This is a genomic window from Promicromonospora sp. NPDC019610 (genome assembly GCF_044389365.1).
Classification (GTDB): domain Bacteria; phylum Actinomycetota; class Actinomycetes; order Actinomycetales; family Cellulomonadaceae; genus Promicromonospora.
The window spans coordinates 894,346-1,256,234 of the sequence record NZ_JBIRXX010000001.1; the positions used below are offsets into that span (position 1 = coordinate 894,346).

Annotated in this window: 321 protein-coding genes and 4 tRNA genes (1 of these 325 running past the window's edge); 221 read left to right on the forward strand and 104 right to left on the reverse strand. The window is 72.3% G+C overall.

Annotation, left to right across the window (positions count from 1 at the left end):
- Window positions 1-988, reverse strand: the 5' portion of a protein-coding gene (locus ACH45N_RS03885) for an FAD-dependent oxidoreductase (protein WP_397391342.1). The gene continues 758 nt to the left of window position 1, outside the view; only the first 988 of its 1,746 coding nucleotides appear in the window; the start codon lies at window positions 986-988; the stop codon falls past the left edge of the window.
- 184 nt (window positions 989-1,172) lie between these two features.
- Here ACH45N_RS03885 and ACH45N_RS03890 point away from each other — a divergent pair, with 184 nt between their 5' ends.
- Window positions 1,173-1,700 (forward strand): amino-acid N-acetyltransferase, encoded by a 528-nt coding sequence (locus tag ACH45N_RS03890; protein WP_397391344.1) that lies wholly within the window; start codon window positions 1,173-1,175, stop codon window positions 1,698-1,700.
- Between the two features lie 31 nt (window positions 1,701-1,731).
- Here ACH45N_RS03890 and ACH45N_RS03895 read toward each other — a convergent pair whose 3' ends face one another.
- Window positions 1,732-2,595 (reverse strand): A/G-specific adenine glycosylase, encoded by an 864-nt coding sequence (locus ACH45N_RS03895; protein ID WP_397393791.1) that lies wholly within the window; start codon window positions 2,593-2,595, stop codon window positions 1,732-1,734.
- Window positions 2,596-2,940: 345 nt separating this feature from the next.
- On the opposite strand from ACH45N_RS03895, the gene ACH45N_RS03900 reads away from it, so the two are divergent.
- On the forward strand, window positions 2,941-3,744 hold the full coding sequence (locus ACH45N_RS03900; protein ID WP_397391346.1) for a hypothetical protein: 804 nt from the start codon (window positions 2,941-2,943) through the stop codon (window positions 3,742-3,744).
- Between the two features lie 217 nt (window positions 3,745-3,961).
- Here ACH45N_RS03900 and disA read toward each other — a convergent pair whose 3' ends face one another.
- Both disA and radA read right to left on the reverse strand, forming a co-directional pair.
- Window positions 3,962-5,044, reverse strand: coding sequence for a DNA integrity scanning diadenylate cyclase DisA (disA, locus tag ACH45N_RS03905; RefSeq protein WP_285100798.1), 1,083 nt, complete (start codon window positions 5,042-5,044; stop codon window positions 3,962-3,964).
- Window positions 5,045-5,097: 53 nt separating this feature from the next.
- Window positions 5,098-6,531: a DNA repair protein RadA gene (gene radA, locus ACH45N_RS03910; protein WP_397391349.1), complete on the reverse strand. Its 1,434-nt coding sequence runs from the start codon at window positions 6,529-6,531 to the stop codon at window positions 5,098-5,100.
- A gap of 102 nt (window positions 6,532-6,633) precedes the next feature.
- On the opposite strand from radA, the gene ACH45N_RS03915 reads away from it, so the two are divergent.
- The 16 genes from ACH45N_RS03915 to ACH45N_RS03990 all read left to right on the forward strand — a co-directional run bounded on the left by ACH45N_RS03915 (window position 6,634) and on the right by ACH45N_RS03990 (window position 27,422).
- On the forward strand, window positions 6,634-7,584 hold the full coding sequence (locus tag ACH45N_RS03915) for a phosphatase PAP2 family protein (RefSeq protein ID WP_397391351.1): 951 nt from the start codon (window positions 6,634-6,636) through the stop codon (window positions 7,582-7,584).
- A gap of 186 nt (window positions 7,585-7,770) precedes the next feature.
- On the forward strand, window positions 7,771-8,424 hold the full coding sequence (locus tag ACH45N_RS03920) for a hypothetical protein (RefSeq protein WP_397391353.1): 654 nt from the start codon (window positions 7,771-7,773) through the stop codon (window positions 8,422-8,424).
- A gap of 76 nt (window positions 8,425-8,500) precedes the next feature.
- A complete protein-coding gene (gene proC, locus ACH45N_RS03925) occupies window positions 8,501-9,304 on the forward strand; it encodes a pyrroline-5-carboxylate reductase (protein WP_397391355.1) in 804 nt (267 codons plus the stop codon).
- Between the two features lie 47 nt (window positions 9,305-9,351).
- The gene (locus ACH45N_RS03930) at window positions 9,352-10,353 is read left to right on the forward strand and encodes a LacI family DNA-binding transcriptional regulator (RefSeq protein ID WP_397393793.1); all 1,002 of its coding nucleotides are present in this window, start codon (window positions 9,352-9,354) and stop codon (window positions 10,351-10,353) included.
- Window positions 10,354-10,547: 194 nt separating this feature from the next.
- Window positions 10,548-11,441 carry a carbohydrate ABC transporter permease gene (locus tag ACH45N_RS03935; protein WP_397391357.1) on the forward strand — a complete coding sequence of 298 codons (894 nt, stop codon included), beginning with the start codon at window positions 10,548-10,550 and terminating at the stop codon, window positions 11,439-11,441.
- Window positions 11,441-12,304, forward strand: coding sequence for a carbohydrate ABC transporter permease (locus ACH45N_RS03940; RefSeq protein ID WP_397391359.1), 864 nt, complete (start codon window positions 11,441-11,443; stop codon window positions 12,302-12,304). Before ACH45N_RS03935 ends, ACH45N_RS03940 begins: the two co-directional genes overlap by 1 nt.
- A 62-nt stretch (window positions 12,305-12,366) precedes the next feature.
- Entirely contained in the window at window positions 12,367-13,716 is a 1,350-nt protein-coding gene (locus ACH45N_RS03945; protein WP_397391361.1) for an ABC transporter substrate-binding protein, read from the forward strand.
- Window positions 13,717-13,931: 215 nt separating this feature from the next.
- A complete protein-coding gene (locus tag ACH45N_RS03950; protein ID WP_397391363.1) occupies window positions 13,932-15,596 on the forward strand; it encodes a xylulokinase in 1,665 nt (554 codons plus the stop codon).
- Window positions 15,596-16,336 (forward strand): L-ribulose-5-phosphate 4-epimerase, encoded by a 741-nt coding sequence (locus ACH45N_RS03955; RefSeq protein ID WP_397391365.1) that lies wholly within the window; start codon window positions 15,596-15,598, stop codon window positions 16,334-16,336. The genes ACH45N_RS03950 and ACH45N_RS03955 overlap by 1 nt, the downstream gene beginning before the upstream one ends.
- Window positions 16,333-17,847 (forward strand): L-arabinose isomerase, encoded by a 1,515-nt coding sequence (gene araA, locus ACH45N_RS03960; RefSeq protein ID WP_397391367.1) that lies wholly within the window; start codon window positions 16,333-16,335, stop codon window positions 17,845-17,847. Before ACH45N_RS03955 ends, araA begins: the two co-directional genes overlap by 4 nt.
- A 273-nt stretch (window positions 17,848-18,120) precedes the next feature.
- A complete protein-coding gene (locus tag ACH45N_RS03965; RefSeq protein ID WP_397391369.1) occupies window positions 18,121-19,128 on the forward strand; it encodes an ABC transporter substrate-binding protein in 1,008 nt (335 codons plus the stop codon).
- Window positions 19,129-19,253: 125 nt separating this feature from the next.
- The gene (locus ACH45N_RS03970; RefSeq protein WP_397391371.1) at window positions 19,254-20,780 is read left to right on the forward strand and encodes a sugar ABC transporter ATP-binding protein; all 1,527 of its coding nucleotides are present in this window, start codon (window positions 19,254-19,256) and stop codon (window positions 20,778-20,780) included.
- Entirely contained in the window at window positions 20,777-21,850 is a 1,074-nt protein-coding gene (locus tag ACH45N_RS03975) for an ABC transporter permease (protein ID WP_397391373.1), read from the forward strand. Before ACH45N_RS03970 ends, ACH45N_RS03975 begins: the two co-directional genes overlap by 4 nt.
- On the forward strand, window positions 21,850-22,857 hold the full coding sequence (gene yjfF / locus ACH45N_RS03980; RefSeq protein ID WP_397391375.1) for a galactofuranose ABC transporter, permease protein YjfF: 1,008 nt from the start codon (window positions 21,850-21,852) through the stop codon (window positions 22,855-22,857). Before ACH45N_RS03975 ends, yjfF begins: the two co-directional genes overlap by 1 nt.
- Window positions 22,858-23,000: 143 nt before the next feature.
- Window positions 23,001-26,597 carry an alpha-L-arabinofuranosidase C-terminal domain-containing protein gene (locus ACH45N_RS03985; protein WP_397391377.1) on the forward strand — a complete coding sequence of 1,199 codons (3,597 nt, stop codon included), beginning with the start codon at window positions 23,001-23,003 and terminating at the stop codon, window positions 26,595-26,597.
- 45 nt (window positions 26,598-26,642) lie between these two features.
- On the forward strand, window positions 26,643-27,422 hold the full coding sequence (locus tag ACH45N_RS03990; RefSeq protein WP_397391379.1) for a GTP pyrophosphokinase family protein: 780 nt from the start codon (window positions 26,643-26,645) through the stop codon (window positions 27,420-27,422).
- A gap of 77 nt (window positions 27,423-27,499) precedes the next feature.
- Here the strand turns inward: ACH45N_RS03990 and ACH45N_RS03995 are convergent, their stop codons facing one another.
- Window positions 27,500-29,032 carry an alpha-N-arabinofuranosidase gene (locus ACH45N_RS03995; RefSeq protein ID WP_397391381.1) on the reverse strand — a complete coding sequence of 511 codons (1,533 nt, stop codon included), beginning with the start codon at window positions 29,030-29,032 and terminating at the stop codon, window positions 27,500-27,502.
- A gap of 128 nt (window positions 29,033-29,160) precedes the next feature.
- Here ACH45N_RS03995 and ACH45N_RS04000 point away from each other — a divergent pair, with 128 nt between their 5' ends.
- The 8 genes from ACH45N_RS04000 to ACH45N_RS04035 all read left to right on the forward strand — a co-directional run bounded on the left by ACH45N_RS04000 (window position 29,161) and on the right by ACH45N_RS04035 (window position 37,245).
- Window positions 29,161-30,225: a LacI family DNA-binding transcriptional regulator gene (locus tag ACH45N_RS04000; RefSeq protein WP_397393795.1), complete on the forward strand. Its 1,065-nt coding sequence runs from the start codon at window positions 29,161-29,163 to the stop codon at window positions 30,223-30,225.
- A 6-nt stretch (window positions 30,226-30,231) separates the two neighbouring features.
- A complete protein-coding gene (locus tag ACH45N_RS04005; RefSeq protein WP_397391383.1) occupies window positions 30,232-30,594 on the forward strand; it encodes an ABC transporter permease subunit in 363 nt (120 codons plus the stop codon).
- Window positions 30,595-30,872: 278 nt separating this feature from the next.
- Window positions 30,873-32,051 carry a multiple monosaccharide ABC transporter substrate-binding protein gene (chvE, locus tag ACH45N_RS04010; protein WP_397391385.1) on the forward strand — a complete coding sequence of 393 codons (1,179 nt, stop codon included), beginning with the start codon at window positions 30,873-30,875 and terminating at the stop codon, window positions 32,049-32,051.
- Between the two features lie 153 nt (window positions 32,052-32,204).
- Entirely contained in the window at window positions 32,205-33,785 is a 1,581-nt protein-coding gene (gene mmsA, locus ACH45N_RS04015) for a multiple monosaccharide ABC transporter ATP-binding protein (RefSeq protein WP_397391387.1), read from the forward strand.
- A complete protein-coding gene (gene mmsB, locus ACH45N_RS04020; protein ID WP_397391389.1) occupies window positions 33,782-34,963 on the forward strand; it encodes a multiple monosaccharide ABC transporter permease in 1,182 nt (393 codons plus the stop codon). The genes mmsA and mmsB overlap by 4 nt, the downstream gene beginning before the upstream one ends.
- A 113-nt stretch (window positions 34,964-35,076) precedes the next feature.
- On the forward strand, window positions 35,077-35,715 hold the full coding sequence (locus ACH45N_RS04025; protein ID WP_397391391.1) for a TetR/AcrR family transcriptional regulator: 639 nt from the start codon (window positions 35,077-35,079) through the stop codon (window positions 35,713-35,715).
- Window positions 35,716-35,740: 25 nt separating this feature from the next.
- Window positions 35,741-36,523: an ABC transporter ATP-binding protein gene (locus tag ACH45N_RS04030; RefSeq protein ID WP_397391393.1), complete on the forward strand. Its 783-nt coding sequence runs from the start codon at window positions 35,741-35,743 to the stop codon at window positions 36,521-36,523.
- Window positions 36,520-37,245 carry an ABC transporter permease gene (locus ACH45N_RS04035; RefSeq protein WP_397391395.1) on the forward strand — a complete coding sequence of 242 codons (726 nt, stop codon included), beginning with the start codon at window positions 36,520-36,522 and terminating at the stop codon, window positions 37,243-37,245. Before ACH45N_RS04030 ends, ACH45N_RS04035 begins: the two co-directional genes overlap by 4 nt.
- 51 nt (window positions 37,246-37,296) lie before the next feature.
- On the opposite strand, the gene ACH45N_RS04040 is transcribed toward ACH45N_RS04035, so the two are convergent.
- Both ACH45N_RS04040 and ACH45N_RS04045 read right to left on the reverse strand, forming a co-directional pair.
- A complete protein-coding gene (locus ACH45N_RS04040; protein ID WP_397391397.1) occupies window positions 37,297-38,631 on the reverse strand; it encodes a phytase in 1,335 nt (444 codons plus the stop codon).
- A 238-nt stretch (window positions 38,632-38,869) separates the two neighbouring features.
- On the reverse strand, window positions 38,870-40,045 hold the full coding sequence (locus ACH45N_RS04045; protein WP_397391399.1) for an acetoin utilization protein AcuC: 1,176 nt from the start codon (window positions 40,043-40,045) through the stop codon (window positions 38,870-38,872).
- 151 nt (window positions 40,046-40,196) lie between these two features.
- On the opposite strand from ACH45N_RS04045, the gene ACH45N_RS04050 reads away from it, so the two are divergent.
- The 3 genes from ACH45N_RS04050 to ACH45N_RS04060 all read left to right on the forward strand — a co-directional run bounded on the left by ACH45N_RS04050 (window position 40,197) and on the right by ACH45N_RS04060 (window position 42,793).
- A complete protein-coding gene (locus ACH45N_RS04050; RefSeq protein WP_397391401.1) occupies window positions 40,197-41,597 on the forward strand; it encodes a TrkH family potassium uptake protein in 1,401 nt (466 codons plus the stop codon).
- A gap of 194 nt (window positions 41,598-41,791) precedes the next feature.
- Complete coding sequence (locus ACH45N_RS04055; protein WP_020016003.1) at window positions 41,792-42,460, forward strand: TrkA family potassium uptake protein; 669 nt, start codon at window positions 41,792-41,794, stop codon at window positions 42,458-42,460.
- A 234-nt stretch (window positions 42,461-42,694) separates the two neighbouring features.
- Entirely contained in the window at window positions 42,695-42,793 is a 99-nt protein-coding gene (locus ACH45N_RS04060) for a 30S ribosomal protein bS22 (RefSeq protein WP_003792170.1), read from the forward strand.
- A 167-nt stretch (window positions 42,794-42,960) separates the two neighbouring features.
- Here the strand turns inward: ACH45N_RS04060 and ACH45N_RS04065 are convergent, their stop codons facing one another.
- The gene (locus ACH45N_RS04065) at window positions 42,961-43,755 is read right to left on the reverse strand and encodes an HAD family hydrolase (RefSeq protein WP_397391403.1); all 795 of its coding nucleotides are present in this window, start codon (window positions 43,753-43,755) and stop codon (window positions 42,961-42,963) included.
- A 78-nt stretch (window positions 43,756-43,833) separates the two neighbouring features.
- Between ACH45N_RS04065 and ACH45N_RS04070 the strand changes: the two genes are divergently transcribed.
- The 3 genes from ACH45N_RS04070 to ACH45N_RS04080 are packed head-to-tail and all read left to right on the forward strand — an operon-like array spanning window position 43,834 to window position 45,476.
- On the forward strand, window positions 43,834-44,505 hold the full coding sequence (locus ACH45N_RS04070; RefSeq protein ID WP_397391405.1) for a Pr6Pr family membrane protein: 672 nt from the start codon (window positions 43,834-43,836) through the stop codon (window positions 44,503-44,505).
- Between the two features lie 14 nt (window positions 44,506-44,519).
- Window positions 44,520-44,768 (forward strand): glutaredoxin family protein, encoded by a 249-nt coding sequence (locus ACH45N_RS04075; RefSeq protein ID WP_397391407.1) that lies wholly within the window; start codon window positions 44,520-44,522, stop codon window positions 44,766-44,768.
- Between the two features lie 60 nt (window positions 44,769-44,828).
- Window positions 44,829-45,476 carry a redox-sensing transcriptional repressor Rex gene (locus ACH45N_RS04080; RefSeq protein WP_397391409.1) on the forward strand — a complete coding sequence of 216 codons (648 nt, stop codon included), beginning with the start codon at window positions 44,829-44,831 and terminating at the stop codon, window positions 45,474-45,476.
- Between the two features lie 89 nt (window positions 45,477-45,565).
- Here ACH45N_RS04080 and ACH45N_RS04085 read toward each other — a convergent pair whose 3' ends face one another.
- Window positions 45,566-46,117 (reverse strand): YceI family protein, encoded by a 552-nt coding sequence (locus tag ACH45N_RS04085; RefSeq protein WP_377233887.1) that lies wholly within the window; start codon window positions 46,115-46,117, stop codon window positions 45,566-45,568.
- Between the two features lie 219 nt (window positions 46,118-46,336).
- On the opposite strand from ACH45N_RS04085, the gene ACH45N_RS04090 reads away from it, so the two are divergent.
- Window positions 46,337-46,849, forward strand: a complete 513-nt coding sequence (locus ACH45N_RS04090; protein WP_397391411.1) for a MarR family winged helix-turn-helix transcriptional regulator — start codon at window positions 46,337-46,339, stop codon at window positions 46,847-46,849.
- 107 nt (window positions 46,850-46,956) lie between these two features.
- On the opposite strand, the gene aqpZ is transcribed toward ACH45N_RS04090, so the two are convergent.
- Window positions 46,957-47,706, reverse strand: coding sequence for an aquaporin Z (gene aqpZ / locus ACH45N_RS04095; RefSeq protein ID WP_397391413.1), 750 nt, complete (start codon window positions 47,704-47,706; stop codon window positions 46,957-46,959).
- 147 nt (window positions 47,707-47,853) lie between these two features.
- Here aqpZ and ACH45N_RS04100 point away from each other — a divergent pair, with 147 nt between their 5' ends.
- Genes ACH45N_RS04100 through ccsB form a run of 5 tightly spaced genes read left to right on the forward strand, consistent with a single transcriptional unit; the run spans window position 47,854 to window position 52,694 of the window.
- On the forward strand, window positions 47,854-48,501 hold the full coding sequence (locus tag ACH45N_RS04100; RefSeq protein ID WP_397391415.1) for a histidine phosphatase family protein: 648 nt from the start codon (window positions 47,854-47,856) through the stop codon (window positions 48,499-48,501).
- Window positions 48,501-49,097, forward strand: a complete 597-nt coding sequence (locus tag ACH45N_RS04105) for a TlpA family protein disulfide reductase (RefSeq protein ID WP_397391417.1) — start codon at window positions 48,501-48,503, stop codon at window positions 49,095-49,097. The genes ACH45N_RS04100 and ACH45N_RS04105 overlap by 1 nt, the downstream gene beginning before the upstream one ends.
- Window positions 49,097-49,903 carry a cytochrome c biogenesis CcdA family protein gene (locus ACH45N_RS04110; RefSeq protein ID WP_397391419.1) on the forward strand — a complete coding sequence of 269 codons (807 nt, stop codon included), beginning with the start codon at window positions 49,097-49,099 and terminating at the stop codon, window positions 49,901-49,903. The genes ACH45N_RS04105 and ACH45N_RS04110 overlap by 1 nt, the downstream gene beginning before the upstream one ends.
- Window positions 49,903-51,702 carry a cytochrome c biogenesis protein ResB gene (locus ACH45N_RS04115; protein WP_397391421.1) on the forward strand — a complete coding sequence of 600 codons (1,800 nt, stop codon included), beginning with the start codon at window positions 49,903-49,905 and terminating at the stop codon, window positions 51,700-51,702. Before ACH45N_RS04110 ends, ACH45N_RS04115 begins: the two co-directional genes overlap by 1 nt.
- Before the next feature lie 2 nt (window positions 51,703-51,704).
- A complete protein-coding gene (gene ccsB, locus ACH45N_RS04120; RefSeq protein ID WP_397391423.1) occupies window positions 51,705-52,694 on the forward strand; it encodes a c-type cytochrome biogenesis protein CcsB in 990 nt (329 codons plus the stop codon).
- 82 nt (window positions 52,695-52,776) lie between these two features.
- On the opposite strand, the gene ACH45N_RS04125 is transcribed toward ccsB, so the two are convergent.
- Window positions 52,777-53,163 carry a PLDc N-terminal domain-containing protein gene (locus tag ACH45N_RS04125; RefSeq protein ID WP_377233881.1) on the reverse strand — a complete coding sequence of 129 codons (387 nt, stop codon included), beginning with the start codon at window positions 53,161-53,163 and terminating at the stop codon, window positions 52,777-52,779.
- Window positions 53,164-53,284: 121 nt separating this feature from the next.
- Between ACH45N_RS04125 and ACH45N_RS04130 the strand changes: the two genes are divergently transcribed.
- On the forward strand, window positions 53,285-53,566 hold the full coding sequence (locus tag ACH45N_RS04130; protein ID WP_397391426.1) for a DUF4229 domain-containing protein: 282 nt from the start codon (window positions 53,285-53,287) through the stop codon (window positions 53,564-53,566).
- A 12-nt stretch (window positions 53,567-53,578) separates the two neighbouring features.
- Here ACH45N_RS04130 and ACH45N_RS04135 read toward each other — a convergent pair whose 3' ends face one another.
- The gene (locus ACH45N_RS04135; RefSeq protein WP_397391428.1) at window positions 53,579-54,448 is read right to left on the reverse strand and encodes a 1,4-dihydroxy-2-naphthoate polyprenyltransferase; all 870 of its coding nucleotides are present in this window, start codon (window positions 54,446-54,448) and stop codon (window positions 53,579-53,581) included.
- A gap of 85 nt (window positions 54,449-54,533) precedes the next feature.
- Window positions 54,534-55,895 carry an AMP-binding protein gene (locus ACH45N_RS04140; protein ID WP_397391430.1) on the reverse strand — a complete coding sequence of 454 codons (1,362 nt, stop codon included), beginning with the start codon at window positions 55,893-55,895 and terminating at the stop codon, window positions 54,534-54,536.
- Between the two features lie 108 nt (window positions 55,896-56,003).
- On the opposite strand from ACH45N_RS04140, the gene ACH45N_RS04145 reads away from it, so the two are divergent.
- Window positions 56,004-57,083 (forward strand): DUF3048 domain-containing protein, encoded by a 1,080-nt coding sequence (locus ACH45N_RS04145; protein ID WP_397391432.1) that lies wholly within the window; start codon window positions 56,004-56,006, stop codon window positions 57,081-57,083.
- A gap of 161 nt (window positions 57,084-57,244) precedes the next feature.
- Here ACH45N_RS04145 and ACH45N_RS04150 read toward each other — a convergent pair whose 3' ends face one another.
- A complete protein-coding gene (locus tag ACH45N_RS04150) occupies window positions 57,245-58,198 on the reverse strand; it encodes a 1,4-dihydroxy-2-naphthoyl-CoA synthase (protein ID WP_397391434.1) in 954 nt (317 codons plus the stop codon).
- A 68-nt stretch (window positions 58,199-58,266) separates the two neighbouring features.
- Between ACH45N_RS04150 and ACH45N_RS04155 the strand changes: the two genes are divergently transcribed.
- Window positions 58,267-58,869 (forward strand): gamma carbonic anhydrase family protein, encoded by a 603-nt coding sequence (locus ACH45N_RS04155; RefSeq protein ID WP_397391436.1) that lies wholly within the window; start codon window positions 58,267-58,269, stop codon window positions 58,867-58,869.
- Window positions 58,870-58,882: 13 nt separating this feature from the next.
- Here ACH45N_RS04155 and ACH45N_RS04160 read toward each other — a convergent pair whose 3' ends face one another.
- A complete protein-coding gene (locus tag ACH45N_RS04160; protein WP_397393797.1) occupies window positions 58,883-59,830 on the reverse strand; it encodes an EamA family transporter in 948 nt (315 codons plus the stop codon).
- 104 nt (window positions 59,831-59,934) lie between these two features.
- Between ACH45N_RS04160 and ACH45N_RS04165 the strand changes: the two genes are divergently transcribed.
- The 4 genes from ACH45N_RS04165 to ACH45N_RS04180 all read left to right on the forward strand — a co-directional run bounded on the left by ACH45N_RS04165 (window position 59,935) and on the right by ACH45N_RS04180 (window position 65,213).
- On the forward strand, window positions 59,935-60,915 hold the full coding sequence (locus tag ACH45N_RS04165) for an o-succinylbenzoate synthase (protein ID WP_397391438.1): 981 nt from the start codon (window positions 59,935-59,937) through the stop codon (window positions 60,913-60,915).
- Complete coding sequence (gene menD, locus ACH45N_RS04170; RefSeq protein ID WP_397391440.1) at window positions 60,912-62,702, forward strand: 2-succinyl-5-enolpyruvyl-6-hydroxy-3-cyclohexene-1-carboxylic-acid synthase; 1,791 nt, start codon at window positions 60,912-60,914, stop codon at window positions 62,700-62,702. Before ACH45N_RS04165 ends, menD begins: the two co-directional genes overlap by 4 nt.
- A 155-nt stretch (window positions 62,703-62,857) precedes the next feature.
- On the forward strand, window positions 62,858-64,603 hold the full coding sequence (locus ACH45N_RS04175) for a trypsin-like peptidase domain-containing protein (RefSeq protein ID WP_397391442.1): 1,746 nt from the start codon (window positions 62,858-62,860) through the stop codon (window positions 64,601-64,603).
- Window positions 64,604-64,715: 112 nt separating this feature from the next.
- Window positions 64,716-65,213, forward strand: coding sequence for a GNAT family N-acetyltransferase (locus tag ACH45N_RS04180; RefSeq protein ID WP_397391444.1), 498 nt, complete (start codon window positions 64,716-64,718; stop codon window positions 65,211-65,213).
- A 46-nt stretch (window positions 65,214-65,259) separates the two neighbouring features.
- On the opposite strand, the gene ACH45N_RS04185 is transcribed toward ACH45N_RS04180, so the two are convergent.
- The gene (locus ACH45N_RS04185; protein ID WP_397391446.1) at window positions 65,260-65,892 is read right to left on the reverse strand and encodes a TetR/AcrR family transcriptional regulator; all 633 of its coding nucleotides are present in this window, start codon (window positions 65,890-65,892) and stop codon (window positions 65,260-65,262) included.
- A 128-nt stretch (window positions 65,893-66,020) separates the two neighbouring features.
- Here ACH45N_RS04185 and ACH45N_RS04190 point away from each other — a divergent pair, with 128 nt between their 5' ends.
- Together ACH45N_RS04190 and ACH45N_RS04195 are read left to right on the forward strand one after the other, a co-directional pair.
- On the forward strand, window positions 66,021-66,614 hold the full coding sequence (locus ACH45N_RS04190; protein ID WP_285100859.1) for a DUF6230 family protein: 594 nt from the start codon (window positions 66,021-66,023) through the stop codon (window positions 66,612-66,614).
- Entirely contained in the window at window positions 66,605-68,329 is a 1,725-nt protein-coding gene (locus ACH45N_RS04195) for a DUF6114 domain-containing protein (protein ID WP_397391448.1), read from the forward strand. The genes ACH45N_RS04190 and ACH45N_RS04195 overlap by 10 nt, the downstream gene beginning before the upstream one ends.
- A 100-nt stretch (window positions 68,330-68,429) precedes the next feature.
- Here the strand turns inward: ACH45N_RS04195 and ACH45N_RS04200 are convergent, their stop codons facing one another.
- A complete protein-coding gene (locus ACH45N_RS04200) occupies window positions 68,430-69,911 on the reverse strand; it encodes an isochorismate synthase MenF (RefSeq protein WP_397391451.1) in 1,482 nt (493 codons plus the stop codon).
- A 109-nt stretch (window positions 69,912-70,020) separates the two neighbouring features.
- Between ACH45N_RS04200 and ACH45N_RS04205 the strand changes: the two genes are divergently transcribed.
- From ACH45N_RS04205 to ACH45N_RS04380, 36 genes are all read left to right on the forward strand, one after another.
- Complete coding sequence (locus ACH45N_RS04205) at window positions 70,021-70,716, forward strand: demethylmenaquinone methyltransferase (RefSeq protein WP_397391453.1); 696 nt, start codon at window positions 70,021-70,023, stop codon at window positions 70,714-70,716.
- A gap of 191 nt (window positions 70,717-70,907) precedes the next feature.
- Window positions 70,908-72,200 (forward strand): geranylgeranyl reductase family protein, encoded by a 1,293-nt coding sequence (locus ACH45N_RS04210; protein WP_397391455.1) that lies wholly within the window; start codon window positions 70,908-70,910, stop codon window positions 72,198-72,200.
- A gap of 43 nt (window positions 72,201-72,243) precedes the next feature.
- Window positions 72,244-72,603, forward strand: coding sequence for an NADH-quinone oxidoreductase subunit A (locus ACH45N_RS04215; RefSeq protein ID WP_377228088.1), 360 nt, complete (start codon window positions 72,244-72,246; stop codon window positions 72,601-72,603).
- A 76-nt stretch (window positions 72,604-72,679) separates the two neighbouring features.
- Window positions 72,680-73,231 carry an NADH-quinone oxidoreductase subunit B family protein gene (locus tag ACH45N_RS04220; RefSeq protein WP_020016037.1) on the forward strand — a complete coding sequence of 184 codons (552 nt, stop codon included), beginning with the start codon at window positions 72,680-72,682 and terminating at the stop codon, window positions 73,229-73,231.
- A complete protein-coding gene (locus tag ACH45N_RS04225; RefSeq protein WP_397391457.1) occupies window positions 73,228-73,995 on the forward strand; it encodes an NADH-quinone oxidoreductase subunit C in 768 nt (255 codons plus the stop codon). Before ACH45N_RS04220 ends, ACH45N_RS04225 begins: the two co-directional genes overlap by 4 nt.
- Window positions 73,992-75,362: an NADH-quinone oxidoreductase subunit D gene (locus ACH45N_RS04230; protein ID WP_397391459.1), complete on the forward strand. Its 1,371-nt coding sequence runs from the start codon at window positions 73,992-73,994 to the stop codon at window positions 75,360-75,362. The genes ACH45N_RS04225 and ACH45N_RS04230 overlap by 4 nt, the downstream gene beginning before the upstream one ends.
- Window positions 75,359-76,192 carry an NADH-quinone oxidoreductase subunit NuoE gene (nuoE, locus tag ACH45N_RS04235; RefSeq protein ID WP_397391461.1) on the forward strand — a complete coding sequence of 278 codons (834 nt, stop codon included), beginning with the start codon at window positions 75,359-75,361 and terminating at the stop codon, window positions 76,190-76,192. The genes ACH45N_RS04230 and nuoE overlap by 4 nt, the downstream gene beginning before the upstream one ends.
- Window positions 76,189-77,547, forward strand: coding sequence for an NADH-quinone oxidoreductase subunit NuoF (gene nuoF, locus ACH45N_RS04240; RefSeq protein ID WP_397391463.1), 1,359 nt, complete (start codon window positions 76,189-76,191; stop codon window positions 77,545-77,547). The genes nuoE and nuoF overlap by 4 nt, the downstream gene beginning before the upstream one ends.
- Window positions 77,544-80,180, forward strand: a complete 2,637-nt coding sequence (locus ACH45N_RS04245) for an NADH-quinone oxidoreductase subunit G (protein ID WP_397391465.1) — start codon at window positions 77,544-77,546, stop codon at window positions 80,178-80,180. The genes nuoF and ACH45N_RS04245 overlap by 4 nt, the downstream gene beginning before the upstream one ends.
- Window positions 80,177-81,472 carry an NADH-quinone oxidoreductase subunit NuoH gene (gene nuoH / locus ACH45N_RS04250; RefSeq protein ID WP_397391467.1) on the forward strand — a complete coding sequence of 432 codons (1,296 nt, stop codon included), beginning with the start codon at window positions 80,177-80,179 and terminating at the stop codon, window positions 81,470-81,472. The genes ACH45N_RS04245 and nuoH overlap by 4 nt, the downstream gene beginning before the upstream one ends.
- Window positions 81,465-82,313, forward strand: a complete 849-nt coding sequence (nuoI, locus tag ACH45N_RS04255; RefSeq protein ID WP_397391469.1) for an NADH-quinone oxidoreductase subunit NuoI — start codon at window positions 81,465-81,467, stop codon at window positions 82,311-82,313. The genes nuoH and nuoI overlap by 8 nt, the downstream gene beginning before the upstream one ends.
- Window positions 82,310-83,134: an NADH-quinone oxidoreductase subunit J gene (locus ACH45N_RS04260; RefSeq protein WP_397391471.1), complete on the forward strand. Its 825-nt coding sequence runs from the start codon at window positions 82,310-82,312 to the stop codon at window positions 83,132-83,134. The genes nuoI and ACH45N_RS04260 overlap by 4 nt, the downstream gene beginning before the upstream one ends.
- Window positions 83,134-83,433 (forward strand): NADH-quinone oxidoreductase subunit NuoK, encoded by a 300-nt coding sequence (nuoK, locus tag ACH45N_RS04265; protein WP_285100873.1) that lies wholly within the window; start codon window positions 83,134-83,136, stop codon window positions 83,431-83,433. The genes ACH45N_RS04260 and nuoK overlap by 1 nt, the downstream gene beginning before the upstream one ends.
- 12 nt (window positions 83,434-83,445) lie before the next feature.
- Window positions 83,446-85,386, forward strand: coding sequence for an NADH-quinone oxidoreductase subunit L (gene nuoL / locus ACH45N_RS04270; RefSeq protein WP_397391473.1), 1,941 nt, complete (start codon window positions 83,446-83,448; stop codon window positions 85,384-85,386).
- A gap of 11 nt (window positions 85,387-85,397) precedes the next feature.
- On the forward strand, window positions 85,398-86,978 hold the full coding sequence (locus ACH45N_RS04275; RefSeq protein WP_397391475.1) for an NADH-quinone oxidoreductase subunit M: 1,581 nt from the start codon (window positions 85,398-85,400) through the stop codon (window positions 86,976-86,978).
- Window positions 86,975-88,720 carry an NADH-quinone oxidoreductase subunit NuoN gene (gene nuoN / locus ACH45N_RS04280; RefSeq protein ID WP_397391477.1) on the forward strand — a complete coding sequence of 582 codons (1,746 nt, stop codon included), beginning with the start codon at window positions 86,975-86,977 and terminating at the stop codon, window positions 88,718-88,720. The genes ACH45N_RS04275 and nuoN overlap by 4 nt, the downstream gene beginning before the upstream one ends.
- Window positions 88,717-89,805: a polyprenyl synthetase family protein gene (locus ACH45N_RS04285; protein WP_397391479.1), complete on the forward strand. Its 1,089-nt coding sequence runs from the start codon at window positions 88,717-88,719 to the stop codon at window positions 89,803-89,805. Before nuoN ends, ACH45N_RS04285 begins: the two co-directional genes overlap by 4 nt.
- 364 nt (window positions 89,806-90,169) lie before the next feature.
- A complete protein-coding gene (locus ACH45N_RS04290) occupies window positions 90,170-96,214 on the forward strand; it encodes an Ig-like domain-containing protein (protein WP_397391480.1) in 6,045 nt (2,014 codons plus the stop codon).
- A 104-nt stretch (window positions 96,215-96,318) separates the two neighbouring features.
- Window positions 96,319-97,293 carry an AAA family ATPase gene (locus tag ACH45N_RS04295; RefSeq protein WP_377235383.1) on the forward strand — a complete coding sequence of 325 codons (975 nt, stop codon included), beginning with the start codon at window positions 96,319-96,321 and terminating at the stop codon, window positions 97,291-97,293.
- On the forward strand, window positions 97,290-98,633 hold the full coding sequence (locus ACH45N_RS04300) for a DUF58 domain-containing protein (protein WP_397391482.1): 1,344 nt from the start codon (window positions 97,290-97,292) through the stop codon (window positions 98,631-98,633). Before ACH45N_RS04295 ends, ACH45N_RS04300 begins: the two co-directional genes overlap by 4 nt.
- Complete coding sequence (locus tag ACH45N_RS04305) at window positions 98,630-101,089, forward strand: transglutaminaseTgpA domain-containing protein (RefSeq protein WP_397391484.1); 2,460 nt, start codon at window positions 98,630-98,632, stop codon at window positions 101,087-101,089. Before ACH45N_RS04300 ends, ACH45N_RS04305 begins: the two co-directional genes overlap by 4 nt.
- Window positions 101,089-102,822, forward strand: coding sequence for an RDD family protein (locus ACH45N_RS04310; RefSeq protein WP_397391486.1), 1,734 nt, complete (start codon window positions 101,089-101,091; stop codon window positions 102,820-102,822). Before ACH45N_RS04305 ends, ACH45N_RS04310 begins: the two co-directional genes overlap by 1 nt.
- Complete coding sequence (locus ACH45N_RS04315) at window positions 102,819-103,658, forward strand: PP2C family protein-serine/threonine phosphatase (protein WP_397391488.1); 840 nt, start codon at window positions 102,819-102,821, stop codon at window positions 103,656-103,658. Before ACH45N_RS04310 ends, ACH45N_RS04315 begins: the two co-directional genes overlap by 4 nt.
- A 1-nt stretch (window position 103,659) precedes the next feature.
- Window positions 103,660-105,339, forward strand: coding sequence for an FHA domain-containing protein (locus ACH45N_RS04320; protein WP_397391490.1), 1,680 nt, complete (start codon window positions 103,660-103,662; stop codon window positions 105,337-105,339).
- Between the two features lie 55 nt (window positions 105,340-105,394).
- On the forward strand, window positions 105,395-107,023 hold the full coding sequence (locus ACH45N_RS04325; RefSeq protein WP_397391492.1) for a serine/threonine-protein kinase: 1,629 nt from the start codon (window positions 105,395-105,397) through the stop codon (window positions 107,021-107,023).
- Between the two features lie 48 nt (window positions 107,024-107,071).
- Entirely contained in the window at window positions 107,072-107,770 is a 699-nt protein-coding gene (locus ACH45N_RS04330) for a hypothetical protein (protein WP_397391494.1), read from the forward strand.
- Window position 107,771: 1 nt separating this feature from the next.
- On the forward strand, window positions 107,772-112,247 hold the full coding sequence (locus ACH45N_RS04335; RefSeq protein ID WP_397391496.1) for an FtsK/SpoIIIE domain-containing protein: 4,476 nt from the start codon (window positions 107,772-107,774) through the stop codon (window positions 112,245-112,247).
- A 115-nt stretch (window positions 112,248-112,362) separates the two neighbouring features.
- Window positions 112,363-112,647, forward strand: a complete 285-nt coding sequence (locus ACH45N_RS04340) for a hypothetical protein (protein WP_377229380.1) — start codon at window positions 112,363-112,365, stop codon at window positions 112,645-112,647.
- Window positions 112,648-112,799: 152 nt separating this feature from the next.
- Window positions 112,800-114,023, forward strand: coding sequence for a WXG100 family type VII secretion target (locus tag ACH45N_RS04345; RefSeq protein WP_397391498.1), 1,224 nt, complete (start codon window positions 112,800-112,802; stop codon window positions 114,021-114,023).
- Between the two features lie 35 nt (window positions 114,024-114,058).
- Window positions 114,059-114,535: an LpqN/LpqT family lipoprotein gene (locus ACH45N_RS04350; protein WP_397391500.1), complete on the forward strand. Its 477-nt coding sequence runs from the start codon at window positions 114,059-114,061 to the stop codon at window positions 114,533-114,535.
- Window positions 114,532-115,308 (forward strand): hypothetical protein, encoded by a 777-nt coding sequence (locus ACH45N_RS04355; protein WP_397391502.1) that lies wholly within the window; start codon window positions 114,532-114,534, stop codon window positions 115,306-115,308. The genes ACH45N_RS04350 and ACH45N_RS04355 overlap by 4 nt, the downstream gene beginning before the upstream one ends.
- Window positions 115,309-115,396: 88 nt before the next feature.
- The gene (locus tag ACH45N_RS04360) at window positions 115,397-116,014 is read left to right on the forward strand and encodes a hypothetical protein (RefSeq protein ID WP_397391504.1); all 618 of its coding nucleotides are present in this window, start codon (window positions 115,397-115,399) and stop codon (window positions 116,012-116,014) included.
- A gap of 69 nt (window positions 116,015-116,083) precedes the next feature.
- Entirely contained in the window at window positions 116,084-116,323 is a 240-nt protein-coding gene (locus ACH45N_RS04365) for a hypothetical protein (protein ID WP_397391507.1), read from the forward strand.
- Between the two features lie 132 nt (window positions 116,324-116,455).
- A complete protein-coding gene (locus tag ACH45N_RS04370; RefSeq protein WP_397391509.1) occupies window positions 116,456-117,853 on the forward strand; it encodes an FAD-dependent oxidoreductase in 1,398 nt (465 codons plus the stop codon).
- A gap of 132 nt (window positions 117,854-117,985) precedes the next feature.
- A complete protein-coding gene (gene htpX / locus ACH45N_RS04375) occupies window positions 117,986-118,909 on the forward strand; it encodes a zinc metalloprotease HtpX (protein ID WP_397391511.1) in 924 nt (307 codons plus the stop codon).
- 146 nt (window positions 118,910-119,055) lie between these two features.
- Window positions 119,056-119,550: a YajQ family cyclic di-GMP-binding protein gene (locus ACH45N_RS04380; RefSeq protein WP_397391513.1), complete on the forward strand. Its 495-nt coding sequence runs from the start codon at window positions 119,056-119,058 to the stop codon at window positions 119,548-119,550.
- Window positions 119,551-119,813: 263 nt separating this feature from the next.
- Here ACH45N_RS04380 and ACH45N_RS04385 read toward each other — a convergent pair whose 3' ends face one another.
- Together ACH45N_RS04385 and ACH45N_RS04390 are read right to left on the reverse strand one after the other, a co-directional pair.
- Window positions 119,814-120,710 (reverse strand): MerR family transcriptional regulator, encoded by an 897-nt coding sequence (locus ACH45N_RS04385; protein ID WP_397391515.1) that lies wholly within the window; start codon window positions 120,708-120,710, stop codon window positions 119,814-119,816.
- A gap of 178 nt (window positions 120,711-120,888) precedes the next feature.
- Entirely contained in the window at window positions 120,889-122,421 is a 1,533-nt protein-coding gene (locus ACH45N_RS04390) for an MFS transporter (RefSeq protein ID WP_397391517.1), read from the reverse strand.
- A gap of 98 nt (window positions 122,422-122,519) precedes the next feature.
- On the opposite strand from ACH45N_RS04390, the gene ACH45N_RS04395 reads away from it, so the two are divergent.
- Both ACH45N_RS04395 and ACH45N_RS04400 read left to right on the forward strand, forming a co-directional pair.
- Window positions 122,520-123,143, forward strand: coding sequence for a TetR/AcrR family transcriptional regulator (locus tag ACH45N_RS04395; RefSeq protein ID WP_397391519.1), 624 nt, complete (start codon window positions 122,520-122,522; stop codon window positions 123,141-123,143).
- Window positions 123,140-124,015, forward strand: coding sequence for an HAD family hydrolase (locus tag ACH45N_RS04400; protein WP_397391521.1), 876 nt, complete (start codon window positions 123,140-123,142; stop codon window positions 124,013-124,015). Before ACH45N_RS04395 ends, ACH45N_RS04400 begins: the two co-directional genes overlap by 4 nt.
- Here the strand turns inward: ACH45N_RS04400 and ACH45N_RS04405 are convergent.
- Window positions 124,012-124,881, reverse strand: coding sequence for a carbohydrate kinase family protein (locus ACH45N_RS04405; protein WP_397391523.1), 870 nt, complete (start codon window positions 124,879-124,881; stop codon window positions 124,012-124,014). The genes ACH45N_RS04400 and ACH45N_RS04405 overlap by 4 nt on opposite strands.
- A 49-nt stretch (window positions 124,882-124,930) precedes the next feature.
- Window positions 124,931-125,893: a sigma-70 family RNA polymerase sigma factor gene (locus tag ACH45N_RS04410; protein ID WP_397391525.1), complete on the reverse strand. Its 963-nt coding sequence runs from the start codon at window positions 125,891-125,893 to the stop codon at window positions 124,931-124,933.
- Between the two features lie 96 nt (window positions 125,894-125,989).
- Here ACH45N_RS04410 and ACH45N_RS04415 point away from each other — a divergent pair, with 96 nt between their 5' ends.
- On the forward strand, window positions 125,990-126,529 hold the full coding sequence (locus ACH45N_RS04415) for a carboxymuconolactone decarboxylase family protein (protein WP_397391527.1): 540 nt from the start codon (window positions 125,990-125,992) through the stop codon (window positions 126,527-126,529).
- Window positions 126,530-126,631: 102 nt separating this feature from the next.
- Here ACH45N_RS04415 and rarD read toward each other — a convergent pair whose 3' ends face one another.
- Window positions 126,632-127,534, reverse strand: coding sequence for an EamA family transporter RarD (gene rarD, locus ACH45N_RS04420; protein WP_397391529.1), 903 nt, complete (start codon window positions 127,532-127,534; stop codon window positions 126,632-126,634).
- A gap of 124 nt (window positions 127,535-127,658) precedes the next feature.
- Between rarD and ACH45N_RS04425 the strand changes: the two genes are divergently transcribed.
- The 7 genes from ACH45N_RS04425 to ACH45N_RS04455 all read left to right on the forward strand — a co-directional run bounded on the left by ACH45N_RS04425 (window position 127,659) and on the right by ACH45N_RS04455 (window position 131,767).
- Window positions 127,659-127,740, forward strand: a tRNA-Tyr gene (locus tag ACH45N_RS04425).
- A gap of 213 nt (window positions 127,741-127,953) precedes the next feature.
- Window positions 127,954-128,026, forward strand: a tRNA-Thr gene (locus ACH45N_RS04430).
- Window positions 128,027-128,111: 85 nt separating this feature from the next.
- Window positions 128,112-128,188: transfer RNA gene (locus ACH45N_RS04435), tRNA-Met, on the forward strand.
- A gap of 83 nt (window positions 128,189-128,271) precedes the next feature.
- Window positions 128,272-128,442, forward strand: a complete 171-nt coding sequence (gene rpmG / locus ACH45N_RS04440) for a 50S ribosomal protein L33 (RefSeq protein ID WP_013837798.1) — start codon at window positions 128,272-128,274, stop codon at window positions 128,440-128,442.
- Window positions 128,443-128,466: 24 nt separating this feature from the next.
- The gene (locus ACH45N_RS04445) at window positions 128,467-128,952 is read left to right on the forward strand and encodes a MaoC family dehydratase N-terminal domain-containing protein (RefSeq protein ID WP_397391531.1); all 486 of its coding nucleotides are present in this window, start codon (window positions 128,467-128,469) and stop codon (window positions 128,950-128,952) included.
- Window positions 128,949-129,371: a MaoC/PaaZ C-terminal domain-containing protein gene (locus ACH45N_RS04450; RefSeq protein ID WP_397391533.1), complete on the forward strand. Its 423-nt coding sequence runs from the start codon at window positions 128,949-128,951 to the stop codon at window positions 129,369-129,371. The genes ACH45N_RS04445 and ACH45N_RS04450 overlap by 4 nt, the downstream gene beginning before the upstream one ends.
- A 152-nt stretch (window positions 129,372-129,523) precedes the next feature.
- Complete coding sequence (locus ACH45N_RS04455; RefSeq protein ID WP_397391535.1) at window positions 129,524-131,767, forward strand: N-acetylmuramoyl-L-alanine amidase; 2,244 nt, start codon at window positions 129,524-129,526, stop codon at window positions 131,765-131,767.
- Between the two features lie 74 nt (window positions 131,768-131,841).
- Here the strand turns inward: ACH45N_RS04455 and ACH45N_RS04460 are convergent, their stop codons facing one another.
- Both ACH45N_RS04460 and ACH45N_RS04465 read right to left on the reverse strand, forming a co-directional pair.
- Window positions 131,842-133,194 (reverse strand): C39 family peptidase, encoded by a 1,353-nt coding sequence (locus ACH45N_RS04460; RefSeq protein WP_397391537.1) that lies wholly within the window; start codon window positions 133,192-133,194, stop codon window positions 131,842-131,844.
- A gap of 112 nt (window positions 133,195-133,306) precedes the next feature.
- Window positions 133,307-134,431 (reverse strand): LacI family DNA-binding transcriptional regulator, encoded by a 1,125-nt coding sequence (locus tag ACH45N_RS04465; protein ID WP_397391539.1) that lies wholly within the window; start codon window positions 134,429-134,431, stop codon window positions 133,307-133,309.
- Between the two features lie 111 nt (window positions 134,432-134,542).
- Between ACH45N_RS04465 and ACH45N_RS04470 the strand changes: the two genes are divergently transcribed.
- Window positions 134,543-135,781: an MFS transporter gene (locus tag ACH45N_RS04470; protein ID WP_397391541.1), complete on the forward strand. Its 1,239-nt coding sequence runs from the start codon at window positions 134,543-134,545 to the stop codon at window positions 135,779-135,781.
- Window positions 135,782-135,937: 156 nt separating this feature from the next.
- The gene (locus ACH45N_RS04475) at window positions 135,938-137,146 is read left to right on the forward strand and encodes a UDP-N-acetylmuramate dehydrogenase (protein ID WP_397391543.1); all 1,209 of its coding nucleotides are present in this window, start codon (window positions 135,938-135,940) and stop codon (window positions 137,144-137,146) included.
- A 60-nt stretch (window positions 137,147-137,206) separates the two neighbouring features.
- On the opposite strand, the gene ACH45N_RS04480 is transcribed toward ACH45N_RS04475, so the two are convergent.
- Both ACH45N_RS04480 and ACH45N_RS04485 read right to left on the reverse strand, forming a co-directional pair.
- Complete coding sequence (locus ACH45N_RS04480; RefSeq protein ID WP_397391545.1) at window positions 137,207-138,181, reverse strand: L,D-transpeptidase family protein; 975 nt, start codon at window positions 138,179-138,181, stop codon at window positions 137,207-137,209.
- Between the two features lie 195 nt (window positions 138,182-138,376).
- Window positions 138,377-139,450 carry an adenosine deaminase gene (locus ACH45N_RS04485; protein ID WP_397391547.1) on the reverse strand — a complete coding sequence of 358 codons (1,074 nt, stop codon included), beginning with the start codon at window positions 139,448-139,450 and terminating at the stop codon, window positions 138,377-138,379.
- Window positions 139,451-139,634: 184 nt separating this feature from the next.
- On the opposite strand from ACH45N_RS04485, the gene ACH45N_RS04490 reads away from it, so the two are divergent.
- Window positions 139,635-141,629 carry a serine/threonine-protein kinase gene (locus ACH45N_RS04490; protein ID WP_397391549.1) on the forward strand — a complete coding sequence of 665 codons (1,995 nt, stop codon included), beginning with the start codon at window positions 139,635-139,637 and terminating at the stop codon, window positions 141,627-141,629.
- Window positions 141,630-141,704: 75 nt separating this feature from the next.
- Here the strand turns inward: ACH45N_RS04490 and ACH45N_RS04495 are convergent, their stop codons facing one another.
- The 5 genes from ACH45N_RS04495 to ACH45N_RS04515 all read right to left on the reverse strand — a co-directional run bounded on the left by ACH45N_RS04495 (window position 141,705) and on the right by ACH45N_RS04515 (window position 145,943).
- Window positions 141,705-142,001, reverse strand: coding sequence for a hypothetical protein (locus ACH45N_RS04495; protein WP_397391551.1), 297 nt, complete (start codon window positions 141,999-142,001; stop codon window positions 141,705-141,707).
- 43 nt (window positions 142,002-142,044) lie between these two features.
- The gene (locus tag ACH45N_RS04500; RefSeq protein ID WP_397391553.1) at window positions 142,045-142,656 is read right to left on the reverse strand and encodes a response regulator; all 612 of its coding nucleotides are present in this window, start codon (window positions 142,654-142,656) and stop codon (window positions 142,045-142,047) included.
- Window positions 142,653-144,047 carry a histidine kinase gene (locus ACH45N_RS04505; RefSeq protein ID WP_397391555.1) on the reverse strand — a complete coding sequence of 465 codons (1,395 nt, stop codon included), beginning with the start codon at window positions 144,045-144,047 and terminating at the stop codon, window positions 142,653-142,655. The genes ACH45N_RS04500 and ACH45N_RS04505 overlap by 4 nt, the downstream gene beginning before the upstream one ends.
- A gap of 130 nt (window positions 144,048-144,177) precedes the next feature.
- Window positions 144,178-145,047 carry an ABC transporter permease gene (locus tag ACH45N_RS04510; RefSeq protein ID WP_397391556.1) on the reverse strand — a complete coding sequence of 290 codons (870 nt, stop codon included), beginning with the start codon at window positions 145,045-145,047 and terminating at the stop codon, window positions 144,178-144,180.
- Entirely contained in the window at window positions 145,047-145,943 is an 897-nt protein-coding gene (locus ACH45N_RS04515) for an ABC transporter ATP-binding protein (protein ID WP_397391558.1), read from the reverse strand. The genes ACH45N_RS04510 and ACH45N_RS04515 overlap by 1 nt, the downstream gene beginning before the upstream one ends.
- A 229-nt stretch (window positions 145,944-146,172) precedes the next feature.
- Here ACH45N_RS04515 and ACH45N_RS04520 point away from each other — a divergent pair.
- The 49 genes from ACH45N_RS04520 to rplQ all read left to right on the forward strand — a co-directional run bounded on the left by ACH45N_RS04520 (window position 146,173) and on the right by rplQ (window position 188,814).
- Window positions 146,173-146,248: transfer RNA gene (locus tag ACH45N_RS04520), tRNA-Trp, on the forward strand.
- Between the two features lie 101 nt (window positions 146,249-146,349).
- Window positions 146,350-146,595: a preprotein translocase subunit SecE gene (gene secE / locus ACH45N_RS04525; RefSeq protein ID WP_377220036.1), complete on the forward strand. Its 246-nt coding sequence runs from the start codon at window positions 146,350-146,352 to the stop codon at window positions 146,593-146,595.
- Between the two features lie 247 nt (window positions 146,596-146,842).
- Entirely contained in the window at window positions 146,843-147,661 is an 819-nt protein-coding gene (gene nusG / locus ACH45N_RS04530) for a transcription termination/antitermination protein NusG (RefSeq protein ID WP_397391560.1), read from the forward strand.
- A gap of 74 nt (window positions 147,662-147,735) precedes the next feature.
- Complete coding sequence (rplK, locus tag ACH45N_RS04535) at window positions 147,736-148,167, forward strand: 50S ribosomal protein L11 (protein ID WP_020016098.1); 432 nt, start codon at window positions 147,736-147,738, stop codon at window positions 148,165-148,167.
- Window positions 148,168-148,246: 79 nt separating this feature from the next.
- A complete protein-coding gene (gene rplA, locus ACH45N_RS04540; protein WP_285100965.1) occupies window positions 148,247-148,963 on the forward strand; it encodes a 50S ribosomal protein L1 in 717 nt (238 codons plus the stop codon).
- Between the two features lie 274 nt (window positions 148,964-149,237).
- Window positions 149,238-149,870, forward strand: a complete 633-nt coding sequence (locus ACH45N_RS04545; protein ID WP_397391563.1) for an RNA polymerase sigma factor — start codon at window positions 149,238-149,240, stop codon at window positions 149,868-149,870.
- On the forward strand, window positions 149,861-150,421 hold the full coding sequence (locus ACH45N_RS04550) for a hypothetical protein (protein WP_397391565.1): 561 nt from the start codon (window positions 149,861-149,863) through the stop codon (window positions 150,419-150,421). Before ACH45N_RS04545 ends, ACH45N_RS04550 begins: the two co-directional genes overlap by 10 nt.
- A gap of 207 nt (window positions 150,422-150,628) precedes the next feature.
- Window positions 150,629-152,101 carry a S8 family serine peptidase gene (locus ACH45N_RS04555; protein ID WP_397391567.1) on the forward strand — a complete coding sequence of 491 codons (1,473 nt, stop codon included), beginning with the start codon at window positions 150,629-150,631 and terminating at the stop codon, window positions 152,099-152,101.
- 145 nt (window positions 152,102-152,246) lie between these two features.
- Window positions 152,247-154,727 (forward strand): CHAT domain-containing protein, encoded by a 2,481-nt coding sequence (locus ACH45N_RS04560; RefSeq protein WP_397391569.1) that lies wholly within the window; start codon window positions 152,247-152,249, stop codon window positions 154,725-154,727.
- Window positions 154,728-154,825: 98 nt separating this feature from the next.
- Window positions 154,826-157,423 (forward strand): CHAT domain-containing protein, encoded by a 2,598-nt coding sequence (locus ACH45N_RS04565; protein WP_397391571.1) that lies wholly within the window; start codon window positions 154,826-154,828, stop codon window positions 157,421-157,423.
- Between the two features lie 322 nt (window positions 157,424-157,745).
- Window positions 157,746-158,276: a 50S ribosomal protein L10 gene (gene rplJ / locus ACH45N_RS04570; RefSeq protein WP_285100975.1), complete on the forward strand. Its 531-nt coding sequence runs from the start codon at window positions 157,746-157,748 to the stop codon at window positions 158,274-158,276.
- 84 nt (window positions 158,277-158,360) lie between these two features.
- Window positions 158,361-158,747: a 50S ribosomal protein L7/L12 gene (rplL, locus tag ACH45N_RS04575; RefSeq protein ID WP_397391573.1), complete on the forward strand. Its 387-nt coding sequence runs from the start codon at window positions 158,361-158,363 to the stop codon at window positions 158,745-158,747.
- Between the two features lie 469 nt (window positions 158,748-159,216).
- Complete coding sequence (gene rpoB, locus ACH45N_RS04580) at window positions 159,217-162,729, forward strand: DNA-directed RNA polymerase subunit beta (RefSeq protein ID WP_397391575.1); 3,513 nt, start codon at window positions 159,217-159,219, stop codon at window positions 162,727-162,729.
- 76 nt (window positions 162,730-162,805) lie between these two features.
- Window positions 162,806-166,690 (forward strand): DNA-directed RNA polymerase subunit beta', encoded by a 3,885-nt coding sequence (locus ACH45N_RS04585; RefSeq protein ID WP_397391577.1) that lies wholly within the window; start codon window positions 162,806-162,808, stop codon window positions 166,688-166,690.
- A gap of 425 nt (window positions 166,691-167,115) precedes the next feature.
- Window positions 167,116-167,490, forward strand: a complete 375-nt coding sequence (gene rpsL / locus ACH45N_RS04590) for a 30S ribosomal protein S12 (protein WP_020016109.1) — start codon at window positions 167,116-167,118, stop codon at window positions 167,488-167,490.
- Entirely contained in the window at window positions 167,490-167,960 is a 471-nt protein-coding gene (rpsG, locus tag ACH45N_RS04595) for a 30S ribosomal protein S7 (RefSeq protein ID WP_020016110.1), read from the forward strand. The genes rpsL and rpsG overlap by 1 nt, the downstream gene beginning before the upstream one ends.
- Before the next feature lie 94 nt (window positions 167,961-168,054).
- The gene (gene fusA, locus ACH45N_RS04600; protein ID WP_397391580.1) at window positions 168,055-170,157 is read left to right on the forward strand and encodes an elongation factor G; all 2,103 of its coding nucleotides are present in this window, start codon (window positions 168,055-168,057) and stop codon (window positions 170,155-170,157) included.
- A 122-nt stretch (window positions 170,158-170,279) separates the two neighbouring features.
- Entirely contained in the window at window positions 170,280-171,476 is a 1,197-nt protein-coding gene (gene tuf, locus ACH45N_RS04605; RefSeq protein ID WP_020016112.1) for an elongation factor Tu, read from the forward strand.
- A 525-nt stretch (window positions 171,477-172,001) separates the two neighbouring features.
- Entirely contained in the window at window positions 172,002-172,310 is a 309-nt protein-coding gene (rpsJ, locus tag ACH45N_RS04610; RefSeq protein WP_019146773.1) for a 30S ribosomal protein S10, read from the forward strand.
- Window positions 172,311-172,324: 14 nt separating this feature from the next.
- Entirely contained in the window at window positions 172,325-172,978 is a 654-nt protein-coding gene (rplC, locus tag ACH45N_RS04615; RefSeq protein WP_285100986.1) for a 50S ribosomal protein L3, read from the forward strand.
- A gap of 5 nt (window positions 172,979-172,983) precedes the next feature.
- On the forward strand, window positions 172,984-173,676 hold the full coding sequence (gene rplD, locus ACH45N_RS04620; RefSeq protein WP_285100988.1) for a 50S ribosomal protein L4: 693 nt from the start codon (window positions 172,984-172,986) through the stop codon (window positions 173,674-173,676).
- On the forward strand, window positions 173,673-173,975 hold the full coding sequence (gene rplW / locus ACH45N_RS04625) for a 50S ribosomal protein L23 (protein WP_020016115.1): 303 nt from the start codon (window positions 173,673-173,675) through the stop codon (window positions 173,973-173,975). The genes rplD and rplW overlap by 4 nt, the downstream gene beginning before the upstream one ends.
- Before the next feature lie 31 nt (window positions 173,976-174,006).
- Window positions 174,007-174,843: a 50S ribosomal protein L2 gene (gene rplB / locus ACH45N_RS04630; protein ID WP_020016116.1), complete on the forward strand. Its 837-nt coding sequence runs from the start codon at window positions 174,007-174,009 to the stop codon at window positions 174,841-174,843.
- A gap of 14 nt (window positions 174,844-174,857) precedes the next feature.
- The gene (gene rpsS / locus ACH45N_RS04635) at window positions 174,858-175,139 is read left to right on the forward strand and encodes a 30S ribosomal protein S19 (protein WP_020016117.1); all 282 of its coding nucleotides are present in this window, start codon (window positions 174,858-174,860) and stop codon (window positions 175,137-175,139) included.
- A 68-nt stretch (window positions 175,140-175,207) separates the two neighbouring features.
- Window positions 175,208-175,567 (forward strand): 50S ribosomal protein L22, encoded by a 360-nt coding sequence (gene rplV / locus ACH45N_RS04640; protein ID WP_020016118.1) that lies wholly within the window; start codon window positions 175,208-175,210, stop codon window positions 175,565-175,567.
- Entirely contained in the window at window positions 175,567-176,412 is an 846-nt protein-coding gene (rpsC, locus tag ACH45N_RS04645; protein ID WP_397391584.1) for a 30S ribosomal protein S3, read from the forward strand. The genes rplV and rpsC overlap by 1 nt, the downstream gene beginning before the upstream one ends.
- A gap of 2 nt (window positions 176,413-176,414) precedes the next feature.
- Complete coding sequence (rplP, locus tag ACH45N_RS04650; RefSeq protein ID WP_020016120.1) at window positions 176,415-176,831, forward strand: 50S ribosomal protein L16; 417 nt, start codon at window positions 176,415-176,417, stop codon at window positions 176,829-176,831.
- Window positions 176,831-177,070, forward strand: a complete 240-nt coding sequence (rpmC, locus tag ACH45N_RS04655; RefSeq protein WP_020016121.1) for a 50S ribosomal protein L29 — start codon at window positions 176,831-176,833, stop codon at window positions 177,068-177,070. The genes rplP and rpmC overlap by 1 nt, the downstream gene beginning before the upstream one ends.
- Before the next feature lie 4 nt (window positions 177,071-177,074).
- Window positions 177,075-177,365, forward strand: coding sequence for a 30S ribosomal protein S17 (gene rpsQ / locus ACH45N_RS04660; RefSeq protein WP_020016122.1), 291 nt, complete (start codon window positions 177,075-177,077; stop codon window positions 177,363-177,365).
- 133 nt (window positions 177,366-177,498) lie between these two features.
- The gene (rplN, locus tag ACH45N_RS04665) at window positions 177,499-177,867 is read left to right on the forward strand and encodes a 50S ribosomal protein L14 (RefSeq protein WP_020016123.1); all 369 of its coding nucleotides are present in this window, start codon (window positions 177,499-177,501) and stop codon (window positions 177,865-177,867) included.
- A gap of 2 nt (window positions 177,868-177,869) precedes the next feature.
- Window positions 177,870-178,211: a 50S ribosomal protein L24 gene (rplX, locus tag ACH45N_RS04670; RefSeq protein ID WP_020016124.1), complete on the forward strand. Its 342-nt coding sequence runs from the start codon at window positions 177,870-177,872 to the stop codon at window positions 178,209-178,211.
- Window positions 178,211-178,783 carry a 50S ribosomal protein L5 gene (rplE, locus tag ACH45N_RS04675; protein WP_397391588.1) on the forward strand — a complete coding sequence of 191 codons (573 nt, stop codon included), beginning with the start codon at window positions 178,211-178,213 and terminating at the stop codon, window positions 178,781-178,783. Before rplX ends, rplE begins: the two co-directional genes overlap by 1 nt.
- 1 nt (window position 178,784) lies before the next feature.
- Window positions 178,785-178,970 carry a type Z 30S ribosomal protein S14 gene (locus tag ACH45N_RS04680; RefSeq protein WP_021480434.1) on the forward strand — a complete coding sequence of 62 codons (186 nt, stop codon included), beginning with the start codon at window positions 178,785-178,787 and terminating at the stop codon, window positions 178,968-178,970.
- A 73-nt stretch (window positions 178,971-179,043) separates the two neighbouring features.
- Entirely contained in the window at window positions 179,044-179,442 is a 399-nt protein-coding gene (gene rpsH, locus ACH45N_RS04685; RefSeq protein WP_026365832.1) for a 30S ribosomal protein S8, read from the forward strand.
- A gap of 21 nt (window positions 179,443-179,463) precedes the next feature.
- Window positions 179,464-180,000: a 50S ribosomal protein L6 gene (gene rplF, locus ACH45N_RS04690; protein WP_397391591.1), complete on the forward strand. Its 537-nt coding sequence runs from the start codon at window positions 179,464-179,466 to the stop codon at window positions 179,998-180,000.
- A 2-nt stretch (window positions 180,001-180,002) separates the two neighbouring features.
- Entirely contained in the window at window positions 180,003-180,374 is a 372-nt protein-coding gene (gene rplR, locus ACH45N_RS04695; protein ID WP_026365834.1) for a 50S ribosomal protein L18, read from the forward strand.
- Between the two features lie 43 nt (window positions 180,375-180,417).
- Window positions 180,418-181,071, forward strand: a complete 654-nt coding sequence (gene rpsE, locus ACH45N_RS04700) for a 30S ribosomal protein S5 (RefSeq protein WP_020016130.1) — start codon at window positions 180,418-180,420, stop codon at window positions 181,069-181,071.
- On the forward strand, window positions 181,071-181,253 hold the full coding sequence (gene rpmD / locus ACH45N_RS04705) for a 50S ribosomal protein L30 (protein WP_020016131.1): 183 nt from the start codon (window positions 181,071-181,073) through the stop codon (window positions 181,251-181,253). Before rpsE ends, rpmD begins: the two co-directional genes overlap by 1 nt.
- A gap of 2 nt (window positions 181,254-181,255) precedes the next feature.
- Window positions 181,256-181,708 carry a 50S ribosomal protein L15 gene (rplO, locus tag ACH45N_RS04710; protein ID WP_397391594.1) on the forward strand — a complete coding sequence of 151 codons (453 nt, stop codon included), beginning with the start codon at window positions 181,256-181,258 and terminating at the stop codon, window positions 181,706-181,708.
- A gap of 213 nt (window positions 181,709-181,921) precedes the next feature.
- Window positions 181,922-183,217: a preprotein translocase subunit SecY gene (secY, locus tag ACH45N_RS04715; RefSeq protein WP_397391596.1), complete on the forward strand. Its 1,296-nt coding sequence runs from the start codon at window positions 181,922-181,924 to the stop codon at window positions 183,215-183,217.
- Window positions 183,218-183,297: 80 nt separating this feature from the next.
- The gene (locus tag ACH45N_RS04720) at window positions 183,298-183,855 is read left to right on the forward strand and encodes an adenylate kinase (RefSeq protein ID WP_397393799.1); all 558 of its coding nucleotides are present in this window, start codon (window positions 183,298-183,300) and stop codon (window positions 183,853-183,855) included.
- A gap of 3 nt (window positions 183,856-183,858) precedes the next feature.
- Window positions 183,859-184,746 (forward strand): type I methionyl aminopeptidase, encoded by an 888-nt coding sequence (gene map, locus ACH45N_RS04725; protein WP_397391599.1) that lies wholly within the window; start codon window positions 183,859-183,861, stop codon window positions 184,744-184,746.
- Between the two features lie 60 nt (window positions 184,747-184,806).
- Window positions 184,807-185,220, forward strand: coding sequence for a hypothetical protein (locus ACH45N_RS04730; protein WP_397391601.1), 414 nt, complete (start codon window positions 184,807-184,809; stop codon window positions 185,218-185,220).
- Between the two features lie 295 nt (window positions 185,221-185,515).
- A complete protein-coding gene (gene infA, locus ACH45N_RS04735) occupies window positions 185,516-185,737 on the forward strand; it encodes a translation initiation factor IF-1 (RefSeq protein WP_020016137.1) in 222 nt (73 codons plus the stop codon).
- A 127-nt stretch (window positions 185,738-185,864) separates the two neighbouring features.
- The gene (gene rpmJ, locus ACH45N_RS04740) at window positions 185,865-185,978 is read left to right on the forward strand and encodes a 50S ribosomal protein L36 (protein WP_003956441.1); all 114 of its coding nucleotides are present in this window, start codon (window positions 185,865-185,867) and stop codon (window positions 185,976-185,978) included.
- A gap of 183 nt (window positions 185,979-186,161) precedes the next feature.
- Window positions 186,162-186,536, forward strand: a complete 375-nt coding sequence (rpsM, locus tag ACH45N_RS04745; RefSeq protein ID WP_036964594.1) for a 30S ribosomal protein S13 — start codon at window positions 186,162-186,164, stop codon at window positions 186,534-186,536.
- A 75-nt stretch (window positions 186,537-186,611) separates the two neighbouring features.
- On the forward strand, window positions 186,612-187,016 hold the full coding sequence (rpsK, locus tag ACH45N_RS04750) for a 30S ribosomal protein S11 (protein ID WP_020016139.1): 405 nt from the start codon (window positions 186,612-186,614) through the stop codon (window positions 187,014-187,016).
- A 186-nt stretch (window positions 187,017-187,202) separates the two neighbouring features.
- Window positions 187,203-188,219, forward strand: a complete 1,017-nt coding sequence (locus ACH45N_RS04755; RefSeq protein ID WP_397391605.1) for a DNA-directed RNA polymerase subunit alpha — start codon at window positions 187,203-187,205, stop codon at window positions 188,217-188,219.
- Window positions 188,220-188,277: 58 nt separating this feature from the next.
- A complete protein-coding gene (rplQ, locus tag ACH45N_RS04760) occupies window positions 188,278-188,814 on the forward strand; it encodes a 50S ribosomal protein L17 (protein ID WP_397391607.1) in 537 nt (178 codons plus the stop codon).
- Between the two features lie 75 nt (window positions 188,815-188,889).
- Here rplQ and ACH45N_RS04765 read toward each other — a convergent pair whose 3' ends face one another.
- Window positions 188,890-189,648: an ROK family protein gene (locus ACH45N_RS04765; protein ID WP_397391609.1), complete on the reverse strand. Its 759-nt coding sequence runs from the start codon at window positions 189,646-189,648 to the stop codon at window positions 188,890-188,892.
- 39 nt (window positions 189,649-189,687) lie between these two features.
- On the opposite strand from ACH45N_RS04765, the gene ACH45N_RS04770 reads away from it, so the two are divergent.
- Window positions 189,688-190,602, forward strand: a complete 915-nt coding sequence (locus ACH45N_RS04770) for a tRNA pseudouridine synthase A (protein ID WP_397391611.1) — start codon at window positions 189,688-189,690, stop codon at window positions 190,600-190,602.
- A 72-nt stretch (window positions 190,603-190,674) separates the two neighbouring features.
- Here the strand turns inward: ACH45N_RS04770 and ACH45N_RS04775 are convergent, their stop codons facing one another.
- Window positions 190,675-191,100 carry a DUF5709 domain-containing protein gene (locus ACH45N_RS04775; protein WP_397391613.1) on the reverse strand — a complete coding sequence of 142 codons (426 nt, stop codon included), beginning with the start codon at window positions 191,098-191,100 and terminating at the stop codon, window positions 190,675-190,677.
- A 283-nt stretch (window positions 191,101-191,383) separates the two neighbouring features.
- Here ACH45N_RS04775 and rplM point away from each other — a divergent pair, with 283 nt between their 5' ends.
- From rplM to ACH45N_RS04795, 4 genes are all read left to right on the forward strand, one after another.
- Window positions 191,384-191,833: a 50S ribosomal protein L13 gene (gene rplM, locus ACH45N_RS04780; protein ID WP_285101009.1), complete on the forward strand. Its 450-nt coding sequence runs from the start codon at window positions 191,384-191,386 to the stop codon at window positions 191,831-191,833.
- A gap of 43 nt (window positions 191,834-191,876) precedes the next feature.
- Entirely contained in the window at window positions 191,877-192,362 is a 486-nt protein-coding gene (gene rpsI / locus ACH45N_RS04785) for a 30S ribosomal protein S9 (RefSeq protein ID WP_182620582.1), read from the forward strand.
- Between the two features lie 123 nt (window positions 192,363-192,485).
- A complete protein-coding gene (gene glmM, locus ACH45N_RS04790; protein ID WP_377235430.1) occupies window positions 192,486-193,850 on the forward strand; it encodes a phosphoglucosamine mutase in 1,365 nt (454 codons plus the stop codon).
- Between the two features lie 200 nt (window positions 193,851-194,050).
- On the forward strand, window positions 194,051-194,800 hold the full coding sequence (locus ACH45N_RS04795; RefSeq protein ID WP_397391617.1) for a DedA family protein: 750 nt from the start codon (window positions 194,051-194,053) through the stop codon (window positions 194,798-194,800).
- On the opposite strand, the gene coaA is transcribed toward ACH45N_RS04795, so the two are convergent.
- Window positions 194,801-195,796, reverse strand: coding sequence for a type I pantothenate kinase (coaA, locus tag ACH45N_RS04800; protein WP_377231670.1), 996 nt, complete (start codon window positions 195,794-195,796; stop codon window positions 194,801-194,803).
- 121 nt (window positions 195,797-195,917) lie between these two features.
- Here coaA and glmS point away from each other — a divergent pair, with 121 nt between their 5' ends.
- The 4 genes from glmS (at window position 195,918) to ACH45N_RS04820 (ending at window position 199,746) form a co-directional block, all read left to right on the forward strand.
- Window positions 195,918-197,819 carry a glutamine--fructose-6-phosphate transaminase (isomerizing) gene (gene glmS, locus ACH45N_RS04805; RefSeq protein ID WP_397391619.1) on the forward strand — a complete coding sequence of 634 codons (1,902 nt, stop codon included), beginning with the start codon at window positions 195,918-195,920 and terminating at the stop codon, window positions 197,817-197,819.
- A gap of 33 nt (window positions 197,820-197,852) precedes the next feature.
- Entirely contained in the window at window positions 197,853-198,209 is a 357-nt protein-coding gene (locus tag ACH45N_RS04810; protein ID WP_377231672.1) for a pyrophosphatase, read from the forward strand.
- Window positions 198,210-198,261: 52 nt separating this feature from the next.
- Window positions 198,262-199,122: an alpha/beta fold hydrolase gene (locus tag ACH45N_RS04815; RefSeq protein WP_397391622.1), complete on the forward strand. Its 861-nt coding sequence runs from the start codon at window positions 198,262-198,264 to the stop codon at window positions 199,120-199,122.
- A 273-nt stretch (window positions 199,123-199,395) separates the two neighbouring features.
- Window positions 199,396-199,746: a holo-ACP synthase gene (locus ACH45N_RS04820; protein WP_285101023.1), complete on the forward strand. Its 351-nt coding sequence runs from the start codon at window positions 199,396-199,398 to the stop codon at window positions 199,744-199,746.
- A 58-nt stretch (window positions 199,747-199,804) separates the two neighbouring features.
- On the opposite strand, the gene ACH45N_RS04825 is transcribed toward ACH45N_RS04820, so the two are convergent.
- The gene (locus tag ACH45N_RS04825) at window positions 199,805-200,854 is read right to left on the reverse strand and encodes an LLM class F420-dependent oxidoreductase (RefSeq protein WP_397391625.1); all 1,050 of its coding nucleotides are present in this window, start codon (window positions 200,852-200,854) and stop codon (window positions 199,805-199,807) included.
- A 99-nt stretch (window positions 200,855-200,953) separates the two neighbouring features.
- On the opposite strand from ACH45N_RS04825, the gene ACH45N_RS04830 reads away from it, so the two are divergent.
- The 5 genes from ACH45N_RS04830 (at window position 200,954) to ACH45N_RS04850 (ending at window position 210,684) form a co-directional block, all read left to right on the forward strand.
- Window positions 200,954-202,678, forward strand: coding sequence for an NAD(P)H-hydrate epimerase (locus ACH45N_RS04830; RefSeq protein ID WP_397391628.1), 1,725 nt, complete (start codon window positions 200,954-200,956; stop codon window positions 202,676-202,678).
- A gap of 62 nt (window positions 202,679-202,740) precedes the next feature.
- On the forward strand, window positions 202,741-203,205 hold the full coding sequence (locus ACH45N_RS04835) for a hemerythrin domain-containing protein (protein WP_397391630.1): 465 nt from the start codon (window positions 202,741-202,743) through the stop codon (window positions 203,203-203,205).
- A 285-nt stretch (window positions 203,206-203,490) separates the two neighbouring features.
- Entirely contained in the window at window positions 203,491-205,899 is a 2,409-nt protein-coding gene (locus ACH45N_RS04840) for a LuxR C-terminal-related transcriptional regulator (RefSeq protein ID WP_397391632.1), read from the forward strand.
- Window positions 205,900-206,271: 372 nt separating this feature from the next.
- Window positions 206,272-209,175, forward strand: a complete 2,904-nt coding sequence (locus ACH45N_RS04845; protein WP_397391634.1) for a choice-of-anchor G family protein — start codon at window positions 206,272-206,274, stop codon at window positions 209,173-209,175.
- Window positions 209,176-209,316: 141 nt separating this feature from the next.
- On the forward strand, window positions 209,317-210,684 hold the full coding sequence (locus tag ACH45N_RS04850) for a copper amine oxidase (RefSeq protein WP_397391636.1): 1,368 nt from the start codon (window positions 209,317-209,319) through the stop codon (window positions 210,682-210,684).
- Window positions 210,685-210,771: 87 nt separating this feature from the next.
- On the opposite strand, the gene ACH45N_RS04855 is transcribed toward ACH45N_RS04850, so the two are convergent.
- A complete protein-coding gene (locus ACH45N_RS04855) occupies window positions 210,772-211,533 on the reverse strand; it encodes a class I SAM-dependent methyltransferase (protein ID WP_397391639.1) in 762 nt (253 codons plus the stop codon).
- A gap of 124 nt (window positions 211,534-211,657) precedes the next feature.
- Between ACH45N_RS04855 and ACH45N_RS04860 the strand changes: the two genes are divergently transcribed.
- Genes ACH45N_RS04860 through ACH45N_RS04870 form a run of 3 tightly spaced genes read left to right on the forward strand, consistent with a single transcriptional unit; the run spans window position 211,658 to window position 214,879 of the window.
- Window positions 211,658-212,845: a hypothetical protein gene (locus ACH45N_RS04860; protein WP_397391641.1), complete on the forward strand. Its 1,188-nt coding sequence runs from the start codon at window positions 211,658-211,660 to the stop codon at window positions 212,843-212,845.
- A gap of 38 nt (window positions 212,846-212,883) precedes the next feature.
- Window positions 212,884-214,245 (forward strand): histidine kinase, encoded by a 1,362-nt coding sequence (locus ACH45N_RS04865; protein WP_397391643.1) that lies wholly within the window; start codon window positions 212,884-212,886, stop codon window positions 214,243-214,245.
- A complete protein-coding gene (locus tag ACH45N_RS04870) occupies window positions 214,238-214,879 on the forward strand; it encodes a response regulator (protein WP_397391645.1) in 642 nt (213 codons plus the stop codon). Before ACH45N_RS04865 ends, ACH45N_RS04870 begins: the two co-directional genes overlap by 8 nt.
- A 22-nt stretch (window positions 214,880-214,901) precedes the next feature.
- On the opposite strand, the gene ACH45N_RS04875 is transcribed toward ACH45N_RS04870, so the two are convergent.
- On the reverse strand, window positions 214,902-215,375 hold the full coding sequence (locus ACH45N_RS04875; protein WP_397391647.1) for a GNAT family N-acetyltransferase: 474 nt from the start codon (window positions 215,373-215,375) through the stop codon (window positions 214,902-214,904).
- A 142-nt stretch (window positions 215,376-215,517) separates the two neighbouring features.
- On the opposite strand from ACH45N_RS04875, the gene ACH45N_RS04880 reads away from it, so the two are divergent.
- The gene (locus ACH45N_RS04880; RefSeq protein WP_397391649.1) at window positions 215,518-215,823 is read left to right on the forward strand and encodes a hypothetical protein; all 306 of its coding nucleotides are present in this window, start codon (window positions 215,518-215,520) and stop codon (window positions 215,821-215,823) included.
- A gap of 23 nt (window positions 215,824-215,846) precedes the next feature.
- On the opposite strand, the gene ACH45N_RS04885 is transcribed toward ACH45N_RS04880, so the two are convergent.
- On the reverse strand, window positions 215,847-216,329 hold the full coding sequence (locus ACH45N_RS04885) for a glutathione peroxidase (RefSeq protein ID WP_397391652.1): 483 nt from the start codon (window positions 216,327-216,329) through the stop codon (window positions 215,847-215,849).
- Between the two features lie 79 nt (window positions 216,330-216,408).
- Here ACH45N_RS04885 and ACH45N_RS04890 point away from each other — a divergent pair, with 79 nt between their 5' ends.
- The 6 genes from ACH45N_RS04890 to ACH45N_RS04915 all read left to right on the forward strand — a co-directional run bounded on the left by ACH45N_RS04890 (window position 216,409) and on the right by ACH45N_RS04915 (window position 221,494).
- Window positions 216,409-217,398, forward strand: a complete 990-nt coding sequence (locus tag ACH45N_RS04890) for a pseudouridine synthase (RefSeq protein WP_397391655.1) — start codon at window positions 216,409-216,411, stop codon at window positions 217,396-217,398.
- A gap of 20 nt (window positions 217,399-217,418) precedes the next feature.
- Window positions 217,419-218,654: an alanine racemase gene (alr, locus tag ACH45N_RS04895; RefSeq protein WP_397391658.1), complete on the forward strand. Its 1,236-nt coding sequence runs from the start codon at window positions 217,419-217,421 to the stop codon at window positions 218,652-218,654.
- Window positions 218,651-219,223, forward strand: a complete 573-nt coding sequence (gene tsaE, locus ACH45N_RS04900) for a tRNA (adenosine(37)-N6)-threonylcarbamoyltransferase complex ATPase subunit type 1 TsaE (protein WP_397391660.1) — start codon at window positions 218,651-218,653, stop codon at window positions 219,221-219,223. Before alr ends, tsaE begins: the two co-directional genes overlap by 4 nt.
- 98 nt (window positions 219,224-219,321) lie before the next feature.
- Window positions 219,322-220,080: a tRNA (adenosine(37)-N6)-threonylcarbamoyltransferase complex dimerization subunit type 1 TsaB gene (gene tsaB / locus ACH45N_RS04905; protein WP_397391662.1), complete on the forward strand. Its 759-nt coding sequence runs from the start codon at window positions 219,322-219,324 to the stop codon at window positions 220,078-220,080.
- Entirely contained in the window at window positions 220,077-220,640 is a 564-nt protein-coding gene (rimI, locus tag ACH45N_RS04910) for a ribosomal protein S18-alanine N-acetyltransferase (RefSeq protein WP_397391663.1), read from the forward strand. The genes tsaB and rimI overlap by 4 nt, the downstream gene beginning before the upstream one ends.
- On the forward strand, window positions 220,637-221,494 hold the full coding sequence (locus tag ACH45N_RS04915) for a sulfurtransferase (protein WP_397391665.1): 858 nt from the start codon (window positions 220,637-220,639) through the stop codon (window positions 221,492-221,494). Before rimI ends, ACH45N_RS04915 begins: the two co-directional genes overlap by 4 nt.
- A gap of 53 nt (window positions 221,495-221,547) precedes the next feature.
- Here ACH45N_RS04915 and ACH45N_RS04920 read toward each other — a convergent pair whose 3' ends face one another.
- Both ACH45N_RS04920 and tsaD read right to left on the reverse strand, forming a co-directional pair.
- Window positions 221,548-222,270 (reverse strand): hypothetical protein, encoded by a 723-nt coding sequence (locus ACH45N_RS04920; protein WP_397391667.1) that lies wholly within the window; start codon window positions 222,268-222,270, stop codon window positions 221,548-221,550.
- Window positions 222,271-222,314: 44 nt separating this feature from the next.
- Window positions 222,315-223,358, reverse strand: coding sequence for a tRNA (adenosine(37)-N6)-threonylcarbamoyltransferase complex transferase subunit TsaD (gene tsaD, locus ACH45N_RS04925; protein ID WP_397391668.1), 1,044 nt, complete (start codon window positions 223,356-223,358; stop codon window positions 222,315-222,317).
- Between the two features lie 122 nt (window positions 223,359-223,480).
- On the opposite strand from tsaD, the gene ACH45N_RS04930 reads away from it, so the two are divergent.
- Window positions 223,481-224,098, forward strand: a complete 618-nt coding sequence (locus ACH45N_RS04930; RefSeq protein ID WP_397391671.1) for a malonic semialdehyde reductase — start codon at window positions 223,481-223,483, stop codon at window positions 224,096-224,098.
- A gap of 32 nt (window positions 224,099-224,130) precedes the next feature.
- On the opposite strand, the gene ACH45N_RS04935 is transcribed toward ACH45N_RS04930, so the two are convergent.
- Both ACH45N_RS04935 and ACH45N_RS04940 read right to left on the reverse strand, forming a co-directional pair.
- Window positions 224,131-225,309, reverse strand: coding sequence for a glutamate--cysteine ligase (locus tag ACH45N_RS04935; RefSeq protein ID WP_397391674.1), 1,179 nt, complete (start codon window positions 225,307-225,309; stop codon window positions 224,131-224,133).
- Window positions 225,306-226,574: a methyltransferase domain-containing protein gene (locus tag ACH45N_RS04940; protein ID WP_397391677.1), complete on the reverse strand. Its 1,269-nt coding sequence runs from the start codon at window positions 226,572-226,574 to the stop codon at window positions 225,306-225,308. The genes ACH45N_RS04935 and ACH45N_RS04940 overlap by 4 nt, the downstream gene beginning before the upstream one ends.
- A 335-nt stretch (window positions 226,575-226,909) precedes the next feature.
- Here ACH45N_RS04940 and groES point away from each other — a divergent pair, with 335 nt between their 5' ends.
- On the forward strand, window positions 226,910-227,206 hold the full coding sequence (gene groES / locus ACH45N_RS04945; RefSeq protein WP_020016178.1) for a co-chaperone GroES: 297 nt from the start codon (window positions 226,910-226,912) through the stop codon (window positions 227,204-227,206).
- Window positions 227,207-227,396: 190 nt separating this feature from the next.
- Here the strand turns inward: groES and ACH45N_RS04950 are convergent, their stop codons facing one another.
- Window positions 227,397-227,684, reverse strand: a complete 288-nt coding sequence (locus ACH45N_RS04950; RefSeq protein WP_020016179.1) for a WhiB family transcriptional regulator — start codon at window positions 227,682-227,684, stop codon at window positions 227,397-227,399.
- A 191-nt stretch (window positions 227,685-227,875) separates the two neighbouring features.
- On the opposite strand from ACH45N_RS04950, the gene ACH45N_RS04955 reads away from it, so the two are divergent.
- Together ACH45N_RS04955 and guaB are read left to right on the forward strand one after the other, a co-directional pair.
- The gene (locus ACH45N_RS04955) at window positions 227,876-229,135 is read left to right on the forward strand and encodes a MerR family transcriptional regulator (RefSeq protein ID WP_397391679.1); all 1,260 of its coding nucleotides are present in this window, start codon (window positions 227,876-227,878) and stop codon (window positions 229,133-229,135) included.
- A gap of 67 nt (window positions 229,136-229,202) precedes the next feature.
- Window positions 229,203-230,717, forward strand: a complete 1,515-nt coding sequence (gene guaB, locus ACH45N_RS04960; RefSeq protein ID WP_397391681.1) for an IMP dehydrogenase — start codon at window positions 229,203-229,205, stop codon at window positions 230,715-230,717.
- 85 nt (window positions 230,718-230,802) lie between these two features.
- Here guaB and ACH45N_RS04965 read toward each other — a convergent pair whose 3' ends face one another.
- Complete coding sequence (locus ACH45N_RS04965) at window positions 230,803-232,416, reverse strand: FAD-dependent oxidoreductase (protein ID WP_397391685.1); 1,614 nt, start codon at window positions 232,414-232,416, stop codon at window positions 230,803-230,805.
- A gap of 351 nt (window positions 232,417-232,767) precedes the next feature.
- Between ACH45N_RS04965 and ACH45N_RS04970 the strand changes: the two genes are divergently transcribed.
- Window positions 232,768-233,406 carry a Rid family hydrolase gene (locus ACH45N_RS04970; protein ID WP_397391687.1) on the forward strand — a complete coding sequence of 213 codons (639 nt, stop codon included), beginning with the start codon at window positions 232,768-232,770 and terminating at the stop codon, window positions 233,404-233,406.
- Between the two features lie 52 nt (window positions 233,407-233,458).
- Here the strand turns inward: ACH45N_RS04970 and ACH45N_RS04975 are convergent, their stop codons facing one another.
- Window positions 233,459-234,181: an exonuclease domain-containing protein gene (locus ACH45N_RS04975; protein ID WP_397391690.1), complete on the reverse strand. Its 723-nt coding sequence runs from the start codon at window positions 234,179-234,181 to the stop codon at window positions 233,459-233,461.
- Between the two features lie 139 nt (window positions 234,182-234,320).
- Between ACH45N_RS04975 and ACH45N_RS04980 the strand changes: the two genes are divergently transcribed.
- The 4 genes from ACH45N_RS04980 to ACH45N_RS04995 all read left to right on the forward strand — a co-directional run bounded on the left by ACH45N_RS04980 (window position 234,321) and on the right by ACH45N_RS04995 (window position 238,250).
- Window positions 234,321-235,445 carry a GuaB3 family IMP dehydrogenase-related protein gene (locus ACH45N_RS04980; RefSeq protein WP_285101083.1) on the forward strand — a complete coding sequence of 375 codons (1,125 nt, stop codon included), beginning with the start codon at window positions 234,321-234,323 and terminating at the stop codon, window positions 235,443-235,445.
- The gene (locus tag ACH45N_RS04985; RefSeq protein WP_397391693.1) at window positions 235,442-235,921 is read left to right on the forward strand and encodes a GNAT family acetyltransferase; all 480 of its coding nucleotides are present in this window, start codon (window positions 235,442-235,444) and stop codon (window positions 235,919-235,921) included. The genes ACH45N_RS04980 and ACH45N_RS04985 overlap by 4 nt, the downstream gene beginning before the upstream one ends.
- A 113-nt stretch (window positions 235,922-236,034) precedes the next feature.
- Window positions 236,035-237,669, forward strand: a complete 1,635-nt coding sequence (locus ACH45N_RS04990) for a succinic semialdehyde dehydrogenase (RefSeq protein ID WP_397391695.1) — start codon at window positions 236,035-236,037, stop codon at window positions 237,667-237,669.
- A gap of 98 nt (window positions 237,670-237,767) precedes the next feature.
- A complete protein-coding gene (locus ACH45N_RS04995; RefSeq protein ID WP_397391697.1) occupies window positions 237,768-238,250 on the forward strand; it encodes a hotdog fold domain-containing protein in 483 nt (160 codons plus the stop codon).
- A 1-nt stretch (window position 238,251) separates the two neighbouring features.
- Here ACH45N_RS04995 and ACH45N_RS05000 read toward each other — a convergent pair whose 3' ends face one another.
- Both ACH45N_RS05000 and ACH45N_RS05005 read right to left on the reverse strand, forming a co-directional pair.
- Window positions 238,252-238,875, reverse strand: a complete 624-nt coding sequence (locus ACH45N_RS05000) for a vancomycin high temperature exclusion protein (RefSeq protein WP_397391699.1) — start codon at window positions 238,873-238,875, stop codon at window positions 238,252-238,254.
- Between the two features lie 135 nt (window positions 238,876-239,010).
- A complete protein-coding gene (locus tag ACH45N_RS05005; RefSeq protein ID WP_397391702.1) occupies window positions 239,011-239,922 on the reverse strand; it encodes a DUF4031 domain-containing protein in 912 nt (303 codons plus the stop codon).
- Between the two features lie 186 nt (window positions 239,923-240,108).
- On the opposite strand from ACH45N_RS05005, the gene ACH45N_RS05010 reads away from it, so the two are divergent.
- Window positions 240,109-240,546 carry a hypothetical protein gene (locus ACH45N_RS05010; protein ID WP_397391704.1) on the forward strand — a complete coding sequence of 146 codons (438 nt, stop codon included), beginning with the start codon at window positions 240,109-240,111 and terminating at the stop codon, window positions 240,544-240,546.
- A 38-nt stretch (window positions 240,547-240,584) separates the two neighbouring features.
- On the opposite strand, the gene ACH45N_RS05015 is transcribed toward ACH45N_RS05010, so the two are convergent.
- From ACH45N_RS05015 to ACH45N_RS05025, 3 genes are read right to left on the reverse strand one after another with little or no spacing between them, the layout of a single operon-like run.
- Window positions 240,585-241,034, reverse strand: coding sequence for a GNAT family N-acetyltransferase (locus tag ACH45N_RS05015; protein ID WP_397391707.1), 450 nt, complete (start codon window positions 241,032-241,034; stop codon window positions 240,585-240,587).
- On the reverse strand, window positions 241,031-241,696 hold the full coding sequence (locus ACH45N_RS05020) for an NADPH-dependent F420 reductase (RefSeq protein WP_397391710.1): 666 nt from the start codon (window positions 241,694-241,696) through the stop codon (window positions 241,031-241,033). The genes ACH45N_RS05015 and ACH45N_RS05020 overlap by 4 nt, the downstream gene beginning before the upstream one ends.
- The gene (locus tag ACH45N_RS05025) at window positions 241,693-242,787 is read right to left on the reverse strand and encodes an LLM class flavin-dependent oxidoreductase (protein ID WP_397391712.1); all 1,095 of its coding nucleotides are present in this window, start codon (window positions 242,785-242,787) and stop codon (window positions 241,693-241,695) included. Before ACH45N_RS05025 ends, ACH45N_RS05020 begins: the two co-directional genes overlap by 4 nt.
- Before the next feature lie 64 nt (window positions 242,788-242,851).
- Between ACH45N_RS05025 and ACH45N_RS05030 the strand changes: the two genes are divergently transcribed.
- Window positions 242,852-243,373 (forward strand): MarR family winged helix-turn-helix transcriptional regulator, encoded by a 522-nt coding sequence (locus ACH45N_RS05030; protein ID WP_397391715.1) that lies wholly within the window; start codon window positions 242,852-242,854, stop codon window positions 243,371-243,373.
- On the opposite strand, the gene ACH45N_RS05035 is transcribed toward ACH45N_RS05030, so the two are convergent.
- Genes ACH45N_RS05035 through ACH45N_RS05045 form a run of 3 tightly spaced genes read right to left on the reverse strand, consistent with a single transcriptional unit; the run spans window position 243,370 to window position 249,213 of the window.
- Window positions 243,370-244,590 carry an acetate/propionate family kinase gene (locus ACH45N_RS05035; protein ID WP_397391718.1) on the reverse strand — a complete coding sequence of 407 codons (1,221 nt, stop codon included), beginning with the start codon at window positions 244,588-244,590 and terminating at the stop codon, window positions 243,370-243,372. The genes ACH45N_RS05030 and ACH45N_RS05035 overlap by 4 nt on opposite strands.
- Window positions 244,587-246,689, reverse strand: a complete 2,103-nt coding sequence (gene pta / locus ACH45N_RS05040; RefSeq protein WP_397391720.1) for a phosphate acetyltransferase — start codon at window positions 246,687-246,689, stop codon at window positions 244,587-244,589. Before pta ends, ACH45N_RS05035 begins: the two co-directional genes overlap by 4 nt.
- A gap of 34 nt (window positions 246,690-246,723) precedes the next feature.
- Window positions 246,724-249,213, reverse strand: coding sequence for a phosphoketolase (locus ACH45N_RS05045; RefSeq protein WP_397391722.1), 2,490 nt, complete (start codon window positions 249,211-249,213; stop codon window positions 246,724-246,726).
- A gap of 219 nt (window positions 249,214-249,432) precedes the next feature.
- On the opposite strand from ACH45N_RS05045, the gene ACH45N_RS05050 reads away from it, so the two are divergent.
- Window positions 249,433-250,335: an SURF1 family protein gene (locus tag ACH45N_RS05050; protein ID WP_397391724.1), complete on the forward strand. Its 903-nt coding sequence runs from the start codon at window positions 249,433-249,435 to the stop codon at window positions 250,333-250,335.
- Window positions 250,336-250,472: 137 nt separating this feature from the next.
- Here ACH45N_RS05050 and ACH45N_RS05055 read toward each other — a convergent pair whose 3' ends face one another.
- From ACH45N_RS05055 to ACH45N_RS05065, 3 genes are all read right to left on the reverse strand, one after another.
- Window positions 250,473-251,639, reverse strand: coding sequence for a MalY/PatB family protein (locus ACH45N_RS05055; RefSeq protein WP_397391726.1), 1,167 nt, complete (start codon window positions 251,637-251,639; stop codon window positions 250,473-250,475).
- Between the two features lie 119 nt (window positions 251,640-251,758).
- On the reverse strand, window positions 251,759-252,439 hold the full coding sequence (locus ACH45N_RS05060) for a YceI family protein (protein ID WP_397391728.1): 681 nt from the start codon (window positions 252,437-252,439) through the stop codon (window positions 251,759-251,761).
- Between the two features lie 19 nt (window positions 252,440-252,458).
- Window positions 252,459-252,866, reverse strand: a complete 408-nt coding sequence (locus ACH45N_RS05065) for a DUF3817 domain-containing protein (RefSeq protein ID WP_357481381.1) — start codon at window positions 252,864-252,866, stop codon at window positions 252,459-252,461.
- 62 nt (window positions 252,867-252,928) lie between these two features.
- Here ACH45N_RS05065 and ACH45N_RS05070 point away from each other — a divergent pair, with 62 nt between their 5' ends.
- Both ACH45N_RS05070 and ACH45N_RS05075 read left to right on the forward strand, forming a co-directional pair.
- A complete protein-coding gene (locus ACH45N_RS05070; protein WP_397391730.1) occupies window positions 252,929-254,815 on the forward strand; it encodes an ABC transporter ATP-binding protein in 1,887 nt (628 codons plus the stop codon).
- On the forward strand, window positions 254,812-256,557 hold the full coding sequence (locus tag ACH45N_RS05075; protein WP_397391732.1) for an ABC transporter ATP-binding protein: 1,746 nt from the start codon (window positions 254,812-254,814) through the stop codon (window positions 256,555-256,557). The genes ACH45N_RS05070 and ACH45N_RS05075 overlap by 4 nt, the downstream gene beginning before the upstream one ends.
- Before the next feature lie 71 nt (window positions 256,558-256,628).
- On the opposite strand, the gene ACH45N_RS05080 is transcribed toward ACH45N_RS05075, so the two are convergent.
- The gene (locus tag ACH45N_RS05080) at window positions 256,629-257,414 is read right to left on the reverse strand and encodes an IclR family transcriptional regulator (protein ID WP_397391735.1); all 786 of its coding nucleotides are present in this window, start codon (window positions 257,412-257,414) and stop codon (window positions 256,629-256,631) included.
- Between the two features lie 88 nt (window positions 257,415-257,502).
- Between ACH45N_RS05080 and ACH45N_RS05085 the strand changes: the two genes are divergently transcribed.
- From ACH45N_RS05085 to guaA, 4 genes are all read left to right on the forward strand, one after another.
- Complete coding sequence (locus ACH45N_RS05085; RefSeq protein ID WP_397391737.1) at window positions 257,503-258,558, forward strand: 2-dehydro-3-deoxygalactonokinase; 1,056 nt, start codon at window positions 257,503-257,505, stop codon at window positions 258,556-258,558.
- On the forward strand, window positions 258,555-259,178 hold the full coding sequence (locus ACH45N_RS05090) for a 2-dehydro-3-deoxy-6-phosphogalactonate aldolase (protein WP_397391739.1): 624 nt from the start codon (window positions 258,555-258,557) through the stop codon (window positions 259,176-259,178). Before ACH45N_RS05085 ends, ACH45N_RS05090 begins: the two co-directional genes overlap by 4 nt.
- 10 nt (window positions 259,179-259,188) lie before the next feature.
- Entirely contained in the window at window positions 259,189-260,337 is a 1,149-nt protein-coding gene (gene dgoD, locus ACH45N_RS05095; protein ID WP_397391742.1) for a galactonate dehydratase, read from the forward strand.
- A gap of 85 nt (window positions 260,338-260,422) precedes the next feature.
- Window positions 260,423-262,015: a glutamine-hydrolyzing GMP synthase gene (guaA, locus tag ACH45N_RS05100; protein ID WP_397391745.1), complete on the forward strand. Its 1,593-nt coding sequence runs from the start codon at window positions 260,423-260,425 to the stop codon at window positions 262,013-262,015.
- Between the two features lie 46 nt (window positions 262,016-262,061).
- On the opposite strand, the gene ACH45N_RS05105 is transcribed toward guaA, so the two are convergent.
- Both ACH45N_RS05105 and ACH45N_RS05110 read right to left on the reverse strand, forming a co-directional pair.
- The gene (locus ACH45N_RS05105) at window positions 262,062-262,688 is read right to left on the reverse strand and encodes a prepilin peptidase (protein ID WP_397391747.1); all 627 of its coding nucleotides are present in this window, start codon (window positions 262,686-262,688) and stop codon (window positions 262,062-262,064) included.
- Window positions 262,689-262,914: 226 nt separating this feature from the next.
- A complete protein-coding gene (locus ACH45N_RS05110; protein WP_397391749.1) occupies window positions 262,915-264,078 on the reverse strand; it encodes a glycosyltransferase family 4 protein in 1,164 nt (387 codons plus the stop codon).
- A 72-nt stretch (window positions 264,079-264,150) separates the two neighbouring features.
- Between ACH45N_RS05110 and ACH45N_RS05115 the strand changes: the two genes are divergently transcribed.
- Window positions 264,151-264,594 carry an aromatic ring-opening dioxygenase LigA gene (locus ACH45N_RS05115; RefSeq protein ID WP_285101132.1) on the forward strand — a complete coding sequence of 148 codons (444 nt, stop codon included), beginning with the start codon at window positions 264,151-264,153 and terminating at the stop codon, window positions 264,592-264,594.
- On the opposite strand, the gene ACH45N_RS05120 is transcribed toward ACH45N_RS05115, so the two are convergent.
- Together ACH45N_RS05120 and ACH45N_RS05125 are read right to left on the reverse strand one after the other, a co-directional pair.
- On the reverse strand, window positions 264,591-265,250 hold the full coding sequence (locus tag ACH45N_RS05120) for a hypothetical protein (protein ID WP_397391751.1): 660 nt from the start codon (window positions 265,248-265,250) through the stop codon (window positions 264,591-264,593). The genes ACH45N_RS05115 and ACH45N_RS05120 overlap by 4 nt on opposite strands.
- Window positions 265,251-265,261: 11 nt before the next feature.
- Complete coding sequence (locus ACH45N_RS05125; RefSeq protein ID WP_397391753.1) at window positions 265,262-266,905, reverse strand: PspC domain-containing protein; 1,644 nt, start codon at window positions 266,903-266,905, stop codon at window positions 265,262-265,264.
- Between the two features lie 100 nt (window positions 266,906-267,005).
- Here ACH45N_RS05125 and ACH45N_RS05130 point away from each other — a divergent pair, with 100 nt between their 5' ends.
- The gene (locus ACH45N_RS05130; protein ID WP_397391755.1) at window positions 267,006-268,544 is read left to right on the forward strand and encodes a PspC domain-containing protein; all 1,539 of its coding nucleotides are present in this window, start codon (window positions 267,006-267,008) and stop codon (window positions 268,542-268,544) included.
- The gene (locus ACH45N_RS05135) at window positions 268,541-269,236 is read left to right on the forward strand and encodes a response regulator transcription factor (RefSeq protein WP_285101140.1); all 696 of its coding nucleotides are present in this window, start codon (window positions 268,541-268,543) and stop codon (window positions 269,234-269,236) included. The genes ACH45N_RS05130 and ACH45N_RS05135 overlap by 4 nt, the downstream gene beginning before the upstream one ends.
- A 197-nt stretch (window positions 269,237-269,433) precedes the next feature.
- On the opposite strand, the gene cobA is transcribed toward ACH45N_RS05135, so the two are convergent.
- The 3 genes from cobA to ACH45N_RS05150 are packed head-to-tail and all read right to left on the reverse strand — an operon-like array spanning window position 269,434 to window position 273,408.
- The gene (cobA, locus tag ACH45N_RS05140; protein WP_397391757.1) at window positions 269,434-270,813 is read right to left on the reverse strand and encodes a uroporphyrinogen-III C-methyltransferase; all 1,380 of its coding nucleotides are present in this window, start codon (window positions 270,811-270,813) and stop codon (window positions 269,434-269,436) included.
- The gene (locus tag ACH45N_RS05145) at window positions 270,806-271,666 is read right to left on the reverse strand and encodes a phosphoadenylyl-sulfate reductase (protein WP_397391759.1); all 861 of its coding nucleotides are present in this window, start codon (window positions 271,664-271,666) and stop codon (window positions 270,806-270,808) included. The genes cobA and ACH45N_RS05145 overlap by 8 nt, the downstream gene beginning before the upstream one ends.
- Window positions 271,663-273,408, reverse strand: coding sequence for a nitrite/sulfite reductase (locus ACH45N_RS05150; protein WP_397391761.1), 1,746 nt, complete (start codon window positions 273,406-273,408; stop codon window positions 271,663-271,665). The genes ACH45N_RS05145 and ACH45N_RS05150 overlap by 4 nt, the downstream gene beginning before the upstream one ends.
- A gap of 641 nt (window positions 273,409-274,049) precedes the next feature.
- Here ACH45N_RS05150 and ACH45N_RS05155 point away from each other — a divergent pair.
- Complete coding sequence (locus ACH45N_RS05155) at window positions 274,050-274,403, forward strand: hypothetical protein (RefSeq protein ID WP_377228608.1); 354 nt, start codon at window positions 274,050-274,052, stop codon at window positions 274,401-274,403.
- 31 nt (window positions 274,404-274,434) lie between these two features.
- Here ACH45N_RS05155 and ACH45N_RS05160 read toward each other — a convergent pair whose 3' ends face one another.
- A complete protein-coding gene (locus tag ACH45N_RS05160; protein WP_397391764.1) occupies window positions 274,435-275,277 on the reverse strand; it encodes an arylamine N-acetyltransferase in 843 nt (280 codons plus the stop codon).
- 61 nt (window positions 275,278-275,338) lie between these two features.
- Here ACH45N_RS05160 and ACH45N_RS05165 point away from each other — a divergent pair, with 61 nt between their 5' ends.
- The gene (locus ACH45N_RS05165; RefSeq protein WP_397391766.1) at window positions 275,339-275,824 is read left to right on the forward strand and encodes a DUF456 domain-containing protein; all 486 of its coding nucleotides are present in this window, start codon (window positions 275,339-275,341) and stop codon (window positions 275,822-275,824) included.
- A gap of 246 nt (window positions 275,825-276,070) precedes the next feature.
- Here ACH45N_RS05165 and ACH45N_RS05170 read toward each other — a convergent pair whose 3' ends face one another.
- On the reverse strand, window positions 276,071-276,637 hold the full coding sequence (locus ACH45N_RS05170; RefSeq protein ID WP_397391767.1) for a PaaI family thioesterase: 567 nt from the start codon (window positions 276,635-276,637) through the stop codon (window positions 276,071-276,073).
- A gap of 24 nt (window positions 276,638-276,661) precedes the next feature.
- On the opposite strand from ACH45N_RS05170, the gene ACH45N_RS05175 reads away from it, so the two are divergent.
- Window positions 276,662-278,689, forward strand: a complete 2,028-nt coding sequence (locus tag ACH45N_RS05175; protein ID WP_397391769.1) for a prolyl oligopeptidase family serine peptidase — start codon at window positions 276,662-276,664, stop codon at window positions 278,687-278,689.
- A gap of 59 nt (window positions 278,690-278,748) precedes the next feature.
- Here ACH45N_RS05175 and ACH45N_RS05180 read toward each other — a convergent pair whose 3' ends face one another.
- Window positions 278,749-278,907 (reverse strand): hypothetical protein, encoded by a 159-nt coding sequence (locus ACH45N_RS05180; RefSeq protein ID WP_397391771.1) that lies wholly within the window; start codon window positions 278,905-278,907, stop codon window positions 278,749-278,751.
- A 1-nt stretch (window position 278,908) separates the two neighbouring features.
- On the reverse strand, window positions 278,909-280,153 hold the full coding sequence (locus ACH45N_RS05185; protein WP_397391773.1) for a glycosyltransferase family 2 protein: 1,245 nt from the start codon (window positions 280,151-280,153) through the stop codon (window positions 278,909-278,911).
- A gap of 156 nt (window positions 280,154-280,309) precedes the next feature.
- On the opposite strand from ACH45N_RS05185, the gene ACH45N_RS05190 reads away from it, so the two are divergent.
- Window positions 280,310-280,792 carry a GNAT family N-acetyltransferase gene (locus tag ACH45N_RS05190; RefSeq protein ID WP_397391775.1) on the forward strand — a complete coding sequence of 161 codons (483 nt, stop codon included), beginning with the start codon at window positions 280,310-280,312 and terminating at the stop codon, window positions 280,790-280,792.
- Window positions 280,793-280,844: 52 nt separating this feature from the next.
- Window positions 280,845-281,678: a methyltransferase domain-containing protein gene (locus ACH45N_RS05195; protein ID WP_397391778.1), complete on the forward strand. Its 834-nt coding sequence runs from the start codon at window positions 280,845-280,847 to the stop codon at window positions 281,676-281,678.
- 49 nt (window positions 281,679-281,727) lie between these two features.
- On the opposite strand, the gene ACH45N_RS05200 is transcribed toward ACH45N_RS05195, so the two are convergent.
- From ACH45N_RS05200 to ACH45N_RS05225, 6 genes are all read right to left on the reverse strand, one after another.
- Window positions 281,728-283,182, reverse strand: a complete 1,455-nt coding sequence (locus ACH45N_RS05200; protein ID WP_397391780.1) for a sugar transferase — start codon at window positions 283,180-283,182, stop codon at window positions 281,728-281,730.
- Between the two features lie 416 nt (window positions 283,183-283,598).
- Window positions 283,599-284,231 carry an acyltransferase gene (locus ACH45N_RS05205; protein WP_397391782.1) on the reverse strand — a complete coding sequence of 211 codons (633 nt, stop codon included), beginning with the start codon at window positions 284,229-284,231 and terminating at the stop codon, window positions 283,599-283,601.
- A gap of 16 nt (window positions 284,232-284,247) precedes the next feature.
- The gene (locus ACH45N_RS05210; protein WP_397391784.1) at window positions 284,248-284,541 is read right to left on the reverse strand and encodes an acyl carrier protein; all 294 of its coding nucleotides are present in this window, start codon (window positions 284,539-284,541) and stop codon (window positions 284,248-284,250) included.
- Window positions 284,542-284,738: 197 nt separating this feature from the next.
- Window positions 284,739-285,983 (reverse strand): pyridoxal-dependent decarboxylase, exosortase A system-associated, encoded by a 1,245-nt coding sequence (locus tag ACH45N_RS05215; protein ID WP_397391786.1) that lies wholly within the window; start codon window positions 285,981-285,983, stop codon window positions 284,739-284,741.
- Window positions 285,980-287,581: an acyl-CoA ligase (AMP-forming), exosortase A system-associated gene (locus ACH45N_RS05220; RefSeq protein ID WP_397391788.1), complete on the reverse strand. Its 1,602-nt coding sequence runs from the start codon at window positions 287,579-287,581 to the stop codon at window positions 285,980-285,982. The genes ACH45N_RS05215 and ACH45N_RS05220 overlap by 4 nt, the downstream gene beginning before the upstream one ends.
- A gap of 249 nt (window positions 287,582-287,830) precedes the next feature.
- Complete coding sequence (locus tag ACH45N_RS05225) at window positions 287,831-288,697, reverse strand: hypothetical protein (protein ID WP_397391790.1); 867 nt, start codon at window positions 288,695-288,697, stop codon at window positions 287,831-287,833.
- Between the two features lie 147 nt (window positions 288,698-288,844).
- On the opposite strand from ACH45N_RS05225, the gene ACH45N_RS05230 reads away from it, so the two are divergent.
- Window positions 288,845-290,074 carry a glycosyltransferase family 4 protein gene (locus ACH45N_RS05230; protein WP_397391792.1) on the forward strand — a complete coding sequence of 410 codons (1,230 nt, stop codon included), beginning with the start codon at window positions 288,845-288,847 and terminating at the stop codon, window positions 290,072-290,074.
- A gap of 32 nt (window positions 290,075-290,106) precedes the next feature.
- A complete protein-coding gene (locus tag ACH45N_RS05235; protein ID WP_397391794.1) occupies window positions 290,107-291,087 on the forward strand; it encodes a hypothetical protein in 981 nt (326 codons plus the stop codon).
- A 30-nt stretch (window positions 291,088-291,117) separates the two neighbouring features.
- Here ACH45N_RS05235 and ACH45N_RS05240 read toward each other — a convergent pair whose 3' ends face one another.
- From ACH45N_RS05240 to ACH45N_RS05260, 5 genes are all read right to left on the reverse strand, one after another.
- Entirely contained in the window at window positions 291,118-291,954 is an 837-nt protein-coding gene (locus ACH45N_RS05240) for a glycosyltransferase (RefSeq protein WP_397391796.1), read from the reverse strand.
- On the reverse strand, window positions 291,951-292,850 hold the full coding sequence (locus ACH45N_RS05245) for a glycosyltransferase family 2 protein (RefSeq protein ID WP_397391798.1): 900 nt from the start codon (window positions 292,848-292,850) through the stop codon (window positions 291,951-291,953). Before ACH45N_RS05245 ends, ACH45N_RS05240 begins: the two co-directional genes overlap by 4 nt.
- Window positions 292,850-293,503 (reverse strand): polysaccharide deacetylase family protein, encoded by a 654-nt coding sequence (locus ACH45N_RS05250; protein WP_397391800.1) that lies wholly within the window; start codon window positions 293,501-293,503, stop codon window positions 292,850-292,852. The genes ACH45N_RS05245 and ACH45N_RS05250 overlap by 1 nt, the downstream gene beginning before the upstream one ends.
- A gap of 85 nt (window positions 293,504-293,588) precedes the next feature.
- The gene (locus tag ACH45N_RS05255) at window positions 293,589-294,902 is read right to left on the reverse strand and encodes an O-antigen ligase family protein (RefSeq protein ID WP_397391802.1); all 1,314 of its coding nucleotides are present in this window, start codon (window positions 294,900-294,902) and stop codon (window positions 293,589-293,591) included.
- On the reverse strand, window positions 294,899-295,831 hold the full coding sequence (locus tag ACH45N_RS05260) for a hypothetical protein (RefSeq protein ID WP_397391804.1): 933 nt from the start codon (window positions 295,829-295,831) through the stop codon (window positions 294,899-294,901). The genes ACH45N_RS05255 and ACH45N_RS05260 overlap by 4 nt, the downstream gene beginning before the upstream one ends.
- A gap of 125 nt (window positions 295,832-295,956) precedes the next feature.
- On the opposite strand from ACH45N_RS05260, the gene ACH45N_RS05265 reads away from it, so the two are divergent.
- On the forward strand, window positions 295,957-296,589 hold the full coding sequence (locus tag ACH45N_RS05265) for a hypothetical protein (RefSeq protein WP_397391806.1): 633 nt from the start codon (window positions 295,957-295,959) through the stop codon (window positions 296,587-296,589).
- 16 nt (window positions 296,590-296,605) lie between these two features.
- Here ACH45N_RS05265 and ACH45N_RS05270 read toward each other — a convergent pair whose 3' ends face one another.
- From ACH45N_RS05270 to ACH45N_RS05315, 10 genes are all read right to left on the reverse strand, one after another.
- Window positions 296,606-297,823: a glycosyltransferase family 1 protein gene (locus ACH45N_RS05270; protein ID WP_397391808.1), complete on the reverse strand. Its 1,218-nt coding sequence runs from the start codon at window positions 297,821-297,823 to the stop codon at window positions 296,606-296,608.
- Window positions 297,824-297,871: 48 nt separating this feature from the next.
- Window positions 297,872-299,080 carry a glycosyltransferase family 2 protein gene (locus ACH45N_RS05275; protein ID WP_397391810.1) on the reverse strand — a complete coding sequence of 403 codons (1,209 nt, stop codon included), beginning with the start codon at window positions 299,078-299,080 and terminating at the stop codon, window positions 297,872-297,874.
- A complete protein-coding gene (locus ACH45N_RS05280) occupies window positions 299,077-300,258 on the reverse strand; it encodes a DegT/DnrJ/EryC1/StrS family aminotransferase (RefSeq protein WP_397391812.1) in 1,182 nt (393 codons plus the stop codon). Before ACH45N_RS05280 ends, ACH45N_RS05275 begins: the two co-directional genes overlap by 4 nt.
- On the reverse strand, window positions 300,255-301,820 hold the full coding sequence (locus tag ACH45N_RS05285; protein ID WP_397391814.1) for an oligosaccharide flippase family protein: 1,566 nt from the start codon (window positions 301,818-301,820) through the stop codon (window positions 300,255-300,257). Before ACH45N_RS05285 ends, ACH45N_RS05280 begins: the two co-directional genes overlap by 4 nt.
- On the reverse strand, window positions 301,817-302,866 hold the full coding sequence (locus ACH45N_RS05290; protein WP_397391816.1) for a glycosyltransferase family 2 protein: 1,050 nt from the start codon (window positions 302,864-302,866) through the stop codon (window positions 301,817-301,819). The genes ACH45N_RS05285 and ACH45N_RS05290 overlap by 4 nt, the downstream gene beginning before the upstream one ends.
- The gene (locus ACH45N_RS05295) at window positions 302,863-303,507 is read right to left on the reverse strand and encodes a NeuD/PglB/VioB family sugar acetyltransferase (protein ID WP_397391818.1); all 645 of its coding nucleotides are present in this window, start codon (window positions 303,505-303,507) and stop codon (window positions 302,863-302,865) included. Before ACH45N_RS05295 ends, ACH45N_RS05290 begins: the two co-directional genes overlap by 4 nt.
- A gap of 1 nt (window position 303,508) precedes the next feature.
- The gene (locus ACH45N_RS05300; protein WP_397391820.1) at window positions 303,509-304,663 is read right to left on the reverse strand and encodes a DegT/DnrJ/EryC1/StrS family aminotransferase; all 1,155 of its coding nucleotides are present in this window, start codon (window positions 304,661-304,663) and stop codon (window positions 303,509-303,511) included.
- Window positions 304,660-305,703 carry a dTDP-glucose 4,6-dehydratase gene (locus tag ACH45N_RS05305; RefSeq protein WP_397391822.1) on the reverse strand — a complete coding sequence of 348 codons (1,044 nt, stop codon included), beginning with the start codon at window positions 305,701-305,703 and terminating at the stop codon, window positions 304,660-304,662. Before ACH45N_RS05305 ends, ACH45N_RS05300 begins: the two co-directional genes overlap by 4 nt.
- A complete protein-coding gene (locus tag ACH45N_RS05310) occupies window positions 305,700-306,794 on the reverse strand; it encodes a Gfo/Idh/MocA family protein (protein ID WP_397391824.1) in 1,095 nt (364 codons plus the stop codon). Before ACH45N_RS05310 ends, ACH45N_RS05305 begins: the two co-directional genes overlap by 4 nt.
- A 200-nt stretch (window positions 306,795-306,994) precedes the next feature.
- Window positions 306,995-308,218, reverse strand: coding sequence for a glycosyltransferase family 4 protein (locus ACH45N_RS05315; protein ID WP_397391826.1), 1,224 nt, complete (start codon window positions 308,216-308,218; stop codon window positions 306,995-306,997).
- Between the two features lie 330 nt (window positions 308,219-308,548).
- Between ACH45N_RS05315 and ACH45N_RS05320 the strand changes: the two genes are divergently transcribed.
- The 3 genes from ACH45N_RS05320 to ACH45N_RS05330 all read left to right on the forward strand — a co-directional run bounded on the left by ACH45N_RS05320 (window position 308,549) and on the right by ACH45N_RS05330 (window position 315,106).
- Window positions 308,549-311,284 carry a UvrD-helicase domain-containing protein gene (locus ACH45N_RS05320; protein ID WP_397391828.1) on the forward strand — a complete coding sequence of 912 codons (2,736 nt, stop codon included), beginning with the start codon at window positions 308,549-308,551 and terminating at the stop codon, window positions 311,282-311,284.
- Window positions 311,285-311,622: 338 nt separating this feature from the next.
- Entirely contained in the window at window positions 311,623-313,647 is a 2,025-nt protein-coding gene (locus ACH45N_RS05325) for an acyltransferase family protein (protein ID WP_397391830.1), read from the forward strand.
- 97 nt (window positions 313,648-313,744) lie between these two features.
- A complete protein-coding gene (locus tag ACH45N_RS05330; protein ID WP_397391832.1) occupies window positions 313,745-315,106 on the forward strand; it encodes a hypothetical protein in 1,362 nt (453 codons plus the stop codon).
- On the opposite strand, the gene ACH45N_RS05335 is transcribed toward ACH45N_RS05330, so the two are convergent.
- The 6 genes from ACH45N_RS05335 to ACH45N_RS05360 all read right to left on the reverse strand — a co-directional run bounded on the left by ACH45N_RS05335 (window position 315,087) and on the right by ACH45N_RS05360 (window position 322,063).
- Window positions 315,087-315,827 carry a hypothetical protein gene (locus ACH45N_RS05335; RefSeq protein WP_397391834.1) on the reverse strand — a complete coding sequence of 247 codons (741 nt, stop codon included), beginning with the start codon at window positions 315,825-315,827 and terminating at the stop codon, window positions 315,087-315,089. The two genes, ACH45N_RS05330 and ACH45N_RS05335, sit on opposite strands and share 20 nt — an antisense overlap.
- Window positions 315,824-316,444, reverse strand: a complete 621-nt coding sequence (locus ACH45N_RS05340) for a hypothetical protein (protein WP_397391836.1) — start codon at window positions 316,442-316,444, stop codon at window positions 315,824-315,826. Before ACH45N_RS05340 ends, ACH45N_RS05335 begins: the two co-directional genes overlap by 4 nt.
- Window positions 316,441-317,193: a hypothetical protein gene (locus ACH45N_RS05345; RefSeq protein ID WP_397391838.1), complete on the reverse strand. Its 753-nt coding sequence runs from the start codon at window positions 317,191-317,193 to the stop codon at window positions 316,441-316,443. The genes ACH45N_RS05340 and ACH45N_RS05345 overlap by 4 nt, the downstream gene beginning before the upstream one ends.
- Before the next feature lie 164 nt (window positions 317,194-317,357).
- The gene (locus tag ACH45N_RS05350) at window positions 317,358-321,140 is read right to left on the reverse strand and encodes a S8 family peptidase (protein WP_397391840.1); all 3,783 of its coding nucleotides are present in this window, start codon (window positions 321,138-321,140) and stop codon (window positions 317,358-317,360) included.
- 171 nt (window positions 321,141-321,311) lie between these two features.
- The gene (locus tag ACH45N_RS05355; protein WP_397391842.1) at window positions 321,312-321,854 is read right to left on the reverse strand and encodes a Clp protease N-terminal domain-containing protein; all 543 of its coding nucleotides are present in this window, start codon (window positions 321,852-321,854) and stop codon (window positions 321,312-321,314) included.
- Entirely contained in the window at window positions 321,854-322,063 is a 210-nt protein-coding gene (locus ACH45N_RS05360) for an RNA polymerase subunit sigma-70 (protein ID WP_397391844.1), read from the reverse strand. Before ACH45N_RS05360 ends, ACH45N_RS05355 begins: the two co-directional genes overlap by 1 nt.
- Window positions 322,064-322,325: 262 nt before the next feature.
- Here ACH45N_RS05360 and sucC point away from each other — a divergent pair, with 262 nt between their 5' ends.
- From sucC to ACH45N_RS05390, 6 genes are all read left to right on the forward strand, one after another.
- On the forward strand, window positions 322,326-323,495 hold the full coding sequence (gene sucC, locus ACH45N_RS05365; protein WP_397391846.1) for an ADP-forming succinate--CoA ligase subunit beta: 1,170 nt from the start codon (window positions 322,326-322,328) through the stop codon (window positions 323,493-323,495).
- 39 nt (window positions 323,496-323,534) lie between these two features.
- Window positions 323,535-324,431 (forward strand): succinate--CoA ligase subunit alpha, encoded by an 897-nt coding sequence (sucD, locus tag ACH45N_RS05370; protein ID WP_397391848.1) that lies wholly within the window; start codon window positions 323,535-323,537, stop codon window positions 324,429-324,431.
- A gap of 197 nt (window positions 324,432-324,628) precedes the next feature.
- Window positions 324,629-326,374, forward strand: a complete 1,746-nt coding sequence (locus tag ACH45N_RS05375) for a DUF6350 family protein (protein WP_397391850.1) — start codon at window positions 324,629-324,631, stop codon at window positions 326,372-326,374.
- 10 nt (window positions 326,375-326,384) lie between these two features.
- Window positions 326,385-327,029 (forward strand): phosphoribosylglycinamide formyltransferase, encoded by a 645-nt coding sequence (purN, locus tag ACH45N_RS05380; protein ID WP_397391852.1) that lies wholly within the window; start codon window positions 326,385-326,387, stop codon window positions 327,027-327,029.
- Window positions 327,030-327,228: 199 nt separating this feature from the next.
- Complete coding sequence (locus ACH45N_RS05385; RefSeq protein WP_397391854.1) at window positions 327,229-328,284, forward strand: hypothetical protein; 1,056 nt, start codon at window positions 327,229-327,231, stop codon at window positions 328,282-328,284.
- A gap of 148 nt (window positions 328,285-328,432) precedes the next feature.
- A complete protein-coding gene (locus ACH45N_RS05390) occupies window positions 328,433-329,854 on the forward strand; it encodes an MFS transporter (RefSeq protein WP_397391856.1) in 1,422 nt (473 codons plus the stop codon).
- Between the two features lie 20 nt (window positions 329,855-329,874).
- Here the strand turns inward: ACH45N_RS05390 and ACH45N_RS05395 are convergent, their stop codons facing one another.
- The gene (locus ACH45N_RS05395; protein WP_397391858.1) at window positions 329,875-330,453 is read right to left on the reverse strand and encodes a winged helix-turn-helix domain-containing protein; all 579 of its coding nucleotides are present in this window, start codon (window positions 330,451-330,453) and stop codon (window positions 329,875-329,877) included.
- An 82-nt stretch (window positions 330,454-330,535) separates the two neighbouring features.
- Here ACH45N_RS05395 and ACH45N_RS05400 point away from each other — a divergent pair, with 82 nt between their 5' ends.
- A complete protein-coding gene (locus tag ACH45N_RS05400; RefSeq protein WP_397391860.1) occupies window positions 330,536-331,888 on the forward strand; it encodes an MFS transporter in 1,353 nt (450 codons plus the stop codon).
- A gap of 4 nt (window positions 331,889-331,892) precedes the next feature.
- Here the strand turns inward: ACH45N_RS05400 and ACH45N_RS05405 are convergent, their stop codons facing one another.
- Window positions 331,893-332,936 carry an SDR family NAD(P)-dependent oxidoreductase gene (locus ACH45N_RS05405; RefSeq protein WP_397391862.1) on the reverse strand — a complete coding sequence of 348 codons (1,044 nt, stop codon included), beginning with the start codon at window positions 332,934-332,936 and terminating at the stop codon, window positions 331,893-331,895.
- 60 nt (window positions 332,937-332,996) lie between these two features.
- Between ACH45N_RS05405 and ACH45N_RS05410 the strand changes: the two genes are divergently transcribed.
- Both ACH45N_RS05410 and purH read left to right on the forward strand, forming a co-directional pair.
- Entirely contained in the window at window positions 332,997-333,623 is a 627-nt protein-coding gene (locus tag ACH45N_RS05410; protein WP_397391864.1) for a TetR/AcrR family transcriptional regulator, read from the forward strand.
- 123 nt (window positions 333,624-333,746) lie between these two features.
- The gene (gene purH / locus ACH45N_RS05415; RefSeq protein ID WP_397391866.1) at window positions 333,747-335,399 is read left to right on the forward strand and encodes a bifunctional phosphoribosylaminoimidazolecarboxamide formyltransferase/IMP cyclohydrolase; all 1,653 of its coding nucleotides are present in this window, start codon (window positions 333,747-333,749) and stop codon (window positions 335,397-335,399) included.
- 307 nt (window positions 335,400-335,706) lie between these two features.
- Here the strand turns inward: purH and ACH45N_RS05420 are convergent, their stop codons facing one another.
- Window positions 335,707-337,101, reverse strand: coding sequence for an NAD(P)/FAD-dependent oxidoreductase (locus ACH45N_RS05420; protein WP_397391868.1), 1,395 nt, complete (start codon window positions 337,099-337,101; stop codon window positions 335,707-335,709).
- Window positions 337,102-337,210: 109 nt separating this feature from the next.
- Between ACH45N_RS05420 and ACH45N_RS05425 the strand changes: the two genes are divergently transcribed.
- Window positions 337,211-337,648 (forward strand): DUF3017 domain-containing protein, encoded by a 438-nt coding sequence (locus ACH45N_RS05425; protein ID WP_397391870.1) that lies wholly within the window; start codon window positions 337,211-337,213, stop codon window positions 337,646-337,648.
- Between the two features lie 70 nt (window positions 337,649-337,718).
- Here the strand turns inward: ACH45N_RS05425 and ACH45N_RS05430 are convergent, their stop codons facing one another.
- The 4 genes from ACH45N_RS05430 to ACH45N_RS05445 all read right to left on the reverse strand — a co-directional run bounded on the left by ACH45N_RS05430 (window position 337,719) and on the right by ACH45N_RS05445 (window position 341,759).
- On the reverse strand, window positions 337,719-338,861 hold the full coding sequence (locus ACH45N_RS05430; RefSeq protein ID WP_397391872.1) for a septum formation family protein: 1,143 nt from the start codon (window positions 338,859-338,861) through the stop codon (window positions 337,719-337,721).
- Between the two features lie 102 nt (window positions 338,862-338,963).
- Entirely contained in the window at window positions 338,964-339,854 is an 891-nt protein-coding gene (locus ACH45N_RS05435) for a CD225/dispanin family protein (protein WP_397391874.1), read from the reverse strand.
- Complete coding sequence (locus tag ACH45N_RS05440) at window positions 339,851-340,606, reverse strand: septum formation family protein (protein ID WP_397391876.1); 756 nt, start codon at window positions 340,604-340,606, stop codon at window positions 339,851-339,853. Before ACH45N_RS05440 ends, ACH45N_RS05435 begins: the two co-directional genes overlap by 4 nt.
- 178 nt (window positions 340,607-340,784) lie before the next feature.
- Complete coding sequence (locus ACH45N_RS05445) at window positions 340,785-341,759, reverse strand: MIP/aquaporin family protein (protein WP_397391878.1); 975 nt, start codon at window positions 341,757-341,759, stop codon at window positions 340,785-340,787.
- Between the two features lie 208 nt (window positions 341,760-341,967).
- Between ACH45N_RS05445 and ACH45N_RS05450 the strand changes: the two genes are divergently transcribed.
- The 5 genes from ACH45N_RS05450 (at window position 341,968) to ACH45N_RS05470 (ending at window position 350,381) form a co-directional block, all read left to right on the forward strand.
- Window positions 341,968-342,957 (forward strand): malate dehydrogenase, encoded by a 990-nt coding sequence (locus tag ACH45N_RS05450; RefSeq protein ID WP_397391880.1) that lies wholly within the window; start codon window positions 341,968-341,970, stop codon window positions 342,955-342,957.
- Window positions 342,958-343,123: 166 nt separating this feature from the next.
- Window positions 343,124-345,334, forward strand: coding sequence for an NADP-dependent isocitrate dehydrogenase (locus ACH45N_RS05455; protein ID WP_397391882.1), 2,211 nt, complete (start codon window positions 343,124-343,126; stop codon window positions 345,332-345,334).
- A 103-nt stretch (window positions 345,335-345,437) separates the two neighbouring features.
- Window positions 345,438-345,956 carry a hypothetical protein gene (locus tag ACH45N_RS05460; RefSeq protein ID WP_397391884.1) on the forward strand — a complete coding sequence of 173 codons (519 nt, stop codon included), beginning with the start codon at window positions 345,438-345,440 and terminating at the stop codon, window positions 345,954-345,956.
- Between the two features lie 85 nt (window positions 345,957-346,041).
- Window positions 346,042-349,650: an ATP-binding cassette domain-containing protein gene (locus ACH45N_RS05465; protein ID WP_397391886.1), complete on the forward strand. Its 3,609-nt coding sequence runs from the start codon at window positions 346,042-346,044 to the stop codon at window positions 349,648-349,650.
- A gap of 119 nt (window positions 349,651-349,769) precedes the next feature.
- Window positions 349,770-350,381 carry a dihydrofolate reductase family protein gene (locus tag ACH45N_RS05470; RefSeq protein WP_397391888.1) on the forward strand — a complete coding sequence of 204 codons (612 nt, stop codon included), beginning with the start codon at window positions 349,770-349,772 and terminating at the stop codon, window positions 350,379-350,381.
- A gap of 16 nt (window positions 350,382-350,397) precedes the next feature.
- Here the strand turns inward: ACH45N_RS05470 and ACH45N_RS05475 are convergent, their stop codons facing one another.
- Entirely contained in the window at window positions 350,398-351,876 is a 1,479-nt protein-coding gene (locus tag ACH45N_RS05475) for an MFS transporter (protein WP_397391890.1), read from the reverse strand.
- 23 nt (window positions 351,877-351,899) lie between these two features.
- On the opposite strand from ACH45N_RS05475, the gene ACH45N_RS05480 reads away from it, so the two are divergent.
- The 5 genes from ACH45N_RS05480 (at window position 351,900) to ACH45N_RS05500 (ending at window position 361,336) form a co-directional block, all read left to right on the forward strand.
- Window positions 351,900-352,346: a GNAT family N-acetyltransferase gene (locus ACH45N_RS05480; RefSeq protein WP_397391892.1), complete on the forward strand. Its 447-nt coding sequence runs from the start codon at window positions 351,900-351,902 to the stop codon at window positions 352,344-352,346.
- A gap of 119 nt (window positions 352,347-352,465) precedes the next feature.
- Entirely contained in the window at window positions 352,466-357,967 is a 5,502-nt protein-coding gene (pulA, locus tag ACH45N_RS05485; protein WP_397391894.1) for a pullulanase-type alpha-1,6-glucosidase, read from the forward strand.
- 255 nt (window positions 357,968-358,222) lie between these two features.
- A complete protein-coding gene (locus ACH45N_RS05490) occupies window positions 358,223-359,572 on the forward strand; it encodes an extracellular solute-binding protein (protein WP_397391896.1) in 1,350 nt (449 codons plus the stop codon).
- 4 nt (window positions 359,573-359,576) lie between these two features.
- Window positions 359,577-360,452, forward strand: coding sequence for a carbohydrate ABC transporter permease (locus tag ACH45N_RS05495; RefSeq protein ID WP_397391898.1), 876 nt, complete (start codon window positions 359,577-359,579; stop codon window positions 360,450-360,452).
- Entirely contained in the window at window positions 360,452-361,336 is an 885-nt protein-coding gene (locus ACH45N_RS05500; RefSeq protein WP_397391900.1) for a carbohydrate ABC transporter permease, read from the forward strand. The genes ACH45N_RS05495 and ACH45N_RS05500 overlap by 1 nt, the downstream gene beginning before the upstream one ends.
- Window positions 361,337-361,406: 70 nt before the next feature.
- Here ACH45N_RS05500 and ACH45N_RS05505 read toward each other — a convergent pair whose 3' ends face one another.
- Window positions 361,407-361,631: a hypothetical protein gene (locus ACH45N_RS05505; RefSeq protein WP_397391902.1), complete on the reverse strand. Its 225-nt coding sequence runs from the start codon at window positions 361,629-361,631 to the stop codon at window positions 361,407-361,409.
- Between the last annotated feature and the right edge of the window lie 258 nt (window positions 361,632-361,889).

Sequence of the window (361,889 nt, forward strand, 5' to 3'; positions counted from 1 at the left end):
CGTGGTCCAGCACGTAGTCGATGTCGGTGCTCGTGGCCACCGGATGGGTCGGGTCGAGGCTCCAGTGGGTGTCCGTGGTGCCGATGATCCAGTACCGGCTCCACGGGATGACGAACAGCACGGACTTCTCCGTCTGCAGGATCAGCCCGACGTGCCCCCGGATGCGCTCGCGCGGGACGATCAGGTGCACGCCCTTGCTGGCGAGCACGCGCAGCCCGCCCTCCGAGCCCGCCAGGGCCTCGGTGTCCTCCGTCCACACGCCGGTCGCGTTGATCACGGACCGTGCCCGGACGGTGATCTCCTTGCCCGTCTCCAGGTCCACGACCACCGCGCCGTTCACGGCACCGGTCGCGCCCTGCGTCAGGCTGACCACCTGGGTGCGGCTGGCGGCGTGCGCCCCGTAGCTGGCGGCCGTGCGGATCAGGGTCGCGACCAGGCGGGCGTCGTCGACCGACGCGTCCCAGTACTGGACGGCCCCGACGGCGGCGTCGTGCGCCAGGTCCGGGAACTTGGTCTCCATCTGGTGGCGGCTGAGGTGCCGGTGGAACGGCATCGGCCGGCGGCCGGGGGTCACGGTCGCGAGGACGTCGTACAGCGCGATGCCGGCGCCCACGTAGGCGCGCTCCCAGACGCGGTGCTCCAGGGGATACAGGAACGGGACCGGCCGCACCAGGTGCGGCGCGAGGTCCCGTAGCAGGAGGTCGCGCTCAGTGAGCGCCTCGTGCACCAGCTCGAAGTCGAGCATCTGGAGGTAGCGGAGGCCGCCGTGCACCAGCTTGCTGCTGCGGCTGGACGTGCCCTGCGCCCAGTCCTGTGCCTCGACGACGGCGGTCGACAACCCCCGGGTGACCGCGTCCAGGGCGATGCCGGCGCCGGTCACGCCGCCGCCGATCACCAGCACGTCGAGCTCTGCGGCGGGGCTGGCACTGGCTTCGAGCGCAGCCAGCGCCTGGGTCCTCGCTTCTGCGGTCAGGCGTGTAGAGGCCATGCGCCAAACTCACCACGCATTCCGTGACTTGGCAAGACCTTTGCCCTTGTGGCGAGGGTGTGTTGGGATGTTCTCTCGCTCACTTTCCGGTTTGCCAATCGTTTCACCAGGTACGGGGCGTGCGGGCGCGTCCGGATGTCACCCGCACGTCACCCGCCGCGCCTGCCCGCCGTAGTGTGTCGCCGTGACGACACCTGAGGCGCCGGCTGTGCCCGTGATCCGACCCGCCCTTCCGTCCGACGTGCGCACCATCCGCGATCTCGTCCAGCCGCTGAGCCAGGAGCGCATCCTCCGGCCGTACGAGATGGTCGGGTACTTCGAGGCGGTCCAGGAGTTCCTGGTGGCGGTCGACCCCGCCGCGCCGGACTCCGCCGTCGGCTGCGGCGCGCTGCACGTGATGTGGGACGACCTCGCCGAGGTGCGCACGCTGGCCGTGCACCGCGACTGGCGCGGTCGCAAGGTGGGGCACGCGCTGCTCGAGGCGTTGATCGAGCGGGCCCGCGCGCTGGGCCTGAGCCGGGTCTTCTGCCTCACCTTCGAGGTCGACTTCTTCGCCGCGCACGGGTTCCGGGAGATCGACGGCACGCCCGTGACGCCCGAGGTGTACACCGAGCTGCTGCGCTCGTACGACGAGGGCGTGGCCGAGTTCCTCGACCTGGCGCGCGTGAAGCCCAACACGCTGGGCAACTCGCGGATGCTGCTGGAGCTCTGACCCCGCGCTACCGGGTCAGGTGGACCCCGCGCTACCGGGGCAGGTGCAGGCGGCCGACGTCGTCCTGCTCGGCCAGGCCGTCCTCGACCAGGCCGGCGATCGCGCGGTCAAGCTGTGCCGGGTCGTGCCACAGGCCCGCGAGCAGCGCCCGGTCCACAGGTTCCGACGCATGCCGGAGCTCCGCCATCACCCGGCCGCGCGCCTGCCGGTCGGTGCCCGCCCAGGCCTGGGTGCGGCGCTTGTCGGCGTGCGCGTCCGGGGGCGAGCCGGCGCGGCGCCACGCGCACAGCCCGGCGACGGGGCACGCGCCACACTTCGGCGCCTTGGCGGTGCAGACCAGCGCGCCCAGCTCCATCGAGGCGGCGGCCCATCGCGCGGCCTCGGCGTCGTCCTCGGGGGCGAGCGACGTCGCCAGGGCCCGTTCGGCGGCCGTGTACGACGGCGCGGGCAGCGCCGACCCGCCGACCGCCCGCGCCAGCACCCGCCGCACGTTCGTGTCGACCACCACGGACCGCTTCCCGTAGGCGAACGCCAGCACCGCGGCGGCCGTGTACTCGCCGACGCCGGGGAGAGCGAGCAGCTCCGGCTCGGTGCGCGGCACCACGCCGTCGTGCCGCTCGACGATCGCCCGGGCGCACTCCTGCAGGCGCAGCGCGCGCCGGGGGTAGCCGAGGCGGCCCCAGGCGCGCAGGACGTCGGCGGTCGGCGCCCGCGCCAGGTCCGCGGGCGTGGGCCACTGCTCCAGCCACGCGTGCCAGGCGGGCTCGACGCGCACCACGGGGGTCTGCTGCAGCATGACCTCGCTCACCAGCACGCCCCACGCGGTGCGGTCCGGCGCCCGCCAGGGCAGGTCGCGCGCGGCGCCGTCGAACCACTGCACGACGCCGGAGCGCATCTCGGTACGTCGCGTCGCCTCCGCTGCTGTCACGGGGACTCATCCTGCCGCACGGGGGGTGGTCCGGCCGACCCGCTGGCTGGTGGTGGGCGGTGGGCGGGCAGGGTGGGGCCGGTGGGCGGGGCCGGTTGGCGGGGTCGGCGCCCGGCGGACACAGCCGGCGGGACGGCCGGCGGACACAGCCGGCGGGACGGCCGGCGGACACGGCCGGCGGGACGGCCGGCGGATGCGGCCGGCCGGGCCGTGAAGTAGGACATGTGACCGACTCGGCGGCGCGGCTGCCGCCCGGGCCGGGCGCGGAGTCGTACTTTGGTGCCGCGGCCGGCGGAGCGCGTCGGGCCGGAGGTGTCGCAACAGCTTCTGGGGGTCGAGCAGGTGGTCAGTGCGCCGGAACGGGCCGAGTGGACTCTGGGCCGCGTCGCCGTGGAGCAGCGCCCGTCCGGCAGACGCCCGCGCCGGCCGGGACGCCTGATCGCGGTGCTGGTCGTGGTGGCGCTGGGCGGGATCGGGGTCGCGGCGACGTGGCCGCAGCCGGACCCGCCGATCGTCGCCGAGAAGCTGAGCCCGCCGGAGCCCGTGGACCCGAACGCCGCGGCCGCGCCGTGCACACCCGAGGACCTCGACGTGGGGCTCGTGGCCGACCGCACGGCGGTCACGCCCGGGGTGCCGGTCAAGTTCACCGTGTCGGTGCGGAACACCGGTCAGGTGCAGTGCCTGGTCGAGGCTCCCCGGCACGGCCTCGCCGTCACCGTGTACGAGGGCGAGCTGGGCGAGCAGACGGCGGAGCGGGCCTGGTCGTCGGCGGACTGTGCCGACCAGGACGAGGAGCGGCTGCTGCTCCTGGGGCCGGGCGACGTCGACGTGACGAACGTGAGCTGGTCCGACGCGCGCTCGGCGCCGGGCTGCGCGGCCGGCCAGCCCAAGCCGACGGCCGGCGCGTACACGGCGCAGGTCACGCTCGCCGGTGTCGAGGGCGCGGCCAGCGACGTCGTGCGGCTGACGTACACGGTGCCGCAACCGTCCGGGTCGCCGTCGCCGTCCGGGTCACCGTCGGGCGGGGCGTCCGGATCGCCGTCGGGCGAGCCGTCCGGGGCCGCGTCGCCGAGCGGCTCCGGGAAGCCGGACACCGACGAGGGCGAGAAGCAGTGAGCGGATACCGGCGCGGAGCCGGCCACCGACGAGAAGGCTGAGCTGTCGAGCCCCTGAGCCCAGTTCTCCGGACCAACCAGCTGACTCGGCCGCATGCGGATGCCGAGTCAGGTGGTTGGTCGGACCAGGTCGCTGACTCGGCCGCATGCGGATGCCGGGTCAGGTGGGTGGTCCGACCAACCGGCTGACTCGGCGTCGCGGACCGGGCGGGAGTGGGTCAGACGTAGCGTTCGAGGATGCTCGACTCGGCGAGCCGGGACAGCCCCTCGCGGATCGTCCGGGCGCGCTGCTCGCCCACGCCGTCGACCGACATGAGGTCGTCCACGCTCGCGGCGAGGAGCTTCTGCAGGCTGCTGAAGTGGCCCACGAGCTGCTCGATGGTGACGCTCGGCAGGCGCGGCACCTTGGACAGGAGCCGGTAGCCGTGCGGCGCGACGGCGGCGTCCAGCGCGTCCCCGCCGCCCGGCAGGTCCAGGATCCGGCCGATCTGGCTCATGTCGAGCAGCTCCTGCGACGTGAGCGCGGAGAGCTCCGCCTGCACGTCGGCGAGCGTGCGGTCCTTGCGGCTGAGCACGTAGTCGCGGATCACGAACTCGCGGTCGGAGCCGACGTCGCCGATGAGCTCGTCGAGCTGCAGGGCGAGCAGGCGGCCGTCCACACCGAGCTCGATCACGTAGCCGGCGATCTCGTCGGAGATGCGGCCCACCATCTCGAGGCGCTGCACCACAGAGCACACGTCGCGCACGGTGACCAGGTCCTCGATCTCCAGCGCCGACAGCGTGCCGGAGACCTCGTCGAGGCGGGCGCGGTAGCGCTCCAGCGTCGCGAGGGCCTGGTTGGCGCGGCCGAGGATCGTGTCCGAGTCCTCCAGCACGTGCCGCTGGCCGCCCACGTAGAGGGCGACGATCCGCATGGACTGGCTCACCGAGATCACCGGGAACCCGGTCTGCTTGGCCACGCGCTCGGCCGTGCGGTGCCGGGTGCCGGACTCGGTCGTCTCTATCGTCGGGTCGGGCAGCAGCTGGACGGCGGCCTTGCGGATCCGCGTGGCGTGCCGGTCGAGCACGACGGCGCCGTCCATCTTGGACAGCTCGCGCAGGCGGGTGGCCGAGAAGTCGACGTCGAGCGAGAAACCGCCGGAGCAGATCTGCTCCACGACCGGGTCGAGACCGAGCACGATGAGCGCGCCGGTGCGACCGCGCAGGATGCGTTCGAGTCCGTCGCGAAGTTCGGTCCCGGGCGCGACGGCGGCCAGGGTCTCACGGAGCAGCTCGTCAGTGTGCGAGGAGGTCGTGGCCACGAAGAAATCCTACGCTGTGCCCTCGGGGCCAAGCAGTTGGTTTCATGAACCGGTCATCTGTCGTCCATCGTGTTGTCACCTCGACGGCCTAGGCCCTGCGCCCACTCCACCGCGTCGCGGATGTGCGTGGCCTCGACGAGCTGGAGCCCCTCGGGCGCCTTGACCCCGGTCCCGTGCGGTACGACGGCGTGCGCGAACCCCAGGCGGGCGGCCTCGCCCAGCCGGCGGTCCAGCCCGGCGACGGGCCGCAGGTCCCCGGCCAGGCCCACCTCCCCGACGGCGACGGTGGCGCCGGGCAGCGGCTTCCCCGTCCGCGCGGACACCAGCGCGAGGGCGGCCGCGAGGTCGGACGCCGGTTCGGTGATCCGGACGCCGCCCACCGTCGAGGCGTAGACGTCCTGGTCGGCGAGCCGCAGCCCGCCGTGCCGCTGGAGCACGGCGAGGATCATCGCCAGCCGGCTGGAGTCCACGCCGCTGGTCGCGCGGCGCGGGTTGTTCAGCGGGCTGGGCGCCACGAGCCCCTGCACCTCGACGGCGAGCGGGCGCCGCCCCTCCAGCGTGACCGTGATGCAGGAGCCGGCCACCCCCGTGCCGGCGTGCGACAGGAACAGACCGGAGGGGTCGGGCAGCCCCACGATCCCGTCCTCCGACAGGTCGAAGCAGCCCACCTCGTCCGTGGGGCCGTACCGGTTCTTCACCGCGCGGATCATGCGCAGACGCGAGTGCCGGTCACCCTCGAACTGGCATACGACGTCCACCAGGTGCTCCAGCGTGCGCGGGCCGGCCACCGAGCCGTCCTTGGTCACGTGCCCCACGAGGATGGTCGGGATCTGCCGCTCCTTGGCCACGGCGATCAGCGCGGCGGCGACCTCCCGCACCTGCGAGACGCCGCCCGGGGCCCCGTCCACCTGCGCGGACGCGATGGTCTGCACCGAGTCGACGATCAGCATGTCCGGCTGGTTGGCCTCCAGGTGACCCAGCACCGTCCCCAGGTCCGTCTCCGCGGCCAGCAGCAGGGTGCGCGAGAGTGCCCCGATCCGCTCGGCCCGCAGCCGCACCTGCCCGGCCGACTCCTCGCCGGTCACGTACAGCACCGTGCGCGGCGACTCGAACCCGTCGGGGCCCAGCGCGCCGTCGGCCACGTTGCTCGCGACCGCGAGCAGCAGGGTCGACTTGCCCACGCCCGGCTCGCCCGCGAGCAGGATCACGGCCCCGGGCACGAGACCGCCGCCCAGGACCCGGTCGAACTCGCCGACGCCGGTCGGGTTGGCGCGCGCCGACTCCACGTCGATGTCCGCGATGGGTCGGGCGGGCGCGCGAGCGGGGGAGACGGCGGCGGTGCGCGGGCCTGCCGCCGCCGGACCGTCCTCCGTCACGGTGCCCCACTCCTGGCACTCCCCGCAGCGGCCGACCCACTTCACGGTGGTCCAGCCGCACTCGGTGCACCGGTACGCGGGCCGGGCCTTCTTGGAGGTCGATGAGGTCACGAGGGGAACCGTACGTGCCACCACTGACACCGGCCGAAGATCACCCGCGCCGTACCCCCTCGGGCGGCCGCGGCCGGCGCCCCGGCCAGGTAGTTTGCGATCATGCCGGCCACCGACGGGCGCATGGTGCGCCCCGCCGGGTCGCGCACCCGCCGAGACCTCCCACCACCCGCACGCCCGCGCGGTGCGCCCCGTTCGACCACCCGCCCGGCCGCCCTCACGGTCGCGCTCGCCGCGGGGCTCGGGACCCTGCTGGTCTGGTGGGCGATGGTCACCACGTGGCCCGGGCAGCGGGTCGAGGAGCGGGTCTTCGTCACGGCCGACCTCTTCCAGGACGTCGTCAACCGGCCCGTGGAGCCCGTGCTGCTGCTCGGCTCGCCGCCGTGGCTCGTGACCGGCTTCCTCGCCGTGTGCGGCATCGGGCTGGTCCGGCGCAGGTGGGGCGTCACCGCCCTGGCCGCCGCCGTGATCCTCGGCTCGAACCTGACCACGCAGGTGATCAAGGACAACGTGTTCTACCGGGCCGGCCTCGTCGGCGAGTGGAACCGCGACGTCAACACCCTGCCCAGCGGCCACGTCACCGTGGTCGCGGCGGCCTGGGCCGCCCTCCTGCTGGTCGCGCCGCGCCGCTGGCGGCCGGTGGCGGCGCTCGCGGGTGCCGCCGTCACCTGCGCCATGGGGCTCGCGACGATCGCGGACCGCTGGCACCGCCCCTCGGACGTGGTCGCCGCCGTCCTGGTCGTGGTGCTGTGGACGGCGCTGGCGGCCGCCGCGACGCCGGCCGGGTGGGCGGACCGGCCCGAGGACGATCCCCTCGGGCGCGCCGTCCTGCCGACCCGCATCGTCGCGGTCGCGCTCGGTGTCGCCGCGGTCCCGGCCGCCGTGCTGTCGGTCCTGGCCGCCGCCGAGACCGAGGGGCGCCTCGGGTCCGGCCTGCCCTGGGACGCAGGGCTCACCGCGTACGCGGGCGGCCACCTCGCGGCGTGCGCGATCACGGCGACCGCGTTCGCGGTGCTGCTCCCGCTGTGCCAGGCGGCGACACGGCCCCGCTGAGCCCGCGACCCGCTGAGCCCGCGACCCCCTGAGCCCGCGACACCCTGAGCCCGCCGCGCCGCCGAAGCCACCCGCCCTCACCCGGTCCCGCCGGGCGTGCCTCCCTGCCGATGTCAGTGGCGCGACATAAGGTCTCGGATGAGCCATCGTGAGGTATCCGATGGACCTAGCACGGGGGAGCCAGACATGACCGACCAGCGCGTGAAGTCACCGCGCACCGGTGCGACCGCATCGGTGGCCGCGAGGAAGGCGTCGCCCGCCGTGTACCGGCGCCGTCGCCTCGTCGTGCTCGTGGGCGTGCTCGTCGTCGTGCTCGTGCTGGTCCTCCTGGCCGGCCTCGTGTGGCCCGGCTTCTGGCGCTCCACGGCCACGCCGGAGCCCGTGCCCACGGTGACCGTGACGGCCCCGGTGCCGACGCCCACGGTCAAGGCGATGGACCGCAGCGGCGACGAGACCGCGTTCCAGAAGGCCCTGCCGTCGGCGGTGCTGCAGCTCGCGCTCGGCTCGCTCACCGAGGCCAAGGAACCCAAGGGCGAGGGCGCGCTCGAGGCCTGGAACGCCGAGTACTCCGACGGCGACTCGGTCGAGGTCGCGGTCGTGGCGGGCCAGTGGGCCACGGACGACGAGGCGGCCACCGGCGCCGCGGCCTGGACGGCGTCCGCGGGCGAGGCCGAGCGGACGGGCGACGTCAAGGTCGGCAAGAAGGTCGTGGGGCAGTACGCGTTCGTGCCCGCCGACGGCGGCAAGACCGTGGTCGTGTGGCAGAACGGCACCGCCGTGCTCCGGGCGACCGGCCCGACCGACGTCATGGAGGACTTCTACACGGCGTTCCCCCTGTGACGGGGTCCCGGCCGGACCCGTCCGCGCACGGACGGGTGCGGCACCTCGTGCGTGCGCGCCGAGGGACAATGGTGTGGTGAACCAGCGACTTGCAGTGCTCGGGGCCGGGAACATGGGCGAGGCGGTGCTCGCGGGTGCGTTGTCGGCGGGCTGGGCCGCGTCCGACGTCGTCGCCACCGTGCGGACCGAGGCCAAGGCGCAGCACCTGCGCGAGACCTACCAGGTGGCCACCACCAGCGACAACGTCGCCGCGGTCCAGGGCGCCGGCATCGTGCTCGTCGGCGTGAAGCCCAAGGACGTCGGCGCGCTGCTCGACGAGATCGCGTCCGCGATCGACCCGGCCGCCGTCGTCGTCACCGTCGCGGCCGGCCACCCCACGGCGTTCTACGAGCGCAGGCTGCCGGCTGGCGTCGCCGTGGTGCGCACCGTGCCGAACACGCCCGCCGCGATCGGCGCGGGCATCACGGCGATCGCGCCCGGCGCCGCCGCCACGGAGGTCCACCTCGAGGCCGTCGAGCACCTGTTCGCCGGCACGGGCGCCGTGGTGCGCGCCGCGGAGAAGGACCTGGACGCCGTCTCGGCGATCTCCGGCTCGGGCCCCGCGTACGTCTTCTACGTGGCCGACGCGCTCGCCGAGGCCGGCGTGCTGCTCGGCCTGACGCGCGACGTCGCGCGGCGCCTCGCGATCCAGACGCTGCTCGGCGCGTCCCGCCTCATGGACGAGACGGGCGAGCACCCCGTCATCCTGCGCGAGAAGGTCACCTCGCCCGGCGGCACGACGGCGGCCGCCCTGCGAGCCCTGGACGACGGCGGCGTGCGCGCCTCGTTCCTGACCGCCGCCACCGCGGCGCGTGACCGCGCCCGTGAGCTGGGTGGATGATTCCTCCCGTGACCATCTCTCGACCCGCGACGACGCGGCCGCCGGCCATGGCCGACGTCGCCGCGCTCGCCGGCGTGTCCCACCAGACCGTGTCGCGGGTGCTCAACGGCCACCGGAGCGTGCGCCCGGCGACGCGTGAGCGGGTGCTGGAGGCGATCGCCGAGCTCGGCTACCGCCGCAACAGCGCGGCGCGCGCCCTGGTCACGGCCCGGTCGGCCACGGTGGGCGTGGTGACCACCGGGTCGCCGCTGTTCGGTCCGTCGAGCACGCTGATCGCGGTCGAGGAGGCGGCGCGGGAGCAGGGCTGGTACGTCAGCGTCGCGACGCTGCGGCAGTACGACGGCGCCACCCTGCACAAGGCCCTCGAACACTTCATGGACCAGGCGGTCGAGGGGATCGTGGTCATCGCGCCGCACAGCGACGTGGCGGACGCCGTGGAGTCGTTCCAGGCGCCCGTGCCCGTGGTCCTCATCGCCGCCCGCGAGCTCCAGCCCGACGTCCCGGTCATCCCGCTGTCCGTGGACCAGCGGGCCGGGGCGCGGCTCGCCGTGGAGCACCTGATCGAGCTGGGCCACCGCCAGATCCTGCACGTCGCGGGCCCGCTGGACTGGCTCGACGCCGTCGAGCGCGAGGAGTCCTGGCGCGCCGTGCTCACCGAGCACCGGCTGCCCGTGCCCGAGCCGGTCGTCGCGGGCTGGACCGCGGACCGCGGCTACATGGTGGGCCTCGACCTGGCGCAGCGTGTCCGGTCCGGCACCGGCCCCACGGCGGTCTTCGCCGCCAACGACCAGCTCGCGCTCGGCCTGCTGCGCGCCTTCTGGGAGTGCGGCGTCTCGGTGCCCGACGACGTGTCGGTGGTCGGCTTCGACGACGTCGACGGCTCCGGCCACTTCATCCCGCCGCTGACGACGGTGCGCCAGCCGTTCGTCGACCTCGGCCGGCGGAGCGTCGCGCTGCTCCTCGCGGCGGTCGACGGCGGCCGGCCCGCGGCCGAGCTGATCGCGCCCGAGCTGGTGGTGCGCAGGAGCGCGGCCTCCCCGCGCGCCTGACCGCCCCGGACGCCCCGCATACCTTTCTCAGAACGTTGCCGCAGAGGACGTTGACACGTCCGCGAGGCAGTGGCAGAGTCACCGCGCACGAGGATGTTTACGTTCACATTCCCGTCGTCGGGCAGCGTCGTCCGGCGTGTTCCAGGACATAGCCGTCCAGGTGAATCCGGACGCCGTCGTCCGGGGAAAGGGGTGTGGCCGTGCCCGGTCGCCGCCCACCGAGCCGCCGCGTCTCCGCAGCGGGCTGGAGTTTCGTGACGCCCTTCCTGGTGGTGTTCGCGCTGTTCATCGTGACCCCGCTGGTCTACTCCATGTACCTGAGCCTGTTCCGCAACCAGCTCATGGGCGGAACCACCTTCGCGGGGTTCGCCAACTACGTGACCGCCTTCACCGACCCCAAGCTGTGGGACGGCGTGGGCCGTGTCGGCCTGTTCCTGGTGGTGCAGGTGCCGATCATGCTGGGGATCGCCCTGATCGCCGCGCTCGCGATCGACAGCGGCCGCCTGCACGGCAAGAGCTTCTTCCGCGTGGCGCTGTTCCTGCCGTACGCCGTGCCCGGCGTCGTCGCGGTGCTCATGTGGGGCTTCATGTACGACGACCGGCTGGGCCTCACCGGCAGCGTGAACGACCTGGTGGGCTTCCCGCTCATCGACCCGTACACCAAGCAGTGGATCCTCACCGCGATCGGCAACATCGTGACCTGGGAGTTCGTGGGGTACAACATGCTGATCCTGTACGCGGCGCTCAAGACGGTGCCGCTCGAGATCTACGAGGCGGCGGCCATCGACGGCGCCAACCAGTTCCGCATCGTCCGGTCGATCAAGATCCCCGCCGTCCGCGGGGCGCTGGTGATCGCCACCATCTTCTCGATCCTGGGCAGCTTCCAGCTCTTCAACGAGCCCACGATCCTCAAGCAGATCGAGCCCGCCCTGATCTCGACGTACTACACACCGAACATCTATGCCTACAACCTGAGCTTCGTGGGCAACCAGGTGAGCTACGCCGCCACGGTCGCGATCGTGATGGGCGTGGTCACCGCCGTCGTCGCCTACGTGGTGCAGCTCCGCGGGACCCGGAGGGAGATCTGATGGCCGGCTACTCGTACCTCCGCCCGCGCAGGTCGATCACGCTGACCGTCCTGATGGCGGCGCTGCTGATCTACTCGATCCTGCCGCTCACCTGGATGCTGTTCAGCGTCACCAAGACCCAGCCCGAGCTGCTCAGCTCGTTCGGCCTGTGGTTCTCGGGCGACTTCGCGTTCTTCGACAACGTGCGGGACGTGCTCACGCACGACGACGGCGTCTTCCTCAAGTGGTTCGCCAACACCCTGGTCTACGTGGTGGTGGGCGCCGGCGGCGCCACGGTCCTCGCGACCGCCGCCGGGTACGGCCTGGCCAAGTACCGGTTCCGCGGCCGGAACGCCGTGTTCGCCGTCATCCTCGGGGCGATCGCCGTGCCCGGCACCGCGCTCGCCGTGCCCACGTTCCTGCTGTTCAGCCAGTGGGGCCTGACCAACACCATGTGGGCGGTGATCCTGCCGTCGCTCGTCTCCCCGTTCGGGCTCTACCTCATGTGGGTGTTCTCGGCGGAGGCGGTGCCCACCGAGATCCTGGAGGCGGCCCGGGTCGACGGCTCCGGCGAGTGGCGCACGTTCTTCACCATCTCGCTGCGCCTGCTGGCGCCCGGCATCGTCACGGTGGCGCTGTTCGCGATCGTCGCCACGTGGAACAACTACTTCCTGCCGCTGATCATGCTCAACGACCCCGATCTCTACCCGCTGGTGCTGGGCCTGTACCAGTGGCTGGCGGATGCGTCGGGCATCGGCGCCCAGCCGGTGTTCAACTTGGTGATCACGGGCTCGTTCCTGACGATCGTGCCGATCGTCGTCGTGTTCCTCGTGCTCCAGCGGTACTGGCAGTCCGGCCTGAACGCGGGCAGCGTCAAGGCATAGGCGAGGTCGGCCCCGCCGACGTCGAAAGACCTGAACTACAACGATGTGGAAGAAGGAAGACCATGACCATCACCCGTAACCGCCGGGTCGCGCTCGGCGCCCTGACCGCTCTGCTGGCAGCCTCGCTCACCGCCTGCTCGGGTGGCGGGGACGACAACGGTGGCGGCGGCGCCTCCGAGGGTGCCAACGCCGACGAGATCGAGGCCGCGCTCCAGGAGGGCGGCAGCATGACCTACTGGACCTGGACGCCCCAGGCGGAGACGCAGGTCGCGGCCTTCGAGAAGGCATACCCGAACGTCGACGTGACCCTGGTGGACACCGTGGGCGCCGGCGACGCCAACACCAAGCTGCAGAACGCGATCGCCGCCGGCGACGGCGTGCCCGACGTGGTGCAGATCGAGTACCAGTCCATCCCGCAGTTCCAGCTCCCCGGCCAGCTCGTGGACCTCACCGCGTTCGGGTTCGCCGACCTGGAGGACCTGTACACGCCGTCCACCTGGGGCGCCGTCTCGCAGCAGGGCATCTGGGGCCTGCCGCAGGACTCCGGCCCCATGGCGTTCTTCTACAACCAGGACGTGTTCGACGACGCCGGGGTCGAGGTGCCCACGACCTGGGACGAGTACATCGAGGCCGCGCGCACCATCAAGGAGAACGACCCCGACACCTGCATCGGCAACGACAGCGGCGACGCCGGCTTCACCACCAGCATGATCTGGCAGGCCGGTGGCAAGCCGTTCCACACCGAGAACGGCGCCGTGACCATCGACCTGGCTGACGAGGGCACCACCAAGTGGGCCGACATGTACCAGCCGCTCATCGACGACGAGCTGCTGTGCCAGCTCCCGGGCTGGAGCGACGAGTGGTACCAGGCCCTGAACGACGGCACCATCGGCTCGGTCGCGCTCGGCGCATGGATGCCCGGCATCCTGGAGGACGGCGTCCCGGACGGCAAGGGCAAGTGGCGCGTCGCCCCGATGCCGACCTACGACGGCACCCCCACCAACGCCGAGAACGGCGGCAGCGCCGAGTCCATCCCGGGTGCGGCGGAGAACAAGCTGCTCGCCGCCGGCTTCCTCAAGTGGCTCAACTCCAGCGACGAGTCGATCGACGCCTTCATGGCGACGGGCGGGTTCCCCGCCACCGTCAAGCAGCTCGAGTCCGAGGAGTTCCTGGGCTACGAGTCGGAGTACTTCGGCGGGCAGAAGATCAACGAGGTGCTCGCCGCGGGCGCGGCCGACGTCAACGAGGGCTGGCAGTACCTGCCGTGGCAGTCGTACGCGAACAGCATCTTCGCGGACACCGTGGGCCAGGCCTACCTCGACAAGTCCTCGCTGCTGGACGGCCTCGCCGCCTGGCAGGAGGAGAACGTGTCGTACGGCACCGAGCAGGGCTTCGAGGTGAACGGCGGCTGACGGACCCCCGCCCCGCACGTGTCAGACCCCCAGGTCCCTCGGGTGACCTGGGGGTCTGACGCGTGCGGGGGACCGGCTTGGGTACAGCGTTGTAGGCAGGTATCGTGTGAGCGCTAACATCGCCGAGGCGGTGAGCGGGCTGCCCTCAGGGCGGCCGAACGACGGAGACACGAGCTACGCCTCGCGACGGTGCGGGCAGGACGGAGCGGTCCACGATGGTGGAGCGGCAGGACGAAGGAGCGGGTCAGCTCGCCGGCCACCGGGAGGCGATCGAGCAGGGGCGCACCGCTCTCGGCATCGAGCTCGGCTCCACCCGGATCAAGGCGTGCCTCGTCGGACCGGACAACGCGCCGCTCGCGAGCGGCAGCCACGACTGGGAGAACCAGCTCGTCGACGGCGTGTGGACCTACTCGCTGGAGGCGGTCCGGACCGGCCTGCAGGAGTCCGTCGCCGCGCTGCTGGCGGACGTCGAGCGCCAGTACGGCGTACGGCCCACCACCGTGGGCGCACTCGGCGTCTCGGCGATGATGCACGGCTACCTGGCGTTCGACGACGCCGACGAGCTGCTGGTGCCGTTCCGCACCTGGCGCAACACCACCACCGAGCGTGCGGCCACGGAGCTGACCGGCCTGTTCGGGCACAACATCCCGCTGCGCTGGTCGGTCGCGCACCTGTACCAGGCGATCCTCGACGAGGAGGCGCACGTGCCGCGGGTGCGGCACGTCACCACGCTGGCCGGGTACGTGCACCGGCTCCTGACCGGGCGGCACGTGCTCGGCGTGGGCGACGCCTCGGGCATGTTCCCGATCGACCCGGCGACCAAGGGCTACGACCGGCGGATGCTGGCGCAGTTCGACGAGGCGGCCGCCGGCCACGGGTTCGGCCGGGGCATCGCGGACCTGCTGCCCGGCGTCCTGCCCGCGGGGGCGGACGCCGGCGTCCTGACCGAGGAGGGCGCCGCCCTGCTGGACCCGAGCGGCACGCTCCGCCCGGGCATCCCGCTGTGCCCGCCCGAGGGCGACGCCGGAACAGGCATGGTGGCGACCAACTCGGTGGCGCCGCGCACCGGCAACGTGAGCGCCGGGACCAGCATCTTCGCGATGGTCGTCCTGGAGAAGCCGCTGGAGCGGGTGCACGACGAGCTGGACCTCGTCACCACCCCCGCCGGCGACCTCGTGGCGATGGTGCACTGCAACAACGGCGCCAGCGAGCTGGGCGTCTGGGCCGAGGTGTTCGGCCAGTTCGCGGCCGCCCTGGGGCAGCCGGCCGAGCCGGGCGCCGTCTTCGAGGCGTTCCTGCGGTCCGCCCTGGACGGCGACGCCGACGGCGGCGGCCTGCTCGCCTACAACTACCTGTCCGGCGAGCCCATCACCGGCCTGGAGGCCGGCCGGCCGCTGTTCACCCGCATGCCGGACAGCCGGCTCACGCTGGCCAACTTCGCCCGCACGCAGGTCTACAGCGCGTTCGGCACCCTGAGCCTCGGCATGCGCGTGCTCGCGCAGGAGCAGGTCGAGCTGGACGCGATGTTCGCGCACGGCGGCATGTTCAAGACCGAGGGCGTGGCCCAGCGCCTGCTGGCCGCCGCGCTCGGCGCGCCGGTGGCCGTGGGCCGGACGGCGGGCGAGGGCGGTGCCTGGGGCATCGCCGTGCTGGCCGCCTACCGGGCGTCCGCGGCCGGCGCGGCCGCCCCGGCGCAGGACCTGGGCGAGTACCTGAGCACCGAGGTGTTCGCGGACGCCGCGCTCGACGTCGTCGAGCCGGACGCCGACGACGTGGCGGGCTACGCCGCCTTCCTGGAGCGCTACAGCGCGGGCCTGGCGGTCGAGCGCGCCGCCGTCGCCGCGCTCCGCACCCGAGACACGACGCAGGAGAGCGACTGATGAGCAAGACACTGACCGACTACTCGGCGGCCGTCCAGGAGGAGGTGGCGCGCGTGCGCGCCGTCGTCTCGGACCTGCACGCGGAGCTGCCGCGCTGGGACCTCGTGGTCTGGACCGCGGGCAACGTGTCGCAGCGGGTGCCGAACACCGACGTGCCGGACGGCAGCGCCGACCTGTTCGTCATCAAGCCGTCGGGCGTCTCCTACGACGACCTGACGCCGGCCGACATGGTGGTCTGCGACCTCGACGGCAACCTCGTGGACGGGACCCGCGCGCCGTCGTCGGACACCGCGGCGCACGCCTACGTGTACGCGCACATGCGTGAGGTGGGCGGCGTGGTGCACACGCACTCCACGTACGCGACGGCCTGGGCCGCGCGCGGCGAGGAGGTGCCGTGCGTGCTGACGATGATGGCCGACGAGTTCGGCGGGCCCGTGCCCGTGGGGCCGTTCGCGATCATCGGCGACGACTCGATCGGCCGCGGCATCGTCGAGACCCTCAGCGGCCACCGCAGCCCCGCCGTGCTGATGCAGAACCACGGCCCGTTCACCATCGGCAAGGACGCGCGAGCGGCCGTGAAGGCCGCCGTGATGGTCGAGGAGGTGGCCCGCACGGTGCACGTCGCCCGGCAGCTCGGCGACCCCCTGCCGATCGAGCAGCAGCACATCGACGCCCTCTACGACCGCTACCAGAACGTCTACGGCCAGCAGGCCGCGACCACCACGGAAGGACAGGCATGACCACCAAGCCCTACGCGGACCGTGAGGTCTGGTTCCTCACCGGGAGCCAGGACCTCTACGGCGAGGAGACCCTGGCCCAGGTCGCGGAGCAGTCCCAGGAGGTCGCCCGCGCCCTGGACGCGTCGTCCGACGTGCCGGTCAGGGTCGTGTGGAAGCCCGTCCTCAAGGACTCGGCCGCCATCCGCCGCGCCATGCTGGACGCGAACGGCGACGACAACGTTCTCGGCGTCGTCACCTGGATGCACACCTTCAGCCCCGCGAAGATGTGGATCGCCGGCCTGGACGCGCTGCGCAAGCCGCTGCTGCACCTGCACACGCAGGCCAACGTCGAGCTCCCCTGGGACGAGATCGACATGGACTTCATGAACCTCAACCAGGCCGCGCACGGCGACCGGGAGTACGCGTACATCGCGACCCGGCTCGGCGTCGCGCGGACGACGGTGGTGGGGCACGTCTCCAGCCCGGCCGTCACCCGCCGGGTGGGCACCTGGGTGCGCGGCGCGGCCGGCTGGGCCGCCACGCACGAGCTCACGCTGGTCCGGTTCGGTGACAACATGCGCAACGTCGCGGTCACCGAGGGTGACAAGACCGAGGCCGAGCTGCGGTTCGGGGTCTCCGTGAACACGTGGGGGGTCAACGAGCTGGTCGCGGCGGTGGACGCGGTCGAGGAGTCCGCGGTCGACGCCGTCGTCGCGGAGTACGAGGCGAAGTACGACGTCGCCCCCGAGCTGCGCGCCGGCGCCGAGCGGCACGAGTCGCTGCGGTACGCCGCGCGCCAGGAGATCGCCCTCGAGGGCTTCCTGGAGGCGGCCGGCGCCAAGGCGTTCACCACCAACTTCGAGGACCTCGGCGCCCTGCGCCAGCTCCCCGGCCTGGCGGTCCAGCGCCTGATGGAGAAGGGCTACGGCTTCGGCGCCGAGGGCGACTGGAAGACCGCGGTGCTCGTCCGTGCGGCCAAGGTGATGGGGCTCGGCCTGCCGGGCGGGGCGAGCCTCATGGAGGACTACACCTACGACCTCACCCCCGGCTCCGAGCTCATCCTCGGCGCGCACATGCTGGAGGTCTGCCCGTCGCTGACCACCACGACGCCGCGCATCGAGATCCACCCGCTCGGCATCGGCGGCAAGGAGGACCCGGTCCGCATGGTCTTCTCCGCGGACGCCGTCGAGGGCGCCGTCGTGGTGTCGCTCGCCGACATGCGCGACCGGTTCCGCCTCACGGCGAACGTGGTCGACGTCGTCACGCCGCCGCGCGACCTGCCGAACCTGCCCGTGGCCCGGGCCATGTGGGCGCCCCGGCCGTCGTTCGAGATCTCCGCGGAGTCGTGGCTGACGGCGGGCGGCGCGCACCACACCGTCATGTCGACCGCCGCGGGCATCGAGGCGTTCGAGGTGTTCGCGAACATCGCGCGCACCGAGCTGCTGGTCATCGACGAGGACACGACGCGCCGCGGCTTCGCCGACCAGGTGCGCCACAACGCGGCGTACTACCGACTGGCCCAGGCCCTCTGACCCCACGCCCCCCTTCGTTGAGTGCGGGCTATTTGTTGCTCCCAAGCCCTCTGAGCAACAAATAGCCCGCACTCGACGAACGAGGGCGTGTGCGAGCAATGTCCGGAACGTGCCAGTTGGCTTGTTCCGTTCCGTTACTGGGGCAAACGAGACAGACTCGTTACTGGAATGTGACGTCCTCCACTTTCGGTCCGTATTTGTGAGCGCTAACATTCCAACGGGCACCACGCCGCTACACCCGCACGATGCCGTGCGGGATCTCAAGGAGGAGACATGGCACGCACGACCCTGACCCGTACCGTTCTGGCCGCAGCGTCGGCAGCCGCGCTGTTCGCACTCGGCGCGTGCAGCTCGGACGCCGGCACGCAGTCCGGCGGTGGTGGCGAGACCGGCGCCGCCGCTGACGACGGCGTCATCACGCTCGGTTTCTCGCAGGTCGGCGCGGAGTCCGGGTGGCGCGCCGCCAACACCAAGTCGATCCAGGACACGCTCACCGCGGAGAACGGGTTCGACCTGAAGTTCTCCGACGCGCAGCAGAAGCAGGAGAACCAGATCCAGGCGATCCGCTCCTACATCACGCAGGGCGTGGACGTCATCGCGTTCTCCCCGGTGGTCGAGACCGGCTGGGACGCCGTGCTCCAGGAGGCCAAGGCCGCCGGCATCCCCGTGATCCTCACGGACCGCGCCGTCGACTCCAGCGACGAGACCCTGTACGAGTCGTTCATCGGCTCCGACTTCGTCAAGGAGGGGGAGACGGCCGGCGAGTGGGCCGTCGAGCAGTACGACGGCGAGGGCTACAAGGCCGTCGAGCTCCAGGGCACCACCGGCGCCGCGCCGGCGATCGACCGCAAGGAGGGCTTCGAGTCCGCCATCGAGGGCTCCGACATCGAGATCATCGACAGCCAGACCGGCAACTTCACGCGCGCCGAGGGCAAGACCGTCATGGAGGGCTTCCTCAACGCCCACGACGACATCGACCTCGTGTTCGCGCACAACGACGACATGGGCCTCGGCGCGATCGAGGCGATCGAGGCCGCCGGCCTGACGCCGGGCGAGGACATCAAGATCATCACGATCGACGCCGTCAAGGACGGCATGCAGGCGCTCGCCGACGGCAAGATCAACTACATCGTCGAGTGCAACCCGCTGCTCGGCCCGGACCTGGCGGACATCGCCAAGAAGGTCATCGCCGGCGAGGAGGTCGAGAAGCGCATCGTCGTCAAGGACGAGGCGTTCGACCAGGAGGCGGCGAAGGAAGCGCTGCCCACCCGCGAGTACTGACGCCCCTGCCGCCACCCCCGCGCTCGTGAGCCGCGTCCGCCGGTCGAGCTTGTCGAGGTCCGGGTCTCGACAAGCTCGACCAGCGGGTGGGCCCGCAACCCGGGGACCACGTAAGAAGGTCGAGGATGACCCAGCAGACCACACCACCCGTCGTCGAGATGGCCGGCATCAGCGTCGAGTTCCCACCGGTCAAGGCCCTCGACGGCGTCGACCTCAGCCTGCGGCCCGGTGAGATCCACGCCCTCATGGGCGAGAACGGCGCGGGCAAGTCCACCCTCATCAAGGCCCTGACGGGCATCCACTCGCCGACGGCGGGGACCATCCGCGTCGACGGCGTCGAGCGGCGGTTCAGCGGCCCGGCCGACGCCCGCGCGCACGGCGTCAGCACCGTGTACCAGGAGGTCAACCTCTGCGAGAACCTCACGGTCGCGGAGAACATCATGCTCGGGGCGGAGCCGCGGGTGCTGGGCGGCCTGAACTGGCGGGCGATCCGCCGGCAGGCGGCGACGCACCTGGAGCGGATGGGCCTGGACATCGACCCGGCGTCGTCCCTGGGGTCGCACTCGCTGGCGGTGCAGCAGCTCGTGGCGATCTGCCGGGCCACGGTGGGCGACTGCAAGGTGCTCATCCTCGACGAGCCCACCTCCAGCCTGGACACGGACGAGGTCGAGCACCTGTTCACGGTCATGCGCGCGCTGCGCGCGGACGGCGTCGCGATCCTGTTCGTGAGCCACTTCCTGGACCAGGTCTACGAGGTCTCCGACCGGATGACGGTGCTGCGCAACGGCACCCTCGTGGGGGAGTACGTGACCGCCGACCTGCCCGCCGCGGAGCTGGTGCAGCACATGATCGGCCGGTCCATGGACGTCCTGGAGGCCGCGGAGGAGGTGCTGGAGCAGGCCGAGCGCCCCGCCGACACCACCCCGTTGCTGCAGGTGGTCGGCCTGGGCCGCAAGGGTTCGGTGCAGCCGTTCGACCTCGACCTGTTCGAGGGGGAGGTGGTCGGCCTCGCCGGGCTGCTCGGCTCGGGCCGCACGGAGCTGGCACGCCTGCTCACGGGCGCCGACCGGGCCGACGTCGGGCAGGCCCGCGTGTCCGGGCGGCCGACGCGCCTGCGCAACCCGCGCGCGGCGATGCGCCACCGCATCGCGTACACGTCCGAGGACCGCAAGGGCGAGGGCGTCGTGGACGGCCTGACCGTGCGCGAGAACATCGTGCTCGCGCTCCAGGCGGAGCGCGGCTGGATGCGACCGCTGCCCCGCAAGCAGGTGGACGAGCTGGTCGCGCGGTACATCAAGCAGCTCGGCATCCGGCCCGCCAACCCGGAGGCGCTGCTGCGCAACCTGTCCGGCGGCAACCAGCAGAAGGTGGTGCTCGCGCGGTGGCTCGCCACCGCGCCGAAGCTGCTGGTGCTGGACGAGCCGACGCGCGGCATCGACGTCGGCGCCAAGGCGGAGATCCAGAAGCTGGTGGCCGAGCTGGCCGCCGACGGCATGTCCGTCGTCTTCATCTCCGCGGAGCTCGAGGAGGTGCTGCGCATCTCGCACCGCATCGCGGTGCTGCGCGACCGGCGCAAGGTGGCGGAGATCGACGGAGGAGGAGCCACGATGGACCAGGTGGTCGACCTCATCGCGGGAGGTGGGGCAGCATGAGGGACGTCCTGCGCCACCACCTGTTCTGGCCCGTGGCCGCGCTCGTCGCGCTGCTGGTCGCCAACACGGTCGCCCGGCCCAGCTTCCTGGCGGTCACCGTCCGGGACGGCCACCTCTTCGGGGCCCCGATCGACATCCTGCGGACGACGGCGCCCCTGCTGCTCGTCGCCCTCGGCATGACGCTGGTCATCGCGACGCGCGGCATCGACCTGTCGGTCGGCGCGGTGGTCGCGGTCTCCGGGGCCGTCGCGCTGTCGCACATCGCGTCGTCGCCGAACCCGGACTCTCCCGTCACGGTGCTCACCGCGATCGCGCTGGCCCTGGCGCTCTGCCTGGTGCTGGGCGTGTGGAACGGGTTCCTGGTCTCGGTGCTCGGCATCCAGCCGATCATCGCCACCCTCATCCTCATGACGGCGGGCCGCGGCGTGGCCATGCTGATCACGGGCGGCATGATCACCACGGTCAACAGCGCGCCGTTCAAGGTGCTGGGCTCCGGGTTCTGGCTCGGCCTGCCCGTGGCCGCCGTCATCGCGTTCGGCGTCTTTGCCGTGGTCGCGTTCGTCGTGCGGCGCACTGCGCTCGGCATGCTGCTGGAGGCGACGGGCATCAACCCCGCCGCCAGCCGGCTCTCCGGCGTGCGGTCGCGGACGCTGACCTGGACCGTGTACACGGCGTCGGGCCTGTTCGCCGGCCTGGCCGGCCTGCTGATCAGCGCCGACACCATGGCGGCCGACGCCAACAACGCCGGCCTGTTCATCGAGCTCGACGCCATCCTCGCGGTGGTGATCGGCGGGACGGCGCTCTCGGGCGGCAAGTTCAACCTGTCCGGCACCCTGGTCGGCGCGCTGGTCATCGCCACCCTGGAGCGGACCGTCACCGTGCTCGGCATCTCGCCGCTGGTCACGCCCCTGTTCATGGCGCTGGTCGTGATCGCCGTGACCCTGCTCCAGTCGCCCCGGATGCGGGAGCGGCTCACGGCCGCGCGCCGCCGCCAGGTCATGGCACCGACCGAGCCGCCGCCCGCCGCCCGCCCCGACCCGTCCCCCGACTCGACGGAGGTGAAGGCCTGATGACGACGTCGGCCCCCACCCGTACCCCGCGCGCCCGCCGCGGGCTGCGGCTCCCCACCCGGCTGGACCGGCGCTACCTGCCGGTGCTGGGCACGTTCGTGGTGCTCGCCCTCATGCTCATCGTGGGCGGCACCCGGTACGAGAACTTCCTGACGCCCGCCGTGATCTCCAACCTGTTCATCAACAACGCGCACCTCATCGTGCTCGCGGTGGGCATGACGTTCGTGATCCTCACGGGCGGTATCGACCTGTCGGTCGGGTCGGTGCTGGCGCTGTCCACGGTGATCACCGCGGCGCTGCTCCAGGCCGGCTGGCCGGTGGGAGTGGTGATCCCGCTCGCCGTGCTCGCCGGGACGGTGATCGGCCTGGCGCACGGCGTGATGATCCACTACTTCCAGGTCCAGCCGTTCGTCGCGACCCTCGCGGGCATGTTCCTCGCGCGCGGACTCTGCTTCCTCATCGCGCCGGAGTCCATCGCGATCGACAACCCGGCGTTCATCGAGCTGGCCACCTGGGTGCAGATCTTCGGCGAGTGGCGCATGACCTCCAGCGTGCTGATCGCGCTGATCGTGGTGGGCCTCGGGTTCCTGGTGCTGCACTTCACGCGGTTCGGTCGCACGGTGTACGCGATCGGCGGCGGCGAGCAGTCCGCGCTGCTCATGGGCCTGCCCGTGGCCCGCACCAAGGTGCTCGCCTACGTGGTGAGCGGCACCTGCGCCGGGCTCGGCGGCCTGCTGTTCGCGATGGCGTTCCGGTCCGGCTACTCCCTGACCGGCGTGGGCATGGAGCTCGACGCCATCGCCGCCGTCGTCATCGGCGGCACGCTGCTCACCGGCGGCACCGGGTTCGTGCTCGGCTCCGTGCTCGGCGTGCTGGTGCTCGGTCTGATCCAGACGATCATCACGTTCGAGGGCACCCTCAGCTCCTGGTGGACCAAGATCGTGATCGGCGTGCTGCTGCTCATCTTCGTGCTGCTCCAGCGCGTCCTGAGCCTCCGCCGCACGTAACCAACCCCCTGACTCGGCAAGCCCCCTGCGCCGAGTCAGGGGCGGGGTCCGACCAACCCCCTGACTCGGCAAGCCCCGCTCGCCGAGTCAGGGGTGTAGTCCCATCCGACAGCCACAACGACGTGACGAAAGGAATTACAACGATGAAGAGATCGACGAGACGCAGGACCGCCCTGGTGGCGGCAGCACTGACCCTGGGGCTGGCGGCCCCGGGGGTCGCGGCGGCGACGACGTCCGCAGTCGTCCCCGCCGGACCGGCGGCCGCCGTGGATGCCGAGCACGCCGCCTACTTCTTCCCCTACTTCACGGGCGAGTCCACCGCGGACGGCGAGACCATCTCGTTCGCCGTCTCGGACGGCCCCGACCCGCTGGAGTGGACCACCCTGAACGGCGACGAGCCCGTGCTCACCTCCGACCTCGGGACTAAGGGCCTGCGCGACCCGTTCCTGATCCGCGGCGGCGACGGCACCTACTACCTGCTCGCCACCGACCTGCAGATCTACGGCGGCGGCAACTTCGGCGACGCCCAGGAGACCGGCAGCCGGTCGATCATGGTCTGGGAGTCCAGCGACCTGGTGAACTGGGGCGAGCAGCGCGAGATCGAGCTCGCGCCCGAGAACGCCGGCAACCTCTGGGCACCCGAGGCCTTCTGGGACGAGGCGGCGGGGGAGTTCGTCGTCTACTGGGCCTCGGCGCTCTACCCCGAGGACGTCCCGCCCGCCGAGCGCGACATCCGCGACTCCTACCAGCGCATGCTGTACGCCACGACCACCGACTTCGAGACGTTCTCGGAGCCACAGCCCTGGATCGACGAGCCGCAGGGCGACGGCCTCGGCATGATCGACTCCACGGTCGCGCAGGAGGACGGCGTCTACTACCGCCTCACCAAGGACGAGTCGTACATGGGGATGCGGCAGGAGTCGTCCACCGACCTGCGCCGCACCCAGGGCGTGACCGAGGGCGACGGCTGGGACCTGATCAAGGAGCGCATCGGCTTCGGGCAGCCCAACCCGTGGGGCGGCACGTTCACCGGGGGCGAGGGACCGACGGTGTTCCCGTCGCTCACCGACGACCGCTGGTTCCTGCTCCAGGACCAGCCCAGCTACCACGGCGGCCAGGGCTACATGCTCTTCGAGACCGACGACCTGAGCAGCGGCGAGTGGACGGCGAACCTCGACGCGATCCTGCCCGCCAGCCCGCGGCACGGGACGGTCCTGCCGATCACCGCCGAGGAGCGGGAGCGGCTGCTCGCCGCGTACCCGCCCGCCGAGACCCCGGTCCAGGAGCACACGCTCGACGTCGACGCCGACGCCGCCGGCACGGAGATGAGCGACGACCTCTACGGCGTCTTCTACGAGGACATCAACTACGCGGCCGACGGCGGCCTGTACGCCGAGCTGGTCCGCAACCGGTCCTTCGAGTTCGCCGCGACCGACAACGCGAGCTTCACCGGCATGACCGGCTGGGACGTGGTGCAGCGCGGCTCGGCAGGCACCACCGTCGTCGAGTCCGAGCGCGGCGAGTGGCTCAACGACAGCAACCGGGCCTACCTGTCGGTCGAGGCCGACGGCCCCGGCGTCGGCGTCCGGAACGCCGGCTACAACGAGGGCTTCGCCCTCGAGAAGCGCGCGAGGTACGACTTCTCCGTGTTCGCCCGGGCCGAGCGCGGGCAGCGCCTCACCGTCAGCCTGGAGTCGCCGGACGGCGGGACCACCTACGCCTCCACGACCGTGAGCGTCAACGGCTCCGACCGCTGGAAGAAGCACACGGCCACCCTCACCGCGAACCGCACCGTGCACGACGCCCGGCTCGTGGTGACCGGCGGCGCTCGCGGCACGCTGCGCCTGGACATGGTCTCGCTGTTCCCGCGCGACACCTGGGTGGGCCCGGTCAACGGCCGCTCGGCGCTGCGCAAGGACCTCGCGGAGAAGGTCGCCGACCTGGAGCCGTCGTTCCTGCGGTTCCCCGGCGGCTGCGTCACCAACGTGGGCACCTTCGACACGTACCTGGAGTCGGACGGTGCCGACCGCCGTCGGACCTACCAGTGGAAGGAGACCATCGGGCCGGTCGAGGAGCGGCCCACGAACTGGAACTTCTGGGGCTACAACCAGACCTACGGCCTGGGGTACCTGGAGTACTTCGAGTTCGCGGAGGACCTGGGCGCGACGCCGCTGCCCGTGCTCTCGGTGGGCGCAAACGGCTGCGGCAGCACCATCCCCGAGATGACCGACGACGCCCGCATCGACCGCTGGGTGCAGGACACCGTGGACCTCATCGAGTTCGCCAACGGGTCCGTGCGCACCGAGTGGGGCAAGGTACGCGCCTCGCTGGGGCACCCCAAGCCGTTCGGCCTGAAGTACATCGGCCTGGGCAACGAGGAGAACACGGACACCTTCCAGGCCAACTTCCCGCGGTTCCGCGACGCCGTCGAGGCGGCCCACCCGGAGGTCACCGTGATCTCCAACTCCGGCCCGGACGACACCGGCGCCCGCTTCGAGGAGCTGTGGGACTTCAACCGCGAGCAGGGCGTCGCGATGGTCGACGAGCACTACTACAACGACCCGTCGTGGTTCCTGTCGAACACCGAGCGGTACGACTCCTACGACCGCGCGGGGCCGCACGTGTTCCTCGGTGAGTACGCCTCGCGGGGCAACGCGTGGTCGAACGCGCTGTCCGAGGCCGCGTACATGACCGGGATCGAGCGCAACTCCGACCTCGTGGAGCTCGCGTCCTACGCCCCGATGTTCGCCAACGAGGACTACGTGCAGTGGTCCCCGGACATGATGTGGTTCGACAACGACGAGTCGTGGGGCTCGACGTCGTACTGGACGCAGAAGATGTTCATGACGAACACGGGCGACCGGGTGGTGCCGTCCGCGCACGACGGCCCGGAGGAGACGCCCGCGGACCTCTCGGGCGGCATCTTCCTGTCCACGTGGAACACCCGGGCGGCGTACGACGACGTCGTGGTCACCGACAACGCGTCCGGCGACGTGCTCTTCTCGGACTCGTTCGACGACGCGTCCGGCTGGGACCCCCAGTCCGGCACGTGGGCCGTGGCGGACGGCGAGTACGTGCAGTCCGCCGGGAACGTCACCGACGCCCGCTCGATCATCGCGGACGCGTACGCCAAGGACTGGGACAACTACACCCTGGAGCTCGACGCCCGGAAGCTGGGCGGCAGCGAGGCGTTCCTGATCGGCTTCGCCGCCGGCGGCCGGGACGACTTCTACTGGTGGAACCTCGGCGGGTGGAACAACACCCGGCAGGCGCTCCAGCGGGCCGACAACAGCTCGGCGAACGAGGTGGCGGCCGTGGAGGGGCACTCCCTGCAGACCGGCCGGGACTACCACGTCAAGATCGTGGTCTCGGGGCGCACCATCCGGCTCTACCTCGACGGCGCGCTGCAGATGACGTACACCGAGCCGACCACCGAGTCGCTGTACCAGGTGGTCACGCGCGACGAGCGCACGGGCGACCTGGTGCTCAAGGTGGTCAACCCGTACGAGTCGGTCGCGCGCACGGCGGTCTCGGTGGCGGGGGCCGCGCTGACCTCCCGTGCCGAGGTCACGGAGATGAGCGGGGCGCCGTCGGCCAGGAACACCAAGACCCAGCCCGAACGGGTGGTACCCGTCGAGAGCCGGACGCGGCTCGACGTGTCCCGCTCCGGTGACGGGTCGGAGTTCACGTACGACTTCCCGGCCCACTCGATCACGTTCCTGCGTCTTCAGGAGCGTTAGCCGGTTCACGCCCACGGGACCACCGTCACCCCGTACGGTGGTCCCGTGAGCAAGCTGCCCGAGGACGTCCGGGAACGCCCCATGCCTGATCCTGCCGAGCTGCGTCAGCTGGTCGCCGACCTCCGCCGCCTGGTGCTGACCTACAAGTTCGGGATCGACGAGGTCATGACCAAGATCTCGATCCTCCGGGACGAGTTCCGGCACATGCAGAACTACAACCCCGTGGAGCACGTGGGGTCGCGGCTCAAGTCGTTCGAGTCGATCGTCGCCAAGTGCCGGCGCAAGGGGATCCCGCTGACGCCGGAGGGCGTGCGCGAGCAGATGTTCGACGTCGCCGGGGTGCGGATCACCTGCAGCTTCGTCAACGACATCTACCTGGTGCGCGACATGCTGCTCCAGCAGACGGACCTGACGCTGCTGGAGGAGCGCGACTACATCAAGCACCCGAAGGCGACGGGGTACAAGTCGCTGCACCTCATCGTGCAGATCCCCGTGTACCTGTCCGACCGGGTCGAGAAGGTGATCGTCGAGATCCAGCTCCGGACCATCGCCATGGACTTCTGGGCGAGCCTGGAGCACAAGATCTACTACAAGTACGACGGCGACGTGCCGCGGCACCTCACCGACTCACTCAAGCTCGCCGCCGACGTCGCGTGGTCGCTCGACACCTCGATGGAGCGCATCCATGACGAGGTCAAGGCGATCTCGGGCGACGAGGAGCCCGTGGCCAGCCGGCACAACCTGCACACGCCGGAGGAGATGCTGCGCGACTTCTGGCGCGCGGCGGAGGCCGACGGCGGCTTCGGCTTCGACAGCGAGACCTGACCGGCGGCCGGTCGAGCCTTTTGCTGGTCGAGCTTGTCGAGACCCAGGTCTCGACAAGCTCGACCGTCGACGACGCGCTATCGCGAGGTGAGGTTGCCCGACAGTGCTGTCCACGACTCCGGCGGCAGCGTCACCGTCGTGGTCGTGCCGTCGCCCGCCGCGACCCGGCCGGCGACGTCGAACGCGCCCCAGTGCTTCTCGGCCACCTTCGCCGCGTGCTCCGGGCCGGCGACGGCGGGCTCGTGGTCGGCCGTCATCGACCAGCCCTTGGTGATCCCGAGCGCCGCGCCCAGGTGCGCCAGCTCGACCTCGACCGGCTCAGGGGAGCGGTTGGTGAGGAACAGCGCCACGGCCCCGTCCGACAGCGTGGCCGCCGCCGTCACCGACGGCACCTCGCCGTGGGCCTTGGTCGTGATCGGGGGCGTGGTCACGCGCAGGTCGAGCGACTCACCCTGCGCGAGCCGCGCCGTCGTCGCGAACGGGTGGAACGTGGGCTGCCGCCACGCCTCGCCGGCCGGTTCGGTCATGATCGGCGCGATGACGTTGACGAGCTGGGCCAGGCAGGCCACGGGCACCCGGTCGGCGTGGTTGAGCAGCGTGACCAGCAGGTCGCCCACCACGACGGCGTCGAGCCCCGAGTAGACGTCCTCGATGATGCGCGGGGCGTCCCGCTGGATCGGCAGGTTCTCCTCGCCCGGGAACCGCGTGGTCAGGTACCAGACGTTCCACTCGTCGAAGCTGACGGTGATCTTCTTGTCCGAGCGGCGCTGTGCCCCCACGGCGTCGGCCGAGGACACGACCCGCTCGATGAACCGGTCCATCGCGGTGCCCGAGCCGAGGAACGACGCGCGGTCGCCGTCGACCTCCTCGTAGTAGGCGTGCATCGAGATGTGGTCCACCAGGTCGTACGTGTACTCGAGGACGATGCGTTCCCACTCGCCGAACGTGGGCATCTGCATCGAGGAGGAGCCGCACGCGACCAGCTCGATCGACGGGTCCACGAGCTTCATCGCGGCGCCGGCGTTGCGGGCGAGCTTGCCGTACTCGTGCGCGTCCTTGTGCCCGATCTGCCACGGGCCGTCCATCTCGTTGCCGAGGCACCAGAGCTTGACGCCGTACGGCTTCTCGCGGCCGTTGGCGATGCGCAGGTCGGCCCAGCGGGTGCCGGCCTCGCCGTTGCAGTACTCCAGGAGCGCCACGGCCTCCTCGACGCCGCGCGTGCCGAGGTTGACCGCCATCATCGGCTGGATGCCCTCGCGCTCGGCCCACTGCAGGAACTCGTCGGTGCCCACGAGGTTGGGCTCCACGGTGCGCCAGGCGAGGTCGAGGAACGGCTTGCGCTGCTCCACGGGCCCGACGGCGTCCTCCCACCGGTAGTTCGACACGAAGTTGCCGCCGGGGTACCGGACGGTCGTGACGCCCAGCTCGCGGGTCAGGTCGGCGACGTCGCGGCGGAAGCCGTGCTCGTCCGACGTCGGATGGCCGGGCTCGTGGATGCCCGTGTACACGGCGCGGCCCAGGTGCTCCACGAAGGAGCCGAAGAGGCGGCGGTCGACGGCGCCCACGGTGAAGTCGGGGTGCAGCAGGACGCGGGTGCGGGAGGTCGTCATTGTTCCTCGCTGATCGGTCGGCGGTTCTACAACGTTGCACACTAGCCGATGGACGGCGCGGCAGCGATGCCCGTCCTCTACCCTGTGGAAAAACCGGACGAGCGGAGGCAGGCAGCGTGGCCGTGACGATGCACGACGTGGCGCAGCGCGCGGGCGTCTCCATCAAGACCGTGTCGAACGTGGTGAACGGCTACCCGTACATCCGCGCCGCCACGAAGGAACGCGTCGAGGCCGCGATCGAGGAGCTGGGCTACCGCGTCAACATGTCCGCGCGGAACCTGCGCGCGCGGCGGACCGGGCTGATCACGCTCGCGGTCCCCGAGCTGTCGCTCCCGTACTTCGCGGAGCTGGCCGACGCCGTCATCTCGGCCGCCGACGCCGCGGGCTGGACCGTGCTCATCGAGCAGACCAGCGCCAGCCGCGAGCGGGAGACCGAGGTGCTCTCGGGCCGGCGCCGCCACCTGACCGACGGGCTGATCTTCTCGCCGCTGGCGCTCGGCCCCGACGACATCGGTCTGTTCTCGGTGGACTTCCCGCTGGTGATCCTCGGCGAGCGTGTCTTCGGCGCGCCCGCGGACCACGTGACGATGAACAACGTGGCCGCGGCCAAGGCGGCGACGCTCCACCTGGCGTCGCTCGGGCGACGGCGGATCGCGGTGATCGGGGCGCACGAGGGGGAGCAGGTCGGGTCGGCAGCGCTGCGGACCGAGGGCTACCGCGAGGGGCTGGCGGAGGCTGGGCTGCCGTTCGACCCGGCGCTGGTCGGCGAGGCTGGCCCCTGGCACCGCTCGACCGGCGCCGAGACGATGAGCCGGATGCTCGACGACGGTGTGGAGATCGACGCCGTCTTCGCCCTCAACGACGCCCTGGCGCTCGGCGCCCTGCACGCCCTGCACGCCCACCGGATCGACGTGCCGGGGCAGGTCGCCCTCATCGGGTTCGACGACGTCGACGACGCGCGGTACTCCGTCCCCGCGCTCTCCTCCGTGGACCCGGGCAGGGACCAGATCGCGCACACCGCGGTGGAGCTGCTGCTGGAGCGCATCGGCGCGTCCGGCGACCCGGCGCCGTTCCGCAGGGTGGTTCCCGACTCCCGGATCGTGGGGCGCGAGTCCACGGGCGAGCCGGGCGACGTGGTGGGCGTCCAGCCGGGCGGCGTCGAACAGGTCGCGGCAGACCTCACCTGGGCCTGACGGCCGATGACCGCGGCCGGCCTCTGCCGGGCCGCCGGGCGGGTCGACGGCGCGGGTGAACTTCGCCTCTTTTTTCAGGTCGTGCTGCCGCTGCTGCGGCCGGCGATCGTGACCGTCCTGCTCCTGACGACGGTCGCGCCATGGAACAACTTCGTCCTCCCGCTGGCGGTCCTGCGCGACCCCGACCTGCTGCCGGTGACGGTCGGCATCTACGACTGGCAGGCCCTCTCGAACGCCGGCGCGGGTGGTGAGCAGGTGTGGAACCTGATCGTCACGGGGTCGTTCCTGTCGGTGGTTCCGCTGGTCGCAGCGTTTCTCTCGTTGCAGAGGTACTGGCAGGGCCGGCTGTCGCTCGGCAGCGTCCGGTGACGTCGGCCGGCCCGCGTGGCGGGCCGGCCGAGCCCGTGCTTCCTTGACACATGTCTTGAACGGTTGACGGTCTCGATGCCGTAACCATTCAAGAAGGCTCCCTTACTTTTCCCGGACCACGGCTACGGTGAACCCCGTCACCGATGGGTCGTGGCGGGGTTCAGCCCACGCGACTTTGACCAATGGGCTTGTGAGCGTTCACAATCTGTTGCGTTCACAAAGTGAAGTCGGCCGGGTTGCAGAGACGTTGCCCGGGCAACACTCGAAGAGGAGAAGTCATGGCAAGGAAGCTGTGGGCTACGCGTGGTCTGGCCGCGCTGGCAACGGGCGCGATGGCCGTCTCGCTCGCCGCATGCGGCGGTGGCGGTGCCGGTGCGGGTGGCGGCGCTGACGGTGGCGGTGCCGGGGACGGCGAGGCCGGCGGCCTCGTGGGTGTGGCCATGCCCACCCAGACGTACGAGCGCTGGATCGCCGACGGCGACGCCGTGAAGACGGGTCTTGAGGACGCCGGGTACGACGTCGACCTGCAGTTCGCGGGCGACGACATCCCGACCCAGCAGCAGCAGATCGACGCGATGATCAACAAGGGTGCCGAGGCGCTCATCATCGCCTCGATCGACGGCACCGCGCTGGGCAGCCAGCTCGAGGCCGCCGCCGCCGCGGACATCCCGGTCATCTCCTACGACCGCCTGATCCGCGACTCGGAGAACGTCGACTTCTACGTCACGTTCGACAACTACGAGGTCGGCGTGCAGCAGGGCACCTCGCTGCTGACCGGCCTGGGCATCCTCGACGAGAACGGCGAGGAGGCCGCGGACGCGCCCGAGGGCCCGTTCAACATCGAGCTGTTCGCCGGCTCGCCCGACGACAACAACGCCGGGTTCTTCTTCGACGGCGCCATGTCCGTGCTCCAGCCGTACATCGACGACAAGACGCTCGTCGTGCCCTCGAAGCAGGTCGACTTCGACACCGTCGCCATCCAGCGCTGGGAGCAGGAGCGTGCCCAGAAGCGCATGGAGGACCTGCTGACCGCCACGTACACCAAGGGTGACGTGACCGTCGACGGCGTGCTGGCCCCGGCCGACGTGATCTCGCGCGGCATCATCACGGCCCTCGAGAACTCCGGCTACGGCAAGGGCGACCTCGCCATGCCGATCATCACCGGCCAGGACGCCGAGGCGTCGTCGGCCAAGCTGATCGTCGACGGTGCTCAGTACTCGACGATCTTCAAGGACACGCGACTGCTGGCCGAGCAGGCCGTCACCGCCGCCACGTCCTTCCTCGAGGGCAACGAGCCCGAGGCGAACGACACCGAGACGTACGACAACGGCGTCAAGGTCGTGCCGTCGTACCTGCTGCCCACGGTGATCGTCACCAAGGACAACCTGCAGGCCGAGCTGATCGACTCCGGTTACCTCACCGAGGACGAGGTCGCCTCCGGTCAGGTCGACGAGTAGGTCTGACCTCCTCGCGACACCGGCTCGACACCGCTGACCCCGCGTCAGGCCGTCAGGCCACCTCCGGGTGACCTGACGGCCTGACCCGGGGCCGTCGGACGGGCACGGCCTCGCACCCTCTCTATTGGCGACAAGTACGCGACAAGGACTGGCATGGCCGATTCGGCGCCGACCGACATCCTCGAGATGCGCGGCATCACCAAGACATTTCCTGGGGTCAAGGCACTCCAGGACGTCAACCTCACCGTCCGCCGGGGCGAGATCCACGCGATCTGCGGCGAGAACGGGGCGGGCAAGTCCACCCTGATGAAGGTGCTGTCGGGTGTGTACCCGTATGGCACCTACGAGGGCGACATCGTGCTCGACGGCGAGACCGCCCAGTTCGGCACGATCAACGACTCCGAGGCGCTGGGCGTGGTGATCATCCACCAGGAGCTCGCCCTCGTCCCGTACCTGTCGATCGCCGAGAACATCTTTCTCGGGAACGAGCGCGTCCGGGCCGGCGGCGCCATCGACTGGAACCGGACCAACGCCGAGGCGGCCGAGCTGCTCGCGCGGGTGGGTCTGAGCGAGTCGCCCACGACGCCGATCTCCGCGCTGGGCGTGGGCAAGCAGCAGCTCGTGGAGATCGCCAAGGCGATCTCCAAGGACGTGCGCCTGCTCATCCTCGACGAGCCGACGGCGGCGCTGAACGACAACGACTCCGAGCACCTGCTCAGCCTGCTCCGGCAGTTCAAGGAGCAGGGGATCACCTCGATCATGATCTCCCACAAGCTGGCCGAGATCGCCGAGATCGCGGACCGCACCACCATCATCCGCGACGGCCGGTCGATCGAGACCTTCGACATGGCCACCGCGGGCGCGTCGTCCGAGGCGGTGCAGAACCGCATCATCCGCGGCATGGTGGGTCGGGACCTCGACAACCGCTACCCCGACCGCGTGTCGAACCCGGGCGAGGAGGTGCTGCGCGTCGAGGACTGGACGGTGTACCACCCGACCCAGCCCGGGCGCGTCATCGTCGAGAAGGCGAACCTGAACGTCCGCGCCGGCGAGGTGGTCGGCATCGCCGGCCTCATGGGCGCCGGGCGCACGGAGCTCGCGATGTCGCTGTTCGGCCGCTCCTACGGGCGGGACATCAGCGGCACGGCGTACATCCACGGCCAGCCGGTCGACGTGCACAACGTGCCGGACGCGATCAGGGCGGGTATCGCCTACGTGTCGGAGGACCGCAAGCAGTACGGGCTCAACCTCATCGAGGACATCCGCCGGAACATCTCGGCGGCGGGCCTCGGCAAGCTGTCCAAGAACGGCTTCGTGGACGAGAACGAGGAGCTCAAGGTCGCGGAGGAGTACCGCGCGTCCATGAACATCCGCACCCCCAACGTGCTGGTGGAGGTGGGCAAGCTCTCGGGCGGCAACCAGCAGAAGGTGGTGCTGTCCAAGTGGCTGTACACCGCCCCTGAGGTGCTGATCCTCGACGAGCCCACCCGCGGCATCGACGTCGGCGCCAAGTACGAGATCTACACCATCATCAACGAGCTGGTCGCTGCCGGGAAGGCCGTGCTGGTCATCTCGTCGGAGCTCCCCGAGCTCCTCGGGATCTGTGACCGCATCTACACCCTGGCCTTCGGCCGCATCACTGGCGAGGTCGACGTGCCCTCCGCCACCCAGGAAGGACTCATGGCTCTCATGACGCAGGAGACCACGCAGCAGACGCAGGAGGCGACGGCATGACCGGCATCGCCAACATCCGGGACCTGCTCACCCGGAACATCCGCACCAGCGGCATCTACATCGCGTTCGTGCTGATCATCGTGCTGTTCTCGGTGCTCACCGACGGACTGCTGCTCAGCTCGCGGAACCTCACCAGCCTCGTGCTGCAGTTCTCGTACATCCTCATCCTCGCCATCGGCATGGTGATCATCATCATCGGCGGGCACATCGACCTGTCGGTGGGGTCGGTGGTCGCGCTGACCGGCGCGGTCGCCGCCGTCGTCGTCATCCGGAACGGCCTGCCCTGGTGGGTCGGCGTCCTCGCCGCGCTCGGTACGGGACTCCTGGTCGGAGCCTGGCAAGGATTCTGGGTCGCGTACGTCGGGATCCCAGCGTTCATCGTGACGCTGGCCGGCATGCTGTTGTTCCGCGGCCTCACGCTCGAGGTGCTGAACAACGTCTCGCTCTCGCCGTTCCCGAGCGAGTACACGAGCATCGCCACCGGCTTCCTCAACGGCCTGCTCGGCGGGTACGGGTACGACACCTTCACGCTCGTCATCTTCGCGATCGGCGTGCTGGGCTTCGCCTACAACGCGTGGCGCACCCGCCGTGCGCGGATCGCCTACAACCAGACGGTCGAGGCTCCGGTGCTGTTCGTGCTGAAGCTGGTCGTGGTCGCCGCCGTCGTCATGTGGTTCGCCTACAACCTCGCCACGTACCGGGGCCTGCCCGCCGTGCTGATCATCCTGGCCGTGCTGGTCCTGGCCTACACGCTGATCACCAAGCACAGCGTGTTCGGCCGCCACGTCTACGCCATCGGCGGCAACCTCGCCGCGGCGCAGCTCTCCGGCGTGCGGGTCAAGCGCGTGAACTTCTGGATGTTCGTGAACATGGGCTTCCTCGCCTCGATCGCGGGCATCGTGTTCTCCGCCCGGTCGAGCGCCGCCCAGCCGGCGGCGGGCAACATGTTCGAGCTCGACGCGATCGCGGCGTGCTTCATCGGTGGCGCCGCCGTGACCGGCGGCATCGGCACCGTGACGGGTGCGATGGTCGGTGGTCTGATCATGGCCGTCATGTCGAACGGCATGTCGCTCATGGGTGTCGACCAGTCGACGCAGCAGATCGTCAAGGGCATCGTGCTGCTCCTGGCCGTCGCGTTCGACGTCTGGAACAAGAAGCGGGCCGCGGCCACCCGCTGACACCCGTCCCGCCGAGGTAGGACCGTGGCGAGGTAGAACCGCAGACCTGTGCTGCGGTTCTACCTCGCCACCGTTCTACCTCGGCGTTCTCGGGGGTGGGCGAGAATGGCGGGATGGCCCACCCTGATCCCGCGCCCCGGCGGGGCCGCCGTCCTGCCGGGCAGGACGCCCGCGCCGAGATCCTGGCCGCCGCCCGCGACGAGTTCGTCGAGAACGGCTACCAGGCGGCCTCGCTCCGGGCCGTGGCCCGGCGCGCCGGGGTGGACCCGGGCACGGTGCGGCACTGGTTCCCCGACAAGGCGCGCCTGCTGACGGCGACGCTCGGCGTCGCGGGGATCGAGCCGGACAAGGTGGTCGAGCGGGTGTCCGCCGGACCGGTCGAGTCGCTCGGGGAGCGCCTCGTGGAGGCGGTGATCGGCATCTGGGACTTCGACGGCGGGGACACCGTCCGCGTGGTCATCCCGGCGGTCATGTCCGACGCCGAGCTGCGCGGCCTGCTGCCGCAGTTCATCGGCGCGGCCATCCTGGCGCCGGTGATGCGCGCCCTCGCCGTCCCGGACGCCCCCCTGCGCACCGCGCTCGTCGCCTCGCAGATGTCGGGCGTGCTGCTCACCCGCTACCTGATCCCGGTGGAGCCGCTCGCCTCGCTCGCCCCGGCCGAGGTGGCGCGGCACGTGGGCCCCACCCTCCAGCGCTATCTCACCGGAACACTCTCCCCCACGGAGGGCGCCGCCGAGGGTCTTGCGCGGTAGCCGCCGCAGGAGCACAATTCCTCACATGAGGAAAAATGCGGTCGTCATCCGGGACCTGCGGGTCGTCCGGGGCGGGAGGCCGATCATCGACGGGCTGGAGCTCGAGGTGCCCGCGGGATCCGTCGTGGGGCTCCTGGGGCCGTCCGGCTCCGGCAAGACGACGCTCATGCGCACCGTCGTGGGTGTGCAGGACAAGGTCACCGGCACCGTCCAGGTGCTCGACGCCGCCGCGGGCAGCCCGGGCCTGCGCCGCAAGGTCGGCTACATGACGCAGGACGCCAGCGTCTACACCGACCTCACCGTGGCCCAGAACCTGCGGTACTTCGCGGCCCTGGCCGGTGTCGCCTCCCCGGCGAAGGCGGTCGCGGCCGCCGTGGCGACCGTCGACCTCGGCGGGCACGAGAAGCAGCGGGTCGGCACGCTGTCCGGCGGCGAGCGGTCCCGCGTCTCGCTGGCCGCGGCCCTGGTCAGCGACCCCGAGCTGCTCGTGCTCGACGAGCCCACGGTCGGCCTCGATCCCGTTCTGCGCCGCGACCTGTGGACGGTGTTCCGGCGCCTCGCGGCCGAGGGGCGCACGCTCCTGGTCTCCAGTCACGTGATGGACGAGGCCACGCAGTGCGACCGCCTGCTCCTGATGCGGGCCGGCAGCCTGGTCGCGGACACGACGCCCGACGACCTGCTGGCCAGCACCGGGGCGCCGGACGCCGAGCGGGCGTTCCTCGCCCTGATCGACGCGGCCGACGCCGCCGCCGACTCCGACGCGGCCGCCGTCGCCGACACCCCGACGCACGAGGAGACCGCACGATGACCCTCACCCTCGCCACCGCCGGCCGCGTGCTGTCCCAGCTCCGCGGCGACCACCGCACGGTCGCCCTCATCCTGCTGCTGCCGTGCCTGCTGATCGGCCTCATCGCCTGGATGTTCCACGACCAGCCCCAGGTGCTCGACCAGTTCGGCCCCATGCTGGTAGGCCTGTTCCCGCTCATCGTGATGTTCCTGGTCACGAGCGTCGCGACGCTGCGCGAGCGGCAGTCGGGCACGCTGGAGCGGCTCATGACCACGCCGATCCGCAAGGGCGACTTCGTGGCGGGCTACGGCCTCGCGTTCGCGACGCTCGCGCTGGTGCAGGCGGGCGTGGTGGTCGGCTTCGCCGTGCTGGTCGGGATGGACGTCGCCGGCCCGCTCTGGCTCGTGGTCGTCGTCGCGCTGCTCGATGCGATCCTCGGCTGCACCCTGGGTCTGGCCGCCTCCGCGCTGGCCCGGAGCGAGTTCCAGGCGGTGCAGATGATGCCCGCGATCCTGTTCCCGCAGCTCATCACCTGCGGCCTCCTCATGCCGCGCGACCAGATGCCCGAGGTCCTGGAGTGGCTGTCCCGGGTCTTCCCGCTCACCTACGCCATCGAGGCGATGACGTCCCTCGCCGCGGGGGACGAGTGGGCCGACATCCGCGGTGCCGTCGGCGTGATCGTCCTGTTCATCGTGGGCGCGGTGGTGCTGGGCATCCTCACGCTCCGCCGCCGCACGGCGTGACCCGTGTCAGACGTACAGGTCCCTGGAGGGACCTGTACGTCTGACACGTCGTCAGTGGAGGTGCAGGGCCGTCTCGACGTCGCCCCAGTGCACGTACGAGAAGCCCGTGGCGTCCCGGTCCGGGTCGACGTCGGGGCCGGTCTCGGGCTCGTCGTGCGTCACCAGCAGACCGGACTCGTACTCGCCGACGGGCGCGTTGGACACCGCGAGGCCGTCCGAGCCGTCGACGTCGTCCACGCCGTCGCCCGCCACGCGGAAGGTGCCGAGCGAGCGGTTGCCGCCGGTCAGGGCGTAGACGCCGTAGGTGTCGTCGCCCTGGCTGGAGACGATGACGTAGCCCGCGCGGCCTGGGCCGTACCAGATGTCGACGCCCTCGGCGTCGGCGGTCAGGTTCGTCCCGCCGTACGACGGCGCCGCCGGGTCCACCGGGGCGCACTCCTCGGTCTCGGGGTCGTAGGCGTCGTGCACGCCGAAGTCGCGGACCTTGTCGACGAGGCGCGGCGCGCCGGAGCCGAGCGGCAACGGCACGCGCCACAGGCCGACGTCCTCCTGCGTGGCATACAGCGTGCCGGTGCGCCGGTCGACCGCGACCCCCTCGAGCTGCGGCTCGACGCCCGGCTCCTCGCACGGCACCCAGGTGGTGCCGTCCGGCAGGCGGAACTCGCCGGGGAGCTCCAGGTGCTCGATGTCGGTGTAACCCACGCCGTCCGGCCCGGTCGTCAGCCGCGCCGTCGCGATGGTGGTGCTGCCCTCCTGGGTCACGACGGCGTACGTGCCGCCGCGCCGCGGCTGGTAGACGGCCAGGCCGTACGCGGTCTGGTCCTCGGCAACCGTCTCCCGGTCCGGGCTGAACAGGAACTCCAGCTCCGGGGCGGTGACCTCGGTGAGCGGCGTCGCGGCGGCCGCCCCCGCGGGGTCGATCGCGAAGAACCGGATCTGGTCGTTGTACCGGTCCGAGACGACGGCGACGTCCGTCGCCCGGCCGTCGACCGCCAGGCCGTGGGCGATGTCCACGTTGTTGAACCGGCCGGGCACGCCGTCCGCGCGCGGGGCCGGCGTGGCCGCGACCGACTGCAGCTCGGCCGCGGCCACGTCGTAGACCCGGAGCCCGCCCTCCTTGGCCGTCGCGACCACGATCGAGCGCTCCGAGTCGTCCGGGTGTACCCAGATCGCGGGGTCGTCGCCGGACGCGTTGCCGCCGGCCTCGTCGTCGTACAGCGGGGGAGTCTCCACCGAGGTGGTGACGGTGATGGTCCGGTGCACTCCGCCGACGCCGCCGGCCCCGGAGGCCGGGCCGTCCGCGACGGCCGACGCGGGTGCCGCGACCGGTGCGAGCAGGGACACGAGCAGCAGGGCGGCCGGCAGGGCGGCGAGGCGACGTCGCATGGCCCCGAGCCTTCCGCCCGCAGGTGTCGTCGACCTGAACTCCACGCGAACGCTTCGGCCGCCGATCCGCCGCTGCGTTCTCCGGCCGCTGCGCTCTCCGGCCGCTGCGTTCTCCGGCCGCGGTGGCCTCCCCTTTGAGGCCCGGCTTTCTCCCCTTTGACGCGCGCCAAAGCGAAGTAATCCGGGCCTCAAAGGGGAGCCGCCGGGCCTCGAAGGTGAGCCGCTGCGGCCGGGGCCGTCAGTCCAGCAAGGGGTCCAGGCCCCACAGGGGGAAGACGGCGCGGCGGGTGGCCTGGACAGCGCGGTCGACCGGGTCGGCCGGGTCGTAGCCGTCGCGCCAGCTCCGGAACGGCACCTCGGCCCTGCCCATCGTGTGGGCGGCCTCCAGGTCCAGGGCCTCGACGGCGTCGCGCCAGGCGGCGGGCAGCTCGCTCCCGCGCTCCACGGGTACGTGCGCGGCCTCGGCGACGAGGGCGGTCCAGGCGAGCGGGACGACGTCGGACACCGCGTACCCGCCGCCGCCCAGGGCGAGCCAGCGGCCGTCGGCGTGCTCGTGCGCGAGGGCGTGCGCCCACTGCTGCGCGGTGCACTGCGCGTCCACGGAGACGTTCAGGTTGGAGAGCGGGTCGCGGCCGTGGGCGTCGCAGCCGTGCTGGGAGACGATCGCCTCCGGGCGGTGCTCCCGGAGCAGCGCGGGCACGACGGCGTCGATCGCCCGCAGCCAGGCCGGCCCCGAGGTGCGTGCCGGGACCGGGACGTTGACGGCGGTGCCCTCGGCCGGGCCGGGCATGCCGACGTCGGCCGAGGCGCCCGTGCCGGGGAACAGGGTGCGGCCGTCCTCGTGGATCGAGAAGGTCAGCACGCGGGGGTCGTCCCAGAAGATCGCCTCGACGCCGTCGCCGTGGTGGGCGTCGAAGTCCAGGTAGGCGACCCGTTCGGCGCCGAGGTCCAGCAGCCGGCGGATCGCGGCGGCCGCGTCGTTGTAGACGCAGAAGCCCGACGCCGCGCCCGGCATCGCGTGGTGCATGCCGCCCGCGACGTTCACGCCGTGCGCGACCTCGCCGCGCCACAGGGCGTCGGCGAGCGCGACGGACCCGCCGACCTGGCGGGCGGCGGCCTCGTGCATCCCGACGAAGAGCGGGTCGTCGTCGGTGCCCAGGCCGCGCATCAGGTCGGGCTCCAGCGTGGTCCCGGCGTGCCGGACGGCGGCGACGTACTCGGCGTCGTGCACCGACTCGATGACGGCGTCGGTCGCGGGCTCGGCGTCCACCACCTCGAGCGTGGGCCGGTCGAGCAGACCGAGTGCCTCGACGAGCCGCATGGTCAGGTCGAGGCGGGCGGGCGACATGGGGTGCCCGGGGCCGAAGTCGTACTCGAGGAGTCGCGGACTCCAGACCAGCCGGGCGAGGTGCACCCGCCCACGGTAACGGACCCGGACTGGGGCGGGTGCCGTGGCCCAGAAACGGCACCGACGGCCTCGGCACCGGCGTTGTGCCCGGCATGCGCCTCGCGGCGTGGCAGAGTAGGGCGTCGATCATCAGGACGCAGCGGAGGGAGCAGGTCGGATGCCGCCGATCTTCCGGCACAGGCTGTTCGGCCTCCGGGAGCTGGTGGACGAGCTGGCGTTCCGTGCTCCGGCGCGCCTGGCCGTCACCGTCTTCGCGGGTGTCATCGGGCTGTTCGCGATCCTGCTGCTGGTGCCGTTCGCGACCGCCGACGGCGAGGGCGCCAGCTTCGTCGACGCGCTGTTCACGGCGGTCTCCGCCGTCTGCGTCACGGGGCTCGTGGTGCAGGACACGGCGACCTACTGGTCGTTCTACGGTCAGGTCGTCATCCTCGCGGGCATCAAGGTGGGCGGCTTCGGCATCATGACCGTCGCCTCGCTGCTCGGCATGATGGTGTCGCGCAAGATCGGGCTGACGCAGAAGCTGCTCACGGCGTCGGAGACCAAGACGAGCCGGCTCGGCGACGTCGGCTCGCTGGTCCGCGTCATCATCGTCACCGCGACCACGCTCGAGCTGTCGATCGCGCTGCTGCTCTTCCCGCGCTTCCTGATCCTCGAGGACAACGTGGGCACGGCGGCCTGGCACTCCCTGTTCTACGGGATCTCCGCCTTCAACAACGCGGGGTTCGTGCCGACGCCCGACGGCCTCATGCCGCACGTGGGCGACTGGACGCTGCTGCTGCCGATCGCGCTCGGCGTCTTCATCGGTGCGCTCGGCTTCCCCGTCATCCTCAACGTCCAGCGGTCCCTGCCCCGGCCGGGGCACCGCTGGCACGGCTGGACCAAGCGGCTGTCGCTGCACAGCAAGCTCACGCTCGTGACCAGCGGCGTGCTGCTCGTGGTCGGCGCCCTGCTGCTCCTGGTCCTGGAGTGGACCAACCCCCGCACGTTCGGGCCGCTCAGCGTCGGCGACAAGCTGCTCGCCGCCCTCTTCGCCGGCATCATGCCGCGCTCGGGCGGGTTCAGCACCGTGGACATCGGCGCGATGCACGAGTCGAGCTGGCTCATCCAGGACGCGCTGATGTTCGTGGGCGGTGGCTCGGCGTCCACCGCGGGCGGTATCAAGGTGACCACGCTCGCGGTCATGCTGCTGGCGATCATCGCCGAGGCGCGGGGCGACCGGGACATCGAGGCGTTCGGTCGCCGGATCCCGCGCGACGTGCTGCGGCTGTCGATCGCGGTGGTGTTCACGGGCGCGAGCATCGTGCTGGTCTCGTGCGTCGCGCTGCTGCAGGTCACCGACCTCCCCCTGTCCAGGGTGCTGTTCGAGGTGCTGTCGGCGTTCGCGACCGTCGGCCTCTCGACCGGCATCACGTTCGACCTCCCCGACGCCGGCAAGTATGTGCTCGCCGCCCTGATGTTCGTGGGGCGCACGGGGGCGGTGACCGTCGTGGCGGTGCTGGCGCTGCGTGACCGGCGGCGCATCGTACGCTTCCCGGAGGAACGACCCATCATCGGGTGAGGCCGGAGTGCAGTGCAGGGTGGGGGCCGAGGAACGAGGAACGCGCCCGGAACGGAACGCAGGCCTCACGCGACAGACAACATCGGGTGAGGCCGGAGTGCAGTGCAGGGTGGGGCCGAGGAACGAGGCACGCGCCCGGAACGGAACGCAGGCCTCATGCGACAGACAACATCGGCTGACAGGAGAGGACTACCGTGCCGGAGAAGAAACCCGAGCGGGACGCGGGTGTGCTCGTGATCGGCCTGGGCAGGTTCGGGTCGGCGATCGGCGCGACCCTGGACCGCCTGGGCCAGGACGTGCTCGCCGTGGAGCAGGACCCCACGCTGGTGGCCCAGTGGTCCGGGCGGCTGCCGCTGGTCGAGGCCGACGCGTCCAACCCGGACGCGCTGGAGCAGCTCGGCGCGAAGGACTTCGGCGTCGCCGTGGTCGGCGTCGGCTCGTCGCTCGAGGCGTCGGTGCTCATCACGGGCAACCTGGTGGACCTGGGCACGCCCCAGATCTGGGCCAAGGCGATCTCCGCCGAGCACGGCCGGATCCTGACCCGGATCGGCGCGCATCATGTCGTCTTCCCGGAGGCGGACGCCGGTTCGCGCGTTGCCCACCTCGTCAGCGGCAAGCTGCTCGACTACATCGAGGTCGAGGACGGCTTCACCATCGTGAAGATGCGCCCGCCCCGTGAGGCGCAGGGCTTCACGCTGGCGCAGTCGAACATCCGCAAGCGGTACGGGATCACCGTGATCGGGGTGAAGTCGCCGGGCGTGGACTTCGTCTACGCGACGCCGGAGACCCGGGTCTCCGCCAACGACCTGCTCGTCTGCTCCGGCCACGCCGACCTGCTGGAGCGGTTCGCGGCCCGGCCCTGAGCGGGGCCGCGGACGGGTCCGTCGGCCGGCCGGGGAGGCAGGTCCGGCGCACCTCACACCGCCGTCGATTACGGGGCGCGCGGCAGAGCAGGTAGCCTAGGTAGCGGACTCCTTTTCGTGTTGGTCGGCCATCGTCACTATGGCGTCACTGTCCCGGACCAACCGTGGACCATTTCGCCGCGCGGCCCGTCGTCGGGCTGCCGCCGACCGACCGACCGAACATTGCGAGGACCTATGGGCTCCGTCATCAAGAAGCGCCGCAAGCGCATGGCCAAGAAGAAGCACCGCAAGCTGCTTCGCAAGACGCGCCACCAGCGCCGCAACAAGAAGTGACGCGCGCGCCGTCGGGCGCGTGACGAGCAGGCCCGGCCCCTTGAGGGGCCGGGCCTTCTTTTTGTGCTCCCGCCAGGGTGTCGAGATCGGTCCCTTGCACCGAGATCGGCCGATCGATGGACCGATCTCGATGCAACCGACCGAACTCGACGCCGGGACAGCCGGGCCTAGTGCCCGCGCAGCCGCCGTCGGGCCGCCCGCAGCACCAGGCCGAGCACCCAGGCCGCCCCGGCCCACGACGCCGTCCGGACCCCCCGCCCGGCCGCGCGCTGCGACCGTCCGCGGAACTCGCGGATGGGCCAGCCGACCTCTTGCGCGTGCCGGCGCAGCCGCAGGTCGGGGTTGATGGGGCAGGGATGGCCCACGGACCGCATCATCGGCAGGTCGTTGAGCGAGTCGCCGTAGGCGTAGCTCTCGTCGAGGTCGATGGCCTCGGCGTCGGCGAGCGAGACGATGGCGTCCGCCTTGGCCTGGCCGTGCATCAGGTCGCCGGTGAGCCGGCCGGTGTAGAACCCGTCCTTGTGCTCGGCCACGGTGCCGAGCCCGCCCGTGGCGCCGAGGCGGCGGGCGATGAGCTGCGCGATCTCCACGGGCGTGGCCGTCACCAGCCACACCTGGTGGCCGGCCGCGATGTGCTCGTCCAGCAGCCGGCGCGTGCCGGGGTAGATCCGCAGCGAGAGGACGGCGTCCCACACCTCCTCGCCGAGGGTGGCGATCTCCGCGACGCTGCGCCCCGCGATGAGCGAGAGCGCGCGGTCGCGCACCTGGTCGATCTCCTCGCGGTTCTCGCCCCACAGCAGGTATCGCGCCTGGATCAGGGCGAACCTCAGGATGTCCCGCGTACCGAAGAACTTGCGCTGGTACGCCGACTTGGCCAGGTGAAAGGCGCTCGCACCGCGGATGATCGTGTTGTCGACGTCGAAGAACGCCGCGGTGGCGGACGAGGGGAGCGTCGACGGCATGGAGGTCACTCTATCGGCGTGCCACAGCACGCAAGTCCTCGCCGGGCACCGGCGCAGAAGCGCTGGTAGAACCGGGGAGTGACGCAGAACATCCGGACCTCCGAGGGGGCCGCGCTCGCGCGGTTCCTTCACCTGCTGGTCGCGGTGCTCGCCCTCGGCGGCTTCGCTATCGAGTTCGTCATCGCGCTGACCAGCGGCCCAGGGTTAGCCCCCACGCACGCCGAACGGATGGTCCGGTTCTTCAGCTACTTCACCATCCAGTCGAACCTCCTCGTCGGCGGGACGTCGCTGGCGCTCGTGCTCGACCCCCGCAGGGACGGCCCGGTGTTCCGCGTGCTGCGTCTCGACGGCCTGCTGTGCATCGCCGTCACGGGGATCGTCTACAACACCGTGCTCCGCGGCCTCGAGATGGTGGGCGGCGCCGGGCCGGTGCCGAACACGATGCTGCACGTCCTGGCGCCGCTGTTCGCGGTGGTCGTCTGGGTGTGGGTGGGCCCGCGCCCCCGCATCACGGCGGCCACGGTGTGGTGGTCGGTGGCGTACCCCGTCGCCTGGCTGGTCTACACGTTCGTGCGCGGCGCGGTCACGGGCTGGTACCCGTACCCGTTCCTGGACGCAGGCGACCTGGGTCACGCGGGCGCGCTGACCAACGCGGCCGGCGTCGCCGTGGTCTTCCTCGTGCTGGCCTGGGGCGTGCGCTGGGCGGACGGGCGGCTGCCGGACACCGACCGTTCGCTGGCCCGCACGTGACGTAACCTCGGGGCGTGACCACTGCCGCCGAGACCCGGGTCGTTCTCTACACACGCGAGGCGTGCCATCTGTGCGAGGACGCACGCGCCGTCGTCGAGAAGGTGTGCGAGAGCTCGGGGACCGCGTGGCGCGAGGTCGACATCGACAGCGCGCCCGAGCTGCGCGACAAGTACGGGGAGTACGTCCCCGTGCTCGAGGTGGACGGTGTCCAGCAAGGTTTCTGGCGCGTGGACGGTGCGCGCCTGGCACGCCTCCTGGCATGATCGTCCAGGCAGTGTGTGCGTACGCCCGCGACACAGTGGTCGCGGGGAGGGGAGCAGCACGTGGTCGAACTCAGTGACGGGACAGTCCCGGCAGCAACCGTAGGGAGGCTGCCGTACTACCTGCGCGCCCTGCGTGACCTCGCGGCCGAGGGGGTGGACCTCACCTCCTCGACGGAGCTCGCCGAACGGTCGGGCGTGAGCTCGGCGCAGCTGCGCAAGGACCTCTCGTACCTGGGTTCGTTCGGCACGCGCGGCGTCGGGTACGACGTCGAGTCGCTCGCCTCGTACATCACGGTCGCCCTGGGGCTCGAGACGGAGCACCGGCTGGCGATCGTCGGCATCGGCAACCTGGGGCACGCCCTGGCGAACTACTCCGGGTACGCGACGCGCGGCTTCCAGGTCGTGGCGCTGCTCGACGCGTCGCCCGACGTCGTGGGCACGCGCGTGGCGGGCGTGACCGTCGAGCACGTGCGCGGGGTGGCCGAGGTCATCGAGCGCGAGCGGGTGTCCATGGTCGTCCTGGCGCTGCCTGGCCACGGCGCCCAGGACGTGGCCGACGCCGTGGTCGGCTCGGGCGTCCGGGAGATCCTGAACTTCGCGCCGGTGGCGCTCCAGGTGCCGGACGACGTGGTGGTGCGTTCGGTCGACGTCGGCGGCGAGCTGCAGATCCTGGCGTTCCACGCGGCCGCCCGCGCCGCGGCCCTCTGACCCACAAAAAACGCTGAGTGCGGGGTATTTGTTGGATCAAGCAGCTTGATCCAACAAATACCCCGCACTCAGCGGGGGTGGGGTGGGGCTCAGCCCTTGGCGATCGCGCTGACGTCCAGCGTGATCTTGACCTTGTCGCCCACCAGGAAGCCGCCGGTCTCCAGCGTGGCGTTCCACGTGAGGCCGAAGTCCTTGCGGTTGACCTCGAGGTTCGCCTCGAAGCCGGCGCGGTCGTTGCCGAACGGGTCCTTGGCGGTGCCGGTGAACTCGGTCTCGAGCTCGACACCCTTGGTGATGCCGTTGATGGTGAGGTCGCCCGAGATGATGTAGTCGTCGCCGTCGGCCTTGATGTCGGTCGAGGAGAACGTCCAGGTCGGCTTCTCGTCGGCGTGCCAGAAGTCGGCGCTCTTCAGGTGGCCGTCACGACCGGCGTCGCCGGTGCTCACGGAGGCCGCGTCCAGCTCGGCGGTGACGCTCGACGACTCCAGGTCCTCGCCCACCGTGATGGTGCCCGAGGTGACGGCGATGCTGCCGCGCACCTTCGCGATCCCGGCGTGGCGGACGGAGAAGGAGGCAGCGGTGTGGGAGGGGTCGATCTCGTAGACGCCGGTGGTGAGACCTGCGGGGAGCGGGGTGGCCATCAGGGGGACTCCTTGTGGGTGTGACGGTTGAGGTAGATAGTTGAGGGATCAACTAGATCTGCTGCGTTCCAACATAACGGGTCCCGTAACGTATTCCTAGAGGGCGCCCGGCACGTCGCAGATCACATTCGCGCGGCGGGCCATCATGGCTCTCGGCGTGACGGCGACACCCGGGCCGGCCCTCCTGGCAGCTCGGCGAGCACGAAGGCGGTGGGCGAAGTGGCAGCGGAGACGATCCAGGGTTCCGATCTCTGGCTGACCGAGGAGCAGCAGGGCTCCTGGCGGCACTATCTCGAGGGGACCGCGCGGTTCGTGGAGGCGCTCAGCGCGGTGCACGACCGGACCCTCGACCTCTCGCTCGGGGAGTACAGCCTGCTGGTGCAGCTCTCGGAGGCTCCGGAGCGCACCATGCGCATGTCGACGCTCGCGGACGGCCTGGTGCTGTCGCGCAGCCGTCTCACGCACACGGTCGCGCGCATGGAGGCGCGCGGGCTCGTGGAGCGCCGGGCGGCGGAGGGCGACCGGCGCGGCGTGAACTGCACCATGACCGACGCCGGCTACGCGGCGCTGGAGGTGTCGGCGCCCGGCCACGTCGCGGCGGTACGCCGGATCATGGTGGAAGCGCTGGACCCCGAGGAGTTCGCGATGCTCGGGCGCATCATGGCCAAGGTCGCGGAGTCCTCGAAGATGTCGGGCGGCACGGAGGAAGGCCTCACGGCCCTGTGCGACTGAACGCGTCCCGCGGTACGCGACCGACCGCGGCAGCGGGCACGGGTCAGACGCACAGGTCCCCCGGGTGACCTGTGCGTCTGACACGGGGAAGGTGGGGATGATCGGGCCTACTCGGTCAGCACGCGGCTGAACATGGGGCGGTAGGCGTACCCCGCCACCAGGGCGCCGAGGATCGGGAACAGCAGGAACACCCAGAGCTGCCCCCAGGCCCAGCCGCCGGCGTAGATCGCGGTGGCGATGGAGCGGGCGGGGTTCACCGACGTGTTCGTGATCGGGATCGAGACCAGGTGGATCAGCGTGAGGGTCAGGCCGATCGCCAGCGGGGCGAACCCGGGGGAGGCGATCCGCGCCGTCGTGCCGAGGATGACGAACAGGAAGACCGCGGTGAGGACCGTCTCGGTCAGGATCGCGGAACCGAGCCCGAAACCGTCCGGGGAGTGCTCGCCGAAGCCGTTGGCCGCGAAGCCCGACTCGCGTGCCGCGTCGAAGTAGCCGTCCGGCCCGCCGAGGGCGATCAGCGCCAGCACGCTGGAGCCGAGCACGCCGCCGATGATCTGCGCCACGACATAGCCGCCGACGTCGTTCCAGGAGAACCGGCCCGAGGCCGCCAGGCCCAGCGTGACGGCCGGGTTGAAGTGGCCGCCCGAGATCGGGCCGAGCGCGAACGCGCCGACCACGACGGTGAGGCCGAAGGCCAGGGCGACCCCGAGGAAGCCCACGCCCACCGTGTTGGTCTCGGCGTCAGGGAAGTTGGCTGCGAAGACCGCGGTGCCGCAGCCACCCAGCACCAGCACGAACGTGCCCAGCGCCTCGGCAGCCAGGCGTGCGTACATGGCAGGCGATGCTGTCTCACTCATGTGGAGCCCCCTTGCTTGCATCGGACGGTTTCATGGCGAAACCTTTCCGCTGAATGTAGGTCGGCCCTGGCGGATCGGCGCGAGATGACGTAATCCACACTCGCTGGAGGTCACGGGCACCCAGGGTCGGATGGGAGACTGTGGGTCATGGTTTCCACGACGGTTCACCTGCTGCGTCACGGCGAGGTGTACAACCCCGACGGCCTGCTGTACGGGCGCCTGCCCGGCTACCGGCTGTCCGACCGTGGCCAGGCGATGGCCAAGATCGTCGCCGACCACCTGACGAGCACCGGCCGGGACGTGACCCGCGTGGTGGCCTCCCCCCTGCAGCGCGCGCAGGAGACGGCCGCCCCCGTGGCGCAGGGCTTCGGCGTCGAGCTCGCCACCGACGACCGCATCATCGAGGCCGACAACCGGTTCGAGGGCCTGGTCGTCTCCGGTCCCGGCGGCGGGGCGCTGAAGAACCCGCGCAACTGGCCGCACCTGTGGAACCCGTTCCGGCCGTCGTGGGGCGAGCCCTACACGGCCCAGGTCGAGCGCATGCGCGCCGCCGTCGAGGACGCGCGCCGCGCCGCGGAGGGCCACGAGATCGTGCTGGTCAGCCATCAGCTCCCCATCTGGCTCACGCGCCGGGCGCTCGAGGGCGGGACCCTCTGGCACGACCCGCGAAACCGGCAGTGCAACCTCGCGTCCCTGACGTCCCTGCACTTCGAGGACGACCGGTTCGTCGGTCTGCACTACACGGAGCCCGCCGCGGAGCTCTACGACGGCGCGAGCAAGGTCGCCGGCGCGTGATGCGGGGCAAGACCGTCAAGGCGGTCCAGTGGGTAGTGGTCGTCGGCATCGTGCTCGGCCTCGTCGTGTCGCTCGCCGCATGCAGCCCGGAGGACTCGGGCGCCGGCGACGTCGTCGGGCAGGGGTACGTCTCCGGTGACGGTTCGGTCCAGACGTACGACGTCGGGGAACGCAAGGGGCCCGTGACCATCACGGGCACCGACTTCGAGGGCAACGACGTCGACACCTCCGGGTGGGCCGGCGACGTGGTGGTCGTGAACACCTGGTACGCCTCGTGCGCGCCGTGCCGCGCCGAGGCCCCCGAGCTCGTCGACCTCGCGGGGTCGAAGGACGGCGTGCAGTTCCTCGGCATCAACACGGAGGACGACGCCGGCGCCGCCCAGGCGTTCCAGCGCACGTTCGAGGTGCCCTACCCGAGCATCGAGGACCGCACCGGCAAGGTGATCGCGGGCCTGTCCGGCGTCGTGCCGCTGCAGGCCGTGCCGTCCACCGTGGTGCTGGACCAGGAGGGCAACGTGGCCGCGCGCGTCATCGGGCAGGTGGAGGGCTCCACGCTGGAGGCCCTCATCGACGAGGTCGTGGCGGAGGCCGCCTGATGCTCTCGACCGGCGCCCTCGCCACCGCCGTCGGCGGCGGCTTCGCGAGCACGGCCTTCAGCGGGTCCCTGCTCCTGGCGGTGCCCGTGGCGCTGCTCGCAGGCCTCGTCTCGTTCGCCTCGCCGTGCGTGCTGCCGCTCGTGCCCGGCTACGTCGGGTACGTGAGCAGCATGGCCGCCGCGTCGGCCGGCACGACCCCCGGGATCGTGACGACGCGCACCAAGCCGGCGCGCGGCCGCGTGGTCGGCGGCGTCGCGCTGTTCGTGCTCGGCTTCACCGTCGTGTTCGTCTCGTTCGGGGCCGCGTTCGGCAGCCTGGGCGCCTACCTGGTGCGCTGGGAGGACGTGATCATCCGCGTGCTCGGCGCCGTGGTGATCCTGCTCGGCCTCGGGTTCCTCGGAGCCGTCCCGTTCCTGCAGCGCGAGGCCCGGTTCCACCTGACGCCGCGCGCCGGTCTGTGGGGCGCGCCGCTGCTCGGCGTCGTCTTCGGGCTCGGCTGGACGCCCTGCATCGGCCCGACCCTCGGCGCCGTGCAGGCGCTCGCGATCGACGAGGCCTCGGCCGGTCGCGGCGCCCTGCTCGGCGTCGCGTACTGCATCGGGCTGGGTGTGCCGTTCCTGCTCGTGGCCCTCGGGCTGCAGAGCTCGGAGCGCATGCTGGACTTCCTGCGCAAGCACCGTCTCGCGGCGCTGCGGATCGGCGGCGGGCTGCTGGTGCTGGTCGGGCTGCTGCTGGTCACCGGGCTGTGGACGCAGATCACCGGGGCCATGCAGCTCTGGATCGGTGGATTCGAGACGGTGATCTGATGGCCGGTCGAACCAGCAGCAGGGACGGCGCCCGGGACACCACCCGGGACCGCAGCGACGGCACCTACGTGCCCGAGGGCATCGCGGACGCGTTCACGCAGGGCGAGCCGGGCGAGGCGCACGACACCCCGGCGTCCGACCCGAAGGGGCAGAAGCCGGAGCGGCCTACCGTGCCAACGCTGGGCCTGGTGGGCACGCTGCGCTGGATGTGGCGCCAGCTCACCTCGATGCGCGTGGCGCTCATGCTGCTGATGCTGCTCGCCGTCGCCGCCGTGCCCGGGTCGGTGCTCCCGCAGCGCAACCAGGACGCCGCCGGGGTGCTCGAGTACCTCGCCGACCACCCGACCGCCGGGGACTGGCTCGACAAGGCCGGCTTCTTCGACGTCTACACGTCGGTCTGGTTCTCCGCCATCTACATCCTGCTCTTCGTCTCGCTCGTGGGCTGCATCCTCCCGCGCTCGGCGGCGCACTACCGCGCCCTGCGCGGCCGCCCGCCACGCGTGCCGTCCCGGTTCAACCGGTTCCCGGCCAAGGCCACGGTGACCACCGGCGTCTCGCCCGAGGAGGCGGCCGACGCCGTCGCCGCCCGCCTGCGCGGCAGGCTCTCCTGGCTGCCGACCTTCCGGGTGGACCGGGGCGAGGAGGCCGCCCGCGGACGACGTCCCGCGGCGGCCACCGTGAGCGCCGAGCGCGGCTACCTCCGCGAGACCGGCAACCTCGTCTTCCACCTGGCCCTCGTCGGCCTGCTGGTCTCCGTCGCGACCGGCCAGATGCTGCACTACCGCGGCCAGGCCATCGTCACCGAGGGCCGGGGCTTCGCCAACGCCGTCGTGGACTACGACACCTTCGAGAAGGGCGGCTGGTTCCGCCCCGGCTCGCTGGTGCCGTTCTCGATGACGCTCGACAAGTTCGAGTCGGAGTTCGCGAGCGACACGGTGGCCTTCGCCCAGGCGCGCGACTTCACCGCGCACGTGACGGTGACCGAGCCGTCCGGCGAGGAGCGGCCCGAGCAGATCAAGGTGAACCACCCGGTCGTCGTCGACGGCGCCAAGATCTACCTCCAGGGCAACGGCTTCGCCCCCGAGATCACCGTGCACGACGCCAAGGGCGAGGTCGCCTTCTCCGGCCGGGTCACGTTCATCCCCGAGGACACGATGTACACCTCCCGCGGCGTGGTGAAGGTGCCGGACGTGTCGCCCGGGCTGGACCAGATCGGGCTCGTCGGCTACTTCCTGCCGACGGCGGAGGTGAACGAGGACGGGTCGGCCCGCTCGGCGTTCCCGCAGCCCGTGGACCCGCTGCTCGTGCTCGAGGTGTACACGGGTGACTTGGGGCTCGACGACGGCTCGCCGCAGAACGTGTACGAGCTCGACACGGCGTCGCTCACCCCGGCCCTGGAGGACTCCGGCGAGCGCGTCAAGGTGCTGGCACGGCCCGGCGAGACCGTGGACCTACCGGACGGGCTCGGCACCCTGACCCTCGGCGAGGACCTCCCGCGGTACGTGGCGCTCGACCTGCGGCACGACCCGTCGCTGGCGTTCGTGCTCGTCTTCGCGCTGCTCGCGCTCGCGGGGCTCACCGTCTCGCTCTTCACACCGCGGCGTCGCGTCTGGGTGCGGGCGTACGACGCGGACGGCGTTACGGTGGTCGAGGTCGCGGGGCTCGCGCGGGGCGACGACGCCGGCCTCCAGGCCGAGGTCGACCGCGCCGTGGGGGCGGTGCCGGGAGCGGAACCCGGACCGGCGGCCACCGGACAAGCTCAGGAACCGCGCATCGAGACCGGATCGGAAAAGGACTGAACATGGAGCTGGCAAACCTGAGCGTGCTGCTCGTCTGGGGCGCCGCGACGGCGCTCGCGATCGGGCTCATCGCGTTCTCGGTGGACCTCTCGCGCCTGTCGGGCGCGAAGGTCGACGCGCGGGACGCGGCGCGGGGCCGCGAGAAGGTGAGCGTCGGCGCGGGGGCCGGGGACGACGTGCCCGGCCTGATCGACACGAGGTCCGCGGCCCCCGCCGCGGCGGCCGGGCCGGTGAACCGCAAGTTCGCCGGGATCGGGATGTCCGTGACCTGGCTGGCCGCGGCGCTGCTGCTGGTCGCGATCGTCCTGCGCGGCATCGCGGCGGGGCGCACGCCGTGGGCCAACATGTACGAGTTCACGCTGGTCGGCACGTTCGTGGCCGTCGCGGTGTTCGCCGGGGTGAACACCCGGCGTGACGCGCGGTACCTGGGCGCGTTCGTGAGCGGGCTCGGTGTGCTGTTCCTCGTGCTGGCCCAGGAGAAGTTCTTCGTGGAGGCGATGGGCGTCCAGCCCGCGCTGCAGAGGTACTGGCTCGTGATCCACGTCGGCGTCGCCATCTGCGCCACCGGCATCTTCACCGTGGCCTTCGTGGCGTCGGTGCTGCAGCTCCTGCGGGACGCCCGGGACAACGGCTCGCCGGTGCTCGGCAGCCGGCACTGGGGCTGGCTCGACCACACCGCGGCGCCCGCCGCCCTCGAGTCGCTCTCGTTCCGCCTGAACTCGGTGGCGTTCGTGCTGTGGACCTTCACGGTCATCGGCGGCGCCATCTGGGCCGAGGACGCCTGGGGCCGCTACTGGGGCTGGGACCCCAAGGAGGTCTGGAGCTTCATCGTCTGGGTGGTCTACGCGGCCTACCTGCACGCGCGCACCACGCGCGGCTGGTCCGGGTCCCGTGCGGCCTGGTTCGTCGTGGCCGGCTACGCGTGCGTGCTGTTCAACTTCACCGGCGTGAACCTGATCTTCAACGGGAAGCACTCGTACTCGGGGCTGTGAGCCCTGAGAACGAAAAGACCGAGGGCACCGGATCCGCGCGGATCCGGTGCCCTCGGTCTTTCTCGAAGCTCGTTCCCGAGGTTCAGCTGCTCTCGGCGTCGTCGTCCTTGGCCTCCTGGCGGCCGCGGGCCTCGCGCTCACGCTTGCGCTTCTCCTGCTCCAGCAGCCAGAGGAACTCCGGGTCGTCGTCCGGGGCCACGGGGCCGGAGGGGCGGCGCGGGCCGGGCCGAGGGGGCGTGGTCGGGCGGGTACCGCCGGAGCCGGGGCCCGAGGCGGGGCCGGCACCGGACCGGCGGCTGACCCGCACCACGATCCACGAGATCGCACCGAGCAGGGGCAGGAGGACGATCAGGAGCACCCAGAGCCAGCGGGGCAGACCTGCGCGTTCGTCCTCGTCCGCGCCCCAGACATCGGTCAGGGCATACGCCATGAGTCCGACGACCACCAAGATCAGGAGTACGCGAGGCATACCCCCAGCCTACGGTGGGTTGGCGCGGGCAGGGCAGCCCTCGACGTGACGTTCGCCCCGTTGTCGCCCGCCGGGCCGTCGTCGGGCGAACGTGGCGCGCGCCCCGGCCTACCATGGGTGGGTGCCCCTCGTGATCTACTCCCTGCTCCGTGTCGCGCTCGTCGCCGCGGCACTCGGCGTGCTCTACCTCGTCGGACTGCGGGGCTGGCTGCTCCCGGTCGTCGCCGTGCTCGTCGCCCTCGCGGTGTCGTACCTGACCCTGGGCAAGCCCCGTGACGCCGCGACGCAGTGGATGGCGGGCCGGGCCGAGCGGCGAGCCGCCGCGCGGGCCGCGGCCCCGAAGATCGACGCCGACGCCGCCCACGAGGACGCCGAGGTCGACGAGAAGCTGCGCGCCGACTGACGCGCGGGAGCTTCAGATCGACAGGCCGAACCAGAGCAGCAGCCCGTAGCCCAGCTCGTACAGCCCCGTGCCCGCGAGGACCGGGACGAGCAGCTTGCCGCGCGCCCCGGCGAGGATCGGGATGGACAGCAGCGCCGCCGGGCCGAGCAGGAGCAGCACCACGAGCGACCACGGCGCCCAGAACACGCACAGCGCGCCGAGCAGCACCGGGACCCAGATCATCGCGATGTATGCGCGCCGCGCCCGGTAGTCGCCGAGCCGCACCGCGAGGGTGCGCTTGCCGGCGAGGACGTCGGTGGGGATGTCGCGCAGGTTGTTCACCATGAGCAGCGCGCACGCGATGAGGCCCACGCCCACGGCGCCGAGCACCGCGGGCCAGGTGATGCGGTCGGCCTGCGTGTACGTGGTGCCGAGCACCGCGACCAGGCCGAAGAACACGAAGACGGCGATCTCGCCCAGGCCCCGGTACCCGTACGGCGTCCGGCCACCGGTGTAGTACCAGGCGGCGACGACGCTCACCGCGCCCACCGCGAGCAGCCACCAGTGCCCCGACACCGCGCACAGGATCAGCCCCAGCACCCCCGCGACGCCGAACGCCGCGAAGGCCGCGCCCTTCACCGCGCGGGGCGGGGCCGCCCCGGACGCCGTGAGCCGCATGGGGCCCACGCGGTCGAGGTCGGTGCCCCGCACGCCGTCGGAGTAGTCGTTGGCGAAGTTGACGCCCACCTGCAGCGCGAGGGCGACGCCCAGCGCGAGCAGCGCGGGCAGCCAGGCGGAGGAGCCGACCTGGGCGGCCGCGCCGGTACCCACCATCACGGGGGCGGCCGCCGCCGGCAGCGTGCGGGGCCGTGCCCCGGAGATCCACTCGGCGGCAGTGGCCATCAGCGTGTCCTTCGTTCGTGGGGTGTGCCTGTGTCCTCGCCACAGCGGCACCGGGCCGGGGCCCGGTCCTGGCGGAGGAACGAAGTCATGGTCGCACGGGTTCCCGGCCCGGATTTCGCTCGGCCCGCACGACGGCGTCGCGCACCGCCCGGCGGTCCACCTTGCCCGGGCCCCGGGTCGGCAGGGCCGGGGTCACGTACACGCGGCGCGGCGCCGCCGGCGCCCCGAGCAGCCCGCCGACGGCGGTGCGGAGCTCGGCGAGCAGCTCGCCGTCGGCGTCGGCCAGGTTCTCGGGTGCGCCGACGGCGGGCGAGCTCTCCGGTGCGCCGGCGGCGGGCGGATGGCCCGACAGGGCGAGGACGGCGACCACGGCCTGGCCCCACTCGTCGTCCGGCACCCCGACGACGCACGCCTCGCCCGGCGTGCCCCGCTCGGCCAGGTGCCCGGCGATCGCGTCCTCGACGGCGGCCGGGGCGACGTTGACCCCGCCGGTGAGGATCACGTCGTCCGCCCGGCCGAGGATCGTGAGGCGGCCGTCGTCGAGGCGGCCCAGGTCGGAGGTGCGGAACCAGCGGGTGCCGTCGGGGTCGGTGCGGAAGGCGGCGGCCGTCGCGTCGGGGTCGCCCACGTAGCCCTCGGCGAGCACGGGGCCGGACAGCTCGACGACGCCGGTCGTGGTCGGTGCGCCGGAGGTCGTGTCGCCGGCGTCGCCCGGGCCGACGGCTTCGGCGGCCGCGCCGTCGGGGCTCCCGGCCGCGACCACCCGCACCCGCACGCCTGCCAGCGGGACGCCGTCGTACACGCAGCCGCCGCTCGTCTCGGACATGCCGTAGGTCGTCACGGCGCGGACCCCGGCGGCCCGCGCGCGGGCCAGGAGCGGGGCGGGGGTCGCGGCGCCGCCGACCAGCACGGCGTCGAACCGTGCGAGCGCCGCGAGGCCGGCGCCGCCGTCGTCGTCCCCGGTCCCCGTCCCGTCCCCGCTCCCGCCGTCGGCCGCGGCGACGAGCCGGTGCAGCTGGGTGGGGACGATCGAGACGTAGGCGCGGCCGCCTACGTCAGCCCCCGCGAAGTCGAGGAAGTCGCGCGCGAGGGCGGCGAACGCGCCGGGCGTGAAGGGGCTCAGGTCGCCCACGCGCACGTCGGTCCCCGCCACGACCGCCCGGTTGACGACCTGGACGCCCGCGACGTGGGTGGGCGGCAGCACGAGCAGCCAGCGGCCGGGTCCGCCGAGCCGGTCGTGGGTGGCCTCGGCCGAGGCACGCAGGGCCGCCGCGCTCAGCGCGACCTCGCGGGGGTTTCCCGTGGAACCGGAGGTCCGGAGCACGAGCGCGGTCCCGGGCGGCACGGAGGCGTCGGACAGGCGGGGCTGCGGGGCGTAGACGGCACCGCCGTCGAGGGCGTCCCGGACGGCGCGCACCACGGCGCCCGCGGGGTCGGTCAGGGTCACCTCCTGAGCGTAGACGCGCTCGAGGGGCCGGGCGCCGCCCGGATCTGTAAGGTGTGCGCCACACGGACCCCTCGGGGCTCGGCACCGAACGCTCGCGGAGGAGTATCGATGACCACGCGTTGGAGGACGGCGGTCCGTGCCACGGGTGCGGCCATGGTGCTGGCGGTCGGGCTGACCGGATGCGACGGCGGCCGCCCCGCAGAGGCGCAGGCGACCCCCACCACCACGGTGGCGGCCTCGGTCGAGGGCGACCGGGGCGGGCCGCCCGAGCCCGAGGTGCCGCTGGTGTGGCCGCTCACGGGCGTGCGGACCGAGAAGATCGCGCACCGTCCCGCGGTGTCGGTGAAGATCGAGAACGCGACCGCGGCCCGGCCGCAGAGCGGCCTGGTGGAGGCCGACATCGTGTGGGAGGAGGTCGTCGAGGGCGGCATCACCCGCTTCGTCGCGACCTACCACTCGAACCTCCCGGACGCCGTGGAGCCGGTGCGCTCCATCCGCCCGATGGACGCCGCGATCGTGGCGCCGCTCGACGGGATCCTGGCGTTCTCCGGCGGGCAGGGGCCGTTCATCGCCGCGGCGCAGCGGGCGGGCACCCAGACGGTCATCATGGACAAGGGTGCCCCCGGCTTCCGGCGCGACCCCGGCCGGGCCGCGCCGCACAACGTGATCGGCCACGTGCCGACCTGGGTCGAGCAGGCCGACGGCGGCCGGACGAGCCCGCCGCCCGCCCAGTTCGAGTACGCACGCAAGGTCGGCCAGGGCTCGGCGCCGCAGGACGGCAAGGTCGCCCGCTCGGTCGACGTGCGCCTGTCCACGCTGCAGCGCACCGTCTGGACGTGGGACGGGGACAACCGGAAGTACCTGCGCAGCGAGGGCTCCGCGCCGTCCGTCGCCGCCGACGGCCGCCGGCACGCCGCGCGGAACGTCCTGGTGCTCTCCACCGAGGTGTTCAACACCAAGTGGCGTGACCCGGCCGGGGCGCCCGTGCCGGAGCACCGGCTCGCCGGACGCAGCGGCAAGGGCACGCTGCTCTCGATGGGGCGTGGCCTCTCCGTGACGTGGTCCAAGAAGGACCTGAACTCGCCGATCGTGCTGCGGACGGGCGACGGCGAGCACGTGCTGCTGGACCCGGGCAACACCTGGATCGAGCTCGTCCCGAAGGGCAAGGGGAGCTGGCAGGTGGAGTGATCCGGAGCCGCCGCCGGCCCGGGTATTCTTCCCGCACGGCGACGGCGGAAAGCGTGGCCGGACCACCCACCTGACCCAGTGATCCCACCTTGCCGAGTCAGCCAGGTGGTCGGACCACCCACCTGACTCGGCGCATCGTGTCTGCCGAGTCAGTCAGTTGGTCAGTAGTAGTAGGGGAACGCCGACCAGTCCGGGTCGCGGCGCTCCAGGAACGCCTCCTTGCCCTCGACCGCCTCGTCCGTCATGTACGCCAGCCGCGTCGCCTCGCCGGCGAACACCTGCTGGCCGGCGATGCCGTCGTCGGCGGCGTTGAACGCGAACTTCAGCATCCGGATGGCCTGCGGCGACTTGCCGGCGATGATGCGCGCGTACTCCAGCGCCAGCCCCTCCAGGTCCTCGTGGGCGGCGACCTCGTTGACGGAGCCCCAGCGCTCGGCGTCGTCGGCGGAGTACTCGCGGGCCAGGAAGAACACCTCGCGCGCCCGCTTCTGCCCGAGCTGGCGGGCGAAGTAGGCGGAGCCGTAGCCGGCGTCGAACGAGCCGACGTCGGCGTCGGTCTGCTTGAACCTGCCGTGCTCCCGGCAGGCGACCGTCAGGTCGGCGACGACGTGCAGCGAGTGCCCGCCGCCGGCGGCCCAGCCGTCCACGACCGCGACCACCACCTTGGGCATGGTCCGCATGAGGCGCTGCACCTCCAGGATGTGCAGGCGGCCGGCCTTGGCGGGGTCGATCGAGTCGGCGTTCTCCCCCTCGGCGTAGCGGTAGCCGTCGCGCCCACGGATGCGCTGGTCGCCGCCGCTGCAGAACGCCCAGCCGCCGTCCTTGGGGGAGGGGCCGTTGCCGGTCAGCAGCACGGTGCCGACGTCGGACGTCATCCGGGCGTGGTCCATGACCCGGTACAGCTCGTCCACGGTGTGCGGGCGGAACGCGTTGCGCACCTCGGGGCGGTCGAACGCGACGCGCACCACGGGCAGGTCGCGCGGCTCGGGGCCGCTGCGGTCGACGCCCCGGTGGTACGTGAGGTCGGTCAGGTCCTCGAACCCGGTGACCGTGCGCCAGCGCTGCGGGTCGAACGTCTCGGAGACCTGGCGGGGAAGATCGGTGCTCGTGCTCACACGGGCCAGCCTAGTTCGGCCCGTGTGGGTGTCGGCACCTAGGGTGGCGGCGAGGAGAGGAGCCCCACATGCTCGTTCGTCATCGCGGTCTCGAACCGTCGATCGATCCGTCGGCCTACGTCGCCCCGTCGGCGACCCTCGTGGGCGACGTCCGGATCGCCGCAGGGGCCAGGATCCTGCACGGCGCGGTCCTCACGGCCGAGGACGGCGTCGTCGTCATCGGCGAGGACACCGTGGTCATGGAGAACGCGCTGGTCCGCGGCCGCCGGGAGCATCCCGCCGAGATCGGGCCCGCGGTGCTGATCGGCCCGCACGCGCACGTCAACGGCGCCCGCGTCGAGGAGGAGGCGTTCGTCGCGACGGGCGCCGCGCTGTTCCCCGGCAGCGTCATCGGGGCCGGCGCCGAGGTGCGCATCCACGGGGTCGTGCAGGTCAACACCGTCCTCGCCCCGGGAGAGGTCGTGCCGATCGGCTGGGTCGCCGTGGGTGACCCCGCGACGATCCTGCCGCCGGACAGGCACGAGGAGATCTGGGCGATCCAGCGAGAGCTCGACTTCGTCGGCACGGTGTACGGGGTGGGCCGGGACGTCTCGATGCGCGAGCTCATGCGCGCGCAGTCGGACTACTACGGCGCGCACCGCGACGATGCGCCGGTCGACGGGACCACGTAGCGGCGGGGGCGGTCTAGCTCGGGCGCTCCGGGCGCCGTGCCGGCGCGAGGTCCTCCGACCGGACCTTGGGCCGCGCGCCGCGCGTCGCCCCCACCGACGCGATGACGACGCACAGCACCGCGAACCACTGCGACCAGTGCAGCAGCTCGCCGAGCACGACGAGGCCGATGAGAGCCGCCATGGCCGGTTCGAGGCTCATCAGGATGCCGAAGACGCGCGGCGGCATCGTGCGCAGCGCCTCCAGGTCGAGCGAGTACGGGACCACCGACGACAACAGGGCGAGACCGAGCCCCGCGACCAGGACCCACGGTTGGACCAGCGCCGCACCGCTGTCGGCCACGCCGGCGGGAACCGCGACCACCGCCGCGACGAGCATGCCCAGGGCCAGGCCGTTGCCCTCCGTGGTGTGACGGCCGAGCGCCGCACTGACCACGATGTACAGGCCCCAGCACACCCCGGCGCCGAGGGCGAACAGCAGGCCGACGAGGTTCACGTCGCCGCCACCACCCATGAGCAGGACCACGCCGGCTGCTGCGAGCACCGCCCAGAGCGCGTCCAGCCACCGCCTCGACCCGATCAGGGCCACCGCGAGCGGCCCGAGGAACTCGACGGTGACCGCGATCCCCAGCGGGAGCCGGTCCAGCGCCAGGTAGAAGCACAGGTTCATCAGGCCGAGGGTCAGGCCGTAGGCCGCCACCACGGTCCACGTCCGACGAGTCAGCCGCAGGGACGGCCGCCACAGGAGCAGCAGGATCGCCGCGGCGAAGAACAGGCGCAGCGCGACCGTCCCGAAGCTGCCCACCTCGCCGAACAGCTGCTTGGCCAGCGCGGAGCCGAGCTGGACGCTGACGATGCCGAGCAGGACGAGAGCCGTCGGCGGGACCCCGCCGAGGCCACGCCCCACCAGAGCGGTCAGCGACGTCCGAGCGGCCGGGCCGCGTCGATAGCCGTCGTCGTTCATGGGGGACACACGTGGAGTATCGACGACCACGCCGCCGGGCAACACATCATTTGGCCGCAGCCGAACGCGACCCGGGCAGCTACCCGGGTCGATAGCCTGGGGGCGTGCTGCTGATCGGTGAACCCGTCGTCTGGTCCACGCCCCTGCGGACCCGCTTTCGCGGGATCGACGTGCGCGACGGCGTGCTGCTCCACGGCCCCGCCGGCTGGGGCGAGCTGTCCCCGTTCTGGGACTACGACGACGAGGAGTCCGCCACCTGGCTGCGCGCCGCGCACGAGGCCGCCCTCACCGGCTGGCCCGAGCCGGTGCGGCGGACCGTGCCGGTCAACGTGACCGTCCCCGCCGTCGGACCCGAGCGGGCGCGCGCGATCGTGCTCGCGTCCGGCGGCTGCCGCACCGCCAAGGTCAAGGTCGCCCAGCGCGGCCCCGACGGCACGCTCGAGCCCGTGGGTGCCGAGATCGAGCGGGTCGCCGCCGTCCGGGACGCCCTCGGGCCCGACGGCGCGATCCGGGTCGACGCCAACGCCGCCTGGACCCCGGACGAGGCACTGGCCCACCTCGCCGAGATCGACCGCGCCGCCGGGGGGCTGGAGTACGTCGAGCAGCCCTGCGCCGACGTCGACGAGCTCGCCCTGGTGCGCCGCAAGCAGGACGTGCCCGTCGCGGCCGACGAGTCGATCCGCCGCGCGTCCGACCCGATGCGCGTGGTGCGCCAGGAGGCCGCCGACATCGTGGTCCTCAAGGTCCAGCCCCTCGGCGGCGTCCGCGCCTGCCTCGACCTCGCCGAGCAGGTCGGCCTGCCCGTCGTCGTCTCGTCCGCGCTGGAGAGCTCGGTGGGTCTCGCCGCCGGCGTCGCGCTGGCCGCCGCGCTCCCCGAGCTGCCGTACGCCTGCGGGCTCGCGACGTCCCAGCTCCTGGCGCACGACGTCGTCGCCGAGCCCCTGCTGCCCGTCGACGGCGCGCTCCCCGTGCGCCGCCCGGAACCGTCACCCGAGGCGCTCGCGGCCACGCCCGCCGACGGCCCGACGAGAGCCCGCTGGCTCGCCCGGTACCACCGCCTGACCCGGATCCTGGAGGACGCATGACCATCCCGCCCGCCGTGGCCGCCGCCCGAGCCCTCGTCGCCGACCTGGTCACCCGGGGTGTGCAGGACGTCGTGCTCGCGCCCGGTTCGCGCAGCGCCCCCCTGGCCTATGCCGTGGCCGAGGCCGCCGACGCCGGCCGGCTCACGCTGCACGTCCGGATCGACGAGCGCGACGCCGGGTTCCTCGCGCTCGGCCTGTCCAAGGGTTCGGAGGGTGCGCCGGTCGCCGTCGTCACGACGTCGGGCACCGCCGTCGCGAACCTGCACCCGGCCGTGCTGGAGGCGAGCCACACGGGCCTGCCGCTCGTCTTGCTCACCGCCGACCGGCCGCACGAGCTGCGCGGCACCGGCGCGTCGCAGACCACCGACCAGGTCGGCATCTTCGGCTCCGCGGTGCGCTACGCCGTGGACGTCCCGGCGCCGGCGGGCGCGTCCGGCCCGGACGACCCGGCCGGCGGGTCGGGACTCGACGCCGAGGCGGCCCGCGACCTGCGGAGCGTCACCGCCCGCGCGGTCAGCGCCGCGCTCGGGTTCCGCTCCGGACACCCGGGGCCGGTGCACCTCAACCTCGCCTTCCGGGACCCGCTGACGCCGTCGGCCCCGCTGCCCGGACCGCCCGCGGACACCGCGCAGGAGGGGTACCGCCAGCCCGACCCGCCGCTCGTCGTGCCCGCCGTGCTGCAGCACTTCGGCTCGCCGGCCCTGCCCGGCGACCCGGCGCGCACCGTCGTCGTCGCGGGCGACGGCGCCGGAGCCGAGGCGCGGCAGCTCGCCGAGGCGCAGGGCTGGCCGCTGTTCGCGGAGCCGTCGTCGGGCGCCACGGGCGGCACCCACGCGATCGCCGGGTACCGGCTGCTGCTCGGCTCCGACGGGCTCGCCGACGGCATCGAGCAGGCGGTGGTGCTCGGCCGCCCCACGCTGTCGCGACCGGTGCAGCGGCTGCTGAGCCGCCCGTCCGTGGCGGTCACCGTCGTCGCGCCGGGCGCGGGTCCCTGGCCCGACGCCGCCCGCAACGCCGCCGTCGTGCTGCCGGGCCTGGCGCCCGTCTGGTTCGAGCCGGCCGCCGAGCGGCCCACCCCGTTCCTGGAGCGCTGGCGGACGGCGGGCGCCACCGCCGCGCGCGTCCTGGACCAGGTGACCTCCGACGACGCGGTGCTCGGCGGTCCGACCGCGCTCTCCGTGGCGCGCGCCGTGGCCCGGGTCCTCGGCCCCGCCGACCTCCTTGTGGTCGGTTCCTCGAACCCCGTGCGGGACCTGGAGCTGGTGCTCGGCCTCGACGGCCCCGGCCCCGCCGTCCTCGCCAACCGCGGCCTCGCGGGCATCGACGGCACCGTCTCGACGGCGGCCGGCGTCGCCCTCGCCGCGGCCCGCCGCGGCCTGCGCACGCGCGCCCTCCTGGGCGACCTCACGTTCCTGCACGACGTCGGCGGCCTGCTGCGCGGTCCCGACGAGCACCAGGTCGACCTGGAGATCGTGGTGGTGAACGACGACGGCGGCTCGATCTTCGCGACCCTGGAGCACGGGGCGCTCGCCGCGACCGGGGACGCCGCGGGCGCCACGTTCGAGCGGGTGTTCGGCACGCCGCACGGGGCGAACCTGGCGCAGCTCTGCGCGGGGTACGGCGTGGACCACCAGCTCGTCAAGGACGTGCCGACCCTCCGGCACGCGCTCCAGGCGCCCAGCCACGGCATCCAGGTCATCGAGGTGCGCGTGCCGCGCGGCGACCGCCTGACGGAGTCGCGCGCGCTGGCGACGATGGTCCAGGAGGCCGCAACCCTCGCCGTCTGATCGTGAGTGCGGGCTATTTGCGCTTCCGAGCCCTCCGGAAGCGCAAATAGCCCGCACTCAGCGGGGTCTCGGGATACGCAGGGAACTCACAGACTCGTTTAAGGGTGGGACAAGGAACGGGGTGTCAACTGGTTCTGACTTCAAGGAGGGTCACGATGACCGAGCAGAACAGCACCACTCCGCAGCCGGACCAGCAGCCGTCCGAGCCGCAGCCGACCCAGCAGCTGCCGGTCGCCGGCCCGGCACCCGCCCACGACGCGGGCACCGAGCAGTCCCCGACCCCTGCGCAGTCGACGGCGCCCGTCCCCGCGCCGCCTCAGGGTGCAACGCCTCAGGGCGCGACGCCCGCGGGCATGACGCCGGCCCAGCACGAGCGGGCGCAGGCCCCGGCCCCGCAGCCGGCCCCGGCCCCGCAGCCGGCCCCCACGCAGCAGGTCCCGGCGCAGCACGCACCGGCGCCGGCCCAGCCGGCCCCCGCCCAGCACGCCCCCGCCCAGCACACCCCGGCCCAGCACGCACCGGCCCAGCACGCCCCCGCCCAGCACCACACCACCCCCGTGCAGACCGTGTCCCCCGCCGGCCCGCCGCCGTCGTCGTCGTACGTCAACCCCTACGCGGCCCCCGCCACCGCGACCGCCGAGCCGCGCCCGCGGAACCGCACCTGGGTCCCCGTGGTCAGCGCCGCCGCGGCCGCCGCGCTGCTGGCGAGCCTGGGCACGGCCGGTGCCATCTCGCTCACCAACGGCTCGGACGGCGCGGCCTCCCTCGCCGACGTCGGGCAGACGAACAACCAGACCGTCCCCGTGAAGAGCTCGACCGTCGAGAACCCGGACTGGACCGCGGTCACCTCCGCGGTGCAGGAGTCCGTGGTGTCGATCCAGGTCGAGAGCCAGGCGGGCGGCGCGGAGGGGTCCGGCGTCGTGCTGGACTCCGACGGCCGGGTCCTGACCAACAACCACGTGGTCTCGGGCGCGCAGACCGTGCAGGTCACCCTGAGCGACGGCAGCGTGTACGAGGCCAAGATCGTCGGCACCGACCCGACCACGGACCTCGCCGTCGTGCAGCTGAACGACCCGCCGTCGGACCTGAAGCCGGCGAAGTTCGCCGACTCGGACGACGTGGTGGTGGGCGAGCCCGTGATGGCGCTCGGCAACCCGCTGGGCCTGGCGAACACCGCCACGACCGGCATCGTGTCCGCCCTGGACCGCCCGGTCACGGCCAGCGCCGAGGACGGGTCCGACCAGGTGGTCACCAACGCGATCCAGATCGACGCCGCGGTGAACCCCGGTAACTCGGGTGGACCGCTGTTCAACGCGTCGGGCGAGGTCATCGGCATCACGTCCTCGATCGCGACGCTGTCCAGCGGTGGCGGCGGCACGTCCAGCAGCTCCGGCTCGATCGGCCTGGGCTTCGCCATCCCGGCGAACCTGGCCACGCAGATCGGCGACCAGCTCAAGGAGAACGGCACCGCGGAGCACGCGTTCCTCGGGGTCTCGATGTCGGACGCCACCGCGACGGCCGACGGCGTGACCCGCCGTGGCGCGGGCGTCGAGGACGTCGTCGCCGACTCGCCGGCCGGCAAGGCCGGGATCCAGCAGGGCGACGTGATCGTCGCGATCGACGGCGACCCGGTCAACGGGCCGGAGTCGCTCACGGCGTTCGTGCGGGAGAAGGCGGCCGGCGACAAGTCGGTGCTGACCCTCGTCCGCGACGGCAAGACGGAGGAGGTCACGGTGACGCTCGCGGTGAAGGAGGAGTCCGCGACCCAGGACTCGCAGGACCAGAACCAGCAGGACCAGCAGGGGCAGCTGCCCGGCCAGCAGGACGGCTCCGGCTCCGACCAGACCAACCCGAACAACATCCCGGACTGGCTCCAGGACTTCTTCAACAACCAGGGCTGACCGGCCCCGGAGGACGCGCGTCAGACCCTCGGATCACGGAGGTGACCTGGGGGTCTGACGCGTATTCGCGTTCAGCGGGTGAACTTGGCCCGACCGGTTTAGGTTGGTCCGCGTGTCTGGGACGTACACCGTGATCAGGACTCTCGGCAGGGCGGATGCCGCGCACGACATCCTCGAGGAGCTGCCCGAATGGTTCGGCATCGACCGGTTCACGCACGAGTATGTCGATGCGGCGGCCCGGTTCCCCAACTACCTCGCGGTCGCCTCGCCCTCCGTCGGGGCGGACGGCGGCGCGGTCCCGGCCGACGACGTGCTCGGCGTGCTGCTCCTGGACCAGCGCTACCCGACGTCGGCCGAGGTGCATCTGCTCGCCGTCCGGCGCAAGCACCACCGCGCCGGCATCGGGCGCGACCTCGTGGCCCGCGTCGAGGACGACCTGCGCGGCCAGGGCGTGCGCCTGCTCAGCGTCAAGACGCTGGGACCCTCGGCGCACGACCCCGGTTTCGACCAGACCCGCGCCTTCTACGGCGCCTGCGGCTTCCACCCGGTCGAGGAGTTCCCCGACCTCTGGGCGGGCGACCCGTGCCTGCTGATGGTCAAGCCCCTCTGACCTGCCGGTCAGGGTCGGGCCCGGGCCGGCCGGCCAGGGGCCCGACTCAGGCCTTGGCCTTCGTCGCCCCGAACAGCGCCTCGGCGGCACCCGGCACCACGGCGGCGACGACGCCGCCCAGGCTGCGCTCGAGGTAGCCGACCAGCTCGTCGTCGGCGAGGTCGGAGTTGATGCCACCGTCGACCAGGGCCTGCTCGGCGAGCGCGACCCAGGAGCGGACCGCGATGCGCAGCAGCTCGGTCTCCGGCACGCCCAGCTCCAGGAGGACGGCGAGGGCGCGCTCGGTCTGCTGGCGCCGCGCGTCCTCGATCACCGCGCGGACCTCCTCGTCGCCGCTGGCCGCGCCGCGCACGAGCGAGTAGAAGGTGGGGCCGTGCTCCCGGACGTACTCGACGAGCCGGGTCAGCGTGTTGGCCAGGCGGTCGGCGGGCGGGAGCTCGGGCTGCGGCTCGGAGGCGTGGAGCATCGAGTCGCGCGCGCGGCGCACGATCTCGTGGTGCAGGCCGTTCTTGGAGCCGAAGTAGTAGTAGACCAGGCCCGTCGAGACACCGGCTTCGGCGGCGATCTCCTCGACGGTCACCTCGGCCAACGGGCGGTCCGCGAGGGTCGCGACTCCGAGGGCCACGAGCTGGTTGCGGCGTTCCTCCGGGCGGAGGCGCGTGCGTCGGGCTGTTGCCATGAGTCGAGCATATCCGGCATGCTTTGCGCCGCCGTCAGGGGGTCAATTGACGGTGAGTCAGTAATCGCGCTACGGTCGCGACGGGACGACGATGCCGTCGTCCTCACATTGGCATGAGGGGAACACCAATGAAGCTCAGCAAGCTCACGGGGACGCGTAAGGGCCGCGTGGCCCTCGCCGTCATCCCGGTCACCATTGCCGCCAGCGTCCTGCTCGGTGGGGTTGCACAGGGCGCAGTGCCCGTCTCGTTCGCCATCTCCGGCAGCCAGTTCAAGATCGGCGCCGACAAGCTCGCGGGCACCGGCTTCTCGCAGTACGCGGGCGTCGCGACCGCCTCCGACGGCACGCAGCACCCCGCCGCCATCGCGAACATCAAGGACGCGCAGCTCTACAACCTGTGCCAGTCGGTCGTGCAGGACACGCCGCTCGGCAAGGTGGGCCTGCTGATCTCCGCGGGCACCGGTGACGAGCCTGCCAAGGCCACGGACCTGCAGATCGGCATGAGCGACCTGTCCGGTACCGCGATCTTCAAGAACATCCGCATCGGCGTGGACGCCTCGACGGTCAACACGACCAAGAAGGGCGACGCCGGCGACTTCGCCATGGACTCCGACTCGATCGACATCGACGGGCTCCAGCAGGTGTCGTGGAGCACGCAGGCCGCCGTCTTCCAGCTGACGGACCTCAGCCTCAAGATCACGGACGGCACCGAGTGCTTCTGAGTCCGGGTGACGGCCCGGCGTCCGCCGGCCGCCCCGGACTGCGCGCGAGGTTCGCCGACTGGCGCAGGGACTTCCGCCCCTGGCGCAGGCAGCGGCCGTTCGTCGGGGGCGTGCTGGTAGTGCTCGCGGGCCTGGAGATGCTCCTGTCCGGCCCCATCAAGCTGGACCAGCTCGGCATGAACGTCGTGCTGCAGTTCGGGGTCGAGGGCGCGCAGGCGACGATCCTGCCGCTCGCCCTGGTGCTGCTCGGGATCCTGGTGATCGCCCAGCCCGTGCACCGCATCTTCTACGGCGTGATCGCGCTCGCGATCTCCGTCTACTCGATCGCCGGCGTCAATCTCGGCGGCTGGATCGTCGGGTTCCTGCTGGGGGTGGTCGGCGGCATCATCGTCGTGTCCTGGGCGCCCGAGGCGGCGGGGACCGGCACGGCCGAGCGCGCCGACGAGGCGGAGTCCGGGAGCGAGGCCGGGACCGGAACGCCTGAGGCCGGGGCGAGCGAGACCACGACGCGCGCGCCCGAGACCTCCGCGGACGAGACGCGCGAGCCCGAGACGCCCGAGCCCGAGACGCCCGCGGGCGACGACGCCCCGCAGGCGGACGAGCCGGCGCCGAAGGCCGCCGCCGAGCCCGCCCCCGAGACCGAGTCGATCCCCCGCGTGGACTCGCTGAGCGGCGCGCTGAAGGCCCTGTCCCAGAAGTCCGCGGCGGTCGTGGTGGCGGGCGCGATGGCGGTCGGCGGCATGAGCCTGCCGGCGACCACGTCGATGGCCGAGACCCAGGACGACTCGTTCTGGTGCGTCGTCTTCGGCGCGTGCGACGACGGGGACGCGGAACCGTCCGCCTCGCCCACACCGTCGCCGAGCACCTCAGAGTCGGGCGGCGACGAGGCCGAGGACCCGGTCGGGGACGTGGTCGACGACGTCACCGGCGGCGGGACCGACCCGGCCGAGGGCGGCGACGCCGGCTCCGGTGACGCGGGCTCCGGCGAGGCGGGTGACGACGCCGGCAAGGCCGAGGGCGACGAGCCCGAGTGCCAGGAACCGACGCAGGACGGCGAGGTGCCCGCGGACGCCGCGGAGGAGGCCCCGAGCGACCCGTGCGGCGAGATCGACCCGCAGGCGACGATCGAGGAGGCGCTCCACACCGAGCTCGGCACGTGCGTGAAGGTGACGTTCGGCGGCAAGTTCGACCTCAACATCGACCTGCCCGGCCAGTGCGGCGCCAAGGAGGACGGCTCCGTCTTCTCGCTCCCCGCCGACCTGGAGAGCCGGGACCTCACGATCCCGCTCACGGGCATCAACGGGATCGGTCTGGCGAACGTGCCGGTCAAGAACGACGGCTCGCGCCGCGACGCCATCAAGATCTCGGCCGACAAGGTCGTCGTCGACGGGTTCTGGCTCAAGTCGTACGCGTACGACGAGGGCACGGTCGCGGGCACGGACACGCGGGCCAACTTCGTGTCGCTCGAGGGCAACGCGCACATGTACGTGTCGTCGATCCACGCGAACCTGCCCGACGGCCAGGACCTCCTGGAGGTCGCGACCAAGGTGCTCGAGGGCGCCTCGCTCATCGAGATCCTGCTGACCGCGACGGACGCGCGGATGGGCTTCATGGGCGCCACGTCCGACCTGCAGGTCTGGGACACCTTCCGCGAGCAGGTCTGGGGCGACCCGACCCACCCGATCGGCAAGGGCCCGAGGGCGGGCGACGCCTGACCGACCCCTTCCGCCCTCGTTGAGTGCTGGGTATTTGTTGGCCGGACGCCGATCCGGCAACAACTAGCCAGCACTCGACGAGGGCGGGTGCGGCGGTGGGTCAGGGCTGGGCGCCCAGGGCGTAGCGCATCGGCTCCAGCTTCGCCTCCGACTCCGCCAGCTCCGCCTCCGGGTCGGACGCCGCGACGATGCCGCAGCCCGCGAACAGCCGGATGTGGCGCGGGTCGGTCGCGGAGATCTCCGCCGACCGCAGGGCGATGCCCCACTCGCCGTCGCCCCCGGCCCCGACCCAGCCCACCGGGCCCGCGTACCGCGCGCGGTCCAGGCCCTCGATCTCGCGGATCAGGCTGCGCGCGGCGGTCGTCGGCGTGCCGCAGACGGCGGCGCTCGGGTGCAGCGCGGCGGCCAGCGAGAGGGACGACGGCGCCGGCCGGCCCGACCTCGCGACCGCGCCCGAACCCGCGTGCTGGTCGGTCAGCACCCCGGTCACGTCCGTCGCGAGGTGCATGACGTTCGGCAGGTGCAGCACGAACGGGGCCTCGGGCACGTTCATCGACGAGCAGAACGGCTCCAGGGCGGCGGCCACGGAGCGCACCGCGAACTCGTGCTCCTCCAGGTCCTTCGAGGACCGGGCGAGCTGAGCGGCGCGCAGCAGGTCGGCGTCGTCGGCGTCCGCCACGCCGTGCTCGCGGCGGATCGTGCCGGCGAGCACGCGCGACGCCACCAGGCCCTTCTCGCTGCGCACCAGCAGCTCCGGCGTCGCGCCCACCATGCCGTCCACGCTGAAGGCCCAGCAGGCGTCGTAGGCGGACGCCAGGCGGCCCAGCAGGTGCCGCGTGTCGAGCGGGTGCTCGGCGGTCGCCACGACGTCGCGGGCGAGCACCACCTTCTCCAGCTCGCCGGTCTGGATCCGGGCGATCCCCTCGGCGACCACGGCAGGCCAGTCGGCCGCGCCCACGGCGCCGTCGGCCAGGACCACCCGGCCCGGCTCCGTCACGGGCTGGTGCGGGTAGGCCCACAGCAGGTCCTCGCCCACGGGTGCGGACCGGTCGCCCACCAGGGAGATCGTGGTCATCCAGGCCTTCTCGCCCCGGCGGCCGACGACGACGCGCGGCACGATCAGCACGCCGCTGGCCCGCGCGGGGTCCTCGGACTCGTCGCCGGGGGAGACGTCGTCGAAGGCGAAGCTGCCGAACGCGACCAGCCCGCTGCCGGGCAGGTTGACGTCGTCGTGCACCACGGCGTTGTCGAGCACCTGGCGCCAGGCCTCGTCGGCGTCGGCGAACCGGCCCGGGCCGAACGTCTCGAACCGCAGCGCCTCGCCCCAGCCCACGAGCCCGTCGCCGTGCCGCACCCAGGCCAGGGCGTGGGTGTCGGGGAGCCGGTCGACGAGGGCGGTCGGGGTGTCCGGCAGGTCGTCGGTCGCCACGGTGCGGACCACGAGCTGCGGGCCGTGCGGGGCGCCCGGCGGCGCCTCGTCGGACACGGGCGGTGTCTCGACCGCCCAGCCGTCGTACACGCTGGTGCCGGAGGGGGAGCCGGTGGGTGTGCCGGGAGTGCCGCCGGAAGGTGAAGCGATCATCGCTTTCAGGATAAGCGCGGGTGCGGCGGCTGCTCGCCGTCGGTAACGGAGGTCACAGCGGTCGGTCGGCGATCCCCGGCACGCCCCCGCGGCGTGAAAGCATGGCGGCATGTCACGTGCGAGCCTGGAGAAGAAGCCGGCCGAGGTCGCGTCGATGTTCGACGGGATCGCTGCCCGCTACGACCTGACGAACGACCTCATCTCGATGGGGCAGGACCGCCGCTGGCGGCGCCTCACGGTCGAGGCCGTCGCCGCGATGCCGGGCGAGCGCGTGCTCGACCTCGCCGCGGGCACCGGCACGAGCAGCGAGCCCTTCGCGGCCGACGGCGCCTTCGTGGTGCCGTCCGACTTCTCGATCGGCATGCTGCAGGTCGGCAAGCGGCGCCGTCCGGACCTGCCGTTCGTCGCGGGCGACGCCACCAGGCTGCCCTTCGCCGACGAGTCGTTCGACGCCGTGACCATCAGCTTCGGCCTGCGCAACGTGGTGGACACGCTCGCGGCCCTGCGCGAGATGCACCGCGTGGTCCGGCCGGGCGGCCGCATCGTGATCTGCGAGTTCTCCACCCCGACCTGGGGCCCGTTCCGCACGGTCTACCAGGAGTACCTGATGCGGGCGCTGCCCGTGGTGGCCGGCGCCGTGACACGGGACAAGGGCTCCTACGACTACCTCGCCGAGTCGATCCGCGGCTGGCACACCCAGGTCGAGCTGGCGAAGCTCATGCTGGAGGCCGGCTGGGAGCACGCCGCCTACCGCAACGTGACGGGCGGCATCGTGGCCCTGCACCGGGCGGTGCGCCCGGCCTGAGCCGGAGGACCGCTCCCGACCTCCCCAAGTAAGGGGAACCTTCCTACACAATCCCCCCTAAGTGTGGCTAGGGTGTCGGTGTTGTGACAGGGTTCACAAGGGCTTGTCAGGAAGCCCTTGCCGAACCCCGCACAGCAGGTCAGCAACGACCAGGCAGCGGGTTCCCAACGGGGGTGAACGTGCGAAGAGTGATGCGCGACGACGCGGATGTCATCGTGGTGGGCGCCGGTCCGGCCGGCTCGTCCACCGCGCACTGGTGCGCGGCCGCGGGACTCGACGTGCTGCTGCTGGAAAAGGGCGAGTTTCCCCGCGACAAGATCTGCGGCGACGGCCTGACGCCGCGCGCCGTGGCCGAGCTCGTCCGCATGGGCGTGCCCACCCGCGAGGAGGACGGCTGGATCCGCAACCGGGGCCTGCGCGTCCACGGCGGCGGCCGCTCCTACGAGCTGGACTGGCCGGACCTCACGACCTACCCGGGCTACGGCATGGCCCGCGCCCGCATGACGCTGGACCAGACCCTGGCCCAGCACGCCCAGGCGAGCGGCGCCAAGCTGCTGGAGCGCACCAAGGTCACCGGCGCCGTGCGCGACGACGACGGCCGCGTGGTCGGCGTCACCGCCCAGCCGCTCGACGCCCGCGGCCGCGCGGAGGGCCCCGTCAAGGAGTTCCGCGCCCCCGTGGTGGTCGCGGCCGACGGCGTCAGCTCGCGCTTCGCGCTCGGCATCGGCCGGGAGCGCCGTGACGACCGCCCCATGGGCACCGCGGTGCGGGCCTACTACCGCACGCCGCGGCACGACGACCCGTTCATGGAGTCGCACCTCGAGCTGTGGGACGGGGAGCCGGGCCGGAGCGCCCTGCTGCCGGGCTACGGCTGGATCTTCCCGCTCGGTGACGGCACGGTGAACGTCGGCCTCGGCAGCGTGTCCTCCACCCCGGCCCGGCAGTCCGCGGCCGGCATCGACTACCGGCGGCTCATGGAGACGTGGCTCGACAAGAGCGCGCCCGAGGGCTGGGACCTGGTGCACGAGCCGGAGCGTGGGCCCATCCGCGGCGCGGCCCTGCCCATGGGCTACAACCGCGGGCCCCTGTACGCGGACGGCGTGCTCCTGGCCGGCGACTCCGCCGGCATGGTGAGCCCGTTCAACGGCGAGGGCATCGCCTACGGCCTGCAGGCCGGGCGCGTGGCGGCCGAGGCGATCAGCCAGGCTCGCCACCGCGCCACGGACGACGCCCGCGAGGCCACGCTCGCCACCTACGCGGAGCGCATGCGGGCCGACCTGGGCGGGTACTACACGCTGGGCCGCTGGTTCGTGCGGCTCATCGAGCACCCCGAGATCATGCGCGTCTGCGTGCGGTACGGCCTGCCGCGCAAGGTCGTCATGCAGTTCACGCTCAAGCTCCTGTCCGACTGCTACGAGCCGCGCGGCGGCGACTGGGTCGACCGCGTCATCGCCGGCCTGACCAGGGTGGTCCCGAGCTCATGAGCATCACGTCCATGAAGGGCACGTCGTCCACGAAGGGCACAGCATGAATCCCTACGTACCCATCCTGATCCTCATGGCGATCGGGGCGGTCCTGGCGCTCGGCGGGGTCGCCGCGAGCGCGATCATCGGCCCCAAGCGGTACAACCGCGCCAAGCTCGACTCGTACGAGTGCGGCATCGAGCCGACGCCGCACGCGGTCGGGGGCGGGCGGCTGCCGATCAAGTACTACCTGGTGGCGATGACATTCATCGTCTTCGACATCGAGGTCGTCTTCCTCTACCCGTGGGCCGTGGACTTCACGACGCTCGCGACGTTCGGGCTGGTGGCGATGCTGGGCTTCCTGGCGCTGATCACCGTCCCGTTCGTCTACGAGTGGCGCCGCGGCGGCTTCGACTGGGTCTGAGAGAGCGACTGGACGCGCGGCGCCTGACGGCGCCGGGCAGCGACGCCGGGCTGGGGCCCGGCAGCAAGGAGGGGACATGGGTGTCGAGGAAGCGCCGTCAGGGTTCCTGCTGACGACGATCGAGGACCTCGCGGGCTACCTGCGCAAGGCCTCGGTGTGGCCGGTGACGTTCGGTCTGGCCTGCTGCGCCATCGAGATGATGGCGGCGGGCGCGTCGCGGTTCGACCTGTCACGGTTCGGCATGGAGGTGTTCCGCGCCTCGCCGCGCCAGGCCGACCTGATGATCGTGGCCGGCCGGGTGAGCCAGAAGATGGCCCCGGTGGTGCGTCAGGTGTACGACCAGATGAGCGAGCCCAAGTGGGTGCTCTCCATGGGCGTGTGCGCGTCGTCGGGCGGGATGTTCAACAACTACGCGATCGTGCAGGGCGTGGACCACGTGGTCCCGGTCGACATCTACCTGCCCGGCTGCCCGCCGCGCCCGGAGATGCTGATCAACGCGATCCTCGGGCTGCACGACCACATTCAGAACGCGCCGCTCGGCGTGAACCGGGTCGAGGCCGCGCGCGCCGCCGAGGCGGCCGCGATGGAGGCCACCCCGACCTTCGAGATGAAGGGCCTGCTGCGATGAGCGACGTCACGCCGGGCGGCGACCAGGGCTCTGCCCTGACGCCCCCGGAGGGGGCGGCCACCTTCGAGGTGGTCGAGGTCAAGAAGGGCATGTTCGGCGCCCACGGCTCGGGCGACACGTCCGGCTACGGCGGCCTGGTCACGCCGGTCGCGATGCCCGCGGCGTCCCCCCGCCCGTACGGGAGCTGGTTCGACCAGGTGGTCGACGTGCTGGCCGAGGTGCTGGACGACGGCGCGCGGACCGGCGGGCCCACCTTCGACCAGGCGGTCGAGAAGGTGGTCGTGGACCTGCACGGCGCCGCGAGCGCCGACGCGCAGCAGGCGGAGCTGACGATCCACGTCGCCCGCGAGCACGTCGTCGCCGTCTGCCAGGCGCTGCGCGACGACCAGGACCTGCGCTTCGAGCTGTCGCTCGGGGTCAGCGGCGTCCACTACCCGCACGACGCCGGCCGGGAGCTGCACGCCGTCTACCACCTGGCCTCGATCACGCACTCCCGCCGGCTGCGGCTGGAGGTCGCCGCGCCCGACGACGACCCGCACATCCGGTCGACCACGTCGGTGTACCCGTCCAACGACTGGCACGAGCGCGAGACCTACGACTTCTTCGGGATCGTCTTCGACGGCCACCCCGCCCTGACCCGCATCGAGATGCCGGACGACTGGGTGGGTCACCCGCAGCGCAAGGACTACCCGCTCGGCGGCATCCCCGTCGAGTACAAGGGCGCCACGGTGCCCCCGCCGGACACGAGGAGGAGCTACTCATGAGCGCTCCCACTGACCACAGGCCGCCGCCCGCCCCGCACGCGACGCGCCCCGCCGGGAACGAGGACATGTCGTCCACCGTGCGCGCCTTCGAGGCGTACGGCGACGGCGACTGGGACGACATCGCGCGCGAGGCGATCGGCGAGGAGCGGATCGTCGTCAACATGGGTCCCCAGCACCCGTCCACGCACGGCGTGCTGCGGCTCATGCTGGAGATCGACGGCGAGACCGTCACCGAGGCCCGCGCCGGTATCGGCTACCTGCACACGGGCATCGAGAAGAACATGGAGTTCCGCACCTGGACGCAGGGCACCACGTTCTGCACCCGCATGGACTACGTGGCGCCCCTGTTCCAGGAGGCCGCGTACTGCCTCGCCGTCGAGAAGCTGCTCGGCATCACCGACGACGTGCCCGAGCGCGCCTCCGTGATCCGCGTGCTCATGATGGAGCTCAACCGGATCTCCTCCCACCTGGTCTGTCTCGGCACCGGTGGCAACGAGATGGGCGCCACCACGGTGATGACCATCGGTTTCACCGCCCGCGAGGAGATCCTGCGGCTCTTCGAGGCCGTCACTGGCCTGCGCATGAACCACGCGTACATCCGCCCCGGCGGCGTGGCCGTCGACGTGCCCGAGGGCTTCACCACCCAGGCGCGTACGGCGCTGAAGCAGGTGCGCGGCTACCTCAAGCAGCTCGGTGACCTCATGCTCGCCAACCCGATCTTCAAGGCGCGCCTGACGAACGTCGGCGTGCTGAACCTCTCCGGCTGCATGGCGCTCGCCGTGACCGGACCGGTGCTGCGCTCCACGGGCCTGCCGTACGACGTCCGCAAGGACAACCCGTACTGCGGCTACGAGACGTACGACTTCGACGTCCCCACCTCGAAGGGCGCCGACTGCTACGACCGCGTTGTGCTCCGCGTCGAGGAGTGCTACCAGTCCCTGAAGATCATCGAGCAGGCCCTGGAGCGGCTCGACCGCACCGAGGGCGAGCCCGTCATGGTCGCCGACAAGAAGATCGCGTGGCCCGCCCAGCTCGCCGTCGGCGGCGACGGCCAGGGCAACTCGCTGGAGCACATCAAGAAGATCATGGGCACCTCCATGGAGGCCCTGATCCACCACTTCAAGCTGGTCACCGAGGGCTTCCGCGTCCCCGTCGGCCAGGCCTGGCAGACCGTGGAGCACCCGCGCGGCGAGCTCGGGGTGCACGTCGTCTCCGACGGCGGCACCCGGCCCTACCGCGCGCACTTCCGCGACCCCTCGTTCAACAACCTCCAGGCCACGTCGGTGATGTGCGAGGGCGGCCAGGTGGCCGACGTCGTCGTCGCCGTCGCGTCCCTGGACCCCGTGCTGGGAGGTGTGGACCGATGACCGCAGACCCGCAGGCGGCCACGAAGACCGGCTACGACGCCGAGACCGTCGCAGCCCTGACCGCCGACGCCACGGCGATCATGGCCCGCTACCCGGACCCCCGGTCCGGCCTGCTGCCGATGCTGCACCTCGTGCAGTCGGTCGACGGGTACGTGAGCCGCGACGGCATCCTGTTCTGCGCCGAGACGCTCGGCATCACGGCCGCCGAGGTCTCCGCCGTCGCCACCTTCTACACCCAGTACAAGCGCCACCCCAACGGCACCTACACCGTGGGCGTGTGCACCAACACCCTGTGCGCCGTCATGGGCGGCGACGCCATCTTCGACGAGCTCAGCGACCACCTCGGCGTGGGCCACGACGAGACCACCGACGACGGCGCCATCACCCTCGAGCGCATCGAGTGCAACGCCGCCTGCGACTACGCACCCGTCGTGATGGTCAACTGGGAGTTCTTCGACAACCAGACGCCCGAGACGGCCACGGCGCTCGCGGACCGGCTGCGCCTCGGCGACGACGTCGTGCCCACCCGGGGTGCCGCGTCCGTCTGCTCGTTCAAGCAGATGAGCCGCATCCTGGCCGGGTTCCCCGACGGCCGCGCCGACGAGGGTGTGGGCGCCGGCGAGCCGACCCTGGCCGGGCTCGCCATCGCCCGCGAGCGCGGCTGGACGGCACCCGACGCGCCCGCCGGCGACGGCGGGGCGGAGGGCACGGACGCCGGGCAGACCAGCCCGCCGGTCGGCACGCCTGGCTCCTCGGCCGAGCGCAAGCCCGCCACGTCGTCCGACGCCGAGGTCGGCAAGGACAAGAAGCCCGGGGAGGACGCGAAGTGAACCTCACACCGGTACTCACCGACACGTGGGACAAGGACCGCTCCTGGCGGTTGGCCACGTACGAGCGCAACGGCGGCTACGCCGGGCTCAAGAAGGCCCTGACCATGGAGCCGGGCGCGCTGGTCCAGACGGTCAAGGACTCCGGCCTGCGCGGCCGCGGCGGCGCGGGCTTCCCCACGGGCATGAAGTGGGGCTTCCTGCCCCCGCCCGACGGCGGCCCGCGGTACCTGGTGGTCAACGCCGACGAGTCGGAGCCGGGCACCTGCAAGGACATCCCGCTGATGCTCGCCAGCCCCCAGCACCTCATCGAGGGCGTGGCGATCACGAGCTACGCGATCGGCTGCGACCACGCCTTCATCTACGTGCGTGGCGAGGTGCTGCACGTCTACCGGCGGCTGCTGAACGCCGTCGAGGAGGCGTACAAGGCGGGCTACCTGGGCAAGAACATCCAGGGCACGGGCTTCGACCTCGACGTCACGGTGCACGCCGGCGCGGGCGCCTACATCTGCGGCGAGGAGACGGCGCTGCTCGACTCGCTGGAGGGCCTGCGCGGCCAGCCGCGGCTCAAGCCGCCGTTCCCCGCCGTCGCCGGCCTGTACGCGCGGCCCACCGTGGTCAACAACGTGGAGTCCATCGCGTCGGTGCCCGGCATCGTCGCCCGGGGGGCCGACTGGTTCTCCTCGATGGGCACCGAGAAGTCGCAGGGCCACGGCCTGTTCTCGCTGTCGGGGCACGTCACCCGGCCCGGCCAGTACGAGGCCCCGCTCGGCATCACGCTGCGCGAGCTGCTCGACCTGTCGGGCGGCATCCGGGCCGGCCACGAGCTGAAGTTCTGGACCCCCGGCGGGTCGTCCACGCCGATCTTCACGCAGGAGCACCTCGACACCCCGCTCGACTACGAGTCGGTGGGCGCCGCGGGGTCGATGCTCGGTACGCGCGCGCTGCAGATCTTCGACGAGACGGTGTGCGTGGTCCGGGCCGTGTCGCGCTGGATCGACTTCTACGCGCACGAGTCGTGCGGCAAGTGCACGCCGTGCCGCGAGGGCACCTACTGGCTCAAGCAGGTGCTGCGCCGCATCGAGGCCGGCGAGGGGCAGGACGGCGACCTGGAGCTCCTGGTCGACCTGTGCGACAACATCCTGGGCAAGGCGTTCTGCGCGCTCGGCGACGGCGCGGTCTCGCCCGTCACGTCGAGCATCCAGTACTTCCGCGCCGAGTACCAGGCGCACATCGACGGCCACGGCTGCCCGTTCGACCCGAGCGCGTCGGCGCTGTTCCCGTACACCCCGAAAACAACGTCACCGGGCGCTGCACTCGTCGGAGCAGCAGGCGCCGGCGCGGGAGGTCACCGATGACCGTCACCACGAACAACCCCCAGACCGAGGCGGCCCCGGTCGAGCTCGTCACCTTCACCATCGACGGCACCGAGGTGAGCGTCCCCAAGGGCACGCTCATCATCCGGGCCGCCGAGCAGGCCGGCATCCAGATCCCGCGGTTCTGCGACCACCCGCTCCTGGCACCCGCCGGCGCGTGCCGGCAGTGCCTCGTCGAGGTCGCCATGCCGGACCGCGAGGGCAACGTGCGGCCCATGCCGAAGCCGCAGGCGTCGTGCACCATGACGGTCGCGCCCGGCATGGTGGTCAAGACGCAGCACACCTCCGCCGTCGCCGACAAGGCGCAGCAGGGGGTCATGGAGCTGCTGCTCATGAACCACCCGCTCGACTGCCCGGTCTGCGACAAGGGCGGCGAGTGCCCCCTGCAGAACCAGGCGATGAGCAACGGGCGGCCCGACACGCGGTTCACCGACGTCAAGCGCACCTTCCCCAAGCCGATCGCACTGTCCACGCAGATCCTCCTGGACCGCGAGCGGTGCGTGCTGTGCCAGCGCTGCACCCGGTTCAGCGAGGAGATCGCGGGCGACGCGTTCATCGCGCTGCAGGACCGCGGCGCGCACCAGCAGATCGGCCGGTACGACGAGGACGTGCTCGGGTTCGCCGGGGCCGAGTCGAGCACCGGCCCCGTGGACCGCCCGATCGGGGAGGCCACCACGGACACGTCCGGGCGGCCCTTCTCCTCCTACTACTCGGGCAACACGGTGCAGATCTGCCCGGTGGGCGCGCTGACCGGCGCGGGCTACCGGTTCCGGTCGCGGCCGTTCGACCTGGTGAGCACGCCGAGCATCGCCGAGCACGACGCGTGTGGCTCCGCGATCCGCATCGACCACCGCCGCGGCCAGGTGCTGCGCCGGCTCTCGGGCGAGGACCCGGTGGTCAACGAGGAGTGGATCACCGACAAGGACCGCTTCGCGTTCACGTGGCAGTCCGCTCCGGACCGCGTCACCACCCCGCTGGTGCGCGAGAACGGCGAGCTGCGCCCCGCGTCCTGGGTCGAGGCCCTGGAGGTCGCGGCGGCCGGCCTGGCCGCGGCGCGCGAGAACGGCGGCGTGGGCGTGCTGCCCGGCGGCCGGCTCACCGTCGAGGACGCCTTCGCGTGGTCCCGGTTCGCCCGGACGGCGCTCGGCACCAACGACGTGGACCAGCGGGTGCGCGTGCACTCCGCCGAGGAGGCCGCGTTCCTGGCCCGCGTCGTGGCCGGCTCCGGCATCGGCGTCACGTTCGGCGACCTGGAGCAGGCGCCCGCGGTGCTGCTCGTCGGCCTGGAGGCCGAGGAGGAGGCGGGCGTCACGTTCCTGCGGCTGCGCAAGGGCGCCCAGGGCAAGGCCGGGACCAAGGTCTTCTCGATCGCGCCCTACGCCACCCGCGGCCTGACCCGACTGGACGGCACGCTGCTCCCCGCGGCCCCCGGCACCGAGGCCGAGTGGCTGACCAGTCTGACCACCAGCCTGGCCGGGGGCCTGCTCCCGGCCGACGCCCCGACGTCCGACATCGACACGAGCGCCCTGGCCCAGCCCGGTGCCGTGATCCTCGTGGGCGAGCGCCTCGCGGGCTCGCCTGGTGCCTACACCGCGGCCCTCGGGCTCGCCGAGGCGACGGGCGCGCGGCTCGCGTGGATCCCGCGTCGTGCGGGCGAGCGCGGCGGCGTCGAGGCCGGTCTGCTGCCGGACCTGCTGCCGGGCGGCCGCCCGGTCGCCGACGCCGCGGCACGCGCCGAGGTCGCCCGGGCCTGGGGCGCCGAGCTCCCGGCGACCCCGGGGCGCGACACCGCGGGCATCCTCGCGGCGCTCGCCTCGGGCGCCCTGGGCGGCGCGGTGCTCGGCGGCGTCGAGCTCGCCGACCTGCCCGACCCCGCCGCGGCGCGCGGAGCGCTCGACGCGACGCAGGCCCGCGGCGGGTTCGTCGTGAGCCTGGAGGTGCGGGCCTCGGAGGTGACCGAGCGGGCCGACGTCGTGCTCCCGGTCGCACCGCCGGTCGAGCGCGCCGGCTCGTACTGGAACTGGGAGGGCCGCGTGCGGTCCTTCGGCGCCGCGCTCGAGTCGAGCGCCCTGCCCGACCACCGCGTGCTGCACGTGCTGGCCCAGCAGCTCGGCGTGGACCTGCAGGCGGGCTCGCCCGCCGAGGCCCATCTCGCGATCGCCCTGACCCAGGGCGCGTGGGAGGGCGAGCAGGTGACGCTGGAGAGCGACGTCCTGACCGCCCCGCCGACCGTCGGGCCGGGTCAGGCGGTGCTCGCCACCTGGCGGCTCCAGCTCGACGCGGGCAGCGGCCAGGACGGCGAGCAGTTCCTCGCCGGCACGGCCAAGCGGCCCGTCGCCCGGATGTCCGCCGCCACGGCGAGCGCCTTCGGGGTGTCCGACGGCGCGCCGGTCATCGTCAGCACGGAGCGGGGCGCCGTCCGGGTGCCCGCCGCGGTGACCGACCAGATGGTCGACGGCGTGGTCTGGCTGCCGCTGGCCTCCGCCGGCTGCCGCGTGCACGAGACCCTCGGCGCGTCCGCGGGCGACCTCGTCAGCGTCAGCCCCCATGTGGCGGACGTCCGGGTCACCACGGCGGCCCGCACGTTCCACGGCTCGGAAGGAGATGCCCGATGAACCCGGTGCTGCTGGCCGAGGCCGCGCCCGGCGTCGCCGCCGACTTCTCGCAGGAGACCATCTGGGCCTCGATCGTCAAGGCCGTGCTGATCGTGGTCTTCCTGCTGACCAGCGTGCTCTTCGCGATCTGGTTCGAGCGCAAGGTCGTGGCGCGCATGCAGGTGCGTCCCGGCCCCAACTGGCACGGGCCGGCCGGCCTGCTCCAGTCGCTCGCGGACGCCATGAAGCTGCTGCTCAAGGAGGACATGACGGTCACGCGGGCCGACCGGTTCGTGTACCTGCTGGCGCCGATGATCTCGGTGTTCTGCTCGCTGCTCGTGTTCGCCGTGATCCCGTTCGGGCCGAGCCTGCCGTTCCCGTGGACCGACTGGACCACGCCGGCGCAGCTCACCGACTTCCCGGTGGCGGTGCTGTACGTGCTGGCCGCCGCGGCACTCGGCGTCTACGGCATCGTGCTCGGCGGCTGGGCCTCCGGCTCCACCTACCCGCTGCTCGGCTCGGTCCGGTCCACGGCGCAGGTGATCAGCTACGAGCTCGCGATGGGCCTGTCGCTGGTGAGCGTGTTCATCATGTCGGGGTCGATGTCGACGTCGCAGATCGTGTCCAGCCAGACGCAGATCTGGTGGTTCATCCCGCTCGCGCCGGCCTTCGTGATCTACGTGATCTCGATGATCGGCGAGACCAACCGCCTGCCGTTCGACCTGCCCGAGGCCGAGGGCGAGCTCGTCTCCGGCTACATGACCGAGTACTCGTCGATGAAGTTCGCCTGGTTCTTCCTGGCGGAGTACATCAACATGCTCAACGTCTCGGCGGTCTGCGTCACGCTCTTCCTGGGCGGCTGGCGGGCACCGGTGCCCGACGGGTTCCTGGGCGGCGCGCTGAACGAGGGCTGGCTGCCCGTCATCTGGTTCCTCGTGAAGCTGTGGGCCGTCATGTTCTTCTTCGTGTGGGTGCGCGGCACGCTGCTGCGCCTGCGCTACGACCAGTTCATGGTCTTCGGCTGGAAGGTGCTCATCCCGGTCGCGCTGACCTGGGTCGTCGTCCTCGCCGTCGTGCAGTGGCTGCAGCGCGTGCAGGGCATGTCCTTCCAGCAGTTCATCCCCGTGATCATCGGGGCAGCCGTCGTCTTCATCGCGGTCATGTGGTTCTGGCCGGAGAAGAAGGAGGCGCCGCCGGGCGGGCCGGACAAGGAGCCCGTCGACGCGTTCGCCGGCGGGTTCCCGGTGCCGCCGCTGCCCGGCGAGAAGCTGCCCCCGTCCAAGCGGTTCGGAAAGGAGGTCCACGGTGAGTAAGTCAGACTCGGGCGAGTACCAGCCCCTGCGGCCGCAGCCGGGACCCATCGGGGAGCTGTTCGCTCCCGTCGCGGGCTTCGGCGTGACGCTGTCGTCGATGTTCAGGCCCACGGTCACGGAGCAGTACCCCCGCGAGAAGGTGCCGACGCAGCGCCGCTTCCACGGCCGCCACCAGCTCAACCGGTACGCCGACGGGCTGGAGAAGTGCATCGGCTGCGAGCTGTGCGCGTGGGCGTGCCCGGCGGACGCGATCTACGTGGAGGGCGCGTCCAACGCGGACCTGGCCGAGAACCAGGGCGCGAACGCCGGCCCGCTGCACGCGGACGACTCCCAGGGCGCGCACATGAGCCCCGGCGAGCGCTACGGCGGCGTCTACCAGATCAACTACCTGCGCTGCATCTTCTGCGGGCTGTGCATCGAGGCCTGCCCCACCCGGGCGCTGACCATGACCAACGACTTCGAGCTGGCCGGCAAGACCCGCGCGGGCATGATCTACGAGAAGCAGGACCTGCTGGCCCCGCTGGCCGAGGGCATGCTCGCGGCGCCCCACCCCATGGTGGAGGGCACCACGGACACGAACTACTACAGCGGTGACGTGCTGGGCCCGACGGCGGCGCAGGTCGCCTGGGTCCGCGAGCACCGGCCGGACGACGAGACGCTGGACGCCGCGGACGCCGTGGCGTCGGGCAGGGCGCCCGCGCCCACCCAGCGGCAGCACGAGCTGCGGCCGGAGGAGGGCCCGGGGGCCGCCGAGCGGTCCGCGGGCGCGGCCGCGGTCGGCTCGGTGCGGGTCCTGGCGAGCGACGCGGCCGGCCCGGCCCGCCCGGGGGTGACGGCATGACCCCCGCCGGCCTGGTGATCTCGACCGGCGAGACCGTCCTGTTCTGGGTGGTCGCGCCGCTCATGGTGCTCGCCGCGCTGGGCCTGCTGTTCGTCAAGCGGGCCGTGCACGCGGCGATGTGCCTGGTGTTCGTCATGGTCAGCATGGCGATCCTGTACATCGCGCAGGAGGCGCCGTTCCTCGGCGTCGTGCAGGTGGTCGTGTACACGGGCGCCGTGATGATGCTGTTCCTGTTCGTGCTGATGCTCGTCGGCGTGGACGCGTCCGACTCGCTCACGGAGACCATCCGCGGGCAGCGCTGGGTGGGCCTGCTCATCGGGATCGGCCTCGCGGTGATCCTGGGCGGCGTCGTGGCGCGTGCCGCGTTCGCGCCCCCGGTCGGGCTGGCCGGGGGAGACCCGGGCGGCGTCGCCAACCCGCAGGCCCTGGCCCGCGTGCTGTTCGGCGACTACGTGCTGGCCATGGAGGCCGTGGGCGTCCTGCTGGTCACGGCCGCCGTCGGCGCGCTCGTGCTGACGCACCGCCGTCGGCTCACCCCCAAGCAGGACCAGCGGGCCGTCGCGGACGCGCGCATCCGGGCGCTGCCCGAGGGCGTCGTGCTCACGCCGCTGCCCTCGCCGGGCGTCTACGCCACGTCCAACGCGATGGACACGCCCGCGCTCGGGCCCGACGGCGAGCAGGTGCCGCAGTCGGTCTCGCGCGTGCTGCGCATCCGGGGCCAGGAGAAGGCCGCGCCGCACGCGCCGGGCACCGAGCTCGTCGAGGCCCGCACGGCCGAGGCCGCCGCGTCCGAGGCCCGGACCACCGAGGGAGAGGCCTGATGGACATCACCAACTATGTGGTCCTGGCCGCCGTGCTCTTCGCCGTGGGTGCCACGACCGTGCTGCTGCGCCGCAACGCGATCGTCGTGTTCATGGGCGTCGAGCTCATGCTCAACGCGACCAACCTCGCCTTCGTCACCTTCGCCAGGATGCACGGCGACCTGACCGGCCAGGTGCTCGCGTTCTTCGTCATGGTCGTCGCCGCCGCCGAGGTCGTCGTCGGCCTCGCCATCATCGTGACGATCTTCCGTACCCGCCGCTCGGCCTCGGTCGACGACGTCAACCTGCTCCGGGGGTAGAGAGTGAACGACGTGATCGGGCTTGCCCCCTGGCTGATCGGCTTCCCGCTGATCGGCGCGGCGATCCTGCTGCTGTGGCCCGTGGTGCTGGGCAGCAGGTCCATCGACCGCTGGGGCCACTGGCTCGGGGTCGCGGCCTCGGCCGCCTCCGGGGTCCTCGCCATCATCCTGTTGTTCCGCATGATCGGCACCCCTGCCGAGGACCGCTCCGTGGACCACAGCCTGTGGACCTGGCTGTCCGCCGGCGGGCTGGACGTGGACCTCGGCCTCCGGCTCGACCCCCTGTCCCTGACCTTCGTGATGCTCGTGACCTTCGTGGGCACGCTCATCCACGTGTACTCCGTGGCCTACATGGACCACGACCCGGACCGGCGCAGGTTCTTCGCGTACCTGAACCTGTTCGTCGCGGCGATGCTCGTGCTCGTCCTGGCCGACTCCTACCTCCTGCTCTTCGTGGGCTGGGAGGGCGTGGGTCTCGCGTCCTACCTGCTCATCGGGTTCTGGGACACGGGGCGGCCGTCGGCCCGCGAGAACGCGGTGGCGGCCAAGAAGGCGTTCGTCATGAACCGCATCGGCGACATGGGGCTCATCGCGGCGATGGCGCTGCTGTTCGCCCACGCCGGCGCCCTGGACTTCGGCACCGCGCTGTCCGACGACTCCGTCGGCTCGATGTCGCAGGCCACGGCCACCGCGATCGGGCTCTGCCTGCTCCTGGCCGCGTGCGGCAAGTCGGCGCAGTTCCCGCTGCAGGCCTGGCTGGGTGACGCGATGGCCGGCCCGACGCCGGTCTCCGCGCTCATCCACGCCGCCACGATGGTCACCGCCGGCGTCTACCTCATGGTGCGCTCCGGCGCGATCCTGGAGGCGGCCCCGACGGCGCAGCTCGTCGTGGTGCTGGTCGGCGCGGTGACCCTCCTGTTCGGGGCGATCGTCGGCTGCGCCAAGGACGACATCAAGAAGGCGCTGGCCGCCTCCACGATGTCGCAGATCGGCTACATGATGCTCGCCGCGGGCCTCGGCCCGGCCGGGTACGCGTTCGCGATCTTCCACCTGCTCACGCACGGCTTCTTCAAGGCGGGGCTGTTCCTCGGCGCCGGCTCGGTGATGCACGCGATGGGCGACCAGACCGACATGCGGCGCTTCGGCGGCCTGTCGCGGTTCCTGCCCATCACCTGGATCACGATGGGCCTGGGCTGGCTGGCGATCCTCGGGATCCCGCCGTTCTCCGGCTTCTGGAGCAAGGACGGGATCATCGAGGCCGCGTTCCTCCCCGTCGAGGGGCAGCCGTGGCGCGCCTGGGTGTTCGGCACGGTCGCCGTGCTCGGCGCGGCGATCACCGCGTTCTACATGACGCGCCTGTTCTTCATGACGTTCGGCGGACGTCGTCCGCGCTGGACCGAGGGCCAGCACCCGCACGAGGGCTCGCCGCTGATGTGGTGGCCGCTGGTGTTCCTCGGCGTCGGCTCCGCCGCCCTGGGCCTCGTGCTCGGCATCGGCGGCACGTTCACCACCTGGCTGGAGCCCGTCGTCGGGCACGCCGAGCACCACGAGCCCGTGCTGCCGGTCTGGCTCATCATCACCGCCACCCTCGTGGTCGTGGTGCTCGGGGCGCTGCTCGCGTTCCGGATGTACGCGGTCCAGCTCGTCCCCGAGGAGGCGCCGCGCGGCTCCGCGCTGACGCGGGCCGCCCGCAAGGACCTCTACCAGGACGCCGCGAACGAGACGCTCGTGGTGCGGCCCGCCTACGGGCTGGCCCGCGTGGTCCAGGTGGGCGACCGCGACGTCGTCGACCGGGGCTGGGGCGTGCTGCCGCAGGCCGTGTCGTGGTTCGGCGGGGTGTTCCGCAAGGCACAGACCGGGTACGTCCGTTCGTACGCAGCGGGCATGGCGGGGGGCGTCCTCGTGATCGCCGTCGTCGCCTGGCTCGTCGTGGGCCTCGGTGGTGCCCAGTGATCGGAGGAGAGATGTTTCCCTGGCTGACCGCCCTCATCGCCTGGCCGCTCGTCGGCGCGGTCGTGGTGGGGCTGGGCGCGCTCGGTCGCTCCCGCACCGGCTCCGCGAACGCCCGCACGGGCTTCGCCCGGCCGGCGGCGCTCGGATTCTCGCTGGTGGAGGTGGCCCTGCTCGTCGGCGCGTTCCTCGCCTTCGACACGGGTGCCGCCGGCGAGCACCAGCTCGCCGAGACCCACACGTGGATCCCGCAGATCGGCACCTCGTACGCGGTGGCCGTCGACGGCGTCGGCCTGCTGCTGGTGGCGCTGGCCGTGGTGCTGGTGCCGCTGGTGCTGCTGGCCGCCTGGAACGAGCAGGGCCGCGACGAGGTGCGTCTGCGCCGGTTCGTCGGCCTGGTGCTGCTGCTCCAGGCGTTCATGGTGGCCGTGTTCGCCGCCCGCGACGTCTTCCTGTTCTACGTGCTGTTCGAAGCCATGCTGATCCCGGCCTACTTCCTCATCGGCGGGTTCGGGCAGGGCGCCGGACGGCGGCAGGCGGCCGTGAAGTTCCTGATGTTCAGCCTGGGCGGCGGGCTGATCATGCTCGCCGCGGTGATCGCCCTGTACTTCCTCGCGGTCGGCGCGGGCGTGGACCCGAGCAAGGCGTTCCTCGTGGACGAGCTGGTCGGCGTCGACCTGGGCACCACGGCCGAGCGCCTCATGTTCATCGGGTTCTTCATCGCCTTCGCGATCAAGGCCCCGATGGTCCCCGTGCACAGCTGGCTGCCCGACGTCGCGGGGAACGCCACCCCTGGCACGTCCACCCTGCTGATCTGCGTGCTGGACAAGGTCGGCACCTTCGGGATGCTGACGCTCTGCCTGCCGCTGTTCCCGGAGGCGTCCCGCTGGGCGGCGCCGTTCGTGATCGCGCTCGCCGTGATCTCGGTGCTGTACGGCGCGATCATGGCGATCATGCAGACCGACCTGCTGCGGCTCGTCGGCTGGACCTCGGTGAGCCACTTCGGCTTCATCATCCTGGGCATCTTCACCTTCACACCGCTGGGCACCGCCGGGTCGAGCTTCATGATGCTCAACCACGGCCTCGCCACCGGCGCGCTGTTCCTGGTGGCCGGGTTCCTCGTGTCCCGGCACCCGGAGCGCTCGCAGCGCATCACGGACTACCGCGGCCTGCGGTCGGTCACGCCGGTGCTCGCCGGCACGTTCCTCGTGGCCGGCCTGGCGACGCTGTCGCTGCCCGGCCTGGCCACGTTCGTCAGCGAGATCATGGTGCTGATCGGGGCGTTCTCCGGGGCTCCCGCCGGCTCGGCGGCCTGGACCGTCGCGGCGATCCCGGGCGTGGTGCTCGCCGCGGTCTACGTGCTGCTGACCTACCAGAAGATCTTCACCGGGGCGCCGGCCGAGGGCCTGGAGGCCCTGCCCGACCTCAGGGCGCGCGAGCGCGTCGTCGCGGCCCCGCTGGTGGCCGGACTCCTGGTGCTCGGCCTGGTGCCGGGCCTCGCCCTGACCTACGTGGACGCGCCGGCGCAGCAGTCGGCCGCCCTGACAGCGGTGGATGAGCCGGCGGACGCCGCGCAGATGGGGAGCGACAAGTGAACGAGTTCGTGGCACCCGAGATCGACTGGCTCGCTCTCGCCCCGCTGATCGTGGTGCTGGGCGCGGGTGTGGTCGGCGTGCTCCTCGAGGCGTTCGTCCCGGCCCGGGCGCGCCGCGTGACCCAGATCGTGCTCACCCTGGCCGCCCTGGCCGGCAGCCTCGCGTTCGTGGCGGTGCTGTGGCCGCAGATCGTGGCGCAGCCCGTCCAGGTGGTCGGCGGCACCGTGACGCTGACGCCGTTCGCGCTCGGCGCGCAGGGGATCATCGCGGTGCTCGCGTTCCTGGGCGTGCTCGTGGTGGCCGACCGCACCGCCACCGGCCAGGACGCGTTCGCGCCCACGGCCGCCGCGGTGCCCGGCACCTCGTACGAGGACCTGGCCCGGCGGTCCGGCCTGGAGCAGACCGAGATCTACCCGCTGCTGCTGTTCGCGGCGGGCGGCATGATGCTCTTCGCGGCCACCGACGACCTGATCGTCATGTTCATCGCGCTGGAGGTGCTGTCGCTCCCGCTGTACGTGCTGTGCGCCACGGCCCGCCGGCGCCGGCTGCTCTCGCAGGAGGCCGCGGCCAAGTACTTCCTGCTCGGGGCGTTCGCCTCGGCGCTGTTCATCTTCGGCGTCGCGCTGATCTACGGGTTCGCGGGCACGGTGCGGCTCCTGGAGATCGCCCAGGCGGTGCAGCAGGGCGGCCTGCCCCTGGAGGGCATGACCGGGCTGCTCGTGGCCGGCGTGCTGCTGGTGACGGTCGGCCTGCTGTTCAAGGTGGGCGCGGTGCCGTTCCACGCCTGGACGCCCGACGTCTACACCGGCGCGCCCACGCCCATCACGGGGTTCATGGCCGCGTGCACCAAGGCGGCGGCCGTCGCGGCGCTGGTCGAGGTGCTGTACCGCATCTCGATCGGTGTGCAGGCCGTCAGCCCGGAGACGATGCGGCAGCTCCAGGTCGTCATCGTGGTGGTGGCCGTCCTCACGATGGCCGTCGGCACGGTGATCGGCTCCGTGCAGACCGACGTGAAGCGCCTGCTGGCGTACTCGTCGATCGCCCACGCGGGCTTCCTGCTGGTGGGCATCGCGGGCTTCAGCTCGCAGGTCCAGTCCTCCACGCTCTTCTACCTGCTGGCCTACGGCATCGCCACGATCGGCGCGTTCGCCGTGGTCACGCTGGTCCGGGAACGCCGGGTCACCGCAGGCGGCGAGGACAACGGCCCGGTCGAGGACGACGGTGTCGTGCTCGGCGAGGCCACGGAGATCGCGCAGTGGGCCGGCCTGGGGCGCAAGGCCCCGTGGCTCACCGCCGCGTTCGCCCTGTTCCTGCTGTCGATGGCGGGCATCCCGCTCACCGCCGGGTTCATCGCCAAGTTCGGCGCGTTCTCGGGGGCGACGTCGGGCGGCCTGTGGTGGCTCGCGGTCCTCGGTGTCATCGCGTCGGTGGTCGCCGTCGCGTTCTACCTCCGGCTGCTGGTGGTCATGGTGTTCCAGCCCGCCCCGATCACGCCGGGGGTCGAGCCCGCCGAGGGCGAGGTCCTGCCGGGCGAGGGCGCGGGCGCGGCCGGCGGCGTCGGCACCGCCACCGCGACCAAGGCGCAGGTCACAGCCGCGCAGCGGGTCGTGGTGACCGTGGTGCGGTCCCGGGGTCCGGCCGCCGTGGCGATCGCCGTCTGCGCGCTGGCCACGGTGATTCTCGGCGTTTTCCCCTCTCTGGTTCTTAATCTGGTGGCAGAGGCAAGTAAGTTCGTGCCGTGACCTCCGTACCGCTGCCGCCCCAGACGACGACGGGTACGTCGGCGTCCGCCCCGCCGGCCGCTCCGACTGACCTGCCCGACCCGACCGCGCTCGGCCTGCCGATCACGGACCCGGAGCTGGCGTCCCGTCTCGCGGACCGGCTGACGGTGGTCGACGACGTGCTGTCGGACGCCGTCTCCAGCGCCGACAAGCTGGCGGACGGCGCCTCGCGGCACCTCGTCGACGCGGGCGGCAAGCGGTTCCGGCCGCTGCTCACCCTGCTCACGGGCGAGCTCGGCGACGGCGCGGCCCCCGGCGTCGTCGACGCCGCCGTGGTGGTCGAGCTGACGCAGGTCGCCTCGCTGTACCACGACGACGTCATGGACTCGGCGCCGATGCGCCGGGGCGCGCCGGCGGCCCACATGGTGTGGGGCAACTCGGTGGCGATCCTGGTGGGCGACATGCTCTTCGCCCGGGCCTCGGCCCGGGTGGCCGAGCTGGGCCCGGAGGCCGTGATCCTGCAGTCCCGCACGTTCGAGCGCATGTGCATGGGGCAGCTGCACGAGACCATGGGCCCGGACGACGGCGAGGACGAGGTGGCCCACTACCTCCAGGTGCTGTCCGACAAGACGGCGTCGCTGCTGTCGGCGTCGGCCCGCCTGGGGGCCATGCTCTCCGGCGCACCGCAGGAGCAGGTCGAGGCCGTGGGCGCGTTCGGCGAGAAGGTCGGCGTCGCCTTCCAGCTCGCCGACGACGTGCTGGACGTCGCGTCGTCGGGGGAGACCTCGGGCAAGACGCCGGGCACCGACCTGCGCGAGCACGTGCCGACCATGCCGGTGCTGCTGCTGCGCCGGCACGTCGCGTCGGGCTCCGCCACCGACGACGACAAGGACCTGCTCGCGACGCTCGACGGCGACCTGTCCTCGGACGAGGTGCTGACGGCGGCCCTGCAGCGCCTGCGCGCGCACGCCGTGCTCGCCGACACCCGGGAGCTGGCCGTGCGCTGGGCACGCGAGGCGGCCGCCGAGCTGGCGCCGCTGCCGGACGGGCCGGTCAAGGACTCCCTGGAGCAGTTCGCGCAGGCCCTGGCGGACCGGGCGGTCTGACCCCCGCGGGTCCCGCCGACGGCGGGACCCGGGAACCAGCCCGGACGGCGGGACCCGGGAACCCGCCCGGACGGGAAGCCTTCCGCCGTCCCGGTTGCCGCGAGCAAGGGTGCCGCGAAACCGGGTTGCTCGGTTCGTCGTACTGATTGCTTGGGCGAGTCGCCCGGTATGGCGTGGATTCGACCTCGACATCGCGGTCACTTACCAGACACACTCATACAATCTGGACGTGTCGTATGGGTAGTCCTGCCCACTGAAATTCCACGACGATTCACCCTTCCCCCCGGTAGTGTGCTCCCGTTGCGCCTGTGTGTGCCGTCCGGGCGGGCAATTTTTCGGTGGCGTGAGGAAAAGAGGAGGACGCATGAGCTTTGTCTCACGCGTGTACGAGAACCGCAGATCGGCAGCATCGGTCGGTGTGGTGACTCTCTTCGGTGCGGGGCTCCTGGGCTTCGCGCTCCTCTACGACGGCGAGGCCACCGCCGACGTCGAGCTCAACGACTCCGGCGTCTGGGTGACCCAGACCGCCTCGGGCAAGCTCGGCCGGTTCAACTACGAGGCCAAGGCCCTCGATGGCATCCTGCTCGCCAACTCCGCGAGCTTCGACGTGGAGCAGGACGCCCAGCGCGTGCTCCTGGACAGCTTGGGCGACTCGTCCGCGAGCCCCGTCGAGCCGGCGCAGCTCACGCTGCGCGGCACCATGAAGTTCCCTGCCGGAGCGCAGGTCGCCGCGGGTGGCGCCACCACCGCGGTGTACGACGAGGAGTCCGGCAAGGCCTGGGTGCTGCCCTTCGACGGCGCGGTCGCGTTCGACGAGAAGAAGCTCAAGCCCACGCTCAAGGCAGGCAAGGGCGGCACGCTCGCGGTGGCCAAGGACGGCACCGTGTTCCTGGCCGTGCCGGCCGACGGCAAGCTCTACACGGTCCCGACCAGCTCGCAGGGCGTCGCCGAGGACCCCGAGGAGTCCTCGCTCGCACTGAGCGCCGACGCCAAGGTGCAGGTCACCGCGGTCGGCGACCAGCCCGTGGTGCTGAACCAGTCCACGGGCAACCTGATCCTGCCCGGGGGCGACTCGGTCGAGATCGAGGACGGCTCCCAGGGCATGCTGCAGCAGCCGTCCGCCGAGTCGGACAACGTGGTGCTGGCCACCACGAAGGGCCTGGTCTCCCAGCCGCTCGGCGGCGGCGACGCGACCACGCGCACGGCGCAGGGCGGGCCGTCGGCCCCCGTGCAGCTCAGCGGGTGCGTCTACGGCGCCTGGAACTCGGGCCAGGTCATCCGGGACTGCGAGGGCACGGACAACGACGTGGACCAGGTGCTCGAGGGCGTGAGCGCCGGCATCAGCCTCGTCTACCGCGTCAACCGCAACATCATCGTCCTGAACGACGTCGCGAACGGCTCGCTGTGGATGGCCGCCGACAAGTTCGAGAAGGTCGACGACTGGGACCTCAAGATGCCCGAGGACGCCGAGGGCGAGAAGACCGAGTCGGAGCAGACCACGCCGGAGCAGGTCGACCAGTTCGTGGCCGAGCGCAACAAGGCCAACCGCCCGCCCGTCGCCAAGGACGACGCGATCGGCGTGCGGCCGGGCCGCACCACGGTGCTCAACGTGCTGGGCAACGACGTGGACCCGGACGGCGACGTGATGGTCGTGAAGGTCAAGGGCGAGGTCGACGGCGACGTCGGCGTCGACCGGGTGCTCGACGGCGCGGCGCTCCAGGCGAACGTGCCGGCGGACGCCACCGGGACCACCAGCTTCACGTACGAGGTGAACGACGGCCGCGAGGGCGGCGTCGACGAGGCGTCCGTGGACGTCAAGGTGGTGCCGCTGGAGGAGAACAACGCCCCGGTCCAGTCGGGCGAGCCCGTGCTGCGGGTGGGCCAGGACGGCATGGCGACCATCAAGGTGCTGCCGTACTTCAAGGACCCGGACGGCGACGACATGTTCCTGTCCAACGCCAGCAGCGCCGACCCCCTGGACGAGGTGCGGTTCCGTCCGGACGGCACCGTCGAGTTCCGCGACGGCGGCGCGGCCACCGGGCGCAAGGTCGTGGACATCACGGTCTCCGACGCCTTCGGGCTGCCGTTCCAGGGCAAGCTGCTGATCGAGGTCATCGCCACCAACGTGCCCCCGGTCGCGGTGCAGGACCACGTGACGGTGCTGACCGGCGAGCCCGCGACGGTGCGGCCGATGGCCAACGACTTCGACCCCAACGGCGACAAGCTGCGCCTGACGGCGGTGGCCGACAAGCCCGGCCTGACGATCACGCCGAACTACGGCGCCGGCACCTTCCGGGTCGCGAGCGACTCGCCCGGCTCGTACGACGTGACCTACCAGATCACCGACGGCCCCGAGCCGACCATGGGCCTGGTGCGCGTGGACGTCGTGGACCCGCCGGACGAGGCCGGCCCGCCCGTCGCCGTCTCCGACCAGGTGCTGCTGCCGACCGGCGGCTCGGCGCTGGTGGACGTGCTCGCCAACGACACCGACCCCGCGGGCGGCGTGCTCGTGGTGCAGGGCGTCACCGTCCCGGACGACGCCCCGATCAAGGTCGCGGTGCTCAACCACCAGATCCTGAAGGTCTCGGAGGTCAAGCGCCTGGACGGGCCGGTGACGGTCACCTACACCGTCGCGAACGGCTCGGGGACCACGACCGGCCAGGTACGCGTGGTGCCGATCCCGGCTCCGGCGCAGCTGCGTCCGCCGGAGGCGGGTCCCGACGAGGCGATCGTGCACGTCGGTGACGTGGTGACGATCCCGGTGCTGAAGAACGACACGCACCCGGACGGCCTGGAGCTGACGCTCACGGACGAGCTGCAGGAGTCGCCGCCGGCCGCGGCGGGCGAGGCGTTCGTCTCGGAGGACACGGTGCGGTTCCGGGCCGGCCAGGAGGCCGGGACGTACCACGCCGTCTACGAGGTGATGGACTCCAACGGGCAGAAGGACTCCGCCCAGGTGACCATCGTCGTCAAGGACGACCCGGAGAACGCGGCCCCGCAGCTCCCGGACATCACGGCGCGCGTGCTGGCCGGGGGGACCACCCGGATCGCGCTGAACCTGGACGGCACCGACCCCGACGGCGACTACGTCACCCTGAGCTCGATCTCCGCGGCCCCGTCGCAGGGCACGGCCTCCATCGTGGACGGGTTCATCGACTACACCGCCGCCGAGGACAGCACCGGCCTGGACACCTTCACCTACCAGGTCACGGACACCCGCGGCGCGGTGGGCGAGGGCCTGGTGCGCGTGGGCGTCACCGCTCCGCCCGCCACCAACCAGCCGCCGCAGGCCACCGACGACGAGACGACGGTGCGGCCGGGCCGCACGGTGGCCGTCCGGGCGCTGGAGAACGACACCGACCCCGACGGCGACGAGATCGGCCTCGTGGACAGCGCGTTCGAGGGCACCGAGGACATGGACCCCAAGGTCGTCGAGGACGACGTGGTGGTCACCGCGCCCGACGACGAGGGTTCCTTCTCCTTCTACTACGGCATCCAGGACAGCTTCCGGGCTCGCGCGAGCGGCGCCATCACCGTGAACGTGGACAAGAACGCGCCGCTGCTGCGGCCGATCGCCCACGACGACGTGGTGACGGCGGACGACGTCGAGGGCTCCTCGTCGGTGACCGTGGACGTCAAGGCGAACGACGTGGACCCGGACGGCGTGGCCGCCGACCTCGAGCTCACGATCGACCCGGACCTGGAGGGCGTGCGGATCACCGAGGAGGGCTCGCTGGAGGTGCAGCTCACCGAGAGCGCCCAGGTGATCACCTACACCGTGACCGACATGGACGGCCTGGAGGCCAAGGCGTTCGTGCGGGTGCCGGGCGACCAGTCCCGCCCGCACATCAAGCCGGGCCTGGAGCCGCTCAAGGCGACCAGCGGCGAGCCGCTGACGATCGACATCGCGGAGTACGTCGTGGTGCGCGACGGCAAGAAGCCGCGGATCACCGAGGAGAAGACGGTCAAGGCGCTGGAGGGCAAGGTCGAGGTCGACGACGAGGACACGATCGTCTACACCTCCGCCGAGGACTTCGCGGGCGCGGCGTCGGTCAGCTTCGAGGTGACCGACGGCAAGGGGCCGGACGACCCCGAGGGCCTGACGGCGGTGCTGACGCTGCCGATCGACGTGACGCCGTCCAAGAACATGCCGCCCAAGGTCACGGGCCGGCCCGTGCTGCAGGTCGCGGCCGGCGAGGAGAGCTCGGTCGACCTGTCGCGCTACGTCAAGGACCCGGACAAGGACCCGCTGACCTTCGACGTCAAGGGTGTCGAGGGCATCTCGCCGTCGGTCTCCGGCGACACGGTCTCGGCCCAGGTCGACCCGTCCGTGTCGAAGGGCACCGCGCAGGAGCTGGCGATGACGGTCTCGGACGGCAAGAACCCGGCTGTCGAGGCCGTGCTGACCGTCGAGGTCGTGGCCTCGACCCGGCCCCTCGTCCAGACCACGCAGGACGTGGTGCTCGACGCCCACCAGGGCGAGGCCACCACCATCCCGGTACTGGACAACGACACCAACCCGTTCCCGAACAAGGAGCTGACGCTCTCGGGCGTGCCGACGGTCGAGACGGGCATCGGCACCACCGAGTACCGCGGCAACCAGCTCGTGGTGACGCCGGACGAGGACTTCACCGGCGTCATGACCGTGCGCTACCGGGTGCAGGACGCGACCGGTGACCCCGACCGCGAGGTCGACGGCATCGCCAAGCTGACCGTGCTGGGCCGGCCCGAGGCGCCGCGCGCGCCGCGGGTCGAGGAGGTGCGTTCCCAGACGGTCGTGCTGAGCTGGGACCAGCCCAACAACAATGGCGCGGACATCACCGGCTACACCCTGCGGACGCAGAACGGTGAGGAGCACGCCTGCACGACGACCACCTGCACGTTCGACGAGCTGACGAACAACGTGAAGTACACGTTCACGGTCACCGCCACCAACGAGGTGGGCGAGTCCGACCCGTCCCCGGCGTCGCGCGAGGCACGTCCGGACGAGAAGCCGGACCAGCCCGAGCCCCCGACCCTCGAGTTCGGCGACCAGAGCCTGACGGTGAACTGGAAGAACAAGGCCTACTCCGACCGCTCCCCGATCGAGTGCGTCAACCTGGAGATCAGCCCGGCCCCGGCCGACGGCGTGACGCAGAAGACCTGCCAGCCGGGCAGCACCACCACCTGGACCGGGCTGAACAACGGCACGGCGTACACGGTCCGGGTACAGGCCAAGAACCAGGCGCCGGACCCGTCGGAGTGGTCCGAGCCGTCGGCCCCGGAGACCCCGGCCGCGCCTCCCGCGCAGCCGGCCGCGCCGACCGCGCAGCGGACGAACACCGCCGTGGGCGGCCAGATCGACGTGTCGTGGACCGCCCCGGCCAACAACGGCGACGCGGTGAAGAAGTACTACCTCGACGTCTACCAGGACGGGAACAAGGTCAGGACGCTCACGACGTCCGGCACCTCGCAGCCCGTGCAGAACCTGAACCCGGAGTCCTCCTACACGTTCACGGTCCAGGCCGAGAACAAGGCGGGCAAGTCCCCGGTCAGCGGGCAGTCCGCCGCGGAGCCGGCGTACGGCATCCCGACCGTCCCGACGGGCGTGGCCGCGAGCAACCCCGGCGACGGTCGCGCGACGGTGAGCTGGAGTGCGATCCCGAGCTCGAACTTCCGCGGCCCGGGACACCGGTACGAGGTGTCGGCCAACGGCCAGGGCAACGCGAACGCGGGCGACGCGACGTCGTACAACTACACGGGCCTGAGCAACGGGACGTCGTACACGTTCCAGGTGCGGGCGTGCAACCAGTACGTCTGCGGCGACTGGTCGGCGGCGTCCAACGCGGTGATCCCCTTCGGGCCGGTGCCGAAGCCGACCATCTCCGCCGTCGGCGGGGACCAGAAGGTCACCTTCACCTGGGACGCGCGGGCGACGAACGGGCGCCCCACCACGGTGCGCGTGACCGGGGCGATCAGCAGCACGGCCAAGAGCGGCTCCCAGACGGCGGCGGCCGGGTACAGCGACTCCAAGGAGGCGTGCGTCACGGTGACCGACTCCGAGGGCCAGACCAACAGCGCCTGCGCCACCGGCACGTCCGACCCCCGGCCGAACCCGCGGGCCTGGGTGACGCACGGCAGCTCCATCAACAACAACGAGTGCAGCCACTCGTCCTGCGCCTACTTCAAGGTCAATACGCAGGACTTCCCGGCGGGCAACCACCAGGTCGCCTGCTGGGCCGGAGACACCCCCGAGGTCAGCGGCTGGCACGACATCGTCACCCACGGCCGCACGTGGGAGTCGAGCAACCGGCGGACCTACAACATCCCGGCCAACGGGCAGGTCCAGCTGAACTGCTTCTTCGGCCATCCGGGAGCCGCGGTCGCCGTGATGATCGACGGCACCCGCTACGAGGCCACGAACTGGTAGAACCATCCCTGCCCGGCCGCCGCGCACGCGGCGGCCGGGCACGCCATGATCGACACAACTTTCACCCGACGGACGAGCAGTAACGAGCAGTAGGGAAACACGAGATGACCACGATGACCCCCGAGCAGGCGGCCTGGTTCGCCCAGACCTTCGACCGGCTCGTCGGCAACGTCGGGCAGGCGGTCCTGGGCAAGGCGCCGGTCGTGCGCCTCGCGCTCACGTGCATGCTCGCCGAGGGCCACCTGTTGCTGGAGGACGCCCCGGGCACGGGCAAGACCATGCTCGCCCGCTCCATCGCGGCGTCGGTCCAGGGCTCGCACAACCGCATCCAGTTCACGCCGGACCTGCTCCCGTCGGACGTCACCGGCGTGACCATCTACGACCAGAAGACCGGGAAGTTCGACTTCCACCCGGGCCCGATCTTCGCGTCGATCGTCCTGGCGGACGAGATCAACCGTGCCTCGCCGAAGACGCAGTCCGCGCTCCTGGAGGTCATGGAGGAGGGCCGTGTCACCGTCGACGGCGTCGCGCACACCACCGGCCGCCCGTTCATGGTGCTCGCGACCCAGAACCCGATCGAGCAGGCCGGTACCTACCGCCTGCCCGAGGCCCAGCTCGACCGCTTCCTCATGAAGACGTCGGTGGGCTACCCGGACCACGCCTCCACGGTGGAGATCCTGTCGGGTGCCGCGCTGAAGGACCGCAGCCAGGTGCTGCAGCCCATCATCACGACCAAGGCCGTCACCGAGATGGCCGACCTCGCCGCGACGGTGCACACCGACACCGCGGTGCTGGAGTACGTCTCGCGCCTCGCCGAGGAGACCCGCAACGCGCACGAGGTGCGCGTCGGCGTCTCGGTCCGTGGCGCGCTCGCCCTGGTGCGCTGCGCCAAGGTGTGGGCCGCCGCGCACGGCCGCAACTACGTGCTGCCCGACGACATCAAGGAGCTGGCCCAGCCGGTCTGGGGCCACCGCTTCGTGCTGGACCCGGAGGCCGAGTTCGCGGGTGCCCGCCCCGACGTCGTGCTCGCCCGGATCATGGCCGACGTCGCCGCGCCGCAGGAGCGGGCCTCGGCATGACGACCTCGGGCATCTCGGCGGGCAGCGCGGCCGGACCGGCCTACGGCAAGCGCCAGGACAAGCCGACCGGCCTCGCCGGCGTCGCCGCGGCCGGCCGCGCGCAGGCGCAGCGTGGCCGTCGTGGCTGGGTGACCTTCGCCGCCGCCGCCCGGACCCGGGCGGGGGCGGTCGGCCGTACGCTCGCGCCGGTCCGCCGGACGTTCAGCACGTTCGGCATCGCGGTGACGCTGGTGGCGGCCGGTGCCTGGATCGCCGGGCTGGCGCTCGGCTGGCTCGAGGTGCTGGTGGCCGCGATCGTGCTCACGGTGACGCTGCTGTGCGCCGTCGTGTTCGTGCTCGGCCGGTTCAAGTACGACGTCGTCCTCGACCTGGCGCAGGCGCGCGTGACCGTAGGCGACCGTGCCGTCGGGCGCCTGGACGTCCGCAACGCGTCGAGCCGCCCCCTGCTGCCGTCGGTGATGGAGCTGCCGGTCGGTACCGGCACGGCGGCGTTCCCCGTGCCGCGGCTGAAGGGCGGCGGCACGCACGAGGAGATCTTCACCATCCCGACCCGCCGCCGCAGCGTGATCACGGTCGGTCCGGTCAAGTCCGTGCGCGCCGACCCCCTGGGCCTGCTGCGCCGCGAGATGACCTGGACGGGGGAGCAGGAGGTCTTCGTGCACCCGCGCGTCAAGAACCTCACGGGCTCCTCCACGGGCTTCCTCAAGGACCTCGAGGGCCGGGTCACCAACGACATCACGAACTCGGACGTGAACTTCCACGCCCTGCGTGACTACGTGCCCGGCGACGACCGGCGGCACATCCACTGGAAGACGACGGCCCGCACCGGCCAGATCATGGTGCGGCAGTTCGAGGAGACCCGGCGCTCGCACCTCGCGGTGCTGCTGTCCACGCGCGCCGAGGACTACGCGAACGAGGAGGAGTTCGAGCTCGCCGTGAGCGTGTGCGGCTCCCTGGGCCTCCAGGCCATCAAGGAGGACCGCGGCGTGACGGTGCTCGTCAACGAGGCCACGCTGCACGGTGACCACCGGACCCGCCTGATGGACGACCTCTCCCGGATCGAGATGGTGTCCCGCAAGTCGAAGCTGGTCGACCTCGCCCGCGCCGCGAGCATGGCCGCCGCCGACTTCTCGGTGATCTCGTTCATCGTCGGCAGCATGGTCACGCCCACCGAGCTGCGTGCGGCGTCGGCCCGCGTGCCCGTGGGTGTGCAGGTCATGGCCATCCAGTGCGTGCCGGGGGCCACCCTCGGCCGGCACTCCATCGCGGAGCTGGGCGTGCTCACCCTGGGCCGCCTCGGTGACCTGCCCCTTGCGCTGAAGAAGATGAGCGACGGATGAGCGACGAGAACACCCGAGGCAACCTCCCCGCGGGCGCGCGCGGGCAGGGCAGTCAGCCGCCGTACGGCACCGGGCCCGGGTACCGGACCGGCACCGGCAGGGGCACCACCCGCCGCAAGGAGGCGGAGCAGCCGCGCGCGCTGACCCGGTTCGCCCTGGTCGACCTCGCGGCGCTGGCCGTGATGTTCGGCGCCGTGGCCGTGGGCTTCGGCCCGGTCTGGGGCTCGCTCGGCTACCTGCTGCCCACGATCGGCGGTGCCGTGGTGGGCCTGGCCGTGGCCTGGGTGGGTGCCTGGCGGCGCTTCCCCGCCGTCGTGGTGACGGCGCTGGCCGTGCTGGCCTACGTGCTGCTCGGCGGCGCGCTGGCCCTGCCGCACACGACGATCGCCGGCGTGGTGCCGACCCTGGACACGCTGCGCGAGCTCATGCTCGGCTCCGTGCAGGGCTGGAAGCAGTTCGTCACCACCTCGCCCCCCATGCGGTCGTTCCCGGACCTCGGGGTGGTCCCGTTCCTGCTCATGCTGGTCGTCGCGCTCGTCGCGGGCACCATCGCCTGGCGTGCGAAGCACGCGGTCTGGGCCGTCGTGCCGGTCATCGTCGGCCTGGTCGGCGTGATCCTGCTGGGCACGGTCGACGAGGCCATGCCGACGGTGCAGGGCCTGGTGATCGCCATCACCGCCCTGCTCTGGGGCGCGGTGCGCGTGATGGAGGCGCGCGTCGGCACGCACTCGATCACCACGGAGGCCAGCCGCGAGGCCACGCGCCGGCTGCGCTGGCACCGCGTGCGCACGGGCGCCACCATCCTGGGCCTCGCGGCGCTGGTCGCGGGCTTCACCGCACCGATCCTCATGCCGGAGCCGCAGCGTGCGGTGCTCCGTGAGACGGTCGTCCCGCCGTTCGACATCCACCAGTTCACCAGCCCGCTCGTGGCGTTCCGGCACTACGCCAAGGACGCCCGCGAGGACGAGATGTTCACCGTCAGCGAGCTGCCCGAGGGGGCGCGCGTCCGGCTCGCGACCCTCGACGAGTACGACGGCGTGGTCTTCGACGCGGCCGGCGACGGCGGCGCCACCGGCGTCTACACGCGGGTCGGCGAGGAGATCGCGACGACCTCCAAGGACACGCCGACGTCGATCGACGTCACGGTCGCGGGGTACCGCGGCGTCTGGGTCCCCGAGATCGGCGAGCTGACCGGCCTGGAGTGGCTCGGCGCGAACGCCGAGGCCCAGACGGACGGCACGTACTACAACTCGACCACCACGACCGCGCTCACCACCGCCGGCATCAAGTCAGGCGACACGTACCGGATGAACGTGCTGCTGCCCGCGACGCCGGACGAGGACGCCCTGAAGAAGGCCACGATCGGCGACGCGGAGCTGCCGGAGACCGAGGCGAGCGCGCTGCCCCCGGGCCTGCCCGGCAAGACGGCGCAGTTCACGGGCGACAAGACCGACCCCGTGGAGAAGCTCTTCCTGCTCCGTGACGCGCTCCAGGACTCCGGCTTCCTGTCCAGCGGGCTCGAGGGCCAGCCGCTGTCGCTGCCGGGCCACTCCGCCGACCGCGTCGACACGCTGATCGAGCAGGAGAAGATGGTGGGTGACGACGAGCAGTTCGCCGTCGCGCTCGCCCTCATGGCGCGCCAGGCGGGCATCCCGGCCCGCGTGGCCATGGGCTTCTACCCCGACAAGGACAGCACGTTCGAGGAGGGCAAGCCCTGGAAGGTGCTCGGCGGCGACGTCCACGCCTGGGTCGAGGTGCCCTTCGAGGAGTACGGCTGGGTGCCGATCGACACGGTCCCGGACGAGAACCCGCAGGTCCAGCCCGAGCCCAAGAGCGAGCAGGTGCCGAAGCCCCCGGTGCTGCAGGACCCCGAGCCGCCCGAGGAGCCGGACAAGGCGAAGGCCGGCAGTGTCGAGGACGACGAGAAGGACGACACCGAGAACGACCCGTTCGACTGGGGCCTGCTCGGACTCATCCTGCTCGCGGTCGGCATCCCGCTCCTGGTGATCGCCGGCCCGATCATCGCGATCCTCGCCTACAAGGCCCGGCGCCGGACGGCGCGGCGCACGGCCGAGCTGCCCGCCGACCGCATCAGCGGTGGCTGGCACGAGGTCGTCGACGTCGTGACCGACATCGGGACGACCGTGCCCCGCGGCGCGACACGCCGGGAGAGTGCCGGCGTGATCGCCGGTGCGCACCAGGTCCCGTCGACCCTCACGCTCGCGCACCGGGCGGACGCGTCGGTCTTCGGCCGCGGTGAGCCGACCCAGGCGGACGTCGAGTCCTTCTGGGCCGAGGTGGACGAGCTGGTGGGCGGGCTACGCTCCAACCTGAGTACGCGACGGAGGGTCGGCGCGGCGTTGTCGCTGCGCTCCGTCTGGGCGCGTGTGGGCGGTGGTCGCGGAATCCTCGCGGCCCTCGGGGGACTCGGGTCCCGGCGGACGAAGGAGAACTGATGACGGACGTGGTCTGCGCTGGATGTGGGTCGACCCAGCGGGCGGGCGCGCCCTTCTGCGCCGCCTGCGGACGGGAGTTTCCGCGGACGGGACAGCCCGTCGTGGAGCAGGCCCAGGTGCCGCAGGGGCAGGTGCAGCAGGCGGCCGCCGCACGCAACCGGTCGGGCTCGGTGCCGCTCGTGGAGAGCCGGCCGCCGATCACGACCGAGGTCGAGGCGTACACGGCGACGCAGATCCCCACGGCGGGCACCGTGCCGCCGCCGCTGGTCGCGCCCTACGCGGGGGTCGGCAAGCGCTTCGTCGCCTGGCTCATCGACGGCGCGATCGCCGGTGTGCTGGCCGTCGTCGTCGTGGTCATCGGCCTCTCGTTCATCGACATCCCCCCGGCGCTGACGGTGGTGACGCAGGAGCAGGCGGCCGAGATCGCCGCCCAGGCGGTGCGGGTCTACCTCATCGCGGGCCTGGTCGCGTTCTGCTTCCAGCTCTCCATGTGGATCTGGGAGTCCCGGACCGGGCGGACCGTCGGCAACTCGGCGATGGGCCTGCGCACGCTCTCGGCCGAGGACCGCGGCCCGATCGGGTTCGTCCGCGAGCTGCTGCGCGTGCTCGTGCTCGCGGCGGGTGCCCTGGTGGCCGGCTTCGGCCAGATCGTGGTGCTGCTCAGCCCCGCGTGGGACAAGGGCGACAAGGTCCAGGGCTGGCACGACAAGGCCGCGCGGTCGGTCGTGGTCGACGTCCGCGCCCCGCAGATCGCGCTGACCACCGGGCTCGCCCCGGTGGGCCCCGGACCCCGGGCCCCGGGCCGGCCCGCGATGCGGACGGCGGCGCCGGCGGCCCCGGCACCGGGCCAGTACGCCTCCCCGCAGCTGCCCCCGCTGTCCCCCGCGGCCCCGCAGGCCCCGGCGCAGCCGCCCGTGGCGGCCCCGGACCCGTGGTCGTTCCCGCAGGCACCCGCCCAGGGCGCGGCGGCCCCGGCCGGCGACGGCCTCATCACGGGCATCCCCGGCAGCGGGGCCGGCGCGCCGCCCGCCCCGCAGCCGGTGCAGCAGCAGCCGGTCCAGCAGCCTGCCCAGCAGCAGTACCAGCAGCCGGCACCGCAGCAGCCGGTCCAGCAGCCCGGGCAGCAGCAGCCCGCACCGCAGCAGCCCGAGTCGGCCTGGCCGGCGCGGACCTGGCCGGCCCAGCAGGAGCAGGCGGCGCCACCGGCGCAGCAGGCCCCGGCCAACCTGCCGCCGCAGCAGCACCCGGAGTCCCGGCCCACCCGCAGGGTGACCCTCCCGCAGGACGGCGCGGCCCAGCCCGCCCCGGTGTCGCAGCCGACCCTGCCGCCGCAGTCCGACGGGTTCTCGGACTCCACGCGGATGCAGGCCCCGGTCCTGGAGCCGGCCGCGGTCGTGACCGTGTCCCTCGAGCTGGAGTCCGGTGAGCGCAGGGTCATCGACGGGCCCGCCTTGGTGGGCCGCAACCCGCAGGCGAGCGGGGGCACGGGGTACATCCTCGTGCGCGTGGAGGACCCGACCCGGTCGGTGTCCAAGAACCACGCCGAGCTCGGCGTGGACTCCGCGGGGCTGTGGCTGACCGACCGCGGCTCCACCAACGGCACCGTGGTCTCGGCGCCGGGCCGCTCGCCGCAGGTCGCGGAGCCGGGCGCGCGGGTCCGGGTGCCGGTGGGCTCGACCATCCACGTCGGGGACCGTCGTCTGGTCGTGCACCCTGCCGGGTCCCGGGCATGACCGAACAGGAGCAGGGGCTGACGACGATCTGGGGTGCGGCGTCGCACCAGGGTCGTCGTCGGTCGCTCAACGAGGACGGATACCTGGCCACCGGCCGGGTGTTCTTCGTGGCCGACGGCATGGGCGGGCACGAGGCGGGCGAGGTGGCGAGCGCCGAGGCGCTGGCCGCGCTCAGCGGCCTGGCCGACGTCGAGCGGGTGGAGCCGGCCCTCGTCGAGGCGTTCCTGGAGGCCGCGCAGCAGCGGGTCCGGGCCATCGTGACGGACTCGGGCAACGCCCCCGGCACGACGCTCACCGGTGTCCTCGTCGACGAGCGCGAGGACGTGCCGTACTGGCTGTTCGTGAACGTCGGGGACTCGCGCACCTACATCCTGTCGGGCGGCGTGCTGTCGCAGGTGAGCGTGGACCACTCCGAGGTGCAGGAGCTCGTGGACGCGGGCACCATCACCATGGACGAGGCCCGCAGGCACCCCCGGCGGAACGTCATCACGCGGGCGCTCGGGGCCCAGCAGGACGTCCGGGCCGACTTCCGTTACATCCCGGTGACGCTGCACGACCGCGTGCTGATCTGCTCGGACGGGCTCACGGGGGAGCTGACCGACGAGCAGATCACGACGATCCTCCTGGAGCAGCCCGACCCGGAGCGCGCCGCCGGCCACCTGGTCAACGCGGCGATCCAGGCGGGCGGCCGGGACAACATCACCGTGGTGGTGGTCGACGTGACCGGCGTGGACGACCAGACCATAGGGTCGTCGACGGCACCACGGGCGGGGGCGGAGCCTGACGAGGACACCCTGCCGCGAGAAGAGCACGCAGCAAGAAGCCAGGGGGTCTGAGATGACGGTGCACTACAGCGAGGGATCCGCACGGGCGGTGGTCCGGAACGGCACGGTCGTCGTGCTGCCCGGCCCGGCTCCCGCCGGCGTCGTCGACGCGCTCTGGACCGCGCTCGACGCGCCCGACGGCGGGGTCGCGGCGACCCTCGGCGTCCTGGCCGCGGGCGGCCTCGCGGAGACGCCGCCGTTCGCCGTCGTCTCGCTCTCCGGCGGCGACCCGGCCACGGCGGCCCACGTCGCCGTGCGCGGTACCGGCGTCAAGGTCGTGGTGAGCGCCCAGGCCGCAGGCGGTCCGGTCGAGGTGACCGGGGCCGGCGTCGTCACCTGGTCGGAGCGGGTGGTGGACGGCCCGACGTCGTTCGCGATCACCACCGACGAGGTGCCGGCGGACGAGGAGTTCCCCGTGCAGTCGGCGGTGGTGCGCGCGAGCGCGCTGCGGCGCACCCTCGTGGAGGTGGCCGGGTCCCTGGACCTCCCGGGGACGCTGGGCGCACCCGCACCCGCACCCGCAGCGGCGACCCCCGGCGCCAAGGCACCGATGATCGACGAGTTCCCGGACTTCCCGACCCTCGCCGGCCTGTCGGTGGAGGTGCCCCGCACGCAGCCGGCCACCGAGACGGTCGTGCCGGGGACCATGGACGTGCCGGTGATCGGCGGCCCGGCCGAGCCGGCGCCCACGCCCGAGCCCGCCCCCGCACCGGAACCCGCTCCGCTGCTCGGGACGTCCCCCGTCCCGGGGTCGGCCCCGGCCTCGGAGGTCGACGAGGCCACGCAGTTCGGCGCGGACGACGACTACGGCCACCTCTTCGGCGACACGGTGATGCGCCGGGTCGAGGACGCGGCGGTCCGGCAGGGGGACGACGAGGAGGAGGCCGACGAGGAGCCGGCCCCGGCGTCCGCTCCCGTCGTCACGCCGGTGGTGTCGCCCCCGCCCGTGCCGGACCCGCCGCAGGCGGAGCCGGCGGGCGACTCCCTGATCTCGAGCGTCCCCGGCGGCTGGTCCGGCCCGGCCCTGATGTCGGAACCGTCGCCGGGCGTGACCCCGGGCGGCGCCCAGCGGGCCGCCGCGGTGACGGACTCGCCGGGCGCGCCCGACGTGACGGACCACGACGGCGAGACGATGATGTCGTCCGACATCGCGGCGCTGCGCAAGGCCGCCGGCGGCGTGCCCAAGTTCTCGGTGGGCATCCTGCCGGGCGCCCCGCAGATCCTCGGCCGGAAGTGCCCGGACGGGCACCCCAACCCGCCCACCAACGAGACCTGCCGCAGCTGCGGTGCGGCCCTGGAGAGCGACGCCGAGCTGGTGTCCCGCCCGTCGCTCGGGCAGATGCTGGTCACCGGTGGCGTGCAGCCCGGGATCGGCGGCCCGCAGGTGGTCGAGCTCGACCGCCCGGTGGTCGTCGGGCGGCGTCCGCGCACCAACAACGCGTCGGCGGACCGCACGCCGCGCCTGGTGACGGTGGCCAGCCCGGACCAGGACATCTCGCGCTCGCACGTCGAGATCACCCTCGAGGAGTGGCACGTCCTGGTCGCGGACCTGGCCACCACGAACGGCACCACCCTGCTGCGGCCGGGGCAGCAGCCCCGGCGCCTGCACCCCAACGAGAAGGTGATCGTGGTCGAGGGCGACGTCGTGGATCTCGGCGACGGGGCGACCCTGACCTTCGAGGGCATCTGGTGAGGGCCGCCACTGGCCCGACCACCGATGACGGCTCGACCATCAACGAAGGAGAAGCGTGAGCAGCAAGCGTGCGCCGTCGGCGCCGCCCCACATCGCCGGGTTCGAGTACAAGAAGCTGATCGGGTCCGGCGGCTTCTCGGACGTGTTCCTGTACGAGCAGCAGCGCCCGAAGCGGCTCGTCGCCGTCAAGGTGCTCCTCAAGGAGCACGCGAGCGACGCCCAGCGTGCGGCGTTCGACTCCGAGGCCGACCTCATGGCGGTCCTGGGCAACCACCCCTCGATCGTGACGATGTACGAGGCGAGCGTCGCCGACGACGGCCGCCCGTACCTGGCCATGGAGTACTGCTCGCGCCCCAACCTGGGCGCGCGGTACCGGTCCGAGCGGTTCTCGCTGGCCGAGGCGCTCCGCACCACGATCCAGATCGCGGGCGCGGTGGAGACCGCGCACCGGCTCGGCATCCTGCACCGTGACCTGAAGCCGGCCAACATCCTGGTGACGCAGTTCGGGCACCCGGTGCTGACGGACTTCGGCATCTCCTCCACGGTGGAGGAGGCCTCGGCCGCCGAGGGCATGTCCATCCCGTGGTCGCCGCCGGAGTCGTTCGGCGACCCGCCCGTCGCGGGCAAGACGACGGACGTCTGGGCGCTGGCGGCCACCTGCTACACGCTGCTGGCCGGCCGCACGCCGTTCGAGGTGCCCGGCGGCTCCAACACGTCGGCGGACCTGGTCGCGCGCGTCGAGCAGGCGCCGCTGCCGCCCATCGGGCGCAACGACGTGCCGCCGTCGCTGGAGCAGGTGCTCCGCATCGCGATGGCCAAGCACCCCTCGTCGCGGTACCCGTCGGTGCTGGCGTTCGCCCGCGCGCTGCAGCAGGTCCAGGTGGGCCTGGCGCGCGACATGACCCCCATCGACCTGCTCGACGAGACCGGTGCGGTCGCGGAGGAGGAAGAGGACGACGACGGTACGCGGCTGAAGAACGTCACGGCGATCGACCCGGGGCAGCGACCTGCTCCCGGGCCGGCGTCCGTCGGCAGCCCGGCGACGTCGTCGGGCAGCTTCGCGCCGGCCACGCAGGGCACGTCCGGCTGGGCGCCCCAGGCGGCCACCGCCGCGGGGACACGGACGACCGTGCCCGCCGTCGACGTGCCGGTGGCCTCGGTCGGCTGGGAGGCCCCGCCCGTCGAGGAGACGGTGCACCGGACGCGCGCGCCCGAGGCGCCCGTGGACCTGCCGCAGGAGGCCGCGCAGGAGAAGTCGTCGCCGTGGGGGACCGTGGCGCTGATCGGCGGCGCGGTGGTCCTCGTGGCCGTCCTCGTCGTGGGGTGGTTCGCCATCGGCAACGGCGGGGGAGACCCCGAGGACCCCGGGCAGACCCAGACGGTCGCGGGCGACCCGCCGCCCGCACCCGGTGCCGGCTACGTGCCGCCGGTCCGCGAGCTGGCGGGCGAGGCGAAGGGCAACGAGGCCGTCTTCACGTGGGAGCCGCCGAAATCACGGGAGGAAGGCGACACGTACGGGTACCGTGTGCTGGCGCTGACCTCGGTGGACAGCTACCAGGCCGTCACGAACCCCACGGTGACCGTGACGCGCGCCGCGAGCGGCGACACGTGCATCGAGGTCGTGGTCATGCGTTCCGGCAAGGCATCGGCGGAGCCGGCGCAGGAGTGCGTCCCGGCCGACTGACCGACTCCGGCCGACCGGCCGGCTGACAGGGGGAGAAGAGGGAACGACGTGGGTGATCTCGCGCTCGAGTTCTGCGGTGAGTGGTTCCATCCCGCCCAGGCGGACGGTGGATTCGACGTCGGCCGCGAGGGTGACCTCGCGATCGACGACAACCCCTACCTGCACCGACGCTTCCTGCGGGTGACGCAGGAGGACGGGATCTGGTGGCTCTCGAACGTGGGGTCCCTGATCTCCGCGACGGTGTGCGACGCGGGCGGCGGCGTGCAGTCGTGGCTCCCGCCGGGCCACCGCCTGCCCATCGTCTTCCCCACCACCTCGATCGTCTTCACGGCCGGCCCCACCACCTACGAGCTGACCGCCCAGCTCACGGACGCCCCGTACCACGAGGTCCGCTCCGAGGACCCCGACACCGGCGCCACGACCATCGGCGCCATCAGCTTCACCACCAGCCAGAAGCAGCTCATCGTGGTGCTCGCCGAGCCCATGCTGCGCCGCGAGGGCACCGGCCTGAGCGAGATCCCGTCCAGCGCGGACGCGGCACGCCGCCTGGGCTGGGCCACGACCCGGTTCAACCGCAAGCTCGACAACGTCTGCGAGAAGCTCGACCGGATCGGCGTCAAGGGGCTCCGCGGCGGCCCCGGACTGCTCGCCACCAACCGGCGCGCGCGGCTCGTCGAGTACGCCGTCGCCTCCCGGCTGGTGACCCCCGCGGACCTACCACTTCTCGACCTGAAGGACGACGCCTGACGTGCGCATCAAGCTGACCCTCAACCGACCCGACGATTCCGGCGTGAACGTCGCGGTCACCGCCGACGCCACCGCGACGGTTCGCGACGTGGCCGAGGCCCTCTTCTCGGGCGACCCCACCCGCAACGGCGCCCCCGCACCCGAGAACCTCACGCTCCAGGTGGTGGGCGACGGCTCGACGAGCTTCACCAGCGGCCGGGTGCTGACCCCCACCAACGACCTGGTCCAGGCGGGCCTGCGCTCCGGGTCCGTGGTGTCGATCGTGCGCGTCTCCGAGCAGTTCGTGAACGCCGGGCAGGACCGCGGCACCGCCGTCGCGCAGCTCCGCGTCCTGGACGGGCCCGACGCCGGGCGCGAGTTCCCGCTGCCGGTCGGCACCACCTACATCGGGCGCGACCGGGGCATGGACGTCCGGCTCTCGGACGGGCAGGTCTCCAAGCGGCACGCCCGCGTGGTCGTGGGCGAGTCCATCGAGGTGCACGACCTCGCCTCCGCCAACGGCCTGGTCATGGGCGGCAAGCGGACGACGCGGGCCGTGCTGACGTCGTCGGACACGGTGACCCTCGGCGAGACCACGCTGTCCGTCGTGGCCCTGCACCGCTCGACCAGCCTGGTCCCGACCAGTCCGGTCGTGGAGTTCAACCGGTCCCCCCGCGTGGTCACCCGGTTCGGCGAGATCAAGATCAAGGCGCCCAAGCCGCCGAAGCCGGTGCAGCCGCAGCGCCTGCCCTGGCTGATGATGCTCGCGCCGATGGCGATGGGCGCGGCGATGTACTCCGTCACGCGCAACCCGCTGTCGCTCATGTTCATGTTCATGAGCCCCGTGATGATGGTCGGGATGTACTTCGACCGGAAGATGTACGGCAAGAAGCAGTTCAAGGAGGCGTCGGAGAACTTCGAGCGTGCCGTGGCCGCCACCTCGGAGCGGATCGAGGCCACCCATGCGATCGAACGGGCGGTCCGGCTCGCCGAGACGCCGTCGCTCGCCGAGTCGCTCGACGCCGTCCGCCGTCTCGGCGGGCTGATGTGGACCCACCGTCCGGAGCACCGCAGCTTCCTGTCGGTGCGGTTCGGGCTCGGGTCGGCACCCTCGCGCACCGAGTTCGACGAACCGCGCGAGAACGACGCGGTGCCCGAGCACTGGCAGCAGGTGCTGAACCTGCAGCAGCAGTGCATCACCATCCACGACGTACCCATGGGCGCCGGCCTCCGGTACGGCGGCAACATCGGGATCGCGGGGCCGAGCGGCATCGTCGAGCCGGTGGGACGGTCCGTCCTGCTGCAGATCGCCGCGCTCCACTCGCCGGCCGACGTCGTCGTGACGGCCCTCACCTCCTCCCGGTCCCGCGCGGACTGGGAGTGGCTCGAGTGGCTGCCCCACACCGGCTCGCCGCACAGCCCGCTCGGGGCCTCCGACCACCTGGCCGACGACTCCGGCTCCGGCATCTCCCTGCTGACCCGGCTCGAGGAGCTGGTCGAGGGGCGCGGCGTCAGCCTCGACGGCCACGCGCCGCTCGTCGGTGAGATGGACGCGGAGAAGAACCGTAAGGAGGCCCCGCCCAAGCCGCTGCTGCCGTCGGTCGTCGTCCTCGTGGAGGACGACGCCCCCGTCGAGCGCGCGCGGCTCGTGCGGCTCGCCGAGCACGGCGCGGAGGCGGGCGTCTACGTGGTGTGGATCGCGCCCACGGTCGAGCAGCTCCCGGCCGCCTGCCGCACGTTCGTGCTGCTGAACTCGGACTCCGAGAACAGCGGCGCCATGACCGGCGAGGTGCACTACGGGCAGCTGGCCTACCCCGTGCGCTGCGAGGTCGCCGACCTCGCCACGGCGCGCGAGGTGGCCCGCATCCTGTCCCCGGTGGTCGACGTCGGCGCACCCACCGACGACGAGTCCGACCTGCCGCGTGCGGTGTCCTACCTGGCGCTGGCCGGCACGGAGATGGGCAAGGACTCGAACACCGTGATCGAGCGGTGGCGCGAGAACCTCTCCCTCACGCCGCGCGACGGCTCGCCGCCCGTGCGGCGCAAGACGCCCACGAACCTGCGGGCGCTCATCGGGCACGACGGCGTGGAGCCGTTCCACCTGGACCTGCGCACGCAGGGCCCGCACGCCCTCGTGGGCGGTACCACCGGTGCGGGAAAGTCGGAGTTCCTGCAGTCCTGGGTGCTCGGCATGGCCGCCGCGCACAGCCCGGACCGCGTGACCTTCCTCTTCGTGGACTACAAGGGTGGCGCGGCGTTCGCCGACTGCGTGCACCTGCCCCACACCGTCGGCCTGGTGACGGACCTGTCGCCGCACCTCGTGCGGCGCGCGCTGTCCTCCCTCCGCGCCGAGCTGCACTACCGCGAGCACCTGCTGAACCGGAAGAAGGCCAAGGACCTCGCGTCCCTGGAGCGCACAGGTGACCCCGAGGCGCCGCCGAGCCTGATCATCGTGGTCGACGAGTTCGCGGCCCTGGTCGGAGAGGTCCCGGAGTTCGTGGACGGCGTCATCGACGTCGCCCAGCGTGGCCGGTCGCTCGGTCTGCACCTGATCCTCGCGACGCAGCGCCCCGCCGGTGTCATCAAGGACAGCCTGCGGGCGAACACGAACCTGCGCATCGCCCTGCGCATGGCCGACGAGCACGACTCCAAGGACGTGCTCGGCGACGACATGGCCGCGCACTTCTCGCCGTCGATCCCCGGCCGTGGCGCCGCGAAGACCGGTCCCGGCCGGCTCACCACGTTCCAGACCGGCTACGCCGGCGGCTGGACCAAGGACGAACCGGAACGGTCGTCGCTCGACGTCGAGGAGATGGACTTCGGCACGGGCCGGCGCTGGGAGCTACCGGCCCCCGAGGTGATCGAGAACGTCGACCCCGGTCCCAACGACATCGCCCGGATGGTCGCGACCATCCGGCGCGCGGCGTCCGAGGCCGGCGTGCCCACGCCCCGCAAGCCGTGGCTGGAGGAGCTGGCCGCCACCTACGACCTGGCGCTGCTCCCCAACCGCCGCACGGACTCGCAGCTCGTGCTCGGCGTGCTCGACAACCCGCCGCAGCAGGCGCAGCCGACCGTCCACTACGAGCCGGACACCGACGGCAACCTCGCGATCTACGGCACCGGTGGCACGGGCAAGAGCACCACGCTGCGCACCATCGCGGTGTCGGCGGGCCTCACCCACCGCGGTGGCCCGGTGCAGGTCTACGGCATCGACTGCGGCTCCGGCGGTCTGTCGATGCTGGAGAACCTGCCGCACGTGGGCGCGGTGATCGCCGGGGACGACGAGGAGCGCGTGACCCGGCTGATGCGCCGGCTCCGGGACACGCTGGACCAGCGCTCCGACCGGTTCGCCGCCGTGCGGGCGACGACCATCGACGAGTACCGCCGGCTGGCGAACAAGCCCGACGAGCCCCGCATCATCGTGCTCGTCGACGGTATCGGCGCGTTCCGCGAGGCCTACGAGAACATCACGGCCCGCGGGTTCTCGATCTTCGGTACCTTCACGCAGCTCGCCACCGACGGACGGCCCGTCGGGATCCACCTGGTCATGACCGGTGACCGCGCGGTCTCCGTGCCGCCCTCCCTCGCCTCCACGGTGCAGAAGCGCATCGTGCACCGGATGGCCAAGGAGGACGACTACATCATGCTGAACGTCCCGAAGGACGTGCTGACCCCGGCGTCCGCGCCGGGCCGGGCGATCATGTACGGCCAGGAGGCCCAGATCGCCGTGCTCGGCGGGGACTCCAACGCGGCGGTGCAGTCGCGCGAGCTGGCCCGGCTGGAGCAGACGATGCGCACGGTGGGCGGCGTGCCGCAGGCACCCGGCATCGAGCGGCTGCCCGACACGTTCACGCTGGACCAGCTGCCGCAGCGCACCGGGGAGCTGGCCACCATCGGTCTGCGCGACCTCGACATCACGCCGGTGGGCCTGCCGCTGCGCGGCCCGCTCATGGTGGCGGGCCCGCCCGGCTCGGGGCGTACGACGGCATTCGTGACGCTCGCGACCGCGCTCCGCAGGACGGGGGCCGGACGGCTGGTGTACCTGTCGTCGCGGCGGTCCAGCCTGTCGGCGCTGGACCTCTGGGACATGCAGGCGTCCTCCCCGGAGGACGTCGTGGAGGCGCTCAAGGAGCTCACCACCCTCCTCGAGAGCGATCGGACGCCCGCGGGTACTCTCACCGTGATGGTCGAGAACTACACCGAGCTCACGGGCACGCCGGCGGAGAAGCCGATGGAGGCGTTCGTCAAGCTCGCGTCCCGCAAGGATCAGCTCGTCGTCGGTGAGTCGGAGTCGTCCACCTGGAGCAAGGCGTTCACGCTGGCCGGACCGTTCAAGTCCGGCCGCAACGGCCTGCTCCTGACCCCCGGGGACTCGGACGGCGACGTGCTGATGAGCACGCCGCTGGGCCGGATCCGGCGCAAGGACTTCCCGCCCGGCCGTGGCTTCCTCGTCACCGCCGGCAGGGCAACCAAGATCCACGTCGCCCTCCCGGGCTGACGTGCAGGGGATGGGGAGTCCTCCCCATTCCGTCCTGTCACGGGCGATGGAATAGTTCGTGACGTCGCAGAATCGGAGGCTGTCCTCGGGACAGCCACAGACAAAGGAGCATGGCATGGTCGCAGAGGGTGGCAACGTTTTCGGTCTTGATGTCGAGGCAGTCAAGAGCCTCGCCAACACGCTCCGGACGCAGGCCGAGGGTGTCCGTCAGGTCGTCCAGACCATCACGAGCCAGATGGCCCAGACCCAGTGGAACGGCCCGGACGCCGTCCAGTTCCAGGAGGAGTGGGACGGTACCCACGCCACCAAGCTGAACGAGATCGCCGCCGCGATCGAGGCCTACGGCACCACCGCCGACAACAACGCCTCGATGCAGCAGGACACCTCGAGCTCGTACTGATCGACCTCGAGTCGTCCGGTCGGGCCCCCGCACTCGCGGGGCCCGGCACAAGAGGTGCGGGACCGTCGTCGGTCCCGCACCTCTTGACTCAGTGACGAGCCAGATCCGGGCCAGGCCCAGCGCCGTCATCGGCGAGACGTGAGGAGAACCATGTGAGCGGCGAAATGTACGGCGCCGATATCGAGTCGCTGCGTCTGCTTGCCGACAAGATCGACGAGGGCAGCGAGACGCTCGAGGCCGTCGTCACGACGGTGACGGCCGTGATCCCGGAGTCGGAGAACGGCTGGCACGGCCCGGACGCAGAGGGTTTCCGCGACGAGTGGAACAGCAACCACCTCGCGAAGCTCAAGGAGACGGCCACCGCGCTGACCGAGGTCGCGACCAAGGTGCGCGCGAACGCGGACGCCCAGGCGGCGACGTCGGACGACTACGCGGGCGGTGGCGCCGGAGCGGGTATCGGTCTCGGCGCGGGCGTAGGCGCCGGAGCAGATGCCGGCGGCGGTGGCGGTGGCAGCGAGGAAGGTGGCGGCGGGGACGAGGGCGGCGGCCCGGACATCTCCATCTCGGGGCCCAAGGGCCCGGAGGGTGAGCGCACCCCCGGCACCGAGTACACCTACGAGAAGCACCAGACCCGTGACGAGAACGGGAACATGGTCGACACCGGGGTCGACGCCGAGGGCAACCCGATCGACGCGGCCAACGGCAAGGGCGACCCCCAGGTGGGCGTCACGCTCGCCGAGGGCAAGACCGAAGGGTTCATCGGCGCCGAGGCCGGCGTCGAGGGCGAGTTCGGCGACGAGGACGGCGCCCACGGGTCCGGCGAGGCCGAGGCGCACGCCGGGGTCGGGGGCGAGGCGAGCGGTTCGGTCGGCCTGAACGAGAACGGGCTCGCGGCCGAGGGCTCGGCGGGTGTCTCCGCGGGCGCCGGCGCGAGTGCGAGCGGCAAGGTCGGCTACGGCGACCACCTCGGCGCCGAGGGCGGCGCCGAGGCCTTCGTCGGTGGACGCGCCGAGGTCAACGGCGGTGTCACGGTGGGCCCGGAGGGCCTCGGTGCCAGCGTCGGTGGCGAGGCGTTCGCCGGCGGCGAGGCGTCGGCCAACGGATCCGTCACCGTGGCCGGCGTGACGGCCGGCGCGGAGGGCGAGGTCTACGCCGGGATCGGGGTCAAGGGCAGCGCGGACGTCGACGTCGGCTGGGACAACGTCGGTGTCGACCTGGAGCTCGGAGCAGCTCTGGGTGTCGGCGCCGGGTTCTCGGTCTCCCTCGACTTCTCGCCCGCCGACACGGTGGACGCCATCGCCGACGTCGGTGGCGACATCATCGACGGCGCGGGCGACGTGATCGGTGACGTCGGTGACGCGCTGAAATTCTGGTGACCCGGAACCACGGCTGCAACTGATTGGATAGGACTATGAGTACAGTCACCTACCCGAGCGAGACCTTCCCCGGTTTTCCCGAGGTCGTCATGGACTGCCCGGAGGGCTGGGTCCCGCGTTCTGTGCCGGAGGCGCAGATCGCGATCATCCAGGAACGTCCCGAGGGGGAGTTCCGGCCGAACGTGCTGGTCGTCATCCAGCGCATGCGGCCGGAGCAGTCCTTCGAGGAGGTCGTGCGGCGGGCGCTCGCCAAGTTCGAGGCGACGCCCGGCTACCGGGAGGTCGGTCGGATCGAGACCACGATCTCCGGGCGGCCCGCGGTCCGCGTCGAGGGGGCCTGGACGAGCGAGAAGACCGGCACGATGGCTCAGGCGCTCCGCATGGCCGTCGTGGAGCACGACGGCGTGCGCGACTTCGTGGAGATCACCGGCACCTGCGCGGGAGTGCAGGCCAAGGAGGTCTGGTCCACGGTCAGGGCGATCCAGGACAGCGTAGAGCTGGCCGAGGGATGAGCGGCGAGCAGGGTCCCTCGCGGGACCAGCAGGTGGCCGTGATCAGCCGGCGCGTCGTCTTCGTCGTCGGCATCGCGCTGGTCGCGGGCGCCGTCGTCGCCTTCCTCGCGGACCAGGTGGCCCTCGGCATCGTGCTCCTCGTGATCACCTTCCTCGCGGTGATGGCGCGCGGTCTCATGACGGTGCTGCGCGGCAACCGCGCGCTCGCCGAGCGGGAGCGCGCCCAGGTGCCCGACGCCGCCGTCCGCCAGCCGGGCGCGGCGGCACCCGTGGAGGACGTGGTCGCCCAGCTCCTCGCGATGAACAGCGACGGCCTGCCCTACCAGATCGAGGCCACGCGGAACGCCGACGGCGTCCGGGTCGACGTGAAGTGGAAGAACGAGGAGATGCGCTGGCAGACCCTCTTCGTCCGGGGGTCGCAGGCCTACGCGTGGCGCATGGAGGTCGACCTCGACCCGGCCACCGCCCACTACAAGTTCGTCGAGCACTCCGGGACGGCGGCGGTCCGCGCGGCCGCCGGTCCGCTGGGCGCCACGGCGTACGGGAACTGGACGTGGAAGAAGGGCAAGACCTCCGGCGGCACGTCCGCCACCTTCGTCGAGGGCGCCGACGGCCAGGTCACGGTGACCGGCCCGGACGGCCCTCGCACCTCGTGGGAGGGCGCCGTCATGATCAAGCCGGCCGACGCGAAGGTGCCGGTGTTCACCGTCCTGCGGAACAACGGCTGGCGACCGCCTCGTGACTGGTCCGGAGCGCGGATGTTCGAGAAGTAGAGCCGGCCCGAGCGGGCCGGCTTCACGTCGTATCGCACCCCGGTGGCGCCCACCGATGCGGTGCCACCCCTATGGAAGTGAGTGATTCATGCGTACCCGTCGTTCCATCCTGGCCGCAGTGACGGCCCTGCTCCTCGCACCGGCGCTGGCGGCCTGCTCGTTCTCGGCCGGCGAGCTCGAGCCGATCGGCGGGGAGTCCGGGGCAGCGGAGTCGCCCGCTGAGTCGCCTGCCGCACCGGAGGCCGGCGCGGAGCTGCAGACGATCACCGCGGAGCACCTCACTGCGCAGGTCCCGGCCGACTGGGAGTCGATCGGCGACGCCGACGGCTGGTCCTACGTCCACCAGCTCACCAACAGCGAGGGCGGGGTGGCCGGCCGCATCGGGTTCATCCCCGGTGGTGCGGAGATGACCGCACCGGAGGCCATCGACTGGTTCATCGGCCAGATCAAGGGCAAGGGCTCGACGAACGAGAACTACGCGCCGGTCACCACGCTGCGCACGGGTGACGACCGGGCCAACACCTCCTACACCTACGACTCCGCGGGCCAGGAGTACACGGCCGTCGTCTGGGCCATCACCGACGCCAACGGGATCCCGTCCCTGATCCAGCTCTCCGGTGCTCCGGACGTGCTGACCACGGACCTCGTCGCGCAGGTCGACGAGAGCCTGGACGTCACGGGCAACTGGGAAGGCACGACCAACTGATCGATCCCGTCCGGGGGTGGTGCGCGTGCCGAGCCCGGCGCGCGTGCCACCCCCGGTACCGTGTGCGGTATGAGCGCCGAACGCACGGTCATCCGGTGGAGCCTGTGGATCGGCGTCGGGCTCGTCGTCGTCGCCGTGATCGCCCGGGCCATGGACCTGATCCCCGTCACCGTGATCGTGGGGCTCCTTGGTCTGCTCGCGCTCGGCTTCGCGGGGTACGGGGCGCTGGACGAGGCGGCCGGCCGGGCCGGCCTCCGGCGTCGTGCGGCCAAGGTCCAGCGGGAACGGGACCGCGAACAGGGTCGCTGAGCCCGGAACGCGAGGATTCTCACAGGAACCCCACGTCCACCCCCTGAGCCGGGGGTGAGGTGCGCCTTACCCGGTCGGTAGAATCGGTAGCGGCCTTCGCTTCCCTTGTCCTCGACCGGAAGGCGCCCCTTCGTGAGCACCACCCGACCCTTGCGCGTCGCCGTCGTCGGCGCCGGCCCCGCCGGCATCTACGCGAGCGACATCCTGTCCAAGACCGACCTCGACGTCAGCATCGACCTGTTCGAGCGCCTCCCGGCGCCGTTCGGCCTGGTGCGGTACGGCGTGGCCCCGGACCACCCGCGCATCAAGCAGATCATCGTCGCGCTCCACAAGGTGCTGAGCCGTGGGGACATCCGCCTGCTGGCCAACGTCGACTACGGCGTGGACCTGAAGCTCGAGGACCTGCGCCAGTTCTACGACGCGGTGATCTTCTCCACCGGGTCCATCAAGGACGCCGAGCTGAACATCCCGGGCATCGACCTCGACGGCTCCTACGGCGCCGCCGACTTCGTGTCCTGGTACGACGGGCACCCCGACGTGCCGCGCACCTGGCCGCTGGAGGCGGAGCAGGTGGCCGTGATCGGCGCGGGCAACGTCGCGCTCGACGTGGCCCGCATCCTCGCCAAGCACGCGGACGACCTGCTGCCCACCGAGATCCCGGCGAACGTGCACGAGATCCTGAAGAAGTCCCCGGTCACCGACGTGCACGTGTTCGCGCGCCGCGGCCCGGCACAGGTCAAGTTCTCGCCGCTGGAGCTGCGCGAGCTGGGCCACGTGCCGGACGTCGACATCGTCGTGTACCCGGAGGACTTCGACTTCGACGAGGGCTCCGAGGCGGCGATCAACTCGTCCAACCAGACCAAGCAGGTCGTCAAGACCCTGGTGGACTGGACGCTCAAGGACCCGGCGCAGAACACGGCGTCGCGCCGGCTGCACCTGCACTTCCTGCACGCCCCGGCCGAGGTCCTCGGCGAGGACGGCAAGGTCGTCGGGCTCCGCACCGAGCGCACCGCGCTGCAGGGCGACGGCACCGTCAAGGGCACCGGCGAGTTCGTCGACTGGCCGGTCCAGGCCGTCTACCGGGCCGTGGGCTACTTCGGCTCCTCCCTGCCGGAGATCCCGTACGACGACGTCAAGGGCGTCATCACCAACCGGGAGGGCCGCGTCGTCGACATCGACGGCAACCAGGTGCCCGGCGTGTACGCGACCGGCTGGATCAAGCGCGGCCCGGTGGGCCTCATCGGCCACACCAAGTCGGACGCGTCGGAGACCATCCGCCACCTCGTCGAGGACGTCACGGGCGTGGCCGACGGCGAGGCGCCCGGCGACCTGACCGGCGGCCGTACCGCGCCGCAGGGCACCCCGGAGGCCGTCACCGAGTTCCTCACGGGCAAGGGCGTCCACTTCATCGAGTGGTCCGGCTGGGAGCTCCTGGACGCGCACGAGCGGGCGCTCGGCGAGGCCGCGGGCCGGGAGCGGATCAAGGTCGTCCCGCGCGACGAGATGGTGAGCATCAGCCGCAAGTCGTAGGCCGCTCCCCGTTGCCATCCAGCGAACGTGCCCGGAAGACTCAGGTCTTCCGGGCACGATCGTTCCTGAGGGCGGCAGGCCCGGGGAACCCCGGAACGGCCTGGCGCGTTCGGGTGGGAGGAAAGGAGTGCGATGCACAGGCACTACAACGGGCTGAAGACCGCCGCGCTGTTCGGTGGCATGTGGGCCGTGATCCTCGGGCTCTGGGCGATCTTCGGCAGGAGCTCGAGCACGCTGTGGATCTTCGTGCTGATCGGCCTGGCGACCACCGCCTACGGGTACTGGAACTCCGACAAGCTGGCGATCCGCGCGATGCACGCGTACCCGGTCACGGAGCTGCAGGCCCCGGAGATGCACCGCATCGTGCGCGAGCTCTCCACGGCGGCACGCCAGCCGATGCCCCGGCTCTACATCTCGCCCACCAAGGCACCCAACGCGTTCGCCACCGGCCGCAACCCGAAGAACGCAGCGGTGTGCTGCACGGAGGGCATCCTGCAGCTCCTGAACGAGCGTGAGCTGCGCGGCGTGCTGGGCCATGAGCTGATGCACGTCTACAACCGCGACATCCTCACCTCGTCGGTGGCCTCCGCGCTCGCGGGCGTGATCACCGCCCTGGCGCAGTTCCTGCTGTTCTTCGGCGGCGGCGACCGCCGCGAGGGCGGCAACCCGCTGGCGGCGCTCGCCATGGCGCTCCTCGCCCCGATCGCGGCGATGCTCATCCAGATGGCGATCTCGCGCACCCGCGAGTACGACGCCGACGAGGACGGCGCCCGGCTCACGGGCGACCCGCTGGCCCTGGCCTCCGCACTCCGGAAGCTGGAGCAGGGCACGCAGCGTGCGCCGCTGCCGCAGGACCGCGACCTCACCAACGTCTCGCACCTGATGATCGCCAACCCGTTCCGCGGCGCCGGCATCGGGCGCCTGTTCGCCACGCACCCGCCGATGCCGGACCGCATCCGCCGGCTCGAGGCGATGGCGGGCGGCCCCGCCGGTGGCTACAACCCCGGCGGCCCGACGTCAGGCCCGGACTGGGGCACCCCGCCCGGGATGCTCTGAGACCACCCGCACGCCCGCCGTCCGCCGGGCCGCCGACCTCACCCGCGCAAAGCGTTCGTCGGGGTCGGCGGGGGCGGATACGGTGAGCAGATTCCGACCGGGCGTGCAGGGGCGCCCGGGTTGTTACGCAGAAGGAGCACCACACCATGGCCGACTCGTCGTTCGACATCGTCAGCAAGGTCGACCGCCAGGAGGTCGACAACGCGCTGAACCAGGCCGCGAAGGAGATCTCGCAGCGGTACGACTTCAAGAACGTCGGCGCATCGATCACCTGGAGCGGCGAGAGCATCCTCATCGTCGCCAACTCGTCGGAGCGGGTGCTCGCGGCCCTCGACGTCTTCGAGACCAAGCTCGTCAAGCGCGGCATCTCGCTCAAGTCGCTCGACCTCGGTGACCGCGAGCCCAAGCCGTCCGGCAAGGAGTACCGCCTGGGGGCGACCCTCAAGGAGGGCCTGGCCGGGGAGTCCGCCAAGAAGGTCACCAAGATCATCCGCGAGGAGGGCCCCAAGGGCGTCAAGACGCAGATCACCGGTGACGAGGTCCGCGTGACCAGCAAGTCGCGCGACCAGCTCCAGGAGGTGCAGAGCCTGCTGAAGGGCTCGGACCTGGACTTCGCGCTGCAGTTCACGAACTACCGCTGAGTACCGACGGGCGGGCGGTCGCCGGGACTCCGGTGGCCGCCCGTCTGCTCTGTCACGAGAGCACTGCGCCTTCGATGACGGGCTCTGCGGAGCATCGCGGCGTCGGCAGTTTGCGCAGCAAAGTCGGCACTCTGCGTCGAGGTCGGTCCAGGCCTGTGCCGACCTCGACGCAAAGTGCCGACTAGCTGAGCAAACTGCCGACTCCGCGGATAGGCTGCGGTGCGGGCGGGCAATGGTCCGCACGAGCCACGCGCGAAGCCATCTCAGTCGCGGGCCCCGAGCTCCACGGCCAGCTCCATGCACCGCAGCCGGGCCGGGGAGAAGTCGTAGGGCATCTTCCCGGCGGCTTCGAGAACGCTCATGGACGTCTGCCCACTGTCCGGGATCTCGCCGGCGTCCCAGGCATCGAGGAGCGCGTCGTCGCCCTCGTTCAGGCCGGCCTCCGCCATGGCGGCCTCCAGCTCCCGTTCGAAGGCGTGCCGGTCGGCGGCCACCTGGGCCACCCGGGAGTCGTCGACGGCGACCGTGTCGTCGAGCGCCTCCTCGGCGGCGTCGACCCGGTCGGACTCCGCCCGCAGGTCCGGACGGGCGGCCAGCGTGATGAAGCGGGTGGCCTGGATCGCCGCGCCGAGCGGGCCGAAGATCCGCTCGGTGACCAGCAGGGTGTCCAGGTCGGCCTGGCGCAGCGAGCCCTCCGGCAGGTTCGCCAGGCGGTCCGTGACGACGTCGGAGAGCAGGCCCGCCCGGCTGCCCTGGGTGCGCATGCGCCGCACGGCGGCCCGCTGCCGGCGCAGCTCTGCCTCCTGGGCGACGAGCGTCTCGTCCAGGCGTTCCAGGACGGCCGCGATCCCGTCGTCGTCGGAACCGACGGGCGCCGACCCGGCGGACGCCGACCCGGCGGACGCTGCGCCGGCGGGCGCGGGGTCGGCGAAGGCGGCACGGATGTCGTCCAGCGCGATCCCGGCGTCCGCCATCCTGCGGATCCACAGCAGCCGGACCATGTCGTCGTAGCCGTACCGGCGGCGGTCGTCACCGCCCCGCTCGGGCTCGGGGAGCAGGCCGATCTCGTGGTAGTGGCGGATCGCCCGCGGCGTCGTGCCGGCGAAGGCCGCCGCGTCACCGATCTGGACCTGGCGGGGCGGCACGAAGGACGGATGCATGGATGAAGCCTTCCTCGACGGAACGGGACGTGATCCCACCGCACCACATCCCGCTACGAGAGGTGCAACCACCGCCCGCCCGACTGACTCGGCATGCCCACCCTGCCGAGTCAGTCGGCCGGTCGGACCACCCCGCTGACTCGGCGGGGCGGGCATGCCGAGTCAGTCGGGCGGGCGGTCAGCCGGCGTGCACCGGCTCCGCGACGCGGTCGGCGTCCCCGGTGCCCGAGGCGGCGGACGTCCCGCTCTCCGCGGGCGTGGTGTGCGCCAGCGAGAGCCCCTGGCCGCGCCGCCGGAACAGCAGGGCCGACAGCACCGCGCCGACGGCGAAGAACCCGGCGCCCCACCAGTACGCGGTCGAGTAGCTCTCGATCGCGGCCTGGGCGCCGACCGCCGCCGTCACGGGCGTGTGGGCCGCGAGGTAGTCGGCCGCCGCGGTGGCGGCCAGGGTGTTGAGCAGCGCGGTGCCGATGGAGCCGCCGACCTGCTGGCTGGTGTTCACCATGGCCGACGCCACGCCGGCGAACTCCCGGTCCACGCCGAGCGTGGCGGTCTGCATCGACGCGGGCATGATCGTGCCCATCGCGAAGCCGATGACCATCAGGCCCGGCAGGACGTTCGTGGCGTACGTGCTGGACGCGTCCAGGAACGTGAGGTCGATCATGCCGATCGCGCCCAGCGTCATGCCGATCGGCACCAGGAGCTTGGGCCCGAACCGGGGCACGAGCAGGTTGGTGCCCAGCTGCGCGGCGAGCACCAGCATGCCGATCATCGGCAGGAACGCCAGGCCGGTGCGGATCGGCGTGTACCCGAGCGTGAGCTGCAGGTAGTAGGTGACGAACAGGAAGATGCCGAACATCCCCGCGCCGGCGATCAGCACCGAGAGGTACGCCGCGCCGCGGTTGCGGTCGAGCACGATCGACAGCGGCAGGAGCGGGTGCGCGGCGCGCGTCTGCCAGCCCACGAACGCGATCAGCAGCACGCCCGCGGCGGTCAGCAGGCCCCACGTCAGGGGCGCGTCCCAGCCGCCGGTCTCGGCGTTGGAGAAGCCGTAGACCAGGCCGAACAGTGCGCCCGAGACGAGCAGCGTGCCGGGGACGTCCAGCCGCGGCCGCGGGCCGCTGCGGGCGACGCGCGGGATGAACACGAAGGCGCCGACCAGCGCGATCGCGGCGATGAGGACGTTGACGTAGAGGTTCCAGCGCCAGTCGAGCGACTCGGTCAGCACGCCGCCGAGCAGCAGGCCGACGGCGCCCCCGGCCCCGGCGATGGCGCCGAAGACGCCGAACGCCCGGGCACGTTCCCGCGGGACGGTGAAGGTGGTGGTGAGCACGGCGAGCGCCGTGGGGGCGAGCAGCGCGCCGAACGCGCCCTGCAGCGCGCGGGCGGCCACGAGCAGCTCGAAGGAGCCGGCCGCGCCGCCCAGGGCCGAGGCGAGGGCGAACCCGATGAGCCCGATCACGAAGGTGCGCTTGCGGCCGATGAGGTCGGAGAGGCGGCCGCCGAGCAGCAGGAGGCTCGCGAACGTGAGGGAGTACGCGGTGATGACCCACTGGCGCTGACCGTCGGAGAAGCCGAGGTCGGCCTGGGCCGAGGGAAGGGCGATGTTCACGACGGTCGCGTCGAGCACGACCATCAGCTGGGCGAGCCCGACCACGACGAGCGTGATCCAGCGACGACTGTCCGTCGCGGGGGCTGAAGTCTGGGACATGCTTCGCAGCATATACGGAACTGAGGAGTTCCGGATACAGTTGGTTCAGTATTAACCCGCGGGTAAGGTCGGACAGTGCAGAGAGGAGGACGACGGCGATGACGCAGGTCGACCAGTCCGAGGCGAAGCCCCGTCTCGGACGCAAGAGGGACCACACCCGCGACCCCGAGATCCTGGACGCCGCGCTCGACGTGCTGTCCGAGTCCGGGTACGACGGCATGACAATCGACATGGTGGCCGCCCGCGCCAAGGCCGGGAAGGCGACCGTCTACCGGCGGTGGTCGTCCAAGGCCGAGCTCGTGCTCGACGCCGTCGCGTGCATGAAGCAGGGCGAGATCGACCTCGACGACCTGCCCGACACGGGCACGCTGCGGGGTGACCTCGTGGCGATGATCCGGACCCCGAGCATCCGGGACGGCGAGCGCAAGCTCAAGGTCATGGCCGGGATCGTGTCCATGATCGCCCGCAGCCCCGAGCTCGCCGCCGCCGCGCAGGAGGCCCTCGTGGAGCCGCGCGCCCGGGCCAACCGCGTCTTCTTCCGCCGCGCCATCGAGCGCGGCGAGATCCCGGCCGACGTCGACGTCGAGAAGCTCTGCATCATCGGCCCGGCGCTGGTCGCCTACAGCGTGCTCATGCTGGGCCGGCCGGTCGACCGCGACTTCCTCGTCGAGAACATCGACCAGGTCATCCTCCCCGCCGCCGGCGTCCGGGCCGAGCGATGACCGGGCTGCCCCGGGTCGTCGCGACCGACCTCGACGGCACCCTCCTGCGGAGCGACGGCAAGGTCTCCGACCGCACCCGCCAGGTCCTCGCCGACCTCGACGCCGCTGGCGTCGAGGTGGTCTTCGTCACCGCTCGCCCGCCGCGCTGGCTCGACCACCTCGCCGACACCGTGGGCGGCCACGGTCGCGTCATCTGCATCGGCGGGGCGTGCGTGCTGGACCTCGCCTCGGGCGAGACGCTCGAGACCTGCGGTTTCGACGACGACGCCGTGCGCACGGTGGTGACGGGCATCCGCGCCGCTCTGCCCCACGCCGCGCTCGCCTTCGAGCGGCCCGACGGCGTCACGTTCGACCCGGCCTACCCGAGGCGGGAGCCCACGCTGGACCCCGGCCTGTGGTCGGTGCCGGTCGAGGAAACGCTCGGCGCTCGCGCCCCCGTGTCCAAGATCCTCGCACTCGACCCCGCGCGCATACCGCCGCCGGGCATCCTGCTGGACCCGCCGGAGGACATCCGGCTCGCGCAGGAGGAGTTCTTCACGGCCGTCCGTGCGGCCGTGGGGGAGCACGCGCACCTGGCGTACTCGGGCGCCGTCGGCCTGGCCGAGCTCATGCCGCCCGGTGTGGACAAGGCCGCCGCGCTGGCCCGCTGGTGCACGCGCCTCGGCGTCGACGCCGCCGACGTCTGGGCCTTCGGCGACATGCCCAACGACCTGCCGATGCTCACCTGGGCGGGCCGCGGCATCGCGGTGGCCAACGCGCACGCCGAGGTGCTGGCCTGCGCGGACGCCGTCGTCGGGCACCACGACGCCGACGGCGTCGCCGACGAGCTGGCGACGCTGCTCACCCGCGCCGCGGGCGAGCAGCGGGTCTAGGCCTTCCCGGCCGGCTCCGGGTCCAGCAGGGGGCTCAGGTGGCGCGTGCCCAGCGCGCGCGTCGCCTGGTGCGCGCCCGCCCGGAGGCACTCCGCCGTCCCCGCCCCGGCGAGGTGCGCCGCGAAGAAGCCGGCGAAGAACGCGTCGCCGGCGCCGTTGGTGTCCAGCACCTCGGTGGGCTCCGCCGGCGTCTCGAACCAGCCGTCCGCCGTGCGCGCGACGGCCCCGCGGGCACCGAGCGTGCACACCACGGTGCTCGCGCCCCGCTCCAGCAGTGCCGTCATGAGGGCGCGGTGGTCGTCCGTGCCGTCGTCGTTGAGGAAGACGAACGAGCACGCGTCGGCGAACGGCCGGTGGAACTCGGCCACGCCGTCGTAGTCGTGCAGGTCGGTCCAGAGCGTGGCCCCGCTAGCCACGGCGGCCGGCAGCAGTCCCTGCCCGACCGTGCTCAGGTCCAGCACCACGTGCTCCGCCGCCGACACGCGCGCGACCGCCGCGGGGTCGGGCGCGGCCGACGGGGCAGGGACGGCGAGGTAGATCGAGAGGCGCTCGCCGGCGTCGGTCATGAGGTTCAGGTGCTGCTCGGACGGTCCGGGCACGCGCCGCGCGAGCACCTCGGCGCCGCGGGCGTGCTCCAGCGCGGCCAGCACCAGGTCGCCCTCCGGATCCGTCCCGACGTCGGTGACGAGCGTGCTCGGCACGCCGAGGTCGGCCAGGTGCAGGGTCTTGCCGGCGCTCGTCCCGCCCAGCGTGCGGACCGACCCGCGGGCGAACAGGGTGTGCGGCCGCGGGTCGGGCAGGTGGTCGAGCCGGACCATCGTGTTCCAGGTCGCGGGCCCGGCCACCACGGTGCGAGGAGAACTCATGCGCACACCCTGCCACCCGCGACCCACGGCCGGTCACCTCCCGCCTGGCTCAGCCGAGCAGCAGCACGTGCGCCTCGGCGACCGTGGTCGGGTCGCCCATCATGTCGACCGCCGCGATCCGACCGTCGTGCACGACCACCGCGAACAGACCGCGCGGCGTGCCACCCGGCGCGTACGCGAACCCGACGGAGCCGTCGATGAGCGCGGGCACCGCCCCGCTCGCCCGGCCACGGAACGCTCCGGCCACAGCCGCCGCCCCGCGCACCTCACGGGCCAGCAGAGGAGCGCCCCGGTCCGCACCCTCGGCCGCCGCCGCCACGGCGGCCTGGTCGGCGCGCAGCACCACGTCCGGCGCGAGCACGGCCATCAGGCCCGCCAGGTCGCCCGTCCGGGAGGCCAGGAGGAAGGCCTCGACGACCTGCCGATCCGTCCGGTCCGTGCCGTCTGCGGCGCCGGAGTGCGACCCGACGTCGTCCCCGGCATCGTCCCCGGCGGCGGCCCGCGCCCCGGGACCGGACTGGACCCGACGGCGGCCGCGGCTCGCGAGCTGGCGGGCCGCCGCGACGGACCGGCCCAGCACGGGTGCGATCTGCTCGTACGGCACCGCGAACAGGTCGTGCAGCACGAACGCCAGGCGCTCGGCCGGGTCGAGGCTCTCCAGCACCACCTGCATCGCCACGCCGACGACGTCCGCCAGCTCGGCCTCCCGCACCGGGTCCGGGGAGGCGTCGTCCAGGATCTCCGCCGCCGTGTCGTCGGGCCGGCCGCTCGGCAGCGGGTCCTCGCGGCGCGTCGAGCGCGAGCGGAGCATGTCGAGGCAGATCCGGCCGGTGACCGTGGTCAGCCAGGCGGCCAGGTTGTCGATCCCCTCGTCGCCCGTCCGGTTCAGGCGCAGCCAGGCCTCCTGCAGCGCGTCGTCGGCGTCGTCGGGGTTGCCGAGCATCCGGTAGGCCACCGCCCGCAGGCGGGGCCGGTGCTGCTCGAAGGCGAGGGCGAGTTCGTCGGGGGTCATCTGTCACATCCTCGGTCTCGGGGGCGTCAAGGGTGTGACGGCGCGCAGGGCGCCGGTGTGACAGGCCGGAACCCCGGCCACCACGAGAGGACCGCGATGACCACCGAGACCACCGAGACCACCGCCCAGGACCCGACCCAGCACCTCGACCTCGCGCCGTCCGGCACGCCCCACCTGCGGACCGTGACGGCGCGCGCCAAGAACCCGGCGCTGGTCGTGCCCGGCGGCGTGAAGGCGCTGGCCGAGCTGGGCAAGCTCGCCCACGGGCAGGGCGTCCCCGCGGCCACGCTCGAGCTGGTGCACCTGCGCGTCAGCCAGATCAACGGCTGCGGCTGGTGCATCGAGTACGGGATGCGGCAGGCCCGCAAGGCCGGCGAGTCCGAGGACCGCCTCGCGTCCGTCGCGGCCTGGCGGGAGTCGCCCTACATCAGCGAGGCCGAGTGCGCGGCGATCGAGCTCGCCGAGGCGATGACGCGCCTGGCCGACAGCTCCGAGGGCGTGCCCGACGCCGTCTGGGACCGCGCCGCCGAACACTGGGACGAGCAGGCGCTCGCGGCCCTGGTCCTGCACATCGGCGTCACCAACCTCTACAACCGCCTCAACGTCACGACCCGCCAGATCCCGGGCACCTGGTAACCCCCCCCGTCACCGCTGAGTGCTGGGTATTTGTTGCTTTCCGCCGGTCAGATCAACAAATACCCAGCACTCAGCGTGTGCGGTCCGGCCGGGGGCGTGTGGTCAGGACAGGCCCAGGCGCGGGGCGCGGCGGGCCTGGCGGACGCCGTCGACCGTGAGCAGGATGAGGGCGAGCCACACCAGGGCGAACCCGGCCCACCGGGCGGGCGGCATGTGCTCCCCGAAGACGAGCAGCCCCACCAGGAACTGCAGTACCGGCGCGAGGTACTGCAGCATGCCGACGACGGACAGGGGCAGCCGTCGGGCGGCGGCGCCGAACAGGAGCAGGGGCAGTGCGGTCACGATGCCGGCGGACATGAGAAGCAGTGCGTGCCCGGTGCCCTCCGCGACGAACGTGCCCGCGCTGCCGAGCCACACGAGGTAGGCGAGCGCGAACGGCGTGGCGACGGTCGTCTCGACGGCCAGGCCGGGCAGGGCGGCGACGGTGCGGCCCACGCGGTTCTTGACCAGCCCGTAGAGGCCGAAGGACAGCGCGAGGCACAGCGAGATCCACGGCAGCCCGCCGAGCCCGGTGGACAGCACCACGACCGATGCGGCGCCGAAGGCGATCGCGACCCACTGCATGGGCCGGAGCCGCTCGCGGAGCACCAGCACACCGAGCAGCACCGTGACGATGGGGTTGATGAAGTACCCCAGGGCGGCGTCGAGCACCCGGTCGCTGAGCACGGCGTACACGTACACCACCCAGTTGACGACGATCAGGGCCGCCGCGACGGCGAACGTGCCCAGGATGCGCGGCGACCGCAGGGCGGTCCGGAAGTCGCCGAGCTGGCGCAGGGCAGCCAGGGCGACGAGGCAGAAGAGCAGGCTCCACACGATGCGGTGGGCCACGATCTCCAGGGGGCCCGCCGGCTGGAGCAGCGGGAAGAACAGCGGCATCCCGCCCCAGAGCAGGTAGGCGCCGATGCCGAGGGGGAGGCCCCAGCGATCCTGTTGTTGTGTCACTGCGTCACGATAGTTCTCGGGCCCCCGTGCGGGTCCCGGATGTGCTGTGGGGCTCGTCACCTGGCCGGGCCCCTTTTCGATTTCTCGCGAGGGCTGGTGGGGCGCTATGGTTGGCACCGTTCACGGCTGGTTGCCCGAGCGGCCAAAGGGATCTGACTGTAAATCAGACGGCTCAGCCTTCGGGGGTTCGAATCCCTCACCAGCCACGTGAAGCACAGCAGGGCGTGACCGGCGATCTCGCTGGTCACGCCCTGTTTCGTTGTCTGGTTCGTGCCGGTGCAGCCGGCGCCTGGCATGGGTCCTGGCCCTGGTTTCTGGCCCAACCGCTGGGTCCGGACGGGCCTCGCGGCCCGCGCGGCGCACCTCACACCGGATTCGATTTCACGCCAGGCCGGAGGGCATGTAGAGTCTTCCTCGCTGCCCCGATAGCTCAGTCGGCAGAGCGTCTCCATGGTAAGGAGAAGGTCAAGGGTTCGATTCCCTTTCGGGGCTCTGTGATCGACGCGGGGTCGTCAGCCCACCCCACCGGTTCGCCGGTGGGGAGCAACGGCGGACGGCCTCGCGTTCAGTCACGCGCGGCGGGGTAGCTCAGCTGGTCAGAGCGCACGACTCATAATCGTGAGGTCGCGGGTTCGAGCCCCGCCCTCGCTACCAAGCAAGTACATCCGTCCGGCTTCCTGTGCCGGACGACGAGAAGACACATGGCGCCTCCCTCTCGAGGCGCGGAGGTGAGAGCCATGGCAAGCAAGAGTGCGGATGTCCGCCCGAAGATCACGCTGGCGTGCGTGGACTGCAAGGAGCGGAACTACATCACGAAGAAGAACCGGCGTAACGACCCGGACCGTCTGGAGCTGGCGAAGTTCTGCCCGCGCTGCGGCAAGCACACGTCGCACCGCGAGACCCGCTGAGTCTCTCAGTAGCTTCACACCGACGTGGCGAACGCTGATTTCGAGGGCCGGGCTTACCCGGCCAACGCCCCCTACTCCGTAGGCCGCGAGAAGATCCGCGAGTTCGCCGTCGCCGTCGGTGCCACGCACCCCGCGCACCACGATCTCGTGGCGGCGCGGGGTTCTGGCTATACGGACCTGGTCGCCCCGCCCACGTTCGCCGTGGTGGTGGCCCAGCGGGCCGAGTCGCAGTACATCAGCGACCCCGAGGCCGAGATCGACTTCACGCGTGTGGTCCACGCGGACGAGCGCTTCACGCACCACCGTCCCATCGTCGCCGGCGACGAGCTCACGACGGTGCTGCACGTGGACCGGATCGTCTCCCGCGGCCCCATCAGCATGGTGACCACGCGCTGCGAGATCTACGCGATGCCGCAGCAGGTCGAGGTCCCGTCCCCCGAGGCCGACGGCCCCGGCGAGCACGTCGCCACGGTCACGTCCACGCTGGCGATCCGAGGTGAGGACGCATGAGCCGCCCCGACATCGCGACGCTCGCCGTCGGCGACGTGATCGGCAGCCGCACCGTCACCTTCGACCGCGCGGCCCTGGTCCGCTACGCGGGTGCCAGCGGCGACCTCAACCCGATTCACTGGAACGACAAGTTCGCGGTGGACGCGGGCCTGCCCGGCGTCATCGCGCACGGCATGCTCACCATGGGCACCGTCGTGGGCCTGGTCGTGGACTGGGCGGGCGACCCGGGCGCCGTCGTCGACTACCAGACACGGTTCACCAAGCCCGTCGAGGTGCCCAACCCGGGCACCGCGCTGGTCGAGGTCGTGGGCACGGTGGGCGTGGTCGACGCCGACGCCGGCACGGTCCGCGTGGACCTCGCCGTCACGGTCGACGGCGCCAAGGTGCTCGTCCGCGCCCAGGCGCTCGTCCGCCTCTGACACGGCCCGCGACCACGGGCCGCGCGCCCGACCGCGAACAGGTCAGTTTGCCGGGGTAACGATTTTTTAACCCGCAGACCCTTCTCATGCACCCGCTGATCGGGTGTGATTCTCTCGTCCGGAGCTCTACGGACCGACGAGAGGAACTCCGCGTGACGTCCCGACGACGTATCACAGCCCTGGCCACGGCGGCCGGGGTGCTCTTTCCGCTCATCCCGCTCTCCGCGGCCGCGGCCGCCCCCACGGTGACGGCGCCCGGCGACGAGGTGGTCGCCTGCGCTCCCGTGCTGGCCGCCGGCTCGCTCGACGGGGCGTTCACCGCGGCGGCCGACGCCACGGGGGTGCCCGAGGACCTGCTCAAGGCCGTGTCCTACCTGGAGTCCCGCTGGGACCAGCACCCCGGCCAGGCCAGCGCCGACGGCGGCTACGGCGTGTTCAACCTGACCGCCGGAGAGGGCCTCGGCCACGCGCACGGCGGCGGGCTGCCGCTGGCCGCGATCAACGACAAGGCAGGCCCGGCCCGCGAGGGCACGCCCGAGCTCACCCGGGCGGCCGCGCTGACCGGGCTCGACGAGGCCACCCTGCGCTCGGACGCCCAGGCCAACGTCTGCGGCGGCGCGGCGCTCCTGGCGTCGTACCAGGCCCAGGCCGTGCGCGACGGCGCGGCCGACGACGACGGGGCCGACGGCCTGACCGTCTGGGCGGACGCCGTGTCCCGCATGAGCGACCTCGACGGCTTCGCGGCCGGCGTCTTCGCCACGCTCCGGGACGGCGCGGGGACGACCACCCCGCACGACGGTGCGGTCATCCTCACGGCCAACCCCGACGTCGTCGTGCCCCGGAGCGCGACCACGAGCGACCCGGAGGCGGACTGCCCCGACGACCTCGGCTGCGAGTGGCTCCCGGCCCCCTACGAGAAGGGCTCGCCGGACCTCCCGGACGGCACCGGCGACTACGGCAACCACGACCAGGCCGACCGCACCGGCGCGGGCGGCCCGTCGATCGACTACATCCTGATCCACGACACGGAGACCGCCTACCAGCCGTCGGTGAACCTGGTGCAGGACCCGACCTACCTGGCCTGGAACTACACGCTGCGCTCCGAGGACGGCCACGTGGCGAACCACCTGGACCCGGCCGATGTCGGCTGGCACGCGGGCAACTGGTTCATGAACATGCACTCGATCGGCCTGGAGCACGAGGGCTGGGCGGGCACGGGCACCTGGTTCACCGAGGCGATGTACCAGTCGTCGGCGGCGCTGGTGCGCCACCTCGCTGCGGAGCACGACGTCCCGCTCGACCGGGCGCACGTCATCGGCCACGACCAGGTGCCGGGCATCCTGCCGGGCTACACCAAGAACGTGCACTGGGACCCGGGCCCGTACTGGGACTGGGACCACTACTTCGAGCTGCTCGGCGCCCCCATCGGCGGCGACCTGGAGGCGACGACGGACGTCGAGCCGGGCGACGTCGTCGAGGTGCGCACGGGCTACGCGGAGAACCCGAACGTGGTGACGGGCTGCGAGCAGGCGTCGCCGGGCTCGGGCGACTGCGTCGACGGCGCGGGCACCAACTTCCGGTACCTGTACCAGGAGCCGTCGGAGGACGCGCCGCTGGCCAAGGACCCGGGCTGGAAGCCGGACGGCGCGGACGGCACCACGTACGCGAGCGACGTGAGCGCGCGCGTGCAGTCCGGGCACAAGCTCGTCGTCGACCAGGTCGACGGCGACTGGCTCGGCGTGTGGTGGGCCGGCTCGCTGGTCTGGCTGCACAACCCGGCCGACCGCCCGGTGGTGGTGCCGGCCACGGCGCAGACCGTGACCGTCACGGGCGACGCCCCGGCGCCGGTCTTCGGGCGGGCGTACCCGGAGGCCGCCGCGTACGAGGCATACCCGGACGTGCCGGTGCAGGCCGTGACACCCATCGAGTACACGGTCGGCGTGGGCCAGACGTACGCCGTGTCCGACGACGACGTGGCCGCCGACTACTACCGGGCCGCCACCTTCGACGGCTCGGGCCCGGGCGACCGCACGGTCGTGCGCGGCGACGACGTCTACTACCAGGTCTGGCTGGCGCACCGGCACGTGTTCGTCAACGCGGCCGACGTCGAGCTCCACGACCCCGTCGTCGCGGACGTGTCCGGGCCGTCCGTCGAGGGCAAGGCCAAGGTGGGGCGGGTCCTGACCGCGGAGCCGGGCACCTACCTGCCGGACGACGTCGACGTGGCCTACCGGTGGCTGCGCGACGGCGAGCCGGTGCGCCGGGCGACGGGCCCGCGCTACCTCGTGACCGGCCGCGACCGGGGAACGGACCTCTCGGTCGAGGTGACGGTCTCGGCGCCGGGCTACACGTCGGCGTCCTACACGTCGGCCCCGCGCCCGATCCCGACCCGCTGACAGCGCTGAGTGCGGGATATTCGCTCTCTTCTGGGTGCCAGAAGCGCGAATATCCCGCACTCAACGGGACGGGGTCACCAGTTCGGCGTGGTGCCCGGGAGGTTGTCCGGGAGCTTCACGTTCTTCGGGTGGTAGACGTACGTGAGGCCGTCGGTCGAGGTCTGCCAGACCCGCTCGAAGTTCTCGCGCGTGTACACGACGCGGACGGCGTCGTTCGTCGCCCCGTGCGGGTCGTTGAGGATCGGGTCGCCGTCGGCGGTGAACCCGCGGAGCACCACGAGGTGCCCGTCGGTCTCGTACCCGGCCTCCGGCATCTCCTCGGCCTCGAAGTTGATCGAGAAGACCAGCGGGATGCCCGCCGCTACGAACTTCTCCGCCTCCGCGAGGGAGCGCAGGCGGGTCACGAACGACTCCAGGCCGAACGTGTTCGCGTAGGCCGCGTTGAACGGCCAGTTGCCCGCGCCCTCGTACGTGTAGTCCCAGGTGTTCATCGCGGCGTAGTCGACCTGCGGGTCGCCGTTCGGCGCCTCGATGCCCTCCAGCTCCTCGGCCGGCACCTCGCGCCCGTAGGAGTAGATGACCATCGTGGACGACGTCGGCGAGCACCACACCTGGCCGCCGCCGCCGAACTCCGGGTACTCGCCACGGTGGATGTTCTGGCTGAACTGCGGCACGTCGAGCGCCACCTCGCGCCCGAGCGTGAAGTCGCTCGTGCCCGTGTAGTGCGCGTCGGGCAGGTACTCGTTGGTCATGGTGCTCACGGCGTCGAGCCGCGGGGACACCCGGGTGCCCTCGGGCCGGTACAGCGTGGCGCGGGTCTGGTATGCGTCCGGCTCGTGCCCCGACTTGGCCACGAAGGTGTCGGTGAACAGGTACGCGTCCTCGTCGGTCTGGCCGTTCACCGAGGTGCGGTGGATGTCGCCCACGCTGCCGTCGGCGGGCGCGAAGTCGTCGCCCGAGGCCCAGCGGCCCATCACGAACCACTTGGTCCAGCTCCCGTCGGCCTTGCGGCCGCGGTACTCGATCTCCACCCAGGTCCCGGTGGGCGTGTGCGCGTTCCACGAGCTCACCGACTCGTCGATCAGGTAGCCGGCCTCGACCACGGGCGACGTCCACCGGCCCGTCTCGTAGCTGACGGGCGTGCCGTCGCCGAACGGGTCGGTGTACTCGACGGTCTCGCCGGCACCGCGCAGCACGAGCCCGCCCTTGGCGCCCGGCCGCAGGTTGGCGGTCCTGCCCGCGTGGAAGTCGCGTACCCCGTCCCAGGTGGTCAGCGTGATCTGGTTGTCCGACGCCGTTCGAGCCGACGCCGCCTGGGCCCCCGCCTCCACCGGCACGGCGCTCGCTGCGATCCCCGCCTGCACCACGAGCGCTCCCGTCGCCACCAGTGCGAACACCGTGGTCCGCAGTCCTCTTCGTCTCGACATAGCCCTGCCTCCATGCCTCCGGGCCCCCTCTCGGTGAGCGGGCCGTGGACCTTCCCTATCAGAGCGGGGGTCCTGACAGAAGCAAATTAGGCGTCACCCGAAAGTGGGCGTGTCAGCCCAGGTCGGGCACGGGTCCCGTCGTCGTGCCCTCGACCAGGCTGACCGGCAGGGTCACTGACCCCGGCTCCTCGCCGGCCAGCAGCGCGATCACGGCCAGGCCGAGCGCGCGGCCCTTCTCGACGAGCGGCTGGTGCACGCTGGTCAGCACGTCGGGGGAGAGCCACGGGAGGTCCAGCCCGTCGAACCCGGCGACCGACACGTCCTCGGGGACGCGCAGGCCGAGCTCGCGCGCGGCGATCACGGCCCCGGCCGCGAGCAGGTCGGAGTGGGCGATGATCGCCGTCGGCCGGTCCCGGGCCGGCGCCCACTCGGACAGGATCTCGGTCGCGGCGTCGCGCCCGTGCTCCACGAGCGAGGCGGGCGTCTCCCACGACATGACCGGCTCGATGACGTCGCGCACCCCGGCCAGCCGGTTCCGGGTGGGCGTGCGCTCCGCGGCGGCGAGCCGCTCGGCGTCCACCAGCCCCGACCGCTCGTCCCGTCCGAACGGCAGCGCGATCTCGGCGATCCGCGTGTGCCCCAGCTCGACCAGGTGGCGCACCGCCTCGGCGGCGCCCCGGCGGTCGTCGACGCCGACGACGGGCACCCCCGGCACCTCGTGCCCCTCGCCGATCACGACCGGCACGCCCCGGCGCTGGAGCGCCGCGAGGTTGGGGTCGCCCTCCAGGATCCCCCACACGAGCACGGCCACGTCCATCGCCGCGGCCTCGACCAGCGGGTCGACGGCGGGCGGCAGGCCGGCCTCGGCGGCGAGGCCCACGGACTGCGCGGTGGCGCCCTGCGGCATCCCAGGCACCAGCAGCACGCCCAGCCCCTGCTCGCCGATCGCGGAGACCAGGCCGTGCAGCACCTGCGTGGAGACCGGGTCGCGGAACGAGCGGCCGAGCTGGTCGCCGATCACCACGCCCACGATCCCGGAGCGCCCCGACCGGAGCTGCCGCCCCAGCGGGTTGGGTCCGGAGTACTCGAGCTCGCGGGCGGCGGCCAGCACCTTCTCCCGGGTCTCGGGCGTGATCGGCCCCGCGCCGGAGAAGGCGAGCGACGCGGTGGACACGGAGACACCTGCCAGCTCGGCGACCTTCGCGAGGGTCGGTCGGCCAACGGTCTGGCGGTTCATCGCGGTTCCTTCTCTCGCATCGGGCACCGGTGGTGCAGGACCCGGGAATCTGCTGGGCTGATCCCAGATTGTGGCTTACGGTCGGGAGATTCAATCGCACCAAGGAGTTCCGTGCCTACTGCACACGCCGCCGCCCGTGCGGTATTCGTCGTCTTCGCTGCCAGTGGGTTCGCCTTCGCGAGCTGGGCGTCACGCCTTCCCGCGGTGCGGGACGGCCTCGGTTTCTCCGAGCAGGAGATGGGTTTCCTCCTGCTCACGGGATCCATCGGCTCGGTCGCCGCGATCCCGCTGTCGGGCCTGGTCGCCGAGCGGTTCGGCACGGCACGGACCGTCCTGGCCTTCTCGGGGCTGCTCGTGGCCGGCCTCACGGTCGCCGGGTACGGCGTCGCCACGGACCAGCACCTCGCGGTCCGCGGCGGCCTGATCCTGTTCGGCGTGGGCGCCGGCGTCTGGGACGCCGCGATGAACCTGGAGGGCGCGGCGGTCGAGCAGCGGCTCGGCCGCGCCGTCATGCCCATCTTCCACGCCGGGTTCTCGTTCGGCACCGTGATCGGCGCGGGCCTCGGCATCCTGGCGGCCAACGTCGGCCTCCCGGTCGCCTGGCACGTCGTGGCGGCCGGCGTCGTCGCGTTCCTCTCCGTCGTGATCGCAACCCGGTTCTTCACGCCGAGCACCGTCGCGGCGGCCCTGCCGGACGGCGCGGCCGGGGCCGGCAGCGCGGACGGCGCCGACCCCGCGGAGGTGACTCCGCCGCCGTCGGGCATCAGGGGGCTGTTCGCCGCCTGGGGCGAGCCGCGCACCCTGGCGATCGGCCTCGTGGTGCTGAGCGCCGCCCTCACGGAGGGCGTGGCCAACGACTGGGTGAGCCTCGCGGTCGTGGACGGTTTCGACACGTCCGACGGCATGGGTGCGGTGGGCCTCGCCGTCTTCCTCACCGCGATGACGACCGCCCGGCTGGCGGGAACGCGCGCCATCGACCGGTTCGGGCGCGTCCCGGTGCTCGTGCTCTCCGCGCTGCTCGCGTTTGTCGGCGTGCTGACGTTCTCGCTGGTCCCGGTCCTGTGGCTGGCGTTCGTCGGCGTGGCCCTGTGGGGCTTCGGCGCGGCGATGGGCTTCCCGATGGGCATGAGCGCGGCGTCCGACGAGCCGCGCCGGGCCGCGATGCGGGTGGCCGCGGTCTCGACCATCGCGTACACCGCGTTCTTCGTGGGGCCGCCGCTCATCGGGCTCGTGGCCCACGAGACGGGCTACCGCCTGGCGGTGCTCGTGCTCCTGGTGCCGATGGTGCTCGGGCTGGTCGTGGCCCGTTCCGTGCGCCCGCTGCCGACGGCGGCGGGTGTGAAGAGGTAGCGCGGATCACGCCGACGGGTTGTCGCAGGCCAGGCCGCGGAAACCAGGGAGGGAACACGTCTGCGGACACCAAAAGGTTCCAGAATTGGCAGACATCACCCACGCCATGTCGAAGATGTGCACAAATCCCGCACTGCGGGTAGATAGGCTTGCACGGTGAGCCCATACCCGGCAGACACCGTCCAGGCACAAGCGGTGGTCCCCAGCCTCGCCGACCTCACCACTCTGCGAGTGGGTGGACCGGCTGCCTCGTACGTCGAGGCCGAGGAGGAGGCCACACTGATCGAGGCGGTGAGCGCCGCCGACGACGCCGGTGTGCCGCTGCTCGTCGTGGGTGGCGGCTCCAACCTGCTGGTGGCCGACGAGGGGTTCGACGGCGTCGTGGTGCGCGACGTCCGCAGAGGGATCAGCGTCGAGTCGGACGACACGTGCGGCGGCGCCGTGGTCAGCGCGCCGGCCGGCCAGAACTGGGACGAGCTGGTCGAGCGCGCGGTCGACGAGGGCTGGGTCGGCGTCGAGTCGCTGTCGGGCATCCCCGGCACCGTCGGCGCCGCCCCCGTGCAGAACATCGGCGCGTACGGTCAGGAGCTCTCGGGCGTGGTCTCGCTGGTCCGCACCTGGGACCGCGGCGACCGCCGGGTGCGCACCTTCGCCGTCGGCGAGCTGGGCTTCGGGTACCGCACGTCGCTGCTCAAGAAGTCCATGCACGGCGAGGGCCGCGAGGGCATCCGGGGCGAGGGCGACCCGCGGGCGCCCTGGTACCCGTCGCCGCGCTACGTGGTGCTGAGCGTCCAGTTCCAGTTCCGGCTCGGCACGCTGTCCGCGCCCGTGGGTTACGGGGAGCTGGCCCGCCGCCTCGGCGTCGAGGTGGGCCAGCGCGCACCCATGAAGGACGTCCGCGAGACCGTGCTGGGCCTGCGCGGCGGCAAGGGCATGCTGCTCGACCGCCCGAGCTTCGACGGGGAGCCGGACCACGACCGCTGGAACTCGGGCTCGTTCTTCACCAATCCCGTGATCCCCGTGGAGCACCTGGAGCACCTGCCCGAGGACGCCCCGCGCTACCCGGTCCGCTCGGCGACGCCGGAGACGACCACCGGGCCGAGCCTCGGCGCCATCGACCCCACGCTCGTGAAGACGAGCGCCGCCTGGCTCATCGAGCACGCCGGCTTCGCCAAGGGCTTCGGCCTGGCGGGGGAGCACAGCCCGGCGCGGCTGTCGACCAAGCACACGCTGGCGATGACCAACCGCGGCGGCGCCCGGACCGAGGACGTCATCGCGCTGGCCCGCGCGGTCCGCGACGGCGTCCGCGACCGGTTCGGCGTGACCCTGGTCCCGGAGACCGTCCTGGTGGGCGTCTCCCTCTAGCCGCCCCGCACGTGTCGGGCGCTCAGGTCACCCGGGTGACCTGAGCGCCTGACACGTGTCTCAGTAGACGACGACCGGGGTGCCCGACGGCGCGCCCCAGCTGTCCCAGATCCAGTCCATCGCGCTGTTCGACACCCGCACGCACCCGTGCGACGCCGGGAACGCCGGCACCGACGCCGAGCCGTGCACCGCGATGCCGCCCGTGAAGAACTTGGGCCGCCACATGTCGCCCAGCTCCAGGCTCGACGCGTACATCCGGTTCTCCTCGCGGTACACCGCGAACGACCCGCGCGGCGTGTACGCCGTGTAGGTGGCGCCCTTGGCCTCGTACGTCTCACCGTTGCCGGACGACGCGTTGATCACCTTGACGACCTTGCCGTTCTCGACGGCCAGCACGAGCTGCCGGTCGATGTCGATCTCCAGCACCTTGCCCGACGACGTCTGCGGCCGCGGCACCACGCCGTCGTCCGCCGCCGCCTGCGTGGCGTCACCCACCACGCCGTCCCGGTACAGGCCCCCGGCCTTCTGCAGCGCGAACACGGCCTGCTGCGTCTCGCCGCCGTACGCGTTGTCGACCGACGTCACGAAGTAGCCGAGGTCCCGCAGCCGCTGCTGGAGCTTGCCCACGCGGTCGCTGACCTCGCCGTACTCGATGTAGTCGGGCTTCGCCGGCTCGTCGTCCTTGCCGCCCTTGCCGTCGCCCTTGCCGTCGCCCTTGTCCCCGCCGGCCTCGTCGGACGTGCCCTCGTCGGTCTTTCCGTCACCCTTGCCCTCGTCCGCGCCGTCGCCGGAACCCTCGTCGGTGCCCGCGCCGGAGTCGTCCGTACCCTCGCCGGCGCTCTCGGACGGCGAAGCGCTCGGCTCCGGCTCCTCGGACGGCGCGCTCGCGCTGGGCTCCGGGGTGGGGGAGCTGTCCCCGGACGCGGACGGGCTCGGCGAGCTCGTCGTCCGGTCCGCCTCCGCCGGCGGCTCCTGGTCGTCACCGCAGCCCACGAGCAGGGTCGCCGTCAGCGCCACCGCGCCCAACGTGCTCACGACCCTCCTGCCCACGTGGACCCTGTCCGTGCCGTGGTTCGACCTGCTGTGCACAACCCGCATCGTGACTCCTCCTCGGCCGCACCTGCTGGGGGTGGCGCGGCACCGCACACACGAGACGACGTCGTCCCCCCGTGAGTGTCCTGTATCTGTAACCGACGCACGTCGGATCAAGATGGTTGGGTCGGTCGATCGTCACCCAATCGTGACTGACCCGCGCGTCGGGAGGGAACCCAGGGTTTCGGCGGGGTCGGGCGCGAGCAGCCACGCGTCGACGTCGGCCAGCAGGCGCGCCTTGGTCGACGACGACGCCCGGCTCGCCCGGATCGACGAGCCGGCCAGCGCCGCGAGCTCGGTGTCGGTGAACCCGTGCGCGTCCCGCGCGATCGCGTACTGGTCGACGAGCCGCGACCCGAACAGGAGCGGGTCGTCGGCCCCGAGTGCGACGACGGCGCCCGCGTCGACCAGGGTGCGCAGCGGCACCTCGTCCGCCTCGCCGTACACGCCCAGGCCGATGTTCGAGCCGGGGTTCACCTCCAGCGCGACGCCGCGGTCCACGATCTCCGCCAGGACGCGCTCGTCCTCCGCGGCCCGCACGCCGTGCCCGATCCGGTCCGGGACGAGCTCCCGCAGGACCTCGCCGATGTGGTCCGGCCCCAGCAGCTCGCCGCCGTGCGGCACCGCGGCCAGCCCGGCCCGGCGTGCGATGTCGAACGCGGGGCCGAACTGGGACGTGTCCCCGCGACGCTCGTCGTTCGACAGCCCGAAGCCCACGACCTCGCCCACGCCGTCACCCGCGTACCGGGCGGCCAGCCGGGCGAGCGTGCGCGCGTCGAGCGGGTGCTTCATGCGCGACGCCGCGATGATCACGCCGACCTCGATGCCGTGCGCGGCGCTCGCGGCCCGGGCGGCGTCGATGACGATCTCGACGGCCGGTGTGATACCGCCGACGAACGGCGCGTAGGAGGTGGGGTCGACCTGGATCTCGAGCCGGCCCGAGCCCTCGGCGGCGTCGTCGGCCGCCGCCTCGTCGACCAGGCGGCGCATGTCGGCCTCGGACCGCACGCACGCGCGGGCGGCGTCGTACAGGCGCTGGAAGCGGAACCAGCCGCGTTCGGTGGGGGGCAGTCGCAGCGGGTCGTTGTCGATGAGCGCCTCCGGCAGCCGGACGCCGTACGCGGCCGCCATGTCGACGAGCGTCGGCACCCGCATGGATCCGGTGAAATGCAGGTGGAGGTGCGCCTTGGGGAGGAGTGCGAGGTCGCGCATCTGCGTAGTGTGGCAAAGCAGTGGTCCGGTGGCAGCCGCGATCGTGATACTCCGCACTACTCACACATCCCGCCGCCCCATCTTTGGTGTGCGCGCGCTCCGCTACGTATCCTGAGAAGAACATGCCCCAGATAGCCGAAATGACTGATTTGCTCGATGCGCGACCATGGACACCGAGGAACCAGTGAACGAGAACAACACGGGTGAGACCGAGGCCGACGCGGCAGACCTCCCGGTGCACGTCGTCCTCGGCGGAAAGTACGAGCTCGTCGACGTCCTCGGCACGGGGGCGACGTTCACGGTCTACGACGCGCAGCGGGTAGCGGTCCCGGAGCCCGCGCCGGGCGACGGCGAGGACGCTGCCGGTGCCACGGGCGCTGCTGCGGACGGCGACGGCGCGGACGGTTCGGACGGCGACGGCGCGGACGGTTCGGACGGCCCGGGCGAGGCCGGTGCGTCGGGTGCGGCCGCGGACGCTGATGCGGGCGCAGATGCAGCCGCGAAGCCTGGCGAGGCCGCGGACGGCCTGCCGGACGACGGTGCGGCCGAGCCGGGGTCCGGTGCGGACGACGGCACCAGCTCCGCTGCCGACGGCGTGCCCGAGCCCGGCGACGAGACCGACGCGGACGCCGCCGGCGCGGACACTGCCGACGCCGATGCCACGGCGGAGATCGCCGAGCCCGCGGAGCCCGACCCCTTCGACGGGCCCCTCGTGGTCAAGGTGCTGCACCCGCACCTGGTCGACGACCGGAACGCGCGGGCCTCGCTCCAGCGCGAGGTCGACGCCTCGGCGCTCGTGACGCACCCGGGCGTCGTCAAGGTGCTGGACTCCGGCGAGGAGGACGTCGCGGGCGCGAGCGTCCCGTGGACCGTGATGAACCGGGTGCCGGGCATCTCCCTGTCCGACTACGCCGGGGACAGCGGCGTGCCCTGGCGGGACGCGCTCGCCATCATCGACGGGCTGCTGGAGGGGCTCGCCGCCGTGCACGCCGCGGGTCTCGTGCACCGGGACATCGCCCCGCGCAACGTGATGGTCGACAAGCGCCCGGACGGCACGTTCGCCGTCGGGCTGCTGGACCTCGGGCTCACCCGGCCTGCCGGCGGCGAGGGCGAGGGTGCCACGGTGGCCGGCTCGGTCATCGGGATGTCGCCGGAGCAGGCCCGGGGCAAGCCGCTCGACGCGCGGAGCGACATCTACGCCGTCGGCGCCCTCGCGTACTACACGCTGACCGGCCACGCCCCGTTCGAGCGGGCGCAGGCGGAGGACGTCCTGCGGGCGCACGTGAACGCGCCGGTCCCGGCGGCCTCGGCGCGGCGCGCGGCCGTGCCGGCGTCCGTGGACCGCCTCGTGTCCCGGGCCATGGCCAAGGACCCGAACCGTCGGTTCCCCACGGCCGAGTCGATGCGTGAGACCGTCACGATCCTGCTCGGCGGCCCCGCGGGCCGCATGGGCACCAGCGGCGAGACCATGCAGCTCGGCGTGGGCGCGGGCGGCACCGAGGTGATCGACCCGGTCGCAGGGTCCGGCACGATGGTGCTGGGCCAGGCGGCCGAGGGCGGCGACCGGACCACGCTGGTGGGCGCGGTGGGTGCGGCCGGAGCCGCCGGTGCCGCCGCGGCGATCGGTGCGGACACCGCGGCGGCCGCCGTGCCGCCCCAGGTGCCGCCGCCGTTGGAGCCCCCGGAGGAGCCGCGGACCTTCTGGCAGAAGATGACCACCGGCCGCGGCCGCGTGATCACGATCATCGTGTTCGCGCTGCTCGTGTTCGGTGGTGCGGGCCTGGTGATCGCGAACCTGCTGGGCAACGACGGCGCACCCGCGGTCACCCCGACCGAGAGCCCGTCGACGCACGAACCGTCGCGGAGGCCGTCGGCCTCCCCGACGCCGACCGAGACGGACGAGGTCGCGCCGCCGCCGGAGTTCACCCCGACGCCGACGCCGACCCCGACGCCGACGCCGACCCCGACGCCCACGCCGACCCCGACGCCGACTCCCACCCCGACGCCGACGCCGAGCGTCACGCCGACGGAGGAGCCCACCGAGGAGCCGACCGAGGAGCCCACGGACGAGCCCACCGAGGAGCCGACGGAGGAGCCGACCACGCCGGTCGAGCCGTCGACGAACCCGACGGGCGGCCAGGCCGAGGGCGGCACCACGCTGCCTGGCGGCAGCCGCTAGGCCGGCAGTCGCCGGGTTGGCAGCCGCCGGCCCCGCCGGCCCGGGTCGCGACGAGCTCGCGACCCGGGCCGGGCGTCACAGCTCCTTGAGCCGCTCCTTCAGGGCCATGGCGGCGCGCGCCCGGAGCATCGGCCCCTCCGCCTCGTCGTCCGAACCTGCCTCCGCGACCGTCGCCATGTGCGCCGCGAACCGGGCGTCCGCCGCCGCGAGGGTGGCGTCCGGCGCGGTCCGGTAGGCCTCGGTCACGTCGTCCAGAGCGCCGTCGTGGAAGGTCACGCCCATGGTGTCGATCGGCAGCGCCACGTCGTAGATCGCCGATGCGACCGCCGCCTCGACGCGTGCCGTGATGTCGATTCCGCCCGAGTTGTTCATGCGGGCAACCTAGCGGCAGGCACTGTGCGGCGTCGCCGAAAGGTCAGGCGATCCAGCCGCGTTCCCGGGCCACCGTCACGGCCGCCGTCCGGTCCGCGACGCCCAGCTTGGCGAACGCGCGGAGCAGGTGCGTCTTGACGGTGGCCTCGGTGATCGACAGCTCGCGCCCCACCTCCGAGTTCGACCGGCCGCGGGCTACCAGACCCAGCACCTCGGCCTCCCGCGCGGAGGGCCGCTCGGCGGCCGTGCGGACCGAGCTGACCAGGCGCGTCGCCACGCTCGGCGCCAGCACCGTCTCGCCGCGGGCCGCCGCCCGCACGCCGGCGACGAGCACCGCGCGGGGCGTGTCCTTGAGCAGGTAGCCGGTCGCCCCGGCCTCGACGGCCCGCAGGATGTCGGCGTCGGTGTCGTACGTCGTCAGCACCACCACCCGCGGCCCTGTGCCGACGATCCCTGCGGTCGCCGCGACGCCGTCCAGCACGGGCATCCGCAGGTCCATCAGCACGACGTCGGGTCGGAGCTCGGCGGCCAGGGCTACCGCCTCCTGCCCGTCGGCGGCCTCGCCCACCACCTCGAGGTCGTCCTCGACCGTCAGCATGCCCGCCAGGCCCGACCGCACCACCGGATGGTCGTCCACCACCAGCACCCGGATCATCCCGCCACCCCCTGTGTCCCGTCGCGTGCCGGTCCGACGACCCTGGGCACGCCGCGCGATCCTGCGCGGCCGCGCGATCCTGCCCGGCTGCGCGATCCTGCCCGGCCGTCCGATCCCGCCCCACCGTCTGGTTCTGTCTCGCCGTCCGATCCCGCCTCGTCGTCCGACCCCGCCCGGTCGTGTGGTTCGGCCCCACCGCTCGAGACGGCGGCGGCCGCGTCCTCGACGGGCACCCGGACCCGCAGTGTCGTGCCGGAGCCGGCCCGGGACCTCACGGACAGCGTGCCGCCCGCCGACCGCACCCGGTCGCGCATCCCGGCCAGCCCGAACCCGTCGGAGACGTCCGGACCGAAGCCCCGCCCGTCGTCGGCCACGGTCAGCGTCACCGCCCCCTCGGCCGACGCCAGGCGCACGGCGACGGTCATGGCCCGCGCATGCCTCCGCACGTTCGACAGCGCCTCCTGGGCTGCCCGCAGCAGCACCACCTCCGTGGCCGGCGGGAGCGGCCCGACGCCGTCGGCCTCGAAGCTCACCACCTGCTCCGTCTCCAGGGCGTACCGCTCCGTGAGCCTCCGCAACGCCTGGGGGAGCGAGGCGTCCTGCAGCGCCACCGGGGCGAAGGCGGCCACCAGGGCACGAGCCTCCGCCAGGTTGTCGCGCGCCGTGTCCTCGACGAGATGCAGTCGCTCGCGCACGGCGGCGTCGTCCCCGACGTCGAGGGACGCCGACGCGGCCTGCGCCTGCATCACCACGCTCGTGAAACCCTGGGCGAGCGTGTCGTGGATCTCCCGGGCGAGCCGCTCGCGCTCCGCCACGACGCCCGCCTCGTGGTTGGTCCGCGCGAGCTCCGCCTGCGCCGCGCGCAGCTCGTCGAGCAGCCGGGCGTGCTCCTCGGCGCGCCGCATCGCGAGGTGGAACCAGAGACCCAGGGCGACCGCGAACAGGAGCGTCACGAACATCTGCGGCACCACGCTGAGCACCACGGTGGTGTCGAAGCCGTACGCGGCGACGATGCCGACCGTCACCGAGACAGCGAGCACGGCGCAGCCGATCACACCCTGCCGGATCGTCTCGAGCAGCATCCAGACCTGGGCGAAGGCGATGAACATCAGGAACGTCGCGATGCCCGCCTGCGACACGGCCACCCCCGTGCCGAGCACCAGCACCACCAGGTAGGCGACGGCAAGCCGCCGCTCCCTGGTCCGCGCCGCCCGCGCACCCCACAGCAGGTACGCGACCACGATCGCGGCCAGCGCGGCGAGCGCGACCACGAGCGACACACCGCGCGTGCCCTCCAGCACCAGGGCCGTGGCGGTGAGCGCGACGATCACGCCGAACGCCGCGTCCCACCACCGCACCTGCTGCTCCCAACCGGCGTAAAGCAGATTCACGGAGGGTCCGTCCGTCGCCGCATCGTCAGCCCCGGTGCCGTCAGCCGTCAGATCTTCCGGACGGCTTCCTCGTGCTCCGCTGCGGGCGGGTGCCTCGTTCCTCGACCCCCGCCCTCCGCTGCGCCCCTCGTCAGCCGTCATCGTGCCGTCGCCACCGGAACGTCCGGGTGCCGACCACGAGCGCTACCACCAGCCATGCCGCCAGTACAGCAGCCGTCGCGCCGTGCTGCCAGGAGCCGGCCGGCTCCGCCGTCGCGAACGCCTCCGGCAGGAACACCGACCGCATGCCCTGCGCGATCCACTTCAGCGGGAAGATCGAGGACAGGTCGAGCATCCAGCCCGGGAGCTGGGTCACGGGGAAGAACACACCGGAGGTGAACTGCAGCACCAGCAGCGGCGTGACCACCACGGCGCTCGCGGACCGTCCGGACCGGGGCACCGACGAGTACGCGACGCCGCACACCGCTCCCGCCGCCGTGCCGAGCACGAACACCCACGCGAACGTGACCCAGTGCTCCACGTCGTCGGGCAGGGGCACGTCGAAGGCGAGTGCCGCGACCGCGAGCAACAGCGCGGTCTGCGCGAGTACGGTGACCAGCGACAGGAACACCTTGCCCAGGAAGTACGACGTCGCGGGCAGGGGCGTGGCGCGCAGCCGCTTCAGCGTGCCGTCGTCGCGCTCGACGGCGATCGACATGGCGAGCGTCTGGTACGTCGACAGCATGACGCCGGTCGCGATCATCCCGGGCAGGAAGTACTGCGCGAAGCTCACGGTCACACCGTCCGCGACGATCGGGTCGTCGTCACCGAAGACCGTGGAGAAGATCGCCAGCATGATGATCGGGTAGGCGAAGCCGAAGACCATCGAGTCGCGCTCGCGGACGAACTGCAGCAGCTCCACACCGCCGCGCACCAGGCCGAGCCGGAGCGTGCCGGGCAGCCTCCGCACCGAGTTCGCCGCGGTCCGGCTCGTCGTGCTCGTCGCAGCAGCCGTGCTCATCACGCCGCCTCCTCGGTGTCGGTCGGGTTCTCGCCGATCAGGGACAGGTAGACGTCCTCGAGCGTCGGGCGGGTCACGGACAGGCCGGGTACCTCACCGTCCGGTCCGGCCGCCGCGATCAGCCGGGCGACGGCGGCAGTGGGCCGGTCGGTGCGCTCGGTGCGGCGCACCCCGCCGTCGTCCCACGCGACGACCGGGGTACGGGCCCCGGGCCCGCCCAGGGAGTCGGGCGGGCCCTCGGCCACCACGACGCCGTCGCGCACGACGAGGACGCGGTCGGCCAGCTGCGCTGCCTCGTCGAGGTAGTGGGTGGTCAGGAGGATCGTGGTGCCGTCGTCGCGCAGACCGGTCACCAGGTCCCAGAAGGAGCGGCGCGCCTCGGGGTCGAAGCCGGTGGTGGGCTCGTCCAGGAAGAGCAGCTCGGGCCGGCCCACGATCCCGAGGGCCACGTCGAGCCGCCGCCGCTGTCCGCCGGAGAGCCCGCGCGTCCGGGCCCTCGCCTTCTCCGCGAGCCTGACCGCGGCGATCACCTCCGCCGGGTCGCGCGAGTCCGGATAGGCGGCTGCCGTGGCGCGGACCTTCTCCAGGACGGTGAGCTCGCTCAGGTCCCGGGAGTCCTGCATGACCACGCCGATCCGTGCGCGCCAGGCGCGTCCGGCCTCCTTGGGGTCCTCGCCGAGCACGGTCACGTCGCCGTCGTCCCGGTCGCGGAAGCCCTCGAGGATCTCGACGGTGGTGGTCTTGCCCGCGCCGTTGGGGCCGAGCACCGCCACGATCTCACCGTGGGCGACGTCGAGGTCCAGGCCGGCGACGGCGTCCTTGAACCCGGTACGGGCGTTGCCGTACCGCTTGCGAAGGCCGCGTACCCGCACGGCCGGGGAGCCGGATGTCTGCATGGGTCGAGCATGCTCCCCGGGTGCCCCGTGGCGGGACGTCCGTTCGACTGCACCTCGTGTCCGTCGTCCGGTGGACAAGGGACCTTCCGCGACCTGCAAGGGTCCGCCCGGAACGAGTTCGACCTACGGCCCCGGGTACCGTACAGTTGTGCCTCGGTGATCGATGCTCACCTGATGACGTGCGCCTCTCCAGGGCACACTGCATGGCAAGATCAGGCATCGAACACAAAGGGTAGTGGCGCAATTGGTAGCGCAGCGGTCTCCAAAACCGCAGGTTGCAGGTTCGAGTCCTGTCTACCCTGCCAGCGTGAACCCCAGCGGGGCCGCGCGCAGCGGGCCCACGTGAGTGGACCTGGAACGGCAGTTCGCGCCGCCCGGCGCGCCGGGCCACAGGAGTGGGGTAGCAGTGAGCGACACCGAGGTGATCCAGAGCGCCGCGGAGCGTCCGAGCAAGGGCGGCGGCAACATCTTCGCCCGAATCGCGCTCTTCGTGCGCCAGGTGGTGGCCGAGCTCAAGAAGGTCGTCTCGCCGACGCGCTCCGAGCTCTTCACCTACACGACCGTCGTGCTCGTCTTCCTGGTCGTCGTCATGATCTTCGTGGTGGCCCTGGACTACGCCTTCGGCATGCTCGCCGGCTGGGTCTTCGGCTGATCCTTCCTCGCGGATCCGGCGGCTGACGCCGCCGTCGACCGGTCCCGGGAGCGGGTCAGTGTCGGTCCGGGTGCGCCGGGCGAGCTCATGGGGCACGCTGCGCAGTACTTCGCTGTGACGGTTCTCGCCCGTCGCTGATTGTCCCTTCGCGGTACTTTCGCGCGACAATGGCCGGACACAGCTCGTAGAAGTACGCACACCCGTGCCGGGCGCAGCCCCGGCGCACGAAGAGAAAGCAGGTTCGTTCGTGTCCCAGGACTCTCTGGACCAGACGGAGAACGTCTCGCCCGCCGACGGCGACGAGACGGCCGTCGACGCGCCCCTGGACGCCGAGAACGCTGACGTGCCTGCGGACGCCGAGACCCCGGCCGAGACCGACGTCGAGCCCGCGGACGAGGGCGACGCCGACGACGAGCGCCCCGTTGACGCCGACGGCGACGTCATCGTGGACGAGGTCGAGGAGTTCAAGCGAACTCTCCGCAGCCAGCTGGGTGACTGGTACGTCATCCACTCGTACGCCGGGTACGAGAAGCGCGTGAAGACCAACCTCGAGAACCGCATCCAGAGCCTGAACATGGAGGACTACATCTTCCAGGTCGAGGTTCCGATGGAAGAGGTCGCCGAGATCAAGAACGCGCAGAAGAAGATCGTGAGCCGGGTCCGCATCCCGGGCTACGTCCTCGTGCGCATGGACCTGACCGACGAGTCGTGGGGCGCCGTGCGGCACACGCCGGGTGTCACGGGCTTCGTCGGGCACACGCACCAGCCGGTGCCGCTGAGCTTCGACGAGATCTACTCGATGCTCGCGCCGTCGATGCTGCCGCAGCCCGCCCAGGTCGGCCAGCAGGCCGCCGGCGGTGGCACGGTGACCAGCAGCGGCAAGGCGCCGGTCCACGTGGACTTCGAGGTCGGCGAGTCGGTGACCGTGACCGACGGTCCGTTCGACACGCTGCCCGCCTCGATCTCCGAGATCAACGTCGAGGCCCAGAAGCTCAAGGTCCTCGTCTCCATCTTCGGCCGGGAGACCCCGGTCGAGCTGGGGTTCAACCAGGTCGCCAAGATCTGATTCGTCCGTACCCCAGCAGTGCAACCGGGTCATCGCCCACGGCGTAGGCCCAGCCAACAGAAGGTAGTGAACGCATGCCCCCGAAGAAGAAGGTCTCCGGCCTCATCAAGCTGCAGATCCAGGCCGGCGCCGCGACGCCGGCTCCGCCGATCGGCCCCGCGCTGGGTCAGCACGGCGTGAACATCATGGAGTTCTGCAAGGCGTACAACGCCGCGACCGAGTCGCAGCGTGGCAACGTCATCCCGGTCGAGATCACCGTGTACGAGGACCGCTCGTTCACCTTCATCACCAAGACCCCGCCGGCCGCCGAGCTCATCAAGAAGGCCGCCGGTGTGGCCAAGGGCTCCGCGACGCCGCACACGGTCAAGGTCGCGTCGATCACCAAGGACCAGGTCCGCGAGATCGCCACGACCAAGCTGCCCGACCTGAACGCGAACGACCTCGACGCCGCTTCGCTGATCATCGCGGGCACCGCCCGCTCCATGGGCATCACCGTTTCCGAGTGATCCCCTGGGGCTTCCGCCCCGGACGAACCACCACCAGTGGCAGGGCCGCACGGTCCGCTACGACCACAAGGAGAGAAACATGGCAAAGCGCAGCAAGGCGTACCTCGCCGCCGCGGAGAAGATCGACAGCGAGAACCTGTACTCGCCGCTCGAGGCCATCCGCCTGGCCAAGGAGACCGCCACGGTCAAGTACGACGCCACCGTCGAGGTCGCGTTCCGGCTGAGCGTTGACCCGCGCAAGGCGGACCAGATGGTCCGTGGCACGGTCAACCTGCCGAACGGCACGGGCAAGACCGCCAAGGTCATCGTGTTCGCCAACGCCGCCAAGGCGGAGGAGGCCCGTGCGGCCGGTGCCGACGAGGTCGGTGGCGACGAGCTGATCGAGAAGGTGGCCGCCGGCTACACCGACTTCGACGCGGCCGTCGCCACGCCGGACCTGATGGGCAAGGTCGGTCGCCTCGGTAAGGTGCTCGGTCCCCGCGGCCTCATGCCGAACCCGAAGACCGGCACCGTGACCATGGACGTCACCAAGGCCGTGTCCGACATCAAGGGCGGCAAGATCGAGTTCCGCGTCGACAAGCACGCGAACCTGCACTTCATCATCGGCAAGTCCTCCTTCTCGGAGGCTCAGCTGCTGGAGAACTACGTCGCCGCGCTCGACGAGGTCCTGCGCCTCAAGCCGTCGTCGTCGAAGGGTCGCTACATCAGCAAGGCGACCATGACCACGACGATGGGCCCCGGCATCCCGCTGGACCAGAGCAAGACCACCAAGCTGCTGGAGGAGCTCTCGGCCTGAGCCGAGCTCTCCTGAGCGCAAGAAGGCCCGCATCCCGCAAGGGGTGCGGGCCTTTTTGAATTTTCATCAGAACCATGTATCGAACCCGGTCCTCGGGCCTCTTGTCTGATGGGCGGCAGGAAGCCGACGCGAGCTGAGGAGAGGGGAGTGCCTGGTGGGCACCATTTTCCACCTCCCCGGATCCGCGAGCCCCGCCGTAGACTCGGTTGGTCCAAGTACTCCACGTCCGGTAGGTGACGTGGAAACATCCGCCAGCAGAGAATCCCGTGGTGCAATGACAGGATCAAGGGAGGCCCTGCCCGACGTCGACGGGTCCGGTCTCACGCTCGGCGATCGCGCAGCGATCGCGCTGACCGAGTACCGCGCCGGCAACCATCAGGCGCTCGGCGACCTGGTGCGCGAGGCGACGCCGCTGCTGTGGCACACGGTCCGCGCGCAGGGAGTCGACCGCGACGCCGCGGACGACGTCGTGCAGAGCACGTGGGTGGCGCTCGTGCGGCACGCCGAGACCATCGCCGAGCCGAAGGCCGTCCTGAAGTGGCTCCTGGTGACCGCGAAGCGGGCTGCCTGGGAGGCGGTGCGCAAGCACCGTGACGACGAGAAGCGCCGTACCGAGCTGCCGGACGACAGCCCCGAGCATCCGATGGCTCTCCCCGCTCACGACCCACCACCCGACGCCGAGGTGCTGCGCGACGAGCGCGACCGCATCTTGTGGACGTCGCTCCAGAAACTGCCCGGACGCTGCCAGGAGCTGCTGCGTCTGGTGTCGCTCGCCGACCGGCCGGACTACCGGTACATCTCGGCGGCGATCGGAATGCCGATGGGCTCCATCGGTTCGACTCGTGGCCGCTGCTTGGCGAAGCTGCGGACCATCCTCGATGAGCAAGGGGACTTCTCGTGGACCTGACGCCGGAACCGAACATGGACGACGAGGCCGTGGGGCGCCTCTCGTTCGACCCGAAGGGCGCGCTGGACGCCGAGGACGGGGCAGTGCTGACCCGCCTTGCCCGCGCGGTCGGCGCGGTGGACCCGGTGCCGGAGGGCCTCGTCGAGCGCTCGTTGTTCGCGATCACGCTGGCCGGCCTCGAGGCCGAGCTCATGGAGGCCGTCTACCTCGATGCGCCGCTCGCCGGCGTCCGTGGTGCCGCTCCGGCCGCCCGGGCCGACGACGCCGCGCCCGCCGAGGCGAAGACCATCACCTTCACGCACGACTCGCTGACCGTGATGATCACGCTGTCCCCGTCCGCCGGCGGACGGGTGCGGATCGACGGCTGGGCCGCCCCGGCGGCCGGCCTGAAGGTGGAGCTGCACCGGCCGGGTGTCGAGGTGGTCGCCACGGAGTCCGACGAGGACGGCCGGTTCTCCTTCGAGGCGGTCGAGCGTGGCCGCGCGAGCCTGGTGGTCCGCCGGACCGACGGCGGCGGTGGTGCCGTGAGCACGCCGATCATCGAGCTGTGACCTGCTGAACCACCGAACTACCACCGTGTGTGATCCGGCCGAGGGGCGCGGCAGGGTCTGTCGAGCAATCGTTGTCAATGGAGAGGTATTGCTGTGAGCGAGCCCATTCCCGAGCCCGAGCTGCGCGTCCGCGATCACGCTGGAACCTGGTGCCGTGTGCGGGATCTCGATCCCGCACGGGTGTCGTCCCGACGGCAGGGTCGGCTGATGCCGACACGTTACGTCTCGGACCGGCTGATCGTCCGGGCGGTGGACGACGTCGAGAGCGATGCCGTGGTGGGCATGGTCCGCGAACGAGCAGCGGCGCGAGGGCTGTCACTCGAGGAGACGCTCTTCGAGGAGGCGGCATCGCGGGTCAGCGCGTCGACCTCACCCGGCCTGGCATTCCGCGTCTCGACGGGGGAGGAGGGCGCGGCCGAGCGCGACGTGTGGGACCTGCTGGACGAGGTGGCGGACGCTGTGGGCGACGACGACCGGCACCGGGTGTCCCTGGACCACATCCTGACGGGTCACGGGAAGTGGCAGGGACACGGCCGACCTATCGACCGCGAGCCCGCGGTCTTCCTGGGCCCCGCGCCACGACGCGCGCTGGCCGTCGGCGCTTCACCGGTGACGACCGCGGACGGCACGGTCCGCCCGGTGGTGGCCGTGCTCGACTCGGGGATCGGCGAGCATCCCTGGTTCGAGGAATCCGGTTCGGTCGTGCTGCGCGGAGCCCAGCTCGACGGGGAACCGATCGGCACGGGGGCGGAGGACGAGCCGCTGTACGACGCCGAGGTCCGTGGCCGGCGTCGCGACGACGCCGCCTACCTCGACGCCTACGCCGGTCACGGGACGTTCATCGCGGGCGTGGTGCACCAGGTGTGCCCCGACGCCGCGATCATGCCCGTGCGGATCTTCAGCGGCGACGGTCGGGTACGGGAGTGGGACCTGGCACGGACCCTGGAGAAGCTCCTGGAGTTCCACCTGCGGGGTGCTGCGGGGACCGATGGCTACTGGCCGGTCGACGTCGTGGTGATCAGCGGCGGGTTCTACGCGGAACGGCCTGAGGACGACGAGGACTATGACGGTGTGCTCCGCGCGAGGCTGCGCGATCTGCGCCGCGAGGGCGTGCTCGTGGTGGTCTCCGCGGGCAACGACGGTTCGGGCCGGCCGATGTTTCCCGCTGCATGGGCCCCTCGGGTCCGTCGGACGCCCGATGGCGCCGTCCCGCTGCAGGAGGAGGACCTGCGGTCGGACTACACGCCGCTCCTTCCGGTCACGGGCTACAACCCGGACGGCACGCTGGCCGACTTCAGCAACGACGGCCCATGGGTGATCGCGGCGCGTCCTGGAGCACACGTGCTGAGCTCGATGCCCGTCACCTTCGACGGCGCCGAGCAGCCCTGGCAGAGCGGTGACGGCCTGCGTCGGACGGTCGACCCCGACAACTTCAGCAGCGGTTTCGGCCTGTGGAGCGGCACGTCCTTCGCCGCGCCCGTCCTCGCAGGGGAGCTTGCCGCGGCGCTTCTGCAGGGCCGGCTTCCTGGCGCTGACGGCACACCCGCCGCCTTCCCCTCGCGGGTCGCGGCAGCCTGGGACGCGGTGACGAGAGTCGGAGATCTTTACCGGGCGATTCCTGCGCCGCCTGACGGTTTGCTGAGTAGCGTGGCGCCATATGAACAGGATGGACTGGGATGAGCTCGAGCGGCGGTACACCGCCGCTCGGACTCTCAACGACCAATACCAGCCGGTCGACGCGCTAGCCGCCTTTCGAGCTCTGGTCGCGGACCTCGCGAGGTCGGACGCCCGAACGGAAGACGAGGTCGAGCGACGCGCGTGGCTCATGGTGCGTTCGCACCTGGGCCTCGCGCTGGCGACCTACGAGTGCTCGATGGACATCGACGCCACGACGGCGGCGCTGGATCTCGCCGAGGCCGAGGCCGAGGGCGCGCCGAAGTCGCTCCGGCGCGGGCTCGTCGGGCTGGTCTCCGGTCAGCGGGGTGTCATCCTGCTCAGGAGCGGGCAGTTCGCCGCTAGCCTCGCCCCGATCTCCGCCTCACTGGCCGCGCACGACCCGGGCGACCTGCGCAGCCGGGCGATCGATCACCTCAACCGAGGCTTCGCACTGATGCAGGTCGGGCGTATCGCTGAGGCGCTGAAGGACCACGAGTCGGCGCACCGGTATGCCGAGCAGGACGGCAACACCCGTACCCAGTCGTTCGCGCTGCACAACATCGGGTACGTCCGCCATCTGATGGGTGACCTTCCAGGCGCCCTGATGGCGATGGAGAAGGCGCTTGCGGTACTTCCCGACGAGAGCACCGCGATCGACATGCTCGGTCGCGCAGAGGCTCTCTTCGAGGGAGGCCTCGTGGTCGCCGCGGAGGAACTGCTCACCGAGGCGATCCCTGCGCTGAAGGCGTCACGGCTTCGTCCAGAGCTTGCCGAGGCCGAGTACTACCGCGCACGCTGCCTCCTGATCCTGGAGCGGTTCGGAGATGCCGCCACCCTCGCCGCACGGGCGCGCCGCCACTTCGAGCACATCGGTCACGACGCTCGCGCCGCTCTCGCGCGGGTCCTGGAGCTCGAGGCCGCGTTCGAGCCGGCGCGCAGGAGTCACGCCGGGCCTCGGGCACGAGCGTCGGCCCGCCGGCGGGCGGCCCAGGCGCTCGACGCCGCCCGTGCGGGCGATCTGGCCGGCCCGGTCCTGGGCCAGCACCCAGGCCATGCGGCGCGCCTGGTGGCGGCGCAGTGGTTCCTGCGAGCCGATGATCCCGACAGTGCCCGTGCGACGCTCGCGGAACTGCCTCGTGGCTTCACGACCTCCCCGTTGACCATGCGGGTCCATCACTACACCGCGCGGGCGGAGCTCGCGTTCGCGACGGGTGACCGCGCGAAGGGCCTGCGTGCCGTGCGAGCAGGCCTGGGCCTGCTCGCAGACCATCGCAGCCGACTCGGCTCCGTCGAGTCTGTCACTGCCGCCGCGGCGCACGGCGTCGACCTGACGCGTGTCGACGTCGAGGCGGCCGCGCGCACGGGACGACCCTCCGCCCTGTTCGACGCGCTGGAGCGGGGCCGCTCGACGTTCGCGGGAACGGGCCGGGTCACCCCGTCGGACGACCCGGAGATCGCCGCACTGCTCACCGAGGCCCGGGGTCTGCTGGCCAAAGCTCGCGAGCTCGGCATGACCGAGAGCAAGGAGCGTGAACGTCTCACCCGGCGCGCAAGTCGCATCCAGGAGGAGGTCCGGGAGCGCTCATGGCGCCACGCGGGCAACGCGGGCGCCGTCCAGCATCCGGCGACAGCCAGTGAGGTACGTCAGGTCCTGGTCGGCCGGGACAAGAAGACCGACGTTGTGGCGAGCTTCCTCGTCATCGACGACGTCCTCCGCTGCGTCCGCGTCGACGCCGCCGGCGTCACCACCGTCGACATCGGCCCGGCCGACGACGTGATCGAGCGCGTCCGCCGCCTCTCCGCCGACTTCGCCATGGCGGCGAACGACCTGATCCCGGCACCCCTGCGGGCCGCGGCGTCGGCGTCGCTGGCGCGCAACCTCAAGGCTCTCGACACCGTCCTGCTCGCCCCGCTGCACGCCGACGGCGACCTCTACGTGGTCGCCCGGGAACCGCTGCTCAGCGTGCCCTGGGCCGCGCTGCCGTCCCGCGGCGGGCTGCGCACCTCCGTGAACTCGTACGTCGCACGCGGCCGCACCCACGCCCGGCCCACCGGCGAGCGCAAGCTGCTCGCGGCGGCCGGACCGGGCGTCCGGCACGGCGCGGCCGAGGCCCGCGCCGTCGGCGAGCAGTGGCCCGGCGCGACCGTCCTGACCGGCAAGGACGCCGTCACCGAGCAGGTCCGCACCGCCCTCGCGACCCACGACGTCGTGCACCTGGCCACCCACGGCCAGCACGACGCCGACAACCCGCTCTTCGCGAGCATCGACCTCGCCGACGGCCCGCTGTTCGCCCACGAGCTCGACGGCACACCACTGCCCGGCTCCGTGGTCATCCTGTCGTCGTGCGAGGTCGGCGGTTCCACCCAGGTGCTCGGCGGTGAGCTCCTGGGGCTCACGTCGGTGCTCCTGCGCCTGGGCGCGCGCCGTCATCGCGTCCGTCGCCAAGCTCTCCGACGAGCTCGCCGCCCGCGTCATGCCCCGTCTGCATGCCCACCTGCGCGAGACCGACGACCCGGAGGCGGCGCTCGCGGCCGCGCTCCGCGACGTCGCCGAGCCGGTGCCGCTCGTCTGCTTCAGCTCGGTCGAAGGGCTCGCCGCGGGCTGACCTCGCCGGTCTCGTCCCACCCGAAGTTCCGCCCGAACCCCTGACCTGCGCGGTTGCCCCGGGCGATGACAGGCCGCCCCGTGCCCCGCTATCGTGGCCCGCCCGGCGCCCCCGTGGGGCCCGGTGAGGCGAGGGGGCAGGTATGTGGCCGGAACTGGAGGCGGAGCTGATGGCCGCGCGGGAGCTCAGCTCCCGGTCGCGTCCGGGCGACGCCCTGCTGCGGTTCCGGGACGTGCTCGACCGGCTCCGGGTCGTCGACCTCGGCGGGCTCGGCCCCGCGGACCGTGAACGCTGGGCCGAGGGCATGGTCCGTTCCCTGGCGGGGGAGGCCGTCGCCGTCCACGCCGTCGAGGACACGCTGGACAAGCCGCTCGCCCTCCTCGGGGACGCCGACGCCCGCGCCGACGCCGCCCCGCCGCGGATCCGCAGGCGGCTCGCCGCCGTCGTCGACGGGAACCGCGGACTCCTGCTGCAGCGCTCCGGCCGGCTCACCGACGCCGTGGCGGCCTTCGACCGCGTGCTCGCCGTCGCGGACCAGCTCACCCCGCGCGACCACGCCACCGCGCTGCTCAACCGCGGCGCCGCCGAGATCGAGCTCGGCCGGCTGGACGCGGCGCTCGCCGACTTCGACGCCTGCCACGAGGCCGCCGGGTTGGCCGACCTGCCCGGGATCGCCTCCCTCGCCCTGCACAACACGGGCTTCGTCCGGTACGCGCTCGGCGACCTGCCGGGCGCGCTGCAGGCCATGGCCGCCGCCCGCGCCGTCGACCCGGAACGCTCCGACGGCGTGCTCGACATCGGCCGCGGCGCCGTCCTCTACGAGGCCGGCCTGCTCGAGGACGCCGAGCAGGTCCTCACCCAGGCGATCTCCCGCATGGTCGTCCCGGGCCGCGCGCACCATCGCGCCGAGGCCGAGTACTTCCGTGCGCGTTGCCTCATGGCGCTGCACCGGTGGGACGAGGCGCGGACGGCGGCGGCCTTCGCCCGGCGCTACTACGCCGGCGTCGGCCACCCACAGCGCGCCGCCGTCGCGCGCGTCGCGGAGCTGGAGGCGATCCTCCTGCCGGTGCGGCGCGGCGAGGCCCCCGTTCCGGACGACGCCCGGCGCCGTGCCGAGCAGGCCATCGCGGCCGCCGAGGCGGGCGACGAGGTGGACCCCCTGCTCGGGCAGCGTCCCGGCCTGACCGCGCGGTTCGTCGCCGCGCACTGGTACCTCCTGGCCGACGACGTCGCCGCCGCGCGCGCCGTCCTCGACAACCTCCCCGCCGGCATGGCCGACGCCCCGCTGTCCACGCGGATCCAGCGGCAGACCGTGCTCGCGCAGCTCGCGTTCGCGTCGGGGGACCGCGCGGCCGGCATCGAGGCGGTGCGCACGGGCCTGGAGCTGCTCGCCGACCATCGCGTGGGGCTCGGCTCGGTCGAGTCCGTCACCGCCGCCGCGGCGCACGGCGTGGACCTGCAGCGGACCGACGTCGAGGCCGCGCTGCGGACCGGCCGGCCGGACTGGCTCTTCGAGGCGCTCGAACGCGGCCGGACCACGTTCGCCGGGATGGGCGGTGCCGTCGCGCCGGACGAGCCCGCGGTCGGCGCGCTCGTCACCGAGGCCCGCGGACTCGTCGTCCGCGCCCGCACCCTCACCGACCGGGACAGCGCCGCGGAACGCGCCCAGCTGTTCGAGCGGTCACGCCGGCTGCTGGCCGCGGCGCGCGAACGCGCCTGGCACCGCACCGGTGCCGAGCACGTCGGGAGCGAGGACCGCCCGGCCACCACCACCGAGGTCCGCGAGCTGCTCGCGGCGCGGGACGACGGCGCGGTCGTCGCCAACTACCTGGTGCTCGACGGGGTGCTGCGCTGCGTCCGCGTCGACGCACACGGCGCGCGCACCGTCGACCTCGGACCGCTCGCCGAGGTCACCGAACGGGCGCTGCGCGTCCGCGCGGACTTCGGGGCCAGCGCCAACGAGCACGTGCCCCCGGCCCTGCGCGACGCCGCCCGCCGCTCCCTGCGGCGCAACCTCGACGCGCTCGACCGGCTCCTCACGGTGCCGATGCAGGCGGCCGGGCCGCTGTACGTCGTCGGCAGGGAGCCCCTGCTCAGCGTGCCCTGGACGGCGCTCCCGTCCCGGCGCGGCCGCCGCACGACCGTCCGCTCCTACATGGCCCGCGGCCGCGCGCACCCGCGCCCGGGAAGCAGGCACCGGCTGCTCGCCGCGTACGGTCCCGGCGTCACCCTCGGCGCGAGCGAGGTGCGAGCCGTCGGTGCCGTCTGGCCGGGAGCCACGGTCCTCGCCGGCGCGGCCGCGACGACGGCGACGGTGCGGGCCGTGCTCGCCACCCACGACATCGTGCACCTCGCCACGCACGGCAGGCACGACGCCGACAACCCCCTCTTCGCCTTCGTCGACCTCGCCGACGGCCCGCTGTTCGCCCATGAGCTCGACGGCACCCGCCTCCCCGGATCCGTGCTCGTCCTCTCGGCCTGCGAGGTCGGCGGCTCGTCCCAGGTGGTGGGCGGGGAGGTGCTCGGCCTGTCCTCCGTGCTCCTGCGGCTCGGGGCCCGCGCGGTCGTCGCCGCCGTCGCCCCGCTGTCGGACGCCGTCGCCGCGCGCGTGATGCCCCGGTTCCACGCCCACCTGCGCGCCACGGACGACCCGGAGGCCGCGCTCGCCGCGGCGCTCGCGGACGAGCCCGAGCCGGTGCCGCTGGTGTGCTTCGCGTCCCTGGAGGGCCTGGGTTCGTGACGGCCGGCCGCCGTGTGGCGCAGGCCACCGCTCGCCGCGTGCGGCCTGACGCGCGGAGCCATGTATAGTTCTCGGGTAACCCAAGACCGCCGGTCGTCCGACGCTGCCCGCTCGTAAGAGCACTCTGCTGGTCAGAGCACAGGGCGGAAGAAGACCGAAGTCCCGCTGAGAGCGGGGGCCTGCGCAGGTGACGAACTCGAGTGCGGTCCTGCCGCGCGAACCGAGCCCCGTGCACCTGCGCCGGGGCTCTTTTTCTCGTTCCGGGGCAACGCCCGGGGCTCACGCCCCAGGGGACGGTGGTACCACCACCGGAAGGATTGCCATGGCGAGGCCGGACAAGGCAGCCGCTGTCGCAGAGCTCGCGGACAAGTTCCGCGACTCGAGCGCAGCCGTGCTGACCGAGTACCGCGGGCTCACCGTCGCGCAGCTCAAGGAGCTGCGTCGGTCGCTCAGCGGCAACGCAACCTACGCCGTGGTGAAGAACACGCTGACGGGGATCGCGGCCAAGGAGGCCGGTGTCGAGGGTCTCGACGCCGACCTGAAGGGCCCGTCCGCCATCGCATTCGTGACCGGGGACCCGGTCGAGGCTGCGAAGGGTCTGCGTGACTTCGCCAAGGCGAACCCCGCACTGGTCATCAAGGGCGGCGTGCTCGACGGCCGCCCGATGTCCAGCGCGGAGATCACGAAGCTCGCGGACCTCGAGTCCCGCGAGGTTCTGCTGGCCAAGGTGGCCGGCGGTCTGAAGGCCACGCTGACGCGTGCTGCTTACGCCTTCACCGCCAAGCCCGCCCAGGTCGCCCGTGCCATCGATGCCCTGCGTCAGAAGCAGGAATCGGAGGGTGCTGCCGCCTGATCAGGTGGCAGCGCCAGTTCACACCCCCCTGCTTCTCGCGGGCCGGCACCGGCCCGCGAAGCGCCAACTGAAAGGAACGCCATCATGGCGAAGCTCTCCACCGACGAGCTCCTGTCCGCCTTCGAGGAGCTCACGCTCATCGAGCTCTCCGACTTCGTGAAGGCCTTCGAGGAGAAGTTCGACGTCACCGCCGCTGCTCCGGTCGCCGCTGTTGCTGCCGGCCCCGTGGGTGGCGCGCCGGCCGAGGCCGCCGAGGAGAAGACCGAGTTCGACGTCATCCTCGAGGCTGCCGGCGACAAGAAGATCCAGGTCATCAAGGAGGTGCGCGCGCTCACGTCCCTCGGTCTCAAGGAGGCCAAGGACCTGGTCGACGGCGCGCCGAAGCCGGTTCTCGAGGGCGCCGACAAGGACGCCGCCGAGAAGGCGAAGGCTGCCCTGGAGGGCGCCGGCGCCACCGTCACCCTCAAGTGACCTCAGGCATCACCGCCTTCGGGCTGGTGTGACGGCCGCCCGGGCTCGTCCCGGGCGACCGTCCGCCGACTGCAGAGGCCCGCACCCCTCGGGGTGCGGGCCTCTCGCGTGCGCGCCCGTCCGGGCAGGTCCGGCCAGGTCGTGCGGGAATATCACCCGCGGAACGCCCGTTGAACCGCTGAGCGCCGCCTCGTCCAGCCGCCACGCCGCGGCAGTGCGGATACGCAACGATTCGAGGATTCCCACAGTCTCGACGTGCAGGACGTAGGGCGACTGGACATACTAGAACCAGATAGGTATGCTAGCGCTTTGCGCCCGCGTGTGCCCTCGACGCCTCCCCCTGCTTCCCGAAAGTCCTGGTCGCATCCCCACTCAGGGGATGCCCACCGGTGACCGGTGAATCCGGCAGAGCATCCTGCAGCACCGCAGAGCGTACAGCGTTCACCCGAACTGCAGGGAAGGACCCCTCTTGGCTGCCTCGCGCACCCCTTCAGCTCCGTCCGCCGAAGCCATTGCGAACCGTACCGCTTCCCGTCGTGTTTCCTTCGCAAAGATCTATGAGCCACTCGAGGTCCCCGACCTGCTTGGCCTGCAGACCGAGAGCTTCGACTGGCTCCTTGGTAACCCAGCCTGGCAGGGCAGGGTAGAAACTGCCAAGGCGGCTGGTCGTAATGATGTCCCGGAAACCTCCGGACTGGAAGAGATCTTCGAGGAGATCTCCCCGATCGAGGACTTCGGCTCCTCGATGTCCCTCTCCTTCTCGAACCACCGCTTCGAGCCGCCGAAGTACACGGCGGACGAGTGCAAGGAGAAGGACTTCACCTACGCGGCCCCGCTGTTCGTCACCGCGGAGTTCGTTAACTACACCACCGGTGAGATCAAGAGCCAGACCGTCTTCATGGGCGACTTCCCGCTCATGACCGCGCGCGGCACCTTCATCATCAACGGCACCGAGCGCGTCGTCGTCTCGCAGCTGGTGCGTTCCCCGGGCGTGTACTTCGAGCGCACCCCGGACAAGACCAGCGACAAGGACGTCTTCTCCGCGAAGATCATCCCCTCGCGTGGTGCGTGGCTCGAGTTCGAGATCGACAAGCGCGACGCCGTCGGCGTGCGCGTCGACCGCAAGCGCAAGCAGTCCGTCACGGTGCTGCTCAAGGCCCTCGGCATGACCGAGTCGGAGATCCGCGAGCAGTTCGCGGACTTCCCGTCCGTGCTCGACACGCTCGAGAAGGACCACGTCCACACCGAGGACGAGGCCCTGGTCGACCTGTACCGCAAGATCCGCCCGGGTGAGCCGCCCACGGTCGAGGCCGGTCGCGCGCTGCTCGAGAACTTCTACTTCAACCCGAAGCGCTACGACCTCGCGAAGGTCGGCCGCTACAAGGCGAACAAGAAGCTCGGTGTCGACGCGGAGCTCGCCGAGTCCACGCTGTCGCTGACCGACGTCGTGGCCACGATCAAGTACCTGGCGTCGCTGCACGCGGACAAGACCACCATGGACGGCGTCCGCAACGGCCAGCCCGTCGAGGTGCGCGTCGAGGTCGACGACATCGACCACTTCGGCAACCGCCGCATCCGCGCCGTGGGCGAGCTCATCCAGAACCAGGTGCGCACGGGTCTGTCCCGCATGGAGCGCGTGGTTCGCGAGCGCATGACCACGCAGGACGTCGAGGCCATCACGCCGCAGACGCTGATCAACATCCGTCCGGTCGTGGCGTCGATCCGTGAGTTCTTCGGCACGTCGCAGCTGTCGCAGTTCATGGACCAGAACAACCCGCTGGCCGGTCTGACGCACAAGCGTCGTCTGAACGCGCTCGGCCCGGGTGGTCTGTCCCGCGACCGCGCCGGCATGGAGGTCCGTGACGTCCACCCGTCGCACTACGGCCGCATGTGCCCGATCGAGACCCCTGAGGGTCCGAACATCGGTCTGATCGGTTCGCTCGCGTCGTTCGGCCGCATCAACCCGTTCGGCTTCATCGAGACGCCGTACCGCCGGGTCGAGAACGGCAAGGTCACCGACAACATCGACTACCTCACGGCCGATGACGAGGACCGCTACATCATCGCGCAGGCCAACACGCCGCTGCTCGAGGACGGCACGTTCGTCCTCGACCGCGTCCTGGTCCGCACGAAGGGTGGCGAGACCAACGACATCCCGGGTGCCGAGGTCGACTACATGGACATCTCGCCGCGCCAGATGGTGTCGGTCGCGACGGCCCTGATCCCGTTCCTCGAGCACGACGACGCCAACCGCGCCCTCATGGGTGCCAACATGCAGCGTCAGGCCGTGCCGCTGGTGCGGTCCGAGGCCCCCGTGGTCGGTACCGGCATGGAGCGCCGTGCGGCGGTCGACGCCGGCGACGTCATCGTGGCGACCAAGCCCGGTGTGGTCACCGAGGTCTCCGCCGACCTGGTGCTCGTGGCGAACGACGACGGCACGACGGGCTCGTACCGTGTGCACAAGTTCGTGCGCTCCAACCAGGGCACGAGCTACAACCAGCGCGTGCTGGTCGACGAGGGTGCGCGGGTCGAGGTCGGCTCCGTGCTCGCGGACGGCCCGGCGACGGACGAGGGCGAGCTCGCGCTCGGCCGCAACCTGCTGGTCGCGTTCATGTCGTGGGAGGGTCACAACTACGAGGACGCGATCATCCTGTCGCAGCGCCTCGTGGAGGACGACGTCCTCTCCTCGATCCACATCGAGGAGCACGAGGTCGACGCCCGTGACACCAAGCTGGGCCCCGAGGAGATCACGCGGGACATCCCCAACGTCTCGGAGGAGGTCCTCGCGGACCTCGACGAGCGCGGCGTGATCCGCATCGGTGCCGAGGTCGGCGCCGGCGACATCCTGGTCGGCAAGGTCACCCCCAAGGGTGAGACCGAGCTGACCCCGGAGGAGCGCCTGCTGCGCGCGATCTTCGGCGAGAAGGCGCGCGAGGTGCGCGACACGTCGCTCAAGGTGCCCCACGGCGAGCAGGGCACGGTCATCGCGGTGCGCGAGTTCAACCGGGAGGACGGCGACGAGCTGCCCGCCGGCGTGAACCAGCTGGTGCGCGTCTACATCGCGCAGCGCCGCAAGATCACCGTCGGTGACAAGCTGGCCGGCCGCCACGGCAACAAGGGCGTCATCTCGAAGATCCTCCCGCAGGAGGACATGCCGTTCCTCGAGGACGGCACGCCGGTCGACGTCATCCTGAACCCGCTGGGTGTGCCGGGCCGCATGAACGTGGGCCAGGTGCTGGAGACCCACCTCGGGTGGATCGCCAAGCAGGGCTGGGACGTCTCCCTCGCGGAGGACAAGGGCGGGGAGTGGCTGGAGAGCCTTCCCGAGGTCGCCCACAAGAGCGAGCCGAGCCGCCCCGTCGCCACCCCGGTGTTCGACGGCCTGGAGGAGGTCGCCCTGCGCGGTCTCTTCGGTGCGACGCTGCCGAACCGCGACGGTCAGCGCATGGTCAACCAGGACGGCAAGGCGCAGCTCTTCGACGGCCGCTCCGGCGAGCCGTTCCCGGAGCCCGTCTCCACCGGTTACATGTACATCCTGAAGCTGCACCACCTGGTCGACGACAAGATCCACGCGCGTTCGACCGGTCCGTACTCGATGATCACGCAGCAGCCGCTGGGTGGTAAGGCGCAGTTCGGTGGTCAGCGCTTCGGTGAGATGGAGGTCTGGGCTCTCGAGGCGTACGGCGCCGCGTACACGCTCCAGGAGCTGCTCACCATCAAGTCCGACGACGTCCCGGGCCGTGTCAAGGTCTACGAGGCGATCGTCAAGGGCGAGAACATCCCCGACTCGGGTATCCCGGAGTCCTTCAAGGTGCTTCTCAAGGAGATGCAGTCGCTGTGCCTGAACGTCGAGGTGCTCTCGAGCGACGGTGTCTCCATCGAGATGAAGGAGTCCGACGACGAGGTGTACCGCGCCGCTGAGGAGCTCGGCATCGACCTCTCGCGGCGGCCCAACGCCGCCTCCAGCGTCGACGAGATCTGATACCAGGCCGCGCCCGTGCACCGGGCGCGGCCTGGACACCCCGAGGATTTTCGAGAACTTCAGGAAGTAGGACATCTTGCTCGACGTCAACGTCTTCGACGAGCTGCGTATCGGCCTCGCCACGGCCGAGGACATCCGTGCCTGGTCGCACGGTGAGGTCAAGAAGCCAGAGACCATCAACTACCGCACCCTCAAGCCGGAGAAGGACGGGCTCTTCTGCGAGAAGATCTTCGGTCCGACCCGCGACTGGGAGTGCTACTGCGGCAAGTACAAGCGCGTGCGCTTCAAGGGCATCATCTGCGAGCGCTGTGGTGTGGAGGTCACGCGTTCCAAGGTGCGTCGTGAGCGCATGGGCCACATCGAGCTCGCCGCCCCCGTCACGCACATCTGGTTCTTCAAGGGTGTGCCGTCCCGCCTGGGCTACCTGCTGGACCTGGCTCCGAAGGACCTGGAGAAGGTCATCTACTTCGCGGCCTACATGATCACGTCGGTCGACGACGAGGCCCGCCAGGAGGACCTGCCCAACCTGCAGAACGAGATCGATCTCGAGAAGAAGGAGATCTCCGACCGCCGGGACAACGACATCAACACCCGCGCCCAGAAGCTCGAGGCCGACCTGGCCGAGCTCGAGGCCGAGGGTGCCAAGGCCGACGCGCGTCGCAAGGTGCGCGACTCCGCCGAGCGCGAGATGGCTCAGCTCCGCAAGCGTGCGGACCAGGAGCTGGACCGCCTCGAGCAGGTCTGGGACCGGTTCAAGAACCTCAAGGTCGCCGACCTCGAGGGCGACGAGATGCTGTACCGCCAGCTCCAGGACCGCTACGGCACCTACTTCGAGGGTGCGATGGGCGCGAACGCGATCCAGCAGCGCCTCCAGAACTTCGACCTGGAGGCAGAGGCCGAGTCGCTGCGCGAGACCATCCGCTCGGGCAAGGGCCAGCGCAAGACCCGTGCGCTCAAGCGCCTCAAGGTCGTGAACGCGTTCCTGACGACCACCAACTCGCCCACGGCGATGGTGCTCGACGCCGTCCCGGTCATCCCGCCGGACCTGCGCCCGATGGTGCAGCTCGACGGTGGCCGGTTCGCGACGTCGGACCTGAACGACCTGTACCGCCGCGTCATCAACCGGAACAACCGCCTCAAGCGGCTCCTGGACCTGGGCGCGCCGGAGATCATCGTCAACAACGAGAAGCGGATGCTCCAGGAGGCCGTCGACTCGCTGTTCGACAACGGCCGTCGTGGTCGCCCGGTGACGGGCCCCGGCAACCGTCCGCTGAAGTCGATCTCCGACATGCTCAAGGGCAAGCAGGGCCGGTTCCGCCAGAACCTGCTCGGCAAGCGCGTCGACTACTCGGGCCGTTCGGTCATCGTGGTCGGCCCGCAGCTCAAGCTGCACCAGTGCGGTCTGCCCAAGCAGATGGCGCTCGAGCTGTTCAAGCCGTTCGTCATGAAGCGGCTCGTGGAGCTGAACCACGCCCAGAACATCAAGAGCGCCAAGCGCATGGTCGAGCGCACCCGCCCCGTGGTCTGGGACGTGCTCGAAGAGGTCATCACGGAGCACCCGGTGCTCCTGAACCGTGCGCCGACGCTGCACCGCCTGGGTATCCAGGCGTTCGAGCCGCAGCTCGTCGAGGGCAAGGCCATCCACCTGCACCCGCTCGTCTGCGGCGCGTTCAACGCCGACTTCGACGGTGACCAGATGGCCGTGCACCTGCCCCTGAGCGCCGAGGCGCAGGCCGAGGCCCGCATCCTCATGCTCTCGAGCAACAACATCCTCAAGCCGTCGGACGGCCGTCCGGTGACCATGCCCTCGCAGGACATGATCATCGGTCTGCACCACCTCACGAGCGACCGTCCGGGCGCCGTGGGCGAGGGGCGTGCGTTCGGTTCCGTGGCCGAGGCCATCATGGCCTTCGACCGGGGCGAGCTGGACATCAACGCCAAGATCCGGCTGCGGATGTCCGACCTGGTGCCGCCGCTGAAGGACTTCGAGGCGCCCGAGGGCTGGGAGCCGGGGCAGCAGCTCCTGTTCGACACCACCCTCGGCCGGTACCTGTTCAACGAGACGCTGCCCGTCGACTACCCGTACGAGAACGGTGTCGCCGACAAGAAGCGTCTGTCGACGATCGTCAACGACCTCGCCGAGCGCTACCCGAAGGTCGAGGTGGCCGCGGCGCTGGACGCGCTGAAGGACGCCGGCTACCGCTGGGCCACGCGTTCCGGCGTCACGATCGCCATCTCGGACGTCGCGGCGCCGACCGTCAAGGGCGAGATCCTCGACGAGCACGAGGCCCGTGCCCTCAAGGTCCAGCAGCAGTTCGACAAGGGTCTGATCACCGACGACGAGCGCCGTCAGGAGCTCATCGAGATCTGGACCCAGGCGACCGACAAGGTCGCGTCGGCCATGCGGGTGAACCTCGAGAGCAACGCGCGGAACACCGTCATGCGCATGGTGGGTTCGGGCGCCCGTGGTAACTGGATGCAGGTCCGTCAGATCGCCGGTATGCGCGGCCTCGTGGCGAACCCGAAGGGCGAGATCATCCCTCGTCCGATCAAGTCCAACTACCGCGAGGGCCTGTCCGTCCTCGAGTACTTCATCGCGACGCACGGTGCCCGTAAGGGTCTGGCCGACACGGCCCTCCGTACGGCGGACTCGGGTTACCTGACCCGTCGTCTGGTGGACGTCTCGCAGGACGTCATCATCCGCGAGGAGGACTGCGGTACCGAGCGTGGCCTCACGCTGCCGGTCGCGGAGAAGCTCGCGGACGGCTCGCTCGTCCCGGACGACCGCGTCGAGACCAGCATCTACTCGCGTACCTTCGCGACCGACGTGGTGGACGCCGACGGCAACGTCATCGCGACCGCCGGGTCGGACGCCGGCGACGTCATCATCGACCAGGTCATCGCCGCGGGCATCGAGAAGGTCAAGGTCCGTTCGGTCCTGACGTGCGAGTCCCGCGTCGGCACCTGCGCCAAGTGCTACGGCCGCTCCCTGGCCACGGGTCTGCTCGTGGACATCGGCGAGGCCGTCGGCATCATCGCGGCGCAGTCGATCGGTGAGCCGGGCACGCAGCTGACGATGCGTACCTTCCACACCGGTGGTGTGGCTGCCGCCGAGGACATCACGCAGGGTCTGCCGCGTGTCACCGAGCTCTTCGAGGCCCGCACCCCCAAGGGTGAGGCGCCCATCGCGGAGTACACGGGTCGCGTGACGATCGAGGACACCGAGCGGACGCGTCACCTCGTGCTGACGCCGGACGACGGTGGCGAGGAGATCAAGTACCCGGTCACCAAGCGTGCCCGTCTGAAGATCGCGGACGGCGACCACGTGACGGTCGGTACCCAGCTCGTGCAGGGTGCCGTCGACCCGAAGAAGGTGCTGCGCATCCTCGGCCCGCGTGCCACGCAGACGCACCTGGTGGACCAGGTCCAGGAGACCTACCGCAGCCAGGGCGTGGACATCCACGACAAGCACATCGAGGTCATCGTGCGGCAGATGCTGCGTCGCGTGACCGTGCTCGACTCGGGTGACTCGCAGCTGCTGCCGGGTGAGCTCGCGGAGCGCATGCGCTTCGAGGACGCGAACCGCAAGGCCGTGTCGGAGGGTGGCCAGCCGGCCGCCGGCCGTCCGGAGCTGATGGGTATCACGAAGGCCTCGCTCGCCACCGACTCGTGGCTCTCGGCGGCCTCCTTCCAGGAGACCACCCGGGTGCTCACCGAGGCGTCGATGAGCGGTCGCCGTGACCCGCTGCTGGGCCTCAAGGAGAACGTCATCATCGGTAAGCTCATCCCGGCCGGTACGGGTCTGCCCCGCTACCGCAACGTCGAGGTCGAGCCCACCGAGCAGGCCAAGGCCGAGCTCTACCCGAGCTTCGGCTACGACGAGATCGACTTCCCGACCCTCGGTATGGGTTCGGGCGAGGCGATCCCGCTGGAGGACCTGGACCTCGGCGACTTCCGCTGACCTGATCCTCTGACCGTCAGGTAGAGCGCCTGTCCTGCTCCGCACGGGTTCGTCCCGTGCGGGAGCCGGGCAGGCGCTCTACTTGGCGGTTTCGGGCGCATCTCACACCCGATTCGTTTTGACCCCCCGTAGACACGCGGGTAACCTAGGAATCCGTGCCTGCGCCGTCGGGCCGCACCTCTTGAAGGCCGCCGCAAGGTGGCTTCGGAAGCGGCCGATGTGAGTGCGTGGGCGCCCCGGCAAGAACCCCCTGAGGCATGTCGTGCCTTGATGGGTGGAGCCGGGCCATCGAGCCGGTGGTAAGTGGCGTAGCAGTCCCCGTGCGGGGCTGTGGGTGCCGCATGCGATCGGCACGCACAAGCCAGAACCATTGACGGGGACGCCGGCAGGGCGTCGCCGAAGCTCAAGAAGACGACGGAGACGTAGTGCCTACGATCCAGCAGCTCGTCCGCAAGGGGCGGACCTCGAAGGCCGGGAAGTCGAAGACTCCGGCCCTCAAGGGCTCCCCCCAGCGGCGCGGCGTGTGCACCCGTGTGTACACCACCACCCCCAAGAAGCCGAACTCGGCCCTCCGCAAGGTCGCCCGTGTGAAGCTCTCCTCGCAGGTCGAGGTCACCGCGTACATCCCCGGTGTCGGCCACAACCTGCAGGAGCACTCCATCGTGCTCGTGCGCGGCGGCCGTGTGAAGGACCTTCCCGGTGTCCGCTACAAGATCGTCCGCGGCGCGCTCGACACGCAGGGCGTGAAGGGCCGCAAGCAGGCTCGGTCTCGTTACGGCGCCAAGAAGGAGAAGAGCTGATGCCCCGCAAGGGTCCGGCCCCGAAGCGGCCGCTCATCGTCGACCCCGTCTACGGGTCCCCGGTTGTCACGCAGCTGATCAACAAGGTCCTGCTCGACGGCAAGAAGTCGACCGCCGAGGCGATCGTCTACGGCGCCCTCGAGGGCGTCCGCGCCAAGACCGACGGCGACCCTGTCGTGGTCCTGAAGCGCGCGCTCGACAACGTCCGTCCCGCCCTTGAGGTGCGTTCCCGCCGTGTCGGTGGCGCCACCTACCAGGTGCCGGTCGACGTGCGTCCGACGCGTGCCACCACGCTCGCCCTCCGCTGGCTCACCGACTTCTCCCGCGCTCGTCGCGAGAAGACGATGACCGAGCGTCTCATGAACGAGATCCTCGACGCGTCGAACGGTCTCGGTGCCGCGGTCAAGCGCCGCGAGGACATGCACAAGATGGCCGACTCCAACAAGGCCTTCGCGCACTACCGCTGGTAGTAGCTTCCGAGCGGCCCCGGGTGACCCCCGGGGCCGTCGGTGGATGCATAACCGCCGGCCCCCAGCCCACCTTTAGACCAAGGGGTAAGACACCGTGGCACTCGACGTGCTGACCGACCTGAACAAGGTCCGCAACATCGGCATCATGGCCCACATCGATGCCGGAAAGACCACGACGACCGAGCGCATCCTGTTCTACACGGGTGTGAACTACAAGATCGGTGAGACGCACGACGGTGCGTCGACGATGGACTGGATGGAGCAGGAGCAGGAGCGCGGCATCACGATCACGTCCGCCGCGACGACCTGCTACTGGAAGAACAACCAGATCAACATCATCGACACGCCGGGCCACGTCGACTTCACGGTCGAGGTGGAGCGGTCGCTCCGCGTGCTCGACGGCGCGGTTGCCGTTTTCGACGGCAAGGAGGGTGTCGAGCCCCAGTCCGAGACGGTGTGGCGGCAGGCGGACAAGTACGACGTCCCGCGCATCTGCTTCGTCAACAAGATGGACAAGCTCGGCGCGGACTTCTACTTCACCGTCGACACGATCATCAACCGCCTCAAGGCGAAGCCGCTCGTCATCCAGCTCCCCATCGGTGCTGAGAACGACTTCGAGGGCGTCGTCGACCTGGTCGAGATGAAGGCGCTCACGTGGCGCGGCGACACCAAGATGGGCGAGGAGTACGAGGTCGAGGAGATCCCGGCCGACCTCCAGGAGAAGGCTGAGCAGTACCGTGCCCAGCTCGTGGAGGCCGTTGCCGAGACCGACGAGGAGCTGCTCGAGAAGTACCTCGGCGGCGAAGAGCTGACGATCGCCGAGATCAAGGGCGGCATCCGCAAGCTCGTCATCAACTCGGAGGCCTTCCCGGTTCTCTGCGGCTCGGCGTTCAAGAACAAGGGCGTGCAGCCCATGCTCGACGCCGTCATCGACTACCTGCCGTCGCCGCTCGACGTGCCGGCCGTCCAGGGCCACGACGTCAAGGACGCCGAGAAGATCATCGAGCGTCGTCCCGACGAGTCGGAGCCGTTCTCGGCTCTCGCCTTCAAGGTCGCCACGCACCCGTTCTTCGGCAAGCTGACCTACGTCCGCGTGTACTCGGGCAAGGTCGCGCAGGGCGCCCAGGTGCAGAACTCGACCAAGGGCAAGAAGGAGCGCATCGGGAAGCTCTTCCAGATGCACTCCAACAAGGAGAACCCGGTCGAGGAAGCCCACGCAGGGCACATCTACGCGTTCATCGGGCTCAAGGACGTCACCACCGGTGACACCCTGTCGGACCCGCAGGACCAGGTCATCCTCGAGTCGATGAGCTTCCCGGAGCCTGTCATCGACGTGGCCATCGAGCCGAAGACGAAGGCCGACCAGGAGAAGCTGTCGACCGCGATCCAGAAGCTCGCGCAGGAGGACCCGACCTTCCGCGTCAAGCTGGACGACGAGACCGGCCAGACCGTCATCGGCGGTATGGGCGAGCTCCACCTCGACATCCTCGTCGACCGCATGCGGCGCGAGTTCAAGGTCGAGGCGAACGTCGGCAAGCCGCAGGTCGCGTACCGCGAGACGATCCGCCGCACGGCGGAGAAGATCGACTACACGCACAAGAAGCAGACGGGTGGTTCCGGCCAGTTCGCCAAGGTCCAGGTGACCTTCGCACCGCTGGAGACGGCTGAGGGCGAGCTCTACGAGTTCGAGAACGCCGTCACCGGTGGCCGCATCCCGCGCGAGTACATCCCGTCGGTCGACGCCGGTATCCAGTCGGCCATGCAGCAGGGTGTGCTGGCGGGCTTCCCCGTCGTCGGCGTCAAGGCGACGCTGATCGACGGTGCGTACCACGACGTCGACTCCTCGGAGATGGCGTTCAAGATTGCCGGTTCGATGGTCTTCAAGGAAGGCGTCAAGCGCGCCGACCCTGTCCTGCTCGAGCCGGTCATGGCCGTCGAGGTGCGTACGCCCGAGGAGTACATGGGCGACGTGATCGGCGACATCAACTCTCGACGTGGCATGATCCAGTCCATGGAGGACGCGACCGGTGTGAAGGTCGTTCGCGCCCAGGTGCCGCTCAGCGAGATGTTCGGCTACATCGGTGACCTCCGGTCGAAGACCCAGGGTCGCGCGGTGTACTCGATGCAGTTCGACAGCTACGCCGAGGTTCCCAAGGCAGTTGCCGAAGAGATCATCAAGAAGACCCGGGGCGAGTGAGTCCCCACAGGTCGACCCGCACAACCAACCTGTAGGAAAAACCGCACGCCCCGCAGTTGTAGGCTTCTTGGCCGAGCATCTGCAACGTTCGGAACATCTACCCAAGTCCCAGGAGGACCCCAGTGGCTAAGGCCAAGTTCGAGCGGACCAAGCCGCACGTCAACATCGGCACGATCGGTCACGTCGACCACGGTAAGACGACGCTGACCGCCGCGATCTCGAAGACGCTTGCGGACAAGTACCCGGAGCTCCCGGCGAACACGCAGCGCAACTTCGACGAGATCGACGCCGCGCCGGAGGAGAAGCAGCGCGGTATCACGATCAACATCGCGCACATCGAGTACGAGACGCCGAAGCGCCACTACGCGCACGTCGACGCCCCGGGTCACGCCGACTACATCAAGAACATGATCACCGGTGCCGCGCAGATGGACGGCGCGATCCTGGTGGTCGCCGCGACCGACGGTCCGATGGCCCAGACGCGTGAGCACGTGCTGCTCGCCCGTCAGGTCGGCGTGCCGTACCTGCTCGTCGCGCTCAACAAGTCCGACATGGTCGACGACGAGGAGATCCTCGAGCTCGTCGAGATGGAGGTCCGCGAGCTGCTGTCGTCGCAGGAGTTCGACGGCGACAACGCGCCGGTCGTTCGCGTCTCGGGCCTCAAGGCTCTCGAGGGCGACCCGGAGTGGGTCGAGAAGATCGTCGAGCTGATGGACGCCGTCGACGAGAACGTTCCGGAGCCGGAGCGCGACCTCGACAAGCCGTTCCTCATGCCGATCGAGGACGTCTTCACGATCACCGGTCGTGGCACCGTCGTCACCGGCAAGGTCGAGCGTGGAACCCTGGACATCAACTCCGATGTCGAGATCGTGGGTATCCGCGTTCCGCAGAAGACCACCGTCACGGGCATCGAGACGTTCCACAAGCAGATGGACCAGGCGCAGGCCGGCGACAACACCGGTCTCCTCCTGCGTGGCATCAAGCGCGAGGACGTCGAGCGTGGCCAGGTCGTCGTGAAGCCGGGCTCCATCACCCCGCACACGAACTTCGAGGCGCAGGTCTACATCCTGGGCAAGGACGAGGGTGGCCGTCACAACCCGTTCTACTCGAACTACCGCCCGCAGTTCTACTTCCGCACCACGGACGTCACCGGCGTCATCACGCTGCCCGAGGGCACCGAGATGGTCATGCCCGGCGACAACACCGAGATGACGGTCGAGCTGATCCAGCCGATCGCCATGGAGGAGGGCCTGGGCTTCGCCATCCGCGAGGGTGGCCGCACGGTCGGATCGGGCCGCGTCACCAAGATCCTCAAGTGATCCTGGAGCACGGACTCATCTGACGGAAGTCAGCTGAACGATGGGGCCCGGGCGCTTCGGCGTCCGGGCCTCGTTGCTTGAGTAGTGGGCATCACACCGCCCTGCGTTTGGCTCATGCCAAGTCGTATGGCAAGATTGCATAGTTGCCTGTCACAGGCGCGCTCTTTCAAGTGTCGAACAGTGTGCAGAACCGCAGTCCAGGTCCCGGATCGATCGGGGCCGCCAGAGACTGGAGCGGTCATCCTCCCGGGGTAATCCGGCTGAGGGGTCGCGGGGTTTATCGCCTGCTATTCGATGCGTATGGGGCGCCCCGCGGAGCACACGTCCTCCGGATCTCCGGAGGCACTGTTCCGAGCAGGCTCGGCAAACGTCGTGGTCGGTTCAGCTTCAGAGCTGGGTCAGATCACTTCCCAACGGCCCCGGCACCAGCAATGGTGTTCTGCGCCCGGCTGTGCCGCATTAAGCGACACGCCCGAGTGCGTGGGTCGGACAGTAGCGGTTCGAGAGAGAGAGTCAGACGACGCCATGGCGGGACAGAAGATCCGCATCCGGCTCAAGTCCTACGACCACGAGGTGATCGACAGTTCGGCGCGCAAGATCGTCGACACGGTCACTCGCGCTGGTGCGACGGTCGTGGGTCCGGTGCCGCTGCCGACGGAGAAGAACGTCTTCGTTGTGATCCGGTCGCCTCACAAGTACAAGGACAGCCGCGAGCACTTCGAGATGCGTACGCACAAGCGGCTCATCGACATCATCGATCCCACGCCCAAGGCCGTCGACTCGCTCATGCGACTCGACCTGCCGGCGGACGTGAACATCGAGATCAAGCTCTGAGGCTGGAGGACATCATGACCAACCAGCAGAAGAACGTGACCGCGTTGCTCGGCACGAAGCTTGGTATGACCCAGCTCTGGGACGAGGCAGGCCGCCTCGTGCCCGTGACCGTGGTCTCCGTGGGCACCAACGTGGTGACCCAGATCCGCACGGTGGACACCGACGGCTACGCGGCGGTTCAGCTCGCGGCCGGCCAGGTCGACCCCCGTAAGGTCACCAAGCCCCTCAAGGGCCACTTCGAGAAGGCCGGCGTGACGCCGCGCCGTCACGTGGCCGAGATCCGCACCGAGAACGCCGGCGAGTTCACGCTCGGCCAGGAGATCACCGCCGAGGCCTTCGAGGCCGGCGCCCTGGTCGACGTCGTCGGTACCACCAAGGGCAAGGGCACCGCCGGTGTGATGAAGCGTCACGGCTTCTCCGGCGTCGGCGCTTCGCACGGTGCGCACCGCAACCACCGCAAGCCGGGCTCGATCGGTGGCGCTTCGACGCCGTCGCGAGTCTTCAAGGGCCTGCGGATGGCCGGTCGGATGGGTAACGCCCGTCAGACCACCCAGAACCTGACCGTTCACGCGGTCGACGCCGAGAAGGGTCTGCTGCTCGTCAAGGGCGCGGTTCCCGGCCCCAAGGGTGGCGTCGTCCTCGTGCGTAACGCCGCGAAGGGAGCGTGAACCCGATGACCGCTCTGACTGTCGACGTCCTGGACGCCCAGGGCAAGAAGTCCGGCACCGCCGACCTCCCCGCTGAGGTGTTCGACGTCGCCGTGAACGTGCCGCTGATCCACCAGGTGGTCGTTGCGCAGCGCGCAGCCGCCCGCCAGGGCACCGCCTCCACGAAGACTCGTGGCGAGGTGCGCGGTGGTGGCCGCAAGCCGTACAAGCAGAAGGGCACCGGTCGCGCCCGCCAGGGTTCGACGCGCGCCCCGCAGTTCGCCGGTGGTGGCACCGTCCACGGCCCGCAGCCGCGCAAGTACGACCAGCGCACCCCGAAGAAGATGAAGGCCGCCGCCCTGCGCGGTGCGCTCTCCGACCGCGCTCGTGCCGGTCGCGTGCACGTCGTCGCCGGCTTCGGCATCGAGGGCGTCCCGTCCACCAAGACGGCGCTCGCCACGATCAAGAAGTTCACGGAGCGCGAGAACGTGCTCGTCGTGACGCAGCGCGACGACGAGGCGACGATCAAGTCGCTCCGCAACGTGCCCGAGGTGCACCTCCTGGTCGCCGACCAGCTGAACACCTACGACGTGCTCGTCTCCGACGACGTGATCTTCACCGAGGGCGCGCTCGCCGCGTTCCTCGAGGGCCCGGCCAAGGGCGGGAAGGCTGTCGCGACGGAGTCCGAGGCCGAGACCACCGAGGAGGACGCCAAGTGAGCGTCACCGTGAAGGACCCGCGCGACATCCTGCTCGCGCCGGTCGTCTCCGAGAAGAGCTACAACCTTCTCGACGAGGGCAAGTACACCTTCATCGTGGACCCGAGCGCCAACAAGACCGAGATCAAGATCGCGATCGAGAAGGTCTTCAGCGTCAAGGTCGCCTCGGTGAACACGATCAACCGCAAGGGCAAGACGCGTCGCACGCGTTTCGGCCTCGGCAAGCGCAAGGACACGAAGCGTGCGATCGTCACCCTCCGCGAGGGCACGATCGACATCTTCGGCGGTCCGGTCGGCTGAGCTGACGAGAGACGATTGAGGACAGGTTTCCATGGGAATCCGTAAGTACAAGCCGACGACGCCCGGCCGTCGAGGCTCCAGCGTCGCCGACTTCGTCGAGGTCACGCGCTCGCAGCCGGAGAAGTCGCTGATCCGCCCGCTGAGCAAGACCGGTGGTCGTAACAACACCGGTCGCATCACGACGCGGCACAAGGGTGGCGGCCACAAGCGCGCCTACCGCGTCATCGACTTCCGTCGCCACGACAAGGACGGCGTGCCCGCGAAGGTCGCTCACATCGAGTACGACCCCAACCGCACGGCACGCATCGCGCTCCTGCACTACGCGGACGGCGAGAAGCGCTACATCATCGCGCCGAACAAGCTGTCGCAGGGCGACCGCATCGAGGCCGGTGCTGGTGCCGACATCAAGCCCGGCAACAACCTGCCGCTGCGCAACATCCCGACCGGTACGGTCATCCACGCCATCGAGCTCCGGCCCGGTGGCGGTGCGAAGATCGCGCGTTCGGCTGGTGCGTCGGTGCAGCTCGTCGCCAAGGACGGCCCGTACGCGCAGCTGCGCATGCCGTCCGGTGAGATCCGCAACGTCGACCTGCGCTGCCGCGCGACGGTCGGCGAGGTCGGCAACGCCGAGCAGTCGAACATCAACTGGGGCAAGGCCGGCCGCATGCGCTGGAAGGGCAAGCGCCCGACCGTCCGTGGTGTCGCCATGAACCCGGTCGACCACCCCCACGGTGGTGGTGAGGGTAAGACGTCCGGTGGTCGTCACCCCGTCAGCCCCTGGGGCCAGGCGGAGGGTCGTACCCGCCGTCCGAACAAGTCGAGCGACCGGATGATCGTCCGTCGCCGTCGTACCGGCAAGAAGCGCTGATAGGAGCCTGAAACATGCCTCGTAGCCTGAAGAAGGGCCCCTTCGTCGACGGCCACCTCCAGAAGAAGGTGGACGTCCAGAACGAGAAGGGGACCAAGAATGTCATCAAGACCTGGTCCCGTCGGTCGGTCGTCACGCCCGACTTTCTCGGTCACACCTTTGCCGTGCACGACGGTCGCAAGCACGTCCCGGTCTTCGTGACCGAGGCGATGGTCGGCCACAAGCTCGGCGAGTTCGCTCCCACGCGGACCTTCCGCGGCCACGTGAAGGACGACAGGAAGGGTCGTCGCCGCTGAGGCGTGGGGATCTCCCCACCCACAGCAGTGATGACCTGGACTGTCTGAGAAAAGGAAGCAGGACAGCAATGGAAGCCAAGGCGCAGGCGCGGTTCGTCCGTGTCACGCCCCAGAAGGCCCGGCGCGTCGTGGACCTCATCCGTGGCAAGCAGGCCTCTGAGGCCGTCGCGGTGCTGAAGTTCGCACCGCAGGCCGCCAGCGAGCCGATCCGCAAGGTTGTGGAGAGCGCGATCGCCAACGCTCGGGTGAAGGCCGACCGCGCGAGCGAGCGCTTCGACGAGAACGACCTGGTCGTCTCCGTCGCGTTCGTCGACGAGGGGCCGACGCTCAAGCGGTTCCGCCCGCGGGCTCAGGGACGTGCAACGCGCATTCTCAAGCGCACCAGCCACATCACCGTGGTGCTCGCCGACAAGGAAGGGGCCCGATAGTGGGACAGAAGGTTCACCCGCACGGGTACCGCCTCGGTATCACCACCGACCACCGGTCGCGTTGGTTCGCCGACAGCACCAAGCCTGGTCAGCGGTACCGCGACTACGTCCGCGAGGACGTGCAGATCCGCAAGCTCATGGGCACCGGCCTCGAGCGTGCCGGCATCTCCAAGGTCGAGATCGAGCGCACCCGCGACCGTGTCCGCGTGGACATCCACACGGCGCGTCCGGGCATCGTCATCGGCCGTCGGGGTGCTGAGGCAGACCGCATCCGCGGTGAGCTCGAGAAGCTCACGGGCAAGCAGGTCCAGCTCAACATCCTCGAGGTCAAGAACGCCGAGATCGACGCGCAGCTCGTTGCTCAGGGCATTGCCGAGCAGCTCGCCAGCCGTGTCTCGTTCCGTCGCGCGATGCGCAAGGGCATGCAGTCCGCCCAGCGCGCCGGCGCGAAGGGCATCCGCGTTCAGGTCGCCGGCCGCCTCGGCGGCGCCGAGATGAGCCGTTCGGAGTTCTACCGCGAGGGCCGCGTGCCCCTGCACACGCTCCGCGCGTACATCGACTACGGCTTCTACGAGGCCCGCACCACCTTCGGCCGCATCGGCGTGAAGGTGTGGATCTACAAGGGCGAGACCACCGAGAAGGAGTTCGCCGCTCAGCAGGCTGCAGCCGCACCCCGTCAGGGTCGTGGCCGGGGCGACCGCCCTGAGCGTGGCGAGCGCGGCGGAGACCGTCGTGGCGGTCGTCGCAACGAGCGTCCGGCCGAGCGCAGCGCCGAGTCCGCCACTGGTGGTTCAGTGGCAGAGGCTCCGGCTGCATCGGCCGCAGAGACCGGAACGGAGGCCTGACCATGCTGATCCCGCGCAGGGTCAAGCACCGCAAGCAGCACCACCCGTCGCGCTCCGGCGCGGCCAAGGGTGGCACCCAGATCGCGTTCGGCGACTTCGGCATCCAGGCTCTGGAGCCGGCGTACGTCACCAACCGCCAGATCGAGGCGGCGCGTATCGCAATGACTCGCCACATCAAGCGTGGCGGCAAGGTGTGGATCAACATCTACCCTGACCGTCCGCTGACGAAGAAGCCTGCCGAGACCCGCATGGGTTCCGGTAAGGGTTCGCCGGAGTGGTGGGTCGCCAACGTCAAGCCGGGCCGCATCGTTTTCGAGCTGGCCGGCGTGGACGAGTCCCTTGCACGCGAGGCCATGCGCCGCGCGATGCACAAGCTCCCGATGAAGTGCCGTTTCGTGGTGCGCGAGGGTGGTGTCTGATGGCTATCGGTACCCAGGGGCTCGCCCCGATCGATCTGGACGGCATGGACGACGAGACTCTCGTCGGCAAGCTGAAGGAAGCCAAGGAGGAGCTGTTCAACCTCCGCTTCCAGTCGGCGACCGGCCAGCTCGAGAGCCACGGTCGTCTCAAGGCCGTGCGTCGCGACATCGCCCGGATCTACACGATCCTGCGCGAGCGCGAGCTCGGCATCCGTACGGCTCCGAGCGTGAGTGAGTGAGGCAATGAGCGACAACACGACTGCTGCTGAGGCCCCCGAGGCCCAGCGTGCGACGCGTAAGGTGCGCCGCGGCTACGTGGTGAGCGACAAGATGGACAAGACCATCGTGATCGAGGTCGAGGACCGGGTGAAGCACCCGCTCTACGCCAAGGTCATCCGTCGCACCACGAAGGTCAAGGCGCACGACGAGCAGAACAGCGCCGGCATCGGCGACCTCGTTCTGATCATGGAGACCCGCCCGCTGTCCGCCACCAAGCGGTTCCGGCTCGTGGAGATCCTCGAGAAGGCCAAGTAAGACTTCTCTTCCCGCTGGGGGCGGTGCGTGACACACGTACGCGTGGCGCCCCCAGCACAGCAACTATCCGTTCGACCAGGCTCGCCGGAACCAGTCCGCGCGAGAACCAGTTCGACGACAGGAGTTCACTCAAATGATCCAGCAGGAGTCGCGACTTCGGGTCGCCGACAACACGGGTGCCAAGGAGATTCTCTGCATCCGCGTTCTCGGTGGCTCCGGCCGTCGCTACGCCGGAATCGGCGACACCATCGTCGCCACCGTCAAGGACGCGATCCCGGGCGGCAACGTGAAGAAGGGCGACGTCATCAAGGCCGTCGTCGTCCGGACCGCCAAGGAGCGCCGCCGTCCCGACGGTTCCTACATCAAGTTCGACGAGAACGCCGCCGTCATCCTGAAGAACGACGGTGAGCCTCGCGGCACCCGCATCTTCGGCCCGGTGGGTCGTGAGCTGCGCGACAAGCGGTTCATGAAGATCATCTCGCTGGCTCCGGAGGTGCTCTGACCATGGCGAAGATCAAGAAGGGCGACCAGGTCATCGTGATCTCGGGTCGCGACAAGGGCAAGACCGGCCGGGTGCTCGAGGTCCTCAAGGACTCCGACCGCCTCGTGGTCGAGGGTGTTCAGCGCGTCACGAAGCACACCAAGGTGGGGCAGTCGCAGCGCGGCACCCGTACCGGTGGCATCGAGACGGTCGAGGCGCCGATCCACGTGAGCAACGTGATGATCGTCGACCCGGAGACCAAGAAGGGCACCCGCGTCGGGTACCGCCTCGAGCAGGTGGAGCGTGACGGTCGTACCAAGACCGTCCGGATCCGCGTCGCGAAGCGCTCCGGGAAGGACATCTGATGACCGAGACGACCATCGAGGCCCCGGCCCAGCCGCGCCTCAAGCAGAAGTACCGCGAGGAGATCCTCACGGCGCTGATCGAGGAGTTCGGCCACAAGAACCTGCACCAGGCCGGCGGTCTCACGAAGATCGTCGTGAACATGGGTGTCGGCGACGCGGCCAAGGACTCGAAGCTCATCGAGGGCGCGATCCGCGACCTCTCGGCGATCACCGGTCAGAAGCCGCAGGTCACCAAGGCTCGTAAGTCCATCGCTCAGTTCAAGCTGCGCGAGGTCATGCCGATCGGTGCGCACGTCACGCTCCGCGGCGACCGCATGTGGGAGTTCCTCGACCGCCTGCTGTCCACCGCCCTGCCGCGTATCCGCGACTTCCGCGGCCTGTCGCCCAAGCAGTTCGACGGCCACGGCAACTACACCTTCGGTCTCACGGAGCAGTCGATGTTCCACGAGATCGACCAGGACAAGATCGACCGGGTCCGCGGTATGGACATCACGGTCGTGACGACGGCGACGACCGACGACGAGGGCCGCTCTCTGCTGCGCCGTCTCGGCTTCCCCTTCAAGGAGAACTGACATGGCGAAGAAGGCCCTGATCAACAAGGCGGCCGCCAAGCCGAAGTTCGCGGTTCGCGCCTACACCCGGTGCCAGAAGTGCGGTCGTCCGCACTCCGTCTACCGCAAGTTCGGCCTGTGCCGCATCTGCGTGCGGGAGATGGCCCACCGCGGCGAGCTTCCCGGCGTCACCAAGAGCAGCTGGTAACACAACTACGCCGTAGGTCCGTCCAGCCACACGAGGCAGTTCGGATACCCCGGCGAGGAAGGGCAAGAGCCCGATGACTATGACCGACCCGATCGCAGACATGCTGACCCGTCTGCGTAACGCGAACTCGGCGCACCACGACACGGTCACCATGCCGTCGTCGAAGCTGAAGACGCACATCGCTGAGATCCTGCAGGCCGAGGGCTACATCGCCGGCTGGTCCGTGGAGGACGCCCAGGTGGGCAAGTCCCTCACGCTCGAGCTGAAGTACGGCCAGAACCGGGAGCGCGCCCTTGCCGGCGTGCGCCGGATCTCGAAGCCCGGCCTGCGCGTCTACCGCAAGTCCACCGAACTGCCCAAGGTCCTCGGCGGCCTGGGCGTGGCGATCCTGTCCACGTCCTCCGGCCTGCTCACCGACCGTCAGGCACAGGCCAAGGGCGTCGGCGGCGAAGTCCTCGCCTACGTCTGGTAATCCGGAAAGGAGAAAACGCCAATGTCTCGAATCGGCAAGCTTCCCGTTCCGGTCCCAGCCGGCGTGGACATCACTGTCAGCGGCGCGCTCGTGACCGTGAAGGGCCCCAAGGGTTCCCTCGAGCACAACGTGCCCGCACCCATCAATGTCGCTCAGGAGGACGCCCAGATCGTGGTGTCCCGTCCGGACGACGAGCGCAACTCCCGTGCGCTGCACGGCCTCACCCGCACCCTGATCGCCAACATGATCGTCGGCGTCACCCAGGGCTACGAGAAGAAGCTCGAGATCGTCGGTACCGGTTACCGCGTCGTGGCGAAGGGCTCGAGCCTCGAGTTCGCGCTCGGCTTCAGCCACCCCGTTGTCATCGAGCCCCCCGCGGGTGTCACGTTCGCTGTCGAGAGCCCCACCAAGTTCTCGGTCTCGGGCATCGACAAGCAGCAGGTCGGCGAGGTCGCAGCGAACATTCGCAAGATCCGCAAGCCCGAGCCCTACAAGGGCAAGGGCGTGCGCTACGCCGGCGAGAACGTCCGCCGCAAGGTCGGAAAGGCTGGTAAGTGACGATGGCTATCAAGATCCTGGGCAAGGGCAAGTCCGTCGCTCGCCAGCGTCGTCACCTGCGCCTGCGCAAGAAGATCACCGGCACCGCCGTTCGTCCCCGTCTGGTCGTCACCCGCTCCGCGCGCCACATGGTCGCGCAGATCGTGGACGACAGCGTGGGCAAGACCGTCGCCTCGGCGTCGACCCTCGAGGCCGACCTGCGTGCGTTCGACGGCGACAAGACGGCCAAGGCCCGCAAGGTCGGCGAGCTCGTCGCCGAGCGTGCCAAGGCTGTCGGCGTCGACACCGTCGTGTTCGACCGCGGCGGCAACAAGTACCACGGTCGCGTCGCTGCTGTGGCTGACGGCGCTCGGGAAGGTGGACTGGCACTGTGATGGCCGACGCCCCCCGAACTGCATGGAAGAAGAGGACTCTCTGATGGCTGCAGGGCAGCGCAGCGGCGCCCCCCAGGGTGCCGCCACCGAGAACAAGGACCGCAACGACCGCCGTGGTGGCGGGCGTCGGGACGACCGCCGCGGCGGCCGCGAGGAGAAGAGCGCCTTCGTCGAGAAGGTCGTCTCCATCAACCGCGTCGCCAAGGTCGTCAAGGGCGGCCGTCGCTTCAGCTTCACCGCGCTCGTCGTGGTGGGCGATGGTGACGGCACCGTCGGCGTCGGCTACGGCAAGGCCAAGGAAGTTCCGGCCGCGATCGCCAAGGGTGTCGAGGAGGCGAAGAAGAACTTCTTCCGCGTCCCTCGCATCCAGGGCACCATCCCTCACCCCATCCAGGGTGAGGCCGCTGCCGGTGTCGTGTTCCTGCGTCCGGCGTCGCCCGGTACCGGTGTGATCGCCGGTGGTCCGGTGCGCGCCGTGCTGGAGTGCGCCGGCATCCACGACGTGCTGAGCAAGTCGCTCGGTTCGTCCAACGCGATCAACATCGTGCACGCCACGGTCGCGGCCCTGCAGGGTCTCGAGGAGCCGGCTGCTGTTGCCGCTCGTCGTGGGCTCCCGCTGGAGGACGTGGCCCCGGCCGCGCTGCTCCGCGCGCAGGCCGCCGGTCGTGCCGAGTCGACTGCGAAGGCGGGTGCGTGATGGCTCGACTCAAGGTGACTCAGACCAAGTCCGCCATCGGCGGCAAGCAGAACCAGCGTGACACGCTGCGGACGCTCGGCCTCAAGCGGATCGGCGACACCGCCGTGAAGGAGGACCGCGCGGAGATCCGTGGCATGGTCAAGACGGTGGCGCACCTCGTCGCCGTCGAGGAGGTCGAGTGATCATGGCGGACAACAAGCCGCTGAAGGTCCACCACCTCCGTCCGGCCCCCGGCGCCAAGACCGCGAAGACCCGTGTGGGTCGCGGTGAGGGCTCGAAGGGTAAGACGGCAGGCCGTGGTACCAAGGGTACGAAGGCTCGTTACCAGGTGCCCGCGGGCTTCGAGGGTGGGCAGATGCCTCTGCACATGCGCCTTCCGAAGCTGCGTGGGTTCAAGAACCCGTTCCGGGTCGAGTACCAGGTCGTGAACCTGGACAAGCTTTCCGCGCTGTTCCCCGAGGGTGGCTCCGTCACCGTCGAGGACCTGGTCGCGAAGGGCGCCGTCCGCAAGGGCGAGCCCGTGAAGGTGCTCGGCAACGGTGAGATCACCGTCAAGCTCGAGATCGCGGTCGACCGCGTCTCGACGTCCGCCAAGGAGAAGATCCTGGCGGCCGGCGGTTCGGTCTCGGAGGCCTGAGACAGCTGACAGGGCCGGCGGCGCGTGAGCGCGGCCGGCCCTGTGTGCTCTCTTGAGTATTTCCCGGAGCGAACGTGGTCCACCGGACCCCGTAAGCAACGTAGAATCCGACACGGTCTGGCTGCACCGTTGTGGTCTGGCCCACGTTCGACTCACCTCGCCGGCGTCCCGCCGGCGACACTAGATCCCGCAACGGCGGGCCAGGAGGATAGGGTGCTCAGCGCTTTCGGCCGGGCTTTCCGGACGCCAGACCTGCGGCGCAAGCTGCTGTTCACGATCGCGATCATGGCGATCTTCCGGCTCGGGTCGTTCATCCCGACCCCCGGCGTGGACTACGCGAACGTGCAGCAATGTATCGCCCAGGCGGGCAACAACTCGCTGCTCGGCCTCATCAACGTCTTCAGCGGCGGCGCGCTGCTGCAGCTGTCGATCTTCGCCCTCGGGATCATGCCGTACATCACGGCGAGCATCATCGTGCAGCTGCTTCGCGTGGTCATCCCACGCTTCGAGGCCCTGCACAAGGAAGGCCAGTCGGGCCAGACCAAGCTGACCCAGTACACGCGCTACCTCACGATCGCCCTCGCGATCCTGCAGTCGACGACCGTCATCACGACGGCTCGCCAGGGTGTGCTGTTCCAGAACTGCGGTCTCAACGTGATCGCCGACGACAGCATCCTCACCTCGATCTTCATGGTCATCACCATGACCGCGGGTACGGGCCTGGTCATGTGGCTCGGCGAGCTGATCACCGAGCGCGGCGTCGGCAACGGCATGTCGCTGCTGATCTTCACGTCGATCGCGGCCAGCTTCCCGACCTCCCTGTGGTCGATCGCCGGTGGCGCCAACGGCGTCGTGAACTTCACGATCATGATCCTGGTCATCGTCCTGGTGATCGGTCTCGTGGTGTTCGTCGAGCAGTCGCAGCGCCGCATCCCGGTGCAGTACGCGAAGCGCATGGTCGGCCGCCGCATGTACGGCGGCACCAGCACGTACATCCCGATCAAGATCAACATGTCCGGCGTGATCCCCGTGATCTTCGCGGCGTCGATCCTCGCCATCCCGGGCCTTCTCGCCCAGTTCGGGGACCAGACCTCCGAGTGGGTCATCTGGATCTCCAACAACCTGGTCCAGCAGTCGTCGCCGCTCTACATCGCGGTGTACACGCTGATGATCATCTTCTTCTGCTTCTTCTACACGTCGATCACGTTCAACCCGGACGAGGTCGCGGACAACATGAAGAAGTACGGCGGCTTCATCCCCGGCATCCGTGCCGGCCGCCCCACGGCGGAGTACCTCGACTTCGTGATCACCCGGATCACCTCCGCCGGTTCCCTGTACCTCGCGCTGATCGCGCTGATCCCGACGCTGGTGCTCGTCTTCCTGGGCGTCAGCACCAACCTGCCCTTCGGCGGTAGCTCGATCCTCATCGTGGTCGGCGTCGGGCTGGAGACGGTCAAGCAGATCGACTCCCAGCTGCAGCAGCGCCACTACGAAGGATTCCTCCGTTGAGCCAGACTCCCACCACCACCTCTCGCCGCGAGCTGCACGCTCGTCCGGACCAGGAGGGCCAGGTCACGCGCCTGGTCATCATGGGCCCGCAGGGCGCGGGCAAGGGTACGCAGGCTGCCCGCCTCGCCGAGGTCTTCGGGATCGTCCCGATCTCCACGGGCGACATCTTCCGCACGAACATCGCGGGGGAGACCGAGCTGGGCAAGCTCGCACAGGAGTACACGAACAAGGGCGACCTGGTCCCGGACGAGGTCACCAACGAGATGGTCCGCGACCGTCTCGGCCAGCCGGACGTCAAGGACGGTTTCATCCTCGACGGGTACCCGCGCAACGCCGCCCAGGTGACGGAGCTCGACCAGATCCTCGCCGACCTCGGCTGGGAGCTGGACGGCGTCATCGAGCTGACGGCGGACCGTGCGGAGCTCCTGAGCCGCATCGCGCGGCGGGCCGAGGAAGAGGGCCGGGACGACGACACCGAGGAGGCCATCGCGCGCCGCCTCGACATCTACGCGGAGCAGACGGCCCCGCTCACGGCGGCCTACCGGGACCGCAACCTGCTGGTGCAGGTCGACGGGCTCGGCGAGATCTCCGAGGTCACCGACCGTATCGTCGCCTCCCTCGCGACCCAGCTGGGCTGAGCGGTGGTCTTCGGCCGGGAGCGGATCGAGTACAAGACGCCGGACCAGGTGCGCCTCATGCGGCGCGCCGGTCTGGTGGTCGCCGAGACGCTGGCCGCGGTCCGGGCTGCGGCCCGGCCCGGCCTGAGCACCGCCGACCTGGACGCGATCGCCGCCCGCACGATCGAGGCGGCCGGCGCCACGCCGTCGTTCCTGGGCTACCAGGGCTTCCCAGCGGTCATCTGCACCTCGGTCAACGACGAGGTCATCCACGGCATCCCGGGCAGCCGGGTGCTTGCCGCGGGTGACCTCGTCTCCGTCGACTGCGGCGCCATCGTGGACGGCTGGCACGGCGACTCGGCGGTCTCCTTCGTCCTGGGCGCCGAGGGCGCCCTGGACCACCGGCTGCCGGACGACGACCTGGTCGCGCTGGGCGCGGACCTCGCCGACGTCGCGCTCGTCCGGGCCACCGAGACCGCCATGTGGGCGGGTATCGCGTCGCTGGCCTCGGCCAGGCGGCTGAACGCCGTGGGCGAGGCGGTCGAGACCGCCGTCGAGCTGGCGGGCGAGCTCACCGGCGCCGAGTACGGCATCGTCGAGGAGTACGTGGGGCACGGCATCGGCAGCGCCATGCACCAGCCCCCGGACGTCCACAACTACCGGACGTCGGGTTCCGGCCCGCGGCTCCGGTCGGGGATGTGCCTCGCCATCGAGCCGATGATCAGCCGTGGCGGAGGCGAGACCAGGGTGCTCGCGGACGACTGGACGGTGGTCACCACCGACGGGTCGCGCGCGGCGCACTGGGAGCACTCGACGGCCATCATGGAGGACGGCATCGTCGTCCTGACGGCGGTCGACGGGGGAGCGGAGCGCCTCGCCGACTTCGGGGTGCGGCCGGTCGCGCTCGCCTGAGCCCCGAGGACTTTCACCCGGGGTCTATTTAAGTCGGGGTCAGTTGGCTACGATCGGCCCGTGACCGATGAAGCGCACGCCCTGTCCGACACCACCTACGCGGCCCCTGCGCACGCCGGGCCCGGGCGGGTGCGCGGGCCGTGGTACGCGCGGATCCTCCCGGCCGTCGGCCGGGGCCTGCGGCGGTTCGGACGCTGGCTCGGCGCCTGGGGCCGGCGCTTGGCGGTGAGCCCCTTCCTGTGGGTCGGCATCGTGCTCGGGTTCGGCACCTCGCTCCTCGTGTGGGAGTCGGTCCTGCTGCTCGGCATCGTGGTGTGGCTGGCGGGCGTGTGGCTCTGGGCCGCGCGCGGGCAGTCCGTGCTGGTCGCGCTGGGCCTGGGCATCGTGCTCGGGTGGCTGCCGATGCTGTTCTTCATCGTGGGCAGCCTGCCGCACACGATGATCGGTCTGCCCGGGGTCGAGTACGACCTCTGAGCGACGTCGCGTGGCGAGGCTCACGCGCCGGACGTGCGCCGTCGGCGGTCTTCGCTTTGAATGGTTTACGAACTGACGTAAGATAGATCGCTGGGTGTAGTCCGTTCAACGCCTCCAGATCTTGAAAGGGTGCCGACGGCGCCTGCCGGTCCCCGCGGAAGCGGGGCGCAGGCCGAGGCACACGAGGTAGGCGGCACACGGACACACGCGACATCCACACCCGACTGTCGGTCTCGCAGGGTTCCCTGCGGTGCCGTGGGCGTGGAAGCAGTCACGACGAGAGTTAGCGGAGGATATGGCAAAGAAGGACGGTGTCATCGAGATCGAGGGCAGTGTGATCGAGGCTCTGCCGAACGCGATGTTCCGCGTCGAGCTGTCGAACGGTCACAAGGTTCTCGCGCACATCTCGGGAAAGATGCGTCAGCACTACATCCGGATCCTCCCCGAGGACCGCGTGGTGGTGGAGCTCAGCCCGTACGACCTGTCCCGCGGCCGGATCGTCTACCGCTACAAGTAGTCAGTCCCCGATCCGGGGCTACGTCACCCACGGCCTGGCCGAAGGCGACGTCGCCGTACGATCGACCACCCACGACACTGCTGCGCGCGCACCGGGAGACCGGACGTTCGTGGCGGAGGAAAACCCGATGAAGGTCAAGCCGAGCGTCAAGAAGATCTGCGACAAGTGCAAGGTGATTCGCCGGCACGGTCGCGTCATGGTGATCTGCGACAACCTGCGCCACAAGCAGCGCCAGGGCTGATCACCCTCCGGGCACCTGCCCGGGCCGGTGGCTGAGGCCACCACCAGCGCACCACCTCGAACCAGCCCCGCGGGCAACCGCGCAGGGCAGGGGAACCCTCGGTCCGGAGGCCGGGGCCCGCGAAGAGTCGCGGGATGGCGGTGCGGCAGACCTCCGACGAGCAGTACAGGAGCCGGAAGGCACATGGCACGTCTTATCGGCGTCGACCTCCCCCGCGACAAGCGGCTTGAGGTTGCGCTCACGTACATCTTCGGTGTGGGTCGTACCCGCGCGAAGGAGACCCTGGCCGCCACGGGCATCAGCCCGGACGTCCGCGTGAAGGACCTCGGCGACGCCGAGCTCGTTGCGCTCCGCGACTACCTCGAGGGCAACTTCAAGCTCGAGGGTGACCTCCGCCGTGAGGTCGCGGCCGACATCCGCCGCAAGGTCGAGATCGGCACCTACCAGGGCCTGCGCCACCGTCGCGGCCTGCCGGTGCGTGGTCAGCGCACCAAGACCAACGCGCGCACCCGCAAGGGTCCCAAGCGCACCGTCGCGGGCAAGAAGAAGGCCCGCTGATAGCAGTCCGTGGAGCGGTCGGCTCACCGAGCTGAGACCGCCCCGGTCCGATCAGACCAGGAGATTACAGAACAGATGCCTCCCAAGACTCGCGCCGCCGCCGGCCGCAAGCCGCGCCGCAAGGACAAGAAGAACGTCCCGCTCGGCCAGGCGCACATCAAGTCCACCTTCAACAACACGATCATCTCGATCACCGACCCGTCCGGTGCCGTGGTGTCGTGGGCCTCTGCCGGCCACGTCGGCTTCAAGGGCTCCCGCAAGTCCACCCCGTACGCCGCGCAGATGGCCGCCGAGTCGGCCGCTCGCCGCGCGCAGGAGCACGGCGTCAAGAAGGTCGACGTCTTCGTGAAGGGCCCGGGCTCCGGTCGCGAGACCGCCATCCGCTCGCTCCAGGCGACCGGCCTCGAGGTCGGCTCGATCCAGGACGTGACGCCCCAGGCGCACAACGGCTGCCGCCCCCCGAAGCGTCGCCGCGTCTGATGCTTGTCGCGCCACGGTGCGGCCGCGCGGCCTCAGGGCCGCGCGACCGCACCGCGGTCGCGACGTCCGCTCACCTCACGAGGTGAGCACCCCGCCTGGACGGTGACAGAGATCCGCCCGGGCTGCGAGAGATCGCAGAGACCGTGATGCGTCATATAGCGGACGCACACCGAAAGGACACCCACAGTGCTCATCGCACAGCGCCCCACGCTGACCGAAGAGGTCATCTCGGAGAGCCGTTCCCGCTTCTCCATCGAGCCGCTCGAGCCTGGCTTCGGCTACACGCTCGGCAACTCGATGCGTCGCACGCTGCTGTCGTCCATCCCGGGCGCGGCCGTCACGTCCATCCGTATCGACGGTGTGCTGCACGAGTTCAGCACCGTGTCGGGCGTGAAGGAGGACGTCACCGAGATCATCCTCAACATCAAGAACCTCGTCGTCTCCTCGGAGAACGACGAGCCCGTCGTGATGTACCTGCGCAAGCAGGGCGCCGGCACCGTGACCGCCGCGGACATCGTTCCGCCGGCGGGCGTCGAGGTGCACAACCCCGACCTGCACATCGCCACCCTGAACGACAAGGGCAAGCTCGAGATCGAGCTGACCGTCGAGCGGGGCCGTGGGTACGTGTCCGCCGCGCAGAACAAGCAGTTCGACGCGGAGATCGGGCGCATCCCGGTCGACTCGATCTACTCGCCGGTCCTCAAGGTCACGTACAAGGTCGAGGCCACCCGAGTCGAGCAGCGCACCGACTTCGACAAGCTCATCGTCGACGTCGAGACCAAGCAGGCGATCACGCCTCGCGACGCGCTCGCTTCGGCTGGCAAGACCCTGGTCGAGCTGTTCGGCCTGGCACGTGAGCTGAACGTCGAGGCCGAGGGCATCGAGATCGGCCCGTCGCCGACGGACACCGCGCTGGCCGCGGACCTGGCGCTGCCGATCGAGGAGCTCAACCTCACCATCCGTTCGTACAACTGCCTCAAGCGCGAGGGCATCCACCAGGTGGGCGAGCTCGTGGCCCGCAGCGAGGCGGACCTGCTCGACATCCGCAACTTCGGTGCCAAGTCGATCACCGAGGTCAAGGAGAAGCTGGCCGAGCTCGGCCTCAGCCTCAAGGACTCGCCGCTGGACTTCGATCCGGCCGGCGCCTCGTACTTCGAGGGTGGCGACTCCGCGGCCTACAGCAGCGACGAGCAGTCGTACTGACGTCCCGTGCCCGGCCTAGGCCGAGCACGCGGAACCACATTCAAGGAGACAAGCAACAATGCCTACCCCCACCAAGGGCGCGCGGCTCGGCGGTAGCCCTGCTCACGAGCGCCTGATCCTCGCGAACCTGTCGACCTCGCTCTTCGAGCACGGCCGGATCACGACCACCGAGACCAAGGCCAAGCGCCTGCGTCCGCTGGCCGAGCGTCTGATCACGTTCGCGAAGAAGGGCGACCTGTCCGCCCGCCGCCGCGTGCTCACGGTCGTGCGCGACAAGGGCGTGGTCCACACGCTGTTCACCGAGATCGCCCCGGCCATGGCCGAGCGCAACGGTGGCTACACGCGCATCACCAAGATCGGCACCCGCAAGGGCGACAACGCGCCGATGGCGGTCATCGAGCTCATCACCGAGCCCGTGAGCCCCAAGCAGGCCGTCGTCAAGGAGGCCACCAAGGCCGCCGAGAAGGCTGCCCCGGTCGAGGACGCGCCCGTCGAGGACGCGCCGGTCGAGGAGACCGCCGCCGAGGACGTCAAGGACGCCCCCGTGGAGGACGCTCCCGCCGAGGAGACCACGGAGGACAAGAAGGAGGCCTGAGCCCCTTTCTTTCCTGCACGACGCCGGCCGCACCTTCCGTCACGGAGGGTGCGGCCGGCGCCGTCGTCCGACACGTCAGGACGGCGGGAGGTCCCAGGCCCGGGCGCCGCCCACGAGCGCGGCCGAGTTGGGCACGATGACGACGTCGTCGCCCAGGCGGGCCAGCGCCGACGGGGTGATGCAGCGTGCGTTGCCGCCGCCGATGTAGAGCCGGTCCCAGTGGAAGACGGGCCGCAGCCCGTCCACGACGGTGACCACGCGCCGCGACCACAGGCCGTCCCCGAGCCGGCGACGTTCGGGCTCGCCGATGTACTGGTCGTACGTGAGGCTGCGGCGCACGGGGGCGTGCGACCACTCCAGGTGTGGCGCGATGCGCCCGCCGTGGAACATCGCCGTCCCGAGGCCTGTTCCGAGCGTGATGACCAGCTCCAGGCCCGAAGCCGCGACCACGCCCGCGCCGTGCACCTCGGCATCGTTCAGGACGAGCGCGGGGAGCCCCAGGCGGGTCGCGACCGCCGCCTGCATGTCGAAGCTGCTCCACGCCTCCTGGAGCGCGGGCACGACCCGGGAACGCGGCCCCGACCGGGTGATGTAGTGCGGCGTGTGCACCACGACGCCGCTGCGGATCATGCCCGGCATGCCGACGGTGACCCGCGCGGCGGCGGGGAGGTCCGTGGCGATCTTCGCGATCGTGTCGACGAGCAGCTCGGGCGGGAGCGGGTAGGGCGTCGGCACGCGGACGGGTGTCGCGTGCGCGGTCCCGGACGTGTCGAGGACGGCCGCCTTGATCCCGCCGCCGCCACAGTCGACCGCCAGCGTGAGGGTGTCTGCCATGACGTCACTGTACGAACCCCTGCGGGGAGATCGGGGAGGATGGCTGTCGTGAACGACTTCATCCGGGTCCGCCTCGACCTCGCCTACGAGGGGACCGACTTCGCGGGCTGGGCCCGTCAGCCGGCCCTGCGCACCGTCGAGGGCACGCTGGAGGACGGGCTGGCGCAGGTGCTGCGGAGCGCGCAGCGCGGCCTGCCGGCGCCCCGGCTCACTGTCGCCGGCCGCACGGACTCGGGCGTGCACGCCCGGGGCCAGGTGGCGCACGTCGACGTCGACGTCGCCGGCTGGGCCGCGCTGCCGGGCCGCTCCGACCGCACGCCGGGGGAGTCGCTGGTGACCCGGCTGGGCGGCGTGCTCCCCGGGGACCTCGTGGTGCGCCGGGCCGCGCCCGCGCCCGTGGGCTTCGACGCGCGCTTCTCCGCGCTGCGCCGTCGCTACACCTACCGCATCGCCGACGACGTCGCGCTGCGCGACCCCCTGCGCCGCCGGCACGTCCTGTGGAACCGCAAGCCGCTCGACGTCGGGGCGATGGACGCCGCCGTCCGCCCCCTGACCGGGGTGCGCGACTTCGCCGCCTACTGCAAGCCCCGGCCCGGGGCCACGACCATCCGGGAGCTGCAGAGCATCGTGTGGGAACGGCCCGCCGACGGGCCGGACGCGGGGCTCGTGGTGGGGCACGTCGTCGCCGACGCGTTCTGCCACAACATGGTGCGGGCGCTCGTCGGCGCGTCGATCGCGGTCGGCGAGGGACGGCGTGCCGAGAGCTGGCCGGCCGTGCTCCTGGCGAGCCGGCGCCGGGACGCGGGCGTCTTCGTCGTGCCGCCGGAGGGGCTGTGCCTGGAGGAGATCACGTTCCCGCCGGACGCCGAGCTCGCGGCCCGCGCCGACGCCATCCGGGCCAGGCGGATGGACGAGGACGTCTGGGACGAGCCGGTGGCGGCTCCGCCGAGGTAGGACTGAACCGCTGGTCGGGCTTGTCGGGACCGCACGAGGGCCTCGACACGCTCGACCAGCGGTGTGCTCGGACTAGGGTTCTTCGACCCAGTGGACCGCGGCCTCCTCGGCGCTCGCGCCCGCGCCGTCGATGCCCGCGTCGGTGCCGTACAGGTCGTTCTCGCGGTTGCCGTCCTCGGACGCGTAGCTACCAGGGTCGGCGTCGGGGTCGGAGACGAGCCGGCCCGCGCGTGACGTGTCGGCGCGGTCCAGCGGGTCGTCCTGCCAGATGTCCGGCTCCTCCTCGCTGAGCCGCTGGTCCATCGGCTCGCCCTGGCGCTCCTCCCACGAGGTCTCGCCCCAGTGGTTCGAGCGCGGGCGGTCGGGCGGGGAGTACCCCTCGTCGAGGAAGTCCTTCGGACCCCGGCTGTACAGGGTGTCCTCGGTCGGGAGCTGGTCGGTGTCGCCCTCGGCGATACCGTCAGGTCCTGGCATGGTGGCGGGTGTTTCCTCGGTCATGTTCCTACCGTGACACCAGTTCGGTTCAGACGCCAGACTGCGGACGTGGCGAACCTCATGTCCGTGGAACCGCCCCGGAGGCCGCCTACGCTTTGACCCCCGGGGAAACTGCCAGGTACTCTAATGAGTCGTTGTGCTTTGTCACGACGTCCTGCGTCAGCACCGAGCCCACTCGAGTGCGGACGACCGGCCCGGACGTCATTCTGACCCCCGCGCACAACGACCTGACTCATCGGGCGCCGCTTCTCGCCCGACGACACCGCAAACGAAAAGGTTACGAACCGTGCGTACGTACACCCCCAAGCCCGGCGACGTCCAGCGCGACTGGTACGTCGTCGACGCGACCGACGTCGTCCTGGGCCGCCTGGCAAGCCAGGTCGCAACCCTGCTGCGCGGGAAGCACAAGCCGACCTTCGCTCCGCACGTCGACGGTGGTGACTTCGTCATCATCATCAACGCCGACAAGGTCGCGCTGAGCGGCAACAAGCGCGAGACCAAGCTGGCTTACCGCCACTCGGGTTACCCGGGCGGTCTCACGGCCACCCCGTACGGCGAGCTCCTGGACACCAAGCCGGAGCGCGCCATCGAGAAGGCCGTGCGCGGCATGATCCCCAAGACCTCGCTCGGTCGGACGCAGATGACCCACCTGAAGGTCTACGCAGGCTCTGAGCACCCGCACACGGCGCAGCAGGCCAAGCCGTTCGAGATCACCCAGGTTTCGCAGCAGGCCTGAGGCCGCTGCCGGATCGCAACGCGAAGGACGCGAGGACATCACAGTGGCCGAGACCACCGTCGAATTCGAGCAGGGCGCCGAGGCGCCCAGCAACTACACCACCGAGACTGCTGCGCCGGCAACGCGCGGTTCGTCCATCACCGCCCCGGGCCAGGCCCTCGGGCGCCGCAAGGAGGCCGTGGCGCGCGTGCGCCTCGTCCCCGGAACCGGCACCTGGAAGATCAACGGCCGCACCCTCGAGGACTACTTCCCGAACAAGGTGCACCAGCAGCTGGTCAACTCGCCGCTGAACCTGGTCGAGGTCGAGGGCCGTTTCGACGTCATCGCCCGGATCACGGGTGGCGGCACGTCGGGTCAGGCCGGCGCGCTGCGCCTGGGCATCGCCCGTGCGCTGAACGCCATCGACGAGGAGTCGAACCGCGCCGAGCTCAAGAAGGCCGGTTTCCTCACGCGTGACGACCGCAAGGTCGAGCGCAAGAAGGCCGGTCTCAAGAAGGCCCGCAAGGCTCCGCAGTACTCGAAGCGCTGATCAGAGCGCTTGGCCGGGTGGCCCCGCCGAACAGTGTCGACACTGTTCCGCGGGGCCACCTGCATTTCCGGCGCAGGCCGGGCCCCACTACGGTGGGATCGGAACGAGCTGAGGAGAATGTGCATGGGCAGGCTGTTCGGCACCGACGGAGTTCGGGGCCTCGCCAACAAGGACATCACCGCGGAGCTGGCGCTGGAGCTGGGCGCCGCGGCGGCCAGGGTCCTGACCGCGCAGGGTGAGCTGCTGGGCCCGCGTCCACGGGCCGTCGTCGGGCGGGACACCCGGGCGTCCGGCGAGTTCCTCGCCGGCGCCGTGGCCGCGGGCCTCGCGTCGGCCGGCGTGGACGTGGTGATGCTCAACGTGCTGCCCACGCCGGCACTGGCCTACCTGGTGACCGAGCTGGAGGCCGACCTCGGCGTCATGGTCTCCGCCTCGCACAACCCGATGCCGGACAACGGCATCAAGTTCTTCGCGCGCGGCGGGCTCAAGCTCGACGACGCCGTCGAGGACGCCATCCAGGCGACCCTCGGGGACGACTGGGAGCGGCCGACGGGCGCCGCCGTGGGGCGCATCCGGACGGACGGCCAGGCGGCCGCGGAGCGCTACGTGCGGCACCTGACCGACAGCGTCGGCACCACGCCCGACCACCGCCCCCTCGAGGGCCTGCGCATCGCGCTGGACTGCGCGAACGGCGCGGCGAGCGAGGTCGGACCGGAGGCGCTGCGCGCCGCAGGCGCCGACGTCGTGGTGATGAACGCCAGCCCCGACGGCCGGAACATCAACGAGAAGTGCGGCTCCACCCACCCGGAGCAGCTCCAGGCCGTCGTGGTGGCGTCCGAGGCGGACTTCGGCGTCGCGTTCGACGGCGACGCCGACCGCTGCCTCGCCGTCGACCACACCGGCGCGATCGTGGACGGCGACCAGATCCTCGGCATCCTCGCGACCGCCCTCAAGGAGGAGGGCCGCCTGCCGGGCGACACCCTCGTCGTCACGGTCATGAGCAACCTCGGCCTCATCCTGGCGATGCGGGAGCGCGGCATCACCACGGTGCAGACCGCGGTGGGCGACCGGTACGTGCTGGAGGAGATGCGCGCCCAGGGCTACGGCCTGGGCGGCGAGCAGTCGGGCCACATCATCCTGGCCGACCACGCCACCACCGGCGACGGCGTGCTGTCGGCGCTGCACCTCGCGGCGCGGGTCAAGGCGTCGGGCAAGCGGCTGGCCGACCTCGCGGGGGAGATCGAGCGCCTGCCGCAGACGCTCGTGAACGTGCGCGGCGTGGACAAGTCACGGGCCGGCACGGACGAGGGCGTGCAGAGCGCCGTCGCGGACGCGACCTCGCGGCTCGGCGACACCGGCCGCGTGCTGCTGCGCCAGTCCGGCACGGAGCCGCTGGTGCGCGTCATGGTCGAGGCCCCGGCCCAGGACGAGGCGGACAAGGTCGCGGAGGATCTTGCCGCCGTGGTGCGGGAGCGGCTCGCGCTCTGACGGGGTCGCCGGGCGCCCCCGTGCGATTCACCCTCGGCGGGATGCAGGCGTGAACGGCCCGTGAAACCTTGGGAAGCGGGGTTCTACCAGGGGGTCCCCTGATGCGATTCAGGGGCACCCCTTGCGTAGTCTGGACGTAGGCACTATGAGGTGCCCTTCTCCGCCCCCGGGTAGTGCCCGGCCGAGACTCCCGAGGTCCCGTGCTCGAACTCATCTCCACCGTCCTGAGCGCCACCGAGGCATGGATCCTCGCGATGGCCGCCTCGCCGTGGATCTACCCGGCCATGTTCGCCTTCGCGACCATCGACGGCTTCTTCCCGCCGCTGCCCAGCGAGTCGGTGGTCATCACCCTGACCGTGTCGGCCCACAGCACGGGCACGCCCTGGATGTGGCTGGTGCTGATCACGGCGGCGGCCGGGGCCTGGGTCGGGGACCAGATCGCGTACCAGATCGGGAAGATGATCGGCACCGAACGGGTGCCGTTCCTGCGTTCGGCCCGCGGACGCCGGGCCGTGGACTGGGCCGAGCGGGCGCTGACCCGCCGCGGCGCCTCCTTCATCCTCGCGGCGCGCTACGTGCCGATCGGGCGCGTGGCCGTGAACATGACGGCGGGCGCCGTCGGCTACCCGCGGCGCCGGTTCATGCTCATCGCCGCCATCGCGGCGGTCATGTGGGCGCTGTACTCCGCGGGGATCGGCCTCGTCGCGGCCCAGTGGCTCGGGCACGAGCCGCTGCTGGCGATCGCCATCGGCGTGGTGCTGGGCGTCGCGATGGGCTTCCTCGTGGACAAGGTGGTGGGCTGGTTCTCGCGCCGCCACCTCCACGAGGACGCGGACGGCGCGGAGGGTGCGGACGGCGAGAGGGTCGCCGTCCCGGCGGGCGCCACCGAGATGGTCAAGGAGTACGTCCAGCGGGTCGACGACGGCGGCCGGTCCGCGAAGGGCCGCTGACTAGAGCTTGCGCAGCCGGACCCGCTGCACCGCGTGGTCCGAGCCCTTGGTGAGCACCAGGGTGGCGCGCCCGCGCGTGGGCAGGATGTTCTTCTCGAGGTTCGGCGCGTTGATCGACTCCCAGATCGACAGGGCCTTGTCCGTGGCCTCCTGGTCGGAGAGCGACGCGTACCGCTTGAAGTACGAGTCCGGCTTGGTGAACGCGGTACGACGCAGCTCCAGGAAGCGTTCCACGTACCACTGCCGGATGTTCCGGGTGCGGGCGTCCACGTAGATCGAGAAGTCGAAGAAGTCGCTCACCGCCACGGTCGACTCGTCCACGGCGGACGGCCGGGCCGGCTGCAGCACGTTCAGTCCCTCGACGATGAGCACGTCGGGCTTGCGGACCACCACCTCCAGCTCGGGCACGATGTCGTAGATGACGTGCGAGTACACGGGGGCCCGCACCTCGGACTGGCCGGCCTTGATGCGGGACAGGAACCTGATCAGGGCGCGGCGGTCGTACGACTCCGGGAAGCCCTTGCGCTCCATCAGGCCCCGCCGTTCGAGCTCCGCGTTCGGGTAGAGGAACCCGTCGGTCGTGATGAGCTCGACGCGCGGCGTCTCGGGCCAGCGGGCGAGCATCTCGCGCAGCACGCGCGCCGTCGTCGACTTGCCGACGGCCACCGAGCCGGCCACGCCGATGACGTACGGGGTGCGGGGCGGATCCTCGTGCAGAAAGGTCGAGGTCGCGTCGTGCAGGCCGCCGGTGGCCTGCACGTAGAGGTTGAGCAGTCGCGACAGAGGGCGGTAGATCGCGTCGACCTCGGCGAGGTCGATCGGGTCACCGAGTCCGCGCAGGCGCTCGACGTCGTCGTCGGTCAGCGGCAGCGGGGTGGATGCCGAGAGGCGGCTCCAGGCCGCCCGGTCGAGATCCACGTAGGGCGAGGACGGGGCGAGGGCGAGCAGGTGCTCGCCGAGGTCCGTCGTCGGGAACTGTGAAACCACCTGCAGCATTGTGCCCCACCCGGGGCAAGGATCGACATCGTCCGAGGCGACAGGTGATCCCGCGGGTGAGAAAAGTGCCCTGTGAGCCCGGTCATGGGTACCGCTCCGAACGCTCGTTAGACTCGCCCGCATGTGTGGGATCGTCGGTTACACCGGAACTGCCGCGACTATCGCGGACGGCGGCGCCTCGGGCGCGGCCCTGCCCTCGGGCACGCCCCTCGACGTGGCCGTCGAGGGGCTGCGGCGCCTCGAGTACCGCGGCTACGACTCGGCCGGGGTCGCGCTCGTCGCGCCCGGGCTGGACGGCGTGGCCTGGGCCAAGAAGTCGGGCAAGCTCGCCAACCTGATCGAGGTGCTGGACCACGACCCGCTCCCGGAGGCCACCGCGGCGATCGGGCACACCCGCTGGGCCACGCACGGCGGCCCCACCGACGCGAACGCCCACCCGCACCTGGCCGACGGCGACCGCCTCGCGGTGATCCACAACGGGATCGTCGAGAACTTCGCCCAGCTGAAGGCCGAGCTGCTGGCCGACGGCGTGGTGTTCCGGTCCGAGACCGACACCGAGGTGGCCGCCCACCTCGTGGCCAAGGCGTACCGCGAGACCGGCGACCTGACGGCCGCCATGACCGCCACCGCCCGTCGGCTGGAGGGCACGTTCACGCTGCTCGCCGTGCACGCCGACGCGCCCGAGACGGTGGTCGGCGCGCGGCACGACTCCCCGCTCGTGGTGGGGCTCGGCGAGGGCGAGAACTTCCTGGGCTCCGACGTCGCCGCGTTCATCGCGCACACCAAGGAGGCCCTGGAGCTGGGCCAGGACCAGGTGGTGACCATCACGCCGACGTCCGTGGACGTGACCGACTTCGACGGCAAGCCCGCCGAGGCCAAGCGCTACACCGTGGACTGGGACGCCGCGGCCGCCGAGAAGGGCGGCTTCGACTCCTTCATGGACAAGGAGATCCACGACCAGCCGCAGGCCGTGGCCGACACGCTGCTGGGCCGGACGGACGCCGCGGGCGCGCTCGTGCTGGACGACCTGCGCATCGACGAGTCGATCCTGCGCGCCGTGAACAAGATCATCGTGATCGCGTGCGGCACCGCCGCCTACTCCGGGCACGTGGCGAAGTACGCGATCGAGCACTGGTGCCGCATCCCGGTCGAGGTCGAGCTGGCGCACGAGTTCCGCTACCGCGACCCGATCGTCGACGAGCGCACCCTGGTGGTCGCCGTCACGCAGTCCGGCGAGACCATGGACACCCTGATGGCCGTGCGGCACGCGCGCGAGCAGGGCGCCAAGGTGATCTCGATCGTCAACACCCACGGCTCCACGATCCCGCGCGAGTCCGACGCCGTGCTCTACACGCACGCCGGCCCCGAGATCGCCGTCGCCTCCACCAAGGCGTTCCTCGCGCAGATCACCGCCGCCTACGTGCTGGGTCTGTACCTCGCCCAGCTGCGCGGCAACAAGTTCCCCGACGAGATCGCCACGCTGCTCGACGAGCTGCGGGCCATGCCGCGCAAGATCCAGACCGTCATCGAGCGCGGCGAGTACGTGCGCGCGACGGCCCGGTCCATGGAGCAGTCCGACAAGGTGCTGTTCCTGGGGCGGCACGTCGGCTTCCCCGTGGCCCTGGAGGGGGCGCTCAAGCTCAAGGAGCTCGCGTACATCCACGCGGAGGGCTTCGCCGCCGGCGAGCTCAAGCACGGCCCGATCGCCCTGATCGACGAGGGGCAGCCCGTGTTCGTGGTGGTGCCCTCCCCGCGCGGCCGCGACTCCCTGCACTCCAAGGTGGTCTCCAACATCCAGGAGATCCGGGCGCGCGGCGCCCGCACCCTCGTGATCGCGGAGGACGGCGACGACGAGGTGCGCAAGTACGCCGACGAGATCTTCTGGATCCCGCAGGCGCCCACGCTGCTCCAGCCGCTGCTGGCCGTCGTGCCGCTGCAGATCTTCGCGATGGCGCTCGCCACGGCCAAGGGCCTGGACGTGGACCAGCCGCGCAACCTCGCCAAGTCGGTGACCGTCGAGTAATCCCGCCGACCCGGCTGTGGCACGCTCGTCGGCGTGGAACTGAAGCAGCTCTCCGACGAGGTCGAGATCATCAGCCGGGTCTACGCGCGCGTGCACGGCCTGGAACGCACGGACGACTGGCTCGTGCTGAAGCTCCAGGAGGAGATCGGCGAGCTCACCCAGGCGTTCCTCACGCTGTCCGGGCGCTCGCGCGACCGGGGTCTGTCCGAGGACGAGATCCGGGACGCGTTCCGGGGCGAGGTCGCGGACGCGCTCGCGCAGCTGCTGCTCGTGGCCCGGCGGTTCGACGTCGACCTGCCGGAGGAGCTGGAGCGCAAGTGGTTCCGCTGGCGGCACCTGGTGCGGCCGGAGGACACCGCGGGCATCCGCGATGTCGGTGACCCCGTCTAGGGTCTGCCTCTGACGGGCGCCACGCCGTGGCGGCCGGCGGAGAGGAGCGCGCATGGCGTACGTAGAGGTCGACGGGGTCCGGGTGCACTACGTGGAGCACGGGCCGCAGGCAGGCGCGGGGGTGCGCACCGTGGTGCTGGTCCACGGGTTCCCGGTGGACCACCGGCTCATGACCGGTGCGTTCGAGCCCGTCCTCGCGGGGCGCCAGGGCTGGCGCCGGGTCTACGTGGACCTGCCGGGCATGGGCCGCACGGTCGCCCCGGACGTGGCGAGCACCGACGACGTCTTCCGGATCCTGCGAGGAGCGGTCGAGGCGCTGGTGCCCGAGGGGCCCTACGCCGTGGTCGGGCAGTCGTACGGCGGATACCTGGCGCGCGGGCTGGCGGCCGCCGACCCGGACCGGGTCACCGGCCTGGCCGCTCTCGTCACGCTCGTCGAGCCACGGCACGAGCTGCGCCGGCTCCCCGGGCGCCAGGTGCTGGTCCGCGACCGTGCGCTCACCGATCGGGTCGGGGCGGCCGCGCTCGACGCGGAGGACGTGCTCGTGGTGCAGACGGAGGAGACCTGGGCCCGCACTCACGAGGAGGTCGACCCCGGCCTCGCCGCGGCCGACCCGGCAGCGGTCGCGCGGATCGAGGCGAGCTACGCCGGGACGTTCCCCGTGGAACCAGCGCCCTTCGAGAAGCCCGTGCTGATCGCCGTCGGGCGCCAGGACTCGATGACGGGCTACCGCGACGCGTGGGACCTGCTGGAGCACTACCCGCGCGCCACGTTCGCGGTGCTGGACCGCGCGGGACACTCGCTGCACATCGAGCAGCGCGACCTGTTCGAGGCGCTGGTGGGGGAGTGGCTCGACCGTGTCGAGGAGGCGAGCGACGTCAGCTCGACACGGCGACGTACACCAGCAGCGTGACGATCGCGGCGATCACGATGCCGAAGACCACGACCATGATCACGGGGAAGGGGAGCTTGTCGTCGTCCTCCGGCATGGCAACCTCCTCCGCGCGAAAGGTGGCACGCTGCCGCGAAGCAGATGCCACCTTTACCTGTGCATTACGGGGATATGGTGCCGCAAAACGGGCACCTTGCGCAACACCGGCACCGTCCTGTGCGTAGAGCGTGCCGACCCGCGCTGACCAGGGGCGAAGCGGCCCGGTAGCCGGTGCCGGGGACCTAGGCTGAGGCCATGATCATCGGCACGGGCATCGACGTGGTCGACGTGGACCGGTTCATGGAGACCCTCGACCGCACGCCCCGGCTGCGGGAGAAGCTGTTCACCGAGGCCGAGCGCGAGCTCCCGGCGGCGTCGCTCGCCGCGCGGTTCGCGGCGAAGGAGGCCATCGCCAAGTCGCTCGGTGCCCCCGGCAACCTCCGGTGGCACGACGTCACGGTGCACCGCACGATCGGCGGCCCGCCACGGATCGACGCGAGCGGCACGGTGGCCGCCCGCGCCGCCGAGCTCGGCGTGCGCACCTGGCACATCACGATCTCCCACGACGCCGGCATCGCGTCCGCCATGGTGATCGCCGAAGGCTGAGGCAACCTGTCAGACCCACAGGTCACCCGTGTGACCTGTGGGTCTGACAGGTCGGGGGTTACTGGAGCTCGGGGATGACCTGCTTCTCGAAGAGCTCGATGCCGCTGGTGTCGTAGGCCGCCTCCTGGAAGTACGTGATCGCGTACTCCAGCCCGCGCGAGCGCATGCCCTGCAGCCGCTCGACGATCTGCCCCGGCGTGCCGACCAGGAGGCCGTTGCGCCAGTTCTCGATCTCGCGGTCGGCCTTCGCGGGGACCTGCTTGCGCAGGTGCGCCTCGATCCAGGCCAGCCGCTCGCCCACCTCGGCGTCGTTCTCGCCGATCACCACGTTGTAGTTCGAGGACCGCGTGATCTCGCCGAAGTCCCGGCCCACGTCCTTGCAGTGCGCCTCGAGCACGCTCGACTTGTGCGCGAAGCCCTCGGGCGAGCCGTCGAAGTTCGTGTACTGGGCGTGCTGCGCGGCGATGCGCAGCGTCTTCTTCTCACCGCCGCCCGCGATCCACAGGGGGATGGACGGGACCTCGGCGCCGCCGTCGCCCACCGGGAGCTGCTGGAGAGGCTGCGGGTAGCAGAGCGCGCCGTCGACCTGGTAGCGCTTGCCCTCGAAGGTGCCCGAGGACCCGGTGCGCCACATGTTCGCCATGATCTGGACGCCCTCGTCGAGCGCACGCAGCCGCTCGCCCGCGGTCGGGAAGCCGTAGCCGTAGGCGCGCCACTCGTGCTCGTACCAGCCGGCGCCGATACCCATCTCGATGCGGCCGCCCGAGATCGTGTCGATCGTCGAGGCCACCTTGGCCAGGTACGTCGGCTCGCGGTAGGCCATGCAGGTGCACATCTGGCCCAGGCGGATGCGCTGGGTCGCCGCGGCGAACGCGGCCATCAGCGACCACGCCTCGTGCGTGGCCTCGGTCGAGGGTTCGGGGACGGTGTGGAAGTGGTCGAACACCCAGGCTGACTCCCAGGCGAACTCGCCGCCCGGGACGGCCTCGCCGGCCGCCTGGTTCTCGGCACGGTGGACGAGGGAGAGCATGGTGGCCCACTGGTCGGCGGGCGCGATGTCGACCAGGTCGAGGCGCCAGCCCTGCGGGATGAAGAGTCCGAATCGCATGGCCCGACCCTATGCCGACGCGGTTGCCCCAGGGGAGGTGTGGTCGAAATTGTCGGTTTTCGGTACCTCGGGTCCTGGCGGAGGCGGCACTATAGGGCTGTGAAAGACGCATGGAGCTCCGACGAGGTACGCAAGGCCGAGGAGCCGCTCATCGCGGCGGGTGAGCCACTCATGGCCAGGGCGGCGTACGCGCTGGCGCAGGCCGTGCTCCGGGAGGTCGCGGCCCGGACGGCTCCCCGCCCCGGCGGCGCCCGGTTGCACGGCAGCCTCGGCTCCGACGGGCTCCCGGGCGTGGCCCGCGTCCGGCCCGGCCGCCCGTCCGGCCCCCGCGGCGACGTCCGCGGCGCGAGCGCTCTGCTCCTGGTCGGCCCCGGCAACAACGGCGGCGACACCCTGTTCGCCGGCGCGCACCTGGTCCGGCGCGGGATGACGGTCACCGCCGTCCTCGCGTCCGCGCGCGCCCACGAGGAGGGCCTCGCGGCGTTCGAGGCGGCGGGCGGTGCGGTCGTGCGCCTCGCCGACGTCCGCGTCCCGGCCGTCGTCCGCTCCGCCCTCGCGGCCGACGTCGTGCTCGACGGCCTGGTCGGCGTCGGCGCGCGCGGCGCGCTGCGCCCGCCCGCCGGCGGCCTGGTCCGGGCCCTCGCGGAGGCCCGCGAGGCCGCGGGGAAGCGGTGGCCGTACACCGTCGCGGTCGACATCCCGAGCGGCATCGGCGTGGACGACGGCGTGGTGCCCGGTCCCGTGCTGCGCGCCGACCGCACGGTCACGTTCGGCGCGCTCAAGCCCGGCCTCCTGCTGCCCCCGGCGGCGCAGCTCGCCGGCGCGGTCGAGCTGGTCGACGTCGGCTTCCCCACCGCCTCCGGCACCGACCACTGGGCCAGCGCGGCGCAGCGCGTCACCCTGGGCCGGCACGCGATGGCCGGCACCGACACGGGCTCCGGCCGGGTGCAGCGCCTGGAGGCCGCGGACGTCGCCGCCCTCTGGCCCGCCCCTACCGCCCACGACCACAAGTACACGCGCGGCGTGGTCGGCGTGATCGCCGGGACGAGCACCTACCCGGGCGCGGCCGTCCTGGCGACGTCCGGCGCCGTGCGGGCCGGGGCCGGCATGGTGCGCTACCTGGGCCCCGAGGCCGTGGGCACCCGCGTGCTGCTGGCCCGGCCCGAGGTGGTCGTGGCCGGCGGACGCGTCCAGGCGTGGGTCCTCGGCCCTGGCGTTCCCCCGTTCGACCCGGAGGACGGCCCGGACGACGACGGCCAGGCGCGCCGCGTCTTCGGGGCGCTCGCGGCCGTGACCGGTGTGCTGTCCGAGGACGTGACCGGCGGCAAGATGCCCGCCGTGATCGACGCGGGCGCGCTCACGATGCTGGAGCACCGACTGCCCGCCTGGGCGGTGCTGACGCCGCACGCCGGCGAGCTGGCGGAGCTGCTGCAGGGGCTCGGGCACGACGCCGACCGGGCCGCGGTCGAGGCGCGGCCGCTGCACTGGGCGCGCACAGCGCACCAGGCGACCGGCGCGACCGTGCTGCTCAAGGGCGCGATCACCGTGGTGGCCGGCCCTGGTGGCGCCTACGCGCAGGCGGACGCCCCGGCGTGGACGGCGACAGCGGGGGCGGGCGACGTCCTCGCGGGCATCCTGGGCACGCTGCTGGCCGGGCGCTCGGCCGACGTCGTCGCGGACGAGACGCTCGCGGCGCGCCTCGCGGCGGCCGCCGCGGTGGTGCACGGCCGGGCGGCGGCGCGCGCCTCGGCGGGCGGCCCGGTCGCCGCGCTGGAGATCGCCCACGCAGTGCCGGCGGTGATCGCCGAGCTGCTGGGCGGCTGACCGCCGCCCGGCCCGGCCCGGCGTGGCCCGGCCCGGGCCGGCCCGGGCTAGGCTGTCCGGCGATGAGTGAACGCGTCGTGGCCTGGGGGCAGGAGCTCCGCGAGATCCACCGGCGGTTGCGCGAGGCCCTGGGCGTCGCGCGGTCCGCCGTCGAGGACGGTGGTTCCGGGCCGACGGCGGCACGGGACCTGCAGCTCTACTGCGTCGGTTTCTGCGCCGCGCTGACCGGGCACCACCGTGCGGAGGACGCCACCCTCTTCGACGTCGTGCTGGCGGCCGAGCCGGACCTCGCGCCCGTCGTCGCCGACCTCAAGCGGGACCACTCGATGCTGGACCACCTCCTGGGCGAGCTGCAGCGCGCCGCGCTGTCGGGCGCGGACCGGGACGAGCTGCTGCGGCACCTCGACGGCATCGAGGCCGTCATGGAGACGCACTTCCGGTTCGAGGAGAAGAAGATCGTCGATGTGCTCGACGGCGCGGACCGCCCGGAGACCGACCGGCAGGAATTGCTCGGTCCGCTGGCCTGACGCCGACACTTCTCCAGAATTGGGCATTCCGGATTTATTTCCGGACTCACGGGCCTTTATCTCGGCTGTCCGAGATGTGCCAGGTAGAACCGTAATTTCCCGTATCACAGGCACACCCTGCACGATTTATCTCTTGTCATAGACTCCTGACGCGCTCCGATCGATATTCATGTAAGTCACGACATTGGGGTGTGCGTGCCAACGAGTTACGGGCCTTCCATGGCCATGTCCACGGCGTCGTCGGGGGCACGAGGGAGCCAGGCGGGTAGCAGGGGGAGGGACCACGTGGTCCACGGGCGGGACAGAGAGCTGCGGGTCATCGGGCATTTCGCGACGGACCTGGACCCGACGGTCCTCGTCGTGCGCGGGCTGAGCGGCATCGGCAAGACGGCGACGGTGATCCGCGCGCTCAAGCTGGTCGGCGCAGGGTCGTCGGCCGTGCGCGTGGTCCGGCCGTGCTCGCCCCGGCCCTCGGCGCACGACCTCGAGAACAGCCGGCGCATCGACCTGTCGGCCTGGTCCGTGCCCGACCACCCGGAGCACGACACCGACTTCGACGCGGCGGGCTTCCTGCGCGCGGTGTCGGCCTGGGCGGCCGAGGAGGGCGAGGACGGCGGCACCGGCCCGCGCGTCCTCTTCGTCGACGACGTGGGCGTGCTCACCGCCGAGCGCGCACGCTGGCTGCAGCACCTGGCGGACGAGGCGTACGGGCAGGACTGGCGGGTGATCGCCGCCGTCCGGAGCATCTCCGCCGAGCCGCTGTCCGACGACGTCGAGGTGCTCGAGCTGGGGCCGCTCGACCGGGGGTCCCTGCGCCGCGTGCTCGACATGGAGCTGAGCGTCCCGGTGGCCGCCGACGTCGTCGAGCAGCTCCGCTGGTGGAGCGCCGGCAACCCCCGGCTCGCGCTGGAGCTCGCCGGGTCACTGAGCGCCGCCGAGCTGCGCGGAGACGCCTCCTGGACCGGCCCCGAGACCGTGGGCTCCGCCGCCCGGCGCGTCTACCGCGCCATGCTGGCGGGCCTGGATCCGACGACCATGACCGCGCTCGCCACCGCGCCGCTGGGCACGCCGCCGCTGGGCGGCGCGGCCCTGGCCCGCCGGGACGGCCGGTCGGCCGTGCGGCACCCGCTGCTGGCCCTGCTGTGCCGCGAGGCGCGCGGGGCGGACGGTCACACCGACGGCCGCGAGAGCCAGGCCGCGGAGCGCGACGCGCCCGGCGCGCAGACGCGCGGTGCGCAGGTGACCGGCGCGCACGTGACCGGCGCGCACGCGGCCGAGCGCATCCTCGACGGCCTGCACCTCGACGAGCTGCCGGCCCGTGCCTGGGCGGTCGTGGCGGCCACGCCCGCACCGCGGCTGGCGGCGCGCGCCGTCGGGGTGTCCCTGCTGACGGGGCGCACATGGCTGGACCACCGTGAGGGCGCCCTGGTGCCCGACGGTGTGGGGTCGGAGTGGACCGACCACCTCTGGTGGCGCGACCCGACCGGCGTCCGCGCGGAGGCGCGCGCCGCCGGCGCTCGCGTGGCGGCGACGCTGCTCCGCCTGGAGAGCACGGGCGAGCTGCCCGACCCCGGGGTCCTCCGCTCCGACCTCCGGCTGCTCGGCCCGACGCCGGGCCAGGACTGGGTGGGCGTCGAGGTCCAGGTGCACGCCCTGCTGATGCTGGGCGACGTCGTGGGCGCGCGCAGCCTCCTGGCCGACCACTCCGGCGGCGCAGGGGAGAGCACGGTCGCGGAGATCGTCGCGCGCGATGTCGCGGCAGCCCGGGTCGCCGCCTTCGACGGCCGCGCCGTCGACGTCCGGACGCACCTCGCGCACGCCGCGGAGCTGCGACCGTCGGTGGACGAGTGGCTGCCCGCGCGCGGGCTGCGCGCGGCGGCGGACGCCGTCGTCGACGGCACCGCCCCGGCGAGCACCATGCCCGCGCAGGCGGGCTCGTGGTCGGCGCGGGCGCTGGGTGAGTACGCCGCCGACCTCGGCGCCGCGCACCTCGTCGTGGGGCAGGCGGAGGGCGCCGTGGCCCTGCTGACCATCGCGCTGGAGCACTGCGCGTGGCCCTACCGGGGCCGCGTACAGGTGCGCTGCGACCTCGTCGAGGCCGTCATGGCGTCCACCCCGCCCGGCCGGGTGGGGCCGCGCGTCGAGCGGCTGCTCCAGCCCGTGGTGACGCCCGAGGAGCGGGCGGCGGTCGACGTCGCGGCGGCCTGGTCCAGGCTGCGGGCGCTGCTGGCGGACGACGGCACGCCGTCGGCCGCCTTCGAGGCCGCGCTGCACGCCGCACCCGTGCCGATGTCGCCCTGGCAGCGGGTGCGCATGCTGGTGGCCTACGGCCGGTACGCCGTGACGCGCGGCGCCCGGAGCACGGGGACCGCGCTGCTCGACGAGGCCCGGACGCTCGTCCGGCTGGCCGGGATGACCGGGTGGCTGCGCGGTATCGACGCGTTCCTCGCCGAGACCGACGCGGGCGGCGGAGCAGGCCCCGAGTGGGAGGTGCTCGGCCGGCACGAGCGGGAGATGGTGCGGCTCGCCGTGCACGGCGCCACCAACTCGCAGATCGCCCAGGCGACGTTCGTGTCCGAGCGGACCGTCGTCAACCGGCTGCGCCAGGCGTACACGACGCTCGGCATCCGGGACCGCCGGGACCTGGTCCGTCTCGCCGAGACGCGACCGCCTGCCTGGCTCGTCGGCGGGTAACGATCGAGCGCAGATTTTTCACCCGCCCCTGCGCCTACTTTTCACCCGGCATTCCGGACCTCTTTCTCGTATCCCCGGCATTGTGTGCGCGGCCGCCTCCGGCGCGCCTCGAAACGTATCGAACGCACTTCCCGTTGCGCTGGATTGCGTCAGCGCACGATTACGGCCCTGCCTGGCAGGTGGCTGAGAACCACTGTTCCCTGATGGCCGGGAGCCGGTGTGCCTCATGCCATCGCCCCGAGATCCGGACGTGATCACGTACCGATCCGGACGCTTTTCTTAAGCGCGAACGTGGAGGAGTGAATTCCGTTGAACCCAACGCAAGTACCGTCACGCCGTCGAAGGGGTGGCCTCGTACTGCGCCGATCTCTGGTGACGGTCGCGGCGTCGGCCCTCGTGGTGACCACCACGGGTCTGCCGGCAGTCGCGGCTGTGGACAACTACCCGGACGAGCCGTCGGAGGCCGCTGCGAGCGTCCTCGACTCGACGCTCTTCCAGGAGGCGCTGCTCGCAGCCGCCTACTCGGAGGCCGGCTCGGTCTCCAACGCCGGCCCGAACGAGGGCAACCTGAACGTCGAGCTGCTCGGCTCGGAGCTCATCCGTCTCGGTGACGTCGAGGTCCCCCTCGACGAGATCCTGGACTTCGGTCAGCTCGGTGCGCTGGCCTCCAAGAGCGAGGCGTCGTCCCCAGTCGACGCGTACGCGGTCTCCGGCCTGGCCGGCGCCGACGGCGGCGTGACCCTGGACGGCGAGACCGACGACTTCGGCAAGGCGACCGTGGACGTGCTGTCCGTCGCGCGCCTGCTGGGCGTCGACGGCCTCACGGACCAGATCGTCGACCAGCTCCTGCTGGAGGCGGGCGCCGGTGCGGCCGAGGTCAAGGCCGAGGACGGCGTGATCCTGGACCAGGACGGCGTGGGTGGCCTCGGCCAGTACCGCGTGGCCGACCTGGACCTGACGCTGCACTCGCCGGTCATCGAGGACGCTGCCTCGTCGATCTACGACATCGGCGGCACCATCGACACGACCGTCGAGGACCTCGTCAACGAGAACCTTGACGAGAGCGCCCTGACCGGCCTCTTCGACGCGATCCCGGGCGTCCCGACGCCGTCGATCACCGTCGACAGCAACATGCAGGAGAACCTGTTCCAGTCCGTCGTGGGTGAGCCGATCACCTCGGCGAACCAGCTCATCACGATCGACCTGTCGACCGGTCAGCTCGAGGTCCACCTCGACAAGCTCGTGGACGGGCCGAACGAGGGTGGCATCAACGCGCTCGACCCGAACACCGAGCTCATCGACGACACGACCTACCCGCTCATCGCGGAGACCGTGCACGAGCTGATGGAGGAAGTCACCAACATCCTCATCGGTGCGATCGAGGACTCGCTGAACTCGGTGACGATCAACATCGCCTTCACCGACGAGAGCCCGCTGGGCAACCTCGACGTCTCGTGGTCGCTGCCGCTGGCCGACGCCGTGAACGGCAACTTCCCCGAGGCCGTGAACAACAGCACGGGCACGATGGCTCCGGTCGCCGAGCTCCTGGTCAGCACCATCAACACGCTCGGCCCGGCCCTGGCGCCGATCCTGGCCCCGGTGTACGACCTGCTGATCAGCGACGAGGGTGACAACATCTTCAACCTGCTGATCAACGACCTCAAGACGGACTCCATCACGAAGCCGATCCGCGAGCTGCTCTCGCCGGTCTTCGACGTCCTGTCGCAGGTCCTCTCGATCACCATCAACCGTCAGGTCAGCTCCGAGGGCGTCACCCAGACCTCGACCACGGCCGCTGCCGCGGAGACCTCCTTCGAGCTGTCGGCGCTGAGCATCGCGCTGCTGCCGGCCAACGAGGTCGCCCGGATCAACCTGGGCAACGCCGCCGTCCGCATCGGTGGCGACGGTGGCACGGGCGAGATCGACCCGTCCCTGACCGTGGTCCCCGGTTCTGTCGCTCCGGGTCAGTCGACCGTCGCGACGGGTGAGGGCTACACGCCGGACTCGACCGCCACGGTTCAGCTCGTCGACCCCGAGGGCAACCCGGTGGGCGACGCCATCCCGGTCGACACCGACTCCGAGGGCACCTTCACCACCCCGGTGCCGGTCCCCGCGGACGCCGAGCTCGGCGACTACACGGTCGTCGGCACCGACGACACGACCGGCCAGGCCGCCGAGGCCCCGCTCGCCGTGATCTCGGGCGCCGACGTGTGCGCCATGGACCCGACGCTGACCGTCGTGCCGAACGCCGCCTACCCGGGCGACACCGTCTCGGTCATCGGCCAGGGCTTCCCGGCCGGCGTCCCGGTCGTCGTGCAGCTGCGCGACGCCGAGGGCAACCCGGTGGGCGAGCCGGTCACGGTCACCCCGGACGAGGCCTGCGGCTTCATCACCGAGCTGGTCGTCCCCGAGGACGCCGAGCCCGGCGACCACGTGGTCGAGGCAGAGCCGGAGGACGGCAGCGAGGGCGCCGAGGCGCCGCTCGAGATCCTGAACCCGGACAACCCGGGTGAGGAGTGCACCGACCCGGCCATCACGGCCGACCCGACCGTCGTCGAGGCGGGCGCCGAGGTGCAGGTCACGGGTACCGGCTTCCCGGCCGGCGTGAACGTGGTCGTGCAGCTCTTCGACACCGAGGGCAACAAGATCGGTGACCCGGTCACCGTGCTGGTGGACGAGGACTGCGGTTTCGAGACCCCGATCACCGTTCCCGAGGGTACCGAGCCGGGCGTCATCATCGTGGACGCACAGCCGGAGGACGGCAGTGAGGGCGCGCAGACGCCGATCGTGGTCACCGAGAACACCGGTGGCGGCGACGGGCGCGACCTGACGGCCCGCTTCGAGCACCCGACGGTCCAGCAGGGTGACGAGCAGACCTTCTACGCGTCGGGCTTCGAGCCCGGCGAGCAGGTCGTCGGCATCATCAACTCGACGTCGTTCGCCCTGCAGTCCCAGGCGGCCGACGCGGAGGGCAACGTCCAGTGGACCTTCACCGTCGACGAGAAGCTCGACGTCGGTGAGCACCAGGGCATCGCCGTCAGCACGGTCGAGGGCGACTCGGCCATGGCCACCTTCGAGGTCGTCGCCACCGCCGCCGGTGGCCCCGACAGCGGTGACGACGGTCTCGCCGCCACCGGTGCGAACGTGGGCATCCTGATCGGTGCGACGGTGCTGCTGCTCGGTGCCGGTGCGGTCATGATCAAGCGTCGCCGCGAGATCAGCCAGGCCTTCGCCACGGCGATGGGCCGCATGTCCGACGACTCGAAGGCCGTCTGACGGCTGAGTCGCCGACGTAGCAGGACGGACGCAGCAGTCGGGCGTCCGCAGCGGTAAGGCCGGCCCGGTGCGACATCGTCGCACCGGGCCGGTCCTGTCAGGGCCCGCAGGGGGCCGGGAACTGAGATCGGGGGGAACGTCGTGCGCGAGGTGTCGTCCAAGCGCAGGTTGATACCGGCGATCGTCGCGGCGACCGCCATCGTGGCGCTCGTCGTGGCCGCGATCATGGTGGTGGAACAGGCTCTGCCCGCCGCGCCGGCCCCGCGGGGCGAGGACACGCGGGCGTCGGGCAGCGCGCACGTGCGGTGCGCGGAGAACGAACCGGTCACGGAGGAGCTGCTCAGCGGTTCCACGTGGACCATGTGCTGGCGGATCGACGCCAGCCGCGGGCTGGTGCTCGACGACGTGCACTTCACGCCCGCAGGCGACGAACCCGTGCAGGTGCTCGCCGAGCTGTCGATCGGCCAGCTCGAGGTGCCGTACGACACCGGCCTGCGCAACACCGAGGACATCACGACCCAGGGCTTCGGCGGCAGCCACATCATGACGCTCACCGAGCCGGAGTGCCTGGGCGAACGGCTCGAGACCTACGTGCCGAAGATCGGCGACGGCTCGATGGGCGGCGGCGGTGAGCGCCGCGCCGTGCTGTGCCAGGAGGTGGTCGACGGCGGGATCGCGTACCGCAGCGGGGACACGACGGGCACCGAGGTGGCCCGCCGCACGGACCTGCGACTCTCCACGATCTCGAAGGTGGGCTGGTACGAGTACGTCAGTCAGTACACGTTCGGCGGCGACGGCAGCATCCGGTCCGACCTCGGCGCGACCGGCGACCTGTCGCCCGAGGACTACGGCGACGACCCGGCGCACGGCTGGCCCGTCGGCCCCGGCGACACGGACTACGCCACGAGCCACTCGCACAACGCCGTCTGGCGGGTCCACTGGGCACTCGGCGGGCAGGGCGGCCAGGTGGTGGAGCAGTACGACGCCGCGCCGACCGGCGAGGTGGGCCCGCGGGCGCCGCTGGTCGAGGGGGCTCTCACCCGGATCCCGCGCGAGGGCACGGCCACGGCGGCGGACCGGCGCTGGTGGCGCGTGGTCAACCCTGACGTGCTCAACGCCGACGGGCATCCGATCTCGTACCAGGTCGAGCTCGGGGCGACGACGCCCTTCCAGCTCACCCAGGACCACCGGCACGACGGCCCGGCGGGCGGCGACGACGGCGGCTACGCGATCGCGTTCACCGAGGCGGACGACTGCCAGCTCTACGCGACGGCCAACAAGGAGGGGTCCTGCGGCGCGGGCGTGCTCGACTTCGCGCAGGACGAGGCGGAGCTGTCCGACGTCGTCACGTGGGTCGCCGTCGGCTTCCACCACGTGGCGCGCGACGAGGACCAGAGCCCCATGGAGATGCACTGGCAGGGGTTCACGCTGACGCCGCGCGACCTGACGGCGCAGCGCGCCGACCCGCCCCCGACCCGCGACGACGTGAACGGCAGACCAACCGACTGACTCGCCGTCCCTGGTGTGCCGAGTCAGCCGGGTGGTCCGACCCGGTGGCTGACTCGGCGGCGGTGGACCCGCGAGTCAGTGGGGTGGTCAGGCTTTCCGCGCCTCGACGAGGGTGCGGCGGCTGTGGCAGGCGAAGGACCCGTGCTCGGCGATGTGGTCGTACAGGGCGCGGAGGCGGTTGCGGTAGCGCTCGACGTCGAAGTCGGGCACCGTCCACAGGACCTTCCGCAGGAAGTGGACGACGGCCGCCAGGTCGAAGAACTCCACCCGGGTCCGGGCGTCGCGGACGTCGACCACGTCGAGCCCCGCCCCGGTCACCCGCCCGCGGAGCCGCTCCACGTACCCGGCGTCGTCGTTCGCCTGCGGCCCCATGAGGAACTCGTACAGCTCGCGGTTCGAACCCGCGCCCACCTCCTGGACCAGCAGCGTGCCGCCGGGCGTCAGCACCCGCGCCGCCTCGGCGTACGGGAACGACACGGGGTGGCGGCTCAGGACGAGGTCGAACGTGCCGTCGTCGTAGGGGAGCGAGGCGGCGCCGTCGTCGACGAGGGTCACGACGCCGCCGAACGGCGCCAGCGCGGCGGACGCCAGCCGGTGGTTCGGCGCCCAGCCCTCGACGGCGCGGACGACGCCGGGCACGCGCCCGGCCCGCCCCAGCGCCTCGGCGAAGACCTCGCCGCCGCCGGTGTCGACGTCGAGCGCCGCTCCGGCGCGGCCCAGGCGCTCGCCGCACAGCCGCACGTAGCCCCATCCGGGGCGCTCCTCGGTGGCCCGGCCCGCGAACCACGAGAAGTCCCAGCCGTCGGTGGGGACGGCGACTCCCTCGGCGATCTGCTCCTCGAACGTCATGCCGGCGAACGTAGCCGCGAGATCCCCCGTCCACCAGCGGATATCCCCCGACCGGGGGAGGGGCGTCCCGGGCCGCGGACGGGAGCGTGGGGGCATACCGCACCACCGACCGGAGGGACCCGACATGTCACGCCTCACCCGCGCCTCGCTCCTCGGCGCGACCATCACCAGCGGCGCCGCGGCGCTGCTCGGCATCGCCTGGATGTCCGGGCTCCTGCCCACCCTGTACGACGGCGCGAACACCGCGCTCCTCGCCCGGTTCGCCGGGTCGGACGTCGTGACCGCCGTGCACACCGTCGCCGCCCTGGCGGGTGTGGCGACCGGGATCGCGGCCCTCGCCGGGGCCCTCGGAGCGCGGGGGCGGGTCGGGGCCGCCGCCCTGCAGCTGCTCGTGTTCGGCCTGGTGCTGCAGAGCTCGGGCACGCTGTCCACCGTGGGCTACCTCGTCGCGATGGCGATGCCCGCCGCCGTCGTGGTCCTGCTCGTGCAGGTCGTGCGCCGCTACCGGGTGGCACGGTGGGCCGTGGGAGTGCCCCTCCTGGCCGGGCTCGCCGTGGGCGGCTTCCTCGGGCGCGAGGCGCTCGCCGGCATCGCGGTCATGCTCGGCAGGGGTCTTGCCGAGCAGCGCGCCGCGCTGTTCACCGCCCTGTTGTTCATCGCCGTCGGGAGCCTGTGGGCCGTCGTCGGCGTCCGGGCGCTCGCCGGGACGTCCGCCATGGAGCGTGCGACCGCCTGGGTCGTGCGGCACCGCCGGGCCATCACGATCGTGGCCGCCACCGGTCCGCTCCCGTACGCCCTGGTCCGGCTGACCTGGCTCACCCCGTGGCCCCAGCTCGGCGAGGGCCTGGACCTGTCCACACGGATCTGGGGCCTCACGCTGTCCAGCGGAGCCTGGCTCGGCGTCTTCCTGACGCTCGGCCTGATCCGGCCGTGGGGCGAGGTGTTCCCGCGGTGGATGCCGGGCTTGGCGGGGCGCCGGGTGCCGATCGCCGCGGCCGCCGTGCCCGGCGGGCTGATCGCGGCCACCGTGACGTTCACGGCCGTCCCCATGCTGATCATGTTCGGCGAGCAGAGCCTGGCCCAGGGCCTGTGGGGCGCGATCATCTTCCCCTGCTGGTACTGGGGTCCGGCCCTGGCGCTCGCGGTCTGGGGCTACGTGGCCCACCGCGTCGAGGCCGACCGCCTCGACGCCGACCGCCTCGACGCCGACCGCGTCGAGGCCGACCGGGCCGAGGCCGGCAACGTCGAGGCCGGCCGGACACCGGGGCTCGAACCCGGCGCGGCGGCCCGGGACCGCGCCGCCGCCGTATGACCTGGCGGGCGGCCCCGGCGACCGGAGAGGATGACGGCATGCAGGCGACGACGCGGCACCTCGCGCGGTACCTCGCCCGGCGGTTCGCCTGGCACATGCTCGGCGCGGCGATCGGGCTGGCCCTCGTGCTGCTCGTCTACAGCCTGCTGTTCTCCGTGGTCGCGGGGCTGCCCCCGTGGGTGGTGGCCGTCGTGGCGGTCGCCGCCGCCGTCGCGCTCGGCCTGGTCCCGGGCGCGCGGGAGCTGGAGGTCACGGCGGCCCGCGCCCTGCTCGACGTCGACGCCGAGCTCGTGATCCCGGCCCGGCCCCGGCTCGCCCACCGGGTCCGCACCGCGGGCTGGGTGGTGCTGCACCTGGCGACGGGGATGCTCGTCGCCGTCTGCCTGTTCGCCGCGCTCCCCGGCGCGGTGCTGGTCGCCGTCGAGACGGTGGCCGGGCGCTCGTTCGGGTCCGGTCTCCCGCTGCCCGCCGGCGCGCCCGAGGCGGTGCTGCGGCTGGCGGCGTGCGGCGTCGTCGGGCTGCTGGCGCTGACGGCCACCTGGCCGCTGGGGGCCGCGGCCTCGGCGCTCGCCGGGCGCGTGCTCGGCCCCACCTCGCACGACCGGATGGAGACCGCGCTCGCCCGGGCTCATCGTGAGGCCGAGCACACCCGCCTCGCCCGCGAGCTGCACGACGGCATCGGCCACGCCCTGACCGTCGTCAGCGTGCAGGCGGCGGCCGGACGGCGCGTCGTCGCGGCGAACCCCGCCGCGGCCGCCGAGGCGCTCGCGGCCATCGAGGAGACGGCCCGGTCGGCGCTCGCCGAGCTCGACCAGCTCCTCGCCGTCCTGCGGGACGACGCCGACGACGCCGCGCCGCTGGCCCTCGCGCCCGCCCTGGACGACGTCGTGCAGGCCCACCGCCGCGCCGGCCTGGACCTGAGCGCGGACGTCGACCTCCCGCCCGGGCTGCCCGCCCTGCTGAGCCGCACGGTGCAGCGGATCGTCACCGAGGCGCTCACCAACGCGCACCGGCACGGCGGGCCCGGACCGGTGCGGCTCAGCGTGCGTCTCGTCGGGGGGCAGGACGGCGAGCGGGTGCTGATCGAGGTGGTGAACCCCGTGGGTGCCGGTGCGCGCCTGGGCCGGGGGTCTGGCCGGGGGCGCGCGGCCGGTGGGCGGCGCTCCGGTGGGCGCGGCCTGGCCGGTGTGCGGGAGCGGGTCGCGCTGTTCGGCGGCGCGGCCGAGGCGGGGCCGGACGGCGGCCGCTGGGTGCTCCGTGCGACGCTGCCCTGGACGCCGGCACCAGGGGACCCCGGCGGCTCCGCCGTCGTGCCGCCCGGCGCCGTGCCGCCCGCAGCCGGCGTGCCCGCCGAGGCCCCGCCCGCCGTCCGCCCCGACCGGAAGGAACCCGATGCCTGACGCCCCCGTGCGGGTGCTGCTCGCCGACGACGAGCCGCTGGTCCGCAGCGGCCTGTGCCTCATCCTGGACGCGGAACCCGACCTGGAGGTGGTGGGGGAGGCGGGCGACGGCGCGCGGGCCGTCGAGCTGGCGCGGAGCCTGCGGCCCGACGTCGTCTGCATGGACGTGCGGATGCCGGGCGTGGACGGGTTGCGCGCGACCGAGCTGGTGCTCCGGCTGCCGCAGCCGCCCCGCGTGCTCGTGGTGACCACGTTCGAGCACGACGGCTACGTGCTCGACGCGCTCACGGCCGGGGCCTCAGGGTTCCTGCTCAAGCGCGCCGGGGCGGACGAGATGGTGCAGGCGGTCCGCACCGTCGCCGTCGGGCAGAGCCTGCTGTACCCGCAGGCGCTGCGCGACCTGGTGCGCACGCGGCCGCGCGCGACGGCGGGGGCGCCGGCGCTGACGCCGCGCGAGCGGGAGGTGCTGGCGCTGGTGGCGCAGGGCATGACGAACGCGGAGATCGCGACGGCGCTCGTGGTCGGCGTCGAGACGGTGCGCACGCACGTGGCGTCCGTGCTGGCCAAGCTGCAGGCGCGCGACAGGACGCAGGCCGTGGTGCTGGGCTACCGGGCGGGGCTGGTGGAGCTGTAGCCGCCCACGCGTCCGACCCGCGTCAGTCGCGGGGGAGGACCATCTCGATCTCGTCCGGGAACGGCGAGTAGTCCGAGGCCTTGCGGCGGCCCGTGCGGCGCCAGCCGAGATGCTCGTAGAAGCCGATCGCCTGGTCGTTGTCGGCGAGGCACCACAGGCGAGGATCGCTCATCTCAGCGACCGCCACGTCCATGGCGGCCCGGGCCAGGCCGCTGCCCCAGCGCGACGGGTGCACCGCGAGGTGCCGCAGCAGCCGCTCGTCGTGGGCGACGAAGCAGGCCAGGCGGGTGTGCTCGGCGTCGTCGTCCAGGACGTGCACCCGGACGCCCGGCTCGACCAGCGCTGCCTGCCACTTGGCCAGGACCTCGGCGGACGGGAACGGGTACATGCCCGGCGGGAAGATGTGGCCCAGCGCCGCGATCCCAGCGGCTCGCTCCACGTCCAGGAGCGCCTGCGCATCCTCGGGCGTGGCCTGCCGGAACCGGTTCTCGACCATTGCCTCAGGGTACGGCTCTGCTTCACCCAGGGCACCACCGCTGAGATTTGCGTTCCGGACCTGCACGGGAGCGGGCGAAAATTGCTCTGCAACATTTTCCCGAAGTGCTGTGACCTCGGTGCGGTTCGCGCGTCAAGGGTGCATGACGAACACAGCATTCAGCGCGGTGATGTCCCGCCTCTCGGCGCTCGACACGCTCTCGCTGCGGGTGGATCAGGACTGGCTGGCATTCGGCCTGGACCGGGTGGACGTGCTGGTCATCGAGATACTGACCGTCAACGAGCTCACGGCCCTGCCGCTCGTGACCCGGTACCGGCTGACGCCGGTGGAGCCGGAACCGGGACGCGAGCTGGGCCTGACCAGGGTCTGGACCGGTTGGCTCGGGGACGCCTCGGACGTGGTGCCGGTCGCGATGCGGCTCACGCTCGCGGCGGGCGAGAGCTCGTGACGGGTGAGAGCTCGTGACGGCCGTCAGCGGGGCAGGTGCGCCTCGATCTCGTCGATGATCGCCGGGTCGTCCGGCAGGGTCCTCGGGGCGTACCGACGCACCTCGCCGCCGGGCAGCACCAGGAACTTCTCGAAGTTCCAGCGGATCTTGCCCGAGTGCCCCGTGGCGTCCTCCGTCTTCTTGAGCTCGACGTAGAGCGGGTGCGCGTGGCGCCCGTTCAGCCGGACCTTGTCGAGCACGGGGAAGGTGACGCCGTACGTCATGGAGCAGAACTCGGCGATCTTCTCGTTCGAGCTCAGCTCCTGCAGGAACTGGTTGCTGGGGAAGCCCAGCACCGTGAAGCCCCGGTCCTGGTACTTCTTCTGCAGCTTCTCGAGCGTCTCGTACTGCGGGGCCAGGCCGCACCGCGAGGCCACGTTCACCACGAGGACGACGTCCTCCTTGTGGTCGGCCAGCGAGATCTCGGTGCCGTCCATCGTGTGGAAGGGAATGTCGTAGAGGGTCACCCGGCCATCTTCCACCCGTTGTCCGGGTCAACGGAACCCTTCGTGCACAGCGAAGGATCTCGCGGGTTAGGTTGACGGCGTGAACCGCACGCCCGGCCCCGCCAAGCACCGGTCCCCGCTGCCCGTGCGGGACGGGCTCAACCCCACGCGGGTCGTGCTGCCGCACGACCCCGACGTCGTCGTGCGGTTCCCGTACGCGCTCGACTACCTGCTCGACCGGTTCCGCGACGACGCGGAGCGGCTGCTCGAGAAGGTCGCCCTGGGCGAGGTCGTCACGGGCCACGGCGAACCTCTCACGCCGACGACGCCGTACGAGCCGCGCGGTTTCCTCTACCTGTACCGCGACCCGCCCGCCCACGAGGACCGCATCCCGTTCGAGCCCGAGGTGCTCCACCGGGACGAGAACCTGCTGGTCGTGGACAAGCCGCACTTCCTGGCGACGATGCCGCGCGGCCGGTGGGTGCGGGAGACGGCATTGGTCCGCCTCCGGGTCGCCCTCGACCTGCCCGAGCTCTCCCCGGCCCACCGGCTCGACCGCGGCACCGCCGGCGTGCTCGTGCTCACGGTGCGACCCGAGGTACGAGGCGCCTACCAGGAGACGTTCGCCCGCCGCGAGGTGCGCAAGGTGTACGAGGCGGTGGCGCCGCTGCCGCCGTCCGACGGCCGCCTCGCCCTGGGGGAGCCCGTCACCCTGCGCAGCCGCATCGTGAAGCGGCGCGGCGTCACGCGCGCCGAGGAGGTGCCCGGGGAGCCGAACGCCGAGTCGCTGATCATGCTCGTCGCCGCCGACGAGACCCGGGGCCTCGGCCTCTACCGCCTGGAGCCGCACACCGGCAAGACGCACCAGCTCCGGCTGCACCTGGCGTCGCTCGGCGTGCCGATCCTGCACGACCCGTTCTGGCCCGAGCTGCGCGCCACCGACCCCGACGACTTCGACCGGCCCCTCCAGCTCCTGTCCCGCTCGCTGGAGCTCACGGACCCGCTGTCCGGGCTGCCGCGCCGCTTCGAGTCCCGCCGGGTGCTCAGCGAATGGGTCCCTCGACACCCTGACTCGTCCGCCAGGATCTGACAGGTGCAAGAATCGGTGCGATGAGTACCGCCCCCGACTATCCCGCCCGCGCGGTCGTCGACCTCGACGCGATCCGCGACAACGTGCACGCCCTGCGGACGACCGCCCCGACCGCCCAGGTCATGGCCGTCGTCAAGGCCGACGCGTACGGGCACGGCCTGGCCCCGTCGGCCCGGGCGGCGCTCGCGGGCGGCGCGACCTGGCTGGGGGCGGCGCAGAGCACGGAGGCGCTCGCGATCCGCGCCGCCGTCGGACCGGGTCCACGCATCCTGACCTGGCTCTACGCGCCTGGCGCGCCCCTGGCCGACCTGGTGCGCGACGACATCGACGTCGCCGTGGCAGCGGCCTGGGCCCTCGACGAGGTGGCCGACGGCGCCCGCGTCGCGGGCCGCACCGCCCGCGTGCACCTCAAGGTCGACACCGGCCTGGGCCGCAACGGGATCATGCCCGACGACCTGCCGGCCGTCCTCGACCGCGCGCGGGCGCTGCAGGCCGAGGGCGCGCTCGCCGTCGTCGGCGTCATGTCGCACTACGCGCTCGCGGACGAGCCCGACGACCCGTCGGTGAAGATGCAGACCCACGTCTTCGACGACGCGGTCCGCACCGTCGAGGCCGCCGGGATCGAGCTCGAGGTGCGGCACATCGCCAACTCGGCGGCCACTCTGACCAACCCGGCGTCGCACTACGACCTGGTCCGCCCGGGGATCGCCGTCTACGGGCTCTCGCCGGTGCCGCAGCTCGGCGCGCCGGGCGACTACGGCCTGCGGCCCGCGATGACGCTGGAGGCGCGGCTCGCCACGGTCAAGCGCGTGCCGGAGGGCCACGGCGTCTCGTACGGGCACTTCTACGTCACACCGCAGGACACGGTGCTCGGCGTCGTGCCGCTCGGCTACTCGGACGGGATCCCGCGGCACGCCTCCGGCGGGTCGCTCGGCCCGGGCGGCCCGGTCCTGGTGGGCGGGGGTGTGGACGACGTCGCCGCACCCGCGACCGGCCTCGGCACCGCCCGCGTTCTGCGCGTCGCGGGCCGGGTGTGCATGGACCAGATCATGCTCGACCTCGGCCCGTACGCGTCGGAGCAGGCCGGCGACGTGGTCACCTTGTTCGGGGCGTCGGACGGGCTGACCCGTGCCGGAGCGCCCAATGCCGAGGACTGGGCCCAGGCCGCCGGCACCATCAGCTACGAGATCGTGACGCGCCTCGGCGCGCGCGTGCCCCGTGTGTACGCGGGCACGGCAGGAAGGGAGACCGCGTGAGCGGGGCAGTGAACGGACCGGGCGACATCTCGACGTCGGAGGCGGTGGTCATCGAGCTGCCCGACGCCGATACGACGCGGGCCTTCGGGGCCGCGCTCGCCGGGGTGCTGCGCTCCGGGGACCTGGTGATCCTCACCGGCGACCTCGGCGCGGGCAAGACGACCCTGACCCAGGGCATCGGTGCGGCGCTGAACGTGCGCGGGCAGGTGGCGTCGCCCACCTTCATCGTGGCGCGCGAGCACCCGCCCCTGCCGCGCGAGGACGGCACGCGCGGTCCCGGGCTGGTGCACGTGGACGCCTACCGCCTCGGTGGGCTGGGCGAGCTGGACGCGCTCGACCTTGACTCGTCCCTCGAGGACTCCGTGACGGTCGTGGAGTGGGGGCGCGGCCTCGCCGAGACGCTCGCCGACGACCGCCTGGAGATCGACCTGGAGCGGCCGCGGGGCGCTGCACCGGTGTTCGACCCCGGTGTGGAGACGGCCGAGGACCCGGAGGCGGGGACACGGAAGGTGACGATCCGCGCGGTGGGGCCGCGGTGGGTCGGCGTGGACCTGCGTTCGCTGATGTGATCGGTAGTTCGTCAGGTGATCGGTCGCTCGCGCTGCCGATCATCTGACGAACTACCGACCATCCCGGTACGAGGCACCCGTCGTAATACCCTGGTCGCGTGGCCGTTCTAGCTCTCGATACCTCAGCAGCCGTCGCCGTCTCGCTCGTCGACGAGGAGGGCGCGCGTCTCGCGTCCCGCTCCTCCGACGAGCGCCGCAGGCACGCCGAGTCGCTCGCGCCCCTGATCACCGAGGTCCTCGACGAGGCCGGAATCGAGCGCACCGACCTGACCGCCGTCGTCGCGGGTACGGGCCCGGCCCCGTTCACGGGGCTGCGCGTCGGGCTGGTGACCGCCCGCACGCTCGCGCTCTCCCTCGGCATCCCGGTCCTGGGTGTGCCCAGCCTCGACGCGCTCGCCGTGCAGGCGGTCAGCGACCTCGGGCTGCGGGCGGGCCAGGAGATCCTGGCCACCTCCGACGCCCGCCGCAAGGAGGTCTACTGGGCGCGCTACCGCGTGGTCGCGCACGAGGGGCCGCACGGCGTCCCCGTCGTGGAGCGGACCGCCGGGCCGGACGTCGACCGGGCCGGCTTCGTCGCCCAGGGCCAGCTCCCGACGCCGGACGGCGGCGACACCCCGCTGCCCGTCGTGGTCGGGGAGGGCGCGATGCTCTACCCCGAGTTCCTCCCGGTGGCCGACGACGCGCCGCTGGTCCCCGACGCGACCGTGCTCGCCCGGCTGGCGCTCGTCCGCCGCGCCGCGGGCGAGGAGCTGCCGACCGAGCCGCTGTACCTGCGCCGTCCCGACGTGCACGAGCCGGGGTCGCCGACCGGCACGGGAGCCGGCTCGGCCACCGCCGCCGCGGGCGGTGCCGCGTGATCACCGAGGTGCGTCTGCGCCCGCTGCGCAACGCCGACTTCGACCGCGTGCTGCAGCTCGAGCGACAGCTCTTCGGCCGGGGCGCCTGGACCTACGGCATGCTCGCCGACGAGCTCGCCGGCCTGGGCCGCTGGTACATCGTGGCCGAGCCGGAGCGGCTCGACCGCGCGGGGGAGCAGCCCGTCGTCGGCTACGCGGGGCTGTGGTTCGACGGTGACGTCACGCAGGTCATGACCATCGGCGTGGACCCCGACGTCCAGCGCCACGGCGTGGGGCGGCAGCTCATGGAGGCGCTCATCGAGCGGTCCCGCAAGGTCAAGGCCGAGGCGGTGCTGCTGGAGGTCCGCGTCGACAACCAGCCCGCCATCGAGATGTACCGGGACTTCGGCTTCCAGATCCTCGGTGTGCGCAAGCGCTACTACCAGCCCGAGGACGTCGACGCGTACACGATGCGCCTGGACCTGTCCGAGGTGGAGCACCCGACGGCGGACGCCCCGGTGGAGTCGCCGGTCGACGCTCCGACCGACACCCCCGACGACGCCGCAGGAGACGCCGCATGAGGGAACGAGTTCTGGTCGACGCCGCCACGCTGGCTGCCGACCTGCAGGTCAGTGCGGCCCCGGACCCGGTCGAGGGACCGCCCGTCGTGCTCGACGTCCGCTGGGCGCTCGGCATGACCGACGGCCACGACCAGTACCGCGCCGCCCACGTCCCGGGCGCCGTGTACGTCGACCTGGACACCGAGCTGGCCGCGCACGGGGCGCCCACCGACGGGCGGCACCCGTTGCCCTCGGCGGCGGCGTTCCAGCAGGCCGCGCGCCGCTGGGGCGTCTCGGCGGGCTCGCGGGTCGTGGTCTACGACTCCGTGGGCGGCACGTCGGCGGCCCGCGCCTGGTGGCTGCTGCGGTACTTCGGCGTCGAGGACGTCCGCATCCTCGACGGCGGCCTGGCCGCCTGGACGGAAGCGGGAAACGCCCTCGAACCGGGTGACGTCACGCCCGAGCCGGGCGACGTCGTCGTGCAGCCGGGCGGGATGCCCGTGCTCGACGCCGACGCCGCCGCCGAGCTGGCGGACGGCGCGGGACTGCTCCTGGACGCCCGGGCCGCCGAGCGGTACCGCGGCGAGGTGGAGCCCGTGGACCCGCAGGCCGGGCACGTGCCGGGCGCCGTCAGCGCGCCCACCACCGAGAACCTGGGGCCGGACGGCCGGTTCCTGCCGACCGGGGACCTGAAGCGGCGCTTCGGCGAGCTGGGGGTCGCGGACGGCGGGACCGTCGGCGTCTACTGCGGGTCGGGCGTCACGGCGTCGCACGAGGTGGCGGCCCTCGCGATCGTCGGCGTGGACGCCGCCCTGTACCCGGGCTCGTGGTCGCAGTGGTCGAACGACCCCTCGCGGCCCGTCGCGGTGGGCTGAGTCCGGCGCGACGGCGGCCCGGCCCGGCCCGGCCCGGCCTGGCGCCGGCAAGATCAGGGCGTGGGGCTGACCTCGTTGAGCACGAGGATCTTCTGCCACACCTTGCGGGCCATGCCGAGCGTCAGCGACTCGATGGTCGAGACCGTGTTCAGCACGATGTCGTCCTGCGACTCCTCGGCGCACAGCGCCGCCGCCTTGCCCACGATCGACAGCAGCTCGGTGCAGTACTCCAGGTAGTACTCGATCTGCTCGGGCGTCAGGTCGACGTCGTTGTTCTCCGACTCGCCCGTGAAGGCGTCCCGCAGGATCTCGGGCTCCTTGGTGAGCTGGTGCATGTCGATGATGTGCGCCAGGGAGCGCAGCCGGTGCAGCTTGGCCAGCAGGTCGGAGCGCTGCACCCGCTGCGGCACCGAGTGCAGCACCACGACGGCGACGGCGACGAACACGATGTCGTTCACCGCGCTCTCGATGAGCGGCAGCCAGTCCAGGCCGTTGTCCGGTGCCTCGGTGCCCGCGGCCTCGACGGCGAAGCCGAACGCGACCAGCGCCACCAGCACCACGAGGGCGATCAGCACGCGCGACCCGGCCTGCACCAGGCGGCTGCGCCGGCGCGTCCCGGCGGAGGTGTCCGCCACCTGCTCGGTCAGGGCCACGAGCTCCTGGGCCACGAGGTGGATGCCGCGGTCGGGGAACCGCGCGCCGATGCGGTCGCGCAGCCGCCGGGCCGTGTCGATGACGGGGACGGGCTCGAGCTTCTCCAGTGTTCTGACCCACACGGGACGCAGCGTAGAGCCACCCGGCCGCCGGCGGGCCGGAGAACTCAGACGGTGATCGTGGTGAGCGGCATCGACGAGTCGACCGGGATGTCCAGGTCGCTCGGGGCCACGCCGGCCCGCACCACGGCGGAGCCGAGCGCCGCGATCATCGCGCCGTTGTCCGTGCAGTAGCGGATCGGCGGGATGCGCAGGTCGATGCCGGCCTCGGCGCAGCGCTTGGCGGCCATGTCGCGGAGCTGGCTGTTGGCGGAGAACCCGCCGCCGACCACGAGCGTGTCCACGCCGTGCTTGTGGCAGGCGGCGATCGTCTTGGCCGTGAGCACGTCGGCGACGGCCTCGGCGAACGACGCCGCGACGTCGTGCACCGGGATCTCCTGGCCGGCGTCCGTGCGGGCCTCGACCCAGCGGGCCACCGCCGTCTTGAGGCCGGAGAACGAGAAGTCGTAGGCGTGCTTGGCCTGGTCCTTCGCGGCCGTGAGGCCGCGCGGGAACCGGATGGCGGTGGGGTCGCCCTCACGTGCGAGGCGGTCGATGTGCGGGCCGCCGGGGTAGGGCAGGCCGAGCAGGCGGCCGACCTTGTCGAAGGCCTCGCCCGCGGCGTCGTCGAGCGTGGAGCCGAGCTCCGTGACGTTCGTGGCGATGTCGTCCACGAGCAGCAGCGAGCTGTGCCCGCCGCTCACCACGAGCGCCATCGCCCGCTCCGGCAGGGGGCCGTCGACGAGCTGGTCCACGCACGCGTGGCCGATCACGTGGTTCACGCCGTACAGCGGCTTGTTCAGGCCGATGGCGAGGGCCTTCGCGGCGGACGCGCCGATCGTGAGCGGCCCGACGAGCCCGGGCCCGGCGGTGACCGCGATGGCGTCGACCTCGGACAGGTCGACGTCGGCCTCGCCGAGGGCCTTCTGGATGGTGGGGATCATCGCCTCGAGGTGGGCCCGGCTCGCGACCTCGGGGATGATGCCGCCGTAGCGAGCGTGCTCCTCCATCGAGCTGGCCACCGCGTCGACCAGCAGGTCGTTTCCGCGGACCAGCGCGACGCCGGTCTCGTCGCAGGAGGTCTCGATACCGAGCACCAGTGGATCTGCCATGTGCTCCAGCCTAGTTCCCTGGGGCCGGTGAGCGGGGAACCGGGGCGGGTGTGACGCGCGGACGTGCGTGACGTCACGGTTGAATCTGGAACTATCGCTTGGAGCAACTTGTTGTCGCGCGTATGACCGACACCGTTCTTGAGGCCCAGGGCCTCGCCATCGACGACGCGACCGCCGACCGTCTGTTCCGCACCGCGCGGACCGTGACCACCTTCGCCGAGTCCGAGGTGACCGACGAGCAGCTCGCCGCCGTCTACGACCTCGTCAAGTGGGGCCCGACGGCCATGAACACGAGCCCGCTGCGCATGCTCGTCGTCCGCACGCCGGAGGCCCGGGAGCGCCTCGTCGCCCGCATGCCCGAGGGCAACCAGGAGCGCGTGCGCAACGCGCCCGTCACCCTCGTGCTCGCGTACGACACCGACTTCCACGAGCACCTCGACCGCCTGGTCCCGCACATGCCGGGCGCCCGCGACATGTTCGCCGGCGACGCCGGGGCGCGCGCCGAGATGGCGCGCACCAGCGCCCTCATCCAGGCCGGCTACCTGATCGTCGGCCTGCGCGCCGCCGGCCTCGCCGTCGGCCCCATGCACGGCATCTACGACCAGATCGACGCCGAGTTCTTCGCCGAGAACGGCTGGAAGGGCCTCCTCGTCGTCAACGTCAGCGCGGCCGACGGCGCGGACACGACTCGCCCCCGCGCCCCGCGCCTGAACTTCGACGACGCCGCGCAGGTCATCTGACCCGCGCGGCATCTGACCCGCGGCCGGCGCCGTCAGGCGGGCAGCGGCCGGCCGGTGCGCATCTCCTCCAGCATCGCGCGCACCACCGGCACCAGGTCGCCGTCGTGTGCGGCGGCGACCTGCTCCTGCCGCCGGTACGACGGCCCGGTGCGGAGGATGTCCCGCACCCCGGCCAGCTCCGTCGCGCACCCCAGCCGGTGCGCCACGGGCTCCAGCTCGACGAGCAGCTTGCCGATCGCGTCGACGACGGCCCCCTGGTTGCCCTCGGCGTCCAGGATCACGGTGGCGTCCAGCCCGTAGCGGGCGGAGCGGAACTTGTTCTCCGCCACGTACCACGGCGGCAGCTCGGCCAGGGTCCGGCCCTGGTCGAGCTGTGTGGACAGGTGCTCCACGAGGCAGTGCACCAGCGCGGCGAGCGTCAGCGCCTCGGAGAGGTTCGTCGGGCCGTCGCACACCCGGACCTCGAGCGTGCCGAACTTGGGCGACGGGCGGATGTCCCAGTGCACCTCGTTGAACGCCTCGACGGCTCCGATGTGCTGCATGTCGCCCGCGTACGCCTCGAGCTCCCCCCAGGTCTCGAACGCGACCGGCAGGCCCGAGCTCGGGATCTGCTGGAACAGCAGCGAGCGGTTCGAGGCGTATCCCGAGTGCTCGCCGGCCCAGTACGGCGACCCGGCGGACAGCGCCTGCAGGTGCGGAAAGTACTTCAGCATCCCGCGCATCAGCGGCAGCGCCTTGTCCCGGTGCTCGATCCCGACGTGGACGTGCAGCCCCCAGATGATGAGCTGCGCACCCCACACGCCCGTGCGCTCGCGGATGCGGGCGTAGCGCTCCTTCTCGCCGATCTCCTGGTGGCTCCCCTTCGCGAACGGGTGGGTGCCGCCGCCCATGAGCTCGAGGCCCATCGGGTCCGTGACCGTCCGCACACGGTCGAGCGTGCGGCTGAGGTCCGCCCCGGCGTCGGCCACGGTCCGGCCGACGCCGGTGACCAGCTCGACGGTGTTCTTCATGTACTCGCCGGTGACGTGCGGGACGACGTGCCCCGAGCGGTCCAGCTGCGGGTTCCCGCCGTCGCGCGCGAGAGCCTCCAGCACCTCCGGGCCAGCCTGGCACAGATCGGCGGTGTCGCGCTCCACGAGCCCGATCTCCCACTCGATGCCCACGGTCGACCGTGGGGATTCGCCGAAGCCGAGCCGGACCGGCGAGCTCATACGGCTCCCAGCGGCTCGACGAGGAGTACCTGTTGGTTGCCTGCCACACGGGTGAGCACGATCGTCGCCTCCTCGGTTCCGGTGAGTACGAGCTGCTTGCGAAGTTGTTCGGGCACCACCGCGGTGCCCCGCTTCTTGATCGTGATGCGCCCGACGTTCCGGTCGCGGAGATAGGACTTGAGCCGCTTCAGGCCGAACGGCATGGTGTCGAGCACCCGGTACCCCGTCGCGATCGGCGCCTGCGCCCCTGCCGCCTCGGCGGGCCGCGCCGGGGGCAGGACGGCGGCGTCGTCGGTGGTGACGTACGCGATGGTCGGGTCGACGAGGCGTCCACCCAGCTCGGCGGCCGCCTCGCCCACGAGCCCGGCCCGGATGACCGCGCCGTCCGGCTCGTAGAGATACTGTCCGACGTCGCCGACGTCCGGCTCCGTGCCGTCGCCGCGCAGGGTGCGGCTGAGGGTGTGCTCCTTGCCGTCGTCGTCGGTGAACGAACGTAGGACGAGTGCCGAACGGCCGGGACCGTCGGGCGCGAGCGGGCCGAACCAGAGCCCGGCCTCGACCACGTCGCCGTTGACCGAGACCCACTGGGTCTCGGCGTCGTCGGGCAGCCCCTCGTGCGCGATGCCGGGACCCACCTTGATGCCGACGGCGGGCACCGACTCCCGCAGCGCCCAGACGGCGTCGAGCGGGGGTTCGTAGGCGCGCGGGTCGAAGATGCGGCTGGCACGGCCACCCCGGCCGCCGCGCACGCGCCGGGCGGGGTCGGCGTAGACGGCGTCGATCCCCTCGGCGTGCAGGTCGAGCGTCAGGCCGTCGGCGTGCCGTACCTCCGCCTCGGGGAAGTGGCGCAGGTTCCACCGTGCGATGGCGGCGGTGGTCTCGTCGAGGTCGGTCGCGACGACGCGCAGGCCCGTGCCGGCGAAGGCGAGGGAGTCGGCGCCGATGCCGCAGGTGAGGTCCGCGAGCGTGGTCACGCCCGCGTCGAGGTACCGTCGGGCGTGCAGCGCCGCGACCACGAGCCGCGTGGCCTGCTCCAGACCGTCGGCGGTGAACAGCATCCCGTCGGCGAAGTCGCCGAACTTGGCCCGTGCGCGGGCGCGCAGCCGGGACTGGGTGACCACGGCGGCCGCGAGGTCCGCCGCGACGCCCTGGGCGCGCAGGGTGGTCACCGTCTTCATCGCGTCGCGCTCGTCGTACGGCGGAAGAGCCGCAAGCAGGGCCCAGCCGTCAGGGCTGAGGAGTTTGCTCAGAATCGCCGCATCCATGGGAAGATCTTTCCACGTTTGTCCAGGTCGTGACGAGTGGCTGCACGCAACCTTTTCGTAGAGATGGCCAGATCTCGAAGTGCGGACGGCGCGTCGCGCGCCGGGCGTGTGAGGTGCTCCACGCGATTGGCACTCGCCTTGACCGAGTGCTAGCGCCGACCTAGATTTGGGGTTGTTCATCGCCGCGGATCCCGGTCGCCGGGGCCCTCGGCGGAGGACCCAGACGTTCGTGCCCGCCGGCACCCGCGACGACGGCGGACCGTCGAACGTTCGAGCCCCTGAAGTCAACCACGCAGCTGATCACTCGATCCGCTCACGAAAGAGGGAGGTCCGACGTGTCGGTCCCCATCAAGCCGCTCGAGGACCGGATCGTCGTCAAGGCTCTCGAAGCCGAGACCACGACCGCTTCCGGCCTGGTCATCCCGGACACCGCCAAGGAGAAGCCCCAGGAGGGCGAGGTTCTGGCCGTGGGCCAGGGCCGTATCGACGACAACGGCAACCGTGTGCCGCTGGACGTCGCCGTCGGTGACAAGGTGATCTACTCCAAGTACGGCGGCACCGAGGTCAAGTACGCGGGTGAGGAGTACCTGGTGCTCTCGACCCGCGACGTCCTCGCGGTGGTCGTGGGCTGATTCCAGCTCACGCCAGACAGGCGAAGGCCCCGCACCGGATCGGTGCGGGGCCTTCGTCCTGTCCGGAGACCGTCGTGGCTGGTGCTGCCTCGGCATCGAAGCAGGCAGGCGTGCACAGCGGGCGCGCGTTCCCAGCGGGGCGTGCGACAGAAACGCGTCACGCCCGAACGTCAGAAGTTGTGCACCCGGGTCAGGCGGAGACGGACTTGCCGGCGAGGATCGCCGACCGCTCGTCCTCGCTGAGCCCGCCCCACACGCCGTACGGCTCGCGCACGCGGAGCGACTGCTCGCGGCACTGCATCATCACGGGGCAGGAGCGGCAGATCGCCTTGGCGGCCTCGGCGCGCCTGCGGCGGGTCGATCCACGCTCACCCTCGGGGTGGAAGAAGAGGGTGTCGTCCGCGTCGCGGCACGCGCCCTGGTACTGCCATTCCCACAGTTCCATCACCGGACCGGGAAGCCTCGAGATCTCCGTCATGGCGAACAACTTACAAGTTGTGCAGAAGTTGTTCAAGGGGCAGTTTCGCGTCATCGGGCTCGAATCGGGCCAGCGAGAAGCAGGTCGACACTGACCGGATTTGTATGATTGTGAACCGAAATCCACCGAGATCGGCGGCACGCCGGGTTTCGCAGTGGCGCGGAGAGGGCCAGGTCGGCAGAATCGAGTCCATGACTTCTTCGCGACCCGCCCAGAACTCGGGCGGGTCACGTACATCCAGCCCCGGACTGGCTGTCGCCGCCGTTGCCCGCCGCCTCGGGGTCGCTCCCGCGACCCTCCGCACGTGGGACCGCAGATACGGCCTCGGTCCCTCGGGCCGCACCGCCGGATCGCACCGCCGCTACACGCCGGACGACGTCGCCCGGCTCCTGGTGATGCGCCGCCTGACCCTGGAGGGCGTGGCGCCGGTGGACGCCGCTCGCGCCGCCGTCGAGGCGGGGGACGCCGAGCTCGAGGTCGCCACCCGCACCGCCCCGGCGCTGCCCGCGGTCCAGGTCGAGGGCGGGGCGGACGCCGACGAGCACGACTTCGCGGAGCAGTTCGTCGGCACCGTCGAGGCCCCGGACGACCCGGACGACGAGGTCGTCGAGGAGGCGGACGAGCCCCGGGCCACGTCCGGCGACGAGGCCGACGACCCCGCCCCGGTGTCCGGCGGCGAGCGCTCCGAGGAACCGCGGGGGCGTGCGCGGCTGCGAGCACTGCCCGGTGGCGCGACCGGCGGCGGGGCCTCGGCGCCGGCCGGCGGGCCGCGGTCCGCCGCCTCGCCGGCGCCGACGTCGGGCCGGGTGTCCGCCCTGGTCGACGCCGCGCTGGCCTACAGCCGGACCGCCTGCGACAACCTCCTCGTGCTCGGCCCGGACGGCGACCCGGCCACCTGGTGGACCGAGCTCGTCGAGCCCGCCTGGCTCCGGCTGTCGGAGCGGACGGTCCTGGCCGGTCCCGGTGAGATGCCCGAGGTCGTGCTCGCGACGGCCGCGCTGCGTGCCCTGCGCAACTACATCGAGGAGTTCGAGCGGGTCATGGTCGAGGCGGGCGGCCCGCCGGCCAACCACCCGAGCCGGATGCGCAAGATCGTGCTGGTGTTCGCCGCCCCGGACGAGGTGGTGCCGCTCTCGGCGCACGCCCTCGCCGCCGCGCTGGCCGCGCAGGGTTCGATGGCGCGCATCGTCACGGGCCCCGCGAGCACCCACCGTTCGGTCGAGCTCGTCACCATGGTCCGCCCGACGGCGGTGGTGCTGGCGACCACGCAGAACAAGCCGGACCTCGACGTCGTGCACGCCGTGAACGAGAGCTACCCGGAGCTGCCGATCTTCGTGGGACTGCGGGCCGACGCCGCCGCGACGGAGCTGCCGTTCGGGCCCACGGTGCAGCGGGTGCGCTCGTTCACGGGGCTGCTCCACGAGGTGCTCGCCGTCATCAAGGCGAGGTGACGCACGCCTCGGGCCGGTACCACGGCCCGGCCGAGATCTGCGGTCGCGACGGCCGTAGACTTGCTGCATGACGGACCAGACCTCGCCGGGCGACCCGTTCGGTTTCCTCGGGCTCACCTATGACGACGTCCTGCTGCTGCCGGGTTACTCCGACCTGGCGCCGTCGGACATCGACACGACGTCTCGCCTCACGCGCGAGATCTCGCTCAAGATCCCGCTGATCTCAGCGGCGATGGACACGGTCACCGAGTCGGCCATGGCGATCGCCATGGCGCGTCAGGGTGGCCTCGGCGTGCTGCACCGCAACCTCTCCATCGAGGACCAGGCCACCCAGGTCGACCTCGTGAAGCGCACGCAGACCGGCATCATCACGAACCCCGTCACGATCGGCCCGGACGCCACGCTCGAGGAGCTCGACACCCTCGCGGGCCAGTTCCGGATCTCGGGCTTCCCGGTGGTCGACACCGAGAACAAGCTCATCGGCATGGTCACCAACCGCGACCTGCGCTTCACGCCCGTCGCCGAGTGGGCCACCACCAAGGTGGACGAGGTGATGACGCCGCAGCCGCTGATCACCGGCCCGGCCGGCATCTCGCGGGACGACGCCACGCTGCTGCTGCGCAAGCACAAGCTGGAGCGCCTGCCGCTGATCGACCCCGACGGCCGCATCACGGGGCTCATCACCGTCAAGGACTTCGTGAAGTCCGAGCAGTTCCCGAACTCGTCCAAGGACGGCCAGGGCCGCCTCATGGTCGGCGCGGCGATCGGCTACTTCGGCGACGCGTGGCAGCGCGCCACCGCCCTGATCGAGGCCGGCGTGGACGTGCTCGTGGCCGACACCGCGCACGGCAACGTGCGGATGCTGATCGACATGGTCAAGCGCCTCAAGACCGACCCCGCCACCAAGGACGTCCAGGTGATCGGCGGGAACGTCGCCACGCGCCAGGGCGCGCAGGCGTTCGTCGACGCCGGGGCCGACGCCGTGAAGGTGGGCGTGGGACCGGGCTCCATCTGCACCACCCGCGTCGTGACCGGCGTGGGCGTGCCGCAGATCACCGCCGTCTACGAGGCGTCGCTCGCCTGCAAGCCGGCGGGCGTGCCCGTCATCGCCGACGGCGGCCTCAAGCACTCGGGCGAGATCGGCAAGGCCATCGTGGCTGGCGCCGAGTCCGTGATGCTGGGCTCGCTGTTCGCGGGCTGCGAGGAGACCCCGGGCGACCTGGTGCTCGTCAACGGCAAGCAGTTCAAGACCTACCGCGGCATGGGCTCGATGGGCGCCATGTCCTCGCGCGGCAAGAAGTCCTACTCCAAGGACCGGTACTTCCAGGCCGAGGTCACCAGCGACGACAAGATCGTGCCCGAGGGCATCGAGGGCCAGGTCGCGTACAAGGGGCCGCTGGCCACCGTGGCGCACCAGCTCATCGGCGGTCTGCACCAGACGATGTTCTACACCGGTGCGCGGACCGTCCCGGAGCTGCAGGCGAACGGCCGGTTCGTCCGCATCACGTCGGCGTCGCTCAAGGAGAGCCACCCGCACGACGTGCAGATGACGGTCGAGGCGCCGAACTACAGCGGCTTCTGAGTCTCCGCGGGTCGAGCTCGACCTCGCCGGTCGAGCTTGTCGAGACCTCACCAGGTCTCGACAAGCTCGGCCCGCGGGCGGCCGATCAGCTGGACATGACGCGTGCGTGCAGGGCCTGCACCGCGTAGCGGGCGGACCAGAAGGCGCCGTGCTGCCACGCGGACACCTCCGACATCCAGTCGCCGGCGAAGTACACGTTGCCCGCCCCCTGCTGCAGCAGTCGGAAGCCCGCCGACGAGGTGTTCGGGTAGGCCCAGGCGCCCTCGATGTACGGCACCTTGTGCCAGGCGATGGAGAACGAGCTCTCCAGCTCGGTGCGGTACTTCTCGCCGTGGATCTTCACGCCCTGCTCGACGGCGCGCAGCTCGCGCTGCTTCGGTGCCAGGTCGCCGTACGTGCGGGCGTTGGTGCCGGTGTTGTAGTAGCCCACGACCAGACCCTTGCGCTCGCCGTACCCGTACGACGGGTACCAGATGTGGGCCAGGTCCATGTCGGTCTCGGTGATTCCGCCGAAGATCCGGTGGTCGTCCTCCCAGAACCGGGACTTGTACTGCAGGCCGATCTTGCCCGCGGGGGAGCCGACGGCGAACTCGCCGAGCGCCGCGTCGATCTCCGTGCCCCAGTTGGTGTCCCACCGCCGCATGAGGCCCGCCGGCGCCGCGACGACGGCGAAGTCCGCCTCGATCTGACGCGCCCTGCCGTTCCGGGGCGTGTACGTGACCTTGACGCCGCGGCCGGTGTTCTCGACGCCGGTGACGGGCGACTCGAACTGCACGTTGTGAGAGCCGATGGCCCGCACCAGGTACTGGTAGGTCGTGTCCATGCCGCCCTTGGGCTGGAACATGAGCATCGACTGTTCCCAGTTGATCTCGAACGGGAAGTACTGGCCCACCTTCGAGGCCAGCACCTCGGAGACCGTGCCAGGTCCCGGCAGGGGGGTGCCGTGCTCGTTCCAGGCCGACGGGTAGACGTCGAAGCCGCGGTTGCTCCCGCCGGCGTAGGTGCCGTCGGCCTTGAGCGAGCCCCAGCTCCGCAGGAAGGAGCGCAGGTTGTCCTTGTCCGCGGCGGTCAGCTTCTGGTCCAGGGCGCCCTGGTCCGTGGCGTGGTGCAGCAGCTCTGAGGTGTAGCCGAAGACGTCCGCCTTGGCGGTGCGGTACCGCACGGGGTTGCCCGGCGTCGCGCCGGACCGTTCGTTGTAGAGGTAGGCGTCGGCGTTCGCGTTGGTGAACACCTCGTACGGCACGCCCAGCTCGCGGATGTAGTCCATGGTGACCATCCACTGGGCGATGCGGCCCGCGCCGGCGTTCATGTAGATGCCGTCGGGGAACCGCGCGGTCTGCCGCACGCCGTTGATGTCGGTCTCGCTGTCCCCGCCGCGGATCGTCAGGGTGCGCCCGCCGGGGCGGTGCCGCGCCTCGAGCACGGTCACCCGGTAGCCGGCCTTCTGGAGCTCGTATGCGGTGGCGAGGCCGGCGGGACCGGCCCCGACGACGACGACCTTCTTGGCGGACCGGCCGGTCAGCGTGAAGTCGCCGCTCTTCGGCGGGACCCAGGACTCCGCCCTGGGCTGGGCGGACGCGGTGGGGGCCAGCCCCATCGCGCCCATCGTCGCGAACATGACGCCGGCGCTGGACCCCGCGCCGACGGCCTGCAGGAAGTTGCGGCGGGAGACGCCGGAGGTGCTCTTCTCGGTGACCACGGTCCCTACCCCTCGTGTCGACAGGCCTGACGGGCGGCGTGCCCTGGTGGGGGAGCCAGGTACCGCCGTCAGCGCCGTGCCGGACGCTAGGGAGCGCAGGTCACCGCTGCGAGTCTCCGCCGTTTCTGTGTAGTTGCGCCCAGTAACCATGTTGTTTCCGGGTTTTGCCGCAGGTCAGCGTTTGCGCAGGAACGATTCGAGCGGCGCGCGGACGGCGTTCCCGATCCGACCCGAAGCGGACATCCCACCGAAACTCCCCGTGGCTAGCGTCCGCGCCACCCGGTGCCGACCGCCGGGCCACCACGACCGGGCGCCGCCGCTGCGCCCGACCCGGCCAGATGGAGGAGCACCATGAAGAATCGTGCCGCGCTGATCACCGCCGTCGTCCTCACCGCCGCGATCGCGGTCCCCGGGACCGCCTTCGCCGCCGCCCACGTCTTCCGACCTGATCCCACGCAGGCCCATTCGTTCGTCACCGGGGACACCCCGCTCATCGCCGACGGCGTGGCCATCGGCAAGAACGTCTCCTGGTACAAGTCCTCCGGCCTCGGCCCGGCCGCCCGCAACACCACGCCCGGGGTGACCGCCGAGCAGCGGTACATCCCCACGGACGTCTTCCCCGGCGGTGAGCTGCCCGCCGGCGTCACCCTCACGGAGGCGCAGGGCATCAACGCCCTGATGCGGATCGGCGAGAACCTCGACAAGGCCGGGCTGTCCTACGACGACGTCGTCTCGATGCGCGTGTTCCTGCAGAACCCGGCGGGCGCGGAGAAGATGGACTTTGCCGGGTGGAACCGGGCCTACCGCCAGTTCTTCGCCAACACGAACCTGGCCACCGGCGACGTGCTCGACGTGCAGCTCGGGTCGGTCACGACCGAACCGATGGTCGTCAACGAGGCCCGGCCGTCGCGTTTCGCGCTGGAGGTCGAGAACCTCCCGGTGGACGGCTGGCTCGTCGAGGTCGAGGTCGACGCCGTGTACCCGCGCTGACCGGGGCTGCGCCCCGGTTTCTCCCGGGGCGCGGCCTGCCCCGCGGCGCCGGTCAGCCGATCGCCGAGTGCTGCACCGGCCAGGCGCCCGACGCGTCGGGTCCGGTCAGGCCCTGCTCGCGGCGCCACTCGTTGAAGCTCACCGCCCACTGGCGGTGCGCGCCGATCTGCTGCTGGTGCAGGTCGGCCAGGGGCATGCGGGCGAGCTGCGGGAACCGGCGGGCCAGCGCCTCCAGCACGTCGAGCGTGGCGAGCACGTCCACCTCGGCGGTGTGCAGGTCGCCGTCGGAGGTGACGCCGTACCACTCCGACAGGTCGCCGAGCCGGCGCTTGCCCGGGCGGTACCGGTCCAGCCAGCGGTCGATGACCAGCGGGTCCACGACGGGCTCGACCGCGCGGCCCAGGCGCTGGGGCAGGGTCTTGAGCCCGTGGCGGTGCAGCTCGGCGTCGAGCAGCGAGAGGTCGAAGGCCGCGTTGTAGGCGACCACGGGGACGCCGTCGGCCAGGTGCGTGGCGAGCTCGGCGGCGATCTCCTCCAGCGCCTCCAGGGGCGCGACGCCGTGGGCGCGCGCGTGCTCGGTGGAGATGCCGTGGATGGCCGAGGCCTCCTCCGGTATCTCCACACCCGGGTCCATCAGCCAGGTGCGGACCTCCGTGCCCGCTCCGGGCGTGCGCAGCACGAGGGCTGCCGTGACGATGCGGTCGCCCGTGACGTCCACCCCTGTGGTCTCCGTGTCGAAGCCCAGCAGCGGCCTGTGGATCCAGGTCTCGTTCATGGTGTCCTCCCTGCTCGTCCGGGTTTCCCGGTGCGTCCAGGGAGAACCCTGCCACCGGTCACTGACACTGTGGTTCGTGCCACCCCGCACATCACGAGACACTGCGCGCCGGGTCAGCAGCGATGGGTAGGCTTGGCGGGTGAGCAACGAGATCGAGATCGGACGCGGAAAGCGTGGGCGGCGCGCCTATTCCTTCGACGACATCGCGGTGGTGCCGTCCCGGCGCACACGCGACCCGAAGGATGTCTCGGTCGGCTGGCAGATCGACGCGTACCACTTCGACCTGCCGATCGTCGCGGCCCCGATGGACTCCGTGATGACGCCGGACAGCGCCGTCGCGCTGGGCCGGTTCGGCGGTCTGGGCGTGCTCGACCTCGAGGGCCTGTGGACCCGGTACGAGTCGCCCGAGCCGCTGCTGGCCGAGATCGCGGAGCTGCCGGCCGACGAGGCCACGCACCGGATGCAGGCCATCTACTCCGAGCCGATCAAGCCGGAGCTGATCACGCAGCGCCTCAAGGAGATCCGCTCCGCGGGCGTCACGGTCGCCGGCGCGCTCACCCCGCAGCGCACCCAGGAGTTCTACAAGACGGTGGTCGACGCCGGTGTCGACCTGTTCGTCATCCGCGGCACCACGGTCTCGGCCGAGCACGTGTCGGGCAACGCCGAGCCCCTCAACCTCAAGCGGTTCATCTACGAGCTGGACGTGCCCGTCGTCGTCGGCGGGGCCTCGACGTACACCGCGGCGCTGCACCTGATGCGCACGGGCGCGGCGGGAGTGCTCGTCGGCTTCGGCGGCGGCGCCGCCCACACCACGCGGGTGAGCCTCGGCATCCACGCGCCCATGGCCACGTCGGTGGCCGACGTCGCCGCGGCCCGCCGCGACTACCTCGACGAGTCGGGCGGCCGGTACGTCCACGTGATCGCCGACGGCGGCGTGGGCCACTCCGGCGACATCGTCAAGGCCGTGGCCTGCGGCGCGGACGCCGTCATGCTCGGTGCCGCGCTCGCGCGGGCCGCCGAGGCGCCCGGGAAGGGCTTCCACTGGGGCCCCGAGGCGCACCACCCGCAGCTCCCGCGCGGCGAGCGGGTCGAGGTGGGCACGGTCGGCACGCTGGAGGAGATCCTCTTCGGGCCGGGCAAGCAGGCCGACGGCACCCTCAACCTCGTCGGCGCCCTGCGCCGGGCCATGGCCACGACCGGCTACTCCGACCTCAAGGAGTTCCAGCGGGTCGAGGTCGTCGTCTCCCCGTACCAGCCCCGGTGAGCGCCGTGCGGAGCGGCGAGCCGCTCGCCCTGGTCCTCGCGGCCGCGCCCGCGGCCGACGGCGAGTTCGTCGAGATCACCGACGCCGACGTCGACCAGGTGGTCGAGCTGTGGCGGGAGTGCGGGCTGACCCGACCCTGGAACGACCCGCACCTGGACATCGCCGACGCCCGTGCGGGCGCGTGCTCGACGGTCCTCGTCGCGCGCGCCCACGGCCGCGTGGCGGCGTCCGCGATGGCCGGCTACGACGGGCACCGGGGCTGGCTCTACTACGTGGCCGTCGCGCCCGGCCTGCAGGGCACGGGGCTGGGCCGGGCGGCCGTCGTGGCCGCCGAGGCCTGGCTGGTGGCGCACGGCGCGCGCAAGATCCAGCTCATGGTGCGCAGCACCAACAGGGACGTGCTCAGCTTCTACGAGCGGCTCGGCTACGCCGACCAGGAGACCTCTGTGCTGGGGCGCTGGGTCCAGCCGAACTGACTCGCTGCCGCGGATCGAGGCGAGATGGCGGCCGCTGCGAACAACCGCTATGAAAGTCAGTTTCACACATCTATCAATACGTGGTGCAGGGTTTTGCGCGTAGGGTGGCCGCCATGATCGACGACACAGCAGCCGACGCAGCAGCGAGTGGTGCCGTCGGCGGGGTGCTCGACCCTGAGCACCCGCAGGGAACCTTCGTCCTCGAGCCGGGCGTGATGGCGCCGCTCGTGGCGCGGATCGCGACGTCCGAGGCTTCCGGCACGCACCGCTCGATGTGCCCGTTCACGGGTGCTCCGCTCGTGACCTTTCCGATCTCCTCCGCCGACGACGTGGCCGCTTCCGTCGTCCGCGCGCGGGTCGCGCAGCGCGGCTGGGCGCGCCTGTCGGTGCGCGACCGCGCCGGGGTGCTCCAGCGCCTCGGCCGCATCGTCCTGGAGAGACAGTCCGAGGCGCTCGACCTGATCCAGCTCGAGACCGGCAAGTCGCGCCGTGCCGCCTTCGAGGAGATCGCGGACATCGCGCAGGTCGCTCGGCACTACGCCGTGCGCGGCGAGCGCTATCTCGCGTCCCGCCGGTCCGGGGGCATGATCCCGCTGCTCACGGGCGTGCAGGTGCACCGCCGACCCGTCGGCGTCGTCGGCGCCATCGCGCCGTGGAACTTCCCGCTGGTGCTCGCGCTCTCGGAGGCGCTGCCTGCGCTCCTGGCCGGCAACGCCGTGGTGCTCAAGCCAGACCCGCAGACCACCCTCACCGCCCTGTGGGCGGCCGAGGCCCTGGACGACGCCGGCCTGCCGGCGGGCCTGTTCCAGGTGGTGGCCGGCGGCCCCGACGTGGGCGAGGCGCTGGTCGAGCACGTCGACCACGTGGCGTTCACCGGGTCCACCGCGACCGGCCGCAAGGTCGCGGCGCGGGCGGGCGAGCGGCTCATCGGGGCCACGCTGGAGCTGGGCGGCAAGAACGCGCTCTACGTGGCGGAGGACGTCGACGTCGCCGCGGCAGTGCCCGGCATCGTTCGGGCCTGCTTCTCGAACGCCGGCCAGCTGTGCGTCTCCGTCGAACGTCTGGTGGTGCACGAGGCGATCGCCGACGAGTTTGTCGCGAAGTTCGTGCGCGCGGTGCGGAACCTGCGGCTCAGCCCGGCCCTCGACTACTCCGCCGACATCGGCTCGCTCACCTCCGCCGCACAGCTCGACAAGGTGACGGCGCACGTGGACGACGCGCTGGCCCGGGGTGCCCGGGTGCTCGCCGGCGGGGTGCACCGCGCCGACGTCGGCCCGTACTTCTACGCGCCGACCGTGCTCGACGACGTGCCGGCGCAGGCTGTGGTGTCCCGCGAAGAGACGTTCGGGCCGGTCGTCACGATCACGCGGGTCGACTGCGACGAGGACGCCGTCACCGTCATCAACGACACCGAGTACGGGCTGCACGCTGCCGTCTGGACCAGGGACGTCGCCCGGGCACGCCGGGTGGCCGCCCGGATCGAGACCGGGTCGGTCGCGATCAACGACGGGTACACGATGACCTGGGGCTCGGTCTCCGCGCCGCTCGGCGGCTGGAAGGCCTCGGGGCTCGGCGCGCGGCACGGGGCGGCGTCGATCGCCGGCCTGACGCGGCAGCAGACCGTGGTCACGGCGCGCGGCGCGCGGGTCGGCGCCACGCTCGACAACCTCTACGGCCTGGGCGGGGACACCCCGAGCCGGGTGCTCACCACGGCGCTGGGGGTCATGCGCAAGCTGCGCATGTCCTGAGCGGTCGGGGTGGCGCCCGGAGCGGCGGTCGGGGGCGGCGACCGAATTGGTCGTCGAAGTTGTGAACGGTCGTCACCGGGGCGAGTACGCTCACCCGCATGACGACGCAGCTCCATGCCTTCTGGAAGTCCGCCAACTCGCTGCCGGTGATCGGCGGTCTGCTCGGGAAGCGGATCTTCAGCGTGGCCTACAGCTTCAAGGCCCCGTACTTCGGCACCATCGCCCCGCGCGTGGTCGACATGCGGCCGAACTACGGCGAGGTGGTCGTCCCCAACCGGTGGCGCAACCGGAACCACATCGGCACGGTGCACGCGATCGCGGTCTGCAACGGGCTGGAGATGGCCATGGGCTCGCTCGCCGAGGCCACCGTGCCCGACGACAAGCGGTGGCTGCCCAAGGGCATGGAGGTGTCCTACCTGGCCAAGTCGACCGGCGACGTCACCTGCGTGGCCGAGACCGACCAGGCGCAGTGGGACGGCGACGACAAGGACCTGCCCGTGCGCGTGCGCGGCGTGCTCGCGGACGGGACCGTGGTGGTCGAGGGCACGATCCACCTGTGGGTCACCCCGAAGAAGAGGTGAGTCAGCGGGGGCGGCGTCGCGCGAGCGAGCGGACGGCGGCCTTCCAGCTCGCGGGCAGCTCGCGCACGTGCCACCAGGCCCACTGCGCCGGCTGGACGCTCGCGGCGCTGACGCCGACACCCACGGCGTCCAGGCCGGCCTCCACGCAGGAGTAGAGCGTGCGGCGCAGGTGGTAGTCCTGCGTGACGACGACGGCGGTGCGCACCCCGTACAGGTCGTGCGCGCGGCGGCAGGTGGCCGTGGTGTTGAAGCCCTCGCGGTCCAGCACGATCGCGTCGTCGGGCACGCCGAGGTCGTTGTCCAGCAGCCACGCGCGCATCGAGCCGGGCTCGTCGTACCGGGTGCCGTCGGGGTTGTCGTGGGCGTCACCGCTCAGGATCACCGTGGGCGCGACGCCCGCGCGGTACAGCTCGGCGCCGCCCTCGACCCGGCGGCGCAGGTAGGTCGACGGCGTGCCGTCGCTGCGGAGCCCCGCCCCGAGCACGATGACGGCGTCGGCCTTCTCGATCTCGCTCGCGCCGTTGCGCACGCGGGCGTTGCCGGTGGCCTGGACGGCGACGACGGGGACGGTGAAGGCGACGGCGAGCACGCCCGCGACGATCGCGGAGACCTTGAGGGGAGTCACGTCGGGAACCGTACCGCGTGTGGGGCTGGCGCTCGGTTGGGCGGGGGTGGGTCGCGGGCGGGTGGTCGGCAGAATGTCAGGTGGTCGGCATTCGGAGCAACCGACCATCTGACATCTTGCCGACCGTCTGACGTTCTACCGACCCAGGAGGGCCAGCTCCGCCGTGAGGTTGGAGCGCGCCGCGTCCTGCCAGCGGGTGCTGCCCGGAGCGGTGCGGAAGAGCGGGCCGCCCGCCAGGAGAGTGCGGAGCACCTCGGAGCGGCCGGCGCGGAACAGCGGGTCGGGCACGTCGCAGTACTCGGCGCGGACCTGGTGGGTGTAGCGCGTGTAGACGGCGGGGCTGCCGCCGAGCACGGCGAGGTCGGCGTCGCTGACCAGGCCGCCCACGGCGTCGTCGTCGGCCGGGGCGTGGTCGGCGGTGACCAGGACCAGGCGCGCGGTCTCGTCGATGTCCTCGGTGGTGACGCAGGCACCGGCGAGCGGGCCGAGCAGCTCGGCCACGAGCTCGGCGGACCGCTCCTCGTCCTGCTGCGCCACGCCGTCGTGCACCGCGTCGTGGAACCAGAGGGCGAGGCGGGCGCGCCAGTGGTCGCGCTCGGACAGGTCGCTCTCGGCCGCCACGACGTCGAGCGCGTCCAGGGCCGCGGCCAGGTGGAACGTCGTGTGGTAGACCCGGTGCGGCTCGCGCCAGCGGTCGACCAGGTCGGTGCCGGCGTCGCGGGCCAGGCTCGGGTCGGCCCACAGCTCGTCCCAGCGGCTCAGGAGTGCGGCCCGCTTGGAGCGGTTCCGCTCGGCCCCGGAGACGCGCAGGCCGGAGCCGGCCAGACGTCGGGCCAGGTCACCGCCGTCGACGGGCACCGCGCCGGCCGCAACCAGGTCGTCGTACCGCTCGGCGGGGACGTCGTAGTGGTCGAGGTCCAGCGCGCGGTCGGGGACGCCGGCCGCCCGGGCGAAGAGCCGCAGCTCCTGCAGCGACCCGTCCGAGACCAGGTGGGAGAAGAGCGTCCCGTGCGCGGGCCAGGCCGGCGGGTCGATGAAGAGGGTCACGGGGTGAGGCTAACGCTCCGGGGAGGGCAGGGCGGACCTCGGGGTCGTGGGGCGACGCCGCGGGTGACCTCCGAGGAAACGCCGGTCGGGCGGCAGATCTGGTCGTCGTGGGCCTCGCTCACGCCTTAGGGTCCTCCAGGCCGCCCATGGCTCGCGGCGCCACCCCGCACCACGTGAAGGAAGATCGTGCCTGAAGAAGTTGTTGGACCACTCTTCATCTTTGTCGGCATCGTGCTCACCGGTCTTGTGATGCAGTGGATCTTCCGGCGCCGCGCGGCCGAGCGCGTCGGCTCGGGCACTGCGGAGATCGTCGTCTGGGCGCGGTCCGGCCACGTTCCCGGGCTGGCCCGGAAGAAGAAGTGGGTCAAGGCCAAGGCCGCCGTGGACGAGTCCGGGCGGCTCGTGTGGGTCAAGCCCGCCGGCGAGGCCGTGACGTTGACGCTGCTCGGCCGGGAACCCCGTCCGCGCGACAAGAGCGACCTGTGGTTCCTCGACCCGGGCACCCCGGTCTGGGATGCCGTCACCACCGACGGCCAGGAGCTGGGCATCGTCATTCCTCAGCCGCGTGAGTACTGGTTCGCCGAGAAGCTGCCGGGCGGGGGCCTGTCGGTGATGAAGCCGTAGCCGGGCGACCGGTCGAGGATTCCGGCGGCGAAGCGGCGCTACCCCTGCTCGCTCGGCCGGTCCGCTCGTCTCGACGTCGCGCGGTGCTCCCGCACCGCCCGGGTGACCTGCGCGATGTCGTCCTTGGTCGGCTGGCGGTACGCCCCGCCGGCCGCCACGTACTCGTCGCCGTGCTTCTCCAGGTGCGCCGAGAACACCGGGCACACCGGCACGACCACGATGTTCCTGCGGATGCTGTCGGCGAGTGCCTCGCGCACCAGGATGCCCGCGAGGCCGCGTCCGCCGTACGCCTCGTCGACCTCGGTGTGGAAGAAGATCCGGTCGTGGTCGACGCCGCCGTCGTCGCCCAGGTCGACGTCGCCGTCGCTCGGGTCCACGAAGTCGGCCCGCCCCACAGTGGCCCCGCCGTCGACGTGCACGGCATAGGCCCCGATCGGGCGGCCCGTGTTCAGCGTGACGGTGACGGACTCGCCGGTCCTGTCCTTCATGAGGCCTCCAGAACGGTCGTGGGTGCGGGCGTCCCGGTCAGCGTACGCAGTTCGTCGAGGCCCACGTTCGCCCCGAACGCCGGGGTGCCGGGCTCCAGCCGGGCACCCGCCGCGAGGTCACCGATCACCAGCGGGTCGAAGCCGAGCGCGTCGATCACGTCGGCGACGACCGAAAGGTCGTCGGGGGAGTCGCCGGCCAGCGCGATGGCCTTGCGCCCGACGGCGCCCGCGGGGCGGGAACCGTCCTCCAGGTCGTGGTAGCCCATGTGGTTGAAGGCCTTCACGACCCGCGCGCCGGGCAGCAGCCGCGCCACGAACTCGCTCGACGAGAGGTCCGCCGGGAGGATCCCCTCGCGCGGACCGTCGATCTCCCACCAGTGGTTCATGGCGTCGACGACGAGCCGGCCACCGAGGTCCGCGACCGGCAGCCCGTCGTGCTTGCCGAGCGGGAGCGCGAGCACGACGACGTCGGCGGCCGCGGCCTCGGCCGGCCACACCGCCGTCGCCCCCGGGGTGAGCACCTCGATCGTCAGCGCGATGTTCTCCGGATCGCCCGACCCCGAGATCAGCACGCGGTAACCCGCTGCCACGGCCAGCCGCGCGAGGACGGTGCCGACCTTGCCGGCGCCGAGGATCCCGAGGGTCGTCCCGGCGGCGCTCAAAGCGCGACCCCGGCGGTGCTGGGCTGCTCGGCCAGCAGCTCCCGCACCCGTGGGATGACCTGCGTGCCGTACAGCTCGACCGAGCGCAGCCGCGCGTCGGCCGACACCGCGCCGGCCGAGGAGTAGATCATGTCGAACCGGCCGACACCCAGGACGCGGATCGCCCGCGCCATCTTCCGCGCGACCGTGTCGACCGACCCGACGTACAGCGAGCCCTGCTCCACGTCGGCGTCGAACTCGTCCTTGCGCAGGGGCGGCCAGCCGCGCAGCGCGCCGATGCGGTCGCGGATCTCCCGGTAGCCCGGGTAGAACAGCTCCTTCGCCTCCTCGTCCGTGGCGGCGACGAAGCCCGGCGAGTGCATGCCCACGGGCCCAGGCGTGGTGCCCAGCTTCTCGTGCGCCCGACGGTAGAGCTCCACGTACTGCGCGAACCGGTCGGGCGGCCCGCCGATGATCGCGAGCATGAGCCCGAACCCGTAGTAGGCGGTGCGGAGCACCGACTGCGGCGTCCCGCCCACGCCGACCCAGGTCTTCAGCCGCCCGGACTCGGTCTTCGGGAACACGTCGGCCTCGTGCAGCGGGGCCCGCATCGTGCCTTCCCACGTGACCGGCTTCTCGTCGAGGAGGTGGCTGAAGAGGTCGATCTTCTCCTCGAACAGCGTGTCGTAGTCCTTCAGGTCGTACCCGAACAGCGGGAACGACTCGGTGAAGGAGCCACGGCCGAGGATCACCTCGGCGCGACCGTTGGAGAGCGCGTCGACGGTCGCGAAGCGCTGGAAGACCCGGACCGGGTCGTCCGACGACAGCACCGTCACGCCCGACGCGAGCTTGATGCGCTGCGTCGCCGTGGCGATGCCCGCGAGGACCGTCTCCGGGGTGGAGATCGCGTACTCGGGGCGGTGGTGCTCGCCCAGCGCGATGACGTCGATGCCCACCTGGTCCGCCAGGACCGCCTCGGCGACGACGGCCCGGATCGCCTCCGCGTGCGAGACGAGGTCGCCGTCCGCGTTGCGCGGCAGGTCGCCGAAGCTGTCGATACCGAACTCGATCTGCGAGACATCCACCGTGACCAGCCCCTTCAGGGTGCTCAATTGATTGACACGTGAATCATCTCGCCATATAGTTCACATGTCAACAACTCACCGAGGAGGGGCGATGACGACGTCGAAGCGCCGCAGCATGCCGACGCGACGCGAGCTCGCGATCTGGCGGGGGTACATCGAGACCTACGACATCCTCCGCAACCGTCTCGAGGCGCGCCTGCACCAGGACTCGGAGCTCTCCAACGGCGACTACCGGGTGCTGCTGGCGCTGAGCGAGGCGGAGGACCACACGCTCCGCTCGTCCGCCCTGGCCGCGCACATCGAGTGGGAGCGCAGCCGGCTCTCCGGCCACCTGGGCCGGATGGAGAAGCGCGGGCTGGTGCGCCGCGAGCCGTGTGCCGAGGACGCCCGCGGGTCGCAGGTCGTGCTCACCGACGAGGGAGCGCGTGCCTTCCGGGCGAGCACGGTGCCGCACCTGCAGGCGATCAAGGAGACCTTCCTCGACGCGTTCACCGACGAGCAGCTCGGCGTCCTGGGCGAGGCCACCACGGCGCTGCGCGCGCACCTCGGCCTTCCCCCGCTCACCCCCGACGGGAAGGCCCCGGCGCCGAGGACGCCGACGGCCGCGCCCTAACCCGCCGCGACCAGCGCAGCCGCCTGCCGCGCGATCGCCAGCTCCTCGTTGGTCGGCACTACCATGACCAGCGGCGCCTCGGCGCCCGTGCCGGCGGAGATGACCCGCGCCTCGCCCGACGCCGCCTCGTTGGCCGCCGGGTCGATCGTGAGCCCCAGGAACTTCAGGTCCCGCACCACGCCCGACCGGACGGTGTGGTCGTTCTCGCCCACGCCCGCGGTGAACGTCAGCACGTCGATCCCGCCGAGCACCGCCGCGTACGCGCCCACGTACTTGCGCAGCCGGTGCAGGTAGACGTCGCGCGCGAGGCGCGCGTCGGCGTCGCCCGCGGCGACGAGCCCTCGCAGCTCGCGCATGTCGCTGACACCGGACAGGCCGAGCACGCCGGACTTCTTGTTGAGCAACGTGTCGACGTCGCCGCCGGACAGCCCGCCCCGCATGAGGTGGAAGACGACGCCCGGGTCGATGTCGCCGGAGCGCGTGCCCATGACGAGCCCCTCCAGCGGCGTCAGGCCCATCGAGGTGTCCAGGGGCCGCCCGCCCAGGATCGCCGACGCCGACGCGCCGTTGCCCAGGTGCAGCACCACCTGCCGCAGCGTCTCCGGGCCGCGCCCCTCGGCCTCCAGCTTGGCGACGACGGCGGGGTGCGCGGCCACCGCCGTCGACACGAACTGGTGCGACGTGCCGTGGAAGCCGTACCGGCGCACCCCGTGCTCCGCGGCGACCTTGCGGTCCAGCGCGTAGGTCGACGCCGCGGCGGGCAGCGACGCGAAGAACGCGGTGTCGAACACGGCGACGTGCGGTACGTGCAGCAGCTCGCGCGCCACCTCGATCCCGGTCACGTTCGCCGGGTTGTGCAGCGGGGCGAGGGGGATCAGCGCACGGATCGACTCGACGGCGTCGTCGTCGAGCAGGGCCGGGGCCGAGAAGACGTCCCCGCCGTGCACCACCCGGTGCCCGACGGCGACGACGTCGGCGTCCGCCAGACGGGGCCCCACCTCGTCGAACATGCCCGCGACGATCCGCAGCGCCTCGCCGTGGTCCGGCACCGCGAGATCGCGCACGAGCTTCTCGCCGCCCGTCTCGTGCTTGACCGTGCCCGAGGACTGGCCGATCCGGTCGACGATGCCGCCCGCGACGGCCTCGCCCGAGTCCGGGTCGACAAGTTGGTACTTGAGCGACGAGGACCCGGAGTTGAGGACGAGGACGGTGCTCATGCGGACTCCTTGCCCTGCGCCTGGATGGCGGTGATCGCCACGGTGTTCACGATGTCCTGGACCAGCGCGCCGCGCGAGAGGTCGTTGACCGGCTTGTTCAGGCCCTGCAGCACCGGACCGACGGCGACCGCGCCCGCCGACCGCTGCACCGCCTTGTACGTGTTGTTGCCCGTGTTCAGGTCGGGAAAGACGAACACGGTGGCGCGCCCGGCGACGTCGGACCCGGGGAGCTTGGACGCCGCGACCGAGGCGTCCACGGCGGCGTCGTACTGGATGGGGCCCTCGACATCGAGCTCGGGCGTGCGCTCCCGCACCAGTCCGGTCGCGGTGCGCACCTTGTCGACGTCGGCGCCCGTGCCGGACTCGCCCGTGGAGTACGACAGCATCGCGATGCGCGGCTCCACGCCGAACTGCCGGGCGGTCGCGGCCGAGGAGACGGCGATGTCGGCGAGCTCCTCCGACGTCGGGTCGGGGATGACGGCGCAGTCGCCGTACACGAGCACCCGGTCCTCCAGGCACATGAGGAAGACCGAGGACACCGACGACGTGCCCGGCCTGGTCTTGATGATCTCGAACGACGGCCGGATGGTGTGGGCCGTCGAGTGGGCCGCGCCGGAGACCATGCCGTCGGCGAGTCCCAGGTGCACCATCATCGTGCCGAAATAGGACACGTCGGTGACGATCTCCCGCGCCCGCTCGACCGTCATGCCCTTGTGGGCGCGCAGCCGCGCGTACTCGGCGGCGAACTTCTCGACGTGCTCGGGGTCGTGCGGCGACAGGACGCGCGCGGCCTCGATGTCCAGGCCCAGCTCGGCGGCGCGGGCGCGGATCGGCTCCTCGTCGCCCAGGATCGTCAGGTCCGCGATCTGCCGGGCCAGCACCGTGGAGGCGGCGCGCAGGATGCGGTCGTCGGAACCCTCCGGCAGCACGATGTGCCGCCGGTCGGCGCGCGCCCGCTCGATGAGCTGGTACTCGAACATCAGGGGTGTGACCACCTGCGGCCGCGGCAGGTCCAGCCGGGCGGCGAGCGCGGCGGAGTCGACGTTGCGCTCGAACAGGGCGCGCGCCGTCTCGACCTTGCGCACCGAGTTCTTGTCCACGCGCCCGCGGGTCGTCGCGGCCGCGCGTGCCGTGCGGTAGGTGCCGAGCTCCGTGGTGATGATCGGCAGCTTGGGGCGCATGGCCTCCAGGAGCTGCGCCGGCCGGCCCTGCGGGTAGAACCCGCCGTTCAGGATGATGCCGGCCAGCGAGGGGAACGACGGCGTCATGTGCGTCGCGAGCAGGCCGATGAGCAGGTCGGTGCGGTCGCCCGGGGTGATGACGACGCCGCCGTCGGTCAGCCGCTCCAGCAGGTGCTCGAAGCTCATGGCCCCCACCTGCACGTCGAGCGCCTCGCGGCCGAGCAGCTCGGGGTCGCCCAGCACGAGCGTGCCGTCCACGGCCTCCAGGAGCTGGCCCACGGTCGGGGCCTGGAGGAACGGCTCCTCGGGGATGGTCCAGACGGGCAGGTCGGGCTGGGCCTCGGCCAGCACGCTCCGCACCTCCCGCGCGCTGTGCGTGTCCGCACGGTTGACCACCAGCCCGATCGCCTGCGCGTGGTGCGCGGCCAGCTCGGCGAGGCTCACGTCGGCCAGCGCCCGCACGCCCTCTGGGGTGCGCTCGCGGCCCGACACGACGAGCAGCACCGGAGCGCCCAGGTTCGCGGCGATGCGCGCGTTGAACGAGAGCTCGGTGGGACCGGCGACGTCGGTGTAGTCGGTGCCGAGGATCACCACCGAGTCGCAGCGCGCGGCCAGGTCGTGGAACCGGGACACGATGCGGCTCAACGCGTCCTCGGGGTCGGTGTGCAGGTCGGCGTAGGTGACGCCGACGGCGTCGTCGTACCCGATGTCGACGCCGTCGTGCTCCAGGAGGAGCTCCAGCACATGGTCGCGCTCGCCGGCGGAGTCCTCGGTCTCGCTCGCGCGCGAGACGGGCCGGAACACCCCGACCCGCTGGCCCTTGCGGACCAGCAGGTCGAGGACGCCGAGTGCGACCGTCGACTTTCCGCTCTCGCCCTCCGGGCTGGCGATGACGATGCTGCGGGTTGCGCCGGTCACGTGTCGCTCCGTGTTCACTTCGTGGGATTTGCTGCTACTCGTTGTCTCCACCGGTGCCGAGCGTAGCGTCAACCTGACCGGCGTCGGACTGGTCCTGGGCGTCGGGCCACACCCAGTCGCGCACCTCGGGGAGGTCGTCCCCGTGCTCGCGGGTCCACGCGCGCGCACGAAGCCGCGCGTCCTGCATGCGCTGGCGCAGCCCGGCCTGGGCGCTGCCGAGCTGCGGCACCCGGTCGATGACATCGATCACCAGGTGGTACCGGTCCAGGTCGTTCAGCATGACCATGTCGAACGGCGTCGTCGTCGTGCCCTCCTCCTTGTACCCGCGCACGTGCCAGTTCACGTGGCCCGTGCGCCGGTAGGTGAGGCGGTGGATGAGCCACGGGTAGCCGTGGTACGCGAAGACGACGGGCCGGTCGGCCGTGAACAGGCCGTCGAACTCGGAGTCGGTGAGGCCGTGCGGGTGCTCCTTGGCGTCCTGCAGCCGCATGAGGTCCACGACGTTGACCACGCGCACCTTGAGGTCCGGCAGCTCCTGGCGCAGGATGTCTGCCGCGGCGAGCACCTCCAGCGTGGGCACGTCGCCCGCGCAGCCCAGGACGACGTCCGGCTGCTCGCCCGCCACCTCCGTGCCCGCCCACTCCCAGATGCCGAGGCCGCGCGTGCAGTGCTCGATCGCGGTGGGCATGTCCAGGAAGTTCGGCGCCGGCTGCTTGCCGGAGACCACCACGTTGACGTACTGGCGGCTGCGCAGGCAGTGGTCGTAGGTGGACAGCAGGGTGTTGGCGTCCGGCGGGAGGTAGACCCGCACGATCTCGGCCTTCTTGTTCACCACGTGGTCGATGAACCCCGGGTCCTGGTGGCTGAACCCGTTGTGGTCCTGCCGCCAGACGTGGCTGGACAGCAGGTAGTTCAGCGAGGCGATGGGCCGCCGCCACGGGATGTGGTTGGTGACCTTGAGCCACTTGGCGTGCTGGTTGAACATCGAGTCGACGATGTGGATGAACGCCTCGTAGCTGGTCAGCAGCCCGTGCCGGCCGGTCAGGAGGTAGCCCTCCAGCCAGCCCTGCACCTGGTGCTCGCTCAGCATCTCCATGACCCGGCCGGCGCGGGCCATGTGCTCGTCCACCTCGGGCCCGATGTACTCGGCGTTCCACTGCTTGTCCGTCACCTCGTACACGGCCTGCAGGCGGTTCGACGCCGTCTCGTCCGGCCCGAAGATGCGGAAGTTGTCGGGGTTGAGCCGGATCACGTCGGTGAGCCACTGGCCCAGCACGCGCGGCGCCTCCGACGTCGACCCGCCGGGCACCGGGACGTCCACCGCGTAGTCGCGGAAGTCGGGCAGGCGCAGGTCCTTGAGCAGCAGCCCGCCGTTCGCGTGCGGGTTGGCGCTCATCCGCAGCGCGCCCTCCGGCGCCAGCTCGGTGATCTCGGGCAGCACGCGGCCGTCGGCGTCGAACAGCTCCTCGGGCCGGTAGGACCGCAGCCAGTTCTCCAGGATCTTCAGGTGCGCGTCGGTGTCGCGGGCGTTCGCGAGCGGCACCTGGTGCGCGCGCCACGACCCCGTGGTCTTCTTGCCGTCGATCTCCGCCGGCCCGCTCCACCCCTTGGGCGTGCGGAACACGATCATGGGCCACATCGGGCGGCTGAGGTCGCCCTGCGCCGCCCGGGCCTTGATCGCCGCGATCTCGTCGAGCACCTCGTCGAGGAGCGCCGCGAACCGGCGGTGCGTGTCGAGCGGCGACTCGTCCTCGTCGTAGCCGCCGTCGAAGAAGTACGGCCGGTGGCCGTAGCCGACCATGAGGTCGTTCAGCTCCTGCTGCGAGATGCGCGCCAGGACCGTCGGGTTGGCGATCTTGTACCCGTTGAGGTGCAGGATCGGCAGGACGACGCCGTCCTGGGCCGGGTTGACGAACTTGTTCGAGTGCCAGGAGGTGGCCAGCGGGCCGGTCTCGGCCTCGCCGTCGCCCACCACGGCCGCGACCAGCAGGTCGGGGTTGTCGAAGACCGCGCCGTACGCGTGGCTCAGGGCGTACCCGAGCTCGCCGCCCTCGTGGATCGACCCCGGCGTCTCCGGCGCGACGTGGCTCGGGATGCCGCCCGGGAAGGAGAACTGCCGGAACAGGCGCTTGACCCCCTCCGAGTCCTCGGTGATGTCGCTGTAGACCTCGGAGTACGTGCCGTCCAGGTACGCGGAGGCGACCAGCCCCGGCCCGCCGTGACCAGGACCCGTGACGTACACCGTCTGCTGCTCGCGCTCCTTGATGGCGCGGTTCAGGTGCGCGTACAGGAAGTTCAGCCCCGGCGTGGTGCCCCAGTGGCCCAGCAGGCGCGGCTTGACGTGGTCCGCGGTCAGCGGCTCGCGCAGGAGCGGGTTGTCCAGGAGGTAGATCTGGCCCACCGAGAGGAAGTTCGCGGCCCGCCACCAGGCGTCGATGCGCTCCAGGTCGGCGGGGGCCAGCTCGGCGACACCGGTGGTGCGCCATCCGGTGGCGGGGGAGTCGGGGACTGTGGTCGTCGTCATCACTCACGCTCCTACTTGCGGTCTGCGTGTGGGCACTGTGGTCTGCGTGCGAACCCTGCGGTTACGTGTGGATCCGTGCCGGTCTGCTGCCCGTTCATTCGAACGCACAACCGCCGTACACGCGAGACGACCGCCGGGCCCGGTGATCTGTGACGCGTCCGACAGGACGTCCCCGTGACCTGTGCCGCTGACCCGCCGACGGCGGCTACCGTTGAGGTTATGCCCGTCAGTGCCCCCAGCACATCCCCGTCGAAGGTGATCGACGTCGAACCCGTCACCGAGCGCCGTACCTTTCTCCAGGTGGCCAGACAGCCCCGGATGATGGGGCTGCTGCTCGTGTTCGTGCTGGCGGCGTTCGTGTGCGGCCGGCTGGGCGCCTGGCAGCTCGACCGTGCCTACGAGCGGGCGGAGCTGGCCGCGCAGCAGGCGGCGGCGGAGACCGCCGCCGCGGGCCCGGCCTGGCTGGGCGATCTGCTGACGCCCCAGGAGAGCTTTCGGGGCGAGCTCGTCGGGCGCGAGGTACGCGTGACGGGCGAGTACGAGCCGGCCGGCACCCTGCTCGTCCCGGGCCGCGTGCTGGAGGGCCGGGTCGGCTACCTGGTCCTGACCCCCTTCCGCGTGTCCGACGACGGGACCGACGGCGCGTCCTGGGCCGACCTGTCCGGCCCGCCGGTGCTCGCGCTCGTCCAGGGCTGGGTGGCCGCACCCGCCGACGCCGAGGCGCTGGCCCTGCCCGAGGGCGAGGTCACGGTGACGGGCTGGCTCCAGGCCGGCGAGGCGACGTCGGGCCGCGCCGCCGTGGCGGACGGGCAGACCGAGGAGATCGCGCTGAGCGCCCTCGTCAACGAGTGGGGCGGGCCCATCTACACCGGGTACGCCGTCCTGACGTCGGGCCCGGGGTCGCCCGAGGAGGGTGGGGTCGCCGCCCTGCCGCGCCCCACGATCGACGGCGGCTCGGGCGCCAACCTGCAGAACATCTTCTACGCGCTGCAGTGGTGGCTGTTCGGCGGGTTCGCCGTGCTGCTCTGGGTACGCCTCGTGCGGGACGAGATGGCGGGCGGACGCCGCGGCGGTGCGCCGACCGACGCCGACACGGGCATCGCGGGGCTGCCGGCGGCGTGACGTGCTCCCTCACTCACCTTTGACGGCACTCACCTTTGAGGCCCCTCACCTTTGACGCCCCTCACCTTTGAGGCCCGGGTTTCTTCGCTTTCAGGAGTCTGAAAGCGAAGAAACCCGGGCCTCAAAGGTGAGTGCCGTCAGGCGTTCAGGGCCGCCAGCATGCGGCCCGCCGCCTCCTCCACCAGCGGGCGCGGCATGCCCGCGTTGAACCGCACGAAACCGCGGCCGGCGTCGCCGCACTCCGCGCCGTCGACCAGGACGACGCCCGCGTGCTCCAGGAACCAGGCGGCGGCGCTCGCGGGCGCACCTGGCAGGTCGATGCCCCGGCAGTCCAGCCAGGTCAGGTACGTGCCCTCGGGCGCGCGGTAGCCGATGCCGCTCCCGGCGAGCAGCTCGCCCAGGCGCGTGACGTTGCCGCGCAGGTAGGCCAGGACGTCGTCCAGCCAGTCCCGGCCCTCCGCGTACGCGACCTGGTTGGCCAGGATGCCGAGGGTCGACGCGCCCTCCTCGACGCGCTCGCCGACCTGGTCCCAGAGCTGCACGTCGGCCTCGTTCGACAGCACGAGCTGCGCGCACTTGAGACCCGGCAGGTTCCACGCCTTCGAGGCGGACGTGGCGGTGACGGTGTGGCCGGCCGTCGTCTCGTTCAGCGACGCGTACGGGACGTGCCGGCGGCCGGGGTGGACCAGCGGGGCGTGGATCTCGTCGGCGAAGACGCGGCCGCCGTGCCGGTCGACGACCTCGGCCACCGCCAGCATCTCCTCCGGTTCGAGCACCCGGCCGATCGGGTTGTGCGGGTTGCACAGGATCATCAGGTGCCCGCCCGCGGCGAACGCGGCGTCCAGCGCGTCGAGGTCGTAGGTGTACCGGCCGTCGGCGTCGCGCGCCATCGGCACCTGGATCACCTTGCGGCCCAGCTCGCCGGGCAGGGTGTGGAACGGCATGTACGACGGCGTGGGCACGATCACCGGTGACCCGGGCCGGGAGAAGTGCACGACGGTCTGCTCCAGCGCGGTGAGCACGTCGGAGACCGGCCGCACCCGCGCCGGGTCCACGGCCCAGGAGTAGCGGTCGGCGGCGAAGCCCGCGTACGCCTCGGACATGCCCGTCACGAGGGCCGGCGGGAGGTAGCCGAGCAGGCCGCGGTCCACGGCGTCGTGCAGCGCGGCAGCGATCGGCGGGGCGGTCGGGAAGTCCATCTCCGCGACCCAGGCCCCGATCGTCCCGGGAAAGGCCGTCCACTTGAGGCTGCCGTTCGCGCGGAGGCGGTCGGCGGTGAGGGCGTCGAAGGCATGGGCGTTCACGCTCGCATTGAATCAGGTGCGGCGCGGGCGTCGTCCGGGTGCCCGGAGACCGAAATGGGGTGGTCCGAGGGCCGGTGGCCGAGGCCGTGCGCCCAGTGCGCCCAGTGCGCCCAGTGCGCTCAGTGCGCGAGCGTCAGCTCGGCCTCGACGAACCCGTCGTCCTCGACCGTGACGAAGCCCAGGTCGGGGGCCTCGACGCCGTAGTCGGCGAACGTGACCGGCACGGTCGCGGCGAGCTCGGCGACGACATCGCCGTCGTCGTCCGCCAGCCGGATCTCCAGGCTCGCGGTGACGTCCTGGGTGACGCCCTTGATGGTCATCGTGCCGGGCGCGTCCACGGTGACGGTCCCGCCGTCGGCCACCGCCGCGATGTCCACGGGGCCCGTGAGCTCGAAGGTCGCCGTGGGGTGGGTGCGGGTGTCGAGGATGCCCTGGAACTGGCCGTCCCGGGCGGACTCGTCGGTGGTGATGCTCGCGAGGTCGACCTCGACGGACGCGGCGGTGAGCTCGCCGTCGGCGACGGTGCCGGAGCCCGTCACCTGTTCGGTGCGGCCGACGACGGTGACGTCCTGTCCGGACAGCACCTCGTCCACGCGGTAGCCGGCCTCGGAGCCGTCGGACACGGTCCAGTCGCCGTCGAGGTCGGCGGGGTCCGCCGTCGCCGCGGGCGCGGACGAGCCGACGGCGGGCGCGGGCACGTCGTCGCCCGTCTGCATCGACGCGTAGATGCGTGTGGCGAGGAACCCGAGGCCTACCACGACGACGAGCACGCCCAGCGCGGCGACGATCTTCCGGCCCATGGGTCTCGCTCCTCCGCGGTCAGGAGAGGTAGCGCGCCTCGAGCGTGGCGAGCTTCGCCTCGGCCTCGGCGTGCACCTTCTTCTCCAGCACGAACGACATCACCGGGATCACGCCCGCGATCACCATCGTGACCAGGCGGCCGAAGCCCCAGCGCATCTTGGACCACAGGTCGGCGACCGTGACCAGGTACACCACGTAGATCCAGCCGTGCGCGAACGGCACCCACGCGATGAACGGCATGACACCGTCGACGTCGGTCAGCGCGCCGAGGCCGTACTTGATGCCGAGCTCGACGCAGAGGATCAGCAGCATGACACCGGTGACCAGAGCCATGAAGCGGTAGCGGGACATCGCACCGCGCGCCTTGCGGATCGCGGTGGCCGCCGCCTCGGCGGAGATCTCGGGAGTGGTCTGAGGGGTGCTCACAACCAACGAGGATATGCCGTCCGCGGGGTGCCGTCCGCACCCTGTGGATAAAGCGTGGATCAATGTCAGTGGTGCTCCGTACGGTGGTTGTCGTGCGCCCCCTCCCCTTTGCCGATCCCGGCACCCCGCCGCTGCGCGGTCCGCTCACCCTGCTCCTGTGGCTCGCCCGGAAGCAGCTCCGCGTGCTGCTCGTGGCGATGTTCTTCGGCGTGCTCTCGTTCACCTGCAGCGCCTTCCAGCCGTTCCTGCTGGGGCGCATCATCGACAGCGCCTCCGCGTCCGGGCTCGACCGCACCACGTGGACGTGGGCGGCCGTCATGATGGGCGTCGGCATCGTCTGGATCGCCTCGAACGCGATCGGCCACCGGTGGGACATCACCGCGTGGATGCACGCCGCGTTCCGTACGTCACAGCTCGTGACGCGCACCGTGGTCCGGTCGGGGCACAACATCACCAAGGAGCTGCCCACCGGCGAGGTGGTGTCCTCCGTCGCGAACGACACCATGCGCATCGGCGAGGTGTTCGGCATCGCGGCGCAGACCATCGGCAGCGTGGCCACCTACGGCATCGTGGTGGTGCTGATGCTGAACCAGTCGGTCACGCTGGGGCTCGTCATCGCGCTCGGCCTGCCGGTCGTGGCGGCGATCCTCGCCCTCCTGGTCAAGCCGCTCCAGAAGCACCAGAAGAACCAGCGCGACGCGCAGGGCCGGCTCACCACGCTCGGCGCCGACACCGTCTCCGGCCTGCGCATCCTGCGCGGCATCGGCGGCGAGAAGGTCTTCACCGGCCGCTACCAGGACCAGTCGCAGAAGGTCCGGCAGGCGGGCGTCGCGGTCGCCGGCACGCAGTCGATCCTCGACGCCCTGCAGGTGCTGCTGCCCGGGCTGTTCATCGCGCTGGTCGTCTACCTCGGCGCGGCGGAGGCCGTCGCGGGGCGGATCTCCACGGGTCAGCTCGTCGCGTTCTACGGGTACGCGTCCTTCCTGTCGTGGCCGGTGCACCTGCTGGTGCAGTCGGTCAACGTGGTGACCAAGGCCCACGTCGCGGCGGGCAAGGTCGTCAAGGTGCTGCAGGTGGTGCCCGCCACGGGTGCGGAGGCGTCGACCGCCGAGATGCCGCCGGCCGGCGTGCCGCTGGTCGACGAGACCACGGGCGTCACGCTGCGGCCCGGCCGGGTCGTCGCGCTGGTCAGCGCGGACCCGGACGAGTCGGCGCAGGTCGCGGTCCGGATGGGCCGGTTCGACGACGACGCGGAGACCGGCACCCCGGTCACGCTCGGCGGTGTGCGGCTGGCCGACCTCGACAAGGCGGAGCTGCGCGAGCGGATCGTGGTCGCGGACGCGACCCCGGCCCTGTTCTCCGGCCGCCTCGCGGGCGAGCTCGACGTGCGCGGCTCCGCGGACGCCGAGGCGCTGCTGCGGGCCATGCACATCGCCGACGCGCACGACGTGCTGGAGTCCCTGCCGGACGGCATCGAGGGCGAGATCCCCGAGAAGGGGCGCTCGCTGTCGGGCGGCCAGCGGCAGCGCGTGGCGCTCGCGCGGGCGCTGCTCACCGACCCGGAGGTCCTGGTGCTGATCGAGCCCACGTCCGCGGTCGACGCCCACACCGAGGCGCGGATCGCGCAGCGGCTCACGCAGTGGCGCCGGGGCCGGACCACCCTGATCGTGACGGCGAGCCCGCTCGTGCTCGACCACGTGGACGACGTGATCTTCCTGGACGACGGCGCCGTGGTCACGCACGGCACGCACCGCGAGCTGCTGGACCTGCCCACGAACGCGCCGGGCGGGCGCGAGGCGGCCCGCTACCGGCGGGTGGTCGGCCGCTCGCTGGACGACGACCTGGACGCCGAGCTCGACGAGCTGCTGGGCGGCACGAACGCGGGCTCCACCAACGCGGGCTCCACCAACGGAGGCACCACGAACGCAGGGGAAGGAGGCAAGGCATGAGCACGGGAAAGATCCTGCCGATCGCCGACGCCGCCGAGACCTGGCGGTACACGCGCACGCTGCTCGGCCGGCACCGCAGGCCGCTGATCATCATCACCGTGGCCAACACGGTGGCCGCGATCGCCGGGCTGGCCGGGCCGTTCGTGCTGGGCAAGCTGGTCGACGCCGTCACCGACGGCACCACCCTCGAGGTGGCGCGCAACCTGGTGCTCGCCGCCGTCGCGGCCGTGGTGCTGCAGTCGCTGATCACCCGGTTCGCGCAGCGCCGGGCCATGGTCTTCGGCGAGACGGTGTTCGCCGACATGCGCGAGGAGTTCGTCGAGACGGTCACGGCCCTGCCCCTGTCGACGGTCGAGACCGCCGGGACCGGTGACCTCATCGCGCGCACCACGCGCGACGTCAGCCGCATCCAGAACGCCGTGCGCTTCGGTGTGCCGCGGCTGGTCATCGCGGTGGTGACGCTCGTGCTGACGTCGGCGGTCAGCCTGGTGGTCTCGCCCCTGGTCGCGATCGCGATGTTCGTCGGCGTGCCGGTGCTCGTCGCGGTCGCCCGCTGGTACCTGAAGCGGGCCGCGCCGGCCTACCAGCGCGAGTCCGCGGCGTACGCCCTGCTCGACGGCACGGTCACCGAGTCCGTCGAGGGCGCCCGCACCATCGACGCGCTCAAGATCGGGCGTCGGCGCACCGACCGCGGCGACGAGGACCTGCACGAGGCGTTCCAGGCCGAGCGCGGCACGCTCAACCTGCGCACCGTGCTGTTCCCGGGCGTGGACTTCGCGTTCATGGTCGCGCCGCTCGCGGTGCTCGTGTGGGGCGTCTACCTGGCCTCCGAGAACGTGGTGACCATCGGCGTGGTGGCGACGATCGTCATGTACACCTACCAGCTCCAGGGTCCCGTGTGGGAGCTCATCTTCTGGCTGGACGAGATCCAGGTGGCCGCGACGTCCCTGTCCCGCATCATCGGCGTCCGGCTCGTGCCGGCGGACCGCACGGCGGGTGACGCCGAGCCCGACGACGAGGAGGTACGCGGCACCGGCGTCCGCTACGCGTACCGCGCGGGCACGGACGTGCTGCACGGCGTCGACCTCGACCTGAAGGTGGGGGAGCGGCTGGCGATCGTGGGGCCGTCCGGCTCCGGCAAGTCGACCCTCGGCCGCATGCTGGCCGGCATCCACCCGCCCACGGGCGGGCGGGTCGAGGTGGGCGGCGTGCCGCTGGTGGACCTGCCGCTGGAGGAGCTGCGCAAGCACGTGGCGCTGGTGACCCAGGAGCACCACGTGTTCGTGGGGTCGCTGGCGGACAACCTGCGGCTCGCCAAGATCGAGGCCGACGACGACGAGCTGATGTCGGCGCTGCGCGCCGTGGACGCACACGGCTGGGTGGAGGCGCTCGACGAGGGCCTGGCCACCGAGGTCGGCTCCGGCGGGTACAAGCTCACGCCGGCGCAGGCGCAGCAGATCGCGCTCGCGCGGCTCGTGCTGCTCGACCCGCACACGCTGGTGCTCGACGAGGCGACCTCCCTGCTCGACCCGCGCGCGGCCCGGCACCTGGAGCGCTCGCTCAACGCGGTGCTCGACGGGCGCACGGTCGTGGCGATCGCCCACCGCCTGCACACGGCGCACGACGCCGACCGGGTGGCGGTGCTCGACGGCGGCCGCATCACGGAGATCGGCCCGCACGACGAGCTGGTCGCCGCGGGCGGCGAGTACGCCAAGCTCTGGCACAGCTGGCAGCACGAGTAACCCCAACCCCCCTCCGTTGAGTGCTGGGTATCTGCGCCTTCCGAGCCCCGAGGAGCGCAAATACCCAGCACTCAACGGGGGCGCCAGCCGAGGGCGGCCGAGATGCGGGCGGCCGCCTCTCGGACGACCGGGGTCAGGGTCTCCAGGCGTTCCGGGGGCATGTAGGGCCGGGTCGCCGTGACGCTGATCGCGGCGACGATCGCGCCCGACGTGTCGCGCACCGGCGCCGCGACGCAGAGGATCCCCGGCTCGTTCTCCTCCAGGTCGAAGGTCACGCCCCGGCCCGCCGAAGCCTCCATGACCTGCACGAACGCCTCGGCGGTGAGCACGTCCCGCTCCAGCCCGTGCTCCGCGCCGGCGGGCCGCTCGGCGAGGAACTGCTCGCTCCAGCGCCCCGGGCTGTCCAGGAGCAGCGCCTTGCCGATCCCGGTCCGGGTCAGCGGCATGCGGTGCCCGATCTGCGAGCGCATCACCGCCCCGCGCGTGCCCGGGATCTTGTCGAGGTAGAGCACCTGCCCGCGGTCCTCGATGGCGAGGTGGACGGTGTCGTGGACGCGTTCGGCGAGCGCGCGCAGCACCGGCGCGCCCACCCCGGTCACCGGGTTCTCCTGCAGCGCCTGGTAGCCGAGCTCGATGAGGGCGGGGCCGAGCGCGTAGGCGCCGTCGTCGTGCTGGCGCAGGTAGCCGGTGGCCAGCAGGAGCTGGAGCAGGCGGTGGGTGGTGCTGCGCCCGACCCCGGTCTCCGCCGAGATGTCCCGCAGGCGCGTGCAGCCGCGGGCGACGGCGTTGACGACGGCGATGCCCCGCGCGAGGGTCTGCGTTCCGGGCGGGGCGGCGGTGTCGGAGGGAGTGGCCATCGCGCCACGTTATCCCGGGCAGACCGCAGAGTCCCGATAATAGGGATGAGGTTCGGACTATCGGGACCGCCGATCTACCGTCCAGGACATGGCTGACGACGCACCGCGGCGCGACGCCGCGCTGGTGGCCCTCGACTGGGGCACGACGACGTTCCGTGCCTGGCTCCTGGACGCCACGGGTGCCGTCGTGGACGGCGTCCGGACGGCGGACGGCGCGCTCTCGCTGTCGGATCGGGCCGACTCGGCCCGGGCGCGGGCCGCCGCGTTCGAGGCGACGTTCTCCCGGCTGTGCCGGCCCTGGCTCGACGAGCACCCGGGCATCCCCGTGCTGTGCTCCGGGATGGCGGGGTCGAACCTCGGCTGGGCCGACGCCGGGTACCTGGACGTGCCGGCGGAGCTCGGCGGGCTCGCCTACCGGCTGACGGTGGTGCCCGCCGGCGACTCCGTGGTGCACCTCGTCCCCGGGCTGCGGGTCACGGGGCCGCACCCGGACGTCATGCGGGGCGAGGAGGTGCAGCTCGTCGGCGCGCTGGCCGCGACGTCGGCCGACCACGACGCGGGCGCGGACCGCCGGCAGACGGTCGTGCTGCCCGGTACCCATTCCAAGTGGGTGCGGCTCGACGGCGGCTGCGTCGCGGGCTTCACCACCGCCATGACCGGCGAGCTCTACGGTCTCCTGCTGCGGGACAGCATCCTCGGCCGCCTCGCGGAGGGAGACGCCGGCGCGGCGGTGTCGGACGCCTTCACCTGGGGCCTGGAGGCGGAGGCCGAGCACGGCGACGAGCGCGGCCTGCCGGCGCTGCTGTTCACGGCGCGCACGCTGGTGCTGGCCGGCCGCCTCGCCGGCCAGGACGTGGCCGACTACCTGTCCGGACTGCTGATCGGCGCCGAGGTGCGGCACGCGCTGCGGGCCGAGCCGGCCGACGTCGTCGTCCTGTGCGGGGCGCCGTCCGCCACGCAGCGCTACCGCCTCGCCCTGGAGCGGAGCGGCGTGACCGTCCGGGCCGTCGGCGAGGGCGCCACCACCCGCGGCCTGTGGCGCGTCGCCCTCGACGCCGGCCTGGCCTCGCTCGACCCCACCTCCACCGATCCCACCTCCACCGATCCCGCCTCCACCGATCCCACCGAGGAGCAGCTCGCATGAATGCCCGGTCCACCGGCCCCGGCCTGATCGCCATCCTGCGCGGCGTGACGCCCGACGACGCCGTCGCGATCGCCGAGGCGGTCCTCGCGGCGGGCTTCGACGCCGTCGAGGTGCCGCTCAACTCCCCGGACCCGCTGGAGTCCGTCCGTCGCATCCGCGCGGCCGGCCCGGCCGACCGCAGGGTCGGGGCGGGCACCGTCCTCAGCCCGGACGACGTGCGCCGGGCGGCCGACGCCGGGGCGTCGCTGATCGTCTCGCCGAACACCCGGCCCGACGTGATCGCCGAGACCGTGCGACTCGGGCTGGAGAGCTACCCCGGCGCGGCGACGCCGACCGAGGCCTTCGCGGCGCTGGACGCGGGCGCCCGGGCGATCAAGCTCTTTCCCGGCTCGGCGGTCGGCATCGGCGGCATGCGCGCCTGGGCGAGCGTGCTGCCGAGCGGCACCGCCCTGGTCCCGGTGGGCGGCGTCGACGCCGGGAACCTCGCCGACTGGGCGCAGGCCGGCGCGTCCGGCGCCGGCATCGGGACGTCGCTCTACCGCCCGGGTGACCCGGCCGCGACAGTCGGCGCGCGGGCCGCCGAGCTGGTCCGGATCTGGCACGAGAACTGCAACGACTGAGAGGCCTGCCGTGAAGATCACGTCGATGACGACCTTCGTCCTGCCGCCCCGGTGGCTCTTCCTCAAGATCGAGACCGACGAGGGGATCGTCGGCTGGGGCGAGCCCGTCCTGGAGGGGCGCGCGGCCAGCGTCGCCGCGGCCGTCGAGGAGCTGTCCGACTACCTGATCGGTAAGGACCCCCGCCGGATCGAGGAGCACTGGACCGTGCTGTACCGCTCCGGGTTCTACCGCGGCGGCGGCATCCACATGAGTGCCCTGGCCGGCATCGACCAGGCGCTGTGGGACATCAAGGGCAAGGCGCTCGGCGTGCCCGTGCACGACCTGCTCGGCGGCCGGCTGCGCGACCGGATCAAGGTCTACTCGTGGATCGGCGGCGACCGGCCCGCCGAGACGGCGGCCCAGGCCAGGGAAGCCGTCGAGCGCGGCTTCTCCGCGATCAAGATGAACGGTCCGGAGGAGCTGCAGTACGTCGACTCCCGCGACAAGGTCGAGAAGGTGGTCGCCAACGTGGCGGCGGTGCGCGACGCCGTCGGGCCGAACATCGGGATCGGCGTCGACTTCCACGGGCGGGTGCACCGCCCGATGGCACGCGTGCTGCTCGACGCCCTCGCGCCGTACCACCTGATGTTCGTCGAGGAGCCCGTGCTCTCCGAGCACGTCGACGGCATCGCCGACGTGCTGCGGAACTCGACCACACCCATCGCGCTGGGGGAGCGGCTGTACTCCCGGTGGGACTTCAAGAACGTCATCACCACGGGCGTCGTCGACATCATCCAGCCCGACCTGTCGCACGCCGGCGGGATCACCGAGGTGCGCAAGATCGCCGCGATGGCCGAGGCCTACGACATCGCCGTCGCGCCGCACTGCCCGCTCGGCCCGATCGCGCTGGCCGCCTGCCTGCAGCTCGACGCCGTCGCGTACAACGCGGTGATCCAGGAGCAGAGCCTGGGCATCCACTACAACCAGGCGAACGACCTGCTGGACTACGTCGTCGACCCCGGCGTCTTCGCGTACGAGGACGGCTCCGTCGCCATCCCGCAGGGACCCGGCCTGGGCATCGAGGTGAACGAGGACTATGTCCGGGAGCGCGCCGTGGAGGGGCACCGCTGGCGCAACCCGGTCTGGCGGCACGACGACGGGTCGTTCGCCGAGTGGTGAGGACGTGGCGGCGCCCGCGCCCGACGTGCGGGACGTAACTCCGCCGTGGGGCGCCGGGCCGTCGTCGGGCACTTAGACTTGCCGGGTGTCGTCCACTGCCCCTGAGAACCAGCCGCAGACCCCCCGCCCGGTCATCGTCGTCGACTTCGGCGCGCAGTACGCCCAGCTGATCGCGCGCCGCGTGCGCGAGGCCAAGGTGTACTCGGAGATCGTGCCGCACACGTTCACGGTCGAGCAGATGCTCGCCAAGGACCCCGCGGCCATCATCCTGTCCGGCGGGCCCTCCTCCGTGTACGCGGCCGGCGCCCCGTTCGTGGACCCCAAGCTGTTCGAGGCCGGCGTGCCGGTCATGGGTATCTGCTACGGGTTCCAGGCCATGGCGGCGGCCCTCGGCGGCGAGGTCGCGCAGACCGGGCTGAGCGAGTTCGGCGGCACGGAGGTCGAGGTGTGCGCCTCGGGCGTGCTGCTCGCCGACACCCCCGAGCACCAGACCGCCTGGATGAGCCACGGCGACGCCGTGCACCGCGCGCCGGTCGGCTTCGAGGTGCTCGCGACGTCGGACGGCTCGCCCGTCGCCGCCTTCGAGGACACCCGCCGCCGCCTGTTCGGTGTGCAGTGGCACCCCGAGGTGCGGCACTCCGCGCACGGCCAGACCGTCCTGGAGCACTTCCTGTACGAGGGTGCCGGGCTCAAGCCCGACTGGACCCCCGGCAACGTCATCGCCGACCAGGTCGCCGCCATCAAGGCGCAGATCGGCAGCGCCCGCGTCATCTGCGCGCTGTCCGGCGGCGTCGACTCGGCCGTCGCCGCCGCGCTCGTGCAGCAGGCCGTGGGCGACCAGCTCACCTGCGTGCACGTGGACCACGGCCTCATGCGGGCCGGCGAGGTCGAGCAGATCGAGAACGACTTCGTCGCCTCGACCGGCGTCAACCTCGTCATCCGCGACGAGAAGGAGCGCTTCCTGAACGCGCTCGCCGGTGTCAGCGACCCGGAGACCAAGCGCAAGATCATCGGCCGCGAGTTCATCCGCGTGTTCGAGGACGCGCAGCGGGACATCGTCGCCGAAGCCGGCGCGCACGGCGAAGAGGTCAAGTTCCTGGTGCAGGGCACCCTGTACCCCGACGTCGTCGAGTCCGGCGGCGGCGAGGGCGCGGCCAACATCAAGAGCCACCACAACGTGGGCGGTCTGCCCGACGACCTGGACTTCGAGCTGGTCGAGCCCCTGCGCACCCTGTTCAAGGACGAGGTCCGCGCGGTGGGTCGCGAGCTCGGCGTGCCCGAGGAGATCGTCTCGCGCCAGCCGTTCCCCGGCCCGGGCCTGGGCATCCGCATCGTCGGCGAGATCACGGCCGAGCGCCTGGAGATCCTGCGCCGCGCCGACGCGATCGCCCGCGAGGAGCTGACCAAGGCCGGCCTCGACAACGAGATCTGGCAGTGCCCCGTGGTGCTGCTCGCCGATGTGCGTAGTGTCGGCGTCCAGGGCGACGGCCGCACGTACGGCCACCCGATCGTGCTGCGCCCGGTCTCGTCCGAGGACGCGATGACGGCGGACTGGACCCGCCTGCCGTACGACGTGCTGTCGGTCATCTCGACGCGCATCACCAACGAGGTGCGTGAGGTCAACCGCGTGGTGCTCGACGTGACGAGCAAGCCGCCGGGCACCATCGAGTGGGAGTGACGTCCTGCGGCCCCGCCCCTTTTCTCAGGGGCGGGGCCGCGGTCGTTCACCAGCCCGTGAGGCGCGCCCAGGTGAGGCCGATCGCGGCGCCGAGCAGCAGGTACGGGCCGAACGCGATGCCCGACTTCCAGCCCGCGCGCCGGCCGAGCAGCAGCACGATCGCGACCAGGCCGGCCACCAGGTGCGCGGCGAAGACGCCGACCAGCAGCGTGGCCCACGAGTGCCACGTCAGGAACGCGCCCAGGCTCAGCGAGAGCTTGACGTCGCCGTACCCGATCCCGCCGCGCGGCGACACGACGTACAGCAGCTGGTAGAGCGCGAAGAACGCGAGCCCGCCCAGCGCCGCGCGGCCGAGGTCGCCCCATGACCCGGTGCCGAGGGCGGCCACGGCGAGCAGCGCCGCCGTCGCCCAGGTCAGGGGGAACACCAGCGCGTCGGGCAGCCGGTGGGTGTGCGCGTCGATCACCCCGAGCGCCGCGCCCGCGACCGCGAGCACCAGGTACGCGGGCGTGAGCCAGCCCGGGCCGCTCGCCCAGACGGCCCACGCCGCGGCGAGCACGGCGACGACGCCGACGCTCCGCGCCCAGGGCGCCACCTCGGCCCGCGCCCGCCGGAAGTGCCGGACGGCGAAGGGTGCGACCGGGCTCGTCGGCGCCGGTTCGGAGGGGCTCACCCGGGGAGGCTATCGGCGGGGCCTGTGCGGCGCAGCACGACGGGGATCGGCGGCCGACCGGCTCGGGCCGGATCCTGTCGTGGCGGACGAGCACCTCCCCTTCGAGGCCCGGGTTTCTCCTCTTTGCAGGTGTCGAAAAGGGAGAAACCCGGGCCTCAAAGGGGAGCGAGACCGCCCCGGTTCGGCCGCCTCGGTTCGGGGTCACCAGGTTCGGCCGGTCCGGGTGTCATCGACGCGCCAGCGCCGCCGCCTCCGCGTAGGACCGGTCCGTCGTGGCCAGCACGTCCGGCCAGTCCACGCCCGCCGGCGGCGTCGCCGCGGCCACCAGCAGCCGGTCGAGCAGGTCCGGCTCGGCCGCGAGTCGCACGAGCGCGGCGGTCAGCGCGACGTCGTCGGGCACCAGGAGGCCGGTCGCGCCGTCGACCACGCGCTCGGCCAGGCCCGAGCGGGAGTGGGCGATCACGGTCAGCCCCGCGGCCTGCGCCTCCAGCGCGGCGATGCCGAACGCCTCGTCGGAGGAGGGCGCGGCGTAGACGTCGGCGCGCGCGTACAGGCGCTTGAGCTCGGTGGCGGTGAGGCGGCCGGGCAGGGAGACGATGTCGCGCAGGCCGTGCTCCGCGACGAACTTCCGGGCGGCGACGCGTTCCGGCCCGTCGCCGGCGAGCGTCACGAACAGTGAGCCCTCCGGGAGGCGGTCCACGGCCGCGGCGATCGCGGCGAGCAGCGGGAGCATGCGCTTGCGGGGCGCGAACCGCGCCGCAGAGACCACGTGCACGGCCGCGCCCTCGGGCCGGTTCGCGCGTTCGGTGCGGGGCACCCGCCAGGCGGCGAGGTCGAGACCGTTGGGCAGGATCGCGACGTCCGCCCCGGGGCGCAGCAGCCGGCGCAGGGGTTCCGCCGTCATCTCGCTGACCGCCGACCAGCGCACGGGCCAGCGGGACCAGCCCGCCGCGGCGTCGGCGGCGGCGAAGAGGCGCGACGCGTTGCCCCAGACGCTGTGCACGGTCAGCACCGCGGGCAGCCCCAGCCGGGTCACGGGCCGCAGCGCGGCCTGCGCGGTGGGCGCGAGCACCCCCATGTGCAGGTGCACGACATCGGGTCGCTCGCCCCGGTCGATCGCCGCCCGCAGCCGGGCGGTTACATGTGCGGTGGAGCGCGGGTGGATCGGCCAGCCGCCCGGGACGCGCGCCGCGATCCGGTGCACGACGACGCCGTCCTCGACGGCGGTGCTCACCCCGTGCGCGCCGCGCGTCGCCGGGGTGGTCGTGACGACCTCGACGGTGTGCCCCGCCGCGGCCTGCTGCGCGGCCAGCCGACTCACCTGGGACTCGATCCCGCCCAGCAGCGGAAGGTACGTGTCGGACACGTGGGTGATGCGCACGCCCGCCATCCTCGCACCCGGCGGGCTTCCTGCCTGGTGCTACGCCGCGCGCGGCGGGGGGTCCGTACTTAGCGTTGCAGGATGAGCGACTACACGAAAGTCCCCGTCAGAGGGGTCAAGGGTGCTGGTGTGTTCGTCATCGTCGCCGCGATCATCATGATCGTGGCGGGGATCGCCGTGTGGATTCTCGTCGCGACGCAGCTCTCGGCCGAGAAGATCACCGTCTCCGACGACTCCACGTTCATGGGAGGCGTCTTCGCAGGTCAGCAGGTGCAGGGACCGCTCACGGCCTACGCCCAGGCGGACATCATCAACCACCACGCGCTCGAGGCGTCGGGCGGGGCGACCTACGCCGAGCTGGAACAGGACGACCCCGTCCGCGACACCGTGATGGACGCGTCGTTCCTGCGTGCGTCGCTGTTCACCTCGGTGGTCGCGTTCGGGGTCTGCGCCCTGGTGGTCGGGCTCGGGATCGTCCTGGGCGTGATCGGGGGAGCACTGCAGAGACTGGCCCGGACCCCCTAGCGCCGTCGGACGCTGGAGATCACGGAACCGGCGACGAGGATCACGCCCGCGGCGCCGAGCAGCACGATCAGGGCCGCGCCCAGGTCGAACACCACACCGGCCGCCACCGCGAGGATCCCCAGCCCGACCGCGATCACGATCAGGCCCCACACCGCCGTCCCCACGCGCGGGCCCCGCTTGGGGGCGGCGGTCTGCGCGGGCTGGACCGCCTGGTCGGGCCGGGCGGGCGCGGGCTGCGGCGGTCCCTGCTGGGCCGGCCCGGGCTGCGCCGTCGCCGGGCCGCTGCCCGACGGCGGAGGGGTCGCCCCCGGCACCGAGGCCGCCCCGGGCGCCGGCCCGCGCAGGGGCGCGAGGGGGTCGGAGTCGTCCCGCACGGGGGCGTCGTGGACCTCCGCAGCGGCGGCCTCGGCCTCGACCCGTGCCGCGGCGATGCCGTAGGCAGGGTGCACCTCGCCCTCCGGCGCGGCGGCCTCGGGCTCGCGCCCGGAGTCGTCCAGCGTGATCTTCTGAGTCGGCGGGGTCGCCTGTGCCGGCAGCACCTCGGTGGTGTTCGGGTCGTTCGTGGTCTTCTGGTCCATGCTCTCGCTCGTGTCCTGGCCCTCGGGCCCGCCGGGGATCTCGCTCGGGTACTTCCGGTCGTTCGTCTGGTCGGTCATGGCTCGCTCCCTCAGTTGCTCTCGGAGACGATGACCTCGCCCGCGCCGGCCTCGATGTCGAGGCTGAGCACGGCGCCCTCGTCGCCGACTGCGTCGCTGGCGAAGTAGTTGTCGGAGCCGACGCCGCTCGTGGAGCGGCTCTGGTCGTCGACGTTCCACTGGACGACCCCGGCGGCGACGTAGGCGTTGGCCTCGACCGCCGTGTCCTTCGGCACGATCACGGACGTCTGGCCCGCGCCGAGCTGGATGGGCACGACGACCGGGTCGCCGGGTTCGACCCGGGACAGGTTGAGCTCCGACAGGTCGATGGTCGGGTCGCCCCACTGCACGTAGAAGCCGTTCTCGGCCTCCCGCAGCGTCTGGACGGCGATCGTGCCCTCGGTGATGGTGGCAGCGTCCGGGTTGTCGTTGTCGGTGATGATGCCCTCGATCTCTCGACCGCTCACCACGGCGTCGTCCACCCAGCGCGGGCCCGCGGTGCCGGCGATACCGACGTACCCGATGCCGAACAGCAGGGCGACGATCGCGAAGAAGCCGAGCCAGCCGCTGGTGCGCCCGCGCAGCCCCGAGACGAGGATCGCGATGCCCAGTGCCACGGTGCCGATCCCCAGCCAGGCGGCCAGGAGGGTGGCGCCGCCGTCGAGCAGGTAGCTGCCGCCGCCCAGACGCTCCGCCGCCAGGAGCAGCGCGCCCGCCAGCAGGATCACGCCGAGCGTGATGCCGACGGCGGCGCCGCCCGGACCGCGCGACGTCCGCACCCGGGGTGCGGTGTAGACCGGCTGCGGCGGGTGCGTCGCGGTCGGGGCGGGCCGGTACGGGGACTGCAGGGACTGGCCCTGGTGCCGGGGACCGGCGCCGGTCGCGTAGACCAGGCCCTCGGTACGGCGGTAGTCGACCTGCGGCGCGGGGGTGAACGGGGCGGTGGTGCCGGACGGCGCGCCCGGGGCCGGGGCGCCCGGCGCCGGGGTGCCGACGTGAGTCCCCGGCGTGGGCGCACCCGGCGTCGGCGTACCGGTCGGCGACCCCTGGGCGCCGGGGAAGGCGCCCTGGCTCCGGGCCACGTTGTTGTCCCGGGCCCGCTGCACGCCCTGCACGATGAGGTAGAGCGTCACGCCCAGGACCGCCAGCCAGAACAGGATGACGAGCCAGTGCCAGCCGCCGTCGTCCCACCAGCCCAGCGGACCGCCCCACGAGAAGCCGATGAGGAACACCGCCACGGCGCCGAGCATGGCGACGTCGAAGTTGCCGCGCACGGCCTCCTGCAGGTGGATGCGGCCGTCGCGCTCGGGGAGCAGCGCCCAGCCCACGCCGTACAGGACGAGCCCGAGGCCGCCGAGGAAGAAGCTGACGATCAGCAGGCCGCGGACCAGCAGCGGGTCCCAGCCGATGCGCTCGGCGAGGCCGCCGGCGACACCACCCACCCAGCGCTGGTCGGACCGCGGGAACAGGCCGCGGCGGATCGAGGCGAAGAAGCCCGTCTCCGGGTACGGCCGCTGCCCGGGGGCGGCGGGTGCAGGGCCGGCGTTCGGGTCGGCGGCTGCGTCGGGTGCGGGGGTGGGCGCGGGGTCCACAGGGTCCGGGCCGACAGACCTGGCGTCGGCCGGGCCACCCGGTTCTCTCGTGGCGTCCTCGGGACGCGTCTCGTCGGTGCTCATGACATCCATGCTTGTCGACCGGCGGCGGATCCGGCATCGGGACCTGCCCTGAACCGACCCTGGTTACCCCCGCGCGAGACCCTGAGATCCCGGCTCAGCCATGTTCAGGGGCCCGGTGACATGTGACGATCAGGGGGTGAACCAAAGACTCACCCTCCGCAGACCCGGCAAGGCCGGGCCGGGGTACAGCGGCCGCTGGCTGGCCGGCGTGGCCGCCGGCCTGGCCGCGCACACCGGCCTGCCGGTGTGGCTGGTCCGGATCGCGTTCATCGTGCTCAGCGGCTTCGCCGGGGCCGGGGTGGTCGCCTACGTCTTCTGGTGGGTGACGATCCCCGCCGGTGTCCCGACCGTGCCCGTCGCCGCGGTGCCCGCCGACCGCGCCCGGCTCGCGCCGCGCCTGACCACCGACGCGGACGCCGACGCCGGCGCGCAGGAACGCAACGCCGCCTCCCTCGCCGAGCGCATGCGCCTGTCCGGGCCGGTCTCCCGGCTCGCGGCGCGCGACATCTGGCTCGGCGTGGCCCTGCTGTCCGGCGCGGCGCTGCTCGTCGCGTACCGCGCGGGCTGGGACCCGGTCGCATCCTGGGTGCTGCCCGCCCTCATCGGCCTCGGCGGCGTGGCGCTGGCCTGGAGCCAGATCGACGCGACCGACCGCGACCGCTGGGTCGGCGGGTCCGGCACCGGCTCGCTCCTGCGCTCGCGGACGGCGCTGCTGCGGCTCGCCGGCGGCGTCGTGCTGACCATGCTCGGCGTGCTCATGCTCGTGGGCCAGGACACCCCCGTGACCGTGCTGATGCAGGCGACCGTCGCGTCCGTCGCCATGGTGGCGGGCCTCGTGCTCGTCTCCGTGCCCTGGTGGATCCGGCTTGTACGACAGCTCGGCGACGAACGCGCCGCCCGCGCCCGCGAGTCCGAGCGCGCAGACATCGCCGCCCACCTGCACGACTCGGTGCTCCAGACCCTCGCCCTGATCCGGGCCCAGGCGAACGACCCCGAGGCCGTCTCCCGCATGGCCCGCGCCCAGGAGCGGGAGCTGCGCGGCTGGCTCTACGACGACCGGCAGGAGCCGGGCACGTCCGTGGCCGCCGAGCTGAAGGACCTGGTGGCCGAGATCGAGGACGCCGTCGCGCCGCTCACCGTCGAGACCGTCGTCGTGGGCGACTGCCCGCCCACGGAGTGCACCGCCGCGCTGCTCCAGGCGGCACGCGAGGCGATGCTCAACGCGTTCAAGCACGGGAAGCCGCCGGTGTCGGTGTACCTGGAGGTTTCCGACCACGTGGCCGAGGTGTTCGTCCGCGACCGGGGCGACGGGTTCGACCTCGACGAGATCGCGGTCGACCGGTTCGGCGTCCGCGAGTCGATCCTCGGGCGGGTCCGACGGCGTGGCGGCACCGCCGAGGTCGTCAGCCGGGAAGGATGGGGCACCGAGGTGCGGCTGCGGATGCCGCTGGAGAAGCCCGCGAACGGCGAACGCCGTCCCGCGAACGGTGACCGGAAGCCGGCGAACGGCGACCGCAAGCCGGCCAACGGCGACCGCAAGCCCGCGGGCGGCGAGAAGAAGACCGAGAAGAACGGCAGGGCGCGGGGCGAGTCGGCCCCCGACGCCGTGCCCACCACAGCGGAAGGTGCGACGAGATGACAACCCAGGCGACGGCGTCGGGCGGCGGGCTGGTGCCGCTCCCGGTACCGGTGGTGCTCGTGGACGACCACCACCTGTTCCGCACGGGCGTGCGCGCCTCGCTGGACGACCGCGTGACCGTGGTCGGCGAGGCCTCCGACGTCGACACGGCCGTGGCCCAGGTGCACGAGCACCGTCCGCCCGTGGTGCTGCTCGACGTGCACCTGCCCGGCGGCAACGGCGGCGGTGGCGCCGAGGTGGTGCAGCGCTGCGCCGACCTGCTGACCGACGGCGTGCGGTTCCTCGCGCTGTCCGTGTCCGACGCTGCGGAGGACGTCGTCTCCGTGATCCGGGCGGGCGCCCGCGGTTACGTCACCAAGAACATCGCGCCGTCGGAGCTGTCGTCCGCGGTGGTGCAGGTCGCGGGCGGCGACGCGGTGTTCTCGCCGCGGCTGGCCGGGTTCGTGCTGGACGCGTTCGGAGCCTCCGCGAACGACATCGCCGTGGCCGACGACGAGCTCGACCGGCTCTCGAAGCGCGAGCAGGAGGTCATGCGGCTCATCGCGCGCGGGTACTCGTACCGCGAGGTGGCGAGCGAGCTGTTCATCTCGATCAAGACGGTCGAGACGCACGTCAGCGCGGTGCTGCGGAAGCTGCAGCTCTCGTCGCGGTACGAGCTGACCCGCTGGGCGGTGGCCCGCCGCCTCCTCTGAGGTTCCGCCGAGCCGTCCCGCCTGGCCCCGTGCGCGACGAGACCGGTCGGTCGCACCGACCGAAGTCATCAGCGCCCCGCCGCAGGGGACCGGTTGCGGCTGTTGCGTCCGGCAAGCCGTCGGTCGAGGCAGAGTCGTTCCGTTGAGTGCTGGGTATTTGCGGGTTGATGGCCTTCGCGCCAACAAATACCCAGCACTCAACGAGTCTGTTGGGCCCAGGCCGGGGACAGGCGGACTACGTCGCCCACCACGATGATGGCCGGGGGTTTGACGTTCACCGCCGCTGCGCGGGCCGCGATCGTCGCGAGGGTGCCGACCGTGACGCGTTGGCGCGGGCCGTAACCGTCCTCGACCACGGCGGCCGGGGTGTCGGCCGGGCGGTGTTCGGTGACGAGCGCCGCCGCCGTGTCGGCCAGGTGGGTCACGCCCATGAGCAGCACGAGGGTGTGGTCGGGGCCGCCCGGCACCTGCGCGGCGCCGTCGTGCCCGGTCAGGACGCTGAAGCCGCGCGCGACGCCGCGGTGGGTCACCGGGATGCCGACGGCCGCCGGCACGGAGACCGCCGACGTGACGCCCGGCACGACCTCGACCTCGACGTCCGCCGCGCGGCACGCCGCGAGCTCCTCACCGCCGCGGCCGAACACGTACGGGTCGCCGCCCTTGAGGCGGACGACGTCGCGGCCCGCTCGCGCGTGCTGCACCAGCAGCGCGTTGATCTCGTGCTGCGGCACCGGGTGGTTGCCGCTCGTCTTGCCGACGTCGATCACCTCGACCTCGGGGGCCAGCTCCTCCAGGAGGGCGCGGGGGCCGAGCCGGTCCACGACCACGACGTCGGCCTGGGCGAGGACGGCGCGGCCGCGGGCCGTGATGAGGCCGGTGTCGCCCGGGCCGCCGCCGACGAGCCAGACGCGGCCGGCGCGGGTCGAGCCCGCGGAGGTTGAAACTGTGCGGGTTGAGCCTGCGCGGGTCGAGCTTGTCGACACCAGGGTCTCCACAGGCTCGATCCGCGAGGTGGGCTCGACCTGCGATTCCCTGCGCGGGCGGTGCCGCCGCAGCGGCAGCGCGCCCGACTGGAGCTGGCCCGCGACCGCGTCCCGGATCGCCCGCGCACGCCGCGGGTCCCGGCCGGCGGTCACCGCGACCGTCACCTCGGCGCCGTCGGTCAGGGGGGTGCGGGCCACGGCCGGGACCCACGCGCTGCCCACGGACGCGTCGCCCGCGGTGACGCAGAAGATCCGGGCGCGCTCGGCGTCCTCGGCCACCCGCTGGTCCGCCGCGGCAGAACCCGTCGCGGTATGCGCGAGCCAGGCGCCGTCGAGGTCGCCCGGGCGGTACGCGCGCCGCACCCACTGCACGGTTCCCGGCGCCGGCTCGCCGTCCCCGGGTTCGAGCGTCTCGGACGCGACGGCGATCCCCTGCTCGCCGAGCACGGCGTGCGGCGCGACCACGCGCACCCGTGCTCCGGCGTCGACCAGCGAACGGACGCGGCGCGCGGCCACGGGCCCGCCGCCGACCACGATGACGAGCCGCCCGGCGACCTGGAGGCCCAGCGGATAGATCTGGCCGGCGTCAGACATGGAGACCACACTCGTCCTTGTCGCGCCCGGCCCAGCGACCCGAGCGTGCGTCCTGCCCCGGCAGCGGGCGCGCGGTGCAGGGCTCGCAGCCGACCGACGGGTAGCCGTCGGTCAGGAGCGGGTTCACGATCAGCCCGTGCTCGGCGGCGTAGGCGGCGACCTGGTCGTCCGTCCACGCCGCGATCGGGTTGATCTTCACCACGCCGTTGCGCTCGTCCCAGGAGACGAGGGGCGCGTTGGCCCGCGCCGCCGTCTCCTCGCGGCGCACGCCGGTGGCCCACGCCTCGTAGCCCTCCAGCGCCTTCTTCATCGGCGCGACCTTGCGCATGGCGCAGCAGGCCTCGGGGTCGGTGTCGTGCAGCCGGGGCCCGTAGGCGGCGTCCTGCTCGGCCACGGTGAGCTCGGGGCGCACGTCCACGACGTTCACGTCCAGCTCGATCTCGACGGCGCCCCGGGTGCCCAGGGTCTCCGCGAAGTGGTAGCCCGTGTCGCCGAACAGCACGTCGACGAACGGGAGCTGCTGCGCCACCAGGTGCGACAGCACGGTGTCCTGCATCGAGGAGGCCACGGCCAGCCACGGCCCGAACTCGCGCACGGCCCAGGCGATGACCGCCTCGGCGTCCGCCTCGGGGCTGCCGGTCGACGCGTGGAGCTGGGCCTGCCCGCGCTCGACGACGGCCCGCAGCTCCTCCGGCGTCCGGCGGCGGCGTGTGGCCCGGGCGGCGCGGCGGGCGTCACGGGTGCTCTCGCGGGCGGCGGCGCGGGCGCGGACCCGCGCGAGGCGCGGGTTCTCACCCGGGACGAGCCCGGAGAGCCCGATAGACGAGGTCGGCGCCTCGTTGAGGGCCGTCATCGGAGGGCCTCCTCGTCGGCGCGGTGCGCCCACTGCGCGAACGTCTCGTCGCCCTCGTGGTCGGCGTCGAACCGGCGCACGACCCGCTCGACGTAGTCACCGATGCCGTCCGCGGTCACCTTGAGCCCGCGCACGGTGCGGCCGAGGCCGGCGTCGTCCCGCTCCTCCGACGTCAGCCCGCCGCCCAGGTGCACCTGGAAGCCGGGCACCTGGTTGCCGTCGTCGTCCATCACGAGCTGGCCCTTGAGGCCGATGTCGGCGGTCTGGATGCGGGCGCACGAGTTGGGGCAGCCGTTGACGTGCAGGCTGAGCGGCTTGAGGTTCGTCAGGTCGCCGAGGCGCTCCTCGAGCTGCGTGATCGCCGCGGCCGACGTCGCCTTGGTCTCGACGATCGCGAGCTTGCAGTACTCGATGCCCGTGCAGGCGATGGTGTTGCGGCGGAACGGGCTTGGGCGGGCCTGGAGGCCGAGCTCGGCCAGACCGGCGATCAGGGGCTCGACGTGCTCCTGCGCGACGTCGAGCACCAGCAGCTTCTGGTGCGGCGTCAGGCGGACGCGGCTGCTGCCGTGCGCCTCGGCGAGGTCGGCGAGCCGGGCCAGGGTCTCGCCCGAGACCCGGCCGACCGTCGGCGCGGCGCCCACGTAGAACCGGCCGTCGTGCTGCTCGTGCACACCCACGTGGTCGCCGCGCTCGTCCAGCCCGAGCGAGGCGGGCGACGGCGGGGCGACACCGTCGGGCAGCTCGTAGCCCAGGTACTCCGATTCGAGAACTTCGCGGAATTTCTCCGTGCCCCAGTCGGCGAGCAGGAACTTCAGGCGCGCCTTGTTCCGCAGCCGGCGGTAGCCGTAGTCGCGGAAGATCCGGATCACGCCGTGCCAGACGTCGGGCGCCTGCTCCTCGGTGACGAACACGCCCAGCCGCTCGGCGAGGCGCGGCGCCGTGGACAGGCCGCCGCCCACCCACAGGTCGTACCCGATCCCGAGCTCCGGGTGGTCCACGGCGACGAACGAGATGTCGTTGATCTCGTGCACGACGTCGAGGCTCGGGTGGCCGGTGATCGCCGACTTGAACTTGCGGGGCAGGTTGGCCAGGGCGGGATCGCCGATGAAGCGCTCCTGGATCTGCTCGATGACGGGCGTCGGGTCGATCAGCTCGTCCTTGGCGACGCCCGCCACGGGGCTGCCGAGGATGACGCGCGGCACGTCGCCGCAGGCCTCCGTGGTGCTCAGCCCCACGGCCTCCAGCCGCCGCCAGATCTCCGGCACCGACTCGACCTCGATCCAGTGCAGCTGCAGGTTCTGCCGGTCGGTGATGTCCGCCGAGCCGCGGCCGAACTCCGTGCTGATGCCCGCGATCGTCCGGAGCTGCTCGGTGGTCAGGGCGCCGCCGTCGATCCGCACGCGCAGCATGAAGAACTTGTCCTCGAGCTCGCGCGGTTCGAGCTGGGCGGTGCGGCCGCCGTCGATCCCGGGCTTGCGCTGCGTGTACAGGCCCCACCAGCGGAACCGGCCGTGCAGGTCGTCACCGGGGATGGCGTCGAAGCCCTCCTTGGCGTAGATCCGCTCGATGCGGTCGCGGACCTCCAGCGGGTCGGACTCCTGCTTGAACTCCTCGTTGTGGTTCAGCGGAGCGGTGCCGTCGACCTTCCACTGGCCGTTCGGCCGGGCGGGGCGCTTCGACGTCGTGGGCGTGCGCCGGGCAGGGGTGCGGGTCTCGGGCGGGGTGGGGGCCGTGTTCACCATGTGCGGGGTCCTGTTCGGTGCGGGGCGCGCGGGCGTGGAGCGTGCTGGGGGGAGTGGTGCGCTTCGTGCGGGCACAGGAGGCCGGTTCCCGGGGATGACCAGGGACTCAGCGCTGCGGGCCGGCGGCGCGCGCTGACCTTGCAGGGGGCGAGGGGCGCGTCAGGGCTGACAGCTGCGACAGCGGTCGCAGGCACAGGTCGGCATGGCACACATGGGCATCTCGTGACGCGTTGTCACGAGGGAGATGCGCGCTGCCTTGGTCATGGCGAAGACCGTAACCGCGGGTTCGGACGGGTGGAAGACCATGTCCATATAGTGGATGTCTATCGAGTGCATCAATGTTGCCTATGCATTTCCCTACCGGAACGGTCGGGAAAGTGGGTCGCGTGCCGTTACCCCGCGTGGTCGCGCGCGGGGGCGAGGCGGGGCGTTCGGCGGCGAACTTCCTTTGAGGCCCGGGTTTCTTCGCTCTGAGGTCGGCCAAAGCGAAGAAACCCGGGCCTCGAAGGGGATGGCGGGCGGGGCGCCGGCGGAGTCGGCGCAGGCGCGCTTCGGGGCCGACCTCGTGAAAATTGTCACTAACGCCCCGGGCGTGCAGTTTTCAGGTGGTTCGGACCCCCGCCGCGGATAGGCTGCCGACCATGGAGTTCCTCTACAACGTCTTCGTGTTCCTGCACTTCGCGAGCTGGGCGCTCGTCTTCGGCGGCTCGATCGCGTCGCTGCGGACCAAGGCCCTCTACAAGGGCGTCTCGCACGGTGCCATGGGGGCCGTCGTCGCGGGCGTCATCATGGTCGGCATCGCCGAGATGGGTGGCCTCTGGGACGACGGCGGCCCGTCGATGGCGAAGATCGGCGTGAAGCTGATCATCGCGCTCGCCGTCGCCGTGCTGGCCGTCCTCGCGGTGCGCAAGGGTGAGAACGTGTCGCAGGGCCTCAAGGGCTCCGTGCTCGGGCTCACCCTGGTGAACATCGCGGTCGCGGTGTTCTGGAACTGACACCCGCCGCGCACCGGGCCGGCCGGCGTCGCTAGCGCGTCGCCAGCCAGTCGCGGTGCGCCGCCAGGCTGCGGTCGAACAGCGCGCGCAGGGCGTCGTCGTCGACGCCCTGCAGCGTGATGCCGAGCGTCCGCAGCCCGTCGCGCCAGTCGTCGTACGAGGTCAGCTCGACCTGTTCGGCGCGGGACCCGGTCCGCGAGAACTGGCAGCCGCGCAGGGTCTCCGCGGCGTCGGGCAGGCGGCGCTGCACCACCAGCTTGCGGGCGTACGCCCCGCCGTCCGGTGCGGTCAGTCGGCGGTGGGCGGCGTCCGCCTGCTCGGGCGCGAGCGCCTCGTCGAAGAGGTCGACGGCGCCGAAGCTGCCCTGGGCGTCGTGGTGGAACGTCCAGCCGTCGTCGCGCACGTCGAGCCGGTAGGTGAACGGGCCCTGCCGGTACTCGCCCGCGACCAGGGGCAGCGGCTCGTGCAGCCCGTCCCCGCAGCCGACGTCGGGCCACCAGACGCCGCCCGGGTTCTCCTCGGTCGGCAGGCCACGCACGGTCAGCGCCAGGTGCCCGACGTGCAGGTCCCGGCGCTCCGTCTCGTCGTCCCAGTTGTGGCCCCACGCCGGGACGACGTCGTAGCCGAGCGCCCGCAGCGCCGTCGTCAGGACGCCGTTGTGGTGGAAGCAGTAGCCCGCGTTACCGCCCGCCGCCACGCGCGCCAGGGTCGACGTCGCGTCGATGGGCGGCGGGTCGCCGAGCATGGTGTGCAGGTTCTCGTACGGGATGCGCTCCGCGTGCCGCCGGTGGATCTCGAACAGCGTCCCGACCGTCGCCGGGGGCCGTGCCTCCAGGCCCAGCCTGGCCAGGTAGCCGGCCGCCTCGTGCTTCATGGCGAGCAGGATATCGATCCTGGTCGGTGTCCGATTTGCACCAGCAGGCTAGGGTGCGCCCGTGGACGTATGGGCAGAGGTACTCGTCGGTGTGGCAATCCTGGTCGGGCTGATCGGCATCGTCGTGCAGGTGTTGCCCGGCGCCGTGCTCGTGCTGGGCGGCATCCTCGTGTGGGCCATCTTCACGGGCGGCGTCGAGGCGTGGGTCGTCTTCGGCGTCGCGGCGGTGGCCATCGCCGTCGCCGAGGTGTTCCAGTGGATCCTCGCCGGCAAGCACATGCGCAAGGCCGAGGTACCCGTGCTGACGCTCGCCGTGGGCGGCATCGCCGGCATCGTCGGCTTCTTCGTGGTGCCGGTGATCGGCCTCTTCCTGTTCTTCGTCGCCGCGATCTTCCTGCTCGAATGGGCGCGCCGCCGGGACGTGTCGGCCGCCTGGTCCGCCACCAAGGCCGCCGTACAGGCCACGTTGATCACGATCGGCGTGCAGCTCGTGGGCTCGCTGATCGCGACGGGTGCGTGGGTGGTCGGCCTCGTCATCACGGGCTGACGCGGCTCGGTCGGTCGGGTCGGTCGGCGGGTCGGGTCGGTCGGGTCGGCGGCGAAAGTGCGCTTCTACCCCGTCATCGGGCCCGGAAACAGCGTGATTCCGGGCCCGATGACGGGGTAGAAGCGCACCTCCGGCCGCGGCCGGGTGCACCTCCGGCCGCTGCCGGGTTCGCGGCCGGGTCCGCTGCCGGGTCCGCTGCCGGGTCGACGGCGCGGGTCGGGGCCCGCGGCGACGGGGCCCGCGGCGTCAGGCGGTCGGCGGCGGGACGTCGAAGATCAGCAGGGTGCTCGACGCCGTCGCGACGACCGCGCCCGTCGCGTCCCGCACCACGCCCTCCGTGAAGCCCACGCGGGAGCCGGCCTTGACGACCGTGCCCTCGGCGGTGAGCGGTCCCCCGCCGCGCACGGCCTTGACGTAGCTCACCTTGATCTCGATCGAGGTGTAGCCCTTGCCCTGCGGCAGCACCGACTGGATGGCGCAGCCGCACACCGTGTCGAGCAGCGTGCAGAGCACGCCGCCGTGGATCGTGCCGATCGGGTTGTAGCCGGACTCGTCGGGCGTGCACCGGAAGGTCACGCGCCCCTCCTCGACCTCGTCGATGTCCAGGCCGAAGTGCGAGGCGATCGGCGGGGGCGGGATGAGGCCGTCGCGCATCCGGCGCAGGAACTCGACGCCGGACCTCAGCGGCGCCTCTGCCGCGGTCCGGTGGGGGTCGTACCAGGTCAGGTCGCGGCTGCGCGGTGCGCCCCAGGCCTCGTGCGCGCTCGTGGCCTCGTGAGCGCCGGGCGCGTCGGTCTGCTGTGTTTCGGACATGTTCGCAAGGGTAATGTCCGGGTCATGCAGGCAGCCGACCTTCCCCTGATCCGCACCGTCTCCCGGCCCGCCGTCCACCCGGACGGTACGTGGGCCGTCGTCGCCGTGACCCGGCCCGACCTGGAGGCCGACGCCGTCGTCGGGCAGCTCTGGCGGGTGCCGCTGGTCTCGACAAGCTCGACCGGCGCGACCGGCGCGACCGGCGCGACCGGCACAGCCGCACCCCGCCGCCTCACCCGCGGCTTCCGCGACACCGAGCCGCGCTTCTCGCCCGACGGCGCCCTGGTCGCCTTCCTGCGCGCGCAGCCGCAGGGCGCCCCGCAGGTCTGGGTGCTCCCGGTCGCGGGCGGCGAGGCCGTGCAGGTCACGGACCGCACGCTCGGCGTGAGCGGGTTCCGCTGGTCGCCCGACGGGAAGCGCCTGGCGTTCCTGAGCCGCGAGCCCGAGCCGGGCCGCTACGGCTCGGTCGAGGGCATCGCGCCCGGGGCCGAGGGCCCGCGCCGCATCACGGAGTGGAGCTGGACGCGCAACGGCCTGGGCTACCACCGCGACCGGCCCCAGCACGTGTACCTCGTCGACGTGCCCGACGTCGACGCGGAGCCCGTGGTGCAGCCCGTCGCGACCCCGCAGGGCCCGGCCGAGCCGCGCCCCGTGGTGCCGGAGCCGCGCCGGGTGACCACGGACGACGTCGACCACAGCGGGATCGCCTTCACGCCCGACGGCCGCTCGATCGCCGTGCTGGCCGAGCGCGAGCAGGGCGCGGGCCAGGTGGGCCGCAACGTGCTGCGGATGCTGCCGCTGGGCGCGGGCGCCGCCGGGGGCGGCTCCGAGGTGGAGCTCGGCACGCTCGGCCCGCAGGCGGTCGCGTTCGGCCCGGGCGGGGAGCTGTACGTGCTCGCCCAGGACCACGGCCCCGAGGGCAAGGACTTCGTGGCCCGCAACGCCGCCCTGTACGTGGTGTCCGCGTGGGCCGACCCCGAGCCTCGCCGGCTCACCGACCCGGAGACGCAGGAGCTGGGGCACGAGCCGGTGCCGCTGGCCGACGGCGGCGTGCTGCTCGTCCTCGCGACCCGCGGCACCCAGCAGGTGGTCAGGGTCGCCGACGACGGCGCCACGACCCTGCTGACCGGCGGCGACGTGCTCGTCTCCGACATCGGCGTCGGCGGCGGGACGATCGCCGTCGCGTACGGCGACGCGGGCACCTACGGCGAGGTGGGAGTCGTCGCGGACGGCGGGATCCACCCCCGGACCGACTTCTCCGCGCCGCTGCGCGCGACCGGCGTCGTCACCCCCACCGAGCTGACGGTCACGGGGCGCGACGGGTATCCCGTGCACGGCTGGGTCGCGGTACCCGAGGGGACGGGTACGCACCCGACCCTGCTGATGATCCACGGCGGCCCCTACGCGTCGTACGACGTGCGGCTGTTCGACGAGACGCAGGTGCTGGTCGACGCCGGGTACGCCGTCGTCTACTGCAACCCGCGCGGCTCGGCCGGCTACGGGCAGGCGCACGGCCGCACGATCAGGCAGGCGATGGGCACCGTGGACCTGCACGACGTGCTCGACTTCCTGGACGGGGCGGTCGCCGCGGACGGGCGGCTGGACGGGTCACGCGTGGGCGTGCTCGGCGGCTCGTACGGCGGGTACCTCACGGCCTGGACCGTCGCGCACGACCACCGGTTCGCGGGCGCGGTCGTGGAGCGCGGGTTCCTCGACCCCGAGCTGTTCTTCGGCACCAGCGACATCGGCTCGTTCTTCGGCCTGGAGTACGTGGGCGAGAAGCCCGAGCAGGTGGCCGCGCAGTCGCCGCAGGCCGTGGCCGGGCAGGTGACGACGCCCACGCTCGTGCTGCACTCCGAGCTGGACCTGCGCTGCCCGCTGTCGCAGGCGGAGCGCTACTACTCGACGCTCAAGGGGAACGGGGTGGAGACCGAGCTGGTGGTCTTCCCCGGCGAGAACCACGAGCTGTCCCGCTCCGGGCGCCCGCGGCACCGGCAGCAGCGGTTCGAGATCATCCTCGACTGGTGGCGGCGGTACCTGCCCGTCGCCTGACGCGAAGGGGTGCTCGCCATGGTGAGACCCGTGGCGAGCACCCCTGCGTCGTGCGGACGTCACCCCTCCTTGCGGGGCATGATCCGTCGTACGGCCACCCCGGCCGCGACCAGCGCGAACGACGCCAGCGCGAGCCACAGGACGTTGTCGGGGCCCGTGGCGGCCAGGGCGGCCACGCCGCCGCCTCCGATCGTGCTCAGTGCTGCTCCGTTGTACATGTCACCATCTCCTTTCTCGGTTCATCACGGTGTCCAGATATGCCTTTCCGTGGCATGCCTGCAGGAAGAGGTCGAACGGCAGCTCGTAAAGCGTGGCGGCAATCATCTGCCTGACCGTTCCCCGGTCGCGCAGGGTAATGACACGTTCGACGACGAAAACGCCGGTCAGTGCCAGCCAGAACGGCTGGATGTCGAGTGATCCGAATGCCACGAGTGACCAGATGATCGTCGCCAGGTAGGCGGCGGTCACGAGGATGCCGAGGACGGACACCACCTGCCGTCCCCAGTAGGGCGCGGTGACCCGTGTCAGCCCGTACTGGGCGCAGTTCTCGATCGCGCCGCGCTTCCACCGCAGGCGCTGGTTCCAGAGCTGCCGCCAGGTCGGCATCACCTCGGTCGTGAGCGTGCAGCCCCGGGGCGACAGGATCTTGTAGCCGAGATGCATGAGGGCGAACGAGATCTCGTTGTCCTCCGTCAGCACCGTCGTGTCGTAGATGCCGCCGTGCCCGTCGCCGGCCGGGATCTGGTGCGACAGCCTCGCCGCCCGGACGTGCCGGAGCGTGGAGACGCGGAACACCGCGGCGGTGCCGGTGACGACGAGGCACTTCCCCTGGAGCCGCCGGACGTCCCGTGCGTAGCGCGCGTACTCGTTGCGCTGCAGGTGACCGACGAACCCTCCGCCGTCCTGACCACGGAAGACGCCTCCGACGGCGCCGAGCTTGTCGTCGGCGGCGAGGTGCGTGAGCGCGCTCTCGACGAAGCCGGGGTCCAGCACGCTGTCGGCGTCCTGCACCAGCACGAAGTCGTCGTCCTGCAGCCGAGGAAGCACGGTCGACAGGGCCTGGTTGAGGGCCCCGGCCTTCTTGTGCCGGTTGCCGACCGTCTCGGTGACGTGGGCGCCCGTGCGCCGGGCGAGCTCGACCGTGTCGTCGGTCGAGTTGTCCGAGACGACCAGGACCTGGTCGGGCGGACGGGTCTGGCGGCTGAGGGCCGCGACGGTACCGGTGATGCCCCCCGACTCGTTGTGCGCCGGGATCAGCGCCACGACGCGGCCGCCGGTCGGAATGCTCGTCGAGGCGTTGTCGAGCACAGGTCGGGGTAGAGCCGGCCGACGGGCTTCTGCATGGGTCATGATGATGCTCTCCGGGCTGAGATCATGAAGGGCAGCGACGAATGACCGCAATGCGTTTTCCAAGGACTCTCGGAAATGTCTTTCGTGGGCCGCCTGAATGGCCGTTCCCAGCATGTTTCTCCGGGCTCAAGGCCCAGGCGAAGATCCTCAAGAAAGCCTCAAGATCTCTCTTCGGGCTCTTGGGGCTCTTGGGAATTCGGGTGGGCGGACGATCCCGCGGAGGGCGCTCCGGCACGACGCCCACGGGGCGGGGCGTGCGAGGATCGACGCGTGCAGATCATCACCGCCCCGCTCGCCCAGCTCGACGTCGTCATCGCCTACGGGGTCTGGAAGCTGCGTCAGGACGTCTTCGTCGTGGAGCAGGACTGCCCGTACCACGACCTCGACGGGCGCGACGTCGAGCCCGGCGCCGTGCAGGTCGTGCTGCTGGCCGAGGCCGCGCCCGACTCCGTGTCCGACGGCGGCACCCGCGTGCTCGGCACCGCCCGCGTGCTGGACGACGGCGACGTGTGGCGCATCGGCCGGGTCGCCCTGGCCAAGGAGGCCCGGGGCAAGGGGCTCTCCGACGAGGTCATGCGCGCGGCCCTGGCGTACATCGCGGACGCCGACGACGCCCGGGACATCGTGCTGGACGCGCAGTCGCCGCTGACGGGCTGGTACGGCAAGCACGGGTTCGTGGCCGACGGCGACGACTTCCTCGACGACGGCATCCCGCACACACCGATGCGCCGCACGGTGCGCGCCACGGCCTGAGGGCCCCGAAAAGAGCTGGGCCGGCACCGCCGTCACGCGTAGCGTCGGCGCCGTGACCGACGACGCGCACGCCGCAGAGCCCGCCCCCGACCTCCGCGCCCACCACCCCGGTGACGACCCGGGCGACGGCCAGTTCCCCGAGAGCGTGGCCGCGGGGTACGACGGCCCGGGCGGCGCGAACGACCCGGCGGTCGTGACGCCCGCCGTGGACCTGCTGGAGGAGCTCGCGGCCGGCGGCCCCGTGCTGGAGCTGGCGGTCGGCACCGGGCGCGTCGCGGCCCCGCTGGCCGCGCGCGGCCTACGGGTGGGCGGCATCGAGCTGAGCCGGGCCATGGCCGCGCGGATCGCCGGCAAGCCCGGCGGGGACGCCGTCGGCGTGACCATCGGCGACATGACCACCACCCGGTTCGACGGGTTCGCCGGCGCCGTCCGCCCGGGCGACTTCTCCCTGGCCTACCTGGTCTTCAACACGATCAGCAACGTGACCACGCAGGACGGGCAGGTCGACGTCTTCGTCAACGCCGCGGCGCACCTGCGGCCCGGGGGGCTGTTCCTGATCGAGGTGGGCGTGCCGGGCCTGCGCCGCCTGCCGCCCGGCCAGGACACGGTCCCGTTCGCCGTAGCGCCCGCGGCGGGGGACAGCGGCTACGTGGGCTTCGACCGGTACGACGTCGCCACCCAGCTCTTCACGTCCAACCACGTGACCGTGCGGCCCGACGGCACCGGGCGGTTCCGCGCGGTGCCCTTCCGGTACGCGTGGCCCGCCGAGCTGGACCTCATGGCGCGGATCGCCGGGCTGCGGCTCCGGCACCGCTGGGCGGGGTGGGACCGGGCGCCGTTCACCGCGGACTCCGAGAACCACGTCTCGGTGTGGGAGAAGGCCTGACGGCGCGAGCTGCCGTGCCCCGGCCGGGGCAGGGCCGCCCGCGGGAGACTCAGTAGGCCCCGCGGCCCGACACCACCGCGCGGGCGGTCTGGCCGAGGATCGCCAGGTCCTGCATCGGCGTCCAGTTCTCGGCGTAGTAGACGTCGAGGCGGACCGCCTCCTCCCAGGGCAGGTCGGACCGGCCGGAGACCTGCCACATGCCCGTCATCCCCGGCTTGACCAGCAGCCGGCGCCGCATGCGCTCCTCGTACGCGGCGACCTCGTGCGGCAGGGCGGGCCGGGGGCCCACCAGGCTCATGTGGCCGACGAGCACGTTGAAGAGCTGGGGCAGCTCGTCGAGCGAGTACCGGCGCAGCACGCGGCCCACGCGGGTGATGCGCGGGTCGGCGCGCATCTTGAACAGCGGGCCCGCGCCGTCGTTTCCCGCGGTCAGGGCCTTGACCTCCCGGTCGGCGCCCACGCGCATGGTGCGGAACTTGAACATCCGGAAGATCTTGCCGTCGCGGCCCACGCGCTCGGACAGATAGAACAGCCCGCCCTTGCTGGTGAACGCGACCGCCAGCCCGACGCCGAGCAGGACCGGCGACACGAGCACCGTGATCGCGGCGGCCAGCACCCAGTCGATGCACTGTTTCACGCGGAACTTGGGCCCCCGGAAGCGGGGCGCGGCCACGTGCAGCAGCGAGAGGCCCGACGCCGGGGAGACGCTGACGCGGGCCGGCGAGACGTCGGCGAGCTCCGTGGTGAGCATGAGGTCGACGCCGACCCGTTCGAGCTGCCAGCCGAGCTGCCGCACCAGGTCCGTGGTGATGCTGCCGGACGCGCTCACCGCCACGGCGCTCGCCCGGACCAGGGCCGCGGCCTCGCCCACCCGGGACAGGTCGCCGAGCACGGGCACGCCGCCCACCTCGTCGCCGGGCAGCCCGTCGCGCGGCGGCGTCTCGCCGGGGGCCGTCTCGCCCGCGGGCGTCTCGTCGGAGGGCAGGCAGGCGCCCACCACCACGAAGCCCTTGTGCGGCGCGCCGTTGAGCCGGCGGATCACGAGCTCGGCCTGCTCGCGGTGCCCGACGACGAGCACGGGCGTCATGCAGCCCGTACCGCGCCGCCGGGTGCGCGCCACCCACTGCCGCCAGGCGTAGCGCGAGCCGATCAGCCCGGCGAGGCCGAGCGGCAGCACCACGGCCTGCGCGAGCACGTCCCGCGGCTCGACCGACCCGGTGAGCCAGGCGGCGAGCACGAGCAGGCTCACGGCCGTGCAGGTGGCCCCGAAGATGCGCCGGTACTCCGTGTGGTCGCGGCCCACGACCCGGAGGTCGTACGAGCTGCGCGCGGCCATCGCACCGATCCAGACCGCGGCCATCAGGGCCGACACGGCGAGGGACCGGAGCGGTCCGGGGTGCCCGGGGGAGCCGGACAGCAGGGTCGCGTCGAGCACGGACGCGAGGATCACCGAGGCGAGGACGACGGCCGTGTCCGTATAGCGCAGCCGTGCGCGATAGCGCACCTGCCACTGCGGGTGAGCGCGCCGCGCGCGGACGTCGTGAAAACCACGCGACGCTGCATTCTTCACCTTTTTCTCGGTGAGCTGCGGGCGAATTTCGAAACCGCCACCTATCGTCTGGCTCGCCACGTCGATTCCTTCCTTCCCTCTGGCCAGGAATGAGTTTTGGGGCGCAGTCGGTCGCGAGGCGTCGACGCGCCCTGGTGGAGCCGGGGGGGTGGTGGTCCGGGCCTTGCAACAGCAGCCTCGGGGCGTTGTGTGTGCCCGGTTCTCGTTGCTATTTCTTGGTCACGATAATATGAGGGTCGCTGTATTCTGTCGTGCTCCAGGTGCCATATTCCGGGGCCTTCACCCGCCACTTCACCCTTTTCGATGAAAAGGTGAGACGGCGGGCCGGAAAAGAAACAACCGACGGGCGTTCAGTGCCGAAAAGACGCGTTCGACGGCGCCTCGCGCAGCACCCCGTCCGACTCGGTGAACTCGTCGCCGGTGACGGGACAGCGCCAGCCGTCCCCCGTGGTGCGTTCCAGCGGCACGCCGGCCCGGCCGACCCACCGGATGCGCCGGGCCGGCACCCCGGCGACGAGCGCGAAGTCCGGGACGTCGGCGGTCACGACGGCGCCCGCCGCGACGGTCGCCCACCGGCCGACCGTCACCGGCGCGACGCACACCGCCCGGGCGCCGATCGCGGCGCCGGTGCGGATCGTGACGCCGACGGCGTGCCAGTCGTCGGTGGTCTTGACGGTCCCGTCGGGCGTGATCGCCCGCGGGTACAGGTCGTTGGTCAGCACGGCGGCGGGGCCGACGAAGACGCCGTCCTCCAGGACCGCCGGCTCGTAGACGAGGGCGTAGTTCTGCAGCTTGCAGCCGTCCCCGATGCGGACGCCGGGCCCCACGTAGGCGCCCCGCCCGACGTTGCAGCCGGAGCCCACGACGGCGTCCTCGCGTACCTGGGCCAGGTGCCAGATGGTGGTGCCGGCGCCGAGGGTGGCGCGCTCGTCGACGTCGGCCGAGTCCTGGACCTGGGCCGCCCCCTGCTCGTCGATCGTCATGACATGCCCCTTCCCGTCACCGCGCCCGCGCGCCGACGAACGCGTGCAGGCTGCCCGCGGTCTCCAGCAGCCCGCCGGTGAGCTCGTCGTCGTCCACGGTGATGCCGAACCGGTCCTCGAGGGCGGTCACGAGCTCCAGGACCGCCAGCGAGTCGAGCTCGGGCAGGTCGCCGAAGAGGGGGGTGGCGGCGTCGAACGAGGCCACGCGGTCCTCGATCCCGAGCACCGCGCCGAGCACCTCGAGCACGTCGGAGAGGGCCACCTCACCGGTCGTGGTGCCCACGGGGCCGTCTGTCACGTCGCTGCTCATCATGTCTCTCCTGTCAGGGGGTCAGGCTGTGTCTTCGTGGTGGGGCTGCGGTTCCGCTGCGGGCGGGTGCCTCGTTCCTCGGCCCCCGCCCTTCGCTGCACCTCCGCCTCACACTGTGTTCTTGTGGTGTGAGGCTGCGGTTCCGCTGCGGACGGGTGCCTCGTTCCTCGGCCCCCGCCCTTCGCTGCACCTCCGCCTCACACCAGGACCTCGGCGGGTGCCGGGTGGCCCAGGAAGGCGGTCGGGCTGGCGGTCAGGCCGTACGCCCCCGCCTGGAGCACGACCACGAGGTCGTCCGGTTCGGCGTGGGGCAGGGGTACGTCGTCCGCCAGCAGGTCGAGCGGGGTGCAGAGACAGCCGACGACGGTGGCCTGCTCGCTCTCGGCCGACGCCATCCTGTTGCCGACCAGCACCGGGTAGTTGCGCCGGATCACCTGACCGAGGTTCCCGGACGCGGCGAGCTGGTGGTGCATGCCGCCGTCGACCACCAGGTAGGTGCGGCCGCGGGAGACCTTGCGGTCGATCACGCGGGTCACGTAGCTGCCCGCCTCGCCGACGAGGTAGCGGCCCAGCTCGATGTGCACGTCGGCCTCGGGCAGCGCCGGGGCGATCTGCCCGGCGACCACGGCGGCGAGGGTCTCGCCCACGCGGGCGAGGTCGACGGGCCGGTCCTTGGGGAAGTACGGGATGCCCAGGCCGCCGCCCAGGTTCACGTACCGCACCGGCCCGGCCGCGTGCTCGGCGAGCGCGACGACCAGGTCGGCCGTCGCCCGCTGCGCGCCGGCGATGAGCTCCGCGTCGAGGTTCTGGGACCCCGCGAACACGTGGAACCCGGCCATGTCGACGCCGGTCGTGGCCAGGTACCGCAGCAGGTCGGGGACCTGCTCGGCGTCCACGCCGAACTGCTGCGGGCCGCCGGACATGCGCATGCCGGAGCCGCGGACCGCGAAGTCGGGGTTGACGCGGATCGCCACCCGGGGGACGACGCCGAGCGCCTCCCCGGCCGCCACGACGCGGCGGGCCTCGGTCTGCGACTCGAGCTCGACGAGCACGCCGGCGGCGACCGCCGAGCGGATCTCGTCCGGTGTCTTGCCGGGGCCGGCGAAGCTGATCCGCCGCGGGTCCGTCCCGGTGTCCAGGGCGGTGTGCATCTCGTGCGCGGAGGCGACGTCGAGCGCGTCGACCAGCCCGGCCAGGTGCTGCACGACGGCGGGCATCGGGTTGGCCTTGACGGCGTACCCGAGCCGCACCGCGTCACCGAGCGCGGCCCGGACCTCGCCGACCCGGTCGGTGATCCGCTGCCGGTCGTACGCGAAGAACGGCGTGGACCCGACCCGGGCGGCCAGGCGCGTCAGGGGTACCCCGCCCACGAGGATCTCGTCGCCCGAGACGGGCACGGCCGCCACGGCGGGGTGCGGCGCGACCAGCGGCTGCGCGGTCATCCGGCCACCTCCGCGACCAGCTCCGCACGGATCGCCGGGCGGTCCAGCTTGCCGTTGGGGTTGCGGGGGAACGCAGCAGCGACGTGGACCTGGGCCGGCAGCATGAAGGTGGGCAGCGACTGCCGCATCTCCTTGAGCAGCCGGTCGGTGTCGACGGGCTCCGGCGCCAGCAAGGCGAGCGCAATCCGCTGCCCCAGCCGGGCGTCCGGCACGCCGATCGCGACCGCCTCGCGCACCAGGCCCGTGGCCAGTGCCGCCTCCTCCACCTCGGTGGGGCTCACGCGGTACCCGGAGGTCTTGATCATCTCGTCGGCGCGGCCCACGAAGTACAGGTAGCCGTCGGCGTCCCGCACCACGGTGTCGCCCGACCACACGGCCGGCTCCGGCACGGCGCGCCACGGCTCGTCGTACCCGGGCACAGGGCGGAACCGTGCCGCCGTTCGCTCCGGGTCGTTCCAGTAGCCGAGCGCGACAAGGCTGCCGCGGTGCACCAGCTCGCCCGGCTCGTCCGCCGCGCAGGGGGTGCCGTCCGGGCGCAGCACCAGCACCTCCGCGTTCGGGATGGCCCGCCCGATCGAGTCGGGGCGCGCGTCGACCTGCGCGGGGTCGAGGTAGGTGGACCGGAACGACTCGGTGAGCCCGTACATCAGGTACGGCGCGGCCGCGGGGAACAGCTCACGCAGCTCGTGCAGCAGCGCGCCGGACATGCGCCCGCCGGTGTTGGCGAAGTAGCGCAGCGCGAACCGGGCGCCCGACGGCCACTCGACCGAGGCGAGCTGCGTCCACAGGGGCGGCACGCCGGTGATGCCGGTGACGCCGTACTTCTCGCACGCCGCGGTGACGTTCCGGGGGAGCAGGTAGTCGAGCAGCACCGCGTGGGCGCCGACGGCGAACGCGGTGGTGAGCTGGCTCAGGCCGGCGTCGAAGCTCAGCGGCAGCACCGCGAGCAGCACGTCGTCGGCGGTGTTGTGCAGGTAGCCCGAGACGCTGGTGGCGCCCACGACCAGGTTGCGGTGCGACAGGACGACGCCCTTCGGGGCGCCGGTGCTGCCGGACGTGTACAGGATCGCGGCGATGTCGGTGTCCGGGCCGGACGGCGCGGGCTCGTCGGGCAGCGGCCCGCCGTCGGCCTCGTGCCCGCCGTCGGCCCAGCGGAGCACCGTGAGCCCGGGCACCTGGGGCAGGTCGTCCGGCACGCCGCCGTCGGCCGGGTCGACGAGCAGCACCGTGGTCAGGCCGGTGTCGCCGAGGTGGTCGCGGACGGCGCTCAGCCGGCCGGCCGAGGTGACGAGCACCCGGGCGCCGGAGTCGCGCACGACGTGGGCGACCTGCCGGCCCTTGAGCAGCGGGTTGACGGGGACGAAGACGCCGCCGGCCACGGAGGTGCCCCAGAGGGCCTCGACCGTCTCGAACCGCTTCTCCAGGAAGACGGCCACCCGGTCGTGCCGGGCCACACCGAGCCCGGTGAGCCGGACCGCGGCCCGGCGCACGCCCTGCCACAGCCGCGCGTACGTCAGGGTCGCGTCCCGGGCCGACAGCGCGGGCGCGTCGGGCCGCAGGCGCGCCTGTTGCTCGAGATGCTGATGGATGGTCGTCACGAAGATCACGGTAAAGCGCGCGCGACGATTTTCGTCAGGTGGGTGACGGGTGAATAGGGCCGAAAAGCGGGTGAACCCAGAATGGGTGAAAAAAGGATCGCGGGGCGCCGTGCGGGCCGTGGGCGAATTGATTCGTATCAGGTGTGGGAGGTGAATTACCGTGCATCTAACAAAAACTCATCCCTGTCCCGGGGTGCGCGTACTGGTGAATTGCCTACCGGGTCGGCGATTTCACCTCGGCGCGCCCTCTCACCACGGCACCTGGGTGAGCTCGCTGTAGAGGTAGCTGACCGACTCCGGCGGCTGGCCGGTGCGGCTCAGGTACATCGTCGGCCGCTGCGCGGACAGCGGCACGGAGTGCCACGGGCGCGGCCCGCAGACCCGGGTCTGCAGCAGGGTGAACGGCAGCCCGTGCGCGAGCAGGACGTGCCGGTAGACGGCGGGCGCCGCGGCGCGGAACAGCTCGCGGTCGCTCACGTGGAGCACGGAGGCGAACAGGCGCAGCCGCTTGCGCCGCACGGCGCGGAACACCACCCAGCACGGCCTGCCGTCGACGACCGCCACCACGTGCCGCGCGGCGGCGGAGTCGGCGTGGTCGCGGTAGGCGGCCAGGTCAGGGCCCGAAAGTGCGGCCTCGATGTCGGCCCGGCCGGTCAGCAGGCGCACGCCCGGCGAGGGCAGCGGGAGGTTGACCACGAGCGCGCCCGCCGTGTCGAGGTGCTGGAACCCGAGCCGTTCGTTCAGCGGCACCACGGTGCCGCTGGGGGACAGGTCGGTGAGCTCGCGGTCGCGCTGGGCGAGCATGGCGCGCAGCAGCCGCAGCGAGTGGTGACGGTACTCGTCGAGCACGCACCAGGCCGCGACGTTGCACACGGCGCGCGGCCCGCCGGGTCCGTCCTGCTCCGAGTAGAGGGCCGCGTACACGCCCACGACCCGGCCCTCGGACGTGAGCAGGAACCCGTGGTCGGGGTGGCTCGTGGTCCAGGTGGGCCGCAGGGAGCGCGCCCATTGCCCCGGGGTGAGGGAACCGTCAAGATAAACGCTCAGGAATTCGCCCACCCGCGGCAGGTCGTCCGTCGTGACGGGCGCGAGCTCGACATCTTTCGAATGTGCCACGTCGGCGAGTATGACCCCGAAAAGAGGGCCTTGGGGTTGCCCGGGGCGCATTTCTCACCCCTGTTCTCACCCGGCCCGGGGCTGCATTCGGCGAGCGGCAGCCGTCACTATCGGTTGGTGGCTGTGAACGAAACCGGATCCCCTCGCGTGGCCAGCGTGCTGCTGGTCGCCCCCGCGTGCGACGGCAACGACGTGGGCGAGTCCTGGCTCGCCCACCAGTGGGCGAGCCTGCTCTCCGAGCGGTTCCGGGTGACGCTCCTGTCCACCTACAAGAAGGGCCACGTGCCGCCGTCGCGGCAGCTTCCCGGCGTGCGCGTGGTCGAGTGGCCGGAGCCGCCGCTGGTGCACCGCGCGGAGCGGCTCAACAGCCTGCTCCAGCCGGCGTACGTGCCGTTCTACGTGCGGGCGCGCCGCTGGGTCCGAGGCCGGCTCGCGGCGGGCGAGCGGTTCGACGTGGCGCACCAGGCGGCGCCCGTGGCGATGCGCTACCCGTCACCCGCCGCCGGACTCGGCATCCCGCTGGTGGTTGGACCGGTCGGCGGCAGCCTGGAGTCCCCGCCCGCGTTCGCCCGGGAGGAGGTGGTCCCGTGGTATCAGCGGCTGCGCGCGCTGGACCGGCTGCGGCTGCGGTACGACCCGCTCCTGCGCTCCACCTACGAGTCCGCCGACTGCGTGGTGGGCATCGCCCCCTACGTCCAGGAGGTCCTGGGCGACGTGCGGCTGCGGCGGTTCGAGACCCTCCGCGAGGTGGCCCTGCACGCGGCCAGGCCCGTGATCGACCGCAGGGGCCGCTCGGGCCCGGTGCGGCTGCTGCACGTCGGCCGGCTGGTGCGGACCAAGGGCGCGCGCGACGTGATCCGCGCCATGGCCGCGCTGCGCGACCTGCCCGTGGTGCTCGACGTGGTCGGGGACGGCAACGACCGGCAGGCGTGCGCCGACCTGGTGCGGGAGCTGGGGCTGGCCGACCGGGTGACGCTGCACGGGGCGGTGCCCCGCGCCGAGGTCGACCGCTTCTACGAGCGGGCCGACGTCTTCGTCTTCCCGAGCTACCGGGAGCCGGGCGGCGCCGTCGCGCTGGAGGCGATGTCGCACGGGCTGCCGCTCGTGGTGTGCGACCGCGGCGGCCCGGGCGCGAACGTGACCGACGCCTGCGCGTTCCGGCTGCCCGCCGAGTCGCCGGACCAGCTCGCCCGCGACGTCGCCGCCGTGGTGCGCCGCCTGGTCACGGAGCCGGACCTGCGGCTGCGCATGGGCGAGTCGGCCCGCGCGCACGCGGTGGCCGAGCACCTCTGGGACCGGCGGGTCGACCGGATGGTGGAGCTCTACGAGCAGGTCGCCGCGGCCCGGCCCGCGGCCGGGGCACAGGCCACGGGATGAGCGACGACGACCGGCGTGCCAGGATGACTCGCATGGGCCGGTCGTCCTGGTGGGTGCCGCTCCGATGGGTCGTCGGAGCGCTGGTCGCTGCCGCGCTGAGCACGGTCGCGGTGTCCCAGGCGACGTCCCCCGACGGCCCGGGCGCCCCCTCCGGCGGCACGGAGCAGGACGCCGCGCCCACGCCGTCCGGCGACCCGCCGGACCCCGTCGTGGAGGCCGCGGCGCTCACGTTCCCCCTGCCCGAGACCGCCGGGCTGCCCGACGCGTGGACGCCGCGGCGCACCCACACGGGCGACCTCCGGATCAGCGAGCCGGGCACCGTCGTCAGCGACCTGCGGATCACGGACGGCACCATCTACGTCGACGCCCAGGACGTGACGCTGCGGCGCGTGCAGGCCGTCGGGTCCAAGGTGGTCAACGACGACACCCCGGTGTGCGGGTCCGGCCTGCTGATCGAGCAGTCCGAGTTCGTCCGGAGCGACGTCCGGACCGGGGACGGCGACCGGCAGGTGATCGGCAACGGCGGGTTCACGGTCCGCGACGTGGTGATCGACGGCGTGCCCGAGGGCATCCGCGTGGGCGCCAAGCAGTGCGGCGACGTGGTCGTGGAGGACTCGTTCATCCGGGTGGTCCCGCCCGACGTCTGCACCGACTGGCACGGCGACGGCATCCAGGGCTACGGCGGCGGCAGCCTGACCGTCCGCAACACCCGGATCGTCATGCGCGAGACCGCCGACTGCTACGGCACCGCGCCCTTCTTCTACCCGAGCGGCCAGGGCAACACGTCGCTGACCGTCGACGGGCTGCTGGTCGAGGGCGGCGGCTACGCGTTCCGGGCCGGCACCGAGGGCAGCGTGCGCAACCTGCAGGTGGTGCAGGACACCTGGGGCTACGGACCCGTCGACGTCCTGTGTCCTGCGCTGACGGCCTGGCAGGCACACACCGTGACGGTCGACCAGGAGGGCCGCACCACGCCCGTGGACCCGATCGAGTGCGGCGGCAGCGGCAACTGAGCCGCCCCGCCGCCTTCAGGCCTCCGCCCGTCAGACCCGGGAGCTCGCGTCCCGCTCCCACGTGGTGAAGTCGCCCGCGCGCACCGCCGTGCGGGCACGCAGCCGCCCGGCCAGCACCACGCCGAGGAACACAGGGACCTTGGGCGCCAGGCCCGGGCGCTCCCGGACCACCCGGCCGAGGTCACCGAGCGAGGTCCGCGCCTCGGCCCCGCGCAGGCCCGCGCGGTCCGCCTGGACGTTCCCGGTGGTCACGCGCGCCCGGCGGCGCACCAGGTCGCGCAGGGTGCGCGCCGGGTGCACGACGACGGCGACGTCCGCCACCACCATGCGCTCGTGCGGGGCGAACGCCTCGGACAGCACCAGGTCGTCGGCCATCACCTCGGGCAGCGCGGCGATCCGGCCGGCCGCCTCCCGGGACACGGCCAGCACCCCGCGCCCGAACAGGCCCGAGCGCACCGTGGGCAGCGCCTCCCAGACGTCGTAGTACCAGCGCGCCGGCAGGGTCACCCCGGTGCGGGGCATGGTGCGCGACGGCGCCGCCACGGCGGCACCCCCGGGGCCCGCCGCGGCCGCGAGCCGGGCCACGCCGTCGGCCGTGATCTCGACGTCGGCGTCCAGGTACACCCGTGGGAACGTGCCGGCCACCCGGTCGGCGGCGCGCAGCGCGCGAGCCTTGGAGGGCTCGGGCAGGTCGAGGACGGTCACGGGATACCCCGCGGCCACGGCCGCCGTCCCGTCCGTGCACCCGTTGCAGGCCACCACGACCTCCAGCAGCCCCGGGACGGCGCACAGCGCGTCCAGGAGGCGGCCGATCGTGCGCTCCTCGTCGTGCGCGGGCACGACGACGGACGCCACCGGCCCGCTCATCGCGGCAGCACCTCGTCGCTCGCGCCGAGCGCCGCCGGGCGCCGGGCCGGGCGGACCAGGGCCCGCAGCGTGGGCCACGACGCGCGGTGGCCCAGCAGGCCGCGCCGGAGCTCCACCAGCAGGGTCACCGTGTAGTACATCCAGGCCGCGCGCGTGCCGCGCCGGCGCCGGATCAGGCGCACCCGGTTCAGCATCAGCATGGTGTGCGTCTCGTGGCTCGTGCCCGAGCCGCCGCCGATGTGCATGGCGCCCGCCGTCGGCGTGTAGAGGGAGCGCCAGCCGCGGTCCCGCGCGCGGAGCGCGAAGTCCGTCTCCTCGGAGTAGAGGAAGTACGACTCGTCGAACCCGCCCAGGGCGTCGAAGCACTCCCGGTCGACGAGCCAGATCGCACCGACGGCCCAGTCCACCAGGTGCTCGGTCGCGTAGGCCCGCCGGTCCTCGATCCGCTCGGCGAAGGCCGGCAGCCGCGTGAAGCTCAGCCCGCCGGCCCGGGCCACCGTGGGCGTGCGGCGCAGCGTCGGCGACAGGCTCCCGTCCGCCTCGCGCGTGCGCGGCACCACGATGCCGACCCCGCGTCGGCGCAGCACGTCCAGCATCCGCGGGACCGAGCCGGCGTCGAGCTCCACGTCCGGGTTGAGCACCAGGATCGCGGCCGACTCCGGGGAGTACCGCACCGCCTTGTTCATCCCCGCGCCGTAGCCGTCGTTGACGCTCTCCACCACGCTGCAGTCGCCCCGGCGCCGCAGCAGCGTGAGCGTCTCGTCCGTCGACCCGTTGTCGACCACCACCGTCGTGTACGGCACGTCGCCGAACGCCGCCGGCAGGCTGTCGAGCAGGGCGTCGATGTGCCGGGCGCTGTTGTACGTCACGACCACCGCCGCGACCTCGGCCCCCATCAGCGCAGCCCCTTGACGAACGTCCGGGCCCGGTCCGCCGCGCGGACCGTGTACCGGTCCCCGTGCCGCAGCCACGCGGCGACGTCGTCGGCCGTGTCGGTCGCGCGGAGGCTGAACCGCGCCTGCCGCCAGGACCCCGGCCGGGCCAGCGCCCGGTCGCTGGTGTAGACCCGCGTGTAGCCCAGCTTCCGCAGCGCGGTCAGGGTGGTCCGGTCGTAACGGCCCAGCGGGCAGGCCGCGGTGCGTACCGGCTCCTCCAGCACGTCCTCCAGGCGCTCGCGGGCCAGGACGAGCTCCTCCCGCAGCTCCGCCGGGCGCAGCCGGCGCCAGACGCGGTGGTGCATGCCGTGCGACCCGACGCCCATCCCGGACCGGCGCAGCGCGCGCACGTCCCCGGCGGACAGCGACCCCGCGTGGCCCAGGCGGCCGGCGATCACGAAGAAGTCGGCCGTCCGCCCGCGCTCGACCAGCTCCGGGAGCGCCACCTCGACGTCGGACGCGTTGCCGTCGTCGAGGCTGAGCCGCACGTCCGGCCGGACGGCGACCACGTCGAGCACGCGCCGGAACGTGTCCGTGCCGATCCAGTAGGCGGCCTCCTCGGCCGGGGCGTCGTGCGGCGGCGTCCCGATGCCGTGAAAGCAGAGATTGATCATTTGTTCATCGTGAACGACGGCACTCCGGCGCGAAATGCATTCCCGGGTGATTCTCCGGGTGATTCTCGGGGTTATCCCCGCAGGGCTATGCCTGGGCGCGCAGCGAACCCGCGACACCGACGAGGAGAAAGAGCGCGCCCATCGTCATCGGAAACGCGAACGCGTCGAAGAAGAGCAGGCTGACGAACCCGACGACCACCGAGGCCGTGAGGGCCAGGGCGAGGTCGGACGTCCTGGGGTCGGTGCCCGCGCTGCGCCGTCGCACCCGCAGGAGCACCCGCACCGTGGCCGCGCAGATGCCGAGGAACAGGACGGTGCCCACCAGGCCGATCGTCACCAGGAGCAGGAGGTACTGGTTGTCGAAGATCCGGTAGGTCGGCAGGAACGTGCCCAGCCCGCGCCCGAACAGGGGGTCCCGCGCGATGAACTCGCCCGCCAGGTCGAACGAGCCGGTCCGGGAGGTGACGCTCGGGTCCTCGGACGCGCCGGTGAACAGGCCGAGCATCGAGGACAGCATGCCCGGCGCGACCACCATGCCGGCCACGGCGCCGACGGCGGTCACGCCGAGCATGATCCGGCGCCGCGGGCCCTTCCAGCCCAGCAGCATGATGACCAGGGCGATCGCGGCGCCCACGTAGGCGGACCGGGAACCGGACGCGGGCACCAGGACGAGCGTCGCCGCCGCGGGCGCCCACCGCAGCAGCGGCCGGCGCTCCGTGTGCTCGAAGCCGACGTGCAGGGTCAGCGGCAGCAGCATCGTCACGAGCACGCCGTACTCGATCGCGTGCGTCGCCGTGCCCTGCGGGCGGATCAGCCCGTTGCGCTCGCCGAGCTCGTAGGGCGAGGTGAGCGTCAGGCCGGGCACGACGAGCCGGTCCACGAGCAGCTCGCCGAGCACGAACTGCGCCAGCCCGAGCACGGCCAGCGCCCCGCCCGCCAGCGCCAGCCGCCACACCAGCTCGTCGCGCCGCGCGACCGAGGTGATGCCGTCGTGCGCCAGCAGGAGCACCCCGGACCACCCGAGCAGCGCCAGGATCGCGACGTCGGCGGGGCTCACCTCGTTGGACACGACCGGCCGGGACATGGCGATGACGTACGTGACCCCGACGCTGAACAGGAACAGGGCGAGCGAGACCCGGATCAGCCGGGGGCCGCTCAGCCGGGGCCGGGCGGCCCCGACGCCGGTGAGCACCCACAGCAGCAGGCTGGCGAGGCCGACGACCATCGACGGCGCGCCCGCGCTGCCGAGCGGCCCGATCACCAGCTTGGAGGGGATGGCGAACAGCAGGAGCAGGTAGACCGAGAGCCAGGTGACGACGTCGGGCCGCATCCTCCGCCGCGGCACCGGCCGCGGCGGCGAGGCGTGCCGCCGCTCGGCGGCAGGCCGGGTCTGGGTCACCGGGACTCCGCGGAGGACGCCCGGGCGGCCGCGTCGTCCCGGCGGCGGTCACGCGAGTCGAGCGGGAGGTTGGGCCAGGACGGCAGGGCGCGGTCGTCCGCCGGCCGGCCCGCCGGCGGCTGCACCGACGGCGGCCGCACGGCGGGCAGCCGCACGGTCGGCGGCTTGGCCGCCAGGGGTTTGGCAGCCGGTGACCTGGGGTCCGCCGGCCGGGGGTCGAGCTTCGCGTCCGGGTTCGGCGCGGCGGGCTTCGACCCCGCCGCGGGCGCCGGCTCGTCCGGGTCCCCGGCGGCAGGGTCCCCGGGGGCCGGGTCGGCCGGCCTGCGCCCCCGCGTCCGGCTGCGGACCAGCCCGTCGACGGCGACGGCCGCGACCACGGTCGCCACCAGCCCGAGACCGCCGGCGGCGATGACCATGCGGACGGTGCCGCTGTTGTCGGTCTTGGCCCGCTCGTCCTTGGCGAGGACCAGCGTCGAGACGACGGTGTTCTTGGGCGCGTCGACCTCCTCCTGGAGGCGCTCCAGCTCGACCGGGATCGACGAGGTGAGCAGCTCCAGGGTCTCCAGGGTGGCCGCCGGGCTGGCGTCGGTCACGTCGACCGAGATCACCGGGCCACGGGTCGACTCCTCGATGGCCACGACGTACTCGGCGTCGGGCGAGCCCGAGCTGAACCGCTCCTTGGCCACGTCGCTCTCGTAGTACGCGACCACCACGCGGGCGGGCAGGTCGAGCCCGCCGAGGGCCAGGAACGGGTTGCCGCCCTCGCCGACGACCTGCTCGGACGGCACCAGCAGGACCAGCGCGCGTGCGGTGTAGACCGGGGGCTCGATGGTGCTCGCCCCGTACACGAGGCCGGCGGTGGCGAGCAGGCCCACGACGGTGACGATCCACCGGCGGCCCAAAGCTGCAATCACGTCGAGGAATGACATTTGTTCACCCTTTCCGGGCGTATCACGCCGCGCTCGACAAAGGTATCGTGCCGAGGGCGGGTAAAGGAACGAGTCGCGGAACTCCGACGCGAATTTCGCCCGCTCCAGGAAATCGCGGAGAAGCTATGACGTTGTGGGACCTGATACGTGCGGCGCTGCGGCGCTGGCCCGTCCTGCTCGCGGGAGCCGTGGCCACGCTCGGGCTCGTGTACACCACCACGCTGGACGACGGCGTGTACTGGAGCCGTACCCAGGTCGTCTTCCTCGCACCCGCGAGCAAGGCCTACCCGAACGCGCTGCGCACCACGTCCGAGGACCTGATCATCACGGCCGGCGCGGTCGCCAAGGCGGTGGCCGGGCCGGCCAAGGTCACCAAGTACGCGTCGCCCGACGCGACCCTGGTGGGCGAGGGGACGCGCGACGGCTGGTCGATCCGGCTGCCCGACACGGGTGGCCAGTGGGCCCCCAACTTCGCCGAGCAGGTGCTGTACGTCGAGGTCGTCGCGGCCACCGCCGAGGAGGTCGAGTCCCGGCAGGACGAGATCGTCGCGCAGATCGCCGACGAGCTGGACCGGCTGCAGCGCGACGCCGGGGTGGTGCCCGTCAACGACATCACCGTGACGGTCGCCCCGGAGTCCCTGGTCGTGCACCAGGTCGGGGGCTCGACGATGCGGGCCGCCGGGATGGCGGGCCTGCTCGGCGCGAGCGCCACGTTCGCGCTCATCGCCGTGCTCGAGACGCGCGCCCGGCGCCGCTGACCCGGGCCGCCGGCCGTCAGCCGTGCGGCGCGCCACGGACCTCGTCCTCCACGATGCGGGCCACGGCGTCCTGCGCCGGGCCCCAGGACCGGCCCACGACGCTGGCCGCGGCCTTGGCCGCGTACGCGGCGGCGTCGGGCCGCTCCACGGCGGCGGCGAGGCCGGCGGCGATGCCCGCCGCCGTCGGCTCGGCCCACCCCACGTACGGGTTGGGCAGGTCGGCGCGCGCCAGCGGCGAGTCGTTGACGACGGGCACGACGCCGGCGGCCAGCATCTCCTCGGCCACCAGCGAGATGTTGGTGAACGACATCGCCAGCCCCGCCACGACCCGCCCGTACAGGGCGTTGAGCTCCGCCGGGGTGAGGCGGCCGTGGTACGTCACGGGGAACGTCAGGTCCGCGGGGCGCGAGCCGTAGACATGGATCTCCTGCTCGGGGTGCGCGCGGTGGAAGCGGTCGAGGGCGAGGCGGGCGAGCAGGTAGCCCCGGCGCCCGACGTCGGGCTTCGCGTAGAGCACCACCCCGGACCGGGGCACCTCGACGTCGGGGAGCCGGTACGTGTCGGTGTCGCAGCCGAACGGCACCACGTCGCTGCTCTGTCCCAGCTCGGCCGTGAGGCAGCCGGCCACCATGTCGCCGAGCGCGATGCGCCGGAACGGGAACCGGTACGTCATCGCGGCCAGCTCGTACTCGGACCCGCGCGGGTAGAAGTACGGCTCGTAGTCCTGGATGAAGTACAGCCGCCGGGTGGGCCGCGGGGTCCGGGCCACGATGACGTGCGCGGACTCCCACGACGACGCGACCACGGCGTCCATGCCGGTGATGCCGGCGCGGGCGTCCCGCACCTCGGCGCGCACGCCGGGCCAGCCGTGCCGCAGCTCGGCGGTCCGCTGGTCGACGTCCAGGCCGTGCCGGTCGTAGAGGAACACGACGCACTTGTGCCCGCGCGCCTCCAGCCCCTCGACCATGCGGAACAGGGTGGTGTGGCCGCCGGAGCCCGCCGCGGGCGGCGACGTCACCCAGCCCACGGTCAGCGGCCGGTCGCCGGGCACGGGCTCCGGCGTCGGGAGCGACCCGGGGACGTCGTCCGCGATGTCCGCGGCGTCGAGCTGGAAGCCGAGCGACGCGGCGTCCGTGGTCCGGTAGGCGCGCGCGGCGACGCGCTGGGCCAGCCCGCGCGCGCCCACGCGGCGCAGGCGGCGCAGCCGCGCGGTGGCCTTGGTCAGCCGGTTCATCGGTGGTCCCCCTCGTGGTTCACGGGCGCGGTCACTCGTCGGGTGCCGTCACAGGCCGGACGTGGCCCAGCGCAGGTACATCAGCTCGGCCCGGGCGCGGCGCGAGATCCGGCGGACGACGGCGCCGTACCCGGCCCGGCCCGTCCGCGCGGCGCGCGCCGCCCGGCGGGCGATCCGGGCGGCCGAGGGCCAGTCCCGCGAGCCCGGCCAGACGGTGGCCGCGAGCTCCAGGTAGGGCGTCGGCGACTCGGCCCGGTCGGCCGCCGCCGCGGCGTACCGCAGGGCGTCCTGGGCGAGCGCGGACCGCGCCCGGTCGTGCAGCCCGTGCGCGCCGGCGAGCCGGTGACCGACGTTCGCGAACAGCCGGTCGTACGCGTCCGCGCGGGCCCGCAGGTCCAGCAGCGCGCCGGAGCCCTCGTTCACGCTCAGGCTGCCCGCGTGCTCGCGGTGCAGCGCCTGGTCGGCGCCGCCCACGTAGCCGACGTCGCCGACGGCGGCGAGCCGCAGCCACATCTCGACGTCCATCGTGAACCGCAGGTGCGGGTCCAGCGGGCCGACGTCCTTGAGCAGGTCGGACCGCATGACCACCTCGGGGGAGGTGATGCAGCTGACGCCGGTGCGGCACCGCTCCGCCAGCCACGCGCGGCCGTCCCAGACGGTCCAGGACAGCTCGCCGAGCGCCGGGACGGGCGGGGTGCCGTCGTCGAAGTGCTGCGGGTGGCCGTAGACGAGCCCGACCTCCGGGTGCTGCTCCAGCAGCGCCGTCGCCCGCGCGAGCGCGCCGGGCGGCAGCATGTCGTCGGCGTCGAGCCGCACCACGAACTCGCCCGTGCTGTGCTCCCAGCCGCGGTTGAACGACTCGACCTGCCCCAGGTTGCGCTCGTTCGCCAGCACCGTCACCCCCGGGTGCTGGGCCGCGAGGGCCTGCGCGACGGCGAGGCTGTCGTCCGTGGAGGCGTCGTCGACGACGACCACCTCGACGTCGACCCCCTCCTGGCTCACGAGGCTGCCCACCGTCTGCGGCAGGAACCGGCCGTAGTCGTAGCACGGCACCACCACCGAGACCCGGGGCCGGAGCTGCGGGGCCGACGGCGGCCGCCGGCGGAACGACCGGGGCGCCAACGGCGACCGGACCCAGGAGCCGAGCGTGCCCACGACCCGGGCGCCGAGCCCCGGCCCGCCCGTCGCGTCGCGGTCCACCCGGGCGCGCCACGCGGCGGCCGCGCGGTCGAGGGCCCCGGCCCCGGCGGCGCTCACGGTGCCACCCCCGCGGGTGCGGCCCGCCCCGTCACGGCGGCGTGCAGCGTGCGCACCACGTGCTCCTGCTGGTCGGCGGTGATCCCCGGGAACATCGGCAGGGAGAGGATCTGGCCGGCGTGCGCCTCGGCCCGCGGGGCGGTGCCGGGCCGGAAGCCCAGGTGCGTCGTCGCGGGCAGGAGGTGGACGGGGGCGGGGTAGTGGATGCCGTGCCCGATCCCGGCCGCCGACAGCGCCGCGGACACCGCGGGCCGGTGCGGCGTCCGCACCACGTACAGGTGCCACACGTGCGTGGCCCCCGGCAGCTCGCGCGGCGCCACGAGCTCCGGCACGTCCCGGAACGCGTCGGCGAGCAGGGCCCCGTACCGGGCCGCGGCCTCCGACCGCTGGAGGTTCCACGCGTCGAGCCGGGTCAGCTTGGCCGACAGCACGGCGGCCTGGAGGGAGTCGAGGCGCGAGTTGGCGCCCACCTCCAGGTGCTCGTAGCGGTGGACGCCGCCGTGGTTGCGCAGGCGGCGGGCCCGCTCGGCCACGTCGTCGGACGACGTCAGCACCGCGCCGCCGTCGCCGAACGCGCCCAGGTTCTTGCCCGGGTAGAAGCTGGTCGCGGCCACGTCGCCCGCCCCGCCGGACCGGAACCCGTCCCGGCTCGCGCCCTGGGACTGGGCGGCGTCCTCGACCAGCAGGACGTCGGGGCCCACCAGCTCGCGGAGCTGCGCCACCGGCGCCATCTGCCCGTACAGGTGCACGCCGACGACGGCCCGGGTGCGCGCCGACAGCCGGCCGGCCACGTCCTCGGGGTCCAGCAGGAAGTCGTCGTCCACGTCGGCGGGCACCAGCAGGGCGCCGCAGCGCAGCACCGCCTCCGCCGTCGCGAAGAACGTGTTGGCCGGGACGATCACCTCGTCGCCCGGGCCGATCCCGGCCGCCCGCAGACCGATCTCCAGGGCGTCCGTGCCGTTGCCCACCCCGATGGCGTGGTGCGCCCCGCTGTAGGCGGCGAACTCGCGCTCGAACCGCTCGACGTCCGGCCCCAGCACGAACCCGGACGTCCTCAGGATCTCGTCCCAGCGCTCGCGGACGTCGGCCTCCACCTCGGCGGTCTGGGCGCCCAGGTCCAGGAAGGGCACGGGCGCCCGCGGCGGCGCGGGGGTGGTGGTGGTCGTGGTCTCGGTCATCGCGTCGTTCCTCTCGGTGGGGCAGCCGGGACGGCGTCCGGCAGAAGATCCAGGGCCTCGCCGGGAGTCCCGGCGGGCGCGGCGGCCGGCACCTCGTCCGGCACCTCGTCCGGCACCTCGGCCGGAGCGTCGTCCGGGCCGTCGAGGGCGGTGCGGGCGGCGCGCCAGCGCGGCCGCACCCAGGCGAGCGTCGCGGCCGCGTAGAGCGTGAGGGTGACCGCCCCCGCGAGGAGGCCGCCGAGCAGCGGGTCGTCGACCCGGTCGGCGGCCAGCAGGCCCGCGGCCACGGCGCCCGCCCCGGCCAGCCCGGGCACGGCCAGGGCCCAGGTCAGCGCGCCGACCTCGTCCCGCGACCGGCGCAGCAGCACCAGGTAGGCGGGCACCAGCACGCCCACGGAGACGGCGGCCTGCGCCACGGCGACGCCGATGCTCCCGGCCGCCCGCGCGCCGAGCACGACGGCGGGCACCAGGGCCACGAGCCAGACCACCTGCACCGCGAGGACGCCGCGCGAGCGGCCCAGGGCGTAGAGGTAGCCGGCCAGGACGTCCGAGACGACGCGCACCGCGCCGACCACGGCCAGCGGCACCAGGATCTGCGCGGCCGGCTCCCACCGGGCGCCGTAGACGAGCACGACCACGAGGTGGGCCAGCGCCGCGAGCATGGCCGCCGCCAGCACGACGGCCCACCACACGGGCCCGAGCAGCGGCACGAGCGCGGCGCGGGCGCGCTCGCGCACCTGGGAGAAGGCGGGCAGCGTGACCGACCGCAGGGCCTGGCCCACCAGCGTCATGGGCCACGTCGAGATGTTCGCGGCGAGCACGTAGAACCCCAGCTCGACGGCGCCCGCCAGGTTGCCGAGCACCACGCGGTCGACCGAGAGCAGCACCCAGGACAGCAGGTTCGCGGCCGCGACGGGCAGGCCGAACGCAAGCACCGACCGGGCCACCGTCGGGTCCCAGGAGAACCGCAGCCGGGTCCGCGTGAGCCAGAACTGCACGGCCACGCCGCACGCCTGGCCGGCGACCCGGCCCACTGCCAGGCCGACCAGGCCGTAGCCGAGCACCGCCAGCACGAGGGTCACCACGGCGCCCACGCCGAAGTCGACGGCGTTGGAGCGGAACAGCCCGCGCTGGTCGAGCTTCCGCTGGAGCGTGGCGAACGGGACGACGCCGACCCCGGCCAGCAGGAACGTCGCCGCCAGGATCGCGATGGGTCCGGCCGCGCCGGGGCCGCCCATCGCGGAGGCGAGCGCGGGCGCGGACAGCGCGGTGAGCAGGGTGAGCGTGCCGCCGGTCACCAGGCCGAGCACCGCGACGGGGCCGGTGCGCCGCTCGAAGTCGGGGCTGCGCACCAGGTCGGCGCTCAGGCCGAGGTCCGCCAGGGCCATGACCACGCTCTGCACGGTCAGGGCGATCGCGTACAGGCCGAACTCCTCCGGCGACACGATGCGGGCGATGACGATGCCCAGGCCGAGGTTGCCCAGCCGCACCACGACGGTGCCGGTGGTGCTCCAGCGCAGGGCGTTGCCGACGCGGCCGCTGAGGCTGGCGCCCTTGCTCATGTCCCGAACCTCGCGAGGAGCTGGCCGCGGACCTTCCAGCGCAGCGACTCGACGGCCTCGACGCCGAGCCGCGACCGGTGCTCGGCGCGCCCGGCCAGCCGCGCCCACTGCCAGGCCGGCGACCGGACGACGCCGGGGTCGGCCTCGCGGGCCAGCCGCAGGAGCTGCGCGCGGTGCTCGGCACCGTCGGGCCCCGGGGGCAGCAGCGTGGAGGCGAGCACCACCTCGCGTGCGACGGCCGCGTCGGCCCGCGCGCGGAGGCGGCCGGGGCGGCGCAGCAGGTGCCCGTCCTCGCGGAAGAACAGGTCGAAGGTCTCGAGGACGGAGCGCCAGTTGTCGAGGTTGCCGCCGAACTGGACGTTGTGCATGTTCGCGTCGTGCTGCCGGTAGTAGGCCTGGACCGGCCCGTTGACGCGGCCGATCCGGCCGCGGGCGGCGGCCTGCAGCCACATGTACATGTCGGCGGCCTGCGGCAGCGCGGCCTCGTAGCCGCCGATCGCGTCGTAGACGGACCGGCGCATGACGACCTCGGGGTTGGTCGGGATGTTCCGCCCGCGGCGGGCGACGTGGCCCACCCACTGCTCGCCCTCCCAGACGGTCCACCAGGTCCGGGCGGGCGTGAACGCGGGCGGCGCGCCGTCGAAGTCGGTCACGAGGCCGTAGACCAGCGAGATCCGCCGGTCGTGCTCCAGCAGGGCCGCGGCGCGGGCGAGCGCGCCGGGCGCGAGGGCGTCGTCGGCCGACAGGAGCACCACGTAGTCGCCGCGGGCCCGGCCGAGCCCGTCGTTGTAGGTGCGGATGTGCCGCAGGTTCTGCTCGTGCTCGACGAGCGTCACGCGCGGGTCCGACGCGGCGATCTCGCGCGCGACGGCGACGCTCCCGTCGGTCGACGTGTCGTCGACCACGATGACCTCGACGTCCACGCCCTCCTGGGCGAGCACGGAGCCGACGGAGGTGGGTAGGTACTGCCCGTAGTTGTAGTGCGGCACCACGACCGAGACGAGCGGGCGCGTGCGCAGCGGGAGCGGGGCCCGGACCGTGGTCATCGCGCCACCTCCCGCACCAGGCGCCGCGCCGGGACACCGGCCCAGGTCTCGCCGTCCGGCACGTCGGTCAGGACCACGGCCCCCATGCCGACCACGGCGCCCGCGCCGATCCGGACACCGGGGTGCACCGCGGCGTTCATGCCCAGGTAGGCGGCGCGGCCCACGCGCACGCCCCCACCGAGGGAGACCCCGGCGGCGAGCGTCGCGAAGTCGTCCAGCACGCAGTCGTGCGTGACCGTCACCCCGGGCATCGCGACGACGTGCGCGCCGAGGACGGCGTCCGCGGTGATCGTGACGCCGGCCAGCAGCACCGAACCCTTCCCGACCGGGCACCCGGCGGGGTTGCGCACCGACGGGTCGACGACGCGCGCGTACGCGGCCGCCGGGTCCAGCCGTGCGTGCACGGCGGCACGGGTGCGGCTCGGGCCGACGCACAGCAGCAGGCGGACGCCGGGATGTTCCGCGGCGGCGCTCACCGGCCCCAGCACCGGCGCCCCGCCGACCGTGGGCGGCAGGTCGGCGTGGCGATCGTCGAGCACGCCGAGCACGTCGTGCCCGGCCTCGGCCACGACAGGGAGCACCTCGCGGGCCAGCCCGCTCGCCCCCACCAGCAGCAGCGGCCCGCCCCAGCTCGCCGCCACCTCACTGCCCCCCGTACCCGCGGAGCACCTCGACCACGCGGCCCAGCTCGGCGTCCGTCATCTGGTGGAACAGGGGCAGGATCAGCGTGCGGTCCGTGAGCCGCTCCGTCACGGGCAGCGGCACATGACCCCGGTCGGCATGGGCCGGCTGCCGGTGCGCGGCCATGATGCCGCGGCGCGCCGAGACGCCCGCCGAGGCGAGCGCCAGGAGCAGGCCCTCCCGGTCGAGGCGGTACCCGGGCAGCACCTCGACCCACAGCGACTGCACGTTGGCGCGACCCCAGGCCGGGTCCTCGACGAGGCGCAGGCCGGGCACGTCGGCCAGCGCCTCGCGGTAGCGGGCGGCGAGCTCGCGCCGTCGGGCCACGATCGCCGGGAGGCGGCCGAGCTGCACCAGGCCGACGGCGGCCTGCAGGTCGGTCATCCGGAAGTTGAACCCGACCTCGTCGTACTCCTCCGGCGGGGAGACGAGGGAGGCGTGCCGGTCCGCCGCCGAGACGCTCATGGCGTGCTCGCGCAGGCGCCGCGCGCGGGCGGCCCAGTCCGGGCGGCTGGTGGTGATCATCCCGCCCTCGCCGGTGGTGAGGATCTTGCGGGGGTGGAACGACCAGGCGGCGATCTCGGCCCCCGCCCCGACGGGGCGGTCGCGGTAGGTCGAGCCGGCGCCGCACGCGGCGTCCTCGATCACCACGATGCCGCGCGGGTCGCACAGCTCGCGGATCGCGGCGAGGTCGACCGGCACGCCGGCCTGGTCCACCGCGATCACCGCGCGGGTGGCGGGCGTGAGGGCGGCGGCCACCGTCTCGGCGGTGAGGTTGCCGGTGGCGGCGTCCACGTCCGCGAAGACGGGGCGCGCGCCCACGTAGGTGGGGGCGTTCGCCGTGGCGACGAACGAGAACGACGGGACCACGACGTCGTCGTCCGCCCGGATGCCGGCGACGACCAGGGCGAGGTGCAGCGCCGTGGTGCAGCTCGACGTCGCGACGGCGGCGCGGGCGCGCATCGCCTCCGCGAACGCCGTCTCGAAGGCGGCGACCCGCGGGCCCTGCGCCACCCAGCCGGACTCGATCACCTCGGTGACGGCGGCGACCTCCTCCGGGCCGAGCCAGGGCTTCATGACGTCGACGCGCTGCAGGCCCTCCTCCACGGCGGTCATGCGACCACCCCCGCGGGGGCGCTCGCGGGCGCGACCCAGTTGCGGTCCTCGATGCGGCTCAGCATCTCCTCGGGGCTCTCCGGCCGGCTGCGGAACCAGTCGACCAGGTCGGCGACGCCCTGCTCGAAGGTGGTCCGCGGCTCGAACCCGGTCAGCTCCCGGACCAGGGTGTTGTCGACCAGCAGGCGGCGCACGTCGCCCGGGCGCGCCTCCAGCCGCTCCGGCTCGAGGTCGGGCCGCCCGGCGAGGCGGGCGACCGTCGTCACCAGCTCGTTGATCGTCACCTCGGCGCCCGAGCCGACGTTCACGGTGCGGCCCACGGCGGCGTCGCACTCCGCGATGTCGGCCAGGCCCCGCGCGGTGTCGCTGACGTGCAGGAAGTCGCGCGTCTGCTCGCCGTCGCCGTAGACGAAGGCGGGCAGGCCGCACAGGGCGCGCACGATGGTGCGCGGCAGCACCTCGCCGCTGTCGCCCTCGAAGTGGCTGCGTGGGCCGAAGGTGTTGAACGGCCGGACCACCACGACGGGCATGCCGTGGGTGCGGAACGCGGCGCGCGCGTACGCCTCCCCGGCGAGCTTGGACCCGCCGTAGACGGTCTCGGGCCAGGTCGGGTGCCGCTCGTCCATCGGGGCGTACTGCGCGGTGCCGAACACCTCGCTGGAGCTCACGTGCACGAACCGGCCCACGCCCGCGGCGCGCGCCCGTTCGAGCAGCTCCAGCGTCGCGGTCGCGTTGACCTCGTGGTTCTCGCGTGGGTCGTGCAGGCTGTGCCGCACCCCCAGGCAGGCCAGGTGGAAGACGACGTCCGCGTCGTCGACCAGCGCGAGCGCGGCCGCGCTGCGGATGTCGTCGGCGGCGAGGCGCACCGTGGTCTCGCCGTCTCCCAGGTGATGGGCCAGGTTCTCGCGCCGGCCGTTGACCAGGTTGTCCACCACGGTGACCGACGCCGCGCCCCGGCGCACCAGCTCGTCGACCAGGTGGCTGCCGATGAACCCCGCGCCTCCCGTGACCAGCACGCGCGTCCCGCTCAGCGCGCTCATGCGGCCGCTCCGTTCCCGGCGGGCCCGCCCGCGAGCACCGGCGTGCGTGCGCCGGTCTCGACCCGGGTCACGCCGCCGCCCGTGGCGAGGCTGCGGTCCGCGGCCTCCAGCACGTCGAGCACGCGCAGGCCCGCGGCGCCGTCGGTCAGGGCCGGGCGCTCGCCCTGGATGGCCTCGGCGAGCTCGCCCACCATCGACCCGAGCGCCTCGCGCTCCTCCAGCGCGGGCGACCAGGTGTCGCCCAGGCGGTAGGAGATCGTGGCGGCCCGGCGCTCCAGGCTGTCGAAGGCCTGGGTCTCCAGGTCCACGCCGCGGTCGTAGACGCTGATCCGCTGCTGCGGGTTCAGGTCGTCCCACACGAGCGTGCGGCGCGACCCGCCGATGGTCATCCGCCGCACCTTGGTGGGACTGAGCCAGTTCACGTGCACGCTCGCCACGGCGCCGCCCGGCAGGGGCAGCACCAGGTAGCCCACGCAGGACTTTCCCGCGCCGATCGGGTCGGCGCCGTGCGCCGCCACCGACTCGGGCTGCAGGCCGCCGGGCAGGATGAAGTCGATGACCGAGAGGTCGTGCGGCGCCAGGTCCCAGAACACGTCGACGTCGGGCTGGACCAGGCCGAGGTTGATCCGGACGGAGTCGATGTAGAGGATCTCGCCCAGGTCGCCGCCCGCCACGAGCTCCCGGATCTTCCGGACCGCCGGGGTGTAGCAGTAGGTGTGGTCGGTCATGAGCACCAGGCCCCGGTCGCGCGCCTCGGCGACCATCTCGGTGGCCGCCGCCGCGCGGTCGGCGATCGGCTTCTCGACCACCACGTGCTTGCCGGCGCGCAGCGCGGCCAGCGCGATCGCGTGGTGCGTCCGCGCGGGCGTCGCGATGGCCACCGCGTCGACGTCGTCCCGGGCGAGCAGCGCGTCGAGCGACGTCTCGACGTCGGCCCGGCCGTTCGCGCGGGCCACCCGGGCGGCGCGGTCCGCGTCGAGGTCGCAGACGGCGGCCAGCTCCCAGCGGTCGGACGCCGCGAAGTTGCGTGCCAGGTTGGGTCCCCAGTAGCCGGCGCCCACCACGGCCGCCCGCAAGAGTCTCTGGTCCATGCTGCCTTCTTCCGGTATCAGCTCGGATCGGCCCGGAGTGTTGTCATCCTGGCTCCGATCAATGTACGTCCCGGCCTCGCGGCGAACTGGCCGGGGCCTTTCGAAATCACCCGTGGTCGACGTTTATTCACCCGGGGCGGGTTTCACCCAGGGGTGAAAGAGAAATGCGCGATGGGCGTCGGAAAAGCCGCGACGAACATTCATCCGCGCTTCTCGGACAATGTGCGCGTGCGACCCGTCACCGTGTCGAACACGCGCACGTAGGTCTCCGCCTGCCGGCGCCAGGACAGCTCGCCCTCGATCCGGGCGCGCCCGGCCAGGCCCATCCGCCGGGCGCGGTCGGGGTCGTCGAGGATCTCGAGGATCGCGTCGCCGAACGCGGCGGGGTCGCTCCCGGCCACGTACCGCCCGGCGTCGCCCGCGCTGCGGCGGGTCTCGGTCAGGTCGGTCGCCACGACGGGCAGCTCGTGCGCCATGTACTCGAGGGTCTTGTTCATGGTGGAGCGGTCGTTGAACTCGCTCGGCGGGTCCGGGGTGACACCCAGGTCCGCGCTGGACAGCCACCGGCCGATGGCCGCGTGGTCGACCCGGCCGGTGAAGTGCACCCAGAGGTCCAGGCCGCGGCGCGTGCAGTCCGCGCGCAGCTCCTCCAGCGCGTCACCGAAGCCGAGCAGCGCGAAGCGCACGTCGGTGCGGCCGCGCACGCGCACCACGTGCTCGATGGCGGCCAGCAGCCGGTCCACGCCGTCCTGCGAGCCCATGATCCCCACGTAGCACACGAGGTGCTTGCCCAGGTCACGGGCCCCCGGCTCGGGGTCGCCCTTGCGCATCAGGTCGGCGTCGGGCGTGCTGAGCACCACCGAGCTGCGGCTCAGGTCGACCTTGCCGCGCTCCAGCGCGATCTGCCGGTACGAGCCGTTCGTCGAGATCACGTGGTCCGCGGTGCGGTACGTCGCGCGCTCCAGGAGCAGCAGCGCCCTGTACAGCAGGTCCTGCCGGCCGAACTTGGCGAGGTACACCTCGGGGCACAGGTCGTGCTGGTCGTAGACGAAGCGCACCCCGCGCCGCAGCCGCCAGAGCAGGGCGAGCAGCCAGTAGGTGTCCGGCGGGTTGCACGCCTGGATCACCTGGAACGGCGCGTCGCGGTGCACACGGCCCGAGGCCCGTGCCGTCCGCCACCAGCAGACGAGGAACTCGCGGACGTAGCCCATCACGCCCCGGGAGTCCGGCGGCGGGGCGTACGAGTAGACCGTCGTCTCGTCCACCTGGAACCGGGCGGGCTCGTCGGGGTCCTCCTGCGGGCAGACGACGCTCACGCGGTACCCGGCGTCCGTCAGCGCGCGGCACTCGGACCGGACCCGGCGGTCGATCCTGAACGGCAGGTTCTGGATGATCACCAGAACGTGCGGAGCGTCGGAATGCATGAGGAAAGTGTTGCCCCCGTAGCGCGCGCCAGAAACCCGGGGAGCGGGTGAACACGGCGATTCACCCGCGGCGCCGGGTGATATTCCGGCCGCGGAACATCACCCGAACATCACCCTGCTCCGAGGTTGATATCCGTGACCTTTTCCGGGCGGGCCCAGGAACTTCGCACAAAGCCGTTGCCGGTATTTCATCCGGCGGTTCGGCGGGCCTTTCGGCACTCCCCGTGGACGATCCCGGCGACCGTCCCGGTGGAGCGCGCGGCCCCGGGGTCGCCGGTCCGCCGCGCGGCCCGTCGGCAGTGTCGGTGAGCCCGCCTAGGCTTAGGGGCGATGACTTCCCTCTTCGACAGCCTCTCCCTGCCCGGCCTCGACCCGGCGGCGCCGGGTGACGAGGCGCGCCTGCCGCGCACCGCCCCGCGCTGGGACGACGTGCCGGACGGCGGCGACCCCGGCGAGGCGGCCGTGCCCGCGGAGCCGGACTGGCTGGCAGGCCTGCCGCACGAGTCGGAGGCGCCGCGCGCCCGCGGCGCCTACGCGCACCTCGACCCCGACGAGCTGCTCGACGGCCTCAACCCCCAGCAGCGCGCCGCCGTGGTGCACGAGGGCGGGCAGCTGCTCATCGTGGCCGGCGCCGGGTCGGGCAAGACGCGGGTGCTCACGCACCGCATCGCCTACCTGCTGGCCACGGGCCGGGCGCGGGCGGGCGAGATCCTGGCGATCACGTTCACCAACAAGGCCGCGGCCGAGATGCGCGAGCGCGTCGAGGGCCTGGTGGGCCCCGCCGCGAACCGCATGTGGGTGTCCACGTTCCACTCGGCGTGCGTGCGCATCCTGCGCCGGGAGGCGACCACGCTCGGGCTGCGGTCGAGCTTCAGCATCTACGACGCCGCGGACAGCCAGCGCCTCATCACGCTGGTCACGCGCGAGCTCAACCTCGACCCCAAGAAGTACCCGGCGCGCGGGCTGTCGAACAAGATCAGCGACCTGAAGAACGAGCTGATCGACCCCGAGTCCTACGCGCGGCAGGCCGTGGCGTACGCGGAGCAGGAGGCGCAGGCGGAGTCCGCGGCCGCGGCGGCGGGCGGCATCCGGCGGCCGTGGGGCGGGCAGTCGGCCGACGAGCGCAACACCGCCGTGCCGAAGTTCGACCAGGTGCTGGCCGACGTCTACACGCGCTACCAGGCGCGCCTGGCCCAGGCGAACGCCCTGGACTTCGACGACATCATCATGACCACGGTGAACCTGCTCCAGGCGTTCCCGAACGTCGCGGAGCACTACCGCCGCCGGTTCCGGCACATCATGGTCGACGAGTACCAGGACACCAACCACGCGCAGTACACGCTGGTCCGGGAGCTGGCCGGGGTGGGGGCCGACGACGACTCCGGTCTCGACCCGGCCGAGCTGACCGTGGTGGGCGACTCCGACCAGTCCATCTACGCGTTCCGCGGCGCCACGATCCGCAACATCCTGGAGTTCGAGAAGGACTACCCGGACGCCACCACCATCCTGCTGGAGCAGAACTACCGCTCCACGCAGAACATCCTGAGCGCCGCCAACGCGGTGATCTCCCGCAACGCCGGCCGCACGCCCAAGCGCCTGTGGACCGACTCGGGCGCCGGGGCCAAGATCGTGGGCTACGTCGCGGACGACGAGCACCAGGAGGCCCGGTTCGTCGCCGACGAGATCGACAGGCTCGGCGACAGCGACGGCGTGCGCCCCGGCGACGTCGCGATCTTCTACCGCACCAACGCGCAGTCGCGTGCGCTCGAGGAGGTGCTGGTCCGCGTCGGCCTGCCGTACAAGGTGGTGGGCGGCACCCGGTTCTACGAGCGCCGCGAGGTCAAGGACGCCGTCGCCTACCTGCGCGCGCTGGCCAACGAGGACGACGACGTGAACCTGCGCCGCATCCTCAACGTGCCCAAGCGCGGGCTCGGCGACCGCGCGGAGTCGCTCGTGGCGTCGTTCGCGGAGCGCGAGCGCATCTCGTTCGGCGCCGCCCTGGAGCGGGCCGACGAGATCCCCGGCATGACCAACCGCTCGCTCAAGCCGCTGCTCGCCTTCCGCGACCTCATGCGCGAGCTGCGCGGCCTGGTCGACGACGGCGCGGCGCCGGCCGTGGTGCTCGGCGCGGTGCTCGACCGCACCGGCTACCTCGCCGAGCTGCGCGCCAGCGAGGACCCGCAGGACGAGGGCCGCGTCGAGAACCTGGCCGAGCTGCACGCCGTCGCCGTCGACTTCGGCGAGACCGACCCGGAGGGCTCGCTCGCGGACTTCCTGGAGCGGGTCTCGCTGGTCGCGGACAGCGACCAGATCCCCGACGAGGACGTGGCCGACGGCGCGGCGGAGGAGGCGCCCAAGGAGAACCAGGGCGTCGTCACGCTCATGACGCTGCACACGGCCAAGGGCCTGGAGTTCCCGGTCGTCTTCCTCACCGGCATGGAGGACGGCACGTTCCCGCACATGCGCTCGCTGCACGACGACACGGAGCTCGCCGAGGAGCGCCGGCTGGCCTACGTGGGCATCACGCGGGCGCGCGAGCGGCTGTACATCACGCGGTCGTCGGTGCGCGCGGCCTTCGGCATGGCGAACGAGTTCCCGGAGAGCCGGTTCCTGCAGGAGGTCCCTGAGGAGCTGTGGGACTGGCGGCGGCGCGAGTCGTCGACGGCCGCGATCCGTGCCGGCCGGGGCGGCTGGAGCGGCGGGTACGGTTCCGGCGGGTACGGCTCCGGCGGACGCTCGGGTTCGGGCGGGCGCGGTCAGGGCTCCGGTTCCTCGTGGTCCTCGGGCCGGTCGGGGTCCGCGCGCGGCGGCACCACGTCGTCGTCGGGCAGCGGGCAGGCCAACCCGTTCTCGCCGCAGAAGAAGGCGGGTGCCACGGGCGGGTTCGGCGGCATCAACGTGCAGAAGGACATCCCCAGCCTGGAGATCGGCGACCGCGTGACGCACGACTCCTACGGCCTGGGTACCGTCGTGGACGTCGAGGCCAACGCCGTGGTCAAGATCGACTTCGGCACCAACGGGACCAAGCGCATCGCGCTGAAGTACACGGCGGTCACGAAGCTCTGAGGCGGCGGGGCCGGGCAGCCGGCGCGAGCTGTGCCCGGCCCGAGCTGCGTCCGGCGCGAGCTGCGTCCGGCGCGAGCTGCGTCCGGCGCGAGCTGCGTCCGGCGCGAGCTGTGCCCTGCCCGAGTTGTGCCCTGCCCGAGTTGTGCCCTGCCCGAGTTGTGCCCTGCCCGAGTTGTGCCCTGCCCGAGTTGTGCCCTGCCCCTTCCCTTTGAGGCCCGGGTTTCTTCGCTTTGAGCCTTGCCAAAGCGAAGAAACCCGGGCCTCAAAGGAGACTGTCGGCGGGACGGGCTTCACATTCCGGACTTTTTCGGTCTGCGCAGGTTCGGTACCGTCCGCTCATGGTCCTGACCGACGACGCCCGGCCCGGTCTGGTCGCCGGGACCGGCACAGTCCCCGCAGCCCCGGCGGCCAACCCGGCCGGCCCGTCCAACCCGGCCAACCCCGAAACGCTCCGGCGGCCCGGAGCCGGTCCGGCGGCGGCGCACGGCCCCCGGATCCCCGGCCTCGACGGGCTGCGGGCCGTCGCGGTGGTCGCCGTCGTCGCGTTCCACCTGGCGCCCGCGTGGGTGCCGGGCGGGTTCCTGGGCGTGGACGTGTTCTTCGTGGTCAGCGGCTTTCTCATCACCACGCTGCTGCTGCGCGAGGTCGCGGGCACGAGCTGGATCCGGCTGCCGCGCTTCTGGGTACGCCGGGCTCGCCGGCTGCTGCCCGCCCTCGCGCTGGTGCTCGTCACGAGTATCCCCGTGGCGCGGCTCGTGGAGCCGGACCTCACGGTCGGCATCGGGCGCCAGCTCCTAGGGGCGGTGACGTTCAGCACCAACTGGGTGGAGATCGCCGCGGGCACCGACTACTTCGACGAGGCCCAGCCGGAGCTGCTGCGCATCCTGTGGTCGCTGGCCATCGAGGAGCAGTTCTACCTGGCGTGGCCGGTGCTGCTGGTGCTCCTGCTGATCACCGTGCGCTCGGCCGCCTGGCGGGTGCGGATCGTGGTCGCGGGTGCGCTCCTGTCGGCGGCGGCCATGGCGCTCCTGCTCATGCCCGCGTACGGGACCGGCGTGGACCCGACCCGTGTCTACTACGGCACCGACACCCACGCGTTCGGCCTGCTCCTGGGGGCGGCGGTGACGCTGCGCTGGGCCAAGGCCGGCCCGGCGCTCCGGGGCGCGCGGGCCCGCGTGCTGCCGCCCCTCGCGCTCGCCGGGCTGGTCGCCCTGTTCCTGCTGCTGCGCAGCGACTCGCCGCTCACCTACCCGCTCGGGCTGCTGGCCGCCTCGCTGCTCGCCCTCGTCCTGGTGCAGGCGTGCGGGGCGGCCCGGGCGGAGCCCACCTGGTTCACCGCTGCGCTGGAGGCGCCGGCGCTGCGCTGGGTGGGAGAGCGGTCGTACGGGATCTACCTGTGGCACTGGCCGGTCGCCTGCGTCGTCACGGCCGCGGTCGGCGCGCAGCCCGGGACGGCGTGGTGGGGCGTCGGCACCGGCCTGACCGTGGCGTTGACCGCCGTGCTCGCGGCGGCGTCGTACCGGTGGGTGGAGACGCCGGTGCGCCGGCTCGGCTTCCGGGGCGCGTTCCGGGCGCTGCTCGGCGCGGTGCGCACCGCCGCCGTCGTGCCGAAGGCCGCCGTGGTGGTCGCGGTGCTCGCCCTGGTCGGGACGGGCGCGGCGGTCACGTCGGCCCCCGGCCGGACGGCGACCGAGCTCGCCATCGCCGCCGGGGTCCAGGCAGCGGCAGGGCAGGCAGCGGCAGGGCAGGCCGCGGCGGCGGCGCAGGCTGCCGCCGGGCGGGGCACGGCCACCCCGGCGGCCGACGGCGCGGGCGAGCCCGCCCCGGCGTCACGCACCGGCGGGTCGGTGCCGGAATCCCTGCCGTTCGGGGCGCGGGAGGGCGCCCAGGTCTCCGCCTTCGGCGACTCCGTGCTGGCCGCCGCCGCGCCGGCGATCCTCGCCCGCTACCCGCGCGCCCAGGTCGAGGGTGTGGTGAGCACGGACTGGCTCGACGCCGAGCGGATGATCCGCACGGCGAAGCGCGAGGGCCGCCTGCGCCAGACGGTGCTGCTGAACTTCGGCACCAACGCGGGCTTCCAGCTCGAGGGTTCGGCCGACGCCGCACGGCACGTGCTCGACATGATCGGGCCCGACCGCCGCGTGGTGCTCGTCAACAGCGTCGGGATCAGCTACTGGGTGCCGGACGCGAACAAGACCCTCGACCAGGTCGCCGCGGGCCGCGAGAACGTCGCGGTCGCCGACTGGCACACGCTGGTCGACGAGCATCCCGGCCTGCTGCACGCCGACGCCACGCACCCGAACCTCGAGGGCGTCGAGGCCTACACCGACCTGGTCGAGGAGTCCTTCGCGGCACTGGAATGACGCTCAAGGAGCACCGAGTGACGCCCAAGCGGCACCGGGCGCGCGGTCGTGACACGGCTTGGCGCACCGTGCCCGCTTTAGGCCACTATGTGTCGCCATGAGGATCCTGGTCTCCGCGGGTCGCCTGTTCGTGGCGCACTGGCCCGCGCTCCTGACGCTCGGCCTGCTCGGCGTCGCCGTCCGGAACGGCGCGATGTGGGGTGCGGTCGAGCTGAGCCAGTGGAACTCGTTCGTGGCGCAGCTCCTGCTGATCCTCAGCCCGCTCGGGTACCTCGTGCCGGTGGTCGGGATGCTGTGGGTCTGCCGGAACAGCCTGCCGGGCCTGGGCGGCCACGACCTCGGCCGCCGGGAGCGCGCCGCTCAGGCGGCGATCCCCGGCATGCTGCCCACCCGCCGGGCCCCGATGATGCCGTCGGAGCGCCGCGAGCGGCGCCTCATCGACATCGCGCTGTCCGTGCTGGTGCCGTTCCTGGTGGTCTACGAGGTCGAGGGCCTCATGGACGCCGACCAGCTGAGGTTCACCAACGAGGCGGCGGCCGACGAGCTGTTCAACGACCTGTTCAGCGCGGAGGGCGTCGACTTCATGTCCCGCCTCGGCGTCTGGTCCGGCTGGACCGTCGTCGCGATCGTGGCCGGGGCCTTCGTGCTGCGCTGGCTGCTCGGTCGGCTCGAGGGCAAGCTCCAGTTCCTCGGCATCGCGGTGCTCGGCGGCTGCCTCGAGATCTACTGGACCAGCCAGGTCGCCAAGCAGGTCGAGTCCATCGAGCTGGGGCTGTGGAACATCGCGGCGGACCGGGAGCTCGTGGCGGCGGCCGTCGGTACCGTCGGCGCGGCGCAGGAGAGCGTGGGGGAGGCCGGCAACGACGCCGCGGCCTTCGTCGCGGACGGCTTCGTCACCGTGCTCGAGTCGCTCGACGTCGTCCTGGTCGCGCCCCTCGCCTGGCTCGCCATCGGCGCCGTGGTGCTGGGGCACAAGCTCATGGAGCCGCCGTCCAGCGAGCACCGCTGGCTCGACCGCATGACCTGGATCCCGGCCGGGCTGCGGTCGCTCCTGGAGTCGCTCACCGAGGACCTGCGCGCCCGCTTCTCCGCCCTGTGGAACGGGCTGAAGATGATCGTGCACGGCGGCCTCGGCCCCATGCTGGTCTTCTGCCTGGGCTACCTCGTGGTGATGCGGGCCCCGCACGCCGTCGGCTGGCTCGTGCGCGCCGTCACCGGTCCCGTCGAGACCAACGCGTGGCTCGCGTTCAGCCCCTTCGAGGCCGCCGCGGGGCTCGTCGTCTCCCTGACCCTGGCCGCCGTGCTGATCGCGGCGACGGTCGAGGTGCTGGTCGAGCGCGGCCTGGCGGTCCGCGAGCTGGACGACGACGCGACCCCCGTGGCCGGGAACCGCGCGGTCCCGGCGGCCGCTCGCCAGGGCAGCTCGACGGCCCCGCTCGCTAGGGCAGCTCGACCGTGACGTAGTCCGGGCCCCCGAGCGACAGCCGGACCTCGGTGATCGTCGCGTCGGGATCCACGAGCATGTACGAGCTGACGTCCCACTCGGGCTGCTCGCTCACGAACCCCTCGGTGTCGGGCGTCGAGCACCGCTTGTTGAGACCCAGCACGTCCGGCGTCGACTCCCCGTACCGGGTGCCGTCGTCGGCCACGAGGGCGACCTGGCACAGCGACAGGTCGGTCTGCGGCTCGGCCGCGAGGTGCAGCCGCACCTCGTACGCGACCGACCCCTCGGGGATCACCACGGGCAGGCCGTAGGCCGGCTCGGGCAGCTCGTCCACCTGCTCGACGCCGGTCACCGTCGCGTCGATCTCGCGCACCACCCAGGTGTCGGCGCGCTCCGGCACGTCGAGCCCCATGTCGAAGTACTCGTTCTCCAGGTGCGCCGGCTCGCCCAGCGCGACCCGCTGGGACTCGTAGTGCAGGCCGTCCGGCCACCAGTAGGCCACCACCCGGAACGACGTCGCCCCCGTGGCCACCACGAGCGCGAGCGGCAGCAGCACCAGCCAGACGGCGTTGCGCCGCCACCAGCCCCGGGGCCGCCCGGCCCGGGGGACGTCGGGCGGCACGGAACCGGGCAGCAGGCCCGGCCGCAGGCTCGGCGCCCCGCCCAGGTGCGCGCCCTGACCGGGGCCCTCGTACGAACCCGGCCCCGGCGCCGCCTGGGTCACCAGCGTCGTCATCCCGCACTCCCTCCCGCGCTCGCCGTGGCGTAGCCCGGCGCCTCCGTCTGCACCGTGTCGGTGGCCGCCCACAGCTCCTTCGCCTGCTGGGCCGAGATGCCCAGGTCGACGACGCCGGCGGCGTCCCGCCGCTGCTCGGCGTGGTCCTCGGTCTGGCCGCCGCGCGCCAGCCGCACCGTCGCCCCCGCGAGCGCGTCCTGCGGCACGTCGAAGCAGTAGGTGACGCGCCACGCGTACCCGGGTTGGGCGTTGGCCGTCAGCGAGCACTCGGCCTGGTCGGTGGGCCAGAACCGGCGGCCGTCGGCGTCGGTGATCTCGGCGCCCCGGAAGGCGGTCGCGCCCTGCGTGGCCCGCCAGGTCACGTCGACCACCACGAACGTGCCGTTCGCCAGGGCGGTCTCCGAGAAGCTCTCCACGGTATCGGCGACGCGCACGTCGGTCACCGTGAGGTCCGCGTAGGTCAGGTCGAGCGTCTCGCCGACCGCGCCCTCGACGAGGAACGGCGTCTCCACCACGGTCTCCTGCGGCACGGCGGTGACGAGCGCGCAGCCCGCGACCACCCCGCCGACGACCAGGGCCGAGCCCTGCCACGTGATCCGGCGCCGTCCGTGCCTCACGCCTGACCCTCCTCGCTCATGCCCCGGTTGTCCTTGACCTTGATCGGGCCTTCGAACGCGAGGTCCGCGGGCAGCCAGTACCCGTTGTCCAGGCTCAGCCGGCTCTCGTCGATCCAGGCCAGCTCCAGCACCCGGAGCGGGATCTCGTCGCCCGTCCACTCGCCGCTCTGCTCCCAGATCAGCGCGATCTGGTAGGTCACGCCCGGGTTGAGGACGCGGGTGCTGGTCGCGTCCTTCACGTTGAGGATGGTCGCGGACGGCAGCTCGGCCTCCTCGGCATCCTCGGCCTCGTCGCTGCCGGCGGACGGGTCGACGGACGGGTCGGCGCTCGCGTCCGTGTCGAGGCCCGCGAACGGGTCCAGCGCCACGATGCCCACGCCCTCGGGGGCGGGGACGGCGTTGCCCAGCGTCGAGCTCAGCTCGGGCACGTCGCCGGTGTTCACGACGTCCGCGACCACGGCGAACATGTGGTTCCCCGGCGCGGGCACGAGGCTGCCGAGCTCGTCGGCCAGCACGGCTCGCAGCACCGTGACGTCGAACGGGCCCACCTCGACCGCCGTCCCCGCCACGATCGGGTCCGCCTGCGCCTCGACCTTGTTCCACGCCCCGAACGGGGAGACGGCCACGAGGGCGGCGACGACGCCGGCGCCGACGCGCTGCATCGTCGACATGTCGTCGGCGACGGCCGAGACGACGCGGCGGCCGACCCGGAACGCGATGTCGGGTCCGCCGGTACGGGCATGCTTCATGGCGCACGATCGTAGCGGTGCATCCCGGACCAACCGGGCGAAAGTCCACGACCGCGACAGGCCCGGACGGACACGCTTTTGAGGCCCGGGTTTCTTCGCTCTCAGCACGCTGAGAGCGAAGAAACCCGGGCCTCAAAGGGGAGCCGATCAGGGTCGGACAGGCGTCAGCGCAGCCCGAACGCCCTCGTCAGCGTCTGCGACACCCGGTTGCCGTCGCCGTCCTCGACGACGGTGCGCAGCGTCGCGAACTGCGCGCCCCGCGGCGCCGACAGCCAGGCCGACCAGGCGTCCGGCCCGTGCGTCTGCCGGTCCCGCGTCAGGTCGAGCCGCTTCCAGGTCGCGCCGTCGTCGAACGACACCTCGACCGTGGGCCGCCCGACCCGGGCCTCGATCCCGGGCAGGTGCGACGGCGTCACCGTCAGCCGGGCGGTGCGCGCGGCACGGCCCGCCAGGTCGGTGTCCACGTCGTAGTCGAGCTGGATCAGCGGCAGCGGCTCGACGGCGTCCGGCCCGCTCGCCTCCGACGTGAAGTCCCACTCGGTGTGCGTGTGCGTCGAGTACGGCCCCGCCCAGTCGGCGCGGTCGTTGTCGGCCACCACGCGGTACGGCAGCCGCTCGGCGGGCAGCCCGCCGTTCACGGGCAGGAACTCGGCGTTGCCCCAGAGGAGCTCGGTGTCGCCCTGGTAGAGCGTCGCCCGGTTACGGACCTCGAAGTTGCCGCCGCCCGTGGTGCCGATGTGCCCGCTGCCCGAGTCACCCCAGCCCGGGACCGGGACGTACATCTGGTCCAGGTAGCGGATCGGCTGGGCGCCCAGCCCCATGCGGGGGCGCAGGACGGGACCGAACCACGTCACGTCGCTGGTCGTCCGGGCCTGGTACTCCAGCACGTCGACGTTCGACTGCCCCAGCTCGCCGGGCAGGTACGCGCTCTGCATCCACGCCACACCGCCCGCGACCCAGTCGGTCCGCTCACCCTGCGCGGTCGCGACGAGCTGGTTGCCCGCCGTCCAGCCGTGCCAGACGTCGAACCGGGCCTCCAGCGCGGGACCCTGGCGGTAGTTGCGGAACGACATGTTCACGCGGGCCAGGTCGCCCTTGTCCGCGGTCCACATCGGCCGGGCCGGCACGGCGCCGGTCCAGTGGTGCACCACGTCGTAGGTGTACTCGGTCGTGGGGTGCGACGAGACCGTGACCTCCGGCCGCCGTGCGTCCAGCGACCGCAGCAGCTCCGCGCCCTGCCCGGACGTGAGCGTCGCGACCGTGAGCGGAGCGGGCTCGCCCGGGATCCACGGCGCCTCGTCCCACGGCGCCAGCCGCCCGGCGCCGTCGTGCACCACGAGCAGCAGGCGTGCCCCGGCGTCGGCCGCGGTCTGTGCCAGCGCACCGATCTCCCGCGTGTCGCCGGCGTGCACGACGACGGCCGTGTCCTTCAGGCCGTGCCCGTTCCCGTGCCGCGCCAGGTCGGACAGGTCGGACGCGCCCTCGACCTCGACCACCCGGAGCGTGCGCTTCCCCGCCGGCAGCGGCGTCGCCGCCCGCTTGACCCGCAGGTCGTCCAGGCCGTCGAAGCCGCCCCGACCCGCGAGCACCGTGAGGGCGGGCTGCTCCAACCGGAACTGTGCCCCGAACTCGAACAGGCCCTCGGTGACCTTCTTGCCCGTGGGCAGCGCCCACAGGCTGTCGTACTCACCCGGGGGGAACATGGAGCTCGCCGTGTACCCGCCGTTCGGGAACTGCCGGATCACGTCCAGGCGCATGGCGCCCGGGTCCGTGTCCTGCGGCACCTCCGCCTGGACCTGGACCACCTTGCGGGCGTCCAGCACCACCGACCGGTCCTGGCTCAGGTCCACGTCCACGAAGCTCAGGAGTGCCGTGCCGAGCGAACCCGGCCCGTGCGCGCCCTCGACGTCCACCGACAGCCAGCCGCTGTAGCTGCCCACCGGCATCCGCAGCACGGCCGAGCCGTTCTCGTCCAGGTCCGCTGCGGAGAAGATCTCGTCCGACGTCACCAGCACCTTGCCGACCGCGGGCTGCCCGTCGTCGCCGATCACCGTGAGCGTCAGCTCCTGGCGCTGCCCCTCCCGGGTCGCGCCCGTCAGGGTGCGCGCCCGCACCTCGCCGGTGTCGTCCGTCGCCACGACCGTGGCGCTCAGGTCGACCTCCGCCGGGAGCAGCGAGAGGTCCGCGGTGAGCTCCACCGACGCCGTACCCTGCGCGGGCACGGTCACCGTGTCCGACGACAGCGTGAGGAAGTCCGCCGGGACCGCGCCGTCGACCGCGAGGTGCAGGTCGACCGGGGTGTCACCCTCGTTCGTGTACGTGATCGGCTTCGACGCCGGCTCGTCCATGCCCTCGTCGAACGTGTGGAAGCCGAACCCGGCGCTCGCGGTGCCGAACACGGTCGTCGCCACGGCCGCGGACGCGTCGAGGCGGCCGCTGCCGGCCTCGTAGGGGGTGTAGGCGGGGGTCGGCACGGCGGTGCTGACGATCGCCTCCTTGATCTGCTCCGCCGTCCAGTCGGGGTGGGCCGCCGCGACGAGTGCCGCGGTGCCCGCCACGTGCGGGGTCGCCATCGAGGTGCCGCTCATCGTCGTGTACATCCCGGAGCCGCGCACGAGCTGCGAGCGGGCCGCGAGCACGTCGACGCCGGGCGCGGTGATCTCCGGCTTGATCCCGCCGCCGAGCGCGGGGCCGGTGCTGGAGAAGTCCGCCAGGGTGTCGGTGGCGTCGACGGCGCCCACGGCGAGGGCCGAGTCGGCCAGGGCGGGGGTGCCGACGGTGTGCGGGCCGCTGTTGCCGGCGGCGACGACGAACAGCGCGCCCGTCTCGGCGGTGAGCTCGTCCACGGCCGTCGCCATCGGGTCGTCGGCCCCGGCGGGGTCGCCGCCCAGGCTCATGCTGACGATGCGGGCGTCCTGGTCGCGCGCGGCCCACTCCATGCCGGCGATGATCCAGGACTCCTGGCCGCGCCCGTTGCTGTCGAGCACCCGGCCCACGTGCAGCCGCGCGCCGGGGGCGACGCCCCGCTCCAGCCCGTCGGAGGCCGCGCCGGTGCCGGCGATCGTCGAGGCGACGTGCGTGCCGTGGCCCTGGTAGTCCTCGATGTAGTTCTCGGGCTCGACGAAGTTGGCCGCGTCGGCGACCTGGTCGGCCAGGTCGGGGTGCGTCGGGTCGATGCCCGTGTCGAGCACCGCGACGTCCACGCCCGCGCCGGTGTTGCCGTCGGCCCAGACGTCGGGCGCGCCGATCTGGGCGGTCGACTCGGCGAGGTCGGCGGTGACCGGGCCGTCGAGCCAGATCTTCTCGATGCCGCCGGCGAACGCGGGGGCGCCGCCGGTGGTGCGGGCGGCGTCGCGAGCACCGGCCGTCGCCGAGCCCTCCGTCAGGGCGGCCCAGAAGTCGGCCGCCTCGTCGCGGTCCTGCGTCACGGCGGCGCCGTCCACGCTGGGCAGCGCGCGCACGACGTCCGACCCGTCGAGCGGCGTGGTGCCGCGGGACCGGGCCGCGGCGTCCGTGTAGCGGACGATCAGCGGCAGGCTGTCGGTGCTCGCGTCGTCGTAGCCGTTCGCGAGGAGCTTCGTGACGTCGAACAGGCGGTCGTCGAGGGTGCCTGCCGTCACGTAGGGCAGGGCGGCGTCCGGGTAGACGAACGTGCTGCCGTCGCGCTCGGTGCGGTGGAAGGACGACGTCGTCCCGCCGGGGCCGGTGACGTTCGTGACGCTGGTGCCGTCCGCCGCCGTCGTGACGGTGACGGTGTCGCCGGTGATCAGGGTGACGCTGCGCGATCCCGCCGCCGAGGGCGGGAGGGCGACGGCGGTGCCGCCCGGCGGCACCGGGCCGCCGGGGTGCGCGGGCGCCGCGGCGGACGCCGTCGCGGACCCGACGGCCAGGGCCGCGGCCACGCCGGCGGCGACGAACGCCCCGGCGCGGGTGGAGATGGTGAACACAGGTGTCCCTTTCGACAGTGGTGTGCCCATTTCCTAACCCCCGGACGCGGGGCGCTGGGTTTCCCCCGTGTAACGGCATCGCCATTTCCTGGCCAACTCCGGACAGGTGGCAGGCAACGGCCACGCCCCGCGCCCCGGAAGGGGGCGCGGGGCGTGCGGTCGACGTCGCGGCTACGCCGCCCTGCCCGACCCCTCCGCGAGGTGCCGGACCCGGTCGAGGTCCGCTCCGACGTCGGACAGGATGCCGCGGGCCGGGGACTCGGCCCGGGTGAGGCCGAGCAGGAGGTGCCCGCCGTGGATCTCCTTGGAGCCGAGGCGGATCGCCTCGCGGAGTGCGAGCTCCAGCGACTTCTTGGCGTCCGGGGTGAACGGGATGTGCTTGCGGCGGCCGCGCAGGGTGCGCCCGGCCCGGGCGAGCGCACCCTCGCCGAAGGTGGCCTCGGTGGCGCGCGTCACCTCGTCGAGGTCGATGCCGACGGCGGCCAGCGCGGCCGGGTCGAGCGCGTCGCCCGCGGCGATCCGGGCGCGGCCCTCCTCGACCAGGGCGGCGGTGTCCACCCCGCCGTCCGCCAGGGCGGCACGGGCCGGGCCGGCGCTCTCGGCGAGGGCGACGAGCAGGTGGCGGCTGTCGATCTGGTCGCTGTGCGCGTCGCGGGCGACCTGCTGGGCGTCGACGACGGCGGAGCGGGCGTCCTTCGTGAACCTCTCGAACATCAGATCCTCCTGTTGTGCTTCTTGTGCACGGCCTGCCGGGTGACGCCGAGGGCGTCGGCGATCTCCTGCCACGACCAGCCGAGGCGCCGCGCACGCTCCACCTGGAGCGTCTCGAGACGGTCGGCCAGCTCACGCATCGCCCGGACGGCGCGCAGCCCCGCGGCCGGGTCGTCCCCGGCGGCGGATGCGGCGAGTGCTTGCTGGGTCATGCGTCAACCATGGTTGACAACCTCACGGATTGTCAACCCTGGTTGACAGAACTCGTCGAACCGTCGCCGAACCATCGCCGAACGAGACGTGTGCCACACGCCTGCGCCGAAGAGGCCCGGAATACCGCCGCTCTCGTTCGGAACCACGGGCGATCCAGGGCTACCCTGTACGGGGATGTCTTGACGTCGAGACATCGCTTCAGCCGGGCTCCGGGCGACTACGACGTCCGAGGGCCGCATCCCGATGGAAGGACGCAGCAGGGTGGACCTGTTCGAATACCAGGCGCGCGACATCTTCGAGAAGCACGGCGTCCCCGTGCTGGGCGGGGTTGTCGCGACGACCCCCGAGGAGGCTCGCGAAGGCGCCGAGAAGCTGGGCGGCGGAACTGTCGTCGTGAAGGCCCAGGTCAAGACCGGTGGTCGCGGCAAGGCGGGCGGCGTCAAGCTGGCCCACTCGCCGGCAGAGGCCGCCGAGAAGGCCGGCGAGATCCTCGGCATGGACATCAAGGGTCACACCGTGCACCGCGTGATGATCGCCCAGGGCGCCAAGATCGCCGAGGAGTTCTACTTCTCCGTGCTGCTGGACCGGTCCAACCGCAACTACCTCGCCATGTGCTCCGTCGAGGGCGGCATGGAGATCGAGCAGCTCGCCGTCGAGCGGCCCGAGGCGCTGGCCCGCATCGCCGTCGACCCGGCCGTGGGCATCGACGAGGCGAAGGCCGCCGAGATCGTGGACGCCGCCGGCTTCGCCGAGGACGTCAAGGGCAAGGTCGCCGAGGTCATCCAGGGCCTGTGGACCGTGTTCAAGGCCGAGGACGCCACGCTGGTCGAGGTGAACCCGCTGGTCCGCACCGAGGACGGCGCGATCGTGGCGCTGGACGGCAAGGTCACGCTGGACGAGAACGCCGGCTTCCGCCACGCGGACCACGCCGAGCTCGAGGACTCCGCCGCGGCCGACCCCCTGGAGGCGAAGGCCAAGGAGAACGACCTCAACTATGTCAAGCTCGACGGCGAGGTCGGCATCATCGGCAACGGCGCGGGTCTGGTCATGTCCACCCTCGACGTCGTCGCCTACGCGGGCGAGAAGCACGGCGGCGTCAAGCCCGCCAACTTCCTCGACATCGGTGGCGGCGCCAACGCGCAGGTCATGGCCAACGGCCTCGACGTGATCCTGAACGACGCGCAGGTCAAGTCGGTGTTCGTGAACGTCTTCGGCGGCATCACCGCCTGCGACGAGGTCGCCAACGGCATCGTGGGCGCGCTCGACATCCTCGGCGACGAGGCGTCGAAGCCGCTGGTCGTCCGCCTCGACGGCAACAACGTCGAGCTCGGCCGCCAGATCCTGAACGAGCGCAACCACCCGCTCGTCACCCTCGCCGACACCATGGACGGTGGCGCCGACCTCGCCGCCGCCAAGGCTGCCGCCGCCTGATCGCCCGCTGAAGACTTCGAAAGCAGAGACAAGAAGACAATGTCGATCTACCTGAACCAGGACTCGAAGATCATCGTCCAGGGCATCACGGGCGGCATGGGTGCCAAGCACACCGCCCTCATGCTGGACTCCGGCGCGACGATCGTCGGCGGCGTGAACGCCCGCAAGGCCGGCACCACGGTGACCCACAAGGACGCCAACGGGGCCGACGTGACCCTCCCCGTGTTCGGCACCGTCAAGGAGGCCATGGCCGAGACCGGCGCGGACGTCTCCGTCGTCTTCGTGCCGCCGGCCTTCACCAAGGACGCGGCCATCGAGGCCATCGACGCGGGCATCGGCCTGCTCGTGGTCATCACCGAGGGCGTGCCGGTGCAGGACACCGCCGAGGTGTGGTCGTACCTGCAGGGCAAGGAGACCCGGATGATCGGGCCGAACTGCCCCGGCATCATCACCCCGGGCGAGTCGCTCGCCGGCATCACCCCGCACACCATCACGGGCAAGGGCCCCATCGGCCTGGTGTCGAAGTCGGGCACGCTGACCTACCAGATGATGTACGAGCTGAAGGACTTCGGCTTCTCGACCGCCATCGGCATCGGCGGCGACCCGATCGTCGGCACCACGCACATCGACGCGCTCGAGGCCTTCGAGAACGACCCGGAGACCAAGGCGATCGTGATGATCGGCGAGATCGGCGGCGACGCCGAGGAGCGTGCCGCCGAGTACATCAAGGCGCACGTCACCAAGCCGGTCGTCGGCTACGTCGCGGGCTTCACCGCCCCCGAGGGCAAGACGATGGGCCACGCGGGCGCGATCGTGTCCGGCTCCGCCGGCACCGCGGCCGCCAAGAAGGAGGCCCTCGAGGCCGTCGGCGTGAAGGTCGGCAAGACGCCGTCCGAGACCGCCGACCTCATGCGGGAGATCCTGCAGGCGCTCTGACGCCCCTTCGTCGGTCGAGCTTGTCGAGACCCAGGTCTCGACAAGCTCGACCAGCGCGAGCCCCTCGCAAAAGCCGCGTTCCTACACCAGATACCACGGCGAACTCCATACACAGCCGTGATTTTTCTCGAAGTTCACCCGGGCCACGCCGAGGGAGGTCCCCCGGCTGACGGCGGGGCGCGGGTGAAGATTGCCGGGTGAGCGCACCACCCCGCCCGAGCACGGCCGGTCGTACGACCGGCGCTCGTACCTCCGGCACCCGCACGGCCCGTCCGGCCGGCAACCGCCCGACGGCGCGGCGCGGCCGCCTGGTCGAGCAGCCGCCCGCCCCCGAGCAGCGGACGTTCGCGCTCTCCCACGTCGTGGTCGGCGTGCTCTCGGCGGCGCAGGCCCTCGTCCTGTCCCTCGCCGTCGTGGTCCTCCCGGCGGTGGTCGCCTACCTCGTGGGCACGGCCACGCTCGACCCCGCGACGGACCTTCCGGGCGACGGCGGCCAGGTCCGCTCCGCCATCGACGTCGCCACCGGGCTCTGGCTGCTCGGGCACGGCGTCCCGCTCACCGCCGACGACGCGACCATCACCCTCGCGCCGCTCGGCATCGCGGCCCTCGCGCTGTTCGCCACGTACGCCTCGGCCAAGCGGTTCGCCGCGACCTCGGTCCCCGCCTGGGCGGCGGGCACCGTCACCTACGGCCTGTGCACGACGGCGATCGCCGCCCTCGCGGGCAGCGCCCCCGGCTGGTCGCTCGTCCTGGCCCTGCCGGCCGGCCTGGTCATGGGCGGGCTCGGCATGGCGCTGGGCGTCCTGGCGCGGCCCGACGCGCCGACCCCGGCCGAGCTCGGCGAGCGGGCCGAGGTGCTGGCCCAGCGGCTCACCGGCTTCGACCTCGTCCCGGCCACGCTGCGCCTCGGGCTGCGGGGCGGCGCGGTGGTGGTCGCGCTGCTGACGGGCGCGGCCGCGCTGCTGGTCGCGGCGTGGGCGCTGGCGGGCCGGGCCACGTCGTCGGACATCGTCACCGCCCTCGAACCGGGCTGGACCGGCGGGATCGTGTTCGCCGTGGCGCAGCTCGCGCTGCTGCCCAACCTGCTGCTCTGGGCGGTCGCCTGGCTTGCGGGGCCGGGCTTCGCCGTGGGCGAGGGGACCAGCTTCACGGTGTTCGGCACGGTCTCCGGGCCGCTGCCCGCGGTGCCGCTCCTCGGGGCGCTGCCCGGGGAGGACTGGGCCAACCCGGTCAGCGCCTGGGCACCCCTGCTCGTGGTCGGGTGCGGCGTCGTGGCGGCCCTGTTCGTGTGGCGCCGGCTGGAGCCGTCGCTGGTCCGCTGGTCCGACGTCGGCTGGGTGCTCGGCGGCATCGTCGTGGTGCCCGGGGTGTTCGTGCTGCTGGGCCAGCTCGCGGCCGCGGGAGCGGTCGGACCCGGCCGGCTCGCCGAGATCGGCGCCGACCCGCTCGTGACCGCGGGCCTCGTGGCCGGCGAGGTCGGCGGGGGAGCGGCGGCCGTGCTGCTGGGCGCGAAGCTGGACATGGTGGCCCGCCGCGGCGAGATCGGGGAGGACCTGGTGGCGTGGCTGCGGCGCCCGGCGCCGGCGGGCGGGGCGGCGCCCTCTGACGGCGCGGTGCGGGACGGCGAGGCGTCGGGGGGCGAGGGCCGGTCCGACGAGCCGGACCTCGCCGCGGAGCTCGGGTTCGGCGACGAGCCGGGCGGGACCGACGGGGGTGCCGGCGCGCCCGACGAGGGCGCGGCCCGGTCCGACGAGGAGGCGGGCCGGTCGGGTGAGGAGGCGGCCTGGTCGGGTGAGGAGGCGGCGCCGTCCGGCGACTGGGCGCGGGTCGCGGCGTACGCCGTCTCGGACCCCGAACCGGAGGCGGCACCCGAACCGGACGGGGAGCCGGCGGCCGGTCCGGACGGCGACGACGAGGCTCGCGGGGCGGGCCCGGGAAAGTAGGCTGGGGCCCGTGCAGACGCCCTCCGGTCACCCCGTCGAGTCCACATCCGCCAAGCGCCTGGTGGTGCTCGCCTCGGGCGGCGGGTCCAACCTCGCCGCGCTCCTCGCGGCGCACGACGACGCGGCGTACGGCGCGCGCGTGGTCGGCGTCGTCACGGACCGGCCGACGGCGGGTGCGCTCGACCTGGCGCGGGACGCCGGGGTGGCCTCCGCCGTCGTCGCGCTGAAGGACTTCGAGGACCGCGCCGCCTGGAACGACGGCGTGCTCGAGGCCATCTCGGTGTTCCAGCCGGACTACGTGATCCTCGCGGGGTTCATGCGTATCCTGGCGCCCGGCGTCGTGCGCAAGTTCGAGGGCCGGATGATCAACACGCACCCGGCCCTGCTGCCGGCGTTCCCCGGCGCGCACGGCGTCCGCGACGCGCTCGCCCATGGTGTGAAGGTCACCGGCTGCACGGTGCACGTGGTCGACGACGAGGTGGACACCGGCCCGATCATCGCCCAGACCGCCGTCCCGGTGCAGGACACGGACGACGAGCCCACCCTGACCGAGCGGATCAAGGTCGCCGAGCGCGCGCTCCTGGTCGAGACCGTCGGCCGCCTGGCCCGCGAGGGCCTGCACGTCACGGGCCGCAAGGCCACGATCGGCCGCTGACCGCGGCGCCGCCGTCCGCCCGCCCGTACTGTCACCTCCCCTTTGAGGCCGGGGTTTCTTCGCTTTGCGCCCGCTCAAAGCGAAGAAACCCGGGCCTCAAAGGGGAGTGGCGGACGCCGGTTATCCACAGCCTGGTGATGTTTCATCAGTGTTGATGTTGATTGCGTGCTGATATTGGTCCATGCGACCCCTCAAGCCCTTGCCCGTTCAGCTGGAGCTCGTCGCCGACCGGCAGGAGGGGCTGATCTCCGCCGCGCAGCTCGACGGCATCGGCGTCCACGCCCAGTGGCGGTACCGCCTCGTCCGGCAGTGCCGGCTGATCCGGCTCACGCAGGGTGTGTACGACACCGACGTCGTGCCGCCCGCCGACCGGTCACGTCCTGACCTGCTGGACCACCTCCGACGTCGTCCCGCGTGGCTCGGCCTGCTCGCCGCCGGCCCGGGATCGACCGCCGTCGGTCTGTGCGCCCTCGCGCTCTACAAGGTCAAGGGGCTGCCGCGCACCATCCCCGCCGAGGTCGTCGCGCCCGACGGGCACTGGCGGCCCGAGCGGGACGGCATCACGTTCCACAAGCGCGGCGACATGGTGACCGGCCGGTTCGCCGGCGACTTCCGGATCGCGAGCGTCGCGGACGCCCTCGCCCTCGGCGTCGGGAGGATGCGCCGGGACGACGCCGTGGCCGCGATGGACGACCTGTTGCACACGCGTTCCGCCACGGCGGACGACCTGGCCCGGGCCCACGACCTGGCACGAGGGCACCGGGACGTCGAGACGACACATCCCTGGTGGCGCCTGGCGGACAGCCGGTCGGAGTCGCCCCTCGAGTCGGTGGCGCGGCTGGTCTGCCTGGACGCGGGGATCCCGCCGGACACCCTGCAGCTCGTGCTCCTGGGGCCGGACGGCGACCACCTCGGCCGGGTCGACCTCGCCTGGCGGCTGCCGGACGGGACATGGCTGCTCGTCGAGATCGACGGCGTCGAGGTGCACGGCGCGCCGGCCGCGGTGTTCCGGGACCGCACGCGGCAGAACGCGCTGGCGTCGGCGGGCGGCTCGCGCCTGCTGCGGTTCACGGCGCAGGACCTCCGGGTCCGCATGCCGGAGGTCCTGTCCGCGTTGCTGCGCGAGGCCGGCTGGGCACCCGGCAACTACGACGACACGGGTGTTCCGGTCACCCTGGGCGCACCGGATGCCGTCCCGATCTCGCCCCGCGCCCCGGATGCTGTCCCGCTCTCGCCCCGTCCTCCGCGTCGATAGCCGCTCCGGCAGGTCGCCTTTGAGGCCCGGCTTTCTTCTTTTTGCGGCCGCTCAGAGCGAACAAACCCGGGCCTCAAAGGTGAGTGGGCGACGGCGCCTGGGCTGTCGGCGTCATAAGGTGGACATTTCACCCGGTACGTTGTGCGGCGTGACTGGGGAGACGACGACGGCGGGGCCGGCTGACCTGGGAAGCGCGGCAACCGTGAGCCCGGACCCGGCGAGCCCGAACCTGACGAGCCCGGACCCGGCGAGCCCGGACCCGGCGAGCCCGGACCTGACGAGCCCGGACCTGACGAGCCCGGACCTGACGAGCCCGGACCCGGCGAGCCCGGATGCGCTGAGCCTCGATCCGCCGCTGCGACGGAACGCCGCGTACCTGCTGCTCACGACCGGGCGGTTCGCGCAGGCGATCGGCGCCGGTGTCGGCACGTTCGCGATCCCGCTGCTCGCGTTCGAGGTCACGGGTTCGGTGGGGCAGGCGGGGCTGATCAGCGGCGTCGGCCAGGCGGGCGCGTTGCTGGCCACGCTCCCGGCGGGCGTCGTCGCCGACCGGGTCAACCGCCGCGCGCTCCTCGTCGTCGCCGCCGCGACGGGCGCCGTCCTGTGGGCCACGGTCGTCGCCGCCGGGCTGGCCGGGACGCTCGGCGCGTGGCACCTGGCGGCGGTGCTGTTCGGCTCCTCGATGGTGAGCGCGTTCGTGAACCCGGCGTCGGGCGGCGCGCTGCGCGCCGTCGTCCCGCCCGCCCAGATGGCGAACGCGATGGCCGTGAACCAGGGGCGGATGGCGGCGGTCGCGCTGTTCGCGGGACCCGTCGGCGGGTTCCTGTACGGCATGGCGCACGTGCTGCCGTTCGTCGCGTCCGTCCTGGGGCACCTGATCGAGGTCGTGGCCGTCTCGTTCGCCCGCAAGCCCTTGAACGGCGAGCGGACCCAGCAGAACCACCCGCTCGCCGACCTGCGCGAGGGCCTGGCCTTCGTCGGCGCCGTGCCGCTGTTCCGCGCGGTGCTCGTGCTGATCACGCTGCTCAACCTGACCTCGATCGCGCTGGTCGTGGCGATCAACCTGGAGCTGGTCCGCACCGGCACCGACCCGCGGCTCATCGGGCTCGTCGACGCGTGCGCCGGCGTCAGCATGCTGGCCGGCGCGATCGTCGCCGGGCCGATAGTGCGGCGCACGCGCGTCGGCCGGCTGGGGATCCTGGCCGTCGGCGTGCTCGCCGGCGCGCTGGTCGTGATGGCGCTGGCGCCCACGTACTGGGTGTTCGTCGCGATGCTTGCGGTCGGCGTCTTCCTCTACCCGGCGCTCAACGCGGGCTTCACCGGCTACCTCACGGTGATCGTCCCGGACCGCATGATGGGCCGGGCCACGTCCCTGCTCGGGCTGACCGGCCTGATCGCCGCCCCGGCCGCGCCGGTGCTGGGCAGCGCGCTCCTGGAGGGTTGGGGCATCGGCGTCACGTTGTGGGTGATGGTGGGCGCCATGGTGGCGGTGCTCGTGGCGCTCCGGCTCACCCGCCCGCTGATGCGGATCGGCCGCCCGGACACGTGGGCGGCCGACGTCCTGGAGTAGTCGGGATCCAGCGTGGCCGCTCAGGTCTCCGGGACGGGTTCGCTCGCCAGGTCCCGCGGCCCGACGGCGTAGAGGATCTGGTAGAACTTCCGCTCCGGGTCGTCGGGGTCCGCCCGCTTGGCGGCCCCGGTCCGGTCCCACCACTTCTCCATGACGGCGAACACCTCCGCGGTCAGCTCCTCCGCCTCGTCGCGCGTGAAGAAGGCCCCGCTGGCCATGCCCTCGTGGAAGTCCTCCCGGGCGCCGGGAGCCTCGCGGTCGCGCAGGAACATGGCCCGCAGCCAGCGCAGGTAGGGGTCGATGGCGTTCTCCGCACCCGCGAGGTTGCGGTCCACGATGAACTGCTCCACCACGGGCCGCCACACCCGGTCCCGCTTGTCCCGGGCGAGCTCCGGGGCCTCCTCGATGAAGTGGTGCTTGGCCAGCACCCGCAGGTGGAAGCTGATCGAGTTCGCGGGCACGTCCAGCGTCCGGGCGAGGTCGGCGGCGCGCGCGTGCTCGCGCACGTTGAGCTCGATCAGGATCCGCTGCCGCACCGGGTGCGCCATGGCGCGCAGCATCTCCGGGTCGGTGATCTGGAGGGGTTCCTTCGAAGCCATCGGGCCAGGCTAACAAGATCCCGCAACGACAGATGCGCAACTATCATTGCGCAATTGCAGTTGCGGACTTTACGGTGTGCGCATGACGACGGACGAGTCCCGCGCGGCGGGCGACATGACGGCGACGACGACGGCGACGGCGACGGCGACGGCGCCCGAGCGCGAGACGACGGCGCCCCTCTGGCGCAACCGCTCCTACCGGCTGCTCCTCACGGGCGCGACGGCGGAGGACGTCGGCGCGGCGGTCGGCGCCTTCGCGGTGCCGCTGCTGGCCTACGCGGTCACGGGGTCCGTGGTGCAGGCAGGCGTGATCGCGTTCGTCGGCCAGCTCGGGTCGGTGCTCCTGACCCTGCCGGCCGGCGTCATCGTGGACCGGGTGGACCGCCGTCGGCTCATCATGGTGGGCAGCACGGTCGCGGCGCTCGCCTGGACGAGCGTGGTGGTCGCGGGCCTGGCGGACGGCCTCTCGGTCACTGCCCCACACCTGGCCGGGGCGTTGTTCGTGTCGTCCGTGGTCGGCGCGCTCATGGACCCGGCAGGGACGGCGGCGCTGCACGCGGTGGTGCCCAAGGAGCAGCTCGGGCAGGCCATGTCGGTCGCGCAGGGGCGAGACGCCGCCGCCACCCTGCTCCAGGGGCCGCTCGGCGGGCTGCTCTACGGCATGAGCACGGTGCTGCCCTTCGCGGTGTCCGCGGCGGGCCGGCTGGTGTCCGTGGTCGCCACGTCCCTGGTGCGGGAGCCGCTCAACGGCGATCTCGACGCCGCGCGCGCCGAGCATCCCGCCGCCGCGCTCCGCGAGGGGCTGCGCTATGTGTTCGGCGTGCCCCTGCTCCGCGCGTCGCTCTGGCTGTTCATGCTGGTCAACGTGGTTCTGAACGGCATGATGGTGGCGATCAACCTGCACCTGGTGAGCACCGGGACGGCGCCCGCGCTGATCGGCCTGATCAACACCGCGGTCGGGGTGGGGGTGCTCCTGGGCTCGGTCCTCGCGGGCGTGCTCGTCCGGCGGGTGCGCGTGGGCGTCCTGACGGTGCTGACGCTCGGCGTCTCGGGCGTCGCCGTCGTGCTGATGGCGGTGTTCCCCACCTACTGGGGGTTCGTCGCCGCGCTGACGGGGATGATGTTCTTCGCGCCCGCGCTCAACGCCGGGATGCTCTCGTACGTCACGGCGATCACGCCCGGGCAGATGCAGGGGCGCATGGCCGCCACGATGGGCCTCACCGGGCTGGTGGCCGGACCGGCGGCGCCGCTCGTCGGCAGCGTGCTCCTCGCGAGCCTCGGGATCGGTCCCGCGATGTGGCTGTTCGCCGGCGCGTGGACCGTGCTCTTCCTGGCCATGTTCCTGGTGCGCCCGCTGTGGCGCGTCGGCCTGCCGGGCACCTGGGCGGCCGACGTCGTCGAGTGGCCGACGACGCGCACGCCGTCAGCCACCTGACCCGTCAGACGGCGGACCAGCCGCCGTCCGCCGCGATGATCGCGCCGTTGAGGTTCACCGAGTCCCTGGACAGCAGGAAGGTGATCGTCGCAGCCAGCTCCTCCGCCATGGCGAGGCTCAGGATGTTGACCTGGTGGGGCCGCAGCACCGGCGCGCCGAACTCCGCCTGCCCGGGCACCGGGATGCCCGTGGCGACGCCGCCCGGCGCGACGGCGTTGGTGCGGATGCCGCTCTTCGCGTACATCACGGCGTTGGACCTGGTCAGGCCGACCACCGCGTGCTTGGAGGCCGTGTAGGCGACGCCGGCGGCCGAGCCGCGCAGCCCCGCCTCGGAGGCGACGTTGACGATGCGCCCCTCGTGCGCGGCCAGCATCCCGGGCACGACGGCGCGGGTGAGCCGCATCGTGCCCTCCAGGTTGACGCGCAGCACCCGCTCCCAGAGGGCGTCGCTCACCTCGTGGACCGCCGACATGTCGTCCATGATCCCGGCGACGTTGGCCAGCGCGTCCACGCGGTCGCCTGCGGCGGCCACGATGCGGGCGACGTCGTCCTGGGCGGAGATGTCGCCCGCGACGGGGACGATCTCGGCGCCGTCCGGGAGGTCGGTCAGCGCGGCGGCGAGCTCGTCGAGCTTCTCCGCGGAGAGGTCCGCGGCGATCACGCGGCCGCCCTCGCGCGCCACGCGCGAGGCGACGGCCCGGCCGATGCCGGACGCCGCACCCGTGACCACGACGGTCTGTCCGGCGAAGCGGCCGGGGGTGACCTGCTCGGCCCAGCCGGCGACGGTCTGCGCGTCTCCGGCGGCCGCCGCGTCGGCCTCGGCCGCCTCCTCCGGCGCCGCCTCCCGGTATGCCGCGACCAGCGTGTCGAGCGCCTCGGCCGGGAACGTGCCGCCGGACAGCGCCACGAGCTGCTCCAGCGGCAGGCCGCGGGCGGGGGCGAGCGAGTCGGGCGTCGCCCCGCCCTCGGCGAGGAAGGCCGCGAGGACGCGGCCCCCGACGGGGTGGTCGAGCCAGTCGCCGACGGTGGAACGAACGGTCAGTGCCATGCTGTGCTCCTCGAACGGGGTTGGTACCGGACAACGCTGTCCGGTACCTAGAATACCGCCATGACCGGTGTACTTCGCGACCCCCGACCCGGTGCCCTTCCGCACGGCACGAAGCGCCGCGGCGGGGCCCCCAACCTCGGTCCGCGCGCCGCGGCGGGCAACCGGGCGGCGCTGCTGGCCGCGGCCCGCGAGGTCTTCGGGTCCGCCGGGACCGGCGCGCCGCTGAGCGCGGTCGCCAAGCGCGCCGGCGTCGGGCAGGGAAGCCTCTACCGGCACTTCCCGGACCGCATGGACCTCGTGGTCGCGGTGTTCGACGAGCAGGTCGTCGCCGTCGAGGAGCGCGCCGCGACCCCCGACGCCGACCTGGCCGACCTGCTCGGCCTGGTCACGCGGCACGCCGTCGACTCGGTCGGGTTCGTGGACCTGGTGCGCTCGCGGGTGCCCGCGGACGAGCGGGTGGTCGCCCTGGGGGAGCGGGTCGCCGTCGCGCTGGGCACACGGCTGGCGGGTGCGATCGAGTCGGGTGACGTCCCGGCCGGGACGACGCCGGACGACCTGCTGCTCGCGGTGGCCATGATGGCCGGCGCGCTGTCGCAGGCCGAGGGCGAGGACCGGGAGCGCCGGGCGCGCCGGGCCTGGGAGCTGCTGGGTATGGACGTGCGGATTCCCGCGGAGATCCGCCGGTAGACTGCACCTGGCCGTGACTGGCGAGGGTGGGTCACCACCGGGGAGCGGCCGACCGACCCGTGATGCGCGCCGCCCGCCTGGGTGCCAGGGTTTTCCACGAGGCTACTTCCGAGGAGAACCGCCATGTCCGGCGCCCCGTCCACCCCTGACGTCCAGCTCACCGACGACTCGCAGCGCCCCGTGCGGCGCGCGCTGCTGAGCGTCTACGACAAGACCGGCCTGATCGAGCTCGCCACCGCGCTGCACGACGCCGGCGTCGAGCTGGTCTCGACCGGGTCCACCGCGGCCAAGATCGCCGACGCGGGGATCCCCGTCACGCCGGTCGAGGAGCTCACGGGCTTCCCCGAGTGCCTGGAGGGCCGCGTCAAGACGCTGCACCCCCGCGTGCACGCCGGCATCCTGGCCGACACCCGCAAGCAGGACCACCTCGACCAGCTCGCCCAGCTCGAGATCTCGCCGTTCGAGCTCGTCGTCGTCAACCTCTACCCGTTCGCGGCCACCGTCGCGTCGGGCGCCGGGCCGGACGCCGTCGTCGAGCAGATCGACATCGGCGGGCCGTCCATGGTGCGCGCCGCGGCCAAGAACCACCCGTCCGTCGCCGTCGTCGTGGACCCGGCCGCCTACTCGGCCGTGGCCGACGCCGTCCGGGCCGGCGGGTTCACCTACGCGCAGCGGAAGGCGCTCGCCGCCGAGGCCTTCGTGCACACCGCCACCTACGACGTCGCGGTCGCCTCGTGGATGGGCAGCGTCGTGTCGCCCACGGACGAGGTGACGGTCGACGGCGAGCCGCAGCACTCCGGCTTCCCCGCGTGGGTCGGCGGCACCTGGGAGCGCGCCGACGTGCTGCGCTACGGCGAGAACCCGCACCAGCGCGCCGCCCTGTACACCCGAGGCGACGGCGTCACGGGCCTGGCTCAGGCCGAGCAGCTGCACGGCAAGGCCATGAGCTACAACAACTACGTCGACGCCGACGCCGCGTGGCGCGCCGCCTGGGACCACGAGGGCCCCGCCGTCGCGATCATCAAGCACGCCAACCCGTGCGGCATCGCCGTCGGCGGCGACATCGCCGAGGCGCACGCCCGGGCGCACGCGACCGACCCGGTCAGCGCGTACGGCGGCGTGATCGCTGCGAACCGCACGGTCACCGCCGACGCCGCGCGGCAGATCGCCCCGGTGTTCACCGAGGTCGTCGTGGCCCCCGGCTTCGAGCCCGAGGCGCTGGAGATCCTCCAGGCCAAGAAGAACATCCGGCTGCTCGTGGTCCCCGAGGCGCCGGCCGGCTCCGTGGAGACCCGGCCCATCTCGGGCGGGCTGCTCATGCAGGCCACCGACCGGTTCCAGGCCGACGGCGACGCCCCCGAGAACTGGACCCTCGCGACCGGCGAGGCGGCGTCGCCCGAGGTGCTCGCCGACCTCGCGTTCGCCTGGAAGGCCGTGCGCGCCGCCAAGTCGAACGCGATCCTGCTGGCCAAGGACGGCGCTGCCGTCGGCATCGGCATGGGCCAGGTGAACCGCGTGGACTCGTGCCGCCTCTCGGTCGAGCGCGCCAACACCCTGGCCGAGGGCGAGTCGGGTCCCGTCGAGCGCGCCCGCGGCGCCGTCGCGGCGTCCGACGCGTTCTTCCCGTTCGCGGACGGCCTCCAGGTGCTGCTCGACGCCGGGGTCACCGCCGTCGTGCAGCCGGGCGGCTCGATCCGCGACGAGGAGGTCGTCAAGGCCGCCGAGGCGGCCGGCGTCACGATGTACCTGACGGGCACGCGCCACTTCGCGCACTAACGTTCTCACCGGGCCCGGACCGGCTCACCAGGGCCGCCGCAGATCCCCTTTGAGGCCCGGGTTTCTCCTCTTTGCGACCGTCGAAAGCGGAGAAACCCGGGCCTCAAAGGTGATGCACCTCCGGCTCAGACGTTGCCTGGTGGTCGTCTGAGCCTGCGGTTCCGCTCCGGGCGGGTGCCTCGTTCCTCGGCCCCCACCCTGCGCTGCACCTCCGGCTCAGACGTTGCCTGGTGGTCGTCTGAGCCTGCGGTTCCGCTTCGGGCGGGTGCCTCGTTCCTCGGCCCCCACCCTGCGCTGCACCTCCGGCTCAGACGACGGCGTCCTTGAGCTTGACCGCTGGGTCGACGGCGCGGTCCAGGTCGACCTCCAGCGGCACCCCGCGGTTCATCAGCTTGCGGAGCTGCCCCACCTCGCGCGGCGAGTCGACCAGCAGCATCGCCCGGACGGTCGCCACGCGGTGGCCGTCCGGGGTGCGGCGCGGGTGCCGGTCGAGCGCGTTCTCCAGGTAGAGCGCACCCCACCCGCCCGACGCCGCGGGGGTGCCGCGCAGCACCACGTCGTCGAACGGGGACGGCACCCCGAACAGGGCGAGGTCGTGCCCGAGCTGCTGCGAGAAGACGTACGGCGCATGCGCCGGGATCGGGGCGAGGCCGAGCCGCTCGCGCACGTGCTCGGGCTCCGCGGCGCGCTCGTCGAGCCCGAGCAGGGCGCGAACCGTGACCTCGGGGTCGTGCAGGGCGGCCGACCAGTGCCCGCCCGGTACCGGACCGAACACCGGGTGCTCGCGGGTCGCGATGTCGCCCACCGCCCAGACGCGGCGCAGCGCGTCGAGGTGCAGGCGCCCCGCCGGGTCGGTGGGGGAGTGCATGCCCATGAACCGGCCGGCGCGGTTGACGCGCAGCCCGCCGTTCCCCTCCAGCGGCAGGGAGCCCGCGAGCCAGCCCGTCGCGGGGCGTGCCCCCACGGCGGCGAGCACCAGGTCGCCCTCCAGCACCCGGCCGTCGGCGAGCACGACACTGCCGCCACCGGGCGTGCCGCCGGGTGGTCCGGGCAGCACCTTCTCGACGGCGACGCCCGTGACCAGGGTGACCCCGGCGTCGTCGTACCAGGGGGCGAGCAGGCCGCCCACCCTGCGCCCGAGCTGCCGCTCCAGCGGCACCGGGCCGGCCTCCACGACCGTGACGCGAGCGCCGGCGCCCGCCGCGACGCCGGCCACCTCGGCGCCGATCCAGCCGGCGCCGACCACCACGAGCCGCATCCCCGGGACGACGGCGGCGCGCAGCCGCTCGGCGTCCGGAGCCGTGTGCAGGGTCATCGCGGCATCCCAGCCCGCGGGCCGCACGGGGGTGCTGCCGGTGGCGAGCACCACGGCGTCGGCCACGACGTCGTCGCCGGACGCCGTCCGCACCGTCACCCGCTCCTGGTCCACCTGGAGGCGGGTCGCCGGGTCGGCGAGCCGCAGGTCGTCGGCGAGGGCGGTGAGGTCGATCCCGAGGTCGTCGGCGAGCCAGACCGGCTCCGTGCGCTTGAGCAGCTCCTTGGACAGCGGCGGGCGGTCGTAGGGCGGCAGGCCCTCCGCGCCGAGCACCGTGAGGTGCCCCTCGAAACCGTGCTTCCGAAGCGCGGCGGAGGTCTGCGCGCCCGCCAGCCCCGCACCCACGACGACCACGCTGCTGGGGACCTGACCTGAAGGGGACGCCATGGACCTCACGGTAGCTCGCAGGCCGCCAACCTGGGAATGTGCCTTGTATCAGGTTGCAAGCAGGTCACGGTCCTGCAGAATCGCGACGTTTCGGTTGTACCCTCGTGCCGTGGATCTCAGTGAGATGCGGACTACCCCCGGCGCCACGAGCCTCCTCGAGCCGGGCTCGGTCGGAACCGCTACGCTCGAACGCACCGGACCGGCCGACCTGATGACGGCCACCACGACGACCAGCCAGGAGCTCGACCGCAGTGAGCCAGCCAGCGGCGAGGACTCCGACATGAGTCCGGCCGAGCCGCAGCGGAGCAACCTCGCGATCTGGCTCGTCCTCGCGGGTGTCGGCATCTCCGTGCTGCTCGGGCTGATCGCCGGCGCACGCGCCGGGGCGATCGGCATCGGGGTGGTCCTCGTGGTCTGCGCGATCTTCCGCGCTGTGCTCGACAGCCCCGTCGGCCTCGTCATCCGGACCCGGACCATCGACATCGTCCTGTACGGCGCGACGGCGGTGCTGATCGGCGCCCTCGCCGTCGCTACGCCGAGCATCTGACGCCGGACCTCTGAGGCGCGGCTTCTGAGGCCCGGCCTCTGCCGCCGGGGAGCCCACCGCCGGGGCCGACCTAGCGGTCGGCGCCCTTGAGCGAGCCCGTCACCGGCTGCTCCGACTCGACGACGCACAGGATGCGCCGGTCGCCCTCGGCCCAGCTCTCCTCCGACGGCGCGATCGGCCAGTAGAGCAGCTCCGACTTGGCCCACCGCAGGCCCACGTACCGGGTGAACTGCGGGTAGCAGTACGCGTCCGCGGCGTCCCACAGCGCCTGCTGCGTGGGAGGCGCGCCGTTCTCGGCAAGGCTGTCGGGCGCCGTCGTCTCCGCGTAGATCTCGCCGCCGTGCGCCGTGGTGCAGGGCACCACCGGGATCCGGTACAGCGTGGTCTGGCCCGACGTCGCCGCCGTGTCGATGCAGTCCCCCACCTGCAGGTCCGGGATCTCCGCCCCGGCGGTCGCCTCGGTGTCGGCGTCCGGTGTGGGCGCCTCGCCCGGCTCCAGCTCGCCGCCGGCCTCCTGCGTGGGCAGCGCGTCCGGGTCGCCGGCCGGGTCCTCCGCGTAGGGGTCGGCGTACGGGTCCTCGGCGTACGGGTCGGTCGTGGCGTACGGGTCGCCGGTCGGCGTGGGGGACGGCGTCGGCTCCGTGAGCACGGCGCCGTCGTCGGGCTGCGCGATACCGAGCGGGCCCGCCAGCGCCGGCGGGACGAACTCGCGGGCGGCGGAGACGAGCCCGGGCGGGAGCGCCGTCGCGTAGGTGGGCGCCGCCGCGACGGCGATCCACAGGCCCGCGATCCCGAGCACCCCCACGGTGACCGCGCCCAGGGCGAAGTCGAGCGTGCGCACCGACGACTTCTTCGCGCGGCGCACGTTGCCCGTGCCGTTCGCCTCGGCGGTGCGCATCGACTGCACCAGGGCGGGGATCGCGAGCGGCCAGAAGAACAGGAAGGCGGCGACCACCCAGCCCACGCGAGTCGGGTAGGGCAGCTCGTTCGGGTCGGCGGCGTCGCCGATGTTCTCGGCATCGGCGGGTGTCTCGCGGTCGCCCGACGACTCGTCCTCGTCCGACGACTCGTCCTCGTCAGGCTTCTCGCCGTCGGACGGCGCCTCGTCGCCCGGCTTCGCGTCCTCGTCCGGGGCCTCCGCCTCGGCGACGGCTCCTGGTTCGGTCTCGGCCGGTTCCGTCGCGCCGCGGGAGGTCTGCGTGGTGTCGGCCATGATCCGGGATCGTAGCGGTGCGGAGTTTCCGGGCGAAAGCCACCCGCCCTCCGGCATGACCGCGCCGGGTCCCGGAACGGTGTCCAGGGCCCGGCGCGGTGCTCACCGGTCGCCGAGGCGAGCCGTGAGGTCGTCGGCGTCGGACTCCGCGAAGCAGGCGATCCGCCGGTTCTGCGCGCGCCAGTCCCACGGGTCGGACGCCGTGTGCCAGAAGTGCAGGCCGGACTCCTGCGTGGTCGACCCGGTGGCGGTCTCGAACGCCTCGCGACAGACGTTCTCGGCGTACCTGGCCATCACCGCCGGCCCGGGGTAGCCGGCCTCGGGCACGCCGTCGGTCGCTCCGAACGCGTCGCTCGGCACGTACGCGAGCTCGTAGAGCTCACCGCCGTGCGGCTCCGCGCACCTCACGGTGGCCACGGTGCGTACCACGTCGGTCAGCCCGTCGACGAGGTAGCAGCTCCCTTCGCTCAGCTCCCCCACGGGGGTCCCGTCGACGGGGCCGGAACCAGGCTGGTCGTCGTCCACGTAGCGGGTCGACGTCGCCGCGTCCGCGGCGCGCACCACGTCCTCGAACCAGAAGCCCAGGGCGACGGCGCCGCCCGTCCAGCCGACCGTCAGCACGACGGCCAGCACGATGGAGCAGACGAGGCCCGCGATGCCGACCCGCCGGGCCCGCGCACCCTCGGCCTCCGCGGTCCGCCGGTCGCCGGCGCCGAGGGCGGCGGACGCCCGCTGGGTGTGCGGGTAGGCGGCGAGCCCGAACGGCCACCACGCGAGGAGCGCGACGATGGTCCAGCCCGCGCCCGTGGACGGCTCGGCCGGCGGCCGGGGCGGAAGCTGGTACGACGTCGGCACGTCGTAGGGGGACTGCGACGTCGGCGCCTGGTAGGGCGCCGCCGCCGGGGCGTAGGGGTCCGACGTCGGGCGGGGCTCGGGGGTGGGTGCGGGGCCCGGTCCGCCGGGCGGCGTCAGCGGTGGGAGATCGTGGGTCATGACGTCGCTCCGGTCTCGAACAGCTGCGGGTGGTCCGAGAGGTCGCCACGCATCGGGGTGTCCACCTCGACGAAGCAGACGGCGTCGTGCAGTCCGTATCCCCAGTCCGCCGCGTCCGGCTCGAAGGTCCAGACGGGCGAGCTCTCCACGAATCGTGTCCCGGAGAACTCCTCGTAGCGCGGCGCGCAGTCGTACCACGTCCGGTCGGCGACCTCCTGGACGCCCGGGAACCCGCCGTCACCCAGCTCCGTCACGGCGATCACCTGCGCGTCGTGCAGCCTGCTGCACGGGATCACGTCGATGGATGCCCAGGCCGTCTCCTCGTCGGGTGCCAGGAAGCAGTCGCCCGCGAGGAGCTCCAGCGGGTAGACCGGGATCGGCTCGCGCTTCGGGGCGGCCGCCGTCCGGTAGGAGTCGGGGGCCGGCTCCGCGGCCACGGTGTCGATGCCCTCCTGCTGGAGGATCTCGGGCGCCATCGGAACGATGATGAGGCCGAGGGCCACGTAGAACACGAGCAGGAACATCCACGCGATGCTGCCGAGCAGCACGCCCAGTCTCGCGTGGCCCCGTGCCCGGTACGCCTCGCGCTGCGCTGTCGGCGCGTGTCCGGCCCCGTGGGCACGGGCGGCACGGTTCGCGGCGAGCACCGCGGCGATCGCCAACGGCCAGAACAGGATCATGGAGGCGGTGATCCAGCCGCGGTGCACGGGTACTTGCAGCTCCGGCGGCGGGATCGGGGATGGGGCGGTCACGCCCGGATGTCTATCAGCCGCCGCGGCCTGATCTGTCCGGTGTGACCGGATCGTGAGGCAACTTCACCCCGGAGCCCTCGGCCGCCGCGCGGAGGGGGAGCCCGGGCCGGCACGACGCCGGGGCCGCACCTCCCGTGCGGAAGGTGCGGCCCCGGCGTCGTGCGGGTGGTGCGAGGGATCAGGCCTTGTCGTCGGCCTTCTTCTCCGACTCGGTCTCGCCCTCGGCGGTCTTCACGGGGGTCTCGGCGCTCTCCTCCGAGGCCTCGGCCGCGGGGGCGGACTGCGCGGCGACGACCTCGGTCGCCTCGTCGTCGTCCTCGTCCTCGTCGTCCTCCTCGTCGAGCTCGACGGCCTCGGGCTCGACCGAGGCGAACGCGCGGTAGAAGAGCGCGGCGAGCGCGGCGCCGACCAGCGGGGCGAGCCAGAACAGCCAGAGCTGGCGGCCGGAGCCGTCGCCGCCCCAGTTGTTCGCGAAGAGCGCGGCGGCCGTGGAGCGGGCGGGGTTCATGCCGGTGTTGGTGACGAACCACGAGACCAGGGTCAGCGCGGCGATGGCGCTGCCCACGGCGACGGGGGCGTAACCGATCTTGCTGCGGCGGTCGTGCACGCCGAGGTACACGCCGACGAGGATCGCGGAGATGATGACCTCGACGATCAGCGCCGGGAGCCAGTCGAACTGGGCCTGGCCCTGCGTCTGCAGGTAGAGCGGGGAGTGCTGCGAGAAGCCGTTGACGGCCGAGTCGAACATGTCGGAGACGTTCTCCTTGCCGACCAGCGCGAGCAGCGCCTGGGGCACGGTCGCGAACACCACGGCGGCAGCCAGGATCGCGCCCACGAGCTGGGCGCCCCAGTAGCTGAACATGTTGCTGACCGAGATACGGCCGCTGAGCCAGGAGCCCAGCGAGATCGCCGGGTTGAAGTGCGCACCGGAGACGCGGCCGACGGCTGCGGCACCCGCGATGTAGGCGAAGCCTCCACCGAGCGCCGCGCCGAGCCCGCCGACCGTGTTCAGCGGGCTGTAGACGAGCACACCCACGATCACGAGCGTCAGCAGGAACGTGCCGAAGGTCTCGGCGAGCAGGCGGGAGAGCAGGCTGGGCGACCGCTCCTCGACCTCGGTGACGCCGCTGGTCGCGGCGAGGTCCTGGGACATGAAGTCAGTTCCTTTCGGTGGCACACCGTTCGGTGCGCGTCATGGCGGCGTGCAGTGCGATGTCGCGCACATCCTGCCATTACCCGCCTGAGCAAAACCTGAATACGCGCGGGCATTTTCTTCACCGTACCCGGGTGCTGGTACCAGGCAAGACACGGATCGGCCCAGGGGCTGGGCGAGGCGGGGCGGTCGATGCAAGAGTGGGGTCATGACTGAACCCGTGAATGTCACCGTCACCGGAGCCGCTGGCCAGATCGGGTATGCGCTCCTCTTCCGCATAGCCGCGGGCGAGATGCTCGGCGCGGACACGCCAGTACGGCTCCGACTTCTCGAGATCCCGCAGGCCGTCGGTGCCGCGGAGGGCACCGCCATGGAGCTCGACGACTGCGCCTTCCCGAACCTGGCCGGCGTCGAGATCTTCGACGACCCGGTCAAGGCCTTCGACGGCGTCAACGTCGCCCTCCTCGTCGGCGCCCGCCCCCGCGGCGCGGGCATGGAGCGCGCCGACCTGCTGGAGGCCAACGGCGGGATCTTCGGCCCCCAGGGCCGGGCGATCAACGACGGCGCCGCGGACGACGTCCGGGTGCTCGTGGTCGGCAACCCCGCCAACACCAACGCCCTCATCGCCGCGTCGAACGCCCCCGACGTGCCGGCGACGCGGTTCACCGCGATGACCCGGCTCGACCACAACCGGGCGCTCTCGCAGGTCGCGGCCAAGACCGGGACCCCCGTCGCCGACATCAAGCGGCTCACGATCTGGGGCAACCACTCCGCGTCGCAGTACCCCGACCTGTTCCACGCCGAGGTCGGCGGCCGTCCCGGCGCCGACGTCGCGGCCGACACCGCCTGGCTCACCGACGACTTCATCCCGACGGTCGCCAAGCGCGGCGCCGCGATCATCCAGGCGCGCGGGGCCTCGTCGGCGGCGTCGGCGGCCAACGCGGCGATCGCGCACGTGCGCGACTGGACGCTCGGCACCCCCGAGGGCGACTGGACCTCGGCGGGCCTGTGGTCCTCCGGCGAGTACGGCGTGCCGGAGGGGCTCGTCTCCTCGTTCCCGGTCACGTCCGACGGCACGGGCGAGTGGAAGATCGTCGAGGGCCTCGAGATCGACGAGTTCTCCCGCGGCCGGATTGACGCGAGCGTCGCCGAGCTCGTGGAGGAGCGCGACGCCGTCCGGGCCCTGGGCCTGATCTAGCCCGACCGTATCGACGTGTCAGACGCTCAGGTCGCCCGAGGGACCTGAACGTCTGACACGTCGGGGCGTGAAGTGCGTCTCGCAATTCAGGAGTGAGCAGGACCCTCAGGTATCTTGATATCGAGAGATCGGCACATTCCAACATCCCGGGGAGTCAGCCACACCCATGTCCAAGATCATCTATACCCACACGGACGAGGCCCCGCTTCTGGCGACGTACTCGTTCCTGCCGATCGTCTCGGCGTACGCGGCCAAGGCCGGTGTGGACGTCGAGACCCGCGACATCTCGCTCGCCGGCCGCATCATCGCCCAGTTCCCGGAGCGGCTCACGGAGGAGCAGCGCCAGGCGGACGCGCTCGCCGAGCTGGGTGAGCTGGCGAACGACCCGGCGGCCAACATCATCAAGCTGCCGAACATCTCGGCGTCGGTGCCCCAGCTCAAGGCGGCCGTCGCCGAGCTGCAGGCCCTCGGCTACGACCTGCCGGACTTCCCGGAGAGCGTCGAGACCGACGAGCAGAAGGACGCGCGCGAGCGCTACGGCCGCGTCATGGGTTCCGCCGTGAACCCGGTGCTGCGCCAGGGCAACTCGGACCGCCGCGCCCCCGCCTCGGTCAAGAACTACGCGAAGGCGCACCCGCACCGCATGGGTGCCTGGTCGGCCGACTCGAAGACCAACGTGGCCACCATGGGCCACGACGACTTCTTCTCCAACGAGAAGTCCGTGATCGTCGAGGCCGACGACACGCTGCGCATCGAGCACGTCGCCGACGACGGCACCGTGACCGTGCTCAAGGAGTCGCTGCCGGTGCTGGCCGGGGAGGTCGTGGACGGCACGTTCCTCGACGCCGCCGCGTTGGACGCCTTCCTCGCCGAGTCGATCGAGCGGGCCAAGGTCGAGGGCGTCCTCTTCTCGGTGCACCTCAAGGCCACGATGATGAAGGTCTCCGACCCGATCATCTTCGGCCACGTGGTCAGGGCCTTCTTCAAGCCCGTCTTCGACAAGTACGGCCAGGACCTGGCCGCCGCCGGCCTGTCGGCGAACGACGGCCTGGGCGGCATCTTCGCCGGCCTCGAGTCGCTGCCGAACGGCGCCGAGATCCGCGCCGCGTTCGACGCCGCGCTGGCCGACGGCCCGAAGATGGCCATGGTGAACTCCGACAAGGGCATCACCAACCTGCACGTCCCGTCGGACGTCATCGTCGACGCCTCGATGCCCGCCATGATCCGCATCGGCGGCCACATGTGGGGGCCGGACGGCGAGGAGGCCGACACCCTCGCGGTGATCCCCGACTCCTCCTACGCCGGGATCTACCAGACCGTCATCGACGACTGCCGCGTCAACGGCGCCCTCGACCCGGCCACGATGGGCTCCGTGCCCAACGTCGGCCTCATGGCGAAGGCGGCCGAGGAGTACGGCTCGCACGACAAGACGTTCGAGATCGCGACGGACGGCACCGTCCGCGTGGTCGACGGCTCCGGCGCCGTGCTCATCGAGCACGCCGTCCACGCCGGTGACATCTGGCGCGCCTGCCAGACCAAGGACGCCTCGATCCGCGACTGGATCAAGCTGGCCGTCACGCGCGCCCGGCTGTCGGAGACGCCCGCCGTCTTCTGGCTGAACTCCCGGCGCGCGCACGACGCCAACCTGATCCGCAAGATCGAGCAGTACCTGCCGGAGCACGACACCGAGGGCCTCGAGATCCACGTCATGGACCCGGCGGAGGCCACGGCGTTCTCGCTCGCGCGCATCCGCCAGGGCCTGGACACCATCTCGGTGACCGGCAACGTGCTGCGCGACTACAACACCGACCTGTTCCCGATCCTCGAGGTCGGCACGTCGGCCAAGATGCTCTCGATCGTGCCGCTGATGAACGGTGGCGGCCTGTTCGAGACCGGTGCCGGCGGCTCCGCGCCTAAGCACGTGCAGCAGCTCGTCGAGGAGGACTACCTGCGCTGGGACTCGCTCGGCGAGTTCTTCGCCCTCGCCGCGTCCTTCGAGCACCTCGCGGTGCGCGAGGGCAACGCCCGGGCCCAGGTCCTGGCCGACACCCTCGACCGTGCCACCGGCACGTTCCTCAACGAGGACCGCTCGCCGGGGCGTCGCCTGGGCACGATCGACAACCGCGGCTCGCACTTCTACCTCGCCCTGTACTGGGCGCAGGAGCTGGCCGGGCAGTCGGACGACGCCGAGCTGGCCGCCACGTTCAAGCCGCTCGCCGAGGCGCTGGCCGCGGGCGAGCAGGCCATCGTGGCCGAGCTCCTCGCCGTCCAGGGCAAGCCGGCCGACATCGGCGGCTACTACCGTCCGGACGACGCCAAGGCGTCCGCGGTGATGCGCCCGAGCGCCACCTTCAACGAGGCGATCGCGTCCCTCTGACGCTCCTGAGGGCGGGACGGCAGTGAGGAGGGGGTGAGTGGGAGTCCTGAGTCGGGTTCCCGCTCACCCCCTCCTCACACCCCCGACGAGGATCGGGCTCGCAGTGGGCGCGGTCGGGCTGGTGCTCTGTCTCACCTCCGCGTGCTCGGCCGACGCCGTGGAGGTGCGGCGTGCGGGCGACCCGGGTTCGAACGGGGTCATGTCGAGCGCAATGGGCGACATGAAGCGTGGTGAGCCCCTGTTCGTGGGCCTCATGAGCATCTGCGTGGCCGGGGTGGACGCCGGGACCGTCACCGGCGTGCGGGCCATCGACGCTGCCGACATGAGGGTGACCTCGTACACCGTGGTCCCGGGTGCGGCGGACGACGCGGCCGACCGCGGTTCGCTGGCACGAGCCGGATACGACGTGTCCGAGCATGTGGTGAGCGGCCGGTGCGGCAGTGCCGGGCTCGACGGCGTGTCGACGCTCCTCGTTGAGCTCGAACGCGAGGTCGACCAGAGCCGCACGCTCCAGGGATTCGAGGTGGACTGGGAAGCGGGCAACAGCAGCGGAACCTTCTCCTACCTGTATCAGGTCTCGATCTGCGCGCCGGAGGACGACGCCTGCACCGCCTTGCGATAGACGGGGCCCCTCCACCGTGACCTTCGTCGCTCCTGTGGAAAAAGAGGCGGGGAGTGTCGGTGTCCCGACGTAGCCTCGGGAAACGATGATCGACGCACCGCGCACCCCTGAGACCACGCCCGTTCCCGAGGCGTCGCCTCGTCCTGCGCCGACGACGCCGACCGACCCCGCACGCCGGCTCGACTGGCGCCGGCTGCGCGGCCCGGCCGCGGTCGTCGCGCTGCTCGCACTCACCGCGGGCGCCGTCGGCCTGGCACTCGGCACCGTCGCGGCCGGCCGGCTCGCCGCTGACGCGACCGTCCTCGGGCTCGTGCTGCTCGCCGTGTGCGTCGTCGGCGGTGCGGTGTTCGACGGCGTCGGCCAGGTGACCTGGGCGAGCGTCGTGGACCGCGCCGAGGGCAAGCTCCGCAGCGACCTGCTCAGCGCGGCCCTGCGCCAGCCGCTCGCCACGCTCTCCGAGCAGGCGGTCGGCGAGGTGCTCGACCGGGTCGACGACGACACGCACGCCGTCGGCACCCTCGTGCGGCGTCAGCTCTGGGGCGCCGGGCGCACCGTCGTCGGCGTCGTGCCGATGTGGATCATCGCCGGTATCACCTGGTGGCCGGCCTGGCTGCTGTTCCCCGTGCTGGGCGGCATCGTCGCCCTGCTCACCCGGCCGCTGCTCGGCGAGATCGCGCGCCGCAAGGTGATCGAGGAGGCCGCCTGGACCGACCACGCCGCCGCCTTCGAGGAGGCGGTCGCCGCGCGCAACGACCTGCGCACCAGCCTCGGCCAGGCGTTCGCGGTGCGCCGCGTCGCGCAGCTCTCGGCGATCGTGCACGAGAAGTTCCGCGCGGTGGTGCGGGTCGAGGAGCGACTGCTGCGGCGGGCCGGACTCGTGATGTACGCGCTGCTCGCCGGCACCGCGGTCACCTGTGCCGTCGTGGCCGCCGGGGGCGGCCTGTCGGTGCAGCAGCTCGTCACGCTGTTCCTGGTCACCGCGATGTTCGTGGGGCAGATGGACAACCTGGTGCACCACCTGCCGGACATCCAGGAGGGCCTCGGCGCGGTGCTGCGCATCCGGCAGATGCTGGAGGTCGAGCCCGAGCCCGAGGGCGGTGACGACCTCCCCGAGGGACCGCTCGGCCTCGAGCTGCGCGACCTGACCTTCGCCTACGACGAGGGCACGTTCGCCCTGAGCGGCGTGGACCTGGTGGTCCCCGCCGGCGAGACCGTGGCCCTCGTGGGGCGCACGGGCTCCGGCAAGTCGACGCTGGCCGCGCTGCTGTCGCGCGCCGTCGAGCCGGAGCGGGGCTCGGTGTTCCTCGGCGGCGCCGACGTGCGCGACCTGGACCTGCAGAAGCTGCGCGGCGCCGTGGGCGTGGTCACGCAGCGTACGGAGATCATCGCGGGCACGCTCGCCGAGAACATCGCGCTGTTCGCCGACGTGCCGCGCGCCGACATCGAGGCCGCGGTGCGCGAGCTCGGCCTCACCGACTGGACGGCCGGCCTGCCCGACGGGATCGACACTCTTCTCGGGCCTGGCGGAACCACGCTGTCGGCGGGGGAGGAGCAGCTCGTCGCGTTCGCGCGGCTGCTCGTGCGGCACGTGCAGCTCGTCGTGCTCGACGAGGCGACCGCGCGGATGGACCCGTTGACGGAGGCGCGCGTCGTCGCCGCGTCGGACCGGCTGCTCAGCGGGCGTACCGGCGTGCTCATCGCACACCGGCTCGGCACCATCGAGCGTGCCGGCCTGGTGGCGGTGCTCGACCACGGCCGCGTCGTGCAGCAGGGCCCCCGCGCGACGCTCGCCCGCACGCCCGGACCGTTCCGCTCGCTGCTGGAGGCCGGCGCGAGCGACGGCTCGCTGGACGAGTCGGCGGCGGCCGCCGCCGGGGTGCGCGGCCAGGCGGTCGCGGCTCCCGCGGACGGCGAGACGGACGCCCCCGCGCCCACCGACCGCGCGACCCGGCCCGACGCCGTCGGCGGCCGCCGACGGGCGGGCACCCCGCCCGACCTGACCCCGCCCGGGGACGGCCCGAGCCTCGCGCGCGGCGTGCTGCACGCGCTGTTCGTCCGCCCGAAGTGGGGCGTGTTCGGCGCGGTCCTGTTCCTCCTGGCGAGCCTCGTCGCGGCGCAGGGCGCGGTCAGCGGGTTCCTGTGGGGCCGCACGGTCGAGATCGTCGGCACCGGCGAACTGCCCGTCGGCCTGCTGGTCGCGCTCGCCGTGCTGCTGCTCCTGCAGCCGCTGTTCATCTCGCGCGCGCTGGGCGTGTACCCGCGCTGGTGGGTCGAGGTGCTGCTGCGCATCCGGATGTCGGTCATGCACGGCCAGACCCGGCAGTACCGGCTGCCCGCCACGCCGCCCGGCGAGGTGGTGGCCCGGTCCATGGACGCCGACCGGTTCGTGCGGTACGCCGACCGCTGGGTCGACTTCGTCAACGGCCTCGCGATCGTCGCGGTCACGGCCCTGATCAGCGGCACCTGGACCGCCGGCGCCGTGCTGCTCGCGGTCATGGTGGTCTCCGCGGCGGCCTCGGCCATCGGCCGGCCGATCGCCGGCCGTTCTGCCGCGGGGTCCTCGGCGGCTCGTGCGCGGTTCGGCAGGGCGCTCGTCTCGGCGCTCGACTCGGCGCGCACGGTCAAGCTCGCCGCCCGCACGCCCGACGTCCGCCGCCACCTCGGCGAGGTGGACTCGGGGCGGGTCAAGGCCGCGATCTTCGAGCACCGCGTGCAGGCCGTGCTCGACTCGGTGCCGCTGGTGACGCTCTACATCGGCGTCGTCGTGGCCTGGGGCTTCCTGCTGACCGGCACCTGGGACCTGGCCACCACACTCCTGGTCGCCAACGCCGTCACTGGCTTCGCCTGGTTCGGCGTGGTGGCGGGCGCCGTGGTCACCGAGGCACCGGGCACCCGCGCCTGGCAGGTCGCGACCGCCCGGTTCGCCGGCGGCACCGACCTGGTCTCGCGCCAGGAGGGCGTGGACCTGGTCACGGGTGTCGCCCCCGCCCCGGAGCCGACGCCGCGAGAGCCGCTCGACCGCCTGGAGCTGCGCCGGCTGACCGCAGTGCACGACGACGGCACGATCGGCGTCTCCGACGTCGACCTCGAGGTGCGCCGGGGTGAGCTCGTGCTGCTGCTCGGCCAGGTCGGCTCGGGCAAGTCGTCGCTGCTCTCCGCGCTGGCCGGGCTCATGGAGCACACCGGCCAGGTCCGGTGGAACGGCACCGAGGTGACGGACGCCCAGGCGTTCCTGCGCCCCGGCCAGGTGGCGCACGTGGCCCAGGTGCCGCGGGTGCTGTCCGGCTCGTTCTCCGAGAACGTGCAGCTCGACCACGCCCGCGACCTCGACGCCCCGGTCCAGGCGGCGCGCCTCGAGCAGGACATGCGGGACGCCGGCGGCCCGCACGCCCTCGTGGGGCACCGCGGCGTCCGGCTGTCCGGTGGTCAGGTGCAGCGGCTCGCGCTCGCGCGGGCGCTGGCGGCGGACACCGAGCTGCTCCTGGCGGACGACGTGTCCAGCGCCCTGGACGCCTCGACCGAGATCGAGCTGTGGGCCGCCCTGCGCGAGCGGGGCACCACGGTGGTCGGCGCGACCTCCAAGCGTGCGGCGCTCGCCCGCGCCGACCGCGTGGTCGTGCTCGTCGACGGCGCGGTGGCCGACGTCGGCCCGTGGTCGGGCCTCGCGCCGCGGTGGAGCCACCTCGCGGGCTGACCATCTCGCGGGCCGTACGGCGGGCGGGCAGACTCGTTGCCGGACGGGCGATGAGTCCGCCCGCCCGCCGTCGTCGGACCGGGGAGAGCCGCGGTGCGGCACCGACCGAGGAGAACCCCATGGCGAAGATCGTGTCCAGCCTGTTCATGTCGCTCGACGGCGTCGTCGAGCCGGACAAGGGCAACTGGCACTTCCCGTACTTCAACGACGAGCTCGGCGCGGCGGTCGACGAGACGCACACCGCGGACGTCTTCCTGTTCGGGCGGGTCACCTACGACTCGTTCGCGGGCGCCTGGCCGGAGCGCGAGGCGGCCGGAGGGGAGGACGCCGGGTTCGCCCGGCGCATCGGCGACGTCCGCAAGATCGTCGCGTCGCGCAGCCCGCTCGACCTCACCTGGCGCAACTCCGAGCAGCTCCGGGGCGACCTGGTCGAGGCCGTCACCGCGCTGAAGGCCGACCCCGCTATCGAGAAGATCGCTCTGTCGGGCTCGATCTCCGTGGTGCGCCAGCTCCTCGACGCCGACCTGCTCGACGAGCTGCACCTGTTCGTACACCCGGCCACGGCGGGCGGCGGCCTGAAGCTGTTCCAGGACGGCGACCCGTCCCGCCCCATGAAGCTCCTGTCGGCCACGCCTTTCCGCACCGGCCTGCTGCATCTGGTCTACACGCCCGACCCGAACCCGCCGACCGGCGGGTACGAGGAGGCCGTGGGCCAGCTCCCCGACGAGTGACGGAGCGGAGCCGCCGTCAGCGCGGCGGCTCCACCCGGTGCGGCAGCACGAACACCAGCAGGAACGCCACCACGGACAGCCCCGCGCTGGTCGCCATGGCCAGGGTCGCGCTGTGCGCGAACGCGTCGGCGACGATCTCCGGCGTCGGGCGGCCGGGCGGGAACGTGAGGGAGCCGAAGAGTACCGAGCCGACCACGGCGATGCCCGCCGCCGAGCCGATCCGCTGCATGGTGCCGATCACGCCGGACGCGGCCCCGGCCTCGTCGCGGTCGACCGTGGCGACGATGAACTGGGCGTTGGGCGCGATGAACAGGCCGCTGCCGATGCCCCCGATCAGCAGCGGGCCCGCGAGGTGCCAGTGGCTCAGGTCGCCGGTGGGGACCAGCCAGAGCACGAGCCACACCGAGACCAGGCCCACGGCCACCATGCCGGTGCCGATCACGAGCACGGTGCGGCCCAGGCGGTGGGACAGCCGCTCGCTCTGCGACGCGCCCGCGATCGACCCGATGGCGAACGGCACCGACACGAGGCCCGAGGCCAGCGCGGAGTGGCCCAGCCCGGACTGCCAGAAGATCGAGATGGTGAAGAAGATGCTGGTGAACGCCGCGAAGTAGACCAGCGCGAGGATCACGCCACCGGAGAACGCGGGGTGCGAGAACAGGTGCGGCGGCACCAGCGGGCTGCCGCTGCGGGCCGCGACCCGGCGCTCCCAGAACGCGAATGCGACGAGCAGCAGCAAGCCGGCCGCCAGGCACGCGAAGGTCCACCACGGCCAGCCGGCGTCCTCGCCCTCGATGAGCGGCACCAGGATCGCGACGAGCGCCACCGAGACCAGCAGCAGCCCGACGACGTCGACCCCGCGCGCGGCACCCCCGACGACGATCCGCGGCAGCAGCATGACCGCCGCGACCACCGCGATGACGCCGAACGGCAGGTTGACGAAGAAGATGGAGCGCCAGCCCTCGTTCTCGCCGAACGCCTCGATGAGCAGGCCGCCGATGATCGGTCCGAGGGCGGTCGAGAACCCGATGGCCGCGCCCATCACCGCGAACGCCTTGCCGCGCGTGCGGCCGGTGAACATGAGCTGGATCAGCGCCGTCACGGCGGGGAAGAAGATGCCGCCGCACAGGCCCTGCACCACGCGGGCCACGATGAGCTCGGTGGCCCCGTGGGCCAGGCCGCACCAGAGGCTGGCGAGTGTGAACCCGGCCAGGCCCACGACGAAGACCCACTTGTGCCCCACCCGGTCGCCCACGCGCCCGGCGGGGATCAGGGCCAGGCCGTAGGCCAGCGCGTACCCGGAGATGATCCAGGAGAGCGTGCCCTCCGAGGCGTCGAGCGAGACGCGGATCGTCGGCAGCGCGACGTTGACGATGGTGGTGTCGAGCAGGGCCATCGAGACGCCGAGGATGAGCACCCCGAGTGCGAGCCAGGAGCTGCGCGGGGGTGCGCCCGATGCGTCGTCCTGGGCCGCGGGGGTCGGGGAGGTGGTCACAGGCAAGAGCCTAGGGTGGCGCCATGGAACTGACCTTTCGTGAAGCTGGACGGGACGACCTCGAACGGATCGTCGAGCTCATCGCCGACGACGCCGTCGCGGCCACCCGGACCGGTACGTACGGCGCGGCGCACGTCGCGGGTTTCGAGGCCGTCGCGGCGAGCCCGGACAACGAGCTCGTCGTCGCGGAGTCCGACGGCGCGGTGATCGGCGTCATGCAGCTCACGTTCATCCCCGGGATCTCCCGCAACGGTGCGTCCCGGCTCCTGGTGGAGGCCGTACGGGTGGACCGGGCGCTGCGCGGGCAGGGCATCGGCCGCCTGATGATGGAGCACGCCCACGAGCGCGGCCGGGCGCGTGGCTGCGCGCTGGCCCAGCTCACGTCCGACAAGCAGCGGCCGGACGCGCACCGCTTCTACCGGAACCTCGGCTACGAGCAGTCGCACGAGGGTTTCAAGCTCCCGCTCTGACCGCGGCGGATATTTCGCGGGCCGCACGAACCGGTCACTCCGGACGCTTGCTGCAAGGTTCTGCAAGCGTTACAGTCGCGCTCGGACCACACGGGTCCCGGACGACGAAGGGGTCATCCATGTCTCGCACCGCGCGCCCGCGCTCGGCTCATCCCCGCCCGGCCCGTGGGCCGGCCGCCCGACAGCGTGCGGGGGCGGGGCTGGCCGCCGTCGCCCTGCTGGCCTCCCTCGGGCTCGCGGCCTCGACGTCGGCGGCCGTGGCCGACGTCGCGCCGCAGGCCGCCGGGGACCGCACCGCCGCCCTGGTCGGCAGTCTCCAGGACGAGCTCGGCTGCGCCGCCGACTGGGACCCGGCGTGCGCCGCCACGGAGCTCGTCGCCCAGGGCGACGGCACCTTCGTGGCCGAGTTCGAGGTCCCCGCGGGCACCTACGAGTACAAGGTCGCCCTGGACGACGCGTGGGACGAGTCGTACGGGCGTGACGGCGGCGCCGAGAACGCGCCCCTGCACCTGGCGGGGCCCGCGACCGTCCGCGTCTCCTACGACGACACGACCCACCGCACCGCGCTGACCCCGCTCACCCTGGCCGGGGACTACGCCGCGGCGGACGACGCCCTCGTCCACGACCCCGTGCGCCAGCCGGGCAGCGACGAGCGCTTCTACTTCGTGATGACCGACCGGTTCGCCGACGGCGACCCGGCCAACAACGAGGGCGGCCTCGACGGCGACCGGCTCACGACCGGCTTCGACCCGACCGACAAGGGCTTCTACCAGGGCGGCGACCTCGCGGGACTGCGGCAGAACCTCGACTACATCGAGGACCTGGGCACCACCGCGATCTGGCTGACCCCGAGCTTCCTCAACCGGCCCGTGCAGGGCTCCGGCGCGGACGTCAGCGCCGGCTACCACGGTTACTGGATCACGGACTTCACGCGGATCGACCCGCACCTGGGCACCAACGAGGAGCTGGCGGCGCTGATCGACGACGCCCACGCCCGCGGGCTCAAGGTCTACTTCGACATCATCACCAACCACACGGCCGACGTCGTCGACTACACCGAGGGCACCTACGACTACGTGGACCAGGCGACCACCCCGTACCGGGACGCCGCCGGCACCCCGTTCGACCCCGCCGACTTCGCCGGCACGGGCGACTTCCCGGAGCTCGACGCCGCGACCAGCTTCCCGTACACGCCCGTCGTCGACCCGGCCGACCAGGACGTCAAGGTCCCGGCCTGGCTCAACGACCCCACGCTCTACCACAACCGGGGCAACTCGACGTGGGAGGGCGAGTCGGTCACGTACGGCGACTTCAGCGGCCTCGACGACCTCATGACCGAGCACCCGCGCGTGGTGGACGGCTTCGAGGAGATCTACCAGGCGTGGATCGACCTGGGCATCGACGGCTTCCGCATCGACACGGTCAAGCACGTGAACTTCGAGTTCTGGGAGGAGTGGTCCACCGAGATCCAGGACTACGCCCGCGCGCAGGGCAAGGACGAGTTCTTCACGTTCGGCGAGGTGTACGACGCCGACGCCGCCAAGACCTCCCCGTACGTGCGCCGCACCGACATGAGCTCCGTGCTCGACTTCTCCTTCCAGTCGGCCGCCACGAGCTACGCCAGCGGCAACAGCGCCCAGCGGCTGGCGGACCTGTACGCCTCCGACGACCTGTACACGACGCCGCACAGCAGTGCGTCCGCGCTGCCGACGTTCCTCGGCAACCACGACATGGGCCGCGTCGGGTACATGCTGGCGGGCGCCGAGAACCCGCTGGAGCGCGACGAGCTGGCGCACGAGCTCATGTACCTCACGCGCGGCCAGCCCGTCGTCTACTACGGCGACGAGCAGGGCTTCGCGGGCACGGGCGGCGACAAGGACGCCCGGCAGACCCTCTTCGCCACGCAGGTGGACGAGTACGCCGACCAGCCCCTGGTCACCGGCGAGCAGGCCGGCAGCGTGGACCGCTACGCCACCGACGCGCCGCTCTACGAGCACATCGCGGCCCTGGCCGACCTCCGCGAGGAGCACCCGGCCCTGGCCACCGGCGCGCAGATCGAGCGCTACGCCGAGGACGGCGCGGGCGTCTACGCCTTCTCCCGCGTCGACCGCGCCGAGCGGGTCGAGCACCTGGTCGCCGCCAACAACGCGGCCCAGCAGCGCACCGTCACGTTCGACACGCTCACGCCGGGCGCGTCGTATGCCCCGCTGTACGGCACCGACACCCCGGTCACGGCCGACGCCGACGGCGCGGTCACGCTGACCGTCCCCGCGCGCTCCGCGATCGTGCTGGTCGCGGACCGCACGGTGGGCGCCGACTCGGCCGGCATCGCCGCCGTCGTCCCCGGGACGAGCGCCCGGCCGGGCGCCGCGGTGACCGGTGTGGCCCCCGTGGCCGCCGGGATCGACGACGCCTGGGCGGAGACCTCGTTCGCCTGGCGTGCCGTGGGCACCGAGGAGTGGCACGACCTCGGCACCGCCGAGGACACCTCCCCGCGCGTCTTCCACGACGTGTCGGCGAACGGCGCGGACCTGCCCGAGGGCACGCTGGTCGAGTACCGCGCGGTCACGCGCGACGCCGACGGCGACCGTTCTGCCGCCAGCTCGTACGCGTCGGTGGGTGTGGACGTGAGCGGCGTCGTCGACGACCCCACGGACCCCGACATCGACCTGGTCACGGTGCCCGGCTCGCACAACAGCGAGATGGGCTGCGCCGGCGACTGGACCCCGGACTGCGAGGCCGCGCGCCTCACCCTCGCCGACGACGGCACCTACACCGGCACGTTCGAGCTGCCCGCCGGGTCCTACGAGTTCAAGGTGGCGATCAACGGCTCCTGGGCCGAGAACTACGGGGCCGACGGGGTGCGGGACGGCGCGAACATCGCCTACTCCACGGGCGGCGGCCCGGTCACCTTCACCTGGGACCCGGAGACGAAGATGCCGTCGGTCGCGGTCGGCACGCCCGGCACCCCGGGAGAGGGGCAGCAGGCCGCGCACTGGGTGCGCGAGGGGCTCGTCCTGGTCCCGGCCGCCGGCTTCGGTTCGGGGGACACCTGGGCGCTGGAGACGGACACGGCGTCGTACGCCCTGACACCGGCGGGCGGCACGGGCGACGTGCCCGCGGACGTCGCCGCGGACGTCCCGCACCTGGCCGGCCACCTCGCCCTGGAGGCCGAGGGCCTGAGCCGCGCCGCGGCGACGTCGGCCCTGACGGGGGCGCTGCGCGTGACCCGGCACGACGGCGAGACCCTGACCGCCGCCACCGGCGTGCAGATCCCCGGCGTGCTGGACGACCTGTTCGCGACCCAGCGCACGCTCGGCGTGACCTGGCAGGGGAGCAGGAAGGCCTCGTTCGCGCTCTGGGCCCCCACGGCCCGCGCCGTGACGCTCCAGGCCTGGCCCGCGGGCACGGCGCTCGACGCCGAGCCGCGCACCTTCGCGATGACCCGGCAGAAGGACGGCGCCTGGACGCTCTACGGCGGTCGCGTCGACCGCCGGCTCGACTGGCAGGGCGCCCGCTACCGCTACGCCGTCGAGGTGTACGTGCCGAGCACCGGCCAGGTCGAGACCAACGTGGTGACCGACCCCTACTCGGTGGGCCTCACGCTCGACTCGACCCACTCGGTCGCCGTCGACCTCGACGACAAGGCATGGCAGCCCAAGGTCTGGCGCACCACGCCCGCGCCGCGGGTGCGGCGCGCCGTGGACCAGACCATCTACGAGCTGCACGTGCGCGACTTCTCGAGCTCCGACGAGACCGTCCCCGCGCGCCTGCGCGGCACCTACGGCGCGTTCGGGGTCAAGGGCTCGGACGGCATGAGGCACCTGCGCTCGCTGGCGGACGCCGGGCTGACGACCGTGCACCTGCTGCCCACGTTCGACATCGCGTCGATCCCCGAGGACCGGGCCGACCAGGCCACCACGGGCGACCTGTCCGGGTTCGCGCCCGACGGCACGGAGCAGCAGGCCGCCGTCGCCGAGGTGCAGGGGAGCGACGCCTTCAACTGGGGCTACGACCCGTACCACTTCATGACCCCGGAGGGTTCCTACGCCGTGCAGGCCGAGGGCGGGGAGCGCGTGGCCGAGTTCCGCTCGATGGTCGGCAACCTGCACGGCGCCGGGCTCCAGGTCGTGCTGGACCAGGTGTTCAACCACACCGCGGCGTCGGGCCAGGACCCGAGGTCGGTGCTGGACCGCGTGGTGCCGGGCTACTACCACCGGCTGAACGTGACCACGGGCGCGGTCGAGACCAGCACGTGCTGCCAGAACGTCGCCACCGAGCACGCCATGGCGAGCAAGCTGATGGTGGACTCCGTGGTCACCTGGGCCCGCGACTACCACGTGGACGGGTTCCGGTTCGACCTGATGGGGCACCACTCCCGCGAGAACATGGAGGCCGTGCGGGCGGGGCTCGACGCGCTCACGCTGCGGCGCGACGGGGTGGACGGCAAGAGCGTGTACCTCTACGGCGAGGGCTGGGACTTCGGCGAGGTCGCGGGCAACGCCCGCTTCGAGCAGGCCACGCAGGGCCAGCTCGGGGGCACCGGGATCGGCACGTTCAGCGACCGCCTGCGCGACGCCGTCCACGGCGGCTCGCCCGTCGACGGCTCGTCCCTGTTCACGCAGGGCTTCGGCACGGGCCTGTTCACCGACCCGAACGGCCGGGACGCGCGGCTGGACGACCCGGCGTCGGTCAACGACGGCGGCGCCGACGAGGCCGCCGACCTGGCGCACCAGACCGATCTCGTGAAGCTCGGGCTGGCCGGCAACCTGCGCGCCTACGAGGTCACGACCTCGACGGGGGAACGGGTCCGGGGCGACGAGCTCGACTACCGGGGCGCGCCCGCGGGCTACGCGGACTCGCCGGAGGAGGTCGTCACGTACGTGGACGCGCACGACAACGAGACGCTGTTCGACCTGCTCGCCCTCAAGCTGCCGGCGGACACCACGATGTCGGACCGGGTGCGGATGAACACGGTCTCGCTGGCCACGGCGGCGCTGTCGCAGTCGCCCTCGTTCTGGCACGCGGGCACCGACCTGCTGCGCTCCAAGTCCCTGGACCGCAACTCGTTCGACTCGGGCGACTGGTTCAACACGATCGACTGGTCGGGACAGGACAACGGGTTCGGCCGCGGCCTGCCGATGGCGGCCGACAACGAGGACAAGTGGCCGTACCAGCGGCCCCTGCTCGCCGACGCCGCGCTCAAGCCGGACGCCGACGACATCGGGTTCTCCGCGGACCAGGCGCGCGAGCTGCTGGAGCTGCGGCACTCGACCGAGCTGTTCCGGCTGGGCTCGGCCCAGCTGATCCAGCAGAAGGTGACGTTCCCGGGTTCCGGGCCGGACGCCGTTCCCGGCGTGATCACGATGTCGATCGACGACCGCGCGGGCCGAGCCGACGTCGACCGCAAGCTGGACGGCGTGCTCGTGGTGTTCAACGCGTCGCCGGACGCGGCCACGGTCGAGGTGCCCGAGCTCGCCGGCCGGGACTACGCGCTCTCGCGCATCCAGGCGCGCGGGGCGGACGCCGTCGTCCGGCAGACCACCTGGGGACGCGCCGCGGGCTCGGTCACGGTCCCGCCCCGGACGGTGGCGGTCCTGACGGACCCCGAGGGTCGCTGAGGGCCTGAGTGAACACCGGGGGCCACTGAGAGATCACTGAGCAGCCGCTCACCTGGCGGGCGGCGACCGTAGCTCGCGGAGTTGCGGCCGCCGCCCGCCTGCTGAGTACCCGCTCAGCTGTCTTCCCCGGGCAGCGGGGGTGACAGCGCTGACAATTGTTCGGCGGAGTCCCTTGACTCGGACCCGCCAGGGGTGAATCGTGTGCGTCAGTTGGTCCGGCGACGTAGCCGGCCTCGCACGACGCAAGGGAGCTTCATGCGCACGGCACGATTCCTCATCGCACCCGTCACCGCGGCGGCACTCGCCCTCTCGCTCGGTGCCTGTGGCTCCGGTGGAGGCGGCTCGGACTCCTCCACGATCAAGGTGGCCTACCAGAAGTTCGGCAACTTCACGCAGGCCGACGAGCTGTTCAAGGACGTCAAGGCCGACTACGAGAAGGCCAACCCCGACATCACCGTCGAGCTGGTGCCCATCGAGGCCCAGCAGAACGACTACTTCACCAAGCTCGCCCTGATGAACCGGTCGCCCAGCACCGCGCCGGACGTCATGTACGAGGACACGTACATGATCAAGTCCGACGTCGAGGCCGGGTACCTGGCGCCGCTCGACGACTACCTGGCCGAGTGGGACGAGTGGGAGCAGTTCGTCGACAGCGCCAAGGAGGCGGGCGCGGGCGACGACGGCAAGACCTACGGCGTCTCCATGGGCACCGACACGCGCGGCCTGTGGTTCAACAAGGACGTGCTCGCCAAGGCGGGCCTGCCCGAGGACTGGGCGCCGAAGTCGTGGGACGAGCTCCTGGAGGCGGCCCGGGCCATCAAGGAGTCCGACCCCGACGTGGTCCCGTTCAACATGTACTCCGGCAAGCCCCAGGGTGAGGCCGCGGTGATGCAGGGGTTCGAGATGCTGCTGTACGGCACTGGCGACACCCTCTACGAAGACGGCAAGTGGGTGCTGGGCTCGCAGGGCTTCGTCGACAGCCTCGACTTCATCACCACCGTGTTCGGCGAGGGGCTCGCGCCCACGCCGCAGCAGGCGCTCGACACCAACATCGGCAACACCGTGCAGGCCGAGTGGCTGCCCGAGGGCAAGGTCGGCATCGCGCTCGACGGCTCCTGGGTGGCGGGCAACTGGCTCGAGTCCGGCGTCGCGCCGTGGCCCGAGTGGTCCGAGAAGATGGGCACCGCCCCGATGCCCACCCAGGACGGTTCCGACCCGGGTGCCGTGAGCATGTCGGGCGGCTGGACCCTCGCGATGGGCTCCGGCTCCAAGAACCCGGACGCCGCGTTCGAGTTCATCTCGATGGCGCTGAACCGCGAGAACTCCCTCTGGTTCGACGTCGCGAACAGCCAGATCGCGGTCCGGACCGACGTCGCCGAGGACCCGGAGTACACGGCGACCAACCCGACCACCGAGTTCTTCACCGGCCTCGTCGACGTGACTAACTTCCGGCCCGCGACGTCCGACTACCCGAAGGTCTCCAACGAGATCATGGTCGCGATGGAGGCCGTGATGACCGGTCAGCAGACGCCGGAGGAGGCGGCCGCCGCCTACGACGAAGCGGTGATCGGCATCGTCGGCGAAGAGAACACGGTCCAGGGCTGACCTGATGGCCGTCACGTCCCGCGGCGTGGCGCGGGTGGTTCCGCTCGCGCCCGCCGTCGTCCTGCTCGCCCTGTTCATGCTGGGCCCCGTGGTCTGGTCGTTCTACGGCTCGTTCACCAACGCCGCCCTGACCGGGCCTGCCGCCCTGAACCCGGAGTGGATCGGGTTCGACAACTACGCGGCGCTGATCGGCGACCCGGACTTCCCCAAGTCGCTGTGGCTCACCGTCGTGTTCGTGTTCCTGTCCGCGGTCGTCGGGCAGAACGTGATGGGCATCCTGCTCGCCGGGCTGCTCCGCTCGGCGGTCAGGCCGGTGCGCTCGATCGCCTCGACGGTCGTCGTGGCCGCGTGGGTGCTGCCCGAGATTGTGGCGGCCTTCGCCGCGTACGCGTTCTTCCACTCCGAGGGCACGCTCAACACGCTGCTCGGCGGCCTCGGGATCACCGGGCCGGACTGGCTCTACTCGACCCCGATGCTCGCGGTGATCCTCGCCAACATCTGGCGCGGCACGGCCTTCTCGATGATGGTCTACTCGGCCGCGCTCGCCGAGGTGCCGCCCGAGCTCACCGAGGCCGCCCAGCTCGACGGCGCCAACGGGCTGCAGCGGCTCGCCTGGGTGACCCTGCCCGTCATCCGGCGCAGCATCTCGACCAACCTGATGCTGACCACGCTGCAGACGCTGTCGGTGTTCACGCTGATCTACGTGATGACCGGCGGCGGTCCCGGCACGGACAGCTCGACCCTGCCGATCCTGGCCTACCAGGAGGCGTTCAAGTTCGCGCAGGTCGGCTACGGCACGGCCATCGCGACCGTGATGATCATCGTGGGCGGGATCTTCTCCGTGATCTACATCCGCGCGCTCCGACCGGAGGTGGACTGATGACGGACACGATGACGAGGCCCGCGGCGCCGGCCCGGAGCGGGGCCGGCTCGCTGGCCGCGCCCCGCGGCACGGCGACCAAGGTGGCCGCGAACGTGGTGCTGCTCGTGATCGCCCTGTGCTTCGTGCTCCCGATGGCGTGGGTGGTCGTCGCGTCGTTCGACGCGCAGGCGACGCTCTCCTTCGGGCTGCCCGACGCCGTGACCACCGCGAACTTCGCGGCGATCATGACGCCGGAGCTCACCTGGCTGCCGCTGTGGAACGCGTTCGTGCTGTCCGCGGGGTCCGGGGCGATCACGGTGGTGGTCGCGGTGCTCGCGGCGTACCCCCTGTCGCGCTACCGCATGCGGTTCGGCAAGTACTTCCTGTACTCGGTGCTGTTCGGCACCTGCCTGCCGATCACGGCGATCATGGTCCCCGTCTACGCCCTGTTCGTGCAGCTCAACCTGCTCGACTCGCTGCCGGGAACCATCTTCTTCATGGCGGCCACCTCGCTGCCCATGGCGATCTGGATGACCAAGAACTTCATGGACTCGGTGCCGATCTCGCTGGAGGAGGCGGCGTGGACCGAGGGGGCGTCCGCGATGCAGGCGCTGCGCCGCGTGGTGCTGCCGCTCATGCGGCCGGGCATCGCGGTGGTGTTCATCTTCGTGTTCGTGCAGGCCTGGGGGAACTTCTTCGTCCCGTTCGTGCTGCTGCTCTCCCCGGAGAAGCAGCCGGCGGCCGTGAGCATCTTCGCGTTCTTCGGCCAGTACGGGTCGGTTGCCTACGGGCAGCTCGCCGCGTACTCGCTGCTCTACGCCGCCCCGGTGCTCGGCCTGTACGTGCTGGTCACCCGCATCTCGGGCTCGGCCTTCGCCCTGGCGGGCGCGGTCAAGGGCTGACGCCGGCGCTCCGGCCGGTTCATTCGGGTGATCGGCAGATTGTCAGGTGATCGGCAGCTCGGACTGCCGATCACCTGACGATCTGCCGATCACTCGCCCGAGCCGGGAACACCGCCTTCTTCTCCGTCATCGCGCGCAGGTCATCGCGAACGACGTCGCACGCCGATGGGCCGGCAACAGCCGCCGCCATGAGATAGATGCCGTCGGCGCCGTTCCGTGCGGCACGCATCGACTCGTCGACCCACGCATGCAGGTGGAAGTAGCGGACGTCGGGCGTGGTTGGTTCAGCGGGCATTCGGCAATCTTCGTGCACCACTGCGACCACCGCGCGTCAAATGACTGTTGCGTATACGCAACGACTCAAAGTCACTACTAGCCGCACCTTCGCCAGCGCCGGACGGCCAGCAGAGATGACTGACGTCGGCATGCCGGGTAGTCGAACGTAGAGTTGGGGGCGTGAATGGGGGGCCCGGAGGGGCCCAAACAAACGGAAGGGGGGGGCGCGGGGGGGGGGGGGGGGGCGCCGGGCGGGGCCCGCGGCCGCCCGCGCGGG

Excerpts from the sequence above, each read along its gene's own strand:
- ACH45N_RS05420 (WP_397391868.1), bottom strand. The coding sequence starts at position 337,101 with ATGGCGTCCCCTTCAGGTCAGGTCCCCAGCAGCGTGGTCGTCGTGGGT.
- ACH45N_RS03915 (WP_397391351.1), top strand. The coding sequence starts at position 6,634 with ATGCCGGCCACCGACGGGCGCATGGTGCGCCCCGCCGGGTCGCGCACC.
- ACH45N_RS04935 (WP_397391674.1), bottom strand. The coding sequence starts at position 225,309 with ATGAGCTCGCCGGTCCGGCTCGGCTTCGGCGAATCCCCACGGTCGACC.
- ACH45N_RS04970 (WP_397391687.1), top strand. The coding sequence starts at position 232,768 with ATGAAGAATCGTGCCGCGCTGATCACCGCCGTCGTCCTCACCGCCGCG.
- ACH45N_RS05160 (WP_397391764.1), bottom strand. The coding sequence starts at position 275,277 with ATGAAGCACGAGGCGGCCGGCTACCTGGCCAGGCTGGGCCTGGAGGCA.
- ACH45N_RS04275 (WP_397391475.1), top strand. The coding sequence starts at position 85,398 with ATGTTTCCCTGGCTGACCGCCCTCATCGCCTGGCCGCTCGTCGGCGCG.
- ACH45N_RS05265 (WP_397391806.1), top strand. The coding sequence starts at position 295,957 with ATGACGTTGTGGGACCTGATACGTGCGGCGCTGCGGCGCTGGCCCGTC.
- rpsK (WP_020016139.1), top strand. The coding sequence starts at position 186,612 with ATGCCTCCCAAGACTCGCGCCGCCGCCGGCCGCAAGCCGCGCCGCAAG.
- ACH45N_RS04950 (WP_020016179.1), bottom strand. The coding sequence starts at position 227,684 with ATGACGGAGATCTCGAGGCTTCCCGGTCCGGTGATGGAACTGTGGGAA.
- ACH45N_RS04835 (WP_397391630.1), top strand. The coding sequence starts at position 202,741 with ATGAGTGAACGCGTCGTGGCCTGGGGGCAGGAGCTCCGCGAGATCCAC.
- nuoK (WP_285100873.1), top strand. The coding sequence starts at position 83,134 with ATGGACATCACCAACTATGTGGTCCTGGCCGCCGTGCTCTTCGCCGTG.
- ACH45N_RS04680 (WP_021480434.1), top strand. The coding sequence starts at position 178,785 with ATGGCGAAGAAGGCCCTGATCAACAAGGCGGCCGCCAAGCCGAAGTTC.
- ACH45N_RS04005 (WP_397391383.1), top strand. The coding sequence starts at position 30,232 with ATGACCGCGGCCGGCCTCTGCCGGGCCGCCGGGCGGGTCGACGGCGCG.
- ACH45N_RS05180 (WP_397391771.1), bottom strand. The coding sequence starts at position 278,907 with ATGTACAACGGAGCAGCACTGAGCACGATCGGAGGCGGCGGCGTGGCC.
- ACH45N_RS03955 (WP_397391365.1), top strand. The coding sequence starts at position 15,596 with ATGAGCAAGACACTGACCGACTACTCGGCGGCCGTCCAGGAGGAGGTG.
- ACH45N_RS05155 (WP_377228608.1), top strand. The coding sequence starts at position 274,050 with ATGGAGTTCCTCTACAACGTCTTCGTGTTCCTGCACTTCGCGAGCTGG.
- ACH45N_RS05395 (WP_397391858.1), bottom strand. The coding sequence starts at position 330,453 with ATGGCTTCGAAGGAACCCCTCCAGATCACCGACCCGGAGATGCTGCGC.
- cobA (WP_397391757.1), bottom strand. The coding sequence starts at position 270,813 with ATGTCTGACGCCGGCCAGATCTATCCGCTGGGCCTCCAGGTCGCCGGG.
- ACH45N_RS03975 (WP_397391373.1), top strand. The coding sequence starts at position 20,777 with ATGAGGGACGTCCTGCGCCACCACCTGTTCTGGCCCGTGGCCGCGCTC.
- ACH45N_RS04185 (WP_397391446.1), bottom strand. The coding sequence starts at position 65,892 with ATGGCAACAGCCCGACGCACGCGCCTCCGCCCGGAGGAACGCCGCAAC.
- rplK (WP_020016098.1), top strand. The coding sequence starts at position 147,736 with ATGCCCCCGAAGAAGAAGGTCTCCGGCCTCATCAAGCTGCAGATCCAG.
- ACH45N_RS04880 (WP_397391649.1), top strand. The coding sequence starts at position 215,518 with ATGACGAACACAGCATTCAGCGCGGTGATGTCCCGCCTCTCGGCGCTC.
- ACH45N_RS05170 (WP_397391767.1), bottom strand. The coding sequence starts at position 276,637 with ATGTCCGAAACACAGCAGACCGACGCGCCCGGCGCTCACGAGGCCACG.
- ACH45N_RS04205 (WP_397391453.1), top strand. The coding sequence starts at position 70,021 with ATGTCACGTGCGAGCCTGGAGAAGAAGCCGGCCGAGGTCGCGTCGATG.
- ACH45N_RS04545 (WP_397391563.1), top strand. The coding sequence starts at position 149,238 with ATGACAGGATCAAGGGAGGCCCTGCCCGACGTCGACGGGTCCGGTCTC.
- ACH45N_RS05285 (WP_397391814.1), bottom strand. The coding sequence starts at position 301,820 with ATGAGCAAGGGCGCCAGCCTCAGCGGCCGCGTCGGCAACGCCCTGCGC.
- rpmG (WP_013837798.1), top strand. The coding sequence starts at position 128,272 with ATGGCAAGCAAGAGTGCGGATGTCCGCCCGAAGATCACGCTGGCGTGC.
- ACH45N_RS05320 (WP_397391828.1), top strand. The coding sequence starts at position 308,549 with ATGACTTCCCTCTTCGACAGCCTCTCCCTGCCCGGCCTCGACCCGGCG.
- ACH45N_RS05035 (WP_397391718.1), bottom strand. The coding sequence starts at position 244,590 with ATGAGCACCGTCCTCGTCCTCAACTCCGGGTCCTCGTCGCTCAAGTAC.
- ACH45N_RS04110 (WP_397391419.1), top strand. The coding sequence starts at position 49,097 with ATGCTCTCGACCGGCGCCCTCGCCACCGCCGTCGGCGGCGGCTTCGCG.
- ACH45N_RS05335 (WP_397391834.1), bottom strand. The coding sequence starts at position 315,827 with ATGACGACGCTGGTGACCCAGGCGGCGCCGGGGCCGGGTTCGTACGAG.
- ACH45N_RS05465 (WP_397391886.1), top strand. The coding sequence starts at position 346,042 with ATGATCGACGCACCGCGCACCCCTGAGACCACGCCCGTTCCCGAGGCG.
- rpsS (WP_020016117.1), top strand. The coding sequence starts at position 174,858 with ATGCCTCGTAGCCTGAAGAAGGGCCCCTTCGTCGACGGCCACCTCCAG.
- ACH45N_RS04855 (WP_397391639.1), bottom strand. The coding sequence starts at position 211,533 with ATGACGTTCGAGGAGCAGATCGCCGAGGGAGTCGCCGTCCCCACCGAC.
- ACH45N_RS04065 (WP_397391403.1), bottom strand. The coding sequence starts at position 43,755 with ATGCCGTCGACGCTCCCCTCGTCCGCCACCGCGGCGTTCTTCGACGTC.
- rplJ (WP_285100975.1), top strand. The coding sequence starts at position 157,746 with ATGGCGAGGCCGGACAAGGCAGCCGCTGTCGCAGAGCTCGCGGACAAG.
- ACH45N_RS04260 (WP_397391471.1), top strand. The coding sequence starts at position 82,310 with ATGACCCCCGCCGGCCTGGTGATCTCGACCGGCGAGACCGTCCTGTTC.
- ACH45N_RS05150 (WP_397391761.1), bottom strand. The coding sequence starts at position 273,408 with ATGGTGAACACGGCCCCCACCCCGCCCGAGACCCGCACCCCTGCCCGG.
- ACH45N_RS05015 (WP_397391707.1), bottom strand. The coding sequence starts at position 241,034 with ATGAAGGACAGGACCGGCGAGTCCGTCACCGTCACGCTGAACACGGGC.
- ACH45N_RS04875 (WP_397391647.1), bottom strand. The coding sequence starts at position 215,375 with ATGGTCGAGAACCGGTTCCGGCAGGCCACGCCCGAGGATGCGCAGGCG.
- rplL (WP_397391573.1), top strand. The coding sequence starts at position 158,361 with ATGGCGAAGCTCTCCACCGACGAGCTCCTGTCCGCCTTCGAGGAGCTC.
- ACH45N_RS04115 (WP_397391421.1), top strand. The coding sequence starts at position 49,903 with ATGGCCGGTCGAACCAGCAGCAGGGACGGCGCCCGGGACACCACCCGG.
- ACH45N_RS05360 (WP_397391844.1), bottom strand. The coding sequence starts at position 322,063 with ATGACCCAGCAAGCACTCGCCGCATCCGCCGCCGGGGACGACCCGGCC.
- infA (WP_020016137.1), top strand. The coding sequence starts at position 185,516 with ATGGCAAAGAAGGACGGTGTCATCGAGATCGAGGGCAGTGTGATCGAG.
- ACH45N_RS04390 (WP_397391517.1), bottom strand. The coding sequence starts at position 122,421 with ATGTCCCAGACTTCAGCCCCCGCGACGGACAGTCGTCGCTGGATCACG.
- ACH45N_RS05270 (WP_397391808.1), bottom strand. The coding sequence starts at position 297,823 with ATGAACCGGCTGACCAAGGCCACCGCGCGGCTGCGCCGCCTGCGCCGC.
- ACH45N_RS05455 (WP_397391882.1), top strand. The coding sequence starts at position 343,124 with ATGTCCAAGATCATCTATACCCACACGGACGAGGCCCCGCTTCTGGCG.
- ACH45N_RS04380 (WP_397391513.1), top strand. The coding sequence starts at position 119,056 with ATGGCCGACTCGTCGTTCGACATCGTCAGCAAGGTCGACCGCCAGGAG.
- ACH45N_RS04035 (WP_397391395.1), top strand. The coding sequence starts at position 36,520 with ATGACCCTCACCCTCGCCACCGCCGGCCGCGTGCTGTCCCAGCTCCGC.
- rpsG (WP_020016110.1), top strand. The coding sequence starts at position 167,490 with ATGCCCCGCAAGGGTCCGGCCCCGAAGCGGCCGCTCATCGTCGACCCC.
- ACH45N_RS05235 (WP_397391794.1), top strand. The coding sequence starts at position 290,107 with ATGGGCCGGTCGTCCTGGTGGGTGCCGCTCCGATGGGTCGTCGGAGCG.
- ACH45N_RS04360 (WP_397391504.1), top strand. The coding sequence starts at position 115,397 with ATGCGTACCCGTCGTTCCATCCTGGCCGCAGTGACGGCCCTGCTCCTC.
- ACH45N_RS03930 (WP_397393793.1), top strand. The coding sequence starts at position 9,352 with ATGGCCGACGTCGCCGCGCTCGCCGGCGTGTCCCACCAGACCGTGTCG.
- rplE (WP_397391588.1), top strand. The coding sequence starts at position 178,211 with ATGACCGAGACGACCATCGAGGCCCCGGCCCAGCCGCGCCTCAAGCAG.
- ACH45N_RS04485 (WP_397391547.1), bottom strand. The coding sequence starts at position 139,450 with ATGCGCGACCTCGCACTCCTCCCCAAGGCGCACCTCCACCTGCATTTC.
- ACH45N_RS04305 (WP_397391484.1), top strand. The coding sequence starts at position 98,630 with ATGAGCGACGAGAACACCCGAGGCAACCTCCCCGCGGGCGCGCGCGGG.
- rplR (WP_026365834.1), top strand. The coding sequence starts at position 180,003 with ATGGCTATCAAGATCCTGGGCAAGGGCAAGTCCGTCGCTCGCCAGCGT.
- ACH45N_RS05400 (WP_397391860.1), top strand. The coding sequence starts at position 330,536 with ATGACGACGGACGAGTCCCGCGCGGCGGGCGACATGACGGCGACGACG.
- ACH45N_RS05245 (WP_397391798.1), bottom strand. The coding sequence starts at position 292,850 with ATGGGGGCCGAGGTCGCGGCGGTGGTCGTGACGTACAACAGCGCCCGG.
- aqpZ (WP_397391413.1), bottom strand. The coding sequence starts at position 47,706 with ATGAGTGAGACAGCATCGCCTGCCATGTACGCACGCCTGGCTGCCGAG.
- ACH45N_RS03945 (WP_397391361.1), top strand. The coding sequence starts at position 12,367 with ATGACCATCACCCGTAACCGCCGGGTCGCGCTCGGCGCCCTGACCGCT.
- ACH45N_RS05250 (WP_397391800.1), bottom strand. The coding sequence starts at position 293,503 with ATGATCAATCTCTGCTTTCACGGCATCGGGACGCCGCCGCACGACGCC.
- ACH45N_RS05290 (WP_397391816.1), bottom strand. The coding sequence starts at position 302,866 with ATGACCACGGTCCGGGCCCCGCTCCCGCTGCGCACGCGCCCGCTCGTC.
- ACH45N_RS04515 (WP_397391558.1), bottom strand. The coding sequence starts at position 145,943 with ATGCAGACATCCGGCTCCCCGGCCGTGCGGGTACGCGGCCTTCGCAAG.
- nuoE (WP_397391461.1), top strand. The coding sequence starts at position 75,359 with ATGACCGCAGACCCGCAGGCGGCCACGAAGACCGGCTACGACGCCGAG.
- ACH45N_RS05185 (WP_397391773.1), bottom strand. The coding sequence starts at position 280,153 with ATGCTGGGAACGGCCATTCAGGCGGCCCACGAAAGACATTTCCGAGAG.
- ACH45N_RS04775 (WP_397391613.1), bottom strand. The coding sequence starts at position 191,100 with ATGACCGAGGAAACACCCGCCACCATGCCAGGACCTGACGGTATCGCC.
- ACH45N_RS04365 (WP_397391507.1), top strand. The coding sequence starts at position 116,084 with ATGAGCGCCGAACGCACGGTCATCCGGTGGAGCCTGTGGATCGGCGTC.
- ccsB (WP_397391423.1), top strand. The coding sequence starts at position 51,705 with ATGGAGCTGGCAAACCTGAGCGTGCTGCTCGTCTGGGGCGCCGCGACG.
- ACH45N_RS03940 (WP_397391359.1), top strand. The coding sequence starts at position 11,441 with ATGGCCGGCTACTCGTACCTCCGCCCGCGCAGGTCGATCACGCTGACC.
- ACH45N_RS04230 (WP_397391459.1), top strand. The coding sequence starts at position 73,992 with ATGAGCGCTCCCACTGACCACAGGCCGCCGCCCGCCCCGCACGCGACG.
- ACH45N_RS04870 (WP_397391645.1), top strand. The coding sequence starts at position 214,238 with ATGCCTGACGCCCCCGTGCGGGTGCTGCTCGCCGACGACGAGCCGCTG.
- ACH45N_RS03970 (WP_397391371.1), top strand. The coding sequence starts at position 19,254 with ATGACCCAGCAGACCACACCACCCGTCGTCGAGATGGCCGGCATCAGC.
- rplF (WP_397391591.1), top strand. The coding sequence starts at position 179,464 with ATGTCTCGAATCGGCAAGCTTCCCGTTCCGGTCCCAGCCGGCGTGGAC.
- ACH45N_RS04990 (WP_397391695.1), top strand. The coding sequence starts at position 236,035 with ATGATCGACGACACAGCAGCCGACGCAGCAGCGAGTGGTGCCGTCGGC.
- ACH45N_RS04145 (WP_397391432.1), top strand. The coding sequence starts at position 56,004 with ATGACCACGCGTTGGAGGACGGCGGTCCGTGCCACGGGTGCGGCCATG.
- ACH45N_RS05070 (WP_397391730.1), top strand. The coding sequence starts at position 252,929 with ATGTCAGTGGTGCTCCGTACGGTGGTTGTCGTGCGCCCCCTCCCCTTT.
- ACH45N_RS04310 (WP_397391486.1), top strand. The coding sequence starts at position 101,089 with ATGACGGACGTGGTCTGCGCTGGATGTGGGTCGACCCAGCGGGCGGGC.
- ACH45N_RS05405 (WP_397391862.1), bottom strand. The coding sequence starts at position 332,936 with ATGGCACTGACCGTTCGTTCCACCGTCGGCGACTGGCTCGACCACCCC.
- alr (WP_397391658.1), top strand. The coding sequence starts at position 217,419 with ATGAGTACCGCCCCCGACTATCCCGCCCGCGCGGTCGTCGACCTCGAC.
- ACH45N_RS05045 (WP_397391722.1), bottom strand. The coding sequence starts at position 249,213 with ATGACGACGACCACAGTCCCCGACTCCCCCGCCACCGGATGGCGCACC.
- glmS (WP_397391619.1), top strand. The coding sequence starts at position 195,918 with ATGTGTGGGATCGTCGGTTACACCGGAACTGCCGCGACTATCGCGGAC.
- ACH45N_RS05435 (WP_397391874.1), bottom strand. The coding sequence starts at position 339,854 with ATGACCCACGATCTCCCACCGCTGACGCCGCCCGGCGGACCGGGCCCC.
- rpsM (WP_036964594.1), top strand. The coding sequence starts at position 186,162 with ATGGCACGTCTTATCGGCGTCGACCTCCCCCGCGACAAGCGGCTTGAG.
- rplD (WP_285100988.1), top strand. The coding sequence starts at position 172,984 with ATGACCGCTCTGACTGTCGACGTCCTGGACGCCCAGGGCAAGAAGTCC.
- ACH45N_RS05300 (WP_397391820.1), bottom strand. The coding sequence starts at position 304,663 with ATGACCGCCGTGGAGGAGGGCCTGCAGCGCGTCGACGTCATGAAGCCC.
- ACH45N_RS05175 (WP_397391769.1), top strand. The coding sequence starts at position 276,662 with ATGCAGGCAGCCGACCTTCCCCTGATCCGCACCGTCTCCCGGCCCGCC.
- tsaD (WP_397391668.1), bottom strand. The coding sequence starts at position 223,358 with ATGGCAGATCCACTGGTGCTCGGTATCGAGACCTCCTGCGACGAGACC.
- ACH45N_RS05330 (WP_397391832.1), top strand. The coding sequence starts at position 313,745 with ATGAGGATCCTGGTCTCCGCGGGTCGCCTGTTCGTGGCGCACTGGCCC.
- ACH45N_RS05110 (WP_397391749.1), bottom strand. The coding sequence starts at position 264,078 with ATGGCGGGCGTGCGCATCACCCACGTGTCCGACACGTACCTTCCGCTG.
- araA (WP_397391367.1), top strand. The coding sequence starts at position 16,333 with ATGACCACCAAGCCCTACGCGGACCGTGAGGTCTGGTTCCTCACCGGG.
- mmsA (WP_397391387.1), top strand. The coding sequence starts at position 32,205 with ATGGCCGATTCGGCGCCGACCGACATCCTCGAGATGCGCGGCATCACC.
- ACH45N_RS03920 (WP_397391353.1), top strand. The coding sequence starts at position 7,771 with ATGACCGACCAGCGCGTGAAGTCACCGCGCACCGGTGCGACCGCATCG.
- ACH45N_RS04415 (WP_397391527.1), top strand. The coding sequence starts at position 125,990 with ATGACCACCGAGACCACCGAGACCACCGCCCAGGACCCGACCCAGCAC.
- ACH45N_RS05130 (WP_397391755.1), top strand. The coding sequence starts at position 267,006 with ATGTTCAGGGGCCCGGTGACATGTGACGATCAGGGGGTGAACCAAAGA.
- ACH45N_RS05145 (WP_397391759.1), bottom strand. The coding sequence starts at position 271,666 with ATGACGGCCCTCAACGAGGCGCCGACCTCGTCTATCGGGCTCTCCGGG.
- ACH45N_RS04500 (WP_397391553.1), bottom strand. The coding sequence starts at position 142,656 with ATGATCCGGGTGCTGGTGGTGGACGACCATCCGGTGGTGCGGTCGGGC.
- ACH45N_RS04215 (WP_377228088.1), top strand. The coding sequence starts at position 72,244 with ATGAATCCCTACGTACCCATCCTGATCCTCATGGCGATCGGGGCGGTC.
- ACH45N_RS05280 (WP_397391812.1), bottom strand. The coding sequence starts at position 300,258 with ATGACCGAGACCACGACCACCACCACCCCCGCGCCGCCGCGGGCGCCC.
- ACH45N_RS04160 (WP_397393797.1), bottom strand. The coding sequence starts at position 59,830 with ATGAACGACGACGGCTATCGACGCGGCCCGGCCGCTCGGACGTCGCTG.
- ACH45N_RS05075 (WP_397391732.1), top strand. The coding sequence starts at position 254,812 with ATGAGCACGGGAAAGATCCTGCCGATCGCCGACGCCGCCGAGACCTGG.
- ACH45N_RS05430 (WP_397391872.1), bottom strand. The coding sequence starts at position 338,861 with ATGGCCGACACCACGCAGACCTCCCGCGGCGCGACGGAACCGGCCGAG.
- ACH45N_RS04340 (WP_377229380.1), top strand. The coding sequence starts at position 112,363 with ATGGTCGCAGAGGGTGGCAACGTTTTCGGTCTTGATGTCGAGGCAGTC.
- ACH45N_RS04040 (WP_397391397.1), bottom strand. The coding sequence starts at position 38,631 with ATGCGACGTCGCCTCGCCGCCCTGCCGGCCGCCCTGCTGCTCGTGTCC.
- htpX (WP_397391511.1), top strand. The coding sequence starts at position 117,986 with ATGCACAGGCACTACAACGGGCTGAAGACCGCCGCGCTGTTCGGTGGC.
- ACH45N_RS04820 (WP_285101023.1), top strand. The coding sequence starts at position 199,396 with ATGATCATCGGCACGGGCATCGACGTGGTCGACGTGGACCGGTTCATG.
- coaA (WP_377231670.1), bottom strand. The coding sequence starts at position 195,796 with ATGCTGCAGGTGGTTTCACAGTTCCCGACGACGGACCTCGGCGAGCAC.
- ACH45N_RS05080 (WP_397391735.1), bottom strand. The coding sequence starts at position 257,414 with ATGGCCACTCCCTCCGACACCGCCGCCCCGCCCGGAACGCAGACCCTC.
- ACH45N_RS04100 (WP_397391415.1), top strand. The coding sequence starts at position 47,854 with ATGGTTTCCACGACGGTTCACCTGCTGCGTCACGGCGAGGTGTACAAC.
- ACH45N_RS05305 (WP_397391822.1), bottom strand. The coding sequence starts at position 305,703 with ATGAGCGCGCTGAGCGGGACGCGCGTGCTGGTCACGGGAGGCGCGGGG.
- rplP (WP_020016120.1), top strand. The coding sequence starts at position 176,415 with ATGCTGATCCCGCGCAGGGTCAAGCACCGCAAGCAGCACCACCCGTCG.
- ACH45N_RS04025 (WP_397391391.1), top strand. The coding sequence starts at position 35,077 with ATGGCCCACCCTGATCCCGCGCCCCGGCGGGGCCGCCGTCCTGCCGGG.
- ACH45N_RS05345 (WP_397391838.1), bottom strand. The coding sequence starts at position 317,193 with ATGAAGCATGCCCGTACCGGCGGACCCGACATCGCGTTCCGGGTCGGC.
- guaB (WP_397391681.1), top strand. The coding sequence starts at position 229,203 with ATGACGGACCAGACCTCGCCGGGCGACCCGTTCGGTTTCCTCGGGCTC.
- ACH45N_RS05325 (WP_397391830.1), top strand. The coding sequence starts at position 311,623 with ATGGTCCTGACCGACGACGCCCGGCCCGGTCTGGTCGCCGGGACCGGC.
- ACH45N_RS04565 (WP_397391571.1), top strand. The coding sequence starts at position 154,826 with ATGTGGCCGGAACTGGAGGCGGAGCTGATGGCCGCGCGGGAGCTCAGC.
- ACH45N_RS05450 (WP_397391880.1), top strand. The coding sequence starts at position 341,968 with ATGACTGAACCCGTGAATGTCACCGTCACCGGAGCCGCTGGCCAGATC.
- ACH45N_RS05120 (WP_397391751.1), bottom strand. The coding sequence starts at position 265,250 with ATGACCGACCAGACGAACGACCGGAAGTACCCGAGCGAGATCCCCGGC.
- ACH45N_RS04865 (WP_397391643.1), top strand. The coding sequence starts at position 212,884 with ATGCAGGCGACGACGCGGCACCTCGCGCGGTACCTCGCCCGGCGGTTC.
- ACH45N_RS04210 (WP_397391455.1), top strand. The coding sequence starts at position 70,908 with ATGCGCGACGACGCGGATGTCATCGTGGTGGGCGCCGGTCCGGCCGGC.
- ACH45N_RS05050 (WP_397391724.1), top strand. The coding sequence starts at position 249,433 with ATGCCCGTCAGTGCCCCCAGCACATCCCCGTCGAAGGTGATCGACGTC.
- ACH45N_RS04465 (WP_397391539.1), bottom strand. The coding sequence starts at position 134,431 with ATGAACCGCCAGACCGTTGGCCGACCGACCCTCGCGAAGGTCGCCGAG.
- ACH45N_RS05495 (WP_397391898.1), top strand. The coding sequence starts at position 359,577 with ATGGCCGTCACGTCCCGCGGCGTGGCGCGGGTGGTTCCGCTCGCGCCC.
- ACH45N_RS05355 (WP_397391842.1), bottom strand. The coding sequence starts at position 321,854 with ATGTTCGAGAGGTTCACGAAGGACGCCCGCTCCGCCGTCGTCGACGCC.
- ACH45N_RS05215 (WP_397391786.1), bottom strand. The coding sequence starts at position 285,983 with ATGACCGCGCAGCCGCTGGTCGCGCCGCACCCCGCCGTGGCGGCCGTG.
- ACH45N_RS05240 (WP_397391796.1), bottom strand. The coding sequence starts at position 291,954 with ATGAGCGGGCCGGTGGCGTCCGTCGTCGTGCCCGCGCACGACGAGGAG.
- ACH45N_RS05060 (WP_397391728.1), bottom strand. The coding sequence starts at position 252,439 with ATGGGCCGGAAGATCGTCGCCGCGCTGGGCGTGCTCGTCGTCGTGGTA.
- ACH45N_RS04030 (WP_397391393.1), top strand. The coding sequence starts at position 35,741 with ATGAGGAAAAATGCGGTCGTCATCCGGGACCTGCGGGTCGTCCGGGGC.
- ACH45N_RS04495 (WP_397391551.1), bottom strand. The coding sequence starts at position 142,001 with ATGAACAACTCGGGCGGAATCGACATCACGGCACGCGTCGAGGCGGCG.
- ACH45N_RS04050 (WP_397391401.1), top strand. The coding sequence starts at position 40,197 with ATGCCGCCGATCTTCCGGCACAGGCTGTTCGGCCTCCGGGAGCTGGTG.
- ACH45N_RS04155 (WP_397391436.1), top strand. The coding sequence starts at position 58,267 with ATGCTCGTTCGTCATCGCGGTCTCGAACCGTCGATCGATCCGTCGGCC.
- ACH45N_RS04405 (WP_397391523.1), bottom strand. The coding sequence starts at position 124,881 with ATGAGTTCTCCTCGCACCGTGGTGGCCGGGCCCGCGACCTGGAACACG.
- ACH45N_RS04060 (WP_003792170.1), top strand. The coding sequence starts at position 42,695 with ATGGGCTCCGTCATCAAGAAGCGCCGCAAGCGCATGGCCAAGAAGAAG.
- rpmD (WP_020016131.1), top strand. The coding sequence starts at position 181,071 with ATGGCTCGACTCAAGGTGACTCAGACCAAGTCCGCCATCGGCGGCAAG.
- ACH45N_RS05085 (WP_397391737.1), top strand. The coding sequence starts at position 257,503 with ATGGCTGACGACGCACCGCGGCGCGACGCCGCGCTGGTGGCCCTCGAC.
- ACH45N_RS04000 (WP_397393795.1), top strand. The coding sequence starts at position 29,161 with ATGCACGACGTGGCGCAGCGCGCGGGCGTCTCCATCAAGACCGTGTCG.
- rplC (WP_285100986.1), top strand. The coding sequence starts at position 172,325 with ATGACCAACCAGCAGAAGAACGTGACCGCGTTGCTCGGCACGAAGCTT.
- ACH45N_RS04105 (WP_397391417.1), top strand. The coding sequence starts at position 48,501 with ATGCGGGGCAAGACCGTCAAGGCGGTCCAGTGGGTAGTGGTCGTCGGC.
- mmsB (WP_397391389.1), top strand. The coding sequence starts at position 33,782 with ATGACCGGCATCGCCAACATCCGGGACCTGCTCACCCGGAACATCCGC.
- ACH45N_RS04300 (WP_397391482.1), top strand. The coding sequence starts at position 97,290 with ATGACGACCTCGGGCATCTCGGCGGGCAGCGCGGCCGGACCGGCCTAC.
- ACH45N_RS04320 (WP_397391490.1), top strand. The coding sequence starts at position 103,660 with ATGACGGTGCACTACAGCGAGGGATCCGCACGGGCGGTGGTCCGGAAC.
- rplX (WP_020016124.1), top strand. The coding sequence starts at position 177,870 with ATGGCGAAGATCAAGAAGGGCGACCAGGTCATCGTGATCTCGGGTCGC.
- ACH45N_RS04245 (WP_397391465.1), top strand. The coding sequence starts at position 77,544 with ATGACCGTCACCACGAACAACCCCCAGACCGAGGCGGCCCCGGTCGAG.
- ACH45N_RS05500 (WP_397391900.1), top strand. The coding sequence starts at position 360,452 with ATGACGGACACGATGACGAGGCCCGCGGCGCCGGCCCGGAGCGGGGCC.
- ACH45N_RS04930 (WP_397391671.1), top strand. The coding sequence starts at position 223,481 with ATGACCGACACCGTTCTTGAGGCCCAGGGCCTCGCCATCGACGACGCG.
- ACH45N_RS04085 (WP_377233887.1), bottom strand. The coding sequence starts at position 46,117 with ATGGCCACCCCGCTCCCCGCAGGTCTCACCACCGGCGTCTACGAGATC.
- ACH45N_RS04410 (WP_397391525.1), bottom strand. The coding sequence starts at position 125,893 with ATGACCCCCGACGAACTCGCCCTCGCCTTCGAGCAGCACCGGCCCCGC.
- ACH45N_RS04355 (WP_397391502.1), top strand. The coding sequence starts at position 114,532 with ATGAGCGGCGAGCAGGGTCCCTCGCGGGACCAGCAGGTGGCCGTGATC.
- ACH45N_RS04450 (WP_397391533.1), top strand. The coding sequence starts at position 128,949 with ATGAGCCGCCCCGACATCGCGACGCTCGCCGTCGGCGACGTGATCGGC.
- purH (WP_397391866.1), top strand. The coding sequence starts at position 333,747 with ATGTCCGGCGCCCCGTCCACCCCTGACGTCCAGCTCACCGACGACTCG.
- ACH45N_RS04295 (WP_377235383.1), top strand. The coding sequence starts at position 96,319 with ATGACCACGATGACCCCCGAGCAGGCGGCCTGGTTCGCCCAGACCTTC.
- ACH45N_RS05470 (WP_397391888.1), top strand. The coding sequence starts at position 349,770 with ATGGCGAAGATCGTGTCCAGCCTGTTCATGTCGCTCGACGGCGTCGTC.
- rplV (WP_020016118.1), top strand. The coding sequence starts at position 175,208 with ATGGAAGCCAAGGCGCAGGCGCGGTTCGTCCGTGTCACGCCCCAGAAG.
- ACH45N_RS05315 (WP_397391826.1), bottom strand. The coding sequence starts at position 308,218 with ATGCATTCCGACGCTCCGCACGTTCTGGTGATCATCCAGAACCTGCCG.
- ACH45N_RS05135 (WP_285101140.1), top strand. The coding sequence starts at position 268,541 with ATGACAACCCAGGCGACGGCGTCGGGCGGCGGGCTGGTGCCGCTCCCG.
- ACH45N_RS03950 (WP_397391363.1), top strand. The coding sequence starts at position 13,932 with ATGGTGGAGCGGCAGGACGAAGGAGCGGGTCAGCTCGCCGGCCACCGG.
- ACH45N_RS04125 (WP_377233881.1), bottom strand. The coding sequence starts at position 53,163 with ATGCCTCGCGTACTCCTGATCTTGGTGGTCGTCGGACTCATGGCGTAT.
- ACH45N_RS04940 (WP_397391677.1), bottom strand. The coding sequence starts at position 226,574 with ATGGATGCGGCGATTCTGAGCAAACTCCTCAGCCCTGACGGCTGGGCC.
- menD (WP_397391440.1), top strand. The coding sequence starts at position 60,912 with ATGACCATCCCGCCCGCCGTGGCCGCCGCCCGAGCCCTCGTCGCCGAC.
- rpmJ (WP_003956441.1), top strand. The coding sequence starts at position 185,865 with ATGAAGGTCAAGCCGAGCGTCAAGAAGATCTGCGACAAGTGCAAGGTG.
- ACH45N_RS05210 (WP_397391784.1), bottom strand. The coding sequence starts at position 284,541 with ATGAGCAGCGACGTGACAGACGGCCCCGTGGGCACCACGACCGGTGAG.
- ACH45N_RS04460 (WP_397391537.1), bottom strand. The coding sequence starts at position 133,194 with ATGTCGAGACGAAGAGGACTGCGGACCACGGTGTTCGCACTGGTGGCG.
- ACH45N_RS04825 (WP_397391625.1), bottom strand. The coding sequence starts at position 200,854 with ATGCGATTCGGACTCTTCATCCCGCAGGGCTGGCGCCTCGACCTGGTC.
- ACH45N_RS04510 (WP_397391556.1), bottom strand. The coding sequence starts at position 145,047 with ATGAGCACGGCTGCTGCGACGAGCACGACGAGCCGGACCGCGGCGAAC.
- ACH45N_RS04290 (WP_397391480.1), top strand. The coding sequence starts at position 90,170 with ATGAGCTTTGTCTCACGCGTGTACGAGAACCGCAGATCGGCAGCATCG.
- ACH45N_RS04400 (WP_397391521.1), top strand. The coding sequence starts at position 123,140 with ATGACCGGGCTGCCCCGGGTCGTCGCGACCGACCTCGACGGCACCCTC.
- rpsJ (WP_019146773.1), top strand. The coding sequence starts at position 172,002 with ATGGCGGGACAGAAGATCCGCATCCGGCTCAAGTCCTACGACCACGAG.
- rplN (WP_020016123.1), top strand. The coding sequence starts at position 177,499 with ATGATCCAGCAGGAGTCGCGACTTCGGGTCGCCGACAACACGGGTGCC.
- ACH45N_RS05410 (WP_397391864.1), top strand. The coding sequence starts at position 332,997 with ATGACCGGTGTACTTCGCGACCCCCGACCCGGTGCCCTTCCGCACGGC.
- ACH45N_RS05090 (WP_397391739.1), top strand. The coding sequence starts at position 258,555 with ATGAATGCCCGGTCCACCGGCCCCGGCCTGATCGCCATCCTGCGCGGC.
- rplA (WP_285100965.1), top strand. The coding sequence starts at position 148,247 with ATGGCAAAGCGCAGCAAGGCGTACCTCGCCGCCGCGGAGAAGATCGAC.
- ACH45N_RS04955 (WP_397391679.1), top strand. The coding sequence starts at position 227,876 with ATGACTTCTTCGCGACCCGCCCAGAACTCGGGCGGGTCACGTACATCC.
- ACH45N_RS05505 (WP_397391902.1), bottom strand. The coding sequence starts at position 361,631 with ATGCCCGCTGAACCAACCACGCCCGACGTCCGCTACTTCCACCTGCAT.
- ACH45N_RS03995 (WP_397391381.1), bottom strand. The coding sequence starts at position 29,032 with ATGACGACCTCCCGCACCCGCGTCCTGCTGCACCCCGACTTCACCGTG.
- rpsQ (WP_020016122.1), top strand. The coding sequence starts at position 177,075 with ATGAGCGACAACACGACTGCTGCTGAGGCCCCCGAGGCCCAGCGTGCG.
- ACH45N_RS04175 (WP_397391442.1), top strand. The coding sequence starts at position 62,858 with ATGACCGAGCAGAACAGCACCACTCCGCAGCCGGACCAGCAGCCGTCC.
- ACH45N_RS03965 (WP_397391369.1), top strand. The coding sequence starts at position 18,121 with ATGGCACGCACGACCCTGACCCGTACCGTTCTGGCCGCAGCGTCGGCA.
- ACH45N_RS04815 (WP_397391622.1), top strand. The coding sequence starts at position 198,262 with ATGGCGTACGTAGAGGTCGACGGGGTCCGGGTGCACTACGTGGAGCAC.
- ACH45N_RS04200 (WP_397391451.1), bottom strand. The coding sequence starts at position 69,911 with ATGATCGCTTCACCTTCCGGCGGCACTCCCGGCACACCCACCGGCTCC.
- ACH45N_RS04225 (WP_397391457.1), top strand. The coding sequence starts at position 73,228 with ATGAGCGACGTCACGCCGGGCGGCGACCAGGGCTCTGCCCTGACGCCC.
- ACH45N_RS03895 (WP_397393791.1), bottom strand. The coding sequence starts at position 2,595 with ATGCGCTCCGGCGTCGTGCAGTGGTTCGACGGCGCCGCGCGCGACCTG.
- ACH45N_RS05115 (WP_285101132.1), top strand. The coding sequence starts at position 264,151 with ATGAGCGACTACACGAAAGTCCCCGTCAGAGGGGTCAAGGGTGCTGGT.
- rpsH (WP_026365832.1), top strand. The coding sequence starts at position 179,044 with ATGACTATGACCGACCCGATCGCAGACATGCTGACCCGTCTGCGTAAC.
- ACH45N_RS04555 (WP_397391567.1), top strand. The coding sequence starts at position 150,629 with ATGCCGACACGTTACGTCTCGGACCGGCTGATCGTCCGGGCGGTGGAC.
- ACH45N_RS04190 (WP_285100859.1), top strand. The coding sequence starts at position 66,021 with ATGAAGCTCAGCAAGCTCACGGGGACGCGTAAGGGCCGCGTGGCCCTC.
- rpsE (WP_020016130.1), top strand. The coding sequence starts at position 180,418 with ATGGCTGCAGGGCAGCGCAGCGGCGCCCCCCAGGGTGCCGCCACCGAG.
- ACH45N_RS05445 (WP_397391878.1), bottom strand. The coding sequence starts at position 341,759 with ATGTCCCAGGACCTCGCCGCGACCAGCGGCGTCACCGAGGTCGAGGAG.
- glmM (WP_377235430.1), top strand. The coding sequence starts at position 192,486 with ATGGGCAGGCTGTTCGGCACCGACGGAGTTCGGGGCCTCGCCAACAAG.
- ACH45N_RS04720 (WP_397393799.1), top strand. The coding sequence starts at position 183,298 with ATGGGCCCGCAGGGCGCGGGCAAGGGTACGCAGGCTGCCCGCCTCGCC.
- ACH45N_RS05480 (WP_397391892.1), top strand. The coding sequence starts at position 351,900 with ATGGAACTGACCTTTCGTGAAGCTGGACGGGACGACCTCGAACGGATC.
- chvE (WP_397391385.1), top strand. The coding sequence starts at position 30,873 with ATGGCAAGGAAGCTGTGGGCTACGCGTGGTCTGGCCGCGCTGGCAACG.
- rplO (WP_397391594.1), top strand. The coding sequence starts at position 181,256 with ATGGCGGACAACAAGCCGCTGAAGGTCCACCACCTCCGTCCGGCCCCC.
- pulA (WP_397391894.1), top strand. The coding sequence starts at position 352,466 with ATGTCTCGCACCGCGCGCCCGCGCTCGGCTCATCCCCGCCCGGCCCGT.
- ACH45N_RS04315 (WP_397391488.1), top strand. The coding sequence starts at position 102,819 with ATGACCGAACAGGAGCAGGGGCTGACGACGATCTGGGGTGCGGCGTCG.
- ACH45N_RS04915 (WP_397391665.1), top strand. The coding sequence starts at position 220,637 with ATGAGGGAACGAGTTCTGGTCGACGCCGCCACGCTGGCTGCCGACCTG.
- ACH45N_RS04765 (WP_397391609.1), bottom strand. The coding sequence starts at position 189,648 with ATGGCAGACACCCTCACGCTGGCGGTCGACTGTGGCGGCGGCGGGATC.
- ACH45N_RS04385 (WP_397391515.1), bottom strand. The coding sequence starts at position 120,710 with ATGCATCCGTCCTTCGTGCCGCCCCGCCAGGTCCAGATCGGTGACGCG.
- nuoH (WP_397391467.1), top strand. The coding sequence starts at position 80,177 with ATGAACCCGGTGCTGCTGGCCGAGGCCGCGCCCGGCGTCGCCGCCGAC.
- ACH45N_RS05205 (WP_397391782.1), bottom strand. The coding sequence starts at position 284,231 with ATGACGATCGACGAGCAGGGGGCGGCCCAGGTCCAGGACTCGGCCGAC.
- ACH45N_RS04560 (WP_397391569.1), top strand. The coding sequence starts at position 152,247 with ATGGTGCGTTCGCACCTGGGCCTCGCGCTGGCGACCTACGAGTGCTCG.
- ACH45N_RS04395 (WP_397391519.1), top strand. The coding sequence starts at position 122,520 with ATGACGCAGGTCGACCAGTCCGAGGCGAAGCCCCGTCTCGGACGCAAG.
- rpmC (WP_020016121.1), top strand. The coding sequence starts at position 176,831 with ATGGCTATCGGTACCCAGGGGCTCGCCCCGATCGATCTGGACGGCATG.
- ACH45N_RS05125 (WP_397391753.1), bottom strand. The coding sequence starts at position 266,905 with ATGAGCACCGACGAGACGCGTCCCGAGGACGCCACGAGAGAACCGGGT.
- ACH45N_RS05030 (WP_397391715.1), top strand. The coding sequence starts at position 242,852 with ATGACGACGTCGAAGCGCCGCAGCATGCCGACGCGACGCGAGCTCGCG.
- sucD (WP_397391848.1), top strand. The coding sequence starts at position 323,535 with ATGTCGATCTACCTGAACCAGGACTCGAAGATCATCGTCCAGGGCATC.
- ACH45N_RS04220 (WP_020016037.1), top strand. The coding sequence starts at position 72,680 with ATGGGTGTCGAGGAAGCGCCGTCAGGGTTCCTGCTGACGACGATCGAG.
- ACH45N_RS04860 (WP_397391641.1), top strand. The coding sequence starts at position 211,658 with ATGTCACGCCTCACCCGCGCCTCGCTCCTCGGCGCGACCATCACCAGC.
- ACH45N_RS03985 (WP_397391377.1), top strand. The coding sequence starts at position 23,001 with ATGAAGAGATCGACGAGACGCAGGACCGCCCTGGTGGCGGCAGCACTG.
- ACH45N_RS04350 (WP_397391500.1), top strand. The coding sequence starts at position 114,059 with ATGAGTACAGTCACCTACCCGAGCGAGACCTTCCCCGGTTTTCCCGAG.
- rplB (WP_020016116.1), top strand. The coding sequence starts at position 174,007 with ATGGGAATCCGTAAGTACAAGCCGACGACGCCCGGCCGTCGAGGCTCC.
- ACH45N_RS04995 (WP_397391697.1), top strand. The coding sequence starts at position 237,768 with ATGACGACGCAGCTCCATGCCTTCTGGAAGTCCGCCAACTCGCTGCCG.
- ACH45N_RS04975 (WP_397391690.1), bottom strand. The coding sequence starts at position 234,181 with ATGAACGAGACCTGGATCCACAGGCCGCTGCTGGGCTTCGACACGGAG.
- rplQ (WP_397391607.1), top strand. The coding sequence starts at position 188,278 with ATGCCTACCCCCACCAAGGGCGCGCGGCTCGGCGGTAGCCCTGCTCAC.
- yjfF (WP_397391375.1), top strand. The coding sequence starts at position 21,850 with ATGACGACGTCGGCCCCCACCCGTACCCCGCGCGCCCGCCGCGGGCTG.
- ACH45N_RS05490 (WP_397391896.1), top strand. The coding sequence starts at position 358,223 with ATGCGCACGGCACGATTCCTCATCGCACCCGTCACCGCGGCGGCACTC.
- ACH45N_RS05310 (WP_397391824.1), bottom strand. The coding sequence starts at position 306,794 with ATGGACCAGAGACTCTTGCGGGCGGCCGTGGTGGGCGCCGGCTACTGG.
- ACH45N_RS05260 (WP_397391804.1), bottom strand. The coding sequence starts at position 295,831 with ATGTCATTCCTCGACGTGATTGCAGCTTTGGGCCGCCGGTGGATCGTC.
- ACH45N_RS04135 (WP_397391428.1), bottom strand. The coding sequence starts at position 54,448 with ATGGCCACTGCCGCCGAGTGGATCTCCGGGGCACGGCCCCGCACGCTG.
- ACH45N_RS04770 (WP_397391611.1), top strand. The coding sequence starts at position 189,688 with ATGGCTGTCGTGAACGACTTCATCCGGGTCCGCCTCGACCTCGCCTAC.